Source organism: Ruegeria sp. BHSC029 (genome assembly GCF_059613085.1).
In genome coordinates, this window is the sequence record NZ_JBXWRU010000001.1 from 57,672 (window position 1) to 509,219 (window position 451,548).

Annotated in this window: 429 protein-coding genes, 7 tRNA genes, 1 other RNA gene and 1 pseudogene (2 of these 438 running past the window's edge); 215 read left to right on the forward strand and 223 right to left on the reverse strand. The window is 60.4% G+C overall.

Going from position 1 to position 451,548, the window contains the following annotated elements; translation table 11 throughout:
- Positions 1-1,010, reverse strand: partial view of a type I secretion system permease/ATPase gene (locus tag AC2FML_RS00255; protein ID WP_496781476.1) — the 5' portion only. 730 nt of this gene lie to the left of the window's left edge; only the first 1,010 of its 1,740 coding nucleotides appear in the window; the start codon lies at positions 1,008-1,010; its stop codon lies beyond the left edge, outside the window.
- Between the two features lie 213 nt (positions 1,011-1,223).
- On the opposite strand from AC2FML_RS00255, the gene AC2FML_RS00260 reads away from it, so the two are divergent.
- Entirely contained in the window at positions 1,224-2,783 is a 1,560-nt protein-coding gene (locus AC2FML_RS00260) for a fasciclin domain-containing protein (RefSeq protein ID WP_496781477.1), read from the forward strand.
- Positions 2,784-2,985: 202 nt separating this feature from the next.
- On the opposite strand, the gene AC2FML_RS00265 is transcribed toward AC2FML_RS00260, so the two are convergent.
- Both AC2FML_RS00265 and AC2FML_RS00270 read right to left on the reverse strand, forming a co-directional pair.
- On the reverse strand, positions 2,986-4,020 hold the full coding sequence (locus AC2FML_RS00265) for a zinc-binding dehydrogenase (RefSeq protein ID WP_496781479.1): 1,035 nt from the start codon (positions 4,018-4,020) through the stop codon (positions 2,986-2,988).
- 51 nt (positions 4,021-4,071) lie between these two features.
- On the reverse strand, positions 4,072-4,944 hold the full coding sequence (locus tag AC2FML_RS00270) for a TauD/TfdA dioxygenase family protein (protein ID WP_217358855.1): 873 nt from the start codon (positions 4,942-4,944) through the stop codon (positions 4,072-4,074).
- Between the two features lie 120 nt (positions 4,945-5,064).
- Here AC2FML_RS00270 and AC2FML_RS00275 point away from each other — a divergent pair, with 120 nt between their 5' ends.
- The 5 genes from AC2FML_RS00275 to AC2FML_RS00295 all read left to right on the forward strand — a co-directional run bounded on the left by AC2FML_RS00275 (position 5,065) and on the right by AC2FML_RS00295 (position 10,082).
- A complete protein-coding gene (locus tag AC2FML_RS00275) occupies positions 5,065-5,937 on the forward strand; it encodes a LysR family transcriptional regulator (protein WP_496781481.1) in 873 nt (290 codons plus the stop codon).
- A 238-nt stretch (positions 5,938-6,175) separates the two neighbouring features.
- Positions 6,176-7,594 (forward strand): circularly permuted type 2 ATP-grasp protein, encoded by a 1,419-nt coding sequence (locus AC2FML_RS00280; RefSeq protein ID WP_170339274.1) that lies wholly within the window; start codon positions 6,176-6,178, stop codon positions 7,592-7,594.
- 2 nt (positions 7,595-7,596) lie between these two features.
- Entirely contained in the window at positions 7,597-8,538 is a 942-nt protein-coding gene (locus tag AC2FML_RS00285; protein ID WP_170363773.1) for an alpha-E domain-containing protein, read from the forward strand.
- A 3-nt stretch (positions 8,539-8,541) separates the two neighbouring features.
- Positions 8,542-9,339: a transglutaminase family protein gene (locus AC2FML_RS00290; RefSeq protein WP_170339873.1), complete on the forward strand. Its 798-nt coding sequence runs from the start codon at positions 8,542-8,544 to the stop codon at positions 9,337-9,339.
- 11 nt (positions 9,340-9,350) lie between these two features.
- Positions 9,351-10,082, forward strand: a complete 732-nt coding sequence (locus AC2FML_RS00295) for a proteasome-type protease (protein ID WP_170339269.1) — start codon at positions 9,351-9,353, stop codon at positions 10,080-10,082.
- Between the two features lie 51 nt (positions 10,083-10,133).
- Here AC2FML_RS00295 and AC2FML_RS00300 read toward each other — a convergent pair whose 3' ends face one another.
- A complete protein-coding gene (locus tag AC2FML_RS00300) occupies positions 10,134-10,496 on the reverse strand; it encodes a MerR family transcriptional regulator (protein WP_170368241.1) in 363 nt (120 codons plus the stop codon).
- Between the two features lie 66 nt (positions 10,497-10,562).
- Between AC2FML_RS00300 and AC2FML_RS00305 the strand changes: the two genes are divergently transcribed.
- Positions 10,563-11,819, forward strand: a complete 1,257-nt coding sequence (locus tag AC2FML_RS00305; RefSeq protein WP_496781483.1) for an NADH:flavin oxidoreductase/NADH oxidase family protein — start codon at positions 10,563-10,565, stop codon at positions 11,817-11,819.
- Between the two features lie 180 nt (positions 11,820-11,999).
- Here the strand turns inward: AC2FML_RS00305 and AC2FML_RS00310 are convergent, their stop codons facing one another.
- From AC2FML_RS00310 to AC2FML_RS00325, 4 genes are all read right to left on the reverse strand, one after another.
- A complete protein-coding gene (locus AC2FML_RS00310; protein WP_496781485.1) occupies positions 12,000-13,280 on the reverse strand; it encodes a TRAP transporter large permease in 1,281 nt (426 codons plus the stop codon).
- 9 nt (positions 13,281-13,289) lie between these two features.
- Positions 13,290-13,817, reverse strand: coding sequence for a TRAP transporter small permease (locus AC2FML_RS00315; RefSeq protein WP_170339262.1), 528 nt, complete (start codon positions 13,815-13,817; stop codon positions 13,290-13,292).
- A gap of 75 nt (positions 13,818-13,892) precedes the next feature.
- Positions 13,893-14,876: a TRAP transporter substrate-binding protein gene (locus tag AC2FML_RS00320; protein ID WP_093961689.1), complete on the reverse strand. Its 984-nt coding sequence runs from the start codon at positions 14,874-14,876 to the stop codon at positions 13,893-13,895.
- Positions 14,877-14,927: 51 nt separating this feature from the next.
- The gene (locus AC2FML_RS00325; protein WP_170366853.1) at positions 14,928-15,713 is read right to left on the reverse strand and encodes an SDR family NAD(P)-dependent oxidoreductase; all 786 of its coding nucleotides are present in this window, start codon (positions 15,711-15,713) and stop codon (positions 14,928-14,930) included.
- 260 nt (positions 15,714-15,973) lie between these two features.
- Here AC2FML_RS00325 and AC2FML_RS00330 point away from each other — a divergent pair, with 260 nt between their 5' ends.
- Positions 15,974-16,654: a GntR family transcriptional regulator gene (locus AC2FML_RS00330; RefSeq protein ID WP_260065550.1), complete on the forward strand. Its 681-nt coding sequence runs from the start codon at positions 15,974-15,976 to the stop codon at positions 16,652-16,654.
- A gap of 35 nt (positions 16,655-16,689) precedes the next feature.
- The gene (locus tag AC2FML_RS00335; protein WP_170339254.1) at positions 16,690-17,001 is read left to right on the forward strand and encodes a cupin domain-containing protein; all 312 of its coding nucleotides are present in this window, start codon (positions 16,690-16,692) and stop codon (positions 16,999-17,001) included.
- A gap of 149 nt (positions 17,002-17,150) precedes the next feature.
- Here AC2FML_RS00335 and AC2FML_RS00340 read toward each other — a convergent pair whose 3' ends face one another.
- A complete protein-coding gene (locus AC2FML_RS00340) occupies positions 17,151-18,788 on the reverse strand; it encodes a GMC family oxidoreductase (RefSeq protein WP_496781487.1) in 1,638 nt (545 codons plus the stop codon).
- A 10-nt stretch (positions 18,789-18,798) separates the two neighbouring features.
- The gene (locus AC2FML_RS00345; RefSeq protein WP_496781489.1) at positions 18,799-19,899 is read right to left on the reverse strand and encodes a LacI family DNA-binding transcriptional regulator; all 1,101 of its coding nucleotides are present in this window, start codon (positions 19,897-19,899) and stop codon (positions 18,799-18,801) included.
- Between the two features lie 166 nt (positions 19,900-20,065).
- Between AC2FML_RS00345 and AC2FML_RS00350 the strand changes: the two genes are divergently transcribed.
- From AC2FML_RS00350 to AC2FML_RS00385, 8 genes are all read left to right on the forward strand, one after another.
- Positions 20,066-21,532, forward strand: coding sequence for an aldehyde dehydrogenase family protein (locus AC2FML_RS00350; protein WP_496781491.1), 1,467 nt, complete (start codon positions 20,066-20,068; stop codon positions 21,530-21,532).
- A gap of 55 nt (positions 21,533-21,587) precedes the next feature.
- Positions 21,588-22,562, forward strand: coding sequence for an ABC transporter substrate-binding protein (locus AC2FML_RS00355; RefSeq protein WP_496781493.1), 975 nt, complete (start codon positions 21,588-21,590; stop codon positions 22,560-22,562).
- A gap of 67 nt (positions 22,563-22,629) precedes the next feature.
- Positions 22,630-24,165, forward strand: a complete 1,536-nt coding sequence (locus AC2FML_RS00360; RefSeq protein WP_496781495.1) for a sugar ABC transporter ATP-binding protein — start codon at positions 22,630-22,632, stop codon at positions 24,163-24,165.
- The gene (locus AC2FML_RS00365; RefSeq protein ID WP_170442258.1) at positions 24,150-25,127 is read left to right on the forward strand and encodes an ABC transporter permease; all 978 of its coding nucleotides are present in this window, start codon (positions 24,150-24,152) and stop codon (positions 25,125-25,127) included. The genes AC2FML_RS00360 and AC2FML_RS00365 overlap by 16 nt, the downstream gene beginning before the upstream one ends.
- Positions 25,128-25,130: 3 nt before the next feature.
- Entirely contained in the window at positions 25,131-26,129 is a 999-nt protein-coding gene (locus AC2FML_RS00370) for an ABC transporter permease (protein ID WP_496781497.1), read from the forward strand.
- Positions 26,126-27,226, forward strand: a complete 1,101-nt coding sequence (locus tag AC2FML_RS00375) for a mandelate racemase/muconate lactonizing enzyme family protein (RefSeq protein ID WP_170441766.1) — start codon at positions 26,126-26,128, stop codon at positions 27,224-27,226. The genes AC2FML_RS00370 and AC2FML_RS00375 overlap by 4 nt, the downstream gene beginning before the upstream one ends.
- On the forward strand, positions 27,223-28,263 hold the full coding sequence (locus AC2FML_RS00380) for a zinc-dependent alcohol dehydrogenase (protein WP_170442265.1): 1,041 nt from the start codon (positions 27,223-27,225) through the stop codon (positions 28,261-28,263). Before AC2FML_RS00375 ends, AC2FML_RS00380 begins: the two co-directional genes overlap by 4 nt.
- The gene (locus tag AC2FML_RS00385) at positions 28,260-29,030 is read left to right on the forward strand and encodes an SDR family oxidoreductase (protein WP_093961700.1); all 771 of its coding nucleotides are present in this window, start codon (positions 28,260-28,262) and stop codon (positions 29,028-29,030) included. The genes AC2FML_RS00380 and AC2FML_RS00385 overlap by 4 nt, the downstream gene beginning before the upstream one ends.
- A 30-nt stretch (positions 29,031-29,060) precedes the next feature.
- On the opposite strand, the gene AC2FML_RS00390 is transcribed toward AC2FML_RS00385, so the two are convergent.
- The 7 genes from AC2FML_RS00390 to AC2FML_RS00420 form a co-directional block, all read right to left on the reverse strand.
- Positions 29,061-29,480 (reverse strand): secondary thiamine-phosphate synthase enzyme YjbQ, encoded by a 420-nt coding sequence (locus AC2FML_RS00390; protein WP_170403924.1) that lies wholly within the window; start codon positions 29,478-29,480, stop codon positions 29,061-29,063.
- A gap of 111 nt (positions 29,481-29,591) precedes the next feature.
- Entirely contained in the window at positions 29,592-30,455 is an 864-nt protein-coding gene (locus AC2FML_RS00395; RefSeq protein ID WP_170357457.1) for a sugar phosphate isomerase/epimerase family protein, read from the reverse strand.
- 11 nt (positions 30,456-30,466) lie between these two features.
- Positions 30,467-31,357: an NAD(P)-dependent oxidoreductase gene (locus AC2FML_RS00400; protein ID WP_496781499.1), complete on the reverse strand. Its 891-nt coding sequence runs from the start codon at positions 31,355-31,357 to the stop codon at positions 30,467-30,469.
- Between the two features lie 224 nt (positions 31,358-31,581).
- Positions 31,582-32,763: a mannonate dehydratase gene (uxuA, locus tag AC2FML_RS00405; protein ID WP_496781500.1), complete on the reverse strand. Its 1,182-nt coding sequence runs from the start codon at positions 32,761-32,763 to the stop codon at positions 31,582-31,584.
- Positions 32,760-33,812, reverse strand: a complete 1,053-nt coding sequence (locus AC2FML_RS00410) for a Gfo/Idh/MocA family protein (protein WP_496781501.1) — start codon at positions 33,810-33,812, stop codon at positions 32,760-32,762. The genes uxuA and AC2FML_RS00410 overlap by 4 nt, the downstream gene beginning before the upstream one ends.
- Positions 33,809-34,810: a Gfo/Idh/MocA family protein gene (locus AC2FML_RS00415; RefSeq protein ID WP_496781503.1), complete on the reverse strand. Its 1,002-nt coding sequence runs from the start codon at positions 34,808-34,810 to the stop codon at positions 33,809-33,811. The genes AC2FML_RS00410 and AC2FML_RS00415 overlap by 4 nt, the downstream gene beginning before the upstream one ends.
- Complete coding sequence (locus AC2FML_RS00420; protein WP_496781505.1) at positions 34,807-35,823, reverse strand: Gfo/Idh/MocA family protein; 1,017 nt, start codon at positions 35,821-35,823, stop codon at positions 34,807-34,809. Before AC2FML_RS00420 ends, AC2FML_RS00415 begins: the two co-directional genes overlap by 4 nt.
- 102 nt (positions 35,824-35,925) lie before the next feature.
- On the opposite strand from AC2FML_RS00420, the gene uxaC reads away from it, so the two are divergent.
- Both uxaC and AC2FML_RS00430 read left to right on the forward strand, forming a co-directional pair.
- The gene (uxaC, locus tag AC2FML_RS00425; RefSeq protein WP_496781506.1) at positions 35,926-37,290 is read left to right on the forward strand and encodes a glucuronate isomerase; all 1,365 of its coding nucleotides are present in this window, start codon (positions 35,926-35,928) and stop codon (positions 37,288-37,290) included.
- Positions 37,291-38,487, forward strand: a complete 1,197-nt coding sequence (locus AC2FML_RS00430; protein WP_496781508.1) for a mannitol dehydrogenase family protein — start codon at positions 37,291-37,293, stop codon at positions 38,485-38,487. It begins immediately after the preceding gene.
- Here the strand turns inward: AC2FML_RS00430 and AC2FML_RS00435 are convergent.
- From AC2FML_RS00435 to AC2FML_RS00480, 10 genes and pseudogenes are all read right to left on the reverse strand, one after another.
- Positions 38,474-39,337 (reverse strand): sugar kinase, encoded by an 864-nt coding sequence (locus AC2FML_RS00435; protein ID WP_496734648.1) that lies wholly within the window; start codon positions 39,335-39,337, stop codon positions 38,474-38,476. The two genes, AC2FML_RS00430 and AC2FML_RS00435, sit on opposite strands and share 14 nt — an antisense overlap.
- Positions 39,334-40,215: a DMT family transporter gene (locus tag AC2FML_RS00440; protein WP_170441806.1), complete on the reverse strand. Its 882-nt coding sequence runs from the start codon at positions 40,213-40,215 to the stop codon at positions 39,334-39,336. Before AC2FML_RS00440 ends, AC2FML_RS00435 begins: the two co-directional genes overlap by 4 nt.
- Positions 40,216-40,218: 3 nt before the next feature.
- Positions 40,219-41,121, reverse strand: a pseudogene (locus tag AC2FML_RS00445) (NAD(P)-dependent oxidoreductase); the annotation flags it as partial.
- Between the two features lie 125 nt (positions 41,122-41,246).
- The gene (locus tag AC2FML_RS00450) at positions 41,247-42,251 is read right to left on the reverse strand and encodes a Gfo/Idh/MocA family protein (protein ID WP_496781510.1); all 1,005 of its coding nucleotides are present in this window, start codon (positions 42,249-42,251) and stop codon (positions 41,247-41,249) included.
- Positions 42,248-43,750 carry a UxaA family hydrolase gene (locus AC2FML_RS00455; protein WP_496781512.1) on the reverse strand — a complete coding sequence of 501 codons (1,503 nt, stop codon included), beginning with the start codon at positions 43,748-43,750 and terminating at the stop codon, positions 42,248-42,250. Before AC2FML_RS00455 ends, AC2FML_RS00450 begins: the two co-directional genes overlap by 4 nt.
- A gap of 24 nt (positions 43,751-43,774) precedes the next feature.
- Positions 43,775-44,725, reverse strand: a complete 951-nt coding sequence (locus AC2FML_RS00460) for a phytanoyl-CoA dioxygenase family protein (protein WP_496737223.1) — start codon at positions 44,723-44,725, stop codon at positions 43,775-43,777.
- Between the two features lie 10 nt (positions 44,726-44,735).
- Positions 44,736-46,358, reverse strand: coding sequence for a TRAP transporter large permease (locus AC2FML_RS00465; protein WP_170594930.1), 1,623 nt, complete (start codon positions 46,356-46,358; stop codon positions 44,736-44,738).
- The gene (locus AC2FML_RS00470; protein ID WP_174819626.1) at positions 46,358-47,200 is read right to left on the reverse strand and encodes a TRAP transporter small permease subunit; all 843 of its coding nucleotides are present in this window, start codon (positions 47,198-47,200) and stop codon (positions 46,358-46,360) included. The genes AC2FML_RS00465 and AC2FML_RS00470 overlap by 1 nt, the downstream gene beginning before the upstream one ends.
- 16 nt (positions 47,201-47,216) lie before the next feature.
- Positions 47,217-48,386 (reverse strand): mandelate racemase/muconate lactonizing enzyme family protein, encoded by a 1,170-nt coding sequence (locus tag AC2FML_RS00475; RefSeq protein ID WP_496781514.1) that lies wholly within the window; start codon positions 48,384-48,386, stop codon positions 47,217-47,219.
- Positions 48,387-48,464: 78 nt separating this feature from the next.
- On the reverse strand, positions 48,465-49,478 hold the full coding sequence (locus AC2FML_RS00480; protein ID WP_170357472.1) for a TRAP transporter substrate-binding protein: 1,014 nt from the start codon (positions 49,476-49,478) through the stop codon (positions 48,465-48,467).
- 198 nt (positions 49,479-49,676) lie between these two features.
- Here AC2FML_RS00480 and AC2FML_RS00485 point away from each other — a divergent pair, with 198 nt between their 5' ends.
- Positions 49,677-50,327, forward strand: a complete 651-nt coding sequence (locus AC2FML_RS00485) for a GntR family transcriptional regulator (RefSeq protein ID WP_170389667.1) — start codon at positions 49,677-49,679, stop codon at positions 50,325-50,327.
- On the opposite strand, the gene denD is transcribed toward AC2FML_RS00485, so the two are convergent.
- Both denD and AC2FML_RS00495 read right to left on the reverse strand, forming a co-directional pair.
- The gene (gene denD / locus AC2FML_RS00490; protein ID WP_496781515.1) at positions 50,324-51,292 is read right to left on the reverse strand and encodes a D-erythronate dehydrogenase; all 969 of its coding nucleotides are present in this window, start codon (positions 51,290-51,292) and stop codon (positions 50,324-50,326) included. The two genes, AC2FML_RS00485 and denD, sit on opposite strands and share 4 nt — an antisense overlap.
- A complete protein-coding gene (locus tag AC2FML_RS00495) occupies positions 51,289-52,173 on the reverse strand; it encodes an NAD(P)-dependent oxidoreductase (protein ID WP_496781517.1) in 885 nt (294 codons plus the stop codon). Before AC2FML_RS00495 ends, denD begins: the two co-directional genes overlap by 4 nt.
- 194 nt (positions 52,174-52,367) lie before the next feature.
- Here AC2FML_RS00495 and AC2FML_RS00500 point away from each other — a divergent pair, with 194 nt between their 5' ends.
- Genes AC2FML_RS00500 through AC2FML_RS00515 form a run of 4 tightly spaced genes read left to right on the forward strand, consistent with a single transcriptional unit; the run spans position 52,368 to position 56,695 of the window.
- Positions 52,368-53,126 carry an SDR family oxidoreductase gene (locus AC2FML_RS00500; protein WP_496781519.1) on the forward strand — a complete coding sequence of 253 codons (759 nt, stop codon included), beginning with the start codon at positions 52,368-52,370 and terminating at the stop codon, positions 53,124-53,126.
- On the forward strand, positions 53,123-54,919 hold the full coding sequence (locus tag AC2FML_RS00505; protein WP_496781521.1) for an IlvD/Edd family dehydratase: 1,797 nt from the start codon (positions 53,123-53,125) through the stop codon (positions 54,917-54,919). Before AC2FML_RS00500 ends, AC2FML_RS00505 begins: the two co-directional genes overlap by 4 nt.
- A gap of 11 nt (positions 54,920-54,930) precedes the next feature.
- Complete coding sequence (locus tag AC2FML_RS00510; protein ID WP_170371507.1) at positions 54,931-55,779, forward strand: fumarylacetoacetate hydrolase family protein; 849 nt, start codon at positions 54,931-54,933, stop codon at positions 55,777-55,779.
- The gene (locus tag AC2FML_RS00515) at positions 55,772-56,695 is read left to right on the forward strand and encodes a 2-hydroxyacid dehydrogenase (protein WP_496781523.1); all 924 of its coding nucleotides are present in this window, start codon (positions 55,772-55,774) and stop codon (positions 56,693-56,695) included. The genes AC2FML_RS00510 and AC2FML_RS00515 overlap by 8 nt, the downstream gene beginning before the upstream one ends.
- A gap of 17 nt (positions 56,696-56,712) precedes the next feature.
- Here AC2FML_RS00515 and AC2FML_RS00520 read toward each other — a convergent pair whose 3' ends face one another.
- The 4 genes from AC2FML_RS00520 to AC2FML_RS00535 form a co-directional block, all read right to left on the reverse strand.
- Positions 56,713-57,714, reverse strand: a complete 1,002-nt coding sequence (locus AC2FML_RS00520; protein ID WP_260065618.1) for a HupE/UreJ family protein — start codon at positions 57,712-57,714, stop codon at positions 56,713-56,715.
- Positions 57,711-58,541 carry a peptidyl-prolyl cis-trans isomerase gene (locus AC2FML_RS00525; RefSeq protein ID WP_496781524.1) on the reverse strand — a complete coding sequence of 277 codons (831 nt, stop codon included), beginning with the start codon at positions 58,539-58,541 and terminating at the stop codon, positions 57,711-57,713. Before AC2FML_RS00525 ends, AC2FML_RS00520 begins: the two co-directional genes overlap by 4 nt.
- 149 nt (positions 58,542-58,690) lie before the next feature.
- Positions 58,691-60,616, reverse strand: a complete 1,926-nt coding sequence (locus AC2FML_RS00530; protein WP_244952398.1) for a DUF3604 domain-containing protein — start codon at positions 60,614-60,616, stop codon at positions 58,691-58,693.
- A 195-nt stretch (positions 60,617-60,811) separates the two neighbouring features.
- Complete coding sequence (locus tag AC2FML_RS00535; RefSeq protein WP_496781526.1) at positions 60,812-62,473, reverse strand: Na/Pi cotransporter family protein; 1,662 nt, start codon at positions 62,471-62,473, stop codon at positions 60,812-60,814.
- Between the two features lie 169 nt (positions 62,474-62,642).
- Between AC2FML_RS00535 and AC2FML_RS00540 the strand changes: the two genes are divergently transcribed.
- On the forward strand, positions 62,643-63,476 hold the full coding sequence (locus AC2FML_RS00540; RefSeq protein WP_496781528.1) for a DeoR/GlpR family DNA-binding transcription regulator: 834 nt from the start codon (positions 62,643-62,645) through the stop codon (positions 63,474-63,476).
- A gap of 137 nt (positions 63,477-63,613) precedes the next feature.
- Here the strand turns inward: AC2FML_RS00540 and AC2FML_RS00545 are convergent, their stop codons facing one another.
- The 3 genes from AC2FML_RS00545 to AC2FML_RS00555 form a co-directional block, all read right to left on the reverse strand.
- Positions 63,614-64,591, reverse strand: a complete 978-nt coding sequence (locus AC2FML_RS00545) for an oxidoreductase (RefSeq protein WP_496781530.1) — start codon at positions 64,589-64,591, stop codon at positions 63,614-63,616.
- A 139-nt stretch (positions 64,592-64,730) separates the two neighbouring features.
- Positions 64,731-65,612 (reverse strand): AraC family transcriptional regulator, encoded by an 882-nt coding sequence (locus tag AC2FML_RS00550; RefSeq protein WP_170357484.1) that lies wholly within the window; start codon positions 65,610-65,612, stop codon positions 64,731-64,733.
- Positions 65,613-65,867: 255 nt separating this feature from the next.
- A complete protein-coding gene (locus AC2FML_RS00555; RefSeq protein ID WP_496781532.1) occupies positions 65,868-66,296 on the reverse strand; it encodes an RrF2 family transcriptional regulator in 429 nt (142 codons plus the stop codon).
- Positions 66,297-66,401: 105 nt separating this feature from the next.
- Between AC2FML_RS00555 and AC2FML_RS00560 the strand changes: the two genes are divergently transcribed.
- The 6 genes from AC2FML_RS00560 to AC2FML_RS00585 are packed head-to-tail and all read left to right on the forward strand — an operon-like array spanning position 66,402 to position 71,084.
- Positions 66,402-66,881, forward strand: a complete 480-nt coding sequence (locus AC2FML_RS00560; protein ID WP_254434961.1) for a hemerythrin domain-containing protein — start codon at positions 66,402-66,404, stop codon at positions 66,879-66,881.
- A 12-nt stretch (positions 66,882-66,893) separates the two neighbouring features.
- Positions 66,894-67,427 (forward strand): DUF2478 domain-containing protein, encoded by a 534-nt coding sequence (locus AC2FML_RS00565; protein ID WP_170437135.1) that lies wholly within the window; start codon positions 66,894-66,896, stop codon positions 67,425-67,427.
- 39 nt (positions 67,428-67,466) lie between these two features.
- On the forward strand, positions 67,467-68,003 hold the full coding sequence (ubiT, locus tag AC2FML_RS00570) for a ubiquinone anaerobic biosynthesis accessory factor UbiT (RefSeq protein WP_254435634.1): 537 nt from the start codon (positions 67,467-67,469) through the stop codon (positions 68,001-68,003).
- Positions 68,000-68,998 (forward strand): ubiquinone anaerobic biosynthesis protein UbiU, encoded by a 999-nt coding sequence (gene ubiU / locus AC2FML_RS00575; RefSeq protein ID WP_170357486.1) that lies wholly within the window; start codon positions 68,000-68,002, stop codon positions 68,996-68,998. Before ubiT ends, ubiU begins: the two co-directional genes overlap by 4 nt.
- A gap of 4 nt (positions 68,999-69,002) precedes the next feature.
- Positions 69,003-69,914 carry a ubiquinone anaerobic biosynthesis protein UbiV gene (ubiV, locus tag AC2FML_RS00580; protein ID WP_496781535.1) on the forward strand — a complete coding sequence of 304 codons (912 nt, stop codon included), beginning with the start codon at positions 69,003-69,005 and terminating at the stop codon, positions 69,912-69,914.
- A gap of 9 nt (positions 69,915-69,923) precedes the next feature.
- Entirely contained in the window at positions 69,924-71,084 is a 1,161-nt protein-coding gene (locus AC2FML_RS00585) for an NnrS family protein (protein ID WP_496781536.1), read from the forward strand.
- Here the strand turns inward: AC2FML_RS00585 and AC2FML_RS00590 are convergent.
- From AC2FML_RS00590 to AC2FML_RS00655, 14 genes are all read right to left on the reverse strand, one after another.
- On the reverse strand, positions 71,072-72,169 hold the full coding sequence (locus AC2FML_RS00590) for a M56 family metallopeptidase (RefSeq protein ID WP_260065644.1): 1,098 nt from the start codon (positions 72,167-72,169) through the stop codon (positions 71,072-71,074). The two genes, AC2FML_RS00585 and AC2FML_RS00590, sit on opposite strands and share 13 nt — an antisense overlap.
- On the reverse strand, positions 72,156-72,551 hold the full coding sequence (locus AC2FML_RS00595; protein ID WP_170339764.1) for a BlaI/MecI/CopY family transcriptional regulator: 396 nt from the start codon (positions 72,549-72,551) through the stop codon (positions 72,156-72,158). Before AC2FML_RS00595 ends, AC2FML_RS00590 begins: the two co-directional genes overlap by 14 nt.
- 68 nt (positions 72,552-72,619) lie before the next feature.
- Positions 72,620-72,889, reverse strand: coding sequence for a DUF2160 domain-containing protein (locus AC2FML_RS00600; protein ID WP_370797609.1), 270 nt, complete (start codon positions 72,887-72,889; stop codon positions 72,620-72,622).
- Positions 72,890-73,035: 146 nt separating this feature from the next.
- Positions 73,036-73,833 carry a carbohydrate ABC transporter permease gene (locus AC2FML_RS00605; RefSeq protein ID WP_170339760.1) on the reverse strand — a complete coding sequence of 266 codons (798 nt, stop codon included), beginning with the start codon at positions 73,831-73,833 and terminating at the stop codon, positions 73,036-73,038.
- On the reverse strand, positions 73,830-74,693 hold the full coding sequence (locus AC2FML_RS00610) for a carbohydrate ABC transporter permease (protein WP_005983941.1): 864 nt from the start codon (positions 74,691-74,693) through the stop codon (positions 73,830-73,832). Before AC2FML_RS00610 ends, AC2FML_RS00605 begins: the two co-directional genes overlap by 4 nt.
- Positions 74,690-75,766: an ABC transporter ATP-binding protein gene (locus AC2FML_RS00615; protein WP_170442344.1), complete on the reverse strand. Its 1,077-nt coding sequence runs from the start codon at positions 75,764-75,766 to the stop codon at positions 74,690-74,692. The genes AC2FML_RS00610 and AC2FML_RS00615 overlap by 4 nt, the downstream gene beginning before the upstream one ends.
- A 1-nt stretch (position 75,767) precedes the next feature.
- Positions 75,768-76,817 carry an ABC transporter ATP-binding protein gene (locus AC2FML_RS00620; protein WP_170528218.1) on the reverse strand — a complete coding sequence of 350 codons (1,050 nt, stop codon included), beginning with the start codon at positions 76,815-76,817 and terminating at the stop codon, positions 75,768-75,770.
- Between the two features lie 93 nt (positions 76,818-76,910).
- A complete protein-coding gene (locus AC2FML_RS00625) occupies positions 76,911-78,650 on the reverse strand; it encodes an ABC transporter substrate-binding protein (RefSeq protein WP_170433261.1) in 1,740 nt (579 codons plus the stop codon).
- Positions 78,651-78,969: 319 nt separating this feature from the next.
- Positions 78,970-79,044: transfer RNA gene (locus tag AC2FML_RS00630), tRNA-Glu, on the reverse strand.
- Between the two features lie 24 nt (positions 79,045-79,068).
- Positions 79,069-79,143 (reverse strand) — tRNA-Glu (locus tag AC2FML_RS00635).
- Between the two features lie 109 nt (positions 79,144-79,252).
- Positions 79,253-80,995, reverse strand: coding sequence for a single-stranded-DNA-specific exonuclease RecJ (recJ, locus tag AC2FML_RS00640; protein WP_496781539.1), 1,743 nt, complete (start codon positions 80,993-80,995; stop codon positions 79,253-79,255).
- Between the two features lie 69 nt (positions 80,996-81,064).
- Positions 81,065-82,048 carry a class II fructose-bisphosphatase gene (gene glpX / locus AC2FML_RS00645; RefSeq protein ID WP_093961740.1) on the reverse strand — a complete coding sequence of 328 codons (984 nt, stop codon included), beginning with the start codon at positions 82,046-82,048 and terminating at the stop codon, positions 81,065-81,067.
- Positions 82,049-82,120: 72 nt separating this feature from the next.
- Complete coding sequence (locus AC2FML_RS00650; protein WP_170371483.1) at positions 82,121-83,407, reverse strand: homoserine dehydrogenase; 1,287 nt, start codon at positions 83,405-83,407, stop codon at positions 82,121-82,123.
- A gap of 132 nt (positions 83,408-83,539) precedes the next feature.
- Positions 83,540-83,788 carry a hypothetical protein gene (locus tag AC2FML_RS00655; protein WP_170339166.1) on the reverse strand — a complete coding sequence of 83 codons (249 nt, stop codon included), beginning with the start codon at positions 83,786-83,788 and terminating at the stop codon, positions 83,540-83,542.
- Between the two features lie 100 nt (positions 83,789-83,888).
- Between AC2FML_RS00655 and AC2FML_RS00660 the strand changes: the two genes are divergently transcribed.
- Positions 83,889-84,476 (forward strand): TetR/AcrR family transcriptional regulator, encoded by a 588-nt coding sequence (locus AC2FML_RS00660; RefSeq protein WP_170339745.1) that lies wholly within the window; start codon positions 83,889-83,891, stop codon positions 84,474-84,476.
- Positions 84,477-84,507: 31 nt separating this feature from the next.
- Here the strand turns inward: AC2FML_RS00660 and AC2FML_RS00665 are convergent, their stop codons facing one another.
- Positions 84,508-85,419 (reverse strand): pirin family protein, encoded by a 912-nt coding sequence (locus tag AC2FML_RS00665; protein ID WP_170368282.1) that lies wholly within the window; start codon positions 85,417-85,419, stop codon positions 84,508-84,510.
- Between the two features lie 158 nt (positions 85,420-85,577).
- On the opposite strand from AC2FML_RS00665, the gene AC2FML_RS00670 reads away from it, so the two are divergent.
- Positions 85,578-86,048, forward strand: coding sequence for a hypothetical protein (locus AC2FML_RS00670; RefSeq protein WP_170363718.1), 471 nt, complete (start codon positions 85,578-85,580; stop codon positions 86,046-86,048).
- A 3-nt stretch (positions 86,049-86,051) separates the two neighbouring features.
- On the opposite strand, the gene AC2FML_RS00675 is transcribed toward AC2FML_RS00670, so the two are convergent.
- Genes AC2FML_RS00675 through AC2FML_RS00685 form a run of 3 tightly spaced genes read right to left on the reverse strand, consistent with a single transcriptional unit; the run spans position 86,052 to position 88,949 of the window.
- On the reverse strand, positions 86,052-86,636 hold the full coding sequence (locus AC2FML_RS00675) for a TadE/TadG family type IV pilus assembly protein (protein ID WP_170357497.1): 585 nt from the start codon (positions 86,634-86,636) through the stop codon (positions 86,052-86,054).
- A complete protein-coding gene (locus tag AC2FML_RS00680; protein ID WP_254429306.1) occupies positions 86,623-87,129 on the reverse strand; it encodes a TadE/TadG family type IV pilus assembly protein in 507 nt (168 codons plus the stop codon). Before AC2FML_RS00680 ends, AC2FML_RS00675 begins: the two co-directional genes overlap by 14 nt.
- 50 nt (positions 87,130-87,179) lie before the next feature.
- Positions 87,180-88,949 carry a TadE/TadG family type IV pilus assembly protein gene (locus AC2FML_RS00685; RefSeq protein ID WP_170357499.1) on the reverse strand — a complete coding sequence of 590 codons (1,770 nt, stop codon included), beginning with the start codon at positions 88,947-88,949 and terminating at the stop codon, positions 87,180-87,182.
- 328 nt (positions 88,950-89,277) lie between these two features.
- Here AC2FML_RS00685 and AC2FML_RS00690 point away from each other — a divergent pair, with 328 nt between their 5' ends.
- The 9 genes from AC2FML_RS00690 (at position 89,278) to rpoD (ending at position 101,344) form a co-directional block, all read left to right on the forward strand.
- Positions 89,278-90,708 carry a Glu/Leu/Phe/Val family dehydrogenase gene (locus tag AC2FML_RS00690; RefSeq protein ID WP_170371477.1) on the forward strand — a complete coding sequence of 477 codons (1,431 nt, stop codon included), beginning with the start codon at positions 89,278-89,280 and terminating at the stop codon, positions 90,706-90,708.
- Positions 90,709-90,801: 93 nt separating this feature from the next.
- Complete coding sequence (locus tag AC2FML_RS00695; protein WP_244952400.1) at positions 90,802-91,707, forward strand: hypothetical protein; 906 nt, start codon at positions 90,802-90,804, stop codon at positions 91,705-91,707.
- 134 nt (positions 91,708-91,841) lie between these two features.
- Positions 91,842-93,095 (forward strand): sarcosine oxidase subunit beta family protein, encoded by a 1,254-nt coding sequence (locus AC2FML_RS00700; RefSeq protein WP_170366898.1) that lies wholly within the window; start codon positions 91,842-91,844, stop codon positions 93,093-93,095.
- A gap of 51 nt (positions 93,096-93,146) precedes the next feature.
- Positions 93,147-93,410, forward strand: a complete 264-nt coding sequence (locus AC2FML_RS00705; protein ID WP_149776784.1) for a sarcosine oxidase subunit delta — start codon at positions 93,147-93,149, stop codon at positions 93,408-93,410.
- Complete coding sequence (locus AC2FML_RS00710; RefSeq protein ID WP_496781543.1) at positions 93,407-96,340, forward strand: sarcosine oxidase subunit alpha family protein; 2,934 nt, start codon at positions 93,407-93,409, stop codon at positions 96,338-96,340. The genes AC2FML_RS00705 and AC2FML_RS00710 overlap by 4 nt, the downstream gene beginning before the upstream one ends.
- A complete protein-coding gene (locus tag AC2FML_RS00715) occupies positions 96,333-96,878 on the forward strand; it encodes a sarcosine oxidase subunit gamma (RefSeq protein WP_496781545.1) in 546 nt (181 codons plus the stop codon). The genes AC2FML_RS00710 and AC2FML_RS00715 overlap by 8 nt, the downstream gene beginning before the upstream one ends.
- A gap of 33 nt (positions 96,879-96,911) precedes the next feature.
- Positions 96,912-97,208, forward strand: coding sequence for a hypothetical protein (locus AC2FML_RS00720; RefSeq protein ID WP_496781547.1), 297 nt, complete (start codon positions 96,912-96,914; stop codon positions 97,206-97,208).
- Positions 97,209-97,288: 80 nt separating this feature from the next.
- Entirely contained in the window at positions 97,289-99,241 is a 1,953-nt protein-coding gene (gene dnaG / locus AC2FML_RS00725) for a DNA primase (RefSeq protein WP_496781549.1), read from the forward strand.
- Between the two features lie 114 nt (positions 99,242-99,355).
- Positions 99,356-101,344, forward strand: coding sequence for an RNA polymerase sigma factor RpoD (rpoD, locus tag AC2FML_RS00730; protein ID WP_496781551.1), 1,989 nt, complete (start codon positions 99,356-99,358; stop codon positions 101,342-101,344).
- A 187-nt stretch (positions 101,345-101,531) separates the two neighbouring features.
- On the opposite strand, the gene AC2FML_RS00735 is transcribed toward rpoD, so the two are convergent.
- Positions 101,532-102,551: a helix-turn-helix domain-containing protein gene (locus AC2FML_RS00735; RefSeq protein ID WP_496781553.1), complete on the reverse strand. Its 1,020-nt coding sequence runs from the start codon at positions 102,549-102,551 to the stop codon at positions 101,532-101,534.
- A gap of 412 nt (positions 102,552-102,963) precedes the next feature.
- On the opposite strand from AC2FML_RS00735, the gene AC2FML_RS00740 reads away from it, so the two are divergent.
- The 4 genes from AC2FML_RS00740 (at position 102,964) to ribD (ending at position 105,489) form a co-directional block, all read left to right on the forward strand.
- On the forward strand, positions 102,964-103,365 hold the full coding sequence (locus AC2FML_RS00740) for a hypothetical protein (RefSeq protein ID WP_170363710.1): 402 nt from the start codon (positions 102,964-102,966) through the stop codon (positions 103,363-103,365).
- A gap of 22 nt (positions 103,366-103,387) precedes the next feature.
- Positions 103,388-103,801: a secondary thiamine-phosphate synthase enzyme YjbQ gene (locus AC2FML_RS00745; RefSeq protein ID WP_496781555.1), complete on the forward strand. Its 414-nt coding sequence runs from the start codon at positions 103,388-103,390 to the stop codon at positions 103,799-103,801.
- A gap of 120 nt (positions 103,802-103,921) precedes the next feature.
- A complete protein-coding gene (gene nrdR, locus AC2FML_RS00750) occupies positions 103,922-104,392 on the forward strand; it encodes a transcriptional regulator NrdR (RefSeq protein ID WP_039534475.1) in 471 nt (156 codons plus the stop codon).
- The gene (ribD, locus tag AC2FML_RS00755) at positions 104,389-105,489 is read left to right on the forward strand and encodes a bifunctional diaminohydroxyphosphoribosylaminopyrimidine deaminase/5-amino-6-(5-phosphoribosylamino)uracil reductase RibD (RefSeq protein ID WP_170366904.1); all 1,101 of its coding nucleotides are present in this window, start codon (positions 104,389-104,391) and stop codon (positions 105,487-105,489) included. The genes nrdR and ribD overlap by 4 nt, the downstream gene beginning before the upstream one ends.
- Before the next feature lie 9 nt (positions 105,490-105,498).
- On the opposite strand, the gene AC2FML_RS00760 is transcribed toward ribD, so the two are convergent.
- The 3 genes from AC2FML_RS00760 to AC2FML_RS00770 all read right to left on the reverse strand — a co-directional run bounded on the left by AC2FML_RS00760 (position 105,499) and on the right by AC2FML_RS00770 (position 110,027).
- Positions 105,499-107,499: a capsule polysaccharide biogenesis protein gene (locus tag AC2FML_RS00760; RefSeq protein WP_496733446.1), complete on the reverse strand. Its 2,001-nt coding sequence runs from the start codon at positions 107,497-107,499 to the stop codon at positions 105,499-105,501.
- 3 nt (positions 107,500-107,502) lie between these two features.
- A complete protein-coding gene (locus AC2FML_RS00765; RefSeq protein WP_315901692.1) occupies positions 107,503-108,636 on the reverse strand; it encodes a polysaccharide biosynthesis/export family protein in 1,134 nt (377 codons plus the stop codon).
- Positions 108,637-108,728: 92 nt separating this feature from the next.
- The gene (locus tag AC2FML_RS00770; protein ID WP_496781557.1) at positions 108,729-110,027 is read right to left on the reverse strand and encodes a capsule polysaccharide biogenesis protein; all 1,299 of its coding nucleotides are present in this window, start codon (positions 110,025-110,027) and stop codon (positions 108,729-108,731) included.
- Positions 110,028-110,179: 152 nt separating this feature from the next.
- On the opposite strand from AC2FML_RS00770, the gene AC2FML_RS00775 reads away from it, so the two are divergent.
- From AC2FML_RS00775 to AC2FML_RS00795, 5 genes are all read left to right on the forward strand, one after another.
- On the forward strand, positions 110,180-110,767 hold the full coding sequence (locus AC2FML_RS00775) for a riboflavin synthase (protein ID WP_496781559.1): 588 nt from the start codon (positions 110,180-110,182) through the stop codon (positions 110,765-110,767).
- Between the two features lie 116 nt (positions 110,768-110,883).
- Entirely contained in the window at positions 110,884-112,005 is a 1,122-nt protein-coding gene (ribB, locus tag AC2FML_RS00780) for a 3,4-dihydroxy-2-butanone-4-phosphate synthase (protein ID WP_496781561.1), read from the forward strand.
- A gap of 2 nt (positions 112,006-112,007) precedes the next feature.
- Positions 112,008-112,559, forward strand: coding sequence for a 6,7-dimethyl-8-ribityllumazine synthase (locus AC2FML_RS00785; protein ID WP_170442378.1), 552 nt, complete (start codon positions 112,008-112,010; stop codon positions 112,557-112,559).
- Positions 112,556-113,038 carry a transcription antitermination factor NusB gene (gene nusB / locus AC2FML_RS00790; RefSeq protein WP_149776798.1) on the forward strand — a complete coding sequence of 161 codons (483 nt, stop codon included), beginning with the start codon at positions 112,556-112,558 and terminating at the stop codon, positions 113,036-113,038. Before AC2FML_RS00785 ends, nusB begins: the two co-directional genes overlap by 4 nt.
- 67 nt (positions 113,039-113,105) lie before the next feature.
- Positions 113,106-113,402: a hypothetical protein gene (locus AC2FML_RS00795; protein WP_170339706.1), complete on the forward strand. Its 297-nt coding sequence runs from the start codon at positions 113,106-113,108 to the stop codon at positions 113,400-113,402.
- A 141-nt stretch (positions 113,403-113,543) separates the two neighbouring features.
- On the opposite strand, the gene AC2FML_RS00800 is transcribed toward AC2FML_RS00795, so the two are convergent.
- The gene (locus AC2FML_RS00800; protein ID WP_170508681.1) at positions 113,544-114,077 is read right to left on the reverse strand and encodes a hypothetical protein; all 534 of its coding nucleotides are present in this window, start codon (positions 114,075-114,077) and stop codon (positions 113,544-113,546) included.
- On the opposite strand from AC2FML_RS00800, the gene AC2FML_RS00805 reads away from it, so the two are divergent.
- Positions 114,078-114,869: a PIG-L deacetylase family protein gene (locus tag AC2FML_RS00805; protein ID WP_496781563.1), complete on the forward strand. Its 792-nt coding sequence runs from the start codon at positions 114,078-114,080 to the stop codon at positions 114,867-114,869.
- Between the two features lie 349 nt (positions 114,870-115,218).
- The gene (locus AC2FML_RS00810) at positions 115,219-115,650 is read left to right on the forward strand and encodes an MmcB family DNA repair protein (protein ID WP_170357518.1); all 432 of its coding nucleotides are present in this window, start codon (positions 115,219-115,221) and stop codon (positions 115,648-115,650) included.
- 2 nt (positions 115,651-115,652) lie between these two features.
- On the opposite strand, the gene AC2FML_RS00815 is transcribed toward AC2FML_RS00810, so the two are convergent.
- A complete protein-coding gene (locus tag AC2FML_RS00815) occupies positions 115,653-115,841 on the reverse strand; it encodes a DUF6324 family protein (protein WP_093961768.1) in 189 nt (62 codons plus the stop codon).
- Positions 115,842-115,911: 70 nt separating this feature from the next.
- On the opposite strand from AC2FML_RS00815, the gene AC2FML_RS00820 reads away from it, so the two are divergent.
- From AC2FML_RS00820 to AC2FML_RS00850, 7 genes are all read left to right on the forward strand, one after another.
- The gene (locus AC2FML_RS00820; protein WP_496781565.1) at positions 115,912-116,403 is read left to right on the forward strand and encodes a GNAT family N-acetyltransferase; all 492 of its coding nucleotides are present in this window, start codon (positions 115,912-115,914) and stop codon (positions 116,401-116,403) included.
- A 47-nt stretch (positions 116,404-116,450) separates the two neighbouring features.
- Positions 116,451-116,527: transfer RNA gene (locus AC2FML_RS00825), tRNA-His, on the forward strand.
- Between the two features lie 364 nt (positions 116,528-116,891).
- Positions 116,892-117,875: a glycosyltransferase family 2 protein gene (locus AC2FML_RS00830; protein ID WP_170389751.1), complete on the forward strand. Its 984-nt coding sequence runs from the start codon at positions 116,892-116,894 to the stop codon at positions 117,873-117,875.
- A 5-nt stretch (positions 117,876-117,880) separates the two neighbouring features.
- Positions 117,881-118,816: a hypothetical protein gene (locus AC2FML_RS00835; RefSeq protein WP_496781567.1), complete on the forward strand. Its 936-nt coding sequence runs from the start codon at positions 117,881-117,883 to the stop codon at positions 118,814-118,816.
- Positions 118,813-120,807, forward strand: a complete 1,995-nt coding sequence (locus tag AC2FML_RS00840; RefSeq protein ID WP_496781569.1) for a hypothetical protein — start codon at positions 118,813-118,815, stop codon at positions 120,805-120,807. The genes AC2FML_RS00835 and AC2FML_RS00840 overlap by 4 nt, the downstream gene beginning before the upstream one ends.
- Positions 120,808-120,971: 164 nt before the next feature.
- The gene (locus AC2FML_RS00845; RefSeq protein WP_496781570.1) at positions 120,972-121,976 is read left to right on the forward strand and encodes a glycosyltransferase family 2 protein; all 1,005 of its coding nucleotides are present in this window, start codon (positions 120,972-120,974) and stop codon (positions 121,974-121,976) included.
- Entirely contained in the window at positions 121,976-122,959 is a 984-nt protein-coding gene (locus AC2FML_RS00850; protein ID WP_496781572.1) for a hypothetical protein, read from the forward strand. The genes AC2FML_RS00845 and AC2FML_RS00850 overlap by 1 nt, the downstream gene beginning before the upstream one ends.
- Before the next feature lie 18 nt (positions 122,960-122,977).
- Here AC2FML_RS00850 and AC2FML_RS00855 read toward each other — a convergent pair whose 3' ends face one another.
- Positions 122,978-123,280, reverse strand: a complete 303-nt coding sequence (locus tag AC2FML_RS00855) for a DUF6476 family protein (protein WP_093961773.1) — start codon at positions 123,278-123,280, stop codon at positions 122,978-122,980.
- Here AC2FML_RS00855 and AC2FML_RS00860 point away from each other — a divergent pair.
- Entirely contained in the window at positions 123,279-124,322 is a 1,044-nt protein-coding gene (locus tag AC2FML_RS00860; protein WP_170445406.1) for an RluA family pseudouridine synthase, read from the forward strand. The genes AC2FML_RS00855 and AC2FML_RS00860 overlap by 2 nt on opposite strands.
- Before the next feature lie 124 nt (positions 124,323-124,446).
- Positions 124,447-125,343 carry an RNA polymerase sigma factor RpoH gene (gene rpoH / locus AC2FML_RS00865; protein ID WP_170339682.1) on the forward strand — a complete coding sequence of 299 codons (897 nt, stop codon included), beginning with the start codon at positions 124,447-124,449 and terminating at the stop codon, positions 125,341-125,343.
- A 59-nt stretch (positions 125,344-125,402) separates the two neighbouring features.
- Here the strand turns inward: rpoH and AC2FML_RS00870 are convergent, their stop codons facing one another.
- Positions 125,403-126,581, reverse strand: coding sequence for a dipeptidase (locus tag AC2FML_RS00870; RefSeq protein WP_496781574.1), 1,179 nt, complete (start codon positions 126,579-126,581; stop codon positions 125,403-125,405).
- A gap of 147 nt (positions 126,582-126,728) precedes the next feature.
- Here AC2FML_RS00870 and AC2FML_RS00875 point away from each other — a divergent pair, with 147 nt between their 5' ends.
- From AC2FML_RS00875 to AC2FML_RS00885, 3 genes are read left to right on the forward strand one after another with little or no spacing between them, the layout of a single operon-like run.
- The gene (locus tag AC2FML_RS00875; RefSeq protein ID WP_496781576.1) at positions 126,729-127,703 is read left to right on the forward strand and encodes a Gfo/Idh/MocA family protein; all 975 of its coding nucleotides are present in this window, start codon (positions 126,729-126,731) and stop codon (positions 127,701-127,703) included.
- 57 nt (positions 127,704-127,760) lie between these two features.
- Complete coding sequence (locus AC2FML_RS00880; RefSeq protein WP_093961778.1) at positions 127,761-128,030, forward strand: DksA/TraR family C4-type zinc finger protein; 270 nt, start codon at positions 127,761-127,763, stop codon at positions 128,028-128,030.
- Positions 128,027-128,914 carry a DMT family transporter gene (locus AC2FML_RS00885; protein ID WP_496781578.1) on the forward strand — a complete coding sequence of 296 codons (888 nt, stop codon included), beginning with the start codon at positions 128,027-128,029 and terminating at the stop codon, positions 128,912-128,914. Before AC2FML_RS00880 ends, AC2FML_RS00885 begins: the two co-directional genes overlap by 4 nt.
- Positions 128,915-128,932: 18 nt before the next feature.
- Here AC2FML_RS00885 and AC2FML_RS00890 read toward each other — a convergent pair whose 3' ends face one another.
- From AC2FML_RS00890 to AC2FML_RS00905, 4 genes are all read right to left on the reverse strand, one after another.
- A complete protein-coding gene (locus AC2FML_RS00890) occupies positions 128,933-129,169 on the reverse strand; it encodes a hypothetical protein (protein ID WP_170339106.1) in 237 nt (78 codons plus the stop codon).
- Positions 129,166-130,986, reverse strand: coding sequence for a M3 family oligoendopeptidase (locus AC2FML_RS00895; RefSeq protein ID WP_496781580.1), 1,821 nt, complete (start codon positions 130,984-130,986; stop codon positions 129,166-129,168). The genes AC2FML_RS00890 and AC2FML_RS00895 overlap by 4 nt, the downstream gene beginning before the upstream one ends.
- Positions 130,987-131,056: 70 nt before the next feature.
- The gene (locus AC2FML_RS00900) at positions 131,057-132,034 is read right to left on the reverse strand and encodes an alpha/beta fold hydrolase (protein ID WP_496781582.1); all 978 of its coding nucleotides are present in this window, start codon (positions 132,032-132,034) and stop codon (positions 131,057-131,059) included.
- The gene (locus tag AC2FML_RS00905) at positions 132,034-132,324 is read right to left on the reverse strand and encodes an SCP2 sterol-binding domain-containing protein (protein ID WP_093961784.1); all 291 of its coding nucleotides are present in this window, start codon (positions 132,322-132,324) and stop codon (positions 132,034-132,036) included. The genes AC2FML_RS00900 and AC2FML_RS00905 overlap by 1 nt, the downstream gene beginning before the upstream one ends.
- A gap of 68 nt (positions 132,325-132,392) precedes the next feature.
- Here AC2FML_RS00905 and AC2FML_RS00910 point away from each other — a divergent pair, with 68 nt between their 5' ends.
- The 6 genes from AC2FML_RS00910 (at position 132,393) to AC2FML_RS00935 (ending at position 138,247) form a co-directional block, all read left to right on the forward strand.
- Positions 132,393-132,962, forward strand: a complete 570-nt coding sequence (locus AC2FML_RS00910) for a tetratricopeptide repeat protein (protein ID WP_254428893.1) — start codon at positions 132,393-132,395, stop codon at positions 132,960-132,962.
- A gap of 20 nt (positions 132,963-132,982) precedes the next feature.
- Entirely contained in the window at positions 132,983-135,784 is a 2,802-nt protein-coding gene (locus AC2FML_RS00915; RefSeq protein WP_496781584.1) for a helicase-related protein, read from the forward strand.
- 6 nt (positions 135,785-135,790) lie between these two features.
- Positions 135,791-136,162 carry an RNA-binding S4 domain-containing protein gene (locus tag AC2FML_RS00920; RefSeq protein WP_170389764.1) on the forward strand — a complete coding sequence of 124 codons (372 nt, stop codon included), beginning with the start codon at positions 135,791-135,793 and terminating at the stop codon, positions 136,160-136,162.
- Positions 136,163-136,228: 66 nt separating this feature from the next.
- A complete protein-coding gene (fdxA, locus tag AC2FML_RS00925; protein ID WP_093961788.1) occupies positions 136,229-136,567 on the forward strand; it encodes a ferredoxin FdxA in 339 nt (112 codons plus the stop codon).
- A gap of 282 nt (positions 136,568-136,849) precedes the next feature.
- Positions 136,850-137,359, forward strand: a complete 510-nt coding sequence (locus AC2FML_RS00930; protein WP_093961789.1) for a CarD family transcriptional regulator — start codon at positions 136,850-136,852, stop codon at positions 137,357-137,359.
- Positions 137,360-137,485: 126 nt separating this feature from the next.
- The gene (locus tag AC2FML_RS00935; RefSeq protein WP_170357534.1) at positions 137,486-138,247 is read left to right on the forward strand and encodes an ion channel; all 762 of its coding nucleotides are present in this window, start codon (positions 137,486-137,488) and stop codon (positions 138,245-138,247) included.
- Here the strand turns inward: AC2FML_RS00935 and cobS are convergent.
- Positions 138,244-139,008 carry an adenosylcobinamide-GDP ribazoletransferase gene (gene cobS / locus AC2FML_RS00940; RefSeq protein WP_496781585.1) on the reverse strand — a complete coding sequence of 255 codons (765 nt, stop codon included), beginning with the start codon at positions 139,006-139,008 and terminating at the stop codon, positions 138,244-138,246. The genes AC2FML_RS00935 and cobS overlap by 4 nt on opposite strands.
- 79 nt (positions 139,009-139,087) lie before the next feature.
- On the opposite strand from cobS, the gene cobT reads away from it, so the two are divergent.
- A complete protein-coding gene (gene cobT, locus AC2FML_RS00945; protein ID WP_496781586.1) occupies positions 139,088-140,101 on the forward strand; it encodes a nicotinate-nucleotide--dimethylbenzimidazole phosphoribosyltransferase in 1,014 nt (337 codons plus the stop codon).
- 27 nt (positions 140,102-140,128) lie between these two features.
- Here cobT and AC2FML_RS00950 read toward each other — a convergent pair whose 3' ends face one another.
- Both AC2FML_RS00950 and AC2FML_RS00955 read right to left on the reverse strand, forming a co-directional pair.
- Entirely contained in the window at positions 140,129-142,006 is a 1,878-nt protein-coding gene (locus AC2FML_RS00950; protein ID WP_496781588.1) for a monovalent cation:proton antiporter-2 (CPA2) family protein, read from the reverse strand.
- A 19-nt stretch (positions 142,007-142,025) separates the two neighbouring features.
- On the reverse strand, positions 142,026-142,481 hold the full coding sequence (locus tag AC2FML_RS00955; RefSeq protein WP_093961793.1) for an Lrp/AsnC family transcriptional regulator: 456 nt from the start codon (positions 142,479-142,481) through the stop codon (positions 142,026-142,028).
- 145 nt (positions 142,482-142,626) lie between these two features.
- On the opposite strand from AC2FML_RS00955, the gene hppD reads away from it, so the two are divergent.
- Positions 142,627-143,724: a 4-hydroxyphenylpyruvate dioxygenase gene (gene hppD / locus AC2FML_RS00960; RefSeq protein ID WP_496781589.1), complete on the forward strand. Its 1,098-nt coding sequence runs from the start codon at positions 142,627-142,629 to the stop codon at positions 143,722-143,724.
- Between the two features lie 61 nt (positions 143,725-143,785).
- Here hppD and AC2FML_RS00965 read toward each other — a convergent pair whose 3' ends face one another.
- Positions 143,786-145,810 (reverse strand): hypothetical protein, encoded by a 2,025-nt coding sequence (locus AC2FML_RS00965; protein WP_496781590.1) that lies wholly within the window; start codon positions 145,808-145,810, stop codon positions 143,786-143,788.
- A 164-nt stretch (positions 145,811-145,974) separates the two neighbouring features.
- Between AC2FML_RS00965 and AC2FML_RS00970 the strand changes: the two genes are divergently transcribed.
- Positions 145,975-146,670 carry an SIMPL domain-containing protein gene (locus AC2FML_RS00970; RefSeq protein WP_496781591.1) on the forward strand — a complete coding sequence of 232 codons (696 nt, stop codon included), beginning with the start codon at positions 145,975-145,977 and terminating at the stop codon, positions 146,668-146,670.
- 2 nt (positions 146,671-146,672) lie between these two features.
- Here AC2FML_RS00970 and AC2FML_RS00975 read toward each other — a convergent pair whose 3' ends face one another.
- The 3 genes from AC2FML_RS00975 to AC2FML_RS00985 form a co-directional block, all read right to left on the reverse strand.
- Positions 146,673-147,383, reverse strand: coding sequence for a GNAT family N-acetyltransferase (locus tag AC2FML_RS00975; protein ID WP_496781593.1), 711 nt, complete (start codon positions 147,381-147,383; stop codon positions 146,673-146,675).
- Positions 147,384-147,389: 6 nt separating this feature from the next.
- The gene (locus AC2FML_RS00980) at positions 147,390-148,682 is read right to left on the reverse strand and encodes an O-acetylhomoserine aminocarboxypropyltransferase/cysteine synthase family protein (RefSeq protein WP_170357542.1); all 1,293 of its coding nucleotides are present in this window, start codon (positions 148,680-148,682) and stop codon (positions 147,390-147,392) included.
- 72 nt (positions 148,683-148,754) lie between these two features.
- Entirely contained in the window at positions 148,755-149,750 is a 996-nt protein-coding gene (locus AC2FML_RS00985) for a GT-B fold glycosyltransferase domain-containing protein (protein ID WP_480636051.1), read from the reverse strand.
- A gap of 151 nt (positions 149,751-149,901) precedes the next feature.
- On the opposite strand from AC2FML_RS00985, the gene AC2FML_RS00990 reads away from it, so the two are divergent.
- The 3 genes from AC2FML_RS00990 to preA all read left to right on the forward strand — a co-directional run bounded on the left by AC2FML_RS00990 (position 149,902) and on the right by preA (position 153,403).
- Positions 149,902-150,534 (forward strand): cupin domain-containing protein, encoded by a 633-nt coding sequence (locus AC2FML_RS00990; RefSeq protein ID WP_496781595.1) that lies wholly within the window; start codon positions 149,902-149,904, stop codon positions 150,532-150,534.
- A 160-nt stretch (positions 150,535-150,694) separates the two neighbouring features.
- Positions 150,695-152,029 carry an NAD(P)-dependent oxidoreductase gene (locus AC2FML_RS00995; protein WP_170357545.1) on the forward strand — a complete coding sequence of 445 codons (1,335 nt, stop codon included), beginning with the start codon at positions 150,695-150,697 and terminating at the stop codon, positions 152,027-152,029.
- A 69-nt stretch (positions 152,030-152,098) separates the two neighbouring features.
- Complete coding sequence (gene preA, locus AC2FML_RS01000) at positions 152,099-153,403, forward strand: NAD-dependent dihydropyrimidine dehydrogenase subunit PreA (RefSeq protein WP_170450302.1); 1,305 nt, start codon at positions 152,099-152,101, stop codon at positions 153,401-153,403.
- Positions 153,404-153,447: 44 nt separating this feature from the next.
- Here preA and AC2FML_RS01005 read toward each other — a convergent pair whose 3' ends face one another.
- Positions 153,448-154,056, reverse strand: a complete 609-nt coding sequence (locus AC2FML_RS01005; RefSeq protein ID WP_093961802.1) for a TetR family transcriptional regulator C-terminal domain-containing protein — start codon at positions 154,054-154,056, stop codon at positions 153,448-153,450.
- Positions 154,057-154,227: 171 nt separating this feature from the next.
- Between AC2FML_RS01005 and AC2FML_RS01010 the strand changes: the two genes are divergently transcribed.
- The 10 genes from AC2FML_RS01010 to AC2FML_RS01055 all read left to right on the forward strand — a co-directional run bounded on the left by AC2FML_RS01010 (position 154,228) and on the right by AC2FML_RS01055 (position 163,516).
- Entirely contained in the window at positions 154,228-155,478 is a 1,251-nt protein-coding gene (locus AC2FML_RS01010; protein WP_496781597.1) for a Zn-dependent hydrolase, read from the forward strand.
- Positions 155,479-155,550: 72 nt separating this feature from the next.
- Positions 155,551-157,005 carry a dihydropyrimidinase gene (hydA, locus tag AC2FML_RS01015; RefSeq protein WP_170357549.1) on the forward strand — a complete coding sequence of 485 codons (1,455 nt, stop codon included), beginning with the start codon at positions 155,551-155,553 and terminating at the stop codon, positions 157,003-157,005.
- Between the two features lie 51 nt (positions 157,006-157,056).
- Positions 157,057-157,854, forward strand: a complete 798-nt coding sequence (locus tag AC2FML_RS01020) for an ABC transporter ATP-binding protein (RefSeq protein ID WP_496781599.1) — start codon at positions 157,057-157,059, stop codon at positions 157,852-157,854.
- Positions 157,854-158,285 carry a GNAT family N-acetyltransferase gene (locus AC2FML_RS01025; protein ID WP_480775209.1) on the forward strand — a complete coding sequence of 144 codons (432 nt, stop codon included), beginning with the start codon at positions 157,854-157,856 and terminating at the stop codon, positions 158,283-158,285. Before AC2FML_RS01020 ends, AC2FML_RS01025 begins: the two co-directional genes overlap by 1 nt.
- Positions 158,282-159,199, forward strand: coding sequence for an ABC transporter permease (locus AC2FML_RS01030; RefSeq protein WP_170403668.1), 918 nt, complete (start codon positions 158,282-158,284; stop codon positions 159,197-159,199). Before AC2FML_RS01025 ends, AC2FML_RS01030 begins: the two co-directional genes overlap by 4 nt.
- The gene (locus AC2FML_RS01035) at positions 159,196-160,041 is read left to right on the forward strand and encodes an ABC transporter permease (RefSeq protein WP_170357553.1); all 846 of its coding nucleotides are present in this window, start codon (positions 159,196-159,198) and stop codon (positions 160,039-160,041) included. Before AC2FML_RS01030 ends, AC2FML_RS01035 begins: the two co-directional genes overlap by 4 nt.
- A 53-nt stretch (positions 160,042-160,094) precedes the next feature.
- Positions 160,095-161,084, forward strand: a complete 990-nt coding sequence (locus AC2FML_RS01040) for an ABC transporter substrate-binding protein (RefSeq protein WP_170357554.1) — start codon at positions 160,095-160,097, stop codon at positions 161,082-161,084.
- 153 nt (positions 161,085-161,237) lie between these two features.
- Positions 161,238-161,951, forward strand: a complete 714-nt coding sequence (locus tag AC2FML_RS01045) for an ABC transporter permease (RefSeq protein ID WP_093961810.1) — start codon at positions 161,238-161,240, stop codon at positions 161,949-161,951.
- Positions 161,944-162,678 (forward strand): ATP-binding cassette domain-containing protein, encoded by a 735-nt coding sequence (locus AC2FML_RS01050; protein WP_170437229.1) that lies wholly within the window; start codon positions 161,944-161,946, stop codon positions 162,676-162,678. Before AC2FML_RS01045 ends, AC2FML_RS01050 begins: the two co-directional genes overlap by 8 nt.
- Positions 162,679-162,697: 19 nt before the next feature.
- Positions 162,698-163,516, forward strand: a complete 819-nt coding sequence (locus AC2FML_RS01055; RefSeq protein ID WP_170368320.1) for an ABC transporter substrate-binding protein — start codon at positions 162,698-162,700, stop codon at positions 163,514-163,516.
- Between the two features lie 6 nt (positions 163,517-163,522).
- On the opposite strand, the gene AC2FML_RS01060 is transcribed toward AC2FML_RS01055, so the two are convergent.
- From AC2FML_RS01060 to AC2FML_RS01105, 10 genes are all read right to left on the reverse strand, one after another.
- Positions 163,523-164,395, reverse strand: a complete 873-nt coding sequence (locus AC2FML_RS01060) for a substrate-binding domain-containing protein (RefSeq protein WP_170357557.1) — start codon at positions 164,393-164,395, stop codon at positions 163,523-163,525.
- The gene (locus AC2FML_RS01065) at positions 164,396-164,521 is read right to left on the reverse strand and encodes a hypothetical protein (RefSeq protein WP_261392079.1); all 126 of its coding nucleotides are present in this window, start codon (positions 164,519-164,521) and stop codon (positions 164,396-164,398) included.
- A 13-nt stretch (positions 164,522-164,534) separates the two neighbouring features.
- Positions 164,535-165,797 (reverse strand): c-type cytochrome, encoded by a 1,263-nt coding sequence (locus AC2FML_RS01070; RefSeq protein ID WP_496781602.1) that lies wholly within the window; start codon positions 165,795-165,797, stop codon positions 164,535-164,537.
- On the reverse strand, positions 165,798-167,006 hold the full coding sequence (locus tag AC2FML_RS01075) for a formate dehydrogenase subunit gamma (protein ID WP_170363665.1): 1,209 nt from the start codon (positions 167,004-167,006) through the stop codon (positions 165,798-165,800).
- Positions 167,007-167,077: 71 nt separating this feature from the next.
- Positions 167,078-167,671, reverse strand: coding sequence for a formate dehydrogenase FDH3 subunit beta (gene fdh3B, locus AC2FML_RS01080; protein WP_005983764.1), 594 nt, complete (start codon positions 167,669-167,671; stop codon positions 167,078-167,080).
- A gap of 11 nt (positions 167,672-167,682) precedes the next feature.
- Complete coding sequence (locus tag AC2FML_RS01085) at positions 167,683-170,577, reverse strand: formate dehydrogenase subunit alpha (protein ID WP_170357559.1); 2,895 nt, start codon at positions 170,575-170,577, stop codon at positions 167,683-167,685.
- A 129-nt stretch (positions 170,578-170,706) separates the two neighbouring features.
- Complete coding sequence (locus AC2FML_RS01090; protein ID WP_496781603.1) at positions 170,707-170,895, reverse strand: twin-arginine translocation signal domain-containing protein; 189 nt, start codon at positions 170,893-170,895, stop codon at positions 170,707-170,709.
- A 61-nt stretch (positions 170,896-170,956) separates the two neighbouring features.
- A complete protein-coding gene (locus tag AC2FML_RS01095; protein WP_149775837.1) occupies positions 170,957-171,568 on the reverse strand; it encodes a TorD/DmsD family molecular chaperone in 612 nt (203 codons plus the stop codon).
- Between the two features lie 4 nt (positions 171,569-171,572).
- Positions 171,573-172,142: a DUF3306 domain-containing protein gene (locus AC2FML_RS01100; RefSeq protein WP_496781605.1), complete on the reverse strand. Its 570-nt coding sequence runs from the start codon at positions 172,140-172,142 to the stop codon at positions 171,573-171,575.
- The gene (locus AC2FML_RS01105; protein ID WP_170366945.1) at positions 172,139-172,693 is read right to left on the reverse strand and encodes a DUF3305 domain-containing protein; all 555 of its coding nucleotides are present in this window, start codon (positions 172,691-172,693) and stop codon (positions 172,139-172,141) included. Before AC2FML_RS01105 ends, AC2FML_RS01100 begins: the two co-directional genes overlap by 4 nt.
- A 252-nt stretch (positions 172,694-172,945) precedes the next feature.
- Between AC2FML_RS01105 and AC2FML_RS01110 the strand changes: the two genes are divergently transcribed.
- Complete coding sequence (locus AC2FML_RS01110; RefSeq protein WP_496781607.1) at positions 172,946-174,901, forward strand: 4Fe-4S binding protein; 1,956 nt, start codon at positions 172,946-172,948, stop codon at positions 174,899-174,901.
- Here the strand turns inward: AC2FML_RS01110 and AC2FML_RS01115 are convergent.
- The gene (locus AC2FML_RS01115; RefSeq protein ID WP_496781608.1) at positions 174,895-175,623 is read right to left on the reverse strand and encodes a c-type cytochrome; all 729 of its coding nucleotides are present in this window, start codon (positions 175,621-175,623) and stop codon (positions 174,895-174,897) included. The genes AC2FML_RS01110 and AC2FML_RS01115 overlap by 7 nt on opposite strands.
- A 64-nt stretch (positions 175,624-175,687) precedes the next feature.
- Between AC2FML_RS01115 and AC2FML_RS01120 the strand changes: the two genes are divergently transcribed.
- The 4 genes from AC2FML_RS01120 to AC2FML_RS01135 are packed head-to-tail and all read left to right on the forward strand — an operon-like array spanning position 175,688 to position 178,114.
- Positions 175,688-175,885 (forward strand): DUF6494 family protein, encoded by a 198-nt coding sequence (locus AC2FML_RS01120; RefSeq protein ID WP_005983748.1) that lies wholly within the window; start codon positions 175,688-175,690, stop codon positions 175,883-175,885.
- On the forward strand, positions 175,882-176,943 hold the full coding sequence (locus AC2FML_RS01125; protein WP_170524130.1) for an Mrp/NBP35 family ATP-binding protein: 1,062 nt from the start codon (positions 175,882-175,884) through the stop codon (positions 176,941-176,943). The genes AC2FML_RS01120 and AC2FML_RS01125 overlap by 4 nt, the downstream gene beginning before the upstream one ends.
- Positions 176,940-177,638 (forward strand): biotin/lipoate--protein ligase family protein, encoded by a 699-nt coding sequence (locus AC2FML_RS01130; protein WP_496781610.1) that lies wholly within the window; start codon positions 176,940-176,942, stop codon positions 177,636-177,638. Before AC2FML_RS01125 ends, AC2FML_RS01130 begins: the two co-directional genes overlap by 4 nt.
- Positions 177,635-178,114 carry a DUF6505 family protein gene (locus AC2FML_RS01135; RefSeq protein WP_170437244.1) on the forward strand — a complete coding sequence of 160 codons (480 nt, stop codon included), beginning with the start codon at positions 177,635-177,637 and terminating at the stop codon, positions 178,112-178,114. Before AC2FML_RS01130 ends, AC2FML_RS01135 begins: the two co-directional genes overlap by 4 nt.
- Here the strand turns inward: AC2FML_RS01135 and AC2FML_RS01140 are convergent, their stop codons facing one another.
- From AC2FML_RS01140 to acs, 8 genes are all read right to left on the reverse strand, one after another.
- A complete protein-coding gene (locus AC2FML_RS01140) occupies positions 178,115-178,615 on the reverse strand; it encodes a flavin reductase family protein (RefSeq protein ID WP_170371219.1) in 501 nt (166 codons plus the stop codon).
- A gap of 86 nt (positions 178,616-178,701) precedes the next feature.
- Positions 178,702-180,114: a 3'-5' exonuclease gene (locus tag AC2FML_RS01145; RefSeq protein ID WP_496781612.1), complete on the reverse strand. Its 1,413-nt coding sequence runs from the start codon at positions 180,112-180,114 to the stop codon at positions 178,702-178,704.
- A gap of 2 nt (positions 180,115-180,116) precedes the next feature.
- Positions 180,117-180,635 (reverse strand): hypothetical protein, encoded by a 519-nt coding sequence (locus AC2FML_RS01150; RefSeq protein WP_170366953.1) that lies wholly within the window; start codon positions 180,633-180,635, stop codon positions 180,117-180,119.
- A gap of 30 nt (positions 180,636-180,665) precedes the next feature.
- Positions 180,666-182,489 carry a DUF294 nucleotidyltransferase-like domain-containing protein gene (locus AC2FML_RS01155; RefSeq protein WP_496781613.1) on the reverse strand — a complete coding sequence of 608 codons (1,824 nt, stop codon included), beginning with the start codon at positions 182,487-182,489 and terminating at the stop codon, positions 180,666-180,668.
- A gap of 108 nt (positions 182,490-182,597) precedes the next feature.
- Positions 182,598-184,382, reverse strand: coding sequence for a sodium:solute symporter family protein (locus AC2FML_RS01160; RefSeq protein ID WP_170461908.1), 1,785 nt, complete (start codon positions 184,380-184,382; stop codon positions 182,598-182,600).
- A gap of 15 nt (positions 184,383-184,397) precedes the next feature.
- The gene (locus AC2FML_RS01165) at positions 184,398-184,682 is read right to left on the reverse strand and encodes a DUF4212 domain-containing protein (RefSeq protein ID WP_093962930.1); all 285 of its coding nucleotides are present in this window, start codon (positions 184,680-184,682) and stop codon (positions 184,398-184,400) included.
- Positions 184,683-184,864: 182 nt separating this feature from the next.
- The gene (locus tag AC2FML_RS01170) at positions 184,865-185,548 is read right to left on the reverse strand and encodes an adenylate kinase (RefSeq protein WP_496781615.1); all 684 of its coding nucleotides are present in this window, start codon (positions 185,546-185,548) and stop codon (positions 184,865-184,867) included.
- A 7-nt stretch (positions 185,549-185,555) separates the two neighbouring features.
- Positions 185,556-187,520: an acetate--CoA ligase gene (gene acs, locus AC2FML_RS01175; RefSeq protein WP_496781617.1), complete on the reverse strand. Its 1,965-nt coding sequence runs from the start codon at positions 187,518-187,520 to the stop codon at positions 185,556-185,558.
- A 429-nt stretch (positions 187,521-187,949) separates the two neighbouring features.
- On the opposite strand from acs, the gene AC2FML_RS01180 reads away from it, so the two are divergent.
- The 3 genes from AC2FML_RS01180 to AC2FML_RS01190 are packed head-to-tail and all read left to right on the forward strand — an operon-like array spanning position 187,950 to position 191,061.
- A complete protein-coding gene (locus AC2FML_RS01180) occupies positions 187,950-188,966 on the forward strand; it encodes a C4-dicarboxylate TRAP transporter substrate-binding protein (protein WP_170582055.1) in 1,017 nt (338 codons plus the stop codon).
- A 58-nt stretch (positions 188,967-189,024) separates the two neighbouring features.
- Entirely contained in the window at positions 189,025-189,654 is a 630-nt protein-coding gene (locus tag AC2FML_RS01185; RefSeq protein WP_170363648.1) for a TRAP transporter small permease subunit, read from the forward strand.
- A 3-nt stretch (positions 189,655-189,657) separates the two neighbouring features.
- Entirely contained in the window at positions 189,658-191,061 is a 1,404-nt protein-coding gene (locus AC2FML_RS01190; protein WP_170437255.1) for a TRAP transporter large permease, read from the forward strand.
- Positions 191,062-191,231: 170 nt separating this feature from the next.
- On the opposite strand, the gene ocd is transcribed toward AC2FML_RS01190, so the two are convergent.
- From ocd to rocF, 3 genes are read right to left on the reverse strand one after another with little or no spacing between them, the layout of a single operon-like run.
- On the reverse strand, positions 191,232-192,272 hold the full coding sequence (gene ocd / locus AC2FML_RS01195; protein WP_170461915.1) for an ornithine cyclodeaminase: 1,041 nt from the start codon (positions 192,270-192,272) through the stop codon (positions 191,232-191,234).
- 10 nt (positions 192,273-192,282) lie between these two features.
- A complete protein-coding gene (gene ctlX, locus AC2FML_RS01200) occupies positions 192,283-193,203 on the reverse strand; it encodes a citrulline utilization hydrolase CtlX (RefSeq protein ID WP_170433083.1) in 921 nt (306 codons plus the stop codon).
- Positions 193,203-194,123: an arginase gene (gene rocF, locus AC2FML_RS01205; protein WP_496781619.1), complete on the reverse strand. Its 921-nt coding sequence runs from the start codon at positions 194,121-194,123 to the stop codon at positions 193,203-193,205. Before rocF ends, ctlX begins: the two co-directional genes overlap by 1 nt.
- Before the next feature lie 86 nt (positions 194,124-194,209).
- On the opposite strand from rocF, the gene AC2FML_RS01210 reads away from it, so the two are divergent.
- Positions 194,210-194,638, forward strand: coding sequence for an Lrp/AsnC family transcriptional regulator (locus tag AC2FML_RS01210; RefSeq protein WP_093961837.1), 429 nt, complete (start codon positions 194,210-194,212; stop codon positions 194,636-194,638).
- A gap of 101 nt (positions 194,639-194,739) precedes the next feature.
- The gene (gene mprF, locus AC2FML_RS01215; RefSeq protein WP_496781620.1) at positions 194,740-197,349 is read left to right on the forward strand and encodes a bifunctional lysylphosphatidylglycerol flippase/synthetase MprF; all 2,610 of its coding nucleotides are present in this window, start codon (positions 194,740-194,742) and stop codon (positions 197,347-197,349) included.
- A 3-nt stretch (positions 197,350-197,352) separates the two neighbouring features.
- Here mprF and AC2FML_RS01220 read toward each other — a convergent pair whose 3' ends face one another.
- From AC2FML_RS01220 to AC2FML_RS01245, 6 genes are all read right to left on the reverse strand, one after another.
- Positions 197,353-198,945 (reverse strand): efflux transporter outer membrane subunit, encoded by a 1,593-nt coding sequence (locus AC2FML_RS01220; RefSeq protein ID WP_496781621.1) that lies wholly within the window; start codon positions 198,943-198,945, stop codon positions 197,353-197,355.
- Positions 198,946-198,947: 2 nt separating this feature from the next.
- On the reverse strand, positions 198,948-200,093 hold the full coding sequence (locus AC2FML_RS01225; RefSeq protein ID WP_496781623.1) for an HlyD family secretion protein: 1,146 nt from the start codon (positions 200,091-200,093) through the stop codon (positions 198,948-198,950).
- A gap of 21 nt (positions 200,094-200,114) precedes the next feature.
- Positions 200,115-200,474, reverse strand: a complete 360-nt coding sequence (locus AC2FML_RS01230; RefSeq protein WP_093961840.1) for a DUF3302 domain-containing protein — start codon at positions 200,472-200,474, stop codon at positions 200,115-200,117.
- 34 nt (positions 200,475-200,508) lie between these two features.
- Positions 200,509-201,078, reverse strand: a complete 570-nt coding sequence (locus AC2FML_RS01235) for a disulfide bond formation protein B (RefSeq protein WP_496781625.1) — start codon at positions 201,076-201,078, stop codon at positions 200,509-200,511.
- A gap of 12 nt (positions 201,079-201,090) precedes the next feature.
- Positions 201,091-201,246 carry a DUF5993 family protein gene (locus AC2FML_RS01240; RefSeq protein ID WP_170339565.1) on the reverse strand — a complete coding sequence of 52 codons (156 nt, stop codon included), beginning with the start codon at positions 201,244-201,246 and terminating at the stop codon, positions 201,091-201,093.
- A gap of 110 nt (positions 201,247-201,356) precedes the next feature.
- Entirely contained in the window at positions 201,357-202,118 is a 762-nt protein-coding gene (locus tag AC2FML_RS01245) for a DeoR/GlpR family DNA-binding transcription regulator (RefSeq protein WP_170437266.1), read from the reverse strand.
- Positions 202,119-202,336: 218 nt separating this feature from the next.
- On the opposite strand from AC2FML_RS01245, the gene glpD reads away from it, so the two are divergent.
- Complete coding sequence (glpD, locus tag AC2FML_RS01250) at positions 202,337-203,914, forward strand: glycerol-3-phosphate dehydrogenase (protein WP_496781627.1); 1,578 nt, start codon at positions 202,337-202,339, stop codon at positions 203,912-203,914.
- Positions 203,915-203,987: 73 nt separating this feature from the next.
- On the opposite strand, the gene AC2FML_RS01255 is transcribed toward glpD, so the two are convergent.
- The 10 genes from AC2FML_RS01255 to AC2FML_RS01300 form a co-directional block, all read right to left on the reverse strand.
- Entirely contained in the window at positions 203,988-207,125 is a 3,138-nt protein-coding gene (locus tag AC2FML_RS01255) for an efflux RND transporter permease subunit (RefSeq protein WP_496781629.1), read from the reverse strand.
- A gap of 3 nt (positions 207,126-207,128) precedes the next feature.
- Positions 207,129-208,307, reverse strand: coding sequence for an efflux RND transporter periplasmic adaptor subunit (locus AC2FML_RS01260; protein ID WP_496781630.1), 1,179 nt, complete (start codon positions 208,305-208,307; stop codon positions 207,129-207,131).
- 239 nt (positions 208,308-208,546) lie between these two features.
- The gene (gene metG / locus AC2FML_RS01265; RefSeq protein ID WP_496781631.1) at positions 208,547-210,265 is read right to left on the reverse strand and encodes a methionine--tRNA ligase; all 1,719 of its coding nucleotides are present in this window, start codon (positions 210,263-210,265) and stop codon (positions 208,547-208,549) included.
- A gap of 69 nt (positions 210,266-210,334) precedes the next feature.
- A complete protein-coding gene (locus AC2FML_RS01270) occupies positions 210,335-211,558 on the reverse strand; it encodes an MFS transporter (RefSeq protein WP_170357586.1) in 1,224 nt (407 codons plus the stop codon).
- A gap of 76 nt (positions 211,559-211,634) precedes the next feature.
- A complete protein-coding gene (locus AC2FML_RS01275; RefSeq protein WP_170338990.1) occupies positions 211,635-212,234 on the reverse strand; it encodes a YceI family protein in 600 nt (199 codons plus the stop codon).
- A complete protein-coding gene (locus AC2FML_RS01280) occupies positions 212,231-213,445 on the reverse strand; it encodes an MFS transporter (protein ID WP_170339548.1) in 1,215 nt (404 codons plus the stop codon). Before AC2FML_RS01280 ends, AC2FML_RS01275 begins: the two co-directional genes overlap by 4 nt.
- A gap of 66 nt (positions 213,446-213,511) precedes the next feature.
- Complete coding sequence (locus AC2FML_RS01285; RefSeq protein ID WP_170338986.1) at positions 213,512-214,132, reverse strand: ImuA family protein; 621 nt, start codon at positions 214,130-214,132, stop codon at positions 213,512-213,514.
- Between the two features lie 51 nt (positions 214,133-214,183).
- Positions 214,184-214,765 (reverse strand): retropepsin-like aspartic protease family protein, encoded by a 582-nt coding sequence (locus AC2FML_RS01290; RefSeq protein ID WP_496781633.1) that lies wholly within the window; start codon positions 214,763-214,765, stop codon positions 214,184-214,186.
- 42 nt (positions 214,766-214,807) lie between these two features.
- Positions 214,808-215,428 (reverse strand): MarC family protein, encoded by a 621-nt coding sequence (locus AC2FML_RS01295; protein WP_093961850.1) that lies wholly within the window; start codon positions 215,426-215,428, stop codon positions 214,808-214,810.
- The gene (locus AC2FML_RS01300) at positions 215,425-217,278 is read right to left on the reverse strand and encodes an ABC-F family ATP-binding cassette domain-containing protein (protein ID WP_496781635.1); all 1,854 of its coding nucleotides are present in this window, start codon (positions 217,276-217,278) and stop codon (positions 215,425-215,427) included. The genes AC2FML_RS01295 and AC2FML_RS01300 overlap by 4 nt, the downstream gene beginning before the upstream one ends.
- 106 nt (positions 217,279-217,384) lie before the next feature.
- Between AC2FML_RS01300 and AC2FML_RS01305 the strand changes: the two genes are divergently transcribed.
- Both AC2FML_RS01305 and ndk read left to right on the forward strand, forming a co-directional pair.
- Entirely contained in the window at positions 217,385-218,587 is a 1,203-nt protein-coding gene (locus AC2FML_RS01305; protein ID WP_496781637.1) for a multidrug effflux MFS transporter, read from the forward strand.
- A 119-nt stretch (positions 218,588-218,706) separates the two neighbouring features.
- Complete coding sequence (gene ndk, locus AC2FML_RS01310) at positions 218,707-219,129, forward strand: nucleoside-diphosphate kinase (protein WP_027237357.1); 423 nt, start codon at positions 218,707-218,709, stop codon at positions 219,127-219,129.
- A 60-nt stretch (positions 219,130-219,189) separates the two neighbouring features.
- On the opposite strand, the gene AC2FML_RS01315 is transcribed toward ndk, so the two are convergent.
- Positions 219,190-219,537 carry a TfoX/Sxy family protein gene (locus AC2FML_RS01315; RefSeq protein WP_170339541.1) on the reverse strand — a complete coding sequence of 116 codons (348 nt, stop codon included), beginning with the start codon at positions 219,535-219,537 and terminating at the stop codon, positions 219,190-219,192.
- A 142-nt stretch (positions 219,538-219,679) separates the two neighbouring features.
- On the opposite strand from AC2FML_RS01315, the gene AC2FML_RS01320 reads away from it, so the two are divergent.
- Positions 219,680-220,858 (forward strand): cytochrome P450, encoded by a 1,179-nt coding sequence (locus AC2FML_RS01320; RefSeq protein ID WP_170367201.1) that lies wholly within the window; start codon positions 219,680-219,682, stop codon positions 220,856-220,858.
- A 25-nt stretch (positions 220,859-220,883) separates the two neighbouring features.
- Here AC2FML_RS01320 and AC2FML_RS01325 read toward each other — a convergent pair whose 3' ends face one another.
- The 9 genes from AC2FML_RS01325 to AC2FML_RS01365 all read right to left on the reverse strand — a co-directional run bounded on the left by AC2FML_RS01325 (position 220,884) and on the right by AC2FML_RS01365 (position 232,419).
- On the reverse strand, positions 220,884-222,209 hold the full coding sequence (locus AC2FML_RS01325; protein WP_367647656.1) for a sensor histidine kinase: 1,326 nt from the start codon (positions 222,207-222,209) through the stop codon (positions 220,884-220,886).
- A gap of 37 nt (positions 222,210-222,246) precedes the next feature.
- Complete coding sequence (locus tag AC2FML_RS01330; RefSeq protein WP_093961855.1) at positions 222,247-222,927, reverse strand: response regulator transcription factor; 681 nt, start codon at positions 222,925-222,927, stop codon at positions 222,247-222,249.
- Between the two features lie 165 nt (positions 222,928-223,092).
- Positions 223,093-224,529 carry a DegQ family serine endoprotease gene (locus tag AC2FML_RS01335; protein WP_170366971.1) on the reverse strand — a complete coding sequence of 479 codons (1,437 nt, stop codon included), beginning with the start codon at positions 224,527-224,529 and terminating at the stop codon, positions 223,093-223,095.
- A 744-nt stretch (positions 224,530-225,273) separates the two neighbouring features.
- A complete protein-coding gene (locus tag AC2FML_RS01340; protein WP_496781640.1) occupies positions 225,274-225,879 on the reverse strand; it encodes a nucleotidyltransferase family protein in 606 nt (201 codons plus the stop codon).
- Positions 225,880-225,911: 32 nt separating this feature from the next.
- A complete protein-coding gene (locus tag AC2FML_RS01345; protein WP_496781642.1) occupies positions 225,912-228,329 on the reverse strand; it encodes a GcvT family protein in 2,418 nt (805 codons plus the stop codon).
- Positions 228,330-228,423: 94 nt separating this feature from the next.
- Positions 228,424-229,731: an HlyC/CorC family transporter gene (locus AC2FML_RS01350; RefSeq protein WP_170339536.1), complete on the reverse strand. Its 1,308-nt coding sequence runs from the start codon at positions 229,729-229,731 to the stop codon at positions 228,424-228,426.
- Between the two features lie 69 nt (positions 229,732-229,800).
- On the reverse strand, positions 229,801-230,751 hold the full coding sequence (locus AC2FML_RS01355; RefSeq protein ID WP_170442514.1) for a site-specific tyrosine recombinase XerD: 951 nt from the start codon (positions 230,749-230,751) through the stop codon (positions 229,801-229,803).
- A 2-nt stretch (positions 230,752-230,753) separates the two neighbouring features.
- Entirely contained in the window at positions 230,754-232,280 is a 1,527-nt protein-coding gene (locus AC2FML_RS01360; RefSeq protein WP_496781643.1) for a hypothetical protein, read from the reverse strand.
- The gene (locus tag AC2FML_RS01365; RefSeq protein ID WP_170338962.1) at positions 232,270-232,419 is read right to left on the reverse strand and encodes a hypothetical protein; all 150 of its coding nucleotides are present in this window, start codon (positions 232,417-232,419) and stop codon (positions 232,270-232,272) included. Before AC2FML_RS01365 ends, AC2FML_RS01360 begins: the two co-directional genes overlap by 11 nt.
- Before the next feature lie 79 nt (positions 232,420-232,498).
- Between AC2FML_RS01365 and AC2FML_RS01370 the strand changes: the two genes are divergently transcribed.
- Both AC2FML_RS01370 and aroB read left to right on the forward strand, forming a co-directional pair.
- Complete coding sequence (locus tag AC2FML_RS01370) at positions 232,499-233,086, forward strand: shikimate kinase (RefSeq protein WP_170363624.1); 588 nt, start codon at positions 232,499-232,501, stop codon at positions 233,084-233,086.
- Positions 233,087-234,199 carry a 3-dehydroquinate synthase gene (gene aroB / locus AC2FML_RS01375; protein WP_496781645.1) on the forward strand — a complete coding sequence of 371 codons (1,113 nt, stop codon included), beginning with the start codon at positions 233,087-233,089 and terminating at the stop codon, positions 234,197-234,199.
- 9 nt (positions 234,200-234,208) lie between these two features.
- Here the strand turns inward: aroB and AC2FML_RS01380 are convergent, their stop codons facing one another.
- Together AC2FML_RS01380 and ssb are read right to left on the reverse strand one after the other, a co-directional pair.
- A complete protein-coding gene (locus AC2FML_RS01380) occupies positions 234,209-235,279 on the reverse strand; it encodes a site-2 protease family protein (protein WP_170371191.1) in 1,071 nt (356 codons plus the stop codon).
- A gap of 18 nt (positions 235,280-235,297) precedes the next feature.
- Positions 235,298-235,795, reverse strand: a complete 498-nt coding sequence (gene ssb, locus AC2FML_RS01385; RefSeq protein ID WP_170338954.1) for a single-stranded DNA-binding protein — start codon at positions 235,793-235,795, stop codon at positions 235,298-235,300.
- 204 nt (positions 235,796-235,999) lie between these two features.
- Between ssb and AC2FML_RS01390 the strand changes: the two genes are divergently transcribed.
- On the forward strand, positions 236,000-236,578 hold the full coding sequence (locus AC2FML_RS01390) for a lytic transglycosylase domain-containing protein (protein ID WP_093961864.1): 579 nt from the start codon (positions 236,000-236,002) through the stop codon (positions 236,576-236,578).
- 51 nt (positions 236,579-236,629) lie between these two features.
- Here the strand turns inward: AC2FML_RS01390 and AC2FML_RS01395 are convergent, their stop codons facing one another.
- The 5 genes from AC2FML_RS01395 to miaA all read right to left on the reverse strand — a co-directional run bounded on the left by AC2FML_RS01395 (position 236,630) and on the right by miaA (position 244,380).
- Complete coding sequence (locus AC2FML_RS01395) at positions 236,630-238,717, reverse strand: dipeptide ABC transporter ATP-binding protein (protein WP_170366978.1); 2,088 nt, start codon at positions 238,715-238,717, stop codon at positions 236,630-236,632.
- A 94-nt stretch (positions 238,718-238,811) separates the two neighbouring features.
- Positions 238,812-240,275 carry an ABC transporter permease gene (locus AC2FML_RS01400; protein ID WP_496781647.1) on the reverse strand — a complete coding sequence of 488 codons (1,464 nt, stop codon included), beginning with the start codon at positions 240,273-240,275 and terminating at the stop codon, positions 238,812-238,814.
- A gap of 13 nt (positions 240,276-240,288) precedes the next feature.
- Positions 240,289-241,335, reverse strand: coding sequence for an ABC transporter permease (locus tag AC2FML_RS01405; RefSeq protein WP_170339518.1), 1,047 nt, complete (start codon positions 241,333-241,335; stop codon positions 240,289-240,291).
- A 137-nt stretch (positions 241,336-241,472) separates the two neighbouring features.
- Positions 241,473-243,143: an ABC transporter substrate-binding protein gene (locus AC2FML_RS01410; protein ID WP_170339516.1), complete on the reverse strand. Its 1,671-nt coding sequence runs from the start codon at positions 243,141-243,143 to the stop codon at positions 241,473-241,475.
- Positions 243,144-243,483: 340 nt separating this feature from the next.
- On the reverse strand, positions 243,484-244,380 hold the full coding sequence (gene miaA / locus AC2FML_RS01415) for a tRNA (adenosine(37)-N6)-dimethylallyltransferase MiaA (RefSeq protein WP_496781649.1): 897 nt from the start codon (positions 244,378-244,380) through the stop codon (positions 243,484-243,486).
- 98 nt (positions 244,381-244,478) lie between these two features.
- Here miaA and pyrH point away from each other — a divergent pair, with 98 nt between their 5' ends.
- Positions 244,479-245,231: a UMP kinase gene (pyrH, locus tag AC2FML_RS01420; protein WP_170338945.1), complete on the forward strand. Its 753-nt coding sequence runs from the start codon at positions 244,479-244,481 to the stop codon at positions 245,229-245,231.
- Positions 245,232-245,437: 206 nt separating this feature from the next.
- Positions 245,438-247,024, forward strand: coding sequence for a BCCT family transporter (locus AC2FML_RS01425; protein WP_170419163.1), 1,587 nt, complete (start codon positions 245,438-245,440; stop codon positions 247,022-247,024).
- Positions 247,025-247,074: 50 nt separating this feature from the next.
- On the opposite strand, the gene AC2FML_RS01430 is transcribed toward AC2FML_RS01425, so the two are convergent.
- The gene (locus AC2FML_RS01430) at positions 247,075-247,458 is read right to left on the reverse strand and encodes a VOC family protein (RefSeq protein WP_496781651.1); all 384 of its coding nucleotides are present in this window, start codon (positions 247,456-247,458) and stop codon (positions 247,075-247,077) included.
- A 257-nt stretch (positions 247,459-247,715) separates the two neighbouring features.
- Here AC2FML_RS01430 and AC2FML_RS01435 point away from each other — a divergent pair, with 257 nt between their 5' ends.
- From AC2FML_RS01435 to AC2FML_RS01470, 8 genes are all read left to right on the forward strand, one after another.
- Positions 247,716-248,942: an aminotransferase class V-fold PLP-dependent enzyme gene (locus AC2FML_RS01435; protein WP_496781653.1), complete on the forward strand. Its 1,227-nt coding sequence runs from the start codon at positions 247,716-247,718 to the stop codon at positions 248,940-248,942.
- Positions 248,943-248,987: 45 nt separating this feature from the next.
- Complete coding sequence (locus tag AC2FML_RS01440) at positions 248,988-250,412, forward strand: cryptochrome/photolyase family protein (protein WP_496781655.1); 1,425 nt, start codon at positions 248,988-248,990, stop codon at positions 250,410-250,412.
- Positions 250,413-250,481: 69 nt separating this feature from the next.
- Positions 250,482-251,690 carry an SAM-dependent methyltransferase gene (locus tag AC2FML_RS01445; RefSeq protein ID WP_170357606.1) on the forward strand — a complete coding sequence of 403 codons (1,209 nt, stop codon included), beginning with the start codon at positions 250,482-250,484 and terminating at the stop codon, positions 251,688-251,690.
- Positions 251,691-251,707: 17 nt separating this feature from the next.
- Entirely contained in the window at positions 251,708-252,148 is a 441-nt protein-coding gene (locus AC2FML_RS01450; protein ID WP_496781657.1) for a TrgA family protein, read from the forward strand.
- A gap of 21 nt (positions 252,149-252,169) precedes the next feature.
- On the forward strand, positions 252,170-253,285 hold the full coding sequence (locus tag AC2FML_RS01455) for an NUDIX domain-containing protein (RefSeq protein WP_496781659.1): 1,116 nt from the start codon (positions 252,170-252,172) through the stop codon (positions 253,283-253,285).
- 69 nt (positions 253,286-253,354) lie between these two features.
- Positions 253,355-254,389 (forward strand): cysteine synthase A, encoded by a 1,035-nt coding sequence (locus tag AC2FML_RS01460; protein WP_496781660.1) that lies wholly within the window; start codon positions 253,355-253,357, stop codon positions 254,387-254,389.
- A complete protein-coding gene (locus tag AC2FML_RS01465) occupies positions 254,389-256,833 on the forward strand; it encodes a DUF3772 domain-containing protein (RefSeq protein ID WP_496781662.1) in 2,445 nt (814 codons plus the stop codon). Before AC2FML_RS01460 ends, AC2FML_RS01465 begins: the two co-directional genes overlap by 1 nt.
- Before the next feature lie 159 nt (positions 256,834-256,992).
- Positions 256,993-257,082: transfer RNA gene (locus tag AC2FML_RS01470), tRNA-Ser, on the forward strand.
- Positions 257,083-257,438: 356 nt separating this feature from the next.
- On the opposite strand, the gene AC2FML_RS01475 is transcribed toward AC2FML_RS01470, so the two are convergent.
- The 9 genes from AC2FML_RS01475 to AC2FML_RS01515 all read right to left on the reverse strand — a co-directional run bounded on the left by AC2FML_RS01475 (position 257,439) and on the right by AC2FML_RS01515 (position 267,150).
- Positions 257,439-258,032, reverse strand: a complete 594-nt coding sequence (locus AC2FML_RS01475) for a protein NO VEIN domain-containing protein (RefSeq protein WP_496781663.1) — start codon at positions 258,030-258,032, stop codon at positions 257,439-257,441.
- 319 nt (positions 258,033-258,351) lie between these two features.
- Positions 258,352-260,244: a DEAD/DEAH box helicase gene (locus AC2FML_RS01480; protein ID WP_496781665.1), complete on the reverse strand. Its 1,893-nt coding sequence runs from the start codon at positions 260,242-260,244 to the stop codon at positions 258,352-258,354.
- On the reverse strand, positions 260,244-261,560 hold the full coding sequence (locus tag AC2FML_RS01485; protein WP_496781666.1) for a ParB N-terminal domain-containing protein: 1,317 nt from the start codon (positions 261,558-261,560) through the stop codon (positions 260,244-260,246). The genes AC2FML_RS01480 and AC2FML_RS01485 overlap by 1 nt, the downstream gene beginning before the upstream one ends.
- Positions 261,557-262,423 (reverse strand): hypothetical protein, encoded by an 867-nt coding sequence (locus AC2FML_RS01490; protein ID WP_496781668.1) that lies wholly within the window; start codon positions 262,421-262,423, stop codon positions 261,557-261,559. Before AC2FML_RS01490 ends, AC2FML_RS01485 begins: the two co-directional genes overlap by 4 nt.
- Positions 262,424-262,439: 16 nt before the next feature.
- Entirely contained in the window at positions 262,440-262,916 is a 477-nt protein-coding gene (locus tag AC2FML_RS01495; RefSeq protein WP_496781670.1) for a very short patch repair endonuclease, read from the reverse strand.
- Positions 262,909-263,631: a GIY-YIG nuclease family protein gene (locus AC2FML_RS01500; RefSeq protein ID WP_496781672.1), complete on the reverse strand. Its 723-nt coding sequence runs from the start codon at positions 263,629-263,631 to the stop codon at positions 262,909-262,911. Before AC2FML_RS01500 ends, AC2FML_RS01495 begins: the two co-directional genes overlap by 8 nt.
- An 18-nt stretch (positions 263,632-263,649) precedes the next feature.
- Positions 263,650-264,795, reverse strand: a complete 1,146-nt coding sequence (locus tag AC2FML_RS01505; RefSeq protein WP_496781674.1) for a DNA cytosine methyltransferase — start codon at positions 264,793-264,795, stop codon at positions 263,650-263,652.
- A 416-nt stretch (positions 264,796-265,211) separates the two neighbouring features.
- Positions 265,212-265,877: a hypothetical protein gene (locus AC2FML_RS01510; RefSeq protein WP_496781676.1), complete on the reverse strand. Its 666-nt coding sequence runs from the start codon at positions 265,875-265,877 to the stop codon at positions 265,212-265,214.
- Between the two features lie 22 nt (positions 265,878-265,899).
- A complete protein-coding gene (locus tag AC2FML_RS01515) occupies positions 265,900-267,150 on the reverse strand; it encodes a helix-turn-helix transcriptional regulator (protein WP_496782008.1) in 1,251 nt (416 codons plus the stop codon).
- Here AC2FML_RS01515 and AC2FML_RS01520 point away from each other — a divergent pair.
- Together AC2FML_RS01520 and AC2FML_RS01525 are read left to right on the forward strand one after the other, a co-directional pair.
- Positions 267,034-270,321: a TM0106 family RecB-like putative nuclease gene (locus tag AC2FML_RS01520; RefSeq protein WP_496781677.1), complete on the forward strand. Its 3,288-nt coding sequence runs from the start codon at positions 267,034-267,036 to the stop codon at positions 270,319-270,321. The two genes, AC2FML_RS01515 and AC2FML_RS01520, sit on opposite strands and share 117 nt — an antisense overlap.
- Before the next feature lie 230 nt (positions 270,322-270,551).
- Positions 270,552-276,023 (forward strand): sacsin N-terminal ATP-binding-like domain-containing protein, encoded by a 5,472-nt coding sequence (locus tag AC2FML_RS01525; protein ID WP_496781678.1) that lies wholly within the window; start codon positions 270,552-270,554, stop codon positions 276,021-276,023.
- A 214-nt stretch (positions 276,024-276,237) separates the two neighbouring features.
- Here AC2FML_RS01525 and AC2FML_RS01530 read toward each other — a convergent pair whose 3' ends face one another.
- The 13 genes from AC2FML_RS01530 to AC2FML_RS01590 all read right to left on the reverse strand — a co-directional run bounded on the left by AC2FML_RS01530 (position 276,238) and on the right by AC2FML_RS01590 (position 287,613).
- Positions 276,238-277,299, reverse strand: a complete 1,062-nt coding sequence (locus AC2FML_RS01530; protein WP_496781679.1) for a 2Fe-2S iron-sulfur cluster-binding protein — start codon at positions 277,297-277,299, stop codon at positions 276,238-276,240.
- Between the two features lie 38 nt (positions 277,300-277,337).
- The gene (locus AC2FML_RS01535; protein ID WP_496781681.1) at positions 277,338-277,814 is read right to left on the reverse strand and encodes a hypothetical protein; all 477 of its coding nucleotides are present in this window, start codon (positions 277,812-277,814) and stop codon (positions 277,338-277,340) included.
- Positions 277,815-277,902: 88 nt separating this feature from the next.
- Complete coding sequence (locus AC2FML_RS01540) at positions 277,903-279,066, reverse strand: aromatic ring-hydroxylating oxygenase subunit alpha (protein ID WP_496781682.1); 1,164 nt, start codon at positions 279,064-279,066, stop codon at positions 277,903-277,905.
- Between the two features lie 18 nt (positions 279,067-279,084).
- Complete coding sequence (locus AC2FML_RS01545) at positions 279,085-279,345, reverse strand: hypothetical protein (RefSeq protein ID WP_170339481.1); 261 nt, start codon at positions 279,343-279,345, stop codon at positions 279,085-279,087.
- Positions 279,342-279,932 (reverse strand): TetR/AcrR family transcriptional regulator, encoded by a 591-nt coding sequence (locus AC2FML_RS01550; protein ID WP_170366994.1) that lies wholly within the window; start codon positions 279,930-279,932, stop codon positions 279,342-279,344. Before AC2FML_RS01550 ends, AC2FML_RS01545 begins: the two co-directional genes overlap by 4 nt.
- 153 nt (positions 279,933-280,085) lie before the next feature.
- Positions 280,086-281,174 (reverse strand): glycosyltransferase family 4 protein, encoded by a 1,089-nt coding sequence (locus tag AC2FML_RS01555; RefSeq protein WP_170366995.1) that lies wholly within the window; start codon positions 281,172-281,174, stop codon positions 280,086-280,088.
- 159 nt (positions 281,175-281,333) lie between these two features.
- The gene (gene otnC / locus AC2FML_RS01560) at positions 281,334-281,978 is read right to left on the reverse strand and encodes a 3-oxo-tetronate 4-phosphate decarboxylase (RefSeq protein ID WP_496781684.1); all 645 of its coding nucleotides are present in this window, start codon (positions 281,976-281,978) and stop codon (positions 281,334-281,336) included.
- Positions 281,975-283,204, reverse strand: coding sequence for a 3-oxo-tetronate kinase (otnK, locus tag AC2FML_RS01565; protein WP_496781686.1), 1,230 nt, complete (start codon positions 283,202-283,204; stop codon positions 281,975-281,977). The genes otnC and otnK overlap by 4 nt, the downstream gene beginning before the upstream one ends.
- Entirely contained in the window at positions 283,201-283,998 is a 798-nt protein-coding gene (locus AC2FML_RS01570) for an N-acyl homoserine lactonase family protein (protein WP_170445612.1), read from the reverse strand. The genes otnK and AC2FML_RS01570 overlap by 4 nt, the downstream gene beginning before the upstream one ends.
- Positions 283,995-284,282, reverse strand: coding sequence for a putative quinol monooxygenase (locus tag AC2FML_RS01575; protein ID WP_170357618.1), 288 nt, complete (start codon positions 284,280-284,282; stop codon positions 283,995-283,997). Before AC2FML_RS01575 ends, AC2FML_RS01570 begins: the two co-directional genes overlap by 4 nt.
- Positions 284,282-285,793: a tripartite tricarboxylate transporter permease gene (locus AC2FML_RS01580; RefSeq protein ID WP_496781688.1), complete on the reverse strand. Its 1,512-nt coding sequence runs from the start codon at positions 285,791-285,793 to the stop codon at positions 284,282-284,284. The genes AC2FML_RS01575 and AC2FML_RS01580 overlap by 1 nt, the downstream gene beginning before the upstream one ends.
- A gap of 4 nt (positions 285,794-285,797) precedes the next feature.
- Positions 285,798-286,547, reverse strand: coding sequence for a hypothetical protein (locus AC2FML_RS01585; RefSeq protein ID WP_480753126.1), 750 nt, complete (start codon positions 286,545-286,547; stop codon positions 285,798-285,800).
- Between the two features lie 58 nt (positions 286,548-286,605).
- Positions 286,606-287,613, reverse strand: a complete 1,008-nt coding sequence (locus AC2FML_RS01590; RefSeq protein WP_496781691.1) for a Bug family tripartite tricarboxylate transporter substrate binding protein — start codon at positions 287,611-287,613, stop codon at positions 286,606-286,608.
- Between the two features lie 131 nt (positions 287,614-287,744).
- Between AC2FML_RS01590 and AC2FML_RS01595 the strand changes: the two genes are divergently transcribed.
- From AC2FML_RS01595 to AC2FML_RS01620, 6 genes are all read left to right on the forward strand, one after another.
- Positions 287,745-288,836, forward strand: coding sequence for an isocitrate/isopropylmalate dehydrogenase family protein (locus tag AC2FML_RS01595; RefSeq protein ID WP_496781693.1), 1,092 nt, complete (start codon positions 287,745-287,747; stop codon positions 288,834-288,836).
- Positions 288,833-289,864: a Gfo/Idh/MocA family protein gene (locus tag AC2FML_RS01600; protein WP_496781694.1), complete on the forward strand. Its 1,032-nt coding sequence runs from the start codon at positions 288,833-288,835 to the stop codon at positions 289,862-289,864. Before AC2FML_RS01595 ends, AC2FML_RS01600 begins: the two co-directional genes overlap by 4 nt.
- Positions 289,861-290,538 (forward strand): GntR family transcriptional regulator, encoded by a 678-nt coding sequence (locus AC2FML_RS01605; protein ID WP_170357624.1) that lies wholly within the window; start codon positions 289,861-289,863, stop codon positions 290,536-290,538. The genes AC2FML_RS01600 and AC2FML_RS01605 overlap by 4 nt, the downstream gene beginning before the upstream one ends.
- A gap of 114 nt (positions 290,539-290,652) precedes the next feature.
- Positions 290,653-291,507: a glycosyltransferase family 25 protein gene (locus tag AC2FML_RS01610; RefSeq protein ID WP_480635942.1), complete on the forward strand. Its 855-nt coding sequence runs from the start codon at positions 290,653-290,655 to the stop codon at positions 291,505-291,507.
- Between the two features lie 133 nt (positions 291,508-291,640).
- Positions 291,641-292,009: a group I truncated hemoglobin gene (locus AC2FML_RS01615; protein WP_170338900.1), complete on the forward strand. Its 369-nt coding sequence runs from the start codon at positions 291,641-291,643 to the stop codon at positions 292,007-292,009.
- Entirely contained in the window at positions 292,006-293,064 is a 1,059-nt protein-coding gene (locus AC2FML_RS01620) for an adenylate/guanylate cyclase domain-containing protein (protein ID WP_170403492.1), read from the forward strand. The genes AC2FML_RS01615 and AC2FML_RS01620 overlap by 4 nt, the downstream gene beginning before the upstream one ends.
- Positions 293,065-293,067: 3 nt before the next feature.
- On the opposite strand, the gene AC2FML_RS01625 is transcribed toward AC2FML_RS01620, so the two are convergent.
- From AC2FML_RS01625 to guaA, 9 genes are all read right to left on the reverse strand, one after another.
- Positions 293,068-293,682, reverse strand: coding sequence for a TetR/AcrR family transcriptional regulator (locus AC2FML_RS01625; RefSeq protein WP_093961897.1), 615 nt, complete (start codon positions 293,680-293,682; stop codon positions 293,068-293,070).
- A gap of 123 nt (positions 293,683-293,805) precedes the next feature.
- Complete coding sequence (gene ppk2, locus AC2FML_RS01630) at positions 293,806-294,675, reverse strand: polyphosphate kinase 2 (protein ID WP_496781697.1); 870 nt, start codon at positions 294,673-294,675, stop codon at positions 293,806-293,808.
- A gap of 49 nt (positions 294,676-294,724) precedes the next feature.
- Entirely contained in the window at positions 294,725-295,678 is a 954-nt protein-coding gene (locus AC2FML_RS01635) for an alpha/beta fold hydrolase (RefSeq protein ID WP_496781699.1), read from the reverse strand.
- Positions 295,668-296,585 (reverse strand): homoserine O-acetyltransferase MetA, encoded by a 918-nt coding sequence (metA, locus tag AC2FML_RS01640; protein ID WP_496781701.1) that lies wholly within the window; start codon positions 296,583-296,585, stop codon positions 295,668-295,670. The genes AC2FML_RS01635 and metA overlap by 11 nt, the downstream gene beginning before the upstream one ends.
- Before the next feature lie 37 nt (positions 296,586-296,622).
- Positions 296,623-297,495: an ATPase gene (locus AC2FML_RS01645; RefSeq protein WP_170357629.1), complete on the reverse strand. Its 873-nt coding sequence runs from the start codon at positions 297,493-297,495 to the stop codon at positions 296,623-296,625.
- Positions 297,496-297,544: 49 nt separating this feature from the next.
- The gene (locus tag AC2FML_RS01650) at positions 297,545-298,441 is read right to left on the reverse strand and encodes a DMT family transporter (RefSeq protein ID WP_496781703.1); all 897 of its coding nucleotides are present in this window, start codon (positions 298,439-298,441) and stop codon (positions 297,545-297,547) included.
- 130 nt (positions 298,442-298,571) lie between these two features.
- Entirely contained in the window at positions 298,572-299,708 is a 1,137-nt protein-coding gene (locus AC2FML_RS01655) for an OmpP1/FadL family transporter (RefSeq protein ID WP_496781705.1), read from the reverse strand.
- 142 nt (positions 299,709-299,850) lie between these two features.
- The gene (locus tag AC2FML_RS01660; protein WP_170371167.1) at positions 299,851-300,756 is read right to left on the reverse strand and encodes a DMT family transporter; all 906 of its coding nucleotides are present in this window, start codon (positions 300,754-300,756) and stop codon (positions 299,851-299,853) included.
- A 98-nt stretch (positions 300,757-300,854) separates the two neighbouring features.
- Complete coding sequence (gene guaA / locus AC2FML_RS01665) at positions 300,855-302,414, reverse strand: glutamine-hydrolyzing GMP synthase (RefSeq protein ID WP_170357632.1); 1,560 nt, start codon at positions 302,412-302,414, stop codon at positions 300,855-300,857.
- A gap of 82 nt (positions 302,415-302,496) precedes the next feature.
- Here guaA and AC2FML_RS01670 point away from each other — a divergent pair, with 82 nt between their 5' ends.
- Both AC2FML_RS01670 and AC2FML_RS01675 read left to right on the forward strand, forming a co-directional pair.
- On the forward strand, positions 302,497-302,934 hold the full coding sequence (locus AC2FML_RS01670) for a GNAT family N-acetyltransferase (protein WP_496781707.1): 438 nt from the start codon (positions 302,497-302,499) through the stop codon (positions 302,932-302,934).
- A gap of 140 nt (positions 302,935-303,074) precedes the next feature.
- Positions 303,075-304,619: a trimethylamine methyltransferase family protein gene (locus AC2FML_RS01675; protein ID WP_170357634.1), complete on the forward strand. Its 1,545-nt coding sequence runs from the start codon at positions 303,075-303,077 to the stop codon at positions 304,617-304,619.
- Here the strand turns inward: AC2FML_RS01675 and AC2FML_RS01680 are convergent.
- Positions 304,612-304,920: a DUF6477 family protein gene (locus AC2FML_RS01680; protein WP_093961906.1), complete on the reverse strand. Its 309-nt coding sequence runs from the start codon at positions 304,918-304,920 to the stop codon at positions 304,612-304,614. The genes AC2FML_RS01675 and AC2FML_RS01680 overlap by 8 nt on opposite strands.
- A gap of 238 nt (positions 304,921-305,158) precedes the next feature.
- Between AC2FML_RS01680 and AC2FML_RS01685 the strand changes: the two genes are divergently transcribed.
- Positions 305,159-306,262, forward strand: a complete 1,104-nt coding sequence (locus tag AC2FML_RS01685; protein ID WP_496781709.1) for a DUF6456 domain-containing protein — start codon at positions 305,159-305,161, stop codon at positions 306,260-306,262.
- 60 nt (positions 306,263-306,322) lie between these two features.
- Positions 306,323-307,246, forward strand: a complete 924-nt coding sequence (locus tag AC2FML_RS01690) for a LysR substrate-binding domain-containing protein (protein ID WP_480635928.1) — start codon at positions 306,323-306,325, stop codon at positions 307,244-307,246.
- 48 nt (positions 307,247-307,294) lie between these two features.
- Here AC2FML_RS01690 and AC2FML_RS01695 read toward each other — a convergent pair whose 3' ends face one another.
- Complete coding sequence (locus AC2FML_RS01695) at positions 307,295-307,843, reverse strand: peroxiredoxin (RefSeq protein WP_170357637.1); 549 nt, start codon at positions 307,841-307,843, stop codon at positions 307,295-307,297.
- 266 nt (positions 307,844-308,109) lie between these two features.
- Here AC2FML_RS01695 and lipA point away from each other — a divergent pair, with 266 nt between their 5' ends.
- Together lipA and AC2FML_RS01705 are read left to right on the forward strand one after the other, a co-directional pair.
- Positions 308,110-309,060, forward strand: coding sequence for a lipoyl synthase (gene lipA / locus AC2FML_RS01700; RefSeq protein ID WP_005983549.1), 951 nt, complete (start codon positions 308,110-308,112; stop codon positions 309,058-309,060).
- On the forward strand, positions 309,057-310,211 hold the full coding sequence (locus tag AC2FML_RS01705) for an amidohydrolase (protein WP_496781711.1): 1,155 nt from the start codon (positions 309,057-309,059) through the stop codon (positions 310,209-310,211). Before lipA ends, AC2FML_RS01705 begins: the two co-directional genes overlap by 4 nt.
- On the opposite strand, the gene AC2FML_RS01710 is transcribed toward AC2FML_RS01705, so the two are convergent.
- Together AC2FML_RS01710 and hpt are read right to left on the reverse strand one after the other, a co-directional pair.
- Positions 310,201-310,374 carry a hypothetical protein gene (locus AC2FML_RS01710; RefSeq protein ID WP_005983545.1) on the reverse strand — a complete coding sequence of 58 codons (174 nt, stop codon included), beginning with the start codon at positions 310,372-310,374 and terminating at the stop codon, positions 310,201-310,203. The two genes, AC2FML_RS01705 and AC2FML_RS01710, sit on opposite strands and share 11 nt — an antisense overlap.
- A gap of 23 nt (positions 310,375-310,397) precedes the next feature.
- Positions 310,398-310,940: a hypoxanthine phosphoribosyltransferase gene (gene hpt / locus AC2FML_RS01715; RefSeq protein WP_496781713.1), complete on the reverse strand. Its 543-nt coding sequence runs from the start codon at positions 310,938-310,940 to the stop codon at positions 310,398-310,400.
- Positions 310,941-311,015: 75 nt separating this feature from the next.
- Here hpt and AC2FML_RS01720 point away from each other — a divergent pair, with 75 nt between their 5' ends.
- Together AC2FML_RS01720 and AC2FML_RS01725 are read left to right on the forward strand one after the other, a co-directional pair.
- Positions 311,016-311,462, forward strand: coding sequence for a type II toxin-antitoxin system RatA family toxin (locus AC2FML_RS01720; RefSeq protein WP_170445678.1), 447 nt, complete (start codon positions 311,016-311,018; stop codon positions 311,460-311,462).
- A 38-nt stretch (positions 311,463-311,500) separates the two neighbouring features.
- Positions 311,501-312,796 carry an MmgE/PrpD family protein gene (locus AC2FML_RS01725; RefSeq protein ID WP_496781715.1) on the forward strand — a complete coding sequence of 432 codons (1,296 nt, stop codon included), beginning with the start codon at positions 311,501-311,503 and terminating at the stop codon, positions 312,794-312,796.
- On the opposite strand, the gene pyrC is transcribed toward AC2FML_RS01725, so the two are convergent.
- Positions 312,793-313,830, reverse strand: coding sequence for a dihydroorotase (gene pyrC, locus AC2FML_RS01730; RefSeq protein WP_480753146.1), 1,038 nt, complete (start codon positions 313,828-313,830; stop codon positions 312,793-312,795). The genes AC2FML_RS01725 and pyrC overlap by 4 nt on opposite strands.
- A 144-nt stretch (positions 313,831-313,974) precedes the next feature.
- Here pyrC and AC2FML_RS01735 point away from each other — a divergent pair, with 144 nt between their 5' ends.
- Complete coding sequence (locus tag AC2FML_RS01735; RefSeq protein WP_170523956.1) at positions 313,975-314,883, forward strand: AAA family ATPase; 909 nt, start codon at positions 313,975-313,977, stop codon at positions 314,881-314,883.
- Positions 314,884-314,920: 37 nt separating this feature from the next.
- The gene (locus AC2FML_RS01740) at positions 314,921-316,177 is read left to right on the forward strand and encodes a vWA domain-containing protein (protein ID WP_496781717.1); all 1,257 of its coding nucleotides are present in this window, start codon (positions 314,921-314,923) and stop codon (positions 316,175-316,177) included.
- Between the two features lie 2 nt (positions 316,178-316,179).
- On the opposite strand, the gene AC2FML_RS01745 is transcribed toward AC2FML_RS01740, so the two are convergent.
- Positions 316,180-316,680 (reverse strand): hypothetical protein, encoded by a 501-nt coding sequence (locus AC2FML_RS01745; RefSeq protein WP_496781719.1) that lies wholly within the window; start codon positions 316,678-316,680, stop codon positions 316,180-316,182.
- Between the two features lie 256 nt (positions 316,681-316,936).
- Between AC2FML_RS01745 and AC2FML_RS01750 the strand changes: the two genes are divergently transcribed.
- The 5 genes from AC2FML_RS01750 (at position 316,937) to AC2FML_RS01770 (ending at position 322,874) form a co-directional block, all read left to right on the forward strand.
- Positions 316,937-317,905, forward strand: coding sequence for an XdhC family protein (locus AC2FML_RS01750; protein WP_496781721.1), 969 nt, complete (start codon positions 316,937-316,939; stop codon positions 317,903-317,905).
- Positions 317,902-318,906: a molybdopterin-binding protein gene (locus AC2FML_RS01755; protein WP_496781723.1), complete on the forward strand. Its 1,005-nt coding sequence runs from the start codon at positions 317,902-317,904 to the stop codon at positions 318,904-318,906. Before AC2FML_RS01750 ends, AC2FML_RS01755 begins: the two co-directional genes overlap by 4 nt.
- A 148-nt stretch (positions 318,907-319,054) precedes the next feature.
- Positions 319,055-319,540, forward strand: a complete 486-nt coding sequence (locus AC2FML_RS01760; RefSeq protein WP_170389928.1) for a (2Fe-2S)-binding protein — start codon at positions 319,055-319,057, stop codon at positions 319,538-319,540.
- Positions 319,541-319,621: 81 nt separating this feature from the next.
- On the forward strand, positions 319,622-321,982 hold the full coding sequence (locus AC2FML_RS01765) for a xanthine dehydrogenase family protein molybdopterin-binding subunit (RefSeq protein ID WP_170357647.1): 2,361 nt from the start codon (positions 319,622-319,624) through the stop codon (positions 321,980-321,982).
- 100 nt (positions 321,983-322,082) lie between these two features.
- Complete coding sequence (locus AC2FML_RS01770; RefSeq protein WP_170338850.1) at positions 322,083-322,874, forward strand: FAD binding domain-containing protein; 792 nt, start codon at positions 322,083-322,085, stop codon at positions 322,872-322,874.
- A 44-nt stretch (positions 322,875-322,918) separates the two neighbouring features.
- On the opposite strand, the gene AC2FML_RS01775 is transcribed toward AC2FML_RS01770, so the two are convergent.
- Complete coding sequence (locus tag AC2FML_RS01775) at positions 322,919-323,821, reverse strand: MurR/RpiR family transcriptional regulator (RefSeq protein WP_496781725.1); 903 nt, start codon at positions 323,819-323,821, stop codon at positions 322,919-322,921.
- Between the two features lie 88 nt (positions 323,822-323,909).
- Here AC2FML_RS01775 and AC2FML_RS01780 point away from each other — a divergent pair, with 88 nt between their 5' ends.
- Together AC2FML_RS01780 and AC2FML_RS01785 are read left to right on the forward strand one after the other, a co-directional pair.
- Positions 323,910-324,671 carry a beta-keto acid cleavage family enzyme gene (locus tag AC2FML_RS01780; protein ID WP_496781727.1) on the forward strand — a complete coding sequence of 254 codons (762 nt, stop codon included), beginning with the start codon at positions 323,910-323,912 and terminating at the stop codon, positions 324,669-324,671.
- Position 324,672: 1 nt separating this feature from the next.
- Positions 324,673-325,989 (forward strand): aspartate aminotransferase family protein, encoded by a 1,317-nt coding sequence (locus AC2FML_RS01785; protein WP_496781729.1) that lies wholly within the window; start codon positions 324,673-324,675, stop codon positions 325,987-325,989.
- Positions 325,990-326,065: 76 nt separating this feature from the next.
- Here AC2FML_RS01785 and infC read toward each other — a convergent pair whose 3' ends face one another.
- The 7 genes from infC to cobA form a co-directional block, all read right to left on the reverse strand.
- Positions 326,066-326,641 (reverse strand): translation initiation factor IF-3, encoded by a 576-nt coding sequence (gene infC, locus AC2FML_RS01790; RefSeq protein ID WP_496782010.1) that lies wholly within the window; start codon positions 326,639-326,641, stop codon positions 326,066-326,068.
- Positions 326,642-326,772: 131 nt separating this feature from the next.
- The gene (locus AC2FML_RS01795) at positions 326,773-327,606 is read right to left on the reverse strand and encodes a ferredoxin--NADP reductase (protein ID WP_170339407.1); all 834 of its coding nucleotides are present in this window, start codon (positions 327,604-327,606) and stop codon (positions 326,773-326,775) included.
- Positions 327,607-327,694: 88 nt separating this feature from the next.
- A complete protein-coding gene (locus AC2FML_RS01800; RefSeq protein WP_496781731.1) occupies positions 327,695-328,102 on the reverse strand; it encodes a DUF934 domain-containing protein in 408 nt (135 codons plus the stop codon).
- On the reverse strand, positions 328,099-328,860 hold the full coding sequence (locus tag AC2FML_RS01805; protein ID WP_170455108.1) for a phosphoadenylyl-sulfate reductase: 762 nt from the start codon (positions 328,858-328,860) through the stop codon (positions 328,099-328,101). The genes AC2FML_RS01800 and AC2FML_RS01805 overlap by 4 nt, the downstream gene beginning before the upstream one ends.
- Positions 328,850-330,514, reverse strand: coding sequence for a nitrite/sulfite reductase (locus tag AC2FML_RS01810; protein ID WP_496781732.1), 1,665 nt, complete (start codon positions 330,512-330,514; stop codon positions 328,850-328,852). Before AC2FML_RS01810 ends, AC2FML_RS01805 begins: the two co-directional genes overlap by 11 nt.
- Before the next feature lie 65 nt (positions 330,515-330,579).
- A complete protein-coding gene (locus AC2FML_RS01815; RefSeq protein WP_093961929.1) occupies positions 330,580-330,894 on the reverse strand; it encodes a DUF2849 domain-containing protein in 315 nt (104 codons plus the stop codon).
- Complete coding sequence (gene cobA / locus AC2FML_RS01820; RefSeq protein ID WP_496781734.1) at positions 330,894-331,670, reverse strand: uroporphyrinogen-III C-methyltransferase; 777 nt, start codon at positions 331,668-331,670, stop codon at positions 330,894-330,896. The genes AC2FML_RS01815 and cobA overlap by 1 nt, the downstream gene beginning before the upstream one ends.
- A gap of 144 nt (positions 331,671-331,814) precedes the next feature.
- On the opposite strand from cobA, the gene AC2FML_RS01825 reads away from it, so the two are divergent.
- Positions 331,815-332,294: an Lrp/AsnC family transcriptional regulator gene (locus AC2FML_RS01825; RefSeq protein ID WP_496781736.1), complete on the forward strand. Its 480-nt coding sequence runs from the start codon at positions 331,815-331,817 to the stop codon at positions 332,292-332,294.
- A gap of 7 nt (positions 332,295-332,301) precedes the next feature.
- Here the strand turns inward: AC2FML_RS01825 and AC2FML_RS01830 are convergent, their stop codons facing one another.
- A complete protein-coding gene (locus AC2FML_RS01830; protein WP_496781738.1) occupies positions 332,302-333,483 on the reverse strand; it encodes a cytochrome P450 in 1,182 nt (393 codons plus the stop codon).
- Positions 333,484-333,530: 47 nt separating this feature from the next.
- On the opposite strand from AC2FML_RS01830, the gene AC2FML_RS01835 reads away from it, so the two are divergent.
- From AC2FML_RS01835 to AC2FML_RS01865, 7 genes are all read left to right on the forward strand, one after another.
- Entirely contained in the window at positions 333,531-335,264 is a 1,734-nt protein-coding gene (locus AC2FML_RS01835) for a sensor histidine kinase (RefSeq protein ID WP_496781740.1), read from the forward strand.
- Entirely contained in the window at positions 335,261-336,490 is a 1,230-nt protein-coding gene (locus AC2FML_RS01840; RefSeq protein WP_496781742.1) for a sigma-54-dependent transcriptional regulator, read from the forward strand. Before AC2FML_RS01835 ends, AC2FML_RS01840 begins: the two co-directional genes overlap by 4 nt.
- Before the next feature lie 273 nt (positions 336,491-336,763).
- On the forward strand, positions 336,764-337,765 hold the full coding sequence (locus AC2FML_RS01845) for a DctP family TRAP transporter solute-binding subunit (RefSeq protein WP_170338828.1): 1,002 nt from the start codon (positions 336,764-336,766) through the stop codon (positions 337,763-337,765).
- A gap of 108 nt (positions 337,766-337,873) precedes the next feature.
- Complete coding sequence (locus AC2FML_RS01850; RefSeq protein ID WP_170338826.1) at positions 337,874-338,551, forward strand: TRAP transporter small permease; 678 nt, start codon at positions 337,874-337,876, stop codon at positions 338,549-338,551.
- Positions 338,551-339,927 carry a TRAP transporter large permease gene (locus AC2FML_RS01855; RefSeq protein WP_170338824.1) on the forward strand — a complete coding sequence of 459 codons (1,377 nt, stop codon included), beginning with the start codon at positions 338,551-338,553 and terminating at the stop codon, positions 339,925-339,927. Before AC2FML_RS01850 ends, AC2FML_RS01855 begins: the two co-directional genes overlap by 1 nt.
- 193 nt (positions 339,928-340,120) lie before the next feature.
- Positions 340,121-340,432, forward strand: coding sequence for a DMT family transporter (locus AC2FML_RS01860; RefSeq protein WP_170357657.1), 312 nt, complete (start codon positions 340,121-340,123; stop codon positions 340,430-340,432).
- Complete coding sequence (locus AC2FML_RS01865; protein WP_496781744.1) at positions 340,425-340,958, forward strand: nucleoside deaminase; 534 nt, start codon at positions 340,425-340,427, stop codon at positions 340,956-340,958. Before AC2FML_RS01860 ends, AC2FML_RS01865 begins: the two co-directional genes overlap by 8 nt.
- A 15-nt stretch (positions 340,959-340,973) precedes the next feature.
- On the opposite strand, the gene tpiA is transcribed toward AC2FML_RS01865, so the two are convergent.
- Together tpiA and AC2FML_RS01875 are read right to left on the reverse strand one after the other, a co-directional pair.
- Positions 340,974-341,723 (reverse strand): triose-phosphate isomerase, encoded by a 750-nt coding sequence (gene tpiA, locus AC2FML_RS01870; RefSeq protein ID WP_496781746.1) that lies wholly within the window; start codon positions 341,721-341,723, stop codon positions 340,974-340,976.
- Positions 341,724-341,903: 180 nt separating this feature from the next.
- Positions 341,904-342,269: a HesB/IscA family protein gene (locus AC2FML_RS01875; RefSeq protein ID WP_170338817.1), complete on the reverse strand. Its 366-nt coding sequence runs from the start codon at positions 342,267-342,269 to the stop codon at positions 341,904-341,906.
- A gap of 168 nt (positions 342,270-342,437) precedes the next feature.
- Between AC2FML_RS01875 and AC2FML_RS01880 the strand changes: the two genes are divergently transcribed.
- On the forward strand, positions 342,438-342,773 hold the full coding sequence (locus AC2FML_RS01880; protein WP_254434967.1) for a hypothetical protein: 336 nt from the start codon (positions 342,438-342,440) through the stop codon (positions 342,771-342,773).
- A 264-nt stretch (positions 342,774-343,037) separates the two neighbouring features.
- On the opposite strand, the gene AC2FML_RS01885 is transcribed toward AC2FML_RS01880, so the two are convergent.
- The 3 genes from AC2FML_RS01885 to AC2FML_RS01895 form a co-directional block, all read right to left on the reverse strand.
- On the reverse strand, positions 343,038-343,400 hold the full coding sequence (locus tag AC2FML_RS01885; protein WP_170339389.1) for an SUF system Fe-S cluster assembly protein: 363 nt from the start codon (positions 343,398-343,400) through the stop codon (positions 343,038-343,040).
- A 95-nt stretch (positions 343,401-343,495) separates the two neighbouring features.
- Positions 343,496-343,774 carry an NfeD family protein gene (locus tag AC2FML_RS01890; RefSeq protein ID WP_093962948.1) on the reverse strand — a complete coding sequence of 93 codons (279 nt, stop codon included), beginning with the start codon at positions 343,772-343,774 and terminating at the stop codon, positions 343,496-343,498.
- Complete coding sequence (locus tag AC2FML_RS01895) at positions 343,774-344,664, reverse strand: SPFH domain-containing protein (protein ID WP_480775127.1); 891 nt, start codon at positions 344,662-344,664, stop codon at positions 343,774-343,776. Before AC2FML_RS01895 ends, AC2FML_RS01890 begins: the two co-directional genes overlap by 1 nt.
- Positions 344,665-344,839: 175 nt before the next feature.
- Between AC2FML_RS01895 and AC2FML_RS01900 the strand changes: the two genes are divergently transcribed.
- The 4 genes from AC2FML_RS01900 to lon all read left to right on the forward strand — a co-directional run bounded on the left by AC2FML_RS01900 (position 344,840) and on the right by lon (position 350,074).
- Positions 344,840-345,751, forward strand: a complete 912-nt coding sequence (locus tag AC2FML_RS01900; protein WP_496781748.1) for a nucleoside hydrolase — start codon at positions 344,840-344,842, stop codon at positions 345,749-345,751.
- A 63-nt stretch (positions 345,752-345,814) separates the two neighbouring features.
- A complete protein-coding gene (gene tgt / locus AC2FML_RS01905; RefSeq protein ID WP_170437401.1) occupies positions 345,815-346,945 on the forward strand; it encodes a tRNA guanosine(34) transglycosylase Tgt in 1,131 nt (376 codons plus the stop codon).
- Positions 346,946-347,033: 88 nt separating this feature from the next.
- The gene (locus AC2FML_RS01910) at positions 347,034-347,441 is read left to right on the forward strand and encodes a DUF6636 domain-containing protein (RefSeq protein ID WP_496781750.1); all 408 of its coding nucleotides are present in this window, start codon (positions 347,034-347,036) and stop codon (positions 347,439-347,441) included.
- A gap of 224 nt (positions 347,442-347,665) precedes the next feature.
- Positions 347,666-350,074: an endopeptidase La gene (gene lon / locus AC2FML_RS01915; RefSeq protein WP_170368385.1), complete on the forward strand. Its 2,409-nt coding sequence runs from the start codon at positions 347,666-347,668 to the stop codon at positions 350,072-350,074.
- Between the two features lie 47 nt (positions 350,075-350,121).
- Here lon and AC2FML_RS01920 read toward each other — a convergent pair whose 3' ends face one another.
- From AC2FML_RS01920 to AC2FML_RS01930, 3 genes are all read right to left on the reverse strand, one after another.
- Positions 350,122-351,705 (reverse strand): APC family permease, encoded by a 1,584-nt coding sequence (locus AC2FML_RS01920; RefSeq protein WP_170445731.1) that lies wholly within the window; start codon positions 351,703-351,705, stop codon positions 350,122-350,124.
- Positions 351,706-351,800: 95 nt separating this feature from the next.
- Positions 351,801-351,875, reverse strand: a tRNA-Val gene (locus AC2FML_RS01925).
- A 207-nt stretch (positions 351,876-352,082) separates the two neighbouring features.
- Complete coding sequence (locus AC2FML_RS01930) at positions 352,083-353,960, reverse strand: M10 family metallopeptidase C-terminal domain-containing protein (protein WP_496781752.1); 1,878 nt, start codon at positions 353,958-353,960, stop codon at positions 352,083-352,085.
- 573 nt (positions 353,961-354,533) lie between these two features.
- Between AC2FML_RS01930 and AC2FML_RS01935 the strand changes: the two genes are divergently transcribed.
- From AC2FML_RS01935 to uvrA, 4 genes are all read left to right on the forward strand, one after another.
- A tRNA-Asp gene (locus AC2FML_RS01935) sits at positions 354,534-354,610 on the forward strand.
- Positions 354,611-354,660: 50 nt separating this feature from the next.
- Positions 354,661-354,737 (forward strand) — tRNA-Asp (locus tag AC2FML_RS01940).
- Positions 354,738-354,829: 92 nt separating this feature from the next.
- Positions 354,830-355,399 carry a methyltransferase domain-containing protein gene (locus AC2FML_RS01945; RefSeq protein ID WP_170389961.1) on the forward strand — a complete coding sequence of 190 codons (570 nt, stop codon included), beginning with the start codon at positions 354,830-354,832 and terminating at the stop codon, positions 355,397-355,399.
- A 104-nt stretch (positions 355,400-355,503) separates the two neighbouring features.
- A complete protein-coding gene (uvrA, locus tag AC2FML_RS01950; RefSeq protein ID WP_496781754.1) occupies positions 355,504-358,362 on the forward strand; it encodes an excinuclease ABC subunit UvrA in 2,859 nt (952 codons plus the stop codon).
- 12 nt (positions 358,363-358,374) lie between these two features.
- On the opposite strand, the gene AC2FML_RS01955 is transcribed toward uvrA, so the two are convergent.
- The 4 genes from AC2FML_RS01955 to AC2FML_RS01970 all read right to left on the reverse strand — a co-directional run bounded on the left by AC2FML_RS01955 (position 358,375) and on the right by AC2FML_RS01970 (position 361,927).
- The gene (locus AC2FML_RS01955; protein WP_170455126.1) at positions 358,375-358,764 is read right to left on the reverse strand and encodes a hypothetical protein; all 390 of its coding nucleotides are present in this window, start codon (positions 358,762-358,764) and stop codon (positions 358,375-358,377) included.
- Between the two features lie 102 nt (positions 358,765-358,866).
- Complete coding sequence (mmsB, locus tag AC2FML_RS01960; RefSeq protein WP_254442061.1) at positions 358,867-359,739, reverse strand: 3-hydroxyisobutyrate dehydrogenase; 873 nt, start codon at positions 359,737-359,739, stop codon at positions 358,867-358,869.
- 3 nt (positions 359,740-359,742) lie between these two features.
- On the reverse strand, positions 359,743-360,777 hold the full coding sequence (locus AC2FML_RS01965; protein ID WP_496781757.1) for an enoyl-CoA hydratase/isomerase family protein: 1,035 nt from the start codon (positions 360,775-360,777) through the stop codon (positions 359,743-359,745).
- A 7-nt stretch (positions 360,778-360,784) separates the two neighbouring features.
- Positions 360,785-361,927, reverse strand: a complete 1,143-nt coding sequence (locus tag AC2FML_RS01970; RefSeq protein WP_496781759.1) for an acyl-CoA dehydrogenase family protein — start codon at positions 361,925-361,927, stop codon at positions 360,785-360,787.
- 174 nt (positions 361,928-362,101) lie between these two features.
- Here AC2FML_RS01970 and AC2FML_RS01975 point away from each other — a divergent pair, with 174 nt between their 5' ends.
- Positions 362,102-362,959, forward strand: a complete 858-nt coding sequence (locus AC2FML_RS01975; protein WP_496781761.1) for a hypothetical protein — start codon at positions 362,102-362,104, stop codon at positions 362,957-362,959.
- A gap of 3 nt (positions 362,960-362,962) precedes the next feature.
- Here AC2FML_RS01975 and AC2FML_RS01980 read toward each other — a convergent pair whose 3' ends face one another.
- Complete coding sequence (locus AC2FML_RS01980; protein WP_496781763.1) at positions 362,963-364,078, reverse strand: carboxylate-amine ligase; 1,116 nt, start codon at positions 364,076-364,078, stop codon at positions 362,963-362,965.
- 143 nt (positions 364,079-364,221) lie between these two features.
- Between AC2FML_RS01980 and AC2FML_RS01985 the strand changes: the two genes are divergently transcribed.
- Positions 364,222-365,067, forward strand: coding sequence for a class I SAM-dependent methyltransferase (locus tag AC2FML_RS01985; protein WP_496781765.1), 846 nt, complete (start codon positions 364,222-364,224; stop codon positions 365,065-365,067).
- Between the two features lie 75 nt (positions 365,068-365,142).
- A complete protein-coding gene (locus tag AC2FML_RS01990; RefSeq protein WP_170389972.1) occupies positions 365,143-365,619 on the forward strand; it encodes a fasciclin domain-containing protein in 477 nt (158 codons plus the stop codon).
- 56 nt (positions 365,620-365,675) lie between these two features.
- On the opposite strand, the gene AC2FML_RS01995 is transcribed toward AC2FML_RS01990, so the two are convergent.
- Complete coding sequence (locus AC2FML_RS01995) at positions 365,676-366,272, reverse strand: L,D-transpeptidase (protein ID WP_437342558.1); 597 nt, start codon at positions 366,270-366,272, stop codon at positions 365,676-365,678.
- Position 366,273: 1 nt separating this feature from the next.
- Here AC2FML_RS01995 and AC2FML_RS02000 point away from each other — a divergent pair, with 1 nt between their 5' ends.
- A complete protein-coding gene (locus tag AC2FML_RS02000; RefSeq protein ID WP_170356934.1) occupies positions 366,274-366,477 on the forward strand; it encodes a hypothetical protein in 204 nt (67 codons plus the stop codon).
- Between the two features lie 16 nt (positions 366,478-366,493).
- On the opposite strand, the gene AC2FML_RS02005 is transcribed toward AC2FML_RS02000, so the two are convergent.
- Positions 366,494-367,993 (reverse strand): CoA-acylating methylmalonate-semialdehyde dehydrogenase, encoded by a 1,500-nt coding sequence (locus tag AC2FML_RS02005; protein WP_260065965.1) that lies wholly within the window; start codon positions 367,991-367,993, stop codon positions 366,494-366,496.
- A gap of 101 nt (positions 367,994-368,094) precedes the next feature.
- Here AC2FML_RS02005 and AC2FML_RS02010 point away from each other — a divergent pair, with 101 nt between their 5' ends.
- From AC2FML_RS02010 to coaD, 3 genes are all read left to right on the forward strand, one after another.
- Entirely contained in the window at positions 368,095-368,997 is a 903-nt protein-coding gene (locus tag AC2FML_RS02010) for a LysR family transcriptional regulator (RefSeq protein WP_170419025.1), read from the forward strand.
- Between the two features lie 61 nt (positions 368,998-369,058).
- Positions 369,059-369,496 carry a CBS domain-containing protein gene (locus AC2FML_RS02015; protein ID WP_093961953.1) on the forward strand — a complete coding sequence of 146 codons (438 nt, stop codon included), beginning with the start codon at positions 369,059-369,061 and terminating at the stop codon, positions 369,494-369,496.
- Positions 369,497-369,581: 85 nt separating this feature from the next.
- The gene (coaD, locus tag AC2FML_RS02020; protein ID WP_093961954.1) at positions 369,582-370,073 is read left to right on the forward strand and encodes a pantetheine-phosphate adenylyltransferase; all 492 of its coding nucleotides are present in this window, start codon (positions 369,582-369,584) and stop codon (positions 370,071-370,073) included.
- Here the strand turns inward: coaD and gap (AC2FML_RS02025) are convergent.
- The 3 genes from gap (AC2FML_RS02025) to gap (AC2FML_RS02035) all read right to left on the reverse strand — a co-directional run bounded on the left by gap (AC2FML_RS02025) (position 370,065) and on the right by gap (AC2FML_RS02035) (position 372,378).
- Positions 370,065-371,069 carry a type I glyceraldehyde-3-phosphate dehydrogenase gene (gap, locus tag AC2FML_RS02025; RefSeq protein WP_170357677.1) on the reverse strand — a complete coding sequence of 335 codons (1,005 nt, stop codon included), beginning with the start codon at positions 371,067-371,069 and terminating at the stop codon, positions 370,065-370,067. The genes coaD and gap (AC2FML_RS02025) overlap by 9 nt on opposite strands.
- 92 nt (positions 371,070-371,161) lie before the next feature.
- A complete protein-coding gene (locus AC2FML_RS02030) occupies positions 371,162-371,305 on the reverse strand; it encodes a hypothetical protein (RefSeq protein ID WP_170338780.1) in 144 nt (47 codons plus the stop codon).
- 71 nt (positions 371,306-371,376) lie between these two features.
- The gene (gap, locus tag AC2FML_RS02035; protein WP_170339356.1) at positions 371,377-372,378 is read right to left on the reverse strand and encodes a type I glyceraldehyde-3-phosphate dehydrogenase; all 1,002 of its coding nucleotides are present in this window, start codon (positions 372,376-372,378) and stop codon (positions 371,377-371,379) included.
- Between the two features lie 182 nt (positions 372,379-372,560).
- Between gap (AC2FML_RS02035) and AC2FML_RS02040 the strand changes: the two genes are divergently transcribed.
- The gene (locus tag AC2FML_RS02040; RefSeq protein WP_093961957.1) at positions 372,561-373,532 is read left to right on the forward strand and encodes a DUF808 domain-containing protein; all 972 of its coding nucleotides are present in this window, start codon (positions 372,561-372,563) and stop codon (positions 373,530-373,532) included.
- A 57-nt stretch (positions 373,533-373,589) separates the two neighbouring features.
- On the opposite strand, the gene tkt is transcribed toward AC2FML_RS02040, so the two are convergent.
- On the reverse strand, positions 373,590-375,611 hold the full coding sequence (tkt, locus tag AC2FML_RS02045) for a transketolase (protein ID WP_496781768.1): 2,022 nt from the start codon (positions 375,609-375,611) through the stop codon (positions 373,590-373,592).
- 235 nt (positions 375,612-375,846) lie between these two features.
- On the opposite strand from tkt, the gene AC2FML_RS02050 reads away from it, so the two are divergent.
- The 3 genes from AC2FML_RS02050 to AC2FML_RS02060 are packed head-to-tail and all read left to right on the forward strand — an operon-like array spanning position 375,847 to position 377,272.
- Positions 375,847-376,533 carry a hypothetical protein gene (locus AC2FML_RS02050; RefSeq protein ID WP_496781770.1) on the forward strand — a complete coding sequence of 229 codons (687 nt, stop codon included), beginning with the start codon at positions 375,847-375,849 and terminating at the stop codon, positions 376,531-376,533.
- Positions 376,533-376,928, forward strand: coding sequence for a cell division protein ZapA (locus AC2FML_RS02055; protein WP_170339348.1), 396 nt, complete (start codon positions 376,533-376,535; stop codon positions 376,926-376,928). Before AC2FML_RS02050 ends, AC2FML_RS02055 begins: the two co-directional genes overlap by 1 nt.
- Positions 376,925-377,272, forward strand: a complete 348-nt coding sequence (locus AC2FML_RS02060; RefSeq protein ID WP_170371133.1) for an MliC family protein — start codon at positions 376,925-376,927, stop codon at positions 377,270-377,272. The genes AC2FML_RS02055 and AC2FML_RS02060 overlap by 4 nt, the downstream gene beginning before the upstream one ends.
- Before the next feature lie 8 nt (positions 377,273-377,280).
- Here the strand turns inward: AC2FML_RS02060 and grxD are convergent, their stop codons facing one another.
- The 5 genes from grxD to AC2FML_RS02085 all read right to left on the reverse strand — a co-directional run bounded on the left by grxD (position 377,281) and on the right by AC2FML_RS02085 (position 384,189).
- Positions 377,281-377,643: a Grx4 family monothiol glutaredoxin gene (gene grxD / locus AC2FML_RS02065; RefSeq protein WP_170338767.1), complete on the reverse strand. Its 363-nt coding sequence runs from the start codon at positions 377,641-377,643 to the stop codon at positions 377,281-377,283.
- Between the two features lie 382 nt (positions 377,644-378,025).
- The gene (locus AC2FML_RS02070) at positions 378,026-378,262 is read right to left on the reverse strand and encodes a BolA/IbaG family iron-sulfur metabolism protein (RefSeq protein ID WP_093961963.1); all 237 of its coding nucleotides are present in this window, start codon (positions 378,260-378,262) and stop codon (positions 378,026-378,028) included.
- Between the two features lie 139 nt (positions 378,263-378,401).
- Entirely contained in the window at positions 378,402-380,561 is a 2,160-nt protein-coding gene (gene purL, locus AC2FML_RS02075; protein WP_496781772.1) for a phosphoribosylformylglycinamidine synthase subunit PurL, read from the reverse strand.
- 197 nt (positions 380,562-380,758) lie between these two features.
- On the reverse strand, positions 380,759-383,011 hold the full coding sequence (locus AC2FML_RS02080) for a mechanosensitive ion channel domain-containing protein (RefSeq protein ID WP_496781774.1): 2,253 nt from the start codon (positions 383,009-383,011) through the stop codon (positions 380,759-380,761).
- A gap of 269 nt (positions 383,012-383,280) precedes the next feature.
- Positions 383,281-384,189 carry a LysR family transcriptional regulator gene (locus AC2FML_RS02085; RefSeq protein ID WP_170442633.1) on the reverse strand — a complete coding sequence of 303 codons (909 nt, stop codon included), beginning with the start codon at positions 384,187-384,189 and terminating at the stop codon, positions 383,281-383,283.
- A 169-nt stretch (positions 384,190-384,358) separates the two neighbouring features.
- Here AC2FML_RS02085 and AC2FML_RS02090 point away from each other — a divergent pair, with 169 nt between their 5' ends.
- The 10 genes from AC2FML_RS02090 (at position 384,359) to AC2FML_RS02135 (ending at position 395,786) form a co-directional block, all read left to right on the forward strand.
- On the forward strand, positions 384,359-387,778 hold the full coding sequence (locus AC2FML_RS02090; protein WP_496781776.1) for an indolepyruvate ferredoxin oxidoreductase family protein: 3,420 nt from the start codon (positions 384,359-384,361) through the stop codon (positions 387,776-387,778).
- A 76-nt stretch (positions 387,779-387,854) separates the two neighbouring features.
- Positions 387,855-388,733 (forward strand): lysophospholipid acyltransferase family protein, encoded by an 879-nt coding sequence (locus AC2FML_RS02095; RefSeq protein WP_170338757.1) that lies wholly within the window; start codon positions 387,855-387,857, stop codon positions 388,731-388,733.
- 8 nt (positions 388,734-388,741) lie between these two features.
- Positions 388,742-389,551, forward strand: coding sequence for a glutamate racemase (locus tag AC2FML_RS02100; RefSeq protein WP_170357695.1), 810 nt, complete (start codon positions 388,742-388,744; stop codon positions 389,549-389,551).
- A gap of 93 nt (positions 389,552-389,644) precedes the next feature.
- The gene (gene argC / locus AC2FML_RS02105; RefSeq protein ID WP_496781778.1) at positions 389,645-390,673 is read left to right on the forward strand and encodes an N-acetyl-gamma-glutamyl-phosphate reductase; all 1,029 of its coding nucleotides are present in this window, start codon (positions 389,645-389,647) and stop codon (positions 390,671-390,673) included.
- Between the two features lie 7 nt (positions 390,674-390,680).
- Positions 390,681-391,127 carry a cytochrome c maturation protein CcmE gene (gene ccmE / locus AC2FML_RS02110; protein ID WP_170338751.1) on the forward strand — a complete coding sequence of 149 codons (447 nt, stop codon included), beginning with the start codon at positions 390,681-390,683 and terminating at the stop codon, positions 391,125-391,127.
- A 138-nt stretch (positions 391,128-391,265) separates the two neighbouring features.
- Positions 391,266-391,877, forward strand: a complete 612-nt coding sequence (locus AC2FML_RS02115; protein WP_170357699.1) for a holin-associated N-acetylmuramidase — start codon at positions 391,266-391,268, stop codon at positions 391,875-391,877.
- Entirely contained in the window at positions 391,868-392,446 is a 579-nt protein-coding gene (locus AC2FML_RS02120) for a holin family protein (protein ID WP_496781780.1), read from the forward strand. Before AC2FML_RS02115 ends, AC2FML_RS02120 begins: the two co-directional genes overlap by 10 nt.
- Positions 392,447-392,521: 75 nt before the next feature.
- Positions 392,522-394,486 carry a heme lyase CcmF/NrfE family subunit gene (locus AC2FML_RS02125; RefSeq protein WP_496733303.1) on the forward strand — a complete coding sequence of 655 codons (1,965 nt, stop codon included), beginning with the start codon at positions 392,522-392,524 and terminating at the stop codon, positions 394,484-394,486.
- Positions 394,483-394,938, forward strand: a complete 456-nt coding sequence (locus AC2FML_RS02130) for a cytochrome c-type biogenesis protein (protein ID WP_496781782.1) — start codon at positions 394,483-394,485, stop codon at positions 394,936-394,938. The genes AC2FML_RS02125 and AC2FML_RS02130 overlap by 4 nt, the downstream gene beginning before the upstream one ends.
- Before the next feature lie 71 nt (positions 394,939-395,009).
- On the forward strand, positions 395,010-395,786 hold the full coding sequence (locus tag AC2FML_RS02135; RefSeq protein ID WP_093961976.1) for an enoyl-CoA hydratase-related protein: 777 nt from the start codon (positions 395,010-395,012) through the stop codon (positions 395,784-395,786).
- A gap of 3 nt (positions 395,787-395,789) precedes the next feature.
- On the opposite strand, the gene bmt is transcribed toward AC2FML_RS02135, so the two are convergent.
- Together bmt and AC2FML_RS02145 are read right to left on the reverse strand one after the other, a co-directional pair.
- Entirely contained in the window at positions 395,790-396,803 is a 1,014-nt protein-coding gene (gene bmt, locus AC2FML_RS02140; RefSeq protein ID WP_496781784.1) for a betaine--homocysteine S-methyltransferase, read from the reverse strand.
- 118 nt (positions 396,804-396,921) lie between these two features.
- A complete protein-coding gene (locus AC2FML_RS02145; RefSeq protein ID WP_170357709.1) occupies positions 396,922-397,239 on the reverse strand; it encodes a DUF1476 domain-containing protein in 318 nt (105 codons plus the stop codon).
- Between the two features lie 188 nt (positions 397,240-397,427).
- Between AC2FML_RS02145 and purC the strand changes: the two genes are divergently transcribed.
- The 7 genes from purC (at position 397,428) to AC2FML_RS02180 (ending at position 406,425) form a co-directional block, all read left to right on the forward strand.
- Positions 397,428-398,183 carry a phosphoribosylaminoimidazolesuccinocarboxamide synthase gene (gene purC / locus AC2FML_RS02150; RefSeq protein WP_170357710.1) on the forward strand — a complete coding sequence of 252 codons (756 nt, stop codon included), beginning with the start codon at positions 397,428-397,430 and terminating at the stop codon, positions 398,181-398,183.
- Between the two features lie 147 nt (positions 398,184-398,330).
- On the forward strand, positions 398,331-398,999 hold the full coding sequence (locus tag AC2FML_RS02155; RefSeq protein WP_496781786.1) for a MarC family protein: 669 nt from the start codon (positions 398,331-398,333) through the stop codon (positions 398,997-398,999).
- Positions 399,000-399,128: 129 nt separating this feature from the next.
- Positions 399,129-399,359 (forward strand): phosphoribosylformylglycinamidine synthase subunit PurS, encoded by a 231-nt coding sequence (gene purS, locus AC2FML_RS02160; protein ID WP_170339320.1) that lies wholly within the window; start codon positions 399,129-399,131, stop codon positions 399,357-399,359.
- Between the two features lie 34 nt (positions 399,360-399,393).
- The gene (gene purQ / locus AC2FML_RS02165) at positions 399,394-400,062 is read left to right on the forward strand and encodes a phosphoribosylformylglycinamidine synthase subunit PurQ (RefSeq protein ID WP_170339318.1); all 669 of its coding nucleotides are present in this window, start codon (positions 399,394-399,396) and stop codon (positions 400,060-400,062) included.
- A 36-nt stretch (positions 400,063-400,098) separates the two neighbouring features.
- Positions 400,099-401,871, forward strand: coding sequence for a sensor histidine kinase (locus AC2FML_RS02170; RefSeq protein WP_496781788.1), 1,773 nt, complete (start codon positions 400,099-400,101; stop codon positions 401,869-401,871).
- Positions 401,872-401,884: 13 nt separating this feature from the next.
- Positions 401,885-403,219 (forward strand): sigma-54-dependent transcriptional regulator, encoded by a 1,335-nt coding sequence (locus AC2FML_RS02175; protein ID WP_093961984.1) that lies wholly within the window; start codon positions 401,885-401,887, stop codon positions 403,217-403,219.
- Between the two features lie 503 nt (positions 403,220-403,722).
- The gene (locus AC2FML_RS02180) at positions 403,723-406,425 is read left to right on the forward strand and encodes an Rne/Rng family ribonuclease (RefSeq protein ID WP_496781790.1); all 2,703 of its coding nucleotides are present in this window, start codon (positions 403,723-403,725) and stop codon (positions 406,423-406,425) included.
- Positions 406,426-406,464: 39 nt separating this feature from the next.
- On the opposite strand, the gene AC2FML_RS02185 is transcribed toward AC2FML_RS02180, so the two are convergent.
- Positions 406,465-406,704, reverse strand: a complete 240-nt coding sequence (locus tag AC2FML_RS02185) for a sulfurtransferase TusA family protein (protein WP_093961985.1) — start codon at positions 406,702-406,704, stop codon at positions 406,465-406,467.
- Positions 406,705-406,809: 105 nt separating this feature from the next.
- Between AC2FML_RS02185 and AC2FML_RS02190 the strand changes: the two genes are divergently transcribed.
- The 4 genes from AC2FML_RS02190 to AC2FML_RS02205 all read left to right on the forward strand — a co-directional run bounded on the left by AC2FML_RS02190 (position 406,810) and on the right by AC2FML_RS02205 (position 411,215).
- Complete coding sequence (locus AC2FML_RS02190; protein WP_170338729.1) at positions 406,810-407,562, forward strand: cytochrome c biogenesis CcdA family protein; 753 nt, start codon at positions 406,810-406,812, stop codon at positions 407,560-407,562.
- A gap of 78 nt (positions 407,563-407,640) precedes the next feature.
- Positions 407,641-408,915 (forward strand): hypothetical protein, encoded by a 1,275-nt coding sequence (locus tag AC2FML_RS02195; protein WP_496781792.1) that lies wholly within the window; start codon positions 407,641-407,643, stop codon positions 408,913-408,915.
- Positions 408,912-410,261 (forward strand): cytochrome P450, encoded by a 1,350-nt coding sequence (locus AC2FML_RS02200; RefSeq protein ID WP_496781794.1) that lies wholly within the window; start codon positions 408,912-408,914, stop codon positions 410,259-410,261. The genes AC2FML_RS02195 and AC2FML_RS02200 overlap by 4 nt, the downstream gene beginning before the upstream one ends.
- A gap of 72 nt (positions 410,262-410,333) precedes the next feature.
- A complete protein-coding gene (locus AC2FML_RS02205) occupies positions 410,334-411,215 on the forward strand; it encodes a fructose bisphosphate aldolase (protein ID WP_170432787.1) in 882 nt (293 codons plus the stop codon).
- Between the two features lie 2 nt (positions 411,216-411,217).
- On the opposite strand, the gene AC2FML_RS02210 is transcribed toward AC2FML_RS02205, so the two are convergent.
- The 4 genes from AC2FML_RS02210 to fumC are packed head-to-tail and all read right to left on the reverse strand — an operon-like array spanning position 411,218 to position 413,669.
- Entirely contained in the window at positions 411,218-411,820 is a 603-nt protein-coding gene (locus AC2FML_RS02210; RefSeq protein ID WP_496781796.1) for a DNA-3-methyladenine glycosylase I, read from the reverse strand.
- Positions 411,821-411,871: 51 nt separating this feature from the next.
- Positions 411,872-412,102, reverse strand: a complete 231-nt coding sequence (locus AC2FML_RS02215; RefSeq protein WP_170432780.1) for a ribbon-helix-helix domain-containing protein — start codon at positions 412,100-412,102, stop codon at positions 411,872-411,874.
- Complete coding sequence (locus AC2FML_RS02220) at positions 412,099-412,275, reverse strand: DUF4169 family protein (RefSeq protein ID WP_170363515.1); 177 nt, start codon at positions 412,273-412,275, stop codon at positions 412,099-412,101. The genes AC2FML_RS02215 and AC2FML_RS02220 overlap by 4 nt, the downstream gene beginning before the upstream one ends.
- Positions 412,275-413,669: a class II fumarate hydratase gene (fumC, locus tag AC2FML_RS02225; RefSeq protein ID WP_170418977.1), complete on the reverse strand. Its 1,395-nt coding sequence runs from the start codon at positions 413,667-413,669 to the stop codon at positions 412,275-412,277. The genes AC2FML_RS02220 and fumC overlap by 1 nt, the downstream gene beginning before the upstream one ends.
- Before the next feature lie 244 nt (positions 413,670-413,913).
- Between fumC and AC2FML_RS02230 the strand changes: the two genes are divergently transcribed.
- Entirely contained in the window at positions 413,914-414,441 is a 528-nt protein-coding gene (locus AC2FML_RS02230) for a hypothetical protein (RefSeq protein WP_170439654.1), read from the forward strand.
- A gap of 40 nt (positions 414,442-414,481) precedes the next feature.
- Here the strand turns inward: AC2FML_RS02230 and AC2FML_RS02235 are convergent, their stop codons facing one another.
- The 8 genes from AC2FML_RS02235 to AC2FML_RS02270 all read right to left on the reverse strand — a co-directional run bounded on the left by AC2FML_RS02235 (position 414,482) and on the right by AC2FML_RS02270 (position 420,779).
- Complete coding sequence (locus AC2FML_RS02235; RefSeq protein WP_170403236.1) at positions 414,482-414,946, reverse strand: SspB family protein; 465 nt, start codon at positions 414,944-414,946, stop codon at positions 414,482-414,484.
- Between the two features lie 76 nt (positions 414,947-415,022).
- Positions 415,023-416,297 carry a chromate efflux transporter gene (gene chrA / locus AC2FML_RS02240; protein WP_496781799.1) on the reverse strand — a complete coding sequence of 425 codons (1,275 nt, stop codon included), beginning with the start codon at positions 416,295-416,297 and terminating at the stop codon, positions 415,023-415,025.
- 215 nt (positions 416,298-416,512) lie between these two features.
- Positions 416,513-416,944, reverse strand: a complete 432-nt coding sequence (locus tag AC2FML_RS02245; RefSeq protein WP_093961996.1) for an ester cyclase — start codon at positions 416,942-416,944, stop codon at positions 416,513-416,515.
- A 101-nt stretch (positions 416,945-417,045) separates the two neighbouring features.
- Positions 417,046-417,393, reverse strand: a transfer-messenger RNA (tmRNA) gene (gene ssrA, locus AC2FML_RS02250).
- A 35-nt stretch (positions 417,394-417,428) separates the two neighbouring features.
- On the reverse strand, positions 417,429-417,791 hold the full coding sequence (locus AC2FML_RS02255) for a DUF4345 family protein (RefSeq protein WP_093961997.1): 363 nt from the start codon (positions 417,789-417,791) through the stop codon (positions 417,429-417,431).
- 64 nt (positions 417,792-417,855) lie between these two features.
- Positions 417,856-418,506, reverse strand: a complete 651-nt coding sequence (locus tag AC2FML_RS02260; RefSeq protein WP_170339290.1) for a hypothetical protein — start codon at positions 418,504-418,506, stop codon at positions 417,856-417,858.
- A gap of 13 nt (positions 418,507-418,519) precedes the next feature.
- Positions 418,520-419,920 (reverse strand): selenium-binding protein SBP56-related protein, encoded by a 1,401-nt coding sequence (locus tag AC2FML_RS02265; protein WP_170363508.1) that lies wholly within the window; start codon positions 419,918-419,920, stop codon positions 418,520-418,522.
- A 127-nt stretch (positions 419,921-420,047) separates the two neighbouring features.
- Positions 420,048-420,779, reverse strand: coding sequence for a FadR/GntR family transcriptional regulator (locus tag AC2FML_RS02270; protein ID WP_170339285.1), 732 nt, complete (start codon positions 420,777-420,779; stop codon positions 420,048-420,050).
- 85 nt (positions 420,780-420,864) lie between these two features.
- Here AC2FML_RS02270 and AC2FML_RS02275 point away from each other — a divergent pair, with 85 nt between their 5' ends.
- The 18 genes from AC2FML_RS02275 to AC2FML_RS02360 all read left to right on the forward strand — a co-directional run bounded on the left by AC2FML_RS02275 (position 420,865) and on the right by AC2FML_RS02360 (position 437,054).
- Positions 420,865-421,656 carry a DUF2182 domain-containing protein gene (locus tag AC2FML_RS02275; RefSeq protein ID WP_496781801.1) on the forward strand — a complete coding sequence of 264 codons (792 nt, stop codon included), beginning with the start codon at positions 420,865-420,867 and terminating at the stop codon, positions 421,654-421,656.
- 4 nt (positions 421,657-421,660) lie between these two features.
- A complete protein-coding gene (locus AC2FML_RS02280) occupies positions 421,661-422,365 on the forward strand; it encodes a DUF1326 domain-containing protein (protein WP_093962001.1) in 705 nt (234 codons plus the stop codon).
- A complete protein-coding gene (locus AC2FML_RS02285; RefSeq protein ID WP_496733294.1) occupies positions 422,365-422,892 on the forward strand; it encodes a DinB family protein in 528 nt (175 codons plus the stop codon). Before AC2FML_RS02280 ends, AC2FML_RS02285 begins: the two co-directional genes overlap by 1 nt.
- Complete coding sequence (locus AC2FML_RS02290; RefSeq protein ID WP_496781803.1) at positions 422,893-423,996, forward strand: dimethylsulfoniopropionate demethylase; 1,104 nt, start codon at positions 422,893-422,895, stop codon at positions 423,994-423,996. It abuts the gene before it with no gap.
- An 88-nt stretch (positions 423,997-424,084) separates the two neighbouring features.
- The gene (gene acuI / locus AC2FML_RS02295; protein ID WP_496781805.1) at positions 424,085-425,080 is read left to right on the forward strand and encodes an acryloyl-CoA reductase; all 996 of its coding nucleotides are present in this window, start codon (positions 424,085-424,087) and stop codon (positions 425,078-425,080) included.
- 183 nt (positions 425,081-425,263) lie between these two features.
- Positions 425,264-425,827 (forward strand): ribosome recycling factor, encoded by a 564-nt coding sequence (gene frr / locus AC2FML_RS02300; protein WP_170338696.1) that lies wholly within the window; start codon positions 425,264-425,266, stop codon positions 425,825-425,827.
- Positions 425,828-425,836: 9 nt separating this feature from the next.
- A complete protein-coding gene (uppS, locus tag AC2FML_RS02305) occupies positions 425,837-426,568 on the forward strand; it encodes a polyprenyl diphosphate synthase (protein WP_170357748.1) in 732 nt (243 codons plus the stop codon).
- The gene (locus tag AC2FML_RS02310; protein ID WP_170338692.1) at positions 426,565-427,347 is read left to right on the forward strand and encodes a phosphatidate cytidylyltransferase; all 783 of its coding nucleotides are present in this window, start codon (positions 426,565-426,567) and stop codon (positions 427,345-427,347) included. The genes uppS and AC2FML_RS02310 overlap by 4 nt, the downstream gene beginning before the upstream one ends.
- Entirely contained in the window at positions 427,347-428,519 is a 1,173-nt protein-coding gene (gene dxr / locus AC2FML_RS02315; RefSeq protein ID WP_170432747.1) for a 1-deoxy-D-xylulose-5-phosphate reductoisomerase, read from the forward strand. Before AC2FML_RS02310 ends, dxr begins: the two co-directional genes overlap by 1 nt.
- Positions 428,520-428,523: 4 nt before the next feature.
- Entirely contained in the window at positions 428,524-429,876 is a 1,353-nt protein-coding gene (gene rseP, locus AC2FML_RS02320; RefSeq protein WP_496781807.1) for an RIP metalloprotease RseP, read from the forward strand.
- Positions 429,877-429,979: 103 nt separating this feature from the next.
- Positions 429,980-430,108: a hypothetical protein gene (locus AC2FML_RS02325; RefSeq protein WP_254920122.1), complete on the forward strand. Its 129-nt coding sequence runs from the start codon at positions 429,980-429,982 to the stop codon at positions 430,106-430,108.
- Positions 430,109-430,235: 127 nt separating this feature from the next.
- Positions 430,236-432,596, forward strand: coding sequence for an outer membrane protein assembly factor BamA (gene bamA / locus AC2FML_RS02330; protein WP_170363502.1), 2,361 nt, complete (start codon positions 430,236-430,238; stop codon positions 432,594-432,596).
- A 71-nt stretch (positions 432,597-432,667) separates the two neighbouring features.
- Entirely contained in the window at positions 432,668-433,186 is a 519-nt protein-coding gene (locus AC2FML_RS02335) for an OmpH/Skp family outer membrane protein (protein ID WP_367646449.1), read from the forward strand.
- A gap of 72 nt (positions 433,187-433,258) precedes the next feature.
- On the forward strand, positions 433,259-433,732 hold the full coding sequence (gene fabZ / locus AC2FML_RS02340) for a 3-hydroxyacyl-ACP dehydratase FabZ (RefSeq protein ID WP_170339263.1): 474 nt from the start codon (positions 433,259-433,261) through the stop codon (positions 433,730-433,732).
- The gene (gene lpxA / locus AC2FML_RS02345) at positions 433,729-434,514 is read left to right on the forward strand and encodes an acyl-ACP--UDP-N-acetylglucosamine O-acyltransferase (RefSeq protein ID WP_496781809.1); all 786 of its coding nucleotides are present in this window, start codon (positions 433,729-433,731) and stop codon (positions 434,512-434,514) included. The genes fabZ and lpxA overlap by 4 nt, the downstream gene beginning before the upstream one ends.
- Positions 434,515-434,518: 4 nt before the next feature.
- Complete coding sequence (locus AC2FML_RS02350) at positions 434,519-435,313, forward strand: LpxI family protein (protein ID WP_170390048.1); 795 nt, start codon at positions 434,519-434,521, stop codon at positions 435,311-435,313.
- Positions 435,313-436,470, forward strand: coding sequence for a lipid-A-disaccharide synthase (gene lpxB, locus AC2FML_RS02355; protein ID WP_496781811.1), 1,158 nt, complete (start codon positions 435,313-435,315; stop codon positions 436,468-436,470). The genes AC2FML_RS02350 and lpxB overlap by 1 nt, the downstream gene beginning before the upstream one ends.
- Complete coding sequence (locus AC2FML_RS02360) at positions 436,470-437,054, forward strand: hypothetical protein (protein ID WP_174819989.1); 585 nt, start codon at positions 436,470-436,472, stop codon at positions 437,052-437,054. Before lpxB ends, AC2FML_RS02360 begins: the two co-directional genes overlap by 1 nt.
- On the opposite strand, the gene mnmA is transcribed toward AC2FML_RS02360, so the two are convergent.
- Entirely contained in the window at positions 437,048-438,193 is a 1,146-nt protein-coding gene (gene mnmA / locus AC2FML_RS02365) for a tRNA 2-thiouridine(34) synthase MnmA (RefSeq protein ID WP_170390053.1), read from the reverse strand. The two genes, AC2FML_RS02360 and mnmA, sit on opposite strands and share 7 nt — an antisense overlap.
- Before the next feature lie 130 nt (positions 438,194-438,323).
- Between mnmA and sciP the strand changes: the two genes are divergently transcribed.
- The 5 genes from sciP (at position 438,324) to AC2FML_RS02390 (ending at position 443,987) form a co-directional block, all read left to right on the forward strand.
- Positions 438,324-438,632: a CtrA inhibitor SciP gene (sciP, locus tag AC2FML_RS02370; protein ID WP_170592693.1), complete on the forward strand. Its 309-nt coding sequence runs from the start codon at positions 438,324-438,326 to the stop codon at positions 438,630-438,632.
- A gap of 69 nt (positions 438,633-438,701) precedes the next feature.
- Positions 438,702-439,418, forward strand: a complete 717-nt coding sequence (gene ctrA / locus AC2FML_RS02375) for a response regulator transcription factor CtrA (protein WP_496781813.1) — start codon at positions 438,702-438,704, stop codon at positions 439,416-439,418.
- A 122-nt stretch (positions 439,419-439,540) separates the two neighbouring features.
- Positions 439,541-441,667: an NAD-dependent DNA ligase LigA gene (gene ligA, locus AC2FML_RS02380; protein ID WP_496781814.1), complete on the forward strand. Its 2,127-nt coding sequence runs from the start codon at positions 439,541-439,543 to the stop codon at positions 441,665-441,667.
- Entirely contained in the window at positions 441,664-443,754 is a 2,091-nt protein-coding gene (gene recG / locus AC2FML_RS02385) for an ATP-dependent DNA helicase RecG (protein WP_496781816.1), read from the forward strand. The genes ligA and recG overlap by 4 nt, the downstream gene beginning before the upstream one ends.
- Before the next feature lie 110 nt (positions 443,755-443,864).
- On the forward strand, positions 443,865-443,987 hold the full coding sequence (locus tag AC2FML_RS02390) for a hypothetical protein (RefSeq protein WP_260066061.1): 123 nt from the start codon (positions 443,865-443,867) through the stop codon (positions 443,985-443,987).
- Positions 443,988-444,174: 187 nt separating this feature from the next.
- Here AC2FML_RS02390 and AC2FML_RS02395 read toward each other — a convergent pair whose 3' ends face one another.
- Positions 444,175-444,813: a MarC family protein gene (locus AC2FML_RS02395; protein ID WP_093962021.1), complete on the reverse strand. Its 639-nt coding sequence runs from the start codon at positions 444,811-444,813 to the stop codon at positions 444,175-444,177.
- Positions 444,814-444,871: 58 nt separating this feature from the next.
- Positions 444,872-445,324 carry an iron-sulfur cluster assembly scaffold protein gene (locus tag AC2FML_RS02400; RefSeq protein ID WP_496781818.1) on the reverse strand — a complete coding sequence of 151 codons (453 nt, stop codon included), beginning with the start codon at positions 445,322-445,324 and terminating at the stop codon, positions 444,872-444,874.
- A gap of 48 nt (positions 445,325-445,372) precedes the next feature.
- On the opposite strand from AC2FML_RS02400, the gene hisI reads away from it, so the two are divergent.
- A complete protein-coding gene (hisI, locus tag AC2FML_RS02405; RefSeq protein WP_170357778.1) occupies positions 445,373-445,762 on the forward strand; it encodes a phosphoribosyl-AMP cyclohydrolase in 390 nt (129 codons plus the stop codon).
- Positions 445,763-445,777: 15 nt separating this feature from the next.
- Here the strand turns inward: hisI and gluQRS are convergent, their stop codons facing one another.
- From gluQRS to AC2FML_RS02425, 4 genes are all read right to left on the reverse strand, one after another.
- The gene (gene gluQRS, locus AC2FML_RS02410; protein WP_496781819.1) at positions 445,778-446,656 is read right to left on the reverse strand and encodes a tRNA glutamyl-Q(34) synthetase GluQRS; all 879 of its coding nucleotides are present in this window, start codon (positions 446,654-446,656) and stop codon (positions 445,778-445,780) included.
- Complete coding sequence (locus tag AC2FML_RS02415) at positions 446,653-447,267, reverse strand: class I SAM-dependent DNA methyltransferase (protein WP_496781821.1); 615 nt, start codon at positions 447,265-447,267, stop codon at positions 446,653-446,655. Before AC2FML_RS02415 ends, gluQRS begins: the two co-directional genes overlap by 4 nt.
- A gap of 37 nt (positions 447,268-447,304) precedes the next feature.
- Positions 447,305-448,645, reverse strand: coding sequence for a methylenetetrahydrofolate--tRNA-(uracil(54)-C(5))-methyltransferase (FADH(2)-oxidizing) TrmFO (gene trmFO / locus AC2FML_RS02420; protein ID WP_496781823.1), 1,341 nt, complete (start codon positions 448,643-448,645; stop codon positions 447,305-447,307).
- 274 nt (positions 448,646-448,919) lie between these two features.
- Positions 448,920-449,705 carry an enoyl-CoA hydratase gene (locus tag AC2FML_RS02425; protein WP_170371094.1) on the reverse strand — a complete coding sequence of 262 codons (786 nt, stop codon included), beginning with the start codon at positions 449,703-449,705 and terminating at the stop codon, positions 448,920-448,922.
- A 58-nt stretch (positions 449,706-449,763) separates the two neighbouring features.
- On the opposite strand from AC2FML_RS02425, the gene AC2FML_RS02430 reads away from it, so the two are divergent.
- Positions 449,764-450,207: a PaaI family thioesterase gene (locus AC2FML_RS02430; RefSeq protein ID WP_496781824.1), complete on the forward strand. Its 444-nt coding sequence runs from the start codon at positions 449,764-449,766 to the stop codon at positions 450,205-450,207.
- Positions 450,208-450,267: 60 nt separating this feature from the next.
- On the opposite strand, the gene AC2FML_RS02435 is transcribed toward AC2FML_RS02430, so the two are convergent.
- Positions 450,268-450,495: a DUF1127 domain-containing protein gene (locus AC2FML_RS02435; RefSeq protein WP_170367090.1), complete on the reverse strand. Its 228-nt coding sequence runs from the start codon at positions 450,493-450,495 to the stop codon at positions 450,268-450,270.
- Positions 450,496-450,594: 99 nt separating this feature from the next.
- On the opposite strand from AC2FML_RS02435, the gene AC2FML_RS02440 reads away from it, so the two are divergent.
- On the forward strand, positions 450,595-451,548 hold the 5' portion of the coding sequence (locus AC2FML_RS02440) for an aminotransferase-like domain-containing protein (RefSeq protein ID WP_496781827.1). Its footprint extends 450 nt past the window's final position; the window shows 954 of its 1,404 coding nt (coding positions 1-954); its start codon is at positions 450,595-450,597; its stop codon lies off the right edge, out of view.

Below are 451,548 nucleotides of genomic sequence, written 5' to 3' on the forward strand. Positions count from 1 at the left end.
ACAACCAACTTGGCTTTGGGTTTCGGCAGTCGCGTATTCACACGTTCGGGCGGTACGGTGCCGAGCAGTTCGGCCAGATTGTCCCAGCCTCTTTTTGCGGCCTGAACCAACTGCCATTGCGCCACAAGCTGCTCCATCGGTGCCAGCGCCCGGCCCAGCAGGATTGAGCTTGCAATCATTGCGCCTGCAGTCAGTTCCCCCTGAAGCACAAGAAATGCACCAACACCAAGGATGGCCGACTGCAAAAACAACCGGAAAGTCTTTGTTACGTTGGCAAAGCTGCCGCTTACATCAGCCGAGCGGATCTGCTCCTTCAGCGCCCGGTCGCGCAACGTCTTCCACCGCGTGTAGGTCGCATCGCGCATACCCATCGCCTCAACGATTTCGGCTTCGTTCCGCAACTGGTTGGACATCGCTTCGGACGAGGCGACAGCGCGGCTGGCGTTCGACATGGGGCGTGCCGAAAAAACTCGGTTCAAGCCGGTCAGTGCTAAGATGACCAAGCCACCCAGCGCAGCGACAGCACCAAGCCAGGGGTGGAATATCCAGATGCCCAAAAGGAAAACGGGCGTCCAAAACACGTCGAAAAAGGCCATTGGAACCGGAGAAGACAAAAGCCGCTGAACAGCTTCAAGATCGCGCAGGCCGGTTTCCGTTTGATCGTCCGGAGCGACCGAGGCTTTGCGCTGCACCGCCTCGAATACCCGACGGTCAAGCCGTGCCTGAAAGCGCGCCGCCACGCGTCCGAATATCCTCCCCCGAGCATATTCAAGCAGGCCCAGAATGCCGTACAAGAACGCAACAAGCACCGAGAGAGCGACCAGCGTTTCCACGGATCGGCTGCCCAAAACCCGGTCGTACACCTGCAGCATGTACAATGGCCCGGTGAGCATCAGAAGGTTGGTGAAGCAACTGAGAAAACCGACAAAAACGTACAGTCGCCAGCTTTCGCGACGCACTTCGCGAAGTTCCTGACGCCCCGTTTCAACTACGAATTTGGGTTTTCCCATTGGCCGTCACCTTTGCTCTCAACTGTTGACCGATACGCTGATCTGATCCGGTTGGATTTGTTTTTTGGTTTCGGCCTCAGTGGGCGCGGGAACGATCCACACGGTATCGCCGGGGACATATCGTGATTCAGAAATATTTGATCCGAACGGCCCGTGCGCTCCGTACCAGCGGTAAGCCAATCGTTGGCTTGAAAAACTCAGGTGGAGGAAATTATGACGACAATTGCAGGAATTGCCGCAGGAAATCCAAGCTTTAGCATTCTTGTCGCAGCAATAGGTTTTATCGATGACCAGAAGGGGACTGACTACCTTGGTGTCCTCAGTGGAACGGCTGGCGACCCTTCTGCGACCTACACGGTTTTTGCCCCGACAAACGCGGCATTCGGGCAGCTCGCAGCTGATCTGGGTTTTGCGGGCGACGTTACTGACACCGCAGCCGTAACCGCATTTCTGACCTCTTTGAACGAAGATCCGGTCGAAACCGCAACGCTGCTTGAGACGATCGTCACCTATCATGTTGCAGCTGGCACCCAAGGGTCGTCCGAGATTGCGTCGGCGGGTTCGGTGACCTCACTTCAGGGCGGCGTGATCGACGCGTCCGAACTGCCGACACTTGGCGATCTGGAGCCGGACCTCATCAACCCGTCGCTGGTGCAGACAGACATTCTGGCGGACAACGGCGTGGTCCACGTAATTGATCGCGTTCTGCTGCCGATCGATCTGCCAGGCAATGACGCCCCGACGATTACGGAAACCGTTCTGGCGGTAAGCGGCGCATCCGGCTTTGACGAAAACGGAGGTGATTTCGACATTCTCCGAGAAGCTCTGATCGCGGCTGATCTGGCGGGCGCCCTTAATGACTCGAATGCCGACCTTACCGCCTTCGCGCCGACCGATGACGCGTTTATCGCGCTCTCGAACTCACTGGGATACGAAGGCAGCGATGAGGGCGGAGCGTTTGCATACCTTGTTGACGCACTGCGTTTGCTCAACGGCGGAAACGATCCCATCGAGCTGTTGACGACGGTGCTGACATACCATGTCTCGGGTGAAAGCCTGCAGGCCAGCCAGGTTCTGGCGTCTGAGGAAATCGAAACGCTCCAGGGCGGCACGATAGGTGTGGATGCCGAGACCCTTACCCTGGTCGATGCCGATCCGGACGTTCAGGATCCAAGCCTCATCGCGACCGACATTCAGGCGTCGAACGGTGTGATCCATGTATTGAACGGCGTTCTGCTGCCCGCCGATCTGCTGCAATCTGACGGTTCAGGGGCAGTCGATTTCGTCATCGGAGACGACGGTCGCGAAGTTATCCGCACAGGTCGGGACAATGACCTGATCGATGCCAAAGGCGGCAACGATATCGTTTTCGCAGGAAGTGGTGACGATCTGGTTCTCGCCGGTGACGGTCGGGACAAAGTTTTCGGCGGTAAGGGTGACGACACCCTGAACGGCGAGGGTGGAAACGACATCATCTTCGGCGGCCGTGGAAATGACGAAATTTCTGGCGGTGGCGGAAACGACAAACTCATCGGCGGCTCGGGCTCCGACAGCTTCGTCTTCGAACAAGGCGGCGGTCATGACACTGTGTTCGGCTTTCGCGCAGGTCGCGACAAGATCGACCTCAGCGCATATGGCTTCACAGATTACGAGGAAGTCGAGGATGCGATCAGCGGCCGTTTCTTCAAGACCAAGATCGATTTGGGAGACACGGAAATCTCGTTGTTCGGCGTCCGCGCCAGCAGCCTAGACGAAGGTGATTTCATTCTCTGATAGGCAAGCCCGCCTGGACCGACCAAAACTGTTTGGGCGGGCTTTTCTTGTTGAAACGGCTTCACTACGTTTTTTGGCAACAGTGTTTTGGGTGTGTGGGTGGCGACAGCCCGGGTAAACGCAGTTACTCGCCGTAAGCCATTAATTTCCAATACTTTCAATTATTAGGCCCGCGTGCATCCTGCAAGACGCAGGCACCCAATCAAGGCAGAAAACTCGTGATTACAGCGGTGCCCGGCGAGGTCGGGCCACGCATCGCGCGAAGCTCACCGCTGGCATCCTCAAGGCGGACCTCTCGGGCCACCATCGGCTGTATGTCAACGTCACCCCGCTCGATCAGTCCAAGCAGACGCGGGTATTTCCAGGACGGCATGCCCCGGGTGCCAAAAACCGAGAGCTGTTTGGAATATATCGCGCGCATGTTCATGCGCATCCAACCGTCACCCGACGGCATCCCAATCTGCACATGACGGCCCAAGATCGCGAGGCACTCCAGTGAAGCGTTCGTCGTGGTTTCGATGCCCAGAGCTTCGATGGAAACTTGCGCTCCTCCACCGGTGATTTCCAGGATCGCGGTCGCCGCATCCTCTTTGGATGCATTGACCGTCGCGTCCGCGCCGTGGAGTTTTGCGTGCTCGAGTTTCTCATCGACCACATCCACCACGACAACCCGGCATCCCAGCATTTTCGCAAGCAAGAGAACGGACAGACCAATTCCACCGGTTCCATGGACAGCAACCCATTCGCCCGCAGCAACATCTGCTCGGTCCGTCAAAGCATGCCATGCGGTGGTGACGCGGCAGCCCAGGCCGGCGGCGAGGGCAGGGGAGAGTGTGTCTGGCAAGTGAACCAAGTTATGGTCAAAGGGCACCGCAACATATTCCGCATAGGCGCCCGGTGCGCCAAATCCGGGAACGATCTGGTTGGCGCAGGTATTCGACACTCCGGTTTGACAGGCATGGCAACTGCCGCACCCTAGGATGAATGGGGCGATGAGGCGATCACCCACTTTGTGTTTCGCATTGGACCCGGCCTCGACCACGGTGCCACAGTATTCGTGCCCCAGGATGGAGCCGTTTTGAACTTTCGGGTGGGCACCGGACCAGCCGTGGTAGTCCGAGCGGCACACGCCGCAGGCGGCGACCTCCAAGACCACTCCGTTGTCGGGGCAGGTTGGGTCCGGGACCGTTTCAATCGAAAGGTCCTCGTTGAACTCTCTGACGACTGCAGCTCGCACTTCGCGCTCCCAAAATGGTTTCTTCGACCCAAAAATCCCGTCCCGTCAGAACTAGACGGGTCGGTCGCCTTTCACGGTTACACGCCGCCCCTTTCGTTCCGCGGGCCAATAGTCCCAGATGGCACGATGCATACAGCAACGATTGTCCCAAAACGCCATATCGTTGAGCGACCACCGGAACCGGATTTGATAGTTGATCTGTTCGGCATGCTCGAAAAGCATGTTGAGGATCGCCTCACTTTCCTTGGCCGACAAGCCGATAATCTTCGTTGTGAACGTTCGGTTGACGAACAGCGATTTTCGTCCTGTCTCGGGGTGAGTTCTGACGATCGGATGAATTGCTTCGGGGCAATCAATATCCGCGTCCTTTTGGCCCCGGTCGCTGTACCGGCCCTTGTATATGTGTTCGGAGCTGTGGAGGGCGGATAGGCCGTCGAGCATGCTTTTGATCGGTTCGGACAGATCATCGTAGGCCGCATACATATCGCTGAACATGGTGTCCCCGCCGCAAGGAGGGGCAATGTGGATCTGAAGCATTGTTCCCAATGGGGGCGTCTCATCACATGACACGTCCGAGTGCCAGAACTCACCGTTGGCCACCTTTGAATTTTTGGTGGCATGGATCTCGAATATCTCAGGATATCCTTCCATCGTTGGGGCTGCGGGGTGTGCGTGGAGCGGCCCGAAGCGTTTCCCAAACTCGATGTGCTGCGCAGGCGGTATCTCTTTCTGCTCTTTGAAGAACAGAACCTGATAGGTGTGAAAGGCATCGCGGATTTCGGCAAACTGGTCGTCGGGCACAGGCTGGCTCAAATCGACCCCATAGATCTCGGCCCCGAGGTTCGGAGCGAAAGGCTTGGCAACGATGGACGTGTAGGTGTTGGACTTTGGGGCAACCATGGGGACCTCGGGGCGCTGTTTCATTGAGCCTGTTTCGTGCAGGGTACGGATCAAAAAATGTAAACAAAAACGAAAATGATTTGATCAATCGGTGAAATTCTCTCACCTTTCATGGACCCGGACAAAGGTGGCGAGGTCTTTGGGATGAGCATTCGAGCGCTGCGAACTCTGGTCGCAATACATCGGCATGGAAGCTTTCGAGCCGCATCGGAGGCTGAGCATCTGACGCCGTCGGCGGTAAGCCATCAGATGCGGAACCTTGAAGTCATGTGGGGGCTCGACTTGTTTGACCGGTCGGCGAAGACACCCAAACTGACCAGTGCGGGGCTCATGCTTGTTGAAGAAGCGGCGGCGGTCGTTGCCACGTATGATGGCCTGGCTGACAAGGTGAGATCGGACAAGGAGCTTGCAGGCGAGATAATCTTGGGTGCAGTTCCAACGACTTTGACGGGTTTGGTGCCTGCTGCGTTATCAAGGCTGAAGTCAGAGCATCCTGACGTGCGTGTCAGAATTGTTCCGGGCTTGACCAATCAGCTGCTGTTGCAGCTGGACCGCAAACAGGTTCACGCGGCAATCATCTCACGCCCGGATATCCTTCCGAAGTCGCTGGAATTCTCGGAAATCGTGACCGAGAAACTGGTCCTGCTCGTCTCGGAAAACACTCCGGACCTTTCTCCCGAAGAGCTTCTCGGCGCACTGCCGTTTATTCGGTTCACTCGCGACGCGGTTGTGGGGAGGCAGATCGAGACCTGGTTGCAAAGGATGGGTATAGAAGTCAAAGACGCCATGGAGCTTGAAAGCCTTGAGGCAATATCAAGCATGGTCGCCGCTGAACTCGGGGTCTCGATCATACCTGACAGTCGTCTGGCGTCTTATGACCATTTACAGCTCAAAAAAATTCCTCTGGAGCAGTTCGGACCCCGACGCATCGTCGGTCTTGCGAGTGTCGCAATGTCACCCCGTGCCAGAATGGTAGACGCAGTCCGGAGCGCACTGCTGGATGCGGTGGGACCCTAGTCGGTTCTCAGGCGGAGCCGAGGCCCCTGATTGCTTTCGAGAATTGCTTTGGTGGCTGCACGTTATTGAAGCCAGAAGCCGGTAGAGTAGCGGCGATGATTTTCGCTGCACCCAGAACCAGTTTCGCCATCGACGGCCGGGCTGCTGTTCGCTCGAAAACTGTGCATTTATCTATAGGCCGCCAACTGGAAAAGCCCGTACAACTTGCAAAGTTTGAATTGATCGTCACACTTCTCGTATGAGCGAGTATTTTGATGAGATGTTCAACGGCGACGGGTCTCTCAGAGGTCCGTACGAAGAGATCGGACGTTGGTTCAATGCGGAAGATGTCTCACGGCTGAGGGCCAAACAGCGCGAAGCCGAAGAAGTATTCAGGCTGACGGGGATTACTTTCAACGTCTACGGCAAGACCGAAGCCGAAGAACGTTTGATCCCATTTGATATCGTTCCGCGCGTGATTTCAGGGCGCGAATGGCAGCGTCTGGAACGCGGCATCGAACAGCGGGTTCGGGCGATCAATGCGTTTCTTCACGACATCTATCACCGACAGGAAATCGTGCGTGCCGGTCGCGTGCCGGCAGAGATGATTGCCAGCAACGAAGCCTTCCTGCCGCAGATGCTGGGTGTCTCACCGCCGGGGCAGGTCTACACCCATGTGGTTGGCGTCGATCTGGTGCGTACCGGGCCAGACGAGTTCTTCGTTTTGGAAGACAACGCCCGTACGCCGTCCGGGGTCAGCTACATGCTCGAAAACCGGGAAACCATGCTGAAGATGTTTCCCGAGCTTTTCAGCGCCACGAATGTGCGCAATGTATCCGATTATCCCCGCAATCTGAGACGCTCGCTTGCGGCCAGTGCGCCGGCCTGCGCGGATGGCGAGCCGACCGTCGCGGTATTGACTCCGGGGATCTACAATTCAGCCTATTTTGAACATGCGTTTCTGGCCGATCAGATGGCCGTGGAACTGGTCGAGGGCCACGACCTGCGGGTTGTCGACGGGCGCGTCTGCATGCGCACCACGCGTGGTTACAAACCAATCGACGTTCTTTACCGCCGGGTTGACGACGATTTCCTGGACCCGCTGAATTTCAACCCGGACAGCGCGCTGGGCGTTCCTGGCATTCTGGACGTCTATCGGGCCGGGGGCATCACGATCGCCAACGCGCCGGGCACGGGCATTGCCGATGACAAGGCGATCTATTCCTACATGCCTGAAATCGTTGAGTTCTACACGGGCGAGAAACCCCTGCTCAAAAACGTTCCTACGTGGCGCTGCAGCGACCCCGAGTCGCTGTCCTACGTATTGGACAACCTGTCCGATCTTGTCGTCAAAGAGGTGCACGGCTCGGGCGGCTATGGGATGCTGATCGGTCCGACCGCCAGCAAGAAAGAGATTGCGGCCTTCCGTGACAAGCTCAAGTCGCGGCCGTCGAACTATATCGCTCAGCCCACGTTGTCTCTCTCGACGGTGCCGATCTTTGCCCGTTCGGGACTTGCCCCCCGGCATGTCGATCTGCGGCCGTTTGTTCTGGTGTCCCCGGATGGGATCGAGATCACCCCCGGCGGCCTGACGCGCGTTGCGCTGAAAAAAGGGTCCCTGGTCGTGAATTCAAGCCAAGGCGGCGGGACCAAAGACACCTGGGTTCTGGAGGACTGACCATGCTGGGAAAAACTGCTGGCGGGTTGTTCTGGATGTCCCGGTATCTTGAGAGGGCGGAAAACACGGCCAGACTGCTTGAAACAGGTCAGAGGATGGCGCTGACCCGGACCAAGAATTCCGATGCGGAATGGGGCTCGGTTCTGAAAACAGCCGGCGTTTTCGGTGGATACAGCGCCAAATATGATGAGATTTCAAAAGACAATGCCGTGGATTGGATGTTGCGTGATGCCGACAATCCATCCTCGATCAAGTCGGTCATCAAGCAGGCGCGAGATAACGCGCGCCTTGTTCGAACTGCATTGACCCATGATGTCTGGAGCGCGGTGAACGCCACGTGGATGCAGATTGATCAAGCCATGAAGCGCCGCGTGAACGAGAGAGACCTGCCGGGGACGCTGGAGCTTATTCGTCAACAGGCGGCTCTGGTTCGTGGTGCGACGCTGGGGACCATGCTGCGCAACGATATTTTCGACTTCACCCGGATCGGCACCTTTGTCGAGCGGGCCGACAATACCGGGCGCATCCTGGACGTTAAGTACTATGTCCTTCTGCCCACGGCCTTTTCGGTCGGCTCGTCACTGGACAACATCCAATGGGAAAGCATCCTGCGGTCCGTGGGTGCGGGTGGTGGCTATCGCATGACCCACGGCCAGAATACCCGGCCGTCGGAAATTGCGCAGTTTCTGATCCTCGATCAGCGGATGCCACGCAGCCTGCATTTCTGCTGCAGGAAAATCCAAGAGAACCTTTCTTATCTCAGCAAAGACTATGGCTTTGCGGGGCCGTCGGTTACGGCGGCCAATGCGCTGTCCGAGAAGTACCTCGACCGGCAGATTTCCGATATCTTTGACCTTGGGCTACACGAGTACATTCAGGATTTTTTGAAGGATCTCGGAGACTTGAGCCGCCAGATTGAAGTTGACTACCGGTTCTATGAGTGACCAATGAAACTGCATATTCGCCACGAGACACGATACGATTTCGACGCGCCGGTTCCCTTTGGCCTGCAGCAGCTGAGAAAAACTCCCAAATCCTTCCGCAATCAGAATATCCTCTCTTGGAGCACCGAAGTGACCGGGGGGCGCAAGGAGTTGAGCTTTGAGGACTACCATCGCAACACAGTGGAACTGATCAGTTTCGAAGCGAATACCCAAAGCATCTCATTGATCTCCGAAGGTGTTGTCGAGGTTGAAGACACGCATGGTGTGTTGGGACGCCACGAGGGCTCAACGCCGTTGTGGCTTTTTCAGCGGAGCACGCCTTTGACAACGCCGGGCAAGGGTGTTGCAGACGTGATTGCCGCTTTGCCGGATGGTGAGCCGCTAGAGCGGATGCATGCCCTGTCCGAAAGCGTTCGGGCTCAGGTCTCCTACGAAGTGGGAGGCTCGCACCCGGACTGGAGCGCAGAAGACGCTCTCAAGGCCGGGCGCGGCGTGTGTCAGGACCACGCGCATGTGTTCATCACTTGCGCGCGAAAGATCGGCGTGCCGGCCCGCTATGTCTCGGGTTACCTGATGATGAACGAAACCGAATTGCAGGATGCCACCCACGCGTGGGCCGAAGTTCATCTGGACGGGCTTGGCTGGGTTGGATTCGACGTGTCCAACGGGATTTCACCCGATGACAGATACGTGCGTGTCGCAACCGGTCTGGACTATGCCCAGGCGGCCCCGGTAATAGGAAACAGAATTGGGGCAGCGGGCGAGCAGTTGACGGTTCAATTGCAGGTCGCACAGCAGTAACGGAGAACCTGATGACCTATGCTGTGGGCATGCGGCTGAACCGCGGACTGGTTTTCATGTCGGACACGCGTACGAATGCAGGTGTCGACAACGTGTCCACCTTCAACAAGATGTTCAATTGGACCGTCGAAGGCGACCGTTCGATCACCTTGTTGACGGCTGGCAATTTGGCGACCACCCAAGCCACCATAAGCCTGCTGGAAGAACGTACAAAAGCCCCGGAAGACCGGTCGCCGTCGATCCTTGAAGCGCCGACGATGTTTCAGGTCGCCCAATTGGTTGCGGCGACGCTGAACGACGTCATCGAGGGGCATTCCCGAGCGGGCCAACAGGCAGACAGCGCCTTTCACGCGACCCTGATCCTGGGGGGGCAGATCAAAGGCGGCCCGTCGCGCCTGTTTCTGATCTATCCCGAGGGCAATTTCATCGAGGCTGGTGAGGATACCCCGTTCTTTCAGATCGGTGAGACGAAGTACGGCCGCCCCATACTGGTACGTGCGTTTGATCCGGACATGAGCTTTTCCGAAACGGTAAAGCTGTTGCTGGTCAGTTTCGATTCAACGATCAAGGCCAATTTGTCCGTCGGTGCACCGCTTGATCTGCTGCTTTATGAGGAAGACAGCCTTACGGCCGGCACGCGTTCAAGGTTCGAGCCTGACGATCAGTACTTTCGGACCATATCCGAAGGGTGGGGCGATGCGCTGAAGGTCGCCCTGTCAAAGCTTCCGGCATACGAAGCCTGAGGAGCGAAGTCTTGTGCTCCCGCAGGGCGCAGGTTTCAGGCTGCCAGACCCTCAGCAGCCATTTGACTCAGGGTCACTCAGATAGGCGATCATCTGGTCCAGGTCGCGGCGAATCCCGTGCAGGTCTTTGATCTTTTGATCCACATCGGCCAACTTGCTTTTTAGGTTCGCGATCACCTCGGGCCGCGGGATAGTGTTTTCCGGGTCTTCCGGAAGGAAGCGCTTGATTTCCGACAGAGAAAAGCCAAGCGACTTGCTCATTGCGATGGTTTTGATACGAGAAATCATTGCGTCGGGATAGTCGCGATAACCGTTCTCCAGACGCTCGGGCGGTGGGATCAGGCCGTGTTTTTCGTAGAACCGAATGCTTGACGCTGACACGCCCGTGGCTTCTGCCAATTTTCCGATCTTCATGCCCTTGACCTTCAACCATTGTCGAAGGTTTATATCACCTGGGATCGAGAAGAAAAGGATCCCAAGATGACTGTTTCACCGCTGTTCGAACCGCTCACATTGCCAAATGGCGCGGTTCTCAGAAACCGTCTGGCAAAAGCTGCAATGGAAGAAAGTCTGGCGGCTTTCGGGCAGGTGCCAGACGAGAAAATTCACCGGCTTTTCCGCCGCTGGGCCGCGGGCGGCGCGGGCCTGTTGATCACTGGAAATGTAATGGTCTCGGCTGATGCGCTGTCCGGCCCCGCCAGCGTGGTTCTGGAAGACGGAACTGATCTTGCGCCTTTCCGGGAATGGGCCGAGGCAGGGCAGATGCGCGGCGGAGCAATCTGGATGCAGATCAATCATCCCGGTCGTCAGGTCCTGGCGAGCCTGGGAGAAGAAACGGTGTCGGCGTCCGACGTTCCGGTCGAGATCCCCGGTATGTCCAAAAATTTCAACCCGCCGCGGGCCCTGACCGAGGCCGAAATTCAAGACCTGATTGCCCGTTTTGCTCGAACAGCCGCGTTGGCCGAAGAAGCAGGATTTGACGGCATTCAGATACATGCCGCCCACGGCTATCTTATCAGCCAGTTTCTATCGCCCTTGACCAATCGCCGTACCGACCATTGGGGCGGCTCTTTGGAGAATAGGGCGCGCTTCCTTTTTGAGGTCGTTCGCGCGATCCGGGCCAGCGTCTCCAAGAGCTTTACCGTTTCGGTGAAGCTGAACTCGGCTGATTTTCAGAAAGGTGGATTTGGGCAGGATGATGCCAAATGGGTGGTCAACCAACTTGGCGATATGGCTATTGATCTGGTCGAATTGTCCGGCGGTTCCTATGAGAGTCCGGCCATGCAGGGCAGGCAGGAGGATGGCTCCAGCACGGCCCGGCGCGAAGCCTATTTTGTAGACTTCGCGCGGGAGATCGCTGCTGACGCGAAAATGCCGATCATGGTGACCGGCGGCATTCGCTCTCGGGCTGTTGCCGAGGATGCATTGGCCAACAACAGGGGCGGGATTGGCGTCTCGGTACTGGGAGTGGCTCGCGCGATGGCGTTTGAACCTGATCTTGTCGAAAACTGGCGGAATGGCAAATCAGAGTCGGTCAATATCCCGGAAGTGTCTTGGAAAAACAAAAGGCTGGCGGGGTTCGCCTCGATGGTGCTGGCGTATTTCCAGCTTGAACGACTGGCAAATGGCAAGCCACCGAAAGTACCTCACTCGGCATTTCTCGCGCTGATGCGAAATCAGATGCGGGCGAAGCGATGGACGAAACGATACCGTTCCTGGCGCGATGCCCGGGCATGATGTGGTCAGGGAAGCCTAAAGCAGGGAGCCAACGGCGTTTGTACTGGTATCACCGTGTGGCGGCGCTTTTGACGCTTGGCTTCCGGCACCGACCGCAGGTGTTTCTGCCGTTGCCGCCAGAGTTGGAAATGGGCGCAACCTTACACAGGTTGCGCCCGAATTTTTGCCTGCTCGCCGCTTCTAACCAAGCAACCTTGGCAGGGTCAGCGAGATCGCGGGCACAAAGGTGATCAGCATCAGAGCGACCAGAATTGCCAGGTAAAAGGGCCATATCGTCCGAACCGCCTTTTCCATCGGCAGTTTGCCAACGGCGCAGCCGACAAACAGGCAGGAGCCAACCGGAGGGGTGCACAGTCCCAGGCCCAGATTCACCAGCAAGATCATTCCGAACTGCAGGGGATCAATGCCAAGGCTGTTGGCAACCGGCAGGAAGATCGGCGTGCAGATCAGGATCAGGGCCGCCATGTCCATGATCATGCCCAGAAGCAACAAGACCGCATTGATCATCAGCAGGATAAGGATCGGGTTTTCCGTCAGGCCTGTCAGAAGATCCACCGTTTTGTCCGGCACTCTGTAGAAGGTCAGCATATAGGCAAAGGCACCCGCGCAGGCGATCAGGATCATGACCATGGCCGTCGTGCGTACGGCCGACGCAACCGCGATGCAGAACTTGTCCCAAGTGATACTCCGGTAGACCACGAGCGTGACGACAAAGGCATAGATTGCGCCGAACGCCCCGGATTCAGTGACCGTGAAGATGCCTGACAGGACACCTCCGACGATGATCACGGCAGTCAGCAGCCCGGGGATCGCGCTGAGAAAGCTGATGACCAGAGCCTTCCAGCCCGGAAAGGTTTCGGCCTGATACCCTCGGCGCACCGCAACAAGATACGCGGCGACGGCTAGGCAGAGGCACATCAACACGCCCGGAACTACGCCCGCAAGGAAAAGCTTCGAGATCGAAATGCCGCCCCCCGCTGCAATGGCGAAGATGATCATGTTGTGGCTGGGAGGGATGATGATCCCTGCGATCGACGACGTGACCGTCACATTGACCGCATAATCCGCGTCGTAGCCTTTCTCTTTCATCACGGGAACAAGAATGGAGCCGAGGGCAGATATATCGGCGATGGCCGATCCCGAAATTCCACCAAACAACATCGACGAAAACACATTCACGATGCCCAAGCCCCCACGAACGGCGCCGACTGCGGCTGACGCGAACCGCACCAGACGCATGGCGATCCCGCCGTGGAACATCAGTTCACCGGCGAAGATGAAAAACGGGATTGCCATCAACGAGAAAACGTTGATGCCCGAGATGATCCGCTGGAACCCGATCATCAGCGGCAAACCTTCGAACCAGAAGGCCGAGATGGCGGCAATGCCCAAGGCGAAGGCCACAGGTGTTCCGATCAGTACACACAGGGCGAAGACGCCAAGCAAAAGAAGAATTCCCATGATCCGCCTCTATTCGATGCTGTCTTTTCGCTCGTCAAAACCGACGCAGAGGCGGATCAGGTGACCAACGGAAAACACAAGGATAAGGCCCCCGCCAATGGTCAGGGGCAATGACCGCAAGCCTTCGGGAACCTGGATCAAGGGGATGAGCGACCCCCATTTGAACATCGTAAGCCGCGCCCCGAACACCAGCATCAGAGCACCGAATCCGGCCATGATCACATCCGTGCAAACGACCAGAGCCGTCCTGACTCGCCGCGGAACGGCCGAGCGCACGAGGGACACGGACAAATGCGTGTTGTCGTGCACACCAACCGCCGCGCCGATGAACGCGATCGTCATGACCAGCAACAGGGCGACCTGCTCGACCCACGTTGGCGTTGCGTTCAGGACGTAGCGGCCGAAGACGAGCCAGCCGAATATGATGGTGACCACGACCAGCGCGACACCGGTCACGATCCGGCATGCATCGGCGATGCGGTCGAGGATCCTGACCATAGTGCGCACTGAGGACGGGGGCGTAGATGTATTGCTCATAAGCCTGAAACTCTTGATCAGATGTCCGGCCCCGCATTGGCAGGGCCGGACGGTATCAGATCCGATACGGTCCGATCACTCGGTCGCCTGGATGGTTTCAACCAACGGGCGGAGGTCAGGGTTGGTTGCGAAATAGGCCTCGTAGACCGGGGCCATCGCGGCCTGGAACGGCGCTTTGTCGGCCACTTCGTTCACTACCACACCCGCAGCCTCGACCGCCGCGCGGCTGGCCGCTTCACGCTCGGCCCACAATTGCCGCTGCAACTCGGCGGACTCTTGCGCCGCCTCTCTGACTGCGGCCTGCAGTTCGGGCGACAAGGCGTTGAATTTGTCGGTGTTGACGCACACGCATTCAGGGATGATCAGGTGCTGGGACAGCGAGTAATAGCCGGCAACCTCGAAATGGCCGGTCGACTCGTAGGACGGCCAGTTGTTCTCGGCGCCATCGACGACCCCGGTCTTCAGGGCCTGATAAACCTCGGCGAAGGCCATGGGCGAGGGGTTGCCGCCAAGTTCGGCAATCATGCCGGTGAACAGATCGTTGTTCATGACCCGCACTTTCATGCCCTGGACATCGGCCGGGGTATTGATCGGCTTGGTCCCGTTGTAGAAGGATCGGGCGCCGGCGTCATACCAGGCAAGCGGGGTCAATCCCTTGGCTGCCATACCGGCCGCGATCGCGGCACCGCCCTCGCTGTCCAGAACGCGGAACATGTGTGGGACGTCCTTGAAGATGAAGGGCAATGAAACGACATTTGCCTCGGCGACAATCGGGCCAATCGGACCCAGGTTGAAATTTCCGACCTCCAAGGCGCCAGCGCGGACCTGTTCGACCGCATCGGGCTGGCTGCCCAATGTGCCGCCGTGGAACATTTGCAGGTTGATTTCACCGCCAGTCTTTTCGGTGACCAGTTCGGCGAATTTGTCCATCGCGACAGTATTCGGGTAGCCGTCTGCGTGGATGTTCCACCCGCGCCAATCCTCGGCCAAAGATGCACTGCCCGTCATGACGACCATGGCTGCGGCGCCGATCAGTGTTTTTGTAAGTTTGGTGTTCATGCTTTCCTCCCTAGAAGCAGACAGATGTTTTTGGTGATCGGTCGGAGCCGGCTATGAAAAGAGCAGGCCTCCGTTGATGTCGATGTTCGCGCCCGTAATGAAAGCGGCGGCGTCCGAGGCCAGAAACGCGACGAGGTTTGCCACATCCTCGGACGTGCCTTCGCGTTTCAGCGGTGTGGCGCTGGCCACGTTGGTGCGGACTTCGGTCTTGGTGAAGACATTGTGGAAGTCTGTGTCGATCATGCCCGGGCAAACCGAATTGATCCGGATCTCGGGCCCCAGTTCCTTGGCCAGCCCACGTGTCATCGTCATGACCGCCCCCTTCGAGGCCGCATAGGCAACCGCGCCGGGACCACCCCCGTCACGACCCGCCTGACTGGCGAACCCGACGATCGCGCCGCCTTTTTTCATGTGCGGCAACACCGACTGAACGGCGCGGGCAAAAGAAGTGGTGTTCAGGTCCATAACGTAACGCCAATGGTCCATGTCCATCTCAGACAGGGTCTTTCGGGCCACCAACCCTCCGGTCACATGGACAAGAATGTCGATCCGGGGCCCGAAGGCGGCAATCGTTTCTGAGACCAGCCTGTCCACATCCGCGCCTGACGTCATGTCGCCCTGTACGGCAATCGCCTGACCGCCGGCAGCCGTAATCTCCTGGACCGCAGACTCTGCACCCGTGGATGAGCTGTGATAGTTGATTGCGACCGATGCTCCGGCCTCGGCCAGTTTCAGAACGCAGGCACGGCCGATGTCCCGTCCGCCGCCGGTCACGATCGCAACCTTCCCTGCAAGGTCCCGGTTCAGGCCAATCTGTTCAGCGTTCAATTCGGTCATTCTCTTGTCCCTTTGGATCCCCGGTCAGCCTGCCGGCGCGCCCGTTCCGATATTTGAGTTCGAACGGGCATGAAGCAGTGTTGCGTATTTTAGTCGACTAGGATACTAGTATTGTCAACAACTTTGTTTGAGGGTCACAAAGGGCATCGCACGGCGCGTGCCAAAATAATTGGCTGGAGTTACATTGAGGAGTATCGAGGGAGGGGCCTCGAGCCACGGAAAACCACCCGAGTTGGTCATGCGCAGAAAAAAGGCAAGAAATGCAAAGTATTACGGACAAGATCGAGCGGCGCACAACCACTGACATCGTTTATGAGAGCCTGTACGAGGCGATCGTTTCGCTTGAAATTCTGCCGGGGACGAAACTGTCCGAAGCAGACATCGCAAAGAAGTTTGAGGTGTCCAGGCAGCCGGTCCGCGATGCTTTCAACAGGCTCGAGGCGCAGGATTTGCTGCTGATCCGTCCTCAGAAAGCCACTCGGGTCCGCAGCTTTTCAATGGAACGGATCGGTCATGCACGCTTTGTTCGCCTGGCCGTCGAGTTGGAGGTGGTGCGCGCTGCATGCCAGGTCTGGAGGCCCGAGTACTCGAAGTTGCTGGAAGACAACCTCAAGCGGCAGAAAGACGTGGTTTCAAGGAAAGAGGCCGAAGAGTTTCATCAACTCGACTACGACTTTCACCGGTTGATTTGCGAGCTGAGCGGCAACCCGCTGGCCTTCGACACGATTCAGGAATGCAAAAGAAAGATCGACCGCCTGTGCGTTCTGAGCCTTGGGCGCGAGAGCGAGGCCGAGACTCTGGTTCGGGATCATGTGGCGCTGGCCAAGGCGCTTGCAGACCGCGACGAGGCGGTGGCGAGCGAAACCATTCGCCGTCATCTGGGCCGTATCGACAAGACCATCGAGGAGGTTCACGCGAAACATGCCGAGTATTTCGAGTGAAATGAACGCCGCCGCCTGACCGAGGACACTGCATCATGACAAAAAGCTATCCGATTGTGTCGCCCGCGCCGGGCGTCTCGCGCCAGGTTTTGGCAGATCACGAAGACCTCATGATGGTGTCCTTCCGCTTTGAGAAAGGTGCCGAAGGCGCGCTGCACGACCACCCGCATGTGCAGTCGACATTTGTGCGGTCCGGGCGGTTCAATTTCGTCATCGGAGATCAGGAGCGAGAGCTGGGGCCCGGTGACAGCCTGATCATTCCGTCCGGCGTTAGCCATGGTTGTGTTTGCCTGGCGGCCGGAGAGTTGATCGACTGTTTCACGCCCAGGCGGGACGACTTTCTGTAAGGCGCATTCCGCGAACGCGCTTGCCATGGCCCGCGATTACCTTGACCCCATGAGGCCTGGTAACCTGTTTTTCGGCGAAACGGGTCGGGCAGGGGGGCATATCATTGCGCCGGAAATCGGATCAACCGACAGCGGCCCCGCAGCTTGGGCTAGGAATTGCGGTCCTCACGTGCTGATCCAATGCCAAGGATCAGGTCAGCGCATCGTTCGCCCAGCATCATCGCAGGTGCGTTTGTGTTGCCGGCGTTGATGTCCGGCACGGCAGACATGTCGCACACCCGCAAGTCCTCGATTCCGCGCACGCGCATTCTGGGGTCCAGCACAGCCATTCCATCACCGTCCCGGCCCATTCTGGCAGTGCCCGACGGGTGATAGTTGGTTTTCACGAACCGTTTGCAATGTGCTCGCAGCGTCTGGTCGTCGTCCGCTGTAGGAATCACGATTTCGCGGATCCTTTGCGCAAGCGGGCCCGAGGTGAATGCCCGACGAAAGAAACGCTGCCCCCGGATCATCTCCTGCATGTCGTCTTCATGCTTTAGAAGGTTGGGTGAGACCACTGGCATCGCGAAAGGATCGGCCGAGCGAAGCCGAACCTCTCCGCGTGATTTCGGTTTGACCACGACGGTTGTGACGGTCAGTCCAAAGTCATCCTGCACCTCGTCAAGCGCGTCGCGATCCAGATAGACGATGGGAACGCAAAAGGCCTGAATGGTTGGTTCTCCATCAGGGTTCGACGGATTGACGAACGCGCCGGCTTCTACCCCGGCCGACGTCACCGGGCCGCTGCCGAATAGCTTGAACTGAATACCGTTGCGCAGCATCCGCCAGCCCTCACCTTGTTTGAAATATCCGTAAGGGCCGTTGGCCAAGGCGGTGATCGGAACTTCGGGGTGGTCGATCAGGTTTTGGCCGACCCCGGGCAATGGGCAGACCACGGGAATATCGTGTTCGGCAAGATGTTCATCCGGTCCGATACCCGACAGCATTAGAATTTTCGGCGTGACGAGGGCGCCAGCCGCAAGCACAACCTCACCATCACATCGGACGGTGTGGGACCCGCGTTTGTCTCGATACTGCACGCCGACGGCCCGGTCGTTTTCGATGATGATTTTGCTGACTTTTGCGCCCAGCTGGATGGTCAAATTCGTGTTCGCCTCAAGTGGAGCGAGGAAAGCGTAAGCTGACGAGCTGCGCTTTCCGGCGCGATTGGTGAACTGATAGAACCCGACGCCGCGCTGCGATGCGCCGTTGAAGTCCGTGTTGAATGGTTCGCCAAGAGCCTGCACCGACTGAACGAACCAACGGGACATGTCGTCGATATGCCCCGGATCCGAGACCTGCACCGGACCGTCGCTGCCATGCAGGTCGTTGTGCAGCCTGTTGTTGCCTTCCATCCTGCGGAAATAAGGCAGCACATCATCCCATCCCCAGCCGACCCCGTCGTTGGTCTGTCTCAGCAGGTCGTTCCATGCGTCATAGTCGGAAGGCCGACCGCGCATATAGACCTGCGCATTCACCGACGACCCGCCGCCCAGCACGTTGGCCTGCGGAATGTCATGCACGCGGCCGTCCAGGTGGTCCTGCGGTTCGGTCTGGTGGTAGGTCATGAACTTGGACCCGTTGATCATCTTGAAGATACCCGGCGGCATGTCCAGCAGTGGATGGCGATGCGAATGCCCCGCCTCCAGCACCAGAACCCTGCACTTGCCTTTATTGACCAGCCGCGCTGCTGCCGCGGCGCCGGCCGAGCCGCCGCCGATGACGATGTGATCGAAGGTTTCCGTCATGATTTCGCCTTCAGGTCCGGCGTTTGGGCTCGCTGATCGAGTCGCGCTCGACCAGTTCGCATTCCAGCTTCACGAGCGGATGCCGCTGACCGTCCGTCGGTCCATGGAACAGCTGTTCGACGACCCAGCGTCCCATCGCCCGGGTGGGAAGGATCATCGACGTCAGGGGCGGCGACAGGTGCCGCGCGGTTTCGTCATCGTCAAATCCGATGACTGAAATGTCCTCGGGGATGGACAGGCCAAGTTCCTTGAGAGCCTCATAGCAGCCGATGGCCATGCGGTCATTCTGGCAGAAAATGGCGGTTGGCGGAGAGGGCAGGTCCATCAATTCGCGCGTGGCGGCGTAGCCTGCGCTGGGCAGCCAGTTGCCCTCGATGACCAAATCCTCGTCAAATGGGATGTCGGCGGAAGCCAGGGCGTTTCTGTACCCGGTCGTACGCCCGGCGGCGCATTCCATGAACGGCTCGCCGGTGATGGTGGCAATTCGTTTGTGCCCGGCCTTGATCAGGGCGTTGGTCGCCGTATGTCCGGCAGCGACTTCGCCGGGGATTACCGAAGGAAAAGAGAGGTCGTCGCAGCAGCAGTTCAACAGCAGAACCGGGGTGGCCGTCTGCCTGAGGATCTCCGGCACGACCACCCGCCGCGTAAAAACGGTCGCGTAGATGATGCCTGCAACCTGTTGGTCGAGGAAATACCTCAGCGTTCTGGGCTCGACCTCGGGGTCGTTTTGAGTCTCGGCCAGCAACACAAGGTTTCCGGTGTCCCGAACGGCCTGTTTCACCCCGTTGAACGCGTTCACCATCTCGGGGCTCGACGCCAGATCATCCACGACGAAAGCTATGGTTCCGTCCAGCGCCGCGGGCCGGCGCGCGCTGTCCTGGGGTTTCCTGAGTTGAGAGGGCATGGCGTATCCAAGCGTGTTGGCGGCATCCAGGACCCGTTGCTTGGTATCCTCGGAGATCTTGACGGAATCATTCTTGTTGAGAACCAGCGATACTGTCGTCTGCGAACACCCGGCGACGCGCGCAATGTCGTGCATCGTCACGCGCTGCCGGCCCGCGACTCGTCCTACACCCCTGTGCTGCCCGGCTTTGTTCGCTTGATCGTTCATCGCTCAACCTTTTTGTTCGCATCCTTTTTATCGACTATGCGGAGGGTGCGCAACTAATATTAGTAGGTGATAATTAATATTAGTGTTGACGAAATAATATTATTAGTGTTTTGATCGGCGGTGCGGTCGCCATTGTGGTCTGGCCGAGCAAGTGCGGGAGGCGAAATTGCGGTCTGTAGTGGGGGAGCCGGGTCAAGTCGTTCGCCATTCGATGTTCATCGATGGCCGCTTTGCCGACTTTGACGCGGACGCGGTCGATGTCGAAAACCCTGCAAATGAAGAGATCGTAGCACAGGTTCCAGATGGTGGTGCCATGCATGCCGATGCGGCGGTCGAGGCGGCCCGCAGGGCTTTTGGCGCGTGGTCTGCGCGCCCGGCGATCGAGCGGGCGCAAATGGTCCGAAAGCTCGCCGAGGCCATCCGGGTCGACGCCGCGCGTCTGGCTGCTTTGATCACAGCCGAGCAGGGCAAGCCGATCTCGCAGGCCCGAGGTGAAGTGGATGCCGCCGCTACCTTTCTTTGCCATGCAGCTGAAGAGGCCCGGCGGATTTCGGGTGACATAGTGGCCTCGGACAACAGGTCCGAAGAAATCCAGATTCGGCGCCATCCCTACGGCGTTGTCGTCGCGCTGACGGCCTGGAACTATCCCTTGGCATTGGCGGCCAGGAAAATCGGGCCAGCGCTGGTCGCGGGCAACACCGTTGTTTTGTTGGGACATGAAATCACGCCGCTTTCCGGTCTTGCGGTTGCCGAGCTTGCGGACAAGGTCGGCTTTCCGCCCGGCGTTCTGAATGTTCTGACGGGGAAGGGGCCGGTGGTTGGGCAGCGGCTGGTCGAACACCCCGATACGTCACTGATCACGATGACCGGCAGCACGCGCGCCGGGAAAGAGATTTTTCGCTCAGCGGCCGACCGGATCAAGGTTGTCCGGCTCGAGCTTGGAGGCAAAGCTCCGTTCATCGTGATGGAGGATGCGGATGTTGACGCCGCCGTTTCGGCCGCCATTGCCGCCCGGTTTGCCAATTGCGGCCAGATCTGCACCTGCAACGAGCGTATGTATCTCCATCGCGACATTGCAGACCAATTCTTGGAAAAATTCGTGTCAGCAGCCCGCGCTTTGTCGATCGGGGATCCGATGGAGGACAGCGACTTGGGGCCCAAAGTCAGCAAGGTCGAAGTGACCAAGGTCGCCGAAATCATCCAACGCAGCATCGCAGAGGGTGCCACGGTGCATCTCGAAGGTGGGCCTTTGACGGACGGCGCGCACGGCAAAGGGCACTGGATGTCCCCGACCGTTCTCGAGGTCTACGACAACGGCAATGCCGCGATGCAGGAGGAGGTCTTTGGTCCCGTGGCGACAGCCATGCGAGTCGATGATTTTGATCAGGCGATAGCCTTTGCGAATGACACGTCATTCGGGCTGTCCGCCTATCTCTTTACGGCATCGCACCGCCGATTGATGGAGGCCCCGAGCCGTTTGAAGTTCGGCGAACTGTACCTGAACCGTTCGAATGGCGAAGCCGTGCAGGGGTTTCACACTGGTTGGGGGCTGTCCGGGGTTGGGGGCGAAGACGGCGCCTATGGCTTCGATGGCTATTTGAGGAAACAGACGACTTACATGAATTGGGCATGACCTGAAAACTCGCGGTCAAAACGGAGGCGACCGCACCAATGGAGGAGAAATAACCATGAAACGCAGAACTCTTTTGATCTCGACGGTTGTCGCAGGTGCGCTGTTGGGCACCACGGCGATGGCGCAGGATCTGCCACCGCTTGAGCAGAAAGATCGCTACAAGGTCGGCTTTGCGCAGATGGAGTCGAACAATCCCTGGCGCATTGCCGAGACGAAATCGTTCCATGACACGGCCGAGGCCTGCGGCTGGGATCTTATCGCGACGGATGCGGCCGGATCTGCGGCCAAGCAGGTTGCGGATGTGGACAGCATGATCGCGCAAGGCATCGACGTCCTGTTCCTGCCCCCGCGGGAAGAAAAGCCGCTGATCCCGGCCGTTATGAAGGCTCGTGCCGCCGGCATTCCGACCTTTCTGGTGGACCGCTCGGTTGATCCGGCCGTAGCCAAGCCGGGCGAACATTTCGTGGCATTCCTTGGATCGGACTTCATTGATCAGGGCAACCGGGCCGCGCAATGGCTGATGGAAAATTTCGAGGGCGACAAAGGCATCATCGTCCAGTTGGAAGGCACGACAGGGTCCTCGCCTGCAAATGACCGCAAAAAGGGTTTCGACGACGCGATCGCAGCGGATGGCCGTTTTGAGATCGTGGCCTCTCAGACCGGGGACTTTGCACGCGACCTGGGTCGTCAGGTGATGGAAACCCTGCTGCAGGCGCATCCCGACGTGAACGTGGTCTACGCCCACAATGACGAGATGGCGATCGGCGCGATCCAGGCTCTGGAACTGGCGGGCCGCAAGCCCGGCGAGGACGTGACCATCGTTTCGATCGACGGGACACGCGATGCGCTACAAGCCATCATCGACGGCAAGATGGGCGTCACCGTCGAAAGCTCGCCCTTCTTCGGCCCACTGGCCTGTGAAGTCATGAAGAAATACGCGGCTGGCGAGGCGATCCCGGAATGGGTGAAAGTCGAAGATCGCATCTTTACCAAGGACAACGCGGCCGATCACATCGACGAAGCCTATTGATTCTCCCTGGTGGGTAGTGCTGGCCTGTGGTCGGCGCCGCCTGCAAGCAATCGGAGGAAGACATCTCATGAATGCGCTCGTCTCGATGTCGGGAATTGAAAAGTCCTTTGCCGGCGTACCGGCACTCAGCCAGGCCAGCCTGGAGATCGCACCGGGCGAGGTTCATGCGCTGATCGGTCAGAACGGTGCCGGCAAATCGACGATGATCAAGGTCCTGACCGGAGTTTACGACCGGGATGCCGGCGACGTGCATCTGGCGGGTGTGCCGAGCCGCATCTCCACTCCGCGCGAAGCGCAGGAATCCGGAATTGCCACGATCTATCAAGAGCTCAACCTGGTGCCGCTGCGGTCAGTGACCGAGAACATTATCATGGGGTACGAGCCCAAACGTCTTGGCTTTCTGGTCGACTGGCGCGAAGGCAACAGGCGCGCACGCGAGGTTCTTGCGCGCTTTGGCATAGATATCGACGTGACCGAGCCGCTGGGAAATTTCTCGACAGCCATCCAGCAGTTGGTTGCGATTGCGCGGGCTGTGTCATTGGACGCAAAGCTGGTCATCATGGACGAACCCACCTCGTCGCTGGATGCCAGCGAGGTCGAGGTTCTGTTCGGTGTGGTGCGTGAATTGAAGAAGCAGGGTGTTTCCGTCCTGTATGTCTCGCATTTTCTCGATGAGCTGTTCCAGATCTGCGACCGGGTCACAACGATGCGAGACGGCCGCACAGTCAGCACGCGCAATGTGCAGGACACGACCAAACTGGAAATGATCGCGGACATGCTGGGCCGCAACAAGGACGAGATCGCGGCAGACGGGCTCACGGACTTCGCCGGCGCCAAGGCCAAGAAAGGCGATATTGTTTTGCGGGCCGACTCTGTTTCGACAGGCCCGCGACTGACACATTTCGACCTCACGCTCCACCGCGGGGAGATCGTTGGGCTGGGCGGGCTTCTGGGCTCTGGCCGGACAGAGGCTGCGCGCGCATTGTTCGGTGTGGACAGTGCACGCAGCGGCGCAATCGAGCTGCACGGTGCGGTCGGGCAACCGTCCGGACCAGGTGACGCGATCGCAAATGGGGTCGGCTTTCTAACCGAAGATCGCAAGGCCGAAGGGATCATTCCTGACATGTCCGTGCGCGAGAATATGACACTGGCCCTGCTGCCGAAGCTGGCCAGACGTGGTCAGATCGACTTTGCCCGCGAGCGCGAGATCGTTCAGGCCTTCATCGACGATCTGGGCATCAAGGCGGCGCATATGGACCAACCCATTCGCGAGTTGTCCGGCGGCAACCAGCAGAAGGTTCTGCTTGCCCGTTGGCTGGCGACGCAGCCCGACATCCTGATACTCGACGAGCCGACCCGAGGCGTGGATGTCGGCGCCAAGCGAGAGATCCAATCGTTCATTCGGTCTTATGTCGGAAAGGGGTTCGGCGTTGTCCTCATCAGTTCGGAATTCGAAGAACTGGTGGAAGGCGCTGACCGCATCGTGGTCATGCACGAGGGGCGCTCGGTCAAGGAACTGACCAACCCCGGGATTACCGAGAATATACTGGTGCGCGCGCTTGCGCATCATGAAGAAGGAACTGGTTCATGGACCGCGCAATGAAGTTGCCGCAACGGGTCGCATCGATGCCCTTCCGCTTTCATGGCGGCATCGCCGCGTTGGTCGCCCTGCTGGTGTTCAACGCGTTTTTCACCCCCAATTTCCTGCAGCTGCAGACCCTGTTCGTGAATATCAGTCAGGTTGCCACGATCGCCATCGTGGCCATGGGCATGACGCTGGTCATCGCCACGGGCGGGATCGATCTGTCGGTTGGCGCGGTCATGGCTCTGGCTGGGGCGTTGGCCCCGCTGATCTTTCTGTCGGATCTGGGCGCCGCCAATCCGATGCTTGGCGTCACTTTGGCCATTGTCCTGCCGCTGTTCGTCGCGGGGCTATGCGGGGTATTCAACGGCGTGATGGTTGCTGTGTTGAACGTGCAGCCCATTGTTGCGACGCTCATTCTTTTCATCTCGGGTCGCGGAATTGCTCAGGTTTTGACGAACGGGAACCTGCAGACATTTTCCAACCCTTCATTCAGTTATCTTGGAACCGGCAAGGTGCTTGGCTTGCCGTTCCAGGGGTGGCTGGCGCTGGCGATTGCCTGTGTGCTGTTTTGGGTGATCACCAGAACCACTTGGGGCCGCTACCTGCTGGCGATCGGCGGCAATGAACGTGCGGCCTATCTGGCGGGTGGTCCCGTCCGGCGGGTCAAGATCGGGGCCTATGTCATCTGCGCGGTGCTTGCAGGCCTGGCCGGTCTGATCGTGGTTGCGATCAACTCGGCCTCGGACGCCGCGCGCAACGGCAATCTGATGGAGCTTGATGCCATCGCGGCCGCTGTCGTTGGCGGGGCTCTTTTGCAAGGCGGGCGGGCGCCGATCTTTGGCGCCATTCTGGGTGCCGTGATCATCCAGCTGGTCAAATATACATTGTTGGCCAACGGGGTAGAGGACGAAGTTGCACTGATCGCCAAAGCCGTCATCATAATCCTGGCCGTTTGGGTCCAGCAGTTCCGGAGGGCTTGATCGATGTTGGATGAAACGGCTTTTGACCTGCGAAAGTACCTTCGGCGCAATTCGGCCTCGGTGACGGTGTGGATCGCACTGCTGGCTTTGATTCTGTTCGGGCTGATGCGCTATGACAACTTTGGCAGCGCCTACAACTTCTCGTCTTTCCTGAACTACAACGCGATGTTCATCGCGATTGCGCTGGGCATGTGCTTCGTGATCATGACCGGCGGGATTGATCTGTCGGTTGGATCCGTGGCGGCCTTTACGTCGGTCGTTGCGGCTTATCTCAGCCCATACGGGATTCAGGTTGCCCTGCCGGGGGCCGTGCTTGCCGGGATTGGTTTCGGAGCGATCAACGCCTTTTGCATCATCGTCCTTCGCATCCCGCCTTTCATTGCCACGCTGGCCACCATGCTGGCCGCAAAAGGCGGCGCATTGGTGATTTCGGGCACCCAGACAATTTCGGTCGATTGGGGGTCGAACTTCACCAAGCTTGGCATGGGGCAGGCGTTCGGCCTGTTTCCATGGGCAATCGTCATCGTGGCCGGACTGACGCTGGCACTTTGGCTGGTGCTGGAAAGAACAACCATCGGGCGGACCGTCTTGGCGATCGGTGGCAGCGAGGATGCCTCGAACCTCATGGGTCTGAAGGTGAACCGCGCCAAGGCTTTCGTCTACCTGCTTTCGGGTGGCTGTGCCGGGCTGGCTGGCGTCTTTCTGGCCTCGGGTTTTGGAGCAGGACAACCCCTTGAGGGCATCGGATGGGAATTGTCGGCCATCGCGTCCGTCGTTGTGGGCGGCACCTTGTTGACAGGTGGGATGGGGTCGATCCCTGCAACCGTGGCCGGAGCGCTTTTGCTGGGTCTGGTGTTCAACGTTCTGAACTTTGAAAACGGTCAGGGCACCATCAGTTTCAGCGCCTATTGGCAGATGGTTATACGTGGAGGCTTTCTTTTTGCGGTCATCCTTTTACAGTCTCGGGTTATTGCCAGGCAGCAGAAGGTCTTGGGTTCGTGAATCGCATAGAAAGTGTTTCAGCGCGGCTGTTCAACGTCCCGCTCGCCGAAGTCCTGGTCGATGCCAAACACGGGGATCACACGTTCTTTCAATTGATCACCGTCACCATTCAAACGACGGATGGGGTCGAGGGGGTTGGGTATACCTATACGGGCGGCAAGGGCGGTCATGCCATCTTGGCGATGATCCAGCATGACCTAGCGCCGTTCCTGGTTGGGCAAGACGCCGAACAGATCGAAAGCCTGTACGATGCCATGCAGTGGCACGTGCACTACGTTGCACGGGGAGGGATCGCCTCGTTCGCCATCTCCGCCGTGGATATTGCCCTTTGGGACATTCGTGGCAGAGCGCAGAATGCACCGCTGTGGCAAATGGCAGGCGGAGCATCCAAACGGTGCAAGGCCTACGCCGGCGGGATCGACCTGAATTTCTCGTTGGAGAAACTGCTGCGCCAGACCGAAGGCTACCTTGCGCGTGGGTTCAACGCGGTCAAGATCAAGGTTGGGCAACCGGATCTTGCCGACGATCTTGCACGTGCCCGGGCAGTGCGCGAGATGCTGGGGCCGGACCGGTTCTTCATGGTCGACGCGAATTACTCCATGAGCGTCGAGCAGGCCATCGAGGCCGCCCAGGGGTTCGCCGACTGCGATATCCTGTGGTTCGAGGAGCCGACAATTCCAGACGATTACAAAGGCTATGGCCGAATTGCCGAAGCCACGGGCGTTCCCCTTGCCATGGGTGAAAACCTGCACACGATTCACGAATTCGAGTATGCCTTCGATGACGCCAAGCTGAGTTTCATCCAGCCCGATGCCTCAAACTGTGGCGGCATTACCGGCTGGTTGCGCGTGGCCGCGCTAAGCGCCCAGCACGGCATTCCGGTTTGTAGCCATGGTATGCAGGAGCTGCACGTCAGCCTTGTTTCGGCGCAACCCAATTCGGGTTGGCTGGAAGTACACTCATTCCCGATAGACCAGTACACGACCCGTCCGCTTGTCGTGGAAGACTACCTGGCCGTGGCCCCGGATACGCCGGGGACCGGAGTGGAATTCGACTGGGACAAACTGAATGCGGAACACAGGGAGATGCATACATGACGACCCAGACGATCTCTGCGGCGTACTACAGGGGCAACAAGAGCTTTGCCGTGGAACAGGCCCAGGCGACGGCTCCGGGCGCTGGCGAGGCCGCCATTCGCGTTGCGTATTGCGGGATATGCGGGACGGATATGCACGTCTACCACGGCAACATGGATGCCCGTGTCGGCCTGAACCGGGTAATCGGGCACGAGATGTCCGGTGTCGTCGAAGCGGTGGGCGAGGGCGTCGATACGGTAAAACCCGGCCAAAAGGTCGTGGTCCGACCGCTGGATCACTGCGGCGAATGCCCGGCTTGCAAACGGGGGCATCAGCATATCTGCCAGAACCTCAAGTTTCTCGGCCTCGATACCGATGGTGCCATGCAAGAGATCTGGACCGTTCCGGCCCACACCTTGCACGTTCTACCGGATGACTTGCGCATGGATCACGCGGCGCTGATCGAGCCGGTCGCCGTTGCTTGCCACGATGTGCGGCTGTCTGGACTGCAACCTGGCGAGGACGTCGTCGTCATCGGCGGTGGCCCGATCGGCATCCTGGTTGCTATGGTTGCGCGGGACGCGGGCGGAAACGTCGTGATTTCCGAAGTGAATCCGAACCGTCTGGCGATCGCAGAAAAACTTGGCTTTGATACGATCAACCCAACCGAGACCGATCTGGTGTCCACAATCAACGCGCGCACGGGCGACAAAGGGGCGGATGTGGTTTTCGAGGTATCGGGAACGCAGCCCGGTGTTGATGCGATGACCGCCGTTGCCGCGACGCGGGCCCGGATCGTGATGGTCGCGATCCATGCTCAAAAGCCCCATATCGACCTGTTCCAATTCTTCTGGCGAGAGCTGCAACTGATCGGTGCTCGGGTCTATGAGCCGGAGGATTACGATAAGGCGATCGCAGTTGTCGCCTCGGGCGGAGTGGACGCGGATGTCGTGATCACTGACGTCAGCCCTCTGGCAGACATTCAGGCCGCGTTCGAAGCACTGGATCGCAGCCCAACCGCAATGAAAAGCCTGATCGAAGTAGGACCGCGTTCATGAGTGTTTTGCAAAGTTTCGACCTGACGGGGAAAACGGCCCTTGTGACCGGGTGCAAACGCGGCATCGGGCGCGGTATGGCCGAGGCATTGGCATCGGCCGGAGCTGATATCATCGGAGTGTCGGCCTCGCTTGAACTGTCCGGGTCAGAGGTCGAAAAAGCCGTCACGGCGATGGGGCGCAGTTTCCGGGCTTACCAATGCGACTTCTCGGACCGCTCCGCGTTGCATGGGTTCATTGATCAGTTGAGAGCCGACGGACAAACTCCTGATATCCTTGTCAACAATGCCGGTACGATCAAACGCAAACCTGCTGCCGAACATCCGGATGACTGGTGGGACGAAGTGATTGAGGTCAACCTGTCCTCGCAGTTTGTTCTGTCCCGCGAGATCGGCAAGGACATGCTGGCGCGCGGCTCGGGCAAGATCATCTTCACCGCATCGCTGCTGACGTTTCAGGGCGGCATCACCGTTCCCGGATATGCGGCCTCGAAAGGTGGTATCGGACAGCTGACGAAGGCCCTGGCCAATGAGTGGGCCGGGCAGGGTGTGAACGTGAATGCAATCGCCCCCGGCTACATCGCGACCGACAACACCCAAGCCCTGCAGGACGATCCGGTTCGGTCGAAGTCGATCCTGGAACGAACACCCCAGGGCCGTTGGGGTACGCCAGGTGATTTTGCTGGACCTGTAGTCTTTCTGGCTTCTGCAGCGTCGGACTACGTCAACGGTGAAATCCTTGTTGTCGACGGGGGCTGGATGGGGCGGTAGCACCGTCAACGCTCCATGTGACCCAAGGCCTCAAGTCCCGATGTAGTGCACCTTCAATCGTCGTGTCTTGGGTGCCTCGCGATGTTCGAACAGGTACAGGCTTTGTACGCGACCCAGCGGAAGCTGTCCCTGTTCGACCGGGATCGACACCTGCGTTTGCGTCAACAGCGCCCGCAGGTGCGATGGCGCGTTGTCGTCTTCGCTCGGGCGGTGGTGATACTTGCCTGGTGACTTGGGGACCAGTTCTTCGAAGAACCTCTCGATATCCTTAACCACCTCGGGATCGGCATTGGCCTGCACCAACAGCGCGGCACCGGTGTGGACGCACCAAAGGGTAAGCAGGCCCGAGACAAACTCATGTTCGGAAACCGCACGCTGAACCACCCCGCTGATGTCGGTCAGGGATTTGCCGGGCGTTTCAATGGACAATTCAAAAAACTCTTGCTTCATCCATCAGATCCTTTCCTTGATTTTGCGGGAGTGTGCCCAGCTTTCCGCGCCCCATTCGGCATTCAACTTGGAGGCTTAAGTATCTGATTTGTAACACTCTAGAGCTTTCATTCATGCAAACAGGCTTTTGAACTTGTCTATGCACAGACGAAACCCATCTTCGAAATTTCCGTTGCCGGGATGATAAACGCTTTCGAAGGAAATCACGCCTTCATAGCCGTCGGATCGGAGCGCGTCCGCGATGGGTTGGAACAGAGGCGCAAGCTGACCTTCCCCCATGCGGCGCACTTCCAGCGTTGCCCGCGGTGTATCGACCTTTACGTCCTTGATGTGAATGTGCCCCAGATAGCCGCCGCGCAGTTCTTCGTAACCGTCCGGGTATGCCAGTTCATGGCACCAGCAGTTGTTTCCGGGGTCCCAAAGAACTTTCAACGCATCCTTTGCATCCAACTCGTCGATCAGTTTGCGGGCGGTATAGTTCGAATTGACCAGCGTGCCGTTTCCGGTTTCCACGACAAGCGTCACGCCCTCAGCCCTGGCCAGTTCAACCGCCGGCGCGATCAGCGGTGGCATCGAGTCCCATACCCCATGCGCGACGTTCCACTTCTCGGCGCCGTTTTTTCCCCAGAGTATCTGCTCTTTTCGTTGGGTCATGATCCGAACCAGCGGAGACCCCACGACATGCGCCATGTCGATCACGCGTTTCAAGGCGTCCATGTGTCGGGTGTGCAGCTCGTCACCGGGCCTGTTGGCAGCTGTCATCCCCGCGAAGATATGGCGCGACAGACAGGACACAGGCTTGCCCCGGTCGCGCAAGAGCGCGTCGATCTCGGCAATTTCCTGCGGGGAATGGTCCCCGACCTCGGTGTCGCCTACGAACTGAAGTTCTGCATAGTCCAGACCGAATTCGTCCATCACGTCCACGGCATGCCGCAGATCGCGGGAAATGCCGTCGCAAATTACACCTAATTTCATGTCCGGCCCCCTCAGCGATGCAATTCTGCGCCAACGATCTCTTCGATGACGCGGGTACACACCCAGTTGTCGCCGTTCGGGTATTTGGTTTTTCCGGCGTGAAAGATCTGCATTGCGGACGAGGCGGTATGCATTGGAACGCCCAACGCACCGGCCAGGGCCAGAGAGATCGTCAGGTCCTTGTGCATGGTTGCGATGTGGCTGCCAGTAGCCTCGAACTTGCGATCAATGATGTTTTCAAGGGCGGTATTCACCACACCGCACCCCGCGCTAGAGGATGAGAACACGTCAAGCAATGCCTGACCGCTGACACCGGCTTTGGCCGCCAGGGCCGCAGCCTCGAATGTGGCGGAAAAGATCGATCCGATAAGGGATTGCAGGCAGGCTTTCACGGTTTGCCCGTCGCCGGCGTTTGCTCCGACCCGGTGAATGGTTGCCGACACTGCCTGCATGACTTCGGCATTTCGGTCCAGCACATCCGAAGCTCCGGCAGCCATCATCGTCAATGTGCCGTTCTGCGCGCCGGGAAACCCACCCGAAACCGGGGTGTCAATCAGGTGGATGCCCGAACCTTCCATGTCTTGCCCGATCGCGCTTGCTTCGGCCGGGGTAATGGTCGCCGACAGGATGACCGTTCCGCCTTCGGCCATGTTCGCAACCAGTCCGTCTTCACCCAGAATGACATCGCGGGCCTGATCTCCGTTCATCACCATGACAAACACGCTGGCGGCATGACGGCCGACCTGTCCCACGCTGTCCTTAGGCAGGCCGCCCATGTCGGTAAATGCCGTCATACGCGTCTCACTCAAGTCGAAACCAGATGTTTCAAAGCCATTCTTGATCAGGTTCTGGGCAAGGCCGCTGCCCATGTCGCCTAGACCGATTACGCCTGCAGTTTTCATTTGGACTCCTCCCGTTCTTCCGTCTTTGCCGTCTGGCAGACGTTTCGAAAATTGATGCCTCAAGGCATCGGTTTTCGCGGGAGTTTCACGCGTCTTGAACAGACGTCGGGCGAGTCCGGAAGACACCCCGCTGCCCGTTTACGTACCGTAAGTAAACGAACAATGGCGCGCTCAGGCAAGCAAAGAAGTGATACGGGTGGAAAGAAACCGCCTGATCCGACGCGTTACAAGAACGCCGCCATGATGCCGCGCAGTTCGGCCAACCCGCGCATTCGTCCGATCAGTGGATAGCCGGGAGTGCTGTGTCCGCCCAGATCGCCCAGCAGCTCTTGTCCGTGGTCGGGTCGCATCGGAATTTGCCAGTCGTCTCGCCCTTGGGATTTGCGGCGGCGTTGTTCGCCCATCAGCTCGCGAATGGTTCCGACCATGTCGGTGTCGCCCTCCAGATGCGCAGCCTCATAGAAATCCGGCTTCTGTCTGTCCGACCCCGCGATGCGTCGGGTATTCCGAAGATGGACAAAGTGAATCCGGTCGCCATGCCGGCGCACGAACTCCGGCCCATCGAATTCAGGGGAAACACCCAGCGATCCGGTACACAAGGTTGCGCCGTTCGCGGGCATATCAACCGCATCCAGTACGGCGCCGTAGTCCTCGGTACTGGACATGATCCTTGGAAGACCGAGCAACGAGAAGGGCGGATCATCGGGATGACAGCACAAGCGCAGCCCCAATTGTTGGGCGACCGGGGCGACCTCAGACAGGAAGTCGATGAGGTTTGCGCGCAGTCGGTCACGGTCTATCTCGGCATATGTCTGCAGCAAGGCGCGTACGTCCTCTACGCTCCACTGATCGTTGGCGCCGGGCAGCCCCGCGGTGACATTGTGCTGCAACTGGGCCTTGGAGACATCCGACATGCCTATGAAGCGATCCTTGGCCGCTTGCTGAACGGCTTTGGAGTAGTCTTCGGACGCGCCGGGACGTTCAAGAATATGTATGTCGAAAACTGCAAAATCGGTCAGGTCGAACAGCATGGCCGTTCCGCCATGCGGCTGCAGGGCGCGAAGGGCGGTGCGCGTCCAATCCAGGATCGGCATGAAGTTGTAGCAAACAACTTTGATGCCACGGGCGGACAGGGCCCTGAGGCTGGACTTGTACGCCTGCAGATGCTCGGCCATGTCCGCCGACTGGGTCTTGATCGCCTCTGAGACGGGCAGGCTTTCGACAACGTCCCAACTGTACCCGGCAGCAGCCAGAACTGCCTGCCGATCGGCGATGCTCGGTTCGTCCCAGGGCAGTCCCGGCGGGATGTGATGCAGCGCGGTGACGATACCCTGAACCCCGACCTGATGGAGATCGGCCAGAGCGATCGGATCCTCGGGTCCGAACCAACGCCAACATTGTTTCATGGCAGCCATCCTTCATACAGCGGGTGATCGGGCCTGATGGGAAGGGCAACGCGCTGCCCGGTGCGCGCAGCGTGATAAATCGCCGTCACAAGGCCGATGGACGCAGCGCCATCCTTCAGCGTAACGGCCGAATTTGCCTCGGACCGCAGCGCCTTGCCGACTTCGGTAAAAAATCCTTCGAAACCAGTTGGCTCGGCGGCGGAGGCCGCAAGAGCCTCGTCGACAGCGGCTTGATCTACGGGGTCCCGCGCGACGAAAGTCCAGGGCGTTTGACCCGGAGCATAAGGTTCGGTGCCAGAAGTGGCAGTCAAATTTTCAAAGACGAACCGCAGGCGGGTTTCGTCCGTGGCTGCGCCTAGTGTGATATTGCTTGTGCACAAAGCGCCGGAACTCATGCCGAAGCAGATCGCGGCGCAGTCTTCGGTCTCGATCGGGTTGACCCGCGTTGTGGTCATTGCAGAAACCCAGGCGATATCACCCGCGATATGAGTCAGCAGATCATGGTTGTGGATGGCATGGCCCAGAACCGCGCCGCCGCGTTCACCGGCCCATGTCCCCCGCCACGGTACCGCGTAATAGTCCGCCCCTCGGGACCAATGGGTTTCAAGCGCGGCAGTTTGGACCGCTCCGGTCAGGCCTGCGCGTTGAAGGTGGCGCAATTGGGCCAGTGACGGGCCCCACCGGTATTGAAAGACCGGAAACACCTGCTTGCCCGCGCTGCTTGCGGCTGCCGTGATCCGATCCACATCCTGCATCGAGGTCGCAAGAGGCTTCTCGCAAACAACGTGTTTTCCAGCAGCCAATGCTGCAAGCGTGGTCGGCACATGCAGATGGGGCGGCAGGCAGAGGTCGATGACATCAATCGTCGGATCATCCAGAGCGTCCTGAATGTTGGTCAATGCTCGAAAACCCGAGTTCTGCCGTATCTGTTCGATCCGGTCGATATTCTGGTCGACCACGGCGGCTACGCAAAAGGTGCGGTCAAGCCGTTCCAGAGCGTCCAGATGTTGCGCACCGATACCTGCGCCGAGGATCGCAACGTTGATCATCTGCGTTCCGCCATTTCCTGCGCGCGCAGTGCCAGTTCCATGACCGTAAAGCAGTGGGTCTGCGTCATTGCGGTTTCGGTCCGGTTGAGGATGTCATCGGCGAGGCGCGAAAAGTAGGGAAGGCCAGCGTCGGATGCGTCGATCTTTTGGCAGGTGTTACCATTGACGAGGATCAGATGATCTGTCCCCGGGGCTCCACCCACATCGACGTATTTCCGCAACTCGATGTATCCTTCGGTGCCTAGGATCGTCAGACGACCATCCCCCCAGTTTGGCAAGGCATCCGGCGTAAACCAGTCAACCCGGATGTACCCGGTTCCATTCTCGCTGCGCAGATTGATCTCGCCGAAATCCTGCAATCCGGGATCGCTCGGGTTTGCGTAGTTTGCCACATAAGCGTTTGTGATTTCGACGGTTTTCGAACCCGTGTAGTGCAGGAACTGATCAATCTGATGCGAGGCGATGTCGGTCAGAATGCCGCCGTAGCAGTCGCGCCGAAAAAACCATTCCGGCCGGGTCGCTCGGTTCAATCGGTGCGGGCCAAGTCCGACCGTCTGGACCACGCGCCCGATGGCACCGGCCTCGACCAGCTCGATGGCCCGGGTGCTGACGGGCGTTTCGAACCGCTCCGAGAAGTTCACCGACCAGATCCGACCGGTGTCTGCGACCGCTCTTTTGATCTGGTCGAGTTGTTCGAACGTCGTGCAGCCCGGCTTGTCGCTCATGACATCCATGCCGTTCTGCATCGCGCGGACCGCCAACGCGGCCCTGTCTGCCGGTATCGCTGAAATCAGCGCCAGATCCGCGCCGCAGGTCAGGGCGTCTTCCAGTTGGGCCAGCCGCGGAATATCGGGAAACCTTTTGACGTAGCCCGCCAGCGTCTCCGGATCGCCCTGTGTCCAATAGCCAATGCAGTCTACGCCGATTTTGCGCATGTTTTCCGTCATGCCGTAGATATGGCGGTGGTCGAGGCCAAGGGCGACGCAGGTCAGGCTCATGAGATGACTCGTGTTTTCTGGCCGGTTCGATTGGCGATCTGCATCGCGTCGATGACGGCGTGGGTCAAGAGGGCACTGCGTCCGGTGGCCATAGGTTGCGTTCCACTGGAAACGGCCTTGGCGAAGTCCTCGATGACCGCCTGGTGCCAGGCATGTGTGAACGCCATGGGATCGGCCCCTCCGCCTGTGGCGGCGGTTTCGCCGACCGTGGATTCCCGGCCGTCGAAAGTGGTCACGGTCAGGACACCTGACTCCAGATGCGCTTTGGCTAGGGTGCCTTGGATCGTGATGGACTCAGCAGACCCGGGATATTCGGCGGTAGTTGCCATCAACGTTCCCACCGCTCCGTTGTCCATTTCAAAGACTGCACCTGCCCAATCCTCGGCTTCGAGATCGTGTAGAGGAGTTTTTCTCATCACGGCCTGAATGTTCGAGATCGGCCCCAGCAGCCACATCGCGAGGTCAAGCGTGTGGATTGCCTGCGAGATCATGACGCCGCCTCCGTCACGTGTGTAAGTGCCGCGCCCTGGCTCGTCATAGTAACTCTGAGCACGCCACCAGGGGACACGGATCTCGACCGTGGCGATCGCGCCCAACTCACCCCGTTCAATGGCGGATTTCAGCGCCTGCGAGGCGGCGCGTGCGCGGTGCTGAAAGACGATGCCCAGCGGCACACCAGACACCTCGCACTGCTCGACAATGGCTTTCGCGGCGCCCAGTGTTCTTTCAATGGGCTTTTCCATCAGGATCGGTTTCGACGCGGTCGAAAGAATCCGTACCAACTCAGTGCGCTGATCGGGCGGGGTTGCGATGATCGCAAAGTCGACCTTTGGGTCGTTTGCGATTTTCTCGACCGAGACGAATGCGCGGGTCTCGTTTCGCCGAGCGAACTCAGCTGCCTTGTCAGGATTGCGCCCAAGGACTCCGGCAAGACCGAGGTCTTGATCCGATGCCCGAATGGCGGCGACATGCGTGCCGGAAACCATCCCCAAACCAATCAGCGCAATATTCATTCAATCCCCCGGATCACCCGGTCAGTCTGCGGGTTTGAACGGGAAAGATGCAACCATTAAAAACTGTGTTAACAATTGCGGGCAGCAGTATCGGAGGCAGAATTGACTGGCAATTTGAATGGGAGGGCAGAAGACCTGTACCTGGGCATCAAGGACCTGCCGATCGTGTCTCCGCATGGTCACTGCGATCCGGGGTGGTTTGCATCCGATGCGCCGTTTCCCAACCCGGCAGAGCTGTTGGTGGTTCCCGACCATTACGTGTTCCGTATGCTCTATTCGCAGGGCGTTCCCTTGTCGGAACTCGGCGTTGGGGAAGAGGGGCGAAAGAAGGATCCTCGCGCCGTTTTCCGCACATTTGCCGAACATTGGCATCTGTTTCTGGGAACGCCTTCCCGGATCTGGATGAACTACGTGCTGCATGAAACGCTGGGCGTGTCCGAGGAGTTGTCTTCTCGCACCGCAGATCTGATCTACGACAAGATCGCGGAAAAGTTGGCGCAACCCGATTTTCGCCCGAGGGCATTGTTCGACAGGTTCGGGATCGAGGTTCTGGCCACTACGGATTCGGCTCTCGACACTCTCACACAGCATCAGGAGATCCGTGCAAGCGGATGGGGCGGGCGGGTTGTTCCGACGTTCCGCCCGGACGGGGTTTTGGATGGGGCGGACCCGGAGTTCGTACAGAACCTGGACAAGTTGGCCGAGCTGACAGGCTGCGATCTGGACAGCTATGATGGTTATCTCAACGCACTGCGGATGCGGCGAGCTTATTTCATCCAACTGGGCTGTACCGCCACCGACCACGGTATCGAACGTGTACAGACCGAGTGGCTTGAGGACCCGGATGCGCTGTACCAGCGGCTGAGACGGCGGGAAGGGACCGAACAGGACGCCCGCCGTTTCTACGGGCATATGCTGATCGAAATGGCGCAGATGTCTGTCGATGATGGTCTGACCATGCAGATACATGCAGGCAGCAAGCGCAACACGAACCACGCGTTATTGCGGGATTTCGGACGGGACAAGGGGGCCGACATTCCAATCGCGATGGATTGGGTCACGGGCCTTGAGGCGCTGTTGAACCGGGTCGGAAACTCGGCGGAACTGCGCATCATTCTGTTCACACTGGACGAAGGCACCTATGCCCGTGAACTGGCACCAATGGCGGGACATTGGCCGTGCCTTCGGATCGGGCCGCCCTGGTGGTTCCATGACAGTCCGGCCGGGATTGCGCGGTATTTTGATCAGGTCGTTGAAACGGCCGGATATTACAATCTTGCCGGATTCAATGACGACACGCGGGCTTTCCTGTCCATTCCTGCACGACACGACCTCTGGCGGCGGGGCGTGGCGATTCATTTGGCCGAGCAGGTTGCGCGCTGTTACTTCGGTCGGGACAGTGCCGAGCATCTTGCACGGTTGCTGGCGGTCGATCTGGCGAAACAGGTTTATGGATTGCAAAGCTAGATGGGTACAATTCTTCACTTCGGCCTCGGAAACTTTGCCCGGGCGCATTTGCTGAACTACACCGATCAAGCGGGCGGATGGGACGTTGTCGGCGTCAGCCTGCGTTCATCCTCGGTTCGGGATGGATTGGCCCGGCAGGGTTTCGAGTACGATCTGTGCGTGCCGGGGCAGGGCGTCCGGCGCATTAAAGCTCTTCGCGACGTTCTGGTCGCGCCCGAGGGTCGTGCAGCGATTTTCGATGCGATGACGGATGCCGAGATCATCTCGGCGACCGTGACCGAGAAAGGTTATCATCTTGATGCCGCGGGCAAGCTGAACCTCCAGGACCCGGCGATTGCCGCCGATCTGGCAGGGCAGGGGCCCGCGACTCTGATCGGGTTTTTGGCTTTTGGCCTTGCGGAACGGCGCAAACCTGTGACGGTGCTAAGCTGCGACAATCGTACGGAAAATGGCAAAACGCTCGAGACGGCCGTTTCCGATTTCGCGAAAGCAGCCGGTCTGGACGTCAATTGGGACACCGTTCGCTTTCCCAACGCGATGGTCGACCGGATCACCCCGGCCACAACGGACTCTGTACGCGCAATCAGCGGCGATCCCATGGCCGTTCCGACCGAGGCGTTCTCTGAGTGGGTGATCGAAGACAATTTTGCCGGACCGCATCCGGATTGGCCGGGCGTGCAATTGGTCGATGACGTGGCCCCGCACGAGCTTCGAAAGCTGCGCATGTTGAACGGGGCCCATTCCCTGTTGGCTTATGCCGGGTTGGAGCGGGGCCTGACCTACGTCCACGAAGCGGTTCGAGACCCGGTTCTGCGCCCGCTAGTTTCCGAGTTGATGAAGGATGCGGGCGCAACGCTGCCCGCCGCGGTCCAAGCACAGGTTCCGGACTATGCCGAGGCTCTGTTGCGCCGCTTTGAAAACCCCGAGTTGGCGCACCGTCTGGACCAAATCGCGATGGATGGAAGCCAGAAGCTGCCCTATCGATTTGTTTCCACACTTCGTGAGACCGGCTCTCAGGCGGTGATCGCGGGGATGCGGGCCTGGGTCTCCTATTGCATGTCCGAGACCGCCAAAGGTCGGGCGCTGAACGATCCTTGCGCGTCGGAAATCGCTTTGGCTGCCAAGCAGCCAGATCCGCTAATGCCGCTTTTGCGTCTTGTCGGAGCCGAGGATCTCGCGCCGTTTATCCGGGAATGATCGCGCCGCGGAACTGAACAACGGTGGATGCCAGATTGTGTCCAGCCATCAGGGCCTCGGCCTGTGATTTCCCAGTCAGCAACGCCGCGAGGTACCCACCGTTGAAACTGTCGCCTGCCGCGGTCGTATCCAGCACGTTTTTGGCAGGCTCATAGGTTTGGTCAATGCTCTGACCAATGGACAGGGGGCCATTCTCTCCGCGCTTCAACGCGCCGATTCCGTGATGACCCGCAAAGCGCGCCGCCACCTGTTCGGCGCTTTCCCCGAAAAGTGCCATCTCGTCGTCGATGGATGGCAGGGCGATGTCCGCACGCCGCCAAAGGCGTTGGTTGATCTGCCGGGCGTGTTCAACGCTATCCCAAAGACGTGGACGAAAGTTGCTGTCATAGACCAACCGGACTGAAGCGCCGTCGAGCCAGTCCAGAAGCGCAAGCCTTACCGAATGCGGAAGAATGGCCACGGAAATCCCCGACAAGTACAGCACGTCATAGCCGTTCAACGAGCTAAAGTCGTGATTGGCAAAAAGCTGACGGGCGGCCGCTTCGCTGCGCCAATAGGTAAAGCTGCGTTCACCGTCCGCAGAGGTCGTGATCGCGTACAGGCCCGGAGAGGCGTTCGGAATGATGCGGATGCCGGATGTCCCGATGCCATGAGTGGCGATGAAGTCCGCGATGCGCCCCGAGAACGGGTCGTCGCCCAAACATGTCACATACTCCACCTGCAGGTCAGGCGCTGCGCGGTGCATGTAGATGGCCGTGTTCAACGTATCCCCCGCGACACCCACCTTCGCGCCGGTTTCCAGCATGGACAATTCAATCATTGCTTCGCCGATGCAGGCAATTCGCGTCATTTCTTTTCTCTTTTCCAGATGATGAGACCGGCGGCCATGATCAGCGCAGCCCCTGCCAACGTGAATGCGTCCGGTACCGTGTCAAAGAACAGATAGCCCCAGATCGCAACATAGATCAGGAACGAATAGGTAAATGGCATCAGCTGGTTCGCCGTTCCGAACCGATGCGCGTTCGTCAGCAGTTGATGCCCGCACCATCCAAAGACGCCAAGACTGATCAGGACGATCAGGCTCCAGGTGTTTTCCGGTTGGATCCAAAACCAGATGGCGAAGGGCAGCAGGACCACCGTCCCGGTAAGCCCGAGGTAGAATTGCATGGTGTCCACGGCAACAACCCCCGACAGCCTGCGCGTCATGATCGAGTACAAGGCCAACGCGGTGGCATTGTAGACGATCAGCAGCATGGTCAGATGAAAGGCCGAACCAAACGGCCGCACGACAACCAACACCCCTAGGAAGCCGAGGATGATGGCCGTCCAACGCCATGGGCCCACGCTTTCTTTCAACACAAAGACGGACAGAAAACACACAATGACCGGGCTGGAAAACATGATTGCCGACACGACGGTCAGCGGCAAAAACCGCAGGGCATAAAAATTGAAAACGGTCGCCGAAATCAGCAGCAAGGCCCGGCTTATCACCTGCCAAGGGTGGTCCGTCTTGAACCGGCTGGCCTCGATCCCGCCCTTGGCGATCACGCCCACTGAGATCACGAAGTGCCCTGCATAACGCATGAACGCCAACTGAAATGCCGGCACGCCGGCCAACGCCAACCATTTGGCCCCAAGGTCCACCAGCGAAAAGAACAGCCACGCCGTCAGCATCAGCACGATGCCGAGGCGCGGCAGATCCGCAGTGGGGTTGGCGGTGACGGCCATCGATCAGGTGTTGAAACGTCTGACGTAGTAGTCAACCATCTGGCTGACCATGTCATCCGCCTGACCGTGGTCGCGCGCGTCGTTCAGCGCGGAAAGCGCACCCTGCGACATCACGCTGGTTACGCCGGCGTCGCGCGCCATTCGCTCATAATACCCAAGGTCTTTTGCCGCGTTCTTGATGGCAAAAGCCAGCTGGTTTGGATCATTCTCGACACCGTAGGCTTTGACGAAATCCATCATTCCGGAATGCAGCGGCCCCGCGGCCATAACGTCATACAGCTGCTTGCGGTTAACGCCGGTGATGTCAGCCATGGCAAAGGCTTCGGCCATCGCGTTCGCGACCGTCATGCCGAAGAAGTTGTTGATCAGCTTGATCGTATGTCCCGATCCGACAGGGCCCAGGTAGAAGACGTTTTCGCCCAGATCCTTCAGTGTCGGCTCGGCCTTGTCGAAGGCAGCCTTGTCGCCGGACGTCATGATGTTGAGCTTGCCTTCCAGCGCATGCGACGGCGTCCGGCCAAGTGGCGCGTCAAGGTAGCTTCCGCCGGCTGCGGCAACCTCCTCGGCCAGGGCGCGTGTACTGCCCGGAAGCGAGGTGCCAAAGTCGATGACGATCGCCCCGGGCTTCAGTCCCGCGATCACTCCATCAGCACCGCGCATACGGCCCTCGACCTGCTCAGACGTTCCCATGCACAGCATCACGATGTCGCTGGCCTGAGCCAACTCCCGCGCGTTTTGCGCCTCGCGGGCGCCCCGGTCAATCGCGGCATCCAGATGTGTGCGGTCGCGGTTTCCCAACACCGTGACCGAGTATCCCTGGTCCAACAGCCGGCTCACCATGGCTCCGCCCATGAGTCCAAGGCCGATAAACCCAATTGATGGTTTGCTCATTGGTTTCCCTTTCCGTGAATAAGTCTGGTTATCATTCTTGTGTCTGTCGCGGGCGGATTTGCAGTCTGATTGCTCATATTGCCCGGGGAATAGTCATTGGTCTTTTGAATGGTCCGAAATTTTGCTCTGCCGCGTCTCAGTCAGGCCGGCGCCCGCGCTCGAGCGGTTCGCGCCTTCAGCTCCTGTTCGATGCGTGATGTGACTTCGAGCGTCCGGGCTGCATCCCCGACGTCGATCAAAGGTGGGGCGCCATCGATCACGTCAAGGAAGTGATCCAGTTGCGCCTCCAGCGGTGTGCGTGTCTGGTCCGGCCTTGGAAGTTGGTCTTTTTGGGCTGCAGTGCCCCAATCCTGTCCGCGCCACAGGGTCATGGATGGAAAACTGAAGGCGCCCCTGGTTCCCGTGATCCACATCATGTCCTGGCGGGTCGTGCCGATGTTCGGATTTTCGCCGGTTCCGGCTTCAAACCCCCAAGGGCTGGGCGCGGTGTCGGCAAAGCTGATGGTACCCGTCGCGCCGTTTTCGAATGCGATCGCGACAGCGCCGCTTTCGATCCGATCCGATCCGCGGATTGACGCGCCGGGCAGGGCGACAACCTCCGAGATTTCTCCGATCACAAAGCGCAGGACATCGATATCGTGCACGAGATTGATCATCACCGGGCTGCCATCGGAAGTCCGCCAGTTCTGTTCAAAATAGCTGTCGGGTTTACGCATGGCCCACAGCAACGAGACGTTGATGACTTGTCCGATCGTACCTTGCGCGATCACCTCCTTCAGGTGCTGCAAGGTTGTGTGGTACCGCCTATGGTGGCCGACCAGGCTGCGGACATTGGCCTCGCTAACGGCCGTCTTAAGGCGCAGGGCATCATCGACCGACGCGGCAACCGGCTTTTCGATCAGCATATTCCAACCGCGGGATGCGGCCAGAATGCCATGTTCGGCATGCAGGCGGGTCGGCGTCGCGATGATGACACCATCCACTGTGTCCTGCACCTCGTCCATACTGGCAAAACGCGGCGCGTCGATCTGGATTGAGCCATCCGGATCGGCCAACCCGACCAACGTGCAGCCGGGATGCTCAATGACGGCGCGGACGTGGCGGATACCGATCAATCCGCCGCCGGCTACGAGGATATGTTTCACATCACCGCTCCGATTTGCCAGGGAACGAATTCGTAATCACCCAAGCCCTGTGCCTCGGACTTGGTTCGCGCGCCGGAGGCGACTTGGAGCAGCCGTAGGTATATCTCCTGTCCTTTTTCTTCGACGCTGACGCCTTTGGTCAGAATGTCGCCCGCGTCCACGTCCATGTCTTCGGGCATACGCGCCGCCAATTCGGAATTGGTGGCGATTTTCAGTGTTGGTGCCGGTTTGGACCCAAAGGCCGACCCGCGCCCCGTGGTAAAACACACAAGGTTGCACCCGGCCGCGATCTGGCCGGTCACCGAGGCCGGGTCGTATCCGGGGCTGTCCATGAAGGTGAAGCCTTTGGCGGTGATGGGTTCGGCGTATTTGAATACACCGGTCAAAGGGGTGGTTCCGCCCTTCGCCGCAGCCCCCAGCGATTTCTCGAGGATGGTCGTCAGACCCCCTTGCTTGTTGCCGGGGCTGGGGTTGTTGTCCATCGAACCGTGATTGCGAGCGGTGTAGTCCTGCCACCAATCGATCAGTCCGATCAGTTTTTCCCCAGTTGCGCGGTCAAGGGCACGGCGGGTCAAAAGATGTTCGGCTCCGTAGATTTCGGGCGTCTCCGCGAGGACACCCGTGCCATCTTGAGCGACCAACAGGTCGCAGGCATGTCCGAGCGCCGGGTTCGCCGTCACACCGGACCAAGCGTCCGATCCACCACATTGCAGCGCAACCATCAGTTCAGACGCCGGGGCTTCTCTGCGCTTTGCCTCATTGGCAATGGGCAGCATCTGGTTGATCTTGCTGATGCCCATTTCCACGGTCCGACGCAACCCGGCAACGTTTTGGATGTTCATCGTCTGGAAGGTTGGACTCTGCTTCAACCCATATGCGTCCAGCAGCCAGTCGATCTGGTTCATTTCGCAGCCCAGACCGACCATCAGAACGGCAGCGTGGTTGGGATGTTTTGCAAACCCCCACATGACCCGTTGAAGAGCTTCGAAACCGTCGCCGGAATCTGCCATTCCGCAGCCCGTTCCGTGGACAAAGGCCACCACGCCGTCGACATTCGGATACGCGGCAAGCTTGTCCGGCGTGAAGTGGTTAGCGATCATGCGGGCCGCGGTAGCAGAACAGTTCACGGTGGTCAGAACCGCAATGTAATTGCGCGTGCCGACCCGACCGCTGTCCCGATGGTAGCCCATGAACGTATCGACCGAGGTGGCGGGTCTCATAGGCCTGTGATCCGTCGCAAACTCATAGTCCACGCTGGTGTTTCGGAACTCGACATTATGGGTGTGTACATGATCGCCGGGGTGGATCGGTTGGGTGGCGTAACCAATGATCTGGGCGTATTTTCTGACCGGATCGCCGGGTGCAAGGGTCGCCGTGGCGACCTTGTGGCCCGATGGGATGCGCGCATTGGTCGTGACGCCTTCGACCACACTGCCGGCCTCCAGCAGCCGAGTTGCAACCACCACGCTATCCGTTCGATCTAAACGTACAAAAGTCATAATCAGCTTTCCTGGCGGCTGCAGCTAGGCGCAGAACGGCGAGTCCGATGTCCACCGGTGAATATCTATATGCGGCTGTCCAGACAGCTTTGCTCGCGCCGCCTCCCAATTGGATTTGCAGACACGCCAATCCCGCAGCTCGGTTTCGGGGCGCGATCTGGATCTTGCGATGAAGCTGGGGAAATGGTCTCGACCGGTGGGTTGGCCTGCCGCACTGAAGCGGATGTCGAACGACCAGCGGAACCGGTCCGTTTCGTTGACCAGCGACGCATGTGGCGTCAGCGGGTGAAACAGGATGACCCCGCCCGCCTTGACGGGCAAGGGCACGGCTCGGTCTTCGTCAATAAACCCGTCGGCAATGCCTGTCTGCGTGCGCGCGCAATGCGGCAGGATGGATTGGTCCTGTGCCTTTGGCAGCACTTGCAGGCAGCCGTTCTCGATCGTTGCATCGTTGACGGCAATCCAGACAGTGACCATGTCGGTTTGGTCCGCATCCTCCAACGCAACTGCCCGGTCCTGATGCCAGTCTGTTGCGGTGATATGCGCGCGCACCTCATCCTTGGACAGCTTGAGGGCGGGGGGCTTCAGCCGAACGTGCTGGATCGGATTGCTGACCAACTCTGGCCCGATCAACTGCTCGACGATGTCAAGCATGGGCTGGGCCGTCAGCAAGTCGAACACTGCGGGTCCTATATGGAACGGTGTGTCAGCCATGATCCGGTCGCCGGGCAATGAGATGTCCAGCGGCTGGAAATAGTCGCAACCGGCCTGATAAGCGGACAGAAGTTTGTCCCAGAATGACATCCCGGATGGTTCGTCCTTGACCAGCCCTTTTTCGTACCAACCGTCAAAGAGCCGGTTCAGGACATCCGAGTATTCGGCTTGCACCCGATCAAGGACGTCACCGGGAATTACATCCTCGACCACGAGGTATCCGTCCGTCTGGAACTTGCCAATCTGATCTTGTGTCAGCATGGGTGCAACCTCACAAAAGCAGCGCGATGATGCCCGGCCAGATCAGAAGAACGGAAAGCGCCAGCAGCTGGATCCCGATGAATGGCAGGAAGCCGCGGAAGATATCCGTCAGGCTGATATGCGGCGGGGCCACCGATTTCAGGTAGAACGCCGCCGGGCCGAACGGGGGCGACAGGAAGCTGACCTGCATGTTCATACAGAACACGACGCCGAACCAGATCGCGACATGGCTGGGCTGCAACTGGCCGATGAGTCCGATTTCCTCGATGGGAAGGCGCAGAACGATCGGCAGAAAGACCGGAATGATCAAAAGCACGATGCCGACCCAATCCATAAACGCGCCCATGAACAGCAGGATCAGCATCATAACCAGAATGACCAGCATCGTCGGCAGGTCCTGCCCAACGATCAGATCGGCCACGTATTGGGGCCCGCCGGCAATGGTGTAGGCACCCGCCAGCGCGGCGGCGCCGATGGTGACCCAGATGATGGTGCCTGTGGATTTCAGCGTTCGCATCAAGCTGTCCCAAACCAGCTCGAACGATCCTTCGCCCCGCAGGATGGCGATGATCAGAACGGCGAAGGCGCCCATGCCTGCTGCCTCGGTGATGCCTGTGATCCCGCCATAGATCGAGCCGAGAACGACGCCGATGACGACCAGCGGCGCGACGAGGCCTTTGCCCATTTCCCACCCGATTTTGGCGCGCTCTTTGCCAAAGACGAAGAAGATCAGCAGAAGGGCGACGATCGTAATACCGGCAAACCAGGGCAGGTAGTCAGCTGTCCCCAATCGCGCGGGCTCGCCTTGGCTGGCAGCGTTCGAGCCGGAAAGCTCGAAAAACGCGGCCCGGATAAACAGAACGGTGGAAAATCCGGCGACGACGATGCTCATGAAGGCGGCAAACAGTTTGCGCTTTTCAGCCGGTTCGGGGTCGCTCGGGTCCGGTTCCGGAAGCGGCGCGTGGTGAGGATTCAGCCGCGTGCGAATGATGATGTACAGGATGATCATCGAGGCCAGCATGAAGCCGGGAATGAAAGACGCCGTGAACAGCGACTTGATCGAGGTTTCGGTGATCAGCCCATAGATGATCAGAACGATCGAGGGCGGGATCATGGTCCCCAGCGACCCCGAGGCGCAGATGACGCCGATGGCGAGGTTCTGATCGTAGCCGAGGCGCAGCATCTGGGGCAGGGCGATCAGACCCAGCAGGACAACCTCACCACCGATGATGCCGGACATGGCCGCCATGATCACCGCCATGATCGAGGTCACGATCGCAATGCCGCCACGAGTTCTGGACAGCCAGACATTCAGCGAAGAATACATGTCGCGCGCGATCCCGGATCGCTCCAGCAGCGATGCCATGAAGATGAACAATGGCACGGATATGAGCACGTAGTCCGTTAAGAGCCCATATATCTTCTGCGCCAGAATATAGAGTGGCCCAGTCCCGGGGCGTCCGGTCAGAATGCCATCGCCGAATGAAAACGGGTTCAAAAGAAGTGTCGGCTCGAACTTCAGAACAAGAACCAGAACCGCAAGCGAGGCCGAGGCCAGACCCAGGGGCATCCCGATCGCCAGAAGCACGATCAGGGCGACCATCAGGATGAGTGAGATCGTTCCAATATCCATCAGTCTTGTCCCACCGCTCGTTTGATCATTTCAATTTCGTCTTCGTCCGGTTCATCCGTGTGGATTTCCGGTTCTTTGTTCCAATCCGCGATCAGGTTCAGAACGGCCTGCATGGCGACCAGGGTGATCACGATCAGGACCATGGGTTGCAACGTCGCCGGTATCGGCGGGTTGAAGGCCGAGCCATAAAGCTCCCATTTGTAGAGTTTGTTGACGAAAACCTGCTGATAGCTGCCGTAGACCAGAAAGAACGCGAACATCACGATCAGGATGGTCGAGATCGTGTCGAACACCCGCTGCAACCAGCGAGGAACCGCATCATACAGCAGAAAGATCCGGATATGGCTGCGTTGCTGCATGGCATAGTAGCCGGACATCAGGAACACGAAGCTGGCGAACCACAGTGTCATCTCGTTGGCCCATTCGGTCGGCTTTTCGAGGATGTAGCGCATGAAGACTTCGTACAGCATCACCACCGTCATGATGGCGATCATCATCATCGTGACCCGGCCGATGAAAAGGGCGAAGCGGTCCATCGCAGTCGTGCCCTCGTATTCCATCGCGGCCGGCTGGACGGTCTTGGTTCCGATCACCGCAAGGATCGGCAGCAGTATCAGCGCGCCGATATCGACAATGTCGACAAATCCGCCGAAAACCCCGGTCATTTCGGGCGTCACGTCGCTGCGCAGATAGATTTCCGTTACCTGGCTTTTCAGAGATTCGGACGTGTAGGGCAGCCAGTCCAACAGGAAGGCCGGCAGATGCCAGACGAGCCAACTGGCCGTTGCGACGAAGGCGAGCGGGATGAGCCACTCCAGTATTCCGCCTGAGTTTTTTTGCATCACGTAGCCCTCGTCCTTATCCGTCGATCCGGTGGTGATCGATAAATTCCAGGTCCGGCTCGACACCCAGTCCGGGGCCGGTCGGGATCGTCACGCGGCCTTTGTTGGCCTTGACTTGTTTCTGTATCTCCAGCGGAACGGTCAGCAGATCGTCGCGAAACTTGTTGTCCGTGGTGTCGAATTCCAACATCGGTTCCCAAGGGTGCAGACCGCCCGGAATTGCCGGCATTGCCGCGAGCAGATGCAGGTTGGTGGCCACAGCAACCGCACTTCCCCAGACGTGATTGACGACCGGGGCGAAGTGTGCGTGGCACAGCGCAAGTACCCGCAGATACTCAGAGATTCCGCCCAACGCGCATACTTCGGGCTGAGCGATATCGACACTGCGGTTTTCGAGAAGCGCGCGCCATGCCCAGCGATTGAACACAGCCTCGCCGCCGGAGATATTGACCTTCAGCCCCGCGCGCAGTTCGCGATAGCCATCAAGATCCTCAGGGGCCACCGGTTCTTCAAACCAATAGGCGTCAAGCTCTTCCAAGGCGCGGCCCACATGAAACGCGTCCGAGGTCGTGTAGGCATGATTTGCGTCGACCATGAAGGGAAAGTCGTCTCCAACCCCGCGACGCACCGCCTCGCAGAGCTGTACGTCCGGTTTGGGTCCGAACCCGGTCTTCATCTTGGTGGCGACAAACCCCATGTCCTTGATCGTTGCGGCTTCGTCCTCGAACCGGGCGGCAAGGTCGGCGATCGGCTCATCCCGCAGCATCATCCCGTAGCCGTAGCAGGGAACGCTTGTCCGATGCGCGCCGCCGATGAGTTTGTGCAGCGGCAAACCGGCCACCTTGCCGACGATGTCCCAAAGGGCGATGTCCACGCCGGACAGCGCCTGTATCGGCATTCCGCCTTGCCCATGATCTCGCAGAAGGTTGTACACCTTGTGCCAGATCACGTCCTTGTCCAAAGGGTCCAGCCCCAGAACCATCGGCTGAATGACCTGTTCAACGATGGATTTGTTGGCTCTTGCTACGTTGCCGGGGCCAAAACACTCTCCCCAGCCGGTCACGCCTTCGTCGGTTTGAACCTCGACCAGATGGGTTGTGCGCTTGTCATAATACTGCTGCGAATACCCCAGGACTTCGGGCATCTTGTACTGCAGTACATGGCTGGTGATCTTGGTGATTTTCATGAAATGCAGGGTCCCGGGCACATTCGGAGAGGCCGTCAGCACGGCCTTTCCGATTGTCGTTGAATGGCCGAAGCCCGATTATTGCATTGCGCCCAGATCGCGCAGGAAGTTGATGTGGCTTTCCAACAGCGCCTTGGCCTCTGGGGTCGTGGCGAACTCGGTCCACCCGACCTGAACGGCTGCGCGGTAGGCGGCCAGATCTTCCGGCGTCCACTCATACAGCTGAACGCCTTTGGCCTTCAGGTCCTTGGCGGTCTGAGCGTTCTGCACTTCGTTGATCGTCGCATTGTGCAGCGCCAGACTGTCCATCGCGACTTCCATGATCTTTTTGTGATGTGCAGGCATCGCGTCCCAAACGTCCTTGCGGCAGGCCAGGTGGTCTGCGGGCATCGAGTGGAAGCCGGGATAGTTCGTGTGACCGGCGATTTCGTACAGACCCAGACCCACGTTGTTGGTCAGGTTCGCAGCATCCGCGCCGTCGATGATGCCGGTTTCCAGAGCGGTGAAGATTTCGTTGAAGTCCATCACGATCGGCGATGCGCCCAACTCGGCAAAGACCTTGGTGGCCAGGCCCGGGGGCGAACGGAATTTCCAGTCTTTGAAGTCATCGACCTTGGCGATCGGCTTGGTCGAGGCCAGAGATTCCGGCCCCGGGATCCACCAGCCGATGAATTCCATGTCGTAGCCGTTGTACAGGTCATTGACGGCATCTCTGCCGCCACCGTGCAGCAGCCATGCCATTTGCTGATAGGGGTTCTGATAACCGCCCAGCAGATCGCCCGCGAACTGGAAGGCCGGGTTTTTGCCGGTCTGATAGCCGCCGCCGGTCATGTCGCAGTCGAGGATGCCTGTCGCCGCGGCATCGAAGGTTTCGACCGATTTGACCACCGAGGACGAGTAGAACATCTCGACTTCGATCTCGCCGTTCGACATTTCCTGGATGTCTTCGACGTATTTTGCCGCCATCTGCCCGGACAGCGTCTCGGGCGAGAAATGGGTTTGAATTCTCAGCTTGGTCGTTTCAGCCACCGCGAAACCGGCCGCCATCGTCGTTGCTACGGCCGCAACAGCCGCTGTCTTGACTATTTTCATATTGTCCTCCCAGACGTTGAGCAGTGCGCCGGGTGGGAGATCTTGCCGCCTCCCTTGTCGACACGCTGCTAGACGTTAAGCGGTCGAATCGAATGCAACAAGTAAAATATGAAATTTTCAAGAAATTCGAGATTCTTGCAATAAATCGAAAATATGATTAGGACACTAAGTGGCCAGACCTGAAAGGTGCAAACCGGAATGAATGAAGAAGTAGATATTTATCAGCACCTTAAAATGCGTCTGATCTCGAACGGATTCGAGCATGGTGCCAAGGTTCGGGCCGAAGAGTTGCGCAAGGACTATGGGTGCTCGGCCAGCACGGTTCGCGAAGTTCTTTTTCGTTTGTCATCGGTGGGTTTGGTGGACTTTCAGGAGCAGAAGGGCTTTCGTGTCCCGAAGCGTTCGCCGCAAAAACTGATCGAGCTGACCCACATCCGCGTTTTGCTGGAGGGAGAAGGCACCGCAATGTCGATCCGCAACGGCGGGGTGGATTGGGAAGCCAGACTGACTGCGGCGCATCACAAGCTGAGCCATATCGAAAAGCGCATTCATGCCACCGACGACCCCAGCGAGCTGATCGAGATCTGGTTTGCCTCGGAAAAGGAATTCCATCAAACGCTGATCTCGGCCTGCGGATCGGAAACGTTGAAGCAGATGCACGGCCGAATTTACGCGCAATTCCGGCAGCAGCTGATGGTGGCGGACCGGCGGTTCGAGTTCATCTCAGAGAACATCCGGCATCACGCCGACATCCTCGAGGCCGCATTGTCCGGCGATGAGCAACTGACCAAGCAGAAGATTCATGACCACCTCAAGCGCCACCTTACAGGCAAGACGATGGGCGACTAAGCGCGGAAGTCATCCTCAAGATAAACGCGGATGATGTCTTCAAAGCTCGACTCTGCGCGGAAGCCCAGCTCAAGCGCGCGGTCGGTTTGAAAGTCGCGTGGCCAGCCTTTGACAATGCGCTCTATGTCGGGGTCGGGAGCATGCTTGATCAGGTTGACCGCGTCTTGACCGGCGACAGTGCGCAGAGCTTCGATCTGTTCGGCGACCGTACAACTGATGCCGGGCATGTTCAGGGCGCGCCGGTCGTTCAGCAGCTTCGTATCGAGATCGGCCGCGTGGGTCAGAAATCTTGCCGCTGCCCGAGGGCTGGCGTGCCAGTGGCGAACGGTGTCGTGGACCGGCAGAACCGCCTCAAGCCCGTTCAGGGGCTCTCGAATGATACCCGAAAAGAAGGAGGAAGCGGCGGCATTTGCCTTGCCGGGCCGCACGCACAGCGTCGGCAGCCGCAGGGAGATGCCGTCGATGTATCCTTTTCGACTGAAGTCGGAAATCATCAACTCGGACGCAGCCTTCTGCGCCCCGTAGCTGGTCAGAGGGGCGCACAGGAATTCATCGTCGATCCTTGCGGGGAAAGGGGCGCCAAAGACGGCTATGGACGAAGCGAAGACCAGCCGCGGGCGGTAGGCGCCGCTGGTGGCGTCATGCTCGTCCTTCAATGCGTTCAACAGTGCCCAGGTCGTCATCAGGTTGACGTCCCAACCAAGGCCAAAATCAGCTTCTGCCTGACCCGAGACAATCGCGGCCAGATGAAAGATCACGTCAGGGCGCTGAGCGGCCAGAAGCTTGGCCGAGTTTGGGACCGCGATGTCGCCAACGGTTTTTTCTCCCGGTGCACCCTCGGCCGGAAATGAAAGGTCGAACAATGATACACGGGCGTCCGGGCCAAAGGTCTGTTCGGCCGAAATGTGATGCGCCAGTTTCTGCCCCAGCATTCCACCGCCGCCGATGATGAGGATATGCGTCACGACATGCCATTCCGTTTTCTGAGTTCGAGGTAGAGCGCAGAATGATCCAGCCCGGCCCCATCCATTTCGTTTATCAGGTATTCGAACCGGTCGCGTACGGCTTGCGTATTGGGCAGTTCCAGGCCCAGACCGCGCGCCTCAGCCAAGGTGTTGTCCAGATCCTTCAGCTGAAACTTCGAGAGTCCGCCGGGAACGAAGTCCCGGTTGGACATGCGTTCCCCGTGCTGCTGCAGGATCACGCTGTCGGCAAACCCACCGCGAAGCGCGGCGCGCAAAGCAGCCGGGTCTGCGCCACCTTGTTCGGCCAGCAGGGTTGCCTCGGCAACGGCGGAAATCGTGACGGCCACGATTGTCTGATTGGCCAGTTTGCACAACTGTCCGGCGCCGCTGGGGCCGACATGCACGGGGCGCCCCATGGCGGAGAGGATTGGCAGGACCTCCCGCATGACCTTCTCATCGCCGCCCACCATGATCGCCAGCGAGCCCGCCTCGGCCCCCTTGGTGCCACCGGAGACTGGGGCATCCAGATGCCGCAGGCCGAGGGTTTCGAGTTGGGCCGACTGCGCGCGGGCATGTTCAGGCTTGGCGCTGGACATGTCGATCCAGACGGCACCAGGTTTCAGCTGGTCGCAGAAAGAAGGGTCTTCAAGCAGCGGGCCGGTTGCGTATCCGTCGGCCAGCATGGTCACGATCACATCGGCTTGGGCAACCGCGTGGGCCGGGGTGTCTGCAACCGCGGCACCTTGGTCCGCCAATGGCCGTGCCTTTTCGGCGCTACGGTTCCAAACGGTCAGGGGAAAGCCTGCCGCAAGCAGGTTTCGTGCCATCGGCGCCCCCATTAGGCCGGTGCCCAAAAGGGTCACTTTGCGCTGTTCACTCATGCTTGCTTGTCCTCCTTCGGGCCGCACCACGCATGGTTATAGCCAAACCAAAATCTCTGTCATACGCTAACGGCATCAAGTTCCTGCGCCAAAGCCTGTCGCGTTTCCGTGCAGATTTTTTTGGTGCTGCCCGGTCGCACTCGGGCCCGGGGTCCTGGTGTTTGATCGCAAGTAGTGAAAGGTAAATTTTACATATGTCAGAAAGACTTGTGGGGAAGCGCGTCCTTGTGACGGCCGCCGGACAGGGTATCGGTCGTGCCAGCGCAATTGCAATGGCGCGCGAAGGGGCGCAGGTGTTTGCGACGGATATCAACCTCGAAAACCTTTCTTCGATTCGGTCCGAGAATCTCGAAAATATCGAAATTTTCGAGATGGACGTCACCGATGACGCCAGCGTCGCTCAGGGGGCTGAGCGGGCAAATCCGGACGTGTTGTTCAACTGTGCGGGCTTCGTGCATCACGGGACCATCCTGGACGCCACCGATGAAGAGTGGGATTTTGCGATGGACCTCAATGTGCGGTCCATGATGCGCACAACGAAGGCTGTGCTGCCGGGGATGGTCGAACGGGGCGGCGGCTCGATCATCAACATGTCTTCCGCTTTGGGGTCGATCATCGGCGCGCCCAACCGCTTTGTCTATGGCGCGACCAAAGCTGCGGTTGTGGGGCTGACGAAATCGGTTGCGGTTGATTTCATCACGAAGGGCATCCGCTGCAACTGCATCTGCCCCGGAACGGTCGACAGCCCCAGTTGGCGCGATCGGGTCGAGGCTTTAGCCCAAGAACTGGGCAGCAGGGAAGAAGCCATGGCGCAGTTCGTGGCCCGCCAGCCCATGGGCCGCGTCGCCAAGGCGGAAGAAATAGCGGCACTGGTCGTCTACCTGGCAAGCGATGAGAGTGCTTTCACCACAGGACATACACACATAATCGATGGGGGGTGGTCAGGCCAATGACGAAGATAACAAAGGACGATCTGCGGTCGCGGAAATGGTTCATGAATTCGGAGAACCTCGAGATGACCGCGCTGTATCTGGAACGGTATCTCAATTACGGCCTGACCCGCGCCGAGCTTCAATCCGGCAAGCCAATCATCGGCATTGCGCAAACGGGTAGCGATCTCAGCCCGTGCAACCGCCACCACCTGGAACTGTCCAAACGCGTACGCGACGGGATCATCGCGGCCGGCGGCACGTGCATCGAAATTCCGGTGCACCCGATTCAGGAAACGGGTAAGCGGCCTACTGCCTCGCTGGATCGCAATCTGGCCTATCTTTCGCTGGTCGAGAGTCTGTTTGGTTACCCGATCGACGGCGTGGTTCTGAACATCGGTTGCGACAAGACCACGCCGGCGCTTTTGATGGCGGCAGCCACCGTAAACATCCCCGCAATCGCTCTGTCGGTCGGCCCGATGCTGAACGGCTGGTGGAAGGGTGAACGCGCGGGGTCGGGAACCGTGATCTGGAAGGCTCGGGAAGACCTTGCTGCCGGTGAGATCGACACTGATGAGTTCATGGAAATCGCGGCGGCTTCGGCGCCTTCTGTTGGCTATTGCAACACGATGGGAACGGCGACCACGATGAATTCCCTGGCCGAAGCCTTGGGAATGCAACTGCCCGGGTCCGCCGCGATACCGGCCCCGTACCGGGAACGCGGACAGATCAGCTATGAAACCGGAAAGCGCATCGTGGAAATGGTGTGGGAGGATCTGCGCCCAAGCGATGTCATGACGCGGGCGGCATTTGAAAATGCGATCGTCATCAACTCGGCGATCGGTGGATCGACGAACGCGCCGATCCACTTGAATGCGATCGCCCGGCACCTAGGCGTTCCTCTCAACAACGATGACTGGCAAAGCCTGGGTCACGACGTACCGCTGCTGGTCAACATGCAGCCGGCCGGGAAATACCTTGGAGAAGATTACCAGCGCGCCGGCGGTGTCCCTGCCGTGGTCGGTGAGTTGATTGATGCCGGATTGCTGCCCAATCCCGATGCGCTGACGGTCAACGGCCAGTCGATGGGCGAGAACTGCGGGACACGCCGGTCGCTGAACGACGACGTGATCAAGCCGGTGAGAAATCCGGTCAAGCATCAGGCCGGGTTCATCAATCTCTCGGGCAACCTGTTCGAAAGCGCGATCATGAAGACATCGGTGATCTCGTCCGCTTTCCGCGAGGCCTACCTGTCGAACCCGGATGACCCCAATGCTTTCGAGGGCCGGGCGGTCGTGTTTGACGGGCCTGAGGACTTTCATCACCGCATCGATGATCCGGCAGAAAACATCGACGCAGACTGTATCCTGATCATGCGCGGCGCCGGACCCAAAGGTTACCCGGGCGCGGCCGAGGTGGTGAACATGCGGCCGCCCTCATACCTGTTGAAACAAGGGGTCGAGGCGCTGCCCTGCATCGGTGATGGGCGCCAGTCCGGCACGTCCGGAAGCCCGTCGATACTGAACGCCTCGCCCGAGGCGGCCGAAGGCGGCGGGCTGGCGCTGGTGCGAAATGGCGATCGGTTGCGCATCGATCTGGGCAAAGGTACTGCGGATATGCTTGTTCCGCTGGAGGAGCTGCATGAACGCGCCCGCGAACTGGAAGCTGCAGGTGGCTATTCGGTCCCGCCCGACCAGTCACCCTGGCAGGAGATCTTCCGTGAGAAGGTCGATCGTCTGGATCGCGGCATGACGCTGAAGGGCGCCGACAAATTCAGGGACATCGCGCGGCAATTCCTGCCGCGGGACAATCACTAAAAGGAACCGAAATGAAACTTGTTCGCTACGGAGCCGCAGGGTCGGAAAAGCCTGCGTTGGTCGACTCTGCGGGGCAATTGCGGGATTTGTCCGCCCATGTCACCGATATCACCGGTGAAACGCTGGGCGACGCCGTGCTGGACAGGCTGCGCGCAATTGATCCCGAAAGCCTGCCGATTGTTGAAGGGGATCCGCGGATCGGAGCTTGCGTGGGCAAGATCGGAAAATTTCTGTGCATCGGACTGAACTACTCGGACCATGCTGCCGAAACGGGCGCGGATATTCCCAAGCATCCGATCCTGTTCTTCAAGGCAAATTCCGCCATCGTGGGGCCTTATGATGACGTTGTGATGCCGCGCGGGTCCACCCATACCGATTGGGAATGCGAGTTGGGTGTGGTGATCGGCAAAACGGCGAAATACGTCTCCAAGGCCGATGCTTTGGACTATGTCGCCGGTTATTGCATCGTCAATGACGTGTCCGAGAGGCATTTCCAGACGCAGCTGACCGGACAATGGACCAAGGGCAAGTCCTGCGACACGTTCGGTCCGACCGGTCCGTGGCTGGTAACCCGCGATGAGGTTCCCGATCCTCAGGCGCTGGGCATGTCCCTGGATGTGAACGGTCAGCGGATGCAGACCGGAAACACGGCCACCATGATCTTTACCGTTGCCGAGATCATCGAGCATCTGAGCCAGTTGTTCACCCTTCATCCCGGTGACGTGATTTCGACCGGCACACCGCCCGGGGTCGGCATGGGGATCAAGCCCGATCCGGTCTATTTGAAGAAGGGCGACGTGATGGACCTGAGGATCGACGGGCTGGGTTTGCAGCGGCAGAAGGTCAGTCAGGATGACTGAGCTGTTGCAGATCGGCGGGATTACCGACCGGATGAAAGATCGGCTGTCCGCCGCATTTGATATTCGCCGGCTGGACGATTTTGATGCCGCGCGCATCACCCATGTGGTCACGAACGGACATGACGGCGTGCCGCCCGACCTGATGGCCCAACTGACAAACCTGAAGATGATCAGCGTCTATGGGGTTGGATATGATGCGGTCGATGCAACGGCTGCTGCAGCCCGCGGAGTTGTCGTCACGCACACCCCGAATGTGCTTAACAACGAGGTCGCAACCACCGCCGTTCTGCTGATGCTGGCCTGCTACCGAGAGCTTGTTCGCGACCATGAATACGTCCGATCGGGACGGTGGGAGACAGAAGGCAATGCCCCTTTGACCCGATCAGCCGACAATCAAAAGGTTGGAATTCTGGGGCTTGGCCGTATCGGCCAGGCGATTGCCGACAAACTGGCGCCGTGGTCGCCCGAAATCTCTTATCACACCCGCAGTCCCAAGGATGTGCCATACCGGTATTTCGACAAACTGGTCGACATGGCCGAACACGTGGATGTGCTGATTTGCATAACACCGGGCGGGCCGTCGACCAACAAGCTGGTCAACGCCGAGGTGATGCGGGCGTTGGGGGGCAGGGGCACGCTGATCAATGTCAGCCGCGGGTCCGTCGTTGACGAGGCAGCTTTGATTGAAGCGCTGCAAAGCGGTGCGCTTGGCTGGGCAGGGCTGGATGTTTTCGAGGATGAACCTCGCGTTCCACAAGCGTTGCGCGAGTTGCCAAACGTGGTTCTGTTGCCGCATGCGGGCAGTGCTACTGTCGAAACGCGTGCCGCGATGGGTGATCTGACGGTCGACAATCTGTTGCAACATCTCAAGGACGGATCGGTTCTGACCGCCGTGCCAGAATGCAAAGATCTGTGAATTGACCGCTTGGGCGCTCAGAACCCGTTGACCCGCTCGATCAGCCAATAGAGCGATATGCAGCCGATGGCATAGCCTGTTACGGGGGTGGCCAAGTGGGTCACCCAACCGGCGTTCCGTGGCGCGATAAGGCGCCACATCGCAATCAGAAGCGCGAGCACTGCGATAAAGGCAAGCTGACCGGCCTCGACGCCGATGTTGAAAGCCAGCAGCGCTGCAGGGATCTCTTGCGAAGGCAGGCCGATTTCAGCCAGAGCACCGGCAAAGCCAAGCCCATGCAGCAGGCCGAAACTGAAGCAGACGATCCACGGGTATTGCTCGGATAACCGCAGCTCGCCCTCTTTGTGCCTCAGGATTTCCAGAGCAAGGAATACGATGGACAAGGCAATAACGGCTTCGACGGGGCCGGCGGGCACGTTGAGAAACCCAAGCGTCGCCATCGCCAGCGTCAGCGAATGCGCGACTGTGAACGCGGTTATCGCACCGACCAACCGCCATGGGTTCCGCACCAGAACAAAAAGCGCAAAAACGAACAACAGGTGGTCCCAGCCGCCCAAAATGTGTTCGAACCCAAGCAGAAAGTAGCTGCTGAAAACCGACCAGATCGTAGGCTCCGCCGGAACCATCAATTCGGCCTCATCAGGCGTAAATCTGAGCGTCACGGGTTCAGTGTTCAGCGGTCGAACGCGCAGCAAGACATCGTTCTGCTGGCGCTCCAACCCGTCTATGGCCACAACATGGCCCGCGATTTCGGCATCACATTCTGCAATCCAAGAAGACACCCAAGCCTGGTTTTCCGCTGTTGGCTCCGGGCCATTTGCCGGCGCGCAATGGTCGGGCAGAACCGCATCGATCTCCATGGGTTGTCCGTTCACGTCGGGAATACGCCAAAGGATTCTCCAGGTGCCCGGCGCCAGTTCGTTCAGGTCCAGATAGCCGGGGTCAAGCGCGTGTGCTCGGCCGAATTGCGGAACCATGCCCAGCCAGAAACTCAGCAGAACAAAGAAGACCGTCTTCACGAGCCGCCCTCTGCGGATTCGGGTGTCTCGACACGGTACTGGGCGGCGAGGCTTTCGTATTGAGCCTGCGCCAGGTCCTGAGCCGTCGCCCTGCGCCAATCGTTCAGAACGGAGTCGTAGATCTCGGCGAGCGGCGGAAGATAACCGGGCTTTGCTTCGGTCACGCGGACAAGATGTTGCCCGTATCCCGAGTTGATCGGACCGATCCAAATCATCGGCTCGCTCCCGTCAAGCTGTGACGCAAACCCGCGACCAAAGGTTGTGTCGATTGCACCCGCGGCTGTCAGTGGCATCGACCGCGCCAGCAAGGACGAAACGCCAAGGCTGGACCAATCCGCGCCACCGTTCAGCGCCTGCAGAGTATCGTCGACGACGTCCGGGTCTGGGGCATCACCCATATAGATCTGATCAAACGCGATCAGGGTGGGGGTCGTGAAGCGGTCTGCGTTCTGGGCCAGATGCTCTTCTAAAACAGCCTCCTCGGGGGCGACCGAGGACGCAATTGCGGTAGTCAGAAACTCCATTTTTCGGGCAAGGCGGGCCCGGATCACCTGATCACCACGGTCCAAGCCCAGCTTTCGGGCCTCGCGCACAAGAATTTCTTCGCGGGTCCAGGAATCGATCAGCGCCTGCAACTCGGCGTCGGTGGGTTGGCGTTTCCAGCTGGCCTCGAACCGTGTTCTCAAAAGCGCGATGTCGTCGCTGTCAATTGTGATCGTTTCGGCCTCTTCCGGGGGCTCGGCCTCGTCGGATACAAGATAGAACCAGCCGAAAATGGCCAGCCCGATCAGAATGAAATGGAACAGCGGTTCTTTGTAAAAGCGCATGAAAGATCTGACCTGCTGGCAATTCGATACCCGATCGTTGATCCCAACGGCCCGTCATGTCAAATCGCCAATTTCAACTTGGGTGAAGATGTTGCAGCAACGACCCCGGCCCAAGGGCGCGATCCCGCGCCCCCGGTTTCGGTCTTGGTTCATTCGCTGGCAGGCGTGTACCAGATCGGTGACGAATACGCACGTTCCTGATGGATCAACTGGGCCTCGGCCGGCAGATCGATTCCAAAACGAAGCTTGTCGTACAGCACCCAGCGCGGGGTCGGGATTTCCAGAACCCGCACGTAGTAGAATGCCCGCGCGTTGGGATCGAAGTCGGGATCCGTCCAAACGGTCACCAATTCCGATGCGCCGATCGAGTTGCTCCAGCTGGCGGTATCCAGATCGACGGTATTGCCGACTTCGGGAAGGTTACCATTGGCATCCAGCGCACGATCGTCGGACCAGGCCACGTTGTAGACCTTTTCCTGAAGCGCGCCGTCTGCATCCAACCAGCCCTTGACGACCTGAACTCGATCAAGGTTCGCACCGACGGGGTCACGCAGCGCGCCGATCAGGAAAGTCGGTGCGCCTTCACCCTCGGGCGGACGCAGGTCACCGCCCATCGGCACCCCTTTGGTGTATCCCACATCGGCCACCAGACGCGTCAGCAGGTCGGACTCATCGAAATCCCATCCGCCGAAGAAACGAAGCCCGATGCGAGGCCCGGTCGTGGCGTATGTCTCGCGTCGCTTGAACGCGTCGAAAATGGCCGAGCGCGTATTCTCGGACGCCCAGACTGCGGTATAGCCCGATGCGACCAGCGTATGCCCCTCAAAGGCGCCCAGATCGCTTTCGACAAACGGGTGCAGAACGCGCGTAGCCGACGGCTCAGCGCTTACGGATTTGCCGAAATAGTTGTCTTCCTCGGCCGTTGCCAGCGACGTATGGCTGTCCGTCGCGCCGCCCATCCCGAACTTGTAGGGGTTCACGCCAAATTTCTCTTCAAGCATCAGCCCGCGCTTCAGCGCCTCGCGCGCGTATTCGCCGGCCAGCATGTCATCGGTTTTCAGCTCGGAGATATCGAGGTTCCCGACATCCCAGTTTTCATAGTCGGCAAATGGGTCGTCGGGGCTGAGATAGGGATGGGCTTCGCCGTCACCCTTGATCTGGGTGACCTCGTAATGCGGTTCCCACTTGGCGCGGTTCTGTACGTATTCCTCATCCACCTTGCCGCCGTGATAGGTGTCTTCGGTCGGGAACATCCAGCCGTTCGACAGATTGCCGTTATGCGCGAAAGCAACGGCACGGCCTCCGGTCTTGGCCTGGTACTCCTCGAGCCACTCGTAAAGTGCCTTCGGATCCGTGTTCCCATAGGGCGGCTGCGTGACCGGCGGCACCATCTGCAACGCACGGATCGGGCCATCGCGCAGCATGACGTTTCGATGCAGGTTGAATCCCTTGGGCACCGAGGTCCATTCGAAACCGATGAACGCTGTGAAATTGCCCGGGTCGTTGTGCCGTTCTGCGGCCATCACGATATGTTCCCAGGTAAACGCAAAGGCGTCCGCTCCGGGGCTGTATGATTCAAGCAGGTCTTCCGGAAGGGTCATTTGCGAGAAATTGGAAATGATGTCGAACGCCGCTTTGGCAGCTTCGTCTCCGCCCGCAGAGTACCCTTCGTACCATTCCAGACCCTTGGGATGTGCCAAGACCCCCGGCTTTCCGGCCTGCAGGTCCGGGGCAAACCCCATCAGGTCGGTATGATCCGTAAGAACCATCCAATCCAGTGGGCGCGCAAGCCGAACCGGTTGTCCGGTCGACGAGATGACCTGTTGGCCTTTCGCAAATCGCCAGGCGTCATCCGGCAGCAGCGTGTTCCCGAACGTTCCGGCGTCCAGTGACAACCCGGTGTGCAGGTGCGTGTCCCCCCAAAGAGGGCGCTCCGGGAATGTCCGGTTGGCATAGGGCGAGAACGGACGCTCGGCAAAGGTTCCCTCTGCAGCTTCCTTGGTCGGCACAGCGTCGGCGAGAACGCCTGCCGGGCCGAGTGTCAGCAGCATTGAACAGACGTAGAGTCGCAGCATGAGAACCTCCCAATTCAACAGCTTCGAATTCAAAGAAACGGTTTTATGTCATAACATTCTGATATGACGATAGCATGTGGGTGGGACCGACTGTCAATTCTGCCGGGTTCAGGAAGCCAGAAAAGCCTTGCACTCACGGAAGGGCGGGAGCCTTCGCCGCCGGTCTGTTTAAGTGCGATCCGACGAGTGCTGTGACTAAGGTGCGTCCGAGATTATCCGCGGTTTGGCCAGGCGGCTTTCCAATAGATCGCCCGTCTCTTCGGCGATCGGGTAGGCCACAAAGGCCAGCGCCGCGTTGATTTGCTTCAATAGGCGCAGCGTCTCCTGGTGGATATTGGTTGTCTCGATGCTGGCCGGACCCCGACTTTGAAGGCGCTTCAGGTGGCGCTCCTGCAGGTATTGCTCTTCGATCCGGATGCGATCCTTTTCGGCGACCAATTGGCGGGCCGCCTCAGCGTCGCCGGTGGTTAGAATGCTCAGAGCCAACTGGCCGTTCGTTGTGATCTGATCGTGGAATTGTTCAATGTCGGTCAGACCTTCCTTGGAAAATGTGATGCCCTCGTCAGCCATTTTCTTCGCCAGGGCCACAAGGTTGACCGCGATCCGGTCGGCGGCCTCTTCAAGGTTGTTGGCCATCGACACCAACTCGAGTGTCTTTTTCTCCTGCTGAGGTGTCAGATCGCCTTCCCGCAGGCGCGAGACGTAGATTTTGATATCAAAATGCATGCGGTCGACATCGTTTTCCCGCAATTCGATGGTGCGGGTAAGTTCGGGGTCCCAGTTCCGGAACAGGTGAATGGTCGGCACCAGCATCGCCTGAACCGTTTCAGCCATGCGCAGCAGTTCGCGCTGTGCGCAGGCCAGCGCCAGAGGCACGTGGTCCAGTGCGCTGGGGTCCAATGCCGTCACGTTGTCGGCGGTGATGCTGGAGTGGCGGGGAACGAACGTGTCGGCCAACCGGATCAGCAGGTTGGTGAACGGCAGCGCAACGACCAGAAGGGCGACATTCATCGCAATGTGCAGCATCACCACCTGTTGACCGGGCGCTGTGCCGAACGCGGATATGTTCAGTACGCCGGTCAGCAGCAGGGCCAGCGCCACCAAAGTGACACAGGCCCGAGCCACCAGGTTGGCAAGGACGATCAACTTGGCCGGGCGCTCCTGCGACCAGAGCAGGGCGAATGAGATCACGGCGCCACCGAGATTGGCACCGATGACCAGTGCGGCGGCCACCGTGCCGCCAACCAGTGCTGACGCCGCGAATGTGGCAAAGGTCAGCACCGCGGCAAGGCTGGAATGCATGAGCCACGCCAGAATTGCGCCGACCACATAGGCGCTGATCAAGTCACTTTGAAAATATGCGGCAATGCTTTGAACGATTGGGCTGGCCCCGATTGGCACTGTGGCTTCGCGGATCATTCCAAGCGACAACAGCACCAGGGCAAAACCGATGGTGATGCGCCCGATTTGTTTCGTCCGCCGTCGACCGGCTTTCAAAAACACCACGACGCCGACCAGCAATGCGAATGGCATCACCGCCTGGACGGGCAGGGTCAGCACCTTTGCCATCAGGGCGGATCCCACCTCTGCCCCCAGCAGCAGCGCAAGGGCCGAGGGTGGGGCCAGCATGCCCGATACCGCGAATCCGGCTCCGATCAATGCAACTGCAGTCGAGCTTTGCATAAGCATCGCTGCCATACCGCCACCCAATGCAGCGGAGATTCGGTTTTCAGACAGGATTTTCAGGCCGCGTTTCAACTCGGGCAGGAACGCTCGTTCCACTCCGGTCCGGATCAACCGGACAGACCACAAAAGCAGGGCGACGCCGGCCGCCAGATGGGTGGCCAGCACGATCATGCGTTCAATACCTTGTTTGCGCTGCGCCGTTGCATGGCCAACATTTTGCCTTCCACAATGGGGTGAGTCCGACGATTTTCATCACCAGTTTGAGGGTAATGCAACAAAATATTTGCAAATATGAGGTAAACGCCACAGAAATTGAATGTCGTCTAGCCGGGGCAATAGGATGTCAAAGGCCAAAACACGTCAGAAACACAGCAAGAAAGGGCGGGATCGGCTGAAAAAGTCCGATCGTCGCCAACGTATCCTGCTTGAGCTCAAGCTGCGCCCGCACGTGCGCATCAGTGATCTGGCCCGCAGTTTCGACGTATCCACCGAGACCGTCCGCAGGGATTTTGACGCGCTGGCCGAAGACGGCCTGATTGCGCGTGCGCACGGTGGCGCGTCGGCGCCGGTGCAAGGGCATTATCTCAGTTTGGACGAGCGCAATGCGGCCCGGGTTGCCGAACGCGAGCGGATAGGAAACGCCGCCGCTGGCCTTGTGCGTGAAGGTGAGACGGTCATGATCGACTCGGGCTCGACAACCGCTCAACTGGCGCGCTCATTGGCATATCGCGACATACGCTGCACTGTCATCACGAATTCTATTCCGGTGGCCGTGACACTGGGCGGCAGCGCGGCCGAGGTGATTGTTTGCCCCGGTGCTTATCTTGCCGCCGAGGCTGCCGTCGTTGGTTACGAAACGCTGGAGTTTCTGGGCCGGTTCAACGTCGATCGCTGCATGATCGGCGCGTCGGGATTGTCCGATGATGGCCCCAGCGAGCCGATCGGTGATATCGCCGCCGTCAAACGCGCGATGCTGGGCCGTTCTGCGGAACGTCATCTTCTGCTGGATGCCCAGAAGTTCAATCAGAAGCAGTTGCACAGAGTGTGCGAACTGTCGGATTTGGACACGTTGATCGTCGACACGGTCCCGCCAAGCCAGTTGGCTGTGGCGCTGAGCGTGGCAGATGTCGAACTGTTGATCGCCGATCCTGCGCCCGAGCAGGCTTTGGCCTGAACCGTTGAGGTCCAGCCCGGGCCGGGACCGGCAGCGCAGAGGGCCAGGGGGCGAAATTGCGGTCTAAAACCTTGGCGCTGCCTTATCCCTAAGAAGCGTAGTCCGGCCGGGATCATCCCGACCGGATTGCGTCGGTATCAGGCCTCTTGCAGTAACCGTTCGCTTATGTCCCACAGCTTTTCGGCTGATGCGTCATCGCAGGCATGTGCGTTGACCCCAAAATATCGGGCCGTCGGGCTGTTGGGGTCGGTCGGGGCAGCAATGTCGGCGTCCTCGCAATACACTCCTGGTTTGCCAACCAGCTTTGGCGAAGTCGCCGCCCAAACCGTTGTTGACGCGCCCTGTTCGGGCGTCTTGAAACCCTCCTTGGCCAATGCGGACGGCTCGCCATCCTCGTTCAGCCAACCCAGTGCGATCATCTCTTCCTTCGGCAGGTGCCGTTGCAGAGGGGTGAATATCCCACCGGGATGTACCGAAAACGCCAACCCGCCGGTCGCTGCCAAACGGCGGGACAGGGCGTTGGCAAACAACGCATTTGCGGTTTTTGCTTGGCCATAGGCCTGCCATTTGTCGTAGTCCGTCTTTTCGAACTGGATATCATCCCAATGCACGTCGCAAATCTTGTGTGCGGTCGAGGAAAGAGCAACGACCCGCGCGCCCGGCGTTTGCTCCAAAAGCGGCAGCAGCAACTTGGTCAGGGCAAAGTGGCCCATGTGGCAGATACCGAATTGGGATTCCCAACCGGGTCCAACACGGGCCTCGGGGCACGCCATGATCCCGGCGTTGTTGATCAGCAGATCCAGGTTTTGCAGGTCGCTGGATACCGTTTCGGCAAACCGTCGGACTGATCCCAGATCCGCCAGGTCCATCGGTGCGGTTCTGACATTGCCGTCCACGCTCGCCAGGCTCTCTTGCGCTTTGGTTTCCGAGCGTACGGGAACGATCACCGCGGCCCCCTTGTCGGCAAGGGCGCGGACGGTTTCGAGGCCAATGCCGCTGTAGCCACCGGTTACGATTGCGGTCTTTCCGGTCAGGTCGATATCGGCCAGCACTTCGGCCGCCGTGCTTTTTGCGTGAAATCCTGAATTTGAAGGAACTTGGTCGGAGACTGCCATCAGGTATCCTTGCGATTTCGGGGGCAACATCGCCCGGTTGCATCATGGATGAACCTAACCTGCCCGCCTCGGGTGGAACACAGAGCTTCCTCCTCAACTCTTGCTCGATTCTCCGAAACCCAAGAGCAAAGCGTGCAGCTCAGGTCACGTGATCCCGGGTCAGTTCTCGGGGCGGAACGCCAAATTTTTTGGCGAACTCTCGGCTGAATTGGGCCGGGCTTTCATACCCAACTGCGTGTGCAACACTCGATACAGGCGTTCCCGTCTGCTGAAGCAGTTGGAAAGCCTCGGTCAGGCGCAGGTCTTTCTGGAATTGCAGCGGAGTGTTGGCCGTGACCCGTTTGAAGGCGTCATAGAATACCGACGCGCTCATGCCCGAGATCGCGGCCAAGTCCGAGGCTTTGATCGTCGAGCGGTACTCCTTGCGGATATGCGCGATTGCCTTGGCGACCTGATTGGCCTTGCTGTCCGCGCGGATGATACGGCGCAGTGCGCGCCCTTTGTCGCTGCGCAGAACCCGGAAATAAACCTCGCGGACTGCGGCGGCCCCCAGCGTTTGCTCTGCGATCGGATCTCGGCGCAGACGGAATAGACGTGCAAATGAATCAATGACTTCCACATCGGCCTGACCGCTTTCCAGGGCCGGACCAGCATCGTCCAGCGAGGTGCCGCCCATGTCGGTGTAGACGCCCCGCAATACGCGCATGTCGATGCCGAGATACAAGGCGATGTAGGGGTTTTCGGGCGAGGCATCCACAAGGCCCGAGACCATTGGCAGGGCGCTTCCCACGACAATGACGTCCCCTGCGTCATAACGGACATGCTCGGTTCCGTACTGCACCGACTTGCTGCCCTGAAGCACCAGCCCGATCATGGGCTCAACGACCGAGCATGACGGGCGTTTGGATTGGCGCGTCTGGGCCAATACCATGTCCCGCACACCACAGGGCCAAAAGCCGTCATCCAGCTGGGCCTCGGTAATCAGCGCCTTGGCGTCGTCAAGGAGTCTCTGCAGTTCCAATGGGGTCTCTCCGGCCAGTCTGCCAAGACTACAACCTGCATTTTTCCGCACAAGAGTTTTGGTCTGACATTCGGAGGATCAGGCAAGTCCGCCGGAGAAACAGCTGACTGAATTTCCAGAGGCGTGCGGTTGACCGTCGCTGCCGAGATTGGGGGGCATCTGATCTGACCGGTCTAGGCACAAAGGTAACAGTGTTCGCAGCCTGATTGCTGCTAAGAGAACCCAGGCGAATTGTCCGAAGGGGCAGACCGGCTGCTATTCCGCCGCTGAAATCTCCCACGGTGGGCGATAGATGCAATCAGCCAGTGTTGCCCGGTTCAGGTCGTCAAAAAACGCTTGCTCGGCTAGCTTCAGTCGATCCTTCAAAAGGCAGCTTGGAGTCAGAGTGCACGCACTGCCATCGGCCGAGAAACACTCAACGATTGGTTGCCCGGTCTCCAGAGTGCGCACTACGTCGCCCAAGCGGATGTCCGACGCCGGGCGAGACAGGACAGCCCCGCCGCCACCGCCCCGCCGCGTTTTGAGGTATCCGGCATTGGCCAATGCTGAAATGACCTTGGCGAGATGGGCGCGTGACACCTTGAATTCATCCGCAAGTTCGCCAGTTGAAAACGGGCGGTCCGGGCTGCCAGCCAGCCGCATCAGAATGCGGAGACCATAGTCAGTGAATGAGGTGAGGCGCATGGTCGCGTTTTCCAATCGGTATTTTCTATGCGTATTAGCAAAACAGAATGCGCAAATCAAATTCCGATTCGAGGTGCTCGGGTCGTGAACCTGAAAGCACGGACCATGACGAACTTCGATATGCACGAAGCTGATCTTGAGACAGACGCTCTGATTGATCACATCCTCACACGGTATCACGAAACACACCGGACCGAGCTTGAACAGCTTCAACATCTTGCTGAACGCGTGGCCTTGGTTCACCGAGACGACCCCCAAGCCCCCCGAGGGTTGGTCCGCGCCCTGGCCGAACTGGCGGCCGAAATGGAAACGCACATGGCAAAAGAGGAGATCGTCCTGTTTCCCGCCATGCGCATGGGCGGCATGGAAGGTATCGAAAACCCGATCCGGGTTATGCGCGCCGATCACGATGGCCACGCCGAGAGTATCGCTCTGATCCGGCATATCACCCATGACCTGACACCGCCCGCACATGCCTGCGGGTCTTGGCGACGGCTTTACGATGGGCTGCGGAACCTTTTGGCGGATCTTGACCGGCACATGATGCTTGAAAACCAGGTCCTGTTTCCACGGTTCGAACGGTAGAGGGGATCAATCATGCTTCTTGCAGGTGTCGACGCAAGTGAGGCAGGCGGAACGGATCATTTGCTGGCGACAGTGGCCGCGCGATTGCAGGAAGAAGGTCTGTGCTTGCTCGGAGCGTTGCGTGTGAACATTCCGGATACTGGCGCCCAGTTTTGTGAGACAACGCTTGGACTGCTGCCGCATGGTCCCAATATCCGGATCACGCAGGATCTGGGTTCGGGCTCAGGCGCGTGTCGCATGGACGCCGGTGCGATCGAAGACGTGGTCGGCATCGCGACCGCTCGGTTGCGAGATGACGGTTGCGATATTGTTCTGCTGAACAAGTTCGGCCTCAGCGAGGCTGAGGGCCGCGGATTTCGCACCCTCATAGCGGAGGCCTTGGCGCGAGATACTCCGGTCCTGATCGGCGTGAGCAAAACCCATCGCGCCGCCTTCGATCAGTTTGCCGGTGGAACCGCCAAGCTCCTGCCGCCCCTTGAGGGCGTTGTTGTCGAATGGTGCCGATGCTCCGTCGCGCAAGGCCGAAACACGGCGGCACCGGGTTGAACCCGCACAAATACAACAGCCAAACGGATGAGGCAGTACATGCAGCATATGGTGAGCCCAACACAGACATCGAACAGGCCAAGGCCGCCGGGACAGGCAGTCGTCTCGCGTTTGGCCTGCTTGGCGGTTCAGCCCATTCTCGCGCGTGTGGTCCGTAGGGTCGCGCAGGAACATCCTGCGCTGTTTGCCCGACTTGGCCCGTATCAAAGCGCCGATTTCCTGATCGACCCGATCGAGCTGCCGTTCGCGCTGCATCTGCGTCCAGATCCTCAGAACCTGAGCTTTCGTGCCGTACCGCGGTCGATGCTGCCTGACGCAACAGCCATTATCCGAGGGCGGTTCCTGCTGCTGTTGGAGCTGGTTGATGCGGAACAGGACGGCGACGCGGCCTTTTTCTCGCGCGATTTGGAGATCACAGGAGATACCGAGGCCGTCGTCCGTTTGCGCAATGCATTGGACGACATGGATGGATCCATCGCTCAGGAGGCTGCGGACATGTTCGGCCCGCCTGGCCGCGCGATCCTGTCCCGGTTGCGCCGAAATTACCAAGAAGTAGAAGGAGCGACTGCTTCATGAGCCTCGCCGAATTGATATGCCCCGCCGGAACTCCCGCTGCCCTGCGCACAGCGGTCGATGCCGGGGCCGACGCCGTCTATTGCGGCTTTCAGGACGCCACCAACGCCCGAAATTTTCCGGGGCTGAATTTCACGCCGCAGGAATTGGAGGAGGCGGTCGCTTATGCCCATGCCAAGGGTGCCAAGGTCCTTCTGGCACTCAACACTTATCCCCCGGCGGGCAAGGTCGACCTTTGGCGGCACGCTGCCGACACCGGTGCGCGGATCGGCGTTGATGCCTTCATCGTGGCTGATATGGGCGTGGCCGACTACATCGCCCGAACCCATCCACAGATGCGCTTGCACCTGTCGGTACAGGCTGCAGCGTCGTCACCCGAGGCGATCCGCTACTATTGCGAGAATTTCGGTGTCAAACGCGTGGTCCTGCCCCGTATTTTGACCATTCCCGAGATCCGGCAGATCCGAAAAGAAATCCCCTGTGAGATCGAAACCTTCATCTTCGGAAATCACGGTCTGATGGTCGAAGGGCGCTGCAGCCTGACGAACTATCTGACCGGGCAGTCCACGAACCTCGATGGCGTCTGTTCGCCGGCGTCCGACGTGGAGTACGTGCGCGATGCCGATGGTTCGATGTCATCGAGGTTGGCTGGCTTTACCATCGACCGGTTCGGGCCAGATGAGAAGGCCGGTTATCCGACGATTTGCAAAGGCCGCTATCAGGTCGCACATCGTCCGGACGGGTACTATGCGTTCGAGGAACCGATCAGCCTGAACCTGGCCCGCCTTCTGCCTGAGTTGATCGATGCCGGGGTGCATGCGTTCAAGATCGAAGGGCGGCAAAGGTCCAAGAGTTATGTCCGGTCCGTGGTGTCTGCATTTCGAAACGCTGTCGACGATATCCGGGCGGGTCGCGAAGCGGATATCGGGAACCTCGTCGCACTGACCGAGGGTCAGAAACAGACGCAAGGCGCTTTTGCCACGAAGAAATGGCGGTGAAACGATGACGAAACTTACATTGGGCCCGATCGCCTATCACTGGTCGGCCGACCAACGCCGGGATTTCTATGCGCGTGTCGCCGACGAAGCTCCGGTGGATGAGGTCTATCTGGGCGAGGTCATCTGTTCAAAACGCGCCCCGTTCCAAGAGGCTGACCTGCCGTCCATCATCGAAAGGCTCGAACGGGCGGGCAAAAAGGTGATTTTGTCCTCCTTGGCCGAAGTGATGCTGAAGCGAGAGCGCAAGGCCACCGAAGACCTGTCTGAGATGGAGTCGCCCGAGATCGAAATCAACAACGCTGCGGGACTGTATGCACGCGGTACGCGACCGCATCGCATCGGCCCATTCATGAATGCCTATAACGAGGCCACAATCCGCTGGATGGCGTCAAAGGGGGCGGCGCATGTCTGCCTGCCCACCGAGTTGCCAGCGCCCTCGATCGCCGTCGCGGCGCGAATGGCGCGCGACTTGGGTCTCGGGGTTGAAGTGCAGGTCTTTGGCCGGGCGTCGCTGGCCGTTTCGGCGCGGTGCTATCACGCGCGCTCGCACGGGCGGACAAAGGACAATTGCCAATTCGTCTGCGAAGAAGACCCCGACGGGATGCCACTGCGTACGAGGGATGAGCAGCCGATCCTGCGCATCAACGGGATCCAGACCCAATCCGAAGGGTATCTGATCCTGCTGCAGGAACTGCCCCAACTGGTTGCCGATGGTGTGAGCCATCTGCGATTGATGCCTCAGGCCGTGGACATGGTCGCCGTCGCCGAGGTTTACCGGGCGGTGCTGGATCAAAGCATGTCGACCGAGGCGGCCGAAGCCCGGTTGCGGCAGGTTTGTGCGGATACGCCGTTCAGCAACGGGTTCTACCACGGTCAGGCCGGCTATCGCAGGATAGCCCAGGCGTCCCTTGCATGATCGGAAACCATGCTGTCCTCGCCTCATCGGATCATGTTTCCTGCGGCGGGGGCGGCTGCCCTTTTGGGGGTGAGCGGCCTGTTTCTGGGGCAGGATTTCATCACCTATTGGTCGCCGTTGCTGGGGCTGTACGCCTGGCATGCGCATGAAATGCTGTTCGGCTTCGTCGGCGCTGCATTTGCGGGCTATTCGCTGACGGCGATGCGCAGCTGGTCGGGGGGCGGTTCTGTCTCGCCGACCGGCTGTTTGTTGCTGTTCGCGCTTTGGGCGATGTCCCGATTGGCTGCCATCGGTGCGATCGGGGGCGAACCCATGTTCATCGTCCCAACGGGCACGGCGTTCTTGCTCTTTCTCGCCGGTCGTATCGCTTGGGCTGCACTGCACGCGCGCGCGGTTGCCGGAGTGCTGCAGGCGTTTTTCGCTCTTTTCCTGGCCATCTGCCAGCTGGCCTTTCTAACTGGGTCTGCGCCGTCCTTCTCCTCAGTTTTGCTTGTGGCACTTTTGGTGTCGGTTGTCGGTGGGCGCATGATCGCTGCTTTCACATGGAATTGGACGCACCAAAGCCCAACCGCCGCGCAAAAGTTTCGGTGCGCGAGGGCATTGGGGGACGCTTCGGCGGCAGCTCTGGCTTTGACTGCGGTGCTTTTCGGACTTGTTTCCGTCGCCGATGGTCCGCTTATCGGCGTCCTTCTTGTGATCTGCACCGGGTGCGAAGGTGGGCGTCTGTGGCTCTGGCATTCAACGGCAGTTCTTCAGGATGGATTGCTGGCGATGCTTCATATTGCCTTTGCGTGGTTGCCCGCTGGTCTGTCCCTGTTGGCGGCTTCGCTGTACTTCCCCGACTTGCTGGCGGCGCATGATGCGTTGCACGTTCTGACGGTCGGAGCGGTCAGCTGCGCGATCTATGCCGTAGCTGCCCGTGCGGTCGCGCGCCGTTGCGGCCGGCTGCGCCCCAGCGCGATCGATAGTATTGGATATGCTTTGCTGTGCCTTGCCGCGGTTTTGCGGGCGTCCTCTGCAGACGTGCCCGCGGCCCTGGCTTGGGGAGCATGTTGGGCAGTGTTCCTCTGGCGGCACGTCCAAGCGTTGGGCCGCCCGCTCGAGCGACCCGTGTTCAGCGGTCGGGCCAGCAACAGGATAGATCCGGGCGTCGCCGATCAGTTGCCCTGATTGCGTGCCTCGAGCCGTTCAAGGTTCACGACGGTCGACAGCATCAGCCGGTCATGGCTCCAGTCCTGAGTCTGGCGGATCGTGGCTGCACCCAAGGCCAGCAGAACAGCGAACAACAGGGCTGAACCCAGGAACATTGCCGGCAACGGTGCCGAGAACGAGGGCGCATCGGCCAGCGCGATCACGCGCTGTTTCAGAACCCGTTTGGCCTTGCCACCAGAGACCAGCGCCACGTTCAAAACCCGTGGCCGGCCTTGTGCGACGGTGCGGGCGCAATAGCTCAGCAGGCAATCGGTATAGTCGCGCGCGTCGATCCCGCGCCGGGTGACGACGGACTGGTCGCAGGCCAGTTCGCGCAATCGGCTGAACTGGTATTTTAAAACCCAGTAGGCAGGGTTCCAGAACAGCAGCGGTCGCACGGCCTCAAACGCAATCTCCCATTCGACATCCCGGGCGCGAACGTGCTGCAATTCATGCGCCAGGGCAAATCGCAGTTCACGGGGGGTGTCCAACAGATGGCTGGGCAGAACGACATGGCGACGACGCGCCCCGCGCACGGCAAATGGAACCGTGATCCGATCGGACAAGCGGATGTCCACGTTGGCCGAACGCCGCCACAGGAAGCTGGAAACCACCGTATCGCGGATCGCCAGCGCATCCCGGACGGTGCGGACCAGCATCCGGAGGGCGGCCAGGGCCAGCAGCACCAGCACGGCCGTCACAAGGGCGCTTTGTCCGGACAGAACCGTGTCGACCCAACGTTCGCGCGTGTTCAGCAGAGCTTCGAATTGTGTAGCCGGCATCGCGATTTCACCGCGCAAATACGCCGCTACCGCAATATCACCGATGGAAACGGCCTGACCCGGCCAGAAAAAACCGGCGGCTGCCGTGACCCCAAGGGCCAGAACAGGGCTGAGCATGACGCAGACGCAAAGAACCTTCAGCACGCGCAGCTGTGTCATGTAGTCGTGCCGCAGACGCGTTCGGGCCACGGCCATGCGGGCGCACAGCCAGATGAGTGCTGAAAGAACCAGCACCACGTTCAGGTCGAGAAATACATCGAGAACCGGTTTAACCGCTGTCATTTTGCAGTCTCCTCTCTACCAGTGCTCGAATTTCCTCCAGATCAGCTTCGGTCAGGCCGGCGTCGTCGACAAGTCGTGCCACCAGCGAGGCCGGGGTGTCATCGAACAACGTGCGGGACAGGTTCTGCAGCGACCGCGCCTGATAGGTGTCCTTCTCAAGCAGCGGACGGTAGATCAGGGTTTTGCCATTCTTGCGGCTTTGGACAAATCCCTTTTCATCCAGGATACGCAGGATCGTCGCGCCCGAGGTGTAGGCTAGGTTCCGCTCGGGCGGCAGCCGGTCCAGCACGTCGCGCACCGAGCCTTCGCCAAGTGCCCAGAGCTCGTTCATGAACTCCAGTTCGACCTCGGTCAGCAGATTTCCTGTCTTTCTCTTTCGCATCGGTCTCGGTGTCACCATTTTGCCTGTTATGCTTGCCAGACAAGCATCCTTTCGCGGTTACGCAAAGCCTAAACTTTCCAGAAAACGAAAATGCCCCAGCCGATCGACAGGAAAAGCGGGGTCCAGACCGGTTGGCCGACCAGCCCCAGCCACGCCAGAAAGATGTAGGCCGAACCCAGCAGGGTGATGAACAGCCGGTCGCCCAACGTGGTGGTCAGGCCCAGCACGCCCCGGCGTTCGATCCCGTCGCGGAACTTGACCACCTCGAGCACGCCGATCAGGGCGATAGCCGAGAAGATGCCCACGAAAACCGCCAGCGTTGCCGGGGTCCAGGCCATCCAGAAATCGGGCCACAACGGGTCGGTCCATGAAAAGCCCTTGGGTTCTTCCTGACCGACATTGCCCCAGCCGGCCTTGGCTTGCGCTAGCGCCGAGGACGGGGCGAGCAGGGAGAGGGAAAGAAGGAGTTTGCGCATGTCGAACCTCATACACGTCCCATCGCGAAGCCGCGCGCGATGTAGTTGCGGACAAACCAGATGACGATGGCGCCGGGGATGATGGTCAGGGTGCCGGCGGCGGCCAGCAGGCCCAGCTCGTAGCCGGCGCTGGACGCGGTACGGGTCATCACGGCGGCGATGGGTTTGGCCTCGACCGCTGTCAGGGTCTTGGCCAGCAGCATTTCCACCCACGAGAACATGAAGCAGAAGAACGCCGCCACGCCCACGCCCGCCTTGATATTGGGCAGGAAGATCGTGACGAAGAACCGGGGGAAGGAATAGCCGTCGACATAGGCGGTTTCATCCAGCTCTTTCGGGATGCCGCGCATGAAACCTTCCAGGATCCACACCGCCAGCGGTACGTTGAACAGCGTGTGCGCCAGCGCCACCGCCAGGTAGGTGTCGAACAGATGGATCGACGAATACAGCTGGAAGAAGGGCAGGGCGAACACGGCCGCCGGGGCCATGCGGTTGGTCAGCAGCCAGAAGAACAGCTGCTTGTCGCCCAGGAACCGATAGCGCGAGAACGCGTAGGCCGCGGGCAAGGCCACGCAGACCGAAAGCACCGTGTTGATCGTCACATAGGTGATCGAGTTGATATACCCCCAATACCACGTCGGATCGGTGAAGATGGTGATGTAATTCTCCAGCGTAAAGGTCTGGGGAAACAGGGAAAAGCCTGAAAGGATCTCGTTCGTGGTCTTGAAGGACATCGCCACCAGCCAATAGATCGGCAGCATCAGGAACGCGATATACAGGATCGGGATGAGAGACCGCTTCTTCATTGCGCGTCATCCTTTGTCATGAGGGTGTAGAAGACCCAGGAAACCAGCAACGTGATGGCGAAATAGATCAGGCTCATCGCGGCCGCGGGGCCAAGGTCGAACTGTCCCAGCGCGATCTTCACCAGGTCGATCGACAGCAGAGTGGTCGAGTTGCCGGGGCCGCCCCCGGTCAAAACGAAGGGTTCGGTGTAGATGTTGAAACTGTCCATGAACCGCAGCAGCACCGCGATGGTCAGAACCGTCTTCATCTTTGGGAGTTGGATATAGCGGAACACGGACCAAGGGCTTGCACCATCGATCTTGGCCGCCTGGTAATAGGCGTCAGGGATCGAAACCAGACCAGCATAGCACAGCAGCACCACCAACGAGGTCCAGTGCCAGACATCCATCACCACGATAGTGATCCAGGCCGACAGCGGCTGTTGGGTCATGTCATAGTTGATGCCCAGCACGTCGTTCAGGAAATACCCCAGCAGGCCGATCTTGGGCAGGGTGAAGATGTTCCACATCGAGCCGACCACGTTCCACGGGATCAGCATCGGCAGGGCCATCAGGACCAGGCAGACCGGCACCCAGAAGCCCTTGCGCGGCATCGACAGGGCCACGATGATGCCCAGCGGCACCTCGATCATCAAGATCAGCGCGGTGAACAGGAACTGCCGCCCCAGCGCCGCCTGGAACCGGTCGGACCGCAGGATCTGTTCGAACCAGCCCAGCCCTTCCCAGAAGAACTGGTTGTTGCCAAAGGTTTCCTGCACCGAGTAGTTGACCACCGTCATCATCGGCACCAGCGCGTTGAACGCCACCAGCGCCAGCACCGGCAGGACAAAGAACCACGCTTTCTGGTTTTCCGTTCTCATCGGGCGCGCTCCTCGGTTGCGATCCAGCCGTCGCGATACACGCGCGTCTGTTCAGGTTTGAATTTCAGAAAGACTTGCGATCCGGGCTCGGGGGGCGCGTGTTCGGTCACCGCCTTCAACGCGGTGTTGCCGACCATGGCACTGACCACAAAATGCCGGCCGATATCGGCCACCTTGGTGACATGGGCCGGAATGCCCTCGGGGCCGAAACCCACATATTCGGGCCGGATGCCCAGATCTGTGCGGCCGCCACTGCCGCTGACCGGACCTTCCAGCGCCACCTCGTGCCCTTCGAACAGGGCACGATCGCCGCGGGCTTCGCAGGGCAGAACGTTCATGCCGGGCGAGCCGATGAAATGGCCCACGAACGTGTGCTGCGGGCGTTCGAACAGCTCGACCGGGGTGCCGATCTGGACCACTTCGCCTTCCTGCATCACCACGACCTCGTCGGCGAAGGTCAGCGCTTCGGTCTGGTCGTGGGTGACATAGATCATCGTCGCCTTGACGCGCTGGTGCAGCTCTTTCAGCTTGGACCGCAGCTTCCATTTCAGATGCGGGTCGATCACGGTCAATGGCTCGTCGAACATCACCGCGTTCACGTCGTCGCGGACCAGACCGCGGCCCATCGAGATCTTCTGCTTGTTGTCCGGGCTGAGGCCGCTGGCGCGGGTGTTCAGCATGTCGGTGACATCCAGCATCTCGGCGATTTCGTCGACGCGGCGCTTTATCGTCGCCGGATCGACGCCGCGGTTCTTGAGCGGAAAGGCCAGGTTCTCGCCCACGGTCATCGTGTCGTAGATCACCGGAAACTGGAACACCTGCGCGATGTTGCGCTGATCCGGGGGCAGGGTGGTCACGTCGCGGTCGTCGAACAGGATCTGCCCCTCGGACGGGGTCAGCAGGCCCGAGATGATGTTCAGCAGCGTGGACTTTCCGCAGCCCGATGGCCCCAGCAGAGCATAGGCCCCGCCATCACGCCAGGTCACGTCGATTTCTTTCAGCGCATAATCCTGTGGGCCTTGCGGCGATGGCATGTAGCTGTGTTTGAGGTTTGCAAGCTTGATCTGTGCCATGTCAGGCCACCCTTTTGCCGTCTTGGCCGAAATACCGGCAATGGGCCGGGTTCATGTAGAATGTGTGGTCCTCGCCCACCTGATAGGGGTGGACCCCTGCGGCCAGAGACACCCAGGCTTCCTCGCCATGTTGGAAATGCGCGCTGGAGTCGGACCCGGAGAGCTCGGTCACGATCACGCGGCCGGTCAGTTCAACGTCGGCGTCAGAAGCCTTGAGCGGAGTAACACGGTGCGGACGCACAGCGACCATGTATTCGCCATCGGCAATTCCGGACACCGTCCATCCACCTCCGCCAGCCAGGCGCGCTTGGGCACCGGCGACCGTGACGCGGGCCACGTTGATGGGCGGGTCGGAAAACACCCGCGCGGCGGCGAGGTTTTCGGGGTTGCGATAGATGTCCGCCGTCGGGCCGAACTGGGTCACGCGGCCGTCTTCCATCAAGGCGGTGTAGCCGCCCAGCAGCAGCGCCTCTTCGGGTTCGGACGTGGCATAGACCACCACGGCGCCGCGCCCGGCGAACAGCTCGGGCAGTTGCTCGCGCAATTCCTCGCGCAGCTTGTAGTCCAGGTTGGCCAGCGGCTCGTCCAGGAACACGGCGCGGCTGTCCTTGGCGATGGCGCGGGCCAGTGCGGTGCGTTGCTGTTGGCCGCCTGACAGTTCATGCGGACGACGGTGCAGCATCGGGCGCAGTTGCAGCAGGTCGGCGGCCTCTTCCACGCGGCCTTCGATCTCGGATTGCGCCATTCCGGCAACGCGCAGGGGCGATGCAATGTTGTCGAATACAGTCATATGCGGGTAGTTCACGAAGAACTGGTGCACGAGGCTGATCTTGCGTTTTTGTGTGCTCAGCCGGGTCACGTCCTGCCCATCCATCAGGACCTTGCCCGAGGCAATCGGATCCAGGCCGGCCATCATCTTGATCAGAGAGGTCTTGCCCGACCCGGTCGCGCCCAGCAGCACGTTGAAATGGCCGGTCTGCAGCGTCAGGGACGTGGGTTTGATATGGGTAACGGTGCCGACCCGCTTGGTTGCGTTTTGTAGTTCGATCATGTCCGTGGGTTCCGATCCCGCAGCGCGTGGCAACGCTGTTTGGTCTTGGTTGGCAAGGGGCGCCGGTACCGGCGCCCCCCGGGGAGTAGTGGCTTACTGGGACTGCCAGCGTGCCACCAGTTCGTCGTAGTTGACGGTCTGGCCTTGCGGCTTCTCGTTCTCCAGCTTGGCTTTCGGCGCGCCCGGCTTCTCCAGCCAGAAGGCCGGATCCTGCGGTTCGTTCAGGCGCGGACCACAGCCGCCGTAGACGCCGGCGCTTTCATCCGCGGCCTGCATGCGGGCCATGGTGATGTCCATCTCTTCAGCCAGACGGTCCATCGCTTCCTGCGGAGTGAAGGCGCCCGAGTTCACGTCACCGATCTGCTGCCACCAGATTTGGGCCAGCTTCGGATAGTCGGGAACGTTGATGCCGGTCGGCGACCACGCCACGCGGTCGGGCGAGCGGTAGAACTCGACCAGGCCACCCAGCTTGGATGCGCGTTCGGTGAACGACTCGTGGTTGACCGAGCTGTCGCGGATGAAGGTCAGACCCACATGGGACTTCTTCACATCGACAGTCTTGGACGTCACGAACTGAGCGTACAGCCACGCGGCCTGTGCCCGATCCGACGGGGTGGACTTCAGGAAAGTCCACGATCCCACATCCTGATAGCCAACCTTCTGGCCTTCTTCCCAATAGGGGCCATGCGGGCTGGGCGCCATCCGCCACAGCGGGTTGCCCTCATCATCGACGGTATTGTTGCCTTCGGACTTGGGCTTGACCATGTCGGCGGTAAAGGCCGTGTACCAGAAAATCTGTTGGGCCACGTTGCCTTGCGACAGAGCGGGCAGCGACTGGTAGAAGTCGTAGGACGCCGCACCCGGAGGCGCATAGGCCCGCAACCACTCGTCCCATTTGCGGATCGCGTAAACGGCCGCCGGGCCGTTTGCGGCACCGCCCCGCGACACCGAGGCGCCGACCGGGTTACAGGTGCCCGCTTCCATGCGGATGCCCCATTCGTCGACGGGCACACCGTTCGGCTCGCCCTTGTCGCCGGCACCGGCCATCGACAGCCAGGCGTCGGTCATCCGCCAGCCAAGGTCAGGCGCGCGCTTGCCGTAATCCATGTGGCCATAGATCGCGACACCGTCGACTTCCTTCACGTCATTGGTGAAGAATTCGGCGATATCCTCGTAGGCAGACCAATTGACCGGAACGCCCAGATCATAGCCGTATTTTTCCTTGAATGCGGCCTTGTTGGCTTCGTCATCGAACCAGTCCTTGCGGAACCAGTACAGGTTGGCGAATTGCTGGTCGGGCAGCTGGTACAGCTTGCCGTCGGGACCGGTGGTGAACTGGATACCCATGAAGTCATCCAGGTCCAGCGTCGGCGAGGTTGTCGCCGCCCAATCACCCGCCATCATATCCGACAGGGGATAGGCCAGTTGCAGGCGCGAGTGCGTGCCGATCAAGTCACTGTCGTTGACATAGCCGTCATACAGGTTCCGTCCGGTCTGCATCTGCGTCTGGACGGCCTGAACGACCTCACCTTCACCCAGGATCTGGTGGTTGACCTTGATGCCGGTGATTTCCTCGAACGCCTTCGTCAGAACTTCGGATTCATACGAGTGGGTCGGGATACCTTCGGACAGAACGTTGATCTCCATCCCGGCATACGGTTCGGCAGCGTTGATGAACCACTGCATTTCCGCCATCTGCTCGTCTTTCGACAAGGTGGATGGTTGGAACTCGTCGTCGACCCACCGCTGTGCTGCGGCTTCGTCGGCCCAAACAGGACCGTGCCCCGCAATGACGGCAGCCGCCGCCACTGCGGACAAAAGATGTTTCCGCATCTTTCTCCTCCCAAAATTTATGGTTCTCCGGCGCGAACCGGATGACGAACAGCATCAGCGATTTTTCGCGAGTCTGTCAAACTAAAAAATTAGTAAATGGCGAAATTGGTCTGTTCGACCCAACGAAGTCAACGACTATAGCCTTGAAAATATATGGTTTTTTACCCACCCGACGTGGCGTCATCGGCTAGGCGAAAAGAGCATACCAATGACGCTTCGTTATGGATTTTTTGGCGTCACCGCTTGGTCGAGCTGCAAATCTGGATGCAGAAAGTCGCCGCAGTGGTAGCGCGCGATTTGCGTTTCTCGGGGGTGAAAATGGCAGCCCGTAGGGGAATCGAACCCCTCTTTCCAGGTTGAAAACCTGGCGTCCTAACCGATAGACGAACGGGCCACGTCAGCATTGCCCAAGCACAAGTGGCAGCCCGTAGGGGAATCGAACCCCTCTTTCCAGGTTGAAAACCTGGCGTCCTAACCGATAGACGAACGGGCCACGCTGGCTTGTGGAGGGCCTTTTACGGATTACGCCCCCCACCCGCAAGACGAAAAACGCACGGCCAGGAAACTTTTTTGCGGGTCAAAAAAGGCAGTGGCGTCAGCGGTCAATTTGCATCGGCCGCGTCTTCCAGGCGCAACTGCACGCTTTGCCTTCCACCCCATGTATTGACCTCGAGCCGACCGGCAAAATGGAACCGCGCGCCACCGTGATTTGACAGCCTTTCGCCCATCGGTCCGTCAAAGGCACCAAATGCAATCGCGTCCAGCCCACCACCCATTCCGTCCGACAGCGACAGCTTCAGATGGGTTTCGCCGACCCGCTTGGCAAAGCGGACCTGCAGGTCGGGCATTGCAAACCGAGGGGCAGGGGCTCCGGCGCCAAATGGGCCGGCCTGCTCGATCTTTTCGATCAGATCAACCGAGGCCGCCCCGGGCATCAGCGCACCGTCCAGCTTGAGGTCGGCAGGACCGGCTTGGCCCGCCCCCTGTTTTGCCAGCAACTCCGAGAGTCTCTCCATCGCCGGTTCCAGCTGGTCGCGCATCACGGTCAGACCTGCGGCCATCTTGTGACCGCCGCCCTTGACCAACAAACCCTCGGCGGCCAACCGGTGGATTGATGCACCAAGATCGACACCCGAGACCGAACGGCCCGAGCCTTTGCCTTCGTCACCGTCGAAACCAATCACGACGGCGGGACGGTTCGACGCCTCTTTCAGGCGAGCCGCCACGATCCCAACGACGCCGGGATGCCAGCCGTCACCTGCAGCCCACACCAGCGGCGCATCCAATCCACGTTCTTCGGCCTGCGCCAGCGCCGCGGCGCGGACCGCATTCTCGATGTCGCGCCGTTCGGTATTCAGGTCATCAAGGCGCCGGGACAAGGCCTCGGCCTCGGTCACCGAGTCGGTGCTGAGCAGCCGCGCGCCGAGGTCTGCCTGCCCGACCCGGCCGCCGGCATTGATGCGCGGCCCAAGCAGAAAACCCAGATGGTAACTGTTGGGCGCCGAATCCATGCGCGCCACTTCGGACAGCGCAACCAGTCCGGGGCGTTGCCGCTGCCCCATCACTTTCAAACCCTGCTGAACCAGCGCCCTGTTGACCCCGATCAGAGGTGCCACGTCTGCCACGGTCGCCAGCGCGACCAAGTCCAGCACCGTCATCAGGTCCGGGCCTTGGGCGTTGGCCTCGCGCAGTTGGCGCCCGGCCTCGACCAGCATCAGAAAGACAACGGTTGCAGCACACAGATGGGCCAGGTCACCGCTTTCATCCTGGCGGTTGGGGTTCACCACGGCCACGCAATCCGGCAGCGTTTCGGCGCCCAGGTGGTGATCGAGAACGATCACATCGGCCCCCTTGGCTGCGGCAATTGCTTCGTGGCTTAGCGTGCCGCAGTCAACGCAGATGATCAGATCATGCGTTTCAGCAAGCTGGCTCATGGCGGGGGCGTTGGGGCCATAGCCCTCGTCGATACGATCGGGCACATACAAGGTCGCCTGACGCCCCATCTGCCTGAGCCAAACCAGCAACAGGGCTGCCGAGCTGCCGCCGTCGACATCATAGTCGGCGAAAACGGCGATGCGCTGGTTGTCCCGTACCGCTTTCAGGAACCGCGTTGCGGCGATCTCCATGTCGCGCAGGCTGCGAGGATCGGGAAGAAGGTCGCGCAGTTTTGGAGACAGAAAGCTCTCGGCCTCCATCGGCGGGACACCTCGCCGTGCCAGCACCTGGCACAGGGGGCGGGGCAGGTCGGTCTGCTGGGCCAGCATCTCGGCGGCCCGGTCCAATTCAGGCGATGGACCAATCCACCGGCGGCCCGTCAAAGACTGTTCAACACCCAGAAAGCTCAATCCACTTCTCCTGAAAAGGGCCGAATCCTGTCGGACCCGGCCCTTGAACGGTTGTGTCTGCGGGGCCCCTCAGCCTTCGACATGCGGCCAAATGGGGGTGCGGTAGGACATGCGCCGCACCGATCCGGTTTTCGAGCGCATCAGCAGGGTCGTCGTCTCGACCCAACCGGGTTCCCGCTTGATCCGCGGCAGCAGCGACCCGCCGGTGACACCGGTCGCCGCAAAGATCACATCGGCGGTGACCATCTCGTCGCGGGCATAGACACGATCCAGATCGGTAATACCGGCTTTGGCTGCCCGACCGCGTTCATCATCATTTCGGAACATCAGACGTCCAAAGATCTGGCCACCCATGCATTTCAGCGCGGCGGCCGCCAGAACGCCTTCGGGCGCGCCACCCTGGCCCATGTACATGTCGATGCCGGTCGTCTCGGACTCGGCACAGTGCATGACGCCTGCAACGTCACCGTCGGTGATCAGGCGGATCGCAGCGCCGGTTTCGCGCACCTCGGCGATCATCGCTTCATGGCGCGGACGTTCCAGTATGCAAACGGTAATGTCCTCGGGGGTGCATCCTTTGGCCTTGGCCAGCGCCTCGACCCTTTCCCGCGGGGACATGTCCAGTGTCACCACGTTCTCGGGGAAGCCCGGGCCGATCGCCAGCTTGTCCATGTAGACGTCCGGCGCGTGCAGCATCGAACCGCGCGGACCCATCGCGATGACGGTCAAAGCGTTGGGCATATCTTTTGCGGTCAGCGTCGTACCCTCGAGCGGGTCCAGAGCGATGTCCACGCCCGGGCCGTTGCCGGTGCCGACCTCTTCGCCGATATACAGCATCGGCGCTTCGTCGCGTTCGCCTTCACCGATGACTACCACGCCAGCGATATCCAGCAGGTTCAGCTGTTCACGCATCGCGTTGACCGCGGCCTGGTCGGCGGCTTTCTCGTCCCCGCGTCCGACCAGCGAGGCCGAGGCCAGAGCAGCCTGCTCAGCCACGCGCGCAAGTCCAAGGGACAGAAGGCGGTCGTTGAAATCGATTTTGGCAGCGCTCATGCGATGTAATCCTTTGGTAAAGCGAAGACGTCCTGACTGGCATAGCCTGCTCGTGGCGCAGGCCGCAAGGGTTCAAACCTGCTCGATACGCAGAGCTACCGGTTCGCCCGCAACCACATCCGTGGTGCGCAAGTCCTCCAACGCAACGTCCAGCGTGGCGCGTGTGGTCTTGTGTGTAACGATCAGTACCGGTGCCGTGTCCTCGGCATGTGCGTATTGGCGCATCCGGTCGATTGAAACGCCGGCATTGCCCAGAATCGCGGCCACCTTGGCCAGCGCACCTGGTTTGTCCAGCAATGCAAGGCGCAGATAATAAGGGGCAGGCAGGCCGGTGATTGCGGGCTTGGAGTCGACCAGCGACGTGGCGGGTTGACCAAAGGTGGAAATCCGCAGGCCCCGAGCCAGGTCGCAAACATCCCCCATCACCGCACTGGCCGTCGGGCCTTCGCCAGCGCCGGGTCCGCGCAAAACGATCTGTTCGACGGCGTCGCCCTCAATGACCACCATGTTGGTGCCGCCTTCCAGCTGCCCCAAAGGCGAGTCACTGGGTACCAGGCAGGGTTGCATCCGTTGTTCAAGCCCGCGCGGCGTGCGCTGCGCAACGCCCAACAGCTTGATGCGGTAGCCCATATCGTCGGCCTGATGGATGTCATCCAGGCTGATATGCTGAATGCCCTCGATCTCGATCCCGTCGAAATTCGGCTTTGTTCCAAACGCGATAGAGGCCAACAGCGCCAACTTGTGCGCCGCGTCGATGCCGCCAACGTCAAGGTTGGGATCCGCTTCGAGATACCCCAACTGAGCGCACTCCTCGAACAGGGCGTTGTAGCCCAGACCCTGCGACTGCATTCGGGTCAGGATATAGTTGCAGGTGCCATTCATCACGCCCATGACGCGCTTGATGTCATTCCCGGCCAACCCTTCGGTAAGGGATTTTATGACCGGAATTCCTCCGGCCACGGCGGCCTCGAACCGGATCACACGGCCTGCGGCCTCGGCCTGTTCCGCCAATGCCTGGCCGTGAATGGCCAGCAGCGCCTTGTTTGCGGTGACCACATCCTTGCCGCTGGCCAATGCCGCCTCGACCGAGGCCTTTGCCGGGCCATTTTCACCCCCCATCAGCTCGACGAACACATCGATGTCGTCGCGCTTGGCCAAGGCCACCGGATCGGTTTCCCACGCGAAGCCGGACAGGTTCACCCCGCGATCTTTGGCGGCGTCGCGCGCCGAAACGGCAACGATCTCGATCGGACGACCAGTGCGTGCTTGGAGCAATTCGGCATGACGGCGCACGATCTTGACGACGCCCACACCCACGGTTCCCAAGCCAGCAATTCCAAGCCGCAGCGCCTGTGTCATTCCGTGGGTTCCTTTCCGCTCGAAGTCTGCCTGTTGGACGCAAGGTCCTTTGTCGGCTGCCATAGCTGGTTCAACGCGGCGGTGCAATCCGTCAGGGACAGAGTTGTTGCGCAGTGGGCAAGCGTACGGGGCTTACTGGGTCTCGGCGTTCTGGAGTGCCTGTGCCTTTTGCGACAGCCGCTCGGCCCGTTGTTCCAATTCTTCTTCCACGGCGGCTGCCTCGTTCACCGGGTCGACGGGCGGCACGTTGACCTGGGTCAACGGGATCAGCTTGGGGTAGGGCGCGGCCTTTACCGAGGCCGCTTCGCTTCCCTCCAACTCGGGAATATCTGCGCACGCGGCCAACAGGAGCAGCGGCAGGATGACGGAAACAGCTTTCATTTCGCGACCCGAACAGTGAGGAACCTGAACGTGATGCACTTTTTGCATGAACGGTTCAAGCGGGGTTCTATATGAACGTACGTTCATATACGATGGATCCATGGCACGTACTCAAGGCTCTCATTCCGATATCACCGGGCCCCGCATTCGCGAGGCCGCCCTGGGATTGTTTGCACGGCATGGCTATGCCGCTGTGTCCATGCGCCAAATCGCGGGGGAGGTCGGAGTGCAGGCCGGTGCGCTTTACAATTACACTCCGGACAAGCAAAGCCTTCTGTTCCGCCTGATGCAGGACCACATGCAAGAGCTGCTGGCGGCCTATGAAGCGTTGGAACCACAGGCGGATGCATTGGGTGCCTTGCGGCAATTCGTGGGTTTCCACATCCGGTTTCACATGCAGCGACCCGACGAAGTGTTCATCGCCTACATGGAGCTGCGAAATCTGACGCCTGAAAACTTCGCCGAAATCGAAAAGCTGCGCCGACGGTATGAGGATGCGTTACAGAGCATCCTGCTGGCCGGCCAGAAGGACGGTCTATTCTCTGTTCAGGATGCGAAGATCGCGACGCTAGCGGTGATTGCCATGCTGAATGGTGTCATGACGTGGTACAGGGCCGGTGGACGGCTTTCGCTGGACGAGGTCGAGCAGATTTATTGGGATATGGTACGCAAGGCGGTCGCGGCCTGATTGGCCGCGCCACGTTACCGGTTGTCTGGAGTCAGTGCGCCGGCTTGATGAAAGTACCGTTGCGCAACTCCCGAAACGCCTGCTCGAGTTCGGCACGCGTGTTCATCACGATCGGGCCATGCCATGCTACCGGTTCATTGATCGGCGCACCCGAGATCAACAGGAATCGCACGCCTTCAGGCCCGGCCTGAACGGTTATTTCGTCTCCGGTGCCAAACCGCACCAGCGTCCGGTTGCCCGACATGTCGCGAATGTTCAGCTCTTGCCCGGCGACTTCCTTCTCAAGCAGAACACCGGTCGGCTGCGAGGCGTCGGCGAAAGCGGCCTGCCCATCGAAAACATAGGCGAAAGCACGGCGATAAGTATCTATCTTGAATGTCTTTTTCACCCCTGCAGGAATCGATACGTCCAAGTATTGCGGGTCCGCGGCGATACCGTCCACCGGCCCGGTCTTACCCCAGAACTTGCCGACGATGACCCGCACCGTGGTGCCATCATCATCGATCACTTCAGGAATGTCCTTGCCCTGAACGTCCTGGTACCGAGGAGCCGTCATCTTTTGAGCCGAGGGCAAGTTGCCCCACAGCTGAAACCCATGCATCTGCCCGGATGCATTTCCCTTGGGCATTTCCTGATGCAGAATTCCGGACCCCGCCGTCATCCACTGGACGTCTCCGGCACCCAGTTGGCCGCTGTTGCCCAGCGAGTCGCTGTGATCGACGGTTCCCGACAGCACGTATGTGATGGTTTCAATGCCGCGGTGGGGATGCCAGGGAAAGCCGGCCTGGTAGTCCTGCGGGTGCTCGTTGCGGAAGTCATCAAACAAAAGGAAAGGATCCAGTTCGGACGGATCCTGAAATCCAAAAGCGCGGTGAAGCTTTACACCAGCGCCTTCCATCGTCGGAACGGCCTTGCGGGTTTCGAGTGTTGGTCTGAGCGACATTTGGATCTCCTGTCTCTGGACCCGTTATCTAATTTTCGCTGAAGTACGGTCAATTCGCGAGAAAGCACTGCCTCTGTGCAAAATTGCGCCGGGTGAGTCTTGGCCTGTTGCTTGTCGCTGAAAGCGGGTATGGGGGGCAGGCAAAGGCGGAGTTGGAAATGCAAGAAGACGTACTGGCAACGATTCAGGCTTCATCGGCACGGCGGTGGATGGGCGTGGGAATGCTCGTCACCGTGGGCGCGTTCGTGACTTATGTAGCCCTGGCCGCACCGCCCGCGCCGGAATGGCAGCTGTTCCTGTTCGTGGTCGGAGGTGGCGCGCTTTGGCTTGCGCATCGCGTCTGGCATGCGACAGCGGACCGGATCGAGCTGACGCGCACGGAACTGCGGACAGGCAGCGGCAAGCTGATTGCCGAGGTCGGTGAAATCGAAGGGGTGGATCGGGGTGTGTTCGCCTTCAAACCGTCAAACGGCTTTCTGCTGACGACCCGTAGCAAACGGGGCAGGTCTTGGGCCCCGGGCCTTTGGTGGCGCGTCGGGCGACGTATTGGCGTCGGCGGCATGACGTCCGCCGCCGAGACCAAGTTCCTGTCAGAAATGCTTTCCGCGATGCTGGCCGAGGCCGAATAGCTCTCAGCACCCGCCCGGTGCGTCGATCTTGTCGTAGACGCGCGGGTGGGTGAATACGAAATTGTCCATGGCAAATTCGTTTTCGCCGTATCCGATGCGGAAGGGACGGCGATAGAAGTCCTTCACTTCGACCAGGATCATCTTGCCGTTGTCCGGCATGATGGGCAGCTTGTCACGGATTTCGCTTATGGTGCCATCGGTCCACGCCTCAAAGCTTTCGCCGCGAATACAGGACCACTGCACATAGTGCCGGTCATCCGGCAGGTCGAAGCGAAGGAAAGAGATGCGCATCGACACGTCGGAGCGGTCCGACATCATCTGCTGCAGCAGGTCGTACAGCGTATCCATGTAGGTCGCGTTGATGTCATTGCGTTCGCGGGAAATGACGTCGGCGATCGCATAAGACGCCTTGAGATTTCGCGAGCTCTGCTTGTACCCGTCGAAGAACGTATAGGACGCACACATGCCCCAGAAGAGCAGGGGATAAATCATCACGGCCTCGACACTGATCACGCCGGATTCCTTACGGGAAAACCGTTTCAGATACCGGACAGCCAGCGGGAAGATTGAGCGATCAGGTCGGTTCATAGACAAACACCGTTGTTGCGTGCAGTTCGTACATACCGTTGGGCTTTTTTCGCGCGATGGCGCCCAGAATGGTACCCCACCACAGCGGCTTTACCTCGACGCAGGCGCGGACGATCATCAGTTCGTCCGACGTGCCGGGCTCGAAGATCTGGCTGTTGCGGATCGTTGCCGGGGTATCGATGCAGTAGGGGTTGGGATCCAGCGTGGTCCCAATAAACGGGTCGACGCGGGTCATTTCCAGGATCAGGTTTTCCTTGCACTCAGGAATGTAGCCTGCCTTGTCGCACACGATGTCCTTCAACAGAGTGTGGGTCCAGCCGTCCTGAACGTTGGTGGTATACTTGTCCAGATTGTTCAGGCGAACGTCGCGGATCGTTTCGTCCAGTCCACGCTCGAGGTTGGCGTGGTTGAAGGCCCCGATTCCGACTTCGACGGCCGAATAGGTCGTCATGATGAAGATGGGGAACCAGAAGACGAACTCGATCGTCGCCATCCCATCTTCTTTCCGCCGGAACGTGCGGAATTTATGAAGCAAACGCTTGATCATTGGGTTAGCCTCAGATTGCGGATGGTCGATCCGATCGATGCAAATACGTCGACGATTTCGTCACCGGTCGCCTCGTAATAGGCGCCATCATCGCTTTTGCAGTCTTTCAGAAGGGCCTTGCCCTGATCGGGAGCTTCGAAAGCGATAGTGAAGACTACGATGCCATTGGCGCGAGCGGCGGCACACATTGCGCGCGCGCGCGGATCCTTGGTGCCCGACCCGATCGAAGTGACCGCGTTGTTGTACCAGGTGTTGCCTTTCGTGCTCCCCAGCGCTTCGCGGAACAGGTCGCGGATCGCGCGACGGGTCGTGCGTTCCCAGACCTGAACCCAGGTCAGGTTGACCGATGTCGCCGGGTCGCCATTGTTGTCCAGAACAGTGCGGGTCTCGCTTCTGCTGTAGTCAAAGTTGTAGCAGACGCCGCCGGACCGGTAGGTGCAGCGATAGACAGTATACTCGTCGTTGCCGTAGGGATCGTCCTGCCAGATCTCGCGACCCCAGTACCAACCCTTGCTGCTGTCCCATTCGGTATAGTCGACATCGTGCCAGAAGTACTTCTCGGTCTCGTAGTCATAGGTCGAATAGGTCGACTTTTTGGCATTCCACCACAGAATGGACGTACCCTCACGGTAGGGGTCGTTTACCATGTACTGAGTGGTGTTCGCGCCGTCCGTCATCAACACCAGAACCTTCATCGAGTCGTTGCTGGAGTAGCTGTTGGGACGGGTAGCGAAGTCTGCAGGCACTTCGTCGCCCGCCAGACGTGCGATCACCGGCTGAATGCTTTCGTCAAGCAGGGCAAGGCCCCACTTCAGACCAACGTCGATCGAAGTGTTGCCGCCGGCCGTAAAGCTTTCGATGTGATCTTTGAGAACCTGCGGGTCCTTCTGCAGGACCGAGACCTCACGGTTGGCGAGTTCGTCACAGACTTCGCTGTAGACGTAGCCATTGCTGGGGCGCCGGTCATAGGTGCTCCACGGCGTGAAATGCAGTGTGCGTTGGCGGATCGTATCGGGGTCCAGCGCGGTGGTGTTGAACTCGCTGCTGGTGAAGTTGATGCAGTTTGCCCGGTTATTGGTGCCGGTCGTGCTGAATTCGTCCATCAGATAGTCGGGTAGCGACACCTGAGTTGCGTAGGGGATGATCGAGATCGACAGCTTCCCGTCCTCGGTCTTGTCCGCCATCTCTTGCACGAAGTTTTTGGCCGCCACTTTTAGGTTGGCCAGGCGATTGTAGCTGTTCATCGAGCCAGAGACGTCGAGAACCAAGGAAATCTCAACGTCATCAATGGCTTCTTCGGCAACGCTGGTTGCCGCGCTCACGATCGAGTCAACATCCCACCACTGCATGAAGTGCATGCCGACATCCATCTGGGCGCTCGCTTGGACCTTGCGGTAGCCTTCGATCGTAACGGCGGTCGCGCCGCAGACATTGGGTTCCACGATCGGGTCACCAACCAGGTACTGGTCCAGGCCTTCCTTCGCGAGGTAGTCGACAACCACGTCCTTGGGGCAAAGGTCCTGGTCCAGGTCGGCCGCCGCCAGTACGGCGCGGTCCAGAGCATATTGCAGGCGCGCACGTTCGCGATCGTACCGCATAACGTCCACGGCGAAGCCCGCCGCGGTGAAGATGATCATCAGAAGGAAGAGGGCGAAGATGGTCATCGTCCCGCTTTCCGAGGTCACGAAAGACTCGACGGGGCCCCGGCAGCGGTCTGCCTGGCGCGGTTTCTCCGACCGGGTCGATGTCCATTCAAAATTGCGCATAACGAAATCCTTTTGCCGGCCAAAAGCAGCGAAGCCAGTTCTTCGGAACTTGAATAATTTAGATGTGGATCGTGGCGAGAATTGGGCGTGATCGTCACTATGGTGCTCTTTTTGAATGAAAATCGGCGGCAGTCTGGCCGGGAAGGGCATCTTTGTTTCGTTGCTCGGGACAATTTCCGCAAATTGTAAACGTCCGCGACTCGGCTCGGATGGTCGAAACGCGCTGTTCATAAATTGATGAAAAAAAGTGCAAATCTCGATTGCAGCCGCTTGCCAAGGGTGCGACAAAACGTCATGACGCTCGACGTCAACCGGCATGGAGGATTTTATGACGGCCATCAAGGAACCCAGCTTTCGGGAGAGTGTAGATCTGATGTTCAACAGGGCGGCTGCCCTGATGGATCTTCCACCCGGACTTGAGGAAAAGATCCGGGTCTGCAATGCGACCTACACCGTTCGGTTTGGCGTGCGTCTGCGGGGGCAGATACATACTTTCACCGGCTATCGCTCGGTTCATTCCGAGCATATGGAGCCGGTAAAAGGCGGTATCCGCTATGCGATGGCCGTGAACCAGGACGAGGTCGAGGCGCTTGCTGCGCTGATGACCTACAAGTGCGCTTTGGTCGAGGCTCCGTTTGGCGGGTCCAAGGGCGGCCTGCGTATCGACCCGCGCAAATACGAGGAGCATGAGCTGGAGCAGATCACCCGCCGTTTCGCCTATGAGTTGGCCAAGCGCGACCTGATCAACCCGTCGCAGAACGTCCCGGCCCCTGACATGGGCACCGGCGAGCGTGAAATGGCTTGGATGGCTGACCAGTATGCGCGGATGAACACCACAGACATTAACGCGCGGGCCTGCGTGACCGGCAAGCCGTTGAATGCCGGCGGTATCTCGGGCCGGGTCGAGGCGACGGGGCGTGGTATCCAATACGCGTTGCGCGAGTTCTTCCGCCATCCCGAGGACGTCAAGAAAGCTGGCATGTCAGGCTCGCTGGACGGAAAGCGGGTCATCGTTCAAGGCCTCGGCAACGTGGGCTATCACGCGGCCAAGTTCCTGAGTGAGGAAGACGGCTCTCTGGTTGTGGGCATCATCGAACGTGACGGTGCGATCTATAACCCCGAGGGGATCGACGTCGAAGCGGTTCACCAGTGGATCGTCAAACATGGCGGTGTGAACGGCTACCCGGATGCAACGCACACCGCCGAGGGCACTGCTGTGCTGGAAGAGGATTGTGACATTCTGATCCCGGCCGCGCTGGAGGGCGTGATCAATCTGTCCAATGCCGAGCGCATCAAGGCGCCGTTGATCATCGAGGCCGCGAACGGTCCGGTGACCGCCGGGGCCGACGAAGTGCTGCGCAAGAAAGGCACCGTGATCATTCCAGACATGTATGCGAACGCTGGCGGTGTGACGGTATCGTATTTCGAGTGGGTCAAGAACCTCAGCCACATCCGTTTTGGCCGGATGCAGCGCCGTCAGGAAGAGGCGCGGCACGAGTTGATCGTGAAAGAGCTGGAGCGGTTGGACCGCTATCTTGGCGATGCATGGTCGATGTCTCCGGACTTCAAGGCCAAATACCTCAAAGGCGCGGATGAGCTTGAGTTGGTGCGCTCGGGCCTGGATGACACGATGCGCATCGCCTACCAGGCCATGAGCGAGGTCTGGCACGATCGCGACGACGTCGATGACCTCCGCACCGCGGCATACATCGTGTCCATCGACCGTGTCGCCAAGAGCTATCGGGCCAAGGGCCTCTGACGTCTCGGAAACCGGGCAATCGGGCTTTGACAAAAAGTCCGGTTGCCGCACATCCTGCGCTGGAGTTCAGGCAGTGAAACCAGCGAGGATCTCATGCAAATTACCCGTTCTGTAGCTTGGGCCGCGGCGATAGGATCCGCGACCCTGGCGCATGCGACTGCTGCCATCGCCCAACCCCGGCAGGGATGGACGCCGACTGTGGAAGGGTTGGCTGTCTATCAGGGCAGCGCCGATCTTGAGGACGGCGGTGATTTCAGCGCATCGCGCGCGTTTCTGCGGGCAGGCGGCATTTACAGCTATGGTGACGGGTCCTTTGTGGGTTTGCTGGCGAGTTTCGGTCAGTTTTCCTACGATTTCGGGTTGCCAGGAAACCAGCCGTGGGACGACATCCGCGACATTCGCCTGAGCGTTCCATTGCGTTTCACTCTGGACAACGGGGCTGCGGTGATCGTCTCGCCCCAATTGAGATGGGACTATGAGACCGGCGCCAGTGCCTCGGACGGCTTCACCTATGGTGCCTTCGCCGGTATTTCATGGGCGGTGAACCCCAATCTGCGCATCGGCCCGGCATTTGGCGTGTTCTCCGAGGTTGGAACCAATGATCTCGAAGTCTTTCCCGCGCTTCTGGTCGACTGGACCTTTGCCGAGCGCTGGCGTCTGAGCACCGGGCGCGCGTTGGGGGCCACTCAAGGCCCCGGGGTCACGCTGGAATACAAGGCTTCGGAAAGTGTCAGCGTGGGGCTTGCCGTTCGGTCCGAGAGGGTCCGCTTTCAGTTGAACGATAACGGGTTGGCACCGGGCGGCGTAGGCGAGGACAGCAGCATCCCGGTTGTTCTGTCGGTTGAATACGCGCCAAACCCCGGAGTTTCGCTGTCGGCATTTGCGGGCGCCGAGTTTGACGGCGAGTTGCGCCTGGACAACGCAGCAGGGCAAGAGGTCAGCCGGCAGGGCTATGATACCGCTCCGATCGTGGGCGTTGCCTTCCGTCTGCGGTTCTGAAGGCGAATTCGTTTGCGACCGGTTTGGTCGCGCGTTGACAAGTTCTTGTCGAAAACGGATGCGGAGCCCCGAGCCCGGATTGCTACTCCTGTTGGAAGTTGGTTTGATGCCAGCAAACCCGCAGGGAGATCTGAATGCGCTTTTCCGGCTTTCGCGTCCTGAAGGAAGGACTGACGGGCAACAAGGGTTGGACGGCGCATTGGCGTGATCCCGAGCCCAAAGCCGAGTACGACATCGTCATCATCGGCGGTGGGGGGCATGGTCTCAGCACCGCGTACTATCTGGCGAAAGAACACGGCCTGACAAATGTCGCCGTGCTGGAAAAGGGTTATATCGGCGGCGGCAATGTGGGGCGCAACACGACGATCGTGCGCGCCAACTATTTTCTGCAAGGAAATTCCGAGTTCTATTCACATTCCCTCAAGCTGTGGGAGGGGTTGGAAGAGGACCTGAACTACAACGTGATGCATTCGCAGCGGGGCATCATCAACCTGTTCCATTCGGACGGGCAGCGGGACGCGGCCGCGCGCCGGGGCAACATGATGATCAGCCAGGGCGACGATGCCATCCTGCTGGACCGCGATGCACTGCGCGAGATGCTGCCCTATCTGAACTATGACGATCTGCGCTTTCCCATCTATGGCGGTCTGTACCATCCGCGTGGCGGCACGGCCCGGCATGATGCCGTGGCCTGGGGCTATGCCCGCGGGGCGGACCAGCGCGGGGTGGATCTGATCCAGAATTGCGAGGTCACCGGCATCGACATCGAAAACGGCGCCGTGCGCGGGGTGCAGACGACGCGCGGGGCGATCCGAGCCAGGAAGGTCGGGATCGTGGTTGCGGGCCGGTCCAGTCAGGTCGCGGCGATGGCCGGGATGCGTTTGCCGATCGAAAGCCACGTGCTGCAGGCCTTCGTGACCGAAGGGCTGAAGCCCTGTATCGACCATGTCGTGACCTTCGGCATGGGGCATTTCTACATCAGCCAATCCGACAAGGGCGGGCTGGTGTTCGGCGGCGACCTGGATTTCTATGCCTCCTACGCGGCGCGGGGCAATCTGCCGACGGTCGAAAGTGTAATGGAGGCCGGCGTGGCCCTGATGCCGATGATCGGCAAAGCCCGGGTGCTGCGGTCCTGGGGCGGGATCATGGACATGTCGCCGGACGGGTCGCCGATCATCGACCGCACCCCTATCGACGGGCTGTACCTGAACTGCGGCTGGAACTACGGCGGGTTCAAGGCGGTTCCGGGCTCGGGCAACGTGTTTGCCCACCTGATGGCCACCGATCGGTACCACGAGAACGCGACAGGGTTCCGGCTGGATCGTTTCCGCACCGGGCGCGGGATCATCGACGAAGAGGGCAAGGGCTCTCAGCACAATCTGCATTAGGCGAGTCGGTATGTTTCGTTCGAACGTTTGTGAAATCCAGGAGGCGCGGCCATGAGGATCACCTGTCCGTATTGCGGTGAGCGTGACCGCCGCGAGTTCTACTATCGCGGGGCCGCCGTCGATCTGGACCGGCCCGCCCCGGATGCCGGACCTGACGCTTGGGACGATTTCGTCTATCTGCGCGACAACCCGGCGGGCGAGACGCGGGATCTGTGGTATCACGAGGGCGGCTGCGGCGCATGGATCGTCGTGACACGTAACACGCTGACCCACGAAATATCGGCGACCGAACCTGCCTCCGGGGGTAAACGATGAGGGTCGAGGGCAGGGGGCTGATCGACCGCGGCACACCGGTCGAGTTTTTCTTTGACGGAATTCGGTATTCGGGCTTTCAGGGCGACACGCTGGCCTCGGCGCTGCTGGCCAATGGCGTGCGCCTGATGGGGCGGTCGTTCAAGTATCATCGCCCGCGCGGCGTCCTGACCGCCGGCAGCGAAGAGCCGAACGCGCTGGTCACCATCGGCCGGGGCGCCGCGCAGGACCCGAATGTGCGGGCCACGATGCAAGAGATCTATCCGGGCCTCGAGGCGCGCAGCCAGAACCGCTGGCCCAGCCTGAATTTCGACGTGATGGCGGTGAACGATCTGGCCGCGCCCTTCCTGGGGGCGGGCTTCTACTACAAGACGTTCATGTGGCCTCGCAGCTTCTGGGAGAAGCTGTACGAGCCGATGATCCGCCGCGCCGCGGGGTTGGGCGCGCTGTCCGGGCAAGCCAACGCCGACACATATGAAAGCGCCTATGCCTTCTGCGATCTGCTGGTGATTGGGGCTGGCCCGGCGGGTTTGATGGCCGCCCTGACGGCCGGCCGGGCCGGGGCGGATGTCATTCTGGCCGACGAAAGCAACCAGATGGGCGGGCGGCTGCTGGCCGAAACGCTCGAGGTGGATGGCAAGCCGGGTCACGTCTGGGTAGACGAGGTTCTGGCCGAGCTGCGGGCGATGGAGAATGTGCGGTTGATGACCCGCACGACGATTGCCGGGGCCTACGATCAGGGCACCTTTGCCGCGCTCGAACGGGTCTTGCACCATACGGGCGACTGTCCCGCCGGTGCGCCGCTGGAAGCATATTGGAGGATCGCCGCCCGCCGCTCGGTTCTGGCGGCCGGGGCGCTGGAACGCCCGGTGGCGTTTCGCGACAATGACCGGCCCGGCATCATGACCGCCGGGGCCGTGCGGGCCTATCTGAACCGCTGGGGCGTCGCCGCCGGCCAGAGTGTCACGATCTTCGGCAACACCGATGACATCCACCAGACGGCCCGCGACCTGTTGGCCGCCGGGGTCCACGTTGCCGCCGTGATCGACAGCCGCCATGACGGGCCGGTGTCGACCGACTATCCGGTGCTGCGCGGGGCGCAGGTCTGTGGCAGTTCGGGGCGCAAGGGGCTGGAGTCGATAACCGTGCGCCGCGCCAGCGGAGAAGAGCGCATTCAGACCGATTGTCTGGCGATGACCGGCGGATGGAACCCCTCGGTCCACCTGACCTGCCACATGAACGGGCGCCCGACCTGGCGGCGTGACATTGCCGCCTTCGTGCCCACGCCGGGCGCCGTGCCCGGGATGCGCCCGGCCGGGGCCTGCAACGGCGCGTTCTCGACCGCGGCTTGTCTGAGCGAGGGCATTTCGGCTGCGACCGAGGCGCTGAGTGATCTGGGCCTTAAGGCGCCCAAACTCGAGCCGCCGCAGGCCGAGGATCAGCTCTATGAAATCGCGCAGCTGTGGGCGGTGCCGGGCAAGGGGCGCGCGTGGCTGGATTTCCAGAACGACGTGACCGTCAAGGATGTCAAACAGGCCGCGACCGAGAACTTCCGCTCGGTCGAGCACATGAAGCGTTATACCACGCAAGGCATGGCCACCGATCAGGGCAAGAACTCGAATGTCGCGGCGCTGGCCATTCTTGCGGATGCCACCGGGCGGGCGATCCCCGAGACCGGAACCACCACCTTCCGCCCGCCTTACGCGCCGATTGCCATCGCCGCGCTGGGCGCGGGGGCCGAGGGGGCGGGGTTCAAGCCGCAGCGCTTCACCACCTCGCACAAGGCGTCGGTGGCGCGCGGGGCGCCGATGGTCGAAGCGGGGCTGTGGTATCGGCCCAGCTATTTCCCGCAGCCGGGCGAAACCACGTGGCGCCAGTCCTGCGACCGCGAAGTGCAGATGGTGCGCACGGCGGTCGGCGTGTGCGATGTCTCGACCCTGGGCAAGATCGACATTCAGGGGCGCGACGCCGCGCGGTTTCTGGATTTCGTCTATACCAACACGTTTTCGACACTGAAGGTCGGGCGCGTGCGCTATGGGCTGATGCTGCGCGAGGACGGGTTCGTCATGGATGACGGCACTACCGCGCGGTTGGGTGACAGTCATTTCCTGATGACCACCACGACCGCCGCCGCCGGTGACGTGATGAAGCATCTGGAATTCGTGCGTCAGGGTCTGCGGCCCGATTGGGACGTGTCGCTGGTTTCAGTGACGGAACAATGGGCGCAATTCGCCGTGGCCGGCCCCAAATCGCGCGAGGTGCTGAACGGCCTGCTGGACACCCCGCTGGATGATGCTGCGTGGCCGTTCATGGCCTGCGGGCCGGTTTCGGTTCTGGGGGTGCCGGGGCGTCTGTTCCGGATCTCGTTCTCGGGCGAACACGCCTACGAGATTGCGTTGCCTGCGCGGTATGGGGCCAGCCTGTTCGACATCCTGACCCGACAGGCCGAGGCGCTGGGCGGTGGCCTCTATGGGATGGAGGCGCTGAACGTCCTGCGGATCGAGAAGGGGTTCATCACCCATGCAGAAATCCACGGGCGGACGACGGCCTTTGACATCGGGATGGGCCGGATGGTGTCGCAGAAAAAGGACTGTATCGGCAAGACCATGTCCGAACGCCCGGGGCTTGAGGAGCCGGGGCGCGAGCGGTTGGTCGGCCTCAAACCCATCGGGGAAAGCCGCCAGTTGCTGGCCGGCGCCCATCTGTACAACGAAGAGGACGCGCCGGTGCGCACCAACGATCAGGGCTATGTGACCTCGGTCTGCTACTCGCCGACGCTGGGCAGCATGCTGGGGCTGGCGTTTCTGGCCGATGGCCCCGACCGTCATGGCGAGATCGTCAAAATGGTCGATCATCTGCGCGGCGTGACCACGCTGTGCGAGGTGACTGACCCGGTGTTTTTTGACCCAGAGGGAGAGCGTGTACGTGGATAAGCTGATTGCCCAGACCCTGTGCGACGGGCTGCTGCCGCTGACCATCGGAACGGTCTCGGTCACCGAGGTCGACCCGGGCGCGATACATGCGGTTTCGGCCTTTCAAGGGCAGGCCAAATCGCTGTCCGAGGCGATGAAGGCGGCGCATGGCATGGCGCTGCCGGCCCCGAACCGGGCCACCGGGAAGTCGGGCGCGCGTGCGGTCTGGTTCGGCCCGGGTCAGGTCATGCTGATCGGCTCCACGCCGGACCCGTCGCTGTCCGCCCACGCCGCGGTCGTCGACCAGTCCGATGCCTGGGCCGTGGTGCGGCTTGAGGGCGACGGGGCCGAGGATGTACTGGCCCGTCTGGTGCCCGTCGATCTGCGCCCGCAGAACTTCAAACGCGGACATACGGCGCGCACGCTCCTGTTCCACATGACCGCGTCGATCACTCGGGTTGGCGAGAAAGCCTTTCAGATCATGGTGTTCCGGTCGATGGCCACATCGTTGGTGCATGATCTGCAGAGGGCAATGGAAGGTGTGGCGGCACGCGGTTAGACTGTTGCAAAGAACTGATTCCAAGGGGACCTTATGCTGCGCATCGCACTTGCCGCCACACTGCTTGCCACACCGCTGACTGCCGCTGAAACCAAGGAGCAAAGCTGCCGCTATCAAGCGGACGTTGTGGCGGCGGTACAAAAAGCCCGTCTTGATCGCGTGAAAGAACGGGATGTTCCTGAAGCGGTGGCCGAGGCCGGCCCGACCTGGCCCGAGAACTACAACGCCGCGATCCCGTTGATCACCCCATGGGTCTACGAGCAGAAGATGCGCGACATCCGCAAAAAAGACCTTGGCGCCGCCTGGATGGAGCTGTGCCTGCAGCAGTAATCCACAGCGCCGCGAATTGGCTGTGGACAAAGGCCTGCCGCGCCCTTGGCGGGCGGCCCGGTTTCTGCCATGTATGAAGCATGTCATTGCCCCCTGGATTTCTGGATGAGCTACGCACCCGTCTGAGCCTGTCTCAGGTCGTCGGGCGCAAGGTCATGTGGGACAACCGCAAGTCCAATCCGGGCAAGGGCGACATGTGGGCACCATGCCCGTTCCATCACGAAAAAACCGCCTCGTTCCATGTGGATGACCAAAAGGGGTTCTATTACTGCTTCGGGTGCCATGCCAAAGGCGACGCGATCAGCTTTGTGAAGGAAACCGAGAACGTCTCGTTCATCGAGGCGGTCGAGATCCTGGCGCGCGAAGCCGGATTGCCGATGCCCGCGCGCGACCCAAAGGCGCAGGAAAAGCAGGACCATCGGGCGCAATTGGCCGATGTCATGGAGCAGGCGGTACAGTTCTTTCGCCTGCAACTCAAGACCGGGGCAGGGGCCGAGGCGCGCGCCTATCTGGACCGCCGCGGTCTGGACGCTCAGGCGTTGGACCGCTGGGAAATCGGGTTTGCGCCCGACGGCTGGCAGGCGTTGTGGGACCATCTGCGCGGCAAGAACGTGGCCGAGGACCTGATCCTGGGCGCCGGTCTGGCCAAGCCGTCGAGCAAGGGCAAAAAGCCCTATGACACCTTCCGCAACCGCATCATGTTCCCGATCCGCGATCCACGCGGCCGGTGCATCGCTTTCGGCGGGCGGGCGATGGACCCGAATGACAACGCCAAATATCTGAACTCGCCCGAAACCGCGCTGTTTGACAAGGGGCGAAGCCTCTACAACCACGGACCAGCCCGTCAGGCGGCGGGCAAGGGGCAACCGCTGATCGTGGCCGAGGGCTATATGGATGTGATCGCCCTGTCTGAGGCAGGCTTCGGCGCCGCCGTCGCGCCGCTGGGCACCGCGATCACAGAACACCAGTTGCACATGCTGTGGCGTATCGCCGATGAGCCGATCATCGCGCTGGATGGCGACACGGCAGGCCTGCGCGCGGCGATGCGGGCCATCGACCTGGCGCTGCCCCTGCTGGTGGCCGGAAAGTCGCTGCGGTTCGCTCTGATGCCCGAGGGCAAAGACCCCGACGATCTGCTGCGCGCCGAAGGCCCGGAGGCGGTTCAGGCGGTGCTGGACGCGGCCATTCCGATGGTGCGGCTTTTGTGGCGGCGCGAGACCGAGGGCAAGGTGTTCGACAGCCCCGAGCGCAAGGCGGCCCTCGACAAGGCGCTGCGCGAAAAGATCCAACTGATCCGCGATCCCTCGATCCGGTCGCACTACGGGCAGGAAATCAAGGACCTCCGCTGGCAGCTTTTCCGCCCGCAGCAGCAAGGGGCAGGGGCTCGAAACTGGCAGCCGAAAGGCAAATGGCAACCGCCAAAACCGTCGGCAACTCCGGATGCGCGGGCCTCGTTCCTTGCGTCCTCGGAGAATGCGGATATCCAACTGCGTGAAGCGGCAATCCTGGCGATTGCAATCCTGAACCCTGAGGTGGTCGTGCAATTCGAGCACCAACTGGAAGAGATGGAATGCCTGAACCCCGATCACGCGGCCCTGCGCGATGCGATCCTGCGGCACGCGATCGACGATCCCGACAACCTCAAAGAGCACATTGTTCAGTCTTTGGGGCCGGCCCCTCTTGAAAACCTGCTGGCCCTTCGCCATGTCGCTGTAATCCCCTGTGTGCACAAACCGGGCGACGTCGAAAAGGCACAGATGACTCTGGCCGAGGAACTCGCAAAAATCAAAGCGCTCCGGGGGCTGGATGCCGAGATTGCTGAAGCCGAAGAGGAGTTGTCCGAACTGGCGGACGAAGCGTTGACGTTCCGGTTGGCCCAGGCCGCCGAAGAGCGCAACCGCGCAAGCCGCAGCCAGAACGAGGACAGGGCCATTTTCGACATTGCGGACAACGGGGCGCGAATCAATCGTGACGAGAAAGACGCGTTTCAGGCGATCATGTCCGGTATCAAGTTCGAGCGGAAACGCCGCTGAAGTGGTGTTTTCATAAAGCACTGGAAAAGAAAAACGGGTAAACGGGTGGCCGAATCACTTCTACGCGCTAATGATTCGGTCTCATCGAATCACCCATCCCTGCAGGAGCACTGAATGGCCGCCAAGGATACCAACGAGGAACGGAAGTCCGACGACCAGGAACAGGAAATCTCGCTGGACATGAGCCAGGCCCAGGTCAAGAAAATGATCGCCGAGGCTCGCGAGAAAGGCTACATCACTTACGATCAGCTCAACCAGGTCCTGCCGCCGGATCAGGTCAGTTCGGAACAGATCGAGGACGTGATGTCGATGCTGTCCGAGATGGGCATCAACATCATCGAAGACGAAGAGGCCGAAGAGGAAGAGCAGAAGGGCTCGACCGATCTGGTCACCACCGACAGTAACCGTGAGGTTGCGCTGGCCGGTGCGCAAACCGAAAAGCTGGACCGGACCGATGACCCGGTGCGCATGTATCTGCGCGAGATGGGGTCGGTAGAACTGCTGAGCCGCGAGGGCGAAATCGCCATCGCGAAACGGATCGAAGCCGGTCGCAACACCATGATCCTCGGGCTTTGCGAAAGCCCGCTGACCTTCCAGGCGATCTCGATCTGGCATGACGAACTGTTGTCCGAGGACATCCTGCTGCGCGATGTCATCGATCTGGAAGCGACGTTCGGCAATCAGATGGACGAGGATGGCGAAGTAGAAGAGCCGGTGGTGGATACTTCGGCTGTCACGGCCGCCAAGCCCGCCAAGGACACGGGTCCCGAACTGGATGCCGACGGCAACCCGATTGCCAACGACGATGACGATGATGAAGACGATCAGGCGAACATGTCTTTGGCCGCGATGGAAGCGGCACTGAAAGATCAGGTTCTGACTCAGCTTGAGCGGATCTCGACGGATTTCGCAAAGCTCTCGGAGATGCAGGACAGCCGGATATCGGCAACTCTGAACGAGGATGGGTCGTTCAGCGACAAGGATGAGCAGACCTATCAAAAGCTGCGCGCCGAGATCGTTGAACTGGTGAATGGCCTGCATCTGCACAACAACCGGATCGAAGCCCTGATCGATCAGTTGTACGGCATCAACAAAAGGGTGATGTCGCTGGACAGCGCCATGGTGAAGCTGGCCGACCAGGCCCGCATCAACCGCCGTGAGTTCATTGACGAGTATCGCGGTCGTGAACTTGATCCCAACTGGCTGTCCGACATGGCCCAAAAGCCGGGTCGCGGCTGGCAGATGTTCATCGAACGCTCGTCCGACAAGGTCGAAGAACTGCGCAACGACATGGCGCAGATCGGTCAGTATGTCGGTCTGGACATCAGCGAATTCCGCCGCATCGTGCAGCAGGTCCAGAAAGGCGAGAAAGAGGCGCGTCAGGCCAAGAAGGAAATGGTCGAGGCCAACCTGCGCCTGGTGATCTCGATCGCCAAGAAATACACCAACCGTGGCCTGCAATTCCTTGATCTCATTCAGGAAGGCAACATCGGCCTGATGAAGGCGGTGGACAAGTTCGAATACCGCCGTGGCTACAAGTTCTCGACCTATGCGACCTGGTGGATCCGTCAGGCGATCACGCGCTCGATCGCGGATCAGGCGCGCACCATCCGTATTCCGGTGCACATGATCGAGACGATCAACAAGCTGGTGCGGACCGGTCGCCAGATGCTGCACGAGATCGGCCGCGAGCCGACGCCGGAAGAACTGGCCGAAAAGCTGCAGATGCCGCTGGAAAAGGTCCGCAAGGTGATGAAGATCGCCAAAGAGCCGATCTCTCTGGAAACCCCGATCGGGGACGAGGAAGACAGCCAGCTGGGCGATTTCATCGAGGACAAGAATGCCGTGCTGCCGCTGGACAGTGCCATTCAGGAAAACCTCAAGGAAACCACCACGCGGGTACTGGCCTCGCTCACCCCGCGCGAGGAGCGGGTTCTGCGGATGCGTTTCGGCATCGGTATGAACACCGACCACACGCTGGAAGAGGTCGGCCAGCAGTTCAGCGTGACGCGCGAACGTATCCGGCAGATCGAAGCCAAAGCGCTGCGCAAGCTGAAACATCCCAGCCGAAGCCGAAAGCTGCGGTCCTTCCTGGATCAGTGATCAAAAAGGCGCCTCGACCAAGGCGCCTTTTTTCATTTGCACGGCGGTTTGGTTCACGCTGACCAAACGTGAATTCAATTTGGCAGGAATTCGCAAGTGGTCAGAGCCTTCGCGGACCATATCGCTAGCGTCCACTCATGGGACAGGTCGGGGCGAGGCGGCAACGCTGATGACCCCCGGCCGCTTGTCAGGCAAGCTTTCTGCGCCGGGACTGATCCTTGAACGCGCTGGGAGATTGCCCGGTCCAGCGTTTGAAGGCAGTCGAAAATGCCGCCTGGTCTGCGTAGCCAAGGCTGTACGAGATCTCAGATAGGCCCATGTCGTTCTTCAGAAACGTTCTGGCGAGGTCGCAGCGCAGGTCGTCGACAATTTCGCGAAAGCTGGTGCCTTCCTCGGTCAGGCGTCGACCGAATGTCCGCGGGCTCATGCCCAGATCCTTGGCGACCTGTTCGGCGCGGGCGATGGCCCCGGGAAGCGATTGGGTGATCCGCCCTTCGACCCGCGACCGCAATGTCTGTTTTTCGTCACTGTTTTCATGCAGCAGACGGTCACCATATTCCATCAGGTGCTGTCGCAAGCTGGGGTCGTAGGTCGGGACGGGCACGTCGAGCGTTGATTGCGGCAAAATGATCTCGAGCTTTTCCGCGCCAAACACCACCGGGAATTTGCCGAGTTTGGAATAGTCTTCCTCTCGCGCGCCGACCTTGTGCTGAAACCGTAGTTCGATCGGTTGGATCGGGATCCCCGTCAGAGCACGCAGGCGGGCAATGCAGGCAAACATGAGGAACTCGGTTCGCCGGTGGTACCGCGAAAAGCTTGGGTCCTTCCACCTGGCCTCGATGGTTGCCGAATTTCCGGACTCATGCAGCCTCACGGCGATGGCCGGATCAATCAGCCGGTGGAAGTGGTTGGCGTTCTCCAGTACCTGCCGGAGATCCCGGGAATACTTGCTGATATAAGCGGTCAGGCTAGAAGTTGCGCTGAACCGCAAGCCCGTTCGCGCGCCGAACAGGATGTCGTTGAGTTCATCGCAAGCGTGGCGGGCAAACAAGGCCTCGCTATGGGCACTGTACAACTTTGCAGGCGGCGCGAGGTCTTGCGCACTCAGCCCGCTTTTGGCGAGGACTCGAACGACCGTATCAGTATTCCCTGCCTGATCCTGCAACGCGGACGCCAGCAGCTGAATTCTGGCGATATCGACTTGCATGCCACGCTCCGGAACCCACTGAATTGGCCGGATTATGTAGCGAATTTTGTCATTTGCATAGTTTTTGTGAGGTGACCGTTTCCACACAGGGTCAGACACGGCGCAAGAATTTGCGCCGGAAATGGCTTCAGATCACAAAGACGTGGCCGGGCAAAGAAAGACTCGATGGTACGGCCGTCATAGATCAGCCGCGTGCCGGGTCAGTCCCGTGGGGATCGGGCAGAGCCGAAGGATTTGGTCACACCAACCGATCTGTGGCTCCCCGGCACACATTGAATGCATGTCCCAGTTCCCCGGACGCAAGGCACCACTCGCGTGCGCACTGTTCCTGAAATCATCGTGAACGACGCTGTTCTGGGCTTGGTGAAAAACTAGGCTATGATGCGTGTCGAAATCAGGGAAGATATTTGCAATGAAACATATTCTGACATGCGCCGCGTTGGCGGCAATGGTTGCAGCCGCTCCGGTCGAGACTGACGCCGCCCCGAACGGGTACCGGACCGAGCCGATGAACAGCACCGATTTTGAGGTCATCCCCCGCGCCCGGCAGGACGTTGATGGGTATTGGTGCGCGGCGGCGGATTTTGCTCGGCGCAAACTGGGGGCTGGCTGGCAGCAGCGGATTTACGTTTTGCGCGGCTATGGGCCCAGTGTGACAACCGGGCGTCGGACCGCCGTGCAGTTTTCGATCAAACCGCCGACAGGCGGCGTGCCACAGCAACCCAGCGTAGTGGTTTCTGGATTTCAACCGGGCTACAGCATGTCGGTCCAAGGTGCGAATGCCCGGTGCAACGTGCGCCCATTCTTCAACTGACGCAAACAGGGCCACCCGGTTGATGCAGGCCGAATTCACCATCGAAACCCGAGGGCAGGGGCTGTACGAGTTCACCTCCGACATCCGTGACTGGCTGTCCTCAATTGGGGCCGACGGATTGCTGACGTTGTTCGTCCGCCACACATCCTGTTCACTCTTGATACAGGAAAACGCGGATCCCGAGGTTCAGACGGACCTGCAGGCATTTTTCTCGCGGCTGGTTCCGCCCACAGATCATCCGTCGATGTCTTATCTGAAACATACGTATGAAGGGCCCGATGACATGCCGGCCCATATCAAGGCGGTTATGATGCCGGTCTCGCTTTCGATCCCGGTCCGACGTGGGCAACCTGCCTTGGGAACATGGCAGGGTATCTACCTGTTCGAACACCGGACCGCGCCCCATGTTCGCCGAGTTGCGGCGCATTTTGGGTGACCCTGTATATAGCGGTTGAAATTTCCGACTACCCAAACTCTAGCGGCTGCCCTATAGTTGTGGATAAGTTGGCCACAGCGCTGACAAAAAGAGGCGGAACAAGGGACGAGGAGACGGCGGATGCGCTGCCCGTTTTGCGGAAATATCGATACTCAGGTCAAGGACTCACGTCCGGCAGAAGATCACGTGGCCATCCGCAGGCGTCGGTTCTGCCCCGCATGCGGGGGCCGTTTCACCACCTATGAGCGGGTCCAGTTGCGCGACCTCGTGGTTATCAAGACAAATGGCAAACGCGAGGATTTCGACCGGGACAAACTGGAACGGTCAATCCGAATTTCGATGCAGAAGCGCCCGATTGATCCGGACCGCATCGACCAGATGATATCCGGCATCGTGCGGCGCTTGGAAAGCATGGGTGAGACCGACATTCCGTCCAACAAGATCGGCGAGATCGTCATGGAAGCTCTGGCGCGGATCGACACCGTCGCCTATGTTCGCTTTGCGAGCGTATACAAGAATTTCCAGGCGGCCGATGATTTCGAGGAGTTCGTCCACGAACTGCGCCCGCCGCAGCCATCGACTGACGAGTGACCGAAACAGACAAGCGATACATGGCGCTGGCCCTGTCCTTGGGGCGGCGCGGACAAGGATCTTGCTGGCCCAACCCCGCGGTCGGATGCGTTCTGGTTAAAAACGGCCGGATCGTCGGGCGCGGGTGGACGCAGCCCGGCGGTCGCCCTCATGCGGAAACCGAGGCTCTGGCCCAGGCCAGCGAACAGGCGCGTGGCGCGACCGCTTATGTCTCGCTGGAGCCATGTTCGCATCACGGCAAAACGCCACCTTGTGCCCAGGCTTTGATCGACGCCGGAGTGGCCCGTGTGGTTTCGGCGATCGAGGACAGCGATCCGCGCGTCGCGGGGCAGGGTTTTGCCATGTTGCGCGATGCCGGGATTGAGGTCACGACCGGGGTTCTGAGCGATCAGGCGGCAATGGATCACGCGGGCTTTTTCATGAAGACCGAGCAAGGCCGACCCTTCGTGACGCTGAAACTTGCCAGCAGCTTTGATGGACGGATCGCAACCGAGACCGGGCAGAGCAAGTGGATCACCGGCCCCGAGGCCCGCCGGGCGGTGCATGCCATGCGTGCGCGGCACGATGCGGTGATGGTCGGCGCGGGCACCGCGCGGGCCGACGATCCTTCGCTGACGGTTCGTGATCTGGGTATCGACCGGCAACCCGTGCGTGTCGTGGTTTCACGTCACCTTGAATTGCCTTTGCTCAGCCAGTTGGCCCGAACTGCTTCTGATATTCCCGTTTGGCTGTGCCATGGCCCGTCGCCCGACCCCGAGCGTGCCGCGGCGTGGCAGGGACTGGGCGCGCGGCTGATATCCTGCGCGTTGCAGGATCACCGGATCGATGCTGCTGATATGCTCCACCAATTGGGGCAGGCCGGTCTGACCCGGGTGTTCTGCGAGGGGGGCTCAGCATTGGCTGCGTCCCTGCTGGCAAATGATCTGGTCGACGAGTTGGTCGGTTTCAGCGCGGGCTTGGCCATCGGGGCCGAAGGCTTGCCTGCCATTGGCGCCATGGGGCTTGAGGAACTGGGCGACGCGCCTCGCTTTGCGCTGGTCGAAACCCGGGACTTGGGTGGCGATGTTCTGCATGTCTGGCGCAGGCCGGTCCGCTAGCGGCGAGCCCTAGCGCCACAGGTTCGCATGTGTCGCAAAAGCCCCCTGAAGCTTGGCCAGCAGCCGGATTGCCGGCCCAGCAGGTGCAATCGGGCCATGCGTCAAACGGTCTGCGACAACCTCCGCCGGGCAGGTATCGCGAGTGACTGGATCGAAATATCGTGGATAGTCGATGAGCGTGGCGTAGGCCAGGCTCAGCACCGTTGGTCGCGCGCCTCGTCGGGCCGGGACCGATCCGAGGTCGGTCGTCAGACCCCAGCCGGCGTAGAACGGGGCCCCAAGCGTAGTGACCTTTATCCCGCGCAACAAAGCCTCGAACCCAAGCAGTGAGGTCATTGTCCAGACCTCATGGACCTCTGGCAGAACCAGTGCCGGGTCGACCTCGTGGAGGACGACATCGGCCAAACCCTGGGCGTCTATTCGACCGTCCCGAAGCCCGGCCTCAACATCCGGATGCGGTTTGTAGATCAGAACTGCGTCGGGATTGGCCGCGCGAACGGTGCTCAGCAACTCGAGATTTGTGCGGACCGTGCTGGTGCCCAACCGGATCGAGGCGTCGTCCTCTACCTGGCCAGGTACAAGAATCCGGTGCCCGTCGGGCAAGGGAGGGCAACTGCCGCCCGTATTGTATTTGCTTAGCCCCGCCGCGGTGAGTTGCGTCACCAGGCGGCGTATCCGTATCTCCTGATCGGGTCGCAACTCTTCGCGAGCGGTGATCAGTTCTTCCAGACGGCTGGGTCGGGTGGGGTCGTAGTAAATTCCAAGGTCGTCGGTCACCAGCGAAAGCGGCGGCACAAGGTTGGCCCCCAACCCGCGCGAGCGCAGAAAACCGTCTTCGACGCGGACCACATCTTCGGCTTCCAGATCACGATTGGCCCAGACCATATGCGGCCTGTCGGACGCCGAAGGCGGTTCCGGCACGAAACGGACTTTTTTCCACTTCCCGAAGGTTTGCTGAATATGCCTGCGTTTCCACAGGCGCATTCCAGACGCTGTCCAGCCGTGCCTGTCCTGTCGCCAGGCGCGGCTCTGGGCCTCAAGCGTATCCAGCACCGTTTCAAGCTCACACAGCTGGTCGCGATAGGGATCGTACCACGTCGGGTACAGTATCATGGCGGCAGCGAATAGTTGAGCGCGGGTCAGATTGCGCTGCCGGCGCGGCAGAGGCATCTCGTCCTGCGTCAGACCCCACCCGGCATAGAAGGGTTGCCCAAAAACCCTAGGTTTGTGACCGGCCAGAATGGCCTCAAACCCCAGTTGCGAAGACAGGGTATAGACGCCAATCGCGCCTTCCAGCAACGACCAGGGGCTGATCTGATCCGCCAACAGGGAGACGCGGTCAGTTTCGTCATCCGCCGAGAAAAAACCGCGCCGATGACCCTGCAGTGTTTCCGGGTGGGTCTTGATGATCACACGCGCGCCGGGGTTTTCCTCTTGGGCCATGATCAGCATTTCGAGAAACTGCGCGGGGTCGCCCCGGCTTGCCGTAACCGCCGCGTCGCCCTGTATCTGATCGACAACCAATACATAGCCCGGATCCGGGGGCGCGATATCCGGGTCGCATGCCGAATACTTGCTCAGATGCGATTCCTTCAGCCGTGCGATCGCGCCGCGCGCCCGATCCAGCAGGGCGGTGTCATCCAGCGGGTGCGTGGCCAGCAGAGTTTCGAGGTCCGACGGCTGTGACGGATCGAAATGCATCGCACGTCGTTCCAGAAGCAGGCCCAGTGGCGGCTCGTGATCGCGCCCCGGCAGCAGGGATCGAAGGAATGCATCCTCGACCCGCAACAGCGGGATATCCCGGTCCTTTGCTACTCGGGTTCCGCGGTGCGCGGTCCGGCTTTCACCCCAGATGCCCACCATGTCGCCTGAACGCGGAAGCCCAACGCGAATGTCGAATCCCGCGAGCGACAGGATGCGTCTGACCCTGCGTTGGGTCAGAAACCCGCCATTGTAGACATACAGGCGCGTTCGATCCTCGGCGTCCGCAGTGTCGGCGCCGGGTTTCATGCCTCAGTTTCCGGTCAGCGTGGCGACGTTTGCAACGGGTGTCAGACCACCGGCAATCAGGGAAATCGACTTGGTCCACTGTGCATACGGGGCTTCGGTCACGTAAATCGTGTCGTCGTCGCGGATCACGAAATCACGTGCCACAAACAAACCGTTGGGCGCCGTGAGGTTCAGCAGGTAGATCACGCGTTGTTCGCCCTGAAGGTTCGGCTGGCCCAGCACTTTTCGTGCGATATCTTCACGCTCGTCCCTCAGAACGAATATACCGGTGGGATCTGAGGACAGCGACTGCAAGCCGCCGACCTGCGCCAGCGCTTCCAGCGCGGACAGATCCTGACTGTCGAAGGCGACCCGGGATTGCCCACCCGTGGCCCCCAGCGCGATATACGACCGGGTGTCCTGTTCGACTAGGATGCGATCACCGCCGCGCAGTGCGATGTCGGTTTCAGGATTGCGGAACAGATCGTCATACCACACGGTGCCACGCTGATTGCCGCGGATCACCGTGACCAGCGCAATATCCGGGGCGACCGCCACGCCACCGGCCCTGGCAAGCATCGTCGAAAGCGTTCGGGTCGGGCGTTCGATCGGATAGATGCCAGAGGCGCCGATCGTACCGGTTACCGAGACCGTCGCACCGTCACCCGCCACGCGGCGGATCTGAACCTGCGGGTCAGGTGTCTGCTCGCGCAGCTTTTCCGCAATCAGCGAGCGTAGCTGCTCGGGCGTGTTGCCCGAGGCGCGCAAGCGGCCGGCATAGGGCACGAAGATAAAGCCTTCGCTGTCGACCTGAACCTCATCGAGATTGGTCGATGGGCCGGTTTCACCGGCCAGCAGACCGTCGTCGACGTTTTCCCAGATGGTCAGGCCAAGCACGTCGCCGGGACGAATGGTGTCGGATGTTACGCTTTGTGCTGACCGGAAGGCAGGCGGAAAGCCAAACTGTGGAACCGCAGAGGTGACGTGGGCCACCCGGTCATCAACTTCGACCACGTGGGCGTTGCCGCCATTGACTGTCGAGCCCGCCAGAATTTCGGTTTTGTTCGGCCCGGCCTTGGGCAGTTGGCACGCTGTCAGAAGGCCAATGGCTGCAACAAGGGACAACCCTCGTATCCATCGAGTAGGGAAACGCTGCACTGCCGAAATACCTCGAGTTTCGTATGTAGTCTTTTGGTTTGCGGTCAAACTAGCGGTTTCATACTTCAAGTTCCAGCCAGCCAAGCACCGTGTCATTCAACGATTTTCAACTGTGGCGTGATGGTCGCGATTCCGGTCAGCGCGGCCTGATAAGGGTCGCGAGCCTGCAACATCATGTCTGCAACCCGCCGCAGCAACTGGCGCCGTCCGCCGCGTGAGTAATAGCCGCCCGGCACCTGGCTGGTTTCCAACAGGAATTGGCGGTATGCCCGATAGGCCTCCGTGTCCGGTTTTTGCGGGTGCCTGAAGAATTCGTCAATCGGTTGATGCGAGACCAGTTCAGGCTTGTCGTAGACCGACTTGCCGAAGATACGCAGAGGGATGCCGCGCCACAGAGCCTGCTGTCCGGCGGTGGAGTTGATGGTCAGGGCCGAGCTCGCGTGATCCAGAAGGCGCGCCAGCTTTCCCCCTGGCACGTAATGCACGCGATCCGAAATGCCCAGTTCGCGCGCAAGTGCTTGGACGCGTCTTCTTAGCGGCTCGCGCTGGTTCTCAAGGGGATGTTCCTTGATGACCAGGCGGTGGTGGGACGGAGCGCCCTTGGCGAACCCCTCCATCACCGGGGTGATGAAATCGGCCATGCATGAAAAGTCTGAATGCGCCTGGACCGAACTGTCGTGCCCCAGTTGCAGCAGCACCAGATGATAGGGGAACCCGCCGCGCCTTACGCGCCAGGTGGCGAGAACGCGCTGCAGTCGATGGATCGGCATGAGCGCCAAACGTTTGAAATACAGTTTGAATTCCTTTGAGACAGGCACTTCTCGGTGCGGGCGGAAATTACGGTACCCACGGTTCGCACACAGAACGAACCAGTGGTACAGTGCGCCGTAGAAAATGTGTTGCCGCATATCCCCCCAATGTGACGGGGGTGGGGGCGTTTTGGCGCCCGAGCTTTGCAACGCTTGCTGCATCTGGGCGATTTCCAGATCCATCAGGCGAGAATGTCCGTTTGACCCATTGCGTTCATAGGTGACCCACCAAGGTCGAAGGTACCCTTCCTCGAACACATGAACACGGATGCCGTGGCTTCGCGCCGTACGGATCGCGTCGGCGTGCACCGGGCGAACATCGCCATAAAGCACGATGTCGGTTACACCGCGCGACAGGATGATGTTCGTCAGGCTTTCCGGCCAGTTTTCTAGCCCGCCGCGATAGGGGATATAGCTGGCGCGATCGAACCAAAAGGCCTGGTCCCCGGCGTTGAACCCGACACGCCACACCTGCGCGCCAGCCGCGCGCAACATGCGACCCAGGCCGCTGAAGAACGGCCCATGCGGCCCCTGCAGAAACAGGAATACGCGACTGTCGGAGTTGTCCTTCGGTTGCCTCATGCCAGATGCTCGAATTCTGGTTGCCCGTGTTTTATTGAACAAACTATGCCTTTTTGCGGCCAGCCGGGCAAGGCAGGGCTTGCTCCGCCCGCCACTTGGCCTTACCTCGGCGTGGATTGCATGGCACAGCTTAGGCGCAGAGGGTTAACGGAATGTTTACTGGGATCGTCACCGATATCGGCACAATTATCGAGTTGGAGCAGCAGGGCGATCTGCGTGCACGCATCCGGACAGGCTATGAAACATCCGGCATAGATATTGGTGCGTCGATCGCCAGCGACGGGGTTTGCCTGACCGTCATCGCGGTGGGTGATGACTGGTACGATGTTCAGATCAGCGCCGAGACCGTTTCCAAAACCAATCTGGACGGCTGGAAGGTGGGCTCAAGGGTCAACCTTGAACGGGCCTTGAAGGTGGGTGACGAATTGGGTGGCCATATCGTATCGGGACACGTGGATGGCGTCGCAGAGATCGTCGCCATGGCCGAAGAAGGGGACAGCACCCGCGTGACCCTGCGCGCGCCCAACGATTTGGCGCGCTTCATCGCGCCCAAGGGCTCGGTTGCTCTGAACGGCACTTCGCTTACGGTCAACGATGTCGACGGTTGCGATTTCGGGATCAACTTCATTCCCCATACCAAAGAGGTGACGACCTGGGGCGCGGCCAAGGTCGGAGATCGGGTCAATCTGGAAATCGACACGCTGGCCCGGTACGTGGCCCGTCTGGCCGAGGTTTCGTGATCGCCAGCGAAGAAATTGCGTCGCGTTAGGTACGGCCCACTTCGTTTGCGGACTGGCCTTTGCGCGCGCGCTGGTCTATCCCGCGATGCAACACCTGCTCTGTGAAAGGCTGCCCCATGAGCTTTGAAACACCCGGACCGGTCGAGGCCCAGCTGCGCGACGCGATCAGCCCGATCGAAGAGATCATCGAAGAGGCGCGCCAGGGCCGGATGTACATTCTGGTCGATCACGAGGACCGCGAAAACGAAGGCGACCTGGTGATCCCGGCGGAATTCGCCGATGCCGAGGCGATCAATTTCATGGCCACCCATGGCCGCGGGCTGATCTGCCTGCCGATGACGTCCGAGCGGATCGACCGGCTGGGCCTGCCGATGATGGCCGTGAACAACTCGTCGCGGCACGAAACCGCCTTTACCGTCTCGATCGAGGCACGCGAAGGCGTCAGCACCGGGATCTCGGCCGCCGACCGGGCGCTGACCATCGCCACAGCGATCAACGAACAGAACACCATGGCGCATCTGGCCACGCCGGGGCATGTCTTTCCGCTGCGCGCCAAGCGGGGCGGGGTGCTTGTACGCGCCGGCCACACCGAGGCCGCCGTGGACATTTCGCGCCTGGCCGGGCTGAACCCCTCGGGCGTGATCTGCGAGATCATGAAGCCCGACGGCACCATGGCACGACTGCCCGATCTGGTCGAATTCGCCAAGGAGCATGGGCTGAAGATCGGCACAATCAGCGACCTGATCTCGTACCGCGCGCGCCACGACAATCTTGTGGTCGAGACCGCGCGCCGGATGGTCACGTCGGAATATGGCGGCGAGTGGGAGATGCGGATCTTCACCGATCAGACCCACGGGATCGAACATGTGGTGATGATCAAGGGCGACATCAGCACGCCCGAGCCCGTCCTGACCCGCACCCATGCGTTGCACGAGGCCTCGGACATTCTGGGCCTTGGTCCGAAGTCGCCGCAGGAACTGCCGCGCGCGATGGAAAAGATCGCCGCCGAGGGGCGTGGCGTGGTCTGCCTGTTCCGCAACCCGCGCAACTCGTTGTACGCGGCCGAGGACGAAGGCCCGCGCACCATCAAGCAAACCGGTCTGGGCGCGCAGATCCTGTCCAAGATGGGCATCAAGGAACTGGTGCTGCTGACCGACTCGCCGCAGACGAAATACCTGGGTCTGGACGCCTTTGGCCTGTCCATCGTCGGGACCCGCTCGATTCTCAAGGATGACTGAGCATGGCTGAGCAAGACAAACACGGCGTTCTGCCGACTCCGAAATTCGATGACCCGGTCAAGCTGCTGATCGTCGTGGCCCCGTTCTATCGCGCCATCGCCGACGAGCTGGTTCGCGGCGCCAAGGCCGAGATCGAGGCCGCCGGCGGCAGTTGCGAGGTGGTCGAGGTGCCCGGCGCGCTCGAGATCCCGACCGCGATTGCCATGGCCGACCGCCAGTGCAACTTTGACGGCTATGTGGCGCTGGGCTGCGTGATCCGGGGCGAGACCACGCATTACGAAACCGTCTGCAACGATTCCAGCCGGGCGATCCAGCTGCTGGGCCTGCAGGGGCTGTGCATCGGCAACGGCATCCTGACGGTTGAAAATGACGCGCAGGCCGAAGTGCGCGCAAATCCGGAAAAGATGAACAAAGGTGGCGGCGCGGCGGCTGCGGCCTTGCATCTGATCGCGCTCAGACGTAAGTGGGGCGCTTCGAAAAAGGGCGTCGGATTCAAGCCGCCGTCCGAGTCCATCCTCGTGGCGGGCGACAGCAACGGATCAACGACAGCATGACCCAGACAGACACGCCGAAACCGGCAAACCGGAAACGCCTGATGAAATCCGCCGCGCGGCTGTATGCCGTGCAGGCGCTGTTCCAGATGGAGCAGTCGGGCCAGACGACCGAGCAGGTGGTCAACGAGTTTCTGGATCACCGGTTCGGCGCGGTCTACGAGGGCGACGAGATGTTGGAAGGCGACAGCACGCTGTTTCGCAAGCTGGTGGATGATGCTGTGAACTATCAGGCGCCGATCGACCAGATGACCGACCGTGCGCTGGTGGCCAAGTGGCCGATCTCGCGCATCGACCCGACCCTGCGGGCACTGTTCCGCGCGGCCGGCGCCGAGCTGAGCCAGAGCGACACGCCGCCCAAGGTGGTCATCACCGAATTCGTCGACGTGGCGCGTGCCTTCTTCCCCGAAGGAAAAGAGCCGAAATTCGTCAACGCGGTACTGGATCACATGGCCCGCGAGGCCAAGCCCGAGGCGTTCTGACGCGCCACGGGCGATTTTACCCGGCATGAAATTGCGCTAGACTCCTGTCGTGTGAAGGAGGTGCGTCATGCCGAAACTGATCCGTCTTTACATCACCCAGGTCGCGCTCGGCTTTGTGATCTCGGCTGTGTTTGTCGCGGTGCTGCTGCTTTTGAACGTGGCCAACCTGCGTCACCTCATCACCGGGTCCGACATTGGCTTTATCGCGCTGATCATGATCTGGTTCATGAACGGGATCGTCTTTGCAGGCGTCCAATTCGCCTATGCGATCATGAGCATGGCCGAAAAGCCCAAAGGCCCGCGTGGAGGCACGCCGGTCGCGGTCAAGTTGGAACCCGTGCGCGTTGAAGCGCGCCGGTCGTGACAGGTGGTTCCTGGCGCTTGCAATTGGTCTGCCCCTGACATTTGATGCGCAAGCGTATCGTATTGTCCATGAAAGACCGTTTCCTTGACCAAGCCAAGTTATGAAGACGTCATCAATTCGCCGGCGTTTCTGGATGATCTGTCAAGTTTGAATCAGGCGATTACGGACGGGCTGAAACAAGCAGGCGAGCCAGTCGCGATCAATGGAAACGTGTGCTATGCACACATGCAAGAAAACTTTCACAAATCCGACCTCGCGCCATCGATGGAGCCGAAACGGCGTACTCTTCACCGGTTGGCACAGGAAAGCAATTGCTTTGCCGAGGTCGGAGTGGCGGGCGGCCACGCGGGTCTGTTGGCGCTGCACTCGAACCCCGGTTTGAAGTATATCGGCATCGACCTTGGGCAGCGTTTGCGCGCCTCGTGGCCGCCGGTCGACATCTACGTGCCGATCGCATTCCGATGGTTCGAAAACCGTTTCCCGGATCGCGTGAAGTTCTACCTCAGGCCAGCGATCGAAGGGCTTGAGCATGCGGTTCAGGATCGGCCGTTCGGCCCGATCGACCTGTTGCACTTGGATGCGCAGAAGAACAGCAGGGTCGCCGAGCTGGATGCGGTCTGGTCTGGCCTGGCTGACAGATGCTACTTGATTCAGGGAGACAACCGAAACGGCCATGTGCAGACAAGCTCGGCCCGTTTGGTCCAGCAAGGGCGCGCGCGGTCGGTCAACCTGATTGGACCGGAAACCCTGCACAGCGCGAATTTCGGCCTTTTGGAGACTGGTCCGGGCGTGGCGCGCAACGCACTCAGCCTGGACGGGCTTGCCCATCAGCGCATTCTCGTGTGCGTGTGCCATCAGGATGATGAAACGCTGTTTGCCGGCTCACTCCTGGCGCACCTCAAGGGACGTGCCGAAGTTGTCGTTGCAAGCTTCTTCCGGCCTGCGTCCAACCGTCGAGACACCGATACGCGCGAGGCCGCGATGCACCAGGCGTGCGACATGATTGGGGCCACCCGGGTGCAACTGCCCTTTGCGGTCGAAAGTGATTACCCGAGGCTGCGCCGATTTATTCGCATGCCAACCGGCGATGGCATGCCAGAACCTGAAATCGTCCGGCCATTGCGCCGCCATCCGTTGTTTGGGCTGTTATCCGGATCCGCCTATGCGTTGATGAAGCAGTTCACGCCGACAACCGTCATCACTCACAATCGAGTTGGCGAATACGGGCATATCGAACACGTGCTGTTGCATCATGCGGTCAAGCAGGCATCTGCACGGTACACGGACGCCCAGATGTTGACGTTTGGATTGAACCTGCCAACGGCAGATTTGACTGTGCCAAGTCTGCCGGATCAAAAAAACAGGATGTTTGACTGCTATATGCCGCAATGGAACGGGCGCAGGCTTTATGATTTTGCTCTGGATGACGAAACCTTCGCACGGGTCGATCCGCAAGAAATCCCCTGATCAGAAGGCGGCGGGACCACCAGGCAACCGTGCGGTTTTGATTCCCGAGGACCTGTATGTACAGGTGGGCGCCAGGTAAACGGGCCAGGACCCGAACAGAGCCAGCTCCCTCGGAATTGCTTAAGGCCACCGGAATGCTACCAGTCACGAGAAGGGCAGAACCCGCCAAGCGCCTAAGTAGGGCGCAACACTCAGTTGCACAAGGGGCATGCTCAACAGTTTTTGGTCTGGGTCGTACGGAAGTTGATTGTAGGGGAAAATCTTGGGCATGCGGGCCGGGTCAGATCCGGGATGATGATCAAAACCTGCCAACTTGACAATTTGTTCACTAATTGTTCACACTCTGCGCATGACAGTTGAACTTCAGCCCGGACAAAGACTGGCCAGGGGTGTCTCTAGACACCTGGTGACGCACGGCTTTGTTTCGATTGAGGAATTCGTCCCGACCCGCGGGTTGCGCGTTGACGTCATGGGGTTGGGGCCAAAGGGCGAGCTTTGGGTGATCGAGTGCAAGTCCAGCCGGGCCGACTATATGTCCGATTCGAAGTGGCAGGGTTATCTGGATTGGTGCGACCGCTTCTTCTGGGCGGTGGACACGGACTTTCCCACCGAGCTGCTGCCCGCTGAAACCGGACTTATCATTGCGGATGCTTATGACGCCGAGATCATCCGCATGTCCCCCGAGACCAAGTTGGCCGGGGCAAGACGCAAAAAGATGATCCAGAAATTTGCCATGGACGCCGCGCGACGGTTGCACGGCCTGCGTGATCCGCGGCTTTGATTTCAGCCTTTGACGGCGCGTGCGGCTTGTGCTGCGGCGCGGATCTCGTCGGCGATTTCCTCGGCTTCTTCCGGGTCGAAATCCATGGGGATTTCAAGCTCGCCCGCCTCGATGAACAGGCGCACCATTCCATGGTCGGTCGGACCGATCTGAAGGTTCGCTTCGATGTCACGTTCGGTATTGATGCCCATTCTCGCCTCCGGGGACTGAGCGTTTCTGCTAGCCTGCAACGCAATGGGAATCAAGCGGAGTGTGTGGCCGATGCTGCAAGGGGACAATGCTGAGATCCGGCCGTTTTGCGAAGATGACCGCGATTGGCTGGTCGAGCGCCACGGAACACTTTACGCGCGGGATGAAGGATTTGACGAGAGCTTCGCTCCGCTGGTGGCCCGTATTCTGGACGAATTTGTCGCCGGGCATGATCCCCAACGCGAGAGGGGATGGATCGTTGAAAGTGACGGAAAGCGCCTTGGTAGTATTTTCTGTGTCGCGCAGGATGAAACTACCGCCAAACTGCGGCTTTTTTTGCTGGAACCCGACGCGCGGGGCAGGGGACTTGGGGCGCGGCTTTTGATGACATGCATGGGATTTGCGCGATCCACAGGGTACACGTCGATGGTCTTGTGGACCCACGAAAGCCACAGGGCTGCCTGCAAGCTGTACCAAGCGCATGGATGGCGCCTGACCGACAGCAAACCGGTTCATTCCTTCGGCGTCGATCTCATCGAACAAAGCTGGTCAATTCGACTTTAAGGCTCTTGCAATCCCCGAACGCGTTCGTTAAATCGCCCCTCACGAGTGCCGCCTTAGCTCAGTTGGTTAGAGCGCTGGATTGTGGATCCAGAGGTCCCCTGTTCAAGCCAGGGAGGCGGTACCATCTCCCCTCGACAAGACTGCTCGACCGCCGCTTTTGACGTGCGCTGTTTTTCGGTTGGTAGGGTTGGGATTAACGAGGCCGGTCGCAAGAGATTTGCGGTGCAACTGGCGGAATTAGTTTGGTTTTTACTGTTCCCTTTTACGCCGTAACCCAAAATTCTGGGATTATTTGAGAGGGCAATCGACTCCAGATGGAACCTGTCGTCTGCTTCCGTGGTGCTAAGGGCGCTTGCGTCCGAAGGTCGGTTACACGTGTAGCGGTGCACCAGTCGGCGCAGACATTCCCTCGCACGGAATTCGACCCTCGCAGCATTGGTGCGCTTTGTGTAAGAAGAAGGTCAAAGGCAGTTCGGGAACAGGCGTAAATGTCTCAGACCATTACCGTATTCACGACGATGAAAAACGAAGGCCCCTACATGCTGGAGTGGGTCGCGTTTCATCGGACTTTGGGCGTCGATCATTTTGTGATCTTCACCAATGACTGTGAGGACGGTACCGATAGGATTGCACAACGGCTTGAGCAGATGGGTTTGGCATCCCACGTCCCGAATGCTGTGCCTGAGGGTGGAAACCCCCAGCACCAGATGCTCCGGCGGGCACGGCGACATCCTAGGGTCAAAGAAGCCGATTGGCTGATGTGCCTTGATGTCGATGAGTTTTGGAACATTCGATGCGGCGACAACAGCTTCGCGGCCTTGATTGATGCCGTCGAACAGAAGGCAGGACAATCGGTGGACGCCATTTCGTTCGCATGGCGGTTGTTTGGGACGTCGGGCAATATCAGTTTTGACGACACGCCCGTGACACGGTCATTTTGCATGGCCGATCAGGAGTTTCCCTATCATTCGGGTCGCGCATATGGTCTGAAAACGCTGTTTCGGAACAATGGCAAGTTCACTCGGTTCGGACCGCACAGACCCAAGGGCATTGAAGAGGGCAAAGAGGCCGAGGTCGCATGGTCGGACGCGGGCGGAAATCTGTTTCCGGCCGAGAATGTCGGTTGGCGCGCTTGGCGGAATTTCGACCATTCCTTCGGACGGCTCCATCATTATTCCGTTCGATCTCTGGATGGCTTTCTTATCAAGCGGGACCGGGGGCGGACCAACCACGTAAAGGTGGATCAGGGGCAATCCTACTGGTCGGACATGAATGCTAACAAGGTTCAGGACACCTCGATCCAGCCGATCGCCCAGCGTGCAGCACCGTTGCTCGACGAGCTCAAATCGGACCCCGAACTGCGCGAATTGCACGAACAGGCCTGCGACTGGCACCGCGCCAAGATCGCCGAGATCAAGATGCGCCCCGATTGGGTGGAGTTCCGGTCTTGGCTGGCCGACAATCTGGTGTGACGGCCATGGCGGACGATCTGACCAAAGCGCAGCTGCAACCTGACCACCCGGATCGGAAGACCGGCTATGAACGCATTCTGACCGATCCGCCCCCGCCTTGGTTTGTCGAGATTTACCCCGGCGGGGACGGGACGGGGTTTCTGCAAAAGCTCGACCGCCATTCGGTTATCTTCCACCAGCGTGACCCGGCGCGGCTGGTCATCAGTTTTGACAATATTGCAAATGCCAATGACCTGTCCTTTGCCCGCGAGCCGTGGGGCTGGAAGTTTTTCCGGGACGAGGGGTGGTCCCATCTGGGCGTGATCGCCCGCACAAAGGCATGGTATCGCGACCCCGAAATCATCGGTTATTTCGAGGACAAGGCGCGCGAGGGTTTTTTTGACAAGTTCGATCAGGTCGTGTTTGCCGGGGCGTCCATGGGAGGGTTCGCCGCGTTGACCTTCTCAGCACTGGTTCCGGGTGCGATCGTCATTGCTTTCAATCCTCAGACCACATTGGACGAGCGGCGGGTCCCTTGGGAAACTCGCTATCGATTCGGTCGTGTCCAGGACTGGGATCTGCCGCTGAGTGACGCTGTCGAAACCGTTCAGGCCGCCGCCCGGGCCTATGTGTTTTTCGACCCGTTCTTTGACTTGGACAGGCAACAGGTCACACGGCTGCAGGGCGGCAATGTCGTTCTTCTCAAAACCTGGTTCGCCAACCACTTCGCCGCACCCATGCTGCGGAAACTCAATCTTTTGAAGCCGGTGATGCAGCAGGCGATGCGTGGGACCCTGGAGCCGTCCGAGTACTACAAGATGATGCGTGCCCGACGGAGACTGCCGATCTACATGCGCGGTATTGAAGCCGTGGGCGAAGAACGTCACCCAAAGCTGGTAATGGCCGCCCGCCAGCGGTTCCGGGCCATGCGCCGGGCTATGGCGGCAGGGGACGCGTCATGACGCCCAAACGGGGCGTGTTCATCGGCCAGCGCAAGGACCGCATGGGTGCCCGACTGCTGATGATGCTGACCTGCATACGCCTGGCCGAGGATTTTGACGCGGATTATCGGGTCAACTGGTTTCCACCGGGGGCCGATGCCCCAGAACTGGACAACCCGGAAGAGCTGTTCGATCCCGAATGGATCAAATCTCACTTTCTGGATCAGAAAACCCACGATAGGCTGTCGAAGAATGCGCTGCCGGTCTGGAGCTTTTTGGGCGACGCGACGCCCGATCGGCTGATGGCGCATCTGGCCGCTGGCCGCTCGGTCTTGGTCGAAGAGGGGTTCGAGGTTCTTGCCTTTCCTTGGGAGGATATTGAAGCGATCCGCCCGCGCTACCGCGAGTTCATTCACCGTATCGGGTTCACTCCGCAAATCCGGCACATCATGGAGCTTGCCGATGCAAGGCTCTCGGGGCAGGGCGTTTCTGCCTACCATATCCGGCGCGGTGACATCCTGAACGCGCTGCCCTGGAAGCACACCACCTGGCCGGCAAAGGTCGAGCCGGAAGAACTCTACGATATGCATCTTTCCAAGAGGCTGGACCGGCCCGCGATCATGTTCTCGGACCAGCCCGAGCTGATTGCGCGGTTTCAAAAGCGTTATCCGAACCTGATGCAGATGTCCGACATTGCGGACCTGTCTGGAATGACCCGAGCACAGCGCGACTTTCTCGAGCTTTTTGCCATGTCCCGGGCCGAACAGGTGATCGCTCCGTTCATCTCGGCCTTTTCCATGGCGGCTGCACGGATATCGGGGCAGCAAAGACTGGTATTCCGCGATGTCCTGACCGAGGCCGAATTGGACGAGGCGAACGAAACCGTCATCCGGCGCGTGGCGCAAGGCCCCGAGACTTTTCTGAACCCATCCGAGGCCGCCCATGTCTATGCCAAGGCTGCGCAATATCTGTGCGCCCAGGATCGGTGCCAAGAGGCTTTTGATCTGGGCCAGCCGATCCTCGATGCCGGGGCGGACAACGCTTTTCTGCCCCTGCTGCAGGCGTTGAACGCGTTCTATCTGGGCAAGTGGAAGGAAAGCGAGCAACTGGCCCGGGACGGGTTGGAAAACCCGCATCTTTGGCCCGAAGATCACGCGGTTCTGACCGCATTGCGGGGGGCCATTCTTGGCGCCAGAAAGAAACGCTGGGCTGCCGGGCGTCACTTTGCAAAAGCGTTTTGGGCCAAGCCGTTGCGACCCGATGTTGTGGTTTTGGGTTCGCGCATGCTGTACCGCGACCAACTGCCCGTTCGACTGTTTCCGCCCGTGGATTGGGCCCTGCAGCGCAGGCTGCGCCAACGTCGGTTTCCGCCGTTCAACAACCTGTACCTTGTCCAGCACAAGGTGATCGTGAGGGCGCCCTGCAATTTCGACATGATCCTGCTTGATTGGCCCGATCTTTCCCTGGACCAGCGCGCCAGGCGGCTGCAGGACAGCGGTACGCGCCTGCAAGCTTTGTGGGCCGGGCTGACTGCGATCGACGACCTGCCGGAACAGGACCCCGCTGTGGAAAGCCTGTCATCGTTGCTGCAATGGCACATGGGCGAGGTTGCCGTCGAGACGGCAATTGATGCCGCCCGGGACGTGGTTCTTCGGTGCCCTGACAACCCCCTGTGCTACAAACGTCTTGCCGAGCTCTATGCGGATGCAGGTGACCGACGTCAGGCGCGATTGACTATGGCCGAGGCGCTGGCTTGTGACCCTGACAGCGCGTTTCTGGTTTTCGCGATGGGGCAACTCTTGGCGCGCATCGGCGCCGAAGAGCAGGCCGAGGCGCAGATCCTGCACGCGGCCGAGCTGGACGACATCACCGCCGCCATTCAAGGGGCCGCGGGTCAGATTTGCCTGAAGCGCGGCGAAAAACAGCGGGCGCAGGTGTTTCTGCAACGGGCCAAGGCGTTGTGTCCAACCTACAAACGTTTTTCCAACCAGCTCAAAAGGGCAGAGGGGTAACATGCGGGCCTTTCACGATATCCAGCACCATTCTGGGTCATCTGTGTGCAAACACGCCCAAGGTTTCGGCTTGGTCATCGCCTGCAATGGAATTATTCTGGCGGGCAAACACTGGTCTTGCGTGCCCGCGTCCGGCCTGCATGGCACCAAAAACTGAGGCAAAAATGGTCGATCAGCCCCCCCGCTTTGTCAGCGTTACCCCGATGAAGAACGAAGGCCCGTTCGTTCTGGAATGGGTCGCGCACAATCAGGCTATTGGCATCGACCAGATGGTCGTGATGACGAATGACTGCACGGACGGGTCGGATGCGCTGCTCGAGCGGCTCGACCAGCGCGGGGTTCTGATCCATGTGGACAACAATTCCCGCCGCGCAACAAGCCCTCAGAAACGCGCGTACAAACGCTTTTTTCAGATGGACATCGCGGGGCCTGAAGACTGGGTGATCGTGATCGACGCCGACGAGCAGATCAATGTAAAGACGGGTGACAACACGCTGAAATCATTGGTTGATGCCGTGCCGGATGCCAAGATGATTTCAATGACCTGGCGGTTGTTCGGCAATGCCGGAGTGGTTCAATACGAAGACAGGTTCCTGTCCGACCAATTCCGCCGTGCTGCCCCCGAGCGCAAATCCAGACCGGCGCAGGCATGGGGATTGAAGACGATGTTCCAGCGGCACTTGTGGGATGTGATCGGTGTTCACCGCCCCAAACGTCCGACGGTCGACCGCATGGAAGACTGCCACTGGTACAATGGTTCGGGCCAGCCAATGCCCGAGCGGTATTTTACAAGCAGTTGGCGGTCGGCGCGGGACTCGGTCGGATATGACCTTGTGCAGCTCAACCACTACGCTCTGAAGTCCTGCGAGAGCTACTTGGTCAAGAAAGTGCGGGGACGGGCTCATCACACGGGCGACAGCCTGGGCTTGGAGTACTGGAACATCATGAACCAGAATGCGGTGGTCGAGACATCGGTCGATGCGATTGCCGCGCGCAAGCGGGACTGTTTCGACGAACTGATGTCGGACCCCGAAACGGCCATGCTGCACCGCCAGTCCTGCGAACTGCACCGCAAACAGATATCGGAACTGCTGGGCACGTCCGAGATGCAGGAGTTGATGCATCAGATGACCGCGCAGGCCGACACCGTTACACGAGGCGCAACCTGATGCTGTGGTTGCACTTGGGGATGCCGAAGACAGGGACGACGGCCTTGCAGTCCTTTCTACGCAACAATGCGTCGGCCTTGTCGGATTCCGGGCTCAGATACATGGAGGCCGGACGTCGCAGACCGGATGGTGACGATCGCCCCAAGGTCAGCCATAATCTGTTGGCGTTCCACATGAACCAGTCCGCAGAACCGATGGACAAGTACCGCGAGGCCGTTGCGCGCGAGTACGAGGCACATGGCAGCAAGGCCTGCCTGATGTCGTCGGAAATGTTCTATTCGGCCGATCTGGAACGGCTTGCGCAGCTCTTCACCGAAATACCCGCACGCGAAATGCGTGTGGTATTCTATTGCCGCCGCTACTCCGATTTCTTTGAGGCGGATTACAAGCAGCGGGCCAAAAATGGCCGTTTGCCAGCCGACGGTTCAGCCTTGATTCGGGACCAGCTGGCGAAGATCAAGGCCGAGCCTCACTCGGTTTCTTTTTCCGGCGCGGTTTCCCGAATCCGCAACGCGTTCCCGGGTGTAACGGTTGTGCCGGCACTCTATGACCGCGAGGAAATGTTGAATGGCAATATCGTCGATGACTTCCTGAACAAACTGGGCGTGTCGCGACCCGGAGGGGAGGTTGCCAGTGAGCCTGCCAATCCAACACTGTCCCGCGCCGCCAGTGAAGCCTTTGGCGTCGTCACGCGAGCCATCGGGCGCAAGCGCAGCCGCCAACTGCGTCGTCAGGTGCCCAAAGAACCCATCATGTTCCGGCGCCACGACGTTCTGGAACCCGAGGAACGGGCATGGCTTGATACCTATTTGACCGAAGCCGACGAAGGATTTCGGGCTGAATTCTTTCCCGACCGGGACACTCTGTTCAAACCGGTCTGGCTGAGCCCGGACGAAGTCAGGTTTCGTCGTGATGCGCCGGACGAGATCGTTGCGTTCAAGCAGGCTGCAGAAATCGTGTTCAGAATGGCCTTGGGTGAATAGGCTGGCGGCGCCACAGGCTCAATCAAGCGAGATCTGCTGTCGTTGCTTCCCGGTGGTCTTGTCAAAGATCAGGATGCGGTTGTCATCGGTCACCACGGCGAACCAGTTGTTTCCGATGGTCACGGCTTGGGCCTTTGCACCGTCTGGCAGTTCGATCTGATCGGGCAGGGTGGGGGTCCGGTCGGATAGACGGATGACAATCAAGGCGAATGTCACTAGAACCCCGCCAATCATCACCGCGGTCAGCAGCATGACCATGCGGCGCAGAAGGCGCAACTGAGGCGTTTCCTGCGGTTCTTGGGGATCTGAAGGGACAGTCATGGGCACCCGGCAAATAGACTTCGTTATCGCGGACGCTCCGCCGCCCCGCCTTGATAAGGCGCTTTCGCGGGATGTGCCAGCAGGTGAAAGCCTGTCGCGTACCCGGCTCGCCCGGCTGATCGAAGAGGGCGCGGTTCTGGTCGACGGCAAGGTCGTGCTCGACGCCAAAGCCAAAGTGCCAGAAGGCGCCGTTGTGTCCATAACCGTCTCCGAAGCGGACGAGAGTCACATCGGGGCCGAGGACATTCCGCTGGACATCGTGCATGAAGACGCTGACCTGATCGTGATCAACAAGCCTGCGGGCATGGTCGTCCACCCGGCACCGGGATCGCCCAACGGCACTTTGGTGAACGCCCTGCTGCACCATTGTGGCGAGGAATTGTCGGGGGTAGGCGGGGTCAAGCGGCCGGGCATCGTGCACCGGATCGACAAAGATACCAGCGGATTGCTGGTGGTTGCCAAATCGGACGCCGCCCACCAGGGGCTGGCGGCCCAGTTCGAGGCGCACAGCGTCGAGCGCTACTATCGTGCGGTCTGCTATGGCGTTCCGGATGCCAATGACCCGCGGCTGCGCGGTGTCAAAGGCGTGAGTTTTGAGCCCGGCAACGTGATGCGAATCACAACGCAACTGGCCCGGCACAAACATGATCGGCAGAAACAGGCGGTGTTTTTTCATGGCGGGCGCCATGCCGTGACACGTGCGCGCGTCGTTGACGTGTTCGGAAAACCCGGCGCGGTATCATTGATCGAGTGCTGGCTGGAAACCGGACGCACCCACCAGATCCGGGTGCACATGGCACATGCGGGCCACGGCTTGGTGGGCGACCCGGTCTATGGCGGCAAGCGTAAACTGTCGGCCCGGTCGTTTGATGCAGACGCTGCGGAGGCGGTGCGTGCGTTCCCGCGCCAAGCCCTGCACGCGGCCGTCCTGGGCTTTGTTCATCCCGTTTCCGGCGAGGAAATGCGTTTTGAGGCAGCATTGCCGCAAGATATCGAGGCACTCATCTCAGTTCTGAAACAACCTGCAAAGTCTCGTGACTAAGACTTTCTTAGCTTTCCTTTATCGTTCCTTAATCCCAGACTGTTAACACCTGCACTTGAATGGTCCTGAACGTGGCCCCATATCCATGTTAAGGGCGTAAACATTTGTCCAAGGGACGTGATACATGGCAAATTACAAAAATCTCCCCGTGCCTACGCCAGAAGGTGGGCTGAACCGGTATCTGCAGGAAATCCGCAAATTCCCCCTGCTGGAGCCGGAAGAGGAGTACATGCTGGCCAAACGTTGGGTCGAAGAGCAGGACACCGAAGCGGCGCACAAGATGGTCACATCGCATCTGCGGCTGGCCGCCAAGATCGCCATGGGCTATCGCGGCTATGGTTTGCCGCAGGCCGAGGTGATTTCCGAGGCCAATGTGGGCCTGATGCAAGCCGTCAAGCGGTTCGATCCGGAAAAAGGCTTCCGTCTGGCGACCTATGCGATGTGGTGGATCCGCGCCTCGATCCAGGAATACATCCTGCGATCCTGGTCGCTTGTGAAACTGGGCACCACCTCGGCGCAGAAAAAGCTGTTCTTCAACCTGCGCAAGGCGAAAGCACGGATTGGCGCGTTGGAGGAGGGCGACCTGCACCCGGACAATGTCAAGCGGATCGCCAATGACTTGGGCGTGACCGAAGAAGAGGTCATCAGCATGAACCGCCGCATGTCGGGTGGGGACGCGTCGCTGAACGCCACGGTCGGGTCCGAGGGCGAAGGCACCATGCAGTGGCAGGACTGGCTGGAAGACGAAGATGCCGACCAGGCCGGCGACTATGAGGCCCGCGAAGAGCTTGAGGTGCGTCGCGAGTTGCTGACCGAGGCGCTGGACGTTCTGAATGACCGCGAAAAGGACATCCTGACCCAGCGCCGGTTGATGGACCAGCCCGTGACGCTCGAGGAACTGAGTACGCAGTACAATGTCAGCCGCGAACGCATCCGTCAGATCGAGGTGCGCGCCTTTGAAAAGCTGCAGAAAAAGATGCGTGAGTTGGCGCGTGAAAAGGGCATGCTGGCCACCGCCTGATCACGGAAATCCGATGAACAAACGGCCCGGGGAAACCCGGGCCGTTTTTTCGTCATGTCCTACTGCAGTTGCTGGCGGAGTACCCGTACCATGTTTTCGCCCATGACCTGGCGGATCTGCGCCTCGGTCAGGCCTTCGTCCAACAAGGCCGAGGTCAGCGCCGCCAGTTCCGACGTGTCGAACGCGGTCTCGACCGAGCCGTCATAGTCGGACCCCAGTGCGACATGGTCTTCCCCGACCGTCTCGATGGCTGCCTTGATCATTTTGGCAATTCCCGCCGGGGCGATGTCGCCGCAGGTGACGTCGGCCCAGTATCCCATCCCGATGACACCGCCGGTCGCTGCGATTTCCTTCATCAGGTCATCGGGATAGTTGCGCTTGACTGGGCAGAACCCGTGCAGTCCGCCATGGCTGACGATCAGCGGCTCGTCTGTCATGGCCAGCACGTCGCGCGCCACTTGCGGGCTGGAATGGGCCAGGTCGATCACCACTGGGCGCTTGGCCAGTTCGGCCACCACCTGCCGTCCGAATTCGGTCAGGCCCGTGTTCCCGGTGCCGTGCAGCGAGCCGCCCAGTTCGTTGTCAAAGAAATGCTGCAGCCCGAACACCCTGTGGCCCGCATCGAAAATCGGGTCGAGATTGGCCAGATCGCCTTCCAGCGGATGGGCGCCTTCGATCCCCAGAATGCCGCCTACGATCTGTTCGCCGCGCGAGCGGGCCTCGAGCACCGCGTCCAGATCCGCGCGGGTCTTGATGACCTTGAGATGTCCGTTTGAGGCGGCCTCGAACCGGTGCAGTTTCTCGGCCTGATAAATCGCGCGTTCCTTCAGGCTGTCCCAGGTGCGCAGCGGCCAAAGCTGACCGATGGCCAGAAGGGTGATGTTGTCGAATGCCTCGGCCGAGTTTGCCTCGTAATTCTGCCCGGCCGGAGACTTGGTCACGGCGGTGAACACCTGCAGGGCCACGTTGCCTTCGATCAGCCGGGGAATATCCACCTGGCCGCGGGTTCCGCGCTCGGTCAGGTCGCGGCTCCACAACAGCGGATCGGCATGCAGGTCGCCCACGATCAGGGTTTCGTGCAGAGCCGCGGCAGTGTCGGACACCGGATATGGGTCGTGGTCGATCACGTTGTTGCGCGCGCTTTCGACATACGGCGGCACAACTACAAAAAATATCACGGCCCCGATGACGACCGCAGCCGCCGTGAGGCCTGCCAGCCATTTCAGAAATCTTCTCACGTTAGTCCCTCCCGTTTGTCACGCGCAGATTACGGGTGTCCCGCGCACAGAAAAGCCTGACTTGGCGTCGCTTGGCTGATACAGAGAGCGCAACAGATGTTGGCGCAAACATTTTAGCGCGGAACATGGTCAAATACGGAGGAAACCATGCACAATCCGGTTCAATGGGGCATTCTGGGGGCGGCGAAATTCGCACGCCAGTTCATGGGTCCGGCGATCCATGCGGCCTCGGGCGCGCGTTTGTCTGCCTTGGCGACTTCGGATCCGGCGAAAGCCGGTCCATTCCAGGACTTCTACCCGGACCTTACGGTCTTTGACGACTATGACGCGCTACTGGCTTCGCCCGAAATCGAGGCGGTCTATATCCCTCTGCCGAACCACCTGCATGTGGAATGGAGTCTGAAAGCGCTGGACGCTGGCAAGCACGTTCTGTGTGAAAAGCCGATGACCATGCGCGCCGAGGAGTTCGACGCTCTGATCCACAAGCGCGACCAGACCGGGCTGCTGGCGGCCGAGGCCTATATGATCGTGCACCACCCGCAGTGGCAGCATGTGCGCGACCTGATCGCCGAAGGCGCCATCGGAGATCTGGTGCATGTCACGGGCGCATTCAGCTTCGACAACCGCGCGGACACAGGCAATATCCGCAACCGCGCCGAAACCGGCGGCGGCGGGCTGCGCGACATCGGCGTCTACGTCATCGGGTCGACCCGTTTTGCGACGGGGCAGGAACCGGACACCGTGCAATCGGCCATCCGCTGGGAGGACGGCATCGACACATTCACCGAAATCCGCGCGCAATTTCCGGGCTTTACCTATTCGGCCTATGTCTCGATCCGCATGCATCCGCATCAGGAAATGGTCTTTCACGGCGAACGCGGCCTGATCCGCCTGACCGCGCCTTTCAACGCGCGGGTTTTTGGTGAGGCTCGGGTCGAATTGCATCGCCCGGGTTTGGAAGTTCTTGTGACGCGCTTCCCGGCCGACGATCACTACAAGCTGCAGGTCGAGGCGTTTTGCCGGTCCGTTCGCGCGGGCGGCGAATACCCGTGTCAGCTCGAATTCTCGCGCGGGACGCAGGCGATGATCGACCGGGTGTTAGACGGCGCAACGCCGCTCTGACTTGCGTGATCAGCCGCCCCACGCCTAAACTGGTGAGCACCTGAACAGGAGGGGGCCATGGCCGGAGGCTGGGCGCGCGACGGCGCTGTAAGTGAACAGATCGAGGCTTCGATTTCAGACGAGCTGGCACGGATGCAGGCAAAAAAGCGTCCGGTCGGTGAAAGCCTGACCCATTGCGCAGAGTGCGAAGAACCGATCCCCGAAAAGCGCCGACTGGCGATCCCCGGGGTCAAGCTGTGCCTGGATTGCCAGCAAGAGCGTGATGGTGCTTTCAAGGCCCGCGGCGGTATCAATCGGCGCGGCTCCAAGGACAGCCAGCTCAAGTGAAGGGGCCCGGCAAAGACGGCGGTTCCCTTTTTCAGAATGGCTTGTTTCTTGGGTTCATGGCCGCATTTCTTTGGGGCACGCACAGCGTCATCGTGCGCTACCTGACCGGAGATCTGGGTGGCATGCAAATTGCCACAACTAGGCTGTTCATAGCTGCTTTAGCCATCTACGGCATGTTGCGTGCGATGAATGCGCCGGTTTCCGTCCAGCTCCGGGATTGCAACTTCCGTCTTGCGGTTTTGGCGACCGTCATCAACTATATTCTGTTTCATATCGGGCTTGAACACGCCGGTGCAGGCAGCGCGATGGTGTTGGAAAATACCGCGCCGTTCTTTGTTCTGGTTTTCTTGTATTTCTTCGCCGACACCCCTGTTGGAAAAACCGATGTTCTGGCGACCCTTCTGGCCATCTTGGGGGTCTTTCTTACGGTTTTCCGCGATTTCGAAGGCGGCGGGGACCCGGTTCTGGGGGATATGATGGAAATTGGGGCCGGGGTCAGCTGGGCGGCGTTCCTGATCGCCAGCAGTCGGGCCATGCGCGCGTCGAAATCGACGGCCGAGCGTCTGAATTTCCTGTTTGGTGTGTTCCTGTGCTCGGCCGTAATTCTGCTTCCGCTGTCCGTTTTTGCACTGCGGATGCCATCCGGCAGCGATTTGGTGTTTTTGGTTTTGCTGGGCGTTTTCCCGACTGCGTTGGCCTACTACCTTTGGTACGAGGCCGCCGCGCGTGTATCGACGTTGACCGCGACCCTTTTGTTCGCCGCCTCGGTGGTGTTCACCTTCGTCAATTCGGCAATTTTTCTGGGGGCACCGATCACCCCAATGGCTGCGATTGGGGCGGGATTGATCGTATTCGCGGTGTTCCTCACGACCAGAAAAAACTAGGCGACAGCCGGAACGGGGTTATCGGCGGCGCCACCAGCGCCGCAGCAGGTTGACGTCCATGGCGGCAACCATGATGCCCAAGGGGATCATCCAAAACCCCAGAACAGGAAGGAAGCCGAAGACGCCTGCGACGATCAACAAAAGTCCCACGACAAACCGCAGCCCCCGCGGGACATTGCGGCGGATCCGGGCGAGAACAGGGCGCAGGCGGTCCTTGATGGCCCGCCAGCGCCCCTTGTCGGTTGGGTCTGTCACCCCTCCAGGGCCTCCAGTTTGTCGATCATCCCCGAGATCATCGACAGGCCCTTGTCCCAGAATTTCGGGTCGCTGGCATCCAACCCGAACGGGGCCAGCAGCTCTTTGTGGTGCTTGGAGCCGCCCGCGCGGAGCATCTCGAAGTACTTTTCCTCGAACCCGTCCGCGCCGCTTTCATAGACCGAGTAGAGCGCGTTCACCAACCCGTCGCCGAAAGCATAGGCGTAGACATAGAAGGGCGAATGAACAAAGTGCGGGATATAGGCCCAGAAGGTCTCGTACCCGTCCATGAATTCAAACGCCGGGCCAAGGCTTTCGGCCTGAACGCTCATCCACAGGGCATTGATGTCGTCCGGCGTCAGTTCGCCCTCGCGGCGGGCGGCGTGCAGCTTGCATTCAAAGTCGTAGAAGGCGATCTGGCGGATCACCGTGTTGATCATGTCCTCGACCTTGCCGGCCAGCAGAACCTTGCGCTGCTCGGGCGTTTCGGCCTGATCCAGCATCTTGCGGAAGGTCAGCATCTCGCCGAAGACGCTGGCGGTTTCGGCCAGCGTCAGGGGCGTCGATGACAGCATCTCACCCTGACCGGCAGCCAGCACCTGATGCACGCCGTGGCCCAACTCGTGCGCAAGCGTCATCACGTCGCGCGGTTTGCCCAGGTAGTTGAGCATCACGTAAGGATGCACCTCGGTCACGGTAGGGTGCGCGAAGGCGCCCGGAGCCTTGCCCGGTTTCACCGCCGCGTCGATCCAGCCTTTCGAAAAGAACGGTGCTGCAATCTCGGCCATGCGGGGATCGAAAGCGGCATAAGCCTCCATCACGGTCTTCTCGGCGTCCTCCCACGACACGGTGCGGGTGTCTTCCATCGGCAGCGGCGCGTTGCGGTCCCAGACCTGCATCACATCCAGACCCAACCATTTGCGCTTGAGCTCGTAATACCGGTGGCTGAGCTTGGGATAGGCGGCCACCACCGCCTCGCGCAGGGCTTCGACCACTTCGGGTTCGACATCGTTCGCCAGGTGCCGCGCGGTCTGCGGGGTCGGCATCTTGCGCCAGCGATCGATGATTTCCTTTTCCTTGGCCTGCGTATTGTGGACGCGGGCAAAGGTTTTGACGTTGTCTTGGAACACGCGGGCCAGTTCGCGGGCCGCGGCCTCGCGTTTGGACCGGTCCTGTTCGGTCAGCAGGTTCAGGGTGCCTTCGATGTTCAGCTCTTCACCGTTCACGGTAAAGGTCAGCCCGGCGATGGTTTCGTCGAACAGCCGTTCCCACGCGTCGCCGACCACCCCCAGATCATGCAGGAATTTCTCCAGCTCGTCCGACAGTTGATAGGGCTTCATCGCGCGGATGCGGCGGAAGACGGGCTCGTACCGGGCCAGGTCCGCGTTGGCCTTGAAATGAGCGGCCAGCACGTCGTCGTCGATGCGGTTGATCTCGAGCGTGAAGAACACCAGCGGCGTGGTGAACAGCGTGACCTTCTCCTGCATGTCCGACAGGAACTTGGCGCGCTCGGCATCGGTGGTCAGTTGGTAATAACGCAGCCCGGCAAAGGACATGATGCGCCCGGCGACGGCGTTGATCTTTTCGTTGCGCTGGACACAGGTCAGCAGGCCCTGCGCATCCAGATCGGCCAGCTTGCCTTCGTAATCGGCGGCAAAAGCCGCGCATTCCTGCTCCAGCCACTCAAGATCGCGAGTCAGTTCCGGCGCGTCCTGTCCCTTGTACAGATCGTCCAGGTTCCATTCCGGCAGGTTGCCAAGGTTGTCGGCGCCGCCACCGGCATTTGCGTCTCGGACGGGGAAGGGAAGCTCGTGCATGGAACACCTCGATTGTCTGCGTTGGATCACATCTAGGCGCAGGGCGCGCGGATCACAAGCAGCCGAGGTGTCAGCGCGTCATCGCAAGTTCGGGTGTCTGCCCGTTGGCGGCGGCTGAGAAATGCGCGGCCATCTCCTCGAACACGGGGCCGCGGACCTCGGGCGGTTCCATCATCACCTCGTGTTCGCCGTCGGGGATCTCGACCAGTCGTCCGCTGGGCCAGTTCGCCATGCGCGCCCGGATCGCCTTGCGGTCCACGATCTGCTCGTGGCTGCCAAGATAGGTCAGACAGGGAATGTCGGGGGCGGTCTGCGCCATCAGCCAGGCGCATTCGTCCAGTGCCTCGCGTAGCCAGATGGTCGACGGCGCACCCAGGGCCAGTTCGGGATGCGCTTTCAACTGATCCTGCATCATCCGGTACATCCCGGGGTCGCGGGTCAGCGCGTTGCCCTCAAAAGGTTGGATCAGAACATAGCTTTCCAGTGACGTGGTCGGGGGCGTCTTTTCGCCCAGCCCGATCCGCGGCCCCCAATAGGCGGTCAGACGGCTGAGCGGTTTCATGAGTGGGGTGAAGAAAATGCCCCACATCGGACCGGTGAAGGCACAAGAGGCAAACAGGCCGGTTTCCAGAACCGCGCGCATCCCGATCGCGCCGCCCATCGAATGGCCGATCACGTGCCAAGGTTTCGCCAGGCCAAGCTGCTCGGCCAGTTTCAGCGTTTCGCGCACGTCCTGCTGATAGTCGGTAAACTTGTCCACATGGCCAACGCGCGGATCTTCCAGCAACCTGTCAGCCAGACCCTGTCCGCGCCAATCCACGGCAACTACGGCAAAGCCGCGTTGTACGAACTCACCCGCTGCATTGCCATATTTTTCAATATATTCCGTGCGGCCGGGAAAGATCATCACCGTCCCGGTCGCCTCACCTTCGGGGCGCCAGTGGCCCACGCGAACGCGTGCGCCGTCGCTTGTGGTCAACCAGTGCGCGGTGCCGCCGGCGGGACCGCCGGCCACATCTTCAAAGAACGGGGCCGGCGACAAATCCATCAGGCCAGCACCGAGGCAAGCTTCATGGCAACACCCATGTCGCCGTCGACGCTCAGCTTGCCGGCCATGAACGCGCCCGTGGGGTTCAGCTCACCACTGAGGATTTGCTCGAACGTTTCCGCGTCGGCGCTCAGGGTGACTTCGGCGTCCTCGTCGCTGACCCGCGCGCCGTTTTCATCCAGCACGATCGAACCGAGGTCGGCGATGGCGAATTTCGCCGACGAATCGAAATCGCCGCCCGACAGTTTTTCGTTCAGCGCGGCTGCCGCTTTTTCAAGAGTGTCGCTCATGGTCTTCCTCATTTGTTAGTGCGCCGTGAATGGACATCCGCGGTCGCAACGCTACACTGAACATTGTTATGAGCATTGCAATCAACAATCTCAAAGGTACCGTTGCGGCATTTGCCCTCCTAGTCATGTATTCCACCACTGGGATTGCGCAACAGGCCGATTTGCGGGACGAAGCCGAGCTGCTGCGGCAGCTTGCCGAAGCGTCGCCCGAGCAGGCAGCCGGTCTGGATCGGCAACTGCAGTCGCTGTGGTCGCAATCAGGGTCTGCCTCGGCTGATCTGCTGCTTGAGCGCGGACGCGAAGCACTGGACGAGGGCAATGTCGAAGCGGCGTTGGACCATCTGACGGCACTGACAGACCATGCACCCGATTTCGCAGAAGGTTGGCATGTGCGCGCCTCCGTGTTTTTTGGGCTGGAGCGGTTCGGCATGGCGGCCGCCGATCTTGAGCACGCGCTTGCGTTGAACCCGAACAATTACGAAGCCATCTACGGGCTTGGCCTGATCTTTGAGGTGCTGGGTCAGCCCGAACAAGCCTATGACGCCTATTCCCGCGCGCTGGCTATACATCCCCATCACGAAGAAGTAACCAATGCCGTGAATCGGCTGAAACCGCAGATTGCGGGCAAGGCGCTTTAAGGTCCGGGCAGGGGGCAAAGGTGAACGGGGCATCCCGAATCGTGGCCGTACTTGGCCCGACCAACACAGGCAAAACCCACTATGCCATCGAACGCATGCTGGGGCACCGGACCGGTGTCATCGGCCTGCCGCTGCGGCTGCTTGCGCGCGAGGTCTATGACAAGATCGTCGCCATCCGCGGCCCCTCGGTGGTGGCTCTTGTGACGGGCGAGGAACGCATCGTTCCGCCGCGCACGCAATACTGGGTCTGCACGGTCGAGGCGATGCCCGAGGGGATGGGCACCGATTTCGTGGCCATCGACGAAATCCAGCTGTGCGCCGACCCCGAGCGCGGTCATGTGTTTACCGACCGGCTGCTGCGGATGCGCGGCACGCACGAGACACTTTTTCTGGGTGCCGACACGATGCGCGGCCCGATCGCGGCGCTGGTGCCGCAGGCGCAGTTTGCTCGGCGCGAGCGGATGTCGCAACTGGTCTACACCGGATCCAGGAAGATCAGCCGTATGCCGCCGCGCAGCGCGATCGTCGGGTTCTCGGTCGAGAACGTCTATGCCATTGCCGAGCTTCTGCGGCGGCAAAAGGGTGGGGCGGCCGTGGTCATGGGCGCGCTCAGCCCGCGCACGCGGAATGCGCAGGTCGAGCTGTACCAGAATGGCGAGGTCGACTATCTGGTCGCCACCGATGCCATCGGTATGGGTCTGAACCTCGATGTGAACCATGTGGCGTTTTCGTCCCTGTCCAAATTCGATGGCAGGCGTATGCGGCCGCTGGCTCCGAACGAACTGGCCCAGATCGCCGGGCGCGCCGGGCGCGGCATGTCGGATGGCACCTTTGGCGTGACGGGCGAGGCATCGCCACTGGACGAAGGCGTGGCGCAGGCCATCATGGACAGCCGATTCACGCCGATGAAAAAGCTGAACTGGCGGAATGCTGCCTTACGGTTCGGCTCGGTCGATGCGCTGATCGACTCGCTCGAGGCCAGCCCGGACAACGAACACCTAGTCAAGGCCCGGCCCGCCGACGACCTGAACGCGCTCAAGTCGCTGGCCCAGGTGCCCGAGGTTGCGGCCCGTGCCAGCGATGGTCCGTCGATCCGCCTGTTGTGGGATGTTTGCCGAATCCCCGATTTTCGAGGCATCAGCCATGCGGAACATGCCAGCCTGCTCGAATCGATCTTCGGACATCTGCACGAACGCGGCACGATCCCCGAGGATTTTCTGGCGCGCCAGATCCGCCGGATCGACAGAACCGACGGCGATATTGATGCACTGTCCAAAAGGTTGGCATATATTCGCACGTGGACATATGTTGCGCAACGAAACGGCTGGGTGCGCGACGAATCCCATTGGCGCGCGGAAACCCGCGCTGTAGAAGACAGGGTGTCAGACGCTTTGCATGAATGTCTGACGCAAAGATTTGTGGACCGGCGTACATCTGTTCTCTTGCGCCGGCTCAAACAGAAGGAGGCCCTTTTGGCCGAAGTGAATGACAAGGGTGAAGTGACCGTCGAAGGCGAATTCGTCGGTCGTTTGGAAGGGTTCCGGTTCATCCCGGACAAAAGCGCGCAGGGAACCGAGGCGAAAGCGCTCAAATCGGCCTCACTGCAAGCACTCGCGCCGCAATTCCATCTGCGTGCCGATCGCTTCTACAATGCGCCCGATACCGAAATTGATTTTACCGATCAGGGTGGCCTGATGTGGGGCGAATATGCCGTGGGCAAACTGGTTGCCGGGGTCGAACCGCTCAAACCGATGGTCGAAGTGTTCGTGGACGAGGCCGCAGGGCCGGAAGTTGAGCAGAAGGTGCAGCGCCGCCTGCAACACTTCATCGACCGCAAGATCGCGGCGCTGTTCGAGCCCCTGCTGAACCTGTCGCGCGACGAAGAACTGACCGGGCTGGCCAAGGGATTTGCCTTCCGCATGGTCGAGGCGTTGGGCATCCTGCCGCGTGCCGGAGTCGCACAAGAGGTCAAGGATCTGGACCAGGACGCGCGTGGCGCGCTGCGCAAGCATGGCATCCGGTTCGGCCAGTTCACCATCTTCATGCCGCTGCTGCTGAAGCCTGCCCCGACGCGCCTGCGTCTGGTGTTGTGGGCCCTGGCAAATGGACTTCAGGAGTTTCCCGAAGCGCCGCCGCCGGGCTTGGTGACGGTGCCCGTCGCCAAGGGCGCGCCCGAGGGCTATGACACCATGTGCGGCTACCGCAATGCGGGCGAGCGTTCGATCCGTATCGACATGTTGGAGCGTCTGGCCGACATGCTGCGCGCCGAAGACAGCCGGGGCGGTTTCGAAGCCAAGGCGGACATGTTGTCGATCACCGGCATGACGCTGGAGCAGTTCGCCGACCTGATGCAAGGGCTGGGCTACAAGGCCGAGCGCGGTGAACGGACCAAGATCAAACCGGCTCAGCCGACCGAGCAACCACCGGCAGCAACCGCCGAAGCTCCGACCGAGACCGCCGAAGCAGAGGCGCAGTCGGATGTGGCCGTCGCCGCCGAGGCGCCAACCGAGGCTACCGACAGCACCGAGGCTGAAGCCGAGGCCACGGCCGCAGACCCTGCATCGGACGAACCCGAAGTCGAGGTGTTCTACACCTTTACCTGGGGCCGTCAGGCCAACCGGGGGCCACGTGGTGACCAACGGCAGGGTCGGAGCAAACCGGGCGGGAAGCCTCGGGATGGTCGCGGCAAGCCGCAGGGCAAGAAGGGCGGCAAACCGCAAGGGGCCAAGACCTTCTCGTCCCGGCCGCCCAAAAAGGAAAAGGCGATTGATCCCGACAACCCGTTTGCCGCTGCGCTGATGGGTCTGAAGGACGGCAACTGATCGCTGATGGCCGACGCACCGGCCAAGCTGCGGATCGACAAGTGGCTGTGGCATGCGCGGTTTTTCAAGACCCGCAGCCTGGCCGCCAAACAGGTCAGCGGCGGGCATGTGCGCATCAACGGTGACCGGGCCCAGAAGCCGGCGCAAACCGTCGGGCCCGGTGACGTTCTAACTTTCGCTCAGGGGCGGGTTATTCGCGTGGTTCAGGTCGAAATCCTGGGCGCGCGACGCGGCCCGGCGACCGAGGCGCGGACGCTGTACACGGATTTGTCCGAAGAGAAGGATAATCCGCCACAAAATCCGGGTTTCGAAGGAAAAGGTCGTCCGACCAAGAAGGATCGGCGCGCGCTTGATCTTTCTCGCACCCCCAAGGGCTGATCTTCTCTTGAAGATGGGGGCAGACTGAATTAGCTAGTCGCCCAAACCTCTGACGGGAATTGGACCATGACCTACGTTGTCACCGAGAACTGTATCGCCTGCAAATACACCGACTGCGTCGAGGTATGCCCGGTGGATTGCTTCTATGAAGGTGAAAATACCCTGGTCATCCATCCGGATGAATGCATCGATTGCGGCGTGTGCGAGCCGGAATGCCCGGCGGACGCCATTCGCCCGGATACCGAACCGGGAATGGAGCAGTGGGTCGAATTCAACCGCAAATACGCGGAACAATGGCCGGTTATCGTAACCAAGAAAGACCCGCTTCCGGGCGCCGAGGAGCGCGACGGTGAAGAGGGCAAGATGGAGAAATACTTCTCCGAGGCACCGGGCGAGGGCGGCTGAGCGATTCGGGTCGCAAAGCCCGTAAGACAGCTGTAAGTTTTTCCCTTAATGCGCTGAAAAAAGTCACAAATTCCGAGCCGAAGGCCCCGTCCGCTTTCAGGTGTCTTAATTTTGTGATATACTCATGTGGCAAATGATGATCGAGATGGGGACGACTCCGTAAGTATGCTCACTTTGGAGTTCTGAGTTTTTGACATGTAATCAGCCTGACAGGGGTCGCGGGTGACCCCGGTTAGGTTTTTTGTCGCTTTTTTCCCGCTCTGCAACCAAGGAAACACGTGCATGACAAAGTCGAAGAAGCTTGAGTTCCGTCCGAACGACTATGTTGTCTACCCTGCACATGGGGTCGGGCAAATCATATCGATTGAAGAACAGGAAGTCGCTGGATACTCGCTCGAGCTGTTCGTCATCTCATTCGAGAAAGACAAGATGACCCTACGGGTGCCGACCAACAAGATCACTGAATCCGGTCTGCGCTCGCTCAGCTCGCCCGATGTTATCAGCCAGGCGATGAAAACGCTGAAGGGTAAAGCCAAGGTAAAGCGTGCCATGTGGTCGCGCCGGGCGCAGGAATACGAACAGAAGATCAATTCGGGTGACCTGATCTCGATCGCCGAGGTGGTGCGTGACCTGCACCGCACCGACGACCAGCGTGAGCAGAGCTATTCCGAGCGTCAGCTCTATGAAGCCGCGCTTGAGCGTCTGACGCGCGAAGTTGCGGCCGTGTCCGGTTCGGACGAAATCGCAGCGGCCAAGCAGGTGGACGAAGTCCTGACCTCGCGCGCGGCCTGATCGGGCTTTGAAGCAACACCAAAGGGCCGCTCTGGTTTCAGAGCGGCCTTTTTCATGCCCGATCGCTTGGTTCGCGCCGCCTTTCCCGCTAATTTCCCAGTCATTGGAACCGTATACGGGTCAGTCATGAAGCAGACGGTCAAGGCACTCTATATCGGCAGAGGGGCGGTTTCGGTCTGGTTCCGGTACTGTCTGATCCTGTTCGACCTTGCCTCGATCGTGTTTTTCGTGGCGACGGCGAACATTCCGCACGGCCCCGGATTGATTGCAGTCAGCTGGGCGGTGGGGCTGATCATTCTGCTGGATTTCTCGGCTCGGATGTGGATCGCGAAAGACCGCAAGAAGCTGCTGTTCAAAATCTACACGCTTGCGGATCTGGTCGTGATCGCCTCGCTGATCCTTGACCCTTTCCTGACCGGCAGCCTTGCGTTCCTGCGGATTCTGCGTGCGCTGCGGCTGATCCATTCCTATCACCTGTTGCATGATCTGCGCCGCGACAGTGAGTTTTTCCGAACCCACGAGGATGCGGTCATCGCGGCCGTGAACCTGCTGGTGTTCATTTTCGCAACATCCACCGCCGTACTGGTTTTCTATATCCCCGAGGACAGCCAGACCCCGTATATCGATGCGCTGTATTTCACGATGGCGACACTGACCACGACGGGTTTCGGCGACATCACACTGAACTCTCCGGGCGGCAAGCTGTTTTCGGTCTTCATAATGGTGGTCGGTGTGGCGCTGTTCGTGCGGCTGGCTCAGGCCATTTTCATGCCGCAGAAAGTACGCCACAAATGTCCCAATTGCGGGCTGTTTCGGCACGACCCGGATGCCGTACACTGCAAGCACTGCGGTGAGACACTGCGGATCAAAACCGGCGGTGTCGGCTAGAACACGGTCGCAACGGCCAGCAGGAAAGCAACCTCGGACAGCTGTTGCGATGCCCCCAGAATATCACCGGTCTGACCGCCAATCTTGGCTTTGGCTATGATTGCCAGACCCACGGTTGCGGCTACCGCACAGGCGACGGGCAGAAGGGCGGTCCAGCCCAGAAGAGCCAGAGAGAAAACGAAAGCCAGCCCGAGACCGGCTGCAACCGACAAAGGCGGAGGAGCGCCAACGCTATGGCTCAGCCCGCTGCCGCGGGCGTTCGGTAGGCCCGCCATCAATGGTGGCATCACCGCACGGGAAAACACAGCTGCCGCCAGTATTCCGGCCGGACTTCCTGCCGCCAGTAGTGTTGCGACCGCCGAGATCCTGAGCAGTTGAATGACCAACAAGGCCAACACTCCGTAGGTGCCGATATGGCTGTCCTTCATGATCTCGAGTCTGCGTTCGGGTGTATATCCGCCCCACAGCCCGTCCGCGGTGTCGGCCAGCCCGTCCTCGTGCATGGCTCCGGTCGCTGCGATCAGAACGGCGACAGCAAGGACTGCGCTGACTGTCCCGGAAAGGCCCACGGCCATCGCAGACCAGCCTAAGGCACAGCCCAAGCCGCCAACAACCAGCCCGGCCGCAGGAAAGGCCCAAGCGGCTTTGGACTGTCGCTCGAAGAGCGATTTGGGCAGCACGGGCAATGGCAGCCGCGTCAAAAGAACCAGAACCAGCGGCACGTCCCATGGCGAAAAGGTTCGAGTGTCGTTTTTGTGCACTTGCGCGCCTTTCGAGGGGTTGTTGCTTTGCCTGCTTCGGTTAAACACGCAGGACCACTCCGATGCAACGAGGCTTTGAATGCTGCCTGAGCTCAATGATCTGAATACCTTCCGCGACGCCCTGCGCAATGCTCCGGGGCCGGATGAGGCTGCAAGGCAAGGGGCTGCCGACCGCAACGGACAGCTGACCAAGCCGCCGGGTGCGTTGGGCCGGCTCGAGGATCTGTCGATCTGGTATGCCGCTTGGCGTGGGGATGCCCGGCCGCGGATCGAGGCGCCTCAGGTGATTGTATTTGCCGGCAATCACGGCGTGACGGCGCAGGGGGTCTCGGCCTTTCCGCCCGAGGTTACGGTTCAGATGGTCATGAATTTCGAGCACGGAGGCGCGGCCATCAACCAATTGGCCAAAGCGGCTGGGGCCAAGATGACGGTACACGCGCTGGACCTGGATCGGCCGACGGCCGACTTCACAAAGGCCCCGGCAATGTCCGAGGACGAGCTTCTGACCGCTCTGCAGACCGGCTGGAACGCCGTTGACCCCACCGCAGACCTTCTTGTCGTTGGCGAAATGGGTATTGGCAACACCACCCCTGCAGCGGCCATCGCCTGCGCGTTATTCGGCGGAGAAGCCGCTGATTGGACCGGGCGTGGAACCGGTGTGGACGATGCGGGCCTTGCCAACAAGACGCGCGTCGTTGCCGAAGGTGTTGCGCTGCACGGAGCATCTGACGACGGGCTTGAGATCCTGCGGTGTTTGGGAGGGCGCGAGATCGCGGCCATGGCAGGGGCCATTGCAGCCGCCCGAATTCTGCGCATCCCGGTCATTCTGGATGGGTTCATCTGCACCTCGGCTGCGGCTTGCCTCGATCGTCTGGCGCCGGGAGCGCTGGACCATGCCGTTGCTGGCCACCAGAGTGCGGAAGGTGCGCACGCGGCCATGCTGACCAAGCTGGACAAAGCGCCCTTGCTGAGCCTCGGGCTGCGGCTGGGCGAAGGATCTGGGGCTGCGCTGGCCATCAACATCCTGAAAAGCGCCGTCGCTTGCCATTCGGGTATGGCCACCTTTGCCGAAGCCGGTGTGTCGGACGGTTGAGCCCGGCTGACCCGGGAGATCCCCGGGTCAGGCTGACTTCTTTTCGTTCTTTTCGGCCAGTTCCAGAAGCGCAGTCTCCAGGTCCTTCTCCAACTCGCGCGCGCGTTCGATGTACTTTTTGTTCTCGGCTGTCGGCATGCCGGGAACCCAGAGTTCAGCCAATTCGCGAATTGCCTGCCGATCGTGGTGATAGAAGGTCTGCTGTGCTTGCGCGGCCTCGTACTCGCTCAGACCAATGTTCTCCAGCACATAACGTCCGGCCCGCAGAGAGCTGTCGAACAGCTCACGCACGATGTCATCAGCGCCGGCCTGATACAGCTCGTACACATGGGTCCGGTCATGCGCGCGGGCGACGATGTGCAGGTCGGGGCGCTGCCGGCGGGCGTAACCGACCAATCGGGTCACTTCCTTGCGGTTGTCCATCGCGGCCACCAAAACGGAAGCCTTTTCAAGGCCAGCAGCCCGCAGCAATTCGGGGCGCGTCGGATCACCCAAGAAGCCTTTGACGCCGAACCGACGCATCAGCTGGATCGTTTCGATATTGTGGTCCAGCACCACCGTCTTGAACCCGCTGGCGCGGACCAGCCGGTTGACGATCTGTCCGAACCGCCCAATTCCCGCAATGATGACGGGACCTTTTTCGTCTATTTCCTCGGGTTCAACCTGGGGTGAGTTGTCGCGGATGTGGCGCGAAAGGTAGTCATAGATGATGAACAGAAGCGGTGTGATCAGCATGGTCAGGGCAATGATCATCAACAGCTTCTGCGACAGGGCCGGGGGAATGACATTCTGCTTGGTCGAAAAGGCCAGCAGCACGAAGCCGAACTCACCCGCCTGAGCCAAACCCAGCGTGAACAGCCAATGGTCGCGGCCGCGCAACTTGAATGCACGACCAACGGCATACAGGATCAGGCCCTTGACCAGGATTACCAGCAGGGCCAGCCCGATCAGGTCGAACGGGTCGTTGAAAAAGTACCCGACGTCGATCCCGGCCCCGACCGTGATGAAGAACAGGCCCAGCAGCAATCCCTTGAACGGCTCAAGGTCGCTTTCCATCTCGTGCCGGAACTCGGAACTGGCAAGAACGACGCCAGCAAGGAAGGCGCCCAACGCCGGGGACAGGCCCACCAGCGTCATCAGGAACGAGATCCCGACCACGATCATCAGGGCCAATGCCGTGTACATCTCGCGCAGGCGGGTGGTGTGGATGAACCGGAACAAGGGACGGGTCAGGTAGACGCCGACCACGATCACGAATGCGATCGCGCCCAATGTCACCAGCGTCACCGCCCATCCGGGCAGGCCATCGACCAATGACAACGTATGGTGCGCGTCGCCGTGCCCGTCGCCGCCGCGCGTGATTGATCCGTCATCCTCGATGAAGATGCTGGCCGGCATGGCCAGCAGTGGTAGAAACGCCAGGATCGGAATCACGGAGATATCCTGAGTCAGAAGGACCGAGAACGTGGATCGCCCGCCGTTTGTGCGCATCAAGCCCTTTTCCGACAGCGTCTGCAGCACGATGGCGGTTGATGACAGGGACAGTGTCAGCCCCACGGCCAAGGCAACTGACCATGGTTGACCCGTGTAGAAGGTAACTGCTGCAATCACGACCGTAGAGAGCGAGATCTGCAGTCCACCAAGCCCCAACAACCGGTGCCGCATATCCCAAAGTGCGCGGGGTTCTAGCTCGAGCCCGATCAGGAACAGCATCATGACGACGCCAAATTCCGCGACATGCTGCAAGTCTTTGGTTTCCGCGCCCACGAGCCCAAGGATCGGACCGATGGCGATGCCGGCGGCAAGATATCCGAGGACAGACCCCAGCCCAAGTCGCGCCGACAGGGGGACGGCGATCACGGCGGCTGCCAGATAGATCGAAGCCTGGTACAGGAACTCGTTCATCTTCTTCCTTTCCTTGCCGTCAGGTCGGCAGCGGAGCGTCGCGTTTCAGCTGGTCCATCACGATCTGGCTTTGCACCCGTGCTACCGCAGGATGGGGCAGTATCACCTCGTGAAGCAAGGTGTTGAGCGCGGAAAGATCCTCGCAATAGACATGGAGCAGATAGTCTGCTTCGCCAGTCATCGTCCAGGCGCTGGTGATTTCCGGGCGGGTTTCCACCATGCGCGCAAAACTGGATGATTGTTCGGGGCCGTGGGTGCCGAGGTGAACTTGAACGAAGCCCTGGACCTGCAGGCCAAGTTTGCGCGGGTCAAGCCGAGCTGCGTAGCCGGTGATATAGCCCTCGGCCTCCAGCCGCTGACGGCGGCGCCCGGCTTGACTGGGGGACAGGTTCAGCATCTCACCCAACTGATGCGCGGTCAGGTGCGCGTCTTTTTGCAGCGCGGCCAGAAGGCGAGTATCGGTTGCGTCCAGCATGTGCGGAGATTCTCACATATTTCGGATTCTGGTGCGGAGTTTTCGCAGGCTTCTGTAGATTACATGAAAAGAATGCGCAAAAACAGCGCGGAAAAAGGCGTATTCTTGAATCAGCAAAGAATTTCCTGTTTCAAGAGGACAAGCCATGGGCCCTTTCCCGCACAACGCCCCGAAATCCGTGATCAGCGCCGAGAACCCCGCCGGCACAGATGGGTTTGAATTTGTTGAATTCGCGCATCCCGAACCGCAGGAGCTGCGCGACCTGTTCGCCAAGATGGGTTTTGAAAAGGTTGCGCACCACAAAACCAAACCGCTGATCGAGCTGTGGCAGCAGGGCGATGTGACCTACATCCTGAACGCGGACCCCGACAGCTTTGCTGCGAAATTCGTGGAAGAGCATGGCCCCTGTGCCCCGTCGATGGGCTGGCGTGTCGTGGATGCGCAAAAGGCCTATGACCATGCGGTGTCGAAGGGGGCAGAACCCTATGATGCGGCCGACAAGACCATGGATGTGCCCGCGATCAAGGGTATCGGCGGGTCGCTGATCTATTTCATCGACCAGTATTACGAAACCTCGCCCTACAATCAGGAATTCGAGTGGCTGAAGCAGTCCAAACCGCGCGGTGTCGGTTTCTATTACCTCGATCACCTGACGCACAATGTCTTCAAGGGCAACATGGACAAGTGGTTCAAGTTCTACGGCGATCTGTTCAACTTCCGCGAAATCCGCTTCTTCGACATCCAGGGCAAATATACCGGCTTGCTCAGCCGTGCATTGACCTCGCCCTGCGGCCGTATCCGGATTCCGATCAACGAAGACCGCGGCGAGACCGGTCAGATCGTATCCTACCTGAAGAAGTACAAGGGTGAGGGCATCCAGCACATCGCCGTCGGCAGCGAGAACATCTATGACTCGATCGATGCAATCGCCGAACGAGGGCTGAAGTTCATGCCCGGTCCCAACGATGCCTATTATGATATGTCCTTCGACCGCGTGAAGGGCCATGACGAGCCGGTGGATCGCATGAAGAAGCACGGCATCCTGATCGATGGTGAAGGCGTGGTGGACGGCGGCGAGACCAAGATCCTGCTGCAGATCTTCTCGAAAACCGTGATTGGTCCGATCTTCTTCGAGTTCATCCAGCGCAAGGGCGATGACGGCTTTGGCGAAGGCAATTTCAAGGCTCTGTTCGAATCGATCGAGCGCGAACAGATTGAATCCGGAGAGATTTCTGCCGCCTGAAGAAGACCCAGAATTTGGAACCCGGCCTACCGGGTTCCAATTTTCTGAAACGCGGCGCGCTTTACCCGCGCGGCATCTTCAACGTGACGTTGCGGCCGCCTTTCTGATAACGAAGCTCGCTGTCGCCAATCGCGACGACTTTGCCGCCGTCAATCCGATCTCCGACTTTCAGCTTCTTGTACCGACCGCTTGGTAGCCGGACCAAGGCACGCCGATTGGCCGGCGTACCGTAAACGCCGATCAGGTTCAGACGCCGCAGATTCAAAGCATTGTCAATCGTGGCTTGGCGCGCCACCGAGGCCCGGCTGGGTATCTTGGGTGCGACGGTTGTGGGTTTGAACGATCCCGCTTCATCGTCATCCGCCTTTGCTACCGCTGCGGTCGACCCCAGAGTGGCTGAGCCGGTTGTTGCTTTTCGGGCCGCCAGAGCGGCCACGGTCGACGGACGAACGCGGGGGCGAGGGACGCGCACCACGGCCAATGCGGTGGGCGTGCGGTCCACAGCCTCGCGCTCTTGGATCGACGCCGGCCTGGATTTCGGGCGGATGACCGCCAGCTCGTCCACCGTCCGGCCGCCCAGCTGCCCACGCTCAAAGTTCTCAACCAGCGTTTCCGGGCGCAGGCGCGGACGCAGGCCAGCCAGCCTTGTGTCGTCGTCTGTGGCAGTCGGGTCGGTTTCGAACCTGACCGGCACCTGGGGCGGAACCGACGAAGGGCGGCCGAGGAACACGAGGATGCCGTCAGGGTTCAACGTCCCCTCGGGTGTCGGAGTGACAAGGCCACGGTCATCAAGGTCAAAACGACTGCCCGCGGCATTGGGCAGACCGACCGTAGCCACGGGCTCGTCGGTATCAAAGCTCTCTTCGGCCGGAAGCGCCACGGCATCCTGCGACAGCTCCGCGTGATCGACGGACGACAGGTATACGTCCTCGGGCACCTCGGGGTCTGGCACCGGCAGCGGATCGGGCGCGGTGTTCGTCAGGCCAGAGGCTTCTTCGAAATCCTCGACACTTTCCGGATCGCGTTCGACCTGCTCGACGGGCGAGGGCGCAACATTCAATGCTTCCAGAATTGCCTGATCCGTTGGCGTCAATTCGGGGGGCGTGGGTGTCTCCGGCTCGACCAGGGGCGTGCTGGCTTCAAACGTCAGGTCTTCGTCGGCCAATGCCTCGGGGTCGGGCGTGTCCTTGGGCTCAGGAGCGACTCCTGCCAGCCCTTCGGTCTCGGTCATCGGTGGGGCGGTGATAGAAACTGGCGCAGGTGCCGTTTCGACGACCGGCGCAGTCGCCACCGGGCTGCCAGTTTCGTCTGACCCCGACCAGATCAATGCGACAACGGCCAGCACGACGGCGCCCGCCGCAGCGGCGCCAATGTAGCGAACCGGTATGCCGGAATCTGATGCCCCAGAATTCTGTGAGGCGGTTTCAGTCGCTTCTATCGGCGATACGAATACGTCCGGCTGGGCGGGTTCAGCAATCGGATGCGCCTGAGGCGAGGGGGCCGGATCGGGTTCCGATGCCTGCGAAGCTTGAGGCGCGGGTTCTGCGTCCTCGGCCGGCGCGACAGCAGCTATCTCCTCGTCCGGTGGCTCGGGCGGCGGTGTGACGGATGTCGCGCGCTCGGCAAACTCGAACTCTCCGGTACCTGTCCAAGGCGCATCGGGGGCCAATGTTGCAGCAAACCGAACAGGCACGAACCCGTAGCGACTGGCAAAGGCTCGGGCCTCGTCTATCGTCTCTTTCGCCACGGCAGCGACCAGAAGATCCGACCCATCCGCACGGAGGTCGTACATCAACTCGGCAATCTCGCAGCCCGTGGCCTGAGCCAATTCCGCCTCGACCACTTTCGTCACGTCGGAGTCGTCTGGGCTGGCGACCGTGAGGTAGCGCACGTGGTCCGACGGAATCACGACCGTACAGCTGAGATCATTGGCCAGCGCGAAACCTCGACCGCGAAGCTCGTTCAGCTGTTCGGAAAAGTCCGGCGCGTCCAGTGATACGGTGCCGATGCCAAACCATTCGTCATCCGAATAGTGCAGCAGAGTGATCCCGTTATCCGAAAGAGACAGCGCAAAAGCGGGTTTCATTATTCAAGGGTGCCGTAATTGTCTGAACCAAAGCAAACGCCCTTGCGTCCGCGCACCGAGATTAAAGCAGGAACCCGCCGAGGGAAAGGAAAAGGCAAAATCTCCCCTTGTCCGGCGAAGGCTTGCCAACCCATCTTTTATCTCAGAAAACAGGAGAGATCACATTGAAGACATTTGCTTTTTTGGCGGCGGTATTGGCGGCGACAGTTGCCGTGGCCGCCCATGCGGAAGAACGTCGCATCCAGGTTTTCGGAACCGGAACAGCCGAGGCCGCGCCGGATATGGCAACCATCACGGTGGGGGTGACAAATCAAGACTCGCAGGCTTCGGCAGCAATGCAGGCGACCTCGGACGCGGTTGCCACCGTCCTGAGCCGCCTGAGTGAGATGGGGATCGAATCGCGCGACCTGCAGACCCGCGATCTGTCCCTGTCCCCGGTCTGGTCCGGACGGGGCAACGCGGATGGCGAAGCACCGAGGATCACGGGCTTCGTTGCGTCGAACCGTGTGTTCGTGCGGGTCAGAAATCTGGATGATCTGGGGCAGATCATGGATGCGGTTATTCAGGATGGTGCGAATGATTTTGGTGGTTTGACCTTCACAGTTCAGGATCCCAAGCCGCTTGAAGCGAAGGCGCGCGCCCAAGCCGTCGCCGATGCGACAGCCAAGGCCGAACAATTGGCTCAGGCCGCCGGTGTCACCTTGGGTTCAGTCGTGTCGATCAACGAGCAGGGAGGGGGCATTCGCCCAATGCCCCAGATGCGCGAGATGGCCATGGCCGATTCGGGCGGGGTACCGGTCGCCGGTGGCGAGGTTTCGGTTTCGGTCACCGTGTCGATGGAGTTCGACATTTCCGAGTGACCTCAGCTTTCGCTGCGGGCCGTCAGCGGTTTCCGCTGTTGGCCCGTGGCATCGAAATTCTCAGGTGACAGCCAGGTTTCGAACGCCTGCCGGATGCGTGGCCAGTCCGTGTCGACGATCGAAAACCACGCCGTGTCGCGGTTGCGCCCCTTGTAATGGGTGGCTTGCCGAAATTCGCCTTCGAAGACAAAACCCAGCCGTTCGGCGGCCCGGCGCGACGGGGCATTCAGCGCATCGCATTTCCATTCGTAGCGGCGATAGCCCAACTCATCGAACACGCGGCGCATCATCAGAAACATCGTTTCGGTCGCGACCGGAGTGCGCTGCATCAGCGGCGAAAAGTGGATGTGTCCCACCTCGATTGCGCCGGCATTGCGGTCGATACGCAGGTAGGACGCCATCCCGACGGGCTGTCCGTCTTGGTCCAGAACCGTGTGGAACAGCGGATCGTCCCCTGTGCAGGTTTGGGCCAGCCAGGCGGCGAAACCAGCTTGCGATTCGAACTGGCCGTAGGGCAGGTAGGTCCAGTTGCGCCCGTCGGTATCGGCGGCAAACGCCCGGAACAGGCCGGGCGCATCCGCATTCACATCCAAGGGCACCACGCGGCAAAACCGCCCCTTCATGGGCGCGCGCGGTGGGGCCGGGCGCGGGAACTCCCCCGCAACCGGCAGGCCCACCGGCTGGCCCAATGCGTTGATCCTGTGCCCCGGCATTTTGGACTAGGCGCAGGCCTTGGACAGCGCCTGATCGAGATCGGCGATCAGATCGTCGGCATCCTCGATCCCGATCGAGACCCGTACTACGTTCGGCCCGGCGCCGGCGGCCTCTTGCTGTTCGGGGGTCAGTTGCCGGTGCGTGGTCGAGGCCGAATGGATGATCAGCGACCGCGCATCGCCCAGGTTGGCGACGTGGCTGAAGATTTCCAGCGCGTTCACCAGCTTGACGCAGGCGTCATAGCCGCCCTTGACCGCAAAGGTGAACAGGGCCCCTGCGCCTTTGCGGTAATGCTTCTTGACCCGGTCGTGATAGGGCGACGAGGGCAGGCCTGCATAGGTCACATAGTCCACGCGGTCGTCTTTCTCGAGCCAGGCGGCGATCTTCTCGGCGTTTTCGACATGGCGCTGCATGCGCAGGCTCAGCGTCTCGATCCCCATCAGCGTGTAATGCGCCGCCTGCGGGTTCATCGTCATGCCCAGATCGCGCAGGCCCACGGCGATACCGTGGAAGGTGAAGGCCAGCGGGCCGAAGGTTTCGTGGAACTTGAGGCCGTGATAGGCAGGCTCCGGCGCGCTGAGCGAGGGAAACTTGTCGTTGGCGGACCAGTCGAACTTGCCCGAATCCACGATGCAGCCGCCGGTCACCGTGCCATTGCCGGTCAGGTACTTGGTGGTCGAATGCACGACCAGCGTGGCGCCATGCTCGATCGGGCGGCACAGATAGGGCGTGGCCGAGGTGTTGTCGACGATCAGCGGAATACCGGCGGCATCGGCCACATCGGCCAGTGCACGGATATCGGTGACATAGCCGCCCGGATTGGCGATGGATTCGCAGAACACCGCGCGGGTATCGTCGTCGATGGCGGCCTTCACCGCATCCAGATCATCGGTATCGACGAACTTGGCTGTCCAGCCAAAGCGCTTGATGGTCTGGCTGAACTGCGTGACCGTCCCGCCATACAGCCGGGTCGAGGCGACCACGTTGCAGCCCGGCCCCATCAGCGGGAACAGCGCCATGATCTGGGCCGCGTGACCCGAAGAGCAGCACACCGCGCCAACGCCACCTTCCAGCGTCGCCACCCGTTCCTGCAGAACTGCCACCGTGGGGTTGGTCAGGCGCGAATAGATATAGCCGACCTCTTGCAGGTTGAACAAAGCGGCCGCGTGATCGGCATCGCGGAACACATAGGCCGTGGTCTGATAGATCGGGGTCTGGCGCGCGCCGGTCGCCGGATCAGGGCGGGCGCCCGCGTGAATTTGCAGCGTGTCAAAACCATAGGTGGGGCCGTCGGACATCCGTCACTCTCCTGTTGGGAATATGCGTCGCAGAATCTCTAGGCGATTGCCGGGCCCGGCACAATGTCCGCGTCAGCGCAGCCACAGCCCCTTGTTCTTGATGACCTTGCGGATGGCCTGTTCGCGCTGGGGCAGGTTGTCCCGGTCGAACATGGCGCGGATCTTGGCGCCCTTGCCCTGATAGACCAGCCGTTTCAGCGGGTCATAGTTCTTGAGCACCTTCTTGACCTTGTTGGGCGCGGCAACGGTTTCCAGCACCTCGACCACCCGGTCGCTTTCGCGCGCATAGAGCAGCGGGAACAGGCGATAGTGGCAGCTGACCGAGCCATCCAGCAGGCCCGAGGGCAGAACATCGCGCCCGCCGCCAAGCGCGTGGATGACCAGCGGCAGCGCCGCCTGGTCCAGCCACGGGTCCAGGTTCTGGCCGGTCAGGGCAGGGATCTCTTCATCCCGGATGGTGCGGGCATAGTCCAGAAACCGTGCGCCGAATTGTCGGGGGCATTTGTAGAAGAAATACCCCGCATTGAAATACAGATACCGCCGCCAGTATTCTGCCGGTTGGGTCGGGTCGATCGAGCTTTGGAAATCCAGCCCGAACCGGTCATAGAGCGCCCGCCAGATTCCGTCGAACCCCGGCCCGTACAGGGTCGGCTTGGGCCAGGTGCCCTCGACCTTCTGCGATGCGCCAGGCCGGTCGAAATCGAACGGCACCGCGGCCAGGTCGCCGGTGATCAGCGTGTCGGTGTCGAAGAACACGAAGGGCTCACCCTCGGGCAGGGCGGCCAGCGCCTCGATCTTGTTGCCGTAGGGATAGCTTTCGCCGAACACCTCGGACGAAAAGGGTAGGATCTCGGAATCGAGCTGTTTCAGCGCCTTCAGAACGTCCTCGTTGCGGATGCTCGGGTCCTGGTTCCAGCGCGGGCCGGGTTGCGGAACGCCCACGAACAGGCGGCCCGAGAATCCGGGCGCGGAATGGCGCAGCGAGGCGGCAAACAGGACGGCTTCGTATTGCAGGCGGTTGTTCTGCCCGATGATCAGGATGTTGAATTTCTGCCGGTCTGCCTGCATCTGCGCCTTCCGTTCGAGGCGCTTGCCCGCCCCTTGCCGTTGGTTTCGACCTACAGCATCGCTGAACCTGCGTCAAAACCGTTAACGCCGCGTGTTTGAAATCGGGTTCGGCACGCCCATGTTGATGGGGAGGACCAGACAGGAGCGCGACATGCGGATCAATGCAGATTTCACCCAGCGGGTGGCGGTTCACTTCGACCAGACCGAATGGGTGGCCTCGCCAGCCGCCGGGGTCGAGCGCAAGATGCTGGACCGGATCGGCGACGAGGTGGCGCGCGCCACCACCATCGTGCGCTTTGCCCCCGGCAGCGCGTTTGCCGCCCACACCCATGACGGGGGCGAGGAATACCTGGTTCTGGACGGCGTGTTCCAGGACGAGACCGGAGATTTCCCGGTGGGCAGCTATGTCCGCAACCCGCCGACCTCGTCGCATACGCCATCGGCCAGCCAGGGCGCGACGATTCTGGTCAAACTGCACCAGTTCGACCCGAACGACAGAACCACCGTGCGCCGCTCGATCAACGGTGCGGACCAAGTGCCGCTGTTCAAGGACGACCATGAAGCGGTCGAAATGCGCAGTTGGCCGCCCGGTCAGGTCGTACCGATTGACGCACCCGGCGGGGCCGAGGTCTTTGTGATCGACGGCGGTTTCACCGAACAAGGCGAGGATTTCGCGCGATGGGACTGGCTGCGTCTGCCGCCCGGAACGCGCACCGAATTGCGGGCAGGACCGGATGGCGCCCGCGTCTGGATGAAGTCAGGCCACCTGGCCGGCATGGTCTGAGGCCGGTTTCGCCTGAAAAACGGGCAAATGCCACCAAAAAACCGGGCCATTCGGCCCGGTTTTCGCTTTTTTGACCATTTGGCAAATTTTACCAATTGATAAAATTTTTGTTTGTGGCAAGCTGGTCTCAATAACAAACATATCTACAGGGAGTAGAGTGATGGCACAGGGCCAGATGGCACCCGGCATCGTCGCCGGGCGGCTTTCCAGCGATGAGCTGACCTCGAATTTCACCGATCTGCATCCGCCTCTGGCGCCGCACGAGGCCGCCGTGGCCGCCGATCGGTGTTATTTCTGCTATGACGCGCCGTGCGTGACGGCCTGTCCGACCGATATCGATATTCCGCTGTTCATCCGGCAGATTCAGGCCGGGCAACCGGAATCGGCGGCGAAGACGATCCTCGATCAGAACATCCTGGGCGGCATGTGCGCCCGTGTGTGTCCGACCGAAACGCTGTGCGAGGAAGCCTGCGTGCGCGAAACGGCCGAGGGCAAGCCGGTCGAGATCGGGCGCTTGCAGCGGTATGCGACCGACACGCTGATGCAGGCCGGTGTGCACCCGTTCACACGCGCGGCCCCCACCGGCAAGACCGTTGCCGTGATCGGGGCAGGGCCGGCGGGGCTGGCCTGTGCGCATCGGCTGGCGATGCTGGGCCATGACGTGGTGATCCATGAGGCGAAACCCAAACCCGGCGGGCTGAACGAGTACGGGATCGCCGCATACAAGGCGACCAATGACTTTGCCCAGGCCGAGGTGGACTGGCTGCTGAAGATCGGCGGCATCGCGATTGAAACCGGCTCGGTTCTGGGCGACACGATCTCGTTGGACGGATTGTTGGAGGCCTACGACGCAGTCTTCCTGTCAATCGGCCTTGCAGGCGTCAACGCCTTGCGCGCGCAAGGGTCGGACAAGGACGGCGTCAGGAACGCTGTCGACTTCATCGCAGATGTTCGGCAAGCATCCGATTTGGCAAAACTGCCGGTAGGCCGAAACGTGGTGATTATCGGCGGTGGAATGACGGCCGTGGATGCCGCGGTGAAATCCAAGCTGCTGGGGGCCGAACATGTGACCATCGCCTATCGCCGCGGTCGAGACGCAATGGGCGCCAGCCGCTACGAACAGGATCTGGCGGCATCCCACGGTGTCCGAATTCTGTGCAACGTTCAGCCGGTGGCAATTCACGGAAACGGAGCGGCGGCCGAGATCGAATTGGAGTATACTGCCACCGTAGATGGCACGTTGACCGGCACGGGCGAAACCATTCGCCTGCCTGCGGATCAGGTTCTGAAGGCGATCGGTCAGACCTTGGATGGTGCTCCGGAAGGTTTGGAACTCGACGGCAACAAGATCGCCGTTGACGCAACCGGGCGCACCTCGGTTCCCGGGGTCTGGGCCGGCGGAGACTGTGCCGCGGGCGGCGAGGATCTGACCGTGACCGCCGTGGCCGAGGGCCGCGATGCCGCGATGGACATTCACGCCAGCCTGAGTGCCTGAGCAGGGCGTCGGCGCGTGAATATGTGTGACAAGACGAAGATGCATCTTCGCATCAGGGAGGCCGGATAAATGGCTGATTTGAAAACGAACTTTCTGGGTATCGAAAGCCCCAACCCCTATTGGCTGGCCTCGGCGCCGCCGACCGACAAGGAATACAACGTCCGGCGTGCCTTCGAGGCCGGATGGGGTGGCGTCGTGTGGAAAACGCTGGGGTCCGAAGGGCCGCCGGTGGTCAACGTGAATGGCCCCCGCTACGGGGCGATCTACGGGGCCGACCGGCGTCTGCTGGGCCTCAACAACATCGAACTGATCACCGACCGGCCGCTCGAGGTGAACCTCGAGGAGATGGCCCGCGTCAAGGCGGATTACCCGGATCGCGCCCTGATCGCCTCGATCATGGTGCCGTGCGAGGAGGAGGCGTGGAAAGCCATCCTGCCGCGCGTGGCCGAAACCGGCGCCGACGGGATCGAGCTGAACTTCGGCTGCCCGCACGGGATGAGCGAGCGCGGCATGGGTTCGGCCGTGGGGCAGGTGCCCGAATACATCGAAATGGTCACCCGCTGGTGCAAGAAATATTATGACCGCCCGGTGATCGTGAAGCTGACGCCCAACATCACCGACATTCGCAAGCCGGCGGCTGCGGCCAAGAATGGCGGGGCCGATGCGGTGTCGCTGATCAACACGATCAACTCGATCACCAGCGTCAATCTGGACACGTTCAGCCCCGAGCCCTCGATCGACGGCAAGGGCAGTCATGGCGGCTATTGCGGCCCGGCGGTCAAGCCCATCGCCCTGTCGATGGTCTCCGAGATCGCCCGCGCCGAGGCGACCCAAGGCCTGCCGATCTCGGGCATCGGCGGGGTGACCACATGGCGCGACGCGGCCGAGTTCATGGCGCTGGGCTGTGGCACGGTGCAGGTGTGTACCGCGGCGATGACCTATGGTTTCAAGATCATCGACGAACTGACGGCGGGCCTGTCGCAGTGGATGGACGAGAAGGGCTACTCCAACGTCTCGGAAATCGTCGGGCGCGCGGTTCCGAACGTGACCGACTGGCAGTATCTGAACCTGAACTACGTCGCCAAGGCCAAGATCGATCAGGATCAGTGCATCAAGTGCGGCCGTTGCTATGCGGCCTGCGAGGACACCAGCCACCAGGCCATTTCCATGTCGCCCGACCGCGTGTTCGAGGTGATCGACGAGGAATGCGTGGCCTGCAACCTGTGCGTGGATGTATGCCCGGTCGAGGGCTGCATCTCGATGGTGCCGATGGCGGCGGGCGAAGTCGACCCGCGCACCGGCAAGGTGGTTCAGCCGGACTATGCCAACTGGACAACCCACCCGAACAACCCGATGGCGAAGGCCGCCGAGTGACCGGCGTCAGATCACGCAAAAGGGGCCGCGCTGCGGCCCTTTTTTCATGGGGTCAGCAGTTTTCGGTACAGGGTGTCGATAAAAGGCGCGGCCCCTTCGAACGGGTCTTCGTCGCCCAGGATCGCGCGCACCTGAACATCGAAATCCGCATAGTGCTGGGTCAGCGCCCAGATCGAAAAGATCAGGTGATGCGGGTGCAGGCGTGCGATTTTGCCTTGGTCCATCCAGTGCGTCAGAACGGCCGCCTTCTGGTCGACCAGCGCCTTCAGATCGTTCGACAGGGCGTCATGTATGCGGGGCGCGCCCTGCACCAGCTCGTTCGCGAACAAGCGGCTTTCGCGCGGCAACTCGCGGCTCATCTGCAGCTTGCGCTTGATGTACGAGAGGATCTCCTCCATCGGTTCGCCGTTTTCATCAAGGTCGTGCAGCGGCGCCAGCCAGGTGTCCAGAAGGCCGGAAAGAAGCGCGGTGTGGATCGCCTCTTTGGACGGGAAATAATACAAAAGGTTCGGCTTGCTCAGCCCGGCCTCGGCCGCGATCTGATCGACGGTCGCCCCGCGAAAGCCGTGGGCCGAAAACACGTTCAGCGCGGCCTCGAGAATCGCGGCGCGGTTCTTTTTCTGAATTCGGGTCGGGGCGCGGTCTTTGGGCATGTATGCAGGGCGTCTCTTTTTCGAACAAGCAGGTGTTGAATATGCCGATTTTTGCATCGGTGCGATGCAATTTCTTGACTGATGTCGAACCCGTGATAGCGTGAGTTTGACCAGATGGTCAAATCAAGACACCAAAAGCGAGCCAAATCGCAAGCAACAGGGAAGACGAACATGGCAGCTCCGGCTCAGAATCTCAGGATCAATGGCGACAGGTTGTGGGACAGCCTGATGGAGATGGCCAAGATCGGCCCGGGCGTTGCCGGCGGCAACAACCGCCAGACCCTGACCGACGAAGATGCCGAAGGCCGCGCGCTGTTCCAGAAATGGTGCGAAGAGGCCGGGTGCACCATGGGCCTTGACCAGATGGGCAACATGTTCGCCATGCGCTCCGGCACGGACCCCGATGCGCTGCCGGTCTATGTCGGCTCGCACCTCGATACGCAGCCGACCGGCGGCAAGTATGACGGGGTGCTGGGGGTTCTGGGTGCGCTCGAGATCATTCGCACCCTGAACGATCTGGGCATCAAGACCAAACACCCGATCGTGGCCACCAACTGGACCAACGAAGAGGGCACGCGCTTCGCACCCGCCATGCTGGCGTCGGGCGTGTTCGCAGGGATGCACACTCAGGATTGGGCCTATGACCGCGAGGATGCCGAGGGCAAGAAATTCGGCGACGAATTGCAGCGCATCGGCTGGCGCGGCGACGAAGAGGTCGGGGCCCGCAAGATGCATGCCTTCTTTGAGTTGCATATCGAACAGGGCCCGATCCTCGAGGCAGAGAGCAAGGATATCGGCGTCGTTAGCCATGGGCAGGGCCTCAGCTGGACCCAGGTGACCGTGACTGGCAAGGACGCGCATACCGGCTCGACCCCGATGCCGATGCGCAAGAATGCCGGGCTTGCGATGGCGCGCATTCTTGAAAAGGTGGACGAGATCGCCTGGTCGCACGCGCCCCATGCCGTGGGGGCTGCCGGGCATATCGACGTCTACCCGAACTCGCGCAACGTGATCCCAGGCAAGGTGGTGTTCACGGTCGATTTCCGCTCGCCCGAGTTGGACGTCATCAAGGACATGGAGAACCGCCTTCGCGTCGCCGCCGAGGACATCGTGGGTGAGATGGGCCTGCAGGTCGAGTTCGAGAAGGTCGGCGGGTTCGACCCGGTGAAATTCGACGAAACCTGCGTCGCCGCCGTGCGCAACGCGGCCGAGCGGCTGGGTTATTCGCATACCAACATCATCTCGGGCGCGGGGCACGATGCCTGCTGGATCAACCGCGTGGCGCCGACCGCCATGGTGATGTGCCCCTGCGTGGATGGCCTGAGCCACAACGAGGCCGAGGAAATCAGCAAGGAATGGGCAACCGCCGGGGCGGATGTGCTGTTCCACGCGGTCGTCGAAACAGCCGAGATCGTGGAGTAGCCGGGACCGCGCGCCCCCAAATCCGCCGAAAACCAACAGAGGCGCAACAGACGCGCCCGCAGGGAGTTGAACATGAGCACAGTCATCAAGAACGGAACCGTCGTCACTGCGGATCTGACCTACAAGGCCGACGTCAAGATCGAAGGCGGCGTGATCACCGAGATCGGGCCGGATCTGAAGGGGGACGAGCAACTGGACGCGACCGGCTGTTATGTCATGCCCGGCGGGATCGACCCGCACACGCATCTGGAAATGCCGTTCATGGGAACCTATTCCAGCGATGACTTCGAAAGCGGCACCCGCGCGGCGCTGGCTGGCGGCACGACCATGGTGGTGGATTTCGCCCTGCCGAACCCGGGCGAAAGCCTTTTGGATGCGCTCAAACGCTGGGACAACAAATCGACCCGCGCAAATTGCGACTATTCCTTCCACATGGCCGTGACGTGGTGGGGCGAACAGGTGTTCGACGATCTGAAAACCGTGATCGAACAGCGGGGCATCAACACGTTCAAGCATTTCATGGCCTACAAAGGCGCACTGATGGTCAATGACGACGAGCTGTTTGCCTCGTTCAAGCGGCTGGCCGAGCTGGGCGGGATCGCGATGGTCCATGCCGAAAACGGCGACGTGGTGGCCGAGTTGCAGGCCAAGCTGCTGGCCGAAGGCAATACCGGCCCCGAGGCCCATGCCTATTCGCGCCCGCCGCAGGTCGAGGGCGAGGCCACCAACCGCGCCATCATGATCGCCGACATGGCCGGTGTGCCGCTCTATGTGGTGCACACCTCGTGCGAAGAGGCGCATGAGGCCATCCGCCGGGCCCGGATGCAGGGCAAGCGCGTCTGGGGCGAGCCGCTGATCCAGCACCTGACGCTGGACGACAGCGAATATGCGCATCCCGATTGGGACCACGCCGCGCGCCGGGTGATGAGCCCGCCGTTCCGCAACAAGCAACATCAGGACAGCCTGTGGGCGGGGCTTCAGTCTGGCTCGCTGAGCGTGGTGGCCACCGATCACTGCGCCTTCACGACCGAGCAGAAACGGTTCGGCGTGGGCGATTTCACCAAGATACCCAACGGCACGGGCGGCCTTGAGGATCGGATGCCGATGCTGTGGACCCATGGCGTGGCGACCGGGCGGCTGACGCCGAACGAATTCGTGGCCGTAACTTCAACAAATATCGCCAAGATACTGAATTGCTATCCGAAAAAGGGTGCCGTGCTGGTCGGCGCAGATGCCGATCTGGTGGTGTGGGACCCGGACAAGACCAAGACCATCAGCGCGGCGACGCAGCAGTCGGCGATCGACTACAACGTCTTCGAGGGGCACGAGGTCAAGGGCCTGCCGCGCTTTACCCTGACCCGTGGACAGGTCGCGGTGCACGATGGCGAGATTCGCACGCAGGAAGGTCATGGCAAATTCGTCGCGCGCGAGGCCAACACCACCGTGAACAAGGCGCTGAGCACCTGGAAAGAGCTGACCGCCCCGCGCCCGGTAGAGCGGTCGGGCATCCCGGCGACGGGGGTATGATGCACGAAGGTTACCGAACGGGCAAAAAAGCCAAAACTTCAAGGCAGTAGGATGACATCGGAAAGCAATACCCAGCCCGTGATCGAGGCAAAGAACCTCGACCTGACCTTCCAGACCAATGACGGACCCGTGCACGCCCTCACGGACGTGAACCTGGCGGTCGACAAGGGCGAATTCGTCAGTTTCATCGGCCCTTCGGGCTGCGGAAAAACGACCTTCCTGCGCTGTGTCGCTGCGCTGGAAACGCCTACGGGCGGCACGCTGACCGTCAACGGCATGACCCCGGACGAGGCCCGCCGGAACCGGGCCTATGGCTATGTGTTCCAGGCGGCGGGCCTGTACCCGTGGCGGACCATCGCCAAGAACATCAAACTGCCGCTCGAGATCATGGGATATTCGGCTCAGGAACAGGAAGAACGTGTAAAGAACGTTCTGGAACTTGTTGATCTAGCAGGGTTTGGTGCAAAATTCCCCTGGCAGCTATCGGGTGGGATGCAGCAACGGGCCAGCATCGCGCGGGCGCTGGCTTTCGACGCCGATATCCTGTTGATGGACGAGCCTTTCGGCGCGCTGGACGAGATCGTGCGCGATCACCTGAACGAACAGCTTCTGGCGCTGTGGGCGCGCACCGGCAAGACGATCGGTTTCGTCACCCACTCGATCCCCGAGGCGGTGTATCTGAGCACCAAGATCGTGGTGATGAGCCCGCGCCCCGGGCGGATTACCGATGTGATCGACAGCCCTCTGCCCAAGGAACGGCCGCTGGACATTCGCGACACGCCCGAATTCATCGAGGTCGCGCATCGCGTGCGCGAAGGGCTGCGCGCCGGGCATGGGGACGATGTGTGATGGGCAGGGATGACATCAGACGCGCGACCGAGGCGGATGTGCCAGCCTGCGCGGCGGTGGTCTCGGCCTGGGTCCGCCAGACCGAGTGGATGACGGATGAACTGCCCCAGCAGGAATTGGAGGCGCTGATCGCGCAGGCCTTCCCGGACCGCGAGATGTGGGTCGTGGGTGAACCCGTCGATTGCTACATGTCGGTCGATCCCGCGGCACAGAAGGTCGGCGCGCTCTATTGCCTGCGGACCGGGCAGGGCATCGGCAAGCGCCTGCTGGACCGGGCAAAACAGGGGCGTAGCTTTCTGTGGCTGACGGCCCATCAACCGAATGCCGCCGCGCAACGGTTCTATCGCCGCGAGGGTTTTGTCGAAACCGGGACCGAGGCCGCAACGCCGCCCGAGACCGTCCCCGTGGTGCGGATGGAGTGGCACGCATGAAGCAGCTTGTTGCCGTTCTGACCGTTTTGCTGGCCATCATCGTCATCTGGTACGCGGCCTGCATTCCGATGAACATCAAGGGCGTCCTGACCGAACAGGAACGCGCCGGGGCCGAAGTGGTTCCGCCTTCGGCCAAAGACCGCCGCGACATGGGGGAAATCGGTCTGGCGCTGCGCAACAGCTTTGCCGTTCCGGCGACTTGGGCGCAGGATCGGCCGCGTCTGCCTGCGCCGCATCAGGTGGGCATCGAGCTGTGGGAGACCACGGTTCAAAAGAAGATCACTTCGAAACGCTCGCTGGTCTATCACGGCTGGGTGACGCTCAGCGCGACGATTCTGGGCTTTGCCATCGGCACGGGGCTGGGCATCCTGCTGGCTGTGGGGATCGTGCACAGCCGGGTGATGGACCTGTCGGTCATGCCTTGGGCCATCGTCAGCCAAACCATCCCCATCATCGCGCTGGCGCCGATGATCATCGTGGTGCTGTATTCGATCGGCATTCAGGGAATCATCCCCAAGGCGGTGATCTCGGCCTATCTGAGCTTCTTCCCGGTGGTCGTGGGCATGGTCAAGGGCCTGCGCAGCCCTGATGCGATGCAGTTGGACCTGCTGCGCACCTATAATGCAAGCAACGGGCAGGCGTTCTGGAAACTGCGCCTGCCGGCCTCGATGCCCTATCTGTTCGCCTCTCTCAAGATCGGGATCGCCGCGTCGCTGGTGGGGGCCATCGTCGGCGAACTGCCGACAGGCGCCGTGGCGGGGCTGGGCGCGCGTCTGCTGGCTGGCAGCTACTACGGCCAGACGGTGCAGATCTGGTCGGCGCTGTTTGCCGCGGCCATTCTTGCGGCCTGCCTGGTGGGCCTGTTGGGCCTGATCGAGCGGGCGGTGTTGAAACGCATGGGGATGGCGCAATGATGATGGTCGGTCTTGCAATCCTTTTGTGGCTGGCCGGTTGGTGGCTGAACACCCGCCTTGCCAGCGGACCTTATGCCGACACGCGGGCGGTGCGCATTCTGGCGCCGCTGATCTTCGGCCTGACCGTCATCGGGGTTTGGGAATTGCTGGTGCGCGGGCTTGAGGTGCCTCTGGTCATCCTGCCCGCGCCTTCGGTGATCTGGGAGCGGTTCTGGGACAGCTTGCCGATCCTTTGGGCCGATTTCGTGCAAACCATCATCAAGGGCGCGCTCAGCGGCTATGTCATCGGATGCGGCGCCGCCTTCCTGATGGCAATCGCCGTGGACCGGTGGGACTTCCTGCGCCTGGGCCTGTTGCCGGTGGGCAATTTCGTAGCCGCGCTGCCGATCGTGGGCACCGCGCCGATCCTTGTGATGTGGTTCGGGTTCGACTGGCATTCGAAGGCGGCCGTTGTGGTGGTGATGGTCTTCTTCCCGATGTTGGTCAACACGGTGGCCGGCTTGCGCGAGGCCACCGCTATGCAGCGCGACCTGATGGAGACCTATGCCGCAACCTATTGGCAAAGCTTTCTGAAGCTGCGGTTGCCCGCGGCCATGCCGTTTATTTTCAACGGGTTGAAAATTTCCACCACGCTGGCCCTGATCGGCGCTATCGTGGCAGAGTTCTTCGGCTCGCCCACTTTGGGCATGGGGTTCCGGATCTCGACCAGTGTCGGGCAATTGTCGCTGGACATGGTCTGGGCGGAAATCGTGGTCGCGGCGCTGGCCGGGACCGCGTTCTACGGTGTGGTCGCCATGATCGAGAAACTGGTGACCTTCTGGCACCCCTCGCAGCGGGGATAAATCATTCAAAAGACCCCGAAAACGGGGCGCAACAACAACTAGGAGAAATGAAGATGAAGAAGTTTATCAGCGGGGCAATCACGGGCCTGGCCCTGACGGCCGGATCGGCCTTTGCCGCAGACGAGGTGACGCTGCAATTGAAATGGGTCACCCAGGCCCAGTTCGCGGGCTACTACGTCGCAAAGGACAAGGGGTTTTACGAAGAAGAGGGGCTGGATGTCACCATCCTGCCCGGCGGCCCCGACATCGCGCCCACGCAGGTGATCGCGGGCGGTGGCGCTGACGTCACCGTGGAATGGATGCCCGCCGCGTTGGCCGCGCGCGAAAAGGGCCTGCCGCTGGTCAACATTGCACAGCCCTTCAAAAGCTCGGGCATGATGCTGACCTGCTGGAAGGATGCGGGCATTTCCTCGCCCGAGGACCTCAAGAACCGCACGCTGGGCGTCTGGTTCTTCGGCAATGAATTCCCGTTCATGAGCTGGATGAGCCAGCTGGGCATCGACACCGGCGGCAAGAGCGAGAACGGCGTCGAGGTCTTGAAGCAGGGCTTCAACGTCGACCCGCTGCTGCAGCGCCAGGCCGATTGCATCAGCACCATGACCTACAATGAATACTGGCAGGTGATCGACGCCGGCGTCAGCCCCGACGAGCTGGTGACCTTCAAGTACGAAGACCAGGGCGTGGCCACGCTGGAAGATGGCCTGTACGTGCTTGAAGAAAACCTCAGCGACCCGGCCTTCGTCGACAAGATGGAACGCTTCGTGCGCGCTTCGATGAAAGGCTGGAAATACGCCGAGGAGAACCCGGACGAGGCCGCCGAAATCGTGTTGGAAAACGATGCGACCGGTGCCCAGACCGAGGAACACCAGAAGCGCATGATGGGCGAGATCGCCAAGCTGACCGCAGGTTCGAACGGCGCGTTGGATCCGGCTGATTTCGAGCGCACGGTGAACACGCTGCTGGCCGGCGGCTCGGACCCGGTGATCACCAAAAAGCCGGAAGGCGCGTGGACCAGCCAGATCACGGATGCAGCCCTGAACTGATTGGCTGTACCATGACAACAATTCAGCGCGGCCCCCTGTGGGCCGCGTTTGTTTTTGCGGATGTCGGAATTTAACTGTCTTCAGAAGCAGTTTCATCTATTATTCCTGTAAGATTTTGCGATCCCTACGAAATTCGGAGGATGCGGGAATAAAATGCAGGATTTTGCATCACAATTCAGCCAAGCGGGCCACCTGATCCTGACCGGGGATCCGGACCTTTGGGCGATCGTGATGCTGTCGCTGCAAGTTTCGGTGCTGGCTGTGTTGATTTCAGCCGTGATCGGGATGCCGGTTGGCGCGGCCTTGGCGGTGGCCCGCTTTCCCGGACGGCGCGCGTTGATCATTCTGATGAACGCTCTGATGGGCTTTCCCCCGGTTGTCGTCGGCCTTCTGGTCTACCTGATGCTGTCCCGTTCGGGCCCGCTGGGCGTGCTGGAGCTTTTGTATACGCCGACCGCCATGATCATAGCCCAAACAGTGCTGGTGACCCCGATCGTCGCGGCGTTGACGCGGCAGGTGATCGAGATGCTGGCCGAGGAATATTCGGAACAGTTGCGCTCGTTGGGAGTGTCGCGGCTGGCGTCTGTTCCCGTGCTGTTGTGGGATGCGCGTCTGGCGTTGGTGACTGCCTTGCTGGCCGGGTTCGGACGAGCCATCGCCGAAGTCGGCGCGGTGATCATCGTCGGCGGCAACATCAACCACGTGACGCGGGTCATGACGACGACGATTGCGTTGGAGACCTCGAAAGGCAACTTGGCCTTGGCGCTGGCCTTGGGGACGATCCTGATCGGAATTGCCGTGGCCGTGAATGCGGCAGTCAGCGCATTGACGCTTCGGACCGAGCAGGAAGGGTTGCGCCATGCGTGATCTGATGCCGGACATGCCCAATTGTCTGCAGGCCGATGGTCTGCGAGTGGAACGCAATGGCAAGCTGTTGCTGGATGTTCCGCAGCTGATGATGGATGGTCCAGGGCCGACTTTGATCCTTGGGCCGAACGGTGCTGGCAAAAGCCTGCTGCTGCGTTGCCTGCATGGTTTGATCAAGGCCGATGCGGGGCAGGTTCTGCAGGATGGCGGAGTTCTGAATGCAGCCCACAAGGCCCGGCAGGCCATGGTGTTTCAGCAACCGGTTCTGCTGCGCCGCTCGGTGTCTGCCAATCTGGACTTTGTTTTGAAACGGTTGGGGCTCGGCAGGACTGCTCGGAAGAACCGGATCCAGGAACTTCTGGCCGAAGGAGGGCTTGAGACAAAGGCCCGGCAGTCGGCGCGCTCGCTGTCGGGTGGCGAGGCACAGCGTCTGGCCATCCTTCGCGCGCTTGCGCTTGGCCCCGAGACCCTGTTCCTGGACGAGCCCACCAGCGCCCTCGATCCCGCGGCGACCCAAATGATCGAGGCGATGATCCTGCGCGCCTCGGCCCGGGGGGTGCGGATCGTGATGGTCACCCACGACGTCGGGCAAGCCCGTCGGCTGGCGGCGGATATCGTGATGATGCAGGGCGGGCGCGTGGTCGAGCATGGCACCGCCAAACAGGTGCTGGAAGCGCCACAATGTCAGGCATCGCGCCAGTATCTGGCGGGCTGGCTGGTCACATAACAACAACCGGAGGCAATCCATGTTTCGCGCAGCAATCAAAAGCGCAATGATCCTGTTCGGGCTGTTGGCCGGTCCGGCAGCGGCCGAAGAACCATTCATTGTCGTGCAGTCCACGACATCGACGCAGAATTCCGGCCTTCTGGACTTTATCCTCCCGGGGTTCGAGGCGGAAAGCGGGATCGATGTCCGTGTTGTGGCCGTGGGGACAGGGCAGGCGATCCGAAACGCGATCAACGGCGACGGTGACGTTCTGCTGGTGCATGCCAAGCCAGCGGAAGAGCAATTCGTGGCCGACGGCTGGGGTGTCGAGCGGCGGGACGTGATGTACAACGATTTTGTCTTGGTGGGGCCGAAATCGGACCCGGCCAAGATCAAAGGCGGCGACGACGCAGTGGCCGCGTTGGCAGCGATCGCGCAGGCCAAAGCTCCGTTCGCGTCGCGCGCGGATGACAGCGGGACCCACAAGGCGGAGAAGGCTCTTTGGAGCCTGTCCGGAACGGACCCGACCTTGTCTTCGGGCGAGTGGTACCGCGAGACCGGGTCGGGCATGGGTGCGACGCTCAACCTGGCTGCGGGCATGGATGCCTATGCTCTGACCGATAGGGCCACATGGCTGTCGTTCGGCAACAAGGGAAACCTTGAGGTTCTGGTCGAAGGCGATCCTCGGTTGTTCAATCAATACGGAGTGATCCTCGTGAACCCCGAAAAGCATCCGCGGGTCCGGGCGGCCGCGGGAAGAAGGTTCATCGACTGGCTCACTGGCCCCGACGGTCAGGAAGCGATCGCGGCGTACAAATTGAACGGTGAGCAGCTCTTTTTTCCGAACGCGCAGCAATAGGGCCGGTCAGTCACTTGCGCCGTTGTGATGGATCTGTCCCAAGCCGGACAGATCGTATCCGCCCAATTCATCTGCGCGACGCCTGAATTTGTCCGTTCCCAAAAAAGTCAGCAGTTTCTGCATCGGCGGATCGAAACAGGACCGCCGCCAGATGGCGAGGTCGAGACGTTCGGAATGGGTTGGAATGAAGCCCAACCCGTAGAGGCGCGCCAAGGCTCCGATGCCGAATCCTGCCTCGGCCTTCCGGTCATGCAGAGCGATTGCCAGTTCCTCTTCGGTGCGGGCGCAAGTCGGCAGGGCGTCAAGATCGGCGCGGCTCAGACCGCAGCTTCGCAACTGGGCATCGAACAAGTGCTGACTGGCGGCACTGTCCTGGCGCAGCACGACACGGCGGCCTTTCAGATCACCAAAATCGGAAATTCCCTGAACCCCGGGGGCCAGCAACAGGCCGCGCTGGCGGCTTGCGACCTCGTACAGTACCACGGGCGCCTCTCCCAGCGCATCGCGGACGGAATTGACGTTGAACCCGCCCGGTTCATGGATGTGCAGTACCGCGGCTTGTGCGTCACGTCGCGCAAGGCGGTTCAGCCCATCGAATGAGCCGTCGTAATAGGTGGCCAACCCCGAGCCGCTTTCGCGGAGCGCCCAATCCAAAAGGGGGTCATGGCTGCCAGCCACGATGTCGGGCAGGGGCGGTTTGACCGTGTCCGGCCCGGTACGCGACGCATTGAGCCAGGCCAGTACCTCGGCCCGGGGAAAGAGAAGTTTGCCCATCGCTTTCACGCAGGGCACTTCGCCCGAAGACGCCAGATCATAGGCCTTGCGTTCGCCAATGCGCAGCAGGTCCGCCAACTCTCGTGTGGTCAGGAATTCGGACATTCAGTCTAGTCGCACCGAGGAGCCGGTCTGTGTCTCGGCCGCTGAGTGTCCGAGTTGCTGCAATACCATCGGTGCGGCGGCAGTAATGACGACCATTGCGGCGGCAGCTGCAAGAAAGGCTTTCATCTTATCCTCCGGCTTAGTCTGCGGGCGCTGTCGCGCTGCGCAGAAATTCAATCAGGTCGGTGCGGTCCTGCGCCTGCGCGATCCGCTGCATCGGCATCTTCGACCCCGGAATGTAGTGGTCCGGTCCCTGATCGAAAAGAGCGTTTATCGTCTGTTCGTTCCAAATGATATCAGACCCTTGCAGCGTTTCCGAGTAGATGTAGCCAGGCAGTGTCCCGGCCTGACGCCCGAATAGGCCATGCAGGGTCGGTCCGGCCCGGCGCTGATCGTCCGGCGTCAGGCTGTGGCAGATCGAGCATTTCCGGGCGAACTGCCGTTCTCCGTTTTGCATTTCTTCGGGGTCCTTCAGGAAACTCGGCTCTTGGCTGGCCATCCGTTCCTGTGACCCCAGCGCGGCCACCGGCCAGCTGTACATGGCCTGATCCAGCCCGCCTGCGTGCAGGTTCTCTCCATCGGGGGAAAAGGCCAGTGCCCAGACCGGGCCGCGCAGCGTTGCCCGGAAATCCTGCGCGATCCGCCAGTCCTGCGTGTCGATGACCATGATGTAGCCTTCGCCATCGCCAACCGCCAGCAGCGACCGATCCGGGCTGAGGGCGAGCGCGAGGATCGGGCGACGGTCCAGCGTGAAATCGCGCTCGGCCCCGGTGGTCAGGTCCAGAATGCGGGTCACGCCATCGACCGCGCCATAGGCGATCCAACCGTCTTGCGTGTTCAGGACCAGTTCGTTGATGCCGAAACCATGCTCGACCAGTCGCGCGGTTTCGGCCCCGGTCGTCACGTCCCAGACCCGCAGGCTGCCGTCGACCCCGGCGGAGTACAGCGACCGCCCGTCCGGCGCGAAGGCCACCGCGTTGACGCCGCTGCCCGTCGGGCCCAGCAGCTTGGCCGCACCGCCCTCGGTTGGCCACAGGCCGATGGTCCCGTCCCAACTGGCAGTCGCCACAAGGGTCTTTGAGGCTGCAAGCCCGACGACCTTGCCCTTGTGCTGACCTACGACCTGTCCACCGGGCCAACGGCGCAGGGTGAAGTCGTCGCCGGCCGAATAGATCGCGGTGCCGTTGAACACCACCGCGTTCACGGCAGCTTCGTGACCTTCCAGCCAGTCCGGCTGCTGCCCGGACCACAGGCCCACGGAATTGTCGAAACTGGCGGTGGCAATGCGCCCGTCCGGGGCTGCGGCGATGTCCATGATCGGCCCACCATGGCCCTTGAGCGTGTAGAAATCCGCCGCCAGCGGCAGCGGCAGCAGGGCCAGCGCCAAAGCCAGCCCGCGCATCTATTCGGCAGGCGAGGCCGCGCCGTCGCTGGCCTCCTGTGCCTTTACCTCTTCCAGCCACAGCGAATGGTGCTCGCGCGCCCATTGCTCTTCGACCTCGCCGGTGCCCATGGCGTCAAACGCGCCCTCCATGCCGACCGAGCCGAGGTAGATATGGGCCAGAATGATGGCGATGAAGGCATAGGCGACCATGACGTGCCAGATCTGGGCATATTGCATCTCTTCCTGCGGAGACATCTGCGTGGGCAGGTCCAAGCCCATCAGTTGGGGCAACCCGGTCGCGTTGGCGATCGAAAACGTCTTGGCGAACATCGGAAGCTCGAATGGGAACAGCAGCGACAGACCCGACAGGCTGATCGAGACGCCAAGCAGAATGCACAGCCAGAAAATGATCTTTTGACCGGCGTTGAATTTCTTGGCCGGGGGGTGGCTGCCTTTGGTGAACAATCCGCCGCCCGCCGCCAACCATTTCAGGTCGGTCCGGTTGGGGATGTTGTGGGCGATCCAGTTCACGGTGATGATGACCAATCCCAGCATGAAGGCCCAGGCCAGATTGTTGTGCAACCACTTGCAGCCTTGCGCGATGGTGGCGAACCCTTCCTTGCCGAACAGTGGGATCAGGAAATCCCGGCCATAGAGCGTCAGCAGACCGGTCAATCCAAGTATCAGGAACGAGCCGGCAAACAGCCAGTGCCCGAACCTTTCAAATCCTGAAAACCGGGTGACCGTGCGGCCTGTTTTCTCGCCGTCGATGCGGATGCGGCCGCGGATCAGGAAAAACAGAAGCAGAACGACCAGCATCCCGCCCAGAATGTAGGTTCCGTATTCACGCAGCGGACCGGTGCGGAAAGTCCACCACCACATGCCGCCATCCTGGATCAACACGCCGGCAGCCGGCCCTTTGGTCGACACGGTGACATCCGCCGAGCCATAACGGATGGCGCGATAAACATCACTGTCCGAGGCGACGCCGCGCGTGCCCAACTGACCCAGCAGCCCTTCGGCATTGCCTTGCCCGGTATTCTCGGAGCGATAGCTGTTGTCGACCTTCTCGCCGCGTTGCCGGGCCAGAATATCCTCGAGCGTCGTGGCGCCACCGGTCTGCGCGCGCGGGGCGGCGGTTGGTTCGTCTGTGCCGGTCGTGTCCTGTGCAAGCGCGCCGTGCGCGATCCCAAGTGTCAACGTCAAAGCCAGAAAAATGCGCAGCATCGGAACCTCGGTATCAATCCAAAATCGGGTGACCCACCTGCGCGGGTCACCCGTGTTGTCAGGCTGAGGTCTCAGCCGTCCTTCTGGTCGTAGGCCGTGCCCCAACCCCAGGCGCCCGAGCCGAACCCGCGCGCCACGACGCGTTCGCGGTAGATGGCCGAGACCACGTCGCCGTCACCGGCAAGCAGGGCCTTGGTCGAACACATCTCGGCGCAGATGGGCAGTTTGCCCTCGGCGATCCGGTTGCGGCCGTATTTGGCGAACTCTGCGGTCGAGTGCGTTTCCTCGGGGCCGCCGGCGCAGAAGGTACATTTGTCCATCTTGCCGCGCGATCCGAAGTTGCCGGCCTGCGGGTATTGCGGCGCGCCGAAGGGGCACGCATAGAAGCAATAGCCGCAGCCGATGCACAGGTCCTTGGAGTGCAGGACGACGCCTTCTTCGTTCTGATAGAAGCAGTCGACCGGGCACACCGCCATGCAAGGCGCATCCGAACAATGCATGCAGGCGACCGAGATCGAACGTTCACCCGGTTTGCCGTCATTGATCGTCACCACCCGGCGGCGGTTGATGCCCCACGGGACCTCGTGTTCGTTCTTGCACGCAGTCACGCAGGCGTTGCACTCGATGCAGCGTTCAGCGTCGCAGAGAAACTTTGCTCTAGCCATTGTCGTCCTCCTTACGCTGCCCAGATCTTGCAGAGAGTCGCTTTGGTCTCCTGCATCTGGGTCACTGAATCATAGCCATAGGTCTGGGCGGTGTTGGTGCTTTCACCCAGCACGTACGGGTCGGCGCCTTTCGGGTATTTCTCCCTCAGGTCCGCGCCCTGGAAATGGCCGCCGAAGTGGAAGGGCATGAAGGCCACGCCGGCACCGACCCTTTCGGTCAGCATCGCCATCACCTTGACCTTGCCACCCTCGGGACCTTCGACCCAGACCTGCGATCCGTCGCGAATGCCAAGGTTGTTGGCGTCACGCGGATTGATCTCGACGAACATGTCCTGCTGCAGCTCGGCCAGCCACGGGTTCGACCGTGTCTCGTCGCCGCCACCTTCATATTCGACCAGACGACCTGACGTCAGGATTATCGGATAATCCTTTGAAAAGTCGTTCTTCTGGATCGAAGCATACAAGGTCGGAAGGCGATAGGCCTGACGGTCCTCGTAGGTGGGATAGTCAGCCACCAGATCGCGCCGCGGCGTGTACAGCGGCTCGCGGTGCAGCGGGATCGGATCCGGGAAGGTCCAGACCACGGTGCGGGCCTTGGCGTTGCCGAAGGGTGCACAGCCATGCTTGATGGCCACCCGCTGGATGCCGCCCGACAGGTCGGTCTTCCAGTTGGTCTTGGGCCCTGCCACGGCGTCGATGGCCGCGCGTTCCTCGGCCGTCAGGTCGCCATCCCAGCCCAAATCCATCAGCATCTGCATCGTGAACTCGGGGTATCCGTCCTGGATTTCCGAGCCGACGCTGTAGACCCCTTCGGCCAGCAGGTTCTGACCGTCACGCTCGACGCCGAAACGTGCGCGGAAGGTCAGGCCGCCCTCGGCCACCGGTTTGGACATGTCATAGAGGTTTGGCGTCCCCGGATGCCCCATCTCGGCGGTGCCCCAGCACGGCCACGGCAGACCGTAATATTCGCCGTCATTCGGACCGCCCACCGCCTGCAGCGTGGTTCTGTCGAACGTGTGCTGGTTGGCCATATGGCTTTTGATCCGTTCTGGCGACTGACCGGTGTAGCCGATCGTCCACAGCCCCGCGTTGAACTCGCGCGTGATGCTTTCGACATTCGGGGTTTCGGGGTCCTCCATTTCGATATTGCGGAAGAACCGATCCGCCCAGCCAAACTTGTTAGCGAACTTGGCCATGATGACCTCGTCCGGCAGGCTTTCGAACAGCGGATCGACCACCTTGTCGCGCCACTGCAGCGAACGGTTCGACGCCGTGACCGAGCCACGGGTTTCGAACTGCGTACAGGCCGGCAGCAGATAGACGCCATCGGTCCGGTCATGCAGGACGGCGGAAACGGTGGGATACGGGTCGATCACGACCAGCATGTCCAGCTTTTCCATCGCCGTCTTCATTTCGACCATCCGGGTCTGCGAGTTGGGCGCGTGGCCCCACAGAACCATGGCGCGGACGTTGTTGGGCTGATCCATGTTCTCGGGATCTTCCAGAACACCGTCGATCCAGCGCGAAACCGGGATGCCCCGTTCGTTCTGCAGCGACTTGTCCTTGCCGTCCTTGTCCTTGACCATTGCGAACTGGCCAGCCAGCCACTCCGGTTCCTCGCCCCAGACGCGGGCCCAGTGACCCCATGCGCCTGCGGACAGGCCGTAATAGCCGGGCAGGGTGTGGGACAGAACGCCCAGGTCGGTCGCGCCCTGCACGTTGTCATGGCCGCGGAAGATGTTGGTGCCGCCACCAGAAGTGCCCATGTTGCCCAACGCCAGCTGCAGCACGCAATAGGCGCGCGTGTTGTTGTTGCCGTTGGTGTGCTGGGTGCCGCCCATGCACCAGATCACGGTGCCGGGACGGTTGTTGGCCAGCGTCCGCGCCACGCGCTTGAGCTGCGATCCCGGCACGCCGGTAACGCGCTCGGTCTCTTCGGGTGTCCAGTTGGCGACCTCCTCGCGGATCTGGTCCATGCCCCAGACACGGGTGCGGATGAACTCTTTGTCTTCCCAGCTGTTGTCGAAGATGTGCCACAGGATGCCCCAGATCAGCGCCACGTCGGTGCCGGGGCGGAAGCGGACATATTCGTCGGCATGGGCCGCGGTGCGCGTAAAGCGCGGATCGCAAACGATCAGCGGGGCGTTGTTCTGCTCTTTCGCGCGCAGAACATGCAGCAGCGAGACGGGGTGCGCCTCGGCCGGGTTGCCGCCGATGATGAAGATCGCCTTGGAATTGTGGATGTCGTTGTAGCTGTTGGTCATGGCGCCGTAGCCCCATGTATTCGCAACACCCGCAACGGTGGTCGAGTGGCAGATCCGCGCCTGGTGGTCCACGTTGTTGGTGCCCCAGTAGGCCGCGAACTTGCGGAACAGATAGGCCTGTTCGTTGTTGTGTTTGGCCGAACCCAACCAATAGACGCTGTCAGGCCCGCTTTCCTCGCGGATGCTCATCATGCCGTTGCCGATCTCGTCGATCGCCTGTTCCCAGCTGATGCGCTTCCACTCGCCACCCTCTTTCTTCATCGGGTACTTCAGGCGGCGTTCGCCATGGGCGTGTTCACGGACAGCGGCCCCCTTGGCACAGTGAGCGCCCAGGTTGAACGGGCTGTCCCAACCGGGTTCCTGCCCGATCCAGACGCCGTTCTGCACTTCGGCAACCACGGTACAGCCGACCGAGCAATGCGTGCAGACGGATTTGATGTTCTCGACAGCCGTGTTGGCTGCGGTCTGGGCGCTGGCGGGCGACACGGTTCCACCCGTGGCGCTGATCGCGGCCAGGCCGCCGATCGTCAGGCCCGAGCCACGCAGGAACGCGCGGCGATCGACGCTCTTTTCGCCGATTTGGGACAGGATACTTGTCCGCTGGGGGCGTCTCGCAACCCCGTTGGTCTTTTTCCTAAGCATTTCCTTCCTCCCTTGCTGACCATGTTGACCATGGCTGGCTTGGTGTTTCGAAATCGACGTCAGGGCCAATCGCAACCGTCAGCCGAGTGTGACCACGTCCGGACCAGCGCCGGGCGTCGCCGAGGCGGCCTAGAAGCGCGCGCTGTCGAAATAGGCGCGGGTATGCGCCGTGTCCTGAATGCGGGTCTCGTCCGAGGGTTGCTCGGCCGCTTCGACCTCGGTTCCCAGGCTGGCCGCTGCTACGGCTGCCGGGGCCGCAGTGCCCGCCAGTTTCAGGAAGTCGCGGCGGCTGGCGCCGGTCTCCTTGGTCTTGCTCATGGGATCCTCCTTTCCCATTTGCGGTTCAGCGCCCGCCGGGGCGCCAGCGAATGACGGCCGCCTAGTGCGTCGTCATGCGGAAGGCCTCGCGTTCGATCTCCATGAAGACCCGGCCGGCTGTGCCGACCGAGGCATAGAGAACCGAATGTTCGGCTGCTTCCAGGTCCGAGAAAAAGTGCTCGGCCCAGGGACCGATATGCTTGTTCCAGAACGTCTTTTGATCTTCCAGCGTGGCCGGGCCGCCGAAACGGCCGACGATCATGCCGCCCATCATCTCCATCAGCGAGGCGATGTTGTCTTCGGGTTCGAACACGTTTGCCGCCCGGGTGATGCCCCGCGCCGCCATGTCGTTGCGCAGCTGCGCCAGCGGTTTCTCGTTCAGGAACCCGGTCAGGTAGAAGCTGGCATAGGGCAGCAGTTCTCCGCGCCCAAGCCCGATGAACAATGCGTTGAACTCGCGCTCGGCCGCTTCGGGCTTGGTCACCTTGGCCACGCGGGCCATGGCCTGAATGGCCTGGCCCAGATCTGTCTCGTCCCCCGACAACGCCGCGATCTGGCTCAGCAGAGTCTGGTCAGGCGGTGTGGCCAGCAGCAGGCCCAGAAAGTTGTAGAAATCCGCGCGCAGACGGTCCTCGGGGGAAATCTCGAACGTCTGCGGGTCGCGAATGTTCATCGGGTCATCCTTCGAATTCGAATTTCATGCGCCGCGGGGCCGGGGGGCGTTCATCCTCATCCGGTTGGATGGCGTCTGCCACTTCGACAGGGGGCGCGGGCTCGGCTTCAGGCTCGGGCGTTTCGGTTTCCGGCTCGGCTTCGGCCTCGACCGGGTGTTCCTCGGTGTCCTTCTGCTCGGCCAGCGCCTCGATATGGCGCAACATGCCTTTGCCCACCTGATAAGCCGTTTGCAGGTTTTCGACCACACACGCTGCGTCGGTGTAATCCTCGCCGTAATCGACCAGCCCGTCCACATTCGCCAGCACCGGGTTCAACCGCCACAAGCGCCGCAAGGCGCGGCGGCGCAGCCGGTCCGGCACGGCCTTGGCCATGAAGCCCGAAACATCGTCGCCCGCCTGCAGCAGGTCCGGGTCGGGCAGGTCAAGCTCGGCCAAAATCTCGGCGTCGGTCTTGTCTTCCAGTTCGACCTGCCGCGCGGCGATCTCCTGTGCGGTCAGGGCCTCTTGTTCGGCATGCGCTTCGGCCTGCACGGCGGCCTTGCGGCGAGACCAGAAATCCTGCCGGGTGCTCATTGTACGGCCCTCCGCGGGGCGCGGTAGACATCCGAGGTCTGGCGGATGCGCGCATCGCCCTTGCCATCTTCTACAAGATCCACCCGTTTCTTGTCGCGGCGGCGTTTGACGAACACCTCATCGCGGTGATGGGCCACAGTGAAATCGCGCACCCAGGCGATCAAGCCTTCGGTCATCGGGATCTTTTCCACGATCTCTTCGCCGGTATCGGCATAGTCCTGCCCTTCATAAGGTGACGCTGTGATCAGAAACGCGTTCAGCGGGCGATCACCTTCGGCATCGTCACGCAGGACAAGATACAGCGATGGCTGGCTGTCCGAGAGATTGGCCATATAGGCCTCGGTTTCGTCGGACCAGAGTTTCAAGGGCAGGGTGGCAGCGTGGTATTCGACCGCGTCGCCCTCGCGGCGCAGTTCGACCCAGTCGGCGGGCGGGGCGCCGGGCAGCACCGCGACAGCGCGCCAATTCCACCGGGCCCAGCGAGTGACCCCCGGTGTCTTGCGCACGACGACGCCAACCGGCATTTCGATCTGTTTTGCGGCCTCGGCCACTTTGATCCTCCCCGGAAAAGCTCTCCCCTGCCTTCCCTTAGGTTCACTATGGTACACAAATGGGCCACGTGCCAAGTCCGCAGCGGCCTGAAATGGTCGTGATCTGGAAAAAAATCGTCGCAAATGGGTCGCGGCGACGATCAGCCGACTTTGGCGGGCGAGGCAGAGTTTCTGACCAGAACCGGCCGCCACACGTTGCATGGGCGGCGTTTGGGTCTAAGGTTAGGGGCAAGGAAGAGATGCGGGGGGAACATGGTCACCAAATTGGTCTTGTGCGATTGCGCCGGAAGTCAGGCCCAGGACGGGCAGGGGATATCGGACGCCTGCGGTGCTGAATGCAGCAGGGTCCACACGGCGCTGTGCACCTCCGAACTGACCGCTGCGGCCAAGCTGATGCAGTCGGATGACCAGATCGTCATCGCCTGCGGTCAAGAAGCCCAAGTGTTTCAAGAACTGGCCGAGGAACTGGGCGTGGATCACCCCGGCTTTGTCGATCTGCGCGACCGGGCCGGCTGGTCCGAGCAAGGGCGGTCGGCGATGCCCAAGATGGCGGCGCTGGCGGCCGAGGCTCTGTTGCAACAGCCGATCACGCCCAGCGTGGATGTCATCAGCGAAGGCACCGCCTGCATCATCGGGCCGGGTGAGGTTGCGTTTGACCTTGCACAGCGACTGTCGGACACGATGGCGGTGACGGTGGTCGTCACCGATGAGGCGCAGCCTGACAGCCGGGCCTATGACGTGGTGCGCGCGCGGGTCCGGTCGGTCTCGGGGGCGCTGGGCGGGTTCAACCTGCGGTTGGATGCGTTGCAGCAGATTGATCCGGCCGGACGCGGTGCGTTTGCCTGGACCCCGCCGCGCGACGGTGCGGCGTCGGCCTGCGATGTGCTGATCGACCTGGCGGGGGGTACGCCCTTCGTGACGGCCCCGGACAAGCGCGAAGGCTACCTGCGCGCCGATCCGCGCGATGCGGTGGCGGTTGCCCGGTTGGCCTTTGACGCGGCGCAGCTGGTCGGGACTTTCGAAAAACCGCTGTATGTTCGGCTCGAAGAAACACTGTGCGCCCATTCGCGGGCCGGGCAGGTGGGCTGTTCCAACTGTCTGGACATCTGCCCCACCGGGGCCATCACCCCGGCCGGAGACCACGTGGCCATAGATCCGATGGTCTGCGCGGGTTGCGGTGAATGCGCGGCCCTGTGCCCCTCGACCGCGATCAGCTACGAGGACCCGCCGGTGGCGGCCCTGCTGGCCCGAATGCAGACCTTGGCGGCGACCTACCGTCGGGCCGGAGGGAGCGCCCCGCGCCTGTTTGTACATGATGCCCACGGGGCCGAGATGATCCGGCTGGCCGCGCGGTTCGGGCGCGGGCTGCCGGCCGATGTGATTCCGCTGGAGCTGGGTGTGGTGTCCGGCTTTGGACATGCCGAGATGCTGGCTGCCTTGGCTCATGGCTTTGCCCGGGTAGACATCCTGCTGGCCCCGACGACCGAGCGGGATGCGTTGGACCGCGAACTGCCGCTGGCGCTGGCCATCGCCGGAGCGGACGTCGTCGGAGTGATCGACGAAGCCGATCCCGATGCGCTGGCCGATCTGCTCTATGCGCAGGACGTTCCGCAGCCTCTGGCCCAACCGGTGCTGCCGCTGGGCAACCGGCGCCAGATCACGCGGTTGGCGGCGCAGGCGCTGCGCCCCGACGCGTCTCAGCCGCTGCCCCTGCCGGAACACGCGCCCTATGGCGCGGTGGCGGTGGACACCGAAGCCTGCACCCTTTGCCTGAGTTGCGTGTCGCTGTGCCCGTCAGGCGCATTGATCGACAACCCCGACATGCCTCAGCTGAACTTTCAGCAGGATGCCTGCCTGCAATGCGGGCTGTGCAAGACTATCTGTCCCGAAAGCGCGATCATCCTGGTGCCCGAACTGGACCTGAGCGACCGTGCGCTGTCGCCGCGTGTTCTGAACGAGGAAGCGCCCTTTGCCTGCATTGAATGCGGTGCTCTGTTCGGGGTGAAATCGACGGTCGAGCGGATCATGGAGAAGCTGGCCGGCAGCCACCCGATGTTCGCCTCGTCCGAGCAGGCGAAGATGATCCAGATGTGTGACGATTGCCGTGTGCAGGCGCAGTTCCACAGTCAGGACAACCCGTTTACCTCAAAGCCCAAGCCCAAGGTCGTTACCACCGATGACTACTTCAGCAAGCGCAAGGATCACTGAAGTTTGAGCGGTGCCCCCAGATCGGCCGCGCGGATGACCGAGACATAGGCGAGGATCGCCTCAACCTCGTCCTGCGTGAGCGTTACCGGATGAATGGGCGGGGGGCGTTCGGGGTTGAAGGGCGCAGTGATCCCTTCGATCTGTGTAAAGGACGGATGCGGGTTCAGGGCAAAGAATGCCTGGAACCGGTTCGACCAGTCCGGCATCGCGCGCAGCACCGCGAAGGACGGCGTGGAGCCCAACCCGTTCATCCGGTTCTGCGGCCCGATGACGTGACAGCGCCCGCAATGGGTCAGCGACAGCTTTTCACCCAGCAAGGCGTCGCCTTCGATGGTATCCGACTCGGGCGCAGCGACCGTTTCGAAACTGGCCGAGAACGGGCCGCCCTCGGTCGGTGCAAAACTTTCGACGGTGCGTTTGCCCACGTCGGACAACAGCCAATCCTGAAAGCGGGCCTGCCGCGGGTCGTCCTGAACGCGCAGGTGATAGATGTCGCCGCCGCGCTGAAACACCGGCTGTCCCGGTGGCCCGACCGCCAGAACCATCGCGCCACCTTCCTCCGCGACAACCCGGATTCCGGTCTTGAGCGAGAAGCGCGGAAGAATATGTTTCAAAAGACCCGAGCGTGCGACATCTTCCGGCGCGGCCAAACCAATCTCCTCCTGCGACCAAGAGGGGCTGGCGAAGAGCGTCAGGCTCAGGCACAAAAGAACAAAGCGCATGGCCCAGCCTAACGGTGACAGGGCGAATGCGTCAAATGAACGAACAAGACGGAGACACACGGCGATGAGCGGCGATTACAACATGTCGATGCGCAAATTCCTCAAACAGGTTGGCGTGACCAGCCAGCAGGCCATCGAAGATGCGCTGCGCAAGGCGGGCGATCCGGCGGGCAAAAGCTTTGAGGCCAAGATGGTCCTGACGATCGACGGCCTGGATGTCGAACACGTGGTGACAGGCCAGATCAAGGACGGCGACGCATGAGCATCCGCGACGCGGTTCTGGCGAACCTGAAAAAGATCACCGACCCGGTTTCGGGGCAGGACATCGTCAGCGCGGGCGTGGTCCGCGCGCTGAATGTCGAGGGCGACACCGTGCGCTTCGTTCTCGAGATCGACCCCAAGAATGCCGACAAGATGGAACCGGTACGCGCCACGGCCGAAAAGGCGGCGCAGATGGTCGACGGGGTGGCCAAGGTCTCAGCCCTGCTGACCGCGCATTCCGACAAGGCGCCGCCGGATTTGAAACCCAAGCCCAAGCCCTCGCAGACCGGGCCGCAGGCGGTGCCGGGGGTTGACCGGATCATCGCCGTGGCCTCGGGCAAGGGCGGGGTCGGAAAATCGACCGTTTCGGCCAACCTGGCCTGTGCACTGGCGGCCGAAGGGCGGCGCGTTGGATTGCTGGATGCTGATGTCTACGGACCTTCGCAGCCGCGCATGCTGGGCGTGTCCGGACGGCCGGCGAGCCCCGATGGCAAGACCATTCTGCCGCTGCGCAATCACGGGGTCACCATGATGTCGATGGGGTTGATGACCAACGAAGGTCAGGCGGTGGTCTGGCGTGGCCCGATGCTGATGGGCGCGCTGCAGCAGATGATGAGCCAGGTGCAATGGGGCGCGTTGGACGTATTGATCGTCGATCTGCCGCCCGGCACCGGTGACGTGCAGCTGACGCTGAGCCAGAAGTTCAAGGTGGACGGGGCGATCGTCGTCTCGACCCCGCAGGACGTGGCCCTGATCGACGCGCGCAAGGGCATCGACATGTTCCGCCAGCTGAAAACTCCGATCGTCGGCATGATCGAAAACATGTCCACGCATATCTGCTCGAACTGCGGGCACGAGGAACATGTGTTCGGCCATGGGGGCGTCGCCGCCGAAGCCGCCGAACTGGGTGTGCCGTTGCTGGGAGAAATCCCTCTGCATCTGGATATCCGAGTGGCCGCCGATGGCGGGGCGCCGATCGTGGTCAGCAAACCCGACAGCCCGCAGGCCGAGGCCTTCCGCAAGATCGCCCGCGACCTGATCGCCGCGGGCAAGGCATGACGCAGCCGGTCTTTCCCCCGTTGCTGTCCGGACACCCGGTGCAGGGTGGGGAAGACCCGTTCGACCATGCGCAGGCCATGGCGGCGCTGGGCTGCGATGCGGGCAGCGTCGTCTACAACATCCAGGCGGATCGCCTGCGCGCGGCCATCGTCTTTGCGCCCGAGGTGCCCTTGCAGGACGCCATGGCCATGCTGCCGCTGTGCGCCGTCGGGTTCCAGAACGCGCTGGGCGCGCTGGCTCCGCCCGAGGTGGCGGTTCATCTGGGCTGGGATGGTCCGATTTTCGTCAACGGGGCCCGCTGTGGCCGATTTCGTGTGGCCGCGTCTACCTCCGACTCGGAAACCGTGCCCGACTGGCTGGTCGTCGGCTGGGAACTGGCCTTGCTGCAAACCGGGGACGAGCCGGGCAAGTCGCCCGATGTGACAGCCCTGTATGACGAAGGCTGCGCAGATGTGTCCCCGGTGCAGCTGGTCGAGAGCTGGTCGCGTCACATGCTGACCTGGCTGAACCGCTGGTCCGAGGATGGCAACGCGCCGTTGCACGGGGAATGGATGGGCTTGCTGCAGGGCGTCGGAGAGCCCTATGGTGATCGCGGCGTGTTTCTCGGGGCCGATGAGCGGTTCGGCATGCTGTTGCGGAACGGTGCGGATACGCAGCTTGTTCCCTTGACCCGTCTGTTGGAGGACGCCCATTGAACCTGGCCCGCGCCATTCATTTCGACGAAAGCGACCTGAACGTCTTTCACTCACCCGCCCGAACGGGCGAGTGGTGCATCTCGGGCGGGTTCGAGTTTTCGAACTGGGGCGAGGCAGACCTGGCCGGCAAGGCGCGTCAAGCCTTTGCCAACGGGTGGCTGGGGCTTGAAACCTTCGGGCGCGTGACCTTCGTGGCGGTGACGCAGATCGAACCGGCCGAGATGGAGCGGCTGGCCACCAACCTGGCCGAGCATTTCGTGCGCCTTTACGGCGCGCCCTCGGTCGAGGCGGCGCTGGACGTGGCCCGGGCCGAGCTGGCCCATATGTCCGAGATGTGTGACGATCATGCCCCCAACACCCTGCTGACCGTTGCCCGCAGCCTGACCGAGTCCGGCGTTCACGAGGCGTTTCGCGTGATCACGCCGCAAGAGGCCGAGTTGGAGGCCTTTGCCGTGCACGGGTCATTGGACGAGTAATTACAAAAGGTCGGCAAAACCGCCGAACTGTCCGCGCTTGAAGATCAAGCCTTTGCCGGTGCGGTACATGACCTGTTCGACCTCTCCCACGAGAATCAGATGATCCCCGGCCTCGTGGCGGGCAGACAATGTGCAGTCAAATCGGGCCAGACACTGGCTCAGCTGCGGCCGACCTTTGTGATCCGGGGACCAGTCTGCATGCGAGAAATCGAGGCCATTGCGGGCAAAACGAAGGGCCAGATCCTGCTGATCCTCGGCCACGACATGGATCGAGTAATGTTGCGCTGCTTGAAAGGCCCCGTAACGGTTCGACTCTTTTGCCAGACACCACAGGACCAATGGTGGATCCAGCGACACTGATGCAAACGAGTTGACGGTGATGGCCGAGGGACCGTCCGGGGTGCTGGTCGTGACGACCGTCACACCAGTGCCAAAGCACCCGAGAGCCTCGCGGAAGGCCATGCTTTGATCGGGTCCGGGTTTGAATGTTCTTTCGGTCATCGCGCGCTCGTTTGGTGGCCGGGCACGGGGTGCCATGCCGCAGCAGAATTGTCCACGAAAAGCTGTATCGCGATCAATAGGCTGATTCAGTTCAGGTCTTCCAGCAGCCGACCGTGCTTGCGGGTTTCTACGATCACGTCGCCGAATGTCTGCATACCGCGTGCAGCCAGCATCGGCAGCATCCGCACCAATGCTTCAGCCGTCGCAACCGCATCCCCCAAAGCCGTGTGGCGGAGCGTCTCGGGGATTTCCACGCCCAGTCTTTCGCACAAAGCGTCGAGCGTATGGGTTTCGCTGGCTCCGAAAAGGACCGCTGACAGCAGAACCGTGTCCAGGATGGGGTGATCCCAAGTCACTTCCATGCGCTTGGCATGACGGCGCAGAAACGCCATGTCGAATGGTGCGTTATGCGCCACGATCACGGCATCACGGGCGAAGTGGTGGAACATGCGCCCGGCTTGCGCGATATCGGGCGCGTCCTGCACCATACGGTCACTGACCTTGTGAACCTTGGTCGAAGCGGGTGGGATCGGAATGCCCGGATTGACCAGCGTGTCCAGCCGCTCGCCCTCGACGATGCGCCCCTTGACGACACGGACGGCACCGATCTGCACGATCTCGTCCTTGTGCGGCAGCAAACCGGTGGTTTCGGTGTCGAAGACCACAAAGCACAGTTGCGATAGCGGGCGGTTTTCGAACGCCTCGTCGCCTGGGGTGTCCAGAAGATCGAAATCATAGACCAGAGGGCGCGCGGCCTCTGGCGGAATGCGGGCGACGCTGTCTTCGAAGATCAGCATATAGCCCGGCGCATCGCCCAGCGGTTTCATGCGTGCCGTGTAGGTTTGGCGCCCGTCCACGCTGGCGAGGGTGCAATAGACATCCATGCCGGTTTTCCCCAGCTTCTCATAAGCGTCCAGCAGAGGTTTGCGTTCGAGATAGTCGAACAGCGAGGCGTTCAAGCGGGGATGGGCGATCTGCGCCAGAACCTCGGCGGCCTGCGCGTCGTACAGAACGATCTGGTGGTTTGGCCCCGCCAGCAGCATCGCGACCGGGATCTCGGACAGAAGCGCGGTCAGACGTTCTTTCTCTGACGCCAGATGCGCGGTTTCGGCGGCAACGGCTTCGGCGGTGGACAGGGCGGTGGTGGCCAGTCGTTCGGCAAGGCTGGCGGCAGCGGGGGCCAGATCACCCAGATAGCGTGCCGCCTGCAGGTCAAGATCGGTATCCACCCCCGCATGTGCACGCGCACGCAGCTGCGCCGACAGGCGTTCGATCGGTTTGGCCACGTTGTCGTCGAACAGCAGCCAGACACCAGCGACCAGCCCAAGCAAGCCAAACGAGATCAGCAGGCCGCTGAACACGAAGGCGCTGGTCATGTCCGCGGGATCGGCCCGGCGCAGGCCAAGCCAAAGCGCGATCAGAGTGATGGCGATGCCACCCGCGGCAAGCAAGCAGAAGAACAGAAAAATTCTCAGGCGCAGGCTCAGGCGGGTCAGCATGGTTAGGCCTCACAAGTAGCGGAGACCACCGGATCATCCTGGCCAACCGGCACCCAATCGGCACCGACCAGACGCCCGTCATCCGAGAACTCGGCCCCATCGGCCAGACTTGCCCGGCTGTATTCGGCGCAGTTCACCGCGATCGGCATCTTGGATACCGGCGCCCAGCGGCCAAAGAAGTACAGGTCGATCAGGCGCTGATCCGGCACCTGCGCATTGGTCCGCAACGAGGCCGTATCGACGGCCGCGAACCGGTCGACATACGGCACCGCATAGGTCCAGGGGCGATAGAGCGCGCGGCTTTCGACCTCCTGCACGACGGTCAGGCCCTCGGGCAGGGCGTCACGGGTGCGGTCGTACCACGAATACTCGCTGATGATCGTGACTGCGATCATGCCCAAACCGGCTGCAACCGGAGCCGACCATTTCGGCAGGCGGCCACCGGTCAGCCGGTTCAAACCCATCACGAGGCCCGCGATGGCAAAACCCGCAAAGATCGTGCCGATCAGCTCAAGAAACATCTTCCTCCTCCGTTCTTCCTGCCGGGGTCTTTACCCCAGCATCCCCTTGCCGTGCCCGACCGCGGATTGCATCGTCTTTACCACGACAAACGCGTCCCGAAGATGACTTCGCTCAAAGTCCGACAGTTCCGACGGCGCAAGATAGTTGTCTGGCTTGTCGCCATTCCTGATCTGTTTGACCTGATGGTTCAACCGGGTTTCCGCGATCAGGTCATAGGCATCGAGCAGGTCCCGCGCGCCCGACGGGCTGAGCACCCTGGCGGCCTCAGCGGCCTTGAGGCGCGCGCGGGTGTTCACCTCGGTCAATTCACCCTGCAGGCTGTAGACGCGGCCCAGATCGACCACCGGGACCACGCCGTTGTGCTTGAGGTCCAGCGTGTTGCGATGCTCGCCCGAGCGGATCGTGGCGATCCCGCGCAGCAGGCCCAGCGGCGGCGTGTGCTTCAGAGAATTCGAGATCATGTGCGCAACGAAGATCGAGTTCGCCCGCGCCGCGCGCAGGGTTTCGGCCTGCAGGTCGGAAAACAGCTCGAACCGGCCACCGATGGGGCGCAGGTCGAACATGACCGAGGCCAGCATCTGCGCCTCGGGGTTGGGCTTGGCGATCCAGCCGTTGAAATAGTCGCGCCAGACCCGGACCGGCTGCCGCCAGCGCGGATTGGTCGCCATCATGTCGCCGGGGCAATAGAAATACCCGCAGGTATCCAGCCGGTCGGACACGAATTTGGCCAGCGCCTCGAAATAGGGCAGGTCGGCATCGGTGACGCTGTCATCCAGCATCAGGCAATTGTCCTGGTCGGATACGCCTGTCTGCTCCTGCCGGCCTTGCGAGCCGCAGGCCAGCCAAAGATAGGGGACGGGCGCCGGGCCGAGTTTCTGCTCGGCCAGCGCCAGCAGCCGGCGCGTCGCGGCGTCAGCGATGTCGGTGATCAGGCGGGTGACGATTTCGTGCCGGTTGCCCGCCGCCACCAGTTGCACCAGCAGGTTCGGGATCTCGGCCGTGACCGCGGCCATCTCGGTCGCCGACCCGGCCTGCGCGATGCGGCTGACCAGTTCGGCCGAGCTGACCGCCTGGAACCGGGTCAGGTCGGTCTGGGTGACGATTCCGACCAAGCGCCCGCCCTCGGTGATGGGGATATGGCCGATACCGCGTTCCAGCATCGCGTGCAGCACGTCCGAGCCGATGTCGCCGGGCGACAGGGTCAGCGGGTCCGGGGTCATGATCTGTGACACCGGGGTCGTCGGGGGCAGGGCGCCCGCCACGACCTTGCCCGACAGGTCCCGAACCGTGGCAATGCCGCGCAACGCCCCGCGCTCGGTGATGCAGACCGACGAAATGCCCCGGTCGCGCATCAGGCGCGCGGCTTCCTGAACGGACGTATCCGGGGTGCATGTGGCCGGCTTGCGCGCCATCAGGGTCTCGACCCGGGTGGTGGCCAGTGATTGCTGTTCAGGTCGCGCAGGGCGGGCCCGATTGAAGAATTTGGCGACGACGACGTGACGCTGGAGCAAATCGGAAAATAGGTCAGTTGGGATGATCAGCAGAACCGAGGGCGCGTCAGCCGTTGCTGTGGTCACCGCGCGCCCGTCGCGCATCAGACCACGTTCGCCGAACGAGTTGCGCAGGCCCAGATGGGATACGACCGCGCCGTTTTCGTCGGTGATCTCGACCTGGCCTTCGTAGATGATGAACAGGCCGGGCGACTGCGCGCCGCGGTGATAGATGACGGTTCCTTTTGGGATTTCACGCGCTTCGATCCGGGCGGCGATGTCGGCCAGTTCCTCGACAGGCAGCGCGTCATAGGGGTGCACGGATTTCAGGAACCGGGTGATCTGTTCAGGTGAAAGCGCCATGGGTTCGCCCGTCCGCTTGAATGAAAAGCCCCGCCCGGGGTTTAGCCGGGCGGGAAAAGTTGGTCGAGGGAAACGGCCCGTGATGCATCATCGCGGACCGCATCCGGCTCAGTGGTCCTGAGCCGCGCCCGCACCACGGGGAATGCGCACGCTTTCGACCAGATCCTTGATCTCCTGCGGGGTTTCCTTGGTCATGCCGGCAACCACATAGGCGACGCCGAAGTTGACCATGGCGCCGATCGCACCGAACGAGGTCGATTTGATCGGACCCAGCAGCGGGTCTGCATCGGTGAACGAGTTGGTGCCCGGAATGAACAGCCAGCCCTTGTGCAGGAAGATGTAGACCAGGGTGACGGTCAGACCAGCCAGCATGCCCGCGACCGCGCCGGTGTTGTTGATGCGGGTCGAGAAGATCCCCATCATCAGCGCCGGGAAGATCGAGGCCGCCGCCAGACCGAAAGCCAACGCCACGGTTTGCGCCGCAAAGCCCGGAGGGTTGAGGCCCAGATAGGTGGCAACCACGATGGCCACGGCCATTGCGATCCGCGCCGCCAGAAGCTCGCCCTTCTCCGAGATGCTCGGGTTGATCGAGCCCTTGATCAGGTCGTGCGACACCGCCGACGAGATTGCCAGCAGCAAGCCCGCAGCGGTCGAAAGCGCAGCCGCAAGACCACCGGCCGCGACCAGACCGATCACCCAACCCGGCAGGTTGGCGATTTCGGGGTTGGCCAGAACCAGGATGTCGCGGTTGAAATTGGTCAACTCGTTGCCGACCCAGCCCTTTTCTTCGGCAAGCGCCTGCATGTCGGCGTTCTTGTCGTTGTAGTACTGGATCTTGCCGTCGCCGTTTTTGTCTTCCCAGCCCAGCAGGCCGGTTTTCTGCCATGTGGCCATCCAGTCATAACGGGCATCGTTGTCGATCTGCTCCAGCGATACAGCGCCGCCTTCGATGCCCCCGTTCGGCCACATCATGTCGGTGATATTCAGACGGGCCATGGCACCAACCGCGGGGGCGGTCAGGTACAGCAGCGCGATGAACACCAGCGCCCAACCGGCCGACCAGCGGGCGTCCGACACTTTGGGAACGGTGAAGAAGCGCATGATGACGTGCGGCAGGCCGGCGGTGCCGATCATCAGCGACAGGGTGAACAGAACCATGTTCAGCGTGTTCGAATGATGAGCGGTGTATTCCGCAAAGCCCAGCTCGGCCACGATGGCGTCCAGCTTGGTCAGCAGCGGCTCACCGCCGGCGGTGTCGCCGAACAGGCCCAGGGCCGGGATCGGGTTGCCGGTCAGCTGCAGCGAGATGAAGATCGCCGGAATGGTGTAGGCGGTGATCAGCACGCAGTACTGAGCGACCTGGGTATAGGTCACGCCCTTCATGCCGCCGAACACCGCATAGGCAAACACGACGCCCGCGCCGATCAGCAGACCGGTGGTGTTCGACACTTCCAGAAAGCGGCCAAAGGCCACGCCCACGCCGGTCATCTGGCCGATCACGTAGGTGACCGAGGCCACGATCAGACAGATCACCGCCACGACGCGCGCGGTCTGGCTGTAGAAGCGATCGCCGATGAATTCGGACACGGTGAACTTGCCGAACTTGCGCAGATAGGGCGCAAGCAGAAGCGCCAGCAGCACGTAGCCGCCGGTCCAGCCCATCAGGAACGAGCTGTTGTCATAGCCGGTAAAGGCAATAAGGCCCGCCATCGAGATGAACGAGGCCGCCGACATCCAGTCTGCTGCCGTGGCCATGCCGTTGGTGACCGGGTGAATGCCGCGCCCGGCGGCATAGAATTCCGACGTGGACCCCGCGCGGGCCCAGATCGCGATGCCGATGTAGAGCGCGAACGACGCGCCCACAAACAGCAGGTTGATGGTAAACTGATCCATTGTCCCCTGGCTCCCTTATTCTTCTTCGACGCCGTATTCGGCATCCAGTTTGTTCATGCGCCAGGCGTAGAAGAAGATCAGCGCCAGAAAGACCAGGATCGATCCCTGTTGCGCGAACCAGAAGCCCAGGTCGGTGCCGCCGACGGCGATGCCCGACAGCAACGGGCGCAGCAGAATGCCGAACCCGAAAGACACCAGCGCCCAGATGATGAGGCTGATGTAGATGAGACGCAGGTTTGCCTGCCAATAGCCCTTGTCGGACTCGGCAGTCTGCGCGGAGTTTGTTGAATTATCCGCCATTGCGGTTTCCTCCTTGGTTCCTCCAGGGCGGCCCGGTGCATTTGTCCTCCGGCGTAGGGCCGCCATTCGATTGCGCCGAGCGCCGCGATGGCGCCAGGCAAAGCTTCTCCGGTCCGCCAGAGCGGTTCCGTTGAAGAAACTCGTGTCGGGGTCAGTGCCCGCTTTGGGGAGTCCTCTTCCCCTTACCGCATCGCGTCGCCCACGATGCTTTCCAGGCCACGGGCGATCTGATCGATCTGCCCCATGGCATCCAGTTTTCCGAGTACGCCGCGATCCTTGTAGTAGTCGATCAAAGGCGCGGTTTGTTCGTGATAGGCCTCCAGCCGGGACGCCACGGTTTCGGCATTGTCATCGGCGCGGCGGCTGAATTCGGTGCTGCCGCACTTGTCACAAACACCGTCCACCTTCGGCTGCTTGTACTGATCGTGGTAGCCTTCACCGCACATTGCGCAGGTGTAGCGTCCGGCGATCCGGGTGACCATCTCGGCGTCCTCGACCTCGAGGCTGATGGCCGCATTCACCTTCTGCCCGTTTTCGGCCAGCAGCTTGTCCAACGCTTCGGCCTGAACCGTGGTACGGGGAAACCCGTCCAGGATGACACCGCACGCGCAATCGGGCTCGGCAATGCGATCGCGCAGGATTGCGATGACGATGTCGTCGCTGACCAGGTCGCCGGCTTCCATCACTGCTTTCGCGGCCTTTCCGGCCTCGGTTCCGGCAGCAACCGCGGCGCGCAGCAGGTCGCCCGTGCTGAGTTGCACAAGGCCGAATTTCTGTTCCAGCATTCGCGCCTGTGTGCCCTTCCCGGCGCCCGGAGGGCCGAGAAGGATCAGGACAGCGGGCTTTGTGATTGTTTCAGCCTGCATCACGCCCTCACTTGTTGGCCCGGTTGGCGATCAGATCTTCGACGACGGACGGGTCGGCCAGGGTCGAGGTATCGCCCAGCGAGCCGAAGTCGTTCTCGGCGATCTTGCGCAGAATGCGGCGCATGATCTTGCCCGAACGGGTCTTGGGCAGGCCCGGAGCCCATTGGATCACGTCAGGGCTGGCGATCGGTCCGATTTCTGTCCGGACCCATGTGCGCAGCTCTTTCAGCAATTCATCCGAGGGCTCTCGGTCATTCATCAGGGTGACGTAGCAATAGATGCCTTGGCCCTTGATTTCATGGGGATAACCAACGACGGCCGCTTCGGCGACGGCGGCGTGAGCCACCAGTGCGCTTTCGACTTCGGCGGTACCCATGCGGTGGCCAGACACGTTGATGACGTCATCGACGCGGCCGGTGATCCAGTAATCGCCATCTTCGTCGCGGCGGCAGCCGTCACCGGTGAAGTAATACCCCTTGTAGTCCGAGAAATAGGTCTTCTCGAACCGCTCATGGTCGCCCCACACGGTGCGCATCTGGCCCGGCCAGCTGTCCTTGATGCACAGCACGCCTTCGACCCCGTTGCCGGTGATCTCGATGCCCGACTGCGGATCCAGCACGACGGGTTGAACGCCAAAGAAGGGTTTCATCGCCGAACCGGGCTTGGTCGCATGCGCGCCGGGCAGGGGGGTCATCATGTGGCCGCCGGTCTCGGTCTGCCACCAGGTGTCGACGATCGGACATTTCCCCTTGCCGACCACCTCATTGTACCAGTTCCAGGCCTCGGGGTTGATGGGTTCGCCCACCGTGCCGAGCGTTTTCAGGGAACTCAGGTCGCATTTTTCTACGAACTCGTTGCCCTGACCCATGAGCGCGCGGATCGCGGTGGGGGCGGTGTAGAACTGGTTGACCTTGTGCTTCTCGCAAACCTGCCAGAACCGCGAGGCGTCGGGATAGGTCGGCACGCCTTCGAACATCAGTGTGGTCGCGCCATTGGCCAGCGGGCCATAGACGATATAGCTGTGGCCGGTGACCCAGCCCACGTCCGCCGTACACCAGTAGATGTCGCCGTCATGATAGTCGAAGGTGATTTCGTGGGTCATCGCGGCATAAACCAGGTAGCCGCCGGTGGTGTGCACCACGCCTTTCGGCTGTCCGGTCGAGCCCGAGGTGTAAAGGATGAACAGCGGATCTTCAGCGTTCATCTCGGCCGGCGCACAATAATCGTCGGCCTCCAGCGCCATTTCGTTGTAGTCGTAGTCGCGCCCGTCGATCCAGGTCGTCTGGCCACCGGTGCGCTTGACCACCAGACACTTTACCGTGTCCTTGCAGTGCAGCAGGGCGGCGTCGGCGTTCGATTTCAGCGGAGTCTTGCGGCCGCCGCGCGGGGCCTCGTCGGCGGTGATGATGACCTTGGCGTCACAACCGTTGACCCGAGCGGCCAGCGCGTCGGGCGAGAAGCCGGCAAACACGATCGAGTGGATCGCGCCAATGCGTGCGCAGGCGAGCATGGCATAGGCGGCCTCGGGGATCATCGGCAGATAGATGACGACCCGGTCGCCTTTGCGCACGCCCATCGATTCCAGAATGTTCGCCATGCGGCAGGTGCGGCGGTGCAGCTCGGCATAGGTGATGTGCTGGGCTTCGTCATTCGGATCATCCGGTTCCCAGATGATCGCGGTCTGATCGCCGCGGGTCTTCAGGTGACGGTCCAGGCAGTTGGCCGAGACGTTCAGCGTGCCGTCGGCATACCAGTTGATCTTGACCGAGCCGAAATCGTAGTTGACGTCCTTGACCTGAGTGTAAGGCTTGATCCAGTCGATCCGCTTGCCATGCTCACCCCAGAATTTCACGGGGTCGTTGACAGATGCCTCGTACATCTGGGTGTATTTTTCGGCATCGACATGAGCGCGGGCGACGGTTTCTGCGGATGGCGGAAATACCTTGGCTTCTGCCTGGGCAGCGGTGGTCATTCTGAGGCTCCTCCCTCTGACTGGACTTCAGGTGGACCGAGTTTGCCCAATTGATTGGCATTGTCGATCCGTTTCCTCCCCGGTCGGGATAATACGCCTTCGAGAAAAGAAAGAAATAAATTGCCGTAATCCTTGGATTTGTTTGTAAACAAGTTTCCGTTTCTCGAGCCATTTTGTAAATTCGACCGAGTTGAGTTTGCGATAACATGATAAAAAACAATTATTTACAGATTATGGAGTTGTTAACGGCCCAGTGTGACACCTTTTCTCCTGTGGGTCGAACGTGTCGGCGGGGCTTTCTGGGCCGTGCAGAAATCAACGCTTTCACGGGTGCACCATTCGGGCGGCGGGGCTTGGCACGTGTCGATGTTGGCGCTAGCTTTACTCTCAAGCGCCCCGGGAGGGGGTGCACCAATGGGAGAGATCATTATGAACAAGATGTTGAGCGGAGCGGCCATCGCCGCCCTTGGCGTTGCTTTTGTCACCGAGGCGGCTGCGACCGAGTGGAATGCCTCGGTCTGGGGCAAGCGCCGCGCCTTCACCGAACATGTTGAGAAACTGGCCGAACTGGTCAGCGAGAAAACCGATGGCGCGTTCACCATCAACGTCAGCTATGGCGGCCTTTCCAAGCCCAAGGAAAACCTGGACGGCATCGAAATCGGCGCCTTCGAGATGGCCCAGTTCTGCGCTGGTTACCATCGCGACAAGAACCGCGCGATCACCGTCCTGGAACTGCCGTTCCTGGGTGTGAACACACTGGATGAGGAAGTGGCCGTCAGCCACGCGGTCTACGATCACCCTGCGGTCAAGGAAGAGATGGCTCAGTGGAACGCTCGGATCCTCATGACCTCGCCGATGCCGCAGTACAATCTGGTCGGGACAGGCGAGCCGCGTGACGAACTGGCAGAGTTTGAAGGTATGCGCGTTCGTGCGACCGGGGGCCTTGGTCAGGCGTTCGAGGCCGTTGGTGCCGTTCCGACATCGGTTCCGGCGACCGAAGCCTATAATGCGATGCAGTCCGGTGTTGTGGACACCGTTGCATTTGCTCAGCACGCACACCTGTCGTTCGGCACCATCAATGAGGCCGACTGGTGGACCGCGAACCTGAACCCCGGCACGGTGAACTGCCCAGTGGTCGTGAACATCGACGCCTATGAAGCACTGCCGCCCGAGCACCGTGAGGCGCTGGACAGCTCGATCGACGAGGCGATTGACCACTACCTGACCAACTACGGTGAGCTTCTGAAAAAGTGGGATGGCGTGCTCGAAGAAAAGGGCGTTGAGAAAGTGATGATCGATGACTCCGTTCTGGACGAGTTCCGTGCCAAGGCGGCCGACCCGATCCGCGACCAGTGGATTGCTGACATGTCCGCCCAAGGCCTGCCGGCGCAGGATCTTTACGACCTGGTGCAGGCAACGCTGAAGCAGCAGCGCGGCGGCAACTGATAAAAAACAGCCGGGGGCTGAAACGCCCCCGGGATCATCTGGAACAGGGGACAACCGGATGGCAGGACACGCCACGGTATTGGAGGACGGCAGCCTCCTGAGCCGTCTCGACCGGCAATTGCTGCGACTTGAACGATTTCTGGCCCTTCTCAGCGGCATCGCCGTTTTCGGTTTGATGGTGTTGGCTGTTGTGTCCGTCAGCGGACGCAACGCGATCAACGCGCCATTGCCGGGCTATGTCGACTGGATCGAGCAGGCCATGCCTCTGATCGCGTTTCTTGGCATTTCCTATGTGCAGCGGGACGGCGGGCACATCCGCATGGACATCGTGATCGCACGGCTGCACGGGCGCGCAATGTGGTTGTTCGAGCTGATTTCGGTCGTACTGATCCTGGTCCTGATGTTGGCTTTGGTCTGGGGCAGCTGGTCCCATTTCGATCGATCGTTTGATTTCGGCGCACCGATGTGGAGCCGTGACAGCTCGATCGACATTGGTATTCCGATCTGGCCCGCCAAGCTGTTGGCGCCAGTTGCCTTCTCCGTTTTGTGTCTGCGGTTGTGTCTCCAGATCTGGGGGTATGGTCGGGCGTTCCTTTTGGGGCTGGAAACTCCGGTTGCGGTGCCGCTGATCCAGGACGCCGCCGCGCAGGCCGCGGCCGAAGCCGAGCAGTTTGAGAGGCAGGACTGACAAATGGACACGATTGAAATCGGCCTGTGGGTCACGGGCGGCCTGCTGGTTCTTGTCGTCGGGGGCATGCGCGTTGCGTTTGCCGCAGGCCTTGCAGGGCTGGTAGGGCTGGTCTGGATATTCTGGGCCAAATTCGGATACGACCCGGATCGGTTTGGTAAGGCTTTGACCGTTGCCGTCAAGACGGCGGGGCAGGTGCCGCATTCCAAAGTGGCCTCGCACACGCTCAGCCTGATCCCAACTTTCATCCTGATCGGATACCTGGCCTATTACGCGGGATTGACCCGGGCGTTGTTCGAAGCGGCCAAGCGCTGGGTCGCCTGGGTGCCGGGTGGTTTGGCGGTGTCCACGGTTTTCGCGACGGCCGGCTTTGCAGCCGTGTCAGGCGCGTCAGTGGCTACGTCGGCCGTCTTTGCCCGCATTGCCATCCCCGAGATGCTGGACGTCGGCTACAACAAAAGGTTTGCCGCAGGCGTCGTGGCCGCAGGCGGTACTTTGGCGTCGCTGATCCCACCTTCCGCGATCCTCGTGATCTACGCGATCATCGTCGAGCAGGACGTAGGCAAACTGCTGCTCGCCGGGTTCATCCCCGGTGCGTTTTCAGCGGTGATCTACGGATTGCTGATCATCGGTATCGCGGTTTTCTTCAAAAACGTGGGTCCGCCGGTGCGTGGCTTTACCTGGAAACAGCGCTTTGCCGCGTTGCCCGGTGCGCTGCCGATCTTCGCGGTAATCCTGATCATCATCTGTTTTGTCTACAACCCATTCGGTGACAAGGCGTGGGGAACGCCGACCGAGGGCGGCGCAATCGGTGCATTCATCGTGTTCTGCTTTGCTCTGTTTCACGGCATGCGCTGGACCGAGCTGAAGTCGGCGCTGTTGGAAACCGCCAAGCTGACGGCGATGATCTTCTCGATCATCTGGGGTGTCTTGATCTACGTGCGCTTTCTGGGTTTCGCCGACCTGCCCGGAGCGTTCTCGGATTGGATCACTTCCCTCCATATGTCACCCATGCTGATCCTGATCTGTATCCTGTTGGCGTATGCCGTGCTTGGCATGTTCATGGATGCAATCGGGATGCTGCTGCTGACTCTGCCGGTGGTCTATCCTGCCGTCATGGCCCTGAACGGGGGCGAGGCGGTAAGCGCGGCCGACAGCACATTTGGCATGTCGGGCCCCATGTGTGCGATCTGGTTTGGTATTCTGGTGGTCAAGATGGCCGAGTTCTGTCTGATCACGCCGCCAATCGGCCTGAACTGCTTCGTGGTCGCCGGCGTGCGCCCAGACCTGAGCGTTCAGGACGTGTTCAAGGGCGTTGCTCCGTTCTTCGTCGCTGATGCGGTGACGATTGCGCTGCTGGTCGCGTTTCCGGCGATCGTTCTGTATCTGCCATCGCTTGCCGGCTGAGGTTTTGGGCAATCCAGGCACGGGCTTTGATGCGTGGCTCTGCCGCGCGCATAGAAAATTCGGGCGGCACGAAATCTCGGTGCCTCAGTGGACCCAATACCTCAGTGTCGCAAAGACTGAGCGGGGGCAGCGCCCCCATCCGGCCTAACCGCAAAACAGGGCGATACGGCTCACTTGGCCCGCATGAGCATGCCAAACAGGTCGCGCGGATCGTCCGGGTCCGCCAGCATGTCCAGGGGCTCGAAAAACTCGGTTCCCTCGATCGCGCGCTTGACGTAGCGCAGGGCCGAGAAGTCCTCGATCGCGAAACCAACGCTGTCGAACAGAGTGATCTGCCGGTCGTCACGGCGACCTTCCGCCTGGCCGGTGATGACCTGCCACATCTCGGTGACCGGGTGGTCAGGGTCCAGCGCTTGAATTTCACCTTCGATCCGGGTCTGCTCGGGGTATTCCACGAAGATGTCGGACCGCAGAAGAATGTCGCGATGCAATTCGGTCTTTCCGGGGCAGTCGCCTCCGATCGCATTGATGTGCACGCCCGGGCCGACCATGTTGTCGGTCAGGATGGTGGCATATTTCTTGTCGGCGGTGCAGGTGGTGATGATCTGCGCGCCCTCGATCGCCTCTTCGGCCGAGCGACACGAAACCACCTTCAACCCGGTCCCTTGCAGATTGGCCGCGCATTTCGCGGTGGCGGCGGGATCGATGTCGTAAAGGCGAACGGTATCAATCCCGCACATGGCCTTGAAGGCCAGGCATTGGAATTCGGACTGCGCGCCATTGCCGATCATCGCCATCGTGGACGCATTCTTGGGGGCTAGGTACTTGCCGACCAGCGCCGAAGTGGCCGCGGTGCGCAGCGCCGTCAGCATCGTCATCTCGGTCAGCAGAGTCGGATACCCGGTGTACACGTCCGCAAGCAGGCCGAACGCGGTGACGGTCTGCAACCCTTCGGACGTGTTCTTGGGGTGGCCGTTCACATATTTGAACCCATAGGCCTCGCCGTCCGAAGTGGGCATCAGTTCGATCACGCCATGCGGGGAATGAGCCGGGATGCGCGGGGTCTTGTCAAAGCTCTCCCACCGTTTGAAGTCCTCCTCGATCTGGGCGGCGATCTCGGTGATCATTCTTTCGACACCGATGTGGTGAATCAGCCGCATCATGTTGTCGACGGATACGAAGGGAACAAGCGCCTTGTCGGAAGGTTGCATGGGGTCTCTCCTAGCGGCGTGACAGGTGGATGCCTGCGATCATGCAGCGCACCGACCCGCCGGCGGTTTCGATGGTGGGAACGGACAACGGCAGGGGCGTCGCGCTGTCCTGGATGATGTCGATCTGATCCGGGCGCAGCGCGGCCAATGCCCGGCTGGACAGCGCCAGAACCAGCCCGTCGCGGCCTGTCAGTTCGATGGCGTTACCGGCAAATTCGGCGATCTGGTCGTGGGTCAGGTCGATCACCGTGCGGCCGGATTCCTCGAGCCGCGCCCGAACGGTCGCGCGCCGCTCGGGGTCGGTGATCATGTCCAGACAGATCAGGGCGTAATGCGTGCCGATCCCCATCAGAACATTGGTGTGATAGACATCGCGGCCTTGCGCGTCGCGGGCCTCGAAGGCGATGGGCTCGTAGTTGAAATGGGTGCAGAACCGTTCCAGCAGCACCGGGTCGGCGCGGTTGGATTTGACGGTATAGGCAATGCGCCCGACGTGATCGAGCACCATCGCACCGGTGCCCTCCAGCGCGAGGTTGTCCTGCTCGAGCCCGGAATAGTCGATCACGTCCTGTACGCGATAGTCGCGTTTCAGCATCTCGATCACATCCATCCGCCGTTCGCGCCGGCGCGAGGGGACGAACATCGGATAGATCGCCACGTGTCCGCCCGGATGGGTCGAGAACCAGTTGTTCGGAAACACGCTGTCGGGCGTGTCGTTGTCACCGAAATCGTCGAACACATGCACGGTCACGCCGGCGTTGCGCAGTTGCTCGACCGCGCGGTCATGCTCGTCGCGGGCGGCGGCCGAGGTCGCCTCGGCCGAGCGGTTGGCCAGCGTCTGGAACGCATTGTCGTCACGGGTCTCGGGGTTCGAGGCAAAGGCGTGTGGCCGGATCATGACCACCGCCGAAGGGGCCTGAAGGGAATGCATCAGAAGCTCCGGGTAATGCGGTCGAAGATGCGGCGCCCCAGCAGCGAGGCGGCTAGGTCGACCATCAGTTTGGCGGTGCGGCCGCGTTCATCGAGAAAAGGGTTCAGCTCGACCAGGTCCAGCGAGCAGACCAGCCCGCTTTCGTGCAGCAGTTCCATGGCCAGATGCGCTTCGCGTTCGGTCGCACCGCCGGGAACGGTGGTGCCGACGGCCGGCGCGATGGCGGGGTCAAGGAAATCCACGTCCAGCGAGACATGCAGAATACCGTTCGCGGCGCGGACGCGGTCCAGAAAGGCCATTAGCGGGGCCTTGATGCCGTGTTCGTCGATGCTGCGCATGTCGGCCAGCATGGCGCGGTCTTTCTCCAGCGCCGCGCGCTCGGCCGGATCGACCGAGCGCAGGCCGATCATGCCGACGCGGTCCGTGGGTATCGGAGCATCCAAAGCGGGGAAAGCGTCGAACCCAGGCTGACCGATGAAATAGGCGACCGGCGTGCCATGCAGGTTGCCGCTGTCGGTGCTGTTGGGCGTGTGGAAATCGCTGTGCGCGTCCAGCCAAAGCACGAACAACGGGCGCCCGATCTGCTGCGCATGGGCGGCCATGCCCGAGACTGTGCCCATCGACAGGGCGTGGTCCCCGCCCATGAAGATCGGCAGACCTTGTTGGGCCGCCTGTTGCGCGACCCGTTTCAAAGCCCGAGTCCACCCTACGCATTCGGGTAGGGCAAAGAGGTGATCATGTTGCGGAGTGTCGACAGTGTCCGGGCGGGTGTCGCCAAAGTCTGTGACCGTGTGCCCGAGGTCTGACAGCGCCTCGGCGATTCCGGCCACGCGGTACGCGTCGGGTCCCATCCGGCAACCCTGGCGCCGCTTGCCGACGTCCATGCCGGCGCCAACGAGAATGACTGATTTGGTATCCATACGTTCATTTAGCGGTGCAATGCGGGTTGCGTGAAGGAGGCAAAATGCTCAAAATGAAATCCGAAAATCCAAATTGGAAACACGGAATGGACGATCTGGACAGCCGCTTGCTCAGCGCCCTTCACCGAGATGCTCGCGCGTCCCTGTCAGAGCTTGCAGAAGTGCTGGGTGTAACGCGGACGACCGTGCGCAGCCGGCTGCAGCGGCTCAAGCAATCGGGTGAGATTGTGGGCTTTACTGTCCTGACCCGTCGCGACGTCGCGCAAAGCCCGGTGCGCGGGTTGATGATGCTGGAAATCGAAGGGCGCGGGACCGAGCGCATCATGGCCCGGATCGCGGCGATGCGGCAGGTGCGGGCGGTGCATTCCACCAATGGCGGATGGGACCTGATCGCCGAGATTGGGACCGAGACGCTGGCCGAACTGGACGAGGTTCTGTTCCAGATCCGCCGCATCGAAGGCGTGACCCGCTCCGAGACCAATCTGCTTCTGTCCACCCGAAAAGGCCGCTTCTGAACCGCCCGCCATTCACCAGCGCGGCATAGCTTTGAATACCAAACGATTTGTGCAAGAGTTTTCCCGCAGGCTTGATCAAGCCCATGGGCAGGGAAATCAATATGAGCACAGCAGACCCAGGCGAAAACTCGCGGGCGGAAATCCTGATTGCCCGGGTGACCGGTCTGTTGGAGCAGCCGATCGTCAGGTTAGCGATACCTGTTGTGATAACGCTGATCGCGTTGACGGTGCTGCACGACCTGTCGAGCCATGTGAAATGGTCGGACGTGCAATCTGACATTGCCGGAACGTCTTGGCGGGTGATGTTCCTTGCCGTTTTCTGGACGGCCTTCAGTTTTCTGTCTCTGTCCTTCTATGACGTCTTCGCCGTGCAGAGCGTGGCGGGGGGAACGGTCCCCCTTCGCATCGCGGCCATGGCCGGGGCCAGCGGCTATGCGGTGTCGAATTGCCTCGGATTTTCGTACATCACGGGCACTGCGATCCGCTATCGGATCTACGCGTCTCTGGGGTTGGATCTGGGACGGGTCGCTGGTGTGATCGCCACATCATGGGTGGCTTTCTGGATGGGCCTCATCCTGATCCTCGGCGGAATGATGACGCTTCATCCAGACGGGATCGCCCAAGCGCTGCCGATCAGTGGAACGCTTGAAACGGTCATCGGGGTTGCCCTGCTGGTCGGTCTGCTGGTTCTGTTTGTATGGCTGGCCAAAGGCGGGCGTCGGCTGGCCTTTGGCGGAGTGGGATTTGACCTGCCCGGAGGCAAGTTGGCCAGCCTTTTGACACTGGCCGCAATCGGGGATCTGTTCGGCGCGTCGATGGCTCTTTATGTTCTGATGCCCGACGATCTAGGCGTCGGTTATCCGTATTTCTTCACCATCTATATCTGCGCAATCGCAGTTGGGATTCTCAGCCATGCGCCGGGCGGAATCGGTGTGTTCGAGGCCACGTTGATCGCCGGGCTGGGGGCCTCGGGCCGCTCGGACGTGATTGCCGCGTTGCTGCTTTACCGGGTTGTCTACACGTTTTTGCCATTTGCCATCGCAAGCCTGTCGATTGCTATCGCTTCGGCGCTGGCACATCGGCATCACATCAGCGGCGCGGCCACTTGGTTCTATCGGGCCGTCCGGCCAATCGTGCCGATGGTGGCTGCCGGTATCGCGGCAGTGGCCGGTGTGGTTCTTCTGGTGTCCGGCACCTTGCCTGCCAGCTCGACGAAGCTGGGGATCCTGCGCGAGTTTCTGCCCCTGTCCTTCGTCGAGGCATCGCATCTGGCCGGAAGCGCCATTGGCGTTCTGCTGCTGCTTGTGGCGCGGGGGCTGTACCGCAAGCTCTACCGGGCATGGATCGTTGCCATGATCCTGATGCTGGCCGGGTTCTTCGCGTCGCTGGCCAAGGGGCTGGATACGCATGAGGCCATCGGAATGCTTGCAGCCATCGGTTTGTTGGCCCTGTTTCGGGGGGCTTTCTACCGGGTAAGCGGCGCCTCTATCTTCCGGCTGAACATTCCTTGGCTGGTCAGTCTGATCGCGTTGCTGGCGGTGATCTTCTGGATCGGGTTGTTCGCCTATTCCCATGTCGAATACGAAAACGCGTTGTGGTGGGAGTTTGCATGGAATGGCGATGCCTCGCGGTTCCTGCGCTCCAGCATGGTGGTGGCGGTCATCGTCGGGGTGGTGGCCGTGAACTCGCTGTTCGGACGCACCATCCCCGCACGTCACCGCACCGAGATTCCTGCGGCGGTCGAACGTTTGTCGCTTGCCAGCGAAGACACCGAGGCGCAGATCAGCCTGACCGGCGACAAACAGTTCCTGATCGCGCCAGATGAAAGCGCCTTTCTGGCCTATGCCGATTCCGGCAACGCGTTGATCAGCAAGGGCGAGCCTGTCGGCGATGAGGCCGCCGGCCAGCAGCTGATTTGGCAGTTGCGCGAAATGGCCGATGCCGAAGGCAAGCTCTGCGCATTTTACAGCGTGTCCACCAAGTACCTGCCTACGTTTCTGGACCTCGGGCTGTCGATCCTCAAGATCGGTGAGGTTGCCCGGGTTCCGCTGAAGGACTTCACGCTGGACGGCAAATCCCGCAAGCGGTTCCGTCAGGCCCGGAACCGGGCCGAGCGTGAAGGAAATGTCTTCGAGATCATTCCCAAAGAACAGCTTGCACCGGTCCTGCCCGAGCTGCGCCAGATCTCGGATCACTGGCTGGAAGGCAAGGCGGGCGCGGAAAAGGGTTTTGCCCTGGGCGGGTTCGACGAGCAGTATTTGTCCTATTTCGATCATGCGGTTCTGAAGAACGGCGAGACAGGCAATATCGTGGCTTTTGCCAACCTGTTTCAGGGTGGCAACAAGTCGGAATTGTCGCTGGATCTGATGCGGTACGAGCCCGACTGCCCCAGCTTTGTCATGGACGCTCTGTTCGCCGAGATGATGAACTGGGGCGCCGGCCAAGGGTTTCATTGGTTCTCATTGGGGGCCGCGCCGTTTTCCGGGATCGAGAACCGGCAACTCGCCTCGCTGTGGAACCGGATCGGCGGCTTCGTCTACGAGCACGGCGAGCAGTTCTACCACTTCGAGGGGCTGCGCGCCTTCAAACAGAAATTCGACCCAGAGTGGAGCCCCAACTATCTGGCCAGCCCAGGCGGTCTGGCCGCGCCGCGCATCCTGTACGAGGTGAACATCCTGATCTCTGGAGGCCTGACGGGCCTGACGAAATAGCGCCTAGTTCAGACTTGCCCGTGTCGGATCCTGCTGCAGCAGGTCACCCCAATCGGTGCGATAGGACATCTCGGCCAGTACGGTTTCCGGCAGGAACTCCTGGTTCTGACGGATCTGCCAGCCCCCGCCCAGCCCCTTGTAGACCGCGACCAGGTTCGACGACACCTGCTGGCGCGCCTCGATCAGGTTGGCTTGCGAGCGCAGAAGCGCGGTCTGCGTGTTCAGGACGCGGGAATAGTCAGCGATGCCGTCGCGATACTGGCTGACGGCGATGTCGGCGGCCTTGCGCGCTGCGTCGACGCTGCGTTGGTAGAACGTCACCTGCTTGCGCGCCTGGGCATAGGCGACCATGGCGCTTTCGACTTCGGAATAGGCGGTCAGCACGGTGTTCTGATAGTTGGCGATCAGCGCCTGATAGGCGGCGTCCTGTGCGCGCACGTTGTTCTTGATCCGCCCATAGTTCAGAACGTTCCAGACCACGCCGGCGCTGGCCAGACCCGTGGTACTGTTCGAGCTGAACAGGTCGCGCCCGCCCGACGCCTGCAGGCCGATCGAGCCCGACAGGATGAACTGCGGATACAGGTCCGCCATGGCAATGCCCACCTGCGCCGATTGCGTGGCTGCGGCCAGTTCTGCGGCGCGAACGTCGGGGCGGCGGCGCAGCAGTTCGGCCGGAACGCCGACTGCGACGTTCGATCTTGCTGACGGAATCCGCCCGGACGTTCCCAGCAGACCGGTCATGCGCGACGGTGTCGTGCCCAGCAGAACCGCCAGCGCGTTCTTGGCCTGCTGCAGATCGCTTTCCAGCGTCGGCACCAGCGCCTTGGTGTTGTTCAGCAGGGCGGTGGATTCCTGCACATCCAATTCCGTCGTCACACCATTGTTGAACCGCAACTGGGTCAGATCATTGGCTTCCTGCTGCAGCTTGATGTTCTCGCGCGCGACGGCCAGCGACTCCTGCAGGGCGCGGATGTTGATGTACAGCGCGGCCACATCGCCCGTCAGCGTCACCAGCGCATCGTCATAGTTGGCGACCTGTAGCGCCAGGTTCGATCGCGCCGCCTGCACGCCGCGCCGCTGCGCGCCCCAGACGTCCAGTTCCCACTGGGCGTCAAATCCCACCTGCGACGTCGAAAACTCGGTATCCAGCGGAATGATCCGGTTGATATCGGCAATGGGACCGAGGTTGTCGCTGATCCGGCGCCGCTCCAATGATCCGCCCACGGCCTGAGATTGCGGATAGAGCTCGCCGAAGGCGATGCCCAGTTGCGCGCGGGCCTGCAACACGCGCGCGCCTGCGACCTGAAGCGTCAGGTTCTGGGCATAGGCCTCGGCCACCAGCTTGTTCAGGGTCGGATCATTGAAGCTCTGCCACCATTTGACCACGGGGGCGCTGCGTGATGTCAGACCGCTGGCCTGGCTGGCGCTAGGGCTGTTGGCCTCCATCCACTGTTTCACGACCGGCGAGTTGGGGCGCACAAAATCCGGCCCGACCGGGGTGCATGCAAACAGCAACGCGGCGCTCAGCGCGGTGCCAACAAACATGTGGCGGCGGTTTCGTGGCCTGCGCGGATGGTCCGGGTTCATGTGTGTCATGCTCAGATATCCAACGGTCGGATGAAGTTGGCGAAGGAATAGAGGCGGATGTTGATGCGGCGCAGAAACTCGAAGCTTGTGCCTTGCCCGGTATAGATGGCCACGGCCGCGTGCCCGCCAGCGGGGAAGGTATGCCCTTCGGGGACGTCGACCGAAATCTGCACCGCGATGCGCCCGGGAATTTTGGGCAGCTCGAACCCCGGCAGGCGGCCAGAAGGCAGGTATTGCCCCTGCCGGGTGGCCCACCAGATGGCCTCGACCCTGCCGGTCAGAATTTCACCCGGGTACAGGTCCAGCGCGACCTCGACAGGCTGACCGGGTTCGACGAATTTCAGGTTCTGCTGGCGGTATGTGGCCAGGATATAGGGCGAATCCTCAGTCACGAAGCTGGCGATGGCCCCAAGTCGGATATCACCGACCACAAGGCCGGGACGGGCCTGTTGCGAAACGATCATACCGTTCTCAGGAGCGTAGATCGTTGTATTATCGAGGAAATACTGTGCTTCGGCCAGCTGCGCCTTGGCCTGAAGGATACCGGTGTTCACTCCTTCGATCTGTGATTCCTGCGCAAGTTGCGCCTTTCTTAGATTGGCCTCAGCCTGTTTGACCGCAGCCTGATCTTCGGTCACTTGTTCGTTCCAGCGATCCAGCTCGTCCTGACGCGCACCCCCGGCAGGCACCAGGTTTTCATAGCGCGCCTTCTGCGTCATCGCATAAGCCAGCTGGGCATTGGCGCGCTCCACCGCCTCGGTCGAGGCGATCACGTCCTGTTGAAGGATTTTGGCGTTCTGCTCCGCAGCCACCAGTTGGGCCTGCGCGTTCTCGACGGCCAGCTTGAACACCGTGTCATCAAACCGGTACAGCGGATCACCCTTGGTGATGGGCGTGTTGGGTTCGACCAAGACCTCGGTCAGGATGGTCGGTTGGGTCAGTTTCGGGACGATCTGGATGGTGGACCGCACCACGTGGCTGTCGATCGAGAAGGGTTGGAAGAACCGCAGCGCGACCAGGAAGATCAGCAGCAGATGGGCGCCGACCCAGAACGACACGATCCCCCAGACAATGTTGAACTTGAGCCATTGTGCTTTGAAGAAAATGAACCAGACAAAAATGATGTAGAAAAGCGTGATGCCGAGGGCGACGAACATAGTGGTGGATTTCCTTCGGCGTCAGGTTTTCTGTGGGTCGTCTGCAGCAGGGGCCCGGTACTCGTCCTTGACCTGCCCGCCAAGGCGCTCGATCTCCTTGCGGATCGCTTCGCGCTCGCCCTCGGGCAAGCGGCGGATGTCCACGGTCATGCCATCATGGTAGGCCCAGATAAAGGCGTGCACCCAGGGGATGATCGCCAGAAATCCCATCCATCCCATCAGTTTGACGGCTTCGGCATGGGGGTGGTTCCGTTTGATTGCGATGCGGCCGGGCAGGCCCATGATGAACAGAAACAAGGCCATGACCGCCGCAAGCAGTAGGATCAGCGCTACGAATGTCAGGTAGTCATAATAGCCCAGCGGCTGCCCCAGTAGTCCCATCGTCGCGCCTCCTGTCTGGACGGTTGCCCCATCCTCAGTTGTTGGTGTCCAGTTCGTCAATCAATTTGTAGCTGGTCGGCGGGTCGGCGCAGATGCCCGGACCGCATTCCAACAGCGTCGAACCGGCGTTCAGCACCGCAAGACCCAGCATGATGAAGAACGCCACCTTTGCCAATGTGCTGCCGCCAAAGCGTGGTTCCGCGCGCGTGTCCGAGACATACTGTTTCTCGAACATCAGCATGATGGCGGTGCCCAACAGGATCAGAAAAAAGCAGATGGCAGCCCAAGTATAGTAGTGCAGGCCCAACACCGGAGAGCCATAGTGCCCGGTTCCCGGCACGATGTGCAGAAGGATCTGCCGCACCGACAAGCTGCCGCCGTAGAGGGCCGCAATCAGCATGATCGCATAGTGTTGGGGCCGCGGGCCATAAAGCAGGTTCAGGCCCAGACCAACACCAACCGCGACGAAGCCAACTCGCTGCAACAGGCAGAGCGGGCAGGGCAGTTCGTACAGCTTGAGCTGGTAGACATAGGCCAGCAGCAGAACAAGGCTGACGGCCAGCATTCCTAGGGCATTCAGAGTACGGGACAGTTCAGGTGTCATGATCGTCCCTTTCTACAACTGAATTGTCAGTTGGCTGGTGGCGTGAAACTTGAGCCAATAGACGCTCAACGCCAGCGTGAGAAAGAAAACCACGTTTCCGGCTTTTGTCCGTCCAAAGTAATTCAGCGCCATAACGGCTGTAAGTAACGCAAATAAAAGCGCGATCATGGCTCGGTCCTCCCCTCCCGTGCAACGATTGCAATGGTGGTGATACTGTCAGGCCCGCTGCCATCTGGCAAGTTTTGGGATCGTCCGTTCGCCTTAAGTGCGAGCGAACCCTAGCGGCACACCACCAATTGGGTCTGCCATTCGCGGCAGCGCGCAGCCAGTTCGGATGTGACGGGTGCGTCTGTATAGAACGTATCGATTTCGGACAATGACGTGATGCGGGCCGGGGCCGACCGCTGGAATTTCGAGTGGTCGGCAACAAGGCTGGTATGCCGCGCCTGCGCGATGATTGTCTGGCTGACGTTCACTTCCTGAAAATCGAAATCCAGCAGATCGCCTTCGCTATCCAACGCAGAACACCCTATGACCGCGTAGTCAAACTTGAACTGGCGAATGGTCGAGACGGTCAGATTTCCGATCAGGCCTCCATCGGAGCGGCGCAGAACACCACCAGCGACCACGATCTCGCATTCAGGGTTTTCGACCAGAATGTTGGCCACGTTCATATTGTTGGTCACGACCATCAGGTTCTTGTGGGTCAGAAGTTGCCGCGCTACGGCCTCGGTCGAGGTGCCGATATTCATGAACACCGATGCTCCGTCGGGTATGTCGGCGGCACACCGTTTGGCAATGCGTGTCTTGGCTTCGTCGTTCAATCCGCGGCGGTCTTCGTAACCGATATTCGAAACGCCCGACCTCAGAACCGCGCCGCCGTGAACGCGGTCCAGCATCCCGGCATCGGACAGTTCCGACAGGTCCCGACGAATGGTCTGGACGGTGACATTGAACTGCTCGGCCAGATCCTCGACCGCGACACGTCCGTTTTGCTTGGCAAGGCTCAGGATGTCGGATTGGCGAAAGGACAGGGACATATTCGGCTCCGCGGGTGTGGCTCTGTTCGTTTTTGTTCTTTTTGGGCATCGAGCGCAAGCCTGATGTTTTCTTGACTGGTTGCCGAAGGAGAAAGAAGTGAACGACGATCAAGTTGCACGAGATGCGACAAAGCGAACAAAAACGAAAATCGAAATTGACTAAACGAGTGTCGGTCGCGTTAATGCGCGCGACCCTTTTGCAAATGGAATCATCAAACATGGAACAGTCGGACACCCAGATCACCGATCTTTTCATCATCGGTGGCGGCATCAATGGCTGCGGCATCGCGCGCGACGCGGCCGGGCGCGGGTTGAGCGTCACGCTTGCCGAGATGAACGATCTGGCCTCGGCCACCTCGTCAGCCTCGACCAAGCTGTTTCACGGAGGGCTGCGCTATCTGGAGTATTTCGAGTTCCGTCTGGTCCGCGAGGCCCTGATCGAACGTGAAACGCTTTTGCGTGCCATGCCGCATATCAGTTGGCCGATGCGGTTCATTCTGCCGTATCACCCGGACATGCGGTTTGACTCTGAAACGCCCACGTCGCGCTTGTTGGGGACGGTCATGCCGTGGATGAAGGGGCGGCGGCCTGCCTGGCTGATCCGTTTGGGGCTGTTCATGTATGACAACCTAGGCGGCCGGAAGATCCTGCCGGGAACAAGTTCATTGAACCTGCGCACGGCGCCCGAGGGTGCGCCGCTGCAGGACAAGTTCGAAACCGCGTATGAGTATTCCGATTGCTGGGTCGAGGACTCAAGGCTGGTGATCTTGAACGCACGCGATGCAGAGGCACGCGGCGCGCGGATCTTGGTGGGCACCAAGGTTCTGTCGGCCGAACGCAGCGAAGATGTTTGGCAGATCACCGTGCAGGATTGCGAAAGCGGCGAAACCCGTGAACTGCGCGCGCGGATGCTGATCAATGCGGGCGGGCCGTGGGTTGGAGACATCATTCGGACCAAGATCCGTTCGAACTCACGCGAGGGCGTGCGGCTGGTGCGCGGCAGCCATATCGTGACGCCGCGTCTCTACGACCATGACAAATGTTACTTCTTCCAAGGTGAGGACGGGCGCATCATCTTCGCCATTCCCTATGAGCAGGACTTTACTCTGATCGGGACCACTGATCAGGACCACCCCGATCCGTCCGAGCCGCCCGTCTGCACCGAGGCCGAGCAGGATTATCTGTGCGCCTTCGCGTCCAAATACTTCAAGAAGCCGGTCTCGCGTGACGACATTGTCTGGACCTACTCCGGCGTGCGCCCGCTGTATGATGATGGCGCCCAAAGCGCCACGGCAGCTACGCGGGACTACACATTGAAAGTGGACGCCGAGGGCGGCGCGCCGGTCCTCAACGTGTTTGGTGGCAAGATCACAACCTATCGCCGCCTTGCCGAAAGCGCGATGGAGAAGGTGGCCGAGCACTTCCCAGACCTCTCTGGCCCTTGGACTGCGGGAGTTGCTCTGCCGGGTGGGGATTTCCCGGTCGACGGGGTCGAGGCACTGGTTGCCGGATTGAAGGCCAACTACGGATTCCTCACCGACAAATGGGCGCACCGTCTGGTACATGCGTACGGCACCGAAGCACGCATCATCCTCGGGAACGCGGTCCAAGCCGATGATCTGGGCGTCGATTTTGGCGCGACCCTGACCGAGCGTGAGCTCGAATGGCTGATGGACAAGGAATATGCCCGTACAGCGCAGGATGTGATCTGGCGTCGAAACAAACTGGGACTGCGCCTGAAACCCGAGGAGGTTGAGCAGATCGAGGCCTGGATGCAGAAGCGTCGTCGGCAATAACTGAAAACCGCTCAGTAACCCACCAAAGAAAAACGCCCCGCGGATGTCGCGGGGCGTTTCTTTTTTCTGTCGGTCAGGCCGCCTTTTCAGAAGGATCGGGATCCTTGCTCGTACCCTTGATCCACTCTCGCATGCTCTGCATCACCGCATAGAGGACCGGCACCAGGATCACCCCGAACAGTGTCGCGGCGAGCATCCCGCCAAATACGGCCACACCAATCGCCTTCTGGCTGGCGGCACCAGCACCGCTGGCTGCCAGCAGGGGCACAACGCCCAGCAGGAAGGACAGCGCGGTCATCATGACGGCCCGGAAACGCTGATGCGCAGCCTCGGCGGCGGCGTCCTTGACGGACAGGCCCTTGGCCCTCTGCTCCATCGCGAATTCCACGATCAGGATACCGTTCTTTGACGCAAGCCCCACCAGCATGATCATCCCGATCTGCGTGTACAGGTTGATGTCACTGCCCACGATCGCCACGGCCGCAACCGCGCCGAACAGGGCCACGATCACCGACAGCAGGATCGAGACCGGCATCGTCCAGCTTTCGTATTGTCCGACCAGGAACAAATACCCGAATAGGATCGCCAGCCCCAGGATCACCACGACCAGCCCGCCGGATGCCAGCTGTTGTTGGGCGGTTCCGGTCCATTCAAAGGCATATCCCGGGGGCAGGGCGGTCGCCGACTCTTCTGTCATCACGGTGATTGCGTCACCGGTCGACAGACCTTCTGCCGGAACCGCCGTCACCGTCGCGGAACGGAACAGGTTGTGGCGTTTCAACAGAACCGGGCCAAGCACGTTTTCGACGTCGATGAGCGTTCCCAGCGGGACCATCTCACCGGTGTTCGAGCGGACGTACAGGTTCGAGATGTCCTCGACATTGTCACGATACGACCCTTCGGCTTGGATCATCACGCGATAGACGCGACCGAACAAGTTGAAGTCGTTCACATAGTACGAGCCAAGCTGAGCCTGCATGGTCTGGAAGATTTCGGCGACCGATACGTTCAGAGTTTTTGCCTTTTCCCGATCCAGATCCACGAACAGCTGCGGGACGTTGGCCCGGAAAGTCGTGTAGGCTTGGCCGATTTCAGGCCGCTGGTTGGCCGCGTAGACAAAGGATCCCACGGCCGAGGCCAGATCCTGCGGCGAGCCGCCTCCGGTTTGCTGAACCTCCATTTCGACGCCCGCCGACATGCCAAGACCTTGGATCGGCGGCGGGTTGAATGCGACGATCGAGGCGGCGGATTCGCCGTTGGCGATGGCCAGTACCTTCTGCAGGATGGCGTCCGCCGTCAGATCCTCGTCTTGCCGTTCGTCCCAGTTGTCGAGGTTGACGAACACTGCCGCACCGTTGGTGATGGTTCCGTTCAGCAGTGAGAATCCGTTGATCAGAACGGTATTCGCCACGCCCGGGATCTCGCGGATCTGGTCATCCACGCGTTTGGATACCGCCTCGGTTCTCTCCAGTGTGGCCGCGTCGGGCAATTGGATGTCCACGAAAAGATAGCCGTTGTCTTCAAGCGGCAGGAACCCGCTGGAGGTGTTCGACATGATAGTCACGCCGCCAAAGGCAAAGCCCGCGATGATCCCGAGCGAGACCACGGGAACGATCAGCAGCTTGCGCACGATGGACACATAGCCTGCGCGCATCGTCCCGATGAATTTCTCGAACACCGCCAGCAGACCCTTGGGTGGGCCCGAACGCGCCTGAAGGACCAAACCGCACAGCGCCGGCGACAAGGTCAGCGCATTGATGGACGAGATGACGACGGCGGTCGAGATCGTAACCGCGAACTGTGAATACAGCCGCCCCGAGATACCGGGCATGAAGGTCACGGGCACGAACACGGCAAGCAGAACCAGAGTTGTCGCAATGACGGGGCCGGTGATCTGCCCCATGGCTTTGCGGGTCGCCTCGGCCGGCGGCAGGCCTTCCTCGGCAATGATCCGTTCCACGTTCTCGACGACCACAATCGCGTCGTCAACCACGATACCGATGGCCAGCACGAGTGCAAAAAGCGAGATTGTGTTCAGCGACATCCCGAACAGCAGGAGGAACGCAAATGTCCCGATCAATGAGACCGGAATCGCCACGGCCGGAATGATGGTCGCCCGCCAACTGCCCAAGAAGATGAACACGACCGAGATCACCAGAATGAAGGTCAGGATCAACGTCGACACCACGTCGTTCAGCGACTGTTCGACGAAGTCCGTAGTGTTGAATGGAACCGCATACTCCACATCGGTCGGGAAGGACCGTGAAAGACGCTCCAGTTCGGCTTCGACGCGGTCGGACACGGCCAGCGCGTTGGCGCCCGGCGCTTGGTAGATGCCGATTACCGTCGCCGGAACGGCCTGAAAATAGCCTGATGCGGCATAATATTCCGCCCCCAGTTCGACGCGCGCGATGTCACGGACCCGCACGATGGACCCAGCATCGCCGGTCCGAATGACGATATCGCCAAACTCTTTGGCCGATGTCAGGCGGCCTTTGGTCTTGATCGTGTACTGAAAGGTCTGGCCTTCAGGCACCGGCGGGGCGCCGATCGAGCCAGCGGAAACCTCGATGTTCTGTTCGCGAATGGCCGAGATCACGTCACCCGGCGTGATGGAAAGGGCGGCCATCTTGTCGGGATCCATCCAGATCCGCATCGCGTATTCCAGGTTGGTCAGAACGTCGGCCTTGCCCACGCCCTGCACCCGTGCCAGCGCATCTTTGAGGTTGATCGACGCGTAGTTCGACAGGAACACGCTGTCATAGGTGCCGTTGGGCGAGGTCAGGGTGACCAGCAACAGCATGTTCGTCGACGCTTTCTGCGTCACCACCCCCGACGAGGTAACTTCGGTCGGCAGCGAGGACATGGCCTGCGCCACACGGTTTTGCACGTTGACCGACGCGATGTCGGGGTCGGTGCCCACCTCGAACGTGATGTTCAGCGAATACGAGCCGTTGTCCGAGGATGTGGACGTCATGTAGATCATGTCATCCACGCCGTTGACCTGCGCTTCGATCGGCGCGGCAACCGTGTTTTCAACGGTTTCGGCGTTAGCGCCAGTGTACGTCGTCGTGACGCTGACCACCGGCGGGGTAATGTCCGGGAATTGGGCAACCGGCAGGACCATGTAGCCGATCGCCCCCATGATTGTCAGCACAAGCGAGATCACAAGTGCCAGCTTGGGCCGGCTGATGAACAGGGCGGAAAACATCAGTTATTCTCCCGGCTGTTCAGAGGCGACAACGGCGTCAACGGCAACACCCGGGCGCACCCTTTGCAGCCCTTCCACGATGACGCTTTCGCCCTCGCGCAGACCTTCCTTGACGATCACGGCAGAACCGTCCGTGTCGCCGGTCGTGATGTAGCGCTGTTCGACCATCTGCTTGTCGTTGACGACCAGCACAAACTCTCCGCGTTGATCTCGCTGCAGGGCAGCTTGAGGGATCAGCACTTCAAGCGTGGGTTCAAGCGCTTCGATGTGAACGTTCAGAAAGGCGCCATCCACGATCAGACGTTTGTCGTTTGCAAACTCGGCGCGCAGGGTGATCGCGCCGGTCAACGGGTCGATCCGGTTGTCCACGAACACGATCTTGCCGGTTTCTTCCAGCTCGGTACCATTGGGCAGCGTAAGCCGGACAACCGGGCTCTTGTTGCTTTCAGCAAGGGTGGAGGCGGTCTCACCAACGGTCTGAAGAACGGAGGTGAACTGCTTTTCATTCAACGAGAAATTCACGTAGATCGGCGCTTCGCTGATCAGGTTGACCAGCGGTTCCGTGTTGGGGCCGACCACGTCGCCGACGCTGGTGCTGATCCGACCAATCCGGCCGGAAAACGGCGCGTGAATCTGCGTGTAGTCCAGATCAAGCTGCGCCTGTTGAATGGCTGCGTTGGCCGCTTTGACTTCGGCTTCGGCGACCAACTCGTTCGCGCGGGCAATGTCGCGCTCGGATTCCGGCGTTGCGTCGCGCCTGTACAGTTCTTCCTTGCGGGCCAGGTCGACCTTGGCCAGTTCCAGATTGGCTTCGGCCCGATCAAGATCCGCTTTTCGGGCGTCCAGCGTGGCCTGGTACAGGTCGGGCTCAATGGTAAACAGCAGATCACCCTCGTTGACCAACGAGCCTTCTTCGACATTCCGGCTTTCCAGGAAGCCGCTGACCCGTGCGATGATGTCCACGTTGTCCGTGGCTTCGGCCCGCCCGATAAAAACAGCCTCCTCGGTGATTTCCTGTGTGTATGCGGCCGCAATCGAAACCTTGGGCGGCGGTGCATCCGACTGATCCTGGGCAAATGCGACCGGTGTAAACGCAAGGCATGCCAGCAGTGTCGCGCAAAGGCCGAGACGCGAGAGCGTTCGATTGCTGGTCGTGTGGGTAAGCGTCTTTTCAACGGTCATTGCGAGTGCCTCATTCAAACCGGGATTTGGGTCGAGCCGGACCGTTCCTGAAGCCCGAGTCGACTAAACTCCAAGTCAGGATGGAGGCATTGTTGAAAATTCTCAAGTATTTGAATTTTAAACGCTCGAACCCTGTCCGGGGATGTCTCGGTCACCGAACCAATTTCGTCCGACGATTTCATCGGATCGGTCGGGTCAGTTGGCTGAAAAAATGGGGGCCGCCGGCCCCCTTGCTGTATTCAGCTCCGCACTCCGGCAAAGTGTGTTTGCCAATCTTCGCGCTGTTCGTCGGTGATCTTGGCGAACAGAACGTCCGGCACCGTGAATGCGTGTCCGGCGGGCAGGGCGTTCAGCGCGGCCTCCACGTCCTCGGGCCAGCTGGTATCGAGCGTGTTCATCGCGCTCAGCATTCTGGCCGAAGTTTCAGGGATGAACGGCGCGCTGAGTACTGCATAAAGCCGGATCAGGTTCAGGCCCAGCCGCACCTGCGCGGCGGCCTGTTCCGGGTCTTCTTTGAAGGTGGACCAAGGCGCAGCGGCCTGCAGGTATTCGTTGCCCGCAACCCAGATCGCACGCAGTTCCTGCGCCGATTTGCGGACCTCCATCGCCTCCATGTGCGCCTCGTAGGCGCGAATGCGCTTGGTCAGTTCCTCGATCAGCGCCTGTTCGCGTTCACCGTATTCGCCACCGGACGGAACCTCTTCACCGAATTTCGAGCGGCAGAACTTGGTGATACGGCTGACGAAATTGCCCAACACGTCCGCCAGGTCCTTGTTGACCGATTGCTGGAAGTTCTCCCAGGTGAATTCGCTGTCGCTGCTTTCGGGCGCATGGCTCAGCAGCCACCAGCGCCAGTAGTCGGCGGGCAGGATGTCCAGCGCCTGGTCCATGAAGACGCCGCGGCCCTGGCTGGTCGAGAACTGTCCGCCGTCATAGTTCAGATAGTTGAACGACTTCAGGTGATCGACCAGCTTCCACGGCTCATCCGAGCCGAGGATGGTGGCCGGGAAGGACAGGGTGTGGAACGGCACGTTGTCCTTGCCCATGAACTGCACGTAACGCACGTCGTCGGCGCCCTTGTCGGTGCGCCACCAGCGTTCCCATTCCGCATCCGACTTGCCGTGGGCGTCGGCCCATTCCTTGGCGCAGGCGATGTATTCGATCGGCGCGTCGAACCAGACGTAGAAGACCTTGCCCTCCATGCCGGGCCAGTCCTCGTCGCCCTTCTTGACCGGGATGCCCCAGTCCAGGTCACGGGTGATGCCGCGGTCCTGCAGGCCGTCGCCGTCATGCAGCCATTTCTTGGCGATCGAGGTGGTCAGCACCGGCCAGTCAGTCTTGCCGTCGATCCAGGCGTCCAGCTGAACCTTCATCGCCGACTGGCGCAGATACAGGTGCTTGGTCTCGCGCACCTCAAGGTCGGTCGAGCCGGAAATGGCGCTGCGCGGGTCGATCAGGTCCGTCGGGTCCAGCTGCTTGGTGCAGTTCTCGCACTGGTCGCCGCGGGCCTTTTCGTAGCCGCAGTTGGGGCAGGTGCCCTCGATATACCGGTCGGGCAGGAACCGGCCATCGGCGTTGGAATAGACCTGCTTTTCGGTCACTTCGCGGATCAGCCCGGCCTCGGCCAGCTTACCGGCGAAATGCTGGGTCAGCTTGTGGTTCTGCGGGCTGGACGAACGGCCGAAATGATCGAAGCTGAGGCCAAAGCGCTTGGCGATGTCGGCCTGCACCTCGTGCATCTCGGCGCAGTATTCCGCCACCGGCTTGCCCGCCTTGGCGGCGGCCAGTTCGGCCGGGGTGCCGTGTTCGTCGGTGGCACACAAGAACATGACCTCGTTTCCGCGGCCGCGCTGGTAGCGCGCGAACAGATCCGCCGGCAGCTGCGAGCCGATCAGGTTGCCAAGGTGCTTGATCCCGTTGATGTAGGGAATTGCCGAGGTAATGAGAATCCGAGCCATGTTTGGTTTCCGCCTAACTGTCTGCGCGCGCTCTATCAAACCGGATCGGGAAATCCCAGCCCCAGAATGCTATCGCCCTTCGCGCGAGCGTTTCAGCAGGCGGCCGATGGTGAAGGACGTGCGCGGCGCGTAGACGTAGTTGGTGCGTTCCTCGGGCGTCGGGCGCGAGCGCATCCGGGCCAGTCCAAAGATGATCAGGACCGCGTGGCCCAATGCCACGAAGGCAAACAGCGCGCCGGGGCCGAATTGCTCGATCAGCGTCGAGGAAACATAGGGCGAGGCGATAGCCCCCAGCGCATACCAGAACATCAGCGCCGCCGACAGTTCCACCCGCTGCTCGGTGGTGGCGAAGTCGTTGGCATGGGCAGAAGAGATCGAGAAGATCGGAAAGGTCGTTATCCCGAACAATCCGGCGGCCAGCATGACGCCGACGGTGCCCGTGCCGCTGGCGGCCATGGTGATGCTGCAACTGACAACGGCGGCAATCGACATCCAGATCAGCACCCAGCGGCGGTCGTACTTGTCGGCCAGCCACCCGACCGGATACTGCGCCAGCGCGCCGCCCAGTACAAAGGCGGCCAGAAAGAACGCGATCTGATCGACGCCCAGCCCAACCTCTTGTCCGTAGACGGGACCAACCATCCGAAACGAAGCAGAGCTGATGGCCGAGACGATCACTCCAGCCACCGCCAAGGGCGAGCAATGCCAGGCCAGCTTGGGCCGCAAACGCGGTGCGTCCGGGGTTTCGGGCTGGCTGGCGCGCGTCAGGGTCAGCGGCAGCAACGAGGCACAGCACAGGATGGCCAGCAGGTTGTAAGAGACATATGAGGCAGGTGGCAGAACGGCGATGATCAACTGCGCGCTGAGAGAGGCTCCCATATCGGCCAACCGATATGTGCCCATGGCGCGGCCGCGGGTTTCGTTGGTGACTTTGGCGTTCAGCCAGGCCTCGATAACCGTATAACAACCCGCCACGCAGGTGCCCGAGGCAATGCGCAGCGCGGCCCATGCATAGGGGTTTTCGGTCAGCGTGTGGCCAATCAGACCCATCGCGCCCAGAGCCGTGCAGACCGCAAAGGCGCGCGAGTGCCCGATGGATCCCATCAACCTTGGCGCCCACCAGCATCCCGCGAAAAAGCCCAAGAAGTGAGCCGAGCCCAAAAGGCCGATCTGTTCGGTCGAAAACCCCAGCGTCAGGCCGGATATCGCGTCCAGCGGACCCACGCCGCCCGTGGAAAGCTGCAATAGAATGACCGAAAGAAAAAGGGCGGCGAATGAGATGATGGTACGCATGGGTCCAGTAGATGTCCGAATGGCGCATGACGATGCGCGCGGCTATTCGACTTTGTGGTGTCGTTTTCCGCCAGTTTCAGGGTTTTCTGCGAATTTCGGTTCGTATGTTCAATCCCACAGTTTCGTCGACCAGGTCCGCATAGCCGGTGGCGCCGAAATCGTTCCGGTTCAACGCGCCGGTCAAATGGATGAACAGCCGGTCCAGATCGTCCTTTGCGGAACCCGGCGGGCGATAAAGCGCGGCATCGAGAGTGATCGGACGAGTCACGTCGCGCACCGTCAAATCGCCGGTGACGGTCGCTCCGTCGGAAATGCGTCCGCCGGGGCCAAGGCTGACGGCCGTCGAGACGAAGTGGATAGATGGAAACCGCGCGGCATCCAACACGGATCGGCTTAGCATCGGGCCGCGTGCAAACGGCAGTTTCGTGCGTGCCTCGGCGACGTTCAGGACGACGTCGACCATGCTGTTGCGCAGGTTTTTTGTGTCCACTAGAACATCAGCGGTCTGGATCGGCATGGTGCCGGTCTGGGCCGAGCCAGCCAGACCGAATGTGAATTCGATCAATGTCCCTTGTGTTTCAAGTATATACGGAACCGGGGCGGCCACGGCGTGCCGCACCAAGGGCAGCGATGCCAGCCCCGCCAGTACCAGAGTTCGGCGGGTCAGGCGGCTCATGCCGGAACCCGCCCCTGGCGCGGCCGCGAGCGCATCAGCAGTGTCGCAATAATGGCGATGTTCAGCCCGTTCCACAGGATCCCGTTCACGAAGGCCAGTTCATACTGCCCGGTCACGTCATAGATCCAGCCGGACATCCAGCCACCCAGCGCCATGCCCATGATCGTCATCATCATCACGAAACCGACCCGTGCCCCGGCTTCTTGCGGGGGCATGTATTCGCGGACGACCAGCGCATAGCTGGGCACGATGCCGCCCTGCGCCAGTCCGAACAACAGGCTGATGACATAGAGCGACACCATCCCGTCATAAGGCAGGAACAGGAACAGGGCGATGCATTGCAGGATCGACCCGATCAGCAACGTGTGAACGCCGCCCAACTTGTCTGCCACCAGCCCCGAGATGATCCGGCTGACGACACCGCCCATCAGCATGAGCGACAGCATCTCGGCCCCGACCGCCGGGCCATAACCCAGCCCCACGCAGTACGAGACGATGTGGACCTGCGGCATCGACATTGCGACGCAGCAGCCAATTCCGGCGAGGCCCAGAACATATTGCAGGGTCCGCGGCGACAGGCCGACGCTGCGCGCGTTGATCTGCGCGGCGGCTGCGGCGGTGCCATGCGCCTCGGCCGGGACCTGCCGGCGCAGCAGCAGCGACAGCGGGATGACAACGATCAGGGTGATGACCGCCAATGTCAGATAGACCTGCTGCCACCCGTCGCGGGCGAGGATACCGGACAGGAGCGTGGGCCAGATCGCGCCGGACAGATAGTTTCCGCTGGCCACCAGCGCCACGGCGATCCCGCGTCGGCGCAGGAACCAGTGCGAGATGTCGGCGATCAGCGGGCCGAACCCGACGGCGGTGCCCAGGCCCAGCAGCAGATGCGCCACCGACAGCATCGTGATCGTCGGCGCCCATGTCGCCAGCAGATAGCTGAGCGCGCTGAGGCCTGCGGCACCGATCAGCGCCTTGGTCACGCCCAGCCGGTCCACCACCTGACCCAGCCACATGTTGCCAAGCGCAAATCCGATCATGGCCAGCGTGTAGGGCATCGAGGCCTCGGCCCGGCTGGCGCCGAACTGGGTCTCGATCGCGGGCATCACCACGATCACCGCCCACATGCCCACATTGGCCACCGCCGCAATGGCCAGCGTGACCAGAAGGCGAAGCCAGGAATAGCGGCTGTCGTGGATCGGATGGGTCATTTCGGCACGCTAGGGGGCGGGATGCAGTTTGACCAGTCACAACTTGCGTGATCCGGGGCCGGTCGGTCAGGCGCAGGTTTCCTCGACGCCGATCCGTTGCAGGTGCAGCCCGGTGCGCGGCGCGGTCTGGGTGGCGTGCCAGCTGACCGGGGGCAGGGCGCGGGCGCGGCGGCGGGTCAGGGTCCAGCGGCGGGTCTGGCCCGTGTGCGCCGGGGCCATGTGCCAGCGCGTCTCGATGCCCTGCGCGCCGCCGTCGCCCGGGGTCAGCAGCAGCCCCAGCGGGGCCTGACCCATCGTGCCCCCCTGTTCGGCGGCCAGATGCATCCGGCGCACCGGCGTCAGACCCGGTGCCCCCGGCAGATCGCCGACCACCAGCGGCACCGCCCCGCTGCGCAGCGCCTCTTCGATGCACCACAGCAGGTCCTCGGCCCGGGTGGGGCGGACGAACAGGAAACGGGCGGGATCGGCAAAGGGCATCATGCCGTCGGGGTTCAGCTGATCGGCCTCCCACGCGGGCGAGATCCACAGAACCGGCCCCTGCGCCTGACCGGCCAGCCACATGGCAAAGCTGCGCCGCGCGGGGCCGCAGGCCTCGTGCACGCGGGCCAGTTGCAGCGAAATCTCATCATGCAGGGTCAGCCCCGGCGCCGCGCGCGCCGGTTTGCGGCCAAGAAGATGCGTGGACATGGCCGAATTCTAGCATGTTCGCACTTTGTTCTCAATCCCGAAAGCCGCCATTCAGCGCGACAGGGTCATCCGGCCGTCAGAAAACTGGATGTTGGAAAAACGGTGCAGGTAATCCATGCCCAGCAGGGACTGGTCCAGATCTCCTCCGTTGATCCATGCCGCAACATTTCGGTCCGTGATGGGCCCCAACGCCAGGCTGTCGAGGCGCACAGGCGCAGTCTGGACCACCCCATTTGCGGTCGAGGCACGCCCGTGAAAGGTCAGCTGACCGGTATCGAATCCGACGCGCTCCGCGTCCTGCGGGCTCAGCACGATCTGGCTGGCCCCGGTATCCACCAGGAATGTCACCGGTTTGCCATTCACCAGCATCGGCAAGTAGTAGTGCCCGTCGAACGAGCGGGGTACTTCGATCACATCTCCGGTCACGGACATCTGCGGAGATACGCCAACGGTCGAGCGGATGTCGCCCCAAAGGCCGACAACGGCAATGATCCCGATGAAGATGAAGACCCAGGCCATAGCCATCTGCAGGGTCTTCCCCAACGACTGCCGATTGTGAGTGAAGAACCACATCAGCAGTGCGGCTCCCAGCAGAACCAGATAGGCCAACCGTCCAAAATCGTTACCATCCATGCGGGCGCCCGAAACCTTCTTTCATAAGGTCAATATGGGGTTTCAGGACGCGAACCCAAAGGCCTTGAGCCCGTCAAGAATGAACTGAACCGACAGCGCGGCCAGCAACATGCCCAGAAGGCGGGTCAGCACGGTCAGGCCGGTCTTGCCCAGAATGCGCGCGATCAGGCCGCTGGACAAGAAGAACAGCAATACAACCGCCATCACGGCAAGCATCACGCCGACAGCGGCAGCGATGCCCTGAATGCCGGGGTGCTCACCGGCCAGAAGGATGATCGTTGCGATCGATCCGGGCCCGGCCACCAGCGGAATGGCCAGCGGAAAGACCGAGGGGTCAGGGTGCTCTTCTTCTTCCGCTCGGTCCTCGCGCCGCTTGTTGCGCCGCTCGAACAGCATGTCGAGCGCGGTCAGAAACAGCAATGCGCCGCCAGCGACCTTGAAAGCCTCCATCGAGATGCCGACAAAGCCGAGAACCGCCTCTCCGAAAGCGGCGAAGGCGATAAGGATGCCCGAAGCGGTCAGGCACGTGCGGTAGGCGACGCGGCGACGGGTGGCCGGGTCCATTCCTTGTGTCAGCGCGACGAAGATCGGTGCGGTGCCAAAGGGATCGATCACAACGAACAGGGTTGTGAACGCGGTTATGAAGAATGCCATTTCGATCATGCGGCGGCCTCTGCGCTTTCCAGCCGCTCGGCGGCGGCGACCCACAGCGCCTCGGCGCGGGACATGGCCTCGACCACCTCGGCGAATTTTCGGTTCCAGGTTTCCAGATCAGCGATCCGGTCATCTTCGTACAAGGCCGGGTCGGACAATTTGGCCGAGAGCTTTTCGTGCATGTCCGTCAATTTCTCCAGCCGTTCCTCGCATTTCCGCAGGTCGGCCCGTAGCGCGAGAATGGTATCGCGAGAGGCGCGTTTGGGTTTGGCGGCCGGTTTTTCCCGGGCCAGTGGTTTGTCGCGCGCCAGCAGCATCTGGCGATAGGCTTCCAGGTCGCCGTCAAAGGGTTTGACCGTGCCGTCCGAGACCAACCACAGCCGATCGGCCACCAGCCCCAGCAGGTGCATGTCGTGGCTGACCAGAACCACAGCACCGGAATAGGCAGTCAGCGCCTCGACAAGGGCCTCGCGGCTTTCGATGTCCAGATGATTGGTCGGCTCGTCGAGGATCAGCATGTGCGGCGCGTCGATCGTCGCGATCAGCAGCGACAGGCGCGCTTTCTGGCCGCCTGAAAGCCGGCCCACCTCGGTTTCGGCCTGATCCGCGCCCAACCCGAAACCGGCCAGACGCGCGCGCAGCTGGGCCGGGGTCTCGGTCGGGCGCAGGCGCCGCAGGTGATCCAGCGGTGTTTCGTCCACATGCAGCTCGTCCACCTGATGCTGGGCGAAATACCCGATGCGCAGCTTGCTGCTGCGGGTCATCTTGCCCGCCATCAGCGGCAGCCGGTCCGACAGCAGCTTGGACAGTGTCGATTTTCCCTGACCGTTCTTCCCCAACAGCGCGATCCGGTCGTCCTGATCAATGCGCAGGTTCAGCCGGCGCAGCACCTCGGTGTCGCCATAGCCGGTGACGCCGCCCTCAATCTGAATGATCGGGGGCGACAGTTCCTCGGGCTCGGGGAACGAGAAGGCGCGCAACGCGGCCTCCTGCGGGGTCGAGATCAACTGGATCCGTTCGATCATCTTCAGCCGCGATTGTGCCTGAACGGCCTTGGACGCCTTGTAGCGGAACCGGTCAACGAAGCTTTGCAGATGGGCGATGCGGGCCTTGGCCTTGGCGTTTTCGGCCTCGGCCTGAGCCAGACGTTCGGCGCGGCGTTCGGCGAACTTGTCGTAGGGCACCGCGTAATAGGTCAGCTGGCGGTCTTCCAGATGCAGGATCGAGCCGACCGCCCGGTTCAGCAGGCCCCGGTCGTGGCTGATGACGATGACCGTATGCGGATATTTCGCCAGATAGCTTTCCAGCCACAGCGCGCCTTCAAGGTCCAGATAGTTTGTCGGTTCGTCCAGCAGCAGCAGGTCGGGCTGTGAGAAAAGAACCGCCGCCAGAGCGACCCGCATCCGCCAGCCGCCCGAGAAATCGGAGCAGGGCCGCTGCTGATCGGCATCGTCAAAGCCCAGCCCCTTGAGGATCGTAGCCGCTCGGGCTTCGGCCGACCAGGCGTCGATATCGGCCAGCCGGGTCTGAATCTCGGCAATCCGGTCGGGGTCTGTGGCCTGCTGCGCCTCGGCCATCAGGGCGCTGCGCTCGGTGTCGGCGGCCAGGACCGTGTCGATCAGCGATACGTTTGACGAGGGCACCTCTTGTGACACACCGCCGATCCGCGCGCGTCGGGGCAGGGTGATGCTGCCCGATTCCAGCGCCAGCTCGCCCCGGATCAGGCGGAACAGAGTGGTCTTGCCGGTACCGTTGCGACCGACCAGACCCACCTTGTGGCCTTCGGGAATGGTGGCGCTGGCGCCCTCGAACAGAGGGCGGCCTTCGACCGAATAGGTGATTTTCTCGATCCGTAGCATGGGCCGCTCTTAGCAGAGCGATACTGGCACCGCCAGACGCAAGCCATGTGCAAACCACATGCGCTGTGCTAGCGCTTTTGCAGATGAACGAAATTCGGATGTTGAGATGCGGGCCGCACAAACTCCACCCTCTTTGGTGACCCTTGTCCTTGCGACCGGTCTGTCCGTGCTGTCGTTGAACATGTTCCTTCCGTCCCTTGCGAACATGGCGGTCGATTTTCGGGCGGATTATGCGCTGGTGAACCTGTCGATCGCAGCCTATCTGGCCGTGTCCGCCGTACTGCAACTGATCCTTGGGCCAATGTCCGACCGGTTCGGGCGCAGGCCGGTTCTTTTGACCTGCATGGCGGTCTTTGTGGCGGCGTCACTTGGCTGTGTTCTGGCGGAGTCGATCTGGACCTTTCTGGGGTTCCGTCTGATGCAGGCCGCCGTGGTCGGGGGCTCGGTGCTGTCTGCCGCGTCGATCCGCGACCAGTTTCCGCCCAACGAGGCCGCAAGCAAGCTGGGATATGTCGCCATGGCAATGGCTTTGGCGCCGATGCTGGGCCCGATGCTGGGTGGCACTTTGGACATGCTGTTCGGGTGGCGGGCCGGGTTCGTCTTTTACACGGTTGCAGGGGCGGCGCTGCTGACGCTGCTCTGGGCGGAGATGGGCGAGACCAACCACAACCGGTCCGCCACTTTTGCCGTGCAGATGCGCGAATACCCGCACCTGTTCCGTGCCCGGCGGTTCTGGGGCTACGCGTTGTGCGCGGCATTCTCGATCGGGGGGTTCTACAGTTTCATCACCGGGGCGCCCCTGGTGGCCGCCGCCTGGTTCGATCTGAGCCCCGCCACACTGGGCCTGGGGATCGGCATCATCACCGGCGGTTTCATGGTCGGCAATTTCGTAACGGGTCGGATCGCCGCGCGTACTCGGCTGACGACGATGATTCTGGCCGGGCGCATCATCGCCTCGGTCGGGCCGTTCTGCGGGCTGTTGCTGTTTTTAGGGGGGATGGGGTCGGTCTGGGTGTTTTTTGGATCAGCCATATTTGTTGGTTTTGGAAACGGTTTGACGAACGCCAACGCGTCTGCGGGCGTCATGTCGGTTCGACCGCAACTGGCCGGCAGCGCGGCGGGCCTGTCGGGCGCTCTGATCGTCGCGCTCGGTGCGGTCATCACTTCGATCACCGGAGCTGCGGTCAGCCCCGAAAACGGCCCGTATCTGGTGCTGTCGATGATGGCAGGCAGCAGCTTTCTGGGCCTTTTGGCCGTTCTGTATGTCCGTTGGGTGGATGCACGGGACCCGCTTCCCGACGCAATCTGACGCCCAAAGGCGCGATCGCGCCATCATTCCACTTTTCACGGGCGAAATACCGTGTTAGGCGGCGCGCGATGAATTTCGCGCGGCCCAGCCCGCGCCGTCAGACCAAGGAGAGGCCCGATATGGCACTGGAACGCACTTTTTCGATCATCAAGCCCGATGCAACCCGCCGCAACCTGACCGGCAAGATCAACGCCAAGTTCGAGGAAGCCGGCCTGCGCATCGTCGCGCAGAAGCGCATCCACATGACCAAGGAACAAGCCGGCAAGTTCTACGAAGTTCATGCCGAGCGTCCGTTCTATGACGAACTGTGCGAGTTCATGTCGTCGGCACCGGTTGTCGTTCAGGTTCTGGAAGGCGAAAATGCCATTGCCAAGAACCGTGAAGTCATGGGTGCAACCAACCCCGCCGATGCGGCACCGGGCACCATCCGCGCCGAATTCGCCGAGTCCGTCGGTGAGAACTCGGTTCACGGCTCGGACGCGCCGGAAACCGCAGCGGTTGAGATCGCATATTTCTTCTCGGGCATCGAACTGGTCGGCTAAGCCGCACCACGATACCTGTCGAGATTGCCGCGTCCGATTTCGGGCGCGGTTTTTTGTTGGTCAGACGGATTTCAGATCGTCAGGGCCGACACGTACACCGATGGCATCCAGATCCGCGACGATCCGGGACGCCGGAGCCTGGTTCGTTGACGATTTCAAAGCATCGAACCTTGCGCGCAGGGCTTTCTTTTCTTCGCCCTTGCAATCGTTCCAGGGGCGGCCCTGCAAGCCCATGACCAACACGTAATAGCCGATGAAATGAGGCCGGGTTCCGGCCTGTATCAGCCGGGCATAAGCCGCATCGGCACCAAGTTCGCGTAGCTCTTCGGCCGAGTGGATGCCCGCACGGGCACAGGCCTGCTCGAAAGCAGGTCCAAGATTGCGGATGGAAGACACAGGTTCGGGCATGTTTCTTTCTTAGCTTTGCCAGGGCGTGCTGTCACTGCCCGCCGGAACGTTGTGCGAAGAATTCCGTTGCGCTAGGCATTGAGCGACGGGTCCGTGCAGGAGGGGGAAGGAATTGACAAGCGACATCAGCAATCTGGACCTGATGAACCCGCCCGAGGGCTTCATCGACAATCCCTTCCCGTTTTATGATGCGCTGCTGTCTTCGGCGCCGGTTCTGGCGCAGCCCGATGGCTCGGTTCTATTGTCGCGGCACGCTGATCTGGACCGGATCTATCGGGACACGACCCTGTACTCGTCCGACAAAAAGGCCGTGTTCGGACCAAAGTTTGGTCCGGGATCACCATTGTTCGAGCATCACACCACCTCGCTGGTGTTCTCGGATCCGCCATTGCACACGCGGGTTCGCAAAATCATGACTTCGGCCCTGACCCCGCGCGCCATCGCCCGGATGGAGCCCGGTTTGATCCAGACCGTCGATCGTTTGCTGGATCGCCTGGAAGACAAGCGGCAAGTGGATCTGATCGAAGACTATGCCGCCACCATCCCGATCCAGATCATCGGAAACCTTCTGGACGTACCGGTGGACGAGCGCGAACCGCTGCGCGACTGGTCCCTGGCCATTCTTGGGGCGCTCGAACCGGCACTGAGCGCCAAGCAACTCGAGGACGGCCATGCGGCCGTTCGGGACTTCAAGGAGTATCTGGCCGATCTGGTGGCCCGGCGCAGGGCCACGCCCGGCGACCCCGAAACCGACGTCCTGACCCGGTTGATCCGCGGTGAAGGGGCCGACGAAAAGTTGAGTGAAATCGAGTTGCTTCAGAATTGCATCTTCATTCTGAATGCGGGTCATGAGACCACGACGAACCTGATCGGAAACGGGTTGGCCTTGCTGCATGACCACCCGGAGCAGCGTCAGCGGCTTATGGATGATCCAAGCCTGATCAATACGGCGGTCGAAGAGGTTTTGCGGTTCCGTTCACCCAACCAGTTCGGCAACCGGGAAACGACGGCTGACATCGTGATTGACGGGTGTCCGATTGCCAAGGGCACCAACCTTCATCTGTGTATCGGCGCTGCAAACAGGGATCCGGCCGTGTTCCCAGACCCGGGTTTGTTCGACATTTCGCGCAAACCGAACCGTCACCTTGCCTTTGCCGGTGGGCCGCACGTTTGCGCAGGTCTTACACTTGCGCGCCTTGAAGGGCGGGTCGCCCTGTCGCGGTTCGTGACACGGTTCCCAGATTTCCAACTGTCCGATGAACGTGTCAGAGGTGGGCGTATGCGGTTCCGCGGATATGCTTCCTTGCCCGCGTCCCTTTGATCGACAAAAAGGGTGGGGCGTTAACCTAGGGTTTTTGCGCCAGCTTCAGAACTGCCTTCAGCCCGGGATCCGCATTCTGGGCACTGAAGCCCCCGCCATGCATGCGGGTGATGGCCGCCACCAAAGCCAGTCCGAGGCCTGAGTTTCGGTCCGACCGCGCGGGATCGAGCGTGACGAAGGGCAGTTGAAGCTGCGACAGCATCTCGGCCGGCACGCCCGGGCCGCGGTCGCGGACACTCAGCAGGGCAAACGGGCCGTCTTCGCGCAGTTCGATGGAAATTGCAGTTCCTTCAGGGGCATAGCGCATGGCGTTTTCCAGAAGGTTCGACAGGGCCTGCGACAGCAAAGGGCGGTGCCCCATGATCGGAGCCGCCCGACCCGTGACCTCGAGGCGCACATCCTTGTCGGCCGCGACCGGTTCGTACAACTCCACGGCATCGTTGACCAAGCGCTCAAGGTCCACAGGTTCAAACTGCTCCCGCCCCAACCCCGCCTCGGCGCGTGAGATCTCGGTCAGCTGTCCGAGAACCCGCAACACGTGATCGATTTCGGCCGTTGCCCGGGCGATGTCGACCTCACGATCCAGGTCGCTTTTGCCTGGCTCGGCCAAGGCGACCACCCGCTGCTTCAACCGGGACAGAGGTGACCGCAGATCATGCGCGATCGAATTTGACGTGGTGCGCAAGTTGCTAACCAACTCTTCGATCCGGTCCAGCATGTTGTTCAATGTGCCTGCCATCTGGTCGAACTCGTCGCCGGTGCCACGCTGTGGCATTCGTTGGGACAGGTCGCCGGACACGATGGTTTCTGCGGTGTCGGCGATATCCTTCAGCCGCGAAAACACCAGACGGGTCAAAAGCCAACCGGTCAGAATGCTCAGCGCAAGGGCCGCGCCCAAGGCCAGCGCCACCGAATGAAACAGCACCCGGTCGAACTGCTGACGGGCGAGGGCGTCGCGGCCCACCAACAGCCGTTCGCCGCCGGGCAGCAAGATCGATGCGGCGGAGATCGGGACCAGCTGATCCGTCTCGGTTCTGCGCAGTTCCAGATCCACCCACCCACTGCCAGCGGCGATGCCTTCGGGCCATCGCTTGAGGTTGCCGGCCAAGGTTTTTCCCGAGCGGTCAGCCAACAGGTAAAGCGCATCGCGCTCGGACGCGGTCGGAAGCCGGCGTTCGATGGCCACCATCAGGCCGACCAGCCCCAGGCGTTCGTACTCGTCCGCCAGCCCGGTCAGTTCGGCGGACACGACAGATCGGGTTTCGCCTTCGATCGTGCGGTTGGCGGTGATATAGACCAGCAACAATACGGCCGCGGTCAGCAATGTGCTGAGCACCATGCTGGCCAGCACCAACCGTGTCCTGGAGTCCTTGAACGACAAGGGCGACTTAACCATCAGAAACCATGTAGCCAGCCCCGCGCACGGTTTCGATAAGCGGTGGTTCACCACCTTCATCCAATTGCCTACGCAGTTTGGAGATGTGAACGTCGACGACGTTTGTGTTCGGGTCGAAATGGTAGTCCCAGACACCTTCGAGAAGCATCGTCCTCGACACCACCCGGTTTTTCCGCCGAAGGAAGAATTCCAGAATCTGGAACTCTCTGGGCGTCAGAGTGATCTCGCGACCGTTGCGTGTGACCTTTCGGGTCAGCAGATCCATTTCAAGGTCGCGGCATTTGAGGGTCGGGGTTTCCTCGGATTCCTGAGGTCGGCGCAACAGGGCTTCGATCCGGGCATGAAGTTCCTGAAATGAGAAGGGCTTGACCAGATAGTCGTCGGCACCCGCATGCAGCCCTTTCACCCGCTCGTCCACGGCGCTCATGGCTGTCAGCATCAGAACCGGCGTCTTGACCCCGGCGGCGCGCATCGACTTGATCAGGGCCAGACCATCCAGCCCGGGCAGCATCCTGTCCAGAACGACCGCGTCAAATCCACCGTCGGTCGCGTGGTACAAACCTTCGCGGCCGTCCTCGGCGCATTCGACGACATAACCTTCCTCGCCAAATCCCTTGGCGATGAAGTCCCGCGTGTCTTCATCATCCTCAACGATCAACAGACGTCTGCTCATGGTCGGATTTCCTTTCACTCAGGATATAATCACGTATGGACAGGTAAAAAAACTGCCGGGTGCGAAATCCGCACCCGGCAATCCCGACAGCACGTGGACAAATCGTGTCCGCCAGGAGATGCGCGCACCGGATATCCCCATCATGCGGTGCGCGCGGGACGCAGGTCAGGCGATCTCGACGGCGACGAAGATCTGATTGCCGCCGCGGTTGATCAGCATCAGCGCCGGATCGGTCTTCTGATCTTCGAGCGCGGATTTGAGCGCCTCGGGTGTTTCCACATCCTGGTTGCCCAGCTTCACGATCACGTCGCCCTGCCGCAGACCGGCCTTGGCCGCCGGGCTGTCCGGCTTGAGCGAAGTGACGACCACGCCGTGCACGTTCTCGGGAACTCCGATCTGCGCACGAGTCGCTTCGGACAGCGGTGCTACGGTGACACCCAGCGTCTTGCCCGCCACTGCGTCATCGGTCGGTTCCGCGTTTGCCGCCATCTGGGCCGAATGCTGCCCGATCGTGACGTTCAGGGTCTCTTCCTTGCCATTGCGCAGGACGGTAACCTTGCTGTCGGTTCCGACGGCCGTGGTGCCAACGAGCACCGGCAGTTCACTGCTCGAGTCGACCTGTTCGCCATTGAAGGCGATGATCACGTCGCCCTGTTGCAGCACGCCCTGAGCGGGGCTGTCCGGCAGAACCTCGGACACCAGTGCGCCGACAGTGCCATCGACACCCATCGCTGCTGCCAGCTCGGGGCTGATGTTCTGGATCGAGACACCCAGCCAGCCACGGCTGACCTGGCCATCGTCACGCAGGTCCGCAGCGATGTGCTCGACGATGTTCGAAGTCACGGCAAAGCCCAGTCCGACCGAACCGCCACTGGGCGAATAGATGGCCGAGTTCACCCCAACGACTTCGCCGTCCATGTTGAACAGGGGACCGCCCGAGTTGCCTTTGTTGATGGCCGCATCGGTCTGAATGAATTCAGCGTAGGGGCCTTCCGAGATATTGCGTCCCTTGGCGGAAACGATGCCGGTCGTGACGGTCGAACTCAGGCCGAAGGGGTTGCCGATGGCGACCACGTCTTCGCCCACGCGGATGTCATCGCTATCCCCCAGCGGGACCGGCTGAAGCGCCTCATCCGCCTCGATCTTGAGCAGCGCGATATCGGTCAGGGGATCGGTCCCCACGACTTCAGCCTCGTACGAACGATCATCGCTCAGGCGCACGGTGATCTTGCTGGCTTTGTCGACGACGTGGTGGTTGGTGATGATATAGCCATCTTCATCCAGTACGAACCCGGATCCCAAGCCCTGACTGGGACCACGGCGCGGGGCGTCAAAGCCTTCGGGAATCCCGAAACGTTTGAAGAACTCACCAAAAGGCTGACCTTCGAAATCAAACTCCTGGCCACTCGCCGGCGACGGGGCCGCGTCGATCGAGGCAATGACGGTTACCACGGACGGTGAAACTGTTTCGACCAGATCCGCCAGGGCTTCGTCGGCCTGCGACGGAATGGCGGTCGCGGCCAGCAACGCCGCGCTCAGCGCGGTGGCGCCAAACAGCCCTGAGGTACGAGGAAGAATAAGGGGGGATTTGCGGATGCTCATGTTGACTAGGTCTCCTTGGTTCGGCGCTTGTTGATGTGCGCTTTGCAGGGAACATGAGCCGCCAGTCTTTGCGTTTTCTGACTGATCAATTAATAAATCTTAATTTTGCCACATTGCAGGCGTCTGGTAGCGCTCGCAATCCCGGGAATCGGCCGTGGGAGTTGCCGGTCGAATCGGTGGATTGTTGCCGAAATGAGGGTCAAATTCGCAAAAGCATTGAATTGAATCAAATTTGTTAACAGTCCAGCGGCGGTTTTTGACCGAATTTTCACGGACACTCAAAGGTTGCGCCGCCGCCCTTTCAGAAGGTGGTAATTGTACAATAGGTCTTTGCAAAAATGTCATTTTGATCGTTTAGCGCTAAATATTTCATGTCCTGGGTCAGCAATGGCAAAGCGCACGAACAACCTTGGGTAGATTTCCGTGACGCGCGTTGTTGCGGAAATACCATTACGAATCCGGTAAAATTAGCCGATTCAACCAATTTTACGTTGTTTGCACTGAACTTATCGGTGACGATGAACGTGCCCAAGTGAAAGGGGGGCCTGACAGCATCAAGGGGGTGCTTGAAGGCAGATCTCAGTCACCGGAAGCGCTGAGCGGCATGTTAACGAGGGGGTCTTGTTTCGGTTCGGCAGCACATTGGTCTGATGTCTTGACGACATCCGGGCCGCGTTTTCGGGATTGGTGAAAGTGGTAGTCCTGTTTTGGGCAACCGGCCCGGTCGTTCTCGACCGGGCCGCGTTACTTTTGGGATCTTTGCTTTTTACGCCATTCGGCCCACGCTTGGGGCGTATCCAGATCCAGAATAGCGTTCTGACCCGGCAAAGGCTGCAGGTGCACCTGGTGCAGATGCGCGCGTACGATGGCTTGTGCGCCGCCATCTCCGGTCAAATGCGCCAGATCAAAAAAGAGACTTCGGTCGAAGATTACAGGATGGCCTGGAACTCCGTCCGAGGACGCTCCGCGCCAGATCAGCTTGTCAGGATGTTCGGTGACCGACCGGAGGACCGCGCGCAGGTCGTCTGATGTCAGATCTGGGAGATCGGCCAGCAGGATCATCGCTGCCCGGGCAGATACCGGCAGCTGCGCGACAGCCCTGCGCAAACTGGCATTCATGCCTTCATCCGCATCGGGAACAGAAATGACCTCCAAATCCATCCCGCTCAGGGCGGTGTATCGCGGGTGAGGTGCCGGCGGCAGGGCGACGATGACCGGCCCGACAGCTCGCGCGGTTTCAGCCGAGCGTCGGATCAGTGGTTGACCGTCGACAATTTGCATCAACTTGTCCACTCCGCCCATACGGCGAGAGCTTCCGGCGGCCAGCAAAATGACAGGGATATCCTTCATGGCGGCCACCTTGCCGCCAACCGGAACGGCTGTCACCCCCGCATACGCGCACCGTCGGGGTCAAATAGTGGACTGGTCAGCACACGGGCTTTGCGCATCTGGCCCAGGATTTCGATTTCAACTGCCAAACCGTTGGCCGCCAGGCCCGTTGGCAGGAAACCCATGGCAACTGATTTCTGCGCGAAATGCGAATACCCGCCGGATGTGCAAAACCCAACGACCGCGCCATCGTGCCAGATGGGCTCGTAGGCGTTCACATCTGCGTCCTCGGCTTCGACCTCAAAGGCCACAAGCTTCCGGGCTGGTCCTTCAGCCCGCTCGGCCTCGGCGACAGCGCGCCCGATGAAATCGACGTTCTTGGAGAACGAGATGAAGCGGTCCAGCCCGGTTTCAGCGGCTGTGTAATCGGGCGAGAACTCGCGCATCCACGAGCCGAAGAACTTGTCCAGCCGCAGGCTCATCATAGCGCGCATGCCGAATGGGGTGATGCCGTGCGGCTGGCCGGCCCGCCACAGCGTCCACCATAGCTGGCGTTGTGCCATCGGATCGCAGTAGATCTCATAGCCCAGATCGCCGGTATAGCTGACCCGCTGTACGATGCAGTCGGTCATGCCGACGATCATTCGGCGCACATCCATGAAGCGCATGTCGCTGATGTCTCCGCGGGTGCAGGCGGCCAGAACTTCGCGGGCCTTGGGGCCGGCGATCTGGAAGCCGTTGCGTTTGTCGCTGATATTTTCAACGGTTACGCCGTCTTCCTGATGCTGCTGGAACCAGCGCATATGGAAGTTCTGCGCACCGTAAGAGGCGGTGAGTTGGAACTCCTCCTCGCCCAGGCAGGACACGGTGAAATCACCGATCAGTTTGCCCTTGGGCGACAGCATCGGGGTCAGCGACAGGCGGCCCGGGTTGGGGATGCGACCGGCCATGATCCGATCCAGCCAGTCGCGGGCGCGTGGACCTGTTACAAGGTATTTGCCGAAATTGTGCACTTCGTTGATGCCGGCGCCTTCGCGCACAGCGCGAACCTCGCGGCCCGTTGCCTCGAAGGCGTCCGAGCGGCGGAAGGACGGGGTTTCATAACCCGGCTCGCCCTCTTGCGCGAAATAGTTCGGCACTTCCAGCCCGTATTGCTGGCCCCAGACCGCACCCAGATCGCTGAAGATGTCATACATCGGCGTGGTGCGGTTGGGCCGCGCGGCCGGCAGTTCCTCGTTGGGGTAGGCGACGGAGAAACGCTTCTGATAGTTCTCGATCACCTTGGGGCGGGTGTAGCCGGGGGTGATCCAGTCGCCGAAGCGGGCCACGTCCATGGCAAAGACGTCGCGCTCGGGTTCGCCCTCGATCATCCATTGCGCCAGTGTCAGGCCGACGCCGCCGCCCTGGCTGAACCCGGCCATCACGCCGCAGGCCGACCAGTAGTTGCGCACGCCGGGCACAGGCCCGACCAGCGGGTTGCCGTCGGGGGCAAAGGTGAAGGGGCCGTGGATCACCGATTTCACCCCGGCTTCGGCCAGAACCGGGAAGCGGCGATAGGCGAATTCGATCGCGTCGGTGATCTTGTCGAAATCGTCGGGCAGCAGCTCGTGCCCGAACTCCCACGGCGTGCCGTCCACGGCCCAGGGTTTGCAGGGTTGTTCGTAGAAGCCGATGCAGAGACCGCGGCCTTCCTGCCTCAGATAACTTTCGCCGGCCGGGTCCATGACGTGCGGATGCTCGCTGCCCGCGTCGATGATCGCCTCGATTTCGGGGATGGTGTCGGTGACGAGGTACTGGTGCTCCATCGGGTGCAGCGGGAAGTAGATGCCCGCCATCGCGCCAACTTCGCGTGCCCAGAGGCCGCCAGCGTTGACGATATGCTCGGCGTGGATGGTGCCCTTGTCCGTCACAACGTCCCACGTGCCGTCGGGGCGCTGGTTGGTTTCACGCACCATGCAGTGGGTCTCGATCGTGGCGCCGCCCATCCGCGCGGCCTTGGCATAGGCGTGGGTCGTGCCCGAAGGGTCGAGGTGCCCGTCCAGCGGATCATAGAGCGCGCCGATGATCCCGTCGGTGTTGGTGATAGGGGCGATCTGCTTGATCTCGTCGGGGCCGACGATCTCGGTCTCCAACCCCATGAAGCGATGCTTGGCGCGTTCGGCCCGCAGCATGTCGAACCGGTCCTGGTTGTCGGCCAGCGTGATGCCGCCCACATGGTGCAGCCCGCAGGACATGCCGGTGATCTCTTCCAGTTCCTTGTACAGCCTGATGGTATAGCCCTGCAGCGCGGCCATGTTGGTGTCGCCGTTCAGCGTGTGGAACCCGCCCGCCGCGTGCCAGGTAGATCCGCTGGTCAATTCCGACCGTTCCAGCAGCATCACATCCGACCAGCCCAGCTTGGTCAGGTGATACAGCACCGAACACCCGACAACTCCACCGCCGATCACGGCAACCTGACACGTGGTTTTCATCCGCACCTCCTTGCGTCTGGCCCGAAGGTGCAGGGGTGCCGCGCCGGTATCTGTCACGAAAACGACCGAGTTTGTCGTTTCCGCCGGCCGTCCGTCAGAGCGGCCGCACCTTCAACCAGGTAATCCGGTTGCCCTCGCGTTCGACGACCTCGAACCGGAATCCGTGGAACGAGAACACCTGACCGACGGTCGGAATCATCTGCGCTTCGTGGATGACCAGCCCGGCAATGGTGTTGGCTTCGTCATCGGGCAGGGACCAGTCCATCGCACGGTTCAGGTCGCGGATGGTCATCGAGCCTTCGACCAGATACTGACCGTCTTCGGTTCGCGTAACCGTCACATCTTCGTCCACGTCGAATTCGTCGGCAATCTCGCCGACGATTTCTTCGAGGATGTCCTCGAGCGTGATCAACCCGCGCAGCGAGCCGTATTCATCTACCACCAGCGCAAAATGGCTGTGCATGCGCAGGAATTCCCGCATCTGATCGTCCAGCGTGGTGGTCTCCGGTACGAAATAGGGGTCATTTGCTACCTTGAGGATGTCAAATGACTTCAGTCTTTCCGCCCCGCCATCGCTACCGCCTGCCTTTGCGTACATGGCACGGAACAGATCCTTGGCGTGCACGACGCCCACGATGTTTTCGGGCTGGCCACGGAACACCGGCAGGCGCGTGTGACGGCTTTCGAGGCATTGTTTCAGGATCGATTCAGGGTCTGCGTCCGCGTCGATCATCTCGATATTCGAGCGGTGCAGCATGATTTCCTCTACCGTGCGGTCGCCGAGGTCAAGCGCGCCCAGGATGCGGTCGCGGTCCTCTTTTTCGACGACCCCCTCGGAATGGCCCAGTTGCAGAGCACCGGCGATCTCCTCGCGTACGGCAAGGATGTTGCTGTCGGGGTCGATCTGAACCCCGAACAGGCGCAGTACACCGCGCACCAGCAGGCGAACGGCAGCCACCACCGGCGAAAACACCGTAACGACGACACCGATCACCGGGGCGACCGCCGCGGCGGCCTTTTCGGCATTGGTAATCGCGTAGGTCTTGGGCAGCACCTCAGCAAAGACCAGAACAAGCAGGGTCATGACCAAGGTGGCCAGTGCCACGCCGCTTTCTCCGAAAAGTCGGGTGAACAAAGCCGTGGCCAGCGAGGCTGCAAGGATGTTGACGAGGTTGTTGCCCAGCAGAACCGAGCCGATCAGACGTTCGTTGTCGTCAGTGATCTCCAGCGCCTTTTGCGCGCCGCGCGATCCTTTGTCGGCTTGCGCCCGCAGTTTACCCCGCGAAGACGCCGTCAGCGCTGTTTCAGACCCCGAGAAGAAGCCGGAGAGTACCAGCAGAAGCAGAATTGAGGCCGTAGTCAGCCAGAAGGCGCCATCGAGAAGAGAAGGGTCAGAGTCCATCGGTCCGTTTCAGGTATTGTTGATGCAATGGTTATGGGGGCGCAGATGCGCGCGATCAAGGGTTTGGCCCTAGTCTCGACCGTCATCCTTGGCAAGCGGGTGATGCTGCAACACCAGTTCCGACAGGCGCTCGTCCAGGACATGCGTATAGATTTCTGTCGTCGCGACGTCGGCGTGACCAAGCAGGGTCTGGATCGAACGCAAATCGGCCCCATTGGCCAAAAGATGCGTCGCAAAGGCATGGCGCAGCGTGTGTGGCGTGACTTTGTCAGGAGATACACCACCTTGCACGGCCAGTTCCTTTATCAGTGCAAAGAACCGGTGTCTGGTCAGGTGCCCTGATTTTCCGCGCGAAGGAAACAGGAACCGGGACCGCTGGCCTCCGTTGGCGGCGGCTGCATCTTCGGCTTCGTCCCGGATCGTCAGCCATGCCGCCAAAGCATCGCGCGCAGGCGGTGACAAGGGCACCATGCGCTCTTTTCCGCCTTTGCCGAGAACCAGCAGCATGCGTGGGTCGCCCCGGGCGGATGATACCGGCAGGGAAACAAGTTCGGTCACACGCATCCCGGTCGCATACAGAATTTCCATCAGGCAGGTGTTGCGCAGCTTGTCTGCCGTACTGCGCCCTGTTTGCCTGGCGGCCTCAAGCAGGCGGTCGACTTCGGCCACGTCCAGCGTCTTGGGCAGTCTTTTCTGGCGTCCCGGGCCTTTGATCTGGATGGCCGGATTGGTCGAGCGCCAGCCTTCTTCAAACGCGAAACGGTACAATTGCTTGATGGCAGAGAGGCGGCGGGCGCGGGTCGCGCGCGAAAGGCCTTGTGCGTCACAGTCAATCAGGTAGGCCTCGATCATATCCTGGTCGGCGGCTTCGAACTCGGCATTTCGCCGACCGAGCCACGCGGCAAAGTCCTTCAAGTCTCGCCCATAGGCCAGCAAAGTGTTGGTTGCCGCCCCAAGTTCTGCGGCCTGCGCCTCGAGAAACGCGGAAATCCACAAGTCTTGTGTCGCCGGAGCGGACACTGTCAGGCCCCCTTCAGAACAAGCAACTGCAAGGCGGCACGGCGCGCCGTGTCTTCCAGGCCGACATGCCGGAACACCGCGATGGCCGCAGTCAGGTCAACCAGATTGCCGCGCGCGCCATGCGCGAACATCTGCATGGCCTCAAGAATTGCCTCACCCAGACGGTTTGCTTCCAACATCGCGCGGATATCGGACGGGATCGGTGCCGACCATGCAAACCCTTCGGCAATGGCGTCAGCCATCGGTGAGGGCGAGTTCGAACGCTCGGGTTGGCCCGATGCCAAAGCAGCCAGAAAGGCATTGGCCTCGGGTCCGTCGGGGACAGATCGTGCGGCATCCTCGTACAACTCGGACAACAGCAGGATGCGCCAGCGCAGATTCTCGGTGGTCGGGTCGGGCAACTTGATCGGCATCAGGCGCTCGGCGAACAGTTCGGCAAAGGGCACTTCGAGCCCGACCGAACCCATTTCTGCCCAAACTTTCGGCAGGGTCTTGGATATTGCCTCGGGGCTTCCGGTCTCCAGCGCCGTTTCGAAACGCTGAACAGCCGAGACGCGATCCCAGACCGCGCCCGAAGCCGCAGGCGCGCGCTCGGTATAGAGGCCCAGCAGATGGTTCGGCGTAAGCGCGCCGATGCGGGTCAGACGCTCGGCCGCTTCGATCTGGGCCTTCCAACCGGCAACATCGCGCAGGTCGGCATTGGCAAAGGCCCGCGGCAACGAGGCGGTCGGAAGTCGCTCGCCGATCGCTTCGAACAGGCGAAACGTCAGCGGGTCAGGGTCTTCGGGTTGCGGCAAATAGGCGGCGCCTTCGAACATTTCTGGGCTTAGGAAGCGATCCAGCAGATCGAGTTGCTCGGGCGGCAGTAATTCGAGCGCATGCGCCGCTTCGAGTGTCAGTGCGGCCGAAGCCCAGTCACCTCTGCGGGCCTTGCAGAAGACCTGCGCGGAATAATCCCCCGACAAATGCGGTTGCGCGATCAGGGCAGTGCAGCTGCGGTCTTCGTCGCCGGTCAACAGAGTTGCGTCAAACCATCGTTTGAACCGCTCAGGCGTATCGGTGGGGCCGGCTAGCTGCACCAAGGATTGCGTCGGATCGGCGGCACCCAGCTGCATCAGACGATCCAGCCGCGCCAGCAGAAGTTGGTCTGGCTCATTGGAATTTGCCGGGGCGCGGGCCTCGGTCAGCAAAAGTGTGAACAACAGCCGCTGCATGGCAGGGTTCGATTTGACCGGCACGCGCGCGATGAGTTCGGCCAGCCGGGCCGGATCGCTGGGCAGCCACAGATCAACCGGCAGCCCGGTCGCGGACCCATCCACCAATCCCAACGGCGGCGACAGCGCCTCGAGCGGAGACACCTGGATGTCGGGCTGCAGGCCCGTATCGGTAACCGGCGGCTCGAGCAATACGGTCCCCGGCAACAGGTCAGGGGCCGTCTCCAGCCAGTCGATCGCGGATAGCGGCTGTTCGGTTTGTGCGGCGGCTTGGCCGGTCAGTGCAAGCGCCAGCACGACGGCCCTAGTTGACATCCAGAATTACCGGTTCGCTGATTTCGCTTTGCGGGGCCGAGAAATCGGCGCCGAAGAATGGGCCAAGATACGCATAAGCCACCAAGCCGATGAAAAGCAGGCAAATTAGGTACAACAGGAATTTGATCAGACGGCCCATGGCTCAACGCTGCCTCAATTTTCGATTTTGGCCAAGTTATAACTGGCATTTTTCCCAAGATCACGTCATTCACAGGGAAATGAGCGAAATTAAGCATAACGTGGCGCCGGCCGGACAACGGCAGGTCTTTGACCTGCACAAAACGGTGGTTTTGGTCGGCATGATGGGCGCTGGCAAGACGGCCGTGGGGCGCGCTCTGGCCGCGCGCCTTGGTGTTCCATTCCTCGACAGTGACAGCGAGATCGAATCGGCTGCCAACATGACCATCCCCGAGATCTTTGAACGGGACGGCGAGCCGTTCTTTCGCACCAAAGAAAGCCAGGTCATCGGCCGTCTGCTGGACGAGAAAAAGGGTATCCTGTCGACCGGCGGTGGCGCTTTTCTGAGCGAAGAAAACCGGACGATGATCTCGGACCGCGGGGTTTCCGTATGGCTGTGCGCGGATCTGGATGTGTTGTGGAACCGGGTGCGCCACAAAGACACGCGACCCTTGCTGCGTACGCCTGATCCGTATGCAACGCTGCGTGACCTGTACGAGGCCCGCGTGCCGTTGTACGCACAGGCCGATCTGGTGGTGAATTCGGACGGCGACACCGCGATCGAGGATATGGTTGACCGGGTTTTGGAAAAGCTGATGACGCGCCCGGATGTATTGGAAGTCAAATAGATGCATCAGACAGTTAACGTTGATCTGGCCGAGCGGTCCTATGACGTGGAAATCGGGCCGGACCTGTTGGCTCAGGCCGGTGCGCGGATCAAACCCATGCTGCACCGTCCGCGTGTAGCGGTTCTGACCGATGAAACCGTGGCCGGTTTGCATATGGATGCTTTGCGCAGCGGCCTGGCGTCCGCCGGGGTGGAAATGACCGCATTGGCTCTGCCCGCAGGTGAGGCGACCAAAAGCTGGCCGCATTTCGAGCGCGCCGTCGAATGGCTGCTGGCCGAAAAGATCGAACGGCGCGATATCGTCGTAGCCTTCGGCGGTGGAGTAATCGGAGATCTGGGGGGCTTTGCCGCCGCAGTGCTGCGTCGCGGTGTGCGCTTTGTGCAGATCCCAACCTCGCTTCTGGCGCAGGTCGACAGTTCCGTGGGAGGCAAAACCGGTATCAATGCTCCGCAAGGCAAAAACCTGATCGGTGCGTTTCATCAACCTTCGTTGGTTCTGGCTGATACCTCAGTGCTTGGCACCCTGACGGCGCGTGATTTTCTGGCCGGATATGGTGAAGTCGTAAAATATGGCCTTCTGGGGGATGCCAATTTCTTCGAATGGTTGGAGCGCAACGGCCCCGCGCTGTCGGCCGGGGACATGGCGACCCGGGTTCAGGCGGTCACCCGTTCGGTTCAGATGAAGGCCGACATCGTGGCCCGCGACGAGACTGAACAAGGCGACCGGGCGCTGTTGAACCTCGGGCATACGTTCTGCCACGCGCTTGAGGCGGCGACGGGCTATTCCGACCGGCTGCTGCATGGCGAGGGTGTTGCCATTGGCTGTGCCCTGGCGTTCGAGCTGTCGGCCCGCATGGGGCTGTGTTCCCAGGAAGACCCGAGCCGCGTCCGCGCTCACCTGAAGGCGATGGGCATGAAGACCGATCTGTCTGATATTCCGGGTGATCTGCCGAGCGCCGAAGATCTGGTCGACCTTATGGCTCAGGACAAGAAGGTCGTTGACGGCCAGCTGCGTTTCATCCTGGCGCGTGGGATCGGGCAGGCCTTCGTCACGTCGGACGTGCCACGCGATGCCGTTCTGTCCGTTCTGCAGGATGCATTGGCAACGTGCTGATAAGCGGAGTCAGCGGCCCCGTATCACCATCAATTCGCCAATGTTTTCGCGGGTGATGTATCCGACCATCTGACCGGTCTTGGTGCAGACCGCCACGGCCGGTGCGCCACCATGGAGACCATCCAGAACGGCTTCGAGCCCACTGGTCAGGGCCACCCGGGGGATTTGCTCTTCCATGACCGAGGTCGCGGGTTCCGACCGGGGGTGATCGCCGGCTAGCGCGGCAAACAGCCGATTGCGGGTCACAAAGCCCAACAGCTGCCCGTCTGCGCCCAAAACCGGGAACTCGTGCTGAGTTGTCTGGATCACGGCCTGGGCCGCCGTTGCCAACGTGTCTTGGGGGGTAAGTGCGTGGAACTCGGTAATCATCGCGTCGCGAGCCAGCACGCGGCGCGCCACCGAGCGCATTGCTACATCCTGACTTTCGGCATTTGCCGCGATGAAGACGAAAACCGCGATCAGAACCAGGATCGGGTTACCGGTGCTGAGCCCCAGAAACCCGAACCCGACGGCCACGGCCTGGCCCGCAAAGGCGGCGGCCCGTGTGGCCCTGACCCTGTCCATCTTCAGGCAGAGCAGGGCGCGGAACACGCGGCCGCCGTCCATCGGAAACGCGGGGATCAGGTTGAACACCGCGAGGAACAGATTGACGTAGGCCAGCCGGCTCAGCAGGTCGACGCGGGTCGAGTCGATTTGCGCCAGCGTTTCAACCTGCATTCCCGCACCCAGAAGGACAAGTATGCCCCAGATGACGACGTTGACCGCTGGACCAGCCAATGCGACGGCAACTTCTTGCATCGGCTTTTCCGGCATCCTCTCCAGGCGGGCCAAGCCGCCGATGGGCAGCAGAGTGATGTCAGGAGTGCGAATGCCATACCTGCGGGCCATCAGCGCATGACCGAACTCATGGGCAACCACGCAGGCAAACAACGCCAGAACAAAAACGATGTTGTCGATGGCTGCTGGCCACCCACCGTCAGAGTAGGCGGCAAAGCCGACCCAGGCCAGCAGCAGGAAGAAGGTGACATGGACCCTCAGTTCCGATCCGAGCAATCGGCCGACGGCAAAGGACCATGTCATGACGTGCCTCGCTGGAGATTAGAACGGGATTTCGTCGTCGTCGATGCCGCCTGATGCCGGTGCCGGTGCGCTGGACTGTGCGGCGTAGGGCTCGGAGTATCCGCCGCTGTCCTGGCCTCCTCCGTAACCGCTGCTTTGGCCGCCACCGTATCCGCCGCCCTCATTGCGACTGTCCAACAGGGTCAGTTCACCGCGGTAAGGGCGCAGAACGACTTCGGTGGAATAGCGATCCTGTCCGGACTGATCCTGCCACTTGCGCGTTTCCAGTTGGCCTTCGATGTAGACCTTTGACCCTTTGCGCAAATACTGCTCGGCGATGCGGACGAGCGGTTCGGAAAAAATAGCGACTGTGTGCCACTCGGTCCGTTCGCGGCGTTCACCGGTATTGCGGTCTTTCCAGTTCTCCGAGGTCGCGATCCGTAGGTTGCAGACCTTGCCACCGTTCTGAAACGACCGCACTTCGGGATCGCGCCCGAGATTGCCGACCAGAATGACTTTGTTGACTGAACCTGCCATGGATTTCCCCGTTTTTTGACTAGCTTGATGGCGCCCGAATCTGACGCTGAGTTCACCTGAAACCCTATACGTCCTGCGCCCGGGTTGGAACACGGTTGATGCCCGGAATGCCACCCGGAAAATCAGTGTTTCCTTAACCAAGCTTTCATTTCTGCCTGAAATACCTATAATCCGAATGATTGCTGAACGAGCGGGATTGCTTGAATGCGTTGTCTGTTAAGTGGTTTTTCAATTGCATGCCTCGTTCTGGCGTCGACGCCGCTGAGCGCAGATGTGCTGTCGACCAAGAATCGCAAAGATATCTTTTTGAAGCAGGCCAAGATATTGGACACGCGGGCCGCCAGCCAGTATCGCGACTCTGAACGGCTGAAACCGAAGACGCCGGACGGCAGTTTCAAAAAGCGCTACTCCGGCAAGTACCGTGGTGAATACCTTGCCATGGCGCGCCAGGCAGCGCGCAAGCACAACGTCCCGGAAGAACTGTTCCTGCGTCTGGTTCAACAGGAAAGCGGTTGGAACCCTCACGCCAAGTCGCACAAGGGCGCTTTGGGCCTCGCGCAGCTGATGCCCCAAACCGCCAGGCTGCTGAACGTGAACCCGCATGACCCGAAGCAAAACCTTGAAGGCGGTGCGCGGTATCTTTCGTGGCAATACCGCAAATTCAAGTCCTGGCGCCTCGCGCTGGCAGCTTACAACGCCGGCCCGCAAGCGGTGGAAAAGCATGGGGGCGTGCCGCCCTATGCCGAGACGCAGAATTACGTCAAAGTCATCTGGGGCGGCTGATACAATAGCTGCTCAAAAAAACCGGCCCAAGGCCGGTTTTTCTTTGGGCGATCACTCAGCCGCTATTTTGATAACCGGCTCCATCTTCGCCAGTGTTTCGGTGGACAGATGACACTTGACCTGGTGTCCGTTAGCCAGCGTCTGGACCGGCGGAACCTCTTTTTCGCACAATCCGCCCGCAACCTCGGACTTCCACCGGCACCGGGTTTGGAACGGACATCCGGGCGGCGGGTTCATCGCCGAAGGAATATCGCCCTCAAGGACGATGTGTTTCTTTTCGACCGAAGTATCGGCGATTGGAACCGCGCTCAGCAGCGCCTCGGTATAGGGGTGATAGGGCGGCGAGAATACTTGATCGGTCGTGCCCAGTTCGACCACGTGGCCCAGATACATCACCATGACGCGGTCGCTGAGGTAGCGCACGATCGACAGGTCGTGGCTGATGAACAGCAGTGTCGTCTTGTGTTCGCGCTGGATCTCCATCAACAGATCGGTCACGGCTGCCTGCACCGACACATCCAATGCCGAGACCGGCTCGTCCGCGACGACGATCCGGGCGTCCCCGGCAAAGGCTCGGGCTATCCCGACGCGCTGTTTCTGGCCGCCTGACAGTTGGCGCGGCATACGGTCGGCAAACGCGCGCGGCAGCTTCACAAGGTCCAGCAACTCGAGCATCCGTTGCTTGCGTTCGGCCTCCGAGTTTCCGACGCCGAAGATTTCCAGCGCGCGGATGATCTGACGTCCGACCGTCATCGACGGGTTCAGCGTATCGAACGGATTTTGAAAGACCATCTGAACTTCGCCGACGGTCTTGGCATCCCGTTCTTCGATCGGCAGATGCTCGATATTGCGGTTGTCCAGCAGGATCTGTCCGTCGGTCGCCGTCTCCAATCCCATGAGGACCTTGGCAAACGTGGATTTGCCGCAGCCGGACTCGCCAACGATCGCCAGCGTTTCCGATTCATGTGCGTCGAAGCTGAGGGTTTCGTTGGCCTTGACCACCTTCTTCTCGCCCCCACCGAACAGAGCGTTTGCGGCCACCTCGTAGTATTTCTTGAGGTTATCCATCTTCAGAACGGTCTTGCCGATCGGCGCTTTTTCTTTTTGCTCTGCAACCGTGATGGGCGCATTCCAGTCGATTTCCTGGAACTTCAAGCAACGCGTATGGTGGCGGTCATTGCCGGGGACCGGGAACATCTGAATGTCCTGCGCGTCACAGCGCCCTTCCTCGAAATAGTCACATCGCGGGCCGAAATTGCAGCCGGGTGGGCGTTCGTGCGGCAACGGGAAGTTGCCGGGGATTGCAACCAGCGGGCGCGAATTCTTGTCCGCGCCGGGCAGGGGGATCGAGCGGAACAGCGCCTGAGTGTAGGGATGCTGCATCTCATCAAAGACATCGTGGATCGAGCCACGTTCGACCGCCTCGCCGGAATACATCACGCACAAGCGGTCACAGGTCTCTAGAACCAGGCCCAGATTGTGCGAAATGAACAGCATCGAGGTGCCGTATTTCTTGCCCAGATCCTTGACCAGTTCCACCACGGCGGCCTCGACCGTCACGTCCAGCGCGGTTGTCGGTTCGTCCAGGATCAGAAGGGACGGCTTGGACATCAGGGCCATCGCGATCACGATGCGCTGCTGCTGGCCACCGGACAGCTGATGCGGAAAGCTGTTCAGCATCCGCTCGGGGTCCGGCAGGCGCACATCCGTCACCACTTCCAGAGCACGGGCATAGGCCTCTTCTTTGCTGACCCCTTCGTGGATCATCGGCACTTCCATCAGCTGTTTGCCGATCTTCATCGCGGGGTTCAAAGAAGCCATCGGCTCTTGATAGATCATCGCGATCTCATTGCCGCGAATGTCCCGAAGTTCTTCCTTGCTCATCTCGCTAAGGTCACGGCCCTTGAATTTGATCGAGCCGCCAACGATCCGACCATTCTTGCCAAGGTCCTGCATGACACCCAAGGCGACCGTCGACTTGCCGCAGCCGGATTCACCGACCAGCCCGACAGCCTCGCCGGGCTGCACACTGACCGAAAAATCCATCACGGCCGGTATTTCCCGCAAGCGGGTAAAGAACGAAATCGAGAGCTTGTCGATTTCGAGGATCGGCCCGTCATAATCCGCCAGTTTGTTCATCTTGCTTGCTCCTCGCCAGCACTCGGGGGATCCCCTTCATCCGGCTAAAAATATCCTGGTGGGGGCCGGGGGCAGTCCCCCGGCCGCTTTCACATCAGTCCTTCAGGCTTTCTTCTCGCAGGCCATCCGCCAGCAGGTTCAATCCCAGAACCAGTGACAACAGCGCCAGTGCCGGCGGCAGTGCAGGGTGCAGGTAGATCGAGAGCAGCTTGCGTCCTTCGTTGATCGTGGACCCCCAATCCGGGCTTTCCGGCGGCAGGCCCAGTCCAAAGAACCCCAAGGTCCCCAAGAGGATGGTTGTGTAGCCGATGCGCAGGCAGAAATCGACGATCAGCGGCCCGCGGGCGTTGGGCAGGATTTCCCAAAGCATGATGTACCAGGGGCCTTCGCCGCGCGTCTGCGCCGCGGCCACGTAATCGCGTGTCTTGATGTCCATGGCCAAGCCGCGCACGATGCGGAACACCGTGGGCGAGTTGACGAAGACAACCGAAACGAACACGACCAGGATGCCGCCCGGAATGTCGAACAGATCCAGATAGGTCGGCAGACCCCAGATGCTGTAGTCGTCCGTGCGGATGACGTATCCCCCGGTCGAGATCAGCGACAGGTACAGCCAGATCGCGATACCCAAGACGCCGATCAGCAGCGGCGTACGGAATTTCGGCCGGGTGTAGTAGCGCGAATTCAGAAGGACACCGATGAAGAGGATCGGGAACACGAACAGGACTGCGGCCATATAGTTCGGCACGCCGGTCGCGACGATTTCCGGTGTGACCAGCAGGTAGAACAGCAGGATGACCGGGAACGCCAGGATCAGATTGGCGAGGAACGACAGAAACGTGTCCAGCCGCCCGCCATAATACCCGGCGGGCAAGCCCAGCGTGATCCCGACCATGAAGGCAAACATCGTGGCCAGCGGAGCAACCTGTACGACGATCCACGCACCCTTGACCATGCGGCTGAATACGTCGCGGGCAAGGTTGTCGCCGCCCAGCAGATACCAGGCGAACTCACCCTCCTCGGCATTGAGCAGGGGGGTGCCGGGCACCTTGTTCTTCATGCCGGAAACCTGGACCAACGGATCATGTGTCACGATAAGGTCCAAAGCCCCGAAGATGCCGGTGAAAACCCAGAACATGACCAGTCCAAAACCGATCATGCCGATCGGGCTGTCGAACAGCTTGCCGTACAGGCCAAGGCGCCGTTTGAAGGCAACGGACATCGCGAACAGAATGATCAGCGACAGCCAGACCGGCAAAAATTGCTGCGAGATCGCGCCGATAATCCCGGCCCCTGTGCCCAGGAATATTCCCAGCAGCAGGTAGGCGACCACCGTCGCGATGCTGGCCAGGAAAGAATACCACAGCGCGGATTGCGTCAGGTTCCTGAGGCCGCCGCCCGAACTGACGGTGCCATCCGCATTCACGCTGACTTGCGTCTCGGGCAGCAGAATGCTTGCCAGGATCCAGACAACGACGGATACGACCAGCGCAGCCAGGGCGATCATCATGATCGGGTTCAGAAAGGCGATAGAGCCAGTCCAGCTCAGATGTTCCATGGTCTATCCTCCCTTATGAAATGCGGATGCGCGGGTTGAGGTAGACATAGCCGATATCCGAGATCAGCTGCGTCACGAGCACCACGAAGACCGACACGACCGAGATCGCCAGCAGAAGCTGGATGTCGTTGTTCCCTGCGGCCTGCACCAGTGCCCAACCGAAACCCTTGTAGTTGAACAGGGTCTCGACGATCACGACGCCGTTCAGCAACCAAGGGAACTGCAGCATGATGACCGTGAAGGGCGCGATCAGCGCGTTGCGCAGGGCGTGCTTCAGAACGATATTCCCGAAGGACACACCTTTCAGGCGCGCGGTTCGAATGTATTGCGCGGTCATCACCTCGGTCATCGAGGCTCGGGTCATCCGTGCAATGTAGCCCATGCCGTAAAGGGCAATTGTCAGGACCGGCAGGAAGAAATTCTCGAAAGTCGGGTTCTCCATGGCCTGTGTGGCTGTGCCCTTGAACCATTTCAGACCCACGGTTGACGAGGTGAAGATGGCGATGAAGATCACGCCCGACACGTATTCCGGCGTGGCCGTCGTGATGATTGAAAACGTGGACAGGGACCGGTCCAACGCAGACCCCTCGCGCATGCCGGCCAGCACACCAACCAATAGGGCGGTCGGGATCATCAGAACCAGCACCCAGAACATCAGGTAGCCGGTGTTGCCCAGCCGCTTGCTGACGATCGTTCCGACCTCGTCCTTGAAGACGGTGGAATAGCCCCAGTCGCCCTGAAGAATGCCGCAATAGCGCGGTGTCGTTTCCGGAGTAGAGCCGGGACGGGTGCAACTTCCCACGAACTGACCATCCGGTAGCGTGTTTGTGAAACCGGGAACCACCCCCAGCCATTGACCGTATTTGACCAGCGTGGGCTGCATGTATCCGCGGTTCTCAAGCCAGGTGACGACCTGCTCATCGGACATACGCTGGTTGCCCTGCGTCTTGGCCAGTTTTTCCAGGTTTGGATAGAGGTTGGTCAGGAAGAAGACCACGAAGGTCAGGCAGAGTGCCGTCAACAGCATCACGCCCAATCGTCGAAGGATGAAGAGTCCCATTTTGGCCCCTGTTGTTCGGGTTCTCCGCAGATCAGTGGACCATTTTCTGGCCTCGGACGTCCGACCCCGCGTCGGTGTGTCTGCGGCTGGAAAGGGGCGCCCGCATTCGGGCGCCCCTTGAAAGGTTCAGGTCGGGATCAGGCCGCCCAACCCCATTTATAGTGATGGTGTTCGAACGACACATGCATGTCGGTTCCGACCAGACCGTCCTTCATGTGACGGTACAGCGACCGCCAATAGGGCTGGATGGTGACACCTTCTTCCTGGATCATTGCTTCGCCCTTGGCCACGATTTCGCGGCGCTTGTCGGCATCGGCAATGGCCAGAGCTTCGGTCAGCAGGGCATCAAACTCGGCATTGGACCAGCCGAACTCGTTCCAAGCCTCGCCAGTGCGGTATGCCAGTGCCCAGATCTGAACGCCCAGCGGACGGTGGTTCCAGTTGGTCGAGCTGTAGGGGTATTTCGCCCAGTCGTTCCAGAACGTGTTGCCCGGCAGAACCGTCCGCTTGACCTTGATGCCCGCGTCGCGCAGCTGGGCTGCCACGGCATCGGTGGTGTTGCGGCGCCAGTCATCGTCGATCGAGATCAGCTCGTGCTCGAAATCGGCCATACCGGCCTCTTCCATCAGCTTGCGCGCGCCTTCCGGGTCAACTTTCTGCGGCGGCAGTTCGTAGTAATCCGGGTGGATCGGACCGACGTGGTGGTTTTCCGCAGGCGAGCCGCGACCACCGTAGCCAAGCTCGAGGCAGACCGAGTTGTCCACGGCCATCTGCAGCGCCTGACGCACACGTTTGTCGGCATAGACCTTCTTGCCGTCCACTTCCGCAAGCTGGTTCGGGCGGATCACGATGGTGTTCATCGTGACAACCTCGGACTTCACGTAGCCCAGGCTGTCCATCACGTCGATGAATTCACCAACCGATTCATACAGCATGTCGACTTCGTCCGATTCCAGAGCCGCCAGCCATGCCGACGGATCGGTGCCGTAGTCGATGTACTCAATGCGATCCAGGGCCGGACGACCGAATACGGCTTCGCCCCACCAGGTGTGGTTTTCGTTGCGTACAAGCGCGGCTTTCACACCCACTTCCAGCTCTTCGATCAGGTAGGGGCCGGTGCCCACGTTGTTTGTCAGGTCCGTTTCGCTGAACGAGCTGTGGATGATCGCGGCCGGATAGTCTGCCATGCCCGGGATCAACGAGATGTCCGAGTTCGGCAGGTTCAGCTTGACGGTGTGCGAGTCCACAACCTCGATCGCGCCTTCTATTGCCTGGCCGGTATCTGCGTCGACCAGCGTGGCAAAACGGCCTGCCATCGAGTTCGTTTCCGAGCTCTTGTCGCACCAGCGCGCGATGTTGCGTGCCACGTCTTCGGCGGTGAAATCGTCACCGTTGTTCCACTTGACGCCCTGACGCACCTTCAGCGTGTAGACGGTCGCATCGTCGTTGACTTCCCAGCCCTCCAGCAGCATGCCGCGGAATGTGCCGTCCGAGTTGTACTCGACCAGGTATTCCAGCGTGCCTCGAGTGACGTTGGCGATCTGCGACCAGTCATAGGTGCGCGGATCCTTCAGCGCGCGAACTTCCTGCTGAACGCGCAGGGTGCCACCTTCTTTCTTGGCGTCTTCGCCCGCGGCCTTGGCGGGTGCGGTCAGGCCGACCATGCCGTATGCGGCCGCGGCAGTGACACCAAGGCTGGTCGTGCGCGTCAGAAACTCGCGGCGGCTCAGCTTGCCGTCCCGATATTCCTGGGCGTGCATTTCGGCGGCCCAGTGCATCGGGGCTCCGGTCAATGTCTTGGTTTTCATGGATGTCTCCCTGTGAGATTATTATGGGTATTTGTTGGTCCCCGTCGAAGCCAGACAGCGCCGAGCAAGGTCATTTTGGATGTAGTTTTTTGAATTCTGTGCATCCCCATGGGTTCATTCGGCACCAGATTCCAATTTAGGTCAATGTTCGAAATCGTCATCAAGTGCACAAAAACGACATTTGCAGAGAAACCTGAGCCGCGGTCGCCGGGGCTGCTATCGGCAAGTCTGATTCTGGAACTTGTGATTCCCTTTTCCGACGGGTTTTGGCTTAAAACCCCTTATGTGACTGAAAATAAATGACTTCGGACGAAGTTTTGGTGCGATGTCAGTGATTCACTCAGCCTTGGCTCGGATCGACGTTGTGCCATTGCTTCATCCGGGCACGGCACCACGTGCGCTGGCGTTTGGCGTACTGGCGTGTCGCAATCGTTGCTCTTTCGCGGGCGTCCGCCAAGGTCATTCGCCCCTCGATATGGGCCATCAATTCAGGTACTCCGATGGCCTTGCACGAGGGCAGGTTCGGGTCGTATCTGTCGCGCATCGCCGCAACTTCGTCCAAGGCACCCGCCTGCAACATCTGGTCAAAGCGCGAATTGATGCGCGTGATCAGCCAGTCTCGCTCGGGCGTCACGACGATCGGAAACGCTTGATCCAGGGGCAGCAGCGGTGGCGGCGTGTCGTCCTGCCAATCCGCCAGGGTCCGACCCGTGGCTTGCTCGACCTCCCAGGCCCGTTGCACACGGGCGCGGTTGCGCGTGTCGATCCGGTCCCGTGTCCTTGGATCAATCCCGGCCAGAAGCTCGGGCAGGGGGATCGCGTCCGCAGTCTTGCGCAACTCGGGCGGCGTTGCCGGGATGTCTGCCATACCTTCCGTCAGCGTCGAAAAGTAGAGACCTGTTCCGCCCACGATGATCGGACGCGGCGGCCCTGACAAAATAGCCCGCACCTCGCGCAGCCAGTGGCCGGCCGAATAGTCTTGATCAAAAGCGACATGGCCATAGAGAGCGTGTGGAGCCCGAGCTTCTTCGTCGATCGAGGGTCGGGCAGAAATGATGCGCCAGCAGTCATAAACCTGGCTGGCATCGGCATTGACGATGATCCCGCCCGCGTGTTCGGCAATCTCCAGCGCAAGGGCTGATTTGCCCGATGCGGTCGGCCCCATGATAAGGACCGGCAGATCGTCGGGAATGGGCGGCAGACTGTTCAGCAAATTGCGCGCTGTGTTTTCAGCCATGAGTGTTTGCCCTGTTCCTTGACCATCCGCATTGAACCCGCGGTGGTTTTGCTTCATTTTGCGCCGGAAAACAAACCCGTGCCAGCCCGGAGCGCAACATGAGCCTTTCTTCCACCAACACAACCGCCGAAACCCCAAAAACGACATACAAACGCGTCATGTTGAAAATCTCGGGCGAGGCGCTGATGGGGGATCAGGGATTCGGGCTGCATCCGCCGACTGTCCAGCGCATCGCGCAGGAGGTGAAGTCGGTGCATGATCTCGGGGTCGAGATCTGCATGGTCATCGGCGGAGGGAATATCTTTCGCGGCCTGTCCGGTTCGGCCCAAGGGATGGAACGGACCACGGCCGACTACATGGGCATGTTGGCGACCGTGATGAACGCGCTGGCCATGCAATCCGCGCTTGAGGGCCTGGGCGTCTTCACCCGGGTGATCTCGGCCATCCGCATGGATGAGGTGTGCGAGCCCTATATTCGCCGCCGCGCAGTGCGCCACTTGGAAAAGAAACGGGTGTGCATCTTTGCGGCTGGAACCGGCAACCCGTACTTCACCACAGATACCGCAGCGACGTTGCGTGCCAACGAAATGACCTGCGAGGCCATCTTCATGGGCAAGAACGGGGTCGACGGCGTCTACGACAAGGACCCCAAGGCACATTCGGACGCTGTCCGCTATGACTCGGTGACCTATGACGACGTTCTCGCCAAGCGTTTGAAGGTCATGGATGCTTCGGCTATCGCTCTGGCGCGCGACAACAATCTGCCGCTGATCGTATTCGGACTGGACGAGCCCGGCGGGTTCCGCGGAATTCTGGCAGGCGAGGGGACCTATACCAAGGTTCAAGGCTAGCCAAAGGCCCGACCCAACAGCCCACATTAGTTTGCCTGGCGCCCGACTCGGTTCGGACGTTAGGTAACGCAACGCCGTCCGGTCTGCTGAAAATGCTCGGTGTGACCGGTATGCGTGTCGCTTTTGCCCGCCGGAAAGTCTCTGGCGGCTGACCGAAAAAACGATCTTTCCCCGATCAAAAGCGCATTAAAATGAGAGGAGAGAGAATGTCCGACAATTCAGATGCCGACTACGAGGTCGGCCAGGACAATATCCAGATCATGGGGCTGGATATTCATAATCCGGTTTTTGCCGTGTCTGGCCTGACCATCATCGCCTTCGTCTTCTTTTCGTTGGTTTTCCGCGAGCAGGCTGCCGACTTCTTCGGCTGGTTGCGCCCCGCGCTGACCAACCAGTTCGACTGGGTTTTCATGCTTTCGGCCAACATCTTCGTTGTGTTTTCGTTGCTATTGATCGTGACGCCGCTGGGCAAGATCAGGTTGGGCGGCGACGATGCGAAACCGGACTACAGCTATGCGGGTTGGTTCTCGATGCTGTTCGCCGCTGGCATGGGGATCGGGCTTGTTTTCTGGGGCGTGGCCGAGCCGATCTCGCACTATGGCGCATCACTTGGCGGTGTCGCCGTGGGAGAGGACGGCCTGCGCACCGACTGGGCACCGTTGGGCGCCGGGCTGGAGGATCCCGACGCATCGCGGAAGCTGGCGATGGCAGCCACGATCTTTCATTGGGGCATGCACCCTTGGGCGATCTATGCGGTCGTTGCACTGGCGTTGGCATTCTTCAGCTTCAATCGCGGGCTGCCCCTGACGATGCGTTCGGTCTTTTACCCGCTGTTCGGCGAGGCCACTTGGGGTCCGCTGGGGCATGTCATCGATGTGCTTGCGGTCTTTGCGACCATCTTCGGCCTGGCGACCTCGCTCGGCCTAGGGGCGACACAGGCGCTGGCCGGTTTGAATTATCTGTTTGATGTTCCGGTGACGGACGGGATGAAAGTGCTGCTGATCGGCTTGATCACGGTCTTCGCCCTGATTTCGGTGATCGCCGGACTGGACAAAGGTGTCAAACGCCTGTCCGAGGCCAACATGGTGCTGGCGGCGCTGCTTTTGTTGCTGGTCCTGATCGTGGGGCCGACCATGGTGATCCTGACCGGGTTCTTCGACAGCATGATCGAATATGTCGTTGCGCTGCCGGGCCTGTCCAATTGGATCGGTCGCGAAGACACGAACTTCATGCAGGGCTGGACCACCTTCTACTGGGCTTGGTGGATCTCCTGGTCACCGTTCGTCGGCATGTTCATCGCACGTATCTCGCGCGGCCGAACGATCCGCGAGTTCGTGACCTGTGTCATCCTGATCCCGACGCTTGTCGGCGCCCTATGGATGAGCGTTTTCGGCGGAGCTGCTCTGGATCAGGTCATGTCCGGCAATGGGCAGGCTCTGTCCGATGCGGCGCTGGAACTGAAGATGTTCAAGATGTTCGAGGCTTTCCCGATGGCTGGACTGCTGTCGTTCGTCGGTATCGTTCTGGTGGTTGTGTTCTTCGTCACAAGCTCGGATTCGGGGTCGCTGGTGATCGACACCATCACGGCGGGCGGCAAGACCGACGCTCCGACGGCTCAGCGCGTATTTTGGTGCGTGCTGGAAGGGGCCATCGCGGTCGTACTGCTGCTGGGCGGTGGGCTCGGCGCATTGCAGGCCGCGGCCATTGCCACCGGCTTTCCCTTTGCGATCGTGCTGGTCTTGATGTGCGTGTCCATCTTCATCGGTCTGGTGAACGAACGCCGACGCAACTGAGCGTACCGCCACTGACAGTGGGCCCCGGTTACATCACCGGGGCCTTTCATTTATTTCGGACTGCCTTCGAAGAAGCCGACCGAATTGCCATCGGGATCGACCGCATAGAAGAACCGACCGGCCGGGATTTGGATCGGATCCGAGACAACCTGACCTCCGGCAACCTTGACCCTGGCCATGATCTCTTCAGCCGTGCCCTTTGCGGCCAGATGAAGGGTCGGGCCGGTACCATCTTTTGCTGGCTTTCCCGGATACAGATGCAAGGCAACGCCCGTTGCCGGGTCAGCGGGGCGGAACATGGCCATGGGGTTCGGGCCGGATGTGTCGACCGCAAGTTCTGCCCCTGTGGCGTGGGCATAGAATTCTACCGCCTTGTCCAAGTCGGAAACAGGCAGTTCGCTCCACACCAGAAAATCCTTTGGAAGATAACTCATCTGAAACCTCTCTTGTCTTGAGTGCCGTGAGTTTGGCATGTGCTGATGACAGAAGCTGGCATCAGACGCCCGGCTTGACCGCGCGGGGTTGGCCGGGCTAACTGACGGCGTTTGGTCCCGTCATCCTCGTGCGGGCGGCCGAACTGCCGCGGCGATACCCGTGGCTGGCTGGAAGACCTGCCATGTATCGGAGTTGTCCGGTGTCATGCGCGGGCGGAACTTCGGAACATTGGGCATGACAACAGAAGGATTGTGCGATGGGCACTCTGGATATTGACTTCGTTCGGGCGCAGTTTCCGGCTTTTTCCGAACCCAGCCTGAAAGGGCAGGCATTTTTTGAGAACGCGGGCGGCTCCTATACCTGCAAACCCGTTCTGGATCGGCTGACCCGCTTCTATACCCAGCGCAAGGTTCAGCCATATGCGCCCTACGAGGCCAGCCGTCTGGCGGGCGAAGAGATGGATGAGGCACGTGTCCGGATGGCGGCTCTGCTGGGCGTGGACACCGACGAACTCAGCTTTGGCCCTTCGACCACGCAGAACACCTACGTACTGGCGCAGGCCTTTCGGCAGTGGATGAAACCGGGTGAAGCGGTCGTGGTAACCAACCAGGACCATGAAGCCAACTCGGGGCCCTGGCGGCGCCTTGCCGAGGACGGCATCGAGGTTCGCGAATGGGAAATCGACCCGGAAACCGGTTCGTTGAATCCGTCCGATCTGGAAAATCTGCTGGACGAAAAGGTGCGGCTGGTTTGCTTTCCCCACTGTTCCAACGTGATCGCCGAGATCAACCCGGTCACCGAAATCACGGCGATCGCGCATGCGGCCGGGGCATTTGTCTGCGTGGATGGTGTGTCCTACGCACCGCACGGCTTCCCGAACGTGGGGGACCTTGGGCCGGATATCTACCTGTTCTCGTCCTACAAGACCTACGGACCGCATCAGGGCTGCATGGTGATCCGGCGCACGCTGGGCGAGCTGCTGCCCAATCAGGGGCATTTCTTCAACGGAGACGTGCTGTACAAGCGGTTCACACCGGCCGGCCCGGACCACGCTCAGATTGCCTCCAGCGCCGGCATGGCCGACTATGTCGAACAACTCTGCGACCACCACGGCGGCCCATCTTCGGGGGCTTCCGCGCGTGGTGCTTTTGTCCACGACCTGATGCGTGGGCACGAAGTTGAGCTTCTGCAGCCGGTTCTGGACGCGCTCAAGGATCGCAACGCGGTGCGCCTGATCGGCCCGTCCGATGCCGAACGCCGGGCTCCGACCGTGGCCTTGGCCGTCAACCGCGACGCGGAAAGCGTGGCGGCTGATCTGTCCAAACACGGCATCATGGCCGGCGGTGGTGATTTCTATGCGGTTCGCCCGCTGACCGCCATGGGTGTCGATCTGGGGCAAGGTGTTCTACGGGTAAGTTTCACCCACTACACCTCGCGAAACGAGATCGACCAATTGCTCGAAGCATTTGACCGGGTTTTGTGATCCGGTAACAGTTCCGCCCCGTAGACATATGAAAACGGGGCGGAAATGGACAAAGAGCAGTCACCAATCATTTTGTGGTTCCGGCGTGATCTGCGCCTGAGTGACCATCCGGCTTTGGCTGCGGCCGCGCAGCCAGGGCGACCTGTGATCCCTGTTTTCCTGCGCGATCAGCTGGTCGATGACTTGGGCGCGGCTCCGAAATGGCGGCTGGGCCTCGGCCTTGCCGCATTGTCTGACGGCCTCGAGCGCAAGGGCAGCAAGCTGATCCTGCGAAGCGGCCCGGCGCTGGCCGCGCTTGAAGACCTGATACGGGAAACGGGGGCAACTGATGTTTATTGGTCGCGGGCCTATGATCCCGAATCCATCGGACGTGACACTCAGATAAAGGCTGCGTTGTCTGCGCAAGGCGTAACCGCCAAGTCCTTTGCCGGGCATCTTTTGTTCGAGCCATGGACGGTCGCCACACAAGCGGGTCAGCCGTTTCGTGTTTTTACACCCATGTGGCGGGCTGTGCGCGGGAGAGAGGTCGACGCTCCCAAGCCGGCACCGTCGCGGATCGCGGCACCCCGATCATGGCCGCAGTCGGACGTGCTTGAGACCTGGAAACTTGGCGCGGATATGCGTCGTGGCGCGGCGGTCGTTCGGGCTCATGTCGAACCGGGCGAGGCCGCCGCATTTGCGCAGCTGGACGAATTCACCGAACGGCTCGACGCGTATCCAGCAAAACGCGACGATCTGGGCGATGACGGCACATCGGGACTGTCCGAGTACCTTTCGTTGGGCGAGATCAGCCCGGCAACCATCTGGCACCGGGTCCAGAGCGCAGGGTTTTCCGGTTCATCCGGGGCCGAGGGCTTCTTGCGCCAACTCGTCTGGCGCGAGTTCGCATATCACCTGATGTACCACACACCGCATCTACTGAGCGCGAACTGGAAGCCGGAATGGGATACGTTTCCGTGGAACACCGACGCCGACACCCCCGAGGTTCGAGCCTGGACAATGGCGCGAACGGGGATACCGGTGATAGATGCGGGCCTAAGGCAGATGTATGTCACCGGGCGGATGCACAACCGCGTCCGCATGATCGTCGCCAGCTACCTGACCAAGCACCTGATGACGCACTGGAAGATCGGCATGGATTGGTTTGCGGACTGTCTGGTCGATTGGGATTCGGCAGCGAACGCCAAGGGGTGGCAGTGGGTTGCCGGGTCGGGGCCGGATGCCTCGCCGTTCTTTCGTATCTTCAACCCGCAGACCCAAGCCGAGAAATTTGACCCCACGGGCGCCTATGTCCGCCGGTGGCTGGCCGAAGGACAAAAGAACCCACCCGAGACGGCGCTTGCCTATTTCGATGCGGTGCCGGTGTCATGGGGACTGTCTCCGACGGATGCCTATCCTGATCCGGTCGTTGATCTGAAGGTTGGGCGACAGCGGGCGCTTGCCGCCTACGAAGGCCGAAAACACCAGTAAGGAATTGAAAACTTGCCAGAAACGGAATCCCGTCCTAGCCTGCTCCGACCACCGCACAGGGGAGAGCGGATGATCCTGACGACGACAGAGGGGCAGAAAAGCCTGCCCAGATATTTTTCGCAGGTCTTCAAGATGCTGCAGCGAATGGAGTCCGGACGGCTGGACATCGCGCTGCCGGACGGGCGCATTTTTCGCAACGAAGGCGCCAAGCCCGGACCTGTCGCCCGCGTTGATATTCACGACCCGGATGTATTCGCGCGGCTGATCCGTGAAGGCGAGCTCGGATTTTCCGACGCCTACCTTGAGGGTGGGTGGAGCACACCTGACCTGCGCGCCTTCATGGATCTTGTCCATCTGGGCACCGAGACGGTGTATGATGATTTCACTGGCAAGTTTTTGGTTCAGGCCTATGAGCGCCTGCGGTTCTGGCTGCACCGGAACAACCGAAAGCAGGCCAAAAAGAACATTTCGTACCACTACGATCTGGGCAATGATTTCTACAGCCTTTGGCTGGACGAGACGATGACCTACTCCAGCGCGCTGTTCGAAACCGGTCAGGAAAGTCTGGAAAAGGCTCAGACGGCCAAATATGCCAGCCTGGTGGACGAGATGGGAGCAAAGCCGGGCGACCACATCCTTGAAATTGGCTGCGGTTGGGGTGGCTTTGCTGAATACGCCGCTAAAGAAAGAGACCTGAGGGTCACAGGCCTGACCATCAGTCAAGAACAGTTGAAGTATGCGACGCAACGCATAGAAAAAGCTGGGCTTTCCGATAAGGTGACCTTCAAGCTGCAGGACTATCGCGACGAGCGTGGGCAGTATGACGGCATTGCGTCGATCGAGATGTTCGAGGCCGTTGGGCAAAAGTACTGGCCGGTCTATTTTCAAACGGTCCGCGACCGGCTGAAGCCCGGCGCACGGGCCACGCTTCAGATCATAACAGTGGCCGACCGCCGCTGGGACGTCTACAAGAACGGTGTTGACTTTATCCAGAAATACATCTTTCCGGGCGGCATGTTGCCGGCCCCGACGGTGCTGAGGCAGGAAATCCAGCAGGCCGGTCTGGATGTGGTCAAGTCGAAGGAGTTCGGCCCAAGCTATGACCTGACCCTGCGGCGCTGGTACGACACGTTCAACGACAAATGGGACCAGGTTGCTGCGATGGGCTTTGATGAGCGTTTTCGCCGCATGTGGAATTATTATTTGACCGCCTGCGGCGCAGCCTTTGACACGGGCAATTGCGATGTGACACAGATCACCGTAGCAAAACCCAACTAACACACGGAAATACCGGAATGCCGACAGCCTCACGTCTTGTTGCCGCGCTCAGTCTCATGGTGGTGGCTTTCCTTGTGTCCGGCATGATCATCGACAACGGCGAAGAGGGAAAGGACTACGGCTACTTTACCTATGTGAACCTGGTCCTTGGTTTTTTGTGTGGTTGGGTCATCATGGGCAAACGGGCCGGCCGCGGCTGGACTGCAGCCGTCAACAACGGCCTGACCGGAGTGGTTTCTTTGGTGTTTTGGAGCCTGTTCGTTCAGGGCACGTACGAGATGTTCCGGCTTGCGATGCGTCACCGCTATGACGGTCCATTCGAGGCGTTGCTGGCCATTTTCCAGATCGGTGTGGATTTCGGTAAGCAACTGATCTCGCCCGAGATCATCGCGACCTTGGCGATTGGTGCTCTGCTGTCCGGCCTGTTTACCGAAGGCGCCTCGCGGCGCTGGAACTGACGCCCTAGTCACGAGCCTACGATGACCAATCTGTTTTTCTACGGCACATTGCGGTATTTGCCGCTGCTTGAACTTGTTTTGGGTCGCTCGGGTCAGGATCTTGCGGCCGAGCCGGCGATGCTGCCGGACCATGCGGTTCACGCGGTGCAGGACCAAGCCTTTCCGATGATCCTTGAGGCGCCCGGCGCAGCGGCACGGGGTATCTTGGTGCAGAACCTAACTGCGCAAGACATCAAACGGTTGGCCTTCTACGAAGGTGGGTTCGACTATGACCTGCACGTCAAAGAGGTCGTCCTTGAAGGCGGATCGACCGTTTCCGCCCAAGTCTTCTTTCCCGCCCCCGGGTTATGGACGCCGGCCGATCCCTGGTCGTTGGAAAAGTGGGTGTCCGAGTGGGGTGCGATGACCCTTTTGGCTGCGGATGAGGTCATGGGATATTTCGGCAAGGTCTATGCCTCTCGGATCGCGCGCAGTTTTTCCGCCATTCGTACCCGGGCGTGGGCCAAGCTTGCGGCGCAGCAACGGAGAACCGGGGATGGTCGCAGTGTCAGCGATGATGTGATCGTGCACCGCCACACGCGCGCATACATCGATTATTTCGGGATGGAAGAAATCGAACTGCAGCACCGCCGATACGATGGGTCGATGGGGCCGGTTCTCAATAGGAATGGCTTGATGCAGGGTGCTGCGGTCGTGGTGCTGCCGTATGATCCCCTGCGAGATACGGTCCTTCTGGTTGAGCAGTTCCGAACCCCGGTATTCTTGATCGATGACCCCGAGCCTTGGATGTGGGAACCGGTCGCCGGCATGATCGACCCCGGAGAAACCCCTGAACAGGCGGCCCACCGGGAAGCCATGGAGGAGGCGCAGGTGTCGTTCTCGCGGCTCGAATATGCAGGTGGCGCCTATTCTTCGAGCGGATCTTCCACCGAATTCATCCACCTCTATGTTGGGATTGGAGACCTCACCGCCTCGATCAACAATGGTGGCTTGGCGACCGAGGGGGAGGACATTCGCAGCAGGATTCTGCCATATGCCGAATTCATGGATATGGTTGACCGGCATGTCTTCAAGGACCTTCCTCTATTGTCCCTGGCGCATTGGTTGGCACGCAACCGCGATCGGTTGCGGGGATGACTATCCCGCCTTGTGGTCGGCGCAGGGCACCTGTACATCTGCGAAAACGCCAATTTACAAGAGGGTGCCATGCGCATTGCACGAGACCTTGCTGACGCCGTAGGAAAAACTCCGTTGATCCGGCTGCGCCGTGTCAGCGAAGAAACCGGGTGCGAAATCCTTGGGAAGGCCGAGTTCATGAACCCCGGTCAGTCGGTCAAGGATCGCGCGGCGCTGTTCATCATTCGCGACGCCATTGCGCGCGGTGATCTCAAGCCCGGCGGGACGATTGTCGAGGGGACGGCGGGCAACACGGGCATCGGTCTGGCGCTGGTCGGCGCGTCGATGGGGTTCAAAACCGTGATCGTCATCCCGGAAACCCAATCCGAAGAGAAGAAGGACATGCTGCGCCTCGCCGGGGCTCAACTGGTTCAGGTTCCCGCTGCACCTTACCGGAATCCCAACAATTTTGTGCATTACTCTCGGCGACTGGCCGAGCAGTTGGCCAAGACCGAACCCAATGGTGCGATTTGGGCAAACCAGTTCGACAACGTCGCGAACCGTCAGGCACATGTCGAGACCACTGGCCCGGAAATCTGGGAGCAGACTGACGGCAAGGTCGATGGATTCATCTGCGCGGTCGGATCCGGCGGAACGCTGGCCGGTGTGGCCGAGGCTTTGCAGCCCAAGGGCGTCAAGATCGGTATCGCCGATCCGATGGGTGCCGGTCTCTATTCCTATTACACGACGGGTGAAATCGCGATGGAGGGTGGCTCGATCGCCGAAGGGATCGGCCAGGTCCGCATCACCAAAAACCTTGAAGGGTTCAAGCCCGACCACGCCTACCAGATTACGGACAACGAAGCGTTGCCCTATATCTTCGATCTTCTGCGCGAAGAGGGGTTGGTCATGGGTGGATCCACCGCAATCAACATTGCCGGCGCCGTGAGGCTGGCCAAGGAAATGGGTCCGGGTCACACCATCGTCACCGTGTTGTGCGACTATGGCACGCGCTACCAGTCGAAACTGTTCAACCCCGACTTCCTGCGTGAAAAAGAATTGCCGGTTCCAGAGTGGATGACCGAGGCCCCGCGCAGCATTCCGGGTGTTTTTGAGGACCTATGATGCTGCGGCGGTTTCTGGTTTTGCTGGCATTTGCGTTTGTGGTCGCATTTGGCGTCGCAGGCGGAGCCTCGGCGCAGCTGACCGACCGTCAGAGCGATTACTACCAGGGTTGGCTCAGCACCGCCGAGCGTGCCGAGAAGGTGATCGAAGCCAATCGGGCATCGAATGCTTCGATGGAGAAATTGCGCGCTGAAATAAGTGGTTATCGGGACGACTTCAATCGCGCCCGAAATGCGAACACGGATCGCATTCAAACGCTGGAAAGCCAGCTCAAGGCATTGGGGCCCAAACCCGATGACGGATCTTCGGAACCCGAAGACATCGCCAGCTTGCGAGAGAACCTCGAGCAGCAACTCAACAGCCTGAAGGTGCCGCGGATCATCTCGGAAGAGGCCTATAGCCGTGCCAACGGCCTGATCAGCGAAATCGACAAGATCATTCGTGAACGGCAGCGGAAAGAGTTTCTTGAGCGCGGGCCATCGCCGCTCAACCCGGCGCATTGGGCGCCTGCCTGGGCGGACGTAACCGAAGCTGGCCGTGCATTGATGAACGAGACGAAGGCCAACATGCGTTCGGCCCTTGTCCGCGAAAAGCTGAAAGAGAGCGGACTTGCCATCGGTATTCTGCTCGCGGTGGCCGCGATCCTGCTGCTGTTCGGGCGATCATGGTCGGAGAAAGCTGGGGATTATCTGCGGCGGTTCGGAGGCTCCGGGCGTGGCGTTTGGACTTTCGTCGTGTCGCTGTTCCGGATCATCCTGCCGTGGTTCGGGGTTGCCCTCATCGTTCAGGCGGTGGTCATGACCGGAGTGCCGGGGTTGCGCGGCACATTGCTGATCCAGGAAATTCCGTATTGGGCCGCGATCATCCTGTTTTACGACTGGATCGGCCGTCAGGTCTATTTGATGGGCGAAGAACGGGGTTTCAAAGTCCTGTCGGCAAATACGATCAAGGAACTGCGGGTTTATCTGGATCTGCTCGCGCTGATGCTGATCCTGCATGAACTGGGCCAATTGTTCGAACGGATCGAAAACACCTCTGAGGCTACTCGCGCCGTCGTCAGCTTCCCGGTGATACTCGTGACAGCCCTGTTGCTGCTGCGGATCCGCCAAATCCGCCGCCCCGAAGGTTCTGAGGACGAGTCTGAGCAGGGCCAGTCGACACGGGCGGCCGGGTTCAGTCAGCTGGTCGAGCTGCTCCGTCGGGCGCTGTTTTTCCTGGGCATCGCAAGCGTTGTCCTGGCTGCCATTGGCTATACCAATGCCGCCGAAGCGATCGTGTTCCCATCGGTCAAAACGCTGGTCCTGATAACGGCCATCGTCATCTTCCAGAGGTTCATCAGCTCGATCTATGGCTGGCTGACGGGGCAGGGCGACGCGGCCAGCGACTCGTTGTTCTCGGTGCTGGTCGGGTTCGTTCTGGCCATTCTGTCGTTGCCCATTCTGGCGCTGTATTGGGGCGCGCGCGACTCGGACCTGCGCGAGGCGTGGTCCCGGCTTCTGATGGGTTTTGACATCGGCGGCGTGACGATCTCGCCCAGCAACTTCCTGACTTTCGCGGCCGTATTTGCGATCGGTTACATGCTGACCAGACTACTGCAGAGCGGTTTGCGTAACTCGTTGCTTCCCAAAACCAGCATCGATCCGGGGGGGCAGAACGCGATCGTCGCAGGAACGGGCTATGTGGGAATTTTCCTTGCGGCGCTGGCAGCGATCATTGTCGCGGGTTTTGATCTGTCGTCACTGGCGATCGTCGCGGGTGCGTTGTCTGTAGGCATCGGTTTCGGATTGCAGACAATCGTGTCGAATTTCGTATCGGGCATCATCCTGTTGGTCGAACGGCCCATTGCCAAAGGGGACTGGATCGATGTCAACGGGATGATGGGCTATGTGCGCGACATCTCGGTGCGCTCGACACGGGTGGAAACCTTTGACCGGACCGATGTGATCGTTCCGAACTCGGACCTGATCAGCGGCGTGGTGACCAACTATACCCGCGGCAATACCATCGGACGTGTCATCGTTCCGGTTGGCGTCGCCTATGGGACCGACACCCGAAAGGTCGAGAAGATCCTGGGTGAAATCGCGAATGCGCATCCGATGGTTTTGGCCAACCCGGCACCCAACGTCGTGTTCCAGGGGTTTGGCGCGGACTCGCTGGATTTCGAAATCAGAGCCATCCTGCGTGACGTGAATTGGGTGCTTTCCGTAAAGTCGGACATGAACCACGAAATCAACCGGCGCTTTACCGAAGAAGGGATCGAGATTCCATTCGCACAGCGCGATCTCTGGCTGCGAAACCCCGAGGTTCTGGTGCAACCGGCCAACAAGGCAGCGAAGCCCGAACAGCCGGATCAACAGGAGCCTGTGAAAACCGACGACTCAAGCTCGGCGCCGATGGGCCTGACCGAGGCGGACATGGACACAGACAACGGCGAAGAGCTGTAGTCAGAGGACTACAGCAACATCTCGCCGGCTGGACGAGACCGAAGCGACCCCGCTCAATCGTTTGGGGCGGGGGCGCTTCAGGCAACTTGCGTATCCCTTGGATTTCCGCGCAATCGGCCCTTGCAAATCCCTGTTCGTTGGTCCAAATATCGCCGGCACGGAGAGGTGGCCGAGTGGTCGAAGGCGCACGCCTGGAAAGTGTGTAGGCGGGAAACCGTCTCCAGGGTTCGAATCCCTGTCTCTCCGCCACCAACCCTCGCGAAAGCGGTCTCCCGATCCGGCTCCGGCCGGATTTTTCCGTTGTTTTCGAGGGTTATGCGAGCCAAGCTGAACACCAGCCTCCATGCAAGGAAGCCATAAAGTGTTCTCTCGGGGCCCAAATTCTCCGGACCTAATGACTGCGCGGTTTTGGTGCTGAGATTTTAAGTGACTGTAAATAAGCGGAAAATTGTCGTTGCGGTGATGCTCCGTTTGAGTTGGTCACGCGGGTTTCAAACGGAACTATTTTCGAAACATTGGGTCTTATTGCGCACACGCAAGGTTCTCTAGTCATCGCAATCTTTTGGATAAGGCCCCTCAGCCTTCTCCTTACGGTGCACCCGAAACTATGCTCCGTCACTGGATAGCAAGGCCTCAAACTCCTCTCCTACTTGAAGGTTGCTCGGTTTCCATTCACTTTCTGAGGGCCAAATTTCTGCAGCTTCGGTCCAACGAAATCCCTCTTTCTCGACTGGCGCCATCTCGACGAGTGAGTGACTAGCCAGTTCGCGTATCCTCTCCACGTCTCCTGCGGTTGCTCGCCCACTTGCTATCACCCGTGATGAAAAGGTCACTTGGACCAGCTTCCATCGTTTGCCCATCCTTTTCGCGACGTCGAATTCGTTGCGGGAGATGAACGCGCGGCCAGCCGTGGCGTCTACAGCGGCTTTGATCTCCAGTCCTACAGTTCGGAAACCATCGTTGAGCTCTATGTCATAGCCAAAGCGATCGGATATGAGCGAAACATGTCGCGGATTGTGGCCATCGCGGCGCAAGGCAGACATTATCGCAAGTTCTCCGGCATCGCCTAGTAGCTTACGTAAATGTTCATCTGCTGCGCCATATACCTGTTGATGAGCCGTGACCAAAATCTCTTCTAAATCATCTCCTAGCCATGCGATCGCGTCAAAGTCACGTTGTGGGATCAATTCAGGTGCCAAACGACCGTTGCTTACAACTGCTCTGAGCCAACTCGGCGGTCGGTTTCGCAGGAGTAGCCGAGCAATGCCTTTAAGAGTGGTCAGATCAGCTTCTCGATCTAACATGGACAGACCGCTTGCCGTGATTACACACGATTCAACTCTCGCTAAACCTACGTCCAGAAGTAGATTGGCCGTTCCCGCAAGATCCAATGACGCGGCCATGTGTGTTGGTTTGTCCAGCGCCGCCACAACCCACGAATGAACGTCGGAGCAGTTCCTTACCCTAGCGCTAAAAGCCAAGAGAAAAACGGCATGACATCGGCCTCTGGTAGGTAGGTCACGCATTTCCAGCTGCGATATGAGCGGCAATTGCCTGATAGTCGTCGTCAAATGCTGGCGTGCCCCCTGAGCCTTCATCAGCTGACGGCAACGCAATTTGGACCAGTCCCGGATCGTCCATCAATAATGATAGTGCGCCTACTTTTTCCGCTAGCCTCCCATCTACTGAGTCGTCGATTGATCCTGCGCTTATTAGCAAAGTGAAACGTGTGACTACGTCCTGGGATAGCCCCAACCGATGGATGCGATCTTGGCTTTGGAGAAAATGCCCAGCGTTAAATGTTCTGTCCAAATAGACAGCATGATGGCACCAATGGTGAAGGCTAACGCCTTCACCACAGGCAGCGGGGTTCGCTAGGAGTACAGCGCAAGACGCGTCGTTCCGAAAGCGATCGAATTCACTTTCGCGAGTGATGACTCCAGGAGGAGCCATCTCGTCAGAGGGTACCCCGCCATGTACAATGGCTGGTTGATACTGACTCAAGAGGCGGGCGAGAGCCCTAAGGTTTTTTACGAAGCTGGACCAAATCAGTATTTTTTCGCCCTTTTCGGCCGCGTCTTTGACGATTGAGCAAACACGCTGGTACTTCCAGGGCTGTTCAAAGCTGCTGTAGCGAGCAAGCAAATCGGCCAACGGTTCATGGCCTTGAAGTTCCAACGGCGGATGCACAAACGCCGGATCATCACCTTCGTCCGAACCAGCGGTAAGCAACATTGGGTTAGTTGCGGCCTCCAGAAGATACATCACGATCCGCCCTAATCTTTGCATCTCGTGGCGCCCCCGGTCAGGAAGGGAAAATGTTGACCGATACTGGCCTAGCAGAGCGTCGTAAATCGCCGCTTGGATTGGCGGCATAGGTTCTCGTACCACTTCGAAACTGGTAGGGGGCAGATCCAACTCTGCTTTTGCCGTACGGACAAAATATCGTCTAATCGCGCTATTCGTTTCAATGAGCACGTGTTCATCACGTCCTTTGCGCTCGAAGTACGCGGCGTCGGGAAGCACCTGCCTATCTTGCCCCGGGAAAAGGAAACTTACTAGTGCAACCAAGTCGAAAGCACCTTGTGGTGCTGGGGTTCCGGTGAGTACGTCCCGACGACGAGCCGCGTAGGCTAGGTCAAGAACAGCTCTCCCGTGCACACCTGCTGCCCCGCGCTTGACCCGATGTGCTTCATCGAGGATCACTTGCGTCGGTTCAGCTGCCACGAAGGATCGGACGGTATCATAATCGCTCGCCGTACGATTGTAGTTGGATAGCAAGACCTCGGTATTTGCCGGTATGACCGTTCCTGCGCCAGCATGAATCAAGAGAAGCGGTGGCTTTTCAAAACAGGCAACAAGTTCCTCCTTCCATGCACCGAAGGCCGCGATCGGCCCAATTACGGCAAGGCGTCGGACGACACCACGAGCGCGCAGAACAGCATAGGCAGCTAGCGCGACAGTAGTCTTTCCTGCGCCCGGCACAGAAAAATCCGCACCATGAGGGAGGCTCACAAGCCTAAGTAGATTTCTTGTCTGGAAACGCCTGAGCTTCCGTTTGAACCCAGCTTGCGAGAGTTCGTTTTCTAGAGCATCAAGCGTCGCATCGTCTGCTGCTCCTCTTTCAACGACGCTTTCACGTGCGATGCGGTCTGACGCCATGGTACGGAGTTGGTCGGACAAAGTTGGGCCAGGCTGGACACGTTCACCAAAAACATCACGTAGTTCACGTAGGACGCTCAATTCCGAGAGGAAGACGTCCGCGTGAACGACTGTCCGAGAAGAAGATCCAGAGTCGATACCACGCGCCAAAGCCTCTTGAAGGCGCGCCCAAGCTCCTGGGTTCGCCTCTTCATCGCGCTCGATTATTACAGTAGGCCGGCCTTCGCGATACAGCTCAGCGGTGATCATTACAGTGTCTCTATTTGGTCGATGGCTGCCTTGACCTCAGCAATCTTGTCTTGGAACGCGTTCTCGTCCCACTCACTTTGAGATCTTGCCTTCGCTAGCGCGGCCCCGGCTCGGTTGATGTTTTCTTTTGCCAGGTCCAGCTTCTTAATTGGTGCGACAACTGCTTTCGCGTCCTTTACATTTTCACTCGCTTCTTTTGCAGCCGCATCGACCGCGCTCTTAACAGAAGTCAACAGCTGCTCAACTGCGACCTCCTCGCCAGTCGGCAAAGTAACTATTTCTTCAGGTTGTTGTGCAGCCAAAAAAGACAGAACAGGGTTGAGGTCTGGCGTATTTGATCCACTGCCTTCACCCAGAACATCATCCAACAAGTCAGACGAAGTATCATTGCCGCCATCAGAAGAACTGTTAAGAAGAGATTTCAAAAATAAATCATTAGAGAATTCTTCTCGCACAAATTCAACAGCGTCACTTCTCCGAAGATGCCTCAGATCGCGGTAATTTGTCCCCGCGAGTGTTCCAAGAAAATATACGCTACGAACGGATGCTGCTTCTTGCGGTGATTTGCCGCGAACATGGATTGCCAGTTCTCGAAAAGCGGAGTTGTTGCCGACAAAATCCGCATGAAATTTCTTCCCATTGGATAGTGCAACTAGCTGGTGAAGTTGCTGAAGTTTTTCATACTGCTCTTGAACTTCATCCTTTTCAAGGCGCATTCTTTTCGCAACTTTTTCCCAATTCTTGTTAGATGATTCAAATATCTCTTCTATTAGAAGGGCTTCATTTACCCACGAATATTCCTCCCGATAATCCTTTGAAACTTGTAGCTCTGTCTCAAGATCAATCAATTCGTCCTTTGTGGCGTCTACGGGCAGAACAAAGGCGCGGATGTAACGAGCATTTTCAACATGATTATCGAGCCAAAGCTTTCTTAACGCGGCCGCGCGGCGATTTCCATTTATAAGAATTCCCTCGGCCGTCACGACCGCAGGTTCTTGCTGACCTCGCTCTTTCAGATCCCCCTTAAGCTCTTCGAAACCGCCTTGGTCCGATAGGATTTTAAGTTGAATAGCTTGAGCCTGGTCTCCTAGTGGATCCTCAGTAAACAATGCTGTATTGCCGCTTTTGCGTATTTCGCGGTCCTGTTCGGCGCGTGTTCTATGATTCAGCGTTGAAAAACGCACCCATTCAATCGGCAAAGTTACGACGGGCAACTCCTTTTCCGGCCGAACCCATTGTGGCAAAAGCTGTTTACTAGCTTTTTGGGCTCGAAGGGCTAGAAAGCCCGCCCGCTCTTGGTCAATTACTGGGTTCAACGTGAATCACTCCTGTACATTGTTGATGCACCTGCGCCGTATCTGGTCGAGATAGTGGTCCGGGTTCCTCGCCCTCCCTTAAGGAAGCCAATATATCCAGTGAAGTGCGGGGCTTCCTGCTCGTCAATCCCAAAGGTCGACAAAAGAGCGACAGGGAACCGACGACTGCGCTCGCCCGACCAGTTCCAATTTGAGGTGTTGGGGTCTTCGAGATTGTTCCGTTCCGGCATCACCCATACACAAGGAGGCGGAATCATTCGCCCCCTTAGCTCAATGGCTTTCGTTATTTTGGGACATGGGCGAAGTGGGCTGCCACACATTGCATTGTGGAAAATAATTCCATCGATAGAGTCGCTATAGGCATCGGAGAAGAAGCGTTTTCGAAGGCGATTGACGCCCTTGGAGACGTGCTCACCTGGTTCATATTGTAGGCTGTCACACAGCCACCAAAGGTATGTTTCCTGAGCCCATTCCGGTGTTGACCAAGCAACGCTACTATGTGCTCCGTCAGGGCATCCCTTTTGAATAATTGCCACATTGCCGACGCCAGGAACTTGAAGACGGTACACCGTATCCTTTCCATACTCAGGCTTTTCAAACTCGCTGATGGCTCCGGAGGCTTTCATATATTTAAAAAGGTCAGTCAGAAACTCACGGCGATCCGCATTGCCAGCCGCTGTACTTCCTCGAATCCGTTGGATTGCAGCAGGTAGCGCGAGCTCGAAATCCTGAACAGTCAAACCATGTCTTTGTAGAAAAGCGTCGTCGCGCGCGATTGCTTTTACAGCCTCCGCGACGAGGTCGATAACCTCGTCGGGGGGGGCTCCTGGATGGTTGCAGGGGGTCGCGGTTTCGCCAGCCAAAGATTTTTCCTTCAAGTCAGGGGAATTGTTTTGCAATATCGGTTTGAAGTGATTTGGAAACGAGCGGAATACACGGGCTGTCCGTCTTATTTTTTGATCGGAGAAAGCTTTCAATTCGCTGCTTCAGTAGTTCTTGTTTCGTTTCACACTCCCACACCACCAGAATTTCCCATCCTCGGGCACGCAACTCCTCGATAGTGGATTTGTCGCGCTCTCGATTCCTTTGAATTTTTTTCTTCCAGTAATGGGCGTTGTTCTTGGGCTGGCGATTTCCGCGCTTACAGGTGTGCCCATGCCAAAAACAACCATGTACGAAGATCAGTTTTCGTCTTGGTCCGAATACCAAGTCAGGTTTGCCCGGCAGATCGGGGCGATGCAGGCGGTATCTATATCCGAGAGAATGAGCCAAGCGACGGACAATCATTTCTGGAGTCGTGTTTTTGTTTTTCACAGAGCGCATTATCCGCGATCGAAGGGGATCAACGCTAGTCATCAACGTTGCCTCTGCTCTCAGTCTCGACCGAAGCTGCTCCCCCCAACGCCTCGTAGCGTCGCTGTGCAAGCCACTGAAGCCTTTTGGCCTGCGTCAGCATCACTCGACGAAGTCCTCCTTGGACCTTACGCTCCGATATGACCTGAGCTAGCCGTGAGATGATTAGCGCTCGGCGTGCGATCCTGAAATCAGGGTGCGATCTGATCTTGTATACGTCATCCGACACGATCTTGCAGCGCCGCGATGGTGGGGCAATAACGTGGAGGCTAGGTGTCGGCGGGTCTTTCTCATTCAGAACAGCTTTGAAGGTGCTGTGCTTGATAGCTTGTTGATAGATGAGGTCTTCGAGGGCGTCGAGGTGCGCTTTGGCGTGCGCGTCGCCAGCGCCGGTGTCCTGAAACTCAGGTAACGGCCACACTTCAATTTCGTATACTTCGAAGGGATCGAGGACCGACATGGCGACAGCGTCAGTCCGTTGATTGGTCAAATGGCGACGAATTCGAGTGCTAATCTTTTCCTTCGTCTGACCGACATAGATCGGCTCGCCATCGTAGTCAAAGAACGCATAAACGCCCCACTTGAACTGACCAATGGGCCTATCACTCTCGGCTATGGGGTCATGGAATGGCTCTGCTATAAACGCCGCAAGATTCGCTCGCAGGTCCTCTGTCTCAAAGGGAGGGAAATTGGTATAGTCTTGGTTCCGATCTGTCATAAGCGGAACCTACTAACCTCACGCTACTAGAGCGAGTCTGTTTTTTATCAGAATTGGCTCGAAGATGCTTTCGGCTAGGTGTCTGACCACTGGCACTGCCACGCCGTCACCCGCGAGCTTATAGGCATCGTTGTAGCGAGAAGGCAAAACATAAGTGTCAGGCAGGCCCATAAGGGCAGCTGCCTCGCGCGGTGACAAAAGGCGAGAGCGAACCTTTTCTCCCTCAACCAACATGATCGTCTGACGACTTGAACCACCCGCTGGCGTTCGTAGGCATCCCGCGACCTCGTCAAATCTCACTTCCGCACGTTGGCGCTTAATCCCGGCCTCATCCGGGCGGGTTCGACGATAGATGGTTCCTACGACCTTGGTCTTCTGTTCCTTCGCCGCTTCAACTTTCTTCCGGTTGTGGTCAGTCATCATATCGAGAAGGTATTTGGTCTCTTCCTTCGTGTGCCACTTCACACCGGTTGGCTTCTCCTCGATCAAGCTGGACAGGTTAGTATTGCGCAACGGGGGCACAGGTAGGTTCCACCATATCCAACGCGCAGCGGCAGCCTTCGATAGCAAACGATGCCCTTCCACAAGCGCAGGAGGATGCCAAAGTGTCGATGGGTCGTTTTGTATGCGTTCATTTGGAATTCGAAGATCACCACGGACCCCGATCATGAAAAACCTCGGGCGTGATTGGGGAAGAAAATGAACAGCATCAACGACAACCGCTCCAAAGCGGTATCCAAGTCCTGAGAACGCAGCAGCCAAGGTCGCAAAATCACGACCGCCGTTGCTCGTGATCGCCCCGTAGACGTTCTCCAGGGCTATTATCTTTGGCCCGCGGCCTGACGCGTGCAGCTGTCTAACCAACTTCCAGAAGGGCTTGAACATACCGCTGCGTTTTCCGGCTAGTCCTTCACCTTTGCCCGCAAGCGACAGGTCTTGGCACGGGAATGAAGCCCACAGGAGGTCAGCCTTGCCGGGAATCTCATCTACGGTGACACTCGCAACATCCTTGAGCAGCAGTTCTTTGCCGCCGTGGTGGTTCGCGCGGTAACTTGCAGCTTTCTTGGCGTCGATGTCGTTGGCGAAAAGGCACTCCCAGCCTGCTTCAAGTCCGAAGCCTGCCATGCCTCCGCCAGCAAAAAAGTCATAATATGTGTGCTTCATGTCGCCCTCACCGCTACATGTAGTTTATCGCAGTGGATAGTATTTGTTTCAAGCCTAACAATGGCTCAACGTGATGAGCACGGTCTGCGATTTTGGACGCGTTGGCACTCCCAAACCCCTGGAAAGCATCTCGTCAGTCGAGCCAGCGTTACCTCTGGCTCCTGCCTGCGGTCCAAGATGCCTTCGATGGTGTCCCGTTCGAGTACGCGCCAGCAAGCTTTGATCGTGACGGCACAGCAGCGTGTCCGCCGGTCGTGGGATTTAGCATGGAGTTTCAGGCGCAGGCGGCCGAGGAACTAGCGTTGCAGGTAGACGGATCGGCTATCCTCGACATGATGGGGGCTACGCCGTCATGAGAGACCAGGCTCGGATGTGCAAACAAAATTCATACATGAAAAGAACCGTTGGTTTCCTACCTATTCGACAACGGGATAGAACGGCTTGCCCCAGTCTTCATTTGGGTTGTCCATCATGATGTCGAGGAACACAGGCATCAGAAACCCAAGGATTTCAGCGCCATCCCGAACCTGCTCCCGGTTAACGCCGCTGTTCCAGGTCGATCCTCCGTGGACTAGCTGATTTCGCAAGACGTACAACCGGTCGAATACGAAGCTCAGGACGCGTGCGGTGTCACCGGCCTGGAAGGACTGCGCGAAGGAGCGGGCCGAGGTCTTGAAACGATCCTCCCAATCCTCAAACCCCTCAATCCCGTTGTGGTATTGCCAGAAGGGATTGTACACATAGCGGTTTTCCATGAGCATCCGAACAGGGCCGGAAAACCGCTGCCACAGCGCCTTGTAGACGCGTTGGTCTCTATCAAGGGCGACCAGCCGACCGAAGTATTCGACGAAAGCAGCACGTTCTCCTGGGGCGACCGCCTGAAACTCCTGCTCGTCGGCGTAGGCCGCGTTGAACGCGATCCAAAGGAAAATGAAACGGGCATCATTATCCTCGCCGCACGCTTCGGCACGACCGATCCAACTGATGGCGCGATGAGTGCGCAGCCCCATGGTTTCGGGGAAGCCTTCGCGAATGGCGCGTTGTTTTGCTTTCAGGGCTGCATGATCAAGACCGTTTTTCATTTTTGATTCCCGTTCGACATCGTCATGGCAGAGCGTCAAAATCCGACCTCTGGTGGCCCGCAATCAATTCGCGCAAGCCTTGGGGCGCCAACACGTCCACCTTGTCGCCCCATTGATAGAGGTGCCATGCCATTTCCAGCCAGCCTGCTGCCTTGAACCTGACGATCAGGCTGCCATCGTCCTGAGGCTCGACAACTTGGGTTGGGTGGAAAAGGAATTCGGCGGCTCGCTCAGCGGCTTCCGGTGAGAAGCGCCACACGACTTCGCCGTATTGTTTGGGGTCTTGATAGACACCAAACGCCTGAGCGGCATAGGTCTCTAAGCAGAAACCCGAGGCGAGTTGAAAGCTCTCGTTCAAAACCTCCGCTTCATGTATCCGATCCATGCGGAAGTTCAGGATGTGTTCTCCACGCGCGGGTTGCCGTGCGACGAGATAGCTGCGGTGCCCCAGTAGCATGCCATGCGGCTCGATCACACGCGGCGCAGCACCCTGAGCGCCATAGCAGACGCGCAGCTTGAAGGGACCGCGCAGCGCTTCGATGACAGCATCCGTCACGGCAGGCATCAGTGTGACGGTAGGGCCTGGGCGCGTGACTTGTCCCAATCCAGCCAGCACTGCCTCTGCATCGGCTTCCGACCGAAGCGCGTCCCTCGGATTCAATCGTGCCAGCAACCCATCGCGGAGATCCTCCAATGCGCGTGAATGCCGTATTCGCCCTTCTTCGCGTGCGGTACGTGTCGCAATTTCTAGCGCCTCGATCGCCGTTTCCTGACGGGGCTGCAGTCGGTCTGGCAAGGGTGCGTCCATCCGCCAGTATCGCCGTCTTTCTGCATCGTCTGCGGTCGAAACGTTCACGAAAGTTGCTTCGAGAGCCTCAGTCATCCGTTGAGCGGTGCGATGCGACACATCGAACTCGGCGCAGATGTCCTCGAGGCTGACACCTCCCCGGCGGGACGCCGCCATTTGGGCAAGTCGGAGCAAATCCTGCGCTTTTGTAAAAGACATTTGATCTCCATGCCAGAAATTGACACCCTTAAACGGTATTGATGACCCTGCGGTCTGTCGAGGTGATTCCCTTGGAGATTGATTTGCATAGGTAATGGAGTAGCCATGAGGGATCTCGACGGTCGCATATTCTTGTCCGCAACGGATCTCATGCGCTTCACAGGCTGCGCACATGCGACCACCCTTGATCTGGCACATATGCGCGGAACGGGCCCGGAGCCGGGCGGCGACACCGAGGACGCAGCGCTGTTGCAAAAGCAGGGCGATGCGCATGAGTCGGCGCACCTTGCACATCTCAAGGAGGCCGGGCGCACGGTCATAGAAATCGAGCGCGGCAAACTTGGCGAAAACGCCGAAGCCACGCGCGCGGCGCTCGCCGCTGGTCCGAATGTGGTGTTTCAGGGCGCGTTTCTGTCGGGGAACTGGGGCGGCTGGTCCGACTTCCTGGAGCGTGTTGAGACCCCCTCAGCGCTCGGACCGTTCAGCTATGAGGTAGCCGACACCAAGCTGAAACGTCGGGCCGATCCCAAACATGTGCTTCAGCTGGTTCTTTATTCCGATCTGTTGGCGGAGATTCAGGGGGTGGTGCCCGAGTTTGCGCATGTCGAATTGGGCGACGGCACCCGCGCGACGCTGCGCCTGGCAGACTACTCTGCATATGCACGGATGGCGCGTGATCGGCTGGAAGCTTTCGTCGCCGATCCGCAGCCGACACGCCCGGTGCCATGTACTGATTGCGGTCTGTGCCGCTGGGCCGAACATTGCAACAGCGTCTGGCGCGCCGAGGACAGCTTGTTCAATGTTGCCAACATCAGTCGTGGTCAGGTGAAAAAACTGGAAGCGGCGGGCCTCCACACGTTGGAAAGTCTCTCAACGCTGGATCATCCAATCCGCGGCATGGCTGAAAACACGCAGGCCCGTTTGGTCACTCAAGCCCGCCTGCAGCAGGCCCGCAAAACCGGGGAGCCAGATTTCGAACTGCGGGCACCCGAGCCTGGCAAAGGCTTCGACCTCCTGCCGGAACCGCAGCCGGGCGACCTGTTCTATGACATCGAAGGCGATCCGCACTACGAGGGTGGCCTCGAATATCTGCACGGCATCTGGTTCGACGGGCAGTTCCAGGCGTTCTGGGCCCATGACCACGACGCAGAAGCGCGGGCATTGTCCGACTTGCTGGCCTTCTTTCGCGCGCGGATTTCGCAATACCCCACTGCGCGCATCTATCACTATGCGCCATATGAGATCACAGCGCTCAAACGCCTGACCACGAAATATGGGATCGGTGAGGCTTTCCTCGACCGGCTGCTAAGGGAATGCCGTTTCGTCGATTTGTTCGCCGTGGTACGCGGCGGGCTGATCGGATCGGAGCCGAATTATTCCATCAAATCGATGGAAGCATTTTACGACCGCAAGCGCGACGGCGAGGTCAAGACGGCGGGTGGCTCGGTCGTGGCCTATGAGCGCTGGCGCGAAACACAGGACCAGCAGATTCTGGACGAGATCGAGGATTACAACCGCGTCGACTGTATCTCGACCGAGGAATTGCGCGACTGGCTGGTTGGCATCCGGCCTTCTGGCCCTTGGCCAACACTTGCCCCTGACGCCGGAGATAAAGAGCTCGAAGAGGATGCCGATACGCAAGCATTGCGGAGCATGCTGGCAGAGTCCGGCTTGCCCGAGGCGCGGCAGGATTTGCTGTTCAACCTCGGCGTCTTTCACAGCCGTGAGATGAAGCCTGCGCAATGGGCTGTGTTCGATAGCGCTGCGAAGGACGAAGATGATCTGCTCGACGATCTCGATGCGCTTGGAGGGCTTGAGGCAGCGGGTCCTGTCGAACCCGTCAAGCGATCCTTCGCGCGCCGATATACCTATCCCGAACAAGAAACGAAATTGCGGAGTGGTAAGAAGGCGACGGTTCCAGTGTTTGGTAGCCCACCTACAACAGTCGGGATCGAGTCTATGGATCGCCGCGCCCGTCAGATCACCGTCAAAGCAGGCCCGGGCAAGGCCGACCTCTTGGCGGATCAACTGACGCTGCATCCGGACTGGCCGATCCAGACAGGTGTCATTGCCGGTGCTTTGCGTGATGTGATCGCCGATCAGTGCGGTGCGCGCCGGTACACGGCGGTGGATGACTTGCTGTCGCGTTCAGCGCCACGCCTCCGCTCCGGCCCAAGGGGTGATCTTCTGGGCGAGGCTGACCCCGTCGCGGGTACCATTGCCGAGGTGAATGACATGGATGGATCCGTCCTGCCGATCCAGGGACCACCCGGTACTGGCAAGACCTATGTGAGTGCACGCGCGATCCTGTCACTTGTCCGCCAAGGGTTCCGCGTTGGAGTCGCTTCGAATAGTCACGAGGCGATCCGCAATGTTCTGATGGGCTGTCTTCTCGCCCTCGAGGATGACGATCCCGACATCACGTTGGAAAACGCCGAACTGGCGCACAAGGTTGGCGGCGGTGAGGATGGGTATCCAGACGGTTTTTCCGGGATTACCCGCGCGCAGTCGAACGACGACCCAGCGCTGACCGATGCTCATGTCGTAGGCGGCACCGCGTGGTTCTTTTCGCGCGACGAAAATGTTCAGGCCTTTGATTGGCTTTTCGTCGACGAGGCCGGCCAGGTTGGACTTGCAAACATGGCTGCCATGGGCCGTGCCGCGCGAAACATCGTGCTTGTGGGCGACCCACGCCAGTTGCCGCAGGTCATTCAGGGAGCGCATCCCGAACCTGCGAACCTATCGTGCCTGGATTGGATGCTCGGTGAGCATGCGACGGTTCCACCCGAGCGGGGCATCTTCCTTCCCACATCCCGGCGCATGCACCCGGAGGTCTGTCGGTTTATCTCGGAACAGGTGTATGAAGGCCGACTGACCAGCCATTCTGATACAGCGCACCAATGCGTGACAGGCACGGAGCTCCCCGAAGCCGGAGCTTTCTGGGTACCTGTTCCGCATGAGGGCAATGCACAGATCGCACAGGAAGAAGTCGCCGCTATTGGCAAAACCGTTACTGAGCTCCTTGACGGCAGCTGGACGGAGAAGGACGGCAGCACGCGGCCGATGCGCGAGACGGACATCATTGTCGTCGCTCCGTACAACGCTCAGGTGAACGCTCTGCGGGATGCCCTTCCGTTGGGTGTTCGTGTCGGAACCGTGGACAAGTTTCAGGGGCAGGAGGCGCCGGTCTGCCTGGTTTCCATGACCGCATCTTCCGCCGAAGAAACCTCGCGCGGGATGGAGTTTCTGTTTTCTCTGAACCGCATCAACGTCGCGGTGTCACGCGCCAAGGGACTCGCATTGGTATTTGGAGCCCCGCGATTGCGTGAGGCGAAGTGCAATACTGTTGAGCAGATGCAGCTGGTGAATACACTGTGTGCTCTTCCTGTAGCGCTAGACTTTCAATTGGGTGTTGATCGGAGGTTTGACAGTGACTGAATTCAAGATACTACCACCAATTAGTGCAGTTTTAGACTTTCCAGCAGAGCTCCAAATACTTCGCGAAGCCTTAAAATTTTCGGAGCGTCTGTCGCTGCTCGGTCTAATCGCATTGTTGAACGCAGTCGCGCACGCTCAGACAGAGGTCTGAAACCATGGCCCACCACCCACCTGTCAATGAGCCGCCCACAGACCAAACAGACGGTACTTTGCTGACTCTCCAAAGATCCATGATCGAGACGCTGGCAGCAGATAAAATCCGCGGGTTTAGAGGAACCATCGGCGAAAATGGCGAGTACTTGGACGAGGTCTACAAAAGTAATGCAAGCCTGACCGCCAACGTCGCTTCGGACTATCGTGACCGCTTTTTGATCGAACTAATTCAAAACGCCTACGATGCTCATCCAATGCAGACTCGGGACGGTCGAATCGAGATAACGCTTGATTTGCGTTATGGGGCTGAGGGCACGATCTTCGTGGCGAACACTGGCCGGGCGTTCACCTCAGAGAATGTGAAGGACCTCTGCAACATCGGCCTTTCTCGGAAGCCGTTGGGCGAGTCGATCGGAAACAAGGGCCTTGGCTTTCGGAGTGTAGTACAGATCACAGACACGCCGAGGATCTATTCCCAGCAAACTGACGCTCCGAGACAAGATTCTTTTTCTGGTTTCTGTTTTAGGTTTGCCGGCGCGGCAGACTACCAGACGCTTATCGATGATCTGCGGCATCGTGAACTAGCGACACGAGACCTGCCAATTTTTCATATCCCAGTATGGCTGGATGAGCAAAACGAAGCAGTTCGCGCCTATGCTGGAGACAATTTTTCAACTCTCATAGAGCTACCGCTCCGCAATGTGGCTGCTCAGGGCGCAGTTAGGCGAGAAATCGAGGAACTGCGTACTCAGCAGGTTCCGATGCTCCTGTTTCTGGATCGCGTCCAATCATTGAATTTTCGGATTGTGGGCGCGGATGGCGAAACCGAAACAGAGTTTGTGTTCACTCGCTCAGAAGAAACAAAAGAGATTGCCGACATCACCATTTCCCGAGTGAATCTTGGAGCCGCGGGGACGTTACTCGTCGCACGCCGTGCCGTTGCAGAGCGTGTCATGAAGGAAGCCATCGCAGAGGCAATTTCGCAAAAGGAATTAAACGAGCATTGGGAAAGGTGGACTGGTCCTGGTGATATTGCGATTGCGGTCCGGCTCGATGCGCCGGTCGAAACATCGCGGCTTTACACATATCTGCCGATGGGTGAGCAGGCCGAAGCTCCTTTTCAAGGATACCTGCATGGCAGTTTCTTCCCTTCGTCGAACCGAAAACACCTGAACGCACGGAATCGGTTGAACGCGGTTTTATTGGAGGAAGCGACAGGCCTGGTATCCGAGGCGGTACATCAGATCGTCATGGACCCGGCTGGTATGCTCTCAAACTGGCTTTCAGATGATGAACGCTCCGCAGCTGTTGCAGACTTCATGTGCTGGGAGAAGGTTGGAAGTCTGGAGGCCGACGAAGATCTGGCGGAAGTTGTTGCGCTCAAAGTGGCAGAGGTCTTTGGATGTGAGGAATTTGACGACGCTCCCATTGTCCCGTGTTCGGAATCGGGGCCCGATGGCCTTGTCTTGACATGGAAGCCGCCGAAGTTCTCGCGCTTGTGGCCGGACAGCAGCGGTACGTTCTCTGCCAATAAGGCGGCGTACTTCGCGGCTGCTCTTGGTGTTTGGCCGATCTGGCACACGATAGCATCCCGGCACGATCGTTTGGACCACTATCTCTCAAACCATGCTGAAGGCTACGCTGGAGAGCCCGGTGGAGAAGAACGTGCGCGGCTTGTTGAAAGCGTGGCCAAAAGGCTCCACAAAAATAGCCGAACAGCCAAGGCCAGTTGGCAGGAGTATTTCTTACAGATTCCAGATTTCATGGGCAGTGATGGAAATCTCTTAGCGGGGCTTTCTGTGCTTATTGGAGACGACGGGCAACTTCACGCTGCCATGTCGCCACCACCCGAAGCAGAACGGAGTTCGCGGCCTTCGCGCAGGCGTCGCAAACTTGAGACTGCAATATTTTCTCCTCCCGACCCGCGCCGGTCAGAAACGGATGAAGACCTAGAAATCGATCCGCCAAAGAAACTTTCTGAGCGTTTCGGTTTCTTGTCGAGCGCTTATCCTTGGCATCGGGAACTGTCCGGGACACGTGCTTATCTCGAGAAGCACAAACTCGTGGAGGAGTTTGATCGCGAAGCAATACTCGCGCATCTTTCTCGAACACTGCGAAGTGAGCGTAACAAAGAAGTTCTGAAGGGCGGCTTGCGTTGGGCGTTTCATTTATGGCGGCAGCCCCGCGCAGCCAACCGATCTTTTCGATTGCAGCCTCAACACCGGTTTCGGGTGCCGACACTCGACGGTCGATACATCGAGGCGAGAGAAGCTGTGTTCTCGGAAGGATGGCCCAGCCGGACCTCGGGGGAGCTGCTTCAGAATTTCCTTGATGCCGCTCCGTCGAATATTCCCGACCTAGATGCTTTGTCCTCTCGCCGACTGGCAGCACCCGATCATCTAGCTTTTCGGAACAAGCAGATCGAGGATTGGGTGGAGTTTTTGACCGAACTCGGGGTTGAAAGTGGCATTAGGCTCGAGCGAAAATCATCGAAGAAAAACCGTTTTCGAGCAAACGAGATCAGTAGCTTTTCATTTGTTGAAGACTATGGGATGCCGCAAGCATTCGGCGAAGTTTGGCAGGAGAGCATCAGGTCTTCGGATCCGTCGCTCCTCAATCTTCCATCTACCACAGAATACGTGATCGATGGCGAAATTCACTGGCTGCCTGGGCAAGCTGACGTGGATTCCTTTTCTCCTGCGTGCAAGACACTGTACGCCCGACTGATCCTTGATTGGTTGGCGAAAACACCGGAGTTAGCGTGGGAGCTTGAAGTTCACCATCACTTTTCGCGTTGGGCGGATCGCCGAAACTGGCCCACGCCGCTTGCGGCGTTCCTACGCTCGTCGAACTGGTTGCCAGTAGAGGATTTCGGGCACTCTGACCTTGGCCAAGTGGCTGCTACGCCATCTGATGTCTGGTTGAACGATGCCGACGGCGAACGATTTCTGTCATACCTTCCGAGACCAGTTCGAGAGGTCAGGCGAATACTCGAGCGATCAGGGAATGACCTTTTCCAGAAATTACGGGAACGAACGGGTCTTCGCATTCTCGGCGACCCTGACACTTTGGCTGATCAGCTTGCTTTCCTCGCAGAGCACTTCAGTAGTGAGGGACTTGACGATCATTTCAGACCACGATTGCTTAACCTTTATTTTCGAACATGGAGGCAGTTCCTCGCGCTCGTAGAAGACGGCACGGAAGATCCGCGCGAAACCGTAGTTCCTGTGGAGATCTTAGTTCAAAAACAGAACAGTAGAGTATCTGTGAACATGTTTGACGAGGACGAAGATCAGGGCGAAATCGTATATATCTGCGACACCGAAAGGGAAAGCGATGCGGGTCTCCTAGCCGCCAGTGGGCAAGCATTCTTTCAATTGAAGGAGAGCGAGCCGGAACGAACTGGAGAGCTCTTCGAGGCGTTCTATGGTGCGCGTATTAGGCGCATGTCCCGTGTCGATTACACGCTTCGTGCTGATGGAAATTCTATCGATGACGCGAAGAAGACACCAATCCTCGAGGTTTGCCCTATCTTTCGGCCTATGCTGGCAGTCGCGATAGAAGCCCTCATCGGTACCGATGCGCAACGCCTTCCATCCGACCGTTCTGAACTACTGGCGAAACTTGAACGAATAAGTCTCGCAAAAGCATCTACGTTAGGCTTCGTTGTCGACGGTATCGGCATCTCGCCGGAGCAGATAGCCTCTCAGGCCTTTAGTCTGACTGCTGAAAATGGGCAGTCCGTTGTTTTAGTGGGGAGTGGTGAGGAGTGGAACTGGGAGCTCGTCGATCGGTGTATCCCTGCGATCTGTGAGGCTCTGGGACAGCGTGCTCTCGCTCCACATCTCAGGTTACTCCTAGCTCACATCAGCCGCGACGTTCCGCTTGCCGATCCGCAAGCATATCCCGGAATAGATGTCAGACGCATGGCCGAACTTCTGCAGCTTTCCGCCTCTTCGACGACGGCTGCAACTACTACGCTGAATGCTGGCCTTGAACGCCAGGCGCCTTGGATACGTGCCGTTCTCTACCATGTTGCGGGCCATTCTGTGGTCGATGCGTTTGATAGAGAGTTCGACCACACGTTTAAGGACGAAGGGCTGCTGCGGGCCACACTGACGAAATTGCTTCTGCAGACCTCCATCGATGTCGGCGAACTGTTGGTAGTCTGCCGCACTGCGTTGGGTCCGGGTGATTTTCGAGAAGGCCTTGGTTTTGATTTCGCTGAATTCAATAAGAGCCTAACTGCTGTTGGCTTGGAACCCGAGACATATCCCGAGCAACATGCCTGGTGTCTTGAGAATTTCTTACGGCAGCGTGAGATCGAAATCACTGAGTGCCTTATTTCGGCTTACGCAGAAAAGCTGAATTTGATGCAGCCCGCGGATGGCTACGCAGTGACCAGAGATGCTATTCGCACACTGAAACCAGATCCGGCTTGGCTTCTTCGGTTCAAAGAGCCTCCAAACTCGGAGATGGAAGTATTGGTGAACGCGTGGCTCGACCTTCAAGGTGCGCCGCCGCTGGGCGATCAGTTTACGACGCCTTCAACCCTGGTACAGGTCCGTGACCATAATCGGAAATTCCTTTCTGACTTCATTCGGAGAGCGCTGCCAATTCTTCGAGCTTGGTGCGCAAAATTCCAACCAGAGAGGCGCCCTGACGCTTTGATCGAGAAAGACGGAGTCGATGATCTCCGCAAACGACTGGATAGTATCGGCGTGTTGGATTTTCGCATGCTTGATGACACTTCGGCTGCAAAGTGGCTTCAGATCTTGGACCTTTGGCCTGTCGGTATGCACCATTCACTTGACCTCAACGAGCTTAAGCTGTCCGAGGATGATGTTAAGGACGAGAGCGTGAAGGCTCGGGAAGCGAAAGAAGAGCGCAAGCGCGAGGCGCGCCTAGTTGAATTCAATGGGAAACTGATTGATCCGACGGAGGTCGATCTTTTTGCTCTGTCAGATGAACTACAGCAGTCGCTTTCAGCGGAGGTGCTAGGCAGCGCTTTGAGCTCGTCTGCTGACTTGGAAAAGGTTCAGCACGATAACGATACGCCCAAGACTGGACGCGAACGAAACAGCGGAAAGAAAAAGGGGCGGCGACCTCGTGTCCCTGAGGAAAAGACTGAACTGATCGGTCGATTGGGCGAGATGATTGTATACCATTGGCTGAAGCGTATCCTAAACAAACAGGATATCGACTCCGCATGGGTTTCGGAGAACGGAGCCTTGATCACTGGTCGCGATGGGAACGATGGGCTCGGTTATGATTTTGAGGTCACTTACAGGAACCAGACCTGGCAGATTGAGGTCAAAGCCAGTGTGGATGACCCTCAGTCTTTTGAAATCGGGGAAACTGAAGTGAGGGCAGCGCGATTGGCTGCTCGTGCGCGCAGTGGCGTTCAATACAAGATCGCATATGTCAGTCATGTTGCAGAACCAGCCCAGACTAAAATAGAAATGCTTCCCAATCCCATGACCGACGAAGGCGCACATGTTCTTGAGCTTCGTGGTGAGGGAATAAGATACGGGTTTCAAAGAAAATAACTGCGTACCAACGGCACTTGGCCTTGGCCGATGTTCTTCGTAGGCCCAGAGAAGGTTGGATTTCAGTCCCGTCCCCTCCGCCATTCACCTTGAATACCCACAGTTTTTGCGCACCGCGCGGGATCGGCAGTGTTTTGGCCCGGACACCTTGGGCGAACATATGTTGTGCGCTGGGATCCGTACTGCCGGGCGGTGAGGCGGTGTACCGGGATTGTTACGTATCGGGGAACTGCACGGCCAGTTCTGTGCTTTTAGGGACGGCTTGGCAGGTCAGAACTTCACCGCGTGCGATGTCGTTCTGGTCGAGGGCCATGTGCGCCCGCATTTGAACCTGACCCTCTGCCCGAATTGCGCGGCATGCACCGCAGACGCCTGACTGGCAGCTGAAGGGCGGCGCCAGTCCCGCTGCAATGGCGGCCTCCAGGATCGTTTGCCCGGCCTCAATGGGCACATCGCGGGTTTTCCCATCCAGCGTCACCCTCGCTGTGGCCGCCATGCCGGATTGGTTCATGTCCTGAACTGGGTCGGCGCCGAAGCTTTCCATGTGGATGCGAGAATCGGGCACATCCAGCGCGTTCAGCGCTGCCCGGACGTCTGAGTTCATGCTGCCAGGGCCGCAAATCCAATACTGGACGTCCTGTGCGATGGGGGGTGACTCTTCGATTGCCGCCTTGATCGCATCCGTGTCAACGCGGCCGGTTCGCCAGGGGCTGAACCAGCTCAACAGCGATCGAGATGACAAGACATGGCGCAAGGTGAACCGGTATGGGTTGGCCTCGACAAGGGCGTCCAGCGTTTCCCGAAACAGAATCTCATTCTCGGACCGGTTGCCGTAGATTAGATGGGCGACGGAATGTGGCTCGTGGTCAAGCACGGCTCGGATCATCGCATAAAGCGGAGTCAACCCGCTGCCCGCGCCAAAAAAGTAGTGCGTGCGTCGTTCAGTTGCGTTGGGTTCCAGCGTGAAGCGGCCAAAGGGTGGCATCGCCTCGACCGCATCTCCGGCGCGCAGGGTGTCGCCGATCTGGTTCGACACCAATCCTTCGGAAACGCGTTTCACGGTGATCCGCAGCGCTTCGTCTGGCGGGTTTGAGATGGTGTAGCAGCGTCGCTGCTCTTTCCCGCTCAGGCCGAAGCGCAGTGTCAGATGTTGGCCGGGGGACCAGCGAAACAGCTCAGTCAGGGCTGGTGGTACGTCCAGCACGACGGTGGTTGCTTCGCCACCGATTTCAGGCCGGATTTCAGCCACGGACAAGGGGAAGAATTTGCGGGTCACGAGTGGTCCTTTCCCGAGCAAAAGACGGCCATCTTCAGTCAGCGATAATCCATGGTGGTGTGCAGGTCGCGGATCACCCATTTTCGGCCTTTGCGCGTCAGCGAAAAGCGGTCGGTTTGCGCCATCGTACCTGCGTGACCCTGCCAGTCGTACTTGACTGTGGTGACCGCTGTTGCCGTGGCGCTGCCCGGCTCTTCCGTGATCACGATCCGCGGGGGTGAGCGCTCTGTTTCCACATACCCCTGCAGCTCTGGGACAGGTTCAAAGCCGGGGTCGCCCTTTCGCTGGGCCCAATCGGCCACCGAATAGCTAAAGTGATCATCCGGCTGGCCCTGACCATATTTTACGGTGATCTTGTGGATCGCTTCGGGATCCCAGTCGCTCCACGCGATCTGAGAGTTGGGGACAGATAGCTGACGTTCGGCAACCGCCTTCGGGTCGCCGCCGGGCGCGGCGAGAGCCAGTCCGCCTGCCAGGGCGATCCCAACCAAGCTGGCAAGAATGCGAAGTCTCACAGGATGACCTTTGGGTTCTGGGCAGTTGGGCGCGGGATGATTGGTGCCGGCCCAGGGATGGCGTTTGGGGAGAGTGTTTTGGGCCTGGTCATGTCTCGGCCTCAACTTTCGTCATGAAGTCCATAACAACTTGCTGATGCTGCAAAACCGGGCCTTCTCCGACAGAGGCGGGGCCGACTTCAAACAACGGGCTTGCCAAGGATTTCTGTTGCTGTTCGCAGGCATAGACATCTTCGGCCGTGAAATCGCCCGATGCCATCGGGTCATCTTTGCCCAACGCATCGTCGCTTTTGTATTTCGGGCCACCGAAGTCACGCCAGAACGCATAAGATGACCATTGCTGCTGCGAGTACTCCCAAGCCGACGCGCTGGCCAATCGGGTGCGGTTTTCCACGCGTGTTCGGTCGGGCGCAAGCGGCGTGATGATGAAGATGTTCCAGCTGTCTTCACTGCCTGCCAGGCCAATGCCCGGAAACAGCATCGGCACCCAGGCGCCAACATGCGGTTTCGGGATTACCCGCGGAGTGGGCAGGTTTTTCTCGAGCGCGCGGGCATAGTCTGACGCGGGCGGCTCCCAAAAATGATAGTGTGGACCTTTCCAGCCGTATTCGGCGCGACCGTGGTCATACATGTGAAGCGTGTTCGAATGCAGGTGGCTCAGGTGGAAGACGTCGATGTAGTTCTCAACCACGATCTTCCAGTTGGCGCGGATCTCATAGCTTTGGCGGGCTTCGCCGTATTCGACCAATTCTTCGGGCTTGTGCGGGCCCAGCAACGGATCCACGGGCCCGAACCACTCCGCAAGGCTCGGCGCCTGCGGGTTAGGGTGCACGAAGATCATCCCGCGCCAGAGATCGACGCTTGCGGGTTTCAACCCGAGGCAAGATTTGTCGATGCCGTCAGGATATTCGCGGTCTTCATCCGGGACCGAGATCAGGTTGCCTTCCAGATCGTAGGTCCAATCGTGATAGGGGCAGGTCAGTGCCTTCTGTGTTTTGCCCACTGCACGGATCAATTGGGTTCCGCGGTGACGGCAGATGTTGTGGAACGCCCGCAGCCGACGGTCGCGCCCCATTACGACGAAGATGTTGTGCAAACCTGCCTGGACCGAGATGTAATGTCCGGGCTCGGGTACATCCTCGGCAAACCCGGCATATCGCCAGGTGCGAGAGAAGATCAGTTCTTGCTCGCGGCCGTACCAGTCCTGCGCTGTATAGGCAGAGGCGGGAAGCCGGTGATACATTCGTGTCATGAAAACCTCTCAGACCAGTCAGGCCGGATAGTCGGCCGGTGCGATGTCGGCGGTAACCATCAGGCCGCCGAAGACCATCCAAAGAACAGTAACGGTCCAGAACAGGAGTGGATCGGTTTCGCGGTTGACGGTATTGATCAGGAAAGCTTGGCCGCTGCGGATCGACGGTATGGCCCACCAGAGGAATACCAGCCCCCAGGGCCATTGGAGCCCCAGCCATGTGGCCACCAAAAGAACGGGTAGGGCTGCGTAGTTGATCAGTCTGGGGAGATTGATCATGCGTCACTCTCCAAGCTTGCAAGCAACGCCAGCGCCGCCGCTTTCAGATCGTCGCGCCACTGAGCTGGCGGTGAAATCGGGACAAGCGCGTCGATGTTCTGAGCGCAAGCGGTTACTCCATGGGCGACGGCCCGAATGCGTTCGGGAGGTGCCGATGGATAGGCGCGGGCCAGATTGCCTTCGATGACGGCCAGAAAGTCGGCGTAGCTTTGGGTCAGTTTGGGGCCCAGGTCAGGAATGCGTTCTGCGGCCGTTGCCAAAGCCTGCCAAGCCAGCATCAGCCGGGGATCATGTCCGTGCCCGTCGTCAAACAGGGCATCAATCAGCTCAGATGGTTCACCCTGCGACCCGAAGTGAACCGAGACCGCCTCTGTAACTTCGGCAAAAGCGTTGATCACGTGGTCTGCCAATGCCGCCGTCATGTCATCCCGGTTTCCCAAGTAGTGGCGCAACAAGGGCCGTTTGACACCAGCCTCCGCCGCGATGCGTTCTTGTGTTGCGCCTTCCAATCCGAAACGGGCCACACAGGTCAGGTAGGCATCGAGTATTTCAGCGGATCGTTGGTCTTTGAGCGTAGGCCGGGGCATTGGGGTTCCTTTATTGTCATTTTTGACAAATAACTACAACGGATAAATTGTCAATAATGAAAATTAACAAAAGCAGGGTTGAGGGCAGGCCAAAATCAGCCTGTCCCTGCTCAGGATTTGGTATGATCGGATGGTCGTCTGTGTCGGGTCTCGTCAGATCATACGACCATTTCGCGCAACTGCGTCCGCGACGACGTTCTCCCACGCGGAGTAGACCCTCTCTGGAGAAAGAAGCGCCCTTAACTCATCGGATTCGTTTGCCATTCCCGCGCGGGCCGTCGGGTCATTGATCAGACGAATGGCGGCTTCTGCCAGTCCGGTGACGTCGCCGGTCGGCACCAGATAGCCATTTCGTCCGTGGCGGATGAATTCGGACGGACCATAGTCACAATCGAATGAGACGACCGGGATCCCGCTGACGACGGCTTCGGCGACAACATTGTGAAACCCTTCATACAGCGAAGACCCAACCACGATATCGGCGTCGTTGGCCCAGTCGCCGACCCGGGCCGTGTTGCCTGGCAAATGAACGCAGCCCTCAAGACCCAGAGACTTGCGCAATTGCTCGAGTGCGGGACGCTCGGGACCTTCACCGTAGATCGTCAGGGTGGTCCATGGGCACGCGGCATGGATCCTGGCCATGGTTTCCAGAAGAAGGTGAAAACCTTTCTGCGGCACCAGGCGACCGACCGAGACCAGGTGACGCGCTTTTTCGGAGTTCGACACCTGCGCGCGTGTGAAAGGCTCGATCGGGTTCGGTATGACCCGACCGCGACGGCGGAGCGGGCCGGGCAGATCCGCCAGACCTTTTTGCGTCAATGCAACGACAGCCTTCGACCTTCGGCCCAGAACGGATTGCAGTCGCGCCCATCCGGGGTGTGCGTCCTGTAGACGTGGGTTGTTCCGTTCCGAAATGATGACCGGCAGCTTGGAGTCCAGCGTGGCGATCAAGGTGATTACATTCACTTTGGTCAGAAACGAAATCACGACATCGGGTCGTAGTTCGCGAATGACGGAACGGACGTGCGTGATCCTATTGAACTGTCCGCGCCTGCCGGACAGCGCGCTGGTCCGCACTTTTTCGTTCATCGAAAAATAGGGACCGTTTTCCGGCATGCTGAACGCCGTTGCGTGAACCTCGCATCCGCGTTCTACGAAATGGTTCGACAACATGGCGATGACTTTTTCCGCACCACCCGGACCGAACCCTGCCTGCACAAAAAGCAGCTTTGAACCATTCAACGACACAGTCCCCCGCCGAAAATGGTAATTTACGCAGGGTAATTGAGCAAGCTTGAGATGATCATTGCCAGAAATGGACGCAAAAGCTGGCGACAATATCCGAAGTCCGGCCGATTGGATCGCAAAGCGTGTTGTCAGAGCAGCGGGTGTTCGAACCGGCTACTTGCTGTGGCCTGTCATGTCGTACAGGGCTGAAATTTGTTCGGCGCTTAGCTGGCGAGGGTTCAGTCCTCGGGTCAACAGGGCGAGTTTTGCGGTTTCCTCCAGTTCCTCCATTGCGAAACTGGCAGCCCAGATATCTTTGCCGGCAACCACAGGGCCGTGATTGGCCAGCAGAACCGCGCTGCGCTGTCCGGCTAGTCCCCGGACCGCATTTCCCATTTCAGGGTCGCCGGGCAGGAAGAATGGCAGCAATTTCACCCGGCCGACCCGCATGATTGAATACGGGGTCAATGGCGGCAGAACGTCCTCGGGGTTAACTTCGGGAAGCATGGACCAGGCCACCGAATGCGTCGAGTGGAGGTGGACCACAGCCCCGGTCTGCTGCCTTGTGTCGTAGAAGGCCGAGTGCAGTGGGACTTCCTTGGTCGGCAAGTCGCCATCAATGTGCTGAAACCTGGCATCCAGATGGCTGATCCGTGCCGGGTCGAGAAACCCCATCGAACTGCCGGTCGGCGTAACCAGGATCGTTCCGTCGGACAGCCGGGCCGAGATGTTGCCCGACGCGCCGCAGGTCAGTCCCCGGTCGAACATCGACTTTGCAAGCAGACAGATTTCTTCCCGCAGCTTCGCCGCCTCGCTCATTGTTGTTGCTCCATTCTGTTCAAGGCGTCCGCAAAGAAATCGGGGCCGCCGAAGTTGCCCGATTTCAGCGCCAGTGCAACGGACGGGGTGCCGGGCAGGAGTACCATGGGAACGCCGGCGGCCAAGCGGGGGCCGATCTGCAACTGTTGTGCGCGCAGGCCCTGGACAACCGCGCCCGAAGTCTCACCCCCTGCAATGACCATCCGGCGGAAGCCCGCGGTCCGCAGGCTGCGGGAGAGATCGGAGAACAGGTTTTCGATGGCTGCAGATGCCTTTTCCTTGCCGAAGGAATCCTGTGCCTGCCTCACGACTTGTGGATCGGCCGAAGAGTAGATCAGCGGCGGTTGTTTCTGCTCGAGCGCCCAGTTGACCAATTCTTCCACCGAGATCGAGCCGCTGACCGCGTCCCGCGCGGTGACCTCGCGGTGTGCGGCGATGTCCCGGTAGCGCGAGACTTGCTCTCGGGTGGCGCGACTGCAGGATCCTGACAGCACAATGCCGGGTCCGGACACGCCGTCCCACTGTGGGTGTCGCGGTTTGAAGCCAAAATTTGCCGGCAACCCAAGCGCGATCCCGGACCCGCCGCAAAGGAGCAGGGTATCGCGGGCAGCCTTGCCGATTTCCAGCAGGTCTGCGTCGCGGATCGCGTCGACAATCGTATGACCTTTGGCAGGCAGGGCAGACCGAATGGCTGCAGCCCCCTGCATGACCACCAAGGCGGCCACATGATGAATCGGACGGGCGGACTGAGCGGCCAGCAGACGCCGGAGATCAGGGTCGGTCATCGGAGTCAGTGGATGGTTCTGCATGCCGCTTTCACTCAGCAACTTGTCCTGCACGAACAGGTGCCCTTGGTAGACGCTGCGCCCATTTTCAGGAAACGCCGGGCAGACGATTGTGGTCGGAGCGTTCAGCCTTTCCGACAGCGCATCCAGAACCGGACCAATATTGCCCTTTGCGGTGCTGTCGAAGGTCGAACAGACCTTGAAGACGATTTGCTGCGCACCCTGGGACAGCAGCCAGTCACAGGCCGCCAGACTGTCGCGCACCGCCTCGTCAACCGGGGCCGTGCGTGACTTGAGCGCAACCACGGCCGCATCAAGATCCTGGTCCGCGTGGCCCTTTGGGATGCCAACAAACTGGCTGACGCGCATTCCGCCCTCAGCGAGGGTCAGGCCAATGTCGGATGCGCCGGTGAAATCATCGGCAATGACTCCGATCTTCATAGTTTGATCTCTCTGATTGGCCCCGTGTCCAAACGGTTGATGTGGTCGGCTGGTCCCGGGGCAAAAACGGACCGGACCAGCGGATCGTGGCCTGGGATGATCAGGCCAGGGGCAGACGCGAGGCTTTGCAGCTTGTCAAAGCCGTCCAGCATGTCCTGCAGGTCGACCACAATGGGAAATGGTTTTCGGGCCATGAAGTTCTCGTAGTAATGCGATGCGTCCGACGCCAATACCATCCAGCCGCTGGCGGTCCGGACCCGTACGCATTGCAGCCCGCGGGAGTGGCCGCCGATGCAGTGGACCGTGACACCGTCGACCAACTCGGCGTCGCCGTCGTGGAAAACCACTTTGCCGGAATAAAGCCGCTTGACCGCCTCGCAGATATGACCGGCCGAAAATGGCGCGCGCAGAGTGTCGTGGCACATGCAGGGACCCGTGGCAAAGGCCATCTCGGCCGACTGCATATGCAACGTGGCGTTTGGAAACAGGTGCAGACCCCCTGCGTGGTCATAGTGCAGGTGCGTGACGATCACTTGCTGAATGGCCTCTGGCGCGATCCCGAAAGGCAGCAAGGCTTCACGCGGATCCATGGCAATAGGCCGTCCGCGGCTCAGCCCTTCGTCGGTGTCATACCCGGTATCCACCAGAATGACCTGCGTGCCGCGCCTGAGCAGCCACAGGTAGTAGTCCATGGCATGAGGAGCCGCGTGATCGTCATCCAAAATGAAGCTGTCAGCGCGGGTGCGGGCATTTCTGTCCGCATATTTGATGGCATAGACTTCCCAGTCGTTCATCGCATGACCTCGGAGAACGTGTTGACCTGCTTTCGGACCACCATATCCGAAACCGCCAGATCGAATGTCTTGAAATGCGGACTGTCCAAGTGGATCCTGAACGCGTCTGCGTTCGCGTAGATCTCATACAGAAAAACGATGGCCGGATCGTCGCCTGCGCAGACGTCGAATTGCAGACACCCGGGTTCGTCGCTCAACGACGTGCGCGCGTTGTCCAGCATCAGAGGCAGGAAACGCTCGCGTGTCCCGGGCTTCAACTCAAAGGTTACGGTGACGGCATACATCAGGCGGGCGCTCCTTTCAGGCGGGCGAACAGGCGTTTGACCGGAGGCAATTGGCTGAGGATCAGCGCCAGGTTCAACACCAGCAGAATTGCTGCTCCGGGTCGAGAAACAAATACTGACAGATCACCATCCGACAGGAACAGTGACCGGCGGAATGTCTCGTCGAACAACCCGCCAAGGATGACGCCGATGACCAGTGGCGCAATCGGATATTTCATCAGGTTCATGAAATACGCCACCAAGCCGACCCCCAGCATCAGGTAAAGGTCATTGATGCCGCCACCCACACTGAATGAACCAATCGTGGTCAGAACCATCACGACGGGCAAGAAAACAGTTTGCGGGATTTTGAGAATCTTGATGAAGACCCGCGCGGTGAAAAGGCCCATCAGGAACATCGTCAACGATGCCAGCACCAGGATGGCCACGACCCGCAGGATAATTTCGGGGTCGATCGTTGGGCCGGGGATGACGTTGTTGATTTTGAACGCCCCCAGCAGCGCGGCCGCGGGTGGTGAGCCGGGGATGCCCAGCACCAACAGGGGGATCAGTGCGCCGCCGATACAGGCGTTGTTTGCTGTCTCTGAACACAAAAGCCCGTCCAGTGAACCTTTGCCGAAGTTCTTCCCATCCTTCGAAACGGTTTTGCCGACACCGTAGCTGACCCATCCGGCAACATCCTCGCCGACGCCCGGCAGGGCACCAACGCCGGTGCCGATCACGCCGGACCTGCCGATGGTGGGCAGGTGACGGCGGACCGTCGAGAGATTTGGCAGGATCGAGCCTTTCAGAGCCATGACCTTGCCGGCTTCGACATGGCGCAGGCCTTCGATGATCTGAGGGATCGCGAAGGCCCCCATGAGAACGGGCACCACCTGGAACCCGCTCAGCATGTAGGACCAGCCGAAAGTGTAGCGGGGTTCGGACAGCAAGGGGTCAAGTCCGACCATGGCCATGGCAAGCCCGATCAGACCGGATATCCACCCTTTGAGTACCAGGTCCTCGCTCATGAGCGTGCCAGACAGAAGGATACCGAACAGGGCCAGTAGCGCCTTTTCCGGGCTTGCGATGTTCTTTGAAACAAGCAGCAGTGCCCAGACGAAGATCAGGAGCGTGAGTGTGCCGATAATGGTCCCGATGAAACTGGCCGTCGTCGTCAAACCAAGCGCCTCACCTCCGCGTCCGGCCTTGGCGAGCGGGTGACCGTCCATTGCGGTGGCGGCGCTGGCGGCGGTGCCTGGGATGTTTAGCAGGATCGAGGGATAGGACCCGCCGTAAATCGCCCCCACATATGCGCCCAGCAGTGCGATCAAAGAGTAATCCAGCGGGATCTTGTTGCCGAAGAATCCGGTCAGAATGGTCACGGCAAGGGTCGCGGTCAGGCCGGGCAGGGCACCGAATGTTATGCCCAGAAAGACCGAAAAAACCAGATAGAGATAGGTCAGCGGATCGGCGACCAGCGCAGCGAAGGCATGGCCGAAACCCGCCAGCTGAGACAAGACGAACTCCATGGTCTTAGCCTTTCCAGATCGGGCGGAGCGTCACGTAATAGTGGTACTCGATTTGTTGAAACAGCAGGCCACCGCGCGCCGGAACATTCTGGCGAAACCCGAAGGCCATGGCGCAAACAAGAATAAACGGGGCCAGGACGGCAATGTAGGGAACAACCCGCAAAAGCCGCTCGGACCGGGCTTTGATCAAAACCGGGATCGTCAGGGCAACCCAAATGCCCAACGTGATCCAGTCGTCCGCATGTGCGTTCCAGTCGGCTTGAGCAGGGTAGAGCAACCAGGACGTGAACCCAGCCAGGCAAACGGCGCCGCAAGCGATCATCGCGCGCCGCGGGTGCCCACCGTAGTACCCAAATATGAGAGCGGTAATCAGAAGGCCGGAACACAGGATGAAATCGACGCGCGGGACCAGCCCGCCCACATAAGCCAGAAGGATCAGGCCAATGGTGGAAAACCGAAATGCTTCGTCAGGGTTCCAGCCGATGCCAGCCGCACCAAGGGCGTGCCGCGCCCCGCCGGACCGGACCGAGATCACGAACAGCGCGATCGAGAGGCACAACAGGCCCACAAAGATGAACAACGGAACAATGGCTGCTGAGTCGTACCATTGGGTACCGCTGACCCCCGCCTTGTTTTCACCCCACAGGGGGATGTCCATGGTCTTCCACAGAAAGAACACCGATGTCGCCCCCAAAACCAGCGACGCCCAGAAATCCCGTGCGCGCAGGACCAGAATGTCCTCAGCCTTTTCCAACTTTGCCCTCCCGTGCAAAAAAGGGGCGCGGAACCGCGCCCCCAAGATCGTTTGTCGCTTAGGGCTTCTCGATGCCCAGAGAGGCCGGATCGACGGTCGTCGCACCCAAATCTTGCAGTGTGTATGCAAAGGTGGATTCCAGCGTCGAGAACAGCTTCTGCGCCTCGGGTCCGTACTGTCCGCCGATGTCATAATTGTTTGCTGCGGCCCAATCGGCAACGGCCTGCGAGGCCATGGCTTTCTGGAATGCTTCGGCCAGTTTAGCCTTTACATCGTCGCTTGCCGAATTGTGGACCGCAAAGCCGATTGCCTGTTTCAGCGGCAAATATTGGTCGAGCCCGTCATAGATGCCAAAGGCCGAGGGAACGGTCATTCCCGCGATTTCCGCGTTTTCAGGTGTCAGCATCGCCAGAGGGCGCAACTGTCCGCCTTCGATCAGCGGGGCCTGTTCCGCCAACGAGGTCACGACCAGCGCAACTTCACCGGCGATGGCGGCCTCTTGCCCCGGAGCTGAGCCTTTGTAGGGGACGAATTTGAACTCGGCGCCCGAGCCCTTTTCGATGGCCAGCAGGTTCAGGTGGTGGATGGATCCCGCACCCGAGGCTGCCGCGGGGATGGTTCCTGGCGCGGCCTTCGCCGCGTCCACCAGCTCTTCAAGGCTGTTGTAGGCGCTGTCAGCGGGAACCGAGATCAAATCCGGCGAGCCGCCAACGATGAACGGATACCAGTAGTCGAACTTTTTGTCCCAGCCGCCCTGGACGGCGGCGGTCACGTTTGATTCGGAAAGTCCGACCAACGTATAGCCGTCATCAGGCTGGTTCATGACGTAGACCATTCCGTTTGAACCCGCCACGCCTCCGGTCTGGTTGATCACGTTGATCGATACCGGCAGGTGTTTCTCCATCTCGGCCATGATCATCCGGTTGATGGTGTCGGTACCGCCTCCGGCGCCCCAGACGACGGCGGTGGTAATGTCCCGGTACGGATATTCCTGTGCGCTGGCGAGCCCTGCGGCACCTGCCGTCAGTAGGGCGGCCGCAGCCAACCTTGCGATTTTCGACTTCATTTTTTCCTCCCAGATGCAGTGATGTGTTTATTGTTGCATTAAATTGCGTATACGTTACACAATGCGTTGTCAACGACCGGAATTGATTTAAGGTCGAACGCAAGAACACAGGAAAAGGACGCAGGGCGCAGATGGCCGAGAAACTAGAGATTGCAGTGTTCCACGGAGACGGGATCGGCCCGGAAATCATGGCTCCAACGCTAAGCATCCTTGCGCAGCTGTCTGAGCAGACCGAGGACTATACACTTGAGTTTCGGGAGGTCCCGGCCGGGGCAGCCCACTATGCGCAAACCGGAGAATCATTTCCGAAAGCGTCAATGGATGCGGCGCGGCAGGCAGATGCCATTCTACTGTCCGCGATGGGTTTGCCGGACGTTCGGTACCCGGATGGGACCGAGATTTCACCTCAGATCGACCTACGCAAGGCGCTGGGGCTGTTTGCCGGGGTGCGCCCTGTGCGGGTGAGAGCTGGGCAAGCAACACCGTTGGCCCTGCCGCCCGGCAAGGAAATTGACTTTGTTCTGATCCGCGAAAGTACTGAGGGGTTGTTTCACACCCAGGGGTGCGGAGAAGTGACCGAGGACGAGGCGCGCGAGACGCTGCTGATCACCCGAGAGGTCTGCGAAAAGCTGTTTCGGTTTACCTTCCAGTTGGCGCATGACCGAAAGGCATCCGGGCAGGGTCGGGGTCGTGTCACCTGTGTGGACAAGGCCAACGTCTTCCGTGCCTTTGCATTCTTTCGGGATCTGTTCGATGCCGAGGCTGAGCGTCACCCGGATTTGGTTGCGGATCATGCCTATGTGGATGCAACGGCCTTGTGGATGGTTCAGAAGCCTTGGGAATTTGATGTTCTTGTCACGGAAAACATGTTCGGAGACATCCTGTCTGACCTTGGGGCCGGTCTGATGGGAGGGCTGGGGCTGGCGCCCTCGGCTGACATTGGTCTGGATCATGCGGTGTTCCAGCCCTGTCACGGATCCGCCCCTGACATTGCCGGGGAAGGCATCGCCAATCCGTTTGCCATGTTCCAGTCGGCGGCGATGATGCTGGAATGGCTTGGGTTGCGGCATCAAAACCCCGCGTTGTCGCGCGATGGGCAACGGCTACACGCGGCAGTCGACAGCGTCGTATCCGAGGGCCGAATTCTGACCCGTGATCTTGGCGGAGAAGCCGACACGCTGGCCGCAGCGCGGGCGGTGGCGGACAGGGTGTTTTCGGCGTGAGCAGCCAGCAGTTCATTCGTGTCGCCTGTGTCGGCGCCGGCTATTTCAGCCAGTTCCACTATGGCAGCTGGCGCCGCATACCGCAGGCTCAACTGGTCGCCGCATGTGATCGCGATCTCGAGAAGGCGGCCGCCACTGGGTTGCCTGCCTATGATGATCTGCCGTCGATGCTGGCCCGGGAATCTCCCCAGCTGTTGGACATAATCCTGCCGCCTGAGGGTCATGCCGACGCAATTCGTGCCGCGCTGGACGCAGGTGTGAGTTGGATCCTGTGCCAAAAACCGTTTTGTCTATCTCTGGCAGAAGCAGAGGCTGTTCTGCAGGATGCTCGGGATGCCGGAGCCACCGTCGTTGTCCACGAGAATTTTCGCTTTCAGCCGTGGTATCGGGTGATGAAGGACGCCCTGACACGCGGGGATATCGGGACGCCGTTGCAGGCCACGTTCCGGCTGCGCCCGGGCGACGGGCAGGGGCCGCGCGCCTATCTTGATCGGCAACCCTATTTTCAGAAAATGCCGCGTTTTCTGATCCACGAAACGGCGGTGCATTGGGTCGATACGTTCCGGTTCTTGTTCGGCAATCCGATCTCGGTTTATGCCGATCTGCGGCGGATAAACCCGGTCATTGCCGGAGAGGACGCAGGCTATGTCATCTTTGAGTTCGAAAACGGCTTGAGGGCCGTATTCGATGGCAACCGGAACCTGGATCATGCCTCGGACAATCTGCGCCGCACCATGGGGGAGGCCCTGATCGAAGGCACCGGCGGAACGCTGACGATGGATGGTTTTGGCGCCGTTGGGCTGCGGGAATTCGGCAGCCAGAGCAGAGAGCAGTTGCTTGCACCCGATAAATGGGAGGGCTTTGGTGGCGATTGCGTGCACGCATTGCAGCAGCATGTCATATCCGGTCTTCTAAATGGAACGCATTTGGAAAATACTGGCCCGGACTATCTGGACGTTATCCGCATTGAACAGGCGATCTACAGATCTGATGCGGAGGGCAGGAAAATCGTTTTGGAGGCCGAATGAAAAACGAGACCGGCAAGGCTCTCTCGAATACTCAACGCGCGGTGCGGGACTTGCGGCGGATGATCCTGACCGGAGAGTTGGCCGCCGGCACCGACCATCTGGAAACCGAACTGGCCGAGCAGTTGGGGATGTCGCGCACGCCGGTTCGCGAAGCAGCGCTAATGTTGGAAAGCAAGGGCCTGCTGGAAATGCGGCCGCGCAAAGGGGTGCGGATCCTGCCGGTATCTCCGGATGACATGCGCGAGATCTATGACATTCTGACCGAGTTGGAGAGCCTTGCAGCCGAACGCGCGGCCCAGGCCGGATTTTCCGAGCAAGACCTTCAGCCGTTGGCGGACTCGATCGCCCAAATGGATCGCGCCATCGGTGACGAAGACCTGGAGGCATGGGCCAAGGCCGACGACCTGTTCCACCGCGAGCTTGTCCGATTGGGTGGCAACCGGCGGGTGGAAAGCATCGTGTCCATGATGAGCGACCAGGTCCGCAGGGCGCGGGCCTCGACCCTGTTCATCCGCCCGTTGCCGGTCAAGTCGAATGAGGATCACCGTGCGGTCTATACGGCAATCCGCGACGGCAAACCTGATGTGGCGCGCGACCGGCATCGCCAGCACCGGCTGCATGCCAAATCCGTCATCATCGACATCTTGGAAAAGCATCGGCTGAACAAGCTTTAGCCAGTCAGTTCGCTCAGCCCGCTGGCCGTAGATCTGCCGGCTGTGCAATCTGGACTTCCGGTCCCAACTGGGGATATGGCCAATAAAGCGGCGCGCGATGCGAAAGGACTTCCGGTGCAGATAACCCAGCAGATGGCAGGCGACAGCGTCTATTACATCAATCTGGACCGTGTGCCCGAGCGCCGAGCGTTCATGGAAGCGCAGTTTCTGAAGGCGGGCCTTGTGGGTGCGCATAGGATTAGCGCCACGGATGCCAGTCAGTCGGGCGCGTTGGAGCAAAACCGATATGTCGCGGGAACGGGAACGCGCTGGGGTCTGACGACCAGCGAAATCGCCTGTTTCGAAAGCCATAGATCGGTTTGGCAACGGATCGTCGATCGGAACCTTCCAGCCGCAGTCGTCTTTGAGGATGATGTGGAAATGTCCTCTGGCGCTGGCCGGGTGATCACCGAAGTGCTGAACCACCCGGAAGCCTATGATTGCGTCAAATTGGATTACTCGCCCCGGTCACTGCGCTTTGGGCCGGAGACCGGGATCGGAAATGTCCGCGTGCGCCCAATGTTGGAAATGGCGCCAAGTGCGGCGGCCTATGTTCTGTCACAGGCAGGCTGCCGCAAATTGTTGGCATGGTCGCAGAGATATTCTGACCATCTCGATGACTTTCTGTCCTTGCCGCGCAGGGATTGGAACATGTTTCAGTGCTTTCCGGCCGTGGGTGTCCAGATGATCTGGTCGGGACGGCAGGAGCAGATCGACGAACCGGTCAAAAGCAGCGAACGAACCCAAAGCGCAGCCACAAACAGCGGATTGGACAAGGGCCCTACGTGGTTTCGGCTGCGGCGCGAGCTTCAGTCGGCCGGCCGAAAACTGAAATGGAAGCTGGGCGGTCAGGAGCGGCTTGTCCAGCGCGGCGGCATGGTGGACTTCATTCCCTGTGCCGACGATCTGATCGTGCGCCCTTGGTCCTGAAGTCTTTGAGCCAGTGGTGAAAAACCAAGCGGTTCCAACCATCCGCGCCAGTCGCAAAGTGCATAAACGTTAACAAAACTCTCGATTTGATATAACCTCGCAGTGTTATTGCGCGATTTTTTGGGGTTTTGGTGTGGGTCAAACGATTTACGAGAAATACGGCGGGTTCAAAACCATCAGCCGGATCGTGATGACATTTTACGAAATGGCATTGGAATCGGACGAGATCGGAGGCTACTTCGAAGATATCGACATGCCACGGTTGATCGATCACCAAACCAAATTCGTTTCGTCTCTGGTGGGTGGTCCCGCGTCTTTCAGTGATGATCGGATCGAGGCCGTGCATCGGCACCTCAACATCAGCCATGACGATTTCGACGAGATGGCTACGCTGTTCGGTGAAGCCCTTTCAATTCATGGAATGACCGAAGATGACGTGCAGGTCGCGCTGGCTGCGATCGAAGGCAAAAGGGCGATCATCGTTGCCCGGGATGCGGCATGAGCATCCTGGCCATCAACGAGCATCTGCTGCGTGCCATCGGGGTCGGTATAGCGGTATTGCGGGCCTCGGACCTGACCTTCGTGTTCCACAATGGTCCATTCGCCGAATGGTTCGGCAAACCCGAGCCCGGCCAGACACTTTTGGATATATTGCCGGATCTCGACCAGCGCGAACTGGATGACGTCAAGCAATCGGGCCTGCGATACTCGGCCGAGCTGCAGATGAAGCCGAAACGCCGCACGCTGATCTTCGCGGTGACGATTTCCTTGGCCAACGGGATGGATGAGCAGGTTCTGGTTGTCGAGTGTCAGAACATCACGAAAATTCGTGAGCTGGAAAGCATGATCGACAGCTATTCGACCATGGTCGAGCGCAACACCCGGGAGTTGGAAAGAGAAAAGGAACGGGTCGAACGGCTTTTGCTGAACCTGATGCCGCGTGCGGTTTATGAGGAGTTCAAAACCTTCGGCGTAGTCACGCCTCAGCTGTATGATCAGGTTTCCGTGGTCATGCTGGATTTCGTCGGCTTTACGGATTTTGCGGCAAAAACAGACCCTACGGTCACTCTCAGCGAGTTGAATGACATCTTTACCGCCTTCGACCGGATCGTCGAACAGTTCGGGTGTGAACGGATCAAGACGATCGGGGACGCCTATCTTGCGGTCTCAGGCATGCCCGACGCCACGCCTGACCATGCCACGGCGGTTGCGCATTGTGCGGTCCGATTTCTGCGGTATCTGGAACGGCGCAACGAAAGTCATCCGCACAAATGGCAGGCTCGGATCGGGCTTGGAATGGGGCCCGCCGTTGGGTCCGTGGTAGGGATCCAGAAATACGTCTATGACGTTTTCGGACCGGCCGTGAATATAGCATCGCGGTTGCAGGTCTTTGCGAACCCCATGAACATCGTTGCCCCGGAAGAGATGAAATATGCCCTGATCGATGAATTCCAGGTCTCGGACCTGGGTCCGGTCGACATCAAGGGGATGGGCATGATGGATCTGATCAATGTCACCTCACGGCTGAACGCACCGCATGCCAGCCGGATGTTTTGACGATCATTCGTCGGGCGGCACCAGCCCCAACCCTCTGAGGTAAATGCCGATCCCGGATTCCAAAAGGTCTTCGGGCGGGAACGGCGAACTGGCCCCCGCATTGCGGGCATAAAGCTCGACTACACCATGGCTCATCGCCCAGATATGCGCGCTGAACATAGACGCCGGTGGTCGCTTTTCCGGCGGAATGTGTTCTGAAAGATCGGCCGCAGCCATTTCCAGAACCTCCTTTGCACGGTTGGCGGCCAGCGCCAGCTCGGGCGTCCGGTTGACCGAGATTCCGCTTTCGAACATCGAGATGTAATGGCCGGGATGCTTGCGCGCAAACGCCAGATATGCGCGCCCGGTCGCTTCGAAAGCGGCCAGCGCCGAGGGCTGCCCCTTGTCATAGGCATACTGCATGAGGTCCGCGAACATCTCGAACCCCTGACGGGCCGCCTCGGCGATCAGATCCTCGCGACCCTGATAGTGTCGGTAAACCGCGGCTGGGGTGACGCCGGCCCGTTTTGCGGCCTCAGACAATGTGAAGCCGGTCGGACCTTTTTCTTCGATCAGCGAGAGGGCGGCGTCGATCAGCGCCTGTTTCAGATTTCCATGGTGATAGCCGCGTTTGGTCATTCCGACGGCACCTGCCTGTGGTTGCGTGCTCTTTTACCAACCAGACATAATGCACGCGGCGCAGCAGGTCCAATCCCCGGGGCATGATCGGAGGGGCCACCGCTTGACCAAAGGCGCCCTAGACTACGCATCCCAGATTTCCGGTCCGCCACAAATCATCGGGTCGGGCTCTCCAACGGCTTCGGCGTCCTTTTCGTCATAGTCCAAGGTCGACAATACCGCCCGGATTGCCGCAAGCCGGGCGCGCTTCTTGTCGTCCGAACGGATGATCGTCCAAGGGCACAGATCGGAATGGGAGCGTGTCAGAGTTTCAGAAATCGACTGCGTGTATTCATCCCATTTGCCCAGACCGGCGATGTCTATAGGGCTCAGTTTCCATTGTTTCAGCGGGTCTTTCTCGCGCGCGAGAAACCGGCTGAGCTGTTCTGCGCGCCCGACGTTGAGCCAGAATTTGAACAGGTGAATGCCGTCATGAACAAGCCCGTTCTCCAGTGGCATGACCTGCCTGAAGAAGCGTTCCCGCTGGTCTGCGGTGCAAAATCCAAAGACGTTTTCGACGACCCCCCGGTTGTACCAGCTGCGATCGAAGAAAACGATCTCGCCAGCCGATGGCAGGTGCTGAATGTACCGCTGGAAGTACCATTGGCTGCGCTCGGCGTCGGAGGGCTTGCTGAGGGCGACATTGCGGGCGCCACGCGGGTTCAGGTTTTCCCGGAACCGCTTGATGGTACCGCCTTTGCCCGCTGCATCTCGACCCTCGAACACGATCGCGATGCGTCGTCCGGTTTCCTTGACCCATGCCTGCATCTTGACCAGTTCGATCTGCAGGGCCTCCATCTGATTGTCATAGTCCTTGCGCTTCATCCTCTCCTGATATGGGTAGCTGGGGTTGAGGATGTCGCCTTTTTCAGCGTCTTCGATGGCCTTTCGCACGCTCTCCGGAGCGTCGTTCCGAAAGTAGCTGTTGATTGCTCGGTCCGCTGCACGGGTCATGAGTTGCCTCGCCATAAAATCCAGTTTCTACTATGGATTACGGGCGGGGTTAACGCAAACCCGCTCGTTCGGCGGCACGTTCGATCGCAGCAGCAACTTCTGGAGCGGCCACCACTTGAGGCATGTGACCCATACCTTCAAGTTCGATCAGCTCAGCGCCGGGGATTTGTTCGATCAACCGCTCGGAATGCCAGCCCAGCCCAACTGTGGTGTCTGCCGTACCATGCACAATTTCGGTGGGCACCGAAATCTCGGGGTAGCGCGGTTGCAGCTCGGCAACTTCGTTCAGGAGGTTGGCCCGTTGTTTTGCGTTGGCATGCATCGACGACCGGCGGAGCGTCAGGGGCGGACCAAAGTGCTCGGCATAGCCTTCGGGTGCCGTCTGGGGGGCAAAGACCGTATCCAGGGCCTTGTTGACGTACCAGTCCGGAACGTAGGCGGTGATCAACGGCAGGACGAGAGCATTTCCCCAGGCGGTCGAGGTAATCCGGTTGAAGGAATCGAGCGGAGTTTCCCATGGCACCGCGGCCGGGGCGATCAGGACCAGAGCCGAGATGTTGTCAGGTCGCGTCACAGCCCAGGCCAGCGATACCGACCCGCCATAGCTTTGACCGGCTACGATGGGTTTGTCGGCCCCCAGCATCGCGGCAGCTTTCTGCAGGATTTCTGCCTGCTCAACGATGGTTTCGCCCTCCGCCGAGAAGCTCTGAGAGTAGCCCAGTCCCGGTCGGTCAAATACAATGACCCGAAAGGATTTTGCCAGCAACGGCGCCAGAGCAAACGTCATGTCCCGGGTATTGCCGCTGGACCCGTGGATCAGGACGACATCCGGGCCTTCGCCCATGACGACGGCATGTACAGCAACGCCGTCGACATCCAATACCTGACCCTCTGGCGGAAACGCGGCCTCGGCCCGGGCCTCATGGCGTGCGGCAAGCCAAGCCGTCAAGGCCGCAAAAAGGGCCGCAAACAGGCCCAAGTATATCAACGACTTAATGACCAATTTTCGCCATGTCGAAAGGAGTGGTCTGGTATATCTCGTTGATCCAGTTCCCATACAGCAGATGCGCATGGCTACGCCACCGGTTCTGAGGCGTGCGGGACGGGTCATCGTCGGGATAATAGTTGATCGGCACGTTGATCGGAGTGCCATTGGCCACGTCCCGGTCGTATTCCTGTTTCAGGGTGTCACTGTCATATTCGAAGTGATTGAAGATATACAGCGCCCGGTTCTGCCGATCTTCAACAAGACACGGACCGACCTCGTCGCTGCCCAGAAGGGTCACAAGCCCTTCGGTAGCGTCGATTTCATCCTGACGGACTTCGGTCCAGCGACTGACCGGGATCACGCAGTCATCCGAGAAGCCTCGCAGGAAAGGCGAGGCCGGTGACAGGTTCCGATGCCGGAAACACCCAAACGCCTTGGCGTCCAACATATACTTTTTGACGCCATGAAAGTGATAGATCATCGCCATTCCACCCCAGCATACGCCGAAGGTCGAATGCACATTGGTTCGGGTCCATTCGAACACCTCGGTCAGTTCGTCCCAATAGGTGACGTCTTGAAACTCCAGATGCTCGATGGGGGCGCCGGTGATGATCAGGCCGTCAAATTTCTGGTCCTTCACGTCCTGAAAAGGGCGGTAGAACTCTTCCATGTGTTCGGCCGCGGTGTTTTTGGTTTGATGCTCAGTCATGCGGATCAGGGACAACTCGATCTGCAGAGGCGTCGCGCCGATCAATCGGGCAAACTGGTTTTCGGTCTGGATTTTTTTCGGCATCAGGTTCAGCAACCCGATCTTCAGGGGCCGGATGTCCTGCCGTGCGGCCTGATCCTCGGCCATGACCATGACGCCCTCTTTCGTCAGAACGTCAAAGGCCGGGAGGTCGGACGGAATCTTGATAGGCATGAGGCGGTTTTTTCCAGTTTCTTCTGAAGCGTTCTAGTTAGGACGCCGCGGCGCGGGTCTCAAGTGTGCTCTCGATCAACTCATCGAAATCACGCGCATCCCGCACCTTTCCGATTGCGTCGGCGGTAACAGTGACCCCCCAATTCTCAGCCATGGATTGGTATCTGGGCTGACGGTGGGCCAGGGCGCGGGCATAGGTCCAGCGGATGAAGTCGTCGGGATTGACCTCTGCCTCGGCGCAGCCGTGCTGATCAAGGTATTCCTGCCAGGTGCGCGTCAGGAAATCGGCCTGATAAGACATCGGTTTGGGGGCCTTGTCGAACCGTCGGATCAGTTCGGCGGTGTGGTCGTCGTCGCCCTTTATCCAGACCATCAGGGTCTGGCGCGAGAGTTCCGACAAGACGTGGTCGGAAGGATTGTCAGGGTCCACCCATTCGCAGATTGACCCGCCGGTGTCACAGATGAAATGCGGGTACCCGTACAGACGCTGAGCGCGGTCAATGAAATATTCGGTGTCCAGCAGAGCGTGGATTTCGGCCTGCCGGAACTGCTCTTGTCTACGCCGATATTCCGGCATCGCCAGCCCACCCAGCGCCGGGTTTCCGGGCTTGCCCAGATAGGCGGCGACCGGCGTCAGGTTTTCGAACGAAATGTTGGAACCGATATAGATCGAGTCAGAGAGCAGCAGATCCCGCAGAAAGGGAACCTTCATTGCCTCAGCCTTGGCGTTGTCGGTGATGTATTCACCCATGTAACGCGTGCCAATTCGATAATCGATCGAGTAGTGGAACCAATCGCCCGAGTCGCGAAGGATGTTCGACACGTAAGTCTTGCCCAAGCCGGACATGCCGAAAAACAGCACCTTTTTGCGCGCCGCTTCGCGCCAGTCCTTCGCCGAGCTGTAGATCATGTGCAACCGTCCCTTGTTTTGTCCTAGCTAAATCGGCCCGGCGATGGCGTCAATCTCGGCCGCGGGTTCGGCTTAGGATCAATAACCCCAATGCAAGGATTGCAAAGCCGATGAAGGCATTCGGGGCAAGGGTTTCGTGCCGGACATAGGCGCCCAGCAGAATGGCGACCGGAGGGATGATCAGGGTGACCAGCAGCAGGTTGCCGCTGCCGGCAGCGGCCAGAACCCTGTAGTACAGCAGGTAGGCCCCAGCCGTAGCAACGAGTGCGTAATAAGCTACGGCGAGGCAAGTTGTCATAGGCAGGTCGAACGATGGCACACCGTCGACGACCAGCATTACCGGCAGCATGACGATGGTTGACCCGCTCAGCATTCCCGCCGCCGCAACCTGCGGCGCCAGGCCTGACAAGCGCAAACGGGCCCATACAGCCGCCAGCGCATAGGATACGGTCCCCGCCAGAATGGCCAGTTGAGCAGCGCTTTGCAGGCTGAACCCAAGGAAATTGTGCAATCCGATTGCGGTGGAAACTCCGCCAAAGCCAAGCGCAACACCCACGGCTCGGCGTTTGGTCAGTCGCTCGTCGGGAAAGAACGCAGCCGCAACCAGAACACCGAAGATTGCCGTGGCAGCGTTCAAGATCGAGGTCAGACCGGTGTCGACATACAATTGGCCCCAGGCCATCAGCGAGAAGGGCAATACGTTGTTCAACAGACCCATGACCAGAAAAGCGCCCCAAATACGCGGGTCCTTCGGTATCGTTTCTCGGCGGAGGAGAACGACGGCCCAAAGTGCAAGCGCGGCCCAGAAAACGCGATGAAACACGGCCGTCATCACAGGTATCGTGTCCAGTGCGACGCGGATCGCCAGGAAGGACGCGCCCCAGATCAGTCCAAGAAGAATGAGCTCGAACCAAGCAAGGGCGGAGAGGGATTTTTGTTGCGTCATGGCTATTTCTTGCATGTTTCTGTTTGCCTCAGGCGGAATACTTGCATTCGGCAATTCGGTAAGCGACCCGGATCATGCGAAAAACCCCGCCACAAGGGCGGGGTTTTCCAATTCTGTATGAGCGTATCCCTTAGTTCAGGGCGTAGGTCACCTGAATACCAACGCTCCACGCGCTGTTTCCAGAGAAGTTCGCCCGCGCCCCGGGGCCAGCACCGTCAGCGGTTGCGTCGCCCAGATCGGTATAGCGAACGCCGCCCGAAATCTTGGCGCGTTCCATCGAGTAGGTGCCGCCAAGGCCGATGCTCCAGAACCCGTCGGTCGGACCCAGGTTGGAAACGGGCTCATTGGTTGCCGATTCATAGCCAAGGGTCACTGCGCCCGAGAACTGTTCGGAGAACTGGTAGCCAAGACCCAGCGAATAGGTCCAGGTCGGATCGTCATAGTCCACCAGCGCGCTGGTCGGCGGATAGTTCGGGGGATCGTAAACCGTTTGCGGCCAGTCAACCCAGCGGATCGATCCGAACAGCAGTGTCCTGGGGGCAACGCCGGTCTGGAAGTCCAGGTTCACCGATTGCGGAGAAACGACCTCGCTGGAAGTGTCAAATGTCGCCACGGTTCCAGGCGGGATCGGCGGGATCGGGATTGGGTTCACCGACTCCGTTTGCGACAGGTCATGGGAAATTTTCGAGTTGTAGGTCAGCGCCACGCGCGCTGCGATCTCGGGCTTTTCCCAAGCCACACCTACGACGTAACCCAGCGCGGTATCCTTGTCGGCATTCACCTCGTAACCAGCCGCCGCCGGCACGGCAACGTCAGCGCTGAGCCGCTGAATACGCAGACCACCGATGGCGCTGAAGCCGCCGTCGAACTTGTAGCGCAACAGGGCAGTAATTGCCTCTGTGTCGGCTTTCGCGCGCAGAACGTCAGTGCGACCACCCGGGATCGGGTTCTGCGAGAGCGGGTAGTTCGAACCGTAGGCGATATCGGCACCGAACGGTTCGTCATAGATCAGCGCAAAGTCGAGTTGGTCGGTGAAGGCGTGCTTGTACGCGAGATGAGGCGAGAAGAAGTCGTTTGCAACGTTGCCCGAGTCCACGCCCAGCATCGTGCCGCTTACGCTTGGGTTGGTGTAGCCCAGGCGAAACTGTACGACGGAACCTTCCTCAAAGATAATGTTGATGCCTTGCCCACTACGGTCGATACCGCCGGCATGAGCGGCGGTCGCCCCTGCACAGAGCACGCACGCCTGTAACAGCGCTTTCTTCATGTATTCCTCCCTTTTCACTATCCGGCGCCACAGTATTGTCTTGTGAGTGTCAGTGGCGGTGTTTTCTGTGGCCATTATTCACGGGGAGTTTAAAAAAACGTCAACCACTGACCATACGTTAGTTTCTGCCAGTGACCGAACGTCAGTTTTTGTGTGTGGTTTTTGCCAGAGTGCCCGATCCCGCGCGGCCTTCGGACCAGACATTCAGGAATATGCCCGAGAAAATCACGACGGCGCCCAGCATGGTCCACTGATCCAGGGGTTCGTGATACAGCAGCATCCCAACAATGGCGATCGTCGGCAGGCGCGCGAAATCAAAGGGAATAACGACCGTGGCCGGAGCGATGGCAAGCGCGTTTGTAATGCAGAAATGGGCCAGCAGGCCGGCCAGCCCGACCAGCAACAACAGGGGCACGCTTTGAGCGGTTGGCAGGACGATCTGCCCGTCCGCTCCGGCAACAGCAAGACCCATTGCGGCCTGCATCGTAGTTAGCCAGAAAACGATGCATCCGATGCTGGCGAACCCTGTCAGTTTCTTCGTCGAAATCGTCGTAAGCGCAAAGAAAACAGCCGAGGAGGCCGCTGCAAGAACACCGGGCGTGAGCGGTGTGGCTCCGGGTCGGGCGACGATCAATATGCCTGCGAAACCTATGATTGCCGACATGACCCGCGTGGGTGTCAGGCGTTCGCCCAGCAGAAGCGGAGACAGGAGTACGACCCATATCGGTTGCGTAAATTCCAACGCAAAAACCTGCGCCAGCGGGATGACGCTGACAGCGTAGAACCACAGGTTTTGGCCCGCAAAATGCAACGAGTTTCGAACCGCGTGCAGACCCAGACGTTGTGTCGATACCTGGTGCCATTTGCCGGTTGCCGTCAAAACGGCCGAAACGACGATGACGCCGACAATGCTGCGGTACATCATGATTTCAAACGTGTCGTGCGTCAGGCTAAGCTCGCGCCCGGCAACGGCCATTGACGAGAAAGAAGCGATCGCACCGGTCATCCACAGCGCGGTTTTGGCAATCATCGATTTGCTATCGCGCATGTTTCGATCCTTGGGCTGAGCGTGCGTTTGGCCACCGAACCAAAACCGACGCCGGTTCACAACAATAAAAAAGCCGGGTCAGCGCCCGGCTTTTGGTGTCATTCCCATTCGATCGTGCCCGGAGGCTTGGAGGTGATGTCATAGGTGCAACGGTTGATGCCCTTGACCTCGTTGATGATCCGGGTGGCGGTTTCGCCCAGGAATTCGTGGGTGAACGGGTAGTAATCGGCCGTCATTCCATCAACCGAGGTCACCGCCCGCAGGGCGCAGGCATAGTCATAGGTGCGCCCGTCGCCCATCACGCCGACTGTGCGCACCGGAAGGATCGCGACGAAGGCCTGCCAGATCTCGTCATACAGGCCGTGCTTGCGGATCTGGTCGATATAGATCGCGTCGGCCTCGCGCAGGATTTCCAGCTTTTCGCGGGTGATCTCGCCCGGGCAGCGGATGGCCAGACCCGGTCCGGGGAAGGGGTGGCGGCCGATAAAGCTGGGCGGCAGGCCCAGTTCACGGCCCAGCGCGCGCACTTCGTCCTTGAACAGTTCACGCAGCGGCTCGACCAGTTTCAGGCCCATCTTTTCGGGCAGGCCGCCGACGTTGTGATGCGATTTGATCGTGACTGACGGGCCGCCGGAAAACGACACCGATTCAATGACATCGGGGTACAGCGTGCCCTGGGCCAGGAACTCGGCGCCCTCGATCGTGTCGGCGTGTTTCTGGAATACGTCGATGAACAGCTTGCCGATGATCTTGCGCTTGGTTTCGGGGTCCGAGACGCCGTCGAGCTCTCCCAGGAACAGCTCGCTTTCATCCGCGTGGATCAGTTGGATGTTGTAGTTGTCGCGGAACATCGAGACGACTTCCTGCGCCTCGTTCTTGCGCAGCAGGCCGTGATCGACGAAAACGCAGGTCAGCTGGTCGCCGATCGCCTCGTGGATCAGGATAGCGGCGACCGAGCTGTCGACACCGCCCGACAGACCGCAGATCACCTTCTTGTCGCCGACCTGTTCGCGGATCTTGCGGATCATCTCGTCGCGATAGGCGCCCATGGTCCAGTCACCCTTAAACCCGGCCAGCTTCACGAAATTCTCGTACAGTTTTGCGCCCTTGGGGGTGTGGTGCACCTCGGGGTGGAACTGAACGGCATAGAAATGGCGGTCGGTATCGGCGGTGATCGCGAAGGGCGCGTTGGGCGAGGTGCCGAACACCTCGAACCCTGGTGCGATTTGGCTGACATGGTCGCCGTGGCTCATCCAGACCTGTTCGTTGCCATCGGTGAACCAGCCCTCCAGCAGGTCGAGCTTGCCGCGCGGCGTCACAAATGCCCGTCCGAACTCGGCGGTGCCGTGGCCGCTTTCGACCTTGCCGCCCAGCTGGTGCATCATGACCTGCTGGCCATAGCAGATGCCCAGGATCGGAACGCCATACTCGAATATCTCTTGCGGGACGCGCGGTGATCCCTCGCGGGTCACGCTGTCCGGCCCGCCCGAAAAGATGATGGCGCGCGGGGCCATGTCACGCACGAAATCCGTCGTGACGTTCTGGTAGGGGTGGATTTCGCAATAGACGTTCAACTCGCGCAGGCGGCGGGCGATCAGCTGCGTTACCTGGCTGCCGAAGTCGATGATCAGAAGGCGGTCATGGGATGTCTCGGTCATACCCGGCCTTTAGGTCGGAAGCCTTGCATGTGCAAGCGCCTTGACGTCATTTGGCGGGAAAGAGTGACGCGGAGCGCATTGAATGACCGGAATTTCGCTCAGAAGGGCTGTGGCAACCGATGCGGAGCCCATCCGCCGATGTATCGAAGCGGCCTATGCCGCAGCGCGCCAGTCCATTCCCGACCTGCCGGATGTGACCGAGGGGGTCGAGGAGGACATTCGCGACCGGAACGTCGTTGTGGCTGTGGATGAAACATCCCTGCAGGGTGTCGTGTTTTTTGGTTTCGAAAAAGAAACCGCGATGATCTTTAATCTGGCCGTTTCACCGGATGCGCAAGGGCGGGGCATTGCTCGTCGGCTGCTCAATTTCGTCGCGACAGAGGCTCGCGAAAACGGGGTTCGGAACATGCGCCTGACAACCCACCGCCTGATGGCGGACACCCGCGCGATGTACCGTCATCTTGGGTGGCAGGAGACCGGGCACGAGGGAAGCAAGGTCTATTTCAGCAAGCCAACCTGACGCCCCGTAAGGCCTGTTGCTGGTTCTGGATAGCGCGGAATATGTCGCTTTTCCCCCTATTGCGCCGGAATCCACATCTGGTGAAGTCGCGGCATCTTGTAACAAGCAATCCAATCTAAACTTTCACACGGGATCATCGCATGACAGAGGCAAGCACCCGACGCAGAGCGCGTGGTGGCGGAGGCGCCGCCCGCCGGGCCGAGCGTACCGCGGTTCGGATCGAAACGGCGAAGTATATCGAACGCAACATTCCGAACTTCGAGATCCTCAATGACGAAGCGTTGGAGATCATCGAGGCCAATGCGGAAACCGTGCTGGAGGAGGTCGGCGTCAATTTCGTCGACAACCCTGCGGCGCTGGAACGATGGCGCGATGCCGGGGCCGACATCGATGGTGAGCGCGTTCGCATTCCGCGAGGTCTGGCCCGCGAACTGATCAAGACCGCGCCCAAGGAATTCACGCAGCACGCGCGCAACCCCGAAAAATCGGTGGTAATCGGCGGGCGCAACCTTGTGCTGGCGCCGGTCTACGGACCGCCTTTCGTGCGGGACGCACAGGGTGGCCGCCGCTATGCCACGATGGACGATTTCAACAAGTTCGTGAAACTGGCCTACATGTCCAAGTGGCTGCACCACTCGGGCGGCACGGTCTGCGAACCGACGGACGTTCCGGTGAACAAGCGGCACCTCGACATGCTGATGGCGCATATGACGCTGTCGGACAAACCCTTCATGGGGTCGGTAACCGATCCCAGCCGGGCGCAGGATTCGGTCGAGATGTGCGAAATCCTGTTCGGCAAGGAGTTCGTGCAGGAAAACACCGTGATGACCTCGCTCACCAACATCAACTCGCCGATGACGTTCGACGACGTGATGATGGGGTCGCTGGAAGTCTATGCGCGCAACAATCAGGCCTGCATCATCTCGCCCTTCATCGTGGGCGGTGCGATGGCCCCGGTTTCGGTTGCTGGTACTCTGACGCAGGTGCTGGCCGAGGTGCTGGCCGGCATCGCCTACAGCCAGATCATCCGCCCGGGTGCACCGGCCATTTTTGGCGCATTCGTGTCGTCGATCGACATGAACTCTGGTGCACCGACTTTCGGCACGCCCGAAGCCGCGCACATCACCTATGGCGCCGGTCAGTTGGCGCGCCGTTTGGGTGTTCCATACCGCTCGGCCGGGTCGTTCTGCGGGTCCAAGCTTCCGGACGCGCAGGCGGCTTACGAGACTGCGAATTCGCTGAACATGGGTCTGCTGTCAGGCGTCAACTTCATGCTGCACGCCTGTGGCTGGCTCGAAGGCGGTCTGGTTGCGGATTTCGAAAAATTCGTCATGGATGCCGATCAGTTGGGAGCGCTTCATGCGTTGGCCAAAGGGGTGGCCTATGATGAAAACGCGCAGGCCATGGACGCGATTCGTGAGGTGGGGCCGGGTGGTCACTATCTTGGTTGTGCGCACACCCAGGCCAATTTCCAAAGCGCCTTCTGGAAAACCGACCTGCTGGACTACAAGCCCTTTGAAACATGGGAAGAAGAGGGTGCACGGGACACACGCATGCTTGCCTCGGCCCGGGTCGAGCACCTGCTGGCCAACTACCAGCAACCGCAACTCGACCCGGAAAAACTGGCGGCGCTAACCGCCTATGTCGAGGAAAAGAAAGCGTCCATGCCCGACGCCTTCACTTGACGACATGAAGTTCCGGGGCGCGGCTGGCTTGATGCAGTCGCGCCTCACCAATCAGAGCGATCAGTAGGTCCAGGTGGCGCACCAGCGAATACGCGGCGTCGCCCGAGCGTCTTTGGTCGTCGACGCTCCGCTCCATCTCCAACAGTCGCATCAAGGCCGCTCCGGTTCCCGGTAGCGCGCCATAGCCGAACAGGCGCTGCAAGTGGCGGTCACGGTCGTATTCCTGTGCTCCGACCTTGGCTGCCCGAGACAGCAGCCGCGGGCGGCGGAGGGCGGTGATCATAGTCATCAGGTCCTGCATTTCGGCGTTCCTCTGTTCAATTTTGCCTGCAGCAATGTGGCACAACCCAAGCGGGTGTTGCCGTGATTGGGCTCGCGCCGAACGATGGTTTCACGACTGTTTATCTTTTAGAATCAATTCTGGTCAGAGCCGTTGGAGGTTAACGAACGAGTAACGAAAGCAACTCTAGGTAGATTTGGTTAACACTTTATCCGACGGCGGACAGTGGCAGTTTGATTGTCGACGAGGGCGAATAACAATGGAAAACAGCACCGCATTCACCGTTCCAGCTTGGGTTCCCGAAGGGGCGCAGCGATACCTGGCCCATACCGAGGCGGGACGGTCGATCCGGGATCTGGCGCGGTCGGCCGGGTGTCACGCGTCAACCATTCTGCGACAGATCCGAAGGATCGAAATGCGCCGCGACGATCCCTTGGTGGATAAAGCACTGCAGTCACTTGCCGAAACACACTTTCCCGGTGCGGGGAATGAAGTCGCCTCTGGTCCCTTGTTTAGCGTCGGCGATGATCCTCATCGCATTCCCAATGCCGAAGACGAGGCGTTCGAGCGCGAGGCTTTGCGGGTGCTGCGGCGCCTTTGCGAAACGGGTGCGGTTCTGGCCGTGGCCGAGGACATGGAAAAGGCGGTCGTTGTCCGCGACAGCGGCGAGGGCGGTACAACTCGGACCGCCGTTGTTGATTGCAAGACCGCTCAGGCTCTGGCTCTGAAGGACTGGATCGTTTGTGACAATGCGGGGCGTGTGTCGCGTTACCGGATCACGCAAATGGGCCGAACCGCATTAAGCCAGTTGATTGCCGATGCCGAAAACCGCGCGCGGACACAGACTGAATATGGCATGGCCGAGGCACCGGCGAAGTTCAAAACGCGCAGTCAAGCCGACGAGAAGCGTCCACGGCGCATCCGTTATTGCGCAGCGGAGAGCCCCCTGATTGCCTTGTCGCGCCGGCGCGACCGGGATGGAAAGCCGTTTCTGGACGAAAGCCTGGTGCGCGCCGGAGAGCGACTGCGCGAGGATTTCGAGCTGGCCCAGATCGGACCGCGGGTCACGCAGAACTGGGACCGGTTCCTTACCGCTGGCGGTCGTGCGGGTTTCGAAGGCGATGCTCAGGTTGCGCGCGGGTCGTCCGAGGCGCGTGATCGCGTGGCTCGGGCCTTGTCGGATCTGGGTCCGGGTTTGAGCGACGTTGCGCTGCGGTGTTGTTGCTATCTGGAAGGCCTGGAACTGGCCGAGAAACGGATGGGCTGGTCAGCACGTTCTGGGAAGATCGTGCTGCGCATTGCGTTGCAGCGCCTCAAGCGCCATTACGAGAAGCAAGCAGAGTGTGACAGATTGATCGGTTGATCCAACTTGAGTCCGATTGGCCGGAGTTGCGGAAAACGCAACAGGTGATAATCAAGGGTTATGAATTTTACCCTCAGACAGCTGCAATACTTCCGCGCCGTGGCCGAGCAGCGCAACTTTGGCCGGGCCGCTCAGGTGTGTCATGTGTCTCAACCGGCACTATCGGTGCAGATACGGGCTTTGGAAGACATCATGGGCGGGCCGCTATTTGAAAGGCGCGCCCGAGATGTTCTGCTGACACCGTTGGGGCGCGACGCGCTTGAGCACGCACGGCGCATTTTGGGCGCGGCCGAACGGTTGGATCGGTTTGCGCGTGACAACTCCACCGGGCATCGCAGCCTGTCGGTCGGCTTGATCCCGACGGTCGCACCGTATCTGCTGCCGGGTGTCTTGGCTGGTCTGCGGTCGGCGGATGTGTCCCTGCGCGTACAGGTACGCGAGGCACGCACCGAGCGGTTGCTGTCGATGCTGAAAGCGGGCGAGATCGACGCCGCCGTGCTGGCCCTGCCGGTGGGCGCGCGCGGCCTGGATGAGTTGCCCCTGTTCGAGGACCGTTTTCTGCTGGCTGGCAGCGAGACGCGCCTGAACAGCCTGACCGTCAGCCCCGACGCTCTGCGTCCGATCGACCTGAACGCGGCCCAACTGATGCTGCTGGAAGACGGGCACTGCCTGACGGATCAGGCACTTGAGGTGTGCGGGCAGGACCGGACCAGCGCCCATATCAACATGGGCGCGTCGTCTTTGGCCACGCTGTCGCGGTTGGTGGCGGAGGGGTTCGGCCTGACCTTGATTCCGGAATTGGCGGCGCGTTCCGAGGCCGATGCCGTGCCGGGGCTGAAACTGCTGCGGTTCGGCGCCCCGGAGCCCGCGCGGCAGATCGGCCTTGTGCGGCGCGATTCGTCGGATGGGGCGGTGTGGTTCGATCAACTGGCCCAGGTGATCCGGCAGGTCGGCGAAAACATCGTTTCAGAAACTCGGAACTGAAAAGGGCCCGCGCGCGGCGAGCCCTTCGAGTGGAGGCGGGTTGACGGCTCAGGCCATTTCGGGCTGTTGCGCTTCTTCCAAGTGCTTCATCAGGTTTTCGGGCGACGAAACGCCATAGGGGTCCTCGGGGCAGTTGTCCATCAGGCCGGGCTCTTCGAACCACGCCTCGACCACACCGTCGTTGATGATGGCTGCATAGCGCCACGAGCGCATACCAAATCCCAGATTGGACTTGTCGACCAGCATACCCATCTTGCGAGTGAACTCACCCGACCCGTCGGGGATGACCTTGACGTTCTTCAGCCCTTGATCCTGCGCCCATTTGTTCATGACAAAGCTGTCATTGACCGACATGCAGTAGATCTCGTCGACGCCCTTGGCCTTGAACGCCTCGTAGTTGTCCTCGAACCCCGGCAGTTGGTAGGTCGAGCAGGTGGGCGTGAATGCACCGGGCAGCGAGAACAGGATGACCCGCTTGCCTGCGAAGTAGTCGGTCGTGGTCTTGTCTTCCCAGCGGAACGGGTTGGGCCCTTCGATCGAGTCGTCGCGCACGCGGGTGTGGAATGTCACGTCGGGCAGCTTGGCGCCGGTTTTCATGGGGCATCTCCTGTGATTCACATTTGTTCGGCCCGTGGGTTAAAACGATTCCAAACCGGCTTCAACACGGGATGTGCTGCGTTTGCGAATATCCTCTTATCTATAGAAATCATGTAGAAATTTGCGTTGATCTCCTAGAAAATCGCCCTCCTATTTTGCATCTGCGAAACGCTGACGCATGGCTGCTATGCACGGCTGGCGTAATACATCCGACCGGTTTATGTTATTCACCAACCAAATTGACCCAAAGTCAGGAAACCGGCCCCGTGCGCGATCTGAAAATCCCTGAACAACGTCACCCGGAAAAGGCGCATAAGCCCGACAATGCGCAGCCGAAAAAGCCCAACTGGATCCGGGTGAAAGCGCCCGGCGGCAAAGGCTATGCCGACACGCGCCGGATCATGCGCGACAACAACCTGGTCACCGTCTGCGAAGAGGCCGGCTGCCCGAATGTGGGCGAATGCTGGAGCCAGGGCCACGCGACCATGATGATCATGGGCGAGATCTGCACCCGCGGCTGCACCTTCTGCAACATCGCCACCGGTCGCCCCGATGCGTTGGATGCGTTCGAACCGGGCCGGGTGGCCCATGCGGTGGAAAAGCTGGGCCTGAACCATGTCGTCATCACCTCGGTCGACCGTGACGACCTGGCTGATGGCGGGGCCGAGCATTTCGCTCAGACTATCCGCGCGGTGCGTCACCGCTCGCCCAAGACCACGATCGAGATTCTGACCCCGGATTTCCTGAAATGCGATCCGTCGGTTCTGGAAACCGTGGTCGCGGCCAAGCCGGACGTGTTCAACCACAATCTTGAAACCGTGCCGGGCCTGTACCCCGAGGTGCGCCCGGGCGCGCGCTATTTCCACTCGCTGCGTCTGCTGCAGAGGGTCAAGGAACTGGACCCGTCGATCTTCACCAAGTCGGGTATCATGGTCGGACTGGGCGAGAACGAACAGCAGGTGCGCCAGGTCATGGACGACATGCGCGCCGCCGATATCGATTTCCTGACCATCGGCCAGTATCTGCAGCCCACGCCGAAACACCATCGCGTGGACCGCTTTGTCACGCCCGAAGAGTTCGCGGCCTATGAAAAAGCCGCCTATGGCAAAGGGTTCCTGATGGTTTCGGCCACGCCGCTGACCCGCTCGTCGTACCATGCGGGCGATGATTTCGCGCGCCTGCGAGCAGCGCGACAGAAAAAGCTGGGGCAGGCGTGACGCCCGAACGGCTCGCGCAACTGACTGCGCTGCGCCACGCTTTGCACCAACGCCCCGAGGTTTCGGGTGAAGAGGCTGAAACGGCGGCATTCATAGCCGAGCAATTGCGCGGTGTGACCGGCCGGGTTCTGACCGGGATCGGTGGGTACGGGGTCGCGGCCGTGTTCGACTCGGGCCAGCCGGGGCCCACCGTGGGCATTCGCTGTGAACTGGACGCGCTGCCGATTCTGGAGATGCCGGGCAAACCCTGGTACTCGCAGGTTCCGGGCAAGGGCCATCTGTGCGGGCATGACGGCCATATGGCCATGGTTCTGGGCGTCGCGCAGGACCTGGCGCAAACGCCCGTAACACGCGGTCGGGTCGTGCTGATCTTCCAGCCCGCCGAAGAGACCGGACAGGGCGCGCGCGACTTTCGGAACGACCCGCAATACGCTGAAATGCAGCCGGATTTCCTGTTCTCCCTGCATAACCTGCCGGGGCTGGACCTGGGAGCGGTCGAGCTGTGCTCTGGCCCGGCCAATTGCGCCTCGCGCGGGATGCGGGTGCGGCTGACGGGCAAGACCTCGCACGCGGCGGCTCCGCAGGACGGCCTGTCGCCGGCCTCGGCCATGGCGCAGTTGATGCCGGCCCTGACCGCCTTGGGGCCGGGCGGAGAGCTGACCGAGGATTACGCACTGACCACCGTCACCCACGCCCAACTGGGGGCCCCGACATTCGGGGTGGCGCCCGGCGAGGCCGAGATATGGGTCACGCTGCGCACCGTCTCGGACGTGCGCATGGCGCAACTGGTCGATCGGGCCGAGGCGCTGGTCCGCAATGCCGCCGCCGACGAGGGTCTGGGTGTCGAGATCACCTATGACGACGTTTTTGACGCCTGCGTCAACCACCCGGAGGCCGTGCAGATCCTGGCTCATGCCTGCGCCCAGGCCGGGGTGCAACCTCGCCTGACCACCGGGCCGCAACGGTTCTCGGAGGATTTCGGGCAGTTCGCCAAAGGGTCGAAAACGGCCATGTTCTGGCTGGGGTCCGGGGCTGACCATCCGCAACTGCACAACCCCGACTATGATTTCCCCGATGCGCTGATCCCTGTCGGCGCGGGTATCTTTCTTGCGGCAATCCGTCAGGTTCTGGACGCGCCGGTCACGGTCTGAGCTTGCGCGGCTGGCTGGTTGCCCATTCGGGCCACCAGCCCATGTATTCAACACCGGCAATCACCAGACACAGCACGATCAGGCCCAGCACCAGCTTGACCCGCTGGTCCGAGGGCGGATTGCGCGCCCATCGGGACATTCGCAGAAGGTGGCGCAGGATCATGGGGCCTCGAATCCGCGGCGGGATCAGTCGTCGGTAAAGCGGACCTTGCCGATGAAGGGCAGGTTGCGGTTGCGTTGGGCATAGTCGATGCCATAGCCCACGACGAATTCGTCCGGGATTTCAAAGCCGATCCAATCGGCGCGGAAATCGACCTCGCGGCGGCTGGGTTTGTCCAGCAAGGCAATCGACTTGAGCCGTTTCGGCTGGCGGCTGCGCAGCAGGTTGGTGACGTGGTTCAGCGTGTGCCCCGTGTCGACGATATCTTCGACCACCAGTACGTCGCGCCCTTCAATTGCGCCGCGCAAGTCCTTGAGAATGCGAACTTCCCGGCTGCTTTCCATTGAATCGCCATACGAGGACGCCTCGAGGAAGTCGACCTCGATCGGAAGGTCCAGTTCGCGCACCAGATCGGCGATGAAGACGAAGCTGCCGCGCAGCAGGCCTACGACCACCAGCTTGTCGGTATCGCCGAATTCGCGGGTGATTTCGCGGCACAATTCCTCGATCCGCGCCGCGATGGCCTTGGCCGAGATCATCTCATCTATCACATATGCGCGCTGGCTCATGGCTGCCCCCTTGATCTTTGGCGCGCAACATACGACATGACGCGCCATTGTCACGTTTCAAATGCCCAGGTTGCCATGCCCACTCATTCGGAAACCCGCCACCTCCCATACAGCGCGCAGCAGATGTATGATCTGGTTGCGGAAGTGGCGAAATACCCGGAGTTTCTGCCCTGGTGCGCGGCCGCGCGGATCCGGCGGACCTATGCGGCGGGCGAGGCGCAGGTGATGGAGGCCGATCTGGTGATCTCGTTCAAAGTGTTCCGCGAACGGTTCGGCAGCCGGGTGACGCTGTACCCCGAGCAGAAGAAGATCGACACCGAATACCTGGACGGTCCATTCAAATACATGAAATCCGACTGGCATTTCGAAGACGCCCCCGAGGGCGGCTGCAACGTATCCTTCCACGTGGATTTCGAGTTCAAGAACGCCGTGTTGCAGGGCATCATCGGCGTGGTCTTCAACGAGGCGATGCACCGGATCGTGCGCGCCTTCGAGCAGCGCGCGGTCAGCCTCTACGGCTGAGGGTTTACCCGGCGCGGGTGCACGTTAGACTGCGCCGCATGACTGAATTCACACGCACTCTTTCCGAATTCGCCGCAGGGCCGATCAAGACAACCGCGCAGGCGCGGATCGTCACGTCTCTGTCCGCGCTCGACTGGCTGGCGGTCGGGCGCGCAGGGGTCAATGAGCCGGTCTCGCGCATCCTGCGAAGGATGGTGCTGGACGAAGGCGGGGCCAGACAGGCCACCCTGTTCGGCGGCGGGGCCGCGCCAATGCGCGCTGCGGCTTTGGTCAACGGCACGGTGTCGCATGCGCTGGACTATGACGACACGCATTTCGCCCATATCGGCCACCCCTCGGTGGCGGTGTTTCCGGCCGCGTTGGCCGTGGCCGAGTGGCAGGACCAGCCCATCGTCGATTTGCTCGAGGCGGCATTGGTGGGGATGGAACTGTCCGTCCGTGTCGGCCTGTGGCTGGGGCGGGGACACTATCAGGTGGGGTTCCACCAGACCGCAACGGCTGGCGCGTTCGGAGCGGCCGTGGCGGCCGCCCGCCTGCTGGGATGCGATCCGGCGGCCATGCGCCGGGTTCTGGGGCTGACCGCGACCCGGGCGGCGGGCCTCAAGGCGCAGTTTGGCACCATGGGCAAGCCCTACAATGCGGGGCAGGCGGCTTCGGTCGGGGTCGAGGCCGCGCTGCTGGTGCAGCGGGGGTTCGTTCCCAATCCCGACGCCCTGACCGGGCCGTTCGGGTTTGGCGCGACGCATCACGGTGCCGATGACACAGCCACAGCGCTGTCGGGGCTTGGGGATGAGTGGCTGTTCGAAAGCGTCAGCCACAAGTTCCACGCTTGCTGCCACGGGCTGCACGCCGCGCTCGAGGCGGCGCGGGATCTGGACATCGCCGAACCCGAGGTGGCCGAGATCAAAATCCGCACCCATCCGCGTTGGATGAGCGTCTGCAATCAGACCGCTCCGACAACCGGGCTGGGCGCCAAGTTTTCCTATCGGACGGTGATCGCCATGCAGGCGCTGGGATACGAAACGGCCCTGCCTGAAAGCTACACGGACAAGGTCTGCGCCGATCCGCGCCTGCAATCGCTGCGCGACCGGATCACGGTCGAAGCGGACGAAACGCTGTCCGAGACCGAGGCCCGCGTGGCGCTGCTGCGGCGGGACGGAGTACGGCGCGAGGCGACCCACGATTTGGCCGCACCGATAGCCTTGTCCGACCGCGAGGATCGCGTGCGCGGCAAGGCCGCCAAGCTGATCGGCGCGGACGAGGCCGATGCGATCTGGTCGATGCTGCGCACCGGCGGGCGCGCAGCGGATCTGGCAAAACGACTGGTTGATTAGACCACGCGCCAGTGAAGCGGGAAGCCGGGGTCGAACACGGTGACCGGGCCATCGCGTGTTTCGATCTTGTCGGGGTAGCTGACCGGTTCGCCCTTCTGCAGGGTGATGGTCTGATCGTTGACGGGCAGCCGATAGAACCTTGGCCCGTTGACCGAGGTGAACCCTTCCAGCTTGTCCAGCGCACCCGCGCGGTCAAAGACCTCGGCCACCAGCGACATGGTGTTGGTCGCGGTGAAACATCCCGCGCAGCCGCAGGCCATTTCCTTGTTGGCATCCGTATGCGGGGCGCTGTCAGTCCCCAGAAAGAACCGTTCGTCGCCCGAAGTCGCGGCGTCAACCAGTGCCGTGCGGTGCTCTTCGCGTTTGGCAACGGGCAGGCAGTAGTAGTGAGGCTTGATCCCGCCCACGAGGATGTGGTTGCGGTTGATGATCAGGTGATGTGCGGTGATCGTTGCGCCCAGGTCAGTTTCGTTCGCGCGCACATACTCCACGCCGTCGACGGTGGTGATATGCTCCATCACCACGCGCAGGCCCGGCGTGGCCTTGCGGATCGGGTCCAGAACGCGGTCGATGAACACCGCCTCGCGGTCGAAGATGTCGATCTCGGCATCGGTGACCTCGCCGTGCACGCAGAGCGGCAGGCCGATCTCGGCCATCCGGTCCAACACGGGGCGCACCTTGTCGAAATCCCGCACGCCCGAGGCCGAGTTGGTCGTGGCCCCCGCCGGGTACAGCTTGACCGCCTTGACCAGACCGCTTGCGTGGGCCGCGGCCATGTCGTCGGGGTCGGTATCCTCGGTCAGGTACAGGGTCATCAACGGCTCAAAGCTCATGCCTTCGGGCAGGGCGGCCAGGATACGGTCGCGATAGGACGCGGCCTGAGCGCCGGTTACCACCGGGGGCACAAGGTTGGGCATGATGATGGCCCGCGCGAAATGGCGGGCGGTTTCGGGCAGGACGGCCTGCAGCATGGCGCCATCGCGCAGATGCAGGTGCCAGTCATCGGGGCGGCGGAGCGTCAGAGTATCGGTCATGGCGCCGGGCTAGCACAGGCAGGCCGCACGTGAAAGTGACAACAAACCTTGCCAGGCGACCAGATTGCCGCAAGTCCCGGAAAGATCACGGTCTTGACGCGCAGCGGCAGCCATGACCTGTTGTGCCAAGGGAGATTGAGACACATGAGCCAGCCAAATTCCATCGACGCCGTTCAGAAGATGCTGGGCGAACAGGGCTATGTCTGCGGTCGCGCCCTGGCCACCGTGGTGTTCCTGTCGCTGAGACTGGGCCGGCCGCTGTTTCTGGAAGGTGAAGCGGGCGTCGGAAAGACCGAGATCGCCAAGGCCCTGGCCTCTGGACTTGGCCGCCGCCTGATCCGGCTGCAATGCTATGAGGGGCTCGATGCGTCCTCGGCCGTCTATGAATGGAACTTTCCCGCGCAGATGGTGGCCATCCGCACCGCCGAGGCGGTCGGCGGGTCCGACCGGAAGGGTCTGCAGGAGGAACTGTTCAGTGGCGACTATCTGATCCGCCGCCCATTGCTCGAGGCGATGGAGCCCGACCCGGCTGGCCCGCCGGTGCTGCTGATCGACGAGTTGGACCGCACCGACGAACCGTTCGAGGCCTTCCTGCTGGAGGCACTGAGCGATTTCCAGGTGACAATCCCCGAGATCGGCACGATCAAGGCGCCCGAACCGCCCATCGTCATCGTCACGTCGAACCGCACGCGCGAGGTACATGACGCGCTCAAGCGCCGCTGCCTGTACCACTGGGTCGACTACCCCGATTTCGACCGCGAGCTGGAGATCCTGCACGCCCGCGCGCCCGAGGCCGCCGAGGCGCTGAGCCGTGAAGTGGTGGCCTTTGTCCAGCATCTGCGCACCGAGGACCTGTTCAAGAAACCCGGCGTGGCCGAAACCATCGACTGGGCGAAATGCCTGCTGGCGCTGGACGTGATCAACCTCAGCCCCGAGGTGATCGGCGACACGTTGGGCGCGATCCTGAAATACCAGGACGACATCCAGAAACTGCAGGGCTCTGAGGCCAAGCGCATTCTGGATCAGGCCAAAGCCACGCTCGAACCGGTCTGATGTCGTCGCGGCGCCAAAACACTCCGGGGGCCTAGCGATGGCCGAACAGCTTCCGCTGGATATCCCGGCCGATCCGAAACTGGCGCAGAACATCACCCATTTCGCGCGCGCCTTGCGCAAGGCCGGGCTGCCGATCGGCCCCGGCCGCGTGGTCGATGCCATCCGCGCGGTGCAGGCGGCGGGCTTTACCCACAAGCAGGATTTCTATTGGACCCTGCACGCCTGTTTCGTGAACCGGCCCGAGCATCGCACCGTGTTTGCCCAGATCTTCCGCCTGTACTGGCGCGACCCGCGGTATCTTGAGCACATGATGTCGATGATGCTGCCGGCCATTCGTGGCGTTCAGGAGGAACGCATGGCCGAAGCGGGCGAAAAACGCGCGGCCGAGGCCCTGCTGGATGGTGTCGAACGGGACGAGCCCAAGGGCGTCGAGCAAGATGGCGAAAGCGAAATCGAGATTGACGCCACGCAGACCGCCTCGTCCGAGGAACGGCTGCGGTCGCTGGATTTCGAACAGATGAGCACCGCGGAAACCGCGCAGGCCAAGCGGATTCTGGCGCGGCTGAAATTGCCTGTGGACCCGATCGCCTCGCGCCGGGGGCAGGCCAGCCATCTGGGCCAGCGGATCGACCGGGCGCGCACCTTGCGCGCGGCCATGCGTCAGGGCGGCGAGATGCACCAGATCGCACTGGTCAAACCGAAACCGCGCTGGCCCAACTTGATCGCGCTGTGTGACATCTCGGGGTCGATGAGCCAGTACAGCCGGATCATCCTGCACTTTCTGCACACGGTCTCGAACGCCAAGGGGGCTGGCTGGGCCAAGGTGCATGCGTTCACCTTCGGCACGCGGCTGACGAACATCACGCGGCACCTGCATCAGCGCGACGTCGATGCGGCGCTGGCCGCCGCCGGGGCCGAGGCGCAGGATTGGGAGGGCGGCACGCGCATCGGCGAATGCCTGCACCAGTTCAACCGCGACTGGTCGCGCCGGGTGATGGGGCAGGGGGCCGTCGTGCTGCTGATCACCGACGGGCTGGAGCGGGGTGACCCTGATCTGCTGGAAAAAGAGATCGAACGCCTGCACTTGTCAGCCCGGCGGCTGATCTGGCTGAACCCGCTGCTGCGCTGGGACGGGTTCGCGCCAAAGGCGCAGGGCGTCGCCACCATGCTGCCGCATGTGGACAGCTTCCGTGCCGGTCATTCGATTGCATCGCTTGAGGATCTGGCCGCCGTGATTTCACGACCCGACGACCAGGGAGAGAAAGCGCGGTTGTTGGCCGCGCTTTCAGGCTAACGTTACTGCAGTTGCTTTTCGTTGCACTCGCGCGCCATTTCCATGGCCTTGTAGGTGCCGGTCAGATCGACGGTGAAGCCAAAGGACTTCTCGGGAAACACCGCCATGACCCTTTGCTTGGCCAGGTCGTCGGCGAATTGCGGGTCGTCCGACAGGACATAGCCGCCCGAATACCCCTTGGTGATGTTGCCCTTCATGCCGGTCGCCTCGCCGACATACAGGTTGTCGCCCAACAGGATCGCGACGGCCTCCTTGTCTCCGCGCTTGATGTCGGTTTCCGCCTTGGTAAACACACCGACATATCCAACGCTGCGGTCTTCGGTCAGACCCATCTGCACCACGTTCTCGGCATCATCGACCGCTTCGATCAGGCATGACTTTTTGTCCTTGTCGACAAAGACCTTCCAGCCCTCGACCTCTCCGTAGCGTTCGAAAGTGTCGGCCCAGGCGCTGCCTGCAATCAATGCCGCTGCGCCGATGGTTAGTGTAAATATCTGTTTCAAGACATTGTCTCCTTTACGAAATCTCTTGCGTCAATTCGGCCGCAAGTCGGGCCTGACCGCAGGCTAGTCGGCGTCCGAAAAACAATCAAATGTTTGATTGTCTGGCGCGGACTTCGGCCGAAACCTGCCTTCTGCGTCACATGACGAACCAAGTTGGCAAGGTCGGTGTCCGAGATAATCCACCCGAGAACGCGCTCCTTGCTTTTCATCGCGTCAATCCTGCTTATGTTGATGCGAACCACCGCGGGAGGGTCCGATGGGCAGATTTGACAACAGTCCGGAAACGGCATTGGCGTGGTTTCGCGAGGGTCGCCGCGCGGTTCTGGCGACGGTCGTCGAAACCTGGGGCAGCGCACCCCGGAGGGTGGGGGCCCAGTTGGTCATCAGCGGCGACGGCCGGATCGAAGGCTCGGTCTCGGGTGGCTGTGTCGAAGGCGCGGTGATCGTCGAGGCGCTTGAGGCCATCGAAGAAGGCGAAGCGCGCCTGTTGGAATTCGGGGTCAGCGACGAGGATGCCTTTGCCGTCGGGCTGGCCTGCGGCGGCACGATCCGGGTTCTGGTCGAGCCGGTGGGCGCGGTCCTGCCCGAACCGATCCTGGCCGAACTGGTGGCGGCGCGGGCGCGGCGCGAGCCCGTGGCCTATGAGGTCAATGTCGAAACTGGCCACCGCGCGCTGCGGCGCAACGCCTATGCGGACCGGCTGCGCATGGATCGTTCAGGGTTCGAAGAAGACGGTCAGACCTTCGTGGCCGTGCACAACCCGCCCTTGCGGCTGATCGTGGTGGGCGCGGTGCATATCGCGCAGGCGCTGGTGCCGATGGCGCGGATTGCGGGCTATGACCCGATCATCATCGACCCGCGCGAGGCGTTTGCGTCCAAATCCCGCTTTCCCGGTGAAAAGTTGCTGACCGACTGGCCGGACGAGGCCGTGGCCAGCATCGGACTGGATGCGCGTACGGCGGTGGTTCTGCTGACCCACGACCCCAAGCTGGATGATCCGGCCCTGCAGGCCGCGCTGAACTCGGACGTGTTCTATATCGGCGCGCTGGGGTCGTCGCGCACCCATGCGAAACGGGTGCAGCGGATGACCGAGGCGGGCTTCTCGGCAACGCAGTTGCGGCGCATCCACGGGCCGATCGGTTTGGATATCGGTGCGGCCGGACCCGCCGAGATTGCCGTTGCGATCATCGCGCAGATGACGGCGGTGCTGCGGGGCAAGGCATGAAATTCGGCCCTGTACCGGTTGTGGACGCGAAGGGCGCGATCCTTGCGCATTCGGTCATGGCTGGCACGAAAAAGCTGCGCAAGGGAATGATGCTGGACGACACGCATGTTGCCCTTTTGGCCGAGGCGGGCGTGTCCGAGATGGTCGTCGCGCGGCTGGAGCCCGGCGACTGTCACGAGGACGAGGCCGCGCGCCATTTGGCCGCGGCACTGGCCCCGGATCCGAAAGGGGCCAACTTGCGCGTGACCGAGCCGTTCACGGGGCGCGTCAACCTGATTGCCAATCAGGCGGGCGTAGCCGTTCTGGATGTTGAGGCTCTGCTGGCGTTCAATCAGGTCAACCCGATGATCACGGTGGCCACCGTTCCGCAGCATCAGCAGATGGGCGCGGGCGGCATGGTCGCCACGATCAAGGTCATTTCCTACGCTGTGCCGCTGGCGGACGTTCAGCGCGCGGCCGAGCTGGCAAAAGGGGCCATTCGCCTGGCAGCGCCGAAGTTTGGCAGCGCCGGGTTGGTGGTGACCGACATCCCAGGCGGGCCGCCGAACGACAAGGGCATCGCCGCGATGCGCGGCCGGGTCGAGGCCCTGGGTCTGAGCCTGGACGACGTGCAGATCGTTCCGCACGCGGTCGACGCTCTGGCGCAGGCAGTGTCTCAGATGAACACCGATATCGTGATGATCCTGACCGGCTCGGCCACATCCGATATCGAGGACGTGGCCCCGCAGGCCGTTCGGCGCGCGGGTGGGCAGGTGGACCGCTTTGGCATGCCGGTTGATCCGGGCAACCTGTTGTTTCTCGGGGTTTTGGGCAAGCGGCCGGTCATCGGTTTGCCGGGATGCGCACGTTCGCCCGCGTTGAATGGGGCCGACTGGGTGCTGTCTCGGGTCGCCTGCGGCATCCCGACCACGGGAGCCGATATCGCGGCGATGGGCGTCGGTGGTCTGCTCAAGGAAATCCCGACCCGTCCGCAACCTCGGGCCAAACGCAAAGTGACGTAACGGCAGTTTCGCCCCGTTGGCGACCTGCAATACATGTTGGCAGTTTGCTCCTAAGGGACGGGTTGGAAACGGCCAAGTTTTTTGTTCTCAAACGACTTTTCCCGTGTTTAACTCGGGCCAAGGATAAATACGAAAATGGGAGGAACTTATGACACAGGTCTCAATGACCGTGAACGGAAAGACCGTGAGCGGTGACGTCGAAGGCCGGACGCTGCTGTCCAGCTTTCTGCGCGATCACCTGTCCCTGACCGGTACCCATGTGGGCTGTGACACGGCCCAATGCGGCGCCTGCGTGGTTCATGTGAACGGCGAGGCGGTGAAGTCCTGCAACATGCTGGCGCTCGAGGCGGACGGGGCCGATGTCGGCACCATCGAGGGGCAGGCCAACCCGGACGGCTCCTTAAATGTGATCCAGCAGGCGTTCCAGGATCATCATGGCCTGCAATGCGGTTTCTGCACGCCCGGCATGGTGATGTCGGCGGCGGCTCTGCTGAAGGAGAACCCGCGCCCGACCGAGGCCGAAATCCGCAAATACCTGGAAGGCAACCTGTGCCGCTGCACCGGGTACCACAACATCGTCAAGGCGATCATGGCCGCGTCCGGCCAAGACGTCAGCCACATCGCCGCCGAGTGATGCCGCTGCGGGCGTGACTGAGAACGCCCGTGGGATGACTGGGATGCACGCAAGCATCCGTTTATGGGAGGAGAACAAGCTATGCCCAAAGACAGTGGCATCGGAGCCAGTTCCAAGCGCCGCGAGGACGTGCGCTTTTTGACCGGAGCGGGCAATTACACCGACGACATCAACGTACGTGGTCAGGCCTATGTGTATTTCCTGCGATCCGACATCGCGCATGGCCGGATCAAAAGCATCGACACGTCCGCCGCCGAGTCCATGCCCGGCGTGGTCCGGGTGTTTACCGGCAAGGATTTCGAAGGCGTGGGCGGCATGCCCTGCGGCTGGGAGGTGACCGACAAGCACGGCGCGCCCATGCAGGAACCGCCGCACCCGATCCTGGCGCAAGGCAAAGTGCGCCATGTGGGCGACCCGATCGCTGCCGTCGTGGCCGACAGTCTTGAGCAGGCCCGTGACGCGGCCGAGGCGATCGACGTGGATATCGAGGAACTGCCCGCGGTTCTGGACATGAAAGCCGCCGCCGAAGAGGGCGCGCCGCTGGTCCATGACGATCTGAAAAACAACATCTGCTATGACTGGCAGTTGGGCGAGGCCGACGACGCCAAGGTGAACGAGGTGTTCGCCAATGCGGCGCATGTCACCACCTTGGAACTGGTGAACAACCGTCTGGTCGCCAACCCGATGGAACCGCGCGTGGCCGTGGCGGAATACAGCCGGGGCACGGATGAATACACGCTCTATACCACGTCGCAGAACCCGCATGTGATCCGGCTGTTGATGTGCGCCTTCGTGCTGGGCCTGCCCGAGCACAAGGTCCGCGTCGTGGCGCCGGATGTGGGTGGGGGTTTCGGCACCAAGATCTTCCACTACGCAGAAGAGGCGTTCTGTACCTTCGCCGCCAAGGCCTGCAACCGTCCGGTCAAGTGGACGGCCAGCCGGTCCGAGGCGTTCATGTCGGATGCACAGGGCCGCGACCATGTCAGCAAGATCGAACTGGCGCTGGATGCCGACAACAATTTCGTCGGGCTGCGGACAAACACTTTTGCCAACCTTGGGGCGTATCTGTCGACATTTTCCAGCTCGGTACCCACTTGGCTGCACGGGACGCTGATGGCGGGCAACTACAAGACGCCGGTCATTCAGGTGAACGTGCGGGCGATGTTCACCAACACCGTGCCGGTGGATGCCTATCGCGGCGCAGGCCGCCCCGAGGCGACCTATCAGCTGGAGCGCGTGATCGACAAGGCCGCGCGCGAGCTGGGCGTTGACCCGGTGGCGCTGCGTCGGCAGAACTTCATCACGCAGTTCCCCTATGACACGCCGGTGGCGCTGACCTATGACACCGGCGACTACAACGGCACTATGGACAAGCTTGAGCAGGCCGCCGATTTCGCGGGCTTCCCGGCGCGTCGCGCCGAAAGCGAGGCGCGTGGCAAGCTGCGCGGCCTGGGCGTGAACTGCTATATCGAGGCCTGCGGCATCGCGCCCTCGAACATCGTGGGGATGCTGGGGGCGCGTGCGGGTCTCTATGACGCGGCGACCGTGCGGGTGAATGCCACCGGCTCGATCAGCGTCATGGTGGGTGCGCATAGCCACGGGCAGGGGCACGAAACGGCCTTTCCGCAGGTCGTGGCCGACATGATCGGCATCGACGAGTCGATGGTCGAGATCGTGCACGGCGACACCTCGAAAATCCCGTTCGGCATGGGCACCTATGGTTCGCGCTCTCTGGCGGTCTGTGGCTCGGCCATGGTCAAAGCGACCGAAAAGGTGATCGACAAGGCCAAGAAGATCGCGGCGCATCTGCTGGAGGCGTCCGAGGCCGATATCGAGCTGAAGGATGGCCAGTTCACCGTGGCCGGCACCGACAAGTCGGTGGCCTGGGGAGATGTGACCCTTACGGCCTATGTGCCGCACAATTTCCCGCTGGAGGTCGAGCCGGGCCTGGAGGAGACCGCGTTCTATGATCCGGCCAACTTTACCTTCCCGGCCGGCGCCTATGCCTGCGAAGTCGAGGTTGACCCCGAGACCGGGCAAGTGACCATCGAACGGTTCACCGCAGCGGATGATTTCGGCAACATCATCAACCCGATGATCGTTGACGGCCAGGTGCATGGCGGCATCGGACAGGGGATCGGTCAGGCCTTGCTGGAGAACTGCGTCTATGACGAAAACGGCCAGCTGCTGAGCGCGTCCTTCATGGACTATGCCATGCCGCGGGCCGATGACGTGCCGTTCTATACCGTCGATCATTCCAGCCAGACGCCATGCACGCACAACCCGCTGGGTGTGAAGGGCTGCGGCGAGGCCGGGGCGATTGGATCGCCGCCTGCGGTGGTCAATGCCGTGATCGATGCGCTGCAATCGGGCGGCAAGGCGGTGGACCACATCGATATGCCGGTCAGCCCGTCGCGTGTTTGGGCGGCGATGAACAGCTGAGTGGAGAGGTTGGTGTGCGAGGGGCCAGCCCCTCGCGCTTCCTGGTCAATCAAATGCCAGATGAAGGGCGGTTCCGCGCCTTTCGGAAAGGAAAAGCGAAATGTACAACTTCGAGTTCAAGAACCCCTCGACCATTGCTGATGCGGTTGCCGCGTTGGCGGGAGAGGATGCACAGGCGTTGGGGGGCGGTCAGACCCTGATCCCGACGATGAAGCAAAGACTGGCCTCACCCGCGACGCTGGTGAGCCTGGGTGCCATTCCCGAGTTGAAGGGCGTCTGCATCGAAGATGATGGGTCGATTTCGATTGGAGCGGCGACCACGCATGCCACGGTAGCAGCAGAAGTTGCGGGCAAGTATCCCGCGCTGGCTGATCTGGCGGGGCATATCGGTGATCCTGCCGTTCGCAACAGAGGCACGATAGGCGGGTCACTGGCCAACAACGATCCGGCGGCCTGCTACCCTGCAGCTGCATTGGGGTCAGGCGCGACCATTCGAACGAATGCGCGCGAAATCGCCGCGGATGACTTCTTTCAGGGCATGTTCACGACAGCGCTGGACGAGGGCGAGCTGATCACGACGGTCCGGTTCCCGGTACCGCAGGCAGCGAGTTACCAGAAGTTTCTGCAGCCTGCCTCGCGCTTTGCGCTGGTGGGTGTTTTCCTTGCCCGCTTCGCGGACGGGGTGCGCGTTGCCGTGACCGGAGCCAGCGAAGACGGCGTGTTCCGTTGGAGCGAAGCCGAGCAGGCGCTGAGCAAGGAATTCCGGCCCGACGCCCTAATGGATCTTCGGGTCAACCCGATGAACATGATCGGAGATTTGCACGGCAGCAAAGACTACCGCGCACACTTGGTGGGTGTCATGACCCGGCGGGCGGTTCAGGCCTGCATGTGACGCGGTCGCAGTGACTGCTTTGGGCCCTGGACGTGTTCCGGGGCCTATTTCTTTTTCGCGACACGCGGAAGCCTTTTGGGCTGCCAGTAGGCTCCGGCATCCTCGCGCGCTTTCTGATAGTCCTGAACCCGGTGATAAGCCGCGTCGCCCTTGACTGCGAAAAGGTGGCCCAGAAGAACTTCGAGAACGGCCATCGCTCCGGAGAAGCTGGAGAACTGATGCTGTGATCGGGTGCTGACGGTCAAGGTCACGTCCGCCTCGACCCCCGGAGCAATGACATCGCTGTCGGCCAGCAGAACAACACGCATACCCTTTTCCCGGGCAAACCGGATGGCAAGTATCGTGTCGGCCGAATAGGGATGAACGGTGATCGCGAACAGGCAGTCGGTTTCGCCCGCGCTCAGAAGATCGTCGATGGCCGATCCCATATGCCTTGGGATCAACTGCATTCCCGGGTGGGCCATACGTCCGGCGTAGTGGAAGTAATATGCCAAGGCATAGCTTGCGCGGGTTGCGGTGACCAAGCACTGGGAAGCATCGGACATCAGGGTGACTGCGGATCTGACCTTGCCCGGATCCAGCTGGCGCAACGAACGTGACACCACGTTCACTTCGTTGCGGGCATAACTGGCCTGTGCCGACGCAAAGGCATCGCCGGCATTCAACTGGGTCAGCCAATCCCGGCTGAGGCGGTCTTCGCTGTCTGTCACAAGATCCCTGCGGAAAGGGCGGCGAAAGGCTTCGAAGCCATCAAAACCAAGATGCTGCGCCAGCCGAACGATCACGTTTGTGCTGACGCCGATCTTTTCGGCAGACACGCGGATGGAGTCGATTCCGAAATCGCCCGGATGGTCGATGATGTATTTTGTTGCGGCCTGCAATTGGGCCGGCAAATGGTCGATCTCTCGGCGCAGCCGATCCATCAGGTGGTGGGTTGAGGGTGTCATGATGGGAGAAAAACAAATGTTATGATTATTACAAGAGAAAAACATCCTCACACGAGCTAAGCACGCAAGAAACCGATAGGATGATTCAATGTCTGACACACAGGCTTCGTCGCTTCCGTATGTTTTGGTCGCACCGAACGGTGCGCGACGCAGTCATGCGGATCACCCCGCCTTGCCGGTTTCGACCGGTGAGATTGTGGAGACGGCCATTGCCTGCCACGCGGCCGGGGCAAACGGGTTGCACCTGCATGTCAGGGATGGGCAGGGCGCGCAATCTCTGGATGCAGGGCGCTATCGGGAGGCTATGGCCGAGCTTGCCCGAACCGTGCCAACGATGGATGTTCAGATCACGACCGAGGCCGCCGGTATCTACGACGTTTCTGCGCAGTTGGAGTGCCTGCAGCAGGTGGCCCCGAAATGGGCCTCGATCTCGGTTCGAGAAATTGCGCGCGCGCCCGATCTGGCCCCGCGGGTTTACGGGCTATGCGCGGAACAAGGGACTCGGGTGCAGCATATCCTCTACGATTCGACGGATGCGGATCTGTTGGAGCGATGGCAGTCGGATGGGATCGTGCGGCGCGAGCAGGAAGACCGCTTGCTGGTGCTGGGACGCTATGCCACCGGGCAGGAATCCCAACCGGCGGACCTCGAGGCCTTTCCCGCTGCTCGTACGCCTTGGATGGTTTGTGCTTTCGGGCGTCTGGAACACGCCTGTCTGGCGGCTGCGGCCGCTCGTGGCGGCGATGTCAGGGTCGGTTTTGAGAACAGCCTGACGAACTCGGATGGAACCCGATGGACGGACAACGCGACCTCGGTCGCGGCGTTGATCGCTTTGCTGAAAGGACAATGATGTGAGCCATGTTTTTCCGCGCCACACCACGGCGGAATTGCCGGTCGCTGTCGGCGGTGATGGGTGTTATTTGATCGACGCGCAGGGCAAACGGTATCTCGACTGTGGGGATGCGGCCGTGTCGTGCCTGGGACATTCAAACCCGGCAGTGATCCACGCGGTGCAGGAGCAGGTTCAGAAGATCGCTTTTGCCCATACTGGTTTCATGACCTCGGAACCGGCCGAAGCCCTGGCGGATCTGCTGATCCAGCACGCGCCCGGATCGTTGGACCGGGTCTATTTCGTGTCCGGCGGTTCCGAGGCGACCGAGGCCGCGATCAAGTTGGCGCGCCAGTACTTCCTTGAAATCGGGCAACCCGAGCGGTCTCGGGTTATCGCACGGCGGCAGAGCTATCATGGCAATACGCTGGGCGCGCTTTCAGCGGGCGGAAATGCATGGCGACGGGCTCAATTCGCACCAATGCTGATCGAGATGAGCCATATCGCGCCCTGCTACGAATACGCCGAAAAGCCCGAAGGCGAGAGCAGCTATGACTATGGCCAACGCGTGGCGAATGAGCTTGAGGTGGAGATCCTGCGGCTGGGCCCCGAGACCGTGATGGCGTTTATGGCGGAACCGGTGGTCGGGGCCACGTTGGGCGCCGTCCCCGCGGTCGAGGGGTATTACAAGCGGATCCGCGAAATCTGTGATCAATACGGCGTGTTGTTGATCCTCGACGAGGTCATGTGCGGCATGGGCCGAACCGGCCATCTGTTTGCCTGCGACCACGATGGGGTGGCGCCGGATATTCTTTGCATCGCCAAGGGCTTGGGGGCTGGATATCAACCCATCGGTGCCACGCTGTGCACCGATCGGATTTATGACGCCATCCGAAATGGCTCGGGTTTCTTCCAGCACGGCCATACCTATGTCGGACACCCGGTGGCCACGGCTGCAGCCCTGGCTGTTGTGACAGAGCTTACCTCGCGCGATTTGCCGGCCCGTGCCCGCGACATGGGTGACAAACTGCAAGCCAAACTCGAGGCGGCCTTTGGCCAGCATCCCAATGTCGGGGACATCCGTGGTCGCGGCCTGTTCCGAGGCATCGAACTGGTGGCTGACAGAGATACGCGGGAACCGTTTGACCCGGCCCGGGGGGTGGCGGCCAAGATCAAGAAAGCCGCCGTCGAAGCGGGTTTGATCTGCTATCCGATGTCCGGAACACGCGACGGCAGGAGAGGCGACCATGTGCTTCTGGCCCCGCCATTCATCATCGAAGAGCCGCAGTTGGACGAACTGGTGGACAAGTTGTCGGTTGCGATTTCCAAAGCAATCTGACACGCCGCCCTGACTTTGACCCACAAAAAAAGCTCCCTCGAACGAGGGAGCTTTGGTCACTCGGATCCATGTGCCGTCACTTCTGGGGAAGCGGTCCGATCATCATGATCATCTGGCGGCCTTCCATCTTCGGCATGTTTTCGATCTTGCCGATTTCCTTGACGTCTTCCGCCACGCGCTCAAGCAGTTCACGTCCAAGGTTCTGGTGCGCCATTTCCCGGCCGCGGAAGCGCAGGGTCACTTTGACCTTGTCGCCATTCTCGAGAAACTTGAAAACGTTCCGCATCTTGACGTCGTAATCATGCGTATCGGTGTTGGGCCGGAACTTGACCTCTTTCACCTCGATGATCTTCTGTTTCTTGCGGGCTTCGCTTTCGCGTTTCTGCTGCTCGTACTTGAACTTGCCAAAGTCCATGATCTTGCAGACCGGCGGATTCGCGTTGGGCGAGATCTCGACCAGATCAAGACCGGCATCGGCTGCCATCTGCATGGCCTTGGCGGGATGAACCACCCCGACATTCTCACCTTCGGCGCCGATCAGGCGAATTTCGGGGGCACGGATCTTTTCATTGACGCGCGGGCCGGTATCACGTTGTGGCGGCGCGTTGTGAGGTCTGCGGGCTATGGGTTCATTCCTTTGACAATTGCCGATTTCCGAGCCGGGAACTTAAACTGAGACGAAGGTTCTTTCAAGCGCCATATAGGTGCTATGACACGAAATTCGCACGTGTCGACGCGGTGCTCGGGCCGGCGGAACGGGCGTTCGCCGGCCCGGATCTCGGCTCAGCCGACAAAGGCTTTTTCGATCACGAATTCCTTGGGGTCCGAGTTCGCGCCTTCGCGCAAGCCGAACTCTTCGAGAATGGCCTTGATGTCGTGGTTGAAGGCCAGGCTGCCGCAGACCATCGCTCGATCGGTCTCGGGCTTGATGCCGCCTTCGATGCCCAGGTCCTTGAAGACGGTTCCGTCCTTCAGCAGGTCGGTGATCCGGCCCATCTTGGGGCTCTGTTCGCGGGTGGTGGTCGGGTAATAGCGGATCTTGTCGGCGAAACCTTCGCCGATCAGTTCGGCCAGCAACTCGTCCTTGCGGATGTTCTCGATCAGCTGGCGGCCATATTCCAGTTCCGCCACTTCGCGGCAGGTGTGGGTGATGATGACCTCGTCGTAGTCCTCATAGGTCTGAGGCTCGCGCAGCAGCGAGGCAAAGGGGGCAAACCCGGTTCCGGTGGCAAAGAACCACAGGCGCTTGCCCGGCAGCAGTGCATCATGCACCAGCGTACCCACAGGTTTGGGCCGCAGAATGATCTGATCGCCGGGCTGGATGTGCTGCAGTTTCGAGGTCAGCGGGCCGTCCTGCACCTTGATCGAATAGAATTCCAGTTCCTCGTCCCACGACGGCGACGCGATCGAATAGGCGCGCAGCAACGGTTTTCCGTTGTCGCCCAAAAGGCCGATCATAACGAATTCGCCCGAGCGGAAGCGCAGCGATTGCGGACGCGTGACCTTGAACGAAAACAGGCGGTCGGTCCAGTGTTTCACTTCCAGAACGGTCTGGGCGTCCGGCAGGACGGGGGCCTTCACGGCGGTTGCTTCGGTCACGGGCTTCATCTCTGTCATCGTTTCACTACCGGTCTGGTAAACCGGCATCTCCGTTTAAGCTTTGATCCAGGTCAGGAAAAGGGGGCAGATTGCCCCGATCGTAGCGTCAGCCGCGCAGGCGGGCCTGATAATCGTTGTCCTGCCAGTTGGCGCGGGCCAGCCAATGGTCCTCGGGCTGGCGGGCGGCAAGGTCCGCGTCAATCTCGACTTCATCGAAGCCGCTGCGCCGGGCCATCGCGTATTGGTCGGCCAACACATGTCCCTTCGCGCGCAGACGGCCATCATAGCCCTTCAGGCGCAGTGCACGGGCAATGGTAAAGCCTCGGCCATCGGCAAAGGACGGAAAGTCGACGCGCACCATGCGCGTGTTTCCAAGCCGTTCGAACAATTCGTCGGGGTCCGTATCCGAGGTGACGTCCAGTGCGATAACATCGTTTGCGGCATCCTCAAGGGTGACAAAGCCGTCGGTCCAGTCATCAGGGGCAAAGCCCTGGTCATTCACGATCACGTTCATGTTTTCTCTCCGCTGCGTACCATTTTGCCGTCGACGAAATGGATGCCGCATTCTTCCTTATTCTGATCGCGCCAGCGCCCGGCGCGGGGATCTTCGCCATCCTTCACCGGCGAGGTGCAGGGCGCACAGCCGATCGAGGGATAGCCCTTTGCCACCAACGGATGCCGGGGCAGGCGGTTTTCTTCCATGTAGGCGCGCACGTCCTGAGGCGCCCAATGCGCCAGAGGATTCACCTTGATCCGGCCGGTGCCGTCCTCGACCTCGAAGAACTCGAGCGTGGCGCGGGTGCCGGATTGGAACCGCTTGCGCCCAGTAATCCAGCCGTCATAGCCCGCCAAGGCCCGCTGCAAGGGGAAGGTCTTGCGCAAGTTGCAGCAGGCATCCATGTCGCGCAGCCGCAGCGCGCCATAGGGGTCTTCGCGCTGAACATCCTCGTCATCCGCGCGGATGATCTGGACGTTCTTCAAACCCAGACGCTCGCTGACCTCGTGCTGGTATTCCAGCGTCTCGGTAAACAGCATCATCGTGTCGATGAACAGGACCGGCGTGGCCTTGTCGACCACGGCAGCCATGTGCAGCAACACCACCGACTCGGCACCGAAGCTGGAAACCAGCGCCAGGTTGCCCGCCTCCTCAAGCGCACCATGCATGACGTCATGTGCGCTGTGGTGGCGGAACCGGGCGTTCAGCGCCTCGACCTTTTCGGTCAGTTCGCGTCGTTCCCGGCCCAGTTCCGTCTGGATCAGGTCAAGCGGCATTGGCCCGCGCCTCGGGGTAGAGGGCCGCCTTGAATGGCGCCATTCCAACACGGCGGTAGGTTTCCAAAAAGGTCTCCTCGGCGCTTGTGCGCTGTTCCAGATAGGTTTCCACGATACGTTCGACCGCGGGCACGATCTCGTCATAGGCAAAGCCCGGACCGGTGCGGTCGCCGATGGCGGCCGTTTCGGTGGCGTCTCCGCCCAGCGTGATCTGGTAGTTCTCGACGCCCGCGCGATCCAGGCCCAGGATGCCGATGTGACCCACGTGGTGATGCCCGCAGGCGTTGATGCAGCCCGAGATCTTGATCTTCAGATGGCCGATGTCGTGCTCCAGCTTCAGCTCGTCGAACCGGGTCGCGATCTGCTGCGCCACCGGGATCGAGCGGGCCGTCGCCAGCGCGCAATAGTCCATGCCGGGGCAGGCGATGATGTCGCTGATCAGACCGATATTCGCGGTGGCCAGACCGTGCTCTTTCAGCTTGGAATGGATCGCGGGCAGGTCCGATTTGTGGACATGCGGCAGGATCACGTTCTGCTCGTGGCTGATGCGCAGCTCGTCATAGGAATATTGCTCGGCCAGATCGGCCATCACGCGCATCTGCTCGGCGGTTGCATCACCCGGCGTCTGGCCGTGCTTCTTGATCGAGATCGTGACGATCGCGTGATCCGCCTGCTTGTGCGGCGCGATGTTGGTGTCGATCCACGAGCGGAACACCGGGTCGTTCGAATAGGCGCTCTCGAACGCCGCGACCGAGCCTTTGCGGAAGGCGGGCGGGGCGAAATGCGCCTTAATCTGATCCAGCAGCGCCATGTCGGCACCCTTGAACTGCGGGCGGACCTGCAGGAAGCGCTCGTTCACCTTGGAGCGGATCGCGTCGATGCCATGCTCATGCACGGTGATCTTGATGCGGGCCTTGTATTTGTTGTCGCGGCGGCCAATCTGGTTCCACACGGAAACTGTGGCCTCCAGATAAGCCAGCAGGTCGTCAAAGGCGACGAAATCACACAGCTCCTTGCCGATCATCGGCGTGCGGCCCAGACCGCCACCCACCAAGACGCGGGCGCCCAAAACGCCGTCGCGCTCGATCAGTTGCAGGCCGATGTCATGGGCCTTGATCACGGCGCGGTCATGCTCGGACCCGGTGATGGCGATCTTGAACTTGCGCGGCATGAACTGGAATTCCGGGTGGTCGGTGGACCACTGGCGCAGCAGCTCGGCATAGGGGCGCGGGTCGGCGATTTCATCCGCTGCGGCACCGGCGAAATGGTCGGCGGTCACGTTGCGGATGGTGTTGCCGCTGGTCTGGATCGCGTGCAGGCCGACCTCGGCCAGCGCGTCCAGCATGTCGGGCACGTCGCGCAGCTTGGGCCAGTTGTACTGGATGTTCTGGCGCGTGGTGAAATGGCCGTAGCCCTTGTCCCACTTCTCGGCCAGTAGGGCCAGCTGCCGCATCTGGGCGCTGTTTAGCGTGCCATAGGGGATGGCCACCCGCAGCATGTAGGCGTGCAATTGCAGATACAGGCCGTTCATCAGGCGCAGGGGCTTGAACTCGTCCTCGGTCAGCGAGCCGTCGATGCGGCGTTCGACCTGGGCGCGGAACTGTGCGTTGCGCTCGGCCAGGAATGCTCTGTCAAACTCGGAGTAGCGGTACATCTTTGGCTGTCCTTTGTTGCAGCCCCGGATCCGGGGCCTTTTTACGGGGAGAGAGGGGCCTGAGGTCAGACCCGGGGCTGCGGGGAAGATTCCTGTTTGCCGTGGGCATAGTTGGACGGACCAGTCCGGCGGAAGTCTTCCCGAAAATGGGTGGGTTCAGGACCGTTTTCGCCTGCAACGACATCGGCGAGATAGGCACCTACGATCTTGTCGACTTGCTTCTGTGCATCCAGAAGACGCAGCTGAGCGTGCGCTTCGTCGGTGATCAGCTCGGCCTCGCGCAGATCGCGCGACCAACGGTCATCGGCGGTCAGATAGATCACGTCGCCTTCCAGCAGGTCATTTGCGGTAACGACTTTGGGGGTAAAAGCGCGGGCCATCAGGCAAGCTCCTTGTTGAATTCGGTGACGGCTTTGGCCGCGTCGCGCGGGGCCAGGCCATAGAATGTGAGTGCAGGACCGTCGAGGCCGGCAGCGGCGAGGACTGCAGGCAGTTGATCCAGCGTCGTGGCGACAACGCGCTGATCAGGTCGCGAGGCATTTTCGACCAACGTGACCGGCGTGGTGCGATCGGCGCCGTGCATGATCAAGCGTCCTTGAATGAAGCGGGCGGATTTCTTGCCCATGTAGATGGCTGCAACCGACCCCGAACGGGCCAGCGCAGCCCAGTCGTGATCGGCAAAGCCCTCCATGTCGTGCCCGGTCAGAAACCGGACCGAAGAGTTTCGGCCGCGTCGGGTCAGGCTTTGGCCAATTCCGGCCACCGCCGCCGAGGCAGCCGTAATGCCCGGAACGATCGTCCACGGGATACCCGCAGCGTCCAGTGCATCGATCTCTTCGTCCAGCCGGCCAAAGAGGGTCGCGTCACCGGATTTGAGGCGAACGACCCGTTGTCCCTTGAGCGCGTAGTCAACCAGCAATGCGTTGATGTCATCCTGCTTCCAGGACGGACCAAAGCCGGCCTTGCCCACGTCGACCAGCCGGGCGTTCTGGCCGGCCAGTTGCAAAACCTCTGGGCTGATCAGGCGATCATGCAAAACAACCTCGGCCCGCTGGAATGCGGACAGGGCCTTGAGAGTCAGCAATTCAGGATCACCGGGTCCCGCGCCGACGAAGTCGACCTGTCCCGTTTGTCCTTTTGTCTGCGTGGCCTTCATTGGGTAGCCCTGGCTGTTGTTTGACTTGGCCCTCAATATAGGAAATATTCCCGACCAGATGCCATATTGCCGAATAAATAAGGACAAGCGTTCTGAATTGCGCGGCAGGCGGAACAAGGGTTTTCATTCGGAAGGAAAATTGGAATGTCGGTTCGAATAGACGACACGGATCGGAAAATTCTGGCCGAGCTGCAGCGAGACGCCAGTCAATCGCTGGACGAAATCGCGGCCAAAGTGGGCAGTTCAAAGACACCCGTTTGGAATCGGATCCGCAAGATGAAAGGGGGCGGAATCATCGGTCAGCAGACCGTTCTGCTGGACGCAGAGGCGCTGGGTTTCGAAGCGACGTTCTTTGTTCTGATCCGAACCTCCGAGCATGAGGCGGATTGGCAACGCAAGTTCCTGCAGGCCCTGCGTGATCGTCCCGAAGTTCAAGAGGCGCACCGCCTGGCTGGCGACATCGACTACATTCTGAAGGTTCGGGTCAGGAACGCACGGGCCTACGATGCGTTTTATCAGGCGCTGATCTCGGAAGTGCGCGTGCACAACGTCACGGCGCTGTTGTCGATGGAAGAAATCAAGTCGACCACCATGCTGCCCCTGAACGCCCTGGCAGACACCTGATCGGCGCTCAGGCTTGGGCCATAAGTCGGGTCAGCCCGTGGAAGTGGTAGGTGTTCGCATATTCCGGAGATTCGGCCAGCCGCAGGCCCGGACAGCGGTCAAAAAGAACCGGCAGAGCGATCCGCATTTCCAGCCGGGCCAGCGGAGCGCCGACGCAGAAATGCAAACCACCGCCAAAGCTCGTGTTGGCCTGAATGCTGCGGGTCGGGTCGAATTTGTCCGGGTCGGTCCAGACGTCCGGGTCACGGTTGGCGGCCCCAAGCATCAACGCCACCTGATCGCCGCGGGCAAACTGATGGCCAAAAACCTCGACGTCCTCATAGGCATAGCGCGTGAACATATGCAGCGGCGGGTCGAAGCGCAGGATCTCCTCGACCGTCGTATCGATTGTGTCCAGGCCCAGGGCATCAGGGCTGGTTCCGGACTCCAAAAGCGTTTTGACGCCGTTGCCCAGCGAATGAACGGTCGCCTCATGGCCGGCGTTCAACAAAAGGATGCAGGTTGCGATCAATTCGTCTCGAGACAGTTTCTCACCGTCTTCCTCTGCCGTGATCAAACGGGTGATCAGGTCGTCTTTCGGTTCGGATCGGCGGTGAGAGACGTAGTCGTTCAGAAATGCGGAGAACTCGGCGGAGGCCTGTGCTGCCTGATCTTCGGTCTCACGGGTGCGGCTGGCCTGATACATGGCGACCATGGCGTGGGACCACTGCAACAACTGCGGTGCCATGCTCTCGGGCACACCCAGCAGCCGGCAGATCGTGATCACCGGAACCTGCGTGCAATAGGCATCCAGAAGGTCGAATGGAGCATCGGGGAATGCGTCGATCAGGTCGTGACACAGCCTTTCGATGTCCGGTGCAAGCGCCCCGATAGCCCGCGAGGTAAAGGCGCGCAGAACCAGAGCGCGAAGGCGGGTATGGCGCGGAGGTTCGGCTTCGAGCAGCGAATGCGCTTCGACCGTCAGCCACGGCGCAAGGTGATCGGGGCCTTTTGTGGCCATCTCTGGCGGTACTTCGCGTCCGAAACGCCGATCGCGCAAAAGCGCCTGGACCGCCGCGTGAGACATCGCCGCGGGTATGTCGTAGTCCTGCCAGTGTACCAGGTCACCCTGATCGCGCGCAGCCCGGTAGAAAGGGTAGGGGTTTTGAACAAATTCGGGCTCGGTCGGAGATTGGTCAACGGTCTTCATGCGGCGCAGACTTGCCATGCGGCGCTTTGAATGCAAGACCCTGTTTCATGCAAAGAGTTTGGGTCACGATTGGTTTCCTGTTCGCAGTCGCGCTGTTGTCGGCGGCCGTCTGGTCTTATGGGTACCGGCAGGCACTCTCTCAGCTTAGCGAGAAAGCCGAAGCCGATCTGGAGTTGGCGTCGGATCGTCTGAGCACGCAGTTGCAGGTCTATCAGGAACTTGCAGTGTTGATGGCCGAGCATCCCGCATTGCGGGCGTTGGACACCAGCGACCGGCGGCGGGCGGCGCAGGCGCTTCTGCTGGAGGTCGCGGACAAGACCTCGGCTGTGGATGTGCTTTATGCGGACAAGACCGGGCGCGTTCTGGCCGCTGCGCGGGATGTGGTGAATGGTAACATGGCTGACCAGCCCGCGTTTCAACGCGCGCTACACGGCGCTCTCGGCAGTTCTCACGGGGTTTTGCGCGACACAGGAAACCGCATCTATTCCTATGCGGCGCCTGCGTTTTCAGAAGATGGTCAGGTAACCGGAGCCCTGATGGTCATCGCGGATGTCGAAGACGTTGAAAGCACGTGGCGCGGCAGTACCGAGGCGGTGTTCTTCGTGGATCGTGCTGGCTCGGTCTTCATTTCCAACCGGTCCGAACTGCTGTTCTGGCAACGTCCGCCGGGACAGATCGGCTTGCAGCCGGCTGATGGCAAGCCGGGCGCGTTTTCGTCTACACGCATGGGCCCGCATGAACTATGGTCGATCGGCTGGAGCCCGTACCTGCCGGATCGCGCCCTGCACCTGACCCGCGATCTGCCGGTGATCGGAATGACTGGCGAAGTCTTGATGGATGTGACGCCGGCACGACGGCTGGCCGGACTGCAGGCTGCCGCGGTCGCGGCGATCTGCCTAGCCTTTGGCGCGTTGCTGTTTTTGGCGACCGAGCGGAGGCGTACGTTGGCCGAAGCCAATGCGGTGCTGGAGAGCCGGGTGGCCCAGCGGACCCGCGCGTTGACGGCCGCCAACGTGGCTCTGCGCCGCGAGGTGGCCGAGCGGCAAGAGGCCGAAGCGGCGTTGAAACGCGCGCAGGACGATCTGGTTCAGGCCGGCAAGCTGAGCGCTCTGGGGAAAATGTCGGCGGGCATCAGCCACGAATTGAATCAGCCGCTGATGGCGATCCGGCAATACGCCGACAATGGCACGGCCTTTCTGGCGCAGGGCAAGCCCGAAAAGGCCCGCGAAAACCTGGGGCGAATCTCGGACATGGCTGCCCGTATGGCACGCATTATCAAGAACTTGCGCGCTTTTGCCCGCAATGAGAGCGAGCCGATGGGCAAGGTCGATCTGGTTCAGGTGCTCAATACGGCCGTCGAACTGACCGACGGCCGGTTGCGCTCGGACGGGGTCAAGTTGATCTGGCAACCGCCCAATGTACCTGTCTTTGCCTGGGGCGGTGAGGTGCGGCTGGTGCAGGTCTTCGTCAATCTGATTACCAATGCCGCCGACGCGATGACCGGCCGCGAAACCCGAAGCCTGACGATCACGCTGACCCGTGGCGAGCGGTTGATGGTCGCGGTGCGCGATACCGGCCCGGGCATTCAGGATCCCGATCGCGTTTTTGAGCCGTTCTACACGACCAAAACCGTTGGTTCATCCGAGGGAATGGGCCTTGGCCTTTCGATCTCATACGGTCTGGTCCAGAGTTTCGGAGGAGAGATACGCGGCGCGAACATGCCCGACGGAGCAGAATTCACCGTCGAGTTGGAACCTTTTGAAAAGGAAGCCGCGGCATGATCCGAACGGTTCTATTGGTCGATGACGACGCTGCCGTGCGTGAGGCACTGGCCCAGACTCTGGAGCTTGCGGACTATTCCGTAATTCCCGCTGGATCGTTTGTGGCTGCCAAAGACCATATCCGGGACGATTTCCCAGGTGTGATTGTCTCGGATATTCGGATGCCGGGACGGGATGGGTTTCATCTTCTGTCCTATGCCCGCGAGGTCGACTCGGAGTTGCCGGTCGTTCTGCTGACCGGCGAAGGCGACATACCGATGGCGGTGCAGGCTATGGGGCAGGGCGCGTTCGACTTTCTTGAGAAGCCCTGCGCCGCCGCCGATCTGCTTGCGGTTCTGAGCCGTGCATTTGCCGCGCGCAGTCAGGTATTGGACCACCGGGCAGCCAAGCGCGAACTGGAGAAGGGCGATCCTGCGGCCCGCTTGTTGTTCGGTTTGTCACCGCAGGCTGATGCATTGCGGAACAGGGTGCGCAGCGTTGCCCCAACTCAGGCCGAAGTTCTGGTCACCGGACCGCCCGGCAGCGGTATTTCGAAAGTCGCGGAAGTCATCCATTTGATGTCACCCCGCGCGCAGGGGCCGTTCGTCAAGCGCCCGGCGTCAGGTCTGGGAGCGGATGCCCTGCAGGCGATATGCAAGGATGCGGCAGCCGGATCGTTGTTTCTGGATGAAGTCTCGGCCATGCCCGAATCGACGCAATATGCGGCCCTGGAGATGATCGAAAACGGGCCCGGGGTCCGCATCATCGCCGGAACAACCGCGGATCTGGCCGAGATGGCGGCCGAGGGTCGGTTCAACGCAGACTTGTTCTATCGGTTGGACGTGATGCGGGTGCGCGTACCGTCTTTGGCCGAACGCCCCGAGGACATCCCGGTGATCTTTCGCCACTACGTCGCCCAGGCGGCCGAGCAGGCCGGGATCGCGGTACCTGATGTCTCGTCCGAACACTTGGCGTCATTGATGGCACGGGACTGGCCCGGCAACGCGCGTTCACTGATGTCAGCTGCGATGCGTTTTGTTCTGGGGATGCCCGAGGATGTTGCCGCCGCGGCCGATCTTGGGCTGAACGAACAGATGGCGCGCGTTGAGCGTTCGTTGCTGATTGCGGCCTTGGGTCGTCACAACGGAAGGGCGTCGGATGCGGCCAAGTCCCTGAAACTGCCGCGCAAGACGTTCTACGACAAATTGGCCCGCTACGGCATACGCCCTGAAGACTATCGGCGCTGACGCGGAACGATTCGCCCGATGATTCGATGTATGTGCGGTTTTTCGCACACTCGCGAATTTGGGTGTGCGGTTTCCCGCACAAATGTCTGCGATAACAAAATACTCATTGCGGATGTTCTATTTAAGCCAATGAAAAGTAATTAGAAAATCTGTCTTCTGCCAGTCGTTTTCGAATTGTTGAACGGTGACCGTCGATTCGTTTCACTCTTGCGCATCCGGCATCCCTATGGATGTCAAAGGAAGTTTCTTTGGAAGTCTGGGAGGAAAAGACAGATGAAATTCCTGGCAACAGCCGCCACCGCGCTTGCGCTTTCGGTTACCGCAACAGCGGGCTTCGCTGCCTGCGACGATGGCGAGATCGTCGTCAAGTTCGCGCATGTGACGAACACCGACAAACACCCCAAGGGCATCGCCGCATCGCTGCTCGAGCAGCGCGTGAATGACGAGATGAACGGCGTCATGTGCATGGAGGTCTATCCGAACTCGACCTTGTACAACGACGACAAGGTTCTCGAGGCGATGCTGCAGGGCGACGTGCAACTGGCCGCCCCGTCGCTGTCGAAGTTCGAGAAGTTCACCAAGCAGTTCCGTCTGTTCGACCTGCCGTTCATGTTCAAGAACATCGACGCGGTTGATGCGTTCCAAGCCTCGGCGGATGGCCAGGCAATGAAAGACAGCATGCAGCGCCGCGGCCTGCAGGGTCTGGCGTTCTGGCACAACGGCATGAAGCAGATGTCGGCCAACAAGCCGCTGATCGATCCTTCGGACGCCAACGGCCTGAAATTCCGCGTTCAGTCTTCGGACGTGCTGGTTGCGCAGATGGAAGCCATCGGCGGTAGCCCTCAGAAAATGGCCTTCTCGGAGGTCTATGGTGCTCTGCAGCAGGGCGTTGTGGACGGTCAGGAGAACACCTGGTCGAACATCTACGGCAAGAAGTTCTTCGAAGTTCAGGATGGCATCACCGAAACCAACCACGGCATCATCGACTATCTGGTCGTGACTTCGGTCGACTGGCTGGACAGCCTCGATCCGGAAGTGCGCGAGCAGTTCCTGACGATCCTGGCCGAGGTGACCGAAGAGCGCAACAAAGAGGCGTTTGCGGTCAACGAAAAGGCTAAGCAGGCCATCATCGACGCAGGCGGAACGATCCGCGAGCTGACACCCGAGCAGCGTCAGGCCTGGGTCGACGCGATGAAGCCGGTTTGGGACAAGTTCTCCGGTGACGTCGGTCAGGACAAGATCGACGCAGCTCAGGCGATCAACGCCGGGTTCTGATCCGACACGCAGGTGTGCTCCGACGGTCGCAAGCCCGCCGGAGCACATACCAGGTGGGCCCAATCGCGCCCGCCACCTCGATAAATCAACAAAAATGGGGACAGAAAGATGTCTGGTGCGAAAACCGGCCCCGGTGGGCTGGTCGACCGAATCGAAGAAACCCTGATCGCGTTGCTTCTTGGCCTGATGACGGCCGTGACCTTTGCCAACGTGATCGCGCGTTTCGTCTTCAACTCCAACATCCTTTGGGCGCTAGAGCTGACCGTATTCACGTTCGGATGGCTGGTATTGCTGGGGGCGTCCTACGCCGTCAAGAAACACGCGCATCTGGGTGTGGATGCCATCCTGAATATGCTGCCTCCGGCACCGCGCAGGGTATTGGCACTGATCGCGGTGGGGTGCTGCCTCGTATTCTCGCTGCTGCTGCTGAAGGGGTCCTACGACTACTGGGCGGTTTTTGCCGACCTGCCTCCGACCTCTGGACGCTGGTTCCCCACGGGCTTTGATTTCGACGCTCGTAGTCAGAGCTTCTACGAGGTGGACGACATCCCCATGGTCGCGCCGCTACGGTTCCTCGAAGACCTCATCAACTATGGCGAGTACTACGAGAAGCTGCCCAAGGTCGTGCCGTATTTCGTCCTGCCGCTGTCGATGCTGCTGCTAGTGATCCGCTTTGCCCAGGCCGGGCTGCAGATCCTGCGCGGTGAGGCCGACCGTATTGTCGCAAGCCACGAGGTTGAGGACGAGATCGAAGAAGTCCGGGCCCTTCAGGGAGAACACGACTGATGGATGTAGTACTACTTTTTGCCATGGTCGTGGGCCTGCTGCTGATCGGCGTTCCGATCGCAGTTGCCCTAGGGCTGAGCTCGACCCTGTTTCTTCTGATCTACTCGGACAGCTCGCTGGCTTCGGTTGCCGGGACCCTGTTCGAGGCGTTCGAGGGCCACTTTACCCTGCTGGCCATCCCGTTCTTCATCCTCGCATCGTCCTTCATGACGACCGGAGGGGTGGCGCGCCGGATCATTCGGTTCTCGATCGCCTGCGTTGGTCACCTGCCTGGCGGTCTGGCAATTGCGGGCGTGTTCGCATGTATGCTGTTCGCCGCGCTGTCAGGATCGTCCCCGGCCACCGTTGTTGCGATCGGTTCGATCGTGATCGCCGGTATGCGTCAGGTCGGCTATTCCAAGGAATTCGCAGCTGGCGTCATCTGTAACGCCGGTACGCTGGGTATCCTGATCCCGCCGTCGATCGTTATGGTTGTCTACGCGGCCGCGGTCGAAGTCTCGGTCGGCAGGATGTTCCTTGCCGGTGTCATTCCGGGACTCATGGCCGGGTTCATGCTGATGGTCACAATCTATGTGATGGCCAAGGTCAAGAACCTGCCGAAAGGTGATTGGAAAGGCTGGGGCGAGATATTTGCGTCGGCACGCGAGGCCGGTTGGGGTCTGTTCCTGATCGTCATCATCCTTGGCGGCATCTATGGCGGTATCTTCACACCGACCGAAGCAGCGGCGGTCGCGGCTGTATACGCCTTCTTCATTGCCAGCTTCGTCTACAAGGACATGGGGCCACTCAGCACCCAGGATGGTGAGCAAAACCTCTCGCTTGTGAAAAAGCCGCTGGCGCTGATCACGGCCTTTTTCCACCCCGACACCAAACATACGCTGTTTGAGGCCGGCAAGCTGACGGTCACCCTGCTTTTCGTCATCGCCAACGCGCTGATCCTCAAGCATGTTCTGACCGATGAGCAGGTGCCGCAACACATTGCCGGCGCAATGCTGTCGGCGGGTCTGGGGCCGATCACTTTCCTGATCGTGGTCAACGTAATCCTTCTGATCGGCGGTCAGTTCATGGAGCCCTCGGGCCTGCTGGTCATCGTGGCGCCGCTGGTGTTTCCGATTGCCATCGAACTGGGCATCGACCCGATCCATCTGGGCATCATCATGGTGGTGAACATGGAAATCGGGATGATCACGCCTCCGGTCGGTCTGAACCTGTTCGTTACGTCGGGCGTCGCGGGAATGCCGATGATGGCCGTCGTGCGCGCAGCACTGCCGTTCCTGGCCGTTCTGTTCGTCTTCCTGATCATGATCACGTACATCCCGTGGCTGTCGACGGTGTTGCCAAACACCTTCATGGGCCCCGAGATCATTACGAACTAGACCGTCGCAATCGATCCGAACCGGGCAACCGGTTCGGGTCACTTTTTGCGCGGTCGGCCGGCATCTGCCAGGCCGCCTCGCTGAATGGCCGGGCTTGAACTCACCATCGGTTCTTCCCACATAGTGAACGAGGACGACCTCCCCACCATGGGTGATCATTCGGGACGACCCGAAGTTGATAGAGGTGTCCCCGATGTCCTGGATCTTTCTTCTTTTTGCCGGTTTGCTGGAAATCGTCTGGGCAGTTGCCATGAAGCAGTCTGCTGGATTCACGCGGCTCTGGCCGACCGTTGTCATGGGAGGCGCAATGGTCGGTTCGTTCGGTTTGCTGGCCCTGGCCATGCGCTCCTTGCCACTGGGAACCGCCTACGTGCTATGGACGGGTATTGGCGCGGTCGGTGCGTTCCTGGTTGGTGTGATGTTTTTGGGCGAGGCACTGACCCCGCTGCGTGTCATCGCAGCGACACTGATCGTGTCCGGCATGGTCGCAATGAAACTTGCGTGACCGGCCCGTTGTTGACGCAGGCACCCGCGGTGGGCAGGCTGGAACCACCCTGATCACCGCAACCAACGAGTGCCGAAACATGCTGACCGATGATGACAAGCGCCTGATGCGCGTTGCCTACCAAGAAGCCAAAGCCGGTTTCGATGAGGGCGGTTGCCCGATCGGATCTGTACTGGCTCGGAACGGCACGATCATCTCGCAGGGCCGAAACCGAAGGGTTCAGCAGGGGGATCCGATCGCCCATGGCGAGATGGATGCGCTGCGCAAGGCAGGCCGGCAGAAGACGTACCGAGATACCGTTCTGTATACCACCCTGTCTCCGTGCATGATGTGCGCCGGAACGATCGTTCAGTTCGGCATCCCACGCGTGGTCATCGGTGACACGGAAAACTTCGGCGGCAACGAAGACTTCCTGCGCGATCATGGGGTCGAGGTTGTTTTGGCCGAAGACCCGGACTGCATTGCCCTGATGTGCAGGTTCGTGACCGAACAGCCTGAGCTTTGGGCCGAGGACATCGCGGACTGAGTGTGCGTGGACCGGTCAGGCCTGTTCCAGCGCTGAAATGATGCCCGAGAAATCGCGTGCCTTCAGGCTTGCACCGCCGACCAGCGCGCCGTCCACGTTTGACACTCCGAAAATCTCCGCCGCGTTGTCCGGCTTGACCGAACCGCCATAGAGCAAACGAACCGACCGGCCGACACCTTCGCCAAATCGCCGTTCAAGTCTGGCGCGAATGAAATCGTGGACTTCTCCGATTTCTTCCAAGGTGGGAACCTTGCCGGTGCCGATGGCCCAGATCGGTTCATAAGCCACGACGAGGTTCTCTCCGGTAGCAAGATCCGGGATCGATCCGGACAACTGTCCGCCAATGATATCGAGCGTATTGGCCGCTTCGCGCTGTTCAAGGCTTTCGCCGACGCAGATGATTGCGGTCAGGCCCGCGTTCATGGCTGCCCGGGCCTTGGCGCGGATATCGTCGTCTTTCTCGCCGTGGTCTTCTCGCCGTTCCGAATGCCCGACGATTACGCTGGTCGCGCCGGCGTCTTTCAGCATCTCGGCGCTCAGATCACCCGTATGGGCGCCCGAAACTTCGGCGTGGCAATCCTGTCCGCCGATGGCGACGCCCGAGCCTTGCACGGCTTGTGCGGCTCGGTGGATCAAAGTTGCCGGAGGGCAGATCAGAATATCGACTGTCGGAGAAGGGTGCGTCGCAGTCAGTGTGTCCAACTCGTAAAGAGCAGCCCCGGTTCCGTTCATTTTCCAGTTTCCGGCTGCCAGTCTGCGTCGCATAGCGGGGTCTCCGTGATCTTTCGTGCGTTTCTATCCAGTTAGCACCCGGATCAAGGTCTGACAATTGCGCTTGGGTGGCTGCGCGCGGGCGAGTCGCGCGACGGATCGATCTGGGTGGACTCAACCAGACGGTGCAGGCGGCAGTTCACCCGCCCACAAACGTTGCAGGCTTTAGGTGACTCAGCGCTGTTCGGCCAGGTTTTCGTCGAACTTGATCGACTCGCCGCAGCCACAGGCATCGACGACATTGGGATTCTTGAACTTGAACCCGGATTCCAGCAGCGAGACCTCGTAGTCGATCTCGGTTCCGAACAGAAACATCTGAGCCATCGGAGCGATCATGACCCGCGCCCCATCCTGTTCGACCACTTCGTCATGCGGATCCGGCTGATCGACATACTCCATGGTATACTCCATACCGGCGCAGCCACCTTTCTTGACGCCAATCCGCAGACCGGCATGGCCACCCGACGTCATCAGGCGGAGGATCTGCTCTGCAGCTTTGGGCGTCATCGTCACGGCCTGTTTGCCGGGAATGCCGAACATCGTCGTCTCCATTTTCGCGCGTTAAACCTAATCTAAGGCCGCAAGGGCCCGGGCTCAAGAGAGCGCGGAGCCCCAAGTTTGCTCATCGCCAGTTTTGACCGTACCGTACGGGCAGTGGGCAGGGTTTGCCGATGAGATCGAATTGACAGCAGAACAAGGTGGGTTTCGATGATGTTGCGGATTTCAAATAAGATTGGCTTGTGCCGGCAGGTTGCGTTTCTGGCTCTTCTGGTGGCCGGCAGTGCCGTTCATGCAGCGGGCGATCACAAGCGGCACCCGGTGAATTGCTCGACCGCCGAAGGTGACCTGCGTGCAATTGCGGCGGAAAAGAAACATGCCGAGGATCAGCAGGCGGAAAGTGTGGTCGCGATCACGCCAGCCGGGGCGCTGCTTGGATTGATCTCTGGAACAGAACAGAAACGGTTGCAGATGCTGTCGGGTGACTATGTCAAGAAACTGGACGACCGCGCCGCCGAGATCAAAGCGCAGTGCAACGTGAAGTAAGTGCACCTCAGCGAGTAAAATAGGGCCGCTCTCGGGCAAGAACGGCCCAGTATTGCAGAGCCTCGGCAGGGGGGGCGGTAGACGCTCCAACGTGGTCGCCATTGACTGCTGGAGCGATATTTGAGTTGCCGAGTTTCTGTGACGGGTCCGACTGCGAAGCCCGCGTTGTAGTTGTTGCGCATCAACGTAACGGTTCGACGACCGATCCGTGACAACTGGGTTTCAGGTTTGTGACGTTTCCCGCGCGCTCAGCGCGGCAGGCGCTTACATAAAGCCAAGTTCCAGCCTGGCTTCGTCGGACATCATCTCCATGCCCCAGGGTGGTTCCCAGGTCAGTTCGACATCCACCTCCTTGACCCCGGCAACGGGCTCGATGGCCTCGACGATCCAGCCGGGCATGTCACCGGCTACCGGGCAGCCCGGAGCGGTCAGGGTCATGATGACTTTGACTGCGTTGTCGCTGCTGATGTCGATCGTGTAGATCAGTCCAAGGTCATAGATATTGACCGGAATTTCAGGGTCATAGACAGTCCTGCAGGCCTCGACCACGGATTCGTACAGAGGGTGCTCAACGGTCGAAGGCGCAATCAGGGGCGTGCCTTCAAGCTGTTCGCTGGGGTGGGTCATGAATGCCTCGGGTTGTTACCTGAGCAATTATATAGGGAAAGCTGAAGGCAGCGTCCAGAGGGGGTAGGGCGCCCCGCTACAGGGCGCCGCACCGGTCAGTCGTTGATATCATGGTCAAACGTCCTGACTTGCCCATGTGGCAGCGCGAACATGCGCCGCAGAACTAGCCATGCGATCAACGACAAGGTGGCGAAGATCAAAAGCAGGACGGGCAGGTTCGGGGCCAAGCCGGGGATGACCAGAAGGATTCCGGTGATAGCCGCGCCGATAGCGAAGCCAAGGAAGATGAAACCTGGCAAGGCCACTTCCAGAATGCCCAGCGCCAGTGCGGCTGCCAGCCATACCCACCACGTCAGCCAGAACGGATCTGCCATCATTTGCCTCCCTTGAGCATTTTGAAGGCGTCGCCAAACGCTTCGAGCGCATTTGCGGGCACAACAATCGTCTGGCTGCCTCCGCCTTTACCCATCGCATTCAATGCCTCAACTTGTTTCAGCGCAACCTGATACTGGGCGGCTTCGATCCCGTTGTCCTGGATGGCCTTTGCGACGACGCCGGTTGCATAGGCTTCCGCGTCCGCCTGAACGCGACGCGCCTTGGCGGCTTGTTCCGCCGCATACAGCTCGGCGTCGGCCTGCAGTTCGACCGCGCGTTTCTGGCCCTCGGCCTCGGTTACCTGAGCGCGCCGGGCGCGTTCGGCATTCAACTGCTGAAGCATGGCGTCGCGGGTCGCCTGATCCAGGTTTACGTCCAGAATTTCGGCGCGGGTTACCTCGATCCCCCAGTCGTCAACTGCGGTTTCGACGCTTTCTTGAATGCGTTCAATCAGTTGCGCGCGATTAGACTGAACTTCGTCCAGGTCCATTTTGCCGATTTCGGCCCGCACGATACCAGCAACGGTCGTTGCGATGGCGCCGTCGACGTCCCGAATGCGGTAGACGGTCTTTTCAGGCTCGAGGATACGGTAGAAGACCGAAGTATCGATCTGCACCAACACGTTGTCCTTGGTGATTGCGTCCTGCGTCGCATTGGGCAGCTGACGTTCCAGGATGGATATCTTGTGGCGGGCAACGTCCAGAAAAGGAACGATAAAGTTGATCCCGGGCCCCAGCACAGAATGCAGGCGTCCGAACCGTTCGACCACATATTTCTCGGATTGTGGAACGATCTTGATACCCTTGAGGATGATGACGACAACCAAGGCCGCCCCAAGCAGGTAGATGATGTTCGATGATAGCAGTCCGATGATCTGGTCTTCGGTCATTTCTGTCCTCATTTTTTGTGTACGATGGTATACATTTGGGGATTGAAGGGCTGAATTTCAACTCAGCTATGAAATGAACCGAACAGGATATCCATGCAAGGTAATTGGGACAAAGCACCGAGATTTCGGGTTGTCACTGCTTTGCATCCGCCGTTGATTGCGCTATCGGGGCGAAATGAAACTGATTATCGACACCGACCCCGGCATCGACGATGCCATGGCGATCGCCTACGCCGCCGCCGCTCCGGAAATTGACCTGATCGGCCTGACTACGGTCTTTGGCAATACGCATGTCCAGCAGTCCAGCCGGAACGCGCGGTTTCTGGCTCACAAGCTGGGGTTGGACATACCTGTGGCGCAGGGCGCAGCGTTTCCATGGGAAGCTGACGCACACACGCCCTCTAAGCACGTGCATGGGGATGAGGGTTTTGGCGATGTGGTCGATGTGCCCGAGATCGGCGCGAACCACGACCTGATCGCAGCCGAGTTCCTGGTCGAGATGGCCCGGCGGCACGAGAAGGACCTGACGGTGTGTGCGGTTGGGCCGCTGACCAACATTGCCGATGCGATGCGTCTGGATCCGGATTTTTCTCAGAACATCGGCCAATTGGTCATCATGGGCGGTGCAGTCTTCTGTCCAGGCAACATCACCGAACACGCCGAGGCTAACATCTATCACGATGCGAGAGCTGCAGATGAGGTGTTCGCCCAGTCCGCTCCGACGGTTCTGGTAGGGCTGGATGTGACCTTGAAAACGCTCTATCGCGCGGCTGATTTTGAGGAACTGGCGCGACGCGCTCCTGAAATCGGTGGATTTCTGAACGATATCTCTCAGTTCTATCTGAATTTCTACCGCGATGTTGCCGGGTTGGACGGCTGCGGTCTTCATGACTCGACGGCCGTCATCGCCTGTTCGCACCGTGCGATGTTCGAAACTCAAAAAACAGGTTTGAAGGTAGTAACCGAGGGGCCCGAGGTTGGGGCAACCCGGCCGGACCCGTCTCGCCCACCATTGCAGGTGTGCTGTGACGTCGTTGGTCAGCAGGTGGTGGACCTGTTCACGCAAAGGGTTGCCAGCTTGCCCTGACGGGTTGCATTGCGCGCTCCGATCGGGCAAAGCCTGCCCGGTTCAGCGACCCGAGGCGATGACATGACCCAGCGTTTCTCATTCGAATTGAAGGCCACCGACGGCAAGGCCCGCACCGGCGTGATCCACACGCCGCGGGGCGAGGTGCGCACGCCGGCCTTCATGCCCGTGGGCACCGCCGCGACGGTCAAGGCGATGATGCCCGAAAGCGTGCGGGCGACCGGAGCCGACATCCTGCTGGGCAACACCTATCACCTGATGCTGCGGCCCACGGCCGAACGGATCGACCGCCTGGGCGGGCTGCACAAATTCATGAACTGGGACCGCCCGATCCTGACCGACTCGGGCGGGTTTCAAGTGATGTCCCTGGCGGGCCTGCGCAAGCTGACCGAGAAGGGCGTGACCTTCAAATCGCACATCGACGGGTCCAAACACGAGCTGACACCCGAGCGGTCGATGGAGATCCAGCGCCTGCTGGGGTCGGATATCGTAATGTGTTTCGACGAATGCCCCGCCTTGCCTGCCGATCGCGACCGGATCGCCGAGTCGATGCGCCTGTCGATGCGATGGGCCGAACGGTCCCGCGAGGCCTTTGGCGATCGGCCCGGCCATGCGCTGTTCGGGATCATGCAGGGCGGGTTGGAGCGCGACCTACGCGAGGAAAGCGCCGAGGCGCTGAAGGCCATCGGGTTCGAGGGATATGCCGTTGGTGGCCTCGCGGTGGGCGAGGGGCAGGAGGCCATGTTCGACTGTCTGGACTATGCGCCTGATTTCCTGCCGACCGATAAGCCGCGCTATCTGATGGGCGTGGGCAAGCCCGACGACATCGTGGGCGCCGTGGCGCGCGGGATCGACATGATGGATTGCGTGCTGCCGTCGCGCTCGGGACGGACGGGGCAGGTGTTCACCCGCCGCGGGGTCGTGAACATCAAGAACGCCCGCCACGCCGACGATCCGCGTCCGCTGGACGAACAGTGCACGTGCCCAGCCTGCTCGAATTACTCGCGCGCCTACCTGCACCATGTATTCCGGGCCAACGAAATGATTTCGGGCATGCTGCTGACCTGGCACAATCTGCATTATTTCCAAGAGATCATGCAGGGTATGCGGGACGCCATCGCCGCCGGTGCATTCGAGGTCTGGCAGGCCGAGTTCCATGCGCAGCGGGCGCTGGGTGATATCGAGCCCCTGTAGCCTGTCTGTTCCGGTGACAATCGCGGGGTTTTCCGGTATTCTGAACCAACTTTGCTCAAAGTTGTTTTTTTGACCCGGAGATCTTTTGATGTTCCGCTTTTTCCTCGGCGCAGTCATTTTTTGCGCATTCCCTGCCATTGCAGACGTCTGGACCTTTGAAACCCCATCCGAAAACATTCAGTGTTCGGTGGGCGAAAGCGCGGAGTCCTCGGATATTCGGTGCACGATCATAGAAAAGCACGGGCCTCCGGCGTTACCGCGCCCCGCAGATTGTCAATCTGACTGGGGCCATGACTTTCAGATGTTCGACACCGGTCCCGTGAAAATGCTGTGCCAGACGCTGAATCGGAACCGGGACGGGTTTGAGCGCGCGGAATACGGCGTCACCGGTCGGTTCGGAGGATTGACCTGCAGCTCGTCCAAGAAGGGTCTGGAATGCCGCAACCTGGATGGCCACGGGTTTTTTCTGTCACGGGCGGTGCAGCGGGTGTTCTAACCCGAAACCGCGAAGTGAATAGGGATGTCGCACTCATTTCGGTGGATATGTTGTCGCGATGCCTTGCAGTCGGGGAAACCTCGGGCCATTCTGATTTGTACAGGTAAGGCGACGAGGTTGAAATGGGGCGGTCCGCGCCCCACCTTTATCGTCCGAGAAAGGAGATGGCCGACGGCTGCCTGAAACAGGGGTCAGTGCCATCTTGCCAATGATAAGGATAGAGCATGCAAGAGCCTCTTAATTCCTCATACCCCGTTCTGCCGCTGCGCGACATTGTCGTGTTTCCGCACATGATCGTCCCGCTGTTCGTGGGGCGTGAAAAGTCGGTGCGCGCGCTGGAAGAGGTGATGCAGGATGACAAGCAAATTCTGCTGTCCAGTCAAGTTGATCCTTCCGTCGACGACCCGACCCAGGACGGTATCTACCGCAGCGGCGTTCTGGCAAATGTCCTGCAGTTGCTCAAATTGCCCGATGGCACTGTCAAAGTGCTGGTCGAAGGGCAGGCACGCGTCAAGATTTCGGAGTTCATTGAGAATGAAGAATTCTTTGAGGCCCGCGCCGAATACCTGACCGAAATTCCCGGCGACGTAACGACGACGCAGGCGCTTTTGCGTACCGTCGCCGATGAGTTCGAGCGGTACGCCAAAGTTCGCAAGAACATCCCGGAAGAAGCCCTGACCGCTGTCAGTGAGACAACCGATCCGGCGAAACTGGCCGATTTGGTTTCGGGTCACCTTGGCATCGAGGTCGAACAGAAGCAGGACCTGCTGGAAACGCTCAGCATCAGCGAGCGTCTGGAAAAGGTCTACGGCCTGATGCAGGGCGAAATGTCGGTTCTTCAGGTCGAGAAGAAGATCAAGACCCGCGTCAAGTCGCAGATGGAGAAGACCCAGCGCGAATACTATCTGAATGAGCAGATGAAGGCCATTCAGAAGGAGCTGGGCGATGGCGAGGACGGCGCGAACGAGATCGCCGAGCTGGAAGCCAAGATCGCCGAGACCAAGCTTTCGAAAGAAGCCCGCGAAAAGGCGGAAGGCGAGCTGAAAAAGCTCAAGAACATGTCGCCGATGTCGGCCGAAGCGACCGTGGTGCGCAACTATCTGGATTGGATCCTGTCGCTGCCTTGGGGCACCAAGTCTCGGGTCAAGAAAGACCTTGGCCGGGCGCAGCAGATCCTCGATGCCGATCACTATGGCCTCGAAAAGGTCAAGGAGCGGATCGTCGAGTATCTGGCGGTTCAGCAGCGCTCGAAGAAGTTGAAAGGCCCGATCATGTGCCTTGTCGGCCCTCCGGGCGTGGGCAAGACCTCGCTTGGGAAGTCGGTCGCCAAGGCCACGGGGCGCGAGTTCATCCGCATCTCGTTGGGTGGGGTGCGCGATGAATCCGAGATCCGCGGTCACCGCCGGACCTATATCGGCTCGATGCCCGGCAAGATCATCCAGGCGCTGAAAAAGGCGAAAACCACGAACCCGCTGATCTTGCTCGATGAAATCGACAAGATGGGGCAGGATTTCCGTGGTGATCCGGCTTCGGCCATGCTCGAGGTGCTGGACCCGGAACAGAACAGCACGTTCATGGACCACTATCTTGAGGTCGAATACGACCTGTCGAACGTGATGTTCCTGACCACGTCCAACAGCTACAACATGCCTGGGCCGCTTCTGGACCGGATGGAGATCATTCCGCTGGCCGGCTACACCGAGGACGAAAAGCGCGAGATCGCAAAGCAGCACCTGATCTCGAAGCAGGTGAAGAACCACGGGCTGAAAGCCAAAGAGTTCGAGCTGACCGATGAGGCGCTGACCGCGATCATTCGCACCTATACCCGCGAGGCCGGTGTGCGGAATCTTGAGCGCGAGATTGCCAAGGTGGCGCGCAAATCGTTGACCCGGATCATCAAGAACGAGACCGACCGGGTTGTCGTGACGGCTGAGAACCTGCACGAGTTCCTGGGTGTACCCAAGTTCCGTTACGGTTTGGCTGAACAGGATGATCAGGTCGGCGTTGTGACCGGTCTGGCCTGGACCTCGGTCGGTGGCGACCTGCTGCATATCGAGGCGTTGAAGCTGCCAGGCAAGGGTCGGATGAAGACCACAGGCAAGCTGGGCGATGTGATGAAGGAATCCATCGACGCGGCTTCGTCCTATGTGCGGTCGATTTCGCCTCAGATCGGGGTCAAACCGCCGCAGTTCGACAAGATCGACATCCATGTGCACGTGCCTGACGGCGCGACTCCCAAGGATGGACCCAGCGCCGGCCTGGCGATGGTGACTTCGATCGTGTCGGTTCTGACCGGTATCCCGGTCCGCAAGGACATCGCCATGACGGGCGAAGTTTCGCTGCGTGGCAACGCCATGCCGATCGGCGGGTTGAAGGAGAAACTGCTCGCAGCTTTGCGGGGTGGCATCAAGACGGTGCTTATTCCGGAAGAAAACGAGAAGGATCTGGCCGACATCCCCGACAACGTGAAGGAAGGGCTGGAGATCATCCCGGTCAAGCACGTGTCCGAAGTTCTGGAGCGCGCACTGGTGCGCAAACCTGAGCCGATCGAATGGGACGAGGCCGCCGAAGAAGCCGCGGCCGCAGCGGCCAAGGCTTCGGATAACAGTGGACCTTCAGCCACGGCGCACTGATCTGAAAACAACGAGAAGGGCGGGGAATAATCCCCGCTCTTTCTGATTCAAAGCCCGATTACAGGTTTTGATGGGTCCAGAACTTCTTCCTCGTCTATGTAGCGCTGGAATTTCTCAGGGGGCAGGGCGGACCGGACTGCGATCCAAAAAATGGTCGATGACAGCAGGGTGCACAACAAGATGTCCCACCCGAACGGGATCAGGTGCAGCGCACCGTCTCCGAATTGACCAAGAAACGAGATCAACCCCAGTCCAGCCAGATAGGGCGCGAGCCACAAGGCCTGTTTGAGATCCATCTGTTCCAGGCGTCCCCGAAACCGCGCCAAAAGCAGGAGCAGTCCGATCAGAAGGGTGATGCCCAGGCGCCAGACCGTATCCCAGCCGCTCCAGTAGACGATCAGAGTTGCAATCGCAAAGGCCAGCATTCCGACAAAACCAACCGCTGGAACGCGGATCGAGCGGGGCCTGTCTGGCAATAGGCTGCGCAGGCATACAACGGCGATGGGGCCGACGGCGAAGGACAGGACGATCGCTGCCCCGTTCAGGGCGATCACCGTCTCAAAGGGAATGGTCAAAAGGAAAAGAGTGCCAATCAGGAAGTTGAGCACCAGCGCCCAGATGGGCACGCCAAATGCCGACAGGTGTTGGATGCGCGCGGGCAGAAACCCGTTCTGCGACAGGGCCATCGCGATCCGAGCGTTCGAGCCGGTGGCCACGAGGGCGTTTCCGAACGGTCCGATCACCGAGCCGACGTTTAGGATGCTGATGAACCACAATATCCCAACGGACATTATGACCCCGTCCAAAGGGCCTTCTCCGGCAAAACTCAGCTTGGCCCAGCCCTGCGCCAGCATCTGAGGGTCGAGCGAGCCGATGAAAGCGATCTGCAGGCCCAGATAGATCGCCGCACACATGATGATCGACAATACAAGCGCCGCCGGAATGTCGAATTTCGGGTTTCGTACCTCGCCTGCCATGTCGACCACATGCCTGAACCCGATGAACGAGAAGATTACACCACCGGTCGAAACGGCGGCCATTATTCCCTTGAGCCCATACGGTGCGAACCCCTCGGGCTGCGTGAAGTTCTCGGCATTGAAACGTGAAAGGATCAGCACCACGGACAACAGGATTGGAATGGCCACTTTTGCGCTTGTTATCATTGTGTTGACCCGCGCAAAGAACTTTACGCCAAGCATGTTGATCAGGACGAAGAACACCATGAATGCCAAGGCCACAGCCTGTCCGGGCGCGGTCAGGTCACCAGATGGCGCATGCAGCCAGCGTGCATAGGGTGCGAGGTAGGACAGCATTGCCTCGACCTCGATCGGAGCGGTCGTGTTGTACCCGATCCAGGCAGTCCAACCCATCGTCATGGCGACGATATTGCCGTGCGAAAACTGCGGAACCCGAGCGATCCCTCCGGGGATCGGCAACATGGCAGAGATTTCGGCGAATGTGATGGCCAGAATGAACATTGCGACGGCCCCGATGACCCAGGACAAAACGGCCGCGGGGCCTGCGTGCTGAACGGCCAGAAGCGGCCCGAACAGCCATCCTGAGCCAATGATTCCTCCGACAGATATGAATGTCAGACCCACCAAGCCGATGTCGCGCTTTAGTTCGGCCATGCATGTCCCTGATTGCCATGCCGGTGCTGCACCGGCCCGAACTCAAGGATAGACGCCGAGTCTCATCCGTTTCAAGCGTTGAAAAAGAGAGGGAATGGTGGGTGATAAGAGATTTGAACTCCTGACATCTTCGATGTGAACGAAGCGCTCTACCACTGAGCTAATCACCCGTAGGGCGGCGTATTACAGTGCTTTTTATCCGGCTGCAAGAGGGGAGATGGCTGGAGTTCTAAACCTCTTCAGGCATGAGGATATCCTGCGCCAAGCTGTGAAATCGACACGGTCATTCTGAGGCGTCGGCTCGTGTTGCAGGTAGTCGTTCCTACGAAAATGCCCCGGAAATCCGGGGCCTTGTCCATTCGAGAATCGCGCCGTTTCTAGAGGATGAAGTCGTCCGCTGTCAGGTCAAGGAGGCCATTCAAGCGGATGACCATCTCGGGCGATTTGTCCCCGTCGGTGTCGATGAAGACCAGGGTCCTGTCCGAAGCCGTTCCGCGAGAATCGATCTGCTTGTAGTAGATCTCACCTTCATCCGCAGTCGAGAACGGCGTCGTTCCGTTGAAGGTGAAAGCATCATCGCCATCCAGAACCGTGCTGGCGTCAATTCCGCTGAGGTCAATCTTGTCCACGCCGACTTCGAAATCGGTGATGACATCCGCCGAGCCTGCGGATTTTGAGCTGTCCTTTATCGTGTTGAACACGAAGGTATCGGCATCCTCGCCACCGGTCAGGAAGTCTTTTCCGGTTCCTCCGGCCAAGATATCTTGACCGGTGCCGCCCAGCAGTTTGTCGGATCCTGTTCCGCCTGTCAGAGTGTCATTTCCTTGACCGCCTTCCAGTGTGTCCCTTCCTTCCAGGCCGTTGAGTGTGTCGTTTCCATCATTACCCTGCAGGATGTTGGCTTTTTTGGACCCGGTTATCTGGTCAGCTTGAGCGGTCCCGGAAACGTTTTCGATGCGTTGCAAAGTGTCAACGCCGTACCCGGTGTCCTGCGCCTCGATATTCGACAGATCAACAGTGGCAGCCCCGGTGCCGAGGAAGCGAATCCAGTCGCTGCCACCACCTCCGTCCAGAACATCGTTTCCGTCCGCGTCCTGCGCGAGGATGTTGTCCTTGCCGCCGCCGCCAAGAACCGTATCGGCACCAGTGTCACCAGACAACGTATCGTGGCCACCGCCGCCGCTGAGTGTATCTTCACCCTCGGCGCCGTAGATGGTGTCGGAACCACCGCGACCCTGCAGGACGTTGCCAACCTCGTTTCCGAGGATGGCGTCCCCACCGTTGCCGCCAATCGCGTTCTCGATGACGACAGAATTGGCGATTGTAAAACCGCCGCGAACACCTTCGGCGGATGATACTGCACCTCCGGCGTCCTCCCCCTTGAGGTCGGCGTCGTTCAGGTTGATCGTCACTGAACGCCCGACACCGGCGGCCGAAAGTGTGTCGATTCCGCCAGTATCCCAAATTGAGGTCCAGGCCGTTCCGACCTTGTTCGATCCTTTGATCTTGTACACGTCGTTTTCGGTGTTGTGCTGCTGGGTGCCGTAGATCGCCTGCAGTGCTGCGATGTCCAACGCCATTGGCGAGGCAGTGCCGCCGATATCGTAGTAGTGCAGGGGAAACATTTCGGGGTAACCCGAATTGTAGGACATAATCGTGTAGACGCCCTGATTTTGTCCGTCCGTCCCGAAGTCGTCAAAGGGTTGGGTAACCCCGGGAAAGATCGAGGAAGAACCGCCGTCATCATGGGGGTGAGCTAACCCCATGCCATGTAGAATTTCATGCAGTACCGTCGCGAAGCCTTCACCGCCCTTACGCAAAGCAGCCTTGCTCCACAAAACGGTATCGTACGCAAACAGGCCAAATAGCGCATCCAAACCGAGTGAGCCGGACAGCAGAGGCGTATCGCCCGGCACTTGGTGAAACCCGATCGAACCTCCCAGGGTGTCTTGGCTCACCAAGCCATAAGTCAGGTTCACCTGGTTGATGGTGCCATTGGGCGCGAGAAAGTTTGTCTCGGTGAACTCAATGGGGATGATCGTTTCGATCAGGTCGAATGCTGCCCGAATTGCCGCCTTCATGTACTTTGCAAACGGTTGATCCCCAAGGGTGCCGTCATCAAACGAATATGTAAGCGTTCCAGCCGGGCCTCCGATATTGGTGCTGAGATCCCAGGATGTCCCCCAGATCAATCCGTCTACGTACGGAAGCCCGGTCGGGTTGGCGCCCGGATTGGTTGTATTGGCAATCGACATAGAAAATTATCGCCTTCTTTGGTGTTCAACTGGTTTCAGTATTTTTGGGGCCTCTAGCAGCCCCCTGTTTGCTGCGCGCGATCATGGTGGAGGGTATCGGAAAGTACCATGGAGGAATTCCCGGCCTCTGAATTCTTTCAGGGACTCTTCTCTCGTGGACGTGCCAGAAAGTAAATAGTTCCCAGATGGTTGTGGCTCGATTGGGTCATGACTTCGGCAAAACCGTGTCGTCAAGTAAACGTCGGGGCAGTGGATAAGTCGGGTCTACACAGCGAGTGGGCTTTCCCCTTCGGTTCGAGCAAGGCTCCTGCGGACAAACCAAAAAGCAATCTTTCAATTCGACAGCCTATGCGGGAGCGCAGTCTGGCAACCGCAATTGAGCACGCTGGCCGGTGGAAAGTCCGGCGAGTGCCGGTTCACGCAACGGTGCGCGCCGGCACTATCCCAAAGGAGCAAGCCAAAGGCACTCGGGAACAAATTTTCCGGTTCGTGCAAAAAACTTGAAAACGCCGCTTGACGATGCCCGGGCGTGGCCATAATACACCCCAACGTTCAGCAATGAACGGGCAGCGGGCGGTTGTAGCTCAGTTGGTTAGAGTACCGGCCTGTCACGCCGGGGGTCGCGGGTTCGAGCCCCGTCAACCGCGCCATCGCTGCCAGCCTTTGATCCGGGCAAACGGATCGACATAGACCCTAATGCGCGGTTGTAGCTCAGTTGGTTAGAGTACCGGCCTGTCACGCCGGGGGTCGCGGGTTCGAGCCCCGTCAACCGCGCCACTTCTCCTCAAAAGTCGTTGCGTTCCCTGTGGACACAGGGTTGCTTTTCTGGACAATCGGTCCCGGCAGTTAGCACGCAGTCGGGGTTTTCGATGGTCAGCTTGAACCGCGTCGTCATGGTTCGGGAAAGCAAGAAATGGATACGTAGTCTGGGGCCCGAGGCGCTGGACTGCGCCGAAATTTCGGGAAAATGGGGAACGCAGTTCGGATTCCGCAGCCATACCCAGATCTGGCATCGTAAACACGATATCTGCAAAGGCCCGCTGATGGATGAGCGCGCGGAGGTTCGGCAATTCGATCTGATACTCGCCAACCAGGTCTGGGAACATCTTGACCGGCCCTATGAAGCCACTCTGAACGTGCTGGAAATGCTGCGGCCGGGAGGGTGGTTCTGGTTGGCCGTGCCGTTCTTCATCCCTTTCCATGCCGCTCCGCACGACTGTTCGCGTTGGTCGGCGCGGGGATTGCGCAACTTGCTGACCGAATGCGGATTTGATCCGGGAAGTATACAGGCCGCGCAATGGGGCAACCGTCAGGCGGCTTTGCGGAACCTCGAGCAGGTGTGGCCGCCCGTCTATGACCCTGAAACCGACAGTCTGGAAAACGACCCGGATTTTCCGATCTGTGCCTGGGCCATGGCGCGAAAGCCCGAAGACGGGTGAACCAAGTGGAGAAAATCTACTCGTTCACACTTTGTTCTAACTTTTCGGTTGGAGACTCAGCGTCGCTCGCCTATCTCTAGGACACTTGTGTGTTGGGGGCCTGAATGGCTGAGCTGAAGAATATCGAGGTGCGCGGCGCGCGCGAGCACAACCTGAAAAACATTGACGTGGACATTCCGCGCGATCAGCTGGTTGTCATCACGGGTCTGTCCGGGTCAGGAAAGTCGTCGCTGGCATTCGATACGATCTATGCCGAGGGTCAGCGCCGCTATGTCGAAAGCCTTTCGGCCTATGCGCGCCAGTTTCTGGACATGATGGAAAAGCCCGATGTGGATCACATTAGCGGCCTGTCCCCGGCGATCTCGATCGAGCAGAAGACCACGTCGAAAAACCCACGCTCGACCGTGGGAACGGTGACCGAGATCTATGACTATCTGCGCCTGCTGTTCGCGCGCGCAGGCACGCCCTACAGCCCTGCCACCGGTTTGCCGATCGAAGCCCAGCAGGTTCAGGACATGGTCGATCGGATCATGGCGATGGAGGAGGGCACCCGAGGCTATCTGCTGGCGCCCATCGTTCGCGACCGCAAGGGTGAGTACAAGAAAGAGTTTCTGGAACTGCGCAAGCAGGGGTTCCAGCGCGTCAAGGTCGATGGCCAGTTCTACGAACTGGACGAGCCGCCGACGCTGGACAAGAAGTTCCGCCATGACATCGACGTGGTTGTTGACCGGATCGTCGTGCGCGAGGGGATGGAGACCCGCCTGGCCGACAGCCTGCGCACCGCGCTGGACCTGGCCGATGGCATCGCGATACTGGAGACCGCCCCGCGCGAGGGAGAGCCCGAGCGCATCACGTTTTCCGAGAACTTTGCCTGTCCGGTCAGTGGGTTCACCATCCCCGAGATCGAACCGCGCCTGTTTTCCTTCAACGCGCCCTTTGGGGCTTGCCCGGATTGCGACGGGCTGGGGGTCGAGCTGTTTTTCGATGAACGGCTTGTGGTGCCCGATCAGACCTTGAAACTGTATGACGGCGCACTGGCCCCATGGCGCAAGGGCAAGTCGCCCTATTTCCTGCAAACGATCGAGGCGATTGCGCGCCACTACGAGTTCGACAAGAACACGCCGTGGAAGGACCTTCCGGCGCATGTGCAGCAGGTGTTTCTGCATGGCTCGGGCGATGATGAAATCCAGTTCCGCTATGACGAAGGCGGACGGGTCTATCAGGTGACCCGCAGCTTTGAAGGCGTTATCCCGAACATGGAGCGCCGCTATCGCGAAACCGACAGCGCGTGGATCCGCGAGGAATTCGAACGGTATCAGAACAACCGTCCCTGCCACACTTGCGAGGGCTATCGCCTGCGCCCCGAGGCGTTGGCCGTCAAGATTGCAGGGCTGCATGTCGGTCAGGTGGTCGAAATGTCGATCAAAGAAGCTCTGGCCTGGGTCGAGGACGCGCCGAACCATCTGAGCGCCCAGAAAAACGAGATTGCCCGCGCGATTCTGAAAGAGATCCGTGAGCGGTTGGGGTTTCTGAATAACGTTGGTTTGGAATACCTTACGCTGTCTCGTTCAAGTGGTACCCTGTCAGGCGGCGAAAGCCAGCGCATCCGGCTGGCCAGCCAGATCGGCTCGGGCTTGACCGGGGTGCTTTACGTGCTGGACGAACCCTCGATCGGGTTGCATCAGCGTGACAATGACCGCCTTTTGGGCACGCTGAAGAACCTGCGCGATCAGGGCAACACCGTGATCGTCGTCGAGCACGACGAGGAGGCCATCCGCGAAGCCGATTATGTGTTCGACATCGGCCCCGGTGCCGGCGTGCATGGCGGGCAGGTGGTCAGCCACGGCACGCCCGAGCAGATCGCGGCCGATGCGGCCTCGATTACAGGGCAGTATCTGTCGGGGGGTCGGGAAATTCCGGTGCCCGCCGAGCGGCGCAAGGGGAACAAGAAAAAGGTAACGGTTGTAAAGGCTTCGGGCAACAACCTCAAAGACGTGACGGCCGAGTTTCCGCTGGGCAAGTTCGTCTGCGTGACCGGGGTGTCGGGCGGCGGCAAGTCGACCCTGACGATCGAGACGCTGTTCAAGACCGCCTCGATGCGTCTGAATGGTGCGCGTCAGACGCCTGCGCCCTGCGAAACGATCAAGGGGCTGGAACATCTGGACAAGGTGATCGACATCGACCAGCGGCCCATCGGGCGCACGCCACGGTCGAACCCGGCCACATATACCGGCGCCTTCACCCCGATCCGCGACTGGTTCGCCGGTCTGCCCGAGGCGAAGGCGCGGGGCTACAAGCCCGGGCGGTTCAGTTTCAACGTCAAGGGCGGGCGCTGCGAGGCCTGTCAGGGCGACGGAGTCATCAAGATCGAGATGCATTTCCTGCCCGACGTCTATGTCACCTGCGAGACCTGCAAGGGCGCGCGTTACAACCGCGAGACGCTCGAGATCAAGTTCAAGGGCAAGTCCATCGCCGACGTGCTGGATATGACGGTCGAAGACGCGCAGGAGTTCTTCAAGGCCGTACCCTCGATCCGCGACAAGATGGATGCGCTGGCACGCGTGGGGCTGGGCTACATCAAGGTCGGCCAGCAGGCCACGACCCTGTCGGGCGGCGAGGCGCAGCGAGTCAAGCTTTCGAAAGAGCTGGCAAAACGTTCGACGGGCCGGACCCTGTACATTCTGGACGAGCCCACAACCGGCCTGCATTTCGAAGATGTGCGCAAGCTGTTGGAAGTGCTGCATGAACTGGTCGATCAGGGCAATACTGTCGTCGTGATCGAACACAATCTGGACGTGGTGAAAACCGCCGACTGGATCATCGACATCGGCCCTGAGGGTGGCGATGGCGGCGGCGAGATCGTTGCCGTGGGCGCCCCGGAAGAGGTCGCCGAATGCGAGCGCAGCCACACCGGGCGATACCTCAAGCCGATGCTGAACCCCGAGCGCGTGGCGGCCGAATAGGGCGCCTGCGCGTCAGTACAGAATATCCGCCACCGCGCCGATAAGGTTCAGCACTTTGCGCGTATCGGGGTCGATTCTGTAGACGTAGTCGCCCGCGCGAACGTAGTTGCCGCCACGTTTCAGGCCATAGCGGTACGGATCGTCGATCCAGACATAGTCGCGATCAATCCGGTCTCCGACTTTGTACCAGTTCTTGGCCTGACCGGGCGGGACGCAGGGCACGGCCTTCTTGGCCAACCCGGGCGGGCAATTGGCAACGGATTTTGCGCCCTTCTGCGGGGCCACACGTTCGACCGAGAACGTGTCCTTGGTCTTTCCTTTGCCTTTGCCGTTGTCAGCCAGTGTCGCGACCGGGGTCAGTGACAGGCCGGCAAGCAGTGCAATATGCATAAGTGTCTTCATGGGCGGTTCCCCTCGGTTTGTCGCGCCGTCATGCCGCGTTTCCCGATATTTTGGAATGACCGCCCGAAGTGCAAGTCCTGGGCGGCGAAATGCCGCCCAAGCTCAGCTGCGGCCGCGCTTTTCGAACCGGGGCAGCATGGCCGAGAAATCCATTCCCTTGCCGTCTTCGGCTTCGACGAACTGTTCGTAAAGCGCAGTGGCGATCTGGCCCATCGGCGTGTCGGCGTCGGCGCTTTCGGCGGCCTGCTGGCTGAGCCGCAGGTCCTTGAGCATCAGCTCGGCAGCGAAACCGGGCTTGTAGCCGTTGTCCGCAGGTGACTGCGGCCCGACACCGGGGGCGGGGCAATAGGCGTTCATGCTCCAGCTGTAGCCCGACGAGGTGCTGACCACGTCGAACATCTTCTGCCGGTCCAGACCCAGCTTGTCGGCCAAGGCAAAGGCCTCGCAAGTGGCGATCATGGTGACACCCAGGATCATGTTGTTGCAGATCTTGGCGGCCTGACCGGCGCCCGCCGCGCCGCAATGCACCGCCTTCTGGCCCATGATGTCGAACAGCGGGGCCGCCTTGGCAAAGGCCGTGTCCGAGCCGCCGGCCATGAAGGTCAGCGTGCCCGCGGCCGCGCCACCGATTCCGCCCGAAACCGGCGCGTCCACGGCCAGAAGCCCGGACTGTTCGGCTTGCTCCGCTACGGCGCGGGTGCTGTCCACATCGACGGTCGAACAGTCGATGAACACCGCGCCTTTCTCCATGTGCGGAATGATCTGATCGGCCACCGCGCGCAGAATGTCGCCATTGGGCAGCATGGTGATGACCGCCTCGGCGCCGCGGACCGCATCAGTGGCCGTTTCGGCCTTGGTCACGCCCTCGACCGACACGCCCGCGGTGTCGAACCCGGTCACGTCGTGACCGGCCTTGGCCAGATTGGCCGCCATCGGCGCGCCCATGTTGCCCAGGCCAATGAATCCGATCTTCATGTTTCACTCCTCCTCGAATGTCAGCGTGTCCGCGCCCAGCGGCATCAGCATCCGTGATACCGCCGTGGCCGGCACGTTCATGTCCGCAAACTGCCATTTCGGGTTGCGGTCCTTGTCGATGATCTGCGCCCGGATGCCCTCGAGAAAATCGCCGTGCTCCATCGATCGGAAGGTAAAGCGGTATTCCAGCTCCAGCGCCTTGCGCATGGTCAGGGCGGGGCCGCACAGGCGGTGCAGCATCTCGATCGTGCAGGCCATGGACAGCGGCGAATTGCGGCCCATCGCCTCAAGCGCTCCGCGGGTGAATTCGGTGTCGCCATTGCGCAGGTCGGTCAGCACGTCGCCCAGGGTTTCCCCACCGAAGAAACGGTCGATGTCGTCCTGCGGCAAGGTGCGGTCCGGGGCAGGGGCGGCGTGTTCGGCCAGCAGGTCGGCTTGGCCCGAGGCCTCGAGCATCTCGATCATATCGGGCCATTGCTCCTGCGGGATGAAGTGGTCGGCGAACCCGGCATAGATCGCGTCGCCCGGACCCATGCGCGCGCCGGTGACGCCCAGATATTCGCCCAGCCGCCCCGGCGCCAGCGCCAGCAGCAGCGACCCACCCACATCCGGCACCAGCCCGATCGAACATTCGGGCATCGCGATCTTCGAGCTTTCGCCGACGATCCGGTGCGTCCCGTGACAGCCGATGCCCACGCCGCCGCCCATGGTAAAGCCCTGCAGGAAGCTGACCACCGGCTTGGGATACTCGAAGATCAACGCGTTCAGGCGGTATTCATCGCGCCAGAACTTCTGCCCATAGACATAGTCGCCCTTGGTGCCCGTTGCGTACAACTCGGCGATGTCTCCGCCCGCGCAAAAGGCCTTTTCGCCCTCGGCATCAAGGATGACCAGATCGACCTCGTCATCCTCGCGCCAGTTACGCAGGGCGGCGTCGATGGCCATGCACATCTCATAGCTCAGCGCATTCACGGCCTTGGGCCGGGTCAGGGTGATCCGGCCGGCGCGGCCCGTGGTGCGGATGTCGATATCGGACATGGAAACCTCAGCGATGGGCGAGCAGTTGGCGGGCGACGATCACGCGCATTATCTCGTTCGTGCCTTCCAGAATTTGATGCACCCGCAGATCGCGCACAAGCTTTTCGATGCCGTAATCGGCCAGATAGCCGTAGCCGCCGTGCAGCTGCAGGCACTGATCGACCACTTTCGATCCGGTCTCGGTCACGAATTTCTTGGCCATCGCGCAGAATTTGGTGGCGTCGGGCGCGCCCTGATCCAGCTTCCATGCGGCCTGTCGCAGGAAGGTGCGGGCCGCTTGCAGTTCAATCTCCATGTCCGCAAGCCGGAACTGCAGGGCCTGGAACTGATCGATTGTCTGACCGAAGGCCTTGCGTTCGGACATGTATTGCAGCGTCATGTCCTGCCCCGCCTGCGCCGCGCCCAGCGAGCATGAGGCGATGTTCAGGCGCCCGCCGTCCAGGCCCATCATCGCGTATTTGAACCCGTCGCCCTCGGTCCCGACAAGGTTCTCGGCCGGGATCTTGCAGTCGTCGAACTGGACCTGCGCGGTGGGCTGGCTTTTCCAGCCCATCTTCTGTTCCAGCGCGCCAAAGCTGAGGCCTGTTGTGCCGTCCTCGACATAGACGGTCGAGATTCCCTTGGGCCCGTCGCCGCCTGTGCGCACCATGCAGACATAGGCGTCGGAATAGCCGCCGCCCGAGATGAAGGCCTTGGTGCCGTTCAGCGTATAGCCCTCGTTGGTGCGCTCGGCCCGCGTCTTGAGCGCGGCCGCGTCCGAGCCCGAGCCCGGTTCGGTCAGACAATAGCTGAGCACCGTGTTCAGGCTGAGAACGTCGGGCATGATACGCGATTTCAATTCGTCGCTGGCAAAGCTGTCCAGCATCTTGGCGCACATGTTGTGGATCGACAAAAAGGCCGCGACCGAGGGGCAGGCCATCGACAGCGCCTCGAACACCAGCGTGGCGTCCAGACGGGTCAAGCCCGAGCCGCCGCTTTCCTCGGACACATACAGCCCGCCGAAGCCCAGCTCGCCGACCTTGGGCCACAGATCCTTGGGGATGGTGCCCTCGGCCTCCCACTGGCGGGCGAAAGGTGCGATCTGTTCTTGCCCGAACGCGTAGGCCATATCGAAAATGGCCGTCTGTTCCTCGGTCAGCGCGAAATCCATGGCCGGTCTCCCCCTTGTGGCGACGTGAATTGAACGACTGTTTATTTATTGCGCAATCCTTACAGAAATTTTTCACGCGGAGCAAACCCCGTGATGCACATGCGCCGGATTTGGGCGATTGCCAAAAGGCGGTTATGCTGAGCCATTCGTTTTATTGATTGATCGGAGTTGTGGATGTCGAATTACAAGATGGCCGTGGTTGCGATACACGGAATGGGCAGCCAGTCGGTCGGACCGAACCAGCCGTCCTCGGTGCCGACGTTTTCGAGCGACTTGCACGATCGGGTGGGGCGGCAGTTGGGGCAGGACATGAGCAAAGTTGCCTGGCACGAGGTGATCTGGGCGCAAATCCTGCAGGGCCGGCAGATGGACTATCTGAACAGCATAAGCCCCTATACGGGCTATGACCGAACGCGCCGTTTCGTTGTGTGTAACCTGTCTGACGCGGCATCCTATCGCCCGACCCCCGACGGCAGCGACAAAACCTATGCCGCGATCCATGAACGAGTTGCGCAGGTGATACGCATCGTCCGGTTTCAGATCGGCGAGCGCGCGCCCATCCTGATCGTCGCTCATTCCTTGGGTGGGCACATTATGTCGAACTACATCTATGACCTTCAGCGCCATCTGCGCCACGGTGGATTGCCGCAGCATGGCGTTCCGGTGGATGACATGCAGACAGTAGTCGGGATGGTCACGTTTGGCTGCAACATCCCGATCTTTCTGTTCGCCTATCCCGAACAGGACATCACGCCGATCCAACGCCCCAACCAGGAATTGCCACTGACCCTGCAATTCCATAACTGGTGGCAGAACTATTATGACAAGCACGACGTTCTTGGCTTTCCCCTTGGACCGATCGCGCCCAGCTATGGGCAGCTTGTCGGGACGGGTGAGATCACCGATCAGGCTATTCGGGTCGGGAATATCTTCACCGGATGGAATCCGTTTTCGCACAATGGGTATTGGAAAGCCCGCAGCCTGTACGAGCCCGTGGCCGACCGGATCAGGCAGATCCTGAATGCGGTATGAGAGTCACAGATCAGCGTGGAATTCGTCAATCAGGTGTCGGACCACGGCCTGGCCTGGATCGTCGCCATTGGCCAGCGCTTCGGCGTGAACGCGACGCTGCCGCGTGGCCGAGGTGCCGCTCTCGGCAATCTGACGCAAACGGGCCAACTCGGCCATGGTGCCCAATGCTTCGGCATCTTCGGCCAGCATGCCCATCAACTCGCCCATCAGGTCGGGCATCGGTTTGATCGAGCGGTCTCCGAAGTCGATCAGACCTTCGCCCACGCCGTAGCGCTGCGCGCGCCAACGGTTTTCGCCGATCAGGAACCGATCATATTGCCGCCATCGCAGGTTGCGGTCTTTCAGACGGCAGAGCATTCGGGTCAGTGCCTGCACCATGGCCGCCAGCGACAGCGCATGTTCCATGCGAGGCTGCGCATCCATGATCCGCGTCTCGAGCGTCGGATAGCTGTGCGACGGTCGAAGGTCCCACCAGATCTTCGAGGTATCCTCGATTACGCCCAATTCGACCAGGACACCGGTGGTGCGCTCGTATTCGGACCAGCTGCCAAAAACAGGGGGCAGGCCGGTGCGGGGCAGGTTGTCGAACACCGTCAGGCGATACGAGGACAGCCCGGTATCCTGTCCGTTCCAGAAGGGTGATGAGGTTGAAAGCGCCAGGAGGTGGGGCAGAAAATAACACAGTTGCGGCAGGATATCGGCGCGCTGCGCGGGATCGTCCACGCCGACATGCACATGCATCCCGCAGATCAGCATGCGCCGGGCGACACCCCCCAGCGCGTGTTGCAGGTTGTCATACCGCTCTTTTCGCGTGTGGTGCTGGTCTTTCCAATCCGCAAACGGGTGGCAGGATACAGCGATGGGCGACAGGTTGTGCTCGGCGGCGCGCTTGGCGACACAGGACCGCAGCCGCCTGAGGTCCTCACGTGCGGACTTGACCGTCGTGTGCGGGCGGGTTCCAACCTCGATCTGGCATTGCAGGAATTCCGGGCTGACCTGACCCTCAAAATCCGCCTGGCAGGCCTGCATCAATGCCTCGGGCGCCTGCGCCAGTTGCAAGCTGTCGCGATCGACAAGCAGGTATTCCTCTTCGATGCCGATCGTGAAATCCTGCTGCATGTGCGGGCCTCCCGTTCCCTTTTGGGATCAGTGAATACGGAATCTGCTCTTTTGCCAAGGCTTTGGCGCCATCGACCTTGCGCTGACCCGTGCGCCAACGGTAAGCACCGCAGAAGCCAAACAGATAATCGGAGCCGTGTGTCGTGAAACCAAGGAAATACCCGAAGCTCAATGCATTCTTGGACAGGTTCGGCACACGGTTGATCGACAAGGCCCCCGAGCGGGATGAGCGGGCACGGCTTGAAGCATTCGAGCGGGCAGGCGGCCTGACGCGACCGGCCTATGCCCTGTCACCCGGGATGGAAAGGTTCGATATTGCCGAACTGGTCTCAGAATATACGGTCCATGCCGAAGCACTGGCTGCTTTGAAGGATCCTGAGCGGAACCAGACCGGCTACCGGATCGGCAACGGGTACTACGACAGTCCGGACGCCGACGCTCTGTACTTGATGATCCGACGGTTCAAGCCGAAACGCGTCGTCGAGGTCGGATGTGGAAACTCCACCCGAGTGACCCGGCAAGCTGTTCTAGACGGCGGCTTGGAAACGCGGATCACGGCGATCGACCCGTATCCGCGCGCAGACATCGCGCATGTTGTTGATCAATTCGAACAGAAACGACTGGAAGAGGTCGACGCATCCGTGTTCGATCAGCTCGAGGCCGGAGACGTTCTGTTCATCGACTCGAGCCATGTCGTGCGCATGAGCAATGACGTAGCGCATCTGTTCTGCCGCATCATTCCGAACCTGAAACCGGGCGTCGTGATCCATGTCCACGATGTTTTTTTGCCCTATGAATACCCCAAGCGGTTTTTCTATGACTGCCCGGGTTGGGGCGAGCAGTACATGCTGCACGCTTTGCTGCAATCTGGTTCTTTTTCAATGCTTTGGCCCGGTTTTTACCTTCAGCAGGCGCGCCCCGATGCCGTCGAAGCGTTGCCTTTTCTGACTGAAGGCCGCGCGCAGAGTATTTGGGTTCAGAAGCGGTAAAGCAGATTTTTTCGTGATCCGCTTTTTGAAAGCGCGCGTACCCCTTTCCATATCACGCTGGAGAGGAGACTAAACATGTTCCGTCGTACATTCATGGGTGCCGCAGCCGCCGTCGCACTCGCACTGCCGATGAAAGCCCAAGCCGCAGACATCGTGGACACCGCAGTTTCGGCCGGGTCGTTCAACACGCTGGTTGCCGCTGTTCAGGCCGCCGGTCTGGTGGACACGCTGAAGGGCAAAGGCCCCTTCACGGTGTTCGCGCCCACCGATGAAGCGTTCGCCGCTCTGCCCGAGGGCACTGTCGAGACGCTGCTGATGCCCGAAAACAAGGATCAGTTGGTCGCCATCCTGACCTATCACGTTGTGCCGGCTAAAGTGATGTCGGGTGACATCGCTGGTAAGCGGGCCAAGGTTCTGACCGTTCAGGGCGAACGTCTGAGCGTCAATGCCAAGAACGGCGTCAAGGTCGACGGAGCGAATGTCGTTCAGGCCGACATCAAGGCAAGCAACGGCGTCATCCACGTCGTCGACACTGTTCTGATCCCCGAGTAATCAAGACACTCGCCACAAAATCAAAGCCCCGGTCGATCGGCCGGGGCTTTGTCGTTTCAAAGCAGTCTGACTTTTGTTCCGATTTGGACCAGAGGATACAGTTCCTCGACATGCTGGTTGTACAACCCGATACACCCGGATGAACTTTGGCGTCCGATCTTTCGGGTGTCATGTGTGCCATGCACCAGGTAAGCCGGCCAGGACAGGTACATTGCGCGGGTTCCAAGTGGGTTGCCTGGATCTCCACCTTCCATGCGGACCGGCAGGTTGGGATCGCGCTCGCGCATCGATGCGGTCGGCGTCCAGCTGGGGTTTTCCGCTTTGCGCACGACTTCGGTGTAGCCGCGTTTGGTCAGCTCTTCGCTCATGGGAACCGAGCTGGGGTACAGCTTGTAGGTACCGTCAGGACCCCAGTAATGCACCGCCCGGCTGGTGATGTCTGCCAGCAAGCAGCCCACGCCCAGTTCATCGAAGTGATCCTGCCAGTCCTGCTTGGAAAAGGACGATACGTTGCGGCGAACGGGAAGCTGAGTGCTGATCGCCTCCTCGCTTTGAGGGAAGGCGTCCTGGCTCTGCGCCCGCAACAAGGTCGGCGACGCCAATACGGATGCTACCCCCAAAAGGGCCGAGCGGCGGGAAATTCTGGTTGTCACGATGGCCTCCTGGCGACTGACTGCTCGAATTTTCGGCCAATTTATGCCGGGCAGAGAGGTGAAGCCAGAGGTCGGTGCTGAAATTCTCGTGAACGCAGTCCGGCTTGCGCAGTTTTTTGCCAAGCAGAAGCTGCACAAGGTGACGGTTGGCGGACTGGGTTTGCCTGCGGGCAAAAAGGCCGCCCCAATTTTGGGCGGCCTTTGATCTTTAAGTCAGGGTGTTAGTCCATCGCTTTGAAGTTGAACTCGCCACCTTCCTTGATGCCCGATGGCCAGCGCGACGTCACGGTCTTGGTGCGAGTGTAGAACTTGAAGCTGTCGGGGCCGTGCTGGTTCAGGTCTCCGAACATGGATTTCTTCCAGCCGCCGAAGGTGTGATAGGCCAGCGGTACCGGGATCGGGACGTTGATACCAACCATGCCGATATTGACCCGGCTGGCGAAATCACGGGCGGTGTCGCCGTCGCGGGTGAAGATCGCGGTGCCGTTGCCGTATTCATGGTCCATCGCCAGCTTAAGCGCCTCTTCGTAGGATCCGGCGCGGACGGTGGACAGAACGGGGCCGAAGATCTCCTGCTTGTAGATGTCCATGTCGGGGGTGACATGGTCGAACAGGTGGGGGCCGACAAAGAAACCGTCTTCATAGCCCTGCAGTTTGAAATCGCGGTTGTCGACCACCAGCTTCGCGCCCTGTTCCACGCCCGAGTTAATCAGGCCCAAGATGCGTTCCTTGGCGGCGGCGGTCACGACTGGCCCCATGTCGACGTCGTCGCCGGCGGTATAGGGACCGACTTTAAGCTTCTCGATGCGCGGCACCAGCTTCTCGATCAGCGCGTCAGCGGTTTCCTCGCCCACCGGAACGGCCACCGAAACGGCCATGCAGCGTTCACCGGCGGCGCCGAAACCGGCGCCCACCAGTGCGTCGGCGGCCTGATCCAGATCGGCGTCGGGCATGACGATCATGTGGTTCTTGGCCCCGCCAAAACACTGGGCGCGTTTGCCGTTCGCCGTGGCGCGCGAATAGATGTACTGCGCGATGGGGGTCGAGCCGACGAAGGACACACCCTGAATGATCTCGCTGTCCAGCAGGGTGTCCACGGCTTCCTTGTCGCCGTTGACGACTTGGAACACACCTTTGGGCAGACCGGCTTCAACGAACAGTTCGGCCAGCATCAGCGGTACCGATGGGTCACGTTCCGAGGGCTTCAGCAACACCGCGTTGCCGCAGGCCAGTGCAGGGCCGACATGCCACAAGGGCATCATGGCCGGGAAGTTGAACGGCATGATGGCGGCGACAACGCCCAGCGGCTGGCGCATGGAATACATGTCGATGCCGGGGCCGGCGCTGTCGGTGAATTCACCCTTCAGCATCTGCGGGGCGCCGATGCAGTATTCGATCACCTCGAGCCCGCGCTGCAGGTCGCCTTTGGCGTCGGGCAGGGTCTTGCCGTGCTCGCGGCTCAGCGCTTCGGCCAGCTTTTCCATGTCGCGATGCATCAGGTGGACCATCTGCATCATCACGCGGGCGCGCTTTTGCGGGTTGGTCGCGCCCCATGCGGGCTGGGCTGCAGCGGCGTGTTCGATTGCTGCCGTCGTCTCGGCAGCGCTGGCCATCGGGCATTTGTACTGAACCTCGCCCGTGGCGGGGTTGTAGACGTCGTCAAATCGACCGGATGTCCCGGGCGTGTATTCGCCGTTGATGAAATGGGTCAGGTCTTGCATCGCAAACTCCTCCGCTGAATTTGCGCGCAGCATAGGCTTGCATAAATCTCATGAACAGAGGCAATATCCCAAAAGAGTTTTGCAAAAATGCAGGGGTGGGGATGGATCCGAACTGGGATGACATGCGCGTATTCCTGGCGGTTGCGCGCGAGGAAAGCCTGTCTTCGGCCGGGCGGTTATTAAAGATCGACCCGGCGACAGTGGGGCGGCGGGTTTCCCGGTTGGAAGCAGCACTGAAAGCGCCGCTTTTCACGAAGTCACCGCAGGGCTACGTACTGACCTCCGCCGGAGAGCGACTGTTCGAGCACGCTCAAGGCGCTGAGGAGGCGATGCGCGCAGCGGCTGGCGCGATGGAAGGCGCGACCAAGTCGCTGAGTGGTCAAATCCGGATCGGTGCTCCGGACGGAAGCGCCAACTATCTGCTGCCACAAGTCTGCGCCAAAATCAGCGACTCGAATCCCGACCTGGACATACAGATCCTGGCCTTGCCGCGGATCATCAACCTGTCGCGCCGCGAGGCGGATATGGCCATCACCGTCAGCGCCCCGACGGCCGGCAAGCTGCTGGTGCAAAAGATCAGCGACTACAAGCTGCATATGGTGGCAACAGCCGGCTATCTTTCGCGGCATGGACCCATTCGCTCGGTCGGTGAGCTGAAGGGTCACCGCATGATCGGTTATATCCCGGACATGATCTTCGACCGCGAGCTCGATTATCTCAACGATCTGGGTATTGATCGTGTCCCACTTGCATCGAACTCGGTCTCGGTGCAGTTGCGGCAAGCCTCGCTGGGTACCGGGGTGTGTATCGCGCATGACTTCACGTTGCCATTCCATCCTCAGCTGAAAAAAATTCTGACGGATCAAGTCAGTCTGACGCGCAGCTTTCACCTGGTTCGCCATCAGGGTGATCAACGCAACGAACGGTTGAACCGATTTGCAGAAGCGCTCAGCCGGGGAATTCGCGACGAAGTTGCGCGGCTGGAAGCCGAAGCCCAAGCTTGACAGGGTGATCTAATCGGGCAACGCTTTGGAAAACGGGAAAATTATTTCGGAGGTATTGCCCATGCTTGTACAGGCCATTCTGAAGTCCAAGTCGACGGACGGGGTTGTGACGGTGGCGCCTTCGATGACCGTGTCCGACGCGGCAAAGATTCTGGCCGATAAGCGCATTGGTACGGTGATCGTATCGGAGGACGATGGCGAAACCGCAGCCGGCATCCTCTCGGAACGCGATATCGTGCGGGAATTGGCCGCCAGTGGCAGCGGGTGCCTGACACAGCCGGTCAGCGCCTACATGACTAAGAAACTGGTGACCGCCACCCAACAGGACAAGGTACAGGACGTTCTCGCTCGCATGACCGAAGGTCGGTTCCGCCACATGCCGATTGTCGAAGATGGCAAACTGATTGGGATCGTCACTCTGGGCGACGTCGTAAAAGCGCAATTGTCCGAACTGGCCATGGAAAAAGATGCCCTGCAGGGCATGATCATGGGGCACTAGCCCCATCTGACGACATTGCGGCCTCTTGCAGCTGCGGAAAACTTGTGTTTGCTTGCGCAGAAATTTTATTGCTCAGGAGGGCGCGATGCGGGTTGGATTATATCCGGGAACCTTTGACCCCATCACCATGGGTCATATAGATATCATCCGCCGGGCAGCCATGCTGGTCGACAAGCTGGTGATTGGCGTCGCGATCAACCGCGACAAGGGTCCGTTGTTCTCGCTCGAAGAGCGGGTGGCCATGATTGAGGCGGAATGCGCCTACCTGACCGAACAGACCGGCACTGAAATTGTTGCGCATCCGTTCGAAAACCTGCTGATAGACTGCGCTCGGGACGTAGGGGCGCAGATCATCGTACGCGGCCTGCGTGCTGTTGCCGATTTCGAATATGAATTTCAGATGGTTGGGATGAACCGGGCGCTCGACGATTCGATCGAGACCGTGTTCCTGATGGCCGAAGCTCGACACCAGGCGATCGCCTCGAAGCTGGTCAAGGAAATCGCCCGGCTGGGTGGGGACGTGTCGAAATTCGTCACGCCCCAGGTCAATATCGCGCTGAAAGAGCGGTTAGGCTAGGGCGCCCATCGCGGCAGCGGTGTCCAGCATCCGGTTCGAGAAACCCCACTCATTGTCGTACCAGGCCAGAACGCGAACCAGCGTGCCGTCGGTCACTTTGGTTTCGGCCAGCGACACGGTCGAGCTGTGGGAATCGTGGTTGAAATCGATCGAGATCAACGGGCGGGTTTCCGCGGCCAGAACGGTCGGGATCTTGGCCGCTGCCTCGGTGAACAGGGCGTTGACCTCGTCTTCGGTGGTGGGGCGCGATACCTCGACCACCAGATCGACGACCGAGACGTTGGGGGTGGGAACCCGGATCGCTTGACCGGTCAGCTTGCCCTGCAGTTGCGGCAGAACCAGCCCCACAGCCGAGGCGGCGCCAGTGGTGGTCGGGATCATCGACAGGGCAGCCGCGCGCGACAAGTACGGGTCCTTGCCGGCGGTGTCATGCACCGGCTGGCTGGCGGTATAGGCGTGCACCGTGGTCATGTTGCCGTGCACGATACCCAGGCCAGCATCCAGCGCGGCAGCGACCGGCGACAGGCAGTTGGTGGTGCAGGATGCGTTGGAAACCACCGTGTCGGCGGCGGTCAGTTCGTGGTCGTTCACGCCGAACACCACGGTTTTAACCTCGCCATCCCCGCGCGCCGGCGCCGAGATCAGAACCTTTTTCGCGCCGTTCTTGAAATGGCGAGATGCAGCTTCGCGCGTGCGGAACACGCCGGTGCATTCCAGAACCACGTCGACGTCCGACCAATCAAGCGCCTCGGGGTCGCGCTCGCTGGTCAACCGGATCGGGCCGGCGCCTACGTCCAGCCCGGCCTCGGTCAGGGTGACCGGCTTGGTGTAGCGGCCATGCACGCTGTCGAACTCAAACAGATGCGCATTCATTTCCGGCTTGGCGAGGTCGTTGATCGCGACGATCTGCACATCCGTACGACCGCTTTCCATCAGGCCGCGCAGGACACCGCGCCCGATCCGTCCAAATCCGTTGATTGCAAGTTTGAGTGTCATGTCGCGCTCCGTCTGAATGGCCGCTAAGCCGCGATTGAAATCAGTTAGCGCTAACAAAGGCAGTCAGGCGAAAATGTCAAGCAAAACCTCTGTCAGCGCCAGAACGCGACCCAGTCGAGAAAGTCGTAGAACTTCTTGCCGAGGAACAGGAGGTGCTCGGTTCCAAACAGCGCGAAATCCAGCATCAGACCACCAAGGATGAGGACTCCCAGCCAGATCGCGATTTGGTTTGTCATTGCTGCTCCGAACAAAAAAGCCCGCCCAGATAACCTGAGCGGGCGACGCGGTTCAAGCGGTCTTGATGAGATCAGTTAAGCCGTCCCATGGCGACGGCCACATCGGCCATGCGTACTGAGAAGCCCCATTCGTTGTCGTACCACGCCAGCACGCGAACCATACGGCCGTCCACGACGCGGGTCTGGTCGGGCGCGAAAATCGAGCTTTCCTCGGTGTGGTTGAAATCGGTCGACACCAGGGGGGCGGGTTCATAGCCCAGGACGCGCTGCATCGGCCCCTTGGCGGCCTCGGCGACGATGGCGTTGACTTCGTCGACGGTCACTTCGCGCGCGGCGCGGAAGGTCAGGTCGACGGCGGACACGTTCGGCGTGGGCACGCGAATGGCCGAACCGTCCAGGCGCCCCTTGAGGTTCGGCAGAACCTCGCCCAGCGCCTTGGCGGCACCGGTGCTGGTGGGGATCATCGACATGGCGGCGGCGCGGGCGCGGTACAGGTCGCTGTGGCGGCGGTCCAGCGTGGGCTGGTCGCCGGTATAGGCGTGGATCGTGGTCATGATGCCGTTTTCGATGCCGATGCCTTCGTCCAGAACCTTGGCAAGCGGGGCAAGGCAATTCGTGGTGCACGAGCCATTCGACACCATCCTGTCGTTGGCGGTCAGGCTGTTGTGGTTGACGCCGAACACGATCGTTTTGTCCACGTTCTTGCCCGGAGCCGACAGCAGAACCTTTTGAGCGCCACGTTCAAGGTGTGTTTTCGCCTTCAGCCCGTCGTTGAACTTGCCGGTGCATTCCAGAACGACGTCACAGCCTTCCCAGTCCAGCTCGTTCATGTCGTAGGTCGAGAACATCTGCATCGGCCCGCGACCCAGGTCCATCGTGTTGCCGCTGATCGAGACATCGCGTGGAAAGCGGCCGTGGATGCTGTCGTATTTCAGCAGATGCGCCGAGGTTTCAAGCGGTCCCGTGGCGTTGACCTTGATCACTTCGATATCGTTGCGGCCTGACGCGGCGATGTGCGACAGGGTACAGCGGCCGATGCGGCCAAAACCATTGATGCCGACCTTGATGGTCATGTGACGTCTCCAAATCCGCTTGTGTTCCGGGCGATATAGCGATGATCGGTCCATCTAAAAAGATGGAAAATACCATATTTGCAATGTGTTAGCGCAAACTTGGTGTGGTTGCGCTAACGCTTGCGCTAGCTGTCGGATCGGTTAGGGTCCAAAGTGCGACGGATGAACGGAAAGGATGCGGCATGAGCGGTTTGCTGGCCCTGTTGGACGATGTGGCGGGAATCGCCAAAGTGGCGGCGGCCTCGGTCGACGATGTGGCGGCGGCGGCCGGCAAGGCGGGGGCCAAGACAGCGGGCGTGATCATCGACGACGCGGCCGTCACGCCGAAATACGTCCAAGGGTTTGCTCCAGCGCGCGAGTTGCCGATCATCTGGCGCATCGCGCGCGGGTCGATGTTCAACAAGGTCATTCTGCTGCTGCCTGTGGCGCTGTTGCTGGCGAACTTCGCGCCGTGGCTGATAACGCCCTTGCTGATGATCGGCGGCTCATACCTGTGTTTCGAGGGCGCCGAGAAGATTTTTCACGTGCTGTTCCCGCATGGCAGCCACGTGATCGAAGAGGACATGAACGTCCGTGATCCGGGTCATCTGGAGGAGCAGAAGATCAAAGGGGCGATCAAGACCGATTTCATCCTGTCGGCCGAGATCATGACCATCGCTCTTTCTGCCATCGAGGCGCCGAATGTCTGGATGCAGGCGGCGACGCTGGCGGTTGTGGGGATCGGTGTCACGGTTGCCGTCTATGGCTCGGTCGCGTTGATCGTAAAAATGGACGATGTCGGTCTTTATCTGGCAAAGAACGCGCCGACACCGATTGGCCGCGGGCTGGGTCGCGGGCTGGTCAAGGCGATGCCAAAGGTCATGAAGACCCTGTCAGTCGTGGGCACGGCGGCGATGCTGTGGGTCGGCGGCTCGATCATGATCCATGGCCTCGAGGTGCTGGGCTTTGGCTGGCTCGGCCACCACATCCACGATTGGGCTTATGCGGCCGGTCATGCCGTGTCCGATCAATGGGCCGGCGCGGTGGAGTGGATCAGCAAGGCTGCGATGGACGGCGTGTTCGGGCTGGCCTGGGGGTTCGTCCTGATCCCGTTGGCGACCAAGGTCATCGCGCCGCTGTGGCCCAAAAAGGCAGAGCAGACAGCGGACCATTGAGGTCCAAAAGAAAAGGGCGGCACGATGGCCGCCCTTTGATTGCTCAGATCGGCTGGATCAGCCCAGCAATTCCTTGACCTTGGCAACCGTCGCCTCGGCGGTGATGCCGAAATGCTTGTACAGTTCGCCTGCGGGAGCGGACGCGCCAAAGCCCGACATGCCGATGAAACCGGCCTTGGCCTCGCGGCCACGCTCGCCCAGCAGCCAGCGGTCCCAGCCGCCGGCACGGACGGCGGCCTCAATGCCGACGCGGACGGGGCCGGCGGGCAGGACCTTCTTGCGATAGGCTTCGTCCTGCTCGGCGAACAGCTCCATGCAGGGCATCGAAACGACGCGGGTGCCGATCCCTTCGGCCTCGAGCATCGCTTTGGCTTCCATGGCCAGCGACACCTCGGACCCGGTGGCGATCAGGATCGCCTGACGCTTGCCCTCGGCCTCGGCCAGAACATAGGCGCCCTGGGCGGTCAGGTTCTTGGCCTTGTGCTGGGTGCGCACGGTCGGCACGCCCTGGCGGGTCAGCGACAGAACCGAAGGGCTGTCCTTGAAGGTCAGCGCCAGTTCCCAGGCCTCGGCGGTCTCGACGGTGTCGGCGGGGCGGAACACATAGGTGTTCGGCGTCGCGCGCGAGATCGCCAGATGCTCGACCGGTTGGTGCGTCGGGCCGTCTTCGCCCAAACCGATCGAGTCATGGGTCATCACGAAAACGCTGGGGATCTTCATCAGAGCGGCCAGACGCATCGACGGACGCGCATAGTCGGTGAAGGCCATGAAGGTGCCGCCATAGGGGCGGATGCCGCCATGCAGCGCCATGCCGTTCATCGCCGCGGCCATGCCGTGTTCACGGATGCCGTAGTGGATATAGCGGCCCTTGCGGTTTTCCGGCAAGAACACGCCCATATCGGCTGATTTGGTGTTGTTCGACCCGGTCAGGTCCGCCGATCCGCCGACCGTCTCGGTCATGATCGGGTTCACGACGTTCAGCACCTTTTCCGACGAGGCGCGGGTGGCCAGCTTGGGTTGATCCTCGGAAACCTGCTTTTTGAAGGCACGGATGGCGCCAGCCAGCTTCTTCGGCGCCTCGAACGCGTAGGCGCGGTTGAACTCGGCCTGCTTGCGCTCGGACAGTTGGGCAAAACGTTCTTCCCACGCCTTCCGTTCCATTGCGCCACGCGCGCCGATTGCTTCCCACGCGGATTTCACCTCGGTCGGAATTTCGAACGGTCCGTGCGGCCAGCCATATGCATCCTTGGCGGCCTGCAGCTGTTCGGCATCCGTCAATGCGCCGTGACCTTTCGAGGTATCCTGCGCGGCATGCCCCAGCGCGATGTGGCTTTCGCAGGCGATCATGGTCGGTTTCTTCGACGCTTTTGCCTGCACAATCGCCGCATCGATGGCCTTGGGGTCGTGGCCGTCAATCTCGATCACATGCCAGCCCGAAGCGGCGAACCGGCGCACCTGATCAGTACGGTCGGCAATGTCCACGGTGCCGTCGATGGTGATGTTGTTGTTGTCCCAGAACACGATCAGCTTGCTGAGCTCGTGCCGACCGGCCAGGGTGATGGCCTCCTGGCTGACACCTTCCATCAGGCAGCCGTCACCGGCGATCACATAGGTGTAGTGGTCGACAACCTTTTTGCCGTAATGGGCCCGCTGGATTTCTTCGGCCATCGCAAAACCGACGGCGTTGGCAATTCCTTGCCCAAGAGGACCGGTGGTGGTTTCAACACCATCAATCATGAAGTTTTCCGGGTGGCCGGCGGTCTTCGCGCCCAGTTGGCGGAAGTTCTTGATCTCGTCCAGAGTAACTGCGCTGTAGCCCGTCAGGTAGAGCAGGGAATAGATCAGCATCGAGCCATGGCCGGCCGACAGGATGAACCGGTCGCGGTCGGGCCAGTTTGGGGCCGAGGCGTCGAATTTCAGGTGTTTTTCAAACAACACGGTCGCGACGTCGGCCATGCCCATCGGCATTCCGGAATGGCCGGAATTGGCGGCGGCGACAGCATCAAGGGTCAGGGTGCGAATGGCCGCAGCCTTCGCCCAGTGTTCAGGGTTGGCATTGCGCAGCGCAGTCAGGTCCACGGGTGTTGTTCCTTTGGATTACGGCAGATTGCGGGCTGAATACCATCCACCCCCCAAAGTGCAAGCGGAACCCGGCGCGGCGCATTGCCATCGCTTCAAGAGTGTTGCTCAAGCCTTTGAAAGCAAAGAGTGGGTATTTTGGCGAACATTCCGTTAGACTAAGTACCGGTACGAGCCGTATTGATTCGGCCATCGGAAAAACAGAACGAACCTTGGTAAAGAGGTGACAGGGGCAATGAGCCAGATCGAAGACTTACAGCGACGCATCATGGCCGCGATGGATCGGATTGGCACCGGGATCGAGGCGTTGCAATCGGCGGGTCCGGTCTCGGGCAGCGAAGATGGACAATTGCGCGCCGCTCTGGACGAGGAAAAGCTGGCTAATGCGCAATTGGAAGAGCGCCTGAAGTCTCTGAGGGAGCGGCATGATCAGGAAATCGACGCATTGCGCGCCCAGTTGGGCGAGTCCAATGCGAAATTGGCCACCGTCGAGGCCGCGCGTGCCGAACTGTCCGAAGCCAAGGCTGCGCTGGAAAATCAGGACGAAGTTGCAGCGCTGAAGGCCGAGATCTCCGAATTGCGGCGGCAGCTGGAGGATTCAGAGCGTATCCCCGAATTGAATGCCGAACTGGAAATGCTGCGGGCCGAACGCGCCAGCCACGGCGCAGCCATGTCGCGGCTTGATGACGACCTGCAGCGCTTGCGCAAGGCAAATGATCAATTGCGCGAAGCGGTCGACGAGTTGCGCAAGGCTGCCGAGGGCGGCGTTCCCGATGCCGAGCTTTTGAACAAGGCAACCGTGGCCGAGTTGGAGGCCACCCGGGCCGCCCGCGCCACTGACGCGGCCGAAGCTCATGCGGTTCTGGCGCGGCTTGAGCCTTTGCTGACCCACGCCAACCTGGCCGAAGGAGAGGTAGAGTAATGCCCGAGGTTACAATTCATATTGGCGGGCGCGGATTTGAGGTTTCCTGCCAGGACGGCGAGGAACCGTTTCTGCACGCAGCCGCGAAGATGCTGGACGATGAGGCCCAGGTGATGGCCGACCAGATTGGCCGTATGCCCGAGTCGCGGATGCTGTTGATGGCGGGGCTAATGCTGGCCGACAAGGCGGCGGCCACCGAGGATCGCATCAAGACACTCGAGGCGAAGCTGGCCGAAGTTGAAGGCGAATTGGAGCGTATGCGCAGTGCGCCCGCGCCCGAGCCGGAACGGATCGAAGTGGCCGTTGTTCCGCCGTCGGTTACCGACACACTTGCAGAGATGGCGGCACGCGCCGAGGCGCTGGCCTCGGTGATCGAAGAGAAGAACGCGAGATGACACATTTGCGGAGTTTGTGCCTGGCGGCGTTGGTCGGGGCGGTCTCGGGTCCGGCATTGGCACAGATTGACATCCTATCTGTGACCTTCACCTGCGAAAATGGCGTTGAGCTGCCCGTGACATACTTCAACCCCTCCGACGGTGAAGGGGCTGCGGCGATGATCGTCGATGGTCAGTTGATTGCGTTGCGCCAAGTCCAGAGCGGCTCGGGTATCCGTTACGAGTCGGTGAACGGGCAGGGGACGTATACCCTAAGGTCGAAAGGCTGGAACGCGATGGTCAGTTTCGCGGCGGCCGGAGCCACCGACGAAACCGATATTTTGAAAGACTGTGTCAGCCGCTGAGCGGCTGATCAGGCGTTTGCCTCGCGGATTTTGTCGGCGGCTTCCTTGTTGTAGGCGACACCGTTTTCATCGAACAGCGTGTCCAACTCTCCTGACAGGGTCATTTCCGTGATGATATCACAACCACCCACAAATTCGCCTTTGACGTAGAGTTGAGGCACAGTCGGCCAGTCCGAATAGTCCTTGATGCCTTGACGGATTTCCTCGTCCGCCAGAACGTTCACGTCGGTGTATTCGACACCCATATAGTTCAGAACACCGGCCACCCGAGATGAAAATCCGCACTGCGGCATTTCTTTGGTGCCCTTCATGTACAGCACCACATCGTTGCTTTTGACGGTTTCGTCGATCTGGGTCTTAACGTCGGTCATTTCGCGTTTCCTTGTTTACGTTCGTCCGTCTATCGGGCGGTCATTTCGATCGGCGGCTGCGCCACCAGTTTCTTGGTTCAGTACGCTGGTTCATCGCATGAACCGCGTCGATTACATTGACTTTTGTCACACCGTCGGCTTCCCACGGTCTGCGTTTCAAAGCGTTTGGGTCGGGGCGCATATCCGACAATCATCTTGTTCTGTTCCGTTTCAGATAGGCTTCGAGCAGAGCCTCGGCAACTACCAGCCCGCCGACACATATTCCGATCCAGACAACCCAACCGATCATGTCACGTGACCGAATTGTCGGATGCCATCGGAATGCACAAGGCAGCGCGTGCCATCACCAGAGTGAGCATGGCACTGGCCGCCGTCAGCCTCATCACTCGGGTACTTTCGTGGTCAACGCCAGCGCGTGCAGCTCGCCATCCGGGCCGTCCATCTTGCCCTTCAGCGCCGCATAGACCGCGCGCTGCTGCTGGACCCTGTTCTTCCCGCGAAAGCTTTCGTCCACGACCATGGCGGACATGTGTACGCCATCGGTGCCGCCGACCTGAATTTCCGCATTCGGAAAGGCTTCGCGCAGCAGATGTTCGATTTCGTGGGCGCTCATTGGCATTTAAGATACTCCTGAAGGTCTTTTCAAAGATGTAGAGCGATGCCGAAGCCCGCGCAAGGGTGCGCAGCGCCCTTGAAAAAGTCAGATCCCGCGCTGATCGAACAGCGCAGGATCCGAGTATGGTTCAGCGTCGTCGTGCTCAGGCGACAGCTTCGGCAAAACTGCTACGATACATCGCTGAGAGTTCACTCAGAGGAGTTTCGGACGCTCCGATCCGCACGGTTTCTCCGGTAAAGCGCCCGACCGAAACCAGCGGCACGCCAGCCTGGCCCGCCGCAATCATCAGCGCTTCGGCCTGATCGAAGTTGCAGGCCACCAGGTAACGGCCCTGATCCTCACCGAACAGGAACTCGGTCGGGGCGTCATCAAGATGCACACCCACGCCCGCGGCTTCGGCCAGTTCGAAGGCAGCCAGTGCAAGGCCGCCATCGCTCAGGTCAGTACAGGCCTTGATCATCTCGCGATTGGCCCGGATGAAGTCGCCGTTGCGCTTTTCCGCATCCAGATCCACATGCGGGGCGTCGCCGTCTTCGCGGTTGAAGACCTCGGCCAGCAGGGCGGATTGGCCCAGATGCCCCTTGGTTTCGCCGATCACCAGCGCAACGTGGCCTTCGCGCACCTCGGTGCCGATGATTTCGTCGGCGTGCTGCAAAAGGCCGACGGCACCGATGGTCGGTGTGGGCAGGATCGCCTGACCGTCGGTTTCGTTGTAGAGCGACACGTTGCCCGAGACGATCGGCATATCCAGCGCGGCCACGGCGGCGCCGATGCCTTGGATGGCACCGACGAACTGGCCCATGATCTCGGGCTTTTCGGGGTTGCCGAAATTCAGGTTGTCAGTGGTGGCCAGCGGTTTGGCCCCAACGGCGGTCAGGTTGCGATAGGCTTCGGCCACGGCCTGCTTGCCGCCTTCCTCGGGGTTGGCGCGCACGTATCGCGGGGTCACGTCCGAAGTGAAGGCCAGCACCTTGTCGGTGCCATGCACGCGCACCATGCCTGCACCAACGCCAGGCGTACGCGCCGTGTCAGCCATCACCATGGTGTCGTATTGCTCATAGACCCAGTGCTTGCTTGCGTAGTTAGGCGACGAGATCAGCGCACGCAGTCCGTCGATCGGGTCGATCTGCGGTACCTCGCCCAGATCTTCGGCCGCCGAGGTGGGGACCCAGGGGCGGTCGTATTCCGGTGCCGTTGAGGCCAGTTTTGACAGCGGCAGGTCGGCCTTGATTTCGCCGTTGTGCATGATCAGGAAACGGTCTTCGGCGATGGTTTCACCGACGATTGCGAAATCCAGATCCCATTTCTCGAACACGGCGCGGGCTTCGGCCTCAAGCTCGGGCTTCAGCACCATCAGCATGCGTTCCTGGGACTCGGACAGCATCATCTCGTAGGCGGTCATGTTTTCTTCGCGCTGGGGCACGTTTTCCAGGTCCAGCCGGACACCCAACCCGCCCTTGTCGCCCATCTCAACGGCCGAGCAGGTCAGGCCCGCTGCGCCCATGTCCTGAATCGAGATCACGGCGCCGGTCTGCATCAGTTCCAGCGTCGCCTCCATCAGGCGTTTTTCGGTGAAGGGGTCACCGACCTGCACGGTTGGACGCTTTTCCTCGATCGTATCGTCGAATTCGGCCGAGGCCATGGTGGCACCGCCCACGCCGTCGCGGCCGGTTTTGGCGCCCAGATAGACAACGGGCATGCCCACGCCCGACGCGGCCGAGTAAAAGATCTTGTCGGCATCAGCCAGCCCGGCGGCAAAGGCGTTCACCAGGCAGTTGCCGTTGTAGGCCGGGTGGAAGCGCACCTCGCCGCCCACGGTCGGCACGCCGAAACAGTTGCCGTAGCCACCGATGCCTTCGACCACGCCGTTGACCAACTGGCGGGTCTTGGGGTGTTCGGGTTCGCCGAACGATAGCGCGTTCATTGCCGCGATGGGGCGCGCACCCATGGTGAACACGTCGCGCAGGATACCGCCCACGCCGGTTGCCGCGCCTTGATAGGGTTCGATGTATGAGGGGTGGTTGTGGCTTTCCATCTTGAAGACCACGGCCTGCCCGTCGCCGATATCGACCACGCCGGCGTTTTCACCCGGGCCGCAGATCACCTGAGGGCCCGAGGTGGGCAGCGTGCGCAGCCATTTCTTCGAGGATTTGTAGGAACAGTGCTCGTTCCACATGGCCGAGAAGATGCCGAGCTCGGTAAAGGTCGGCTCGCGCCCGATAATCTCGAGGATCATGTCGTATTCTTCGGGTTTCAACCCGTGTGCGGCAATCAGATCCGGTGTGATGGCGGGCTCTTGCATCGTGTGTCCTGTTTCCAAGGTGGCCGGGATTGCGGGCCTTTTAGGGCAACCGGGCGATTTGGGAAAGGGTCAAGAGCGCGCAGCGAACAGGAACCGGCCTTTTGCTGGCAGTATGCGGCGGTCTGCGACCGGGAAAATGCCCGTCGCATCGCCGGTTTGATGGGGACAGCAGCGCGTGCGCCGCTGTCCCGCTGCCCTTATTGAGGCGGCTCTTCTTTCTTGTTCACGGCGTCGGCCGCGGCCGCGCCGATCGCCGCTTTCTGTTGTTCAGTCAGGTTTTCGGCCTCTTCCAACCCGGGGATGGCAACGCGTACCTCGCGGCGGGCAAAGTCGATCCCGTTCTCCTTGAAGGCGGCCTTGACCCGGTTGAAGATCTCCTTGCGCAGGGTGAACTGCTTGCCGGGCTTGGCCATGAACTTGCCGCGGATGATCATGCCGACATCGTCAAAGTCGAACACGCCCTGCGATTTGAAGGGCTGCAGGAAGCCATCCTTGTGGAGCGGGTCCTCCATCATCTCGGCGCCGATCTTCTTGAAGATCTTCTTGACCTTGTTCGGGTCGGTATCGAAGGGCACGGTGAACTTCAGCTTCATGATGACCCAGTCGCGGCTGTAGTTGGTCAGCTTCTGAATCTCACCGTAAGGGATGGTATGCACCGGACCGCGATGGTGGCGCAGCTGCATGGAGCGGATCGAAATCTTCTCTACCGTGCCGGTGGTGCCACCCACATCGACATATTCGCCGACGCGGAAGGCGTCGTCGATCAGGAAGAAGATGCCGCCCACGATGTCCGAGACCAGTTTCTGCGCACCAAAGCCGATGGCCAGACCCAGGATACCGGCACCAGCCAGAAGCGGCGTGATGTCCAAGCCCAGAGCGCCCAACGCCAGCAAGGCGAAGATCACTGCGATGGCCACCTGAGCAGTCACGCGCAGCAAAGGCAGAACCGTGGCCAGGCGCGAGCCGCCGACACCGCCGCCTTCGCCGGCTTCCTCATCGGGGCTCTGCTCCGAAGCTGTTTGCTCTTTGGCAAGCCGGCGGTTGATCCAGAGCGAGACCACCTCGTTCAGGATGTAGCCGATTGCGATGATGATGAAGAACTGAACCAGTTTGCTGCCGGTTTCCGAGTCCCCGCCCGCAATATCCTGCAGGTCCAGATTCCAGGCATCTGCAATCATCAGAATGACCAGAATGCCGGCCAGAACCCGTCCGATGCGGATGTAGCTGCGTTTGGTCGATTTGTAGGCACGTTCCGCGATCGGACCATCGCCCATCATCGGCGGCAGCAGGTGCCGGGTCAGCCCTCGGATCAGCGTGTCGAGCGCCGGTGCGATCAGCAGCCAGAACATCGTGACGAAATGCGCGCCTTCGGCCAGAAGGGCAAACACGGCCGGATTGCGCTGAGCGGCGAGGAACTCGACCAAAAGCCACGTACCCGCTGACACGGCGATCGCAAAATACGGATAGTAGCGGGCGACTTCTTCGTCGAAATGGGTGCGATCCGGATCGGAACCACGCATCATCTCGGTCAGACCGTTGCGGGCCGTCCATGCAATGACGCCGACATAGATATGGATGGCGGTGTTCAGCCAGAAACCAAGGCGCGATTCACCCGGCATCACGCCATTCATCGCATTGAAATCCAAGATGAACAGGGTGAACCCGATCAGCAGGAACAGGCCGATCAGGTTCCGATGCAGGTATTTTGCCCATTTGTCATTCACGTTGACCAGTCGCAGGTTGCTCTGCTTCGGGGCGAGAATGAAACGGGAAATCGCGGCTCCCAGGCGGGGGAACCAGATCAGGAAGAACACGAACGGTGCGGCCTGGGCAATCTGTTGTTCGTCCAGCAACCGACGCCCGACGAAGACCAGCGTGTAATAAAAGACAAGCAGCCCCAGAAACTCCACGCAGAAGCGCTTGAACAGAAAAACTACGGCGCCTTTTAGGTTGGTCGAGGCATCCCCATCGACGACTTTGATCCACCTGCGTGTCCAAAGGCCAACCGCCGTTTCTGCGGCATACCCGATTGCAAGCGCCAGGAAGGTGAACCCGAACAGGGTTGCCAGACCGCTTGCGCCAAACTTGTTTCCGAAATTGCTGAAAGCTTCGACCTGGGCCGAAACCAGTAGCGGAACCTTGCGGATCACATCCAGCCAAGACGCAGCCATGTCGCCCGCCGAGGATGAGATCGTTTGCAGCAGCCCCTTACGGGAAGTCTGCGTTTCAGTCTGTTTCGCCGCGACCGCATCAAGCCGTTCCAGCAAAATGGCCCGGACCTGATCGTCAGACATTCGCGCCACCAGATCGTCGACCTGTTCAGGGGTCAGATCTTCTGGGATGGTGACATGGGTGGTAGTGGATTCGCTGGTGCTCTGGGCCATGCTTGGCCGGGCCAGGAACGTGACGGATACCAACGCCATCAAAAACAGGCGGAGTAGGCTGGTCATAAACTTTGTCCTCGAACACGAAATATTATGGTTTTTCGCGATCATAGGCCCGTTGGCAAAATAATTCCAAACGATTTGGCACCGCGCGCCGGGGTGCAGGCCAAAAAAAAGGCCGAGCACTAAGCTCGGCCGTAGTCCAACAGGGAGGTATGAAGATGATGAGCGTTTCAGCATCATCGCCTTCGAGTGCTCATTTAGGGATCACTCTGTGAACGATCAAGGTTTTTTGGGCGCATTGAGGGCATGTCCGCTATGCTGCGAGTGCATAGCTACAGTTTTCCCAGATGTTTCAGCTGCTTGCGATGCGCAATGATTTCATCCTGAACAAAATCTCGGAACGCTGCGACCCGTTTTGAGTGCCTCAGTTCTTCAGGATAGGCCAAATATACCGGCACATTCGCCGTCTCGATGTCGGACAGGATCGGGACCAGGTCAGGGAAATCCTCGGTCACGTAGTCGGGCAGGACGCCAATTCCGAGGTCATTGAGGACACCCTGCAGAACACCAAAGTAATTGTTCACCGTCAGCAGTGAGCTGGGTTCGTAGGTCATAAGGTGACTGACCATCGACGCGCCAACGCCAACCTGGGGTGCGGAAGGGGTCTGACAGATCAGGCGGTGTTTCGAAATATCCTCCAGCGTCTGGGGCGCGCCTCCGTGCGAATCCAGATAGTTCTTGGTCGCGTACAACATCATTCGAACGGTCATCAGACGCTTGCGGACAAGATCGGCCTGACTGGGTTCCTTCATCCGGATAGCGACATCCGCTTCGCGCATCGGAAGATCCAGCACGCGTTCTTCGAGCATCAGGTCAATATTCAGGTCCGGATACTGCTCATACAGCTTGGGCAGGCGCGGCGCCAGCCACAGGGTCCCGAAGCCAAAAGTCGTGGTGACCCGCAGGACTCCAAAGACCTCATCCTCGCTGTCGCGGATTCGCGCCGCAGCAGCGTCCAGACGCTTGGACATGGCCGTTGTTGCATCGAACAGAAGCTCGCCCTGTTCCGTTAGAATCAGACCGCGGGCGTGGCGATGGAACAGTGTGGCACCCAGCGATTCCTCAAGTGCGCGAACCTGACGGCTGACGGCGGATTGGGACAGATTCAGCTTGTCTCCGGCATGCGTCAGGCTGCCGGCGTCAGCTACCGCGTGAAATATTCTGAGCTTGTCCCAATTCATGGTCGCAACTTTCGTTATCCTTTGGCAGCCCTATATGAAAGAGGTAACAAATTCCATATTCAAACGGGGAAATCGTTACAGAACAGGGGGAATTTTGTATACAGGTCAGAAATAGTGACCTAAAATGACGTCAAATGCAGCACACTATTCCGACGTGGGGAGGCGTCTGATGAGTCAGCCAAAGATTTCGCTCAATGACCGTTTCGATCTGACCAAAAGCCCGGTGCTTTTGAATGGTACGCAGGCGCTTGTTCGTCTGATGATGATGCAGAAGGCACGCGATACCGCCGCCGGTCTAAACACTGCCGGTCTGGTCACCGGATACCGGGGGTCTCCACTGGGTGCGGTCGATCTTCAAATGTCGCGCGCCGAAAAGCAATTGGCCGAGTGCGATGTGACCTTTCAATACGGTCTGAACGAGGACCTGGCCGCCACAGCCCTGTGGGGCAGCCAGCAGGCGGGTCTGCGCGGCGATGGAAAGTATGACGGCGTGTTCGGCCTGTGGTACGGCAAGGGGCCGGGTGTGGACCGGTCGGGCGACGTCATGCGTCACGCAAACATGGCCGGAACCGCCAAGCATGGTGGCGTTCTGATGGCGATGGGCGACGACCACACCGGCGAAAGCTCGACCGTGCTGCACCAGTCGGAATGGTCGATGGTCGACATGTACATGCCGGTCGTCAGCCCGGCCGGGGTGCAGGAAATCCTTGATTATGGAATCTACGGCTTTGCGCTCAGCCGGTTTGCAGGGGTCTGGGTTGGCCTCAAGACGATGAAGGACACGATCGAGGTGACCTCGGTCGTGGATGGCCGGCCCGACCGGATGCAACTGGTGACGCCGGAATTCGACATGCCCGAGGGCGGGCTGAACATCCGGCTGGGCGACACGCCGCACCTGCAAGAGGCGCGGATCATCGACTACAAGCGGTTCGCAGCCGAAGTGTTTTCACACGCCAACCGGATGGACCGGCGGGTCTGGGGCAAGCCGGGCGCCAAGATCGGCATTGCCGCTGCGGGCAAGAACTGGCTGGACCTGGTCCACGCCATGTCGCTGCTGAACATCGACGAGGCCGAGGCCGAACGGCTTGGGATCACCACCTACAAGATCGGCCAGACCTTCCCGTTGGACATGAAGGGGTTCCATGATTGGGCCGAGGGGCTGGACCTGATCATCATCGTCGAAGAAAAGCGCAAGCTGATCGAAGTGCAGGTCAAAGAGGCGATCTTTGACGACCGTCGCGGACGTCGCGTGTACGGCTGGTACAAGGGCGGGGCAGGCACGCTGCACCGCGAAGAGCTGTTCCCGACCCGCGGCGCGCTTGATCCGATCATGATCGCCGAAAAGCTGGGCGAGATCTTCATCGAAGAAGGCCGCGAAACCGAGGGTATCCGCGCCGGACTGGCCAGCCTGCAAGAGGCGCGCCGCAACGACAACGCGCAGGAGATCGCGACGCGGCTGCCGTATTTCTGCTCGGGCTGTCCGCACAATAGCTCGACCAAAGTGCCGGAGGGCAGCCGGGCCTATGCCGGGATCGGCTGTCACTACATGGTGCAGTGGATGGATCGGAACACGACCGGCTTTACCCAGATGGGCGGCGAGGGCGCCAACTGGATCGGTGAGGCGCCGTTCTCGACCACGAAACACGTGTTCCAGAACCTGGGCGACGGCACCTACAACCACTCGGGCGTTCAGGCGATCCGGGCGGCGCTGGCGGCCGGGACCAACATCACCTTCAAGATCCTGTTCAACGACGCGGTCGCCATGACCGGCGGGCAGGAGAACGAGGGCCATCTGACCGCCGAGCGCATCGTGCGCGAGGTCAAGGCCATGGGCGCCCAGCATGTGGCCGTCGTCTATGACGAAAAGGAAGACGTGAACTTCAAGGCGCTGCCCGGCGACGTGGAAACCCACGAACGGGCCGAGCTGATGGCGGTTCAGAACAAGTACCGCGAGATCGAAGGCGTGTCGGTCATCGTCTACGTCCAGACCTGCGCCGCCGAGAAACGCCGCCGCCGCAAGCGCGGTACCTTCCCGGACCCGGACAAGCGCGTGTTCATCAACTCGGATGTCTGTGAAGGCTGTGGCGATTGCGGGGTGCAGTCGAACTGTGTCTCGATCGTGCCCAAGGAAACCGAACTGGGCCGCAAGCGGGCGATCGACCAGTCCAGCTGCAACAAGGATTTCTCGTGCCTCAACGGGTTCTGCCCGTCCTTCGTCACGCTGGAAGGCGCCAAGATCCGCAAGGAAGCCACCACCGAGATCGACATCCCCCATCTGCCGCAACCGGTTCTGCCGCGGATCGACGGCACGCACAACGTGGTCATCACCGGCGTCGGCGGCACCGGCGTCGTGACCATCGGGGCGGTTCTGGCGCAGGCCGCGCAGATCGACGGCAAGGGCGCGGGCATGATGGAAATGGCCGGGCTGGCGCAGAAGGGGGGCGCGGTGCATATCCACTGTCGCCTGGCCAACAAGCCCGAAGATATCAGCGCCATTCGCGTGGCCACCGGCGAGGCGCATGCGCTGATCGGCGGTGACCTCGTGGTGTCGGCCGGGGCCAAGACGCTGGGCCTGACGCGCACTGGTCAGACCGGCGCGGTGGTCAACAGCCACGAGATCATCACCGGCGATTTCACCCGCAACACCGAGTTCCACATTCCGGTCGACCGGCTGGAACTGGCGCTGGAGGCGCGGCTGAAGGACGGTCTGGCCCTGTTCGACGCGACCGAGTTGGCACGCGCGGTGATGGGCGATTCGATCTATTCCAACATGATGGTGTTCGGTGCGGCGTGGCAGCGCGGGCTGCTACCGGTGAGCCACGAGGCGATCATGACCGCAATCGAGCTGAACGGCGCGGCGGTCGAGCGCAACAAGCGCGCCTTCGAGGTCGGCCGCTGGGCGGTTTTGCACCCCGAGGAAGTGGCGCGCATCGTGACCCCCACGGTGACCGAATTGCCCAAGACGCCCGAGCAGGCCATCGCCTTCCGGGCCGATCATCTGGTTGCCTATCAGGGCAAACGGCTGTCCAAACGCTATCTCAAGCTGGTCGAGTCGATCGAAGACCCGAAGGTCCGGGATGCAGTCGCGCGTGGGTATCACAAGCTGTTGTCCTACAAGGACGAATACGAGGTGGCCCGCCTGCTGCTGGACAGCCGCGACAAGGCCGCCGCCGAATTCGACGGCGACATCAAGATGACCTTCCACCTTGCTCCGCCGATCCTGGGGGGCAAAGGGCCGGACGGACGTCCGCGCAAGCGGCAATTCGGCGAATGGCTGCTGGGGCCGATGAAGGTTCTGGCCAAGCTGAAGGGGCTACGTGGCACGCCGCTGGACATCTTCCGCTATACCGCCGAGCGCCGAATGGAACGGGCCTTGATCCGTCAGTATGAGGCGGACATGAAAGAGGTTCTGCCCAAGCTGGATGACAACACCCGCGATGCGATTGTCGCGCTGGCGCGGTTGCCGCTGGACATCCGCGGTTTCGGTCCGGTATTGGCCGCCAACGAAGCCAAGGCCGCCAAGCGGCGCGAGGAACTTCTGGCCGTGATCCGGCAGGGAGGAAGCGAGACGCGGGCCGCGGCCGAGTAACGTCATATCGGTGTCATGGAGGCGCGGTAGGGTTCCCGTCCGCGCCGTCCGATGACGGCCACACCGGAGACCCGTGATGAAATCACGTCGCCAAGTCGCTCGGGACATTTCCTACGCCCATTCTGCTGAAACGCGGGGTGGGCGCATGGTCATCAAACTGATGGAGAACACGACCGGTCGGCTGCGTCTGATCCGGCGCGCGGATGGTTACGAGCGCGAGGTCGCCAATGGCCGTGATTTCTGGTCGGTCATGGTCGAACGCTACGGGCTGAGCCTGAACGTGGTGGGCGGGGCGTTGTCAAACATCCCCAAGGACGGCCCGCTGATCCTGATCGCCAACCACCCCTACGGGATTCTTGATGGGCTGATGATGGGGCATGTGCTGTCCCAAACCCGCGGAGATTTCCGGATTCTGGCCAATCATGTGTTTCACAAGGCTGAGGATCTGAACCGGATCATCCTGCCGATCTCTTTCGATCAGACGAAAGAGGCGATGCGGCTGAACCTGCAGACCCGAAAAACCGCCCTGGATTATCTGGGGCAGGGTGGGGCAATCGGGATTTTTCCCGGTGGTACGGTCAGCACGGCGGCCCGACCCTTCGCGCATCCGATGGACCCGGGCTGGCGCGGCTTCACCGCGCGGATGGTGGCCAAGTCAAACGCCACCGTGGTGCCTTTGTTCTTTGATGGTCACACCTCACGCCTGTTCCAGATCGCCAGCCATCTGCATGTGACGCTGCGCATGGGTTTGCTGATCAAAGAGTTCAAAAAGCGCGTCGATACCCCGGTTGATGTGGTCGTGGGGCAGCCCATCGGCCGCGACGTTCTGGACCCATTGGCCGGCGATACGCGCAAGATGATGGATTTCTTGCGCAAAGCCACGTATGAGCTGTCTCCGAAGCCGCTGAAGTCGTATGACTATGGCTATGAATTCGAGGAACGGCATCGCGCCTGAAGGGGCAAATGGCAGTAGGCATCTTTGATTCCGGATTGGGCGGGCTGACCGTCCTGAACGCCGCGCAGACACGTCTGCCGGAGGTGGATTTCCTGTATTACGCGGACAGCGCGCACGCGCCGTATGGCGTGCGCGACGCCGAGGATATCTACAACCTGACCCGAAACGCGGTGCAGGACCTGTGGTCGCGCGGCTGCGATCTGGTGATTCTGGCCTGCAACACAGCCAGCGCCGCGGCGCTTCGGCGGATGCAGGAAGAGGGCGTGCCGCAGGGCAAGCGCGTGCTGGGTGTGTTCGTGCCGCTGATCGAGGCGCTGACCGAGCGCCAGTGGGGCGACAACAGCCCCCCGCGCGAAGTGGCGGTCAAACATGTGGCTCTGTTTGCCACGCCGGCAACCGTGGCAAGCCGCGCGTTTCAGCGTGAACTGGCGTTCCGCGCCATCGGCGTCGATGTTGAGGCGCAGGCCTGCGGTGGCGTGGTCGATGCCATCGAGGACGGTGACATGATCCTGGCCGAAGCCCTTGTGCGGAGCCATGTGGACGCGTTGAAGCGCAAGATGCCGCAACCGCAGGCTGCGATCTTGGGCTGCACCCATTACCCCTTGATGGCCGAAGCCTTTCAGGCGGCGTTGGGACCGGACGTGCAAGTGTTCAGCCAAGGCGACCTGGTGGCCGAAAGCCTTGCGGATTATCTCCAGCGGCATCCGGATATGCTGGGCGGGGGTGAGGCGGGTTACCTGACCACAGGCAATCCGCAGAAGGTCAGTGACCGGGCAACGCAATTTCTCCGACGACAGATCACCTTCAAGGCCGCCTGACTTAGGTCAAGGACCGGCCCCTGTCATGAATTTATTCGGTACCTGTCATGTCGGCGGGTGCCAGACGTGTCACATAAATCTACGAGGTCTGACATGACCCACAAAATCGCAATCCTGGGCGCTTCGGGCTATACCGGTGCCGAACTGGTACGGCTGATCGCCGAGCACCCGAACATGGAAATCACCGCCCTGGCGGCCGAGCGCAAGGCCGGGCAGACCATGGCCGAGGTGTTTCCGCATCTGCGCCATCTGGATTTGCCGCGTCTGTGCAAGATTGAGCAGATTGACTTTGGCCAGATCGACCTGTGCTTTTGCGCGCTGCCGCACAAGACCAGCCAGGAGGTCATCCGGGATTTGCCCTCCGACCTCAAAATCGTTGATTTGTCGGCGGATTTCCGGCTGGCCGACCCCGATGAATACGAGAAATGGTACGGCAATCCGCATGCCGCACTCACGCATCAGGATGAGGCCGTCTACGGACTGACTGAGTTCTACCGTGAGGATATCCGCGCTGCGCGGCTGGTGGCAGGCACCGGGTGCAATGCTGCCACGGGGCAGTACGTGCTGCGGCCGTTGATCGCGGCCGGTGTTATCGACCTGGATGACATCATTCTTGATCTGAAATGCGCTGTCTCCGGGGCGGGGCGTGCGCTGAAAGAGAACCTTCTGCACGCCGAACTGAGCGAGGGCACCAACGCTTATGCCGTCGGCGGTACCCACCGGCATCTGGGCGAGTTCGATCAGGAGTTCTCGAAACTGGCGGGCCGCGCGGTTCACATCCAGTTTACGCCGCACCTGATCCCCGCGAACCGGGGCATTCTGGCGACCTCGTATGTGAAGGGTGATCCGCAGAGCGTTTATGAAACGCTGTGTGCAGCCTATTCAGACGAGCCTTTCATTCAGATGCTGCCCTTTGGCGACACACCTTCGACCCACCATGTGCGCGGATCGAACTTCTGCCACATCGGCGTCGTTGCTGACAGGATCGAACGGCGTGCCATCGTGATTGCGGCGCTGGATAACCTGACAAAAGGTAGCAGTGGGCAGGCCTTGCAGAACGCAAACCTGATGTTAGGTGAACCCGAAACGACCGGGCTTATGATGGCCCCACTGTTCCCATGAGGGCGAGATGAAGACGCTGAAGAAACGTCGTCGTGTACAGATCATTCTGTTGGCTTTTGTGGCTTTGGCCCTGGCGACGGGCTTGATCGGTTATGCCATGCGAGACGGGATCAACTATTTCCGCTCGCCCAGCCAGGTAATCGCCGAACCGCCGGCGCCGAACGAGGTGTTCCGCATCGGTGGCTTGGTCGAAGAAGGCTCGATCGTACGAGGGCAGGGTGAAACCGTACGGTTCACCGTCACCGACGGGGGTGAGAGTGTGAAGGTGGCCTTCACCGGTGTCTTGCCTGATCTGTTTTCCGAGGGTCAGGGGATGGTCGGCACCGGAAGCTACGTTGATGGTGTGTTCCAAGCCACTGAAATTCTGGCAAAACACGACGAGACCTATATGCCGAAAGAGGTCATCGATGCCTTGAAGGAGCAGGGCGTCTACGAAGAGCCGGCAGACAGTTGAGACAGGACAGCCTTCGGTAGGTTGCCTGAATGAGTGTTCTAGGGCGTTGCGCGATTTGGTCGTGCAGCGCCCTTCTTCGTTTCATGGATTTAAGGATTTCACCTGACCGTGTGCCGCATAGGTACACAGAGGTGCAGCATGCAGTCGGTTCAGCAGATTGCCAACGAGATCGTAACCCGCGAGGGCGGCTTCGTCGATGATCCGGACGACCCCGGAGGGGCCACGAAATACGGTGTCACAATCCACACGATGCGAAGATTGGGCCTTGACCTGACGCGTGACGGCACGGTCGATCGCCGCGACGTAATGGCGCTTGGCCGGGATCAGGCCGTCGCGATTTTCATCACGCATTACTTTCAAAAGCCCGGTCTGGCACGGGTGCCCCACGTGCTGCAGCCGACGCTGTTCGATATGTACGTGAATGCGGGCGGACAGGCGGTGCGCATCCTGCAGCGTCTTTTGGTGCAGATGGGATTTTCGCTCGCCGTGGATGGCGTTTTGGGGCCGCGAACGGCTGGGGCGTGCGATCAGGCCGCAAAACCCGATCCGGTGGTGTTGCGCGACGCGTATGGGGTGGCACGAAGGAACTACTATTTCCGGCTGGCTGACCGACGTCCGGCCTTGCGCAAATACGTGCGCAGCCGCAACGGTGTGAAAGGGGGGTGGATCCGCCGGGCCGAGGAGTTTCTATCTCCGCCCTATCACCTGAGCATGGCCGAGTTTCAGCAAAGGATAGCCGCATGGGACTGATCGCAGGTGTTTTTGATCTTCTGTTCGGAGGTGGGCGCAACGTGGTGCGCGAAACTGCCGAGGTTTTCCGCGAGAACTCGGAGGCCGGTGCGGAACGCGCTGTTGCGCTGCGCGGACAGGCGATGAACCAGTTCGGCGCGGAATTCGAAGCTCCCCGCAAAGGCGGGTTTGACCGTTTCATGGACGGTTTGAATCGGTTGCCAAGGCCTGCATTGGCGCTGGGGACATTGGGTCTGTTCGTGGCCGCGATGGTCGATCCATTGTGGTTTGCGGCGCGGATGCAGGGAATTGCGCTGGTGCCCGAGCCGCTGTGGTGGCTACTGGGCGTCATCGTGTCGTTCTATTTCGGAGCGCGGCACCAAGCGAAGGTTCAGGACCTTCAGCGTGACATCTCAGTTACGATGATGCGGGCGCCACAGGTCATGGCCAACTTGCAAGCTATTCACGAGATGCGAGCGGAAAGTCCGGGGGCTGCCGATCCGGGGCCGGATGCCGAACTGACGGCCCAGGTGATCATCCCCGATCACAACCCGGCGCTTGAGGACTGGCGGCGTCTGCAGCGCGCCTGACCCGCGACACTATGTGCGCCTGATTGCGGCGAAAGTGATTGGCGCTTGCCCGGGCGCGGGATTATACCCGTGCCCATGATTACCGAGCTTGGACATTTCGCCCTTATCCTGGCCTTCATGGTGGCCATAGTTCAGACAGTCGTGCCATTGATTGGCGCCGCAAAACGCTGGCCGTCATGGATGCTGTTCTCGGAGCCCGCGGCTATTGCGCAATGTCTTCTGACAGGATTTGCCTTCGCTGCGCTGGTGTGGGCCTTTGCGACCTCGGATTTCTCGCTGCGGATCGTGGTGGAGAACAGCCATTCCCTGAAACCGATGCTGTATAAGATCAGCGGAACCTGGGGAAACCACGAAGGCTCGATGCTGTTGTGGGTATTGATCGTGGCGCTTTTTGGCGCGACGGCCGCGCTTTTTGGCCAGGGTTTGCCACCCACGCTCAAGGCCCGTGTCTTGGCGATGCAGGCCGCAATCGGGGTGGCGTTCTACGCCTTCATCCTGTTTACGTCGAACCCGTTTGACAGGCTTCCTGTGGCGCCGTTTGACGGCCGCGATCTGAACCCCTTGCTGCAGGACCCCGGCTTGGCTTTCCATCCGCCGTTTCTGTACCTTGGATATGTGGGCCTTAGCATGGCATTCAGCTTTGCCGTCGCTGCCCTAATCGAGGGGCGGGTGGACGCGGCTTGGGGTCGTTGGGTTCGACCGTGGACCCTGGCAGCCTGGATATTCCTGACCATCGGCATCGCTTTGGGGTCTTGGTGGGCCTACTACGAATTGGGTTGGGGCGGATTCTGGTTCTGGGATCCAGTGGAAAACGCGTCTTTCATGCCGTGGCTCTTGGCCGCCGCCCTGTTGCACTCGGCCATCGTGGTCGAAAAGCGCGAAGCCTTGAAAAGCTGGACCATTCTGCTGGCGATCATTGCGTTTGGCTTTTCTCTGATCGGCACCTTCATCGTGCGCTCGGGCCTGCTGACGTCGGTTCATGCCTTCGCAAACGACCCTGAGCGTGGTGTATTCATCCTGTTCATTCTGGTGGCGTTCATCGGCGGAGCGCTGATCCTGTTCGCCGCCAGGGCGCAGGCGATGGAGGCCAAGGGGCTGTTTGGAATGGTCAGCCGTGAAAGCGCATTGGTGCTGAACAATATCCTGCTCGCCGTCAGCAGTTTTGTCGTGTTCTTCGGGACCCTGTGGCCGATGGTGGCCGAGATGATGTTCGACCGAAAGCTTTCGGTCGGGGCACCGTTCTTCAACGCGGCCTTTACGCCGTTCATGGTGGTGCTGGGCATTGCATTGCCGCTGGGCTCGATGCTGCCGTGGAAGCGCGGCAGGCTGGGCCGCGTCGCATGGCAGCTGCGCTATGCCTTTGTTCTGGCCGTTTCGCTGGCCGTACTGGTTTGGGTGCTGCAGACGGGCCGCAGCGCGCTCGGGCCGGTTGGTTTGTTCCTTGGCGCATGGATCACCTTCGGCGCCGCGGTCGATCTGTGGAGCCGCACAGGCCGCACCGGCGGCTTCCGGCGTCTGATGCGTCTGCCGGGTGCGGATTGGGGCAAGGCGATCGCCCATACCGGTCTGGGGGTCACGATCTTTGCGATTGCCGGCCTGACCGCCTGGGAGGTCGAGGACATCCGTGTTGCGCGTATCGGGGAAACCTTCGACGTGGGCGGTTTCTCGTTCACTTTGGACGGCGTGCGCGAAGTTGAGGGACCGAACTATTTCTCCACCATGGCCGATGTGCAGGTTCAAAAAGATGGTCGAGAGATAGCTACGTTGAACCCGGAAAAACGGACCTATCCGGTGGCCGCCATGCCCACGACCGAGGCTGCGATTGACTACCGTTTTCTGCGTGATGTCTACGTGGTCATCGGGGATCAGCAGGACGATGGCGGCTGGGTCATGCGTACTTACATCAAACCTCTTGCGAATTGGATTTGGGGAGGCTGCATTCTGATGGCTCTGGGCGGATTGTTCAGCTTGTCCGACCGCCGCTTCCGGGTGGCCGCAGGCGCGCGCAAGGCCCCGGTAAGCGGGGTACCTGCGGAATGAAACGTCTGATCGTTTTGTTGTTGTTTCTGGCATCGCCGCTGATGGCGGTCCAGCCGGATGAAGTCCTGGAGGATCCGGCGCTCGAAGCCCGAGCACGAGACATCAGTACGGGCCTGCGTTGTCTGGTCTGTCGAAACGAAAGCATCGACGAAAGCAACGCGGAACTGGCCCGTGACCTGCGCATTTTGCTGCGCGAACGGCTGGTCGCGGGCGACACCGATGAAGAAGCGGTTGCCTATATCGTCGACCGCTACGGAGAATACGTGCTGCTCAAACCCACGACCACGGGGGCGAACCTTCTGTTGTGGCTGGCAGGGCCGGCCATGCTGTTGATTGCGGCGGGTCTGGGGTGGAACTTCCTGCGCGGTCGTGCGCGGGTTGAGGAGACCTCCGCCGTGGACGGATTGAGTGACGACGAGAAAGAGCGCCTGCGCCGGATTCTTGAAGACTGACGTGCGGTTTGCCTTTCCCTTGCGCGGCATTTGGGTCAGGGTTCGGGAAATTCTGCGCATGTGAGGACTTCATGGAATACGAAACGGTGCTTTTGGACATCACGGACGGTCTGGCTGTGGTCACGCTGAACCGGCCGGACAAGATGAACGCGCTTACGACGAAAATGCGCGCCGAGATTACCCATGCGATGAAAAAAGCCGCTCATGACGCGCGCGCAATCGTCCTGACGGGCGCGGGTCCGGCGTTTTGCTCCGGCCAGGATCTGGGCGATGCGTCCAGCACCGGCAAGATCGATCTGGAACGCGCGCTGCGCGACGAATATGAACCGATGCTGGAAGCTGTTCATGATTGTCCGGTGCCGACAATCGCGGCCGTGAACGGTCCCGCGGCGGGGGCAGGGGCAAACCTGGCGCTGTGTGCCGATGTGGTCATTGCGACCGAAAGCGCCTATTTCCTGCAGGCCTTTGCCCGGATCGGTCTTTTGCCGGACGCCGGCGGGACGTGGTTCATGCCGCGCCAGATGGGTCTGGCCAAAGCCATGGGTGCGGCCCTGTTCGCCGACAAGATTTCTGCGCGTCAGGCTGATCAATGGGGCATGATCTACGAGGCGGTTGCCGACGATGAATTCGCTGCGCATTGGCGCAAGCGCGCCGAGTACTTGGCCAAAGGGCCGACTGCGGGCTTTGCCGCGATCAAAAAGGCGATGAGAGGCACATACGAAAACACCTTGCCGCAACAACTGGCGACCGAGGCGCACCTGCAGGGAGAATGTGGGCGCACCCGCGACTTCGCCGAAGGCGTGGTGGCGTTTTTGGAAAAACGCGCCCCCCGGTTCGAGGGGCGCTGACCATCAGGCCCGGCGGCGGCGGCGCGCGCGCCGTTCGGGCATCGCCTCGTCGCCGGTTCCGTCGCTGGCCGACGAGAAAGGCCCCAATATCGCGGTGATTTGCTCGAGCGATGGGCGGGCGCCACGGGGTTCAGTGTCCAGTGCCTTGCGCATCTCACGCAGGTGCGCTGGCATCGTTCCGCAGCAACCACCGATGATGGTCGCACCTGAATCCCGCGCCATGGCGGCGTAACGGCCCATCAGTTCGGGTGTGCCGTCATAGTGGATGTGGCCATCGACATATTTGGGAATACCCGCATTGCCCTTGGAGATCAGGGGGCGTTCGGTTCCCTGAGCCACAAAACCAAGAACCGTGCGCAGGATATCAGACGCGCCGGTGCCGCAGTTGGCGCCAAAGGCGATCGGCGGGTTGGGCAGGGTTTCGACAAGCTGTGCCAGGTCGGCCGAGGTCACGCCCATCATGGTGCGCCCGGCGGTGTCAAAACTCATGGTACCGCACCAAGGCATGTCGGCCAGGGCAAAGGCCTCGGCCGCGGCGCGGAATTCCTCCGGCGCGCTGATCGTTTCTACCCACAGCACGTCGACGCCGCCTTCTTTCAGCGCCTCGGCCTGTTCGTGGAACATCTCGACCGCCTCGGCATGGGTCAGGCTGCCCACAGGTTCCAGGATTTCACCGGTCGGACCGACCGAGCCCGCAACCACCACCGGGCGTCCGGCGGCATCCGCCACCTCGCGCGCCAGTTCGGCGCCGATGCGGTTCAACTCGGCCACGCGGGTGTGGGCGTCGTGCAGCTTCAGACGTGCAGCCGTTCCGCCGAATGTATTGGTCAGGAACAGGTCACTGCCCGCATTCACCGACCCCTGATAAAGAGCGCGGATCTTGTCGGGTTGGTCGGTGTTCCACAGCTCGGGCGCGTCACCCGATTGCAGTCCCATGTTGAACAGGTTCGTTCCGGTGGCGCCATCGGCAAGAATGGCGTCCTTCGTTTCCAGCAATCTGGTCAGCGCGTTGGTCATTGGAGATGTCCGGAGTTGTGGCCCCAAAGGCCAAAAATTTAGACGCCCCGTGTCGCATGACCGGGACGTCAAATCAAATTCATAATACTCATGAAGATCATGAGGTGGGCGGCATGCCTCAGTTGGCTTCGCTCATCACCTGAGCTTTGGCCTCGGGCAGCAGTTCCGCCATCTTGGCGCGGATTTCCTCGGGGCTGGACAGATCGCCCAGATCGGCGGCGACCTTGCGCACAACGTCCTCGTGGCCGGCCTCTTCGAAATCGGCGATCACGACGGATTTTGCATACTCGGCGGCCTCGTCGCCGCTTTTGCCCATTTTTTCCGCAGCCCACAGGCCCAGCAGCTTGTTGCAACGGGCTTGCGCCTTGAACTGCATTTCTTCGTCATGGGCGAATTTTGCTTCAAAGGCGTTTTCGCGTTCGTCGAACGTGGTCATGGGTGTTGGGCCTCTTCAAGTAAAAGTGTGTTTCCTGATGATATGACCATACGCGCTGCCGGGTGCAAGGTATTTGCGCTGCGTCAAAGCCTCTCGGATGCATGAACTTGCGGGAAAGGGGGGCTTGCACTATGAGAGCGCCAACGCGATGGGACTCATTCCCTCGCCCCAGCCTGGAAAGGTCGCACATGGCGCGTCGCAAGAAGATTTACGAAGGCAAGGCCAAGATCCTGTACGAAGGCCCGGAACCGGGTACGATCGTGCAGTATTTCAAAGATGACGCCACCGCGTTCAACGCGGAAAAGAAAGACGTGATCGACGGCAAGGGTGTTCTGAACAACCGCCTGAGCGAATTCTTCATGACCGGTCTGAACCAGATCGGCGTGCCGACCCATTTCATCCGCCGCCTGAACATGCGCGAACAGCTGGTTCGCAGCTGCGAGATCATCCCGCTTGAGGTGATCGTCCGCAACTATGCCGCCGGGTCGCTGTCGAAACGGCTGGGCATTGCCGAGGGCACGCAACTGCCGCGCCCGATCGTGGAATACTGCTACAAGGACGACTCGCTGGGTGATCCACTGGTGACCGAAGAGCACATCGCCGCGTTCGGCTGGGCCAGCCAGCAGGACATGGACGACATCCTCAGCCTGGCGCTGCGGGTGAACGACTTCATGAGCGGCGTGATGCTGGCTGTGGGTATCCGTCTGGTCGACTTCAAGATCGAAATCGGTCGTGTCTACGAGGGTGACTTCCAGCGCCTGATCGTCGCTGATGAGATCAGCCCAGACAGCTGCCGCCTGTGGGATATCGAGACAGGACAAAAGCTGGACAAGGACGTGTTCCGCCGCGATCTGGGCAGCCTGACCGACGCCTATTCCGAGGTCGCCCGTCGCCTGGGCGTTCTGCCGAAAAGCAACGTGAGCAAGCCCACCCTGATCAACTGATCGCGCCGACTGGCAGGGCCTAACAAGGATGCGCTGCTCCTATTCGGGGCGGCGCATTTTTCATTGCGGGTTTGACAGGTCAGGCCCCTGTCACGCATCTTCGGGTTGACCGACCAACCCGGTCCGCTAACCAAGGTGGCACACTGAATGAGCGCGTTGTTCGATCAAGCGGTTTTCCTGAAGTTTCTGGCGGCCGTGCTGGCCATATTCAACCCGCTCTACAACATCCCGATCTTCCTGAGCATGACGCGCGACTGCACACCTGCCGAACGGCGCAGGGTAGCGATGATCGTGATGGCTTCGGTGACGGTGATCGCACTGATCTCGGTCGCTATAGGTGAAGAGGTGTTGGCTGTCTTCGGGATCGACGTTCCTTCGTTTCGCGTGGCCGGCGGGCTGATTATCTTCGGGATCGGCATGTCGATGCTGAACGCGCAAGACCGGGCGCCGGGCGATCAGGCGGCCGTGGTCGATGGTCACGCGCGCAAGTTGAACTTTGCCGTTGTTCCGCTGGCGATCCCGTTGACGATTGGCCCGGGCACGATTGCCGTGACGATCGTGTTCTCGCATCAACTGTCGGATGGGGCCGAACTTGTGACCCTTGGCTCGGCGATCCTGATCGCCTGTTTCATAGTCGGGCTCGGCCTGTTGTTTGCTGACAGCATCTCGCGTCTTGTGGGTGAGACGATGATCAATGTGCTGACCCGGATCATGGCGATCCTGCTGGTTGCCGTGGCCGTCGAAATGGTTCTGACCGGCATCTTCAACGCGGTTGATGAACATTATCCCGGGCTGACGGGCAGCCCAGGCAATTGAATTCCTCAAGATGAAGCGCCTGCGGTCATTCGACCGCATCACAAAGGCTTGTTCTGCGCGGTCAGTCGCGCTATCCCCCGCGCAACGGAACAGGCCCCGGCGCGGCGGGCCACAGGTGGAGTTGCGACGATGAAGGCACGGGTGCACGTAATGCTCAAGAACGGGGTTCTGGACCCTCAAGGCGAGGCTGTGCGCCACGCATTGGGCGCACTGGGGTTCGACAAGGTGCAGGGCGTCCGGCAGGGCAAGGTGATTGACCTGGAACTGGCCGATGGCGCGACCAAGGCCGATGTGGCCGAAATGTGCGAGAAGCTGTTGGCCAACACGGTCATCGAGCGTTACGAGATCGAACTGGTCTGAATTCTCTGACCGTCATCCCCAAGGAGGGTTTCCCATGCGCGCAGCGGTTGTCGTTTTTCCGGGGTCCAACTGTGACCGGGATCTTGCCGTCGCCTTTGAGCAGGCCGGATTTCAGGTCGACATGGTCTGGCACAAGGATGCCCAACTCCCGCAGGGCGTGGACATCGTGGGCGTGCCGGGCGGGTTTTCTTACGGCGATTACCTGCGCTGCGGTGCGATCGCCGCGCAGTCTCCGATCTGCAAGGCGGTGGTCGAGCACACCGAACGGGGCGGCTATGCCATCGGCATCTGCAACGGGTTCCAGATCCTGACCGAGACCGGCATCCTGCCGGGCGCGCTGCTCCGCAATGCCGGCTTGAAATACATCTGTCGAACAGTTGGGCTGAAGGTTGCGACCAGCGACAGCGCCTTTACTCAGGGCTACAACGCCGGTGACGTGATTCAGATTCCGATCGCGCATCACGATGGCAACTACTTCGCTGATGACGAAACCATTGCCCGCCTGCGTGACGAGGATCGGATCGCCTTCAGCTATACCGACAACCCTAACGGCTCGCGCGGGGATATTGCCGGGATCCTGTCGCACAACCGGCGCGTGCTGGGCATGATGCCCCACCCCGAGCGGGCGGCGGACGAGGCCCATGGCGGTACCGACGGAGTGGCGCTCTTCCGCGCATTGTCGGGTGTACTGACACCTGCGTGACTTGAGGTCGTGGGCGCGGAAGCGTAGCTTCGGTTCATGAGATCCGACGCGCAATCAGGCTGGACAAATCTATTTGGCCGCGGTGCCCCTTTGGGGTGGCGCTTGCGGCTGGCCGTGTTCGTGTTGCTGGTTGCTGCTGCGGCGACGGTCTGGGTCACCAACAGCCTGCTGACCAATCGGTTCACGGAATCGACCCGAAACAGGGCTGAACTGCGTCTGGCGCTCTATTCCGGCAACCTGCTGAGCGAATTGCGTCGAAACGCCATCGTTCCACAATTGCTGGCCCGGGACCCGACTTTGATTTCGGCCTTGCAGTCAGCCGATTTTTCCCTGTCGACGCAGCGGCTTCTGTCCTTTGTTGAAGAAATCGGGGCTGCGTCGCTGATGCTGCTGGATCGGGATGGTCGGGTCGTTGCCGCAACAGACCGCAATCGACTGGGCGAGTCCCATCGAAGTGACCCGTATTTCGTGAATGCCGTCAGATCGAACGCGACGATCTTTTCCGAGATTGCGCGCGAGACCGGCAGTTATGGCTTTCTCTATTCCCGCAGGATTGAGGCCGGGTCGGAAATTCTGGGCGTGATCGTGGTCGAGGTTGATCTGCGCAAGTTCGAGAACGCCTGGGCCGGGATCTCGGACGCGGTCATGGTGACCGATAGCACCGGAACGATCATTCTGTCGACCGAACCCCAGTGGCGCGGCCTGAACGAGACTGAGGCTTTGTTACGGCAGCATCCGCAGGGTGCCATCCAGCGCGCAATTCGGGCGACTACCGATTGGACGGCCTTGCCGCCGGATGCCTATGTCGCGGGCGAGGCCGTGATGCGCATGGAGACCCGCATCCCGTTCCGCGGTTGGAAGATGACTTCGTTCACGACCTATTCCTCGATCCGCGAAAAGGTGAACAGCGTGCTGGCGCTCGAGATCATGGGGTTTGCGATTCTTCTTGCGCTGACCTTCTATGCACTGAGCCGCAGGGCCACGTTCCGCATGGCGCTGTTCCAACGCGAGTCGGCGGAGCTTCGCGCATTGAACGCAAGGCTGCAGCGCGAAATCGCCGAACGCGAACGGGTTGAAAAGACGCTGGAAGTGGCGGAACAGACGCTGGCCCAAAGCTCGAAGCTGGCAGCCTTGGGCGAGATGTCGGCGGCCGTCAGTCACGAGTTGAACCAGCCGTTGGCGGCGATGAAGACCTATCTGGCGGGCGCGCGGCTACTGCTGCGCCGAAACCGCCCCGAAGAGGCGCTGGCCAGCTTTGGTCGGATCGACGGTCTGATCGAGCGGATGGGCGCGATCACGCGGCAGCTCAAGTCTTATGCCCGAAAGGGCGCGGACGCGTTTTCACCCGTAAATCTTGGGGAGGCGTTGGCCTCATCCCTGTCGATGATGGAACCGCAGCTGCGCCAGAGGCAGGTCAAGATCACCCAGATCCTGCCCGAAGAGCCGGTGATCGTGATGGGAGATCGGATGAGGATCGAACAGGTTATGGTCAACCTGTTGCGAAACGCGCTCGACGCCACCAAATCTGTTGCAGAGCCTGAGGTCGAGATCATTCTGGCCGCAGGCGAGACCGCCGTGCTGGCGGTGCGCGACAATGGCCACGGGATCGAGGATATCGAGAACCTGTTCGAGCCGTTCTACACCACCAAGCGACCCGGAGATGGGGTCGGCTTGGGTCTTGCCATCTCGTCCGGGATCGTGAACGACCATGGCGGACGGCTGACTGCGCGCAACGGCCAGAACGGCGGCGCGGTATTCGAGATGCAACTGCCCATTTTGGGACATGACGGCCTTGAGGCCGCAGAATAACGAGGACGTACCTATGGCACAGGCCATGAAAATTGCCATCGTGGATGATGAACAGGACATGCGCCAGTCGATCAGCCAATGGTTGGCGCTGTCCGGCTATGACACCGAAACCTTTGCAAGCGCCGAGGATGCGCTCAAGGTTCTGGGGCCGGATTACCCGGGGATCGTGATCTCGGACATCAAGATGCCCGGCATGGATGGTATTCAGCTTTTGAAAAAGCTGATGGGTGCCGACAGCACCTTGCCGGTGATCATGATTACCGGTCACGGCGACGTGCCGATGGCGGTCGAGGCGATGCGGGTGGGGGCGTTCGACTTTCTGGAAAAGCCGTTCAACCCCGACCGGATGTCGGAACTGGCCAAACGCGCCAGCAACGCTCGGCGTCTGACGCTGGACAACCGCGCCCTGCGGCGCGAGCTGTCGGGCGGCACGCAGATCATGAACAAGCTGATCGGCGCCAGCCCGGTGATGGAGCGCCTGCGTGAAGATATTCTCGACCTGGGCCAGGCCGACGGGCATGTGCTGATCGACGGCGAAACCGGCACCGGCAAGACCTTGGTGGCGCACGCCTTGCATGCAGTGGGCAGCCGGGCGGGCAAGAAATTCGTTCTGGTCTCGTGTGCCGCGCTGGAAGAAGAGGCGCTGGCCAAGCGGCTGTTCGGCCCGATGATGCCCGAGGACACGCAACTGCCCGCAATCGAGGAAGCCCGCGGCGGCACTCTGGTGCTGGAGGATATCGAGGCGCTGAGCGACACGCTGCAGGCGCGGTTGCTGAGCGTCATGAACGAGCAGGGAACGCCGGCCGAGACCCGGATCGTTGCGATCTCAAACCTGCAGGAAGCGGGCAAGACCAGCGAGGACGTGCTGCGGCCCGATCTGTTCTATCGTCTGGCGGCGCTGCGCATCACCATGCCGCCGCTGCGGCAGCGCGGCGAGGATATCCTGACCCTGTTCACCCGGCTGAGCGAGCAGTTTGCCGAGGAATATGGCTGTGAGGCACCGCAAGTCAGCGCCCAGGAGGCCGCGCAGCTGCTGCAGGCCCCATGGCCGGGCAATGTGCGCCAGTTGATCAACATCGCCGAACGCGCGGTTCTGCAGTCGCGGCGCGGCTCGGGCACCATCGCGTCGCTGTTGATGTCCGATCACGAAGAGATGCAGCCGGTGATGACCACCGAGGGCAAGCCGCTGAAGGAATACGTTGAGGCGTTCGAACGGATGCTGATCGACAACACCATGCGGCGCCACAAGGGGTCCATCGCCTCGGTGATGGAGGAACTTTGCCTGCCGCGCCGGACTTTGAATGAAAAAATGGCCAAGTACGGGTTGCAACGGGCGGACTATCTGTAGGCGAGAGGCCAGTCCCTTTTTGGCCTTTTGGCCAAAGTACACCAGGGAAATTTGAAGCCGGAGGAAGCCCGACCTGTCCGTAGATCGGGCTCCTTTGCAGTTTGCCCATTGTGTTTTCCACAGGACTGCTTTTATTGTACCGGGACGGGTCGGGCGCATTTTTGTGCCTGAATGCCCCGAATCATTGAGTTTCGCTGCTTTGCTGCAGGTGGTGACCTTTCCCGCCCGGCCAAGCAGACCGATTGTGCCTCGTTCCGGGGCAGTAGAGTACCTGAGCCCGAATTTCGGGCGAAAGGAATAATGGGCAGGCAGCGGCGTGTTCGCGCCTGTCGGAGAAGAACCGCGATGACGCGCGCGCTACGATTGAGTATACGGGCAGGGGGCCACAGCGCCGATCCCTGCCGCGCGCCGTCCGTAATCGCCCAGACAAGACACCACCCCAGATGCGCCTGTCCGCCTGGACAGGTTAGGACAACGCGTTTGGCGCGGTGCACCAAGGACACATGGCAAAGAAAATGCTTATCGATGCCACCCACGCGGAGGAGACCCGCGTCGTGGTGGTGGACGGAAACAAGGTCGAGGAGTTCGATTTTGAATCCGAAAACAAACGCCAGCTTGCTGGCAACATCTACCTGGCAAAAGTAACGCGCGTCGAACCTTCGCTGCAGGCGGCCTTTGTTGACTACGGCGGGAACCGGCATGGCTTCCTTGCGTTCTCGGAAATCCATCCGGACTACTACCAGATTCCGGTCGCGGACCGCGAAGCCCTGATGGAGGAAGAGCGCGCCTACGCTGAGGCAATGAAGGCGCGGGACGAGGCCGAAGAATCCAAGCCCAAGAAGCGCCGCTCGCGGTCGCGCTCGAAGGCGGCAGAGGTCAAGACGGACGATCCGGTCGAAACGCTGGACGTATCCGCCGAACCGACGGGCATGGAAACCATCGACCTGCTTGAGGAAGAGGCCGCTGATCAGGATGTGCCCGAAGGCACGTCTCCGATGGAGACGGTCGCTGAAACTCCGGTCGAAGAGCCGAGTGAAGACGCGAGTGACGAACCGGCGGACGAAAAGGCCGAAGTCGAAGCTGACGCCGCACCCGCTGAACCGGTCGAAACAGACGAGCCGTACGCGGATGCAGCGGACGACGCTGACGCCGAAGCTGATGAGGCCAAGCCGGATGCGGCTGCCAAGGATGACACGATCGAGTCGGTTGCGGATGATGATGACAGCGAGGATATCCGTCCTCCGCGCAAACCACGCCCGCGCCGCTACAAGATTCAGGAAGTCATCAAAGTGCGCCAGGTTCTGTTGGTGCAGGTCGTCAAGGAAGAACGTGGCAACAAGGGTGCCGCGCTGACCACTTACCTGTCGCTGGCCGGCCGGTATTGTGTGTTGATGCCGAACACCGCACGCGGGGGCGGCATCAGCCGCAAGATCACCAACGCCGCGGACCGCAAGAAGCTCAAGGAAATCGCATCCGAGATCGACGTGCCTACGGGCGCCGGTCTGATCATCCGTACAGCCGGCGCCAAGCGTACCAAGTCCGAGATCAAGCGCGACTACGAATACCTGCAGCGCCTGTGGGAGCAGATCCGCGAACTGACGCTCAAATCGATCGCTCCTGCAAAGATCTACGAGGAAGGCGACCTGATCAAACGGTCGATCCGTGATCTTTACAATCGGGACATCGACGAGGTTCTGGTCGAAGGCGAAGGTGGCTACCGCATCGCCAAAGACTTTATGAAGATGATCATGCCGTCGCACGCCAAGAACGTGAAGCGGTACGAGGACCAACTGCCGCTGTTCGCGCGCTATCAGGTGGAAAGCTATCTGGCGGGGATGTTCAACCCGACGGTCCAGCTGAAATCGGGCGGGTATATCGTGATCGGCGTGACCGAGGCGTTGGTTGCCATCGACGTGAACTCGGGCCGCGCAACCAAAGAAGGCTCGATCGAGGAAACTGCGCTGAAGACCAACCTTGAGGCCGCCGAGGAAGTTGCACGCCAGCTGCGCCTGCGCGACCTGGCCGGTCTGATCGTCATCGACTTCATCGACATGGACGAGCGCAAGAACAACCTGGCGGTCGAAAAGCGCCTGAAGGACAAGCTGAAGACCGATCGGGCCCGTATTCAGGTCGGACGGATCTCGGGCTTTGGCCTGCTGGAGATGAGCCGCCAGCGCCTGCGCCCAGGAATGCTTGAGGCAACCACACAGCCTTGCCCGTCCTGCCATGGCACCGGTCTGATCCGCTCGGACGACAACATGGCTCTGTCGATCCTGCGTCAGATTGAAGAGGAAGGCACACGCCGCCGCTCGCGCGAGGTGCTGGTGCGGTGTCCGGTCAGCATTGCGAACTTCCTGATGAACCAGAAGCGCGAGCATATCGCGCAGATCGAAGCCCGCTATGGCCTGTCGGTTCGGATCGAAGGCGACATTCATCTGGTCAGCCCTGACTTCTCGATGGAAAAGTTCAAGACGGCCAGCCGGATCGTTCCCGAAGCGTCTGCGCCGGTGGTGTCCGCGACGGCATCGCTGATGGATCTGGTGGATTCCGAGGACGAGGTTGAAGACAGCGCCGTCGAGCCGGAACTGGCGGAAGAGGAAGCTAAGCCGAAGCGCAAGCGCCGCCGGCGTCGCCGCAAGAAGAACGGCGGTAACGGCGAGCAGGCCGAGGCAGCCACTTCTGACGAAGCTGCGGAAGACAAGGCGAGCACCGAGGCGCAACCTGAGGAATCGGGGACGGAAAAGACCGCAGAGTCTGAATCCGCTACGGCTGAGGCCGCAGAAGCTGGCGCCGAAAACGTGACCGAGGGTGAAGCGGAACAGGCCGAAGAAAAATCGGCCAAGCCCAAAAAACGTCGGGCACCGCGCCGCAAGAAGACGGCCGAAGTCGAAGAGGCGCCCGCGCCGGAACCCGAGGTGGCCGAAGAAGCGGTTCAGGCGGCCGCAGAAACGCCTGCTGATGAGGCTGCGGGTGCTGAGGACAATGCCCCCGAAGCGCAAGCCGAGGAGCCGGTCGAAGAGAGTGAGCCCGAGGTAGCGGCAGAAGTCGAAACGCCAGATGCCGAGCCCGTGGCGGAAGCGCCGGAAGCGGCAACAGAAGAAAAAGCCGAGGACGCCGCAGAGCCGGTGCTTGAGACGGTGGCGGAAGAACCCGAGCCGTCTCCGGCCAAGCCCAAACGGCGCGGTTGGTGGTCACTGGGCCAATAAGACAAAAAAAGGCGGACAGTATTGTCCGCCTTTTTTCTTTCAGGTCCCGCCGTTTTTCCGAATGAGATAAACGTGGTGATCCGCAGCTTCTTCCATCCCGATCAGCTCGTGCCCGGACTCCGAGCAGAAATGAGGTACATCGACGATTGCGGCCGGATCGTCGGCAAGGACCCGGAGAAGGGAGCCCGCAGGCATGGCCTTGAGCCGTTTGCGGGCTTTCAGGACGGGCAGGGGGCACAGCAGGCCCAATGCATCCAGTGTTTCGGCTTCTTGTGTCATGGCTCTCAGATATTTGCATGGCGCACAGCTGTCCAGCCGGCAACCACGAGGATGTGACCGAATGGCCCCGTGACGCGCCCCACTGGATATCCTATGTGCAGTGGCATGTTCGGAATCGATATCATCGACGCGGGGCTGCTGCCCGCCATGTTCATCGCGCTGGTCGGCGGGTTGATCAGTTTTCTGTCGCCCTGCGTGTTGCCGATCGTGCCGCCTTATCTGGCCTACATGAGCGGCGTGACCATTCACGAGATGCAGGATCAGGCGCAGGCTAGACGCAAGGCGACTCTGTCAGCGCTGTTCTTCGTTCTTGGACTGTCGACGGTGTTCCTGCTGCTGGGCTTCACGGCCTCGGCCTTCGGCGCATTCGTGCTGCAGAACCAGGAACTGTTCGCCAAGGCCTCGGGTCTGGTGGTGATCGTGTTCGGCCTGCATTTCCTGAACGTGTTCCGAATTCCGATCCTGGACCGCGAAGCGCGGCTCGAAACCGGGGACTCCGGCGGCTCGGTCTTCGGGGCTTACATCCTGGGGTTGGCTTTCGCATTCGGCTGGACCCCTTGCATCGGCCCCCAGCTTGGCGCGATTCTGTCGCTGGCCGCGTCCGAGGCCTCGGTGGCGCGGGGCACGCTGTTGCTGGGCGTCTACGCGGCGGGTCTGGGCATACCGTTCCTGCTGGCTGCGATGTTCCTGAACCGTTCAATGGCGGTGATGAACAAGCTGAAACCGCATATGGGAACGATCGAAAAAGTCATGGGTGGCTTGTTGCTGGTCGTCGGCATCATGCTGGTGACGGGTCTGTTCACCGAGTTCAGCTGGTGGCTGCTTGAGACGTTCCCGGCATTGGCCACTCTGGGCTGACGCGGCGCCCGGTCGCGATGATCGGGCCTTACCTTGGCCACATCGCTGCGCTAACCTGCCCGCAACAAGGGCAAAGGCATGAGCAGTCAGGTTCCGCAATCTGGGGTACAACGACGCCGGGTGTTCTATATCCCCGGCTATGATCCGATCCATCCCCGCCGCTATCGCGAACTCTATCGGAAAGAGGGGCGCGCGCAGTCAGCGATTTCCGGGTATCGGTTGGAGGTCTCGGCCAAGACGGGCGATGGCCCCTATGGCTGGCACGTCCGGTCGGAGCAGGACGGGGCCGAAGTAGATACGGATGTCGAGGTTCTAGTCTGGTCCGACATCGTGCGCGACAGCATGGACAGCTCGATCCCGGCGACCTACTGGCAACTGCTGTGCACGGCCTCGATCTACATCTCGACTGGCACGCTGTGGCGGCTGATGCGGCTGCGCAAAGGACCGGTGATCGCCGCACTCTATCCGGTGGCGATGTTGCTGGGGCAGTTGGCGCTGGCGGGATTGGTCTTCTACGGTGTGGCAATGTTGTCCGAGTCCGCGATGCATTGGTTGGTTGAAGCTGTGGAAGGACCCGCGCTGTTCGGTCCCTATTTTGCGGCGCAGATGTATCTCAGCCTGGCTATTGGCGTGTTGGCGGGCTGGTGGGTCTTGCGCTGGTTCCGAAAGATCGACAACCGCCTGTTCGCCTATTACCTGATGCACGACTATGCCTATTCTGCGCGGCTGCGGGGAGAAACGCCGCCCGAGTTGCAGGCTCGGCTGGACGAATTCCGTGCCACTATTGCGGCAGTGCTACGGTCGCCCGTCGATGAGGTTCTGGTGGTGGGCCACAGTTCCGGCGCCCATCTGGGGGTTTCGGTTCTGGCCGACCTGCTGCGGCGGGGCGAGGTGCCACCGGATGGCCCGGTCCTGTCGTTCCTGACATTGGGGCAGGTGGTGCCGATGGTGTCATTCCTGCCGCGGGCCGGCCGGTTGCGGTCCGACCTGCAATTTCTGTCGCAGACCGAGCAGTTGACATGGGTCGATGTCTCGGCACCCGGGGATGGCTGCGCCTTTGCCCTATGTGATCCGGTTGCGGTCAGCGGGGTTGCCGGGCCGGGCAAGCGGTGGCCGCTGGTTCTGTCAGCCGCTTTTACGCAAACCCTGTCGCCCGAACGTTGGGCCGCGTTGCGCTGGCGGTTCTTCCGTTTGCATTTCCAGTATCTTTGCGCGTTCGACCGGCCTAGCGACTATGACTATTTCCGCATCACGGCCGGCCCGCTGACACTGGGCGCTCGGTTCGCCGGCCGGGCGCCGTCGAAATCGCGGATCGAGCGGGCGGTGTCCAAGTACCGGACGGTGCGCGCATGACCCCGCCCAAGCCGCCCGCCAGACCGGACAAGGTATCTCTGTGGCAATACCTGCGCCTGTTCCGGCGTGACATCCTGTCGGCCCAGCCGCAACGCCTGTACCGCGCCTGGATGGCCGAGTTCCGCACCCCGTTCTTCCGGTCCTACCTGATCAACCAGCCCGAGCTGATCGACCGGGTTCTGAAACACCGTCCTCAGGATTTCCCGAAATCCGGCCGGATCAGCGAAGGCCTGCGGCCCCTGCTAGGCCAATCGGTATTCCTGACCAACGGCGCGACCTGGGAGCGCCAACGCCGCATCATCGATCCGGCCTTCGAGGGCGGGCGGCTGAAACAGACCTTTCCCGCGATGCTGGCCTCGGCCGAGGCTTGCGCCGATCGCCTGCGCGACAGGACGGGCGTGCCGGTCGAGATCGAAGAGGTCACCAGCCATGCCGCCGCCGACGTGATCTTTCGCACCTTGTTCTCGGTGCCTATCGAGCACGAAATCGCCGCACAGGTGTTCGAGAAATTCCGCGCCTATCAGCGGCAGCAACCTCTGCTGAACCTTGCGGCTTTCGTGCCGCTGCCCGGCTGGGTGCCTCGGTTCCACCCGCGCAAGACCCGCCGTGCGGCGGCTGAAATCCGCGCCTTGATCGCCCGCATGACCCGCGAGCGGGCCGCGCAGATCGCCGCCGGCGCCGCGCCCGACGATCTGGCCACCAAGATCATGACCACGTCCGACCCCCTGACCGGGCAGTGTTTCGATACCGATGAGATGATCGATCAGGTGGCCATCTTCTTTCTGGCCGGGCACGAGACCAGCGCCTCGGCCCTGGCATGGACGCTGTACCTGATGGCCGCCTATCCTGACTGGCAGGACCGCGTGGCCGAGGAAGCCCGCGCGCAGGATGAAATCAGTTTTGCCAGCATGTCCCGCCTCAAGCTCAGCCGGGATGTGTTCCGCGAGGCGCTGCGCCTCTATCCCCCGGTGCCGATGATGGTGCGCGAGGCCACATGCCCCGAACGTTTCCGCGACCGCGACGTGCCCAAGGGCGCTCAGATCGTGCTCAGCCCGTGGCACCTGCACCGACATGAACGGTTGTGGGAGGACCCCGACAGCTTTGACCCGTCCCGCTGGGCGACCGAAAACGGCAAAGCCTGCCAGCGGGCGGCCTTCATCCCGTTTTCGGCCGGGCCGCGCGTCTGTACCGGGGCGGGGTTTGCGATGGTCGAGGGGCCGTTGATCCTGTCGACCCTGCTGCGCCGATACCGGTTCGAACCTGTCGAGGGCCGCTCCCCGGTCCCGGTGGCGCATCTGACGGTCCGGTCCCGCGACGGAATCTGGCTGCGCGTGGTTGAGCGCTAACAAACTATCATCGCCCCGCGCCATGCTGTATGCGGTTGGAAAAGCGGAATCATTACTGAACGGGAAAGTGTTATGTCCAAGGCTGAACAGCGCGAACAGATGATCAACGGTGCGGGTTTTATCGCGGCTTTGGATCAGAGCGGCGGCTCGACGCCCAAGGCGCTGGCGTTGTACGGGGTGCAGCCGTCCGACTATGGCTCGGACGAGGAAATGTTTGCCGAGATCCAGAAGATGCGCGCCCGGATCATCCTGGCCGATGACTTCACCCGCGACAAGGTGATCGGCGCGATCCTGTTCGAACGCACGCTGAGCGAGGAAATCGACGGTCGCAAGGTGGCCGATTACCTGTGGTCGGTCAAAGGCATCGTGCCGTTCCTCAAGATCGACAAGGGGCTGGAGGACACCGCCAACGGCGTGCAGCTGATGAAGCCCATCCCGGGCCTGGCCGAGACGCTGGCCAAGGCCGAAGGTGTGTTCGGCACCAAGGAACGCTCGGTCATCCACGAGGCCAATGCCGAGGGCATTGCCGCCGTGGTGAAACAGCAATTCGACGTGGCCCGCGAGGTGATCGCCGCCGGCATGGTTCCGATCATCGAGCCCGAGGTGAACATCAAGTCGGACACCAAGGCCGAAGCGGAAGAGATCCTGAAAGCCGAAATCCTCAAGAACCTCGACGAGTTGGACGAGGGGCAGGACGTCATGCTGAAGCTGACTCTGCCCAGCAAGGCCAATCTGTATGACGAGGCCGCCGACCATCCGCGTGTTCTGCGGGTTGTGGCGCTGTCGGGCGGTTATTCGACCGACGAGGCCTGTGACCTGCTGGCGCAGAACGGCAAGATGATCGCCTCTTTCTCTCGCGCGCTGACCGAGGGGCTGTCGAAACAGCAGTCGGATGCCGAGTTCAACGCGGTCCTTGGCAGCAATATCGACAAGATCTACCGCGCCTCGGTCTGAGGTCAGACCGGTTTGATGAACAAGCGGCGCATCTGCGCCGCTTTTTCGCGCATGGCGCAGCCTGTGGCGTGGTCATTCACCAGCCCCATCGCCTGCATGAAGGCAAATACCGTGGTGGGGCCGACAAATTTCCACCCGCGCTTTTTCAGGTCCTTGGACATGGCGACCGACTCGGGCGAAGTCGAGGCCGTCTGCGGCGCAGGAGGGGTCTCGGGCTCGAACCTCCAGACATAGGCCGCCAGCGAGCCGGTTTCGGCCACCAGCTCCTGTGCGCGGCGGGCGTTGTTGATCACCGCCTCGATCTTGCCGCGATGGCGGATGATACCGGCATCTTGCAGCAGTCGTTCAACGTCTGCATCAGAAAAACCGGCCATCACGTTGAAATCAAAACCGGAAAAGGCTTTGCGGAAATTCTCGCGCTTGGCCAGAATGGTGCGCCAGCTGAGGCCTGACTGAAAACTTTCAAGGCACAGTTTCTCGAATAGGCGCTGATCGTCACCGACCGGATAACCCCATTCATTGTCGTGATAGCCAAAAAACTCCGGCGAGGCCTGACACCAGCCGCATCGCGGTTGACCATCCGGCCCGATCACGAGTTCGCGCATCGAATGTACCCCTTTTGTTCATAGCCAACCTAGACACCGACGGGGATCAGATCAAGGGCTGCGATAGGGTGACCGGTACCAGTTCAGAACAAAGACACGAATGGCCGACGCCAATCCAGTCTCGGGGTCGCGCGCGACATCAATTTCCGAGGCCAAGACATTGATCGGCAAGCCTTTTGCCTTGGCGATGTCTCGGAACGCCTGCCAGAACTCATCCTCGAGCGAAACCGAGGTTCTATGTCCCTTGAGGGTCAGCGAGCGTTTGACGGGCGGGCCGCTCATTCATCCAGCTCGTGATTGTCCAGATCGCGGCGGGCTTTTTCCGTACGAGCCTTGTCCAGCTGTTTGTCTGCCTTGCTGCGCCCGAACGCCGCCGCGTTCCGGTCGGCGCGGGCCTTTTTCTCGGCCCGCGCCTTTTCCTTGCGATACCGGTTCAGATTGACCGGCTTGCCCATCAGTCCTTGGGCCCGATCATCTGCTCGGGGCGCACGACGGCGTCAAAGGTTGCCTCGTCGACGAAGCCCAGCTTGATGGCCTCTTCCTTCAGCGTGGTGCCGTTCTTGTGCGCAGTCTTGGCGACCGTGGTGGCGTTGTCATAGCCGATGGTCGGGGCCAGGGCAGTAACCAGCATCAGCGATTCCTTCATCAGCTTGTCGATGCGCGCCTCGTTGGCCTTGGTGCCCAGCAGCATACGCTCGGTAAAGCTGTCGGTCGCGTCTCCCAGCAGCTGGATCGACTGCAGCAGGTTGTAGGCCATCATCGGGTTGTAGACGTTCAGCTCGAAATGGCCTTGGCTGCCGGCGAACTTGATCGCAGCGTCGTTGCCCATGACGTGGGCGGCGACCTGGGTCAGCGCCTCGGCCTGGGTCGGGTTGACCTTGCCCGGCATGATCGACGATCCGGGCTCGTTCTCCGGCAGGATCAGTTCACCCAGACCCGAACGCGGCCCCGAGCCGAGGAAGCGGATGTCGTTGGCGATCTTGTAGCAGCTGCCCGCGACTGTGGCCAAGGCGCCCGACAGGAACACCATCGCATCGTGGGCGGCCAGCGACTCGAATTTGTTGGGCGCGGTGACGAAGGGCAGGCCGGTGATTTCGGCCATGTTGGCGGCGACGGCCTCGGCCCAGCCTTTCTGGGTGTTCAGCCCGGTGCCGACGGCGGTGCCGCCCTGCGCCAGCTCGTAGATGCCGGGCATGGCAGCATTCACGCGGGCGATACCCTGACGGATCTGATGGGCATAGCCGCTGAACTCTTGGCCCAGGGTCAGCGGGGTCGCGTCCTGCGTGTGAGTGCGGCCGATCTTGATGATGTCCTTGAATTCCGTGGACTTCTGCTCGAGCCCGGCGGCCAGATTCTCGAGCCCCGGCAGCAGCACGTCGCGTACGCTCATCGCGGTGGCGATATGCATGGCGGTGGGGAAGGTGTCGTTCGACGATTGTCCCATGTTGCAGTGATCGTTCGGGTGCACCGGATCCTTCGAGCCGATCACGCCGCCCAGGATCTCGATCGCGCGGTTCGCGATGACCTCGTTGGCGTTCATGTTCGACTGGGTGCCTGATCCGGTCTGCCAGACGACCAGAGGGAAATTGTCGTCGAACTTGCCCTCGATCACCTCGCCGGCGGCCTGGATGATGGCGTCGGCGATGCGTGCGTCCAGCTTGCCCGTGGCCTTGTTCTGCATGGCGCAGGCCTTCTTGACCACGCCCAGCGCGCGCACGATGGCGACGGGCTGCTTCTCCCATCCGATGGGGAAGTTCATGATCGAGCGCTGCGTCTGCGCCCCCCAATACTTGTCGGCAGGAACCTCGAGCGGGCCAAAACTGTCGGATTCGGTGCGGGTCTGAGACATCTGTCACTCCGTCTGGTATGCAGTCGCATGCCGTTTAACCGCAGCTAGGCTATGGTTCAATCGGCCAGTTGCGCGCACCTTAGTCCGAAGGGCAAAAAAGGTATAGCCATGCGGTGTGCGTCACTTTTCTTGGTTGGTCACAGGGCCGTACCATTGTGCCCGTTCCCGGCTGAGCTAAGATATAGAAGGCAACCGCGGAGAAAGAACCATGAATCGCTCAGACCGGACCTCATTTTTCGCGCAAATGGCCCGATGGCTGTCGATACTGGCGTTTGGAGTTTTGTTGGCGTCTCCGGGATGGGCGCAGGACATTGGTCCCTTTGTCGGCGACTATGTCGGATCTGCCGACGTGGTGGATGCGGACGGATCGTCGACCCCGCGCGACATGAGCGTTTCCATCGCAGAGACTGGCGAAGGGTTCGTGGTCAAATGGACGACTACCACCTACAAAGCTGACGGCCGGGTGAAAGAACAAAGCTTTTCGGTCGAGTTCCGACCCTCTGATCGGAACAACATCTATTCCGCAGCCATGAAGCGGAATGTCTTCGGTCATGAGGTTCCGCTGGACCCGATGAAGGGGGAACCCTTTGTCTGGGGGCGGATCGAAGGGGAAACACTGACCGTCTTCTCGCTGTTCATAGATGAGGACGGCGGATACGAATTGCAGCAGTATGACCGGACACTGGCCGAGGGCGGGCTTAACCTGTCCTTTTCCCGGTTCAGAGATGGACAGAAGTCGCGTTCGGTCGAAACATTCCTGGAAAAACAATAGGCTCCGCCAAAAAAGCGAAGCCTCGTCCAATGGCCGCGAATTACTTGCGGAAGCTGTCCAGCGATACGATATCCGCATCGTGATGCGGCTCGTCGTCGGGTTCGACCTCGATCGACTCGGCCTCGATTTCCACCGGGTCCTCATCTTCTTCGTCCGAGCTTTCGAAGCGCAGGCCGAATTCGACCGACGGATCGACAAAGGTCTGGATGGCCGAATAGGGGATATACAACGGCTCCGGAGCGTCACCGAAATTGAGCGTGATGGCAAATCCGTCCTCGCCAACCTCGAGATTTTCGAACCAGTGCTGCACCACGATCGTCATCTCATCAGGGTAGCGTTCGCGCAGCCAGTCAGCGATTTCGACGCCGGGCTCACGGGTATCGAACGTGATGAAGAAATGGTGCGCGCCGGGCAGTCCGGTTTCAGAAACGCGCTTCAGAACAGTCTTGATCAGCCCGCGCATAGCGGTGTGCATCAAGTTGCCGTAGTCAATGCCTTGCGACATGTGTCATCCTCGAAAGTGGTTATCCCAAGCATAAGGGATTTGATCGGAAACGAAAGAGCGGGTTGCGTCTGATTGTTCAAACCAGATGCAGGATTGCGCCTGCTCCTATCATGATGCCCAGCGTCGTTGCCAGACCGGTTTTTCTTATGAAAATCAAGACTCCGGCAAGGCATGTCAATCCAACGGCTGCGATGTCCAAGGTCGAAAAAACCGGAATGGGCAGTGAGATCGGACCAAACTCGACTTTTCCGATGGTTCCAAACAGGACGTGCAGTCCGAACCACACCGACAGGTTGAGAATCACACCGACGACCGCCGCGGTAATTGCGCGCAATGCTTCCGACAGTCTCGGTCTTTGCGCTATGACGTCCAGGTAAGGCGCGGCAACGAATATCCACAGGAAGCACGGAACGAAGGTCGCCCACAGCGCAACGACCCCGGCTGCCAGCGCAAGGGACATCCCGCCCGCCAATTGCCCGGCGAGCATGGCGACGAATTGTGTGACCAGTATCAATGGGCCGGGGGTGGTTTCTGCCAGTCCCAGCGCATCTATCATCTGATCGGTAGAGATCCATTGATAGTTCTCGACGACCGTCTGGGTCATGTAGGCCAGCACCGCATAGGCCCCGCCGAAAGTGACTACTGCCAATCGTGCAAAGAACCAGCCCAGATCGCTTAGCAACGTCTGGCCGGAAAGGGTCAACAACACCAGCGGAGCCAACCAAAGAAACAGCCAGAGCGCTGCGGTCCGCGCGGGCCGAGCCAAGGCGGTATCGACATTCCGCGAAACTGAAGGCTGCTCTGAAGGCTTACGTGAAAAGCCCCAGACAGCCGCGGCCAGAATGATCAGGGGGAAAGGTAGATTCAGAGCGAAGATCGCCAGGAACGCCAGTATCGCAAGAATCCCGGGCTCTGCCCCAGATAGAGTTTTGCGAGAAAGATTGAGCACCGCCTGGAGAACGATCACGATAACCGTGGCCTTGATCCCGAGAAATGCAGCCTGGACCAGGGGAAGGTCTCCGTAGGCAGCATACAGGCCGACCAGCACGGCTATCACCAGCGCTCCGGGCAGAACGAACAGGCCGCCGGCAATCAGCCCGCCCGGCACCCCCCGCAGCCGCCAACCGGCATAGGTGGCCAGTTGCATGGCTTCGGGGCCGGGCAGCAACATGCACAACGACAGCGCGCGCAGAAAGCTCTGCTCATCCAACCATGGCCGCCGTTCGACCAATTCCTGGTGCATCAATGAGATCTGTGCCGCTGGGCCACCAAATGAGAGGAGGCCGATGCGGCCGAACACCCGGACCAGTTCTGACAGTGAGGGGTTCACTACAGGGGATCCGCCCTGCATGCGCCGGTTTCTGCGGTCCTCGGGCGGCTCCATCCGATATTCGGAGCATAGGTGCCGATCCGACCACCAGCGATCATTGGAAATTGCGCAGCCATGGCATGTGCCCCTTTGGATTTGGAGACATGCGAACCCGGGCTGCCGCCGGGCAGGGCGTTCACATGCTGACCCCGTGTGCTCTTGCTACTCGGGGTCAGCACGCGCGGTCAAGAACCGGTTCAGGCCCAGTCCAGCCGTTGCCCTGTCATGCAAACGGGCAAGGTATCCTGCGGGAACTGGCCGAGCTGTTCGAACAGGGAAACGAAGTCGAACTGGTTGTAGGCTTCGACCATCTTGTCACCTTTGAAGCGCGCCATAACTTGGCCTGTGACCTCCAAGGGCGCGCCGTTGTCCGCCCGCGAGGTCCGCACGTGCAGAACGGCTGACGCCCAATCGCCGTTTTCGATAATTTTGGGCAAGTCCACCTGAATTTCGCCCAGAACGTGCCGAAAGGCCATGACCAGGTCGCGAAAGTCGTCCGCGCCGACCTGCATTTCGGGTATCAGCCCCTCGGCCATCGTTTCCGGGGCAAAATACTGGTCGATCGCGTCAATATTGCCTTTTTCCCAAACCTCGGAATACCAGGCCCTGAGTATCTCTGAATGAGTCATCCCAACTCTCCTGTCTGTCTTCCGCTACTTTGAATGACAGGAGTGAACAGTTTCTGAATGGCGGCCAAATTCGGTGCAAAAACTCAGACAAAATCTTGGGAAATGCAGGTTTCTGTTGCCAGGTACCTGCGAACCCCGCCTTACGCGGCTAGGCGCAAGGACTTAAGTTTCGGTCTGGTTACTGCTTACGCAGCAACGGCAACCGGAGCACGATTGTCATTTGCAATTGTACTGTTTTCGCCGGTAACGGTGGCAGACAGCCGAGACAAAGCTAACCCCTTTAGACGTTCGTCGATCCTATTTCGGCCCCATGATCCCCAAATGAAGGATGTATGGTGGAGCCGCCGGGTACCGCCCCCGGGTCCGATCCGCTTATTACGAGCGCGTTTATGTCCATAGTCCCGAAGGACAGCATTTATATAGGTGAGGATTTTTGCGGATGCAAACCCCCAAAGCGCGGGACCACCACGATTTTTCCAACCTTTCACGCAGGCTTAGAGAGGTTGGCGGCGATCAGCCAAATTGCCAGCACCAGCTCGATTCCGCCGAAGGTCAACGCCTTGGCCAAGGGGGGATTGTCCAGCAAAACGGACACGAACCGACCCAGCGCCGCGCCCGCATAGACAACGCCCAACATCGCGTAGGCCATCGGGTGGTTCAGCCACAATACAGCGATGCCGGTCACGACGAACAACCCGCCGACCGAGGCCCGCATTTCACTGAGGCCCATCGTGCTGTTGGTGGGCGCAAGGTCCAGCGAGGCCGCCGTCCAGGCCGGAGCCAGAAAGCCGAACAGGCCAAAGCCGATGGTCAGAAGGGCTGCGATGATGTTGAGTGTTCCGGTCATGGGGGCCTCGCGTTTCAAATGCCTGCCCGTCGAACCTAATCTGTTTCGGGGCAGGGGGAAGACCTCAGATTGCGGCCCAGAGGCCGAGCACCCCCACAAGGATCAGGCTGAGCGCCCAGACCATTTCCAGGTTGAACCAGCTGCGAGACAGAAACTGCAGGCCCAGCCAGCGATAGACCGCGAAGGCCAGCGCACCGCCGCCCAGCATCATAGCGCCCGTATGGACCGCGGCCACAGCCAGAACCAGCAGGCCATTGGTGCCCATGATCTCTGACACGGCTCTGTGGCCGGTATCCAGCTCGTCCAGCCCGCACAGGCCCAGATAGATCGGGACCAGCATCAGCGCCGCACCATGCGCCAACGCCACCAGAAACGACCACAGCGCCAGCCGACTGGGCGGTACGCGCGCCAGAAACCGTGGGTGGCGCCGGGTGATCGCGATGTAGAGGCCCATAGCGATCACGATCAGGGCCGCTCCGATCCGGATTTCGCGCTGATAGTCTACAAGGATGGTCATCAGCGCAAAGGGCAGCAAAACACCCAGCATCGCCACAAAATGCCCGCCCGCCAGCGCTGCCAACGCGCGCCAGAGAGCGGATTGGCGTTGCTCCATCAATGCCGCCGACACGGCCAACGGCCAGCCCATACCGGGGTTCAACCCGTGATAGGCACCGCTCAGAACAACGGCCAGCCAGAGGCCGGCCGTCGATGTCATCAAGACGTTCAATTCAGACCGAAGGGTAGCAGAAACTGTCGGTGGAGCAGTCTCCTCCCTCAAGCCGGATCTGGTGGCTGCGATACCCTTTCGGGAAGTCCACCCAGAAATCCTTGTCCAGTGTCAGGCCGCCTTTTTCGCCTACATCTGCCTTGACCATCGCAGCGCCGCGATCGCCGGGATAGAATTGGTCATCCCATGTGGAATAGAGCGAATTGGTCCAATAGACGCGTTTGCCGTCACGGCTGATCTCGACCATCTGCGGGCCATAACCAAAGTCCTTGCCGTTGGGATGCTTGGTTTTCTTGACGATTCCGCCGATCTCGACCTTGCCGGCCAGCTTGGGCTTCATCGGGTCCGAGACATCGTATTGGTGCATTTCACCGGTGCCCCAGCACGCGACATACAGGTATTTGTCGTCCAAGCTCAGGTCGATGTCGGTCACCAGAGGCGGCACCGCCGAGAACCCTTTGAGCAGATCGGGAAGATCATCCGGATCAGCGGGTTGCGGGTCGATCGTGATGGTCTTCTTGGCCTCGAAACTGCCATCCTTGTTGCGCCACCAGGTAAAGATTGCGCCCTGAAGATTGGTGGTGTCGACCACCACACCGCAGAACCCGTATTGCTTGACCGGGTCATGCGCCGGCCGGATTTCCAGCGCCATCTGGTGGTTCTCGCCCAAATCGATGGTCTGGATGTTGGTGCGGTCGCGCAGGTTCCAGAAATGGATCCGGTGGCCATATTTGTTCGACAGAAGATCTTCGGCCACGATCCCGTTTTCGAATTGCGGGGGCAGACCCCATTCGGAACTGACCATGTAGTCACGCGGCAGGTTCCACCAGAAATCATAGTGCTTGTCCTGCACGCCGCGCTCGATCTCGTAACGCCCGATGATGTCGAAGGTCTCGCAATCCATGATGAAGATGCCCGGAGGTCCATCGGTGCCATCCGGCCCGCCACCGCCCAAGGTGCTGACATAGATGCCTTCGGGTCCGCAATGGATCGTGTGGGGGCGGGAATATCCGGTCTTTGCAAAGACTTCTTCGGGTTCGATGATCTTGTGAATTTTGGCCTTCAGCGGCTCTTTCACGTCAATCACGTAGATCCGGCTGGAACGGATACCGGGGATGATCAGGTACCGGCGCTCAAGAAAAGCGTGGCCGGTCAGCGGAGACAGGGCCGAAGAACAGGCGTTCCATCCGAAATGGTGAAACTCGTCGCCCTTGTTGGGCATCATCACCTTGTGAACGATCTTTCCGTAATCGCCCGAAGTTGGGTCGACATTCACAACCGCCAAGCCATCGGGCTGCGAAAAATCGGGGCTGAGCATCAGCGTGAAGGCCAAGGTTTCGGGCGGGGCCTCCATGGCCATCTTGGCGGATGGATAGAATGTTGGATCCGGTCTTTTGTTCATAACGTCCTCCCGTAAGTCATTGAAAATCAATTTTATTGAGAGTGCCGGTCTTCCCGCCGGATGATGGTCTGCCTGCTCGAGTGTCCTTTCCGTTGATGTGATGCGTCAAGAAGAATTCAGAGTGTCTTCAGGCCGGTTTCCGCCGACGTTCGGCCACATCATGGGCCAGGCGGCGGGTGTAGGTTTCCAACTCGACCAGCGCGGCGTCGACGGTCTCGGCGTCCTGCGCCTCCAGCGCGTCGGCGATCTTGCTGTGCAGGCGGATGATCTCCTCGCGCGAGCGGGCGGTGAAGGTGATCATGTTCATCAGGGGCTGCATCGCCTCGACGGCTCCGGCCAGTTGATAGGACAGGACAGGGTTGCCCGCGCCATCGACCAGTGCCCGGTGAAAAGCCACGTCCGAGGCGCAGAAGGCCTCATCCGTCAGACCGGGCTGCGCCTGACGGAAGATTTCCGCGCGCATGGTGGCCAATTGATCGGCGGTGCGCCGCTGGGCCGACAGGCGCGCGCAGGCACGTTCCAACGCATAGCGGGCCTCGCAAGCGGTGTCGAAGCTGACCTCGTTCATCGACAGCAACAGCGTCGAAGTCGTGATCTGCTGAGAATAGGCGTCCTGGAAACTCAGCCGGTTGACGAAGGCACCCCCCGTCGCGCCGCGCTGGGTACGGATCAGCGATTGCGCCGCCAGCCGTTTCAGCGCCTCGCGCACGGTGGGGCGCGACACCTGGAACTGGTCCGCAAGCTCGGATTCCGAGGGCAGGCGCTCGTCCACGATCAGCTCTCCTGATACGATGGCATCGCGGATGGCCTGGGCGATCTGCGCGGACAGGTCGGTGCTTTTCTGGGGATCGATTTTCATCTTCTGCAGGCCGCCGTGAAAAATTTATTTGTCTGACATTTAAAAGTCTGACATTTGAAAAGCAAGCACCGAGTCGGGAGGGAACATGAGTCGGGCACTTCTACGCAGTGGTTTGTGGCTGGGCTTTTTCGTCCTGATCCTGTGGGCCTGGTGGGTGATGTACACCATGAGCCGCGACATGGGCGTCGATTGGATTGGCCGACCCGGGCCAATGGCCGAGGCGATGCGTGCGATGGATCCCCGCATGGACATGTACATGCCGATGGCCGAGTTCGGCCCGCTGTTCGTGATGTGGGCGATCATGATGGCCGCGATGATGCTTCCGACGTTGGTTCCGACACTGAAAAGCTATGAGGATTTGATCCAGAGCGCCAATGGAACAAGGCTTGGGTGGGTCGGCGTTCTGTTGGGCTATTTCGTAGTCTGGGCCGGGTTCGCCGCGTTGATCACAGGTGTTCAGCTGGCTTTGCTGTTCGGGGGCGTGATCGACATGCTGGGCATTGCCAAGTCTCCGCTTTTTGCCGCCGGTCTTCTGATTGCCGTCGGTGCCTTTCAATTCACGCGCGCCAAGGAGGTGTGCCACGGGGTGTGTCATGCACCCATGACCTATTTCCTTGGACACTGGCGCACCGGCTTCTCTGGCGGTCTGCGCATGGGGCTGGGGCTGGGCGCCTTTTGTGTCGGCTGCTGCTGGGGGTTCATGGCGCTTGGCTTTGTCGGAGGCGTGATGAGCCTGCTGTGGATGGGTTTGGCGACCCTGTTCATGGTGTTGGAGAAATTGCCCCAGATCGGTCATGTTCTGACACGGCCGCTGGGTTTCGCTTTGATTTCAGGTGGCCTTGGGCTACTGATCTACCCAATTGCATACGGAGGATAAGCCGATGGCAAAAAACAGAAAACCCGATGCCGACAAGCTGCCGGTCAGTCAGCGAATTGACAGCCGGATGCCAAATCCCAAGCGCCGCGAGATGAGCCCGACGGACTGGGCCATCAAGGGTGAGCTTATCCTGAACTGCTCCTGCGACGTGTTCTGCCCCTGCGTGGTTTCGCTGGGGGCGCACCCTCCGACCGAAGGGCATTGTCATGCGTGGATGGGTGTGATCATCGACGAGGGACACTATGAAGGTGAGGACCTGTCGGGTCTGAACGTTGGTCTGCTGGTAGATATTCCCGGCCGGATGGGCGAAGGCCAGTGGAAGGTCGCCGCGTACGTGGATGAGCGCGCAAGTGGCAAGGCGTACAACGGCCTGTTGCAGATTTTCAGCGGGCAGGCCGGTGGCACCACTGGGCTGTTCACGATGCTGGTGAGTGAAATCATCGGGGCCGAGCGTGCTCCGGTGCAGATCGAGCGCGACGGCAACAAACGCCGCATCGTCATCGGCCGCAAGATCCAGGGTGAGATCGAGATGCTGGCAGGCAAAGATCCCGAGCATCCGGTCATGGTTTCGAATTCCAAGTATTGGATGGGTCCGGACATCATCGTGGCGCGTGGCACCAAGTCGAAGGTGCGCGACTATGGTCGTGTCTGGGATTTCGGCGGCAAATCGGCCGAAATCTGCCCGATCGACTGGCACGGACCCAAGTGATGATCACCGGCGCCTATGCTCGGCAGATGGCCCGCTATAACCACTGGCAGAACAGCCAGTTGGCGGGCTTTCTTCAAGAGCTTTCGACCGAGGAATTGACCCGGGAACGCGGTGCATTTTTCGGGTCGATCCTGGGGACTGCCAACCATCTGCTGTGGGGCGACTGGATCTGGATGTCCCGGTTCGACAAAGGGCCGGGGCCTGAAAGCAATCCGCACCGCAAGGGCGGCGGTATTCACGAAAGCGTCCACTTGTGTCCGGATCTGGCGCACTGGCTGCCGCTGCGCGAGACCATCGATGCGCGGATCGATGCTTGGGTTGAAACTCTGGGCGACGAGCCAATCTCGGGTCCGTTCACCTGGTATTCCGCGGCAAAAGAAGAAGACATTACATTACCTTACGCCGTGTGCGTGATGCATTTTTTCAATCATCAAACGCATCACCGGGGACAAATCCACAAAATGCTGACCGAGGCCGGGTCTGAGGCTCCGGTCAGTGATCTCGTTTTCTTGCCCGAGGAGGTCTAAGTGCCACAGATTTCTTTGTCGCGCCGGCTGCGGCGCACGCCGTTCTCCGACGGGGTCGAGGCGGCCGGTGTCAAAGGTTATACCGTGTACAACCGGATGTTGCTGCCGACAGTTTTTGAAAGCGTCGAGGCCGACTATCGGCATCTCAAGACCCATGTGCAGGTCTGGGATGTGTCTTGCGAGCGGCAGGTCGAACTGCGCGGCCCGGATGCGGCGCGGCTGATGCAGATGCTGACACCGCGCGACCTGCGCGGCATGTTGCCGGGCCAGTGCTACTATGTGCCGATCGTGGACGAAACCGGCGGAATGTTGAACGACCCCGTGGCAGTGAAACTGGCGGATGACCGCTGGTGGATTTCGATCGCAGACAGTGATTTGCTGTTGTGGGTCAAAGGCTTGGCCAACGGATATCGACTGGATGTTCTGGTGGACGAGCCGGACGTGTCGCCCTTGGCGGTGCAGGGACCCAAGGCGGATGACCTGATGGCGCGGGTCTTTGGCGACCGGGTGCGCGATATCCGCTTCTTCAAGTTCGACATGTTCCAGTTCGAGGGGCGTGATCTGGCGATTGCGCGGTCGGGTTATTCCAAACAGGGCGGGTTCGAGATCTATGTCGAAGGCAGCGACATCGGCATGCCCTTGTGGAATGCGCTGTTTGACGCCGGAGAGGACCTGCAGGTTCGGGCGGGCTGCCCCAATCTGATCGAGCGGATCGAAGGCGGGTTGCTGTCTTACGGCAACGACATGACCGACGACAACACGCCCCATGAATGCGGGTTGGGCAAGTTCTGCAATACGCATACGGCCATTGGCTGCATCGGGCGGGATGCGCTGTTGCGGGTGGCCAAAGAAGGGCCGGTTCAGCAAATCCGCCCGATCGCGATTGAGGGAGACGCGGTGCCGCCCTGTGATCGGCCGTGGCCGGTCTATGGCGATGGCAAACGCGTGGGCCAGGTGACCTCAGCCACCTGGTCGCCGGATTTTCAAACCAACGTGTCGATCGGTATGCTGCGGCTGAGCCACTGGGATCCGGGAACGCAGGTCGAAGTCGAAACGCCGTCTGGAATGCGGACTGCAATCGTGCAGAACAAGTTCTGGATTTGAGCCGGGAAGGGCGCGCGAGACGCGCCCGGGAAGCATATGGGCCAGATGACAGATCGGTCGGGCCACGGTCAATGAAAGGAATTGGAATATGTTCAACGCTTTGGTGATGGAAAAGGACGAGGAAAGCGGACTGGCCAGCCCGGTGATCAAGCAGATCTCGGAAGATGACTTGCCGCATGGTGAAGTGCGTGTGGCCGTCGAGTTCTCGACCGTCAACTACAAGGATGGTTTGTGCATGTCGCCCAAGGGCGGCGGTTTGGTGCGGAGTTACCCGCATGTGCCAGGGATCGACTATGCCGGAACTGTCGAGGAATCCTCGGACAACAGGTACAAGCCCGGTGACAAAGTGGTGTTGACAGGTTGGCGCGTGGGTGAGGCGCATTGGGGCGGATACGCCCAGAAGGCCAGCGCGCTGGCCGACTGGCTCGTCCCTCTGCCCGAGGGGTTGAGCACGCGCCGGGCCATGGCCGTGGGAACTGCCGGTTTTACCGCGATGCTGGCGGTGATGGCGCTGGAAGATCACGGTCTGACGCCCGACCGCGGGCCGGTTCTGGTAACCGGTGCAGCCGGGGGCGTCGGCTCGGTTGCCACGGCGATTTTGGCCAATCTGGGATACGAAGTTGCGGCAGTGACCGGGCGGCCTGAAACCGAAGGCTATCTGAAGGCGCTTGGTGCGACGTCGATCGTGCCGCGTGACGAGTTGAACGAAACCACCAAACGTCCGCTGGAAAGCGAAACCTGGGCTGGCTGCGTTGATGCCGTCGGGGGCGCAATGCTGGCGCGCGTTCTGGGTCAGATGAAGTATGGCGCCTCAGTGGCAGCGGTCGGTCTGGCCGGTGGCGCGGGCTTGCCGGCGACCGTCATTCCGTTCCTGCTGCGCGGAGTCAACCTGTTGGGTATCGACAGCGTGATGCAGCCGTTCGACAACCGACTGCGGGCCTGGCAGCGGGTGGCTTCGGATCTGCCGATGGACAAGCTGGAAGCGATGATTCAGCCGGCCACTCTGAATGATCTTCCGAAGCTGGGTGCCGACATCCTCAACGGTCAGGTCAAGGGACGCGTGGTCGTTGACCTGAACGCCTGAGCCTTAGTTTTTTCTGTTCCAGACCGGCCCGCCACAGGGCTGGTCTTTTTTGTCCGGGGGATCGGTTTTTTCGCGGAAACAACTCTGGTCATTGCCACATTTCCCGACCATGATTGCTATACATCCCAGGTGCGATGGCGTAAGAGCCATTCCAACATCACCTGAAGACGGGGAGTGAGCAGCATGTCTGACGATTTTGAACTGGACACCGATGATCTGAAACGCCGCATGGATGGCGCGATGGCCAACCTCAGAACCGAATTCGCGTCGCTGCGCACCGGGCGTGCGTCGGCTTCGATGCTCGAGCCGGTTATGGTGGATGCGTATGGGTCGATGACACCGATTAACCAGGTCGGCACTGTAAACGTTCCCGAGCCGCGCATGGTCACCGTGAATGTTTGGGACAAGTCTTTGGTCGGCAAAGTGGAAAAGGCGATCCGGGAAAGCGGACTGGGCATCAACCCGCAGCTGAACGGAACGATCATCATGCTGCCTATCCCCGAGCTGAACGAAGAGCGCCGCCGCGAGCTGGGCAAAGTGGCCGGGCAATACGCCGAACACGCCCGCGTTGCCATTCGCAACGTGCGCCGCGATGGCATGGATCAGATCAAGAAAGCCAAGGCCGACGGCCTGTCGGAAGACGATCAGAAGTTCTGGGAAACCGAGGTTCAGGAACTGACCGACCAGATGATCAAGGCCGTAGATGCGGCCCTTGAGGCCAAGCAGGCCGAAATCATGCAGGTTTGAGCGCAAGCCATGCCCGCTGATCCCCAAAACGAGCCCCCCTGTGGACCGCGTCACGTGGCCATCATCATGGATGGCAACGGTAGGTGGGCCCAGGCGCGCGGCCGGCCACGGCTGTACGGGCATCACGCCGGTGCCCGTCGGGTGCGCGAAGTGGTCGAAGCCTGCCCGGGGCTGGGGATCAAGTACCTGACGATTTTTGCCTTCTCGACGGAAAACTGGAAACGGACCCAGGTCGAGGTTGCCGGTTTGATGAGCCTGTTCAAGCGCTACATCATCAAGGAAACCCGAACCCTGGCCCAAAACGGTATCCGTGTCCGATTCATCGGCGACAGGGTGCGGCTGGATGCCAAACTGATCGAGTTGATGGACACGCTGGAGCGCGAGACGTCCGACAATGACCTTGTCCACCTGACCGTCGCTCTCAATTATGGTGGTCGGGACGAAGTGGCCCGGGCAACCAAGCGGCTGGCGCGGGACGTTGCCGCAGGCAACCTGCGGCCAGAAGATGTCGACGAGGAAACGCTGCCCAGATATCTGGACACGCGCGTCCTGCCTGACCCCGATTTGGTCATTCGCACCAGCGGCGAGGCGCGGATATCGAATTTCCTTCTCTGGCAATCCGCTTACTCGGAATACGAATTCATCGACACGCTCTGGCCCGACTTCACCGCGGCCGAGCTGGAACGGCTGTGCAAGAGCTTCGGGTCGCGCGAACGCCGGTTCGGAGCAGTTCCGGCATGACGGACGGCCGATGGTCCGACCTCACCACCCGGGTGTTGTCTGCCCTGGTACTGGTCGCTATTGGAGCGGTCGAGGTTTGGCTGGGCGGACTATGGTTCGAGACATTTGTTGCCGCAGCGTGCGGTCTGATGACCTGGGAACTGGTTCGCATGATCGATTCCGATCGGATGGGCGTCGCGGTTCAGTTGGGAATCCTGACCGGCGTTGCCGTCATGCTCAGCTATCATGTTCCGCCGCTCTACAAACTGCCCTTTCTGATCGCGCCCGCACTGGTCGGGGCAGGGCAGGTCTCGCACTCACGCGGGATCTACGTGCTGTTTGCCATGTGGATTGCCTGTGCGGGTTACGGGTTTATCCAGATCCGCGAGACGATGGGGTTTGGCTGGATGGTCTGGTTGATCCTGGTCGTCGTTGCCACGGACGTAGCTGGGTACTTCGTGGGAAAGACGTTCGGTGGCCCGAAGTTCTGGCCGCGGGTCAGCCCCAAGAAAACCTGGTCGGGCACGGCGGGCGGCTGGGTGGCAGCCGCGCTGGTGGGCGCAGCCGTTGCCGCGTATGCCGGGTTTGGCTATCGGTTTGTTTTGGTTTCGGTCCTGGCCTCGATGGCCAGCCAGGCCGGTGATATCGTGGAAAGCGCCGTCAAGCGGCGGTTCGGGGTCAAAGACAGCTCGAACCTGGTGCCAGGACATGGCGGTTTTCTGGATCGATTTGACGGCATGATGGGTGCATCGCTGATGGTTCTGATCGCGTCGCTGGTCTATTCGCCCGGGGAAATCTGATGCGAAAGGTTTCGATATTCGGCGCGACCGGATCGATTGGCCAGAATACGATCGATCTGATTGCTCGGGCCCCGGAGGATTACAAGGTGGTCGCCGTCACCGGCGGGGCGAATGTCCGGCAGTTGGCGCAGGACGCCCGCCGGCTGGGCGCTGAAGTGGCAGTAACCGCCTTTGACCAGCATCTGGATGATCTTCGCGATGCATTGTCCGGCACAGGGATCGAGGCCGCCGCGGGCACAACCGCGCTGATCGAAGCGGCCGCTCGCCCAGCAGACTGGGTCATGTCCGCCATTGTTGGCTCGGCCGGTTTGGCGCCGGGGCTTGAGGCTTTGAAGCAAGGCGCGACCCTGGCCTTGGCAAACAAGGAAACTCTGGTGTGTGCTGGCCCGCTCGTTCTGGAAACCGCGGAACGCCACGGCGCGCGTCTGCTGCCTGTCGACAGCGAGCATTCGGCGGTCTTTCAGGCGCTTGTGGGTGAAGACATGGATGCGGTCGAGCGCATCATCATCACTGCCAGCGGCGGCGCCTTTCGCGACTGGCCGGTCGAGAAGCTGGCCGGCGCTACGGTCGAGCAAGCTTCGAGCCACCCCAATTGGGACATGGGACAGCGGATAACGATCGACAGCGCCTCGATGTTCAACAAGGCGCTGGAAGTAATCGAGACCAAAGAGTTTTTCGGGATCAACCCTGACCGGATCGAGGTTGTGGTTCACCCGGAATCCATCGTGCATGCTCTGGTCGGATTTCGCGATGGCGCAGTGATGGCGCATTTGGGCGCGCCTGATATGCGGCATGCGATCGGCTATGCACTGCATTGGCCCGAAAGGCGCGACCTGCCGGTGCCGCGCCTGGACCTGGCCAAGCTGGGTCAGCTGCGTTTTCGTGATCCGGACCCGGCGCGTTACCCGGCCCTGCGGCTGGCCCGCGAGGTCATGGAACGCGGTGGCCTGTCAGGCGCGATCTTCAACGCTGCCAAGGAGCGTGCGTTGGATCATTTCATCGGTCAACGCATCGGCTTTCTGGACATGACCGACGCCGTGGCCGCCGTTCTGGACCGTTTCGACGATGCAGGCGGCCTTATTGATGCCCCTTTGACCCTTGATAACGTCCTGAAAACGGACCATCTGGCACGTCAATGGGTGGATGACGCCGTACTACGAAGAGCAGGATAGAATTTTGGACATACTCTCGCTGATCCCGCAATTTGGTGGGCTGGTCTATACGATTGCCGCATTCGTCGTGGCGCTGTCCGTCATCGTGGCGGTGCATGAATACGGGCACTACATCGTTGGCCGCTGGTCCGGGATCCATGCCGAGGTGTTCTCGTTGGGGTTTGGTCCGGTGCTTTGGAGCAGAATGGACAAACGCGGCACCAAATGGCAGATCGCTCTGCTGCCTTTTGGCGGTTACGTGAAATTCCTGGGCGATGCCAATGCGGCCTCGGGCAAGGACACCGAGACGATGGCCGAAATCACCACGCAGAGCCCCGAAGAATTGCGTCGGACGATGCATGGCGCACCGCTTTGGGCGCGGACTGCCACGGTTGCAGCCGGGCCGGTCTTCAATTTCGTTCTGTCGATCCTTGTCTTCGGTTTGATCTTCTGGTCGCAAGGCGTGACCCGCGAGCCACTGACGGTCGGATCGCTGAAACCTCTGCCGGGCACCGTGCAGGAGCTTCAGGAGGGGGACGAAATCGTTGCGATCGCTGGCATCCCCACGCCTGATTTCGATCAGGAGGGGGCCTGGACCGAGTTTACCGAAGCGCTGCCGGTGCAGCCGGTTCTCGAATACACTGTCATCCGCGACGGCCAGACCCTCGACGTGTCGGCTCCGTGGCTGTTCCCGCCCTTGATCCAGCAGGTCGCCCCGCGCAGTGCTGCGATGGATATCCAGTTGCAGGCGGGCGACGTCATCACCTCGGTTGATGGCGAACCGATTTTTGCCTTCGAACAGCTTAAGGAAAAGGTCGAAAGCTCGGACGGAAAGGTGCTTCTGCTGGACGTCTGGCGCGACGGCGCCGAGTTGGAATTTGCACTGGCGCCGCGTCGCACGGATGAACCGCAGGCGGACGGCGGCTTCAAAACCGAATGGCGGATTGGAATCGTCGGCGGCATGATGCTGGTGCCAGCGACTGAACCCGCGGGCCTCGTTGAATCGCTGCATGGCGGTGTCATCCAGACCGGCCGCATCATCGAGGGGTCGCTGTCCGGCATATGGCACATAGTCACCGGTGCGATCAGCACCTGCAACATGTCCGGACCCATAGGTATCGCGGAAACCTCAGGTGCGATGGCGAGCCAAGGGGCGCAGAGCTTCATCTTCTTCATCGCGGTTCTGTCCACTGCTGTAGGCTTGCTGAACCTGTTCCCAATCCCGGCATTGGACGGGGGCCACCTTGTTTTCTACGCCTACGAAGCCGTCGCAGGGAAACCGCCCAGCGACCGAGCTTTGCAACTGTTGATGGCGGTGGGCATCACGTTGATTCTCAGCCTCATGATCTTCTCGGTAAGCAACGACCTGTTCTGCTGATTGTGGCGGCATTGACGCGTTACGGTCGCAAAATTGCCTCAATTCAAACCTAGTTTGTTTGGTGTAATTTTACCGAGACGTGCAATCAAGCGGGCTGTAACCAATGACAAAGGCATTGCGAAATTCCTATCGGGGCTTCAGCTTCCTGTTTGTATTGAACTGGGACGCGTTGCTGAGCTTTGGGCTGACCGCTTTGGCACTGGCAGGCGCCGCATATCTGGCCGGTATGTGATTCCCCATACCCAGCTGAACGACTCGAGCGCGACCGATCCGGTCGCGTTTTTCGTTTGTGCTTTTGACAAGGCCCACCAGAGCGGCTACTCAACTTCTAAAGTCCGAAATTCTAGGTAGAGACAAAAATGGCTTACAGGAGAGGCGCGGGCACATCCTGCGGTACTGCGCAACCGCACGGCAACATTTTGTGGCGGGCACTAACGATTTTTTTCCTCTTTGCGGCAATGAGTTTTACGGCGGTGCCGCAAGCCGCCCAGGCCCAGACCTACACGATTTCGTCGTTCGATGTTCAGGGCAACCGTCGCATTGAGACGTCCACCATCATCGCCCGGACAGGAATCACACCCGGTCAGACAGTCACTGCGGGCCAGTTGAATGACGCCTACCAGCGTTTGCTTGACAGTGGTGTTTTTGAGACAGTCGAATTGACCCCGCGCGGGAACACTCTGGTGATCGAGGTCGCCGAGTATCCGACGATCAACAAGATCAGCATCGAGGGCAATCGCCGCGTCAAGGACGACGTGTTGATCCAGGCAATCTCGTCGCAGCCACGCCGGGTGTTCACGCCGCAGGTTGCAGAGTCCGACGCTGACAAGATCGCCGAAATCTACTCGGCGCAAGGCCGCGTATCGGCCACTGTCATTCCGCGGATCATCCGCCGTAGCGACAACCGGGTGGACCTGGTTTTTGAAGTGGCGGAAGGCACCACGATTGAGATCGAGCGCGTCAGCTTTGTTGGAAACCGTGCATATTCCGACCGTCGTCTGCGCCGTGTCCTTGAATCCAAGCAGGCCAACATCCTGCGTACCTTCCTGCGCGGTGACACGTTCATTGCCGACCGCATCGAATTCGACAAACAGGTTCTGCGTGATTTCTACCTGTCGCGCGGCTATGTCGATTTTCGGATCAACAGCGCCAATGTCGAGTTCACGCGTGAGCGCGACGCCTTCTATCTGGTGATGAACATCACCGAAGGTCAGAAATTCTCGTTCGGCAACATCTCGACGGTCAGCGAAATCCCGGGCGTTGATGCGGCCGAGTATCAGAAGGCCCTCAAGATCAAACCTGGTGTTACGTATTCGCCAACTCTGATTGAGAATTCGATCGCTCGGCAGGAGCGTCTTGGCCTGAAGCAGGGCGTCGACTTTCTGCGCGTTGAGCCGCGTGTGACCCGCAACGACCGTGACCTGACGCTGGACGTTCAGTTCGTGCTGACCAGAGGCCCGCGCATTTTCGTCGAACGGATCGACATCGAGGGCAACACGACCACTCTGGACCGGGTCATCCGGCGCCAGTTCGACACGGTCGAGGGTGACCCCTTCAACCCGCGCGAAATCCGGCAGAGTGCCGAACGTATCCGGGCCTTGGGTTTCTTCTCGGTCGCGGATGTGGAAACTCGCGAAGGGTCCAGCCCCAGCCAGGTGATCGTGGACGTGGATGTCCAGGAGCAGCCGACCGGTTCGCTGGCGTTGGGCGGCAGCTACTCGGTTTCCGACGGTTTCGGGATCGCCATCCGGCTTGAGGAACGGAACTTCCTCGGGCGCGGACAGGAATTTGGCCTGACGCTGTCGACTGCGCAGGACTCTGAGCAGTACGTCATCAACTTTGCCGAACCGTACCTTTTGGGCCGGAAACTGCGTTTCGATCTGGGCTTTGGCCTTTCAAGGACCAATTCCAGCTTTGCCAGCTATGACACCAAGAGCGTGTTCATCAATCCGCAGCTCAGCTATGCGATTGGCGAACTGTCCTCGTTGCGGCTGCGTTACAACTGGAACAAGTCCGAGATGTCGCAGCAGGATGACGAGGTCAACGGGGCAGTCATCGCGTCGGAAATCGCGCAAGGCAAGCGTTCGACAAGCTCGCTGGGGCTGGCCTATGTCTATGACAGCCGGCTGGGCGGCCTGAACCCGAATGCAGGTGTTCTGTTCGAGGTCGGCGTGGACGCGGCTGGCCTTGGTGGCGACAACAAGTACTTCAAGACCTCGACCCGGGCGATTGCCCAGACAAAGGTTCTGAACGAGGAAATGACGCTGCGTGCGTCCTTCGAGGCCGGCGCGCTCCATTGGCAAGGTGACGACTTCAGTCGGGCAATTGACCGTTATGTTCTGGGTCCGACAACGTTCCGCGGCTTCGAGCCGGCCGGTATCGGCCCTCGTGACCTGTCGAACGGGCAGGATGATGCGATCGGCGGCAACTACTACTGGGTCGCCCGGTTCGAGTCGGACTTCCCGTTGGGTCTGCCCGAGGAACTTGGGCTGCGCGGCGGTGTCTTCTATGACATCGGCAACCTGTACAACATCAACAATGTTGATACGACAGGTGCCAATATCGTCGGCGCAGACGGCTCGATCCGTCAGGTCATCGGCGTCTCGCTGCTATGGGATACGCCGTTCGGTCCGCTGCGGTTCAACTTCTCGCAGGCCGTGAAGAAGGAAGACTTCGACAAAGAGCAGAACTTCGACTTTACCATTCAGGCACGGTTCTGACGTCCATGGTCAAAGCGATATCGAAGTTTGTACAGGGCCCGTCACGGGCCCTGTGTGTTTTGATCTTCCTGGTGGTGTCGCTCCCAGTGGCCGCCCAGCAGTTGGGTGTACCGCAATCCGGCGTGCTGACCATCTCAAGCGACCGGATCTTTACCGAGTCAGCATTCGGGCGACGGGTTTTTGATGAGATCGAAGCAGAAAGTGCTGCGCTGGCCGCTGAAAATGAACGCATCGTTGCCGAGCTGAGCCGCGAGGAAAAAGAGCTGACGGAAAAGCGGGAAGTGTTGAGCCCTGAGGAGTTCCGCCCGCTTGCAGAAGCCTTCGACCGAAAGGTTCAGTCTCACCGCGAGGGGCAACGCGCGAAACTGGATGCTCTGGCCCGCCGCAGTGACGAGGCGCGCAATCAGTTCTTTGAGCTGGCCCAGCCCGTGCTCATCGACCTGCTGCGTGAAACTGGCGCGTCGCTGATCATCGAACGATCCAACGTATTTCTCAGCTCGGACGCCTCGGATGTTACGGCCATCGCCATCCGCAAGATCGACGCGGCCATCGGCGACGGATCGCAGCTGGAAGAGGGCGACAAGCCATAGCGTGGCTTGCCCTTGGGTACGGGTATTGCTAACCACGCGTGAACGAGACCTCGAGAACAGGACATCCTGAAAATGACCACGGAAACCAAGAGCGCCGACATTCAGCTGATCCAGCGGATCCTGCCGCATCGCTATCCGTTCCTGCTGGTTGACAAGGTGGAAGAGATTGACGGCTATCAGTCGGCGGTTGGTATCAAGAACGTCACCATGAACGAGCCGCATTTCCAGGGCCATTTCCCCGGAACGCCGATCATGCCCGGCGTGACCATCGTCGAAGCGATGGCGCAAACCGCAGGTGTTATGCTGGGCGTCGGCATGGATGTCATCGACAGCGAGCTGCTGATCTATTTCATGAATATCGACAAATGCAAATTCCGACGCAAAGTGGTGCCGGGTGACGTGCTGAAAATGCATGTCGAAACCGTGCGCGGCAAGAAGGGCGGCAAGATCTTCAAGTTCAGCGGCCGTGCGACCGTTGACGGAGAAGTGGCGGCCGAGGCCGAGTTCTCGGCCTACGTCGATTGGGATATGGAAAAAACAGCATGAGCCGAATTCATCCCAGCGCGATCATCGAAGACGGCGCTCAGATCGGCCAGGACTGCGTAATCGGCCCGTTCTGCCATGTGGGGTCACAGGTGCGTTTGGGCGACCGCGTCGAATTGAAGTCGCATGTGGTTGTCACAGGGGAGACCTCGATCGGTGACGACTGCGTCATCTTCAACTTTTCGGTGATTGGAGAAATCCCGCAGGACCTCAAGTTCGGGGGCGAAAACACGCGGCTGGAAATTGGCAAGCGAAACCGCATCAGGGAACACGTTACGGTCAATACCGGCACCGAGGGTGGCGGCGGCGTCACTCGCATCGGCGATGACTGCCTACTGATGGCCGGGGTCCATGTGGCCCATGACGTGCAGATCGGCAACCGGGTGATCATGGTGAACCATTCCGGCGCCGCCGGCCACTGCATCATCGAGGATGACGTGATCATCGGCGGCATTTCCGGATTGCATCAATGGGTGCGCGTGGGCCGCGGCGCCATCATCGGTGCGCTGACCATGGTGCCCAACGATGTCATCCCTTACGGCCTGGTTCAGGCCTCGCGCGGCGAATTGGAGGGGCTGAACCTTGTCGGCCTGAAACGCCGCGGCGTTTCCCGCGCGGACATTTCGGCGCTGCGTGCGGCCTTTCGCGAGCTGTCCGAAGGCGAGGGCACCTTTATGGACCGCGCCAAGCGTCTGGGCGACAGCACAGACAGCGACTATGTGCGTCAGATCGTGGAATTCGTGACGGGCGAAAGCGATCGTTCGTTCCTGACACCAAGGAAATAGGATCATGCTGGCTCTGATCGCGGGAACAGGGGTTTTGCCGGACGAACTGGTTGCGCACCTGCCGGAACGCCCCTTGGTTTGCGCGATGGAGGGATTTCAGCCCGACACTCTGACGCCAGACGTGACCTTCCCGCTGGAGCAGTTGGGCAGTTTTGTCGCCGAGCTCAAAGCGCGCGGCGTCACAGATGTATGCCTCGCAGGTGCGGTCCGCAGGCCAGACATAAACCCCGCCCGGATTGACGCGCAGACCATGCCCTTGGTTCCGATCATCCAGCAGGCGCTGGTGTCGGGTGACGACGGAGCCCTGCGGGCGGTGATCGGCATTTTGGAGGGCGCCGGACTGCGCGTGCGGGCCGCACACGAGATCGCTCCGGACCTGTTGCCTCCTCTCGGGTGTCTGACCCAGGCACAGCCGACCGAGGCGGAACTGGGCGATGCGAACCGGGCCGTGGGTGTCCTGCGTGCCATGGGGGCAGCGGATATCGGACAGGCTTGCGTTGTTCACAAAAGCCAAGTTCTGGTTGTCGAAGGGGCCTTCGGCACGACCTGGATGCTGCAATCTCTGGCCGCTCGCCCTGATGCGGGCGGTGGTATTCTGTTCAAGGGCCCCAAGCCGGGCCAAGACCGACGGGCCGATCTGCCTGCCATCGGCCCCGACACCGTATCCAGCGCCGTTGCGGCCGGTTTGTCCGGCATCGTCATCGAAAAGGGTGGGGTGATCGTGTTGGACCGGCCCCAAGTGATCGCGGAATGCGACCGCCTGGGCCTGTTCCTGCATGTGCACGAGCGGGCCGTCTGATGCGTGTCTTTCTGGTCGCCGGTGAGCCGTCGGGCGACCGTCTGGGCGGTGCGCTGATGGAGGGGTTGAAGACCCTTGTTCCGAACATCGAATTCGACGGGGTCGGCGGGCCGCTGATGCAGGCCCAGGGTCTGGTCAGCCGCTTTCCGATGTCCGAACTCAGCGTGATGGGCCTGGTCGAGGTTCTGCCCAAGTTCTTTCACCTCAAGCGCCGCATCGCCGAAACCGCGCAGGCCATTCTGGACACCCAGCCCGACGTTCTGATCACCATCGACAGTCCCGACTTTTCGCTGCGCGTGGCCAAGCAGGTCAAGGCGCGCAGCAACATACGCACCGTGCACTATGTCGCGCCCAGCGTGTGGGCCTGGCGCCCTGGGCGGGCCGACAAGATGGCCAAGGTCATCGACCATGTTCTGGCCCTGCTGCCGTTCGAGCCGCCCTATATGGAAAACGCCGGAATGGAGTGCGATTTCGTGGGCCACCCGGTGGCCAGCGAGCCGGTTGCAACCGACGCGCAGATCGCGCAGTTCCGCGCCGATCACGGGCTGGGCGACGCGCCGATCCTGCTGGCGTTGCCCGGCTCGCGCCGGGGCGAGGTCGATCGGCTGGCGCCGGTATTCGGAGCGGCGCTTGACCTGTACCTGAAAGACCGCCCCGACATGCGGGTGGTGGTTCCGGCGGTCGCGCATGTGGCCGATACCGTAGCTGCCCATGTCCGGTCCTGGCCGGGTCAGCCGGTCGTGGTGGACCCGCGCAACATCGATACGGATCACGCGGTTGCCAGCAAGCGTGCGGCCTTTGCCGCCGCCGAGATCGCCCTGGCCGCGTCCGGCACGGTCTCATTGGAGCTGGCGGCCCAGTCCACGCCGATGGTGATTGCCTACAAGCTTACCTGGCTGACCCAGAAGATCGCCGAGCGCATGGTCAAGCTGGATACGGTCACGCTGGTCAACCTGGTGTCCGAAACCCGGACAGTGCCGGAATGCCTGCTGGATGACTGCACGCCTGAAGCCATTTCCGCCGCGCTTGCTTCCGTGTCGGCCGCGCCGGACGCGCAGGAACAGGCCATGGCCGTCACGATGGAGCGTCTCGGCCGCGGTGGCGAAGCGCCCGGCCTTCGGGCCGCGCGCGCGGTGTTGGAGCGGATGACGCCGTGATGCTGGACTATGTGGTCTTTGCGGCCTCGGCCTTCATGGCGCAGGTGCTGACCAATCTCGACAACCTCATGGCGCTGGTCGCCCTAATGATCGTAACCGGCCCGCAACGCGCGGTTCTCGGGTTTCTGCTGGCACAGGGGCTGGTGATCGGCGCGGCTTTCCTGCTGGCGCTGGGGGTCGAAGATGTTGTTCCGCACTGGGCCGGCTACCTCGGAGGCATCCCTCTGGCCTTGGGGCTTTTTGGGGCCGCTCGACAGCTTCGCGGAACAAATGCGCAGGACGCGCCCGCAGTGCCGGGCAGCGCCTCGGCGCTTGTGACAATGTTGTTGTTCACAAGCCTTTCGATGGACACGTTTGCGGTCCTCGCCCCCTTGCTGGCGGACTCGACCCCCGATTTCCGGCTGGCAGGTGTGCTTGGGGCAGGACTAGCAGCGCTCTCCCTTGCGATCGTGGGGCTGATCGGCGGGCGCGCCCAGATCATGACGGGGCGCCTGGCGCAACGGCTGGAGTACCTCGTGCCTTATGTCATGGTCTGCGCCGGGCTTTATATCCTCAGCAATTCATGGACCGACGCGGTTCAGTAACCGCGCCAGATCCAGCCGCCGCCAAAGATCCGGCTGCCCCCGGTTTCATAGAACACGCAGGCCTGCCCGGGCGAGACGCCTTCTTCGGGCGTCAACAATTCGACCTCGGCGGTGGTGTCGGTCAGCGGACGTATGATCGCCTCGCGCGGGGGGCGGGTCGAGCGGACCTTGACCGAAACATGCCATTCTTTCTGCGAGGTGAAGGGCTCATCGCCCAGCCAGTTGATCTCGCGCACGGGAATGGTGCGGGTGGCCAGCAGTTCCTTTGGGCCGACGACGACCTGTTTGCGATCCACGTCCAGCTTGACGACATAGAGCGGCTCACTGAGCCCGCCGATGCCAAGACCGCGTCGCTGGCCGATCGTGTAGTGGATTACGCCGTCGTGCTGGCCCAGAACGCGACCGTCGGCGTGAACGATCTCGCCCGGTTCGGCCGCGCCGGGGCGCAGTTTCTCGATCACGCTGGCATAGTTGCCGTTGGGCACGAAGCAGATGTCCTGGCTGTCGGGCTTATCGGCTACGCTCAGCCCGTATTGCGCGGCCATCTCGCGGGTCGCGTCCTTGGACGGCAGATGCCCCAGCGGGAAGCGCAGGAATTCCAACTGCTCGGGCGTGGTTGAGAACAGGAAATAGGACTGGTCGCGGTTGGCATCCTCGGCGCAGTGCAATTCGGGGCCATTGGGACCCATTTTGCGCTGGATGTAATGGCCGGTCGCCATGCAGTCGGCCTCGAGATCCTTGGCGGTTTCCAACAGGTCCTTGAACTTGACGCGCTCGTTGCAGCGGATGCAGGGCACCGGAGTCGCGCCGGCCAGATAGCTGTCGGCGAACTCGTCGATCACGGCGTCCTTGAAGATGTTTTCATAATCCAGAACGTAGTGTGGAAAACCGCGCTCCTCGGCCACGCGACGGGCGTCGTGGATGTCGATCCCGGCACAGCACGCACCCTTCTTGGCCAGCGCCGCCCCGTGGTCATACAGCTGCAGGGTTACGCCAACAACGTCATAACCCTGATCCGCCAGATACGCCGCCACGACCGAGCTGTCGACACCGCCCGACATGGCGACGACCACCCGCGTTTCCGACGGGGGTTTGGCAAAGCCAAGCGAGTTCAGAGGGGTCTCGGTGTCGAGGGCCATGGGCTGTTCCAGTCCGGGTTAAGAAAGACCGGCAGAATATAGGAAAATTCTACGCACTCTCAAGGGGCGGTTTCACCGCGCATTAAGTAGACTGCCGTCAGCTTTGTGGCACCAGAAAAAGGGTCGAAAGATGTATTTGCACAAAGTTGAGGGACCAAGGTCAGTTACCCTGCCGGATGGGTCTGTTTTGTCCCGAGCGGATTTGCCGCCTGCGGATACGAAACGCTGGGTCGCATCAAGAAAGGCCATTGTCGTTCGAGGCGTGCTTTACGGATTGATCTCCTTGTCGGACGCCAAGAAACGATACGGCCTGAGTGACGAAGAGTTCAACACATGGGTGTCTGCAGTCGCCGAACACGGAATCGAGGCCTTGAAAGTGACGGCGCTAAAAAAATATAGACAACCTAAAGGCGAAAGCGAACAAATGATTCAACGGTAACGTCAGATTAACCATTTGTGATCAGGGTTAACCCGAACTGGAATAGTTGAGCTGAATTGGAGCAGTGCAATGCGAATTCTTCTTGTCGAGGATGATCCGACCACGTCAAAAAGCATCGAGCTGATGCTGACGCATGCCAACCTGAACGTGTATGCGACGGACCTGGGCGAAGAAGGCATAGATCTGGCCAAGCTGTATGACTACGATCTGATCCTGCTTGACCTGAACCTGCCGGACATGAACGGACATGAAGTCCTGCGTCAGTTGCGCATTGCAAGGGTTGAAACGCCGATCCTGATCCTGTCCGGAGCCGACGACACCGAAAGCAAGATCAAGGGCTTCGGTTTCGGGGCCGACGACTACCTGACCAAACCGTTCCACCGCGAGGAGTTGGTGGCGCGGATCCATGCGATCATCCGCCGATCCAAAGGTCATTCGCAATCGATTATCCGAACCAGACGAATCGCGGTCAATCTGGATGCCAAGACGGTCGAGGTCGATAATCAGGCGGTGCATCTGACCGGCAAGGAATACCAGATGCTGGAGCTTCTGAGCCTGCGCAAGGGCACGACCCTGACCAAGGAGATGTTCCTCAACCACCTTTACGGCGGCATGGACGAGCCGGAACTCAAGATCATCGACGTTTTCATCTGCAAGCTGCGCAAAAAGCTCAGCAACGCCACGGGCGGCGAGAACTACATCGAAACGGTGTGGGGCCGAGGATATGTATTGCGCGACCCCCAGACGGACAAGGTGGAAAACACTCGCTTGGCCGTCGGCGCCTGAAAATCTGACCCATCTGCCACCGCGGTCCAGGGTGGCACTCGCACTCACGGCTCAGCACATCTGGACCTGACCATGACCTCGCCCTATCACTGGGGTCCAAGACGATGTGACAGGGCGAGGCCATGAGCAATTTGATTGCAGTAGAAGATCTGACCGAGGATCAGGCTCGAGAGGAGTTGGCACGTCTTGCGGAACTCCTGCAGCGGGCCAACGACCTTTATCACGGTCAGGACGCGCCCGAGATCTCGGATGCCGAATACGATGCCCTGAAACTACGGAATCTCGAAATCGAGTCGCGGTTTCCGCAGCTAAAGCGCACCGACAGCCCCAGCGATCAGGTTGGTGCGCGGCCGGTGGACGGTTTCGGCAAAGTGATCCATGCGGTCCGCATGATGTCGCTTGGCAACGCATTCGACGATGAGGATGTAGCAGACTTCGTTCGGTCCGTTCGAAACTATCTTGGGCTGAGCGAAGAGGCGCCCCTCGAATTCACGGCCGAACCAAAGATCGACGGTTTGTCGCTGTCTCTGCGTTATGTGGACGGCGAACTGGTGCAGGCGGCAACACGGGGCGATGGGGAAGTTGGCGAAAACGTCACGGCCAATGCGTTGACCTTTTCAGATATCCCTCAAAAGATCGCCGACGCGCCCGGGATCCTGGAGGTTCGCGGCGAAGTCTATATGTCTCATGACGATTTCGAGAAGCTGAATGCCAAGCAGGCAGAGGCGGGGGCGAAGTTGTTTGCGAATCCGAGAAATGCGGCCGCCGGTTCGCTACGCCAGCTTGACCCAGAAGTTACGCGCGCAAGGCCCCTGCGGTTCTTCGCCTATGCGTGGGGCGAACTGTCCGAGCCGTTGGGAACCACCCAGTCATCTGCGTTGGATCGATTGAAGTCCTTTGGCTTTTCCACCAACGACCTGACTGCCGTTTGCAGCTCGACCGCGCAAATGCTGGAGCACTACCGCGCAATCGAAGAGCAGCGCTCTACGCTTGGCTATGACATCGACGGCGTCGTCTACAAAGTGAACGATTTGTCGTTGCAGGCCCGTCTTGGGTTTCGCTCGACCACACCAAGATGGGCGATCGCTCATAAGTTTCCTGCCGAACTCGCCTGGACCCGGCTTGAGGCGATTGACATTCAAGTTGGCCGCACCGGCGCGCTTAGCCCGGTTGCGCGGCTGCACCCGGTGACGGTTGGCGGTGTGGTCGTGTCCAATGCAACCTTGCACAACGAAGACTACATCGCCGGTCGGGATTCGAAAGGCGAACAGATCCGCGACGGCAAAGATATACGTGTTGGCGATTGGGTGCAGGTGTACCGCGCCGGCGATGTAATCCCAAAAATAGCCGACGTCGACCTGAGCAAAAGGCCGGAACAAGCTGTCCCGTTTGAGTTTCCGACGAAATGTCCGGAATGCGGCAGCGACGCGATCCGCGAGGAAGGCGACTCGGTGCGCCGCTGTACCGGAGGGGTGATCTGCCCGGCGCAAGCGGTCGAGAAACTGAAGCACTTCGTTTCCCGCAAGGCGTTTGACATCGATGGGTTGGGGGCCAAGCAGATCGAAATGTTCTACAACGACCCGGATCTGCCGATCCGTACGCCGGCAGACATTTTCACATTGCAAAAGCGGGACGCTGCAAATCTGAACAAGCTGGCCAACCGAAAAGGCTGGGGCAGTCAGAGCGCCGCAAAACTCTTTGCCGCGATCGAGGAAAAGCGGACAATTCCGCTGGGCCGCCTTCTGTTTGCGCTGGGTATTCGACACCTTGGTGAAGCCGCCTCGAACCTGATCGCCAATCACTACGGCACGTGGGACGCGTTCGAGCAGGCTGTCACGGCTGCCAGCCAATTCAGCGGACCCGAATGGGATGAACTGCTGAATATCGACGGCGTCGGTGAAGTCATGGCCCGGACCCTGGTTTCGACATTTGCTCAGGACGCAGAGCGCCAAAGCATCGATGCGCTGGTCGCCCAACTGAACGTACAAGAGGCCAAACGGCCGGATACATCGGGCAGCCCAGTCGCGGGAAAAACGGTTGTCTTTACGGGTACGCTCGAAAAAATGACCCGGGCCGAAGCAAAGGCCCGCGCGGAAGCCTTGGGGGCCAAAGTGGCTGGCTCAGTCAGCGCAAAAACGGACTATCTGGTGGCCGGCCCCGGCGCAGGTTCCAAGGCCAAGAAGGCGGCAGAGCTGGGGATCGAAACCTTGGATGAAGACAGCTGGCTGCAGTTGATCGGGGACGCATGAGCGGCCGTCCAGAGCAACTGTTCCCGCTTTTTGCAGGGCTCGAGAGGCTGGATGGTATCGGTCCCAAGACCGCACGCCTGCTGGCGCAGACCGGGCTGGAAACGCCACGCGATCTTCTGTTTGCATTGCCATATGCAGTGGTTGACCGGCGGCGGCGTGATACGATCCGGGGCGTCGATCTGCCCAAAACACTCACGGTGGAAGTCACCGTCGGCGCCCACCGCCCGCCGCACAACAGGGGCGGAGCCTATCGGATTTTCGTGCAGGACAGTCAGACCGATTTCCAGCTGGTCTTCTTTCACGCCCGGGCCGACTACCTGAAAAAGGTCCTGCCTGAGGGGGCGAGACGGGTGGTGTCCGGCAAGCTCGAACTGTTTGACGGTACAGCGCAAATGGTTCACCCGGACCACATTCTGCCGGTCGAACGGGCGAACAGCATCCCCGAGTTTGAACCGGTCTATCACCTTACCCAAGGTGTCACCCAAAAGACGGCCTACAAGGCGGCGCAAAGCGCGCTGGCACGCCTGCCAGATTTGGCGGAATGGGCGGATCCTGCACAGGTTGCCCGCCAGAGCTGGCCGACCTGGGCCGATGCAGTCCGGGCGGCTCACACACCGCAAGGTGCCGATGACGTGGCAGCGTTTGCTCCCGCGCGCGAACGTCTGGCCTATGACGAACTGTTCGCCCATCAACTGACTCTGGCTCTGGCCCGACTGCGAGAACGCAAAACTCGTGGAACCGTAAGTGTCGCGACCGGGGCGTTGCAGACCCGTGTACTGGATGCGCTTCCGTACAAACCCACTGGGGCGCAGTTGCGTGCCATACGCGAGATAACCGAGGACATGGGTGCTCCGACCCGAATGAACCGCCTGCTGCAGGGGGACGTCGGATCCGGCAAGACACTGGTTGCGTTCATGGCGCTTCTGGTTGCGGTAGAGGCCGGTGCTCAGGGTGTCATGATGGCGCCGACCGAGATCCTCGCGCGCCAGCATCTGGAGGGCCTTCGCCCCCTGGCCGAGGACGCCGGCGTGGTTCTCGAAATCCTGACGGGACGGGACAAGGGGTCCGAGCGCAAGGCGAAGCTGGCCGCGCTCAAGGCGGGTGACATCCAAATTCTGGTGGGCACTCACGCGGTTTTCCAGAACGATGTGGCATTCCATGACTTGCGTCTGGCGATTGTCGACGAACAGCACAGGTTCGGTGTCCGCCAGCGGATGGAGCTCTCTGAGAAGGGACAGGGGGCCGATGTTCTGGTCATGACAGCCACACCGATCCCACGCAGCCTTGCGCTTGCACAATATGGGGATATGGACGTCTCGGTCCTGGATGAGAAACCGCCGGGACGCAAACCGGTCAAAACTGCGATTGTCAGCACTTCGCGCATGGAGGAGGTGGTCGATCATCTGCGCCGCGCGATCGAAGACGGAAAGCAGTGTTATTGGGTCTGTCCGCTGGTCGACGAATCCGAGGTCTCCGACCTCACCGCGGCCGAGGAACGGTTCAAACACTTGCGGGCCCAGCTGGGTGACGGAATCGTCGGCCTTGTGCACGGACAGATGCCCCCGGCCGAGAAAGATGCGGCAATGGCCGCCTTTCAGGACGGGCGGACCAAGGTTTTGGTTGCGACGACGGTCATTGAGGTGGGAGTAAACGTCCCCAACGCCACGATCATGGTCATTGAGCGGGCGGAAATCTTCGGGCTGGCCCAGTTGCACCAGCTACGCGGTCGGGTCGGACGCGGGCATGACGCGTCAACCTGTCTGTTGATGTATCAAGCGCCGCTCAGCGAAGGGGGCCGAAGACGGCTGGAAGTTCTGCGGGAAACCGAAGATGGATTCAGAATTGCCGAAACGGACCTCGAGATGCGCGGGGCAGGGGACCTGATCGGGACCGCTCAATCCGGTCTTCCCCGGTTCCAGATTGCCGACCTGGAACGGCAGGCTGGACTTATGGCTGTTGCACAATCTGACGCGCGTGCGCTGCTGGCTTCGGACCCGAAATTGACCTCGGAACGAGGTCAGGCCGCGCGTGTTCTTCTTTGGTTGATGAAACAGGATCAGGCCATCCGTTTGATTTCAGTGGGTTAGCGGGTTTCGCGCAAAAAGTTCACAAATGTTCTCATAAAGTTCTTTACTGATCCCCGGAAATATGAGAACAAAAGGTCAACAAAGGATTAATTCCCGACCGGAGGTGAAACATGCTGACCCAGATCAAAAGTGCTTTCAGCCGTTCGCAAGCCACGCTTTTGCAGGATGCAGCCGGCGTAGCTTCGCTGGTTGTCATGCTGATGGTGGCGCTTCACTTGCCCGTCGGGTTCTAAGCCTTTCTGCCTGCGATCTCGTGCCGATCAACCCGCGTATGTCATCCCCATTTCAGTCAAGGGTGACCTGCCTGTCCCAAACCCCTTGAAGGGGCCGTGCCTCGGCCCCACGCGGTAATCCGGACCCCACGCGAGAAACGCATTGACTGCCGCCGCCCTTTCCGCCCGGAAGGAGCGGCGGTTTTTTTTACAATTGACCGGTTTTGAAGATCTCAAGCAGGGCTGACAGGACCGAGTTGACGGCCACCGAGGCCAGAATCATTCCCATGACCCGGCTGATGATTGCCGCCCCCGAATGACCGATCAGCCGGATGATTGGCTCGGCCAGTAGCATCAACACAAAGGCGCAGGCCAGCACGGACAGCATGACCAGCGCAGTAATGCCCTGATCCGCCACGCTGTAGCGGTGGTTGTCCGTCAGAATGACGATGGCCAGCATAGCACCGGGTGAGGCCAATGACGGGACCGCCAAGGGGAAGATCGCCGGGTTGTGCCTGTGCAGCTTGTCTTCCATGTCTTCTTCGGCCTGGCGCTGTTCGATTTCCTGTTTGCTTTCACCAAAAATCATCGTCAGCGCGAACAGGAACAGGATGATCCCGCCGGCGACCTGAAACGAGTTGAGGCCGATATCCAGCGCCTCGATCAGCAATTGTCCAAAGACCAGAAAGAACAGAAGGATGCCGGCGCTGATCAGTGCGGCCAGCAAGGCAGTGCGCCGGCGCGCGGCGGCTTCGATACCCGCAGTGACGGCAATGAAAACCGGGATGGTTCCGATCGGGTCGATGACGACCCACAAGGTTACAAAATGTTCCAGAAGGTTGTTCAATTGGCTTCTCCGTCAAATTGGTCAGGAGGTTAGCCGCCTTCGATTCAAAAGACCATGTTCAGGCGCAGTTGGCCTGTTCGGCCTTCTCGAAAGCCTCGGCGATCGCGTCCAGGGCAAGCATGATCGACGCGTGCCGGTTCTTGTAATCGCGGGCGGGCCGCAGAACTTCCAGTTCGTCAAACGGCGCATCCGGGGTGGGGCCGTCACTCTTGAGCATGGCCGCCAGCTGGTCGCGCGCGGTTTCAATTTGGGGGCGGGTTGCCCCGATGACCGATGCACCGACCACTGCCGATGCGGCCTGACCCAGTGCGCAGGCTTTCACGTCCTGACCAATCTCGGTAATCCGGCCGTCCCGCACTTTGATGTCCACGGCAACCGTCGAGCCGCACAAGGGCGACCGTTTCTTGACGGTCGCATCCGGATCTTCCAACCGCTGCAGGTGCGGAATGTCGGCCGCCAGCGCCAGAATGCGCCCGGAGTAGAGCTTAAGCAGGTCGGTTTCGCCGGACATGGGTTTCCCTCGGAGGATGTTCCCCATACATAGTGGCCATGTTCTGGGATGCAAAAGGTTTTTGCGATGTCGCGCTCTGCTACGTTCGACCCGTCGACGCTCAAATTCAATGAGGCTGGGTTGGTCCCGGCCATCGCGCAAGAGGAGAGCACCGGCGAGGTTCTCATGATGGCTTGGATGAACGCCGAGGCGATCCGAAAGACGCTGGAAACCGGGCGCGTCACCTATTGGTCGCGCTCGCGCCAGTCCTTCTGGGTCAAGGGAGAAAGCTCGGGACACGTACAGGAGTTGGTGGATTTTCGCGTCGATTGCGATCGGGATTGCCTGTTGGTTCTGGTACGACAAAGCGGCCCCGCTTGCCACACAAACCGCCGAAGCTGCTTCTACACCGCCGTCCGGGACGGGGAAGAGGTCGAATTGATGTCGCCGATGGCCTGAGGGCGCCTAGCGGGCCTAAAGACCGACCATTGCGCGGACGTCTTCGGGCGTCGCTCCTTCGGCCCGGTATTTCGCAATCGCCCTGGCGTCGTCTCGCTTGGCCAGCCGTTTTCCCGCTTCGTCCCGGATAAGTCGGTGGTGGTGATAGGTGGGCGTGTCCAACCCCAACAAGCGCTGCAGCACCACGTGGATCCCGGTTGCGTCAAACAGATCCTGACCGCGAACCACATTTGAGATGTTCTGCACCGCATCATCCAGAACGACTGACAGGTGATAAGACGTGCCCATACCCCGTCGGGCGAGGACGACATCGCCGACACCGTGCAGCATCTGTTCGTCCGACAATTCTATCCAGCCAGTCGCGCCATCCGGACCGGACCCGCTCTCGTGAAACCTCAACCCGGTGGCGTCCCTCGCGATCCGGCGCAGCGCTTCGGACATATTGAGACGCAGGGCCACATCCTCCGGGATCGCGGACTGCACCTGATATGTCCATTTTTCACGGCATGTTCCGGGATATATGACGCCGTCAGGTCCGTGCAGAGGATACCCTTCCTGCGGCGCACTGGCGGCGGCCGCGATATCCTTGCGATTGCAGGTGCACGGATATAGCAGCCCTTGGGACCACAGCCGGTTCAAGGCCCGCCGATAGAGCGGCATACGATCGGATTGCCGCAACACAGGGCGAGGCCACGTCAAACCCAACCACGTCAGATCGTCATAGATCTGATCCTCCCAATGCCGACGCGCCCGGGACTGATCGATATCCTCGATCCGCAGCAGGAACGTGCCGGAGTTTCGGGCAGCGAGGCCATACGCCAGCAATGCAGAATACGCATGACCAAGATGCAATGGCCCGGTTGGAGATGGGGCAAATCTTGTGGTGAATTTCACGTCTTTTCAACGATATATACGTCGGATTTCAAGTCCAGCCCTGGCAAGTGCGGTCCGTGTTCGCGAAACAGAAGGCGCGCCGCTCCCATGTCCAGCCATTCGTTCAGGCGCCCGGTATAGCCGGGATCATCCAATGTATGGTCGTTGAACGAAAACGCCAGCAGGCCACCTTTGGGCAAGACTTTCATCAGCATGTCGAATGTCTGGGGCGGCGCGGCGCCGGCGCCGATCACTCCGATCGCGGCGATTGCCTTGTATGCCCCCGTCTCCAACGGGTTGGGATCGGTGATGTCGATGGCAGCAAGGTTGCGGTAGACGCCCTTGGCAGCAGCACCTTTCAGCATCTCTGGTGTCGGATCGACGCCGTCGATTGCCCGGTATCCGACCTTGTGCATGGCGACACCGGACAACCCGGTCCCGCAGCCATAGTCAAGGATAGGTGTGTCCGGTTGCGGCAACTTGGACCACAACGCCTCGGCCACGCGGCCCGGCGTGGCATACCCGTGCTCGGCCACCTCATCTTCGTAAGAGGCCGCCCATTTCTGGTAATGCGCCTGGGTTTCCTGCGGCGTGTTCAGATCATATGTGTTTTTGAGGAACTTCTCGCTCATGCCGCCAGTTTAGGCGCGTGGCCCGGTCTGCGTCCAGTCAGCTTTGCGTCAGCCACTGCTGCCATGCCTCCTTGGCGCGATCGGTATAGGCTTTGTAGCGATCCTTGCGGCCGCGCCGTCCGCCTTTCAACCCGTCGACCGGTCGGAACAAACCAAAATTCACGTTCATAGGCTGAAAGGTCTTGGCCTCTGCGCCGCCGGTGATGTGGTGGATCAGCGCGCCCATGGCGCTGTCCTGCGGAACCGGGGGCAGGGAGTCGCCAAGGATCTCTGCCGCCGCGAGACGACCTGCCAGCAGGCCCATCGCGGCGCTCTCGACATATCCTTCAACCCCGGTGATTTGCCCGGCAAATCGGATGTTCGGCTTGGATTTCAGGCGCATCTGCGCATCCAGCAAAGTGGGCGAGTTGATGAAGGTGTTGCGATGGATGCCGCCCAGACGTGCAAAACTGGCATTCTCGAGCCCAGGAATCATCCGGAACACCTCGGTCTGGGCGCCATATTTCATCTTGGTCTGGAACCCAACGATGTTGAACAGCGTGCCCAAAGCGTTGTCGCGACGCAGTTGAACCACGGCATGAGGTTTTACGTCCGGCTGATGTGGATTGGTCAGGCCCACCGGTTTCATCGGCCCGTGACGGAGAGTCTCGCGCCCACGCTCGGCCATCACCTCGATCGGCAGGCAGCCATCGAAATAGCCAGCTGTTTCACCTTCGTGGAACTCGGTCTTGTCAGCGGCCAGCAGCGAGTCGATGAAAGCCTCGTACTGGTCACGGTCCATCGGGCAGTTCAGATAGGCGGTACGCTCTTCCTCGGTCTCACCTTTGTCATAGCGCGACTGCATCCACGCCTTGCTCATGTCGATCGTGTCAGCGTAGACGATCGGGGCAATCGCGTCGAAAAAGGCCAGCGCTTCGGCCCCGGTCTCGCGCTGGATCGCTGCGCCCAACGCTGGCGAGGTCAGCGGACCGGTGGCAAATATCCAATGTCCATCGTCCGGAAGCGTAGTGACTTCCTCACCGGTGACGGTGACGCGTGGGTGCGCCTTCAGCTTGGCGGTCACCGTTTCGGCAAAAGGTTCACGGTCTACGGCAAGAGCGCCGCCCGCAGGAAGTCGGTGGGCGTCTGCCGTGGTCATGATCAACCCATTGGCCGCGCGCATTTCCCAATGCAGCAAACCAACGGCATTCTGCTCGTCATCATCAGACCGGAACGAGTTGGAACAGACCATCTCGCCCAGGTTGCCGGTTTGATGCGCAAAAGTGCCCACTTTGGGGCGCATTTCGTGAATCACGACGTCCACGCCCATTTCGGCGGCCTGCCATGCGGCCTCGGATCCGGCCATGCCGCCGCCAACGATATGCAATTTCTGTGTCATGTGCGTCCAAATAGGGCAGGTGGCCCGCGCGTGCAACGGCCATCGAAAACTGCCGCCAACAAGGCAGCAACGCTATGATTTTGTTGGGAAGTCTTGGGGTCGCCGCTGCGGGAATGTCTGCGCCGGTGAGAGAAACCAGCTTGGAGGGACCTTCCGCCCACGGCGACCCAAAAGATAGTGAGGACCTCAGCCCTGTCTCAGCTTTGCCACAGAGATGCCCTTTTGAAAAGTGCAAAAATGCGAACAGTCGATAATTTTAGCCATAACAATTGCGTCATTGGGTCCAATTTGGTGAGCGTTTTTCGATAAATGCGGAAATACCTTCCTCGGTATCCCGGTGCAGCATATTTTCGGCCATCACGCCGCCGGTATAGGCATATGCCTGATCCAAAGGCATCTGAAGTTGCTGATAAAACGCCTGTTTCCCGATCTTTACCGCCGCGCCCAGTTTGGAGGCCAACTGCTCGGCCAACGACAGGGTCTCATGCTCCAACAGCGCTTCCGGAACGACACGATTGACCAGGCCCAGCTCGGCAGCCCGCTCCGCTGGTATGAAATCACCGGTGGTCAGCATCTCAAACGCCAGTTTTCGCGGAATGTTGCGGCTCAGCGCCACCATCGGCGTCGAGCAGAAGAGACCGATATTCACGCCATTGACGCCGAATCGCGTTCCTTCGGCTGCCACGGCCAGATCGCAGGTCGCCACCAGTTGGCAGCCGGCGGCCGTTGCAATGCCATGGACCTGCGCGATCACCGGTTGGGGCAGGGATTGGATCGACATCATCATTCGGGCGCAGCGATTGAACAGATCGGTGAAGTAGGCCTTGCCGCCATCTTCGGCCTGCCGGCCTGCGGTCATCTGCTTGAGGTCGTGACCGGCACAAAACGCCTTGCCTGCCCCAGACAGTATCACGGCGCGGATCGTACGATCATCGCGCAGGGTATCCAGTTCAGATTGCAGCGCCTCCAGCATTTCGTCGCTCAGCGCATTCAGCCGCTCGGGCGTTTTCATTTTCAGATGAGCGATCGCGCCCGTGTCGTTACGTTCCAAAATTGCCATCTTGCCCTCCTGCCGGCTGTGGGGCCAACTCTAGGTCGGCAAATCGAGGAGGGGAAGCATGTCATTGGCAATGAACAAGGAAGAGCTGACGGACTATCTGGCGCAGGTCTTCCCGCAGGTGCACAAGGATTTCGTCGTCATGGATCTGACCGACGACTCGATCCGCATGCGCCTCGTTGTCGAAGATCGGCATCTGCGTCCGGGCGGAACCGTGTCCGGGCCTTCGATGTTCGCCCTGGCCGATGTCTGCGTCTATTCGATGGTTCTGGCGCGAAAGGGCCGGCAATCGCTGGCGGTGACCACCAACAGTTCTATGGATTTTCTGCGTAAACCTGCCGGTGGGGCCGACATGATTGCCGAGTGCAGGTTGCTGAAACTGGGGCGTACGCTGGCTGTTGGTGACGTCCTGATTTACTCGGAAGGGCGGGAGGCGCCGGTGGCGCGCGCCAGCATGACCTACTCGTTGCCACCTGCCGGGTCCGCTGCAGCTGCGTTCGGATAAAAAATGCCGGGGACAAGCCCCGGCACAGGAAGAGGTCCCGTAATTGGGACTGGGGATATTCTAGCCAAGCCAGAATTGGCGGCGTGCTTCGCGGTCAGCCTCAAAGCGCGTCAGTCCGACATCCTTAAGCAGACGGTCGTCCAGCCTGCTCAGGTTGACGCGACTGCGGCGCCGGCGTTCCCATTGGGTGACAGTCGCCGCAAAACGCACGGCCAGCGCAGCGATCAGAGGCAGCCGGGGGCTGTCGTTCAGCAGCAAGAGGGCGGAGGTGTGCATTGCGCGTGTCATGGTAAGTATCCTTTCAAATTGTATTGACACAAAGCATAAATGTTCGGTACATTGTTGTGATACATTCGGGATTGTGTTGAACGCAAAGGAAGAATTGTAATGGATACAATTTGGCCGACAGATCTGCCAAAATCCAAGGGGCCAAAGTACACTCTGGTCGCCGATACAATTCGAAAAGCCATCGAAAAAAAGCAGCTGGAAGTCGGGGGGAAACTTCCTCCGGTGCGGGAGCTGGCATATCGATTGCAAATCACACCAGGAACGGTCGCCCGGGCTTATTCCATTCTGACCGAGGAGGGGTTGCTGCAGGCCGAGGTCGGGCGTGGTACATTCGTGGCACCACCGAAAATGCCATTGCTGGACGATGTCTGGTCACGGCAGCTTCATCTTCGCGACGACAAGTATGACGCCAATGTCAGCCTGTTCAGCCCGCGACTGCCAGATGTCGGGCAGGTGTCCCTGATACGGTCATGCCTTGCCAAGGTGGCGCAGGGGGATCCGAAGATGTTCATGAACTATCCCACCCGTGACGCTTACCTGCCGGTGCGCCAGGCTGTTGTTGATTGGCTCTCCGACTTGCCGCTGGGTGCTTTGAACGCCGATGACATCGTTCTTACGCATGGCGGACAAAGCGGACTGTGCGTCGTGTTTCAGACCGTTCTGCGCGATCCGAAACCCGTTGTTCTGGTCGAAGACCTTTCTTATGCGGGGTTCCGTCGCGCCGGTGAGTTGATGCGCGCCGAAGTTGTCGGTGTGAAAATGGACAAATGGGGTATCAGCCCCGACGCGCTGGACCACATCCTTCGTCAAACTCGTGCGCAGGCGATCTGCGTGTCGCCCGAAGTTCAGAATCCGACCGGTGGCCATTCTCCTCTTGAACGCCGCAACGAGGTGATCGAGATCGCCCGCCGCCACGATCTGCAAATCATCGAGGACGATTGCTATCGTATGGGCGAGGCACGCGCACCCAGTTACAGGGCTCTTGCGCCTGAACGGGGCTGGCACGTGTCGTCGATTTCCAAGACCCTTACGCCGGCGTTGCGCGTGGGGTTC

Excerpts from the sequence above, each read along its gene's own strand:
- AC2FML_RS00310 (WP_496781485.1), bottom strand. The coding sequence starts at position 13,280 with ATGGGAATTCTTCTTTTGCTTGGCGTCTTCGCCCTGTGTGTACTGATC.
- AC2FML_RS02015 (WP_093961953.1), top strand. The coding sequence starts at position 369,059 with ATGCTTGTACAGGCCATTCTGAAGTCCAAGTCGACGGACGGGGTTGTG.
- uppS (WP_170357748.1), top strand. The coding sequence starts at position 425,837 with ATGCCCGCTGATCCCCAAAACGAGCCCCCCTGTGGACCGCGTCACGTG.
- AC2FML_RS01980 (WP_496781763.1), bottom strand. The coding sequence starts at position 364,078 with ATGCAGCAGGATTTCACGATCGGCATCGAAGAGGAATACCTGCTTGTC.
- purC (WP_170357710.1), top strand. The coding sequence starts at position 397,428 with ATGGCGCGTCGCAAGAAGATTTACGAAGGCAAGGCCAAGATCCTGTAC.
- AC2FML_RS00775 (WP_496781559.1), top strand. The coding sequence starts at position 110,180 with ATGTTTACTGGGATCGTCACCGATATCGGCACAATTATCGAGTTGGAG.
- AC2FML_RS01145 (WP_496781612.1), bottom strand. The coding sequence starts at position 180,114 with ATGCTGACCCGCCTGAGCCTGCGCCTGAGAATTTTTCTGTTCTTCTGC.
- AC2FML_RS00845 (WP_496781570.1), top strand. The coding sequence starts at position 120,972 with ATGGTCGATCAGCCCCCCCGCTTTGTCAGCGTTACCCCGATGAAGAAC.
- AC2FML_RS01460 (WP_496781660.1), top strand. The coding sequence starts at position 253,355 with ATGCGCATTGCACGAGACCTTGCTGACGCCGTAGGAAAAACTCCGTTG.
- AC2FML_RS00830 (WP_170389751.1), top strand. The coding sequence starts at position 116,892 with ATGTCTCAGACCATTACCGTATTCACGACGATGAAAAACGAAGGCCCC.
- AC2FML_RS00920 (WP_170389764.1), top strand. The coding sequence starts at position 135,791 with ATGGCCGACGCACCGGCCAAGCTGCGGATCGACAAGTGGCTGTGGCAT.
- metG (WP_496781631.1), bottom strand. The coding sequence starts at position 210,265 with ATGGCTCGGATTCTCATTACCTCGGCAATTCCCTACATCAACGGGATC.
- AC2FML_RS00345 (WP_496781489.1), bottom strand. The coding sequence starts at position 19,899 with ATGAACGATCAAGCGAACAAAGCCGGGCAGCACAGGGGTGTAGGACGA.
- AC2FML_RS00560 (WP_254434961.1), top strand. The coding sequence starts at position 66,402 with ATGACGAACTTCGATATGCACGAAGCTGATCTTGAGACAGACGCTCTG.
- AC2FML_RS01365 (WP_170338962.1), bottom strand. The coding sequence starts at position 232,419 with ATGGGCCGTCTGATCAAATTCCTGTTGTACCTAATTTGCCTGCTTTTC.
- AC2FML_RS01165 (WP_093962930.1), bottom strand. The coding sequence starts at position 184,682 with ATGGCGGATAATTCAACAAACTCCGCGCAGACTGCCGAGTCCGACAAG.
- AC2FML_RS00465 (WP_170594930.1), bottom strand. The coding sequence starts at position 46,358 with ATGGATATTGGAACGATCTCACTCATCCTGATGGTCGCCCTGATCGTG.
- AC2FML_RS00660 (WP_170339745.1), top strand. The coding sequence starts at position 83,889 with ATGGCACGTACTCAAGGCTCTCATTCCGATATCACCGGGCCCCGCATT.
- AC2FML_RS02070 (WP_093961963.1), bottom strand. The coding sequence starts at position 378,262 with ATGCCAATGAGCGCCCACGAAATCGAACATCTGCTGCGCGAAGCCTTT.
- AC2FML_RS00985 (WP_480636051.1), bottom strand. The coding sequence starts at position 149,750 with ATGCAGGCAGACCGGCAGAAATTCAACATCCTGATCATCGGGCAGAAC.
- AC2FML_RS00555 (WP_496781532.1), bottom strand. The coding sequence starts at position 66,296 with ATGCGCCTCACCTCATTCACTGACTATGGTCTCCGCATTCTGATGCGG.
- AC2FML_RS00910 (WP_254428893.1), top strand. The coding sequence starts at position 132,393 with ATGAGCATTGCAATCAACAATCTCAAAGGTACCGTTGCGGCATTTGCC.
- AC2FML_RS02080 (WP_496781774.1), bottom strand. The coding sequence starts at position 383,011 with ATGACCAGCCTACTCCGCCTGTTTTTGATGGCGTTGGTATCCGTCACG.
- AC2FML_RS01930 (WP_496781752.1), bottom strand. The coding sequence starts at position 353,960 with ATGTCGATTGCCAATACAACCAATCCGGGCGCCAACCCGACCGGGCTT.
- AC2FML_RS00395 (WP_170357457.1), bottom strand. The coding sequence starts at position 30,455 with ATGAAATTAGGTGTAATTTGCGACGGCATTTCCCGCGATCTGCGGCAT.
- AC2FML_RS00685 (WP_170357499.1), bottom strand. The coding sequence starts at position 88,949 with ATGCGCAATTTTGAATGGACATCGACCCGGTCGGAGAAACCGCGCCAG.
- AC2FML_RS02170 (WP_496781788.1), top strand. The coding sequence starts at position 400,099 with ATGAGATCCGACGCGCAATCAGGCTGGACAAATCTATTTGGCCGCGGT.
- AC2FML_RS00860 (WP_170445406.1), top strand. The coding sequence starts at position 123,279 with ATGGGCACCCGGCAAATAGACTTCGTTATCGCGGACGCTCCGCCGCCC.
- AC2FML_RS00745 (WP_496781555.1), top strand. The coding sequence starts at position 103,388 with ATGCAGGCCGAATTCACCATCGAAACCCGAGGGCAGGGGCTGTACGAG.
- uxuA (WP_496781500.1), bottom strand. The coding sequence starts at position 32,763 with ATGAAACAATGTTGGCGTTGGTTCGGACCCGAGGATCCGATCGCTCTG.
- AC2FML_RS01835 (WP_496781740.1), top strand. The coding sequence starts at position 333,531 with ATGCAAAGAGTTTGGGTCACGATTGGTTTCCTGTTCGCAGTCGCGCTG.
- AC2FML_RS02145 (WP_170357709.1), bottom strand. The coding sequence starts at position 397,239 with ATGACCACGTTCGACGAACGCGAAAACGCCTTTGAAGCAAAATTCGCC.
- AC2FML_RS01645 (WP_170357629.1), bottom strand. The coding sequence starts at position 297,495 with ATGATCTACAGCTCGGCGAAGGACTGGCGCGAAGCGGCGCGCAAAAAG.
- AC2FML_RS00705 (WP_149776784.1), top strand. The coding sequence starts at position 93,147 with ATGAGGATCACCTGTCCGTATTGCGGTGAGCGTGACCGCCGCGAGTTC.
- AC2FML_RS01095 (WP_149775837.1), bottom strand. The coding sequence starts at position 171,568 with ATGAACATTCGCGACCCGCAGACGTTCGAGATTTCCCCCGAGGACCGT.
- AC2FML_RS01275 (WP_170338990.1), bottom strand. The coding sequence starts at position 212,234 with ATGAGCCGCCTGACCCGCCGAACTCTGGTACTGGCGGGGCTGGCATCG.
- AC2FML_RS01880 (WP_254434967.1), top strand. The coding sequence starts at position 342,438 with ATGATGTTGCGGATTTCAAATAAGATTGGCTTGTGCCGGCAGGTTGCG.
- AC2FML_RS00820 (WP_496781565.1), top strand. The coding sequence starts at position 115,912 with ATGCTGCAAGGGGACAATGCTGAGATCCGGCCGTTTTGCGAAGATGAC.
- AC2FML_RS01115 (WP_496781608.1), bottom strand. The coding sequence starts at position 175,623 with ATGCGCTTTGTTCTTTTGTGCCTGAGCCTGACGCTCTTCGCCAGCCCC.
- AC2FML_RS00965 (WP_496781590.1), bottom strand. The coding sequence starts at position 145,810 with ATGAAACCCGCTTTTGCGCTGTCTCTTTCGGATAACGGGATCACTCTG.
- AC2FML_RS02125 (WP_496733303.1), top strand. The coding sequence starts at position 392,522 with ATGATTACCGAGCTTGGACATTTCGCCCTTATCCTGGCCTTCATGGTG.
- AC2FML_RS01065 (WP_261392079.1), bottom strand. The coding sequence starts at position 164,521 with ATGAAAGCCTTTCTTGCAGCTGCCGCCGCAATGGTCGTCATTACTGCC.
- ssb (WP_170338954.1), bottom strand. The coding sequence starts at position 235,795 with ATGGCAGGTTCAGTCAACAAAGTCATTCTGGTCGGCAATCTCGGGCGC.
- bamA (WP_170363502.1), top strand. The coding sequence starts at position 430,236 with ATGGCTTACAGGAGAGGCGCGGGCACATCCTGCGGTACTGCGCAACCG.
- AC2FML_RS01735 (WP_170523956.1), top strand. The coding sequence starts at position 313,975 with ATGAGCCAGCCAAATTCCATCGACGCCGTTCAGAAGATGCTGGGCGAA.
- AC2FML_RS01775 (WP_496781725.1), bottom strand. The coding sequence starts at position 323,821 with ATGACACCCTCAACCCACCACCTGATGGATCGGCTGCGCCGAGAGATC.
- AC2FML_RS01720 (WP_170445678.1), top strand. The coding sequence starts at position 311,016 with ATGCCCACTCATTCGGAAACCCGCCACCTCCCATACAGCGCGCAGCAG.
- AC2FML_RS01920 (WP_170445731.1), bottom strand. The coding sequence starts at position 351,705 with ATGGCCGAACTAAAGCGCGACATCGGCTTGGTGGGTCTGACATTCATA.
- AC2FML_RS02285 (WP_496733294.1), top strand. The coding sequence starts at position 422,365 with ATGATCACCGGCGCCTATGCTCGGCAGATGGCCCGCTATAACCACTGG.
- AC2FML_RS01060 (WP_170357557.1), bottom strand. The coding sequence starts at position 164,395 with ATGTCCGAATTCCTGACCACACGAGAGTTGGCGGACCTGCTGCGCATT.
- AC2FML_RS00855 (WP_093961773.1), bottom strand. The coding sequence starts at position 123,280 with ATGACTGTCCCTTCAGATCCCCAAGAACCGCAGGAAACGCCTCAGTTG.
- AC2FML_RS01295 (WP_093961850.1), bottom strand. The coding sequence starts at position 215,428 with ATGATCGAAATGGCATTCTTCATAACCGCGTTCACAACCCTGTTCGTT.
- AC2FML_RS01430 (WP_496781651.1), bottom strand. The coding sequence starts at position 247,458 with ATGAGTTATCTTCCAAAGGATTTTCTGGTGTGGAGCGAACTGCCTGTT.
- AC2FML_RS02245 (WP_093961996.1), bottom strand. The coding sequence starts at position 416,944 with ATGACTCATTCAGAGATACTCAGGGCCTGGTATTCCGAGGTTTGGGAA.
- AC2FML_RS02050 (WP_496781770.1), top strand. The coding sequence starts at position 375,847 with ATGAGCCAGATCGAAGACTTACAGCGACGCATCATGGCCGCGATGGAT.
- AC2FML_RS01185 (WP_170363648.1), top strand. The coding sequence starts at position 189,025 with ATGGCAGGACACGCCACGGTATTGGAGGACGGCAGCCTCCTGAGCCGT.
- AC2FML_RS01855 (WP_170338824.1), top strand. The coding sequence starts at position 338,551 with ATGGATGTAGTACTACTTTTTGCCATGGTCGTGGGCCTGCTGCTGATC.
- AC2FML_RS01030 (WP_170403668.1), top strand. The coding sequence starts at position 158,282 with ATGAAGCAGCTTGTTGCCGTTCTGACCGTTTTGCTGGCCATCATCGTC.
- rpoD (WP_496781551.1), top strand. The coding sequence starts at position 99,356 with ATGGCCGCCAAGGATACCAACGAGGAACGGAAGTCCGACGACCAGGAA.
- AC2FML_RS01370 (WP_170363624.1), top strand. The coding sequence starts at position 232,499 with ATGAGCGAAATTAAGCATAACGTGGCGCCGGCCGGACAACGGCAGGTC.
- metA (WP_496781701.1), bottom strand. The coding sequence starts at position 296,585 with ATGCCTATCAAGATTCCGTCCGACCTCCCGGCCTTTGACGTTCTGACG.
- AC2FML_RS02265 (WP_170363508.1), bottom strand. The coding sequence starts at position 419,920 with ATGAACAAAAGACCGGATCCAACATTCTATCCATCCGCCAAGATGGCC.
- rocF (WP_496781619.1), bottom strand. The coding sequence starts at position 194,123 with ATGGATACCAAATCAGTCATTCTCGTTGGCGCCGGCATGGACGTCGGC.
- AC2FML_RS02325 (WP_254920122.1), top strand. The coding sequence starts at position 429,980 with ATGACAAAGGCATTGCGAAATTCCTATCGGGGCTTCAGCTTCCTGTTT.
- AC2FML_RS01670 (WP_496781707.1), top strand. The coding sequence starts at position 302,497 with ATGACCGGAATTTCGCTCAGAAGGGCTGTGGCAACCGATGCGGAGCCC.
- AC2FML_RS00905 (WP_093961784.1), bottom strand. The coding sequence starts at position 132,324 with ATGAGCGACACTCTTGAAAAAGCGGCAGCCGCGCTGAACGAAAAACTG.
- AC2FML_RS02005 (WP_260065965.1), bottom strand. The coding sequence starts at position 367,993 with ATGCAAGACCTGACCCATTTCATCAACGGCGAATACACGCCCGGGACA.
- AC2FML_RS00760 (WP_496733446.1), bottom strand. The coding sequence starts at position 107,499 with ATGAAACCCGGCGCCGACACTGCGGACGCCGAGGATCGAACGCGCCTG.
- AC2FML_RS01800 (WP_496781731.1), bottom strand. The coding sequence starts at position 328,102 with ATGAACGTGATCGTGAATGACCAGGGCTTTGCCCCTGATGACTGGACC.
- AC2FML_RS01050 (WP_170437229.1), top strand. The coding sequence starts at position 161,944 with ATGCGTGATCTGATGCCGGACATGCCCAATTGTCTGCAGGCCGATGGT.
- AC2FML_RS02415 (WP_496781821.1), bottom strand. The coding sequence starts at position 447,267 with ATGAGCGAGAAGTTCCTCAAAAACACATATGATCTGAACACGCCGCAG.
- AC2FML_RS00440 (WP_170441806.1), bottom strand. The coding sequence starts at position 40,215 with ATGGCCGTCACCGCCAACCCCACTGCGGATCTGCCGCGCCTCGGCATC.
- AC2FML_RS01550 (WP_170366994.1), bottom strand. The coding sequence starts at position 279,932 with ATGCCCCGGCCTACGCTCAAAGACCAACGATCCGCTGAAATACTCGAT.
- AC2FML_RS02400 (WP_496781818.1), bottom strand. The coding sequence starts at position 445,324 with ATGTCCGGCGAAACCGACCTGCTTAAGCTCTACTCCGGGCGCATTCTG.
- AC2FML_RS02280 (WP_093962001.1), top strand. The coding sequence starts at position 421,661 with ATGGCAAAAAACAGAAAACCCGATGCCGACAAGCTGCCGGTCAGTCAG.
- AC2FML_RS00950 (WP_496781588.1), bottom strand. The coding sequence starts at position 142,006 with ATGAACGAGTTCCTGTACCAGGCTTCGATCTATCTGGCAGCCGCCGTG.
- AC2FML_RS00320 (WP_093961689.1), bottom strand. The coding sequence starts at position 14,876 with ATGAACACCAAACTTACAAAAACACTGATCGGCGCCGCAGCCATGGTC.
- AC2FML_RS01305 (WP_496781637.1), top strand. The coding sequence starts at position 217,385 with ATGCGGGCCGCACAAACTCCACCCTCTTTGGTGACCCTTGTCCTTGCG.
- AC2FML_RS01650 (WP_496781703.1), bottom strand. The coding sequence starts at position 298,441 with ATGACGCAACAAAAATCCCTCTCCGCCCTTGCTTGGTTCGAGCTCATT.
- AC2FML_RS00875 (WP_496781576.1), top strand. The coding sequence starts at position 126,729 with ATGCACAATCCGGTTCAATGGGGCATTCTGGGGGCGGCGAAATTCGCA.
- pyrC (WP_480753146.1), bottom strand. The coding sequence starts at position 313,830 with ATGACCGATACTCTGACGCTCCGCCGCCCCGATGACTGGCACCTGCAT.
- sciP (WP_170592693.1), top strand. The coding sequence starts at position 438,324 with ATGTATTTGCACAAAGTTGAGGGACCAAGGTCAGTTACCCTGCCGGAT.
- AC2FML_RS00840 (WP_496781569.1), top strand. The coding sequence starts at position 118,813 with ATGACGCCCAAACGGGGCGTGTTCATCGGCCAGCGCAAGGACCGCATG.
- fdh3B (WP_005983764.1), bottom strand. The coding sequence starts at position 167,671 with ATGGCTAGAGCAAAGTTTCTCTGCGACGCTGAACGCTGCATCGAGTGC.
- purL (WP_496781772.1), bottom strand. The coding sequence starts at position 380,561 with ATGCAAGAGCCCGCCATCACACCGGATCTGATTGCCGCACACGGGTTG.
- glpX (WP_093961740.1), bottom strand. The coding sequence starts at position 82,048 with ATGAGCGCTGCCAAAATCGATTTCAACGACCGCCTTCTGTCCCTTGGA.
- nrdR (WP_039534475.1), top strand. The coding sequence starts at position 103,922 with ATGCGCTGCCCGTTTTGCGGAAATATCGATACTCAGGTCAAGGACTCA.
- ctlX (WP_170433083.1), bottom strand. The coding sequence starts at position 193,203 with ATGCATTCCCTTCAGGCCCCTTCGGCGGTGGTCATGATCCGGCCACAC.
- AC2FML_RS00690 (WP_170371477.1), top strand. The coding sequence starts at position 89,278 with ATGACGGCCATCAAGGAACCCAGCTTTCGGGAGAGTGTAGATCTGATG.
- AC2FML_RS02030 (WP_170338780.1), bottom strand. The coding sequence starts at position 371,305 with ATGACAAACCAAATCGCGATCTGGCTGGGAGTCCTCATCCTTGGTGGT.
- AC2FML_RS02200 (WP_496781794.1), top strand. The coding sequence starts at position 408,912 with ATGACCCCGCCCAAGCCGCCCGCCAGACCGGACAAGGTATCTCTGTGG.
- AC2FML_RS01235 (WP_496781625.1), bottom strand. The coding sequence starts at position 201,078 with ATGACACCTGAACTGTCCCGTACTCTGAATGCCCTAGGAATGCTGGCC.
- AC2FML_RS01590 (WP_496781691.1), bottom strand. The coding sequence starts at position 287,613 with ATGAAGTCGAAAATCGCAAGGTTGGCTGCGGCCGCCCTACTGACGGCA.
- AC2FML_RS01970 (WP_496781759.1), bottom strand. The coding sequence starts at position 361,927 with ATGGATTTCGCGCTGACCGAGGAACAGACGGCCATTTTCGATATGGCC.
- AC2FML_RS01220 (WP_496781621.1), bottom strand. The coding sequence starts at position 198,945 with ATGACACACATGAACCCGGACCATCCGCGCAGGCCACGAAACCGCCGC.
- AC2FML_RS01045 (WP_093961810.1), top strand. The coding sequence starts at position 161,238 with ATGCAGGATTTTGCATCACAATTCAGCCAAGCGGGCCACCTGATCCTG.
- AC2FML_RS00670 (WP_170363718.1), top strand. The coding sequence starts at position 85,578 with ATGCAAGAAGACGTACTGGCAACGATTCAGGCTTCATCGGCACGGCGG.
- AC2FML_RS00390 (WP_170403924.1), bottom strand. The coding sequence starts at position 29,480 with ATGAAGCAAGAGTTTTTTGAATTGTCCATTGAAACGCCCGGCAAATCC.
- guaA (WP_170357632.1), bottom strand. The coding sequence starts at position 302,414 with ATGACCGAGACATCCCATGACCGCCTTCTGATCATCGACTTCGGCAGC.
- AC2FML_RS01990 (WP_170389972.1), top strand. The coding sequence starts at position 365,143 with ATGTTCCGTCGTACATTCATGGGTGCCGCAGCCGCCGTCGCACTCGCA.
- AC2FML_RS01290 (WP_496781633.1), bottom strand. The coding sequence starts at position 214,765 with ATGGATGGTAACGATTTTGGACGGTTGGCCTATCTGGTTCTGCTGGGA.
- AC2FML_RS00680 (WP_254429306.1), bottom strand. The coding sequence starts at position 87,129 with ATGGCGACGATCGAGTTCGTCTTCTGGTTCCCCATCTTCATCATGACG.
- AC2FML_RS01330 (WP_093961855.1), bottom strand. The coding sequence starts at position 222,927 with ATGAGCAGACGTCTGTTGATCGTTGAGGATGATGAAGACACGCGGGAC.
- AC2FML_RS01260 (WP_496781630.1), bottom strand. The coding sequence starts at position 208,307 with ATGACCGTTGAAAAGACGCTTACCCACACGACCAGCAATCGAACGCTC.
- hpt (WP_496781713.1), bottom strand. The coding sequence starts at position 310,940 with ATGAGCCAGCGCGCATATGTGATAGATGAGATGATCTCGGCCAAGGCC.
- AC2FML_RS01345 (WP_496781642.1), bottom strand. The coding sequence starts at position 228,329 with ATGAAAACCACGTGTCAGGTTGCCGTGATCGGCGGTGGAGTTGTCGGG.
- AC2FML_RS02430 (WP_496781824.1), top strand. The coding sequence starts at position 449,764 with ATGTCATTGGCAATGAACAAGGAAGAGCTGACGGACTATCTGGCGCAG.
- ribB (WP_496781561.1), top strand. The coding sequence starts at position 110,884 with ATGAGCTTTGAAACACCCGGACCGGTCGAGGCCCAGCTGCGCGACGCG.
- AC2FML_RS00430 (WP_496781508.1), top strand. The coding sequence starts at position 37,291 with ATGGGTACAATTCTTCACTTCGGCCTCGGAAACTTTGCCCGGGCGCAT.
- AC2FML_RS01605 (WP_170357624.1), top strand. The coding sequence starts at position 289,861 with ATGAAAAACGAGACCGGCAAGGCTCTCTCGAATACTCAACGCGCGGTG.
- AC2FML_RS00370 (WP_496781497.1), top strand. The coding sequence starts at position 25,131 with ATGTTGGATGAAACGGCTTTTGACCTGCGAAAGTACCTTCGGCGCAAT.
- AC2FML_RS00435 (WP_496734648.1), bottom strand. The coding sequence starts at position 39,337 with ATGACGCGAATTGCCTGCATCGGCGAAGCAATGATTGAATTGTCCATG.
- AC2FML_RS02235 (WP_170403236.1), bottom strand. The coding sequence starts at position 414,946 with ATGTCGCAAGGCATTGACTACGGCAACTTGATGCACACCGCTATGCGC.
- mmsB (WP_254442061.1), bottom strand. The coding sequence starts at position 359,739 with ATGAAGATCGGATTCATTGGCCTGGGCAACATGGGCGCGCCGATGGCG.
- AC2FML_RS00710 (WP_496781543.1), top strand. The coding sequence starts at position 93,407 with ATGAGGGTCGAGGGCAGGGGGCTGATCGACCGCGGCACACCGGTCGAG.
- AC2FML_RS01890 (WP_093962948.1), bottom strand. The coding sequence starts at position 343,774 with ATGGCAGATCCGTTCTGGCTGACGTGGTGGGTATGGCTGGCAGCCGCA.
- AC2FML_RS01035 (WP_170357553.1), top strand. The coding sequence starts at position 159,196 with ATGATGATGGTCGGTCTTGCAATCCTTTTGTGGCTGGCCGGTTGGTGG.
- AC2FML_RS02350 (WP_170390048.1), top strand. The coding sequence starts at position 434,519 with ATGCTGGCTCTGATCGCGGGAACAGGGGTTTTGCCGGACGAACTGGTT.
- uvrA (WP_496781754.1), top strand. The coding sequence starts at position 355,504 with ATGGCTGAGCTGAAGAATATCGAGGTGCGCGGCGCGCGCGAGCACAAC.
- AC2FML_RS02185 (WP_093961985.1), bottom strand. The coding sequence starts at position 406,704 with ATGACACAAGAAGCCGAAACACTGGATGCATTGGGCCTGCTGTGCCCC.
- AC2FML_RS02130 (WP_496781782.1), top strand. The coding sequence starts at position 394,483 with ATGAAACGTCTGATCGTTTTGTTGTTGTTTCTGGCATCGCCGCTGATG.
- AC2FML_RS01390 (WP_093961864.1), top strand. The coding sequence starts at position 236,000 with ATGCGTTGTCTGTTAAGTGGTTTTTCAATTGCATGCCTCGTTCTGGCG.
- AC2FML_RS01510 (WP_496781676.1), bottom strand. The coding sequence starts at position 265,877 with ATGAAAAACGGTCTTGATCATGCAGCCCTGAAAGCAAAACAACGCGCC.
- AC2FML_RS00380 (WP_170442265.1), top strand. The coding sequence starts at position 27,223 with ATGACGACCCAGACGATCTCTGCGGCGTACTACAGGGGCAACAAGAGC.
- AC2FML_RS00400 (WP_496781499.1), bottom strand. The coding sequence starts at position 31,357 with ATGAAAACTGCAGGCGTAATCGGTCTAGGCGACATGGGCAGCGGCCTT.
- AC2FML_RS02085 (WP_170442633.1), bottom strand. The coding sequence starts at position 384,189 with ATGAATTGGGACAAGCTCAGAATATTTCACGCGGTAGCTGACGCCGGC.
- AC2FML_RS01180 (WP_170582055.1), top strand. The coding sequence starts at position 187,950 with ATGAACAAGATGTTGAGCGGAGCGGCCATCGCCGCCCTTGGCGTTGCT.
- pyrH (WP_170338945.1), top strand. The coding sequence starts at position 244,479 with ATGAGCCTTTCTTCCACCAACACAACCGCCGAAACCCCAAAAACGACA.
- AC2FML_RS02425 (WP_170371094.1), bottom strand. The coding sequence starts at position 449,705 with ATGGCAATTTTGGAACGTAACGACACGGGCGCGATCGCTCATCTGAAA.
- AC2FML_RS01150 (WP_170366953.1), bottom strand. The coding sequence starts at position 180,635 with ATGTTTCTTGAGCTGATCGGCACGATCTTTGCGGGTTTTGCCATCGCG.
- AC2FML_RS01760 (WP_170389928.1), top strand. The coding sequence starts at position 319,055 with ATGACACAGGTCTCAATGACCGTGAACGGAAAGACCGTGAGCGGTGAC.
- AC2FML_RS02135 (WP_093961976.1), top strand. The coding sequence starts at position 395,010 with ATGGAATACGAAACGGTGCTTTTGGACATCACGGACGGTCTGGCTGTG.
- AC2FML_RS00980 (WP_170357542.1), bottom strand. The coding sequence starts at position 148,682 with ATGTCCGACGGCCCCACCTATGGTTTTGACACGCTGCAAATTCACGCG.
- ubiV (WP_496781535.1), top strand. The coding sequence starts at position 69,003 with ATGACGAAACTTACATTGGGCCCGATCGCCTATCACTGGTCGGCCGAC.
- AC2FML_RS01230 (WP_093961840.1), bottom strand. The coding sequence starts at position 200,474 with ATGGGACTACTGGGGCAGCCGCTGGGCTATTATGACTACCTGACATTC.
- AC2FML_RS01620 (WP_170403492.1), top strand. The coding sequence starts at position 292,006 with ATGAGCATCCTGGCCATCAACGAGCATCTGCTGCGTGCCATCGGGGTC.
- AC2FML_RS00305 (WP_496781483.1), top strand. The coding sequence starts at position 10,563 with ATGACTGTTTCACCGCTGTTCGAACCGCTCACATTGCCAAATGGCGCG.
- AC2FML_RS01540 (WP_496781682.1), bottom strand. The coding sequence starts at position 279,066 with ATGACACGAATGTATCACCGGCTTCCCGCCTCTGCCTATACAGCGCAG.
- AC2FML_RS00700 (WP_170366898.1), top strand. The coding sequence starts at position 91,842 with ATGCGCTTTTCCGGCTTTCGCGTCCTGAAGGAAGGACTGACGGGCAAC.
- AC2FML_RS01575 (WP_170357618.1), bottom strand. The coding sequence starts at position 284,282 with ATGTATGCCGTCACCGTAACCTTTGAGTTGAAGCCCGGGACACGCGAG.
- AC2FML_RS02255 (WP_093961997.1), bottom strand. The coding sequence starts at position 417,791 with ATGACCGGAACACTCAACATCATCGCAGCCCTTCTGACCATCGGCTTT.
- AC2FML_RS02060 (WP_170371133.1), top strand. The coding sequence starts at position 376,925 with ATGACACATTTGCGGAGTTTGTGCCTGGCGGCGTTGGTCGGGGCGGTC.
- AC2FML_RS00595 (WP_170339764.1), bottom strand. The coding sequence starts at position 72,551 with ATGCGAAAGAGAAAGACAGGAAATCTGCTGACCGAGGTCGAACTGGAG.
- AC2FML_RS01570 (WP_170445612.1), bottom strand. The coding sequence starts at position 283,998 with ATGAACGACTGGGAAGTCTATGCCATCAAATATGCGGACAGAAATGCC.
- ubiU (WP_170357486.1), top strand. The coding sequence starts at position 68,000 with ATGAGCCTCGCCGAATTGATATGCCCCGCCGGAACTCCCGCTGCCCTG.
- AC2FML_RS00495 (WP_496781517.1), bottom strand. The coding sequence starts at position 52,173 with ATGAGTGAACAGCGCAAAGTGACCCTTTTGGGCACCGGCCTAATGGGG.
- AC2FML_RS01525 (WP_496781678.1), top strand. The coding sequence starts at position 270,552 with ATGATCGAGACGCTGGCAGCAGATAAAATCCGCGGGTTTAGAGGAACC.
- AC2FML_RS01225 (WP_496781623.1), bottom strand. The coding sequence starts at position 200,093 with ATGTTCGTCGCCCTCGGCATCACGCTTTTCTACATCATTTTTGTCTGG.
- nusB (WP_149776798.1), top strand. The coding sequence starts at position 112,556 with ATGACCCAGACAGACACGCCGAAACCGGCAAACCGGAAACGCCTGATG.
- AC2FML_RS00585 (WP_496781536.1), top strand. The coding sequence starts at position 69,924 with ATGCTGTCCTCGCCTCATCGGATCATGTTTCCTGCGGCGGGGGCGGCT.
- otnK (WP_496781686.1), bottom strand. The coding sequence starts at position 283,204 with ATGAAGATCGGAGTCATTGCCGATGATTTCACCGGCGCATCCGACATT.
- lon (WP_170368385.1), top strand. The coding sequence starts at position 347,666 with ATGCAAGAGCCTCTTAATTCCTCATACCCCGTTCTGCCGCTGCGCGAC.
- argC (WP_496781778.1), top strand. The coding sequence starts at position 389,645 with ATGACCCACAAAATCGCAATCCTGGGCGCTTCGGGCTATACCGGTGCC.
- AC2FML_RS02055 (WP_170339348.1), top strand. The coding sequence starts at position 376,533 with ATGCCCGAGGTTACAATTCATATTGGCGGGCGCGGATTTGAGGTTTCC.
- AC2FML_RS01830 (WP_496781738.1), bottom strand. The coding sequence starts at position 333,483 with ATGAAGACCGTTGACCAATCTCCGACCGAGCCCGAATTTGTTCAAAAC.
- tpiA (WP_496781746.1), bottom strand. The coding sequence starts at position 341,723 with ATGCGACGCAGACTGGCAGCCGGAAACTGGAAAATGAACGGAACCGGG.
- AC2FML_RS01380 (WP_170371191.1), bottom strand. The coding sequence starts at position 235,279 with ATGACATGGTCCTTTGCCGTCGGCCGATTGCTCGGATCGGAACTGAGG.
- AC2FML_RS00930 (WP_093961789.1), top strand. The coding sequence starts at position 136,850 with ATGACAAAGTCGAAGAAGCTTGAGTTCCGTCCGAACGACTATGTTGTC.
- AC2FML_RS01850 (WP_170338826.1), top strand. The coding sequence starts at position 337,874 with ATGTCTGGTGCGAAAACCGGCCCCGGTGGGCTGGTCGACCGAATCGAA.
- AC2FML_RS01075 (WP_170363665.1), bottom strand. The coding sequence starts at position 167,006 with ATGCTGCGCATTTTTCTGGCTTTGACGTTGACACTTGGGATCGCGCAC.
- cobA (WP_496781734.1), bottom strand. The coding sequence starts at position 331,670 with ATGAAGGCCACGCAGACAAAAGGACAAACGGGACAGGTCGACTTCGTC.
- AC2FML_RS01505 (WP_496781674.1), bottom strand. The coding sequence starts at position 264,795 with ATGAAGCACACATATTATGACTTTTTTGCTGGCGGAGGCATGGCAGGC.
- hppD (WP_496781589.1), top strand. The coding sequence starts at position 142,627 with ATGGGCCCTTTCCCGCACAACGCCCCGAAATCCGTGATCAGCGCCGAG.
- AC2FML_RS01335 (WP_170366971.1), bottom strand. The coding sequence starts at position 224,529 with ATGAGCATCCGCAAATCCCCCCTTATTCTTCCTCGTACCTCAGGGCTG.
- AC2FML_RS01455 (WP_496781659.1), top strand. The coding sequence starts at position 252,170 with ATGACCAATCTGTTTTTCTACGGCACATTGCGGTATTTGCCGCTGCTT.
- AC2FML_RS01675 (WP_170357634.1), top strand. The coding sequence starts at position 303,075 with ATGACAGAGGCAAGCACCCGACGCAGAGCGCGTGGTGGCGGAGGCGCC.
- AC2FML_RS00300 (WP_170368241.1), bottom strand. The coding sequence starts at position 10,496 with ATGAAGATCGGAAAATTGGCAGAAGCCACGGGCGTGTCAGCGTCAAGC.
- AC2FML_RS01500 (WP_496781672.1), bottom strand. The coding sequence starts at position 263,631 with ATGACAGATCGGAACCAAGACTATACCAATTTCCCTCCCTTTGAGACA.
- hydA (WP_170357549.1), top strand. The coding sequence starts at position 155,551 with ATGAGCACAGTCATCAAGAACGGAACCGTCGTCACTGCGGATCTGACC.
- AC2FML_RS02205 (WP_170432787.1), top strand. The coding sequence starts at position 410,334 with ATGTCCAAGGCTGAACAGCGCGAACAGATGATCAACGGTGCGGGTTTT.
- AC2FML_RS01440 (WP_496781655.1), top strand. The coding sequence starts at position 248,988 with ATGGACAAAGAGCAGTCACCAATCATTTTGTGGTTCCGGCGTGATCTG.
- AC2FML_RS01780 (WP_496781727.1), top strand. The coding sequence starts at position 323,910 with ATGTCTGACACACAGGCTTCGTCGCTTCCGTATGTTTTGGTCGCACCG.
- AC2FML_RS02270 (WP_170339285.1), bottom strand. The coding sequence starts at position 420,779 with ATGAAAATCGATCCCCAGAAAAGCACCGACCTGTCCGCGCAGATCGCC.
- AC2FML_RS01875 (WP_170338817.1), bottom strand. The coding sequence starts at position 342,269 with ATGTTCGGCATTCCCGGCAAACAGGCCGTGACGATGACGCCCAAAGCT.
- coaD (WP_093961954.1), top strand. The coding sequence starts at position 369,582 with ATGCGGGTTGGATTATATCCGGGAACCTTTGACCCCATCACCATGGGT.
- AC2FML_RS00735 (WP_496781553.1), bottom strand. The coding sequence starts at position 102,551 with ATGCAAGTCGATATCGCCAGAATTCAGCTGCTGGCGTCCGCGTTGCAG.
- grxD (WP_170338767.1), bottom strand. The coding sequence starts at position 377,643 with ATGACCGACGTTAAGACCCAGATCGACGAAACCGTCAAAAGCAACGAT.
- AC2FML_RS01155 (WP_496781613.1), bottom strand. The coding sequence starts at position 182,489 with ATGGCGCTTTCACCTGAACAGATCACCCGGTTCCTGAAATCCGTGCAC.
- acuI (WP_496781805.1), top strand. The coding sequence starts at position 424,085 with ATGTTCAACGCTTTGGTGATGGAAAAGGACGAGGAAAGCGGACTGGCC.
- preA (WP_170450302.1), top strand. The coding sequence starts at position 152,099 with ATGGCTGATTTGAAAACGAACTTTCTGGGTATCGAAAGCCCCAACCCC.
- AC2FML_RS00610 (WP_005983941.1), bottom strand. The coding sequence starts at position 74,693 with ATGAGAACGGAAAACCAGAAAGCGTGGTTCTTTGTCCTGCCGGTGCTG.
- AC2FML_RS01240 (WP_170339565.1), bottom strand. The coding sequence starts at position 201,246 with ATGATCGCGCTTTTATTTGCGTTACTTACAGCCGTTATGGCGCTGAAT.
- purQ (WP_170339318.1), top strand. The coding sequence starts at position 399,394 with ATGCGCGCAGCGGTTGTCGTTTTTCCGGGGTCCAACTGTGACCGGGAT.
- AC2FML_RS00540 (WP_496781528.1), top strand. The coding sequence starts at position 62,643 with ATGTCAAAGGCCAAAACACGTCAGAAACACAGCAAGAAAGGGCGGGAT.
- AC2FML_RS00935 (WP_170357534.1), top strand. The coding sequence starts at position 137,486 with ATGAAGCAGACGGTCAAGGCACTCTATATCGGCAGAGGGGCGGTTTCG.
- recG (WP_496781816.1), top strand. The coding sequence starts at position 441,664 with ATGAGCGGCCGTCCAGAGCAACTGTTCCCGCTTTTTGCAGGGCTCGAG.
- frr (WP_170338696.1), top strand. The coding sequence starts at position 425,264 with ATGTCTGACGATTTTGAACTGGACACCGATGATCTGAAACGCCGCATG.
- AC2FML_RS01315 (WP_170339541.1), bottom strand. The coding sequence starts at position 219,537 with ATGCCCGAACCTGTGTCTTCCATCCGCAATCTTGGACCTGCTTTCGAG.
- AC2FML_RS00990 (WP_496781595.1), top strand. The coding sequence starts at position 149,902 with ATGCGGATCAATGCAGATTTCACCCAGCGGGTGGCGGTTCACTTCGAC.
- AC2FML_RS00365 (WP_170442258.1), top strand. The coding sequence starts at position 24,150 with ATGGACCGCGCAATGAAGTTGCCGCAACGGGTCGCATCGATGCCCTTC.
- AC2FML_RS01245 (WP_170437266.1), bottom strand. The coding sequence starts at position 202,118 with ATGTCCCTGTCCTTTCGCCAATCCGACATCCTGAGCCTTGCCAAGCAA.
- AC2FML_RS00975 (WP_496781593.1), bottom strand. The coding sequence starts at position 147,383 with ATGCCGGGGCACAGGATCAACGCATTGGGCCAGCCGGTGGGCCTGCCG.
- ligA (WP_496781814.1), top strand. The coding sequence starts at position 439,541 with ATGAGCAATTTGATTGCAGTAGAAGATCTGACCGAGGATCAGGCTCGA.
- AC2FML_RS00275 (WP_496781481.1), top strand. The coding sequence starts at position 5,065 with ATGAGCATTCGAGCGCTGCGAACTCTGGTCGCAATACATCGGCATGGA.
- AC2FML_RS01900 (WP_496781748.1), top strand. The coding sequence starts at position 344,840 with ATGAAACTGATTATCGACACCGACCCCGGCATCGACGATGCCATGGCG.
- AC2FML_RS01825 (WP_496781736.1), top strand. The coding sequence starts at position 331,815 with ATGTCGGTTCGAATAGACGACACGGATCGGAAAATTCTGGCCGAGCTG.
- gap (WP_170339356.1), bottom strand. The coding sequence starts at position 372,378 with ATGACCATCAAGGTCGGCATCAATGGTTTTGGCCGCATCGGCCGCTGT.
- AC2FML_RS01795 (WP_170339407.1), bottom strand. The coding sequence starts at position 327,606 with ATGACAGAGATGAAGCCCGTGACCGAAGCAACCGCCGTGAAGGCCCCC.
- AC2FML_RS00270 (WP_217358855.1), bottom strand. The coding sequence starts at position 4,944 with ATGAAACAGCGCCCCGAGGTCCCCATGGTTGCCCCAAAGTCCAACACC.
- AC2FML_RS00590 (WP_260065644.1), bottom strand. The coding sequence starts at position 72,169 with ATGACAGCGGTTAAACCGGTTCTCGATGTATTTCTCGACCTGAACGTG.
- chrA (WP_496781799.1), bottom strand. The coding sequence starts at position 416,297 with ATGCAGGGCGGATCCCCTGTAGTGAACCCCTCACTGTCAGAACTGGTC.
- AC2FML_RS01895 (WP_480775127.1), bottom strand. The coding sequence starts at position 344,664 with ATGACCGAAGACCAGATCATCGGACTGCTATCATCGAACATCATCTAC.
- AC2FML_RS00340 (WP_496781487.1), bottom strand. The coding sequence starts at position 18,788 with ATGACGGAAACCTTCGATCACATCGTCATCGGCGGCGGCTCGGCCGGC.
- AC2FML_RS01405 (WP_170339518.1), bottom strand. The coding sequence starts at position 241,335 with ATGGGACTCTTCATCCTTCGACGATTGGGCGTGATGCTGTTGACGGCA.
- AC2FML_RS01170 (WP_496781615.1), bottom strand. The coding sequence starts at position 185,548 with ATGCAGGCTGAAACAATCACAAAGCCCGCTGTCCTGATCCTTCTCGGC.
- AC2FML_RS00625 (WP_170433261.1), bottom strand. The coding sequence starts at position 78,650 with ATGCGGAAACATCTTTTGTCCGCAGTGGCGGCGGCTGCCGTCATTGCG.
- AC2FML_RS02435 (WP_170367090.1), bottom strand. The coding sequence starts at position 450,495 with ATGACACGCGCAATGCACACCTCCGCCCTCTTGCTGCTGAACGACAGC.
- AC2FML_RS00525 (WP_496781524.1), bottom strand. The coding sequence starts at position 58,541 with ATGCGCTTTTACAAAGAACCGCTGTTCCATTTCATTCTGATCGGGCTG.
- AC2FML_RS01860 (WP_170357657.1), top strand. The coding sequence starts at position 340,121 with ATGTCCTGGATCTTTCTTCTTTTTGCCGGTTTGCTGGAAATCGTCTGG.
- AC2FML_RS01690 (WP_480635928.1), top strand. The coding sequence starts at position 306,323 with ATGAATTTTACCCTCAGACAGCTGCAATACTTCCGCGCCGTGGCCGAG.
- AC2FML_RS00505 (WP_496781521.1), top strand. The coding sequence starts at position 53,123 with ATGACGAAGATAACAAAGGACGATCTGCGGTCGCGGAAATGGTTCATG.
- fabZ (WP_170339263.1), top strand. The coding sequence starts at position 433,259 with ATGACCACGGAAACCAAGAGCGCCGACATTCAGCTGATCCAGCGGATC.
- AC2FML_RS02260 (WP_170339290.1), bottom strand. The coding sequence starts at position 418,506 with ATGACATCGACGGCCGGCCTCTGGCTGGCCGTTGTTCTGAGCGGTGCC.
- AC2FML_RS01070 (WP_496781602.1), bottom strand. The coding sequence starts at position 165,797 with ATGCGCGGGCTGGCTTTGGCGCTGGCCCTGCTGCCGCTGCCGCTGGCG.
- AC2FML_RS02120 (WP_496781780.1), top strand. The coding sequence starts at position 391,868 with ATGGGACTGATCGCAGGTGTTTTTGATCTTCTGTTCGGAGGTGGGCGC.
- AC2FML_RS01425 (WP_170419163.1), top strand. The coding sequence starts at position 245,438 with ATGTCCGACAATTCAGATGCCGACTACGAGGTCGGCCAGGACAATATC.
- AC2FML_RS00360 (WP_496781495.1), top strand. The coding sequence starts at position 22,630 with ATGAATGCGCTCGTCTCGATGTCGGGAATTGAAAAGTCCTTTGCCGGC.
- AC2FML_RS01100 (WP_496781605.1), bottom strand. The coding sequence starts at position 172,142 with ATGAGCACCCGGCAGGATTTCTGGTCTCGCCGCAAGGCCGCCGTGCAG.
- AC2FML_RS00565 (WP_170437135.1), top strand. The coding sequence starts at position 66,894 with ATGCTTCTTGCAGGTGTCGACGCAAGTGAGGCAGGCGGAACGGATCAT.
- AC2FML_RS01750 (WP_496781721.1), top strand. The coding sequence starts at position 316,937 with ATGGGCAGATTTGACAACAGTCCGGAAACGGCATTGGCGTGGTTTCGC.
- AC2FML_RS01025 (WP_480775209.1), top strand. The coding sequence starts at position 157,854 with ATGGGCAGGGATGACATCAGACGCGCGACCGAGGCGGATGTGCCAGCC.
- fdxA (WP_093961788.1), top strand. The coding sequence starts at position 136,229 with ATGACCTACGTTGTCACCGAGAACTGTATCGCCTGCAAATACACCGAC.
- AC2FML_RS00650 (WP_170371483.1), bottom strand. The coding sequence starts at position 83,407 with ATGACACAGGCGCTGCGGCTTGGAATTGCTGGCTTGGGAACCGTGGGT.
- AC2FML_RS00285 (WP_170363773.1), top strand. The coding sequence starts at position 7,597 with ATGCTGGGAAAAACTGCTGGCGGGTTGTTCTGGATGTCCCGGTATCTT.
- AC2FML_RS00740 (WP_170363710.1), top strand. The coding sequence starts at position 102,964 with ATGAAACATATTCTGACATGCGCCGCGTTGGCGGCAATGGTTGCAGCC.
- lpxB (WP_496781811.1), top strand. The coding sequence starts at position 435,313 with ATGCGTGTCTTTCTGGTCGCCGGTGAGCCGTCGGGCGACCGTCTGGGC.
- AC2FML_RS02100 (WP_170357695.1), top strand. The coding sequence starts at position 388,742 with ATGGCAGTAGGCATCTTTGATTCCGGATTGGGCGGGCTGACCGTCCTG.
- rpoH (WP_170339682.1), top strand. The coding sequence starts at position 124,447 with ATGGCAAATTACAAAAATCTCCCCGTGCCTACGCCAGAAGGTGGGCTG.
- AC2FML_RS00880 (WP_093961778.1), top strand. The coding sequence starts at position 127,761 with ATGGCCGGAGGCTGGGCGCGCGACGGCGCTGTAAGTGAACAGATCGAG.
- AC2FML_RS00895 (WP_496781580.1), bottom strand. The coding sequence starts at position 130,986 with ATGCACGAGCTTCCCTTCCCCGTCCGAGACGCAAATGCCGGTGGCGGC.
- AC2FML_RS01815 (WP_093961929.1), bottom strand. The coding sequence starts at position 330,894 with ATGGCCCGCGCTTTTACCCCCAAAGTCGTTACCGCAAATGACCTGCTG.
- AC2FML_RS00530 (WP_244952398.1), bottom strand. The coding sequence starts at position 60,616 with ATGCTGCGACTCTACGTCTGTTCAATGCTGCTGACACTCGGCCCGGCA.
- AC2FML_RS01410 (WP_170339516.1), bottom strand. The coding sequence starts at position 243,143 with ATGAAAACCAAGACATTGACCGGAGCCCCGATGCACTGGGCCGCCGAA.
- AC2FML_RS01755 (WP_496781723.1), top strand. The coding sequence starts at position 317,902 with ATGAAATTCGGCCCTGTACCGGTTGTGGACGCGAAGGGCGCGATCCTT.
- lpxA (WP_496781809.1), top strand. The coding sequence starts at position 433,729 with ATGAGCCGAATTCATCCCAGCGCGATCATCGAAGACGGCGCTCAGATC.
- AC2FML_RS00330 (WP_260065550.1), top strand. The coding sequence starts at position 15,974 with ATGCAAAGTATTACGGACAAGATCGAGCGGCGCACAACCACTGACATC.
- gap (WP_170357677.1), bottom strand. The coding sequence starts at position 371,069 with ATGACACTCAAACTTGCAATCAACGGATTTGGACGGATCGGGCGCGGT.
- AC2FML_RS00695 (WP_244952400.1), top strand. The coding sequence starts at position 90,802 with ATGCAAATTACCCGTTCTGTAGCTTGGGCCGCGGCGATAGGATCCGCG.
- AC2FML_RS00510 (WP_170371507.1), top strand. The coding sequence starts at position 54,931 with ATGAAACTTGTTCGCTACGGAGCCGCAGGGTCGGAAAAGCCTGCGTTG.
- AC2FML_RS01285 (WP_170338986.1), bottom strand. The coding sequence starts at position 214,132 with ATGTCCACGCATCTTCTTGGCCGCAAACCGGCGCGCGCGGCGCCGGGG.
- AC2FML_RS01160 (WP_170461908.1), bottom strand. The coding sequence starts at position 184,382 with ATGGATCAGTTTACCATCAACCTGCTGTTTGTGGGCGCGTCGTTCGCG.
- AC2FML_RS00295 (WP_170339269.1), top strand. The coding sequence starts at position 9,351 with ATGACCTATGCTGTGGGCATGCGGCTGAACCGCGGACTGGTTTTCATG.
- ppk2 (WP_496781697.1), bottom strand. The coding sequence starts at position 294,675 with ATGACCCGTGCAGCGGACCGAGCAATCAACAGCTACTTTCGGAACGAC.
- AC2FML_RS00800 (WP_170508681.1), bottom strand. The coding sequence starts at position 114,077 with ATGGCCGTTTCGGTTGTCTCCCTGAATCAAGTAGCATCTGTCAGCCAG.
- AC2FML_RS00815 (WP_093961768.1), bottom strand. The coding sequence starts at position 115,841 with ATGGGCATCAATACCGAACGTGACATCGAAGCGAACCTTCAGATCGGT.
- ubiT (WP_254435634.1), top strand. The coding sequence starts at position 67,467 with ATGCAGCATATGGTGAGCCCAACACAGACATCGAACAGGCCAAGGCCG.
- AC2FML_RS02210 (WP_496781796.1), bottom strand. The coding sequence starts at position 411,820 with ATGCGCGAACTCGTGATCGGGCCGGATGGTCAACCGCGATGCGGCTGG.
- AC2FML_RS01660 (WP_170371167.1), bottom strand. The coding sequence starts at position 300,756 with ATGCGCGATAGCAAATCGATGATTGCCAAAACCGCGCTGTGGATGACC.
- AC2FML_RS01710 (WP_005983545.1), bottom strand. The coding sequence starts at position 310,374 with ATGATCCTGCGCCACCTTCTGCGAATGTCCCGATGGGCGCGCAATCCG.
- AC2FML_RS02230 (WP_170439654.1), top strand. The coding sequence starts at position 413,914 with ATGGCCCGATGGCTGTCGATACTGGCGTTTGGAGTTTTGTTGGCGTCT.
- AC2FML_RS00455 (WP_496781512.1), bottom strand. The coding sequence starts at position 43,750 with ATGACTTTTGTACGTTTAGATCGAACGGATAGCGTGGTGGTTGCAACT.
- AC2FML_RS00850 (WP_496781572.1), top strand. The coding sequence starts at position 121,976 with ATGCTGTGGTTGCACTTGGGGATGCCGAAGACAGGGACGACGGCCTTG.
- AC2FML_RS01340 (WP_496781640.1), bottom strand. The coding sequence starts at position 225,879 with ATGAAGGATATCCCTGTCATTTTGCTGGCCGCCGGAAGCTCTCGCCGT.
- AC2FML_RS00770 (WP_496781557.1), bottom strand. The coding sequence starts at position 110,027 with ATGAGGCAACCGAAGGACAACTCCGACAGTCGCGTATTCCTGTTTCTG.
- AC2FML_RS01300 (WP_496781635.1), bottom strand. The coding sequence starts at position 217,278 with ATGCTACGGATCGAGAAAATCACCTATTCGGTCGAAGGCCGCCCTCTG.
- mnmA (WP_170390053.1), bottom strand. The coding sequence starts at position 438,193 with ATGGCCCTCGACACCGAGACCCCTCTGAACTCGCTTGGCTTTGCCAAA.
- AC2FML_RS00600 (WP_370797609.1), bottom strand. The coding sequence starts at position 72,889 with ATGGCCTGGACCCCGGCAACGCTGGCGGTTTTCGTGGGCATCTTCTCG.
- AC2FML_RS02175 (WP_093961984.1), top strand. The coding sequence starts at position 401,885 with ATGGCACAGGCCATGAAAATTGCCATCGTGGATGATGAACAGGACATG.
- AC2FML_RS01085 (WP_170357559.1), bottom strand. The coding sequence starts at position 170,577 with ATGCTTAGGAAAAAGACCAACGGGGTTGCGAGACGCCCCCAGCGGACA.
- hisI (WP_170357778.1), top strand. The coding sequence starts at position 445,373 with ATGCAAAAGGTTTTTGCGATGTCGCGCTCTGCTACGTTCGACCCGTCG.
- aroB (WP_496781645.1), top strand. The coding sequence starts at position 233,087 with ATGCATCAGACAGTTAACGTTGATCTGGCCGAGCGGTCCTATGACGTG.
- AC2FML_RS02275 (WP_496781801.1), top strand. The coding sequence starts at position 420,865 with ATGAGTCGGGCACTTCTACGCAGTGGTTTGTGGCTGGGCTTTTTCGTC.
- AC2FML_RS02180 (WP_496781790.1), top strand. The coding sequence starts at position 403,723 with ATGGCAAAGAAAATGCTTATCGATGCCACCCACGCGGAGGAGACCCGC.
- AC2FML_RS01655 (WP_496781705.1), bottom strand. The coding sequence starts at position 299,708 with ATGAAGAAAGCGCTGTTACAGGCGTGCGTGCTCTGTGCAGGGGCGACC.
- AC2FML_RS02215 (WP_170432780.1), bottom strand. The coding sequence starts at position 412,102 with ATGAGCGGCCCGCCCGTCAAACGCTCGCTGACCCTCAAGGGACATAGA.
- AC2FML_RS01005 (WP_093961802.1), bottom strand. The coding sequence starts at position 154,056 with ATGCCCAAAGACCGCGCCCCGACCCGAATTCAGAAAAAGAACCGCGCC.
- AC2FML_RS00545 (WP_496781530.1), bottom strand. The coding sequence starts at position 64,591 with ATGGCAGTCTCCGACCAAGTTCCTTCAAATTCAGGATTTCACGCAAAA.
- AC2FML_RS01055 (WP_170368320.1), top strand. The coding sequence starts at position 162,698 with ATGTTTCGCGCAGCAATCAAAAGCGCAATGATCCTGTTCGGGCTGTTG.
- bmt (WP_496781784.1), bottom strand. The coding sequence starts at position 396,803 with ATGACCAACGCGCTGACCAGATTGCTGGAAACGAAGGACGCCATTCTT.
- AC2FML_RS00315 (WP_170339262.1), bottom strand. The coding sequence starts at position 13,817 with ATGAGCAATACATCTACGCCCCCGTCCTCAGTGCGCACTATGGTCAGG.
- AC2FML_RS02360 (WP_174819989.1), top strand. The coding sequence starts at position 436,470 with ATGCTGGACTATGTGGTCTTTGCGGCCTCGGCCTTCATGGCGCAGGTG.
- AC2FML_RS01255 (WP_496781629.1), bottom strand. The coding sequence starts at position 207,125 with ATGTTTTCCGCCCTGTTCATCAGCCGGCCCAAGCTGGCACTTGTGATC.
- glpD (WP_496781627.1), top strand. The coding sequence starts at position 202,337 with ATGGAACAGTCGGACACCCAGATCACCGATCTTTTCATCATCGGTGGC.
- AC2FML_RS01625 (WP_093961897.1), bottom strand. The coding sequence starts at position 293,682 with ATGACCAAACGCGGCTATCACCATGGAAATCTGAAACAGGCGCTGATC.
- AC2FML_RS02090 (WP_496781776.1), top strand. The coding sequence starts at position 384,359 with ATGAGTCAGCCAAAGATTTCGCTCAATGACCGTTTCGATCTGACCAAA.
- AC2FML_RS00995 (WP_170357545.1), top strand. The coding sequence starts at position 150,695 with ATGGCACAGGGCCAGATGGCACCCGGCATCGTCGCCGGGCGGCTTTCC.
- AC2FML_RS00415 (WP_496781503.1), bottom strand. The coding sequence starts at position 34,810 with ATGAGCCTGACCTGCGTCGCCCTTGGCCTCGACCACCGCCATATCTAC.
- AC2FML_RS00675 (WP_170357497.1), bottom strand. The coding sequence starts at position 86,636 with ATGAACCGACCTGATCGCTCAATCTTCCCGCTGGCTGTCCGGTATCTG.
- AC2FML_RS01685 (WP_496781709.1), top strand. The coding sequence starts at position 305,159 with ATGGAAAACAGCACCGCATTCACCGTTCCAGCTTGGGTTCCCGAAGGG.
- fumC (WP_170418977.1), bottom strand. The coding sequence starts at position 413,669 with ATGTCTCAGACCCGCACCGAATCCGACAGTTTTGGCCCGCTCGAGGTT.
- ndk (WP_027237357.1), top strand. The coding sequence starts at position 218,707 with ATGGCACTGGAACGCACTTTTTCGATCATCAAGCCCGATGCAACCCGC.
- AC2FML_RS02000 (WP_170356934.1), top strand. The coding sequence starts at position 366,274 with ATGGCCTCCTGGCGACTGACTGCTCGAATTTTCGGCCAATTTATGCCG.
- AC2FML_RS00515 (WP_496781523.1), top strand. The coding sequence starts at position 55,772 with ATGACTGAGCTGTTGCAGATCGGCGGGATTACCGACCGGATGAAAGAT.
- AC2FML_RS00410 (WP_496781501.1), bottom strand. The coding sequence starts at position 33,812 with ATGATCAACGTTGCGATCCTCGGCGCAGGTATCGGTGCGCAACATCTG.
- AC2FML_RS00470 (WP_174819626.1), bottom strand. The coding sequence starts at position 47,200 with ATGCAAAAAAACTCAGGCGGAATACTGGAGTGGCTCATCCCGCTCGCC.
- AC2FML_RS02195 (WP_496781792.1), top strand. The coding sequence starts at position 407,641 with ATGAGCAGTCAGGTTCCGCAATCTGGGGTACAACGACGCCGGGTGTTC.
- AC2FML_RS00480 (WP_170357472.1), bottom strand. The coding sequence starts at position 49,478 with ATGAAAATAGTCAAGACAGCGGCTGTTGCGGCCGTAGCAACGACGATG.
- AC2FML_RS00795 (WP_170339706.1), top strand. The coding sequence starts at position 113,106 with ATGCCGAAACTGATCCGTCTTTACATCACCCAGGTCGCGCTCGGCTTT.
- AC2FML_RS02310 (WP_170338692.1), top strand. The coding sequence starts at position 426,565 with ATGACGGACGGCCGATGGTCCGACCTCACCACCCGGGTGTTGTCTGCC.
- AC2FML_RS01110 (WP_496781607.1), top strand. The coding sequence starts at position 172,946 with ATGGTCACCAAATTGGTCTTGTGCGATTGCGCCGGAAGTCAGGCCCAG.
- AC2FML_RS01955 (WP_170455126.1), bottom strand. The coding sequence starts at position 358,764 with ATGAAGACACTTATGCATATTGCACTGCTTGCCGGCCTGTCACTGACC.
- AC2FML_RS00655 (WP_170339166.1), bottom strand. The coding sequence starts at position 83,788 with ATGAAAGCTGTTTCCGTCATCCTGCCGCTGCTCCTGTTGGCCGCGTGC.
- AC2FML_RS01845 (WP_170338828.1), top strand. The coding sequence starts at position 336,764 with ATGAAATTCCTGGCAACAGCCGCCACCGCGCTTGCGCTTTCGGTTACC.
- AC2FML_RS01040 (WP_170357554.1), top strand. The coding sequence starts at position 160,095 with ATGAAGAAGTTTATCAGCGGGGCAATCACGGGCCTGGCCCTGACGGCC.
- AC2FML_RS01945 (WP_170389961.1), top strand. The coding sequence starts at position 354,830 with ATGGTCAGCTTGAACCGCGTCGTCATGGTTCGGGAAAGCAAGAAATGG.
- AC2FML_RS01545 (WP_170339481.1), bottom strand. The coding sequence starts at position 279,345 with ATGATCAATCTCCCCAGACTGATCAACTACGCAGCCCTACCCGTTCTT.
- AC2FML_RS00325 (WP_170366853.1), bottom strand. The coding sequence starts at position 15,713 with ATGACCGAATTGAACGCTGAACAGATTGGCCTGAACCGGGACCTTGCA.
- AC2FML_RS01480 (WP_496781665.1), bottom strand. The coding sequence starts at position 260,244 with ATGATCACCGCTGAGCTGTATCGCGAAGGCCGGCCTACTGTAATAATC.
- dxr (WP_170432747.1), top strand. The coding sequence starts at position 427,347 with ATGCGAAAGGTTTCGATATTCGGCGCGACCGGATCGATTGGCCAGAAT.
- AC2FML_RS01805 (WP_170455108.1), bottom strand. The coding sequence starts at position 328,860 with ATGCCGCTTGACCTGATCCAGACGGAACTGGGCCGGGAACGACGCGAA.
- AC2FML_RS01400 (WP_496781647.1), bottom strand. The coding sequence starts at position 240,275 with ATGGAACATCTGAGCTGGACTGGCTCTATCGCCTTTCTGAACCCGATC.
- AC2FML_RS01020 (WP_496781599.1), top strand. The coding sequence starts at position 157,057 with ATGACATCGGAAAGCAATACCCAGCCCGTGATCGAGGCAAAGAACCTC.
- AC2FML_RS00955 (WP_093961793.1), bottom strand. The coding sequence starts at position 142,481 with ATGCTGGACGCAACCGATACTCGCCTTCTGGCCGCGCTGCAAAAAGAC.
- dnaG (WP_496781549.1), top strand. The coding sequence starts at position 97,289 with ATGTCATTGCCCCCTGGATTTCTGGATGAGCTACGCACCCGTCTGAGC.
- AC2FML_RS01725 (WP_496781715.1), top strand. The coding sequence starts at position 311,501 with ATGACTGAATTCACACGCACTCTTTCCGAATTCGCCGCAGGGCCGATC.
- AC2FML_RS01680 (WP_093961906.1), bottom strand. The coding sequence starts at position 304,920 with ATGCAGGACCTGATGACTATGATCACCGCCCTCCGCCGCCCGCGGCTG.
- AC2FML_RS01885 (WP_170339389.1), bottom strand. The coding sequence starts at position 343,400 with ATGACCCACCCCAGCGAACAGCTTGAAGGCACGCCCCTGATTGCGCCT.
- AC2FML_RS01520 (WP_496781677.1), top strand. The coding sequence starts at position 267,034 with ATGCGCTTCACAGGCTGCGCACATGCGACCACCCTTGATCTGGCACAT.
- AC2FML_RS01140 (WP_170371219.1), bottom strand. The coding sequence starts at position 178,615 with ATGACCGAAAGAACATTCAAACCCGGACCCGATCAAAGCATGGCCTTC.
- AC2FML_RS01270 (WP_170357586.1), bottom strand. The coding sequence starts at position 211,558 with ATGCGTACCATCATCTCATTCGCCGCCCTTTTTCTTTCGGTCATTCTA.
- AC2FML_RS00605 (WP_170339760.1), bottom strand. The coding sequence starts at position 73,833 with ATGAAGAAGCGGTCTCTCATCCCGATCCTGTATATCGCGTTCCTGATG.
- AC2FML_RS01495 (WP_496781670.1), bottom strand. The coding sequence starts at position 262,916 with ATGACTAGCGTTGATCCCCTTCGATCGCGGATAATGCGCTCTGTGAAA.
- AC2FML_RS00900 (WP_496781582.1), bottom strand. The coding sequence starts at position 132,034 with ATGGATTTGTCGCCGGCCCCGTTCTTTGAAGATGTGGCCGGCGGTCCC.
- AC2FML_RS00485 (WP_170389667.1), top strand. The coding sequence starts at position 49,677 with ATGAATGAAGAAGTAGATATTTATCAGCACCTTAAAATGCGTCTGATC.
- AC2FML_RS02115 (WP_170357699.1), top strand. The coding sequence starts at position 391,266 with ATGCAGTCGGTTCAGCAGATTGCCAACGAGATCGTAACCCGCGAGGGC.
- AC2FML_RS01580 (WP_496781688.1), bottom strand. The coding sequence starts at position 285,793 with ATGGAGTTCGTCTTGTCTCAGCTGGCGGGTTTCGGCCATGCCTTCGCT.
- AC2FML_RS02155 (WP_496781786.1), top strand. The coding sequence starts at position 398,331 with ATGAGCGCGTTGTTCGATCAAGCGGTTTTCCTGAAGTTTCTGGCGGCC.
- ocd (WP_170461915.1), bottom strand. The coding sequence starts at position 192,272 with ATGCAACCTTCCGACAAGGCGCTTGTTCCCTTCGTATCCGTCGACAAC.
- AC2FML_RS01445 (WP_170357606.1), top strand. The coding sequence starts at position 250,482 with ATGATCCTGACGACGACAGAGGGGCAGAAAAGCCTGCCCAGATATTTT.
- AC2FML_RS00810 (WP_170357518.1), top strand. The coding sequence starts at position 115,219 with ATGACAGTTGAACTTCAGCCCGGACAAAGACTGGCCAGGGGTGTCTCT.
- AC2FML_RS01280 (WP_170339548.1), bottom strand. The coding sequence starts at position 213,445 with ATGACCCATCCGATCCACGACAGCCGCTATTCCTGGCTTCGCCTTCTG.
- AC2FML_RS00615 (WP_170442344.1), bottom strand. The coding sequence starts at position 75,766 with ATGGCACAGATCAAGCTTGCAAACCTCAAACACAGCTACATGCCATCG.
- AC2FML_RS02095 (WP_170338757.1), top strand. The coding sequence starts at position 387,855 with ATGAAATCACGTCGCCAAGTCGCTCGGGACATTTCCTACGCCCATTCT.
- AC2FML_RS00335 (WP_170339254.1), top strand. The coding sequence starts at position 16,690 with ATGACAAAAAGCTATCCGATTGTGTCGCCCGCGCCGGGCGTCTCGCGC.
- AC2FML_RS00355 (WP_496781493.1), top strand. The coding sequence starts at position 21,588 with ATGAAACGCAGAACTCTTTTGATCTCGACGGTTGTCGCAGGTGCGCTG.
- AC2FML_RS02040 (WP_093961957.1), top strand. The coding sequence starts at position 372,561 with ATGAGCGGTTTGCTGGCCCTGTTGGACGATGTGGCGGGAATCGCCAAA.
- AC2FML_RS02220 (WP_170363515.1), bottom strand. The coding sequence starts at position 412,275 with ATGGGCAAGCCGGTCAATCTGAACCGGTATCGCAAGGAAAAGGCGCGG.
- AC2FML_RS01320 (WP_170367201.1), top strand. The coding sequence starts at position 219,680 with ATGAACCCGCCCGAGGGCTTCATCGACAATCCCTTCCCGTTTTATGAT.
- AC2FML_RS00620 (WP_170528218.1), bottom strand. The coding sequence starts at position 76,817 with ATGATCGAACTACAAAACGCAACCAAGCGGGTCGGCACCGTTACCCAT.
- AC2FML_RS00835 (WP_496781567.1), top strand. The coding sequence starts at position 117,881 with ATGGCGGACGATCTGACCAAAGCGCAGCTGCAACCTGACCACCCGGAT.
- purS (WP_170339320.1), top strand. The coding sequence starts at position 399,129 with ATGAAGGCACGGGTGCACGTAATGCTCAAGAACGGGGTTCTGGACCCT.
- AC2FML_RS00500 (WP_496781519.1), top strand. The coding sequence starts at position 52,368 with ATGTCAGAAAGACTTGTGGGGAAGCGCGTCCTTGTGACGGCCGCCGGA.
- AC2FML_RS00665 (WP_170368282.1), bottom strand. The coding sequence starts at position 85,419 with ATGTCGCTCAGACCAACACTCGAAACCCGCAAGGCCGTTCCGACGATG.
- AC2FML_RS01595 (WP_496781693.1), top strand. The coding sequence starts at position 287,745 with ATGGCCGAGAAACTAGAGATTGCAGTGTTCCACGGAGACGGGATCGGC.
- AC2FML_RS00280 (WP_170339274.1), top strand. The coding sequence starts at position 6,176 with ATGAGCGAGTATTTTGATGAGATGTTCAACGGCGACGGGTCTCTCAGA.
- AC2FML_RS01975 (WP_496781761.1), top strand. The coding sequence starts at position 362,102 with ATGTCGAATTACAAGATGGCCGTGGTTGCGATACACGGAATGGGCAGC.
- AC2FML_RS01350 (WP_170339536.1), bottom strand. The coding sequence starts at position 229,731 with ATGGACTCTGACCCTTCTCTTCTCGATGGCGCCTTCTGGCTGACTACG.
- tgt (WP_170437401.1), top strand. The coding sequence starts at position 345,815 with ATGACCCAGCGTTTCTCATTCGAATTGAAGGCCACCGACGGCAAGGCC.
- AC2FML_RS01910 (WP_496781750.1), top strand. The coding sequence starts at position 347,034 with ATGTTCCGCTTTTTCCTCGGCGCAGTCATTTTTTGCGCATTCCCTGCC.
- mprF (WP_496781620.1), top strand. The coding sequence starts at position 194,740 with ATGAGCACAGCAGACCCAGGCGAAAACTCGCGGGCGGAAATCCTGATT.
- AC2FML_RS01450 (WP_496781657.1), top strand. The coding sequence starts at position 251,708 with ATGCCGACAGCCTCACGTCTTGTTGCCGCGCTCAGTCTCATGGTGGTG.
- AC2FML_RS01360 (WP_496781643.1), bottom strand. The coding sequence starts at position 232,280 with ATGTCAACTAGGGCCGTCGTGCTGGCGCTTGCACTGACCGGCCAAGCC.
- AC2FML_RS01770 (WP_170338850.1), top strand. The coding sequence starts at position 322,083 with ATGTACAACTTCGAGTTCAAGAACCCCTCGACCATTGCTGATGCGGTT.
- AC2FML_RS00260 (WP_496781477.1), top strand. The coding sequence starts at position 1,224 with ATGACGACAATTGCAGGAATTGCCGCAGGAAATCCAAGCTTTAGCATT.
- AC2FML_RS01090 (WP_496781603.1), bottom strand. The coding sequence starts at position 170,895 with ATGAGCAAGACCAAGGAGACCGGCGCCAGCCGCCGCGACTTCCTGAAA.
- AC2FML_RS01840 (WP_496781742.1), top strand. The coding sequence starts at position 335,261 with ATGATCCGAACGGTTCTATTGGTCGATGACGACGCTGCCGTGCGTGAG.
- AC2FML_RS00385 (WP_093961700.1), top strand. The coding sequence starts at position 28,260 with ATGAGTGTTTTGCAAAGTTTCGACCTGACGGGGAAAACGGCCCTTGTG.
- AC2FML_RS01965 (WP_496781757.1), bottom strand. The coding sequence starts at position 360,777 with ATGTCCGATATCGACATCCGCACCACGGGCCGCGCCGGCCGGATCACC.
- AC2FML_RS01120 (WP_005983748.1), top strand. The coding sequence starts at position 175,688 with ATGAGCGGCGATTACAACATGTCGATGCGCAAATTCCTCAAACAGGTT.
- AC2FML_RS00475 (WP_496781514.1), bottom strand. The coding sequence starts at position 48,386 with ATGAAAATCACCAAGATCACCAGCCATGTACTGCAGTACAAGATGCCC.
- AC2FML_RS01695 (WP_170357637.1), bottom strand. The coding sequence starts at position 307,843 with ATGAAAACCGGCGCCAAGCTGCCCGACGTGACATTCCACACCCGCGTG.
- AC2FML_RS01010 (WP_496781597.1), top strand. The coding sequence starts at position 154,228 with ATGGCAGCTCCGGCTCAGAATCTCAGGATCAATGGCGACAGGTTGTGG.
- AC2FML_RS00290 (WP_170339873.1), top strand. The coding sequence starts at position 8,542 with ATGAAACTGCATATTCGCCACGAGACACGATACGATTTCGACGCGCCG.
- acs (WP_496781617.1), bottom strand. The coding sequence starts at position 187,520 with ATGACCACCGCTGCCCAGGCAGAAGCCAAGGTATTTCCGCCATCCGCA.
- otnC (WP_496781684.1), bottom strand. The coding sequence starts at position 281,978 with ATGAGCGAGGCGGCGAAGCTGCGGGAAGAAATCTGTCTGCTTGCAAAG.
- AC2FML_RS00785 (WP_170442378.1), top strand. The coding sequence starts at position 112,008 with ATGGCTGAGCAAGACAAACACGGCGTTCTGCCGACTCCGAAATTCGAT.
- AC2FML_RS00460 (WP_496737223.1), bottom strand. The coding sequence starts at position 44,725 with ATGCTGACACAAGATCAGATTGGCAAGTTCCAGACGGACGGATACCTC.
- trmFO (WP_496781823.1), bottom strand. The coding sequence starts at position 448,645 with ATGACACAGAAATTGCATATCGTTGGCGGCGGCATGGCCGGATCCGAG.
- AC2FML_RS02390 (WP_260066061.1), top strand. The coding sequence starts at position 443,865 with ATGCTGACCCAGATCAAAAGTGCTTTCAGCCGTTCGCAAGCCACGCTT.
- AC2FML_RS01435 (WP_496781653.1), top strand. The coding sequence starts at position 247,716 with ATGGGCACTCTGGATATTGACTTCGTTCGGGCGCAGTTTCCGGCTTTT.
- ccmE (WP_170338751.1), top strand. The coding sequence starts at position 390,681 with ATGAAGACGCTGAAGAAACGTCGTCGTGTACAGATCATTCTGTTGGCT.
- AC2FML_RS02190 (WP_170338729.1), top strand. The coding sequence starts at position 406,810 with ATGTTCGGAATCGATATCATCGACGCGGGGCTGCTGCCCGCCATGTTC.
- AC2FML_RS02010 (WP_170419025.1), top strand. The coding sequence starts at position 368,095 with ATGGATCCGAACTGGGATGACATGCGCGTATTCCTGGCGGTTGCGCGC.
- AC2FML_RS01190 (WP_170437255.1), top strand. The coding sequence starts at position 189,658 with ATGGACACGATTGAAATCGGCCTGTGGGTCACGGGCGGCCTGCTGGTT.
- cobT (WP_496781586.1), top strand. The coding sequence starts at position 139,088 with ATGCTGCCTGAGCTCAATGATCTGAATACCTTCCGCGACGCCCTGCGC.
- ctrA (WP_496781813.1), top strand. The coding sequence starts at position 438,702 with ATGCGAATTCTTCTTGTCGAGGATGATCCGACCACGTCAAAAAGCATC.
- AC2FML_RS00720 (WP_496781547.1), top strand. The coding sequence starts at position 96,912 with ATGCTGCGCATCGCACTTGCCGCCACACTGCTTGCCACACCGCTGACT.
- AC2FML_RS01395 (WP_170366978.1), bottom strand. The coding sequence starts at position 238,717 with ATGAACAAACTGGCGGATTATGACGGGCCGATCCTCGAAATCGACAAG.
- AC2FML_RS00535 (WP_496781526.1), bottom strand. The coding sequence starts at position 62,473 with ATGATCGTGCTGGCCACCCATCTGGCGGCCGGCGTCGCCCTGCTTTTG.
- AC2FML_RS01740 (WP_496781717.1), top strand. The coding sequence starts at position 314,921 with ATGGCCGAACAGCTTCCGCTGGATATCCCGGCCGATCCGAAACTGGCG.
- miaA (WP_496781649.1), bottom strand. The coding sequence starts at position 244,380 with ATGGCTGAAAACACAGCGCGCAATTTGCTGAACAGTCTGCCGCCCATT.
- AC2FML_RS01125 (WP_170524130.1), top strand. The coding sequence starts at position 175,882 with ATGAGCATCCGCGACGCGGTTCTGGCGAACCTGAAAAAGATCACCGAC.
- AC2FML_RS01765 (WP_170357647.1), top strand. The coding sequence starts at position 319,622 with ATGCCCAAAGACAGTGGCATCGGAGCCAGTTCCAAGCGCCGCGAGGAC.
- AC2FML_RS01210 (WP_093961837.1), top strand. The coding sequence starts at position 194,210 with ATGGACGATCTGGACAGCCGCTTGCTCAGCGCCCTTCACCGAGATGCT.
- AC2FML_RS01130 (WP_496781610.1), top strand. The coding sequence starts at position 176,940 with ATGACGCAGCCGGTCTTTCCCCCGTTGCTGTCCGGACACCCGGTGCAG.
- AC2FML_RS00420 (WP_496781505.1), bottom strand. The coding sequence starts at position 35,823 with ATGAATATTGCGCTGATTGGTTTGGGGATGGTTTCCGGCACGCATGTC.
- AC2FML_RS01465 (WP_496781662.1), top strand. The coding sequence starts at position 254,389 with ATGCTGCGGCGGTTTCTGGTTTTGCTGGCATTTGCGTTTGTGGTCGCA.
- AC2FML_RS01810 (WP_496781732.1), bottom strand. The coding sequence starts at position 330,514 with ATGTACCGCTACTCCGAGTTTGACAGAGCATTCCTGGCCGAGCGCAAC.